General features: G+C 68.1%; 426 protein-coding genes, 3 tRNA genes, 1 other RNA gene and 4 pseudogenes (2 of these 434 cut by a window edge). 226 read left to right on the top strand and 208 right to left on the bottom strand.

The features are described from left to right. Nucleotides 1–319 carry the start of a DUF6542 domain-containing protein gene (locus OG804_RS18240; RefSeq protein ID WP_328388062.1) on the bottom strand. It extends 647 nt beyond the left edge of the window, so the window shows 319 of its 966 coding nt (coding positions 1–319); the start codon lies at nt 317–319; the stop codon falls past the left edge of the window. A gap of 273 nt (nt 320–592) precedes the next feature. Here OG804_RS18240 and OG804_RS18235 point away from each other — a divergent pair, with 273 nt between their 5' ends. Together OG804_RS18235 and OG804_RS18230 are read left to right on the top strand one after the other, a co-directional pair. Beyond that, the gene (locus OG804_RS18235) at nt 593–1,789 is read left to right on the top strand and encodes an exonuclease SbcCD subunit D (protein WP_328388060.1); all 1,197 of its coding nucleotides are present in this window, start codon (nt 593–595) and stop codon (nt 1,787–1,789) included. Beyond that, complete coding sequence (locus OG804_RS18230) at nt 1,786–5,109, top strand: AAA family ATPase (protein WP_328388058.1); 3,324 nt, start codon at nt 1,786–1,788, stop codon at nt 5,107–5,109. The genes OG804_RS18235 and OG804_RS18230 overlap by 4 nt, the downstream gene beginning before the upstream one ends. A gap of 17 nt (nt 5,110–5,126) precedes the next feature. On the opposite strand, the gene OG804_RS18225 is transcribed toward OG804_RS18230, so the two are convergent. The 4 genes from OG804_RS18225 to OG804_RS18210 form a co-directional block, all read right to left on the bottom strand. Continuing rightward, nucleotides 5,127–5,663, bottom strand: coding sequence for a methylated-DNA--[protein]-cysteine S-methyltransferase (locus OG804_RS18225; RefSeq protein ID WP_328388056.1), 537 nt, complete (start codon nt 5,661–5,663; stop codon nt 5,127–5,129). After that, nucleotides 5,663–7,207, bottom strand: a complete 1,545-nt coding sequence (locus tag OG804_RS18220; protein ID WP_442941565.1) for an Ada metal-binding domain-containing protein — start codon at nt 7,205–7,207, stop codon at nt 5,663–5,665. The genes OG804_RS18225 and OG804_RS18220 overlap by 1 nt, the downstream gene beginning before the upstream one ends. 117 nt (nt 7,208–7,324) lie before the next feature. Then, nucleotides 7,325–7,495, bottom strand: a complete 171-nt coding sequence (locus tag OG804_RS18215; protein ID WP_442941889.1) for a YbdD/YjiX family protein — start codon at nt 7,493–7,495, stop codon at nt 7,325–7,327. A gap of 83 nt (nt 7,496–7,578) precedes the next feature. Further along, complete coding sequence (locus tag OG804_RS18210; protein WP_328388052.1) at nt 7,579–9,840, bottom strand: carbon starvation CstA family protein; 2,262 nt, start codon at nt 9,838–9,840, stop codon at nt 7,579–7,581. 189 nt (nt 9,841–10,029) lie between these two features. Here OG804_RS18210 and OG804_RS18205 point away from each other — a divergent pair, with 189 nt between their 5' ends. Then, complete coding sequence (locus OG804_RS18205; RefSeq protein ID WP_328388050.1) at nt 10,030–10,551, top strand: pyridoxamine 5'-phosphate oxidase family protein; 522 nt, start codon at nt 10,030–10,032, stop codon at nt 10,549–10,551. Nucleotides 10,552–10,622: 71 nt separating this feature from the next. Here OG804_RS18205 and OG804_RS18200 read toward each other — a convergent pair whose 3' ends face one another. The 4 genes from OG804_RS18200 to OG804_RS18185 all read right to left on the bottom strand — a co-directional run bounded on the left by OG804_RS18200 (nt 10,623) and on the right by OG804_RS18185 (nt 13,560). After that, nucleotides 10,623–11,135 carry a hypothetical protein gene (locus tag OG804_RS18200; protein ID WP_328388048.1) on the bottom strand — a complete coding sequence of 171 codons (513 nt, stop codon included), beginning with the start codon at nt 11,133–11,135 and terminating at the stop codon, nt 10,623–10,625. Beyond that, the gene (locus OG804_RS18195) at nt 11,132–12,220 is read right to left on the bottom strand and encodes a DNA polymerase III subunit beta family protein (protein WP_328388046.1); all 1,089 of its coding nucleotides are present in this window, start codon (nt 12,218–12,220) and stop codon (nt 11,132–11,134) included. The genes OG804_RS18200 and OG804_RS18195 overlap by 4 nt, the downstream gene beginning before the upstream one ends. A gap of 64 nt (nt 12,221–12,284) precedes the next feature. Next, complete coding sequence (locus tag OG804_RS18190) at nt 12,285–12,713, bottom strand: VOC family protein (RefSeq protein WP_328388044.1); 429 nt, start codon at nt 12,711–12,713, stop codon at nt 12,285–12,287. Nucleotides 12,714–12,717: 4 nt separating this feature from the next. After that, the gene (locus OG804_RS18185) at nt 12,718–13,560 is read right to left on the bottom strand and encodes an AraC family transcriptional regulator (protein ID WP_328388042.1); all 843 of its coding nucleotides are present in this window, start codon (nt 13,558–13,560) and stop codon (nt 12,718–12,720) included. Nucleotides 13,561–13,686: 126 nt separating this feature from the next. Between OG804_RS18185 and ychF the strand changes: the two genes are divergently transcribed. Next, on the top strand, nt 13,687–14,766 hold the full coding sequence (gene ychF / locus OG804_RS18180; RefSeq protein ID WP_328388041.1) for a redox-regulated ATPase YchF: 1,080 nt from the start codon (nt 13,687–13,689) through the stop codon (nt 14,764–14,766). Nucleotides 14,767–14,937: 171 nt separating this feature from the next. On the opposite strand, the gene OG804_RS18175 is transcribed toward ychF, so the two are convergent. Beyond that, nucleotides 14,938–15,822: an SDR family oxidoreductase gene (locus OG804_RS18175; protein ID WP_328388040.1), complete on the bottom strand. Its 885-nt coding sequence runs from the start codon at nt 15,820–15,822 to the stop codon at nt 14,938–14,940. Between the two features lie 12 nt (nt 15,823–15,834). Between OG804_RS18175 and OG804_RS18170 the strand changes: the two genes are divergently transcribed. The 3 genes from OG804_RS18170 to OG804_RS18160 all read left to right on the top strand — a co-directional run bounded on the left by OG804_RS18170 (nt 15,835) and on the right by OG804_RS18160 (nt 17,130). Next, nucleotides 15,835–16,242 carry a MerR family transcriptional regulator gene (locus OG804_RS18170; protein ID WP_328388038.1) on the top strand — a complete coding sequence of 136 codons (408 nt, stop codon included), beginning with the start codon at nt 15,835–15,837 and terminating at the stop codon, nt 16,240–16,242. A 259-nt stretch (nt 16,243–16,501) separates the two neighbouring features. Then, on the top strand, nt 16,502–16,720 hold the full coding sequence (locus OG804_RS18165; RefSeq protein ID WP_328388036.1) for a type II toxin-antitoxin system VapB family antitoxin: 219 nt from the start codon (nt 16,502–16,504) through the stop codon (nt 16,718–16,720). Continuing rightward, the gene (locus OG804_RS18160; protein WP_328388034.1) at nt 16,717–17,130 is read left to right on the top strand and encodes a PIN domain-containing protein; all 414 of its coding nucleotides are present in this window, start codon (nt 16,717–16,719) and stop codon (nt 17,128–17,130) included. Before OG804_RS18165 ends, OG804_RS18160 begins: the two co-directional genes overlap by 4 nt. Before the next feature lie 240 nt (nt 17,131–17,370). Here the strand turns inward: OG804_RS18160 and OG804_RS18155 are convergent, their stop codons facing one another. The 5 genes from OG804_RS18155 to OG804_RS18135 all read right to left on the bottom strand — a co-directional run bounded on the left by OG804_RS18155 (nt 17,371) and on the right by OG804_RS18135 (nt 23,215). Then, nucleotides 17,371–18,234 (bottom strand): alpha/beta fold hydrolase, encoded by an 864-nt coding sequence (locus OG804_RS18155; protein WP_328388032.1) that lies wholly within the window; start codon nt 18,232–18,234, stop codon nt 17,371–17,373. Between the two features lie 155 nt (nt 18,235–18,389). Then, nucleotides 18,390–19,307, bottom strand: a complete 918-nt coding sequence (locus OG804_RS18150; protein ID WP_328388030.1) for a hypothetical protein — start codon at nt 19,305–19,307, stop codon at nt 18,390–18,392. 729 nt (nt 19,308–20,036) lie between these two features. Next, entirely contained in the window at nt 20,037–20,825 is a 789-nt protein-coding gene (locus tag OG804_RS18145; RefSeq protein ID WP_328388028.1) for a CPBP family intramembrane glutamic endopeptidase, read from the bottom strand. Nucleotides 20,826–20,872: 47 nt separating this feature from the next. Beyond that, nucleotides 20,873–22,396: an MFS transporter gene (locus OG804_RS18140; RefSeq protein WP_328388026.1), complete on the bottom strand. Its 1,524-nt coding sequence runs from the start codon at nt 22,394–22,396 to the stop codon at nt 20,873–20,875. A gap of 3 nt (nt 22,397–22,399) precedes the next feature. Then, a complete protein-coding gene (locus OG804_RS18135) occupies nt 22,400–23,215 on the bottom strand; it encodes an alpha/beta fold hydrolase (RefSeq protein ID WP_328388024.1) in 816 nt (271 codons plus the stop codon). A gap of 303 nt (nt 23,216–23,518) precedes the next feature. Between OG804_RS18135 and OG804_RS18130 the strand changes: the two genes are divergently transcribed. After that, on the top strand, nt 23,519–24,013 hold the full coding sequence (locus OG804_RS18130; RefSeq protein ID WP_328388023.1) for an HIT family protein: 495 nt from the start codon (nt 23,519–23,521) through the stop codon (nt 24,011–24,013). A gap of 52 nt (nt 24,014–24,065) precedes the next feature. Here the strand turns inward: OG804_RS18130 and OG804_RS18125 are convergent, their stop codons facing one another. Beyond that, nucleotides 24,066–24,650, bottom strand: a complete 585-nt coding sequence (locus OG804_RS18125; RefSeq protein ID WP_328388021.1) for a winged helix-turn-helix transcriptional regulator — start codon at nt 24,648–24,650, stop codon at nt 24,066–24,068. A 54-nt stretch (nt 24,651–24,704) separates the two neighbouring features. Here OG804_RS18125 and OG804_RS18120 point away from each other — a divergent pair, with 54 nt between their 5' ends. Further along, on the top strand, nt 24,705–25,349 hold the full coding sequence (locus OG804_RS18120) for a dihydrofolate reductase family protein (protein WP_328388019.1): 645 nt from the start codon (nt 24,705–24,707) through the stop codon (nt 25,347–25,349). 96 nt (nt 25,350–25,445) lie between these two features. On the opposite strand, the gene OG804_RS18115 is transcribed toward OG804_RS18120, so the two are convergent. The 7 genes from OG804_RS18115 to OG804_RS18085 all read right to left on the bottom strand — a co-directional run bounded on the left by OG804_RS18115 (nt 25,446) and on the right by OG804_RS18085 (nt 29,614). Next, the gene (locus OG804_RS18115) at nt 25,446–26,063 is read right to left on the bottom strand and encodes a hypothetical protein (RefSeq protein WP_328388017.1); all 618 of its coding nucleotides are present in this window, start codon (nt 26,061–26,063) and stop codon (nt 25,446–25,448) included. Continuing rightward, nucleotides 26,056–26,388 (bottom strand): hypothetical protein, encoded by a 333-nt coding sequence (locus OG804_RS18110; RefSeq protein ID WP_328388015.1) that lies wholly within the window; start codon nt 26,386–26,388, stop codon nt 26,056–26,058. Before OG804_RS18110 ends, OG804_RS18115 begins: the two co-directional genes overlap by 8 nt. Before the next feature lie 207 nt (nt 26,389–26,595). Then, nucleotides 26,596–26,787, bottom strand: coding sequence for a hypothetical protein (locus OG804_RS18105; protein WP_328388013.1), 192 nt, complete (start codon nt 26,785–26,787; stop codon nt 26,596–26,598). Between the two features lie 448 nt (nt 26,788–27,235). Beyond that, entirely contained in the window at nt 27,236–27,553 is a 318-nt protein-coding gene (locus OG804_RS18100; RefSeq protein WP_328388011.1) for a hypothetical protein, read from the bottom strand. A 106-nt stretch (nt 27,554–27,659) separates the two neighbouring features. Further along, nucleotides 27,660–28,229, bottom strand: coding sequence for a hemerythrin domain-containing protein (locus OG804_RS18095; RefSeq protein ID WP_328388009.1), 570 nt, complete (start codon nt 28,227–28,229; stop codon nt 27,660–27,662). A 295-nt stretch (nt 28,230–28,524) separates the two neighbouring features. Next, nucleotides 28,525–29,016 carry a nuclear transport factor 2 family protein gene (locus OG804_RS18090; protein WP_328388007.1) on the bottom strand — a complete coding sequence of 164 codons (492 nt, stop codon included), beginning with the start codon at nt 29,014–29,016 and terminating at the stop codon, nt 28,525–28,527. Nucleotides 29,017–29,026: 10 nt separating this feature from the next. After that, on the bottom strand, nt 29,027–29,614 hold the full coding sequence (locus OG804_RS18085) for an NADPH-dependent FMN reductase (RefSeq protein ID WP_328388005.1): 588 nt from the start codon (nt 29,612–29,614) through the stop codon (nt 29,027–29,029). A 135-nt stretch (nt 29,615–29,749) separates the two neighbouring features. On the opposite strand from OG804_RS18085, the gene sigJ reads away from it, so the two are divergent. Beyond that, nucleotides 29,750–30,640, top strand: a complete 891-nt coding sequence (gene sigJ / locus OG804_RS18080) for an RNA polymerase sigma factor SigJ (protein WP_328388003.1) — start codon at nt 29,750–29,752, stop codon at nt 30,638–30,640. A gap of 85 nt (nt 30,641–30,725) precedes the next feature. Here the strand turns inward: sigJ and OG804_RS18075 are convergent, their stop codons facing one another. The 5 genes from OG804_RS18075 to OG804_RS18055 form a co-directional block, all read right to left on the bottom strand. Continuing rightward, complete coding sequence (locus OG804_RS18075) at nt 30,726–31,877, bottom strand: Fic family protein (RefSeq protein ID WP_328388001.1); 1,152 nt, start codon at nt 31,875–31,877, stop codon at nt 30,726–30,728. A gap of 217 nt (nt 31,878–32,094) precedes the next feature. Beyond that, nucleotides 32,095–33,480: a flavin monoamine oxidase family protein gene (locus tag OG804_RS18070; protein WP_328387999.1), complete on the bottom strand. Its 1,386-nt coding sequence runs from the start codon at nt 33,478–33,480 to the stop codon at nt 32,095–32,097. Between the two features lie 203 nt (nt 33,481–33,683). Further along, a complete protein-coding gene (locus OG804_RS18065) occupies nt 33,684–34,595 on the bottom strand; it encodes a DUF6782 family putative metallopeptidase (RefSeq protein ID WP_328387997.1) in 912 nt (303 codons plus the stop codon). Nucleotides 34,596–34,907: 312 nt separating this feature from the next. Beyond that, nucleotides 34,908–36,227 carry an MFS transporter gene (locus tag OG804_RS18060; RefSeq protein WP_328387996.1) on the bottom strand — a complete coding sequence of 440 codons (1,320 nt, stop codon included), beginning with the start codon at nt 36,225–36,227 and terminating at the stop codon, nt 34,908–34,910. Between the two features lie 20 nt (nt 36,228–36,247). After that, a complete protein-coding gene (locus OG804_RS18055) occupies nt 36,248–36,835 on the bottom strand; it encodes a TetR/AcrR family transcriptional regulator (protein WP_442941563.1) in 588 nt (195 codons plus the stop codon). 172 nt (nt 36,836–37,007) lie between these two features. Between OG804_RS18055 and OG804_RS18050 the strand changes: the two genes are divergently transcribed. From OG804_RS18050 to OG804_RS18000, 11 genes are all read left to right on the top strand, one after another. After that, nucleotides 37,008–37,850 carry an LLM class flavin-dependent oxidoreductase gene (locus OG804_RS18050; protein WP_442941562.1) on the top strand — a complete coding sequence of 281 codons (843 nt, stop codon included), beginning with the start codon at nt 37,008–37,010 and terminating at the stop codon, nt 37,848–37,850. A gap of 258 nt (nt 37,851–38,108) precedes the next feature. Beyond that, nucleotides 38,109–38,588: a MarR family winged helix-turn-helix transcriptional regulator gene (locus OG804_RS18045; protein ID WP_328387993.1), complete on the top strand. Its 480-nt coding sequence runs from the start codon at nt 38,109–38,111 to the stop codon at nt 38,586–38,588. Between the two features lie 71 nt (nt 38,589–38,659). Continuing rightward, nucleotides 38,660–40,099 carry a DHA2 family efflux MFS transporter permease subunit gene (locus OG804_RS18040; RefSeq protein ID WP_328387991.1) on the top strand — a complete coding sequence of 480 codons (1,440 nt, stop codon included), beginning with the start codon at nt 38,660–38,662 and terminating at the stop codon, nt 40,097–40,099. A gap of 87 nt (nt 40,100–40,186) precedes the next feature. After that, the gene (locus tag OG804_RS18035) at nt 40,187–40,612 is read left to right on the top strand and encodes a PPOX class F420-dependent oxidoreductase (RefSeq protein WP_328387989.1); all 426 of its coding nucleotides are present in this window, start codon (nt 40,187–40,189) and stop codon (nt 40,610–40,612) included. A gap of 262 nt (nt 40,613–40,874) precedes the next feature. Further along, the gene (locus OG804_RS18030) at nt 40,875–41,681 is read left to right on the top strand and encodes an NmrA family NAD(P)-binding protein (RefSeq protein ID WP_328387987.1); all 807 of its coding nucleotides are present in this window, start codon (nt 40,875–40,877) and stop codon (nt 41,679–41,681) included. A gap of 119 nt (nt 41,682–41,800) precedes the next feature. Continuing rightward, the gene (locus tag OG804_RS18025; RefSeq protein WP_328387985.1) at nt 41,801–43,699 is read left to right on the top strand and encodes an alkyl/aryl-sulfatase; all 1,899 of its coding nucleotides are present in this window, start codon (nt 41,801–41,803) and stop codon (nt 43,697–43,699) included. Between the two features lie 112 nt (nt 43,700–43,811). Continuing rightward, entirely contained in the window at nt 43,812–44,858 is a 1,047-nt protein-coding gene (locus tag OG804_RS18020; protein ID WP_328387983.1) for an NAD(P)H-dependent flavin oxidoreductase, read from the top strand. Nucleotides 44,859–44,949: 91 nt separating this feature from the next. Next, nucleotides 44,950–45,588 (top strand): maleylpyruvate isomerase family mycothiol-dependent enzyme, encoded by a 639-nt coding sequence (locus OG804_RS18015; RefSeq protein ID WP_328387981.1) that lies wholly within the window; start codon nt 44,950–44,952, stop codon nt 45,586–45,588. 102 nt (nt 45,589–45,690) lie between these two features. Continuing rightward, on the top strand, nt 45,691–47,088 hold the full coding sequence (locus tag OG804_RS18010) for a sigma 54-interacting transcriptional regulator (RefSeq protein WP_328387979.1): 1,398 nt from the start codon (nt 45,691–45,693) through the stop codon (nt 47,086–47,088). A 28-nt stretch (nt 47,089–47,116) separates the two neighbouring features. Then, nucleotides 47,117–49,069 (top strand): VWA domain-containing protein, encoded by a 1,953-nt coding sequence (locus tag OG804_RS18005; RefSeq protein WP_328387977.1) that lies wholly within the window; start codon nt 47,117–47,119, stop codon nt 49,067–49,069. Nucleotides 49,070–49,110: 41 nt separating this feature from the next. Then, nucleotides 49,111–49,524 carry a TIGR03668 family PPOX class F420-dependent oxidoreductase gene (locus OG804_RS18000; RefSeq protein ID WP_328387975.1) on the top strand — a complete coding sequence of 138 codons (414 nt, stop codon included), beginning with the start codon at nt 49,111–49,113 and terminating at the stop codon, nt 49,522–49,524. Nucleotides 49,525–49,538: 14 nt separating this feature from the next. Here OG804_RS18000 and OG804_RS17995 read toward each other — a convergent pair whose 3' ends face one another. After that, complete coding sequence (locus OG804_RS17995; RefSeq protein ID WP_328387973.1) at nt 49,539–50,186, bottom strand: TerD family protein; 648 nt, start codon at nt 50,184–50,186, stop codon at nt 49,539–49,541. Next, nucleotides 50,183–50,707, bottom strand: coding sequence for a MarR family winged helix-turn-helix transcriptional regulator (locus OG804_RS17990; RefSeq protein WP_328387971.1), 525 nt, complete (start codon nt 50,705–50,707; stop codon nt 50,183–50,185). The genes OG804_RS17995 and OG804_RS17990 overlap by 4 nt, the downstream gene beginning before the upstream one ends. Before the next feature lie 292 nt (nt 50,708–50,999). Here OG804_RS17990 and OG804_RS17985 point away from each other — a divergent pair, with 292 nt between their 5' ends. Together OG804_RS17985 and OG804_RS17980 are read left to right on the top strand one after the other, a co-directional pair. Next, on the top strand, nt 51,000–52,145 hold the full coding sequence (locus OG804_RS17985; protein WP_328387969.1) for a hypothetical protein: 1,146 nt from the start codon (nt 51,000–51,002) through the stop codon (nt 52,143–52,145). A 196-nt stretch (nt 52,146–52,341) separates the two neighbouring features. Beyond that, a complete protein-coding gene (locus OG804_RS17980) occupies nt 52,342–53,073 on the top strand; it encodes a DUF1906 domain-containing protein (protein ID WP_328387968.1) in 732 nt (243 codons plus the stop codon). 21 nt (nt 53,074–53,094) lie between these two features. On the opposite strand, the gene OG804_RS17975 is transcribed toward OG804_RS17980, so the two are convergent. The 4 genes from OG804_RS17975 to typA all read right to left on the bottom strand — a co-directional run bounded on the left by OG804_RS17975 (nt 53,095) and on the right by typA (nt 58,275). After that, a complete protein-coding gene (locus OG804_RS17975; protein ID WP_328387966.1) occupies nt 53,095–53,529 on the bottom strand; it encodes a hypothetical protein in 435 nt (144 codons plus the stop codon). Nucleotides 53,530–53,654: 125 nt separating this feature from the next. Continuing rightward, nucleotides 53,655–54,551, bottom strand: coding sequence for an N-acetyl-1-D-myo-inositol-2-amino-2-deoxy-alpha-D-glucopyranoside deacetylase (gene mshB, locus OG804_RS17970; protein WP_328387965.1), 897 nt, complete (start codon nt 54,549–54,551; stop codon nt 53,655–53,657). After that, nucleotides 54,548–56,335 carry an ABC transporter family substrate-binding protein gene (locus OG804_RS17965; RefSeq protein WP_442941561.1) on the bottom strand — a complete coding sequence of 596 codons (1,788 nt, stop codon included), beginning with the start codon at nt 56,333–56,335 and terminating at the stop codon, nt 54,548–54,550. Before OG804_RS17965 ends, mshB begins: the two co-directional genes overlap by 4 nt. A gap of 41 nt (nt 56,336–56,376) precedes the next feature. Beyond that, entirely contained in the window at nt 56,377–58,275 is a 1,899-nt protein-coding gene (gene typA / locus OG804_RS17960; RefSeq protein ID WP_328387964.1) for a translational GTPase TypA, read from the bottom strand. A 149-nt stretch (nt 58,276–58,424) separates the two neighbouring features. Here typA and OG804_RS17955 point away from each other — a divergent pair, with 149 nt between their 5' ends. Both OG804_RS17955 and OG804_RS17950 read left to right on the top strand, forming a co-directional pair. After that, nucleotides 58,425–58,601, top strand: a complete 177-nt coding sequence (locus OG804_RS17955; protein ID WP_328387963.1) for a hypothetical protein — start codon at nt 58,425–58,427, stop codon at nt 58,599–58,601. A gap of 43 nt (nt 58,602–58,644) precedes the next feature. After that, nucleotides 58,645–58,932 (top strand): 4a-hydroxytetrahydrobiopterin dehydratase, encoded by a 288-nt coding sequence (locus OG804_RS17950; RefSeq protein WP_328387961.1) that lies wholly within the window; start codon nt 58,645–58,647, stop codon nt 58,930–58,932. Here OG804_RS17950 and OG804_RS17945 read toward each other — a convergent pair. Further along, on the bottom strand, nt 58,880–60,103 hold the full coding sequence (locus OG804_RS17945) for a mannosyltransferase (RefSeq protein WP_328398504.1): 1,224 nt from the start codon (nt 60,101–60,103) through the stop codon (nt 58,880–58,882). The two genes, OG804_RS17950 and OG804_RS17945, sit on opposite strands and share 53 nt — an antisense overlap. A gap of 452 nt (nt 60,104–60,555) precedes the next feature. On the opposite strand from OG804_RS17945, the gene OG804_RS17940 reads away from it, so the two are divergent. Both OG804_RS17940 and OG804_RS17935 read left to right on the top strand, forming a co-directional pair. Then, entirely contained in the window at nt 60,556–61,302 is a 747-nt protein-coding gene (locus OG804_RS17940; RefSeq protein WP_328387959.1) for an Rv1157c family protein, read from the top strand. Nucleotides 61,303–62,070: 768 nt separating this feature from the next. Beyond that, complete coding sequence (locus OG804_RS17935) at nt 62,071–62,421, top strand: hypothetical protein (RefSeq protein WP_328387957.1); 351 nt, start codon at nt 62,071–62,073, stop codon at nt 62,419–62,421. A gap of 82 nt (nt 62,422–62,503) precedes the next feature. Here OG804_RS17935 and OG804_RS17930 read toward each other — a convergent pair whose 3' ends face one another. After that, nucleotides 62,504–64,201, bottom strand: coding sequence for a PH domain-containing protein (locus OG804_RS17930; protein ID WP_442941560.1), 1,698 nt, complete (start codon nt 64,199–64,201; stop codon nt 62,504–62,506). Next, entirely contained in the window at nt 64,198–64,710 is a 513-nt protein-coding gene (locus OG804_RS17925) for a PH domain-containing protein (RefSeq protein WP_328387955.1), read from the bottom strand. The genes OG804_RS17930 and OG804_RS17925 overlap by 4 nt, the downstream gene beginning before the upstream one ends. Before the next feature lie 189 nt (nt 64,711–64,899). Between OG804_RS17925 and OG804_RS17920 the strand changes: the two genes are divergently transcribed. The 5 genes from OG804_RS17920 (at nt 64,900) to OG804_RS17900 (ending at nt 71,798) form a co-directional block, all read left to right on the top strand. Continuing rightward, nucleotides 64,900–67,479: a bifunctional FO biosynthesis protein CofGH gene (locus OG804_RS17920; protein ID WP_328387953.1), complete on the top strand. Its 2,580-nt coding sequence runs from the start codon at nt 64,900–64,902 to the stop codon at nt 67,477–67,479. 129 nt (nt 67,480–67,608) lie between these two features. After that, nucleotides 67,609–67,932 (top strand): ferredoxin, encoded by a 324-nt coding sequence (gene fdxA / locus OG804_RS17915; RefSeq protein ID WP_328387951.1) that lies wholly within the window; start codon nt 67,609–67,611, stop codon nt 67,930–67,932. A 12-nt stretch (nt 67,933–67,944) separates the two neighbouring features. Further along, complete coding sequence (dapC, locus tag OG804_RS17910; protein WP_328387949.1) at nt 67,945–69,063, top strand: succinyldiaminopimelate transaminase; 1,119 nt, start codon at nt 67,945–67,947, stop codon at nt 69,061–69,063. 88 nt (nt 69,064–69,151) lie between these two features. Beyond that, a complete protein-coding gene (gene pruA, locus OG804_RS17905) occupies nt 69,152–70,789 on the top strand; it encodes an L-glutamate gamma-semialdehyde dehydrogenase (RefSeq protein WP_328387947.1) in 1,638 nt (545 codons plus the stop codon). 58 nt (nt 70,790–70,847) lie between these two features. Next, the gene (locus OG804_RS17900; protein WP_328387945.1) at nt 70,848–71,798 is read left to right on the top strand and encodes a proline dehydrogenase family protein; all 951 of its coding nucleotides are present in this window, start codon (nt 70,848–70,850) and stop codon (nt 71,796–71,798) included. A 42-nt stretch (nt 71,799–71,840) separates the two neighbouring features. Here the strand turns inward: OG804_RS17900 and OG804_RS17895 are convergent, their stop codons facing one another. Continuing rightward, a complete protein-coding gene (locus OG804_RS17895) occupies nt 71,841–72,713 on the bottom strand; it encodes an oxygenase MpaB family protein (RefSeq protein ID WP_328387943.1) in 873 nt (290 codons plus the stop codon). A gap of 128 nt (nt 72,714–72,841) precedes the next feature. Here OG804_RS17895 and OG804_RS17890 point away from each other — a divergent pair, with 128 nt between their 5' ends. Then, nucleotides 72,842–73,486: a TetR/AcrR family transcriptional regulator gene (locus tag OG804_RS17890; protein ID WP_328387942.1), complete on the top strand. Its 645-nt coding sequence runs from the start codon at nt 72,842–72,844 to the stop codon at nt 73,484–73,486. 37 nt (nt 73,487–73,523) lie between these two features. Here OG804_RS17890 and OG804_RS17885 read toward each other — a convergent pair whose 3' ends face one another. Further along, nucleotides 73,524–74,405 (bottom strand): oxygenase MpaB family protein, encoded by an 882-nt coding sequence (locus tag OG804_RS17885; protein WP_328387940.1) that lies wholly within the window; start codon nt 74,403–74,405, stop codon nt 73,524–73,526. A 190-nt stretch (nt 74,406–74,595) separates the two neighbouring features. Here OG804_RS17885 and OG804_RS17880 point away from each other — a divergent pair, with 190 nt between their 5' ends. After that, nucleotides 74,596–76,014: an acyl-CoA synthetase gene (locus tag OG804_RS17880; protein WP_328387939.1), complete on the top strand. Its 1,419-nt coding sequence runs from the start codon at nt 74,596–74,598 to the stop codon at nt 76,012–76,014. A 51-nt stretch (nt 76,015–76,065) separates the two neighbouring features. Next, the gene (locus OG804_RS17875) at nt 76,066–76,473 is read left to right on the top strand and encodes a PPOX class F420-dependent oxidoreductase (protein WP_328387938.1); all 408 of its coding nucleotides are present in this window, start codon (nt 76,066–76,068) and stop codon (nt 76,471–76,473) included. A gap of 565 nt (nt 76,474–77,038) precedes the next feature. On the opposite strand, the gene dapD is transcribed toward OG804_RS17875, so the two are convergent. Beyond that, nucleotides 77,039–77,986, bottom strand: coding sequence for a 2,3,4,5-tetrahydropyridine-2,6-dicarboxylate N-succinyltransferase (gene dapD, locus OG804_RS17870; protein WP_328387937.1), 948 nt, complete (start codon nt 77,984–77,986; stop codon nt 77,039–77,041). A gap of 61 nt (nt 77,987–78,047) precedes the next feature. On the opposite strand from dapD, the gene dapE reads away from it, so the two are divergent. The 5 genes from dapE (at nt 78,048) to OG804_RS17845 (ending at nt 83,055) form a co-directional block, all read left to right on the top strand. After that, nucleotides 78,048–79,142 carry a succinyl-diaminopimelate desuccinylase gene (gene dapE, locus OG804_RS17865; RefSeq protein WP_328387935.1) on the top strand — a complete coding sequence of 365 codons (1,095 nt, stop codon included), beginning with the start codon at nt 78,048–78,050 and terminating at the stop codon, nt 79,140–79,142. 388 nt (nt 79,143–79,530) lie between these two features. Then, complete coding sequence (locus OG804_RS17860) at nt 79,531–80,334, top strand: TIGR00730 family Rossman fold protein (protein WP_328387933.1); 804 nt, start codon at nt 79,531–79,533, stop codon at nt 80,332–80,334. After that, nucleotides 80,328–80,879, top strand: coding sequence for a TIGR00730 family Rossman fold protein (locus OG804_RS17855; protein ID WP_328387932.1), 552 nt, complete (start codon nt 80,328–80,330; stop codon nt 80,877–80,879). The genes OG804_RS17860 and OG804_RS17855 overlap by 7 nt, the downstream gene beginning before the upstream one ends. A gap of 359 nt (nt 80,880–81,238) precedes the next feature. Beyond that, nucleotides 81,239–82,120 (top strand): dihydropteroate synthase, encoded by an 882-nt coding sequence (gene folP, locus OG804_RS17850; protein ID WP_328387931.1) that lies wholly within the window; start codon nt 81,239–81,241, stop codon nt 82,118–82,120. Then, a complete protein-coding gene (locus OG804_RS17845) occupies nt 82,117–83,055 on the top strand; it encodes a glucosyl-3-phosphoglycerate synthase (RefSeq protein ID WP_328387930.1) in 939 nt (312 codons plus the stop codon). The genes folP and OG804_RS17845 overlap by 4 nt, the downstream gene beginning before the upstream one ends. A gap of 49 nt (nt 83,056–83,104) precedes the next feature. On the opposite strand, the gene OG804_RS17840 is transcribed toward OG804_RS17845, so the two are convergent. The 6 genes from OG804_RS17840 to sigE all read right to left on the bottom strand — a co-directional run bounded on the left by OG804_RS17840 (nt 83,105) and on the right by sigE (nt 87,701). Continuing rightward, on the bottom strand, nt 83,105–83,497 hold the full coding sequence (locus OG804_RS17840; protein ID WP_328387929.1) for a hypothetical protein: 393 nt from the start codon (nt 83,495–83,497) through the stop codon (nt 83,105–83,107). Nucleotides 83,498–83,744: 247 nt separating this feature from the next. Beyond that, on the bottom strand, nt 83,745–84,605 hold the full coding sequence (locus tag OG804_RS17835) for a hypothetical protein (RefSeq protein ID WP_328387928.1): 861 nt from the start codon (nt 84,603–84,605) through the stop codon (nt 83,745–83,747). 52 nt (nt 84,606–84,657) lie between these two features. Continuing rightward, nucleotides 84,658–85,074: a Sec-independent protein translocase protein TatB gene (tatB, locus tag OG804_RS17830; RefSeq protein ID WP_328387927.1), complete on the bottom strand. Its 417-nt coding sequence runs from the start codon at nt 85,072–85,074 to the stop codon at nt 84,658–84,660. A 33-nt stretch (nt 85,075–85,107) separates the two neighbouring features. Beyond that, nucleotides 85,108–86,646, bottom strand: coding sequence for a S1C family serine protease (locus tag OG804_RS17825; RefSeq protein ID WP_442941559.1), 1,539 nt, complete (start codon nt 86,644–86,646; stop codon nt 85,108–85,110). 10 nt (nt 86,647–86,656) lie between these two features. Continuing rightward, nucleotides 86,657–87,052 (bottom strand): hypothetical protein, encoded by a 396-nt coding sequence (locus OG804_RS17820; RefSeq protein WP_328387926.1) that lies wholly within the window; start codon nt 87,050–87,052, stop codon nt 86,657–86,659. Nucleotides 87,053–87,116: 64 nt separating this feature from the next. Beyond that, nucleotides 87,117–87,701 carry an RNA polymerase sigma factor SigE gene (gene sigE / locus OG804_RS17815; RefSeq protein WP_442941888.1) on the bottom strand — a complete coding sequence of 195 codons (585 nt, stop codon included), beginning with the start codon at nt 87,699–87,701 and terminating at the stop codon, nt 87,117–87,119. Between the two features lie 556 nt (nt 87,702–88,257). On the opposite strand from sigE, the gene OG804_RS17810 reads away from it, so the two are divergent. From OG804_RS17810 to OG804_RS17795, 4 genes are all read left to right on the top strand, one after another. Next, nucleotides 88,258–88,890, top strand: a complete 633-nt coding sequence (locus OG804_RS17810; protein WP_328387925.1) for an O-methyltransferase — start codon at nt 88,258–88,260, stop codon at nt 88,888–88,890. 463 nt (nt 88,891–89,353) lie between these two features. Then, nucleotides 89,354–90,016 (top strand): TetR/AcrR family transcriptional regulator, encoded by a 663-nt coding sequence (locus OG804_RS17805; protein WP_328387923.1) that lies wholly within the window; start codon nt 89,354–89,356, stop codon nt 90,014–90,016. Between the two features lie 81 nt (nt 90,017–90,097). Beyond that, nucleotides 90,098–91,018: an ABC transporter ATP-binding protein gene (locus OG804_RS17800; protein WP_328387921.1), complete on the top strand. Its 921-nt coding sequence runs from the start codon at nt 90,098–90,100 to the stop codon at nt 91,016–91,018. Next, the gene (locus OG804_RS17795; protein WP_328387919.1) at nt 91,015–92,670 is read left to right on the top strand and encodes an ABC transporter permease; all 1,656 of its coding nucleotides are present in this window, start codon (nt 91,015–91,017) and stop codon (nt 92,668–92,670) included. Before OG804_RS17800 ends, OG804_RS17795 begins: the two co-directional genes overlap by 4 nt. A 113-nt stretch (nt 92,671–92,783) precedes the next feature. Here the strand turns inward: OG804_RS17795 and glgC are convergent, their stop codons facing one another. Further along, on the bottom strand, nt 92,784–93,998 hold the full coding sequence (glgC, locus tag OG804_RS17790; RefSeq protein ID WP_328387917.1) for a glucose-1-phosphate adenylyltransferase: 1,215 nt from the start codon (nt 93,996–93,998) through the stop codon (nt 92,784–92,786). 124 nt (nt 93,999–94,122) lie between these two features. Between glgC and glgA the strand changes: the two genes are divergently transcribed. Further along, on the top strand, nt 94,123–95,280 hold the full coding sequence (gene glgA, locus OG804_RS17785) for a glycogen synthase (protein ID WP_328398495.1): 1,158 nt from the start codon (nt 94,123–94,125) through the stop codon (nt 95,278–95,280). A 12-nt stretch (nt 95,281–95,292) separates the two neighbouring features. Here the strand turns inward: glgA and OG804_RS17780 are convergent, their stop codons facing one another. From OG804_RS17780 to OG804_RS17735, 10 genes are all read right to left on the bottom strand, one after another. Next, a complete protein-coding gene (locus OG804_RS17780) occupies nt 95,293–95,694 on the bottom strand; it encodes a group I truncated hemoglobin (protein ID WP_328387915.1) in 402 nt (133 codons plus the stop codon). 116 nt (nt 95,695–95,810) lie between these two features. Then, entirely contained in the window at nt 95,811–96,692 is an 882-nt protein-coding gene (locus OG804_RS17775) for a putative RNA methyltransferase (protein ID WP_328387913.1), read from the bottom strand. Continuing rightward, a complete protein-coding gene (locus OG804_RS17770; protein WP_011211259.1) occupies nt 96,679–96,846 on the bottom strand; it encodes a DUF3117 domain-containing protein in 168 nt (55 codons plus the stop codon). Before OG804_RS17770 ends, OG804_RS17775 begins: the two co-directional genes overlap by 14 nt. A 158-nt stretch (nt 96,847–97,004) precedes the next feature. After that, complete coding sequence (locus OG804_RS17765; protein ID WP_328387911.1) at nt 97,005–97,574, bottom strand: DNA-3-methyladenine glycosylase I; 570 nt, start codon at nt 97,572–97,574, stop codon at nt 97,005–97,007. Further along, nucleotides 97,571–97,900 carry a DivIVA domain-containing protein gene (locus OG804_RS17760; protein ID WP_328387909.1) on the bottom strand — a complete coding sequence of 110 codons (330 nt, stop codon included), beginning with the start codon at nt 97,898–97,900 and terminating at the stop codon, nt 97,571–97,573. The genes OG804_RS17765 and OG804_RS17760 overlap by 4 nt, the downstream gene beginning before the upstream one ends. Nucleotides 97,901–97,919: 19 nt before the next feature. Continuing rightward, nucleotides 97,920–99,056, bottom strand: coding sequence for an Mrp/NBP35 family ATP-binding protein (locus tag OG804_RS17755; RefSeq protein WP_328387907.1), 1,137 nt, complete (start codon nt 99,054–99,056; stop codon nt 97,920–97,922). Nucleotides 99,057–99,075: 19 nt separating this feature from the next. Then, nucleotides 99,076–99,930 (bottom strand): lytic transglycosylase domain-containing protein, encoded by an 855-nt coding sequence (locus OG804_RS17750; protein ID WP_328387905.1) that lies wholly within the window; start codon nt 99,928–99,930, stop codon nt 99,076–99,078. Between the two features lie 256 nt (nt 99,931–100,186). Continuing rightward, complete coding sequence (locus OG804_RS17745; RefSeq protein WP_328387903.1) at nt 100,187–101,554, bottom strand: lytic transglycosylase domain-containing protein; 1,368 nt, start codon at nt 101,552–101,554, stop codon at nt 100,187–100,189. A gap of 145 nt (nt 101,555–101,699) precedes the next feature. Continuing rightward, nucleotides 101,700–102,293 (bottom strand): DUF1003 domain-containing protein, encoded by a 594-nt coding sequence (locus tag OG804_RS17740; protein WP_442941887.1) that lies wholly within the window; start codon nt 102,291–102,293, stop codon nt 101,700–101,702. Nucleotides 102,294–102,307: 14 nt separating this feature from the next. Beyond that, nucleotides 102,308–103,588, bottom strand: coding sequence for a magnesium transporter MgtE N-terminal domain-containing protein (locus OG804_RS17735; RefSeq protein WP_328387899.1), 1,281 nt, complete (start codon nt 103,586–103,588; stop codon nt 102,308–102,310). Nucleotides 103,589–103,641: 53 nt separating this feature from the next. On the opposite strand from OG804_RS17735, the gene OG804_RS17730 reads away from it, so the two are divergent. The 3 genes from OG804_RS17730 to OG804_RS17720 all read left to right on the top strand — a co-directional run bounded on the left by OG804_RS17730 (nt 103,642) and on the right by OG804_RS17720 (nt 105,737). Continuing rightward, entirely contained in the window at nt 103,642–104,586 is a 945-nt protein-coding gene (locus OG804_RS17730; protein ID WP_328387897.1) for an HpcH/HpaI aldolase/citrate lyase family protein, read from the top strand. 74 nt (nt 104,587–104,660) lie between these two features. Beyond that, complete coding sequence (locus OG804_RS17725; RefSeq protein ID WP_328387895.1) at nt 104,661–105,152, top strand: general stress protein; 492 nt, start codon at nt 104,661–104,663, stop codon at nt 105,150–105,152. Nucleotides 105,153–105,155: 3 nt separating this feature from the next. Then, entirely contained in the window at nt 105,156–105,737 is a 582-nt protein-coding gene (locus OG804_RS17720; protein WP_328387893.1) for a suppressor of fused domain protein, read from the top strand. Nucleotides 105,738–105,806: 69 nt separating this feature from the next. Here the strand turns inward: OG804_RS17720 and OG804_RS17715 are convergent, their stop codons facing one another. Next, complete coding sequence (locus OG804_RS17715) at nt 105,807–106,841, bottom strand: magnesium and cobalt transport protein CorA (protein ID WP_328387891.1); 1,035 nt, start codon at nt 106,839–106,841, stop codon at nt 105,807–105,809. A gap of 146 nt (nt 106,842–106,987) precedes the next feature. Between OG804_RS17715 and OG804_RS17710 the strand changes: the two genes are divergently transcribed. From OG804_RS17710 to OG804_RS17690, 5 genes are all read left to right on the top strand, one after another. Next, the gene (locus OG804_RS17710) at nt 106,988–107,842 is read left to right on the top strand and encodes a PHP domain-containing protein (RefSeq protein WP_328387889.1); all 855 of its coding nucleotides are present in this window, start codon (nt 106,988–106,990) and stop codon (nt 107,840–107,842) included. Further along, on the top strand, nt 107,839–108,105 hold the full coding sequence (locus OG804_RS17705; RefSeq protein ID WP_328387887.1) for a hypothetical protein: 267 nt from the start codon (nt 107,839–107,841) through the stop codon (nt 108,103–108,105). The genes OG804_RS17710 and OG804_RS17705 overlap by 4 nt, the downstream gene beginning before the upstream one ends. 534 nt (nt 108,106–108,639) lie before the next feature. Then, nucleotides 108,640–109,845: an NAD(P)-dependent malic enzyme gene (locus OG804_RS17700; protein WP_328398493.1), complete on the top strand. Its 1,206-nt coding sequence runs from the start codon at nt 108,640–108,642 to the stop codon at nt 109,843–109,845. Between the two features lie 246 nt (nt 109,846–110,091). Next, nucleotides 110,092–110,967 carry a glycine betaine ABC transporter substrate-binding protein gene (locus OG804_RS17695; RefSeq protein ID WP_328387885.1) on the top strand — a complete coding sequence of 292 codons (876 nt, stop codon included), beginning with the start codon at nt 110,092–110,094 and terminating at the stop codon, nt 110,965–110,967. Between the two features lie 214 nt (nt 110,968–111,181). After that, nucleotides 111,182–112,666, top strand: coding sequence for a DHA2 family efflux MFS transporter permease subunit (locus tag OG804_RS17690; protein ID WP_328387883.1), 1,485 nt, complete (start codon nt 111,182–111,184; stop codon nt 112,664–112,666). 74 nt (nt 112,667–112,740) lie between these two features. Here the strand turns inward: OG804_RS17690 and OG804_RS17685 are convergent, their stop codons facing one another. From OG804_RS17685 to OG804_RS17670, 4 genes are all read right to left on the bottom strand, one after another. Further along, a complete protein-coding gene (locus tag OG804_RS17685) occupies nt 112,741–114,534 on the bottom strand; it encodes an AMP-dependent synthetase/ligase (RefSeq protein WP_328398491.1) in 1,794 nt (597 codons plus the stop codon). 128 nt (nt 114,535–114,662) lie between these two features. Then, complete coding sequence (locus OG804_RS17680) at nt 114,663–115,586, bottom strand: alpha/beta hydrolase (RefSeq protein WP_328387881.1); 924 nt, start codon at nt 115,584–115,586, stop codon at nt 114,663–114,665. 23 nt (nt 115,587–115,609) lie between these two features. Next, on the bottom strand, nt 115,610–116,440 hold the full coding sequence (locus OG804_RS17675) for an SDR family NAD(P)-dependent oxidoreductase (protein WP_328387879.1): 831 nt from the start codon (nt 116,438–116,440) through the stop codon (nt 115,610–115,612). Then, a complete protein-coding gene (locus OG804_RS17670) occupies nt 116,437–117,984 on the bottom strand; it encodes a flavin-containing monooxygenase (protein ID WP_328387878.1) in 1,548 nt (515 codons plus the stop codon). The genes OG804_RS17675 and OG804_RS17670 overlap by 4 nt, the downstream gene beginning before the upstream one ends. A 67-nt stretch (nt 117,985–118,051) precedes the next feature. On the opposite strand from OG804_RS17670, the gene OG804_RS17665 reads away from it, so the two are divergent. Continuing rightward, entirely contained in the window at nt 118,052–118,684 is a 633-nt protein-coding gene (locus tag OG804_RS17665) for a TetR/AcrR family transcriptional regulator (protein ID WP_328387877.1), read from the top strand. Between the two features lie 81 nt (nt 118,685–118,765). Here OG804_RS17665 and OG804_RS17660 read toward each other — a convergent pair whose 3' ends face one another. The 5 genes from OG804_RS17660 to OG804_RS17640 all read right to left on the bottom strand — a co-directional run bounded on the left by OG804_RS17660 (nt 118,766) and on the right by OG804_RS17640 (nt 123,187). After that, nucleotides 118,766–119,791 (bottom strand): alpha/beta hydrolase, encoded by a 1,026-nt coding sequence (locus OG804_RS17660; RefSeq protein WP_328387875.1) that lies wholly within the window; start codon nt 119,789–119,791, stop codon nt 118,766–118,768. A gap of 20 nt (nt 119,792–119,811) precedes the next feature. After that, the gene (locus tag OG804_RS17655) at nt 119,812–120,036 is read right to left on the bottom strand and encodes a hypothetical protein (protein ID WP_328387873.1); all 225 of its coding nucleotides are present in this window, start codon (nt 120,034–120,036) and stop codon (nt 119,812–119,814) included. 339 nt (nt 120,037–120,375) lie between these two features. Continuing rightward, the gene (locus tag OG804_RS17650) at nt 120,376–121,047 is read right to left on the bottom strand and encodes a response regulator transcription factor (RefSeq protein ID WP_328387871.1); all 672 of its coding nucleotides are present in this window, start codon (nt 121,045–121,047) and stop codon (nt 120,376–120,378) included. Next, nucleotides 121,044–122,252 carry a sensor histidine kinase gene (locus tag OG804_RS17645; RefSeq protein ID WP_328387869.1) on the bottom strand — a complete coding sequence of 403 codons (1,209 nt, stop codon included), beginning with the start codon at nt 122,250–122,252 and terminating at the stop codon, nt 121,044–121,046. Before OG804_RS17645 ends, OG804_RS17650 begins: the two co-directional genes overlap by 4 nt. A 350-nt stretch (nt 122,253–122,602) precedes the next feature. Continuing rightward, a complete protein-coding gene (locus OG804_RS17640) occupies nt 122,603–123,187 on the bottom strand; it encodes a TetR/AcrR family transcriptional regulator (RefSeq protein ID WP_328387867.1) in 585 nt (194 codons plus the stop codon). Between the two features lie 70 nt (nt 123,188–123,257). On the opposite strand from OG804_RS17640, the gene OG804_RS17635 reads away from it, so the two are divergent. Beyond that, nucleotides 123,258–124,151: an NADP-dependent oxidoreductase gene (locus OG804_RS17635; protein ID WP_328387865.1), complete on the top strand. Its 894-nt coding sequence runs from the start codon at nt 123,258–123,260 to the stop codon at nt 124,149–124,151. Between the two features lie 113 nt (nt 124,152–124,264). Here the strand turns inward: OG804_RS17635 and OG804_RS17630 are convergent, their stop codons facing one another. Beyond that, nucleotides 124,265–124,456 (bottom strand): hypothetical protein, encoded by a 192-nt coding sequence (locus OG804_RS17630; protein ID WP_328387863.1) that lies wholly within the window; start codon nt 124,454–124,456, stop codon nt 124,265–124,267. Nucleotides 124,457–124,640: 184 nt separating this feature from the next. On the opposite strand from OG804_RS17630, the gene OG804_RS17625 reads away from it, so the two are divergent. From OG804_RS17625 to OG804_RS17615, 3 genes are all read left to right on the top strand, one after another. After that, nucleotides 124,641–124,976: a YciI family protein gene (locus OG804_RS17625; RefSeq protein WP_328387861.1), complete on the top strand. Its 336-nt coding sequence runs from the start codon at nt 124,641–124,643 to the stop codon at nt 124,974–124,976. Beyond that, on the top strand, nt 124,973–126,190 hold the full coding sequence (locus OG804_RS17620; protein ID WP_328387859.1) for an RNA polymerase sigma factor: 1,218 nt from the start codon (nt 124,973–124,975) through the stop codon (nt 126,188–126,190). The genes OG804_RS17625 and OG804_RS17620 overlap by 4 nt, the downstream gene beginning before the upstream one ends. Nucleotides 126,191–126,298: 108 nt before the next feature. Beyond that, nucleotides 126,299–126,784, top strand: coding sequence for an SRPBCC family protein (locus OG804_RS17615; protein ID WP_328387857.1), 486 nt, complete (start codon nt 126,299–126,301; stop codon nt 126,782–126,784). Between the two features lie 58 nt (nt 126,785–126,842). Here the strand turns inward: OG804_RS17615 and OG804_RS17610 are convergent, their stop codons facing one another. Then, nucleotides 126,843–127,844, bottom strand: coding sequence for a TIGR03617 family F420-dependent LLM class oxidoreductase (locus tag OG804_RS17610; protein ID WP_328387855.1), 1,002 nt, complete (start codon nt 127,842–127,844; stop codon nt 126,843–126,845). Between the two features lie 66 nt (nt 127,845–127,910). Continuing rightward, nucleotides 127,911–128,588: a TetR/AcrR family transcriptional regulator gene (locus OG804_RS17605; protein ID WP_328387853.1), complete on the bottom strand. Its 678-nt coding sequence runs from the start codon at nt 128,586–128,588 to the stop codon at nt 127,911–127,913. A gap of 159 nt (nt 128,589–128,747) precedes the next feature. Between OG804_RS17605 and OG804_RS17600 the strand changes: the two genes are divergently transcribed. Both OG804_RS17600 and OG804_RS17595 read left to right on the top strand, forming a co-directional pair. Further along, entirely contained in the window at nt 128,748–129,428 is a 681-nt protein-coding gene (locus tag OG804_RS17600; protein WP_328387851.1) for an SRPBCC family protein, read from the top strand. A 239-nt stretch (nt 129,429–129,667) separates the two neighbouring features. Next, nucleotides 129,668–130,072: a hypothetical protein gene (locus OG804_RS17595; protein ID WP_328387849.1), complete on the top strand. Its 405-nt coding sequence runs from the start codon at nt 129,668–129,670 to the stop codon at nt 130,070–130,072. A gap of 68 nt (nt 130,073–130,140) precedes the next feature. On the opposite strand, the gene OG804_RS17590 is transcribed toward OG804_RS17595, so the two are convergent. From OG804_RS17590 to OG804_RS17560, 7 genes are all read right to left on the bottom strand, one after another. Next, the gene (locus OG804_RS17590) at nt 130,141–131,415 is read right to left on the bottom strand and encodes a wax ester/triacylglycerol synthase domain-containing protein (protein ID WP_328387847.1); all 1,275 of its coding nucleotides are present in this window, start codon (nt 131,413–131,415) and stop codon (nt 130,141–130,143) included. A gap of 319 nt (nt 131,416–131,734) precedes the next feature. Beyond that, entirely contained in the window at nt 131,735–135,550 is a 3,816-nt protein-coding gene (locus tag OG804_RS17585; RefSeq protein ID WP_328387845.1) for a multifunctional oxoglutarate decarboxylase/oxoglutarate dehydrogenase thiamine pyrophosphate-binding subunit/dihydrolipoyllysine-residue succinyltransferase subunit, read from the bottom strand. A gap of 122 nt (nt 135,551–135,672) precedes the next feature. Continuing rightward, nucleotides 135,673–139,302, bottom strand: a complete 3,630-nt coding sequence (locus tag OG804_RS17580) for an ABC transporter ATP-binding protein (protein ID WP_328387843.1) — start codon at nt 139,300–139,302, stop codon at nt 135,673–135,675. 89 nt (nt 139,303–139,391) lie between these two features. Then, the gene (locus OG804_RS17575; RefSeq protein WP_328387841.1) at nt 139,392–140,174 is read right to left on the bottom strand and encodes an ABC transporter permease; all 783 of its coding nucleotides are present in this window, start codon (nt 140,172–140,174) and stop codon (nt 139,392–139,394) included. Then, nucleotides 140,171–141,118, bottom strand: a complete 948-nt coding sequence (locus OG804_RS17570) for an ABC transporter ATP-binding protein (RefSeq protein ID WP_328387839.1) — start codon at nt 141,116–141,118, stop codon at nt 140,171–140,173. Before OG804_RS17570 ends, OG804_RS17575 begins: the two co-directional genes overlap by 4 nt. Next, nucleotides 141,115–141,891: a hypothetical protein gene (locus OG804_RS17565; RefSeq protein ID WP_328398489.1), complete on the bottom strand. Its 777-nt coding sequence runs from the start codon at nt 141,889–141,891 to the stop codon at nt 141,115–141,117. Before OG804_RS17565 ends, OG804_RS17570 begins: the two co-directional genes overlap by 4 nt. Before the next feature lie 521 nt (nt 141,892–142,412). Then, the gene (locus tag OG804_RS17560) at nt 142,413–143,438 is read right to left on the bottom strand and encodes a glutathione S-transferase family protein (RefSeq protein WP_328387837.1); all 1,026 of its coding nucleotides are present in this window, start codon (nt 143,436–143,438) and stop codon (nt 142,413–142,415) included. A gap of 38 nt (nt 143,439–143,476) precedes the next feature. Between OG804_RS17560 and OG804_RS17555 the strand changes: the two genes are divergently transcribed. Together OG804_RS17555 and OG804_RS17550 are read left to right on the top strand one after the other, a co-directional pair. Continuing rightward, on the top strand, nt 143,477–144,271 hold the full coding sequence (locus OG804_RS17555; RefSeq protein WP_328387835.1) for an enoyl-CoA hydratase/isomerase family protein: 795 nt from the start codon (nt 143,477–143,479) through the stop codon (nt 144,269–144,271). A 114-nt stretch (nt 144,272–144,385) separates the two neighbouring features. Next, nucleotides 144,386–145,735, top strand: a complete 1,350-nt coding sequence (locus OG804_RS17550) for a class I adenylate-forming enzyme family protein (RefSeq protein ID WP_328387833.1) — start codon at nt 144,386–144,388, stop codon at nt 145,733–145,735. A 3-nt stretch (nt 145,736–145,738) separates the two neighbouring features. On the opposite strand, the gene OG804_RS17545 is transcribed toward OG804_RS17550, so the two are convergent. Next, nucleotides 145,739–146,497 carry a tyrosine-protein phosphatase gene (locus OG804_RS17545; RefSeq protein ID WP_328387831.1) on the bottom strand — a complete coding sequence of 253 codons (759 nt, stop codon included), beginning with the start codon at nt 146,495–146,497 and terminating at the stop codon, nt 145,739–145,741. A 393-nt stretch (nt 146,498–146,890) separates the two neighbouring features. Here OG804_RS17545 and OG804_RS17540 point away from each other — a divergent pair, with 393 nt between their 5' ends. Next, complete coding sequence (locus tag OG804_RS17540) at nt 146,891–147,373, top strand: TetR family transcriptional regulator (protein ID WP_328387829.1); 483 nt, start codon at nt 146,891–146,893, stop codon at nt 147,371–147,373. A gap of 44 nt (nt 147,374–147,417) precedes the next feature. Further along, nucleotides 147,418–148,605 (top strand): amino acid deaminase/aldolase, encoded by a 1,188-nt coding sequence (locus OG804_RS17535; RefSeq protein ID WP_442941558.1) that lies wholly within the window; start codon nt 147,418–147,420, stop codon nt 148,603–148,605. A gap of 122 nt (nt 148,606–148,727) precedes the next feature. Here OG804_RS17535 and OG804_RS17530 read toward each other — a convergent pair whose 3' ends face one another. Both OG804_RS17530 and OG804_RS17525 read right to left on the bottom strand, forming a co-directional pair. Beyond that, complete coding sequence (locus OG804_RS17530) at nt 148,728–152,069, bottom strand: AAA domain-containing protein (protein ID WP_328387825.1); 3,342 nt, start codon at nt 152,067–152,069, stop codon at nt 148,728–148,730. Between the two features lie 105 nt (nt 152,070–152,174). Further along, on the bottom strand, nt 152,175–153,980 hold the full coding sequence (locus tag OG804_RS17525) for a DEAD/DEAH box helicase (protein WP_328387823.1): 1,806 nt from the start codon (nt 153,978–153,980) through the stop codon (nt 152,175–152,177). 60 nt (nt 153,981–154,040) lie between these two features. Here OG804_RS17525 and OG804_RS17520 point away from each other — a divergent pair, with 60 nt between their 5' ends. Further along, nucleotides 154,041–154,907 (top strand): carbon-nitrogen hydrolase family protein, encoded by an 867-nt coding sequence (locus tag OG804_RS17520; protein WP_328387821.1) that lies wholly within the window; start codon nt 154,041–154,043, stop codon nt 154,905–154,907. Next, nucleotides 154,907–155,542: a phosphoribosyltransferase gene (locus OG804_RS17515; protein ID WP_328387819.1), complete on the top strand. Its 636-nt coding sequence runs from the start codon at nt 154,907–154,909 to the stop codon at nt 155,540–155,542. Before OG804_RS17520 ends, OG804_RS17515 begins: the two co-directional genes overlap by 1 nt. Before the next feature lie 39 nt (nt 155,543–155,581). Here the strand turns inward: OG804_RS17515 and OG804_RS17510 are convergent, their stop codons facing one another. Both OG804_RS17510 and OG804_RS17505 read right to left on the bottom strand, forming a co-directional pair. Next, complete coding sequence (locus OG804_RS17510) at nt 155,582–156,709, bottom strand: acyl-CoA dehydrogenase family protein (RefSeq protein ID WP_328387817.1); 1,128 nt, start codon at nt 156,707–156,709, stop codon at nt 155,582–155,584. Between the two features lie 9 nt (nt 156,710–156,718). After that, nucleotides 156,719–157,891 (bottom strand): acyl-CoA dehydrogenase family protein, encoded by a 1,173-nt coding sequence (locus OG804_RS17505; RefSeq protein WP_328387815.1) that lies wholly within the window; start codon nt 157,889–157,891, stop codon nt 156,719–156,721. A 226-nt stretch (nt 157,892–158,117) separates the two neighbouring features. On the opposite strand from OG804_RS17505, the gene OG804_RS17500 reads away from it, so the two are divergent. From OG804_RS17500 to OG804_RS17480, 5 genes are all read left to right on the top strand, one after another. Next, nucleotides 158,118–158,864 (top strand): hypothetical protein, encoded by a 747-nt coding sequence (locus OG804_RS17500; RefSeq protein WP_328387813.1) that lies wholly within the window; start codon nt 158,118–158,120, stop codon nt 158,862–158,864. A 90-nt stretch (nt 158,865–158,954) separates the two neighbouring features. Next, the gene (locus tag OG804_RS17495) at nt 158,955–159,635 is read left to right on the top strand and encodes an alpha/beta hydrolase (protein WP_328387811.1); all 681 of its coding nucleotides are present in this window, start codon (nt 158,955–158,957) and stop codon (nt 159,633–159,635) included. A gap of 39 nt (nt 159,636–159,674) precedes the next feature. Further along, the gene (locus OG804_RS17490; protein ID WP_328387809.1) at nt 159,675–160,064 is read left to right on the top strand and encodes a hypothetical protein; all 390 of its coding nucleotides are present in this window, start codon (nt 159,675–159,677) and stop codon (nt 160,062–160,064) included. After that, nucleotides 160,057–161,316: a WXG100 family type VII secretion target gene (locus OG804_RS17485; RefSeq protein ID WP_328387807.1), complete on the top strand. Its 1,260-nt coding sequence runs from the start codon at nt 160,057–160,059 to the stop codon at nt 161,314–161,316. The genes OG804_RS17490 and OG804_RS17485 overlap by 8 nt, the downstream gene beginning before the upstream one ends. Then, nucleotides 161,298–162,059: an ESX secretion-associated protein EspG gene (locus OG804_RS17480; protein WP_328387805.1), complete on the top strand. Its 762-nt coding sequence runs from the start codon at nt 161,298–161,300 to the stop codon at nt 162,057–162,059. Before OG804_RS17485 ends, OG804_RS17480 begins: the two co-directional genes overlap by 19 nt. A 102-nt stretch (nt 162,060–162,161) precedes the next feature. Here OG804_RS17480 and OG804_RS17475 read toward each other — a convergent pair whose 3' ends face one another. Beyond that, nucleotides 162,162–162,914, bottom strand: a complete 753-nt coding sequence (locus OG804_RS17475; RefSeq protein WP_328387804.1) for a hypothetical protein — start codon at nt 162,912–162,914, stop codon at nt 162,162–162,164. A 299-nt stretch (nt 162,915–163,213) separates the two neighbouring features. On the opposite strand from OG804_RS17475, the gene OG804_RS17470 reads away from it, so the two are divergent. The 3 genes from OG804_RS17470 to OG804_RS17460 all read left to right on the top strand — a co-directional run bounded on the left by OG804_RS17470 (nt 163,214) and on the right by OG804_RS17460 (nt 165,333). After that, complete coding sequence (locus tag OG804_RS17470) at nt 163,214–163,513, top strand: hypothetical protein (protein ID WP_328387802.1); 300 nt, start codon at nt 163,214–163,216, stop codon at nt 163,511–163,513. Between the two features lie 123 nt (nt 163,514–163,636). Next, complete coding sequence (locus OG804_RS17465) at nt 163,637–164,722, top strand: S-(hydroxymethyl)mycothiol dehydrogenase (RefSeq protein ID WP_328387800.1); 1,086 nt, start codon at nt 163,637–163,639, stop codon at nt 164,720–164,722. Beyond that, complete coding sequence (locus tag OG804_RS17460) at nt 164,719–165,333, top strand: MBL fold metallo-hydrolase (RefSeq protein ID WP_328387799.1); 615 nt, start codon at nt 164,719–164,721, stop codon at nt 165,331–165,333. Before OG804_RS17465 ends, OG804_RS17460 begins: the two co-directional genes overlap by 4 nt. 270 nt (nt 165,334–165,603) lie before the next feature. Here OG804_RS17460 and OG804_RS17455 read toward each other — a convergent pair whose 3' ends face one another. The 6 genes from OG804_RS17455 to OG804_RS17430 are packed head-to-tail and all read right to left on the bottom strand — an operon-like array spanning nt 165,604 to nt 171,446. After that, on the bottom strand, nt 165,604–166,083 hold the full coding sequence (locus OG804_RS17455) for a nitroreductase family deazaflavin-dependent oxidoreductase (protein WP_328387798.1): 480 nt from the start codon (nt 166,081–166,083) through the stop codon (nt 165,604–165,606). Nucleotides 166,084–166,108: 25 nt separating this feature from the next. Next, a complete protein-coding gene (locus tag OG804_RS17450; protein WP_328387796.1) occupies nt 166,109–166,687 on the bottom strand; it encodes a TetR/AcrR family transcriptional regulator in 579 nt (192 codons plus the stop codon). An 18-nt stretch (nt 166,688–166,705) separates the two neighbouring features. Next, nucleotides 166,706–168,172: an FAD-dependent oxidoreductase gene (locus OG804_RS17445; protein ID WP_328387794.1), complete on the bottom strand. Its 1,467-nt coding sequence runs from the start codon at nt 168,170–168,172 to the stop codon at nt 166,706–166,708. Next, complete coding sequence (locus OG804_RS17440; protein WP_328387793.1) at nt 168,172–169,176, bottom strand: NAD(P)-dependent oxidoreductase; 1,005 nt, start codon at nt 169,174–169,176, stop codon at nt 168,172–168,174. The genes OG804_RS17445 and OG804_RS17440 overlap by 1 nt, the downstream gene beginning before the upstream one ends. Further along, the gene (locus OG804_RS17435; protein WP_328387792.1) at nt 169,176–169,925 is read right to left on the bottom strand and encodes an SDR family oxidoreductase; all 750 of its coding nucleotides are present in this window, start codon (nt 169,923–169,925) and stop codon (nt 169,176–169,178) included. The genes OG804_RS17440 and OG804_RS17435 overlap by 1 nt, the downstream gene beginning before the upstream one ends. A gap of 51 nt (nt 169,926–169,976) precedes the next feature. Then, nucleotides 169,977–171,446 (bottom strand): aldehyde dehydrogenase, encoded by a 1,470-nt coding sequence (locus OG804_RS17430; protein WP_328387791.1) that lies wholly within the window; start codon nt 171,444–171,446, stop codon nt 169,977–169,979. A gap of 309 nt (nt 171,447–171,755) precedes the next feature. Between OG804_RS17430 and OG804_RS17425 the strand changes: the two genes are divergently transcribed. The 5 genes from OG804_RS17425 (at nt 171,756) to OG804_RS17405 (ending at nt 176,896) form a co-directional block, all read left to right on the top strand. Next, nucleotides 171,756–172,958: a cytochrome P450 gene (locus OG804_RS17425; RefSeq protein ID WP_328387790.1), complete on the top strand. Its 1,203-nt coding sequence runs from the start codon at nt 171,756–171,758 to the stop codon at nt 172,956–172,958. Next, nucleotides 172,959–173,759: an SDR family oxidoreductase gene (locus OG804_RS17420; RefSeq protein WP_328387788.1), complete on the top strand. Its 801-nt coding sequence runs from the start codon at nt 172,959–172,961 to the stop codon at nt 173,757–173,759. Then, nucleotides 173,760–174,983, top strand: a complete 1,224-nt coding sequence (locus tag OG804_RS17415) for a cytochrome P450 (protein WP_328387786.1) — start codon at nt 173,760–173,762, stop codon at nt 174,981–174,983. It abuts the gene before it with no gap. Then, complete coding sequence (locus OG804_RS17410; protein WP_328387784.1) at nt 174,980–175,465, top strand: glutathione peroxidase; 486 nt, start codon at nt 174,980–174,982, stop codon at nt 175,463–175,465. Before OG804_RS17415 ends, OG804_RS17410 begins: the two co-directional genes overlap by 4 nt. A 306-nt stretch (nt 175,466–175,771) precedes the next feature. Then, complete coding sequence (locus tag OG804_RS17405; protein WP_328398487.1) at nt 175,772–176,896, top strand: MCE family protein; 1,125 nt, start codon at nt 175,772–175,774, stop codon at nt 176,894–176,896. A gap of 474 nt (nt 176,897–177,370) precedes the next feature. Here the strand turns inward: OG804_RS17405 and OG804_RS17400 are convergent, their stop codons facing one another. Together OG804_RS17400 and OG804_RS17395 are read right to left on the bottom strand one after the other, a co-directional pair. Next, a complete protein-coding gene (locus OG804_RS17400; RefSeq protein ID WP_328387782.1) occupies nt 177,371–178,306 on the bottom strand; it encodes a TauD/TfdA dioxygenase family protein in 936 nt (311 codons plus the stop codon). A gap of 112 nt (nt 178,307–178,418) precedes the next feature. Continuing rightward, nucleotides 178,419–179,189: a deoxyribonuclease IV gene (locus OG804_RS17395; RefSeq protein ID WP_328387780.1), complete on the bottom strand. Its 771-nt coding sequence runs from the start codon at nt 179,187–179,189 to the stop codon at nt 178,419–178,421. Between the two features lie 109 nt (nt 179,190–179,298). Here OG804_RS17395 and OG804_RS17390 point away from each other — a divergent pair, with 109 nt between their 5' ends. The 4 genes from OG804_RS17390 (at nt 179,299) to OG804_RS17375 (ending at nt 186,263) form a co-directional block, all read left to right on the top strand. Then, the gene (locus tag OG804_RS17390) at nt 179,299–180,675 is read left to right on the top strand and encodes a serine/threonine-protein kinase (RefSeq protein WP_328387778.1); all 1,377 of its coding nucleotides are present in this window, start codon (nt 179,299–179,301) and stop codon (nt 180,673–180,675) included. Nucleotides 180,676–180,904: 229 nt separating this feature from the next. Next, nucleotides 180,905–182,758, top strand: coding sequence for a serine/threonine protein kinase (locus OG804_RS17385; protein WP_328387776.1), 1,854 nt, complete (start codon nt 180,905–180,907; stop codon nt 182,756–182,758). Nucleotides 182,759–182,914: 156 nt separating this feature from the next. Further along, nucleotides 182,915–183,691 carry an ABC transporter ATP-binding protein gene (locus OG804_RS17380; RefSeq protein ID WP_328387775.1) on the top strand — a complete coding sequence of 259 codons (777 nt, stop codon included), beginning with the start codon at nt 182,915–182,917 and terminating at the stop codon, nt 183,689–183,691. Between the two features lie 58 nt (nt 183,692–183,749). Beyond that, nucleotides 183,750–186,263, top strand: a complete 2,514-nt coding sequence (locus OG804_RS17375) for an ABC transporter permease (RefSeq protein WP_328398485.1) — start codon at nt 183,750–183,752, stop codon at nt 186,261–186,263. Nucleotides 186,264–186,286: 23 nt separating this feature from the next. On the opposite strand, the gene OG804_RS17370 is transcribed toward OG804_RS17375, so the two are convergent. The 4 genes from OG804_RS17370 to OG804_RS17355 are packed head-to-tail and all read right to left on the bottom strand — an operon-like array spanning nt 186,287 to nt 193,792. Beyond that, the gene (locus OG804_RS17370) at nt 186,287–187,465 is read right to left on the bottom strand and encodes a VWA domain-containing protein (RefSeq protein ID WP_328387774.1); all 1,179 of its coding nucleotides are present in this window, start codon (nt 187,463–187,465) and stop codon (nt 186,287–186,289) included. After that, nucleotides 187,462–189,828, bottom strand: a complete 2,367-nt coding sequence (locus tag OG804_RS17365) for a DUF5682 family protein (RefSeq protein ID WP_328387772.1) — start codon at nt 189,826–189,828, stop codon at nt 187,462–187,464. The genes OG804_RS17370 and OG804_RS17365 overlap by 4 nt, the downstream gene beginning before the upstream one ends. Further along, nucleotides 189,825–190,922, bottom strand: coding sequence for an ATP-binding protein (locus tag OG804_RS17360; RefSeq protein ID WP_442941886.1), 1,098 nt, complete (start codon nt 190,920–190,922; stop codon nt 189,825–189,827). The genes OG804_RS17365 and OG804_RS17360 overlap by 4 nt, the downstream gene beginning before the upstream one ends. A 5-nt stretch (nt 190,923–190,927) precedes the next feature. Further along, nucleotides 190,928–193,792, bottom strand: a complete 2,865-nt coding sequence (locus OG804_RS17355; RefSeq protein ID WP_328387770.1) for an SWIM zinc finger family protein — start codon at nt 193,790–193,792, stop codon at nt 190,928–190,930. Between the two features lie 509 nt (nt 193,793–194,301). Here OG804_RS17355 and OG804_RS17350 point away from each other — a divergent pair. The 4 genes from OG804_RS17350 (at nt 194,302) to OG804_RS17335 (ending at nt 198,135) form a co-directional block, all read left to right on the top strand. Next, nucleotides 194,302–196,860 carry an AAA family ATPase gene (locus OG804_RS17350; protein ID WP_328387769.1) on the top strand — a complete coding sequence of 853 codons (2,559 nt, stop codon included), beginning with the start codon at nt 194,302–194,304 and terminating at the stop codon, nt 196,858–196,860. Then, nucleotides 196,845–197,324, top strand: coding sequence for a hypothetical protein (locus tag OG804_RS17345; protein WP_328387768.1), 480 nt, complete (start codon nt 196,845–196,847; stop codon nt 197,322–197,324). The genes OG804_RS17350 and OG804_RS17345 overlap by 16 nt, the downstream gene beginning before the upstream one ends. Before the next feature lie 53 nt (nt 197,325–197,377). Then, the gene (locus tag OG804_RS17340; protein WP_328387767.1) at nt 197,378–197,764 is read left to right on the top strand and encodes a YchJ family protein; all 387 of its coding nucleotides are present in this window, start codon (nt 197,378–197,380) and stop codon (nt 197,762–197,764) included. Nucleotides 197,765–197,829: 65 nt separating this feature from the next. After that, the gene (locus OG804_RS17335; RefSeq protein WP_328387766.1) at nt 197,830–198,135 is read left to right on the top strand and encodes a SelT/SelW/SelH family protein; all 306 of its coding nucleotides are present in this window, start codon (nt 197,830–197,832) and stop codon (nt 198,133–198,135) included. 79 nt (nt 198,136–198,214) lie between these two features. Here OG804_RS17335 and OG804_RS17330 read toward each other — a convergent pair whose 3' ends face one another. Then, a complete protein-coding gene (locus OG804_RS17330; RefSeq protein WP_328387764.1) occupies nt 198,215–198,433 on the bottom strand; it encodes an FmdB family zinc ribbon protein in 219 nt (72 codons plus the stop codon). A gap of 116 nt (nt 198,434–198,549) precedes the next feature. Between OG804_RS17330 and OG804_RS17325 the strand changes: the two genes are divergently transcribed. Further along, nucleotides 198,550–200,121, top strand: a complete 1,572-nt coding sequence (locus OG804_RS17325; RefSeq protein ID WP_328387762.1) for a carboxylesterase/lipase family protein — start codon at nt 198,550–198,552, stop codon at nt 200,119–200,121. Nucleotides 200,122–200,124: 3 nt separating this feature from the next. Here the strand turns inward: OG804_RS17325 and OG804_RS17320 are convergent, their stop codons facing one another. The 3 genes from OG804_RS17320 to rfbD are packed head-to-tail and all read right to left on the bottom strand — an operon-like array spanning nt 200,125 to nt 203,050. Then, complete coding sequence (locus OG804_RS17320) at nt 200,125–201,204, bottom strand: NDP-sugar synthase (RefSeq protein ID WP_328387760.1); 1,080 nt, start codon at nt 201,202–201,204, stop codon at nt 200,125–200,127. Between the two features lie 53 nt (nt 201,205–201,257). Then, nucleotides 201,258–202,169 carry a glycosyltransferase family 2 protein gene (locus tag OG804_RS17315; RefSeq protein WP_328387758.1) on the bottom strand — a complete coding sequence of 304 codons (912 nt, stop codon included), beginning with the start codon at nt 202,167–202,169 and terminating at the stop codon, nt 201,258–201,260. 11 nt (nt 202,170–202,180) lie between these two features. After that, complete coding sequence (gene rfbD, locus OG804_RS17310; RefSeq protein ID WP_328387756.1) at nt 202,181–203,050, bottom strand: dTDP-4-dehydrorhamnose reductase; 870 nt, start codon at nt 203,048–203,050, stop codon at nt 202,181–202,183. A gap of 147 nt (nt 203,051–203,197) precedes the next feature. On the opposite strand from rfbD, the gene OG804_RS17305 reads away from it, so the two are divergent. The 4 genes from OG804_RS17305 to OG804_RS17290 all read left to right on the top strand — a co-directional run bounded on the left by OG804_RS17305 (nt 203,198) and on the right by OG804_RS17290 (nt 208,443). Continuing rightward, nucleotides 203,198–204,676, top strand: a complete 1,479-nt coding sequence (locus OG804_RS17305) for an LCP family protein (RefSeq protein WP_328387754.1) — start codon at nt 203,198–203,200, stop codon at nt 204,674–204,676. A gap of 16 nt (nt 204,677–204,692) precedes the next feature. Further along, nucleotides 204,693–205,412: a TIGR03089 family protein gene (locus OG804_RS17300; RefSeq protein ID WP_328387753.1), complete on the top strand. Its 720-nt coding sequence runs from the start codon at nt 204,693–204,695 to the stop codon at nt 205,410–205,412. Between the two features lie 211 nt (nt 205,413–205,623). Next, entirely contained in the window at nt 205,624–206,928 is a 1,305-nt protein-coding gene (locus tag OG804_RS17295; protein ID WP_328387751.1) for a cytochrome P450, read from the top strand. Nucleotides 206,929–206,970: 42 nt separating this feature from the next. Further along, nucleotides 206,971–208,443, top strand: a complete 1,473-nt coding sequence (locus OG804_RS17290; RefSeq protein ID WP_328387749.1) for a phytoene desaturase family protein — start codon at nt 206,971–206,973, stop codon at nt 208,441–208,443. Here OG804_RS17290 and OG804_RS17285 read toward each other — a convergent pair. From OG804_RS17285 to OG804_RS17255, 7 genes are all read right to left on the bottom strand, one after another. Beyond that, nucleotides 208,440–209,366, bottom strand: coding sequence for a cation diffusion facilitator family transporter (locus OG804_RS17285; RefSeq protein WP_328387747.1), 927 nt, complete (start codon nt 209,364–209,366; stop codon nt 208,440–208,442). The genes OG804_RS17290 and OG804_RS17285 overlap by 4 nt on opposite strands. Before the next feature lie 996 nt (nt 209,367–210,362). Further along, nucleotides 210,363–211,577: a mannose-6-phosphate isomerase, class I gene (manA, locus tag OG804_RS17280; protein ID WP_328387745.1), complete on the bottom strand. Its 1,215-nt coding sequence runs from the start codon at nt 211,575–211,577 to the stop codon at nt 210,363–210,365. After that, nucleotides 211,577–212,773 (bottom strand): tobH protein, encoded by a 1,197-nt coding sequence (locus tag OG804_RS17275; RefSeq protein ID WP_328387743.1) that lies wholly within the window; start codon nt 212,771–212,773, stop codon nt 211,577–211,579. The genes manA and OG804_RS17275 overlap by 1 nt, the downstream gene beginning before the upstream one ends. Nucleotides 212,774–212,887: 114 nt before the next feature. Further along, a complete protein-coding gene (locus tag OG804_RS17270) occupies nt 212,888–214,264 on the bottom strand; it encodes a phosphomannomutase/phosphoglucomutase (protein WP_328387741.1) in 1,377 nt (458 codons plus the stop codon). 909 nt (nt 214,265–215,173) lie between these two features. Further along, nucleotides 215,174–215,548: a DUF3499 domain-containing protein gene (locus OG804_RS17265; protein ID WP_442941885.1), complete on the bottom strand. Its 375-nt coding sequence runs from the start codon at nt 215,546–215,548 to the stop codon at nt 215,174–215,176. 166 nt (nt 215,549–215,714) lie between these two features. Continuing rightward, a complete protein-coding gene (locus tag OG804_RS17260) occupies nt 215,715–216,194 on the bottom strand; it encodes a metallopeptidase family protein (RefSeq protein ID WP_168165638.1) in 480 nt (159 codons plus the stop codon). Between the two features lie 107 nt (nt 216,195–216,301). Next, entirely contained in the window at nt 216,302–216,535 is a 234-nt protein-coding gene (locus OG804_RS17255) for a WhiB family transcriptional regulator (RefSeq protein ID WP_084471558.1), read from the bottom strand. 533 nt (nt 216,536–217,068) lie between these two features. Here OG804_RS17255 and cofD point away from each other — a divergent pair. From cofD to hpf, 15 genes are all read left to right on the top strand, one after another. Continuing rightward, a complete protein-coding gene (gene cofD / locus OG804_RS17250) occupies nt 217,069–218,046 on the top strand; it encodes a 2-phospho-L-lactate transferase (protein ID WP_328398480.1) in 978 nt (325 codons plus the stop codon). A gap of 263 nt (nt 218,047–218,309) precedes the next feature. Then, nucleotides 218,310–219,692: a coenzyme F420-0:L-glutamate ligase gene (locus tag OG804_RS17245; RefSeq protein WP_328387739.1), complete on the top strand. Its 1,383-nt coding sequence runs from the start codon at nt 218,310–218,312 to the stop codon at nt 219,690–219,692. Beyond that, nucleotides 219,689–220,207 carry an NUDIX hydrolase gene (locus tag OG804_RS17240; RefSeq protein WP_328387738.1) on the top strand — a complete coding sequence of 173 codons (519 nt, stop codon included), beginning with the start codon at nt 219,689–219,691 and terminating at the stop codon, nt 220,205–220,207. The genes OG804_RS17245 and OG804_RS17240 overlap by 4 nt, the downstream gene beginning before the upstream one ends. A 235-nt stretch (nt 220,208–220,442) precedes the next feature. Next, on the top strand, nt 220,443–221,678 hold the full coding sequence (locus tag OG804_RS17235; protein ID WP_328387737.1) for an alkane 1-monooxygenase: 1,236 nt from the start codon (nt 220,443–220,445) through the stop codon (nt 221,676–221,678). Continuing rightward, nucleotides 221,675–221,848, top strand: a complete 174-nt coding sequence (locus OG804_RS17230; RefSeq protein WP_328387735.1) for a rubredoxin — start codon at nt 221,675–221,677, stop codon at nt 221,846–221,848. The genes OG804_RS17235 and OG804_RS17230 overlap by 4 nt, the downstream gene beginning before the upstream one ends. 40 nt (nt 221,849–221,888) lie before the next feature. Next, nucleotides 221,889–222,071, top strand: coding sequence for a rubredoxin (locus OG804_RS17225; protein ID WP_328387733.1), 183 nt, complete (start codon nt 221,889–221,891; stop codon nt 222,069–222,071). A gap of 40 nt (nt 222,072–222,111) precedes the next feature. Continuing rightward, nucleotides 222,112–222,732: a TetR/AcrR family transcriptional regulator gene (locus OG804_RS17220; RefSeq protein WP_328387732.1), complete on the top strand. Its 621-nt coding sequence runs from the start codon at nt 222,112–222,114 to the stop codon at nt 222,730–222,732. A 305-nt stretch (nt 222,733–223,037) separates the two neighbouring features. Beyond that, complete coding sequence (locus OG804_RS17215) at nt 223,038–224,117, top strand: alkane 1-monooxygenase (protein WP_328398478.1); 1,080 nt, start codon at nt 223,038–223,040, stop codon at nt 224,115–224,117. Nucleotides 224,118–224,231: 114 nt separating this feature from the next. Next, nucleotides 224,232–225,713, top strand: a complete 1,482-nt coding sequence (gene ahcY / locus OG804_RS17210; protein ID WP_328387731.1) for an adenosylhomocysteinase — start codon at nt 224,232–224,234, stop codon at nt 225,711–225,713. Between the two features lie 78 nt (nt 225,714–225,791). After that, nucleotides 225,792–226,466, top strand: a complete 675-nt coding sequence (locus tag OG804_RS17205) for a dTMP kinase (RefSeq protein WP_328387729.1) — start codon at nt 225,792–225,794, stop codon at nt 226,464–226,466. Between the two features lie 79 nt (nt 226,467–226,545). Continuing rightward, the gene (gene mtrA, locus OG804_RS17200; RefSeq protein WP_442941556.1) at nt 226,546–227,223 is read left to right on the top strand and encodes an MtrAB system response regulator MtrA; all 678 of its coding nucleotides are present in this window, start codon (nt 226,546–226,548) and stop codon (nt 227,221–227,223) included. Between the two features lie 106 nt (nt 227,224–227,329). Next, entirely contained in the window at nt 227,330–229,321 is a 1,992-nt protein-coding gene (gene mtrB / locus OG804_RS17195) for an MtrAB system histidine kinase MtrB (RefSeq protein ID WP_328398474.1), read from the top strand. Next, nucleotides 229,318–231,123 (top strand): MtrAB system accessory lipoprotein LpqB, encoded by a 1,806-nt coding sequence (gene lpqB / locus OG804_RS17190; protein ID WP_328387727.1) that lies wholly within the window; start codon nt 229,318–229,320, stop codon nt 231,121–231,123. The genes mtrB and lpqB overlap by 4 nt, the downstream gene beginning before the upstream one ends. 42 nt (nt 231,124–231,165) lie before the next feature. Continuing rightward, entirely contained in the window at nt 231,166–231,798 is a 633-nt protein-coding gene (locus OG804_RS17185) for a ComF family protein (protein WP_328387725.1), read from the top strand. Between the two features lie 188 nt (nt 231,799–231,986). Continuing rightward, complete coding sequence (hpf, locus tag OG804_RS17180) at nt 231,987–232,706, top strand: ribosome hibernation-promoting factor, HPF/YfiA family (protein WP_442941555.1); 720 nt, start codon at nt 231,987–231,989, stop codon at nt 232,704–232,706. Nucleotides 232,707–232,747: 41 nt separating this feature from the next. Here the strand turns inward: hpf and bluB are convergent, their stop codons facing one another. From bluB to OG804_RS17150, 6 genes are all read right to left on the bottom strand, one after another. Beyond that, the gene (bluB, locus tag OG804_RS17175; protein ID WP_328387723.1) at nt 232,748–233,383 is read right to left on the bottom strand and encodes a 5,6-dimethylbenzimidazole synthase; all 636 of its coding nucleotides are present in this window, start codon (nt 233,381–233,383) and stop codon (nt 232,748–232,750) included. Between the two features lie 874 nt (nt 233,384–234,257). Further along, nucleotides 234,258–235,514: a fatty acid desaturase family protein gene (locus OG804_RS17170; RefSeq protein ID WP_328387721.1), complete on the bottom strand. Its 1,257-nt coding sequence runs from the start codon at nt 235,512–235,514 to the stop codon at nt 234,258–234,260. Between the two features lie 200 nt (nt 235,515–235,714). Next, on the bottom strand, nt 235,715–237,088 hold the full coding sequence (locus tag OG804_RS17165; RefSeq protein WP_328387719.1) for a fatty acid desaturase family protein: 1,374 nt from the start codon (nt 237,086–237,088) through the stop codon (nt 235,715–235,717). A gap of 162 nt (nt 237,089–237,250) precedes the next feature. Beyond that, complete coding sequence (locus OG804_RS17160; RefSeq protein WP_328387717.1) at nt 237,251–238,405, bottom strand: ferredoxin reductase; 1,155 nt, start codon at nt 238,403–238,405, stop codon at nt 237,251–237,253. A 162-nt stretch (nt 238,406–238,567) separates the two neighbouring features. Next, the gene (locus OG804_RS17155) at nt 238,568–239,071 is read right to left on the bottom strand and encodes a DUF6912 family protein (RefSeq protein WP_328398472.1); all 504 of its coding nucleotides are present in this window, start codon (nt 239,069–239,071) and stop codon (nt 238,568–238,570) included. Between the two features lie 10 nt (nt 239,072–239,081). Beyond that, a complete protein-coding gene (locus OG804_RS17150) occupies nt 239,082–240,491 on the bottom strand; it encodes a WS/DGAT/MGAT family O-acyltransferase (RefSeq protein ID WP_328387715.1) in 1,410 nt (469 codons plus the stop codon). Nucleotides 240,492–240,802: 311 nt separating this feature from the next. Here OG804_RS17150 and secA point away from each other — a divergent pair, with 311 nt between their 5' ends. Beyond that, the gene (gene secA, locus OG804_RS17145) at nt 240,803–243,652 is read left to right on the top strand and encodes a preprotein translocase subunit SecA (protein ID WP_328387713.1); all 2,850 of its coding nucleotides are present in this window, start codon (nt 240,803–240,805) and stop codon (nt 243,650–243,652) included. A gap of 86 nt (nt 243,653–243,738) precedes the next feature. On the opposite strand, the gene OG804_RS17140 is transcribed toward secA, so the two are convergent. Further along, complete coding sequence (locus OG804_RS17140) at nt 243,739–244,128, bottom strand: DUF732 domain-containing protein (RefSeq protein ID WP_328387711.1); 390 nt, start codon at nt 244,126–244,128, stop codon at nt 243,739–243,741. 452 nt (nt 244,129–244,580) lie between these two features. On the opposite strand from OG804_RS17140, the gene OG804_RS17135 reads away from it, so the two are divergent. Genes OG804_RS17135 through OG804_RS17120 form a run of 4 tightly spaced genes read left to right on the top strand, consistent with a single transcriptional unit; the run spans nt 244,581 to nt 248,631 of the window. After that, the gene (locus OG804_RS17135) at nt 244,581–245,597 is read left to right on the top strand and encodes an ABC transporter substrate-binding protein (RefSeq protein WP_328398471.1); all 1,017 of its coding nucleotides are present in this window, start codon (nt 244,581–244,583) and stop codon (nt 245,595–245,597) included. After that, nucleotides 245,594–246,424 (top strand): ABC transporter ATP-binding protein, encoded by an 831-nt coding sequence (locus OG804_RS17130; RefSeq protein ID WP_328387709.1) that lies wholly within the window; start codon nt 245,594–245,596, stop codon nt 246,422–246,424. The genes OG804_RS17135 and OG804_RS17130 overlap by 4 nt, the downstream gene beginning before the upstream one ends. After that, nucleotides 246,417–247,286 carry an ABC transporter permease gene (locus OG804_RS17125; RefSeq protein WP_328387707.1) on the top strand — a complete coding sequence of 290 codons (870 nt, stop codon included), beginning with the start codon at nt 246,417–246,419 and terminating at the stop codon, nt 247,284–247,286. Before OG804_RS17130 ends, OG804_RS17125 begins: the two co-directional genes overlap by 8 nt. A 10-nt stretch (nt 247,287–247,296) precedes the next feature. Then, nucleotides 247,297–248,631 (top strand): LLM class flavin-dependent oxidoreductase, encoded by a 1,335-nt coding sequence (locus tag OG804_RS17120; protein ID WP_328387705.1) that lies wholly within the window; start codon nt 247,297–247,299, stop codon nt 248,629–248,631. Between the two features lie 128 nt (nt 248,632–248,759). On the opposite strand, the gene OG804_RS17115 is transcribed toward OG804_RS17120, so the two are convergent. Further along, nucleotides 248,760–250,184, bottom strand: a complete 1,425-nt coding sequence (locus OG804_RS17115; protein ID WP_328387703.1) for an MFS transporter — start codon at nt 250,182–250,184, stop codon at nt 248,760–248,762. Between the two features lie 200 nt (nt 250,185–250,384). On the opposite strand from OG804_RS17115, the gene OG804_RS17110 reads away from it, so the two are divergent. Then, entirely contained in the window at nt 250,385–250,738 is a 354-nt protein-coding gene (locus OG804_RS17110; RefSeq protein ID WP_328387702.1) for an ArsR/SmtB family transcription factor, read from the top strand. A 72-nt stretch (nt 250,739–250,810) separates the two neighbouring features. Here the strand turns inward: OG804_RS17110 and OG804_RS17105 are convergent, their stop codons facing one another. Then, nucleotides 250,811–251,167 carry a GntR family transcriptional regulator gene (locus tag OG804_RS17105; protein ID WP_328387700.1) on the bottom strand — a complete coding sequence of 119 codons (357 nt, stop codon included), beginning with the start codon at nt 251,165–251,167 and terminating at the stop codon, nt 250,811–250,813. 4 nt (nt 251,168–251,171) lie between these two features. Then, nucleotides 251,172–252,146: a DUF1648 domain-containing protein gene (locus OG804_RS17100; protein ID WP_328387698.1), complete on the bottom strand. Its 975-nt coding sequence runs from the start codon at nt 252,144–252,146 to the stop codon at nt 251,172–251,174. A gap of 313 nt (nt 252,147–252,459) precedes the next feature. Between OG804_RS17100 and OG804_RS17095 the strand changes: the two genes are divergently transcribed. Then, nucleotides 252,460–252,843, top strand: a complete 384-nt coding sequence (locus tag OG804_RS17095; protein WP_328387696.1) for a TfoX/Sxy family protein — start codon at nt 252,460–252,462, stop codon at nt 252,841–252,843. A gap of 20 nt (nt 252,844–252,863) precedes the next feature. Here the strand turns inward: OG804_RS17095 and rsgA are convergent, their stop codons facing one another. From rsgA to OG804_RS17080, 3 genes are all read right to left on the bottom strand, one after another. Next, nucleotides 252,864–253,865 (bottom strand): ribosome small subunit-dependent GTPase A, encoded by a 1,002-nt coding sequence (gene rsgA, locus OG804_RS17090; protein ID WP_328398469.1) that lies wholly within the window; start codon nt 253,863–253,865, stop codon nt 252,864–252,866. Beyond that, complete coding sequence (gene aroA / locus OG804_RS17085; protein WP_328398467.1) at nt 253,862–255,172, bottom strand: 3-phosphoshikimate 1-carboxyvinyltransferase; 1,311 nt, start codon at nt 255,170–255,172, stop codon at nt 253,862–253,864. The genes rsgA and aroA overlap by 4 nt, the downstream gene beginning before the upstream one ends. Nucleotides 255,173–255,251: 79 nt before the next feature. Beyond that, the gene (locus OG804_RS17080) at nt 255,252–256,757 is read right to left on the bottom strand and encodes an aldehyde dehydrogenase family protein (protein ID WP_328387694.1); all 1,506 of its coding nucleotides are present in this window, start codon (nt 256,755–256,757) and stop codon (nt 255,252–255,254) included. A gap of 186 nt (nt 256,758–256,943) precedes the next feature. Between OG804_RS17080 and OG804_RS17075 the strand changes: the two genes are divergently transcribed. Further along, a complete protein-coding gene (locus OG804_RS17075; protein ID WP_328387692.1) occupies nt 256,944–257,801 on the top strand; it encodes an SOS response-associated peptidase in 858 nt (285 codons plus the stop codon). A gap of 47 nt (nt 257,802–257,848) precedes the next feature. On the opposite strand, the gene OG804_RS17070 is transcribed toward OG804_RS17075, so the two are convergent. After that, nucleotides 257,849–258,151, bottom strand: coding sequence for a hypothetical protein (locus OG804_RS17070; protein WP_328387690.1), 303 nt, complete (start codon nt 258,149–258,151; stop codon nt 257,849–257,851). Between the two features lie 147 nt (nt 258,152–258,298). Then, complete coding sequence (locus OG804_RS17065; RefSeq protein WP_328387688.1) at nt 258,299–258,790, bottom strand: aminoacyl-tRNA deacylase; 492 nt, start codon at nt 258,788–258,790, stop codon at nt 258,299–258,301. A 137-nt stretch (nt 258,791–258,927) separates the two neighbouring features. Here OG804_RS17065 and OG804_RS17060 point away from each other — a divergent pair, with 137 nt between their 5' ends. Together OG804_RS17060 and rsrA are read left to right on the top strand one after the other, a co-directional pair. Beyond that, nucleotides 258,928–259,758, top strand: a complete 831-nt coding sequence (locus OG804_RS17060) for a sigma-70 family RNA polymerase sigma factor (protein WP_442941552.1) — start codon at nt 258,928–258,930, stop codon at nt 259,756–259,758. Nucleotides 259,759–259,778: 20 nt separating this feature from the next. Continuing rightward, nucleotides 259,779–260,054: a mycothiol system anti-sigma-R factor gene (gene rsrA, locus OG804_RS17055; protein ID WP_442941884.1), complete on the top strand. Its 276-nt coding sequence runs from the start codon at nt 259,779–259,781 to the stop codon at nt 260,052–260,054. Nucleotides 260,055–260,143: 89 nt separating this feature from the next. Here the strand turns inward: rsrA and OG804_RS32365 are convergent, their stop codons facing one another. Beyond that, nucleotides 260,144–260,218, bottom strand: coding sequence for a 50S ribosomal protein bL37 (locus tag OG804_RS32365; protein WP_022597109.1), 75 nt, complete (start codon nt 260,216–260,218; stop codon nt 260,144–260,146). A gap of 148 nt (nt 260,219–260,366) precedes the next feature. Here OG804_RS32365 and OG804_RS17050 point away from each other — a divergent pair, with 148 nt between their 5' ends. Next, on the top strand, nt 260,367–260,582 hold the full coding sequence (locus tag OG804_RS17050) for a biotin/lipoyl-binding carrier protein (RefSeq protein WP_328387685.1): 216 nt from the start codon (nt 260,367–260,369) through the stop codon (nt 260,580–260,582). Between the two features lie 259 nt (nt 260,583–260,841). Beyond that, nucleotides 260,842–262,356 carry a sensor histidine kinase gene (locus OG804_RS17045; protein WP_328387683.1) on the top strand — a complete coding sequence of 505 codons (1,515 nt, stop codon included), beginning with the start codon at nt 260,842–260,844 and terminating at the stop codon, nt 262,354–262,356. A 213-nt stretch (nt 262,357–262,569) separates the two neighbouring features. On the opposite strand, the gene OG804_RS17040 is transcribed toward OG804_RS17045, so the two are convergent. Together OG804_RS17040 and OG804_RS17035 are read right to left on the bottom strand one after the other, a co-directional pair. Then, a complete protein-coding gene (locus OG804_RS17040; protein WP_327149979.1) occupies nt 262,570–262,824 on the bottom strand; it encodes a WhiB family transcriptional regulator in 255 nt (84 codons plus the stop codon). Between the two features lie 251 nt (nt 262,825–263,075). Continuing rightward, nucleotides 263,076–264,023 (bottom strand): diacylglycerol/lipid kinase family protein, encoded by a 948-nt coding sequence (locus OG804_RS17035; RefSeq protein WP_328387681.1) that lies wholly within the window; start codon nt 264,021–264,023, stop codon nt 263,076–263,078. Nucleotides 264,024–264,646: 623 nt separating this feature from the next. Here OG804_RS17035 and OG804_RS17030 point away from each other — a divergent pair. Then, nucleotides 264,647–265,066: a hypothetical protein gene (locus OG804_RS17030; RefSeq protein WP_328387679.1), complete on the top strand. Its 420-nt coding sequence runs from the start codon at nt 264,647–264,649 to the stop codon at nt 265,064–265,066. A gap of 13 nt (nt 265,067–265,079) precedes the next feature. Here OG804_RS17030 and OG804_RS17025 read toward each other — a convergent pair whose 3' ends face one another. The 5 genes from OG804_RS17025 to OG804_RS17005 form a co-directional block, all read right to left on the bottom strand. Next, a complete protein-coding gene (locus tag OG804_RS17025) occupies nt 265,080–265,586 on the bottom strand; it encodes a GNAT family N-acetyltransferase (protein ID WP_328387677.1) in 507 nt (168 codons plus the stop codon). Nucleotides 265,587–265,662: 76 nt separating this feature from the next. Further along, complete coding sequence (locus OG804_RS17020) at nt 265,663–266,265, bottom strand: acid phosphatase (RefSeq protein ID WP_328387675.1); 603 nt, start codon at nt 266,263–266,265, stop codon at nt 265,663–265,665. Nucleotides 266,266–266,350: 85 nt separating this feature from the next. Further along, nucleotides 266,351–266,857 (bottom strand): nitroreductase/quinone reductase family protein, encoded by a 507-nt coding sequence (locus tag OG804_RS17015; RefSeq protein ID WP_328387674.1) that lies wholly within the window; start codon nt 266,855–266,857, stop codon nt 266,351–266,353. Between the two features lie 38 nt (nt 266,858–266,895). Then, nucleotides 266,896–268,182, bottom strand: coding sequence for an Rv3212 family protein (locus tag OG804_RS17010; protein ID WP_328387672.1), 1,287 nt, complete (start codon nt 268,180–268,182; stop codon nt 266,896–266,898). Between the two features lie 124 nt (nt 268,183–268,306). Then, nucleotides 268,307–270,022: a DEAD/DEAH box helicase gene (locus tag OG804_RS17005; RefSeq protein ID WP_328398463.1), complete on the bottom strand. Its 1,716-nt coding sequence runs from the start codon at nt 270,020–270,022 to the stop codon at nt 268,307–268,309. Between the two features lie 578 nt (nt 270,023–270,600). Between OG804_RS17005 and OG804_RS17000 the strand changes: the two genes are divergently transcribed. The 3 genes from OG804_RS17000 (at nt 270,601) to OG804_RS16990 (ending at nt 272,829) form a co-directional block, all read left to right on the top strand. Next, entirely contained in the window at nt 270,601–271,740 is a 1,140-nt protein-coding gene (locus OG804_RS17000) for an alpha/beta fold hydrolase (protein WP_328387670.1), read from the top strand. 41 nt (nt 271,741–271,781) lie between these two features. Then, complete coding sequence (locus OG804_RS16995) at nt 271,782–272,483, top strand: ferritin-like fold-containing protein (protein ID WP_442941551.1); 702 nt, start codon at nt 271,782–271,784, stop codon at nt 272,481–272,483. A 118-nt stretch (nt 272,484–272,601) separates the two neighbouring features. Further along, a complete protein-coding gene (locus OG804_RS16990) occupies nt 272,602–272,829 on the top strand; it encodes a DUF3107 domain-containing protein (RefSeq protein ID WP_328387666.1) in 228 nt (75 codons plus the stop codon). Between the two features lie 73 nt (nt 272,830–272,902). On the opposite strand, the gene OG804_RS16985 is transcribed toward OG804_RS16990, so the two are convergent. Continuing rightward, entirely contained in the window at nt 272,903–273,559 is a 657-nt protein-coding gene (locus OG804_RS16985) for a TetR/AcrR family transcriptional regulator (RefSeq protein WP_328387664.1), read from the bottom strand. 230 nt (nt 273,560–273,789) lie between these two features. Between OG804_RS16985 and OG804_RS16980 the strand changes: the two genes are divergently transcribed. The 4 genes from OG804_RS16980 to OG804_RS16965 all read left to right on the top strand — a co-directional run bounded on the left by OG804_RS16980 (nt 273,790) and on the right by OG804_RS16965 (nt 277,931). Continuing rightward, entirely contained in the window at nt 273,790–274,839 is a 1,050-nt protein-coding gene (locus tag OG804_RS16980) for a DUF3152 domain-containing protein (protein ID WP_442941549.1), read from the top strand. Nucleotides 274,840–275,016: 177 nt separating this feature from the next. Next, the gene (gene moeZ, locus OG804_RS16975) at nt 275,017–276,198 is read left to right on the top strand and encodes an adenylyltransferase/sulfurtransferase MoeZ (protein WP_328387663.1); all 1,182 of its coding nucleotides are present in this window, start codon (nt 275,017–275,019) and stop codon (nt 276,196–276,198) included. Nucleotides 276,199–276,343: 145 nt separating this feature from the next. Then, nucleotides 276,344–277,198, top strand: a complete 855-nt coding sequence (locus tag OG804_RS16970; RefSeq protein WP_328387662.1) for a TIGR02569 family protein — start codon at nt 276,344–276,346, stop codon at nt 277,196–277,198. Between the two features lie 181 nt (nt 277,199–277,379). After that, nucleotides 277,380–277,931 carry a substrate-binding domain-containing protein gene (locus tag OG804_RS16965; protein WP_328387661.1) on the top strand — a complete coding sequence of 184 codons (552 nt, stop codon included), beginning with the start codon at nt 277,380–277,382 and terminating at the stop codon, nt 277,929–277,931. Here the strand turns inward: OG804_RS16965 and OG804_RS16960 are convergent. The 4 genes from OG804_RS16960 to OG804_RS16945 all read right to left on the bottom strand — a co-directional run bounded on the left by OG804_RS16960 (nt 277,852) and on the right by OG804_RS16945 (nt 281,944). Next, nucleotides 277,852–278,775 carry an MFS transporter gene (locus OG804_RS16960; protein ID WP_328387659.1) on the bottom strand — a complete coding sequence of 308 codons (924 nt, stop codon included), beginning with the start codon at nt 278,773–278,775 and terminating at the stop codon, nt 277,852–277,854. The two genes, OG804_RS16965 and OG804_RS16960, sit on opposite strands and share 80 nt — an antisense overlap. Before the next feature lie 243 nt (nt 278,776–279,018). Then, nucleotides 279,019–279,150 (bottom strand): hypothetical protein, encoded by a 132-nt coding sequence (locus OG804_RS16955; protein WP_328387657.1) that lies wholly within the window; start codon nt 279,148–279,150, stop codon nt 279,019–279,021. A gap of 428 nt (nt 279,151–279,578) precedes the next feature. Further along, nucleotides 279,579–281,069 carry an MFS transporter gene (locus OG804_RS16950; protein ID WP_328387655.1) on the bottom strand — a complete coding sequence of 497 codons (1,491 nt, stop codon included), beginning with the start codon at nt 281,067–281,069 and terminating at the stop codon, nt 279,579–279,581. Between the two features lie 206 nt (nt 281,070–281,275). After that, nucleotides 281,276–281,944 (bottom strand): FadR/GntR family transcriptional regulator, encoded by a 669-nt coding sequence (locus OG804_RS16945; RefSeq protein ID WP_328387653.1) that lies wholly within the window; start codon nt 281,942–281,944, stop codon nt 281,276–281,278. Between the two features lie 65 nt (nt 281,945–282,009). Between OG804_RS16945 and OG804_RS16940 the strand changes: the two genes are divergently transcribed. The 9 genes from OG804_RS16940 (at nt 282,010) to OG804_RS16900 (ending at nt 296,852) form a co-directional block, all read left to right on the top strand. Next, nucleotides 282,010–283,269, top strand: a complete 1,260-nt coding sequence (locus OG804_RS16940; protein ID WP_442941548.1) for an MFS transporter — start codon at nt 282,010–282,012, stop codon at nt 283,267–283,269. A 248-nt stretch (nt 283,270–283,517) separates the two neighbouring features. After that, a complete protein-coding gene (locus OG804_RS16935) occupies nt 283,518–285,029 on the top strand; it encodes a nitrate/nitrite transporter (protein WP_328387651.1) in 1,512 nt (503 codons plus the stop codon). Nucleotides 285,030–285,053: 24 nt separating this feature from the next. Beyond that, nucleotides 285,054–287,582 carry a nitrite reductase large subunit NirB gene (gene nirB / locus OG804_RS16930; protein ID WP_328387649.1) on the top strand — a complete coding sequence of 843 codons (2,529 nt, stop codon included), beginning with the start codon at nt 285,054–285,056 and terminating at the stop codon, nt 287,580–287,582. A 253-nt stretch (nt 287,583–287,835) separates the two neighbouring features. Continuing rightward, nucleotides 287,836–288,237, top strand: coding sequence for a nitrite reductase small subunit NirD (nirD, locus tag OG804_RS16925; protein WP_328387647.1), 402 nt, complete (start codon nt 287,836–287,838; stop codon nt 288,235–288,237). Then, nucleotides 288,234–289,454, top strand: a complete 1,221-nt coding sequence (locus OG804_RS16920) for a uroporphyrinogen-III synthase (RefSeq protein WP_328387645.1) — start codon at nt 288,234–288,236, stop codon at nt 289,452–289,454. Before nirD ends, OG804_RS16920 begins: the two co-directional genes overlap by 4 nt. Further along, complete coding sequence (locus OG804_RS16915; protein ID WP_328387643.1) at nt 289,451–290,356, top strand: sirohydrochlorin chelatase; 906 nt, start codon at nt 289,451–289,453, stop codon at nt 290,354–290,356. The genes OG804_RS16920 and OG804_RS16915 overlap by 4 nt, the downstream gene beginning before the upstream one ends. Nucleotides 290,357–290,933: 577 nt before the next feature. Then, complete coding sequence (locus OG804_RS16910; protein WP_328387642.1) at nt 290,934–295,046, top strand: amino acid adenylation domain-containing protein; 4,113 nt, start codon at nt 290,934–290,936, stop codon at nt 295,044–295,046. After that, the gene (locus OG804_RS16905; RefSeq protein WP_328387640.1) at nt 295,043–295,825 is read left to right on the top strand and encodes a DUF6875 domain-containing protein; all 783 of its coding nucleotides are present in this window, start codon (nt 295,043–295,045) and stop codon (nt 295,823–295,825) included. Before OG804_RS16910 ends, OG804_RS16905 begins: the two co-directional genes overlap by 4 nt. Before the next feature lie 40 nt (nt 295,826–295,865). Continuing rightward, the gene (locus OG804_RS16900) at nt 295,866–296,852 is read left to right on the top strand and encodes an alpha/beta hydrolase (protein ID WP_328387638.1); all 987 of its coding nucleotides are present in this window, start codon (nt 295,866–295,868) and stop codon (nt 296,850–296,852) included. A gap of 5 nt (nt 296,853–296,857) precedes the next feature. Here the strand turns inward: OG804_RS16900 and OG804_RS16895 are convergent, their stop codons facing one another. After that, on the bottom strand, nt 296,858–297,517 hold the full coding sequence (locus tag OG804_RS16895; RefSeq protein WP_328387637.1) for a hypothetical protein: 660 nt from the start codon (nt 297,515–297,517) through the stop codon (nt 296,858–296,860). Between the two features lie 267 nt (nt 297,518–297,784). On the opposite strand from OG804_RS16895, the pseudogene OG804_RS16890 reads away from it, so the two are divergent. Both OG804_RS16890 and OG804_RS16885 read left to right on the top strand, forming a co-directional pair. Beyond that, a pseudogene (locus OG804_RS16890) lies at nt 297,785–298,270 on the top strand (respiratory nitrate reductase subunit gamma); the annotation flags it as partial. A gap of 48 nt (nt 298,271–298,318) precedes the next feature. Continuing rightward, nucleotides 298,319–298,900 (top strand): annotated as a pseudogene (locus tag OG804_RS16885) (arylamine N-acetyltransferase family protein); the annotation flags it as partial. Nucleotides 298,901–298,911: 11 nt separating this feature from the next. Here the strand turns inward: OG804_RS16885 and OG804_RS16880 are convergent. After that, complete coding sequence (locus OG804_RS16880) at nt 298,912–300,717, bottom strand: NTP transferase domain-containing protein (protein WP_328387635.1); 1,806 nt, start codon at nt 300,715–300,717, stop codon at nt 298,912–298,914. Between the two features lie 200 nt (nt 300,718–300,917). On the opposite strand from OG804_RS16880, the gene OG804_RS16875 reads away from it, so the two are divergent. After that, nucleotides 300,918–302,396: an ABC transporter substrate-binding protein/permease gene (locus OG804_RS16875; RefSeq protein WP_328387633.1), complete on the top strand. Its 1,479-nt coding sequence runs from the start codon at nt 300,918–300,920 to the stop codon at nt 302,394–302,396. Continuing rightward, nucleotides 302,393–303,184: an amino acid ABC transporter ATP-binding protein gene (locus OG804_RS16870; protein ID WP_328387631.1), complete on the top strand. Its 792-nt coding sequence runs from the start codon at nt 302,393–302,395 to the stop codon at nt 303,182–303,184. Before OG804_RS16875 ends, OG804_RS16870 begins: the two co-directional genes overlap by 4 nt. Before the next feature lie 74 nt (nt 303,185–303,258). Here OG804_RS16870 and OG804_RS16865 read toward each other — a convergent pair whose 3' ends face one another. Both OG804_RS16865 and OG804_RS16860 read right to left on the bottom strand, forming a co-directional pair. Then, a complete protein-coding gene (locus OG804_RS16865) occupies nt 303,259–303,555 on the bottom strand; it encodes an MGMT family protein (RefSeq protein ID WP_328387629.1) in 297 nt (98 codons plus the stop codon). 5 nt (nt 303,556–303,560) lie between these two features. Beyond that, the gene (locus tag OG804_RS16860; RefSeq protein WP_328387627.1) at nt 303,561–304,337 is read right to left on the bottom strand and encodes an alpha/beta hydrolase; all 777 of its coding nucleotides are present in this window, start codon (nt 304,335–304,337) and stop codon (nt 303,561–303,563) included. Nucleotides 304,338–304,433: 96 nt separating this feature from the next. Here OG804_RS16860 and OG804_RS16855 point away from each other — a divergent pair, with 96 nt between their 5' ends. Together OG804_RS16855 and OG804_RS16850 are read left to right on the top strand one after the other, a co-directional pair. Then, on the top strand, nt 304,434–308,240 hold the full coding sequence (locus OG804_RS16855) for an ATP-dependent DNA helicase (RefSeq protein WP_328398457.1): 3,807 nt from the start codon (nt 304,434–304,436) through the stop codon (nt 308,238–308,240). Next, on the top strand, nt 308,237–311,620 hold the full coding sequence (locus OG804_RS16850) for an ATP-dependent DNA helicase (protein WP_328387625.1): 3,384 nt from the start codon (nt 308,237–308,239) through the stop codon (nt 311,618–311,620). Before OG804_RS16855 ends, OG804_RS16850 begins: the two co-directional genes overlap by 4 nt. A 22-nt stretch (nt 311,621–311,642) precedes the next feature. Here the strand turns inward: OG804_RS16850 and OG804_RS16845 are convergent, their stop codons facing one another. After that, nucleotides 311,643–312,056: a DoxX family protein gene (locus tag OG804_RS16845; protein WP_328387623.1), complete on the bottom strand. Its 414-nt coding sequence runs from the start codon at nt 312,054–312,056 to the stop codon at nt 311,643–311,645. Nucleotides 312,057–312,190: 134 nt separating this feature from the next. Here OG804_RS16845 and OG804_RS16840 point away from each other — a divergent pair, with 134 nt between their 5' ends. The 5 genes from OG804_RS16840 to OG804_RS16820 all read left to right on the top strand — a co-directional run bounded on the left by OG804_RS16840 (nt 312,191) and on the right by OG804_RS16820 (nt 318,376). Beyond that, nucleotides 312,191–313,255 (top strand): potassium channel family protein, encoded by a 1,065-nt coding sequence (locus OG804_RS16840; protein ID WP_328387621.1) that lies wholly within the window; start codon nt 312,191–312,193, stop codon nt 313,253–313,255. Between the two features lie 40 nt (nt 313,256–313,295). Continuing rightward, nucleotides 313,296–314,243 (top strand): NAD(+) diphosphatase, encoded by a 948-nt coding sequence (gene nudC / locus OG804_RS16835; RefSeq protein ID WP_328387619.1) that lies wholly within the window; start codon nt 313,296–313,298, stop codon nt 314,241–314,243. A 178-nt stretch (nt 314,244–314,421) separates the two neighbouring features. After that, nucleotides 314,422–315,906 carry a zinc-dependent metalloprotease gene (locus OG804_RS16830; protein ID WP_328387617.1) on the top strand — a complete coding sequence of 495 codons (1,485 nt, stop codon included), beginning with the start codon at nt 314,422–314,424 and terminating at the stop codon, nt 315,904–315,906. Between the two features lie 180 nt (nt 315,907–316,086). Next, nucleotides 316,087–316,950 carry a hypothetical protein gene (locus OG804_RS16825; RefSeq protein ID WP_328387615.1) on the top strand — a complete coding sequence of 288 codons (864 nt, stop codon included), beginning with the start codon at nt 316,087–316,089 and terminating at the stop codon, nt 316,948–316,950. A gap of 82 nt (nt 316,951–317,032) precedes the next feature. Then, on the top strand, nt 317,033–318,376 hold the full coding sequence (locus OG804_RS16820) for an ABC1 kinase family protein (protein WP_442941547.1): 1,344 nt from the start codon (nt 317,033–317,035) through the stop codon (nt 318,374–318,376). Nucleotides 318,377–318,541: 165 nt separating this feature from the next. On the opposite strand, the gene OG804_RS16815 is transcribed toward OG804_RS16820, so the two are convergent. Then, nucleotides 318,542–318,823 carry a WhiB family transcriptional regulator gene (locus OG804_RS16815; protein ID WP_328398453.1) on the bottom strand — a complete coding sequence of 94 codons (282 nt, stop codon included), beginning with the start codon at nt 318,821–318,823 and terminating at the stop codon, nt 318,542–318,544. A gap of 665 nt (nt 318,824–319,488) precedes the next feature. Then, on the bottom strand, nt 319,489–321,618 hold the full coding sequence (locus tag OG804_RS16810) for an ATP-dependent DNA helicase UvrD2 (RefSeq protein WP_328387613.1): 2,130 nt from the start codon (nt 321,616–321,618) through the stop codon (nt 319,489–319,491). 121 nt (nt 321,619–321,739) lie between these two features. Between OG804_RS16810 and OG804_RS16805 the strand changes: the two genes are divergently transcribed. Both OG804_RS16805 and OG804_RS16800 read left to right on the top strand, forming a co-directional pair. Beyond that, nucleotides 321,740–321,970, top strand: coding sequence for a mycoredoxin (locus OG804_RS16805; RefSeq protein ID WP_328398451.1), 231 nt, complete (start codon nt 321,740–321,742; stop codon nt 321,968–321,970). A gap of 102 nt (nt 321,971–322,072) precedes the next feature. Next, a complete protein-coding gene (locus OG804_RS16800; RefSeq protein ID WP_328387611.1) occupies nt 322,073–323,098 on the top strand; it encodes a YlbL family protein in 1,026 nt (341 codons plus the stop codon). 107 nt (nt 323,099–323,205) lie between these two features. Here OG804_RS16800 and OG804_RS16795 read toward each other — a convergent pair whose 3' ends face one another. Continuing rightward, nucleotides 323,206–323,799, bottom strand: a complete 594-nt coding sequence (locus OG804_RS16795) for a PPA1309 family protein (protein ID WP_328387609.1) — start codon at nt 323,797–323,799, stop codon at nt 323,206–323,208. A 181-nt stretch (nt 323,800–323,980) separates the two neighbouring features. On the opposite strand from OG804_RS16795, the gene OG804_RS16790 reads away from it, so the two are divergent. Continuing rightward, a complete protein-coding gene (locus OG804_RS16790) occupies nt 323,981–326,977 on the top strand; it encodes a UPF0182 family protein (protein ID WP_328387607.1) in 2,997 nt (998 codons plus the stop codon). Between the two features lie 152 nt (nt 326,978–327,129). Here the strand turns inward: OG804_RS16790 and OG804_RS16785 are convergent, their stop codons facing one another. Further along, nucleotides 327,130–327,465 (bottom strand): transglycosylase family protein, encoded by a 336-nt coding sequence (locus OG804_RS16785; RefSeq protein WP_328387605.1) that lies wholly within the window; start codon nt 327,463–327,465, stop codon nt 327,130–327,132. Nucleotides 327,466–328,025: 560 nt separating this feature from the next. On the opposite strand from OG804_RS16785, the gene OG804_RS16780 reads away from it, so the two are divergent. From OG804_RS16780 to ligA, 4 genes are all read left to right on the top strand, one after another. Then, nucleotides 328,026–328,099: transfer RNA gene (locus OG804_RS16780), tRNA-Met, on the top strand. A 280-nt stretch (nt 328,100–328,379) separates the two neighbouring features. Further along, nucleotides 328,380–328,453 (top strand) — tRNA-Met (locus tag OG804_RS16775). Between the two features lie 654 nt (nt 328,454–329,107). Beyond that, nucleotides 329,108–329,548 carry a nitroreductase family deazaflavin-dependent oxidoreductase gene (locus OG804_RS16770; RefSeq protein WP_328387603.1) on the top strand — a complete coding sequence of 147 codons (441 nt, stop codon included), beginning with the start codon at nt 329,108–329,110 and terminating at the stop codon, nt 329,546–329,548. A gap of 116 nt (nt 329,549–329,664) precedes the next feature. Next, nucleotides 329,665–331,656: an NAD-dependent DNA ligase LigA gene (gene ligA, locus OG804_RS16765; protein ID WP_328387601.1), complete on the top strand. Its 1,992-nt coding sequence runs from the start codon at nt 329,665–329,667 to the stop codon at nt 331,654–331,656. Nucleotides 331,657–332,142: 486 nt separating this feature from the next. Here ligA and OG804_RS16760 read toward each other — a convergent pair whose 3' ends face one another. Continuing rightward, the gene (locus tag OG804_RS16760; protein ID WP_328387599.1) at nt 332,143–332,325 is read right to left on the bottom strand and encodes a hypothetical protein; all 183 of its coding nucleotides are present in this window, start codon (nt 332,323–332,325) and stop codon (nt 332,143–332,145) included. 517 nt (nt 332,326–332,842) lie between these two features. Between OG804_RS16760 and OG804_RS16755 the strand changes: the two genes are divergently transcribed. Beyond that, entirely contained in the window at nt 332,843–333,574 is a 732-nt protein-coding gene (locus OG804_RS16755; protein ID WP_328387597.1) for a TetR/AcrR family transcriptional regulator, read from the top strand. A gap of 55 nt (nt 333,575–333,629) precedes the next feature. Here the strand turns inward: OG804_RS16755 and OG804_RS16750 are convergent, their stop codons facing one another. Next, the gene (locus tag OG804_RS16750) at nt 333,630–334,631 is read right to left on the bottom strand and encodes an AurF N-oxygenase family protein (protein ID WP_328387595.1); all 1,002 of its coding nucleotides are present in this window, start codon (nt 334,629–334,631) and stop codon (nt 333,630–333,632) included. 197 nt (nt 334,632–334,828) lie between these two features. Continuing rightward, a complete protein-coding gene (locus OG804_RS16745; protein ID WP_328387593.1) occupies nt 334,829–335,641 on the bottom strand; it encodes a nuclear transport factor 2 family protein in 813 nt (270 codons plus the stop codon). Between the two features lie 159 nt (nt 335,642–335,800). On the opposite strand from OG804_RS16745, the gene OG804_RS16740 reads away from it, so the two are divergent. After that, on the top strand, nt 335,801–336,556 hold the full coding sequence (locus OG804_RS16740) for a DUF6319 family protein (RefSeq protein ID WP_328387591.1): 756 nt from the start codon (nt 335,801–335,803) through the stop codon (nt 336,554–336,556). Nucleotides 336,557–336,565: 9 nt separating this feature from the next. Here OG804_RS16740 and OG804_RS16735 read toward each other — a convergent pair whose 3' ends face one another. Then, nucleotides 336,566–338,011 carry a GGDEF domain-containing protein gene (locus OG804_RS16735; RefSeq protein WP_328387589.1) on the bottom strand — a complete coding sequence of 482 codons (1,446 nt, stop codon included), beginning with the start codon at nt 338,009–338,011 and terminating at the stop codon, nt 336,566–336,568. Between the two features lie 374 nt (nt 338,012–338,385). Between OG804_RS16735 and galK the strand changes: the two genes are divergently transcribed. After that, nucleotides 338,386–339,528 carry a galactokinase gene (gene galK, locus OG804_RS16730; protein WP_328387587.1) on the top strand — a complete coding sequence of 381 codons (1,143 nt, stop codon included), beginning with the start codon at nt 338,386–338,388 and terminating at the stop codon, nt 339,526–339,528. A gap of 36 nt (nt 339,529–339,564) precedes the next feature. Here galK and OG804_RS16725 read toward each other — a convergent pair whose 3' ends face one another. The 5 genes from OG804_RS16725 to OG804_RS16705 all read right to left on the bottom strand — a co-directional run bounded on the left by OG804_RS16725 (nt 339,565) and on the right by OG804_RS16705 (nt 346,143). Next, on the bottom strand, nt 339,565–341,022 hold the full coding sequence (locus OG804_RS16725) for a PepSY-associated TM helix domain-containing protein (protein WP_328387585.1): 1,458 nt from the start codon (nt 341,020–341,022) through the stop codon (nt 339,565–339,567). 186 nt (nt 341,023–341,208) lie between these two features. After that, entirely contained in the window at nt 341,209–341,772 is a 564-nt protein-coding gene (locus OG804_RS16720) for a hypothetical protein (RefSeq protein WP_328387584.1), read from the bottom strand. Between the two features lie 87 nt (nt 341,773–341,859). Next, on the bottom strand, nt 341,860–343,506 hold the full coding sequence (locus OG804_RS16715; protein ID WP_328387582.1) for an acyl-CoA synthetase: 1,647 nt from the start codon (nt 343,504–343,506) through the stop codon (nt 341,860–341,862). 172 nt (nt 343,507–343,678) lie between these two features. Then, on the bottom strand, nt 343,679–345,301 hold the full coding sequence (locus tag OG804_RS16710; RefSeq protein WP_328387580.1) for an acyl-CoA synthetase: 1,623 nt from the start codon (nt 345,299–345,301) through the stop codon (nt 343,679–343,681). Between the two features lie 206 nt (nt 345,302–345,507). Further along, the gene (locus OG804_RS16705) at nt 345,508–346,143 is read right to left on the bottom strand and encodes a hypothetical protein (protein WP_328387578.1); all 636 of its coding nucleotides are present in this window, start codon (nt 346,141–346,143) and stop codon (nt 345,508–345,510) included. A gap of 436 nt (nt 346,144–346,579) precedes the next feature. Between OG804_RS16705 and OG804_RS16700 the strand changes: the two genes are divergently transcribed. Continuing rightward, nucleotides 346,580–347,935: a DUF1254 domain-containing protein gene (locus OG804_RS16700; RefSeq protein WP_328387576.1), complete on the top strand. Its 1,356-nt coding sequence runs from the start codon at nt 346,580–346,582 to the stop codon at nt 347,933–347,935. Here OG804_RS16700 and OG804_RS16695 read toward each other — a convergent pair. The 9 genes from OG804_RS16695 to OG804_RS16655 all read right to left on the bottom strand — a co-directional run bounded on the left by OG804_RS16695 (nt 347,925) and on the right by OG804_RS16655 (nt 356,161). Next, a complete protein-coding gene (locus tag OG804_RS16695) occupies nt 347,925–348,278 on the bottom strand; it encodes a DUF6980 family protein (protein ID WP_328387574.1) in 354 nt (117 codons plus the stop codon). The genes OG804_RS16700 and OG804_RS16695 overlap by 11 nt on opposite strands. Before the next feature lie 81 nt (nt 348,279–348,359). Then, nucleotides 348,360–349,586, bottom strand: a complete 1,227-nt coding sequence (locus tag OG804_RS16690; RefSeq protein WP_328387573.1) for an acyl-CoA dehydrogenase family protein — start codon at nt 349,584–349,586, stop codon at nt 348,360–348,362. A 131-nt stretch (nt 349,587–349,717) separates the two neighbouring features. Further along, nucleotides 349,718–351,127, bottom strand: coding sequence for an acyl-CoA dehydrogenase family protein (locus OG804_RS16685; protein WP_442941546.1), 1,410 nt, complete (start codon nt 351,125–351,127; stop codon nt 349,718–349,720). 239 nt (nt 351,128–351,366) lie between these two features. Next, on the bottom strand, nt 351,367–352,272 hold the full coding sequence (gene ftsX / locus OG804_RS16680; RefSeq protein WP_328387569.1) for a permease-like cell division protein FtsX: 906 nt from the start codon (nt 352,270–352,272) through the stop codon (nt 351,367–351,369). Beyond that, a complete protein-coding gene (ftsE, locus tag OG804_RS16675) occupies nt 352,272–352,961 on the bottom strand; it encodes a cell division ATP-binding protein FtsE (RefSeq protein ID WP_328387567.1) in 690 nt (229 codons plus the stop codon). The genes ftsX and ftsE overlap by 1 nt, the downstream gene beginning before the upstream one ends. A 56-nt stretch (nt 352,962–353,017) precedes the next feature. Next, entirely contained in the window at nt 353,018–353,182 is a 165-nt protein-coding gene (locus OG804_RS16670) for a hypothetical protein (protein ID WP_328387566.1), read from the bottom strand. After that, nucleotides 353,169–354,044 carry a mechanosensitive ion channel family protein gene (locus tag OG804_RS16665; protein WP_328387565.1) on the bottom strand — a complete coding sequence of 292 codons (876 nt, stop codon included), beginning with the start codon at nt 354,042–354,044 and terminating at the stop codon, nt 353,169–353,171. The genes OG804_RS16670 and OG804_RS16665 overlap by 14 nt, the downstream gene beginning before the upstream one ends. 54 nt (nt 354,045–354,098) lie before the next feature. Then, entirely contained in the window at nt 354,099–355,220 is a 1,122-nt protein-coding gene (gene prfB / locus OG804_RS16660) for a peptide chain release factor 2 (protein ID WP_328387564.1), read from the bottom strand. Nucleotides 355,221–355,306: 86 nt separating this feature from the next. Then, nucleotides 355,307–356,161, bottom strand: a complete 855-nt coding sequence (locus tag OG804_RS16655) for a helix-turn-helix domain-containing protein (protein WP_328387563.1) — start codon at nt 356,159–356,161, stop codon at nt 355,307–355,309. A gap of 143 nt (nt 356,162–356,304) precedes the next feature. Between OG804_RS16655 and OG804_RS16650 the strand changes: the two genes are divergently transcribed. Continuing rightward, a complete protein-coding gene (locus tag OG804_RS16650) occupies nt 356,305–356,895 on the top strand; it encodes an NADPH-dependent FMN reductase (RefSeq protein ID WP_328387561.1) in 591 nt (196 codons plus the stop codon). A gap of 77 nt (nt 356,896–356,972) precedes the next feature. Then, nucleotides 356,973–357,758, top strand: coding sequence for a histidinol-phosphatase (gene hisN, locus OG804_RS16645; protein WP_328387560.1), 786 nt, complete (start codon nt 356,973–356,975; stop codon nt 357,756–357,758). 64 nt (nt 357,759–357,822) lie between these two features. On the opposite strand, the gene OG804_RS16640 is transcribed toward hisN, so the two are convergent. Both OG804_RS16640 and OG804_RS16635 read right to left on the bottom strand, forming a co-directional pair. Then, entirely contained in the window at nt 357,823–358,374 is a 552-nt protein-coding gene (locus OG804_RS16640) for a DinB family protein (RefSeq protein ID WP_328387558.1), read from the bottom strand. Between the two features lie 143 nt (nt 358,375–358,517). After that, complete coding sequence (locus OG804_RS16635; RefSeq protein ID WP_328387557.1) at nt 358,518–359,492, bottom strand: SMP-30/gluconolactonase/LRE family protein; 975 nt, start codon at nt 359,490–359,492, stop codon at nt 358,518–358,520. Between the two features lie 187 nt (nt 359,493–359,679). Between OG804_RS16635 and recQ the strand changes: the two genes are divergently transcribed. The 3 genes from recQ (at nt 359,680) to OG804_RS16620 (ending at nt 363,728) form a co-directional block, all read left to right on the top strand. After that, a complete protein-coding gene (gene recQ / locus OG804_RS16630) occupies nt 359,680–361,548 on the top strand; it encodes a DNA helicase RecQ (RefSeq protein ID WP_328387555.1) in 1,869 nt (622 codons plus the stop codon). A 96-nt stretch (nt 361,549–361,644) separates the two neighbouring features. Further along, the gene (locus tag OG804_RS16625) at nt 361,645–362,616 is read left to right on the top strand and encodes a hypothetical protein (RefSeq protein ID WP_328387553.1); all 972 of its coding nucleotides are present in this window, start codon (nt 361,645–361,647) and stop codon (nt 362,614–362,616) included. Between the two features lie 122 nt (nt 362,617–362,738). Next, nucleotides 362,739–363,728 (top strand): helix-turn-helix transcriptional regulator, encoded by a 990-nt coding sequence (locus tag OG804_RS16620; protein ID WP_328387551.1) that lies wholly within the window; start codon nt 362,739–362,741, stop codon nt 363,726–363,728. Nucleotides 363,729–363,790: 62 nt separating this feature from the next. Here the strand turns inward: OG804_RS16620 and OG804_RS16615 are convergent, their stop codons facing one another. From OG804_RS16615 to OG804_RS16600, 4 genes are all read right to left on the bottom strand, one after another. Continuing rightward, nucleotides 363,791–364,801, bottom strand: coding sequence for an alpha/beta fold hydrolase (locus OG804_RS16615; RefSeq protein WP_328387549.1), 1,011 nt, complete (start codon nt 364,799–364,801; stop codon nt 363,791–363,793). A 37-nt stretch (nt 364,802–364,838) separates the two neighbouring features. Further along, nucleotides 364,839–365,876: a PDR/VanB family oxidoreductase gene (locus tag OG804_RS16610; RefSeq protein WP_328398449.1), complete on the bottom strand. Its 1,038-nt coding sequence runs from the start codon at nt 365,874–365,876 to the stop codon at nt 364,839–364,841. Between the two features lie 74 nt (nt 365,877–365,950). Continuing rightward, nucleotides 365,951–366,853: a metal-dependent hydrolase gene (locus tag OG804_RS16605; protein WP_328387546.1), complete on the bottom strand. Its 903-nt coding sequence runs from the start codon at nt 366,851–366,853 to the stop codon at nt 365,951–365,953. Between the two features lie 108 nt (nt 366,854–366,961). Then, nucleotides 366,962–367,342, bottom strand: a complete 381-nt coding sequence (locus OG804_RS16600) for an ArsR/SmtB family transcription factor (RefSeq protein ID WP_328387544.1) — start codon at nt 367,340–367,342, stop codon at nt 366,962–366,964. A gap of 108 nt (nt 367,343–367,450) precedes the next feature. Here OG804_RS16600 and OG804_RS16595 point away from each other — a divergent pair, with 108 nt between their 5' ends. The 3 genes from OG804_RS16595 (at nt 367,451) to OG804_RS16585 (ending at nt 369,789) form a co-directional block, all read left to right on the top strand. Next, nucleotides 367,451–368,668 carry an MFS transporter gene (locus OG804_RS16595; RefSeq protein WP_328387542.1) on the top strand — a complete coding sequence of 406 codons (1,218 nt, stop codon included), beginning with the start codon at nt 367,451–367,453 and terminating at the stop codon, nt 368,666–368,668. Between the two features lie 252 nt (nt 368,669–368,920). After that, on the top strand, nt 368,921–369,250 hold the full coding sequence (locus OG804_RS16590; RefSeq protein WP_442941545.1) for a helix-turn-helix domain-containing protein: 330 nt from the start codon (nt 368,921–368,923) through the stop codon (nt 369,248–369,250). Next, complete coding sequence (locus OG804_RS16585; RefSeq protein ID WP_328387540.1) at nt 369,247–369,789, top strand: hypothetical protein; 543 nt, start codon at nt 369,247–369,249, stop codon at nt 369,787–369,789. Before OG804_RS16590 ends, OG804_RS16585 begins: the two co-directional genes overlap by 4 nt. A 143-nt stretch (nt 369,790–369,932) precedes the next feature. Here OG804_RS16585 and ssrA read toward each other — a convergent pair. From ssrA to OG804_RS16565, 4 genes are all read right to left on the bottom strand, one after another. After that, nucleotides 369,933–370,301, bottom strand: a transfer-messenger RNA (tmRNA) gene (ssrA, locus tag OG804_RS16580). A gap of 85 nt (nt 370,302–370,386) precedes the next feature. Continuing rightward, nucleotides 370,387–370,860 (bottom strand): SsrA-binding protein SmpB, encoded by a 474-nt coding sequence (gene smpB, locus OG804_RS16575; RefSeq protein ID WP_328387538.1) that lies wholly within the window; start codon nt 370,858–370,860, stop codon nt 370,387–370,389. A 58-nt stretch (nt 370,861–370,918) separates the two neighbouring features. After that, on the bottom strand, nt 370,919–371,143 hold the full coding sequence (locus OG804_RS16570) for a hypothetical protein (protein ID WP_328387537.1): 225 nt from the start codon (nt 371,141–371,143) through the stop codon (nt 370,919–370,921). Nucleotides 371,144–371,198: 55 nt separating this feature from the next. Beyond that, nucleotides 371,199–371,396, bottom strand: coding sequence for a hypothetical protein (locus OG804_RS16565; protein ID WP_328387535.1), 198 nt, complete (start codon nt 371,394–371,396; stop codon nt 371,199–371,201). Between the two features lie 446 nt (nt 371,397–371,842). Between OG804_RS16565 and OG804_RS16560 the strand changes: the two genes are divergently transcribed. Next, nucleotides 371,843–372,649: an SIR2 family NAD-dependent protein deacylase gene (locus OG804_RS16560; protein ID WP_328398447.1), complete on the top strand. Its 807-nt coding sequence runs from the start codon at nt 371,843–371,845 to the stop codon at nt 372,647–372,649. Here the strand turns inward: OG804_RS16560 and OG804_RS16555 are convergent. Together OG804_RS16555 and OG804_RS16550 are read right to left on the bottom strand one after the other, a co-directional pair. Continuing rightward, nucleotides 372,614–373,942 (bottom strand): D-arabinono-1,4-lactone oxidase, encoded by a 1,329-nt coding sequence (locus OG804_RS16555; RefSeq protein WP_328387533.1) that lies wholly within the window; start codon nt 373,940–373,942, stop codon nt 372,614–372,616. The genes OG804_RS16560 and OG804_RS16555 overlap by 36 nt on opposite strands. A 70-nt stretch (nt 373,943–374,012) precedes the next feature. Beyond that, nucleotides 374,013–374,705 carry a TetR/AcrR family transcriptional regulator gene (locus OG804_RS16550; RefSeq protein WP_328387532.1) on the bottom strand — a complete coding sequence of 231 codons (693 nt, stop codon included), beginning with the start codon at nt 374,703–374,705 and terminating at the stop codon, nt 374,013–374,015. A 390-nt stretch (nt 374,706–375,095) separates the two neighbouring features. Here OG804_RS16550 and OG804_RS16545 point away from each other — a divergent pair, with 390 nt between their 5' ends. The 15 genes and pseudogenes from OG804_RS16545 to OG804_RS32360 all read left to right on the top strand — a co-directional run. After that, nucleotides 375,096–375,446, top strand: coding sequence for a fluoride efflux transporter CrcB (locus OG804_RS16545; protein WP_328387531.1), 351 nt, complete (start codon nt 375,096–375,098; stop codon nt 375,444–375,446). Nucleotides 375,447–375,493: 47 nt separating this feature from the next. After that, nucleotides 375,494–377,131, top strand: a complete 1,638-nt coding sequence (pgm, locus tag OG804_RS16540) for a phosphoglucomutase (alpha-D-glucose-1,6-bisphosphate-dependent) (protein ID WP_328387529.1) — start codon at nt 375,494–375,496, stop codon at nt 377,129–377,131. A 231-nt stretch (nt 377,132–377,362) separates the two neighbouring features. Continuing rightward, entirely contained in the window at nt 377,363–378,697 is a 1,335-nt protein-coding gene (locus OG804_RS16535; RefSeq protein ID WP_328398445.1) for an MFS transporter, read from the top strand. Nucleotides 378,698–378,765: 68 nt separating this feature from the next. Next, on the top strand, nt 378,766–379,503 hold the full coding sequence (locus OG804_RS16530; RefSeq protein WP_328387527.1) for a DsbA family protein: 738 nt from the start codon (nt 378,766–378,768) through the stop codon (nt 379,501–379,503). A gap of 94 nt (nt 379,504–379,597) precedes the next feature. Next, nucleotides 379,598–379,670, top strand: a tRNA-Ala gene (locus OG804_RS16525). Nucleotides 379,671–380,194: 524 nt separating this feature from the next. Beyond that, nucleotides 380,195–380,527 (top strand): helix-turn-helix domain-containing protein, encoded by a 333-nt coding sequence (locus OG804_RS16520; protein ID WP_328387525.1) that lies wholly within the window; start codon nt 380,195–380,197, stop codon nt 380,525–380,527. Continuing rightward, a complete protein-coding gene (locus tag OG804_RS16515; RefSeq protein ID WP_328387523.1) occupies nt 380,524–381,360 on the top strand; it encodes an ImmA/IrrE family metallo-endopeptidase in 837 nt (278 codons plus the stop codon). Before OG804_RS16520 ends, OG804_RS16515 begins: the two co-directional genes overlap by 4 nt. Continuing rightward, nucleotides 381,357–381,983 (top strand): hypothetical protein, encoded by a 627-nt coding sequence (locus OG804_RS16510; RefSeq protein WP_328387521.1) that lies wholly within the window; start codon nt 381,357–381,359, stop codon nt 381,981–381,983. Before OG804_RS16515 ends, OG804_RS16510 begins: the two co-directional genes overlap by 4 nt. A gap of 126 nt (nt 381,984–382,109) precedes the next feature. Further along, the gene (locus OG804_RS16505) at nt 382,110–382,730 is read left to right on the top strand and encodes a chloramphenicol phosphotransferase CPT family protein (protein ID WP_328387519.1); all 621 of its coding nucleotides are present in this window, start codon (nt 382,110–382,112) and stop codon (nt 382,728–382,730) included. Between the two features lie 375 nt (nt 382,731–383,105). After that, entirely contained in the window at nt 383,106–384,545 is a 1,440-nt protein-coding gene (locus OG804_RS16500) for a cytochrome P450 (RefSeq protein ID WP_328387517.1), read from the top strand. Nucleotides 384,546–384,551: 6 nt separating this feature from the next. After that, nucleotides 384,552–385,304: a polyprenyl diphosphate synthase gene (gene uppS / locus OG804_RS16495; protein WP_328387515.1), complete on the top strand. Its 753-nt coding sequence runs from the start codon at nt 384,552–384,554 to the stop codon at nt 385,302–385,304. Between the two features lie 156 nt (nt 385,305–385,460). Beyond that, complete coding sequence (locus OG804_RS16490) at nt 385,461–386,552, top strand: terpene synthase family protein (RefSeq protein ID WP_328387513.1); 1,092 nt, start codon at nt 385,461–385,463, stop codon at nt 386,550–386,552. A gap of 196 nt (nt 386,553–386,748) precedes the next feature. Next, nucleotides 386,749–387,759 carry a polyprenyl synthetase family protein gene (locus tag OG804_RS16485; RefSeq protein ID WP_328387511.1) on the top strand — a complete coding sequence of 337 codons (1,011 nt, stop codon included), beginning with the start codon at nt 386,749–386,751 and terminating at the stop codon, nt 387,757–387,759. Next, on the top strand, nt 387,759–388,358 hold the full coding sequence (gene idi, locus OG804_RS16480; RefSeq protein WP_328387509.1) for an isopentenyl-diphosphate Delta-isomerase: 600 nt from the start codon (nt 387,759–387,761) through the stop codon (nt 388,356–388,358). The genes OG804_RS16485 and idi overlap by 1 nt, the downstream gene beginning before the upstream one ends. A gap of 169 nt (nt 388,359–388,527) precedes the next feature. Then, a pseudogene (locus OG804_RS32360) lies at nt 388,528–389,163 on the top strand (phosphatase PAP2 family protein); the annotation flags it as partial. A gap of 15 nt (nt 389,164–389,178) precedes the next feature. On the opposite strand, the gene OG804_RS16475 reads toward OG804_RS32360, so the two are convergent. Both OG804_RS16475 and OG804_RS16470 read right to left on the bottom strand, forming a co-directional pair. Continuing rightward, the gene (locus OG804_RS16475; protein ID WP_328387507.1) at nt 389,179–389,541 is read right to left on the bottom strand and encodes a LuxR C-terminal-related transcriptional regulator; all 363 of its coding nucleotides are present in this window, start codon (nt 389,539–389,541) and stop codon (nt 389,179–389,181) included. Between the two features lie 328 nt (nt 389,542–389,869). Next, nucleotides 389,870–391,204: a Fic family protein gene (locus tag OG804_RS16470; protein WP_328387505.1), complete on the bottom strand. Its 1,335-nt coding sequence runs from the start codon at nt 391,202–391,204 to the stop codon at nt 389,870–389,872. A 423-nt stretch (nt 391,205–391,627) separates the two neighbouring features. On the opposite strand from OG804_RS16470, the gene OG804_RS16465 reads away from it, so the two are divergent. Continuing rightward, nucleotides 391,628–391,873 carry an HAD family hydrolase gene (locus tag OG804_RS16465; RefSeq protein WP_328398443.1) on the top strand — a complete coding sequence of 82 codons (246 nt, stop codon included), beginning with the start codon at nt 391,628–391,630 and terminating at the stop codon, nt 391,871–391,873. Nucleotides 391,874–392,104: 231 nt separating this feature from the next. Here the strand turns inward: OG804_RS16465 and OG804_RS16460 are convergent, their stop codons facing one another. Next, nucleotides 392,105–392,623, bottom strand: a complete 519-nt coding sequence (locus OG804_RS16460; RefSeq protein WP_328387503.1) for a PadR family transcriptional regulator — start codon at nt 392,621–392,623, stop codon at nt 392,105–392,107. A gap of 111 nt (nt 392,624–392,734) precedes the next feature. Between OG804_RS16460 and OG804_RS16455 the strand changes: the two genes are divergently transcribed. Both OG804_RS16455 and OG804_RS16450 read left to right on the top strand, forming a co-directional pair. Next, nucleotides 392,735–393,319: a hypothetical protein gene (locus tag OG804_RS16455; protein WP_328387501.1), complete on the top strand. Its 585-nt coding sequence runs from the start codon at nt 392,735–392,737 to the stop codon at nt 393,317–393,319. Beyond that, complete coding sequence (locus tag OG804_RS16450) at nt 393,316–394,629, top strand: carotenoid oxygenase family protein (protein ID WP_328387499.1); 1,314 nt, start codon at nt 393,316–393,318, stop codon at nt 394,627–394,629. Before OG804_RS16455 ends, OG804_RS16450 begins: the two co-directional genes overlap by 4 nt. Nucleotides 394,630–394,794: 165 nt before the next feature. Here the strand turns inward: OG804_RS16450 and OG804_RS16445 are convergent, their stop codons facing one another. The 3 genes from OG804_RS16445 to OG804_RS16435 form a co-directional block, all read right to left on the bottom strand. After that, on the bottom strand, nt 394,795–395,415 hold the full coding sequence (locus OG804_RS16445) for a hypothetical protein (protein ID WP_328387497.1): 621 nt from the start codon (nt 395,413–395,415) through the stop codon (nt 394,795–394,797). 72 nt (nt 395,416–395,487) lie between these two features. Continuing rightward, nucleotides 395,488–395,649, bottom strand: coding sequence for a hypothetical protein (locus tag OG804_RS16440; protein WP_328387495.1), 162 nt, complete (start codon nt 395,647–395,649; stop codon nt 395,488–395,490). Between the two features lie 312 nt (nt 395,650–395,961). Further along, a complete protein-coding gene (locus OG804_RS16435) occupies nt 395,962–396,732 on the bottom strand; it encodes a DUF1542 domain-containing protein (protein WP_328387493.1) in 771 nt (256 codons plus the stop codon). Nucleotides 396,733–396,974: 242 nt separating this feature from the next. Here OG804_RS16435 and OG804_RS16430 point away from each other — a divergent pair, with 242 nt between their 5' ends. From OG804_RS16430 to OG804_RS16405, 6 genes are all read left to right on the top strand, one after another. Continuing rightward, nucleotides 396,975–398,375: a hypothetical protein gene (locus tag OG804_RS16430; protein ID WP_442941542.1), complete on the top strand. Its 1,401-nt coding sequence runs from the start codon at nt 396,975–396,977 to the stop codon at nt 398,373–398,375. Nucleotides 398,376–398,729: 354 nt separating this feature from the next. Next, nucleotides 398,730–399,977, top strand: coding sequence for an AAA family ATPase (locus OG804_RS16425; RefSeq protein ID WP_328387489.1), 1,248 nt, complete (start codon nt 398,730–398,732; stop codon nt 399,975–399,977). Beyond that, nucleotides 399,974–401,209 carry a vWA domain-containing protein gene (locus OG804_RS16420; RefSeq protein ID WP_328387488.1) on the top strand — a complete coding sequence of 412 codons (1,236 nt, stop codon included), beginning with the start codon at nt 399,974–399,976 and terminating at the stop codon, nt 401,207–401,209. Before OG804_RS16425 ends, OG804_RS16420 begins: the two co-directional genes overlap by 4 nt. Nucleotides 401,210–401,412: 203 nt before the next feature. Further along, nucleotides 401,413–402,543 carry a serine hydrolase domain-containing protein gene (locus OG804_RS16415; protein WP_328387487.1) on the top strand — a complete coding sequence of 377 codons (1,131 nt, stop codon included), beginning with the start codon at nt 401,413–401,415 and terminating at the stop codon, nt 402,541–402,543. Nucleotides 402,544–402,713: 170 nt separating this feature from the next. Next, a complete protein-coding gene (locus OG804_RS16410) occupies nt 402,714–403,487 on the top strand; it encodes an SDR family oxidoreductase (RefSeq protein ID WP_328387486.1) in 774 nt (257 codons plus the stop codon). A gap of 224 nt (nt 403,488–403,711) precedes the next feature. Then, the gene (locus OG804_RS16405) at nt 403,712–404,782 is read left to right on the top strand and encodes a fatty acid desaturase family protein (RefSeq protein WP_328387485.1); all 1,071 of its coding nucleotides are present in this window, start codon (nt 403,712–403,714) and stop codon (nt 404,780–404,782) included. Nucleotides 404,783–404,937: 155 nt separating this feature from the next. Here OG804_RS16405 and OG804_RS16400 read toward each other — a convergent pair whose 3' ends face one another. Further along, the gene (locus OG804_RS16400; RefSeq protein WP_328387483.1) at nt 404,938–406,482 is read right to left on the bottom strand and encodes an acyl-CoA carboxylase subunit beta; all 1,545 of its coding nucleotides are present in this window, start codon (nt 406,480–406,482) and stop codon (nt 404,938–404,940) included. Nucleotides 406,483–406,654: 172 nt separating this feature from the next. Continuing rightward, on the bottom strand, nt 406,655–408,031 hold the full coding sequence (locus tag OG804_RS16395; RefSeq protein WP_328387481.1) for an MFS transporter: 1,377 nt from the start codon (nt 408,029–408,031) through the stop codon (nt 406,655–406,657). Nucleotides 408,032–408,654: 623 nt separating this feature from the next. Here OG804_RS16395 and OG804_RS16390 point away from each other — a divergent pair. Together OG804_RS16390 and OG804_RS16385 are read left to right on the top strand one after the other, a co-directional pair. After that, a complete protein-coding gene (locus tag OG804_RS16390) occupies nt 408,655–409,443 on the top strand; it encodes an oxidoreductase (RefSeq protein ID WP_328387479.1) in 789 nt (262 codons plus the stop codon). 250 nt (nt 409,444–409,693) lie between these two features. Further along, nucleotides 409,694–411,484, top strand: coding sequence for an ABC transporter ATP-binding protein (locus OG804_RS16385; protein ID WP_328387477.1), 1,791 nt, complete (start codon nt 409,694–409,696; stop codon nt 411,482–411,484). 94 nt (nt 411,485–411,578) lie between these two features. Here OG804_RS16385 and OG804_RS16380 read toward each other — a convergent pair whose 3' ends face one another. Then, on the bottom strand, nt 411,579–412,145 hold the full coding sequence (locus OG804_RS16380; protein WP_328387475.1) for a DUF6630 family protein: 567 nt from the start codon (nt 412,143–412,145) through the stop codon (nt 411,579–411,581). Here OG804_RS16380 and OG804_RS16375 point away from each other — a divergent pair. Next, nucleotides 412,129–412,728 carry a dihydrofolate reductase family protein gene (locus tag OG804_RS16375; RefSeq protein ID WP_328387474.1) on the top strand — a complete coding sequence of 200 codons (600 nt, stop codon included), beginning with the start codon at nt 412,129–412,131 and terminating at the stop codon, nt 412,726–412,728. The genes OG804_RS16380 and OG804_RS16375 overlap by 17 nt on opposite strands. A gap of 64 nt (nt 412,729–412,792) precedes the next feature. Here the strand turns inward: OG804_RS16375 and OG804_RS16370 are convergent, their stop codons facing one another. After that, the gene (locus OG804_RS16370) at nt 412,793–413,176 is read right to left on the bottom strand and encodes a hypothetical protein (protein ID WP_328387472.1); all 384 of its coding nucleotides are present in this window, start codon (nt 413,174–413,176) and stop codon (nt 412,793–412,795) included. Between the two features lie 367 nt (nt 413,177–413,543). Between OG804_RS16370 and OG804_RS16365 the strand changes: the two genes are divergently transcribed. Then, entirely contained in the window at nt 413,544–413,771 is a 228-nt protein-coding gene (locus OG804_RS16365) for a hypothetical protein (protein ID WP_328387470.1), read from the top strand. 42 nt (nt 413,772–413,813) lie between these two features. On the opposite strand, the gene OG804_RS16360 is transcribed toward OG804_RS16365, so the two are convergent. The 3 genes from OG804_RS16360 to OG804_RS16350 form a co-directional block, all read right to left on the bottom strand. Further along, on the bottom strand, nt 413,814–414,710 hold the full coding sequence (locus OG804_RS16360; protein ID WP_328387468.1) for a hypothetical protein: 897 nt from the start codon (nt 414,708–414,710) through the stop codon (nt 413,814–413,816). A gap of 132 nt (nt 414,711–414,842) precedes the next feature. Then, nucleotides 414,843–415,322, bottom strand: coding sequence for a hypothetical protein (locus OG804_RS16355; protein ID WP_328387466.1), 480 nt, complete (start codon nt 415,320–415,322; stop codon nt 414,843–414,845). A gap of 47 nt (nt 415,323–415,369) precedes the next feature. Beyond that, entirely contained in the window at nt 415,370–416,098 is a 729-nt protein-coding gene (locus OG804_RS16350; RefSeq protein WP_328387464.1) for an SDR family NAD(P)-dependent oxidoreductase, read from the bottom strand. 101 nt (nt 416,099–416,199) lie between these two features. Here OG804_RS16350 and OG804_RS16345 point away from each other — a divergent pair, with 101 nt between their 5' ends. Continuing rightward, complete coding sequence (locus OG804_RS16345) at nt 416,200–417,042, top strand: helix-turn-helix transcriptional regulator (protein WP_328387462.1); 843 nt, start codon at nt 416,200–416,202, stop codon at nt 417,040–417,042. Nucleotides 417,043–417,151: 109 nt separating this feature from the next. Here the strand turns inward: OG804_RS16345 and OG804_RS16340 are convergent, their stop codons facing one another. Next, the gene (locus tag OG804_RS16340) at nt 417,152–418,216 is read right to left on the bottom strand and encodes an aldo/keto reductase (protein ID WP_328398441.1); all 1,065 of its coding nucleotides are present in this window, start codon (nt 418,214–418,216) and stop codon (nt 417,152–417,154) included. Nucleotides 418,217–418,333: 117 nt separating this feature from the next. On the opposite strand from OG804_RS16340, the gene OG804_RS16335 reads away from it, so the two are divergent. Further along, entirely contained in the window at nt 418,334–419,167 is an 834-nt protein-coding gene (locus OG804_RS16335) for a helix-turn-helix transcriptional regulator (protein ID WP_328387460.1), read from the top strand. A gap of 65 nt (nt 419,168–419,232) precedes the next feature. Here OG804_RS16335 and OG804_RS16330 read toward each other — a convergent pair whose 3' ends face one another. Continuing rightward, nucleotides 419,233–419,853, bottom strand: a complete 621-nt coding sequence (locus OG804_RS16330) for an antibiotic biosynthesis monooxygenase (RefSeq protein WP_328387458.1) — start codon at nt 419,851–419,853, stop codon at nt 419,233–419,235. A 215-nt stretch (nt 419,854–420,068) separates the two neighbouring features. Here OG804_RS16330 and OG804_RS16325 point away from each other — a divergent pair, with 215 nt between their 5' ends. Further along, nucleotides 420,069–422,081, top strand: coding sequence for a S9 family peptidase (locus OG804_RS16325; RefSeq protein WP_328387456.1), 2,013 nt, complete (start codon nt 420,069–420,071; stop codon nt 422,079–422,081). Here OG804_RS16325 and OG804_RS16320 read toward each other — a convergent pair. Continuing rightward, on the bottom strand, nt 422,053–422,367 hold the full coding sequence (locus OG804_RS16320; RefSeq protein ID WP_328387455.1) for a hypothetical protein: 315 nt from the start codon (nt 422,365–422,367) through the stop codon (nt 422,053–422,055). The genes OG804_RS16325 and OG804_RS16320 overlap by 29 nt on opposite strands. On the opposite strand from OG804_RS16320, the gene OG804_RS16315 reads away from it, so the two are divergent. After that, complete coding sequence (locus OG804_RS16315) at nt 422,366–423,103, top strand: alpha/beta hydrolase (protein WP_328387454.1); 738 nt, start codon at nt 422,366–422,368, stop codon at nt 423,101–423,103. The genes OG804_RS16320 and OG804_RS16315 overlap by 2 nt on opposite strands. Nucleotides 423,104–423,228: 125 nt before the next feature. On the opposite strand, the gene OG804_RS16310 is transcribed toward OG804_RS16315, so the two are convergent. The 3 genes from OG804_RS16310 to OG804_RS16300 all read right to left on the bottom strand — a co-directional run bounded on the left by OG804_RS16310 (nt 423,229) and on the right by OG804_RS16300 (nt 426,074). Then, nucleotides 423,229–424,182, bottom strand: coding sequence for a hypothetical protein (locus tag OG804_RS16310; RefSeq protein ID WP_328387453.1), 954 nt, complete (start codon nt 424,180–424,182; stop codon nt 423,229–423,231). A gap of 65 nt (nt 424,183–424,247) precedes the next feature. Then, nucleotides 424,248–425,237 carry an aKG-HExxH-type peptide beta-hydroxylase gene (locus tag OG804_RS16305; protein WP_328387451.1) on the bottom strand — a complete coding sequence of 330 codons (990 nt, stop codon included), beginning with the start codon at nt 425,235–425,237 and terminating at the stop codon, nt 424,248–424,250. A 456-nt stretch (nt 425,238–425,693) separates the two neighbouring features. Beyond that, nucleotides 425,694–426,074 carry a winged helix-turn-helix transcriptional regulator gene (locus OG804_RS16300; RefSeq protein ID WP_328387449.1) on the bottom strand — a complete coding sequence of 127 codons (381 nt, stop codon included), beginning with the start codon at nt 426,072–426,074 and terminating at the stop codon, nt 425,694–425,696. An 85-nt stretch (nt 426,075–426,159) separates the two neighbouring features. On the opposite strand from OG804_RS16300, the gene OG804_RS16295 reads away from it, so the two are divergent. Beyond that, nucleotides 426,160–427,143, top strand: coding sequence for a zinc-dependent alcohol dehydrogenase family protein (locus tag OG804_RS16295; protein ID WP_328387447.1), 984 nt, complete (start codon nt 426,160–426,162; stop codon nt 427,141–427,143). Nucleotides 427,144–427,323: 180 nt separating this feature from the next. Here OG804_RS16295 and OG804_RS16290 read toward each other — a convergent pair whose 3' ends face one another. Next, a complete protein-coding gene (locus OG804_RS16290) occupies nt 427,324–427,608 on the bottom strand; it encodes an Lrp/AsnC ligand binding domain-containing protein (RefSeq protein ID WP_328387445.1) in 285 nt (94 codons plus the stop codon). A gap of 51 nt (nt 427,609–427,659) precedes the next feature. On the opposite strand from OG804_RS16290, the gene OG804_RS16285 reads away from it, so the two are divergent. Together OG804_RS16285 and OG804_RS16280 are read left to right on the top strand one after the other, a co-directional pair. After that, nucleotides 427,660–428,439 carry a DMT family transporter gene (locus OG804_RS16285; protein WP_328387443.1) on the top strand — a complete coding sequence of 260 codons (780 nt, stop codon included), beginning with the start codon at nt 427,660–427,662 and terminating at the stop codon, nt 428,437–428,439. Continuing rightward, on the top strand, nt 428,436–428,876 hold the full coding sequence (locus tag OG804_RS16280) for a DUF6069 family protein (protein WP_442941540.1): 441 nt from the start codon (nt 428,436–428,438) through the stop codon (nt 428,874–428,876). Before OG804_RS16285 ends, OG804_RS16280 begins: the two co-directional genes overlap by 4 nt. A gap of 354 nt (nt 428,877–429,230) precedes the next feature. On the opposite strand, the gene OG804_RS16275 is transcribed toward OG804_RS16280, so the two are convergent. Then, complete coding sequence (locus OG804_RS16275) at nt 429,231–430,157, bottom strand: DUF5996 family protein (protein WP_328387441.1); 927 nt, start codon at nt 430,155–430,157, stop codon at nt 429,231–429,233. A 53-nt stretch (nt 430,158–430,210) separates the two neighbouring features. After that, nucleotides 430,211–430,651 carry a DUF2267 domain-containing protein gene (locus OG804_RS16270; protein ID WP_328387439.1) on the bottom strand — a complete coding sequence of 147 codons (441 nt, stop codon included), beginning with the start codon at nt 430,649–430,651 and terminating at the stop codon, nt 430,211–430,213. A gap of 130 nt (nt 430,652–430,781) precedes the next feature. Between OG804_RS16270 and OG804_RS16265 the strand changes: the two genes are divergently transcribed. The 3 genes from OG804_RS16265 to OG804_RS16255 all read left to right on the top strand — a co-directional run bounded on the left by OG804_RS16265 (nt 430,782) and on the right by OG804_RS16255 (nt 432,335). Then, nucleotides 430,782–431,144, top strand: coding sequence for a hypothetical protein (locus OG804_RS16265; protein WP_328387437.1), 363 nt, complete (start codon nt 430,782–430,784; stop codon nt 431,142–431,144). Between the two features lie 103 nt (nt 431,145–431,247). Then, entirely contained in the window at nt 431,248–431,781 is a 534-nt protein-coding gene (locus OG804_RS16260; RefSeq protein WP_328387435.1) for a hypothetical protein, read from the top strand. Nucleotides 431,782–432,026: 245 nt separating this feature from the next. After that, on the top strand, nt 432,027–432,335 hold the full coding sequence (locus OG804_RS16255) for an SbtR family transcriptional regulator (RefSeq protein ID WP_328387433.1): 309 nt from the start codon (nt 432,027–432,029) through the stop codon (nt 432,333–432,335). A 58-nt stretch (nt 432,336–432,393) separates the two neighbouring features. Here the strand turns inward: OG804_RS16255 and OG804_RS16250 are convergent, their stop codons facing one another. From OG804_RS16250 to OG804_RS16230, 5 genes are all read right to left on the bottom strand, one after another. After that, a complete protein-coding gene (locus OG804_RS16250; protein ID WP_328387432.1) occupies nt 432,394–432,903 on the bottom strand; it encodes a polyketide cyclase in 510 nt (169 codons plus the stop codon). Nucleotides 432,904–434,011: 1,108 nt separating this feature from the next. Then, nucleotides 434,012–434,773: a DUF2071 domain-containing protein gene (locus OG804_RS16245; protein ID WP_328387430.1), complete on the bottom strand. Its 762-nt coding sequence runs from the start codon at nt 434,771–434,773 to the stop codon at nt 434,012–434,014. Further along, a complete protein-coding gene (locus OG804_RS16240) occupies nt 434,770–435,108 on the bottom strand; it encodes a metalloregulator ArsR/SmtB family transcription factor (protein ID WP_328387428.1) in 339 nt (112 codons plus the stop codon). The genes OG804_RS16245 and OG804_RS16240 overlap by 4 nt, the downstream gene beginning before the upstream one ends. Nucleotides 435,109–435,259: 151 nt before the next feature. Further along, nucleotides 435,260–435,670, bottom strand: a complete 411-nt coding sequence (locus tag OG804_RS16235) for a nitroreductase family deazaflavin-dependent oxidoreductase (protein ID WP_328387426.1) — start codon at nt 435,668–435,670, stop codon at nt 435,260–435,262. Between the two features lie 130 nt (nt 435,671–435,800). Continuing rightward, nucleotides 435,801–436,220: a hypothetical protein gene (locus OG804_RS16230; protein ID WP_328387424.1), complete on the bottom strand. Its 420-nt coding sequence runs from the start codon at nt 436,218–436,220 to the stop codon at nt 435,801–435,803. Nucleotides 436,221–437,004: 784 nt separating this feature from the next. On the opposite strand from OG804_RS16230, the gene OG804_RS16225 reads away from it, so the two are divergent. Beyond that, nucleotides 437,005–437,553, top strand: coding sequence for a hypothetical protein (locus OG804_RS16225; RefSeq protein WP_328387422.1), 549 nt, complete (start codon nt 437,005–437,007; stop codon nt 437,551–437,553). A gap of 197 nt (nt 437,554–437,750) precedes the next feature. Further along, nucleotides 437,751–438,047 carry a GFA family protein gene (locus tag OG804_RS32355; RefSeq protein ID WP_442941883.1) on the top strand — a complete coding sequence of 99 codons (297 nt, stop codon included), beginning with the start codon at nt 437,751–437,753 and terminating at the stop codon, nt 438,045–438,047. Nucleotides 438,048–438,256: 209 nt separating this feature from the next. Here the strand turns inward: OG804_RS32355 and OG804_RS16220 are convergent, their stop codons facing one another. Continuing rightward, nucleotides 438,257–439,120: an SDR family oxidoreductase gene (locus OG804_RS16220; protein ID WP_328387420.1), complete on the bottom strand. Its 864-nt coding sequence runs from the start codon at nt 439,118–439,120 to the stop codon at nt 438,257–438,259. 85 nt (nt 439,121–439,205) lie between these two features. Here OG804_RS16220 and OG804_RS16215 point away from each other — a divergent pair, with 85 nt between their 5' ends. Both OG804_RS16215 and OG804_RS16210 read left to right on the top strand, forming a co-directional pair. Beyond that, complete coding sequence (locus tag OG804_RS16215) at nt 439,206–439,949, top strand: TetR/AcrR family transcriptional regulator (RefSeq protein WP_328387418.1); 744 nt, start codon at nt 439,206–439,208, stop codon at nt 439,947–439,949. 75 nt (nt 439,950–440,024) lie between these two features. Beyond that, nucleotides 440,025–440,303, top strand: a complete 279-nt coding sequence (locus tag OG804_RS16210) for a hypothetical protein (protein ID WP_328387417.1) — start codon at nt 440,025–440,027, stop codon at nt 440,301–440,303. 141 nt (nt 440,304–440,444) lie between these two features. On the opposite strand, the gene OG804_RS16205 is transcribed toward OG804_RS16210, so the two are convergent. Beyond that, nucleotides 440,445–441,026 (bottom strand): DUF1707 SHOCT-like domain-containing protein, encoded by a 582-nt coding sequence (locus tag OG804_RS16205; protein WP_328387416.1) that lies wholly within the window; start codon nt 441,024–441,026, stop codon nt 440,445–440,447. Nucleotides 441,027–441,331: 305 nt separating this feature from the next. On the opposite strand from OG804_RS16205, the gene OG804_RS16200 reads away from it, so the two are divergent. The 4 genes and pseudogenes from OG804_RS16200 to OG804_RS16190 all read left to right on the top strand — a co-directional run bounded on the left by OG804_RS16200 (nt 441,332) and on the right by OG804_RS16190 (nt 443,121). Further along, nucleotides 441,332–441,766, top strand: a complete 435-nt coding sequence (locus OG804_RS16200) for an SRPBCC domain-containing protein (protein ID WP_328387415.1) — start codon at nt 441,332–441,334, stop codon at nt 441,764–441,766. A gap of 6 nt (nt 441,767–441,772) precedes the next feature. After that, the gene (locus OG804_RS16195) at nt 441,773–442,138 is read left to right on the top strand and encodes an ArsR/SmtB family transcription factor (protein WP_328387414.1); all 366 of its coding nucleotides are present in this window, start codon (nt 441,773–441,775) and stop codon (nt 442,136–442,138) included. Between the two features lie 46 nt (nt 442,139–442,184). Continuing rightward, nucleotides 442,185–442,535: pseudogene (locus OG804_RS32350) on the top strand (SRPBCC family protein); the annotation flags it as partial. Nucleotides 442,536–442,623: 88 nt separating this feature from the next. Next, entirely contained in the window at nt 442,624–443,121 is a 498-nt protein-coding gene (locus OG804_RS16190; RefSeq protein WP_328387413.1) for a hypothetical protein, read from the top strand. An 80-nt stretch (nt 443,122–443,201) separates the two neighbouring features. Here OG804_RS16190 and OG804_RS16185 read toward each other — a convergent pair whose 3' ends face one another. Next, entirely contained in the window at nt 443,202–443,384 is a 183-nt protein-coding gene (locus OG804_RS16185) for a hypothetical protein (RefSeq protein ID WP_328387412.1), read from the bottom strand. 341 nt (nt 443,385–443,725) lie between these two features. Between OG804_RS16185 and OG804_RS16180 the strand changes: the two genes are divergently transcribed. Continuing rightward, a complete protein-coding gene (locus OG804_RS16180) occupies nt 443,726–444,100 on the top strand; it encodes a nuclear transport factor 2 family protein (protein ID WP_328387411.1) in 375 nt (124 codons plus the stop codon). A 147-nt stretch (nt 444,101–444,247) separates the two neighbouring features. Then, nucleotides 444,248–444,760: an imine reductase family protein gene (locus tag OG804_RS16175; protein ID WP_328387409.1), complete on the top strand. Its 513-nt coding sequence runs from the start codon at nt 444,248–444,250 to the stop codon at nt 444,758–444,760. A 76-nt stretch (nt 444,761–444,836) separates the two neighbouring features. Here OG804_RS16175 and OG804_RS16170 read toward each other — a convergent pair whose 3' ends face one another. After that, the gene (locus tag OG804_RS16170; protein ID WP_328387407.1) at nt 444,837–445,118 is read right to left on the bottom strand and encodes a hypothetical protein; all 282 of its coding nucleotides are present in this window, start codon (nt 445,116–445,118) and stop codon (nt 444,837–444,839) included. 424 nt (nt 445,119–445,542) lie between these two features. Here OG804_RS16170 and OG804_RS16165 point away from each other — a divergent pair, with 424 nt between their 5' ends. Continuing rightward, nucleotides 445,543–446,109: a dihydrofolate reductase family protein gene (locus OG804_RS16165; RefSeq protein ID WP_328387405.1), complete on the top strand. Its 567-nt coding sequence runs from the start codon at nt 445,543–445,545 to the stop codon at nt 446,107–446,109. 215 nt (nt 446,110–446,324) lie between these two features. Further along, complete coding sequence (locus OG804_RS16160) at nt 446,325–446,930, top strand: dihydrofolate reductase family protein (RefSeq protein WP_328387403.1); 606 nt, start codon at nt 446,325–446,327, stop codon at nt 446,928–446,930. Nucleotides 446,931–447,005: 75 nt separating this feature from the next. Here the strand turns inward: OG804_RS16160 and OG804_RS16155 are convergent, their stop codons facing one another. After that, complete coding sequence (locus OG804_RS16155; RefSeq protein WP_328387401.1) at nt 447,006–447,182, bottom strand: hypothetical protein; 177 nt, start codon at nt 447,180–447,182, stop codon at nt 447,006–447,008. Between the two features lie 759 nt (nt 447,183–447,941). Here OG804_RS16155 and OG804_RS16150 point away from each other — a divergent pair. The 7 genes from OG804_RS16150 to OG804_RS16120 all read left to right on the top strand — a co-directional run bounded on the left by OG804_RS16150 (nt 447,942) and on the right by OG804_RS16120 (nt 454,130). Continuing rightward, on the top strand, nt 447,942–448,382 hold the full coding sequence (locus OG804_RS16150) for a hypothetical protein (RefSeq protein WP_328387400.1): 441 nt from the start codon (nt 447,942–447,944) through the stop codon (nt 448,380–448,382). Between the two features lie 810 nt (nt 448,383–449,192). Beyond that, the gene (locus OG804_RS16145) at nt 449,193–449,552 is read left to right on the top strand and encodes a hypothetical protein (protein WP_328387399.1); all 360 of its coding nucleotides are present in this window, start codon (nt 449,193–449,195) and stop codon (nt 449,550–449,552) included. A gap of 334 nt (nt 449,553–449,886) precedes the next feature. Then, a complete protein-coding gene (locus tag OG804_RS16140; protein WP_328387397.1) occupies nt 449,887–450,543 on the top strand; it encodes a MerR family transcriptional regulator in 657 nt (218 codons plus the stop codon). A gap of 386 nt (nt 450,544–450,929) precedes the next feature. Continuing rightward, the gene (locus OG804_RS16135; protein ID WP_328387395.1) at nt 450,930–451,889 is read left to right on the top strand and encodes a hypothetical protein; all 960 of its coding nucleotides are present in this window, start codon (nt 450,930–450,932) and stop codon (nt 451,887–451,889) included. Beyond that, nucleotides 451,886–452,350, top strand: coding sequence for an ABA4-like family protein (locus tag OG804_RS16130; RefSeq protein ID WP_328387393.1), 465 nt, complete (start codon nt 451,886–451,888; stop codon nt 452,348–452,350). Before OG804_RS16135 ends, OG804_RS16130 begins: the two co-directional genes overlap by 4 nt. 618 nt (nt 452,351–452,968) lie before the next feature. After that, a complete protein-coding gene (locus tag OG804_RS16125) occupies nt 452,969–453,559 on the top strand; it encodes a hypothetical protein (RefSeq protein ID WP_328387392.1) in 591 nt (196 codons plus the stop codon). Between the two features lie 109 nt (nt 453,560–453,668). Then, nucleotides 453,669–454,130, top strand: coding sequence for a hypothetical protein (locus OG804_RS16120; RefSeq protein WP_328387390.1), 462 nt, complete (start codon nt 453,669–453,671; stop codon nt 454,128–454,130). A gap of 109 nt (nt 454,131–454,239) precedes the next feature. On the opposite strand, the gene OG804_RS16115 is transcribed toward OG804_RS16120, so the two are convergent. Beyond that, on the bottom strand, nt 454,240–454,617 hold the full coding sequence (locus OG804_RS16115) for a DUF4267 domain-containing protein (protein ID WP_328387388.1): 378 nt from the start codon (nt 454,615–454,617) through the stop codon (nt 454,240–454,242). A gap of 46 nt (nt 454,618–454,663) precedes the next feature. Then, nucleotides 454,664–455,329 carry a hemerythrin domain-containing protein gene (locus OG804_RS16110; RefSeq protein WP_328387386.1) on the bottom strand — a complete coding sequence of 222 codons (666 nt, stop codon included), beginning with the start codon at nt 455,327–455,329 and terminating at the stop codon, nt 454,664–454,666. Nucleotides 455,330–455,394: 65 nt separating this feature from the next. On the opposite strand from OG804_RS16110, the gene OG804_RS16105 reads away from it, so the two are divergent. Together OG804_RS16105 and OG804_RS16100 are read left to right on the top strand one after the other, a co-directional pair. Further along, a complete protein-coding gene (locus tag OG804_RS16105; RefSeq protein WP_442941538.1) occupies nt 455,395–458,805 on the top strand; it encodes a BTAD domain-containing putative transcriptional regulator in 3,411 nt (1,136 codons plus the stop codon). Nucleotides 458,806–458,936: 131 nt separating this feature from the next. After that, a complete protein-coding gene (locus OG804_RS16100) occupies nt 458,937–459,854 on the top strand; it encodes an NADP-dependent oxidoreductase (protein ID WP_328387384.1) in 918 nt (305 codons plus the stop codon). 49 nt (nt 459,855–459,903) lie between these two features. On the opposite strand, the gene OG804_RS16095 is transcribed toward OG804_RS16100, so the two are convergent. After that, nucleotides 459,904–460,082: the final stretch of a TetR/AcrR family transcriptional regulator gene (locus OG804_RS16095; RefSeq protein ID WP_328387382.1), read on the bottom strand. The gene runs 415 nt beyond the window's last position; only the last 179 of its 594 coding nucleotides appear in the window; its start codon lies off the right edge, out of view — the gene reads right to left on this strand; it ends in the stop codon at nt 459,904–459,906.

The following is a 460,082-nucleotide window of genomic DNA, read 5'->3' as shown; positions in this document are numbered from 1 at the left end:
GCGAGGCGGTACTGGTCCCGGTGAGTTGCCGGTAGGCGATGGGCACCGCGATGAACAGTAGTAGCGGCGGTAACACCATGGTGGTGAACAGGCCGCGGAACCGCACCGCCGCGACTGCCGCGAGGCATCCGAGGATGTAGAACGCGCTGAAGGTGCCGGTGAGGTCCGTGACGTCGCCGAGGGCATCGATGAGGAAACCCAGGAAGGTGCAGGCCGCAGCGATGATAACCGCGGCGTAGGCCGGGACACCCGGCACCGTCGGCAGTAACGAACGTTGCGGCGCGGGCACCCGGGAATTCACTCGTTGGGAAGCAGCCACGTATTGAACACTATCGTCCGGAAGGGTCGACCGTGTTACGGCACGGCCGGTCCGGGTGGACGATTGTGCGGAAACGGTGGTCGGCGGCGGTATTCATACCGTCAAGGGTTATGGGTGGCGCCCACCACGATGGCGCAATCGAGACAGTGTGCGCGCCGGCTGCGGCGGATCGCGCCGCCAGAGCGAGATGCCTTCGGCGTGTTGCCGGTGTGGCGTCCCGGGTATCGGTACCGGCATTGAAAGCTGTCGGTGAGTTGCCCTAAATTCGCGGTCATGCGAATCCTGCATACGTCGGACTGGCATATCGGTCGCACCTTTCACGGCGTGGACCTGCTGGCCGATCAGTCGCGGGTACTCGACGCGCTCGCCGAGCTCGTGGCCGCGGAGGGAGTGGACACGGTTGTGCTGCCCGGTGACGTCTACGACCGATCCATACCCAGTGCGGACGCTATCGCGGTGTGCAACAGGGGATTCGAGGCCATCCGAGCCGCGGGAGCGCGGATCGTGGCGACTTCCGGCAATCACGATTCCCCCACCCGCCTGGGTGCGGGCGCCAGCTTCGCGGCCGCCGGCGGGCTGTATCTGCGCACCACGGTGGCCGATTCGGATCGGCCGGTGCTGCTCTCCGACGAGCACGGAGAGGTCGCCTTCTACGGCATCCCGTACCTGGAGCCGGAGATATGCCGGGGCGAGCTCGGGGTCCCGCAGGCTCGTTCGCATACCGAGGTGCTGGACGCGGTGCTGACCCGGATCCACGCGGATATCCGGAACCGTCCCGGCACCCGGACGGTGCTGCTGGCGCACGCCTTCGTGGTCGGCGGCGCCGCCAGCGGTTCGGAGCGGTCCATCTCGGTCGGCGGTGTGGAAACGGTGCCGCTGGACATGTTCACCGAACCCGGGTTCGACTACGTCGCGCTCGGGCATCTGCATTCCCCGCAGACCCTCGCGGACGCGGTGCGCTATTCGGGGTCGCCGCTGCCGTACTCGTTCGGGGAGAGTTCGCAGCACAAGCGGGCGTGGCTGGTGGACCTGGACGCCGCGGGCCCGGCCCGGGTGCGGGGGCACGATCTGCCGCTGGTCCGTGGCCTGAGCCGACTCAGCGGGAAGCTGGAGGAACTACTCGCCGATCCCGGATTGGAACCGGCCGAGGAGCACTACGTCTCGGTGACCCTCACCGACTACGCCCGTCCCGTGGACGCGATGCGCAAACTCCGCGAGCGGTTCCCGTTCGCGGTGCACGTGGAATGGGATCGCCCGCAGGGCGACCCGACACTGCGGTACCGGGAGCGGGTGCGCGGCCGGGCCGACACCGATATCGCGCACACCTTCCTCACTGATGTCCGCGGCGAGCCGAACACCACCGAGACGGACTGGCTGAACCGGGCGATGGCCGCCGCGGTCCGGGAAACGGAGGCGGTCCGCGACGATATCGGCGGCGCACCGGCCGCCGACACGGAACTCACCGCATGAGGCTGCACCGGCTCGAGATGACGGCGTTCGGGCCGTTCGCCGAGACGACCCGCGTCGATTTCGACGAACTCGGCGCGGACGGACTGTTCCTGCTGCACGGGCAGACCGGCGCCGGTAAGACGACGGTGCTCGACGCCATCGCCTTCGCGCTGTACGGGCGAGTGCCGGGGGCACGGGGCGATAAGCGGCTGCACTCCGATCACGCGCCCGCGCATATCCGCCCGGAGGTGATGCTCGAGGCGACCCTGGGCGGCCGCCGGATCCGGCTCACCCGCCAACCGGAATTCGAACGACCCAAGCTGCGCGGCAGCGGGACGCGGGTCGAGAACGCCAAGGCCACGCTGACCTGGCTGGACGGGCAGGGCACGAATCTCGCCCGCATTCCCGATATCGGTGAGGAGGTGGTGCGGCTGCTGGGGATGAGCGCCGACCAGTTCTTCCAAGTGGTGCTGCTGCCGCAGGGTGACTTCGCGAAGTTCCTGCGTGCGGAGAACGAGGACCGGGAAAAGCTGCTGGAGAAACTGTTCGACACCGGGCGATTCGGCACCGCCGAACAGTGGCTGACAGCTCAGCGCAAGGCGTCGGAGGACCAGATCGGCGCCCAGCAGCGCAATGTGGAGGATCTGATCACGCGGGTCGCGGTCACGGCCGGGATCGACCGTACCGAGCGGATCGATATCCTCGACGCGGTCGAGTGGTCCCAGGATCTGCTGACCGGATCCCGTCACGAGCTCGAGGTCACCCAGCGTGAACTCGATCAGTGCCGCGAACAGTCGGCGTGCGCCGACGAGCGGGCCGAAAGCGAACGGCGTGCGGCCGAGCAGCGCCGTCGGCTCGCGCTGGCGCGGGCGCAACTCGAGCAGTACGCCGCCGCGGCCGACGGGCGGGCCGCCGATCGCGGTGAGCTGGACCGGGCTCGTCGCGCCGAGCCGGTGGCCGCGGCCCTCGGCGAGGCCGAGACGGCGGCGCGCGCGGCTCGTCGTTGCGACGCCGAATCAGCGGCCGCGGCCGAACGGCTGGCCCGGTTGGCCACGGAACCCGCCGGCGCGGATATCCCGGGAATCCATTTGGTGCTGGGCTGGTCCGAAACAGAGGGCGTCGACGGGCGAACACCCGACCGGTCCGCCGCGGAGGGGGCGCGTGGTCCGCGCCCGGTATCCGCGGGCACCGACGAATTCGCGCTCTTCGCCGTCGCCCCCGCCGGACCCCCGCCGAGACCGTCCGGCCACCCCGGAACCGACGACGGCGACCGGGTCGACTTCGTCTCCGTGGACGATGGCGCCGGATTCGACGAGGATCTCGGGCTCGATACCGCGATCCGCGGCTGGAGCGCGGTGCTCGGCAAACTGGACGAGATCCGCGCCGACGCGGCGCTCGGCGAGAAACTGCGCACCGAACTGGACGAACTGTCCGCCACGGCGTACGAGGTCGGTGCGCGGTCGGCCGAACTGACCGAGCGCCGGGCCCGGTTGCCGGAGATCATCGCGGCCGCGCAGGCGCGGGCGCGGGAAGCCGACGACGCGAAAGCGGCGCTGCCCGGGCTGCGGGCCGAACACGACCGGTTGCAGGCGACCGCGACCGCCGCGGTGGATCTGGCCGGAGCGCGGACCGCGCTCGATCGGGCCCGGGTCGATCTGGATTCGGCGCGAGCCGGGCATCTCGCGGCGCGCGAACTCGTGCTGGACCTGCGCGAGCGACGCCTGGCCGGGATGGCGGCCGAACTGGCCGGGCGGCTGCTGGACGGGCAGGCCTGCGCGGTCTGCGGATCGGTCGAGCATCCGCGGCCCGCGCGGCCGGAGGACAGCGCGGTGTCCGAGCAGGACGAAGCGGAAGCGGCGGCCGCCGAACGTGCTGCCGAGGCCGGCCGCGACCGCGCCCAGGCGGAGTTCGCCGAGGTGGAGGGAGATATCGAGGGGCTGCTCGCGCGCGGCGGGGATACCGACCGTGTCGAACTCGCCGCAGCGTTACGGGCAGCCACCGAGCGCTGCGGTGACGCCACGGAACTGGCCGGGCAGGCCGACTCGTGTACCGCCGAACTCACCCGCCTGCGCACTGACGAGAATCGACTGCACGATGCCCTGCGGGACGCCGAGACCCGCGCCGGCGCGATCGCGGCGCGGATCGAGGCGGTGCAGTCCCGGCTCGCCGAGATCGACGCGAAGTTGCGTATCGCCGCGGGACAGGACGCGACGATCGGCCGCCGGCGGGAGCGTCTGCACGCGCTCATCGGCGCCGCAGGTGAGCGCCGGGAATCCCATGCCGCGGCGCGGGCGGCCTGGGAACGGGTCGCGGGCTGTATCGCGCGGGTCGAACGACTGGCGATATCAGCGGGGCTTGTCCCGCCGACCAGTTCCGGTCCGGTGTCCGATATCGAGGCGACCGGCCGCGGCGAGCGCGAGCGGCACGACGAACAGCCGGAATCGGGCACCGGTTCCGAAGAGCTGCTCGCGACATTGCGCGTGTACTCCCCGCTGGTCGGCGCCGCCACGCGCAGCCCGCAGCGGCAGCAGGCGCTCAGCGCCGCCCTCGCCACGGCCGACGAAACCCGGGCCGCCGCGCAGGCAGTGCTGGACGAGCCGGAGATCCGGACCGCCGCGGCGACGACACCCGGAGATCCGGCGGCGCTCGCGGAAGCGGTGCGGACAGCTCGTGCGGCACTGGACGAGGCGGTCGCCGCCCACGGGTCCGCCGTGCACCGGGTCACCCAGTTGGAGACCCTCTGCGGGCAGCTGTGGGCGGCCGTGGATCTGATCGCCCCCGCCCAGCGTGCACATCGGGAACTCGCCGATCTGGCCGAGGTGGTAGCCGGCCGCGGTGCGAACAACCGGCGAATGTCATTGCGCTCGTATGTGCTCGCGGCACGACTGGAAGAAGTCGCGGTGGCGGGGTCGGCCCGGTTGCGCCGGATGTCGGGCGGCCGCTACGAATTCGTGCACACCGACCGGGCCGGGACCCACGGCCGCCGCGGCGGACTGGGTCTGGATATTCGCGACGACTACACCGGTGTCGTCCGGCCCGCCCGGACACTTTCCGGCGGCGAGACGTTCATGGCCTCCCTCGCCCTGGCGCTGGGCCTGGCCGATACCGTCGCCGCCGAGGCCGGTGGAATCATCCTCGACACCCTGTTCATCGACGAGGGGTTCGGCAGTCTGGACGCGGACACCCTCGACGCGGTGATGGGCGTTCTCGACGAACTACGCGCCGGCGGACGGGTGGTGGGCCTGGTCAGTCATGTCGACGAGATGCGCCAGCGTATTCCGAGTCGCCTCCATGTCGTGCGCGGCCGCAACGGTTCCCAACTGCAGGCCACCATCGCCTGACCCGTCCGCCTCCGGTATCAGGCTTCGAGGTCGATGAGCCGACGCTTGATCTCCAGACCCCAGCGGAAGCCGCCCAGCGTTCCGTCGGTGCGCAGCACCCGGTGGCAGGGGACGAACAGTGCCGCGGCATTGCGGGCACAGGCGCTCGCGGCGGCGCGGGTGGCGGCGGGCCGCCCCGCGCGAGCGGCGAAGGCGGTGTAGGTGATCGGGTTGCCCGCGGGGACCGTGCGCAGTACATCCCAGGCGTGCCGCAGGAATTCCCCCGACCACTGACGCACCACCACGGTATCGATCGCGGTCAGGTCGCCGCGGTGGTAGGCGATGACGGCATCGGTCACGGCGCCGAGATCGCGGCGGGTCCGCAGGGCGTCGGGGCGCAATATGGGGTGCACGACGGTGCGGAGCGCTTCGGGTTCGGCGGTCCACCCGGCTGCCAGTACCGCGCCGTCGGAGTCCACGATGGTGGTGAACGGGCCGAGCACGGTGTCGACGGTGGCGATATCGGCGGTGCGGGTGAGGGTCGCGGTGGGCAGGGACACGGTGGGAGCGGACATCAGTCGGTACTCGCTTTCGTCTCGGGTTCGGAGGTCGTCTCGCTGGGTTCCGGTCTTGCGGCGCGGGTGCGCAGCTCGGTCCGCCACAGCTGCATGGACAGGTAGGAGCGCCAGGGCGACCACTGCGCGGCATCGCTCAGGTCGATGCCGTGCCGGGCGGCGCCCCGGCGGACGACGAGATCGGTGTTCAACAGGATGTCGGGGTCGGCGAGCAGGCGCATCGTCACGTAGTCGGCGGTCCACGGACCGACCCCGTCCAGTGCGAGCAGGTCGCGGCGCAGTTCGGCGGCGGTTCGGCCCTGGTGCAGGACCAGGTCGCCGGTGTCGATCGCCGCGGCGGCCGCGGTGATCGACCGGATGCGTTGGGCCGGGCCGGTGAGCACTTCGGCGCCGCGTTCGGCGATGGCCGCCGGAGTCGGGAACAGTCGTGGAATCGGACCGTCGGCCGGCTCCCCGAGCGCCGCTACCAGCCGGGCGGTATGGGTGTTGGCGGCCGCCACCGAGATCTGCTGTCCGATCATGGTGCGCAGCAGCAGCTCCGGCCCGTCCACGCAGCCCGGCACTCGTATTCCGGGAACGAACCAGGCGCGGTCCGGGTGTGGGCCGGTGGGGTCATCGTCCGTGACGCCGGCCCGGGTGAGGGCTTCGTCGATCGCTACCGGGTCGGCGTCTAGGTCGAGCAGATGCCGGACCCGGGCTACCGCGGGCGCGAGGTCGCGCATATCGCGCAGGGTCAGCTCCGCGCGGACGTGCCCCGGTCGCACCGTGAGTCTCACCCCGGCGTATCCGTGCGGGGTGCGGATATTGCGCAGGTAGTAGCCTTCGCCGTCAGGGGCGGTCTGCCAGAGTTCCAGCCCTGGCACGATATGGGCGGACAGGAACCATTCCAGCCAGTCGCGGTCCAGCGGTGTGCGGTAGGGCAGGCGCAGAGTCAGGGTCCCGTTGGTCGCCGGGGCGCTGTGGGTCTTCGCGCGCTGCGCCTCGCTGCGCATGGTGCTGGGGCTGACCGCGAACACCTCGCGCACGGTGTCGTTGAACTGCCGAATGCTCGCGAATCCGGCGGCGAAGGCGATATCCGACATCGGCATGGCCGTGGTCTGGATCAGCAACCGCGCCGTATGCGCCCGGTGGGCCCGGGCCAGAGCGAGCGGGCCCGCGCCGAGTTCGCTGGTGAGCACCCGGGTCAGCTGGCGCTGCGAGTAACCGAGCGCGGACGCCAGTCCGGGTACGCCACCGCGTTCCACCACGCCGTCACCGATGAGCCGCATGGCACGGGCGGCCAGATCCGCGCGGGTGTTCCACAGCGGGGAACCGGGCGCGGCGTCGGGGAGGCAGCGCCGGCAGGCGCGGTAGCCGGCCTGCTGGGCCGCGGCGGAGGTCGGTAGGAAGGTGACGTTCACCCGCTTCGGGGTGATCGCCGGGCAGGAGGGCCGGCAGTAGATTCCGGTGGTGCGTACGGCGGTGTAGAACTGCCCGTCGAAACGAGAGTCGCGGGCCGCCACCGCGCGGTAGCAGCGTTCGAAGTCCAAGGCCGTAATGCTCACACCCCTCACGATGTCAGCTCGTGCGGTCTCGAGCTAGCGGAAAAAAGACATCAGTGCCGGTGAGGAAAGGCGGCGGGTCCGGTGGGCCCGGCCCCGCCGCCTACCCGCGCTGAGCGTTCAGCAGCAGCGCGCACCCGGGTTGCGATCCGCGTCGGCGTACCGTTCGCGCCAGTACTCCCGTTTGCTCGCCACCGGAGAGCCGGGATGCGTTCTGCGCATATGCGCGAGGTACCGCTGGTAGTCCTGTCCGCCGACGACGGAGTCGAGGTACCAGAGCACCGCCCGCACGCCCCGCGCCACCGCGGTCACTCCCGGGTGGCCGGAAACCCCGCCGCCGGCGGGCGTGCCGATGTCCGGCAGGACCTGGCGGGTCAATTCCGTGCCTCCGCGTGGGCGGCGCCGGGCACCGCGACCTGCCCCTCGGCGATCCGCTCGTTCCACTGCTTCTGCAGCTCCCGCTCCGGTGCGGTCGGCAGGAAACCACTGGGCGCGAAGATCTTCGACGGCTCCTCCGGCGATTCGGTGGTCGAGGTGTCACCGGACTTCCAGACCCGATAGCACACCCAGGCCGCGGCCAGCACGACGATCAACACCAGCACCGCGAAGACGATCGACAGGACGCCCTGGATGAACGTATTGCGGATCACCGCGTCCACATCGTCCGGTGTTTTCGCCGTCAGGCACAGCTCGCCGGCGTCGCGTGCCGCACGACAGATGCTGTTCTGCTTCCAGTAACCCACCTTCGGGTCTGCGGAGAAGATCTTCTGCCAGGACGCGGTCATGGTGACGATGAGGTCCCAGGCCAGCGCGACCCCCGGGATCCAGGCCCATTTCGTCAGACCCTTCTTCACCAGGATCGTCAGCACCACGACCAGCGCGATCGCGGCCAGCAGCTGGTTGGCGATGCCGAACAGCGGGAACAGCGCGTTGATCCCGCCCAGCGGATCGGTCACACCCATCAGCAGGATCGATCCCCAGGCCGCCACCACGACCGCCGAGCACACCCAGGCGCCCACCCGCCACGACGGATCGGCGAACTTCCGTGCCGGGCCGCGCAGGTTGCCGAGGGAGTCCGAGAGCATGAAGCGCGCCACCCGGGTGCCCGCGTCGATGGTGGTGAGGATGAACAGTGCCTCGAACATGATCGCGAAGTGGTACCAGAACGACTTCATCCCCGCGCCGCCGAGAAATCCGGAGAACACTTCGGAGAGGCCGATGGCCAGGGTCGGGGCGCCGCCGGTGCGGGAGATGACCGATTCCTCGCCGACGTCCACCGCGGCCTGATTCAGTGCGCCGCCGCTGGTGGGCGGCCCCGACAAGCCCAGGCTGTTCGTGTACGCCGCCGCGGTTTCCGCGGTGCCGCCGGTCGCGCCGGTAGGCGCGTTCATCGCGAAGTACAGGTGCTGGTCGATGATCGAGGCGGTGATGATCGCCATCACCGCGACGAACGACTCCATCAGCATGCCGCCGTAGCCGATCACCTTGGCGTGCGATTCTTTTTCCAGCAGTTTCGGCGTCGTCCCCGACGCCACCAGGGCGTGGAAACCGGACAGCGCACCGCAGGCGATGGTGATGAACAGGAACGGGAACAGGCTGCCCGCGAAGGCCGGGCCGGTGCCCGAGGTCGCGAATTCCGAGACCGCGGGCGCCTTCAGCACCGGCATGGTGACAAGGATGCCGATCGCGAGCAGGCCGATGGTGCCGATCTTCATGAAGGTCGACAGATAGTCGCGTGGCGCCAGCAGCAGCCAGACCGGCAGCACCGAGGCGACGAAGCCGTAGCCGATCAGCATCCACGAGATGGTGATCGGGTGGAAGGTGAACCAGCCGGCCCAGGTGTCGTTGTGCGATACCCAGCCGCCCGCGATGATCGCCAGGATCAGCAGCACGAAACCGATGCCGGAGATCTCGCCGACCGCGCCCGGCCGCAGATACCGCAGGTACACGCCCATGAACAGGGCGATCGGGATGGTCATGGCGATAGAGAAGACACCCCACGGGCTGTGTGCGAGGGCGTTGACCACGACCAGCGCGAGCACCGCCAGCAGGATCATCATGATCACCAGCACGCCGATGATCGCGGCGACGCCGCCGATCAGGCCGAGTTCGTCGCGCGCCATCTGCCCGAGGCTGCGGCCGCGCCGCTTCATCGACACCCACAACACCAGGTAGTCCTGCACCGCACCGGCGAACACGACGCCCACGATGATCCAGATCGTGCCCGGCAGATAACCCATCTGGGCGGCCAGCACCGGCCCGACCAGTGGACCGGCGCCCGCGATGGCCGCGAAATGGTGCCCGAACAGCACCCGCCGGTCCATCGGCATGAAGTCCTTGCCGTTGTCCAAGATCTCGGCGGGTGTGGCGAGGTCGTCGCGCGGTTTCACGATCTTGTATTCGATGAGCCGCGCGTAGAACCGGTAGGCGATGATGTAGGTGCAGACCGCGGCGATCACGATCCACACCGCGTTCACCGATTCGCCGCGCGCGATCGCCAGAATCGTCCAGGCGACGGCGCCGAGCACACCGATGCCCGCGAAGATCGCTTTCTTCGCGGGTGTGATCGGGGACCGGTCGACCACACCCACGGGTGGTAGGTCGGGGTCGGTCTCGAGGTATTCGATAGTCCCCATCGGGCAACTCCTGTACAGCGAGCGAACATGCCGGTCACCTGAACGTAACCGATGGTTACCCGGCGCTCGCATGATTGCGGTGAACGGTCGCTGTGGCGCGCTGAGCGGATCCCGGTGGCTCTGCGCGCAACCCGGAATCGAGCAATTTCGGTCAACCGGAACGCAGCCGGGCGCGCATACGGTGGGGCGATGCGCGAAACACCAGAAGAGCTCACCGAACTGCAGGCCCTGCTCGACGCGTCCCTCGCACGTTCCACGAGTCACCTACGCTCGATCATCTCCACCGACCGCAGCTTGACCGCGGAGCAGCTCGCCACGGTTCTTTCCGGTATGTGCATCCTTGCGCTGTCCACGGTGACCGCCGCCAGCGAGCCGAGAATCAGCGCCGTCGACGGCCATTTCCTGCACGGCCGGTGGTATTTCGGCACCGCGCGCACCGCGGCCAAGGCCCGCCACCTCGCCGCTCGTCCGAGCGCGAGTGTCGCGCATCTGCGCGGTGAGGATCTGGGTGTGTTCACCCACGGCACCGTGGAGGTCGTGAATCCGGACGGCGGCGCACCGGACGCGGAGTGGCCGGAACTGCTCGCGTACTTCAAGGACCTCTACGGTGACGACGCCTTCGACTGGGACAACGATGTGGTCTTCTATCGGCTGCGGCCGCACTGGATGACCGTCTACGCCCCCGACTCCGCGAAACTCACCACGGGATGACCACCGCCCGGGTGGTTCGGTGTTCATCGGGAGCTGTGGTCGCGGGTCGGGCACCCGGAACCCACCCGGCGTCAGGCAGCTGGGCCGGGTGCGCTCGCGCGCCGCTCGGTGGACCGCCGGTCGACCGCTTCGGCGACCTCGGTGAGCGCCGTACGGATCATCGCGCCGTAGGCGTCGTCGGGGAGAGCGTCGAGACGTTCCCGGGCGGCGGTGAGCTGTTCGCCGGCGGCCACCCACGACCCGAGCCGTCGATAGTTATCGGCCAGGTTCAGGTGCAGCGACGGATAGAACCCCGCGACCTGTAGGCCCGCGTGATGCCGCTGGACGCGATCGTCGGTGAGGGCGTCGGCCGCGTCGAGCGCCCGGATGTCCCAGGCCAGCGCCTGGGCGGGGTCCTCGTAGAGGTCGGCCAGGTAGTGGGCGAGGGTGCAGCGGTGCAGCGGATCGCCCGCAGTGCCGAGTCCGCGCCAGATCTCCAGGAGACGGATGCGGGCGGTGGCGGCATCGCCGTCTCGGCCGAGTGCGACGGCCTCGGTGATCGCGTTCATGGTGGAGTCGGGGGACAACTGGTCGGTGGAGGTCATGTGTGGGAACCGTTCTCTGCGTCGATAACTGAGGGTGCGACCGGCATGGCCAGGGTGGTCAGGTCGCCGTTGTCCGCGGACCGGACGACCATCGGGTCGGTGGGGCCGCCGATATCGAGTCGCACATCGGGTCCGATGGCGGTGGCGACGGCCGGGTGCAGGATGGTGAAACCGAAGAAGATATCGACAGACGGGCCGGTGACCAGCGCGGAAAGGACGGTGGCCGACTCCTCGTCGGTGCCCGCCAGGGCCACCGAGTCCGGCGATACCGTCAGCCGCAGGTAGCGCGCCCGCTGCTGTTCCAGTGCGCCCATCAACTCGTGCTTCGAGACCACGGCGTGGGTGGGCGCCACCGGCAGCGCGGCCAGCAGCCCCCGATGATCGGGGAACGGTTCGGCGAGCGTCCGGCAGGGGCGTACGACTCCGTCGGCCGAACGGAACCGGACGCTGCGCTCGCCGGCTTCGATATCGACCAGATGGGCGCCGCGGATCTCCGGCAGCGCCGCGCTCAGTTCGGCGCCGTCGACCGTGGCGGCCCATTCGGACGATCCGGCCTGTTCGGGGACCACCGTGCGGGTCGACAGACGGTACCGGTCGGTGGCCGTGAACGTCAGCGAGTCGGATGTCGCCTCGACGCGTACGCCGGCCAGCACCGGCAGGTCGGGATCGGTTCCGGTGGCGGCGAGTATCTGCTCGACCGCCGCCGCGAGCACCGGCCCCCGTACCGTCGCCACCCACCATCCGGAGGGTTCGCCCAGGGCGGCTTTCACCACCTCGGCGGTCCGCCGCGCCTGCCGGGTGCGTTCGACCAGCCCCGCCACGTAGGTGTCGATGAGTGCGGCCGCGTCGTGCGCGTCGGCAGCCAGCACCCCGGCGATACCGTCCAGCGGCATATCGATATCCCGCAATCGGCGAATCGTCACGGCTCGATCCACCTGGGCTGGGGCGTAGTAGCGGTAGCCGGTGATCTCGTCGACCCCGGCCGGCGCCAGCAGACCGGAGTCGTCGTAGAAACGCAGCGCGCTGGCCGTGATACCGCACGAGCGGGCGAACGCACCGATGGTGATCAGGTCGGATTCGGGCACCCGCCCATCATCGGGCTTCGAGGAACCTGAAGGTCAAGCCCGCGCCTGCGGTGCGCTCGGGGCGTCACTGACCCCGGTACGTGCCGAAACTCCAGAAGTTGCCTTCCGGGTCGGCGACAGTGAAGCCGCGTGACCCGTAGTCCTCGTCCTTCAGCCCCGCGATGGTCTCCGCGCCGGCAGCGGTGGCCCGCTCGTACAGTGCGTCCGGGTCGGAGCAGACGACATAGATCGATTCGGTTCCCGGCGTGCGGCGTTCCGGCAGTCCGCCGCCTTTGCCGGCGGTGCCGAACATGATGCCGCCGCCGTCGGGCCAGCGCAGTTCGGCGTGCTCGATCACCGCCGGATCGCCTTCCCGGGCGTACATGGCGGTCAGTTCGAATCCGAACGCCCGGACCAGGAAGTCGGCGGTGCCCCGGGCGTCCCGGAACGCCAGGCAGGGCCAGACGCTCGGCGCGGGTGTGGTTGTCGTGGTGGTTTTCTCTGTTGCGGTCATGGTCTCAGCCTGGCTCTTCGACGAGCTCCGAGTCTTGGACGGATGGAATCTCCTCGGCCAGCCACTGGCTGGGGCTGCAGCCGGCCAGCCGCGCGAACTCCCGGTTGAGGTGGGGTTGATCGTAGTATCCGCAGGTGGCGGCGACCTGCGCGATCGAGACGAACGACGGCGTGTGCAGCAGCATCTGCTCGACCCGCTCGAAGCGGGCGATCCGCCCCGCCACCTTGGGACTCAACCCGAATTCGCCGGTGAACCGCTTCGTGAGGTACTGCCGACTCCAACCGATCCGTTCGGCGAGCGGTTCCACCCCCAGCATTCCGTGCGACCCCGCCATCGCACGCCATGCCCAGGTCAGCTCGGGCCCCACCGCCCGATCCGGGACCATCAGCCGGGTGAGCACCCGGTCGCAGGCGGCGAATCGCCGCGGCCACTCCGAATGTCCCTGCAGCTCCTCCCACAGTTGCCGCCCCGGCGACCCGACCAGGTCGGCGAATTCGATCGAGGTACTCCACAGCTCCGCCGCGGGCAGACCGAACAGTGCCCGGCAACCCATCGGGGTGAGCTTCACTGCGACGCCTTCCTGGGTGCCGTCGTGCGCGATCATCGCCGGACTGTCCTGCAGCCCGCCCAGCACACAGCGGTAGTTCTCCGGGGATTGGCGGGCGTCGGTCTGGGCGACCACGTCGATGGAAGGCCCGATGGCCACGATGAACGTCATATGTCGAGACGGCAGCCCGCGATGCAGGCCCGCCTCGAATCCGGTCATGCGGTAGCCGATGTACCGGTCGATGAAAGCGGCCAGTGCGGGGGCCGGGTGGGCCGTCACCACCTGGGAGGTCGGCTCCATGCACGTCACGCTACGCCGTTCGGGACCGGACGTCCGGGGTGCGCGGATTCGCCGGCGACGCCCACCGCGGCTGGGGCCCCGGCCGACCGCCGACCCGCCCGATCACCCGCGTAGACTCCTGTCCTCGTGAGTCTCACCCTCGGAATCGTCGGCCTGCCCAACGTCGGAAAATCGACGCTGTTCAACGCGCTGACCCGCAACGACGTGCTCGCCGCGAACTACCCCTTCGCGACCATCGAGCCCAACGTCGGGGTGGTCCCGTTGCCCGACCCACGCCTGGACGAGCTGTCGAAGATCTTCGGCTCCGCGCGCATCGTCCCCGCCACGGTCTCCTTCGTGGATATCGCCGGGATCGTGAAGGGCGCCTCCGAGGGCGCCGGGCTCGGCAACAAATTCCTCGCCAACATTCGCGAAGCCGACGCCATCTGCCAGGTCGTCCGCGTCTTCGCCGACGACGATGTGGTGCACGTGGACGGCCAGGTGAACCCGGCCTCCGATATCGAGGTCATCGAAACCGAACTGATCCTCGCCGACCTGCAGACCCTCGAGAAGTCGGTCGTCCGCTTGGAGAAGGAAGCCAAGATCAAGAAGGACCGCAAGCCGTATGCGGACGCGGCCAAGCAGGCGCAGGAGATCCTCAACGCCGGGCGGACACTGTTCGCGGCTGCGGGGGAGATCGACGCAGAGCTGCTCAAAGAGCTTTCTCTGCTGACCACCAAGCCGTTTCTGTACGTGTTCAACGCCGACGAGTCCGTGCTCACCGACGAAGCGAAGGTCGCCGAGCTGAAAGCCTCCGTCGCCCCGGCGGACGCGGTGTTCCTGGACGCCAAGGTCGAATCCGAACTCCTCGAACTCGACGACGAATCCGCCGCCGAACTCCTGGAATCCATCGGCCAGACCGAACCCGGCTTGCACGCCCTCGCCCGCGCCGGCTTCCACACCCTCGGCCTGCAGACCTACCTCACCGCGGGTCCGAAAGAGGCTCGGGCGTGGACGATTCACCAGGGCGATACCGCCCCGAAGGCGGCGGGGGTCATCCACACCGATTTCGAGCGCGGCTTCATCAAGGCCGAAGTGGTCGCCTTCGACGATCTGGTCGAGGCGGGCTCCATGGCCGCGGCGAAAGCGGCGGGCAAGGTCCGGATGGAGGGCAAGGACTACGTCATGGCCGACGGCGACGTGGTCGAGTTCAGGTTCAACGTCTAGCTGTCTGAGGGCTGCACGTTGGTGACACCTGCCCGAAGGCGCGAGGCGACGGCAGCGTTCTGTGTACGCGAGTCGGGGGAAGCCGTCAATCGCCGAGTGCGTAGACGGCCCCAGACCCCATGCAGGTCATCGAGCAGGTGAGTCTTGGTCGGGTGGGGTCCGCGGTTCTCGTCAGTTGAACTCGGCCGCATGGTCGACTGCCCACCTCGCGAAGGTACCGGCCGGGTGGCCGGCGAGGCGCTCGACATGATCGGTGACGCGATGGGACTCCTGTCGCCACACCGAGGCAGCAATCAGGGCCTCCACCAGTGGCTCGGGGCGACCGTCTGCGAGCATCCGTGATCGGGCGAGACCGGCCGGAAGCACCTGGAATCGCAGATCGCGCCGGAGTGCTGCACTGAGGTGAGCAACCTGGTCGGCGCGGCTGAGCACCTCGGGACCGGTCAACACATGGGGGCCGTGGTCCAGTTGATCGTGAGGTGCGAGCAATACGGCTACGGCCGCATCAGCGACATCGCGCTCGTCGACGACGGCTGTGCGTACCGCCTCTGGGCCCGAGACGACATCGCCCGCCCGCACCTGTTTCACCCAACCACGGGTGTTGGAAGCCAGCGTGTCGCTTCGCAGCACCACGGGTCGCAAACCGGCCTCATGAAGCAGGGCTTCCATGTCCGCGTGCACTTGAACGATGGGATCACTCTGACGAGCGGCTTCGTCGTCTATCGCGGTAGAGGACAGGTAGACGACACGCGGCGCCGCCGTGGTGAGTTCTCCGATCAGGTCGTGGGCAGCGGCCGAATCGAGCAGCGGCCAGATCAGAAAGACTGCGTCGATGCCCACGAGCGCCTCGCGCACGGCACCTGGGTGGTCTGTGAGGTCGCCGACCACCCACTCGACTCCTGGTCGCGGGCCACCCTGATCGCGCACAAGGCATCGTATGCGCGCGCCGTGGGCTGGGAGGCGGTCGACGATCTCTCGGCCGAGGTTGCCAGTCGCGCCGGTGACCAGGATCGATGGACGGTACGGGGAGCTCGTGGGGTTGGTGGTATCAGGCATGATCGTGACGCTATGGGTTCAGGTCGACATGAAGGCAAGATGCGTGTGGTGATGAAGATCGGGGAAGTAGCGGCAGAGCTCGGCGTTGAGGCTCACGTGCTGCGGCACTGGGAAGACGTTGGCGCCCTCACCGTGCGTCGCGATGGCAACGGCTACCGCATCTATGACGACAGTGCGCTGGAACAGGCACATACCGTGCTGAAACTGCGACGCGTCGGGCTCTCATTGCCCGAGGTCGCTGCCGCGATGTCACCGACGAAGTCGGCAGCACAGGCCGTCGTGAAGGCGAAGATCGCAGCACTCGAAAATGAAGTCGTCCACAGACAGCGGGCAATCACCTTCCTGCAACACACCGTCGAGTGTCGGCACAGATACCTCGATGAATGTCCGGACTGCGCGACCTTCGTCCGCGGCGCTTGAGCGCATTCCCGCTGGGATCGACAGCCCCGACGGCGCCCGCGCCACCGTCATGAACGTCACGTCCCGCAACATCTGGCGGTACGCGTTCCTGATGTGGTCGGTCGACGGCGGACGTGGTGCTCGGATGGCTCGTTCTGCTCCGGCTCGGTTCCTGCGGCGCGGTGGCGACCGCGCTGCTCGCTGTATCGATTCCTTTGGTCGTAGTCGGTATCCTCAGTCTGGTATATAATAAGTTATATAACTTAGAGGAGGGGTTGTTATGGCAGTCACCAGCGTCGACCTGGATCCGCAGCTCATCGAGCGTGCCAGGGAGCTCACGGGCGAGCGATCGAACCGAGCTGTGCTCGACCTTGCGTTGCGTCGGCTCATCGCCTCGAAGCAGAAAGGCGCGATGATCCGCGGCATCGCGGGACTGACCGACCTCGAGAACGAACTCGGCGCGCCGGTGGTCTCTCCGGACGAGTCGCAGTCCGCGTGACCGACTACCTGGTCGACAACTCGGTGTGGGCAAGGCTGGCCACTGGAGATCCGGGGATCACTGCGCGGCTGCGGCGCATCGAGCGAGCACCGGCCGACCTTTTCGTCACCTGCCCGCCGCAGGTGCTCGAGTTCTGCCATAGCGCCCGGACACCCGAAGAACATGCGAACTACCGAGAGCAGATCTCGCTCGGATTCCCGCTCGAGCATGCACCCGATGAATCGCTGGTGCTCGATATCCAGGCAGCGCTGTGGAACGAGAGGCTTGTCCGGGCGGCCGGCTCGCACGACATCCTTATCGCCGGCTATGCCATCGTGAACGATGCGACCGTGCTTGCCGCGGACCACGACTTCGAGCACATCGCGAAGGTGTCCGACCTGCAGTGTGAATACATCGCGCCTTCGCTGTGACGTTGGTTGGCGGCGGAACGTGGTCGAGTTCCGCTTCAACGTGTAGTGGCTGGCTCAGCGCCTGCGAAGAAGTAGTGCCGCGCTTGTATCGCTGCTGGTCGAGACTCTGCTGAGCCTCTACCTGGTGTCAGTGTGGGGGCTCAGTCGTTTCTCTGGCACCGCATGCTGGGTGATTCGGTCGTCGCGGTGTGCGGCATCCAGGGTGCGTTCCGCCGGCTCATGATGCTCTCCAACCGGCGGTTACAGGGCGAGCATGGCGGCAGCGACCTGCGCGGCCGCGGTGTGTCGTAGAGCGGTACCCATGTCGTCGAGGACGAGCAGTCGCGCCCCAGGGATTTCGGCGGCGAGGGTCTCGCCGTTGCCGAGCGGAAAGAACGGGTCGGCGCGGCCGTGCACCACGAGCGTGGGCACGTCGAGCTCACCGAGGCGGCCTCGCCAGCGTGGGGCGCAGTCGATCCGGGAGAACACCATCCCGAGCTGGTTCGCCTGGTGCACCGCGGGATCGTTCGACCGTGTCCGGTCCCAGATCCGGGCCGCAGTCGCCCGTACCTCCTCCGGACTATTGCCCATGGCCGCGGCCCCCGAGGCGGCGAAGGCCGCGACAGCGTCCCGGTCGGTCCAGTCCGGCAGCGTGCGGGAGAACAGCGCGGCCATGACCGCGGGGTTGTGGTCGGGCAGGTCTTCGTCGACCGGGCCTGGAGCCACCGGGCGAGTGCCGACGAGAGTCAGTGCGGAGAACGCGTCCGGGTGGTCCAGCGCGGCCACCTGAGCGACCATTCCGCCGACGCCGACTCCACCGAGATGGGCGGTCCCGGCACCGAGTACCTCGACGAGCGCGGCCGCGTCGGCGGCGAGATCCCGCAGGTTGTAGGCCGGATTCTCCGGGTTGCGGGTCGTTGACGCGCCGGAGTCGCGCAGGTCGTAGCGGACCACGCAGCGCCCGCCCGACGCGAGCCGCTCGCACAGCCCATCGGACCAGGACAACATCGTTGTGCCGCCGACCAGCAGAACCAGCGGATCGTCCTCGCGGCCGAAGCTCTCGATGCCCAGGTCGACACCGTTCGCCCGCACCGAGGTCACGCGCGATCGAAGCGGTCTTGTCATGCCTGGACTCCTGTCTGTCGGTCTGTTCAGAGGTATCGACGGGAGATTCACCCGAAAGTCATCTCTGTAGCCGGGATTATTTCCACACACCCGCAATCGCCCTTGAATGCGCCGGAAGAGCTCGAACGCGGCGGAAGAGGCATGGCTGCCGCGCATCATTCCGTCGCGGGGACTGCCTGATCGTCTTGTTCGTCCAGGGGGGCTTCCTGCTCGTCGGTGCTCGAGACAGCGGGTTGGGCGTCGCGTCGCTTTTTCGGTGCGGACGGCGAATTGATGTCGGGTATCGACGGCCCACCCGGACGCGGCGCCGCCGAGTCGGTGGTGCCGATCGTCTGCGCGATCGGCGCAGCAGGTGCGGGCGCTGTGGGTGGCAGTGGTGCGGACGCTGTCCCGAGGAGGTTCACCAGGTCGGGAACCGTTGTGGGCGAAGCCGGGCCAGCGGTCGCTGTATCCGTCGCATCCGCTCCGCCGCCCTGGCTGTCGTTGCCGAGCTTCTCTACCAGCTGGGTTGCCATGGGCAGTGCCGCCATCGATGGGACCGCGAGCATCGAAATGATCGAACCGATATCCGAACCGCCGCCGGTGGCGGCGGCAGCCCGGGTTGTGCCCGAGGTGCTCGTCGCGGTCCGCTGATTGTCCTCGGTGGTGGTTGACATCAGTTCCAGTATTGCTTCTATCGCCTCGACGATATGACCGACGAGAGCGGTTTCCGTCGCAACGGACAACTTCCTCGAACCCACACCGCGGAGTTCGTCCTGGAGCGTGTCGACAATCTTCTTGATTTTGTTGAAGTTAGTGCCCTGATTATCGGCAACATAATGCGCGGTTTCGGTGATTGTCCGGTCCAGCTCCAGCAATTCGAACCGTCGGTCTTCGAGTGCTGCTGTCGCATTTCCATACGCGGCGGCCATCGTTCCTTCTTGCAGGTCGTCGTAGACGACCTCGTTCACGAGATCGTGGACGTCCGGGGGGTTCGATGTCGATCCGCTGCCCCATTGGTCGACCAAGACCTGGATATACGTCTCAGCCATATCGATGAGCACCACCAAGCCCGCCGATGCCTTGGGTGGCACCGGCAACTCGACCAGCCAGAAATGCGTCCCGTGCCGACTGTTCACGGTGTCGGGGTGGCCGGGTTCGACCGATCCGGGGCGGTCGCGGAAGTCGAGGGAGGGGGTTGGGGTGGTGTCGGGGTGGCCGGGTTCGACCGATCCGGGGCGGTCGCGGAAGTCGAGGGAGGGGGTTGGGGTGGTGTCGGGGTGGCCGGGTTCGACCGATCCCGGGCGATCGCGGAAGTCGAGGGAAGGAGAAGAAAGATTATCGGTTGACGTCATGGATTGGGCGCCGCCTCTCTAATCTTCCTATTGTCGATTCTTCCCGTTCCTGGGCGGACTTATTCGCTCGACGGCAGGTGATAATTGTGCTCTGTGCATAACGCGCGATTTTTCTCTGTGCATAGTGCAACGGTGCGCGCTATCGATTGTTCGCCCGCATTACTTCGATACTGATGAGCCGTTGTCCCGCGCCGCGAGTCTTGTGCTCGTCGGCCGCGCTGTGGGTACCGGCGGTGAGCGCCACTCCGCCATATCGTGTGACATTCGACGGCGGGCAGACCCCGCAGGTTCAGGCCGAGGTTGTATGCCAGAGGAACGCGGCGGTGAGCGGCTCGGCCGGGCGCCCTCAGAGGGAAGCCCCTCCCATGTCCCTGCGTCAGGTATCGCCTCGGCCTGGCGTCGTGGATGTAGTACTCCCGCAGGCGATCGGGCAGTGAGCCCGAGCGGCTGTCCTCGTGGGACCACCGATCAGATGATGCTCAGTGCGAGGCCGAGGGTGCCGAATATCGCCAGGATCGAGGTCACACCGACGTGCATTCCGATCGACAGCCGGATGTCCTTGTGCCGCCACGCGGACCAGTACCCCGGGAAGAGGAAGACCACCCTCGACAGGAACGCCCAGGGCGACCAGAAGTGGTACAGCGAGAACAGGACCGTGTTGACCACCGGCGCCCAGCGGCCGAGGTGGGCGATGCGGGGCAGCAGGAAGCCGCGGAAGTACAGCTCCTCGATGAGCGGGAGGGCGATTCCGGTGAGCGGCAGGCAGATCAGCATGGTGGTGAGCATGATCGAATGCGGATATCCGTCGAGGTACGAGTTGTTGCCGCTGTCGCTGGTGCCCGCGTACGGGAGCCAGGTGAAGAAGGTTTTGAAATAGGTGTTCGCCGGTGCCAGCGCGAAGCTCAGCAGTGTCATCCACACGATCAGTGGGATGATCATGGCCACGAGTTTCCCGCGCGGGAGCGGTCCATCGGTGTAATGCAGTACGCCGCGCAGTGAGACGCGGCCGTTGCGGGTGTGCCCGAGCCACAGCAGTCCCGACAGGACCGGTATCAGGATCAGGCAGAGGGCGATTGCCCAGCCCAGGAAGGCCGGATATCCGACGCCATCGGCGAGTGGTTTGCCGATGAGCAGATAGACAGCGACGATCAGCGCGCCGGGGACAAGGTGCAACAGGACCGACAGGGACAGGGGGTGGCGATCGTTCAGCAGCCGTTCGGCTGTTCGGTTCGGTCGCGTGCCTGCGAAGGTGGGCATGACCAGACTCCTTGTACTGGTTCGCGAGTGGCCGGGTGAGACGGTGTTCATGCGATGAACTCCATATCGGCGCTGGGGCTCGCGACCGGGTCGGCGGTGCGGTCACGGATGAGCAGCAGGGCCAGCGCGGCTCCCGCCAGCGAGACGCCGAGTCCGGCGAAGGAGGTGAGGGACATGGCGTGGGTGAACGCGGTGCGTGCGGACTCCGCCAGCCCTTCGTCGGCGGTGCGGGCGGCCACGGCGAGGGCGTCCGCGACGGAACCGCGGGCTTGCTCGGACACCGTCGCGGGCATGGCACCTGCGAACGCTCCGGCCAGCACGCTGCCCAGGACGGCGATTCCGAGTGCGGCGCCGGCCTGTTGGACGGTGTCGTTGAGTGCCGAGCCGACCCCGGCGTGATCGCGGGGGACCGCGCCCATCAGAGCGGCGACGGCGGCGGGCTGCGCCAGTCCCGCCCCGAGGCCCAGGGCGACCAGTGCGGTCGCCAGGGTGAGGTAGCCGTCGCCGGGTGAGATCGTGGCCAGGAATCCGAATCCCGCCGCGACGACAGCGATTCCGAGGACAGTCAGAGGCCTGTTGCCCAGCTCGGCGCCGAGTGCGCCGCCGATGCTGTTGCCGCCGATGGCGGCGACCGCCATCGGGGCGATGGCCAGGCCGGCCGTGGTCGGCGAGTAGTCCAGCACGAACTGCAGGTACTGCGGGATCGCCAACAACAGCCCCGCCGAACCGATTCGCACCAGCAGCAGGGCCAGGCTGCCTCCAGCGAAGTTGCGATCGCGGAACAGGCTCATCGGTACCATCGGGAACGGCGTGCGCAGTTCCCAGGCGACGAAACCGGCCAGCGCACCCAGGCCCACAGCGAGGGCGGACAGGACAGCGGGATCGGTCGCGCCGTACCGCGGCAGTTCGATGATCGCCCAGACCAGGGCGGCCATGCCGATTGTGGACAGGACTACGCCGAGCGGGTCGGACCGCCGCCAGGGCGCGCGGGATTCGGGCATCCGGCGGGCGGCGGCGATGATCGCGATAACGGTTACCGGGATATTGATCAGAAATACCGAGCCCCACCAGAACTGGGCGATCAGCGCGCCGCCCAGGATCGGGCCGCCGATCAGGCCGAGCATGAGCGCCGAGCTCCAGGCCGCGGTGGCCCGGCGTCGCTCCTCGTCGTCGTCGAAGACGGTGATCAGGATCGACAGTGTGCTGGGCATCACCAGCGCACCGCCGATGCCCATCAGAATTCGGCCCACGATGAGCAGCAACGGAGTCGCCGCGAAAGTGGACAGGCCCGAGGCCGTTCCGAAGACCACCAAGCCGATGATCATGATGCGGCGGCGGCCGTATCGGTCCGACAGGCTGCCGGCCGTCAGCAGCAGTCCCGCGAAGACCAGGATGTAGGACGCGGTGATCCACTGAATGTCCTGGGCGGTCGCGCCGAGATCGGTGGTGAGCGACGGGATCGCCACCGCCAGCACCCCGTTGTCGATCACCAGCACCATCGTGCACAGGCACAGCACCGCCAGGATCAGCCGGCGCCGGGGATGCCGTTGCGTGCCGGAGGGGTTCGTCATCGCTCAGCTCCCCTCGTGCTCGAGGAGGGCGACGATCTCACGGACCGCGTCGGCGACCGCGGGGGAATCCTTACGCAGGATCTTGCCGTGGTCACTGGTGACTCTCGCGCTGACCTTCAGGTTCGGGTTCCGCTCCAGGTACGGGTCGAGGGTGCGACGCATCTGCTCCAGCTCACCGCCCTTGTCGTAGACGGTGTCGGCCGAGGCGGCCACATAACGGACCGGGCGGCTCATGCTGTCGAGGATGGGACCGAGGGCGGCGTGCAGCGCATGGGACTCGATCTGGATCTCGGCATGCTGGTCGGCGCTCATCCGCGCGGCCAAGCCCATCGGGGCGACCAGCGGCAGCAGCAACCGCATGCGGCGGAACGTCTTGCGGAGCCGTTCCCGGCCGGCCTCGTCGGTCCAGCCGGACGGGTACGGGCCGTCCACCCCGACCACACCCAGTGCCCGGTCCGGGTGGCGATCGGCCCAGTGCACCCCCAGCAGCGCGCCGTAGGACCAGCCCACCAGCAGCGGCTGGTGCACTCCCCGCGCCGTGACGACCGCGTCGATATCGCGCAGGCATGCCTCGAAGGAATAGTCCGCGGATCGCTTCGACTTGCCGCGGGCGCGTTCGTCGAAGGTGATGTGCCGGTAGCCGGGACCGAGGTCGGCGATTACCCGCTGCCAGTGCCGCCCGCTTGCATAGGAGCCGTTCAGGTAGACGATCGGGCGGCCGGAGCCGCCGGTGTCGCTCACGGCCAGCGCGGTGTCGTCGACGGGCACCATGCCGGTCCAGGTCGAGTCGGCCGAGTGCGAAGTGAAGTTGCCGGACATTGTGTTCCTTTCGGTGCTGCGCCGGGGAAGGCTGGTGACTCCCCGTCTGCGCTGTTGTCCGCTTACTTTCGCCGGGTCGGCTGTTACGGCCCTGATACCGCCCTGACATGGCCACTGACACGGTGTTTCGACTGGTCGCAGGGATATGCGCGGCGAAATGGACAGTGTTGTGAACCGACCGGACAAGCCCTCCAGGGCGTGGTTCGATCGGGGCTCATCACGACGAAGTCGGCGTAACCGCCGAAGTCACACCCGCCGGCGTAGCGGTGCTCACGCCGGGCCTGTCGTGGTTTGCTTGTCGCTGTGGGTGACTGGAGGAACGATCGGGTTCTCTCTGCGGTCGACGGCCGGAATCCGACTGTTATCGCCGAGCTCGGTGCGGCATTCGCGGTAATCGGCGATGTGCAGTTCCTGCCCGGCTACGCACTCGCGCTGACCAAGACACACGGTGTGGATCGGCTCACGGATCTCCCTCGGGGTGAACGTGTCCGATTTCTCGCTGATGTCGATCTCGTCGCTACTGCGGTCGAAGCGGTGTGCTCGGCGCGAGATCCGCAGTATCGGCGTATCAATGTCGAGATATTGGGTAACACAGACCATTTTCTGCATGCCCATGTCTGGCCGCGGTACGAGTGGGAGCCCGGAGATCTCGTGGGTATGCCGGTGTGGGCGTACCCGGCCGAGCGCTGGGGCGATCCCGGCACCTTGCTGGGTCCACATCATGACGAACTGCGTTCTGCCCTGGCTGTGGAGGTTGCTCGGTTGCAGAACTCGGTCGAGTTCCGCTTCAACGTGTAGTCGCCTTTCGGCCTCGGGGCCTTCTTACGAAGGCGTCGGGCCGCCCGAACGTTCAGCCGTCGGCGTTCGAGGTTGCCGGTTCGGGCGCGTCGCTGCCACTGGACGATGCCTCCGCCAGCTCGGTGGCGGCCTCGAACGCGCGCTGCAGTCGTTGGGACGCGAGGGGGCGTTCGGGGGCGGGTCGCGGAATGCCGAGGTGAATCTCGCGGAGTTCGTCTATGAGGTCGTCGACGAGCTCCGGGGACTCGGCCATGATGCGAGCGCGTACGGTCAGCGCGGGTGCCGTGGGTCGATGATGCATGCCCCAGGAACCGAGGGCCACCATCACCGGAACCGTCTGAATCCCTGCCTCGGTGAGCGAATATGCCGCCCGCTGGCCACGCCTCGCATCGTCACGGGAAAGCAGGCCCTCCTCGACCAGGTTTCGGAGGCGGTTTGCGAGGATGTTCGACGCGATGCCTTCGTCGTTGCGTGTCAGGAGCTCGCGGAAGTGGCGGCGACCGCCGAAAACGATATCGCGGAGCACGATGAGGCTCCAGGCGTCGCCCAGCACCTCGACCGCCGCATTGATCGCGCATCCTGATCGGGGCTGTTCTCGCGCCACCTGTCCTCCAAAGTGATTGCAGACAGGGATCACTCTACGCTACGGTGTGAGTGATTTTATTTTGCAACTACCTGTATCGGAGTCATTATGCCCCGGACGCGAGTCCACAACCTCTTCGTCTCCTCGGACGGGTATGCCGCCGGCGATCACGTGACGCTCGACGCGCCGATCGGCGGAGCGCAGGCGCTTTTCAGCAAGTTCGACGGGCGCGTCATCGACGGCATTCACGGAATCGACGAACCGGTGACCGTGGACCGCGCCCTGTTCAGCATGTGGGGCCAGGGTATCGGGGCGGAGATCATGGGTCGTCGCAAATTCGGCCCGCAGGCGGGCGAATGGCCGGACGACGGCTGGCAGGGCTGGTGGGGAGACGCGCCGCCCTTTCGCACCCCGGTGTTCGTTCTGACCCACTACCCACACGAAACACTCGAGTTCGACAACGGCACCAGTTTCCACTTCGTGGATGCCTCGCCGCAGGAGGCGCTTCGCTTGGCGCAAGATGCGGCCGGCGGGTTGGATGTTCGGATCGGCGGCGGCCCGTCCACCGTGAGCGAGTTCCTCCAGGCCGATCTCATCGATTTTCTGCACGTGTCGATCATTCCGATCGTGCTCGGTGCCGGTGTTCGGATCTGGGATCACCTCGCCGGCCTGGAAGAGCGATTCAGTGTCGAGTCCATCAGCACATCCAGCGGTCTGACGCATCAGCTGTGGAACAGGAACCGCGGCGAGTGAGCGCGCGGCGGCCGGGTCGGTGGCTTTGGTCCTCGTGCTCGAGCGATCGAACCGAGCCTTCCTCGACCTCGCGTTGCGGCGGCTCATCGCAAGGGACTACGCCCAGCGCTTGCTCTGACGGCGGCCTTTCACCAGGCCGACGACCAACGCGATCCCCAAGATGACAGCCATCCAGACGGCATCGTCCAAGATGGCGATCAGTGCCAGTGCGAGCAAAAAGGCGATGCTTGCGGCAAGGAGGTACAGCTCGCGCTTGCCCTCCTTGCGGTCGATGTCTTTTTTGGCCTGTACGTATCGGGGGTCCGCAGGGCTCGTCGCGGGCGGGAGGTTTCCGGCACGCAAGATTCGCCGGTGGTGACTGATCGCCCTACGCTGCTCGACCCGGTCGCCCTCGCGCCGTCGCTCGTTCCACCTCTCGCGGGGCGGAAGACTCTGCAACCACTGCCGCCTGTCCCGCGTGTAGTAGCGGTAACCGTAATCCCGGAGATCGGCCTCTTCTCGCTGTCGCTGGAGCTCGGCGAAATCGATTCCGTTTTTCGGAGGAGGCTCGTGGTACCGGCGCAGACCTTCGGCGATCGCATCCGGTGAGACGGATTCCCGGAAATAGATTCGGTCCGCGTTGTACTGCGGGCCATTGACCTGCTGGCCTTGTTGGTCGAAATTCGCCCCTTGCCCCCGGTCGCGTCCGGAGCGTTCGTCGTCACGGTTACCCACCGAGAAAAACCCCCACGGCGCCGGCGCAGTCGTTCACGATCGTCGCGATCGCGCCTCCCATGCCCAGGAGCCCGGCCAGGCGGCTTCGTGCGGCGCTGGTCTCTCCGGCCTCCAACTCCCCACGCGCCGTGGTCAGCTCGCCGGCCACCTGCTCGCGGACGGCTGCAGGAACCTCCAACTCCCGCACTGCGGCCAGTGCCCGGTCGAACTCTCTGGCCACCGTCCGGGCGTCGATGGGGCTTCGATCTCCGTGAGTGACATTTACGGTGTCGCCCATGTATTGGTTGCCGTGCACCGTCTGGTTGTTCTGGTTGAACGTTGCCATACCACTATGATCCCCCATTTCCGAACCGTTACCGGGTAGTTCGCCTCCGATTGTTCTCGGTTCTGATTCTGGTGAGAACTGTTGGCGCACTTCGATCTTCAATGCAGGTTCGGGTCTGTTCGGATGCCGACCGATCCGGTGATCGCGCAGCGGCAGGAGCGGACCGGTCCGGCGGCGGCCGACCGAGACGTCGTCCCGCTCGACACGTTATGTGACACTTGTTGTTCGGCCGACGGGGTGATCGGCGGTCCGGCCGGCTCCGGAGTCCGGCACCCCCGCGTAGTCGGGCAGTTCGACGCCGTTGATCGCGCGCTCGACCAACTCGGCGAACCACTCTTCGGTGAAATCGGGGCCCGGCTCGGCATCCGGCCCGGGGATGTCGCGGCTGCGGGCGTTCAATCGGGCGATCCGACGGATCCGCCGACAATTCATCGGTGCGGCCGAGCTGGTGTGCGCAGATACTATCCCTTGCGTACAAGCCGATCGAGGTCGCTCGAACCCGCCGGTGAGCGGTCAACGCACCACGGCTGGTCGCCTTCGTGCAGGCCGGGGCGATTCGAACCGGCGTCGGCGTCGAGCGCGAACAGGGCACCGCGGCATGACCGATCACCCGCAACACTGCTGTTCCTCGATGTCGACGGGCCGCTGCTTCCTTTCGGTGACGATCCCGAGCGCGACTCGCGCAATATCGTGTCGGACTCGCACTTCTCGCGGCTGCGCCTCGAGGCGGGTTCGCGGCTGGCGGCGCTGCCATGCCGGCTGGTCTGGGCCACGACCTGGGAAGGCGCCCGGACTTTGCCGAGAGCGAGCGGCGGCGGCGCTTCCTGTAGGTCGGACCGGGCCCGACCTACGCCTGGATGACCTCGATCCCCACCATTGCGTTGAACGAGTCGCAACTGGCCCAGGACTGGTTCTGTCCGTACTGCACCGGGCCGTACTTCCAGTAGGTGAACGGAACGGGCCACGCCACGCAGGTGAGCTTCACCTGGTGCCAGGTCGGCAGCTCGCAATTGGCCATGCCGCCGGTGTTGAAGACGTTGTAAACGTGACAGTTGGCCTGCCACACCGGTACGTCGGCCTGGGCCACGCCACCACCGGCGAACACAGTGGCCGCGGCCGCGGCGGCAACGGCGGCGCCGGCAGCAAGTCGCTTCACAGAAAGCATCTGGAACCTCCTGAATCGATGTTGTCTGGATCACATCGCACGCGTGCCGCGCTTGTTACTCGAACTCGTCGATCAGGTCCTCGGCCGCCGCGGCCGCGCTGCGGGATCAGGTCCGCTTCAGGGTGCCGACACTCAGCGATCCGCTGGCGGCGGCCCGCAGCTTCTGCTCGGCCGTGCGGACATAGCCGGCCGGATCCTTGTCGACCGGCTCGACGCCGGCGTAGTTCCGCGCCTCGTACGCGGCGAAGGCGACCGCCAGCCGATGGCGGCGCGGCAGCTCGGCCAGACGGCGGAAGTCGGTGAGGCCCTCACGTTCTTCCTCGGCCATGTGATCACTGTTGGCCGAGTTCGCCGCCGCGACGGCCGTGTACCAGTCGTCGGTGCCGGCCCGGTGACGCGCCACTTCGGCGATCGCGTCCCTGATCTCGTTGTGGTCGTGGATGGCGTCGAGTGTCTCCTCCTCGACCCCGCCCGCCCGCCGGGCCGCGATACCCGCCTGCAGCAGCGCGGGGTAGAAGATCTCCTCCTCCGCCTGCGCGTGCAGTTCGAGGAAGGCCGCCAGCCTGTCCCAGATCACGGAGAGCACGGCGGTCTCCCTGCGATCGATCTGCTCCAGGATCGCGAACAGCCGCCGCTGTTCGTGGTGGTCGTCGAGAATCAGCTGGGTGATGTCCATGATTCCTCCCTGTCACCGCACTTCGGGTCAGTACTGAACGCCAGGGCAGACCGCCCTCTGGGCAGCCGCGGGAGCCGACGATAACGCACCGCCGGACCGTGCCGCCGCCAACGCACCGGCGAACGCCCCCTGGCCGCCGCCGTGCCACCTCCGCGGCATGGTCCGCGCGTGACAGCCGGTTCTCGCCTACCGGCTGACCCGACCTGGGGCCGCCGCTGTGACGGGCCGAGGGCGCCGACGACACGGAGCTGCCCACGGAATACGCGGGATGCCGCGGCCCGCGGGCAGCACGCGATCACCCGTTCAGCTGCGCGGCGGATACCTCGGCGCCCAGCCCGTTCTCTCCCGGCGGCGAGCCGGGCAGCGGTGAACTGTCGAGGTATCGGACCTCGTAGACCCGTTCGGTGAACTTCCAGCCGTCGCCGGTTCGCCGGTAGCGGTCGTGATAGATCGCGTAGTTCGAATGTGAACTGCCGCTTTTCAATCGGCCGAATTCGAGAATGTGAGCGCGGCCCGAGGCGGTGTCGCCGTCGAGTTCGATCACGCCGGGATGGGTGTTCTGTACGAAGAACTCCCAGGCATCCTGCATTCGCGGCATTCCGGCCCGGAGTCCGGCCCTGCCGACGAGTTCGATATCGGCGTCGGGGATGCGTAGCACCGCGTCCTCGGTGAACAGCGAGAGCAGACGGTCGAAATCGTGCATCATGACCGCGTCGGTGAATCGGGCGCCGAGCGATTCGATCTCGATACGGTCGGCGAGCGTCTGCAGGTCGGGTGGTGTCGGCATGGTGTGCTCCTCAGGAATTGACGAGAGTGGTTTCGGTTTCGGCCCGCCGTAACGGCGCGAGCGCGGTACTCCAGGCGATCACCTGGTCCAACAGCGCGTTCAGAGCTGTCGTGTGGCGGTCGCCCGGCCGGAAGGTGGTGTAGTTCTCGAAATCGGTGAGCACCGAGATCGTGACCTGGCGGCTCACATCGGCCATTCCCAGGACGCCGCAGACCAGCCGCAGCTGCTCCACCGCGCGGACGCCGCCGTCCGCGCCGTAGGAGACGAAACCGACCGCTTTGTCGGTCCACTGCGCGAACAGGTGATCGATGGCGTTCTTCAGCACGCCGGGAGCCGAGTGGTTGTATTCGGGGGTCACCATCACGAACCCGTCGAACGGGGCGATCCGGTCGGCCCAGGCGCGGGTGTGCTCGTGTACGGAGGGGCCGAACATCGGCGCCACCGGTTCGTCCAGATGCGGTAGGGGATGGTCGCGCAGGTCGATCAGCTCGAACTCGGCGTCGCCGCGCTGCGCGGCCGAGTCCAGAACCCACTGGGCGACCTGTGGTCCGTTGCGGTTGGGCCGGGTACTGCCGAGAATGATGCCGATTCTGGTCATGTCCGGGACTCCTGCTCTGCTGAAATGGTTACGACCTTCCGACGACGCAGCCGGCCGGAATGTCAGGCCGCCTCACATTCGGGGCCGCTGTTTCGTCTATTTCGGTAGGGACGCCGACCGAGGGAGCCGAAGACGATGGACGATCCGCGACTGAGCTCGGTGGTCAGCGAACGCCGTCAGCTGATCGATCTCGCCTACCGGCTGCTCGGCTCGCTGGCCGAGGCCGAGGATGTGGTCCAGGAGACCTATGTGCGCTGGTATGCGCTGTCCGACGGACAGCGGCAGGAGGTGACGGCGCCCGGCGCCTGGTTGCGGACGGTCGCCGGTCGCATCTGCCTCGATCTGCTCGGCTCGGCGCGCGCCAGGCGGGAACGGTACGTGGGTGAATGGATTCCGGAGCCGGTTCCCGACCGTTCCGAATGGCTCGGTGGTCCCGTTCCCGCCGATCCTGCCGACCGGGTCACCCTCGACGAGTCGATCGGTATGGCCTTCCTCGTCGTGCTGGACTCCATGACGCCCGCCGAGCGAGTGGCGTTCGTCCTGCACGACGTCTTCCGCTACTCCTTCGCCGAGGTCGCCGATATCGTCGGGCGCACCCCCGCGGCCTGCCGCCAACTCGCCTCCAGTGCCCGCCGCCGCATCCGTACGTCGCACGGGCCGTCGAGCGCCCAGCGCGCCGAAGTGGTCGGGGATTTCAAACAAGCGTGGGAGACCGGTGATATCGAGGCTTTGATCGGTTTGCTCGATCCGCGGGCGATCGCGACCGCGGACAGCGGCGGCCTGGCTCCGGCTTTCCGCCACCCGATAACCGGCGGTGAGCAGATCGCCCACGCTTGGGTCGAGATCGCCGCCCGCGGCTCGGAGGTGACACTGCGCGAGCGCACGGTGAACGGTCAACCCGGCCTGGTGGCGGAGTTGGCCGGCGCCGTCGTATCGGTTTACGCCTTCGATATCGCCGACGGCCGGATCACGCGCATCTGGGCGATCCGCAATCCGGAGAAGCTACGGCCCTGGAAAGTGGTCTGAACCGCGGTGCTCACGCACCGCCGAATCCGTGGCCGCGCCGAGCCGCCCGCGCGGGTTCGGCACGGCGGACCGCGCTCCAGCGGTGCTACGGATTTCGCAGCTGTTCCAGCGCCTTGCGGCAGCCGTAGATGTCCTGCTGGTCCCCGAGGTCGAACGGTGCCGTCGAACGGCCGAGGTCCCGGTAGCGCTCGTAGTCGCTGCTCAGGTCGAATACGTCGACCGGGTCAGCCGTGTCACCGAGTTGCTCGAGGCGGTCCGCGCGTTCTCGGAACGTGTCACTGCCCGCCCGAACCGTATCGGTCCATTCCCGCGTGGTGGAGAAGACGTCCTTGTCGAAGTCCGCGATCGCGCTCGGCGGTAGCCCGTCACGCTCGAGCGACCAGTTCATCAACAGCCGGGAAAACCGGCCGTTGTAGTCCTGCCACGGGTGAATGGAGACGGCCCGCTGCTGGAGTTCGGCGGCCAGCGCGTACGGGTCGGCTCCGGGCTGGTTCCGGGCGTTGTTGTACCACTCGCACAGGGACTGTAGTTCCGGCCGCGCCGCATCCGGTGTGGAAACGCGGTACTCGATCCCGTCGTCGATCAGGAAGCCGCCGGTGCCCGGCGGCAGATGTTCCAGGTACGGATTCGCCTCGACGACGGCTATCTCCCCCTCCGTGAGCCTGTGGTTCAGCGGACCCCACCGTTGACCGTTCACGAACACGCCCCCGAACCCGTCCGCGCTGAAACGGGACACCCGCTGATGGAGTTCGGTCATGAAGTCCATCGTCAGATCTCGATCACCGTATTGCCGGGTGAATGCGCGGGCATCCAGATAGCCTGCCCACTCGCCGTCGCCGAACAGCAGTTCCAGGTCTGGTTGATCCCGAATAAGGGCCATCTGGTGGAGCGGCTCGTCGATGAACAGGCTCGATTCCAGGGCACGCTCGGCCGGGGTGCGCAGACCCAGTTCGGCCGACTGCCGGGCGATCAGCGCGGCGATTTCGTCGTCCTGCCCGGGCTCATCGTGTTCGCGCCTCGATGGATCGAGCGCGGAGCCTGCTGCTGCGGCCTCGTTGTCCGCGTGTCCGCCGGCAACTCGACTCGCTGCCTCTCTGTCGGTATCCACCGCGCGCGGTACCGAACCTTTCGCCAGCTTGCCACCGGCCGCGCGGAGCGCATTCGCCGTGATCTCCGCAGCCTCTTCGCCCAGCCTGGCGACGTCGGGAACGACTGTGTGTCGGAACAGATCGGTCATGATGGTGCTGTACTGCACGTCTTCTCCCGCCGCTCGGCGCAGCCGAACTGAGCAGCGTGCTCACTGGTTGTGACCCGTTGATAGCCGACTCGAATCCATTATCTGCTCACTTCGGCCGGTTTATCGATAGGCCGTGGTTTCCGCGCGGCCCGATCGGCAGTTCGGATCCTGTCCGGAAGCCATGTGCGGGGTAGTGCTTTCGGCGGTCCGAGGTCCGTCAGTTGTCGGTCGACTGCCCTGCCGCGACTGCCACGGTGTCATAGGCCATCACTTCGTTCGCCGCCCGTTCGCCCGAGCGAACCGCGCCGTCGACCCAACCGCACATGATCGCGGAACTCTCGGTCCCGGCCCAATGGATCCGGCCGCAGGGTGCGCGCAGGGCGGGACCGTACTGGGTCAGTACACCGGTGGGCGCGTGACTGAGCATCCCGCCGCCGGAATAGCGTTCGGTGGTCCAGTCCTGCTCGACGTAGTCGATCGGGGATCGGGCGCGTTCGCCGAATCGTTCGACGAGCGCGTCGAGGATTGCGCCGCGCCGCGCGTCTCGGTCGAGTTGTCCGATTCGCCGCGCGATCGGTCCCTCGGTGATGACGCACAGGACCCCGGGGCGTCCGGTGTCCGTGCACGCGTCGATGGTGATGGTGGCCGGTGATCCGGGTGCGGCCGACTGGCCCGACAATCCGTCCGCCCGCCAGAACGGCTCGTCGTAGACGACAGCGATCTTGATGATCGAGCCACTCGGCATCCGCTGATGTAGGAACGACCGGTCGACCGGGAGCATCGGCTCGTAGAGAATCTGGCTAGCGATCGCCAGGGGCACCGCGACGATCGCCCGGCGGGCGCGCACGCTCGAATCGTCGGAGCGCACGGTGACACCGTCGGTGTCCTGGTGGATGCGGCGGACGGGTTGCGACAGGTGGATCGAATCGCCGAGTTCGGCCGCCATCGGACCGGATACGGCGCCCATCCCGCCGACCGGCCGAGAATCCTGGGCGCCGTCCTCGATTCCCAGCACGAAGCCGGGGCCGCCCCCGGACGCCATTTGGTACAGCACGAAGAGCATCGACACTTCCGAGGCGGCGGAGGTGTAGGCGCCGGCGATCGCGGTCTCGAGAAGTTCGTGGGCGGATTTGGAGACGACATGACTGTTCAGCCAATGCGCGAGAGTGATCCGGTCCCATTTATCGGCGTTCTCCGCGGTCCACGGGGCTTCGATCGGGATCGACTTGCACAGATGGCCCAGATCCAGGAGTACCGCGCCGAGGTTCATCGCCGCCCACGGGCTCATCGTCCATGGGATCATGCCCTTGTAGCGGTACTCCTTGTCATCGACGAACATCATGGCCTCGCCGTCGGTGTACTGCTTGTAACTCGGCACTCCGAACTCGCCCATCAATGCCTGGATGCGATCCTGACCCGGTCCTATCCAGGCGCCGCCGCGATCGATCCAGGACCCGTCCGGTCGGTTCTCGGTGAATGTGCGGCCGCCCAGCCGGTCGCGCGCTTCCAACAGCGCCACCGATCGACCCGCTTGTTTCAGCCGCAGGGCGGCTGTCAATCCGGCAAATCCCCCACCAACTACGCAATAGTCGACGTCGTTCATGAGCGCCGTCCTCGTGTTGAAGTTCTGTGCGCGGCCGCTGTGCGGCAGCGCGCACTATTGGCGCACCCACGACACACCGGGTGCGGAATTGCCTGGAACAAGGCTCGAGCGTCGAGATGTCCATCGATTCTATTGCAGTCGGAAATTTCCTCCGACATGGCCGTATATCGACATATGGCCGGTTGTCCTCCGAGAGGTCTGTCCTACTGGTCGGTGGTGCTCGGCAGGGATTCCGCCGGGTCGTGCGGGAAAATCTTCGGAGTGGTCGCTGATCCGGCGCGAGGCAGTCGCTCTACCGACGGGCCGTGCGTATCGGCGTATTCTGTGTCCCAGATATTTTCATATTTCGATCGGTAGCGATCGAAGCTGTACCAGTCCGGGTTTTCGAGCATCTTCTCGCGAGCATCTTCTCGCGACATCATGTCTGCGCTGGTCGCGAGGTAGAGGCGCACCGCATTGTCTTCGACGCCTCCGATATCGGGGCCCCCGTTCACCATGATCTCCCATCGCGCCCGAGCGGCGATCAATTCGGCGTCGGCCTCGGAGAGCCGGCGCCGGCGCATATTCCGATCGAGCCAGCTGTCGTAGTCATCTTCGGGGAGGGGTTGTGAATCGGCGAAGTCGACGCGGCCGGGATACGCGTGACCCACTTCGTGCGCGAGTACGGACGTCGCCGCGAACGGATCTTCCTTCAGCGAATCGGCGATCACAATCGTTTTGGAATCCGCCCGCGTCGTGCCCCGCGAGGTTATGGCGCCGTATCCGATCGTCCACCCGTCGGCTCGTAGATCCGCCAGCTGCTGGCGTAGAAAGGGAGACATCTCGGCGTAACGCTCCACGGCGGTGTCGAGTTCGGATGTCACCGGTGGTGGTCGGTCGGGCAGGTCGTCGTGGAGATGGTCGGACAGTGCCGTCCCGCCCACTGCGCCAACCACTATTGCGCCCCCGTAGAAGACGTGCCATCGGGTGAAACGCGAGTGGCGGCGATCGGCGTGGGACAGTTCGTCTGTCCTCCGCACGCCGTGGGCGAAATCCTGGTACTTCGTGGACGTGCGGGAAGCCGCGCTGTGCAGTAATCGGGAGGATTCCGCCCCCGCCCGGCGTAGCACCGCCACGACCGCACCGGATTTCGATGCCCTCACGAGAGCGGGCGCGCAGCGGTCGGCAGTCGGTCGACTCCGGCGCGGAGCGCGGTCCCGGGAAACGCATATCGGATCGTCTCGGCCATGCGCACCACCACCGCTTTCGTCACGCTCTGGCGAAAACGCTAATGAGCGGCCGGTGGTGTGCCAACGGCCCGGGAGCACACTCTTTCTCCGGGCGTTTGTGATTTGTGCACCGATCCGCCTCGGGCGACCGGTCGCTGAATGCGTGGCGCCTCGAGTCGGGAAATGCCGGGTGGGGCGCGGGGAGCGGATTTCGGCTGGTCAGGTGGGGGCGGATTCATCGGTCGACGGGGCCGCGCGGGTTTCGGGTTCGGGCCGCCGCCGGGATGCCACCCGGGCGCTGTTCCATACCGCGTGAACGCCGCGCGGCCCGATACCGCGATCTGCCGCGATGATCAGTGCGGCACAACCGATTCCCGACAGGACCAGGCTCGACCCGAAAAGGGCCGGGTAGCCCAGGAGTTCGCCGACCGTCCCCGCCGCGAACCCCGCGAGTCCCTGCACCGTCACGACCGAGCAGGCCAGCAGCGTGTAGTCGCTGCCGGCGTGCTCGGGCTCGGCGGCGTCCATCATGAGCGTGAACACCGCCACCGTCGCGGCGCCGCCCAGAATGTGCTCGGCCAGACTCGCGGTGACGATCATGGTGAACCCGCCGGTCCCGAGCGCGGCCAGCAGGTAGAGGGCCAGGCTCGCGGTCTGGGTGACGCCGCCGATCAGCAGGGCGCGCCGCCGGCCGTACCGGTAGCACAGCCATCCACCGAGCGCCGCGCCCACGAGCGCGCCCGCCGACGACAGAACGCCTTTCACCAGTGCTATCTGTCCCAGCGTGAGTCCGGCGTCGGACATGAACGGGCCGACCATCGCCGATCCCATCGAATCCCCGAACTTGAAGCCACCGATGAGGAGGATGAACGCGAGCATTCCCGGCCGCCGCAACCGCTTCCACCACCCGGTCATCAGCTCGGCCGGGCGCGGCGACGAGGTCTTCGGCGCACCGCGAAGCGAAGTGCGCGGTAACCACCACACCGGGACAGCCGTCAGCAGCAGCAGAATCGCCATCGCGACGAACAGGCTCCGCCAGCCCGCGAGCGCGAACAACCACAGCAGCGCACCCCCGCCGACGATCATGCCGATCCGGTAGGCGCCGACCTGGATCCCGTTGCCCAGACCTCGTTCCCGGGGGCCGAGCAGTTGGACGGCGAGCCCGTCGGTCGCGATGTCCTGCGTCGCGGACACCGCGTTGACCACGGCGATACCGATGAAAAGCCAGCGCAGCGACGACGAGAGGTCCAGGCAGGCCAGCCCGAACCCCACTGCCGAACTGGCGAGTTGCAGCGATAGCAACCATTGCCGCCGGGTGCCGTACTGGTCCACATAGGGCGCCCAGAGGAATTTCAGGGCCCACGGCGCGAACAGGATCCCGGTGGCGCTGATCTCGATCAGCGAGTACCCGGATTCGCGGAGCACCACAGGTAGCGCCTGGGTGAAGAACCCGTACGGCAGGCCCTGCGCGAAATACAGCGCGGCCAGCAGAACCAGTGTCCCGGCGGGGAGCATGCCGGACCGGGTCGCGGTTCTCATGCCGACATCCTGGCAGACGCCTAGTGGGCTCGCAGCCCCGCGATGACGAGCCCTACCATGCGGCGTGCGTCGTATCGGGTGTTGCTCCCGGCGCCGATGCAGAGATTGCCCACCCCGCGCATCAATTGGTACGGATCCATGTCCGGGATGATCTCGCCCGCTGCCGCGGCGGCGTCGAGCAGTTGAGCGCACACGGGTACGAGGCGGTCGAGAAAATAGGTATGGAGGGATTCGAAAGCAGCGTTGTCGGAGTGCATGGCCTCGGCGAGGCCGTGTTTGGTGACCAGGAAATCGACGAAGAGATCGATCCAGCGGGCGAGGGCCGCATGTGGGGTCGGGCTGTCGGCGAGCAGGACGGGTCCGGCTGCGGCACACGCTTCGACCTGGTGGCGATAGACCGCGACGATGAGGTCGGCGCGGGTGGGGAAGTGCCGGTAGATCGTGCCGACGCCGACACCGGCCCGGGCGGCGATATCGCGGACGGGGACCTCGACGCCGGATGCGACGAATGCCGCGGCCGCGGCGTCGAGCAGGGTTTTCTGGTTGCGCCGGGCGTCGGCCCGCTTCCGCGGGGCCGTCGACTGCGGTACGTCGTCGATATCGGCCACTGTGCGGCCACCTCCGTTACTCCGGTTGGCAAACGGAACAATGTTCCGTATATTGGTTATCGGAACGCCGTTCCGTTTGTCCAGGATGTCAGAACAAACGGCCCCGCGTCGAGTCACCCGGACCCGTGGAGGGAAGCCCATGTCGCAATCGATCCAGCCCAGTTTCGGAATAATGACCGCCCCCATGCAGGTCGACTACCAGGACATCCTGCGCATCTGGCAGGAAGCGGACGCGATCCCGGTGATCGAGCACGCGTGGCTCTTCGATCACCTGCTGCCGATCGTCGGCGACCTGAACGGGCCGAACTACGAAGGCTGGACACTGCTGTCCGCCCTCGCCGCGCAAACCCGGCGACTGCGTCTCGGGCTGCTCGTGACCAGCAACCGTTTCCGGCCGCCGGCGATGCTGGCCAAGATCGCCACCACCGTCGATATCGTCTCCGGCGGCCGGCTCGACTTCGGTATCGGCGCGGGGTCGCGACCCGGTCATCCGCTGGCTCGGCGTGAGTACGACGCGCACGGCCTGCCGTACGAGGGATTCGGCGACTCGGTGCAGAACCTCGCCGAGGCCTGCACCGTGATCCGGCGGTTGTGGACCGAGGACGAACCGTTCGATTTCAAGGGCGAGTACATCCAGCTCGCCGGGGCGTTCGGCAACCCCAAACCGGTCCAGTCGCCGCATCCGCCGATCGTCATCGGCGGGCGTTCGAACGCCGTGCTGCGCGTGGTCGCCGAGCAGGCGGACCTGTGGAACATCCCGGGCGGCGATATCGACGACGTCGTGGCGCGCAGTGCGCTGCTGGACCGCTACTGCGCCGACATCGGTCGTGACCCCGCATCGATCACCCGTTCGATCCACCTGCCCGTGTCCTATGACCGGCCCGGCTCGACCCGGGATGCGATCGGAGAGGCAGCCGACGCCGGATTCCGGCATATCGTGCTAGGGCTGGAACCGCCCTACTCCGCCGGTGTCGCGCAGTGGGTCGCCGACGAGCTCATCACTCCCTCATTCTGACGCCCGGTTCGATCGAGCCGGGCCCGCGACAGTGCGACGTCGTTGTCGAGCGGGCTTCCTGCGAGTGATCGGCGGTGCGGGCCGGAGCGGTCGACCGCAGGTCGGGTTCGGCGTTCTCCCGGAGTGGCCGGACCCGCCATTTGCGGAGGTTGTCGATGAGTGGGCACCGCGAAAACGGCGCAGATCGGGGCGAGTTCGGGGGAATTGTCGAGCAGCAGGCCCGTGGCGGATAGTTTGCGACGAAACTATCATGGCGGCATGACTGCGATGGCGACCGTACGTGCCGAACCGGATCTCTCGTTCCTGCTGGACCGCACCAGTCATGTGTTGCGGACGCGGATGGCGGCGGCGCTCGCGGAGGTCGGGCTGACCACGCGCATGCACTGCGTGCTGGTCCATGCTCTGGAGGGGGAGCGGACCCAGGCTCAGCTCGCGGAGATCGGCGATATGGACAAGACCACCATGGTGGTCACCGTCGACGCCCTGGAGAAGGCCGGTCTGGCCGAGCGGCGTCCGTCGTCCGTCGATCGCCGGGCCCGGATCATCGCGGTCACCGATCGGGGTCGCGAACTCGCCGCGCGCAGCCAGAAGATCGTCGACGAGGTGCATCGCGGTGCGCTCGATTCGTTGCCCGAAGGTGAGCGGGAAACGATGTTGCGGGCGCTGCGGCGTTTGACCGAGGGGCATCTGGCCGAGGCGGCGGAGGCGCCGCCCGCGGCGCGCCGCGCCCGGCAGTAGTTCTCTTATGGATTGTCTATAACGGAACTATCTATTACAGTCTCTTCTGTTGGTTCGAGCAGGAGAGTGCCATGACCTATCCGAAACGTCTCGCGTTGGCTGTGCTGTCGGCCGCGACGCTGATGACCATCCTCGACGGCAGCATCGTCACAGTGGCGCTGCCGGAGATTCAGCACGAGCTGGGCTTCACCCCGGCCGGATCGAGCTGGATCGTGAACGCCTACCTGATCGCCTTCGGCGGATTGTTGCTGCTGGGCGGTCGTCTCGGTGATCTCGTCGGCCGCCGGAGGATCTTCCTCGCCGGAAACGGTGTCTTCACGGCCGCTTCCCTGTTCGCGGGTGTGGCCACCACTTCCGGTCAACTGATCGCCGCGCGCTTCCTACAGGGAGTGGGCAGCGCGTTCGCCTCGGCGGTCGCGCTCGGCATCCTGGTCACGCTGTTCACCGAGCGGCGCGAACGCACCTTCGCCATCGGAGTCTTCGGATTCACCGGCGCCGCGGGCGCCGCGCTCGGACAAGTGCTGGGCGGGATACTCACCGACGGGCTCGGCTGGCATTGGATCTTCTTCATCAACGTGCCGATCGGGCTGGTCACGATCCTCGCGGCGCTCAGATCGCTGCCCGCGGATCGGGGGACCGGCCGGCTCGCGAACGTCGACGTGCTCGGCGCCGTGCTGGGCACGGCCGGCCTGATGCTGGGCATCTACACGGTGGTCGAGGTCGAGAAGTACGGCTGGACGGCCGGCCGCACCCTGGGACTCGGGGCCGTATCGCTGATCCTGCTGGCCGCTTTCGTCGCCCGTCAGGCCACCGTCGGTGAACCACTGCTGCCGTTGCGGATCTTTCGCTCACGCAGTGTCTCCAGCGCCAACCTGGTGCAGATGCTGACCCTGTCGGCGATGTTCGCCTTCCAGGTCCTCGTCGCGCTCTACATGCAGCGCGTGCTCGGCTACGGGGCGCTGGAAACCGGGCTGGCGATGCTGCCCGCGGCGGTGGCGATCGGGGGAGTGTCGTTGTTCGTATCCGCCCGGCTCAATGCCCGTTTCGGTGAGCGCACGGTGCTGCTGGTCGGTCTGCTGGTCGGGCTGGCCGGGATGCTCTGGCTCACGCGGTTGCCGGTGCACGCCTCCTATGTCACCGATCTGCTTCCGGTGATGGTGCTGATCGCCGGGTTCGGTCTGGTCATGCCCGCACTGACGGCGCTGGGCATGTCCGGTGCCGCGGCCGACGACGCGGGGCTGGCCTCCGGACTGTTCAACACCACCCAGCAGATCGGGATGGCGTTGGGTGTGGCGGTCCTGTCCACACTCGCCGCGTCCCGGACCGGCGCACTGCTCGCCGCCGGGGCATCCGACGCCGAAGCGTTGACCAGCGGTTACCGGCTGGCCTTCGCTGTCGCCGCCGGTCTGTTGGCGACCGCGCTGCTCGTGACGGCCGCTGTGCTGCGCCCCGCCGCCCGTGAACCGGTCTCGGAAGTCGAAGCTGCCGGAACGGTCCTACCCGCGCACTGACGGGTCGTCGATTCCGGATCTGCCCGGAAAGCTCGGTCCGGATGGACGTCCGACACCGAACACACCCTGAAAACGAATGGAGATGTCATGACGGTGGTATTCGACGCGCGCACGCGGCAGCTGCTGGACGAGCGGAACTTCGCCACGGTGGCGACGATCGGGCCGGACGGAGCGCCGCATACGTCGGTGGTGTGGATAGCGCGGGACGGCGACGCGATACTGTTCTCCTCGACAGCGGGCCGCCGGAAAGTCCGCAATCTCGCCACCGATCCGCGGATCGGTCTCACTGTCTTCGATACAGCGAATCCGTATCTGTCCGTGGACATCCAGGGCACGGCCGAATTGATCGAAGACCCGGAAAAGTCGCTGCCGCTGACGTTGTCGCGCAAGTATCTCGGCGAGGACCCGCCCGCCGAACCCGGCCACATCCGCCGGGTCATCGTTCGCGTGACACCCCGCAAGGTCACCGGATTCGCCCTCGCGGATCCGGCGCCGGAACCCGCAGCCGAATGATCGCCGCCGGGTGTGGAATACCGTGACCGAATGATCGCCGCCCTTCCGGTGCGCGACCGTCGGCACATCGGGATCGGGATCGACGCCGATGACTCCGGCCCGCCGCTCCGCGCGGGCACGAACCGCTCGTGCGACCCGATCAGGTCGCGCGTGCGTCCTCGCCGAGTCGAACAGGTGGTTCGGGCCGCGGGCGGTTCGATCGTATCGGCTTGACCTCAAGTTTTGTTCAGGTCATAGCGTCGCGGCCGGAAGGGAGTTCGACATGACGATATTGGTAACGGGCGCTACGGGAAACACTGGACGGCACGTGGTGGCAGAGCTGCTGCGCAGAGGTGCGGCGGTACGTGCGCTCACCCGCGATCCCGAGCGGGCCGCGGGTCTGCTGCCCGCCGGTACGGAATTGGTGCCGGGCACTCATACCGAGCCGGGTGCGCTCGACGCCGCTCTGGACGGGGTCGCGGGGTTGCACATCACCGCGACCGCGGGCGTGGCCGACACCGGACCGGAGCTGGTCCGGCGGGCCGTGGCAGCCGGGGTCGAGCGGATCACCATCCTGTGGGGCGGATATGTCGGACCCGCGGAGACCGCGGTGGCCGAATCGGGTGTCACCTGGACCCGACTCGAACCGCAGGAGTTCATGTCCAATGCGCTCACCTGGGCCGAGTCCATTCGAGCCGAGGCCGTGGTGCGTGAGCCGTTCGACATCCCCAGCGCCGTGGTGCACGAGGGCGATCTCGGCGCGGTGGCCGCGATCGCGCTCACCGAGGACGGCCACGCCGGCCGGGCCTACAACCTCAACGGACCGGAGCCGCTGACCACCGGCGAACGTGTGGCGCTGCTCGCCGGGGCGCTCGGCCGGGATATCACCTTCGAACAGATCGGCCGCGAACGGGCCGTCGAGCGACTCCTGCGGGAAGGCGTATCCCCGGCCGACGCCGAATATGTTGTCGGCTGGCATGCCGATCCGCCCGCGGCCGCCCGGATCCCCGACGGCACGGTGGACCGGATACTGGGCCGTCCCGCCCGGACGTTCGCGGAATGGGTGACCGAGCACAAAGCTCGTTTCTGAGCGCGGCACGCTGGGCCCGCCGGCACGATTCACCCTTTTCGGGCGAATCGTGCCGGGGGTATCCGGGCCTAGCCTGTGCGGGCCGAGGGCGATCCAGTCCTCCCGGGAACGGAGCTCCTATGTGCTATGAACCCAAACCGGCCACGGCGAAGACCGCGCGGGTCAACCACGACGCGGCCGGACGCTACGACCTGACGAACCGGCAGGATTTCGCCGACGCCCGCCGCGGGCTGATCGCCGAACTTCCCGGCAATGTCGTCGGCGCGGAGGGCTCGGTGGTCTTCGACGCGCATGCTCTCGACTGGATCGGTGCGGACGATCCCGCCCCGGAGTCGGTGAATCCGAGTCTGTGGCGGCAGAGCCAGGTCATCAAGCTGGGCGGTCTGTACCAGGTCACCGACGGCGTCTACCAGGTGCGCGGCAACGATATCGCCAATCTGACCGTGGTCGAGGGGGACGACGGTCTGATCGTCATCGACTGTATGGCCGGGGTGGAATCGGCCCGGCAGGCGATGGCGTTGATCCGCGAGCACGTCAGTGACAAACCCGTGGCCGCGGTGATCTACACCCACACCCATATCGACCACTACGGCGGGGTGAAGGGCGTCGTCGACGTCGACGATGTCGCGGCCGGCAAGGTGCCGATCATCGCGCCGGGGCATCAGTTCGACAAGTACGCCATCGGGGAGAACGTGATCGCGGGCAATGCCATGGCCAGACGCAGTTTCTACGCGTTCGGGGGGTTGCTCGACCTGAATGCGCAGGGGCATATCACCTGCGGTATCGGCATCCTCAGCACCGCCGGTCCACAGATCTCCTACATTTCCCCCACCGACCTCATCACCGAAACGGGGACCAGACGCGAGATCGCGGGCGTGGAGTTCGAGTTCCTCTACGCGCCCGATACCGAGGCGCCCGAGGAGATGCATATCTGGATTCCCCAACTCAAGGCGCTGACCTGCGCGGAGAACGCCAACCACTCGCTGCACAATATCCAGACCCTGCGGGGCGCGCGAACCCGTGACGCCCGGAACTTCGCCCGCTTTCTCGACGAAACGCTGGAGCGCTGGGGAGACGAGGCCGAGGTGCACTACGGGCCGCACACCTGGCCGGTCTGGGGCACGGACCGGGTGGCGGCGTTCCTCGGATCCCAGCGCGACACCTACAAGTACATCCACGATCAAGCGCTGCGCCTGGCCAACAAGGGGTACACCCCGCTGGAGGCCGCCGAGGTGATCGAACTGCCGGAGGAGTTGCGCCGCGACTGGGCGAGCCGCGGTTACCACGGCACCCTGCACCACGATGTGCGCGCGGTGTTCACCAAAGAACTGGGCATGTGGGACGGCGACCCGGTCTCCCTGCATCCGCATCCACCGGTCGACTCCGCGCGCCGGTTCGTCGAATTCGCCGGAGCCGACGCGATTCTCGACGAGGGCCGGCGAGCGGTCGACGCCGGCGACTACCGCTGGGCGGCCCAGATCCTGCACGCGCTGGTCTTCGCCGACCCGGACAACGCCGCGGCCCGCGAACTCCAAGCCGATGCCTACGAACAGATGGGCTATCAGGCCGAGGGACCGCAGTGGCGCGGCATCTTCCTCAGTGCGGCGAAGGAACTCCGGCTCGGCGTGCAGCCACCGCCGTACGTCACCGCCAGCGAGGATTCGATCCTCGCCATGCCGATCGAGATCCTGTTCGACTTCGTCGCGATCCACATCGTCGGCGACCGGGCCGCCGCGGCCGATATCACCCTGGACCTCGACTTCACCGACGCCGGTGAGCATTGGACGATGTGGATCCGGCGCGGCGTTCTCAACGCGCGCCGTGGGCGTTCTCCGCATCCACGACTCACTGTCAGCGGTCCGAAGAAGGCGCTCACCGCCGTGCTCCTGAAACCGGGAACAGCCGAGAAACTCGCGGCCGGCGGGGCTGTCGAACTGGACGGCGACAGCGCGGTGCTGGCCGAGCTGGACGCGCTTCTCGACGAGTTCGATCCGGCCTTCCCGATCGTCACGCCCTGACCCGGGCCGTCGGAGAAGGGTTCACAGCAGGGGCGCAGCCGCACCGCGGGGCGCCGCGCGCGGGGGTGGGTATCGTTCGGTGCGATACCGGCCGTGACCGAGGAGGTGGATCGTGTTCGAATTCGGGGATCTCGCCGTTCCGATCATTGCCGCGCCGATGGCGGGTGGGCCTTCGACGCCGGATCTGGTCGTTGCTGTCGCCGCGGCCGGGGGAATGGGTTTCCTGGCTGCCGGCTACAAGTCGCCCGAAGCCGTGGCGGAACAGATCAGGGACGTGCGGGCGCGTACGGACGCGCCATTCGGTGTGAACATATTCGTGCCGCAGCGGAATTCGTACGATACCGAGGCGGTGCAGCGGTACCGGACCGAATTGCTGGCGCCCGCCCGCCGCTACGGGATCGAGCTGCCCGCCGTGCGGGAGCGCGACGACGACTGGTTCGACGAGAAGGTGGATCTGCTGGTCGAGCAGCGGGTGCCGGTGGTCTCCCTGACCTTCGGCCTGCCGGCGGCGGATACCGTCCGACGGCTGCGCGACGTGGGCTGCGCGGTGGTCGCGACGGTGACCACCGCGGACGAGGCCCGCGGCGCGGTGACAGCCGGCGTGGACGCGTTGTGCGTACAGGGGCCGGACGGCGGCGGGCACCGGGCGACCTTCCGGGTCGAGGACGAGCCGGGAACGACACCCTTGATCGATCTGCTCGACGACATCACCTCCTGGTCTCCGCTGCCGGTGGTGGCGGCGGGCGGCATCTCCGATGGCACGCGGATCGTCGAGGCACTCGCGCACGGGGCGGTGGCCGTACAGCTGGGCACCGCGTTCCTGCGGAGCACGGAGTCGGGGGCGAAAGCGGCCCACAAGGCTGCGCTGGGCGATCCGCGGTTCACCCGGACGGTCGTGACCCGCGCCTTCTCCGGCCGGCCGGCACGCGGGCTGGCCAACGAGTTCATCGCCGCCCACGAGGACACGGCGCCGGCCGCCTATCCGCAGCTGCATCACCTCACCAGCCCGATCCGGGCGGCGGCCGCCGCCGAGCAGATCCCCGACGATATGGCGCTGTGGGCGGGCACCGAGTTCCGGCGGACAGCGCAGGATTCGGCGGGTTCCATCGTGCAGCGGCTGTGGGACGAGGCGCGCGCGTCCGGAGCGGCTCAGGGCTGACCCGTCGCGCCGGTGATCGTGTCGGTGGCGGTCGGTAGTCTCCCCGCCTGTCACCTCCCCGGTGCCCGGGCCGAACCGATCTGGAGGAAACGTGGAAGACGTGTGGCCGACGGTCCGGGCCGAGCGGCTGGCGCTCATCGCGGACCTCGAGGCGCTCACCGAACAGCAGTGGGCGACACCGTCACTGTGCGCCGAATGGACCGTGCACGATGTCCTCGCGCATATCGTGACCACCGCGGAAACATCCGTGCCGGGCTTCTTCTGGCATTTCGCCCGGGCGCGATTCGATTTCGACCGGTTCACCGCCGACGGTGTCGAACGGGGGCGCGCCGCGACACCCGCCGCGACGCTCGACCGGCTGCGTGGGCTGGTGGATCGGACGGTGTCGCCGCCCGCGCCGCGCGACAGCAGGCTGATCGAGATGATCGTGCACGGGGAGGATATTCGGCGGCCGCTGGGAATATCGCGGGAGTACCCGGTGGCGGCGACGGCCGACGCGCTGCGGCTACAGGCCGCGACCTCGGCCGGTTTCGGCGGCGGCCGGGATCTTCTCCGCGGGCTCACGCTGGTCGCGGATGACGCGGAGCTGACGCTGGGTTCGGGACCGGAGGTGCGGGGCCCGCTCCTCGCACTGCTGTTGATCGCGTCCGCGCGGCGGATCGCTGCGGTGGAGCTGCGCGGCGACGGCCTCGAGACGCTTCGGCAGCGGCTGGAATCCGGCCCGTCCTGAGGCCCTCGGAAGGCCCTCTCGGCCCGGCCGGTCGAGACGGGCCGAGAGGGTCCGGCACCGTATTTGTCGACCGATGGACGAAATCGTCGTAGCGTCGGTGAGGTGACTGTGCCAACAGACCTGCCCGCCACCGCGGGCGCGTTGCGGGCGGCCGGGTATGCGCCGCGGAGTGTCAAGGCCGAGATCCGGGAGAACCTGCTGGCCCGGCTGGGTGCGGGCGAGGATCCGTGGCCCGGGATCGTCGGCTTCGACCGGACCGTTCTGCCGCAATTGGAGCGCGCGCTGCTCGCCGGTCACGATGTGGTTCTGCTCGGCGAACGGGGGCAGGGCAAGACCAGGCTGTTGCGGACCGTGATCGAACTGCTCGACGAATGGACGCCGGTGATCGACGGTGTCGAACTGGGCGAGCACCCGCTGGAACCGATCAGCCCGGAGGGTTTACGGCGGGCGGCCGAACTCGGTGACGATCTGCCGGTCGCCTGGCGGCACCGGTCGCAGCGTTACGCCGAGAAGCTCGCGACACCCGATACCTCAGTGGGTGACCTGATCGGTGACGTCGACCCTGTGAAGGTCGCGCAGGGGCGCAGCCTGGGCGATCCGGAAACCATCCATTTCGGGCTGGTTCCGCGTGCGCACCGCGGGATCGTGGCCGTGAACGAACTACCCGATCTCGCCGAGCGTATCCAGGTCGCACTGCTGAACGTCATGGAGGAGCGCGATATCCAGGTGCGCGGATACACCCTGCGGCTACCCCTCGACGTGCTGCTGGTGGCGACCGCCAACCCCGAGGACTACACCAACCGAGGCCGGATCATCACCCCGCTCAAGGACCGTTTCGGCGCCGAGATCCGAACGCACTATCCGCTGACCGTGGAGACGGAGATGGCGCTGGTGCGTCAGGAAGCCGAACTGGTCGCCGAGGTAGGGGACCCGCTGATCGAGGTGCTGGCACGGTTCGTCCGGCGGCTGCGGGAGTCCCCGGCCATCGACCAGCGCTCCGGTGTCTCGGCGCGGTTCGCGGTGGCCGCAGCCGAGACCGTGGGCGCGGCGGCGCTGCGCCGGGCCGCGCTGACCGGGGAGAATCCGGCGGTCGCCCGGCCGGTGGATCTGGAATCTGTCCCGGCGGTGCTGCGCGGGAAACTGGAATTCGAATCCGGTGAGGAAGGCCGCGAACAGGAGCATCTCACCCATATGCTGCGGCGCGCCTTCGCCGAAACGGCGCGTGACCGCCTCGGCGGGCTGGATCTGCGGCCGTTGGCCGACGCCGTGGACGAGGGGCATTTGGTGACGACCGGTGAGCGGGTCCCCGGTACGCAGGTATTGTCCGCGCTACCGGAATTGCCGGTACTGCACGAGGTGGCCCTGCGGCTCGGCGTAGCGGCGGGTGATCCGCCGCAGCGGATCGCGGCCGCTGTCGAGTTCGCGCTCGAGTCGCTGTACCTGGCACGTCAGGTGGCCAAGGATTCCGATGACGAGGGCAGCGCGGTGTACGGCGGATGACCGCCGTACACAGTTTCGAAGAGGTGTGATGACAGCGGCGGACCGTTATTCCTACGGGCCCTACCATGAAGGGCCCGATCCGTTGGCGCCCCCACTCGATCTGCGAGAGGCGCTCTCGGAGATCGGACGCGAGGTGATGGAGGGTTCCTCGCCGCGTTCGGCGCTCGAAGAGCTGTTGCGGCGCGGGACGAGCGGGATGCCCGGACTCGAGGAGCTGACCCGGCGCCTGTGGGAGCGACGGGCCGAGATCTCGCACTCGCATCGGCTGGACGGCACGCTCCAGCAGGTCCGGGAACTGCTGGACAAGGCAGTGGAGGCCGAGCGGCGGGAGCTGTTCCCGGACCCGTCCGACGATGCGCGGTTCGCCGAAATGCGGTTGGACGCACTGCCGTCGAGCACCGCGGGCGCGGTGAACGAACTCGGCGAATATCCGTGGCGCTCCGAAACCGGCCGCGAGAACTACCAGAAGATTCGCGATCTGCTCGGCGAGGAACTGCTGGCCTCCCGCTTTCAGGGCATGAAGCAGGCCTTGCAGAGCACGACCCCGCAGGACGTGGAGCGCGTCCGGCGGATGATGTCGGACCTCAACGACCTGCTCGCCGCGCACGCCCGCGGCGAGGACACCGGTGCGCGGTTCGCCGAGTTCATGGCCGAACACGGGGAGTTCTTCCCGGAGAATCCGCGCGACACCGACGAATTGATCGACGCGCTGGCCGCTCGCGCCGCGGCCGCGCAGCGAATGATGAATTCGATGTCGGCGCAGCAGCGCGCCGAACTGAGCGAACTCATCGGACAGGCGTTCGGCGATCCGCGGATCGCGCAGCAGATCGCCGATCTGGACGCGAACCTGCGCACCCTGCGCCCCGGGCAGGACTGGGAGTCGGCGCGGCGTTTCCGCGGGCAGGACCCGCTGGGCATGGGCGAGGCTGTCGAGGCGATGCAGGACCTCGGCGAACTCGACGAGCTCGCCGCCCAGCTCGCCCAGTCCTATCCCGGTGCGCGGCTGGAAGATATCGACCTGGAGATGCTGGAGCGGCAGCTGGGCGCCGACGCCCGGGTCGACGCGGCCCGGCTGGCCGAACTGGAGCGGGAACTGAGCCGGCAGGGCCTGTTCGAACGCTCCGCCGACGGATCGCTGCGGCTCACCCCGAAGGCGCTGCGCCGGCTGGGCGAGGTCGCGTTGCGGGATATCGTCGGGAAATTGCGGAGTCGGAAAGGTCAGCGCGAAACCGCACTCGCCGGCGCGGCCGGTGAGCCGACCGGCGCGACCCGCCCGTGGCAGTTCGGCGACACCGAGCCCTGGGATGTCTCGCGCACGGTGCGCAACGCGGTACTGCGGACCGCCGCCACCGGGGACGGCACCGTGACCCTGGATGTGGCGGATGTGGAGATCACCGAGACAGAACAGCGCTCCCGGGCAGCGGTCGCGCTGTGCGTCGACACCTCGTGGTCGATGGTGCAGGACGGTCGCTGGGTGCCGATGAAACGGACGGCGCTGGCACTGCAACACCTGATCAGCACGCGATTCCGGTCCGACGCACTGGAACTGATCACCTTCGGCCGGCATGCCGCGACAGTGGATATCGCGGAACTGACCGGCCTGGAACCGGTCTGGGAACAAGGCACGAATCTGCACCACGCGCTACTGCTGGCCGGACGGCATCTGCGCCGGCATCCCGACGCGGTACCGGTGGTGCTGGTGGTCACCGACGGTGAGCCGACCGCCCACTTGGACCCGGACGGTACGGCCTACTTCAATTGGCCGCCGGACCGTCGCACCCTGGCCGTCACCATGACCCAGGTGGATTCGCTCGCCCGGCTGGGCGCCTCGATCTCGGTGTTCATGCTGGGTGAGGAACCGCGGCTCGCGGCGTTCGTGGATCTGGTGGCCCGGCGCGGCGGCGGACGCGTGGTGGCGCCCGACCTGGACGGGCTCGGCGCCGCGGTGGTCAGTGACTATCTGCGGGGCCGGCGGCGCTGAAATCTGCCCGGCTCCAGCAGGAGACGGCACGAGGAGGGTGAATGCGGCTGGACGCACGGCAGGCGCGGGCGCGGTTCGCCGAGGCCCGGGTGGCCAGGCTGGCGACCGTCACCGCCGAGGGGCTACCGCATATCGTGCCGATCGTATTCGCGGTCGCCGGTGACATCGTCTACACGGCGGTCGACGCGAAACCGAAATCGACCACCGCGCTGCACCGGCTGGCCAATATCGAGGCGAACCCGAATATCGCTGTGCTGGCCGATTTCTACGACGAGGACTGGTCTCGCCTGTGGTGGGTCCGGGCCGACGGGCCGGCCCGGATCGCTGCGGGGGACGAGGCGCGGCAGGGTCTGGATCGGCTGACCGCGCGCTATCCGGTGTACGTGGCCCAGCCGCCGCCGGGGCCGGTGATCGCGCTGGACATCAGACGCTGGTCCGGCTGGGCGGCGAGCTGATCACCGGTCCCGGATCAGGAGCCGCCGCCCATAGCGAACCGCAGCAGCGCCTGCTTGTCGCCCTGTTTGATCTTGCCCTTGCGGTTGAGCACCTCGAGCTGCCAGACATTGCCGTTGCGGAACGTCCGGGCCACCGCGTTCGCGTTGTCCGCGCCCAGCAGCGACGGCCAGATATCGGCCACCTGCTGGCTGCTACCGCCGGAAGCGTCGTAGACCTTGAAGGAGATGTTGTTCGCCTTCTCGAAGGAACTGCCCTTCTTGAAGGCCGCCGCGACGAAGACGATGGCGTCGATACCGCCCGGGATGTCGGCGAAGGTGACGTGCACGGTTTCGTCGTCACCGGCCGCCGCGCCGGTCTGCTCGTCGCCCGAGTGCAGAACCGAGTTGTTGCCCAGCGGGTCCAGCGAATCCAGTCCGGCGAAGCGGACCGGCTCGCTGCCCTGCATGAGGATGGCGATCAGGTCCAGGTCCACCCCCTTCTTGCGGCGCGCCCAGCCGAGCGCGCCACCGCTGGCGCCAGCGGAGGGGTCCCAGCTGACTCCGACGCTCAGCTTGGAGATCCCCGCGAGATCCGCTGCGCCGTCTTCTTTTTTGAGCGTGATCATGGCTTTCACCGTACCGGCTGCCGGCGAACGGCGGGTGACCGGCGGATTCGTACTCATCCACCCGGAGAATCTGTGGGCCGGTGCGGCCGCGGCCAGGGGTGCCGGGCGATCCCCTCGATGCCTTCGTTGAACCGTTCCATCAGCCGGACCAGCTGATCCACGTCGTCGTCGGGCCAATCGGCGAGCGCGGCGCCCACTCCGCGTTGTTGCAGGTCGAGATCGGCCCGGAAAATCCGGAGTCCCTTCTCGCTCGGCCGTATTTTGCGCGCGACTCCGCCGTCGGGGTCGGGCACCCGCTCCACCAGGTCCTGGTCCAGCATGGCGGCGACCTGGCGGTTGATCGTGGACACGTCCAAGCCGAATGCCTCGGCAAGTTCGCGCAGGGACAGCGGTTCGCCCAGCTGTAACCGGGTGAGGATCAGGTAGGCGGATCTGTCCAGCTGGAACGGCGAATTCCGGCGCGCGGCCGGGTACTGCCGGGACAGTAGAGTCAGTTCCAGGACGAGCCGCGCGAGGACCTCTGGGTCCCGGCGATCGGCCGCCGCGGTCGCGGCGGGCAGAGCAGCCGAATCGGACATTCGCACACTATGTCGCCTGATTCGCCCGAATACAAAATTATGCACCATACACATGCTGTGTAACGTGCATATTCGTGACCGCGGCGGCGGCGTCAACGGCACGCTCACCACCCTCGGCGGAAACGAAAGCGGCGGTGTACGAATCGAATGATGGGACCCCACCGCCGTATCCGATATCCATATCGTCGGATACGGGCGGCTGTAGCCGTGCCGGGGCAGGCCGTACCGTACCGAAACCTCGATCGCGTAGCGTGACCCTCAGTCGGTGGAGGTGAAGGTGTCGGAACGGCTCATGGAACCGATCGAGTCAGTCAACCCGGAATGGATCGACTACGCCGAATTCGGCAGGCGGTTCGTCACACACGCGGTGACCGAGCGGCGGATCGAAGCGGCGGTCGCCGGGATCGCCGGGCGCGGGCTCACGATCGGCCCGTTCAACCTGGTGCCCGCCGGGCTCGCCGGATTCCTCGCCGAAGGGAAGATCGGCCGGCCCGTGGTGGTGCGCCGAGCTCCGGACATCGCCTTCGATGTGCGGATACCGGTGTCGCTGACGGCCAAGATCCTGCTCGGTGGCACACCGTTGCGAGTGGAAACAGTGATGTCGATCGACCTCACCTTTCACGCCCGCACCGCGGATCCGCTGCTCATCGTGATCGATATCCCACGGGTGCGGCAGTCGGATGTGAGCGTGCGGCTGCGTCTGTCCGCCGCCGACGCGGTCGCCGAATGGCTGCTCGACCCCATAGCGGGGCTCCTGCAACGGGAAGTCGCCCACCGGGTGAACGGGATGCTGCGCGATCCGGGCGTGATGCGCAGCCGGATCTACGATATCGAGGCGATCGTCGCCCGCGAACGTTCCCCGCACCGGTCTCGGACCACCTTCGAATGGATCGACTACGCGGAATTCGGCCGCCGCTTCTTCCCGCGTCTCGTCACTCGCGACCGCGTCGGCCAATTCATCACGCACCTGGCCGGTCGGCAGATCGATATCGGCCCGATGCGCACCGGTCCCCGGGCCGCGGCACAGGTCACCGTCCACGGTGAAGTCGGCCTGCCCGAACTCTCCGATCGCCCGCCGGCGTCCACCGCCGACGATGATCCAGCGCTGGTCCGGTTCGATCTGACGGTCCCGGTATCGCTCGATATCACCGTCAGCGTCCTCAAGGACAACCGCTACCGCGCGGACGTGGAGATACCGCTGCAACTCACCGCGCACGCGGCCGATCCGCTACTGATCGTGGTCGAGGTCGAGCCGCCGGTGCGGGCGGACGTCCGGCTCGAATACGCGGCTCAGGGGATGCGCGCGGCGGCGTTGGGCGGCCTGGCGCGGATCAAGAAGCAGATCGTGGCCCAGGTGCTCCGGGTGGTACGGGCCGAACTGGCCGACCCGGCGAATCGCACGCTCGATGTGGGGGAGCGGATCGACCGGCTGTTGTAGTCGCTCGGGAACTCCGGTGCGGGCTCTTCCAGGCTGTGACGCGTGTGGCATATGAGGCGTTCGGTTCTGGCGGTTCGGGTGTGAATGTGGTGCAATATCTGCACGTTCGAGGCTCCCGGCGCACACAGTGCTGATGGGGAAGGTGCGCCGGGCACGCTGTTGCCGTTCTACCCGGGGTGTGCGAAGGAGTCCTGCGATGGTTTCTGCCCTGTCTCGTCGTGCTCTGCTCGGGTACACGGCTGCCGCCGTGGCCGCCGGCGCGGCGGGTTCGACATTCGGCGTTCCCCGGACCGGCACTCCCCGGGCCGCGGCGGCATCGCTGGGGACGCTGCTCGACTACGCGGGTGGAGTGCCGTCCGCGGCGGCGATCAAGGCGGCCGGCCACACCGGTGTCATCCGCTATGTCTCGGATCGGCGGCCGGGGGCGGAATGGATGGCCGGGAAACCGCTGCTGGCCGGGGAAGTCGCGGAGCTGCGGGAAGCGGGGCTGACGGTGGTGTCCTGCTACCAGTTCGGGAAAGGGCCCACCGCCGATTGGCGGGGTGGACTGGAGGCCGGTAAACGGCACGCCGAGCGAGGACTCGCGCTGCACCGGGCGGCCGGCGGGCCGGACGGTCGGCCGATCTACGCCTCTATCGACGACAACCCCACCCCGGTGGACTTCGCGACCATGATCCTGCCCTACCTGTACGGCTGGCAGACAGTCATCGGGCGGGAGAACACCGGCGTCTACGCCAACGCTCCCACCATCGACCTGGCCCGGACCGCGGGCGTGGGTTCCTGGTTCTGGCAGCACGATTGGGGGACGGCGCCAGGATACGTCCATCCGGCCGCGCACCTGCACCAGTTCGAGATCGACGATCGCACGGTCGACGGTGTCGGGGTGGACGTCAACGATATCCTCGCCGCGGAGTACGGAGCCTGGTGAACATCGCGCGGCCCGCGCGGATCATCGACGCGCCGAGCTGTTTCTCCGGTTGGCGATCACATACATATAGAGCAGCGCCGGCACCGTCCCGCACAGGAACAGCAGCAGCGTCGGCAGATCGCTGCGCAGCGGGACATCCCCGCCGGGGCCACGGCTGGCGGCGGCGAGAAAGGCCACCAGCCACGCGCCGATCGGCAGGAAGAGCACGATCACCCGGTTGGTGACGGTGGCGGCCGCCCACACCAGGGCCACGTTCACCGGCGCGGCGAGCAGCGCGGCGATCGGCACGGCAGTGCTGCCGACGTACAGGGGGAGGTAGAGGACTTCCAAGATCAGCGTGATCACCGCGTCGCACACCAGCACCGCGATCAGCACCGGCGCGAGTACCGCGGCCACCCACGCGGCCGCCCGCGGCCGGGAGGTCGTACCCGCTTGGCCGTCCACCGCGGCGGTCATCCGTGTGCCCGGGCCGTCGAACGCGGATCCGCCGTCGCGCCGGCCGCGGCGTCGCGGCCGATCTCGCCTACCGTTACCCAGTGCAGCATGCCGTCGAGTCTATTCGCCGGCCGCGGCCCGGGCGGCTACGCCAGTCCGGCGAACAGGTCGTCTTCCCGGCCGTCCACGCCGCCGGGCCGGGCCCGGCCACGGACCAGTACGAAATGCTCTTCCGGCAGCACCGGTTGGGCGATCATGTTGGTCAACGCGAATTCCCGGCCCGAGGGTGCGACCGTGAGCTGGGTGGCGTGGGCCCGCAGTGCGGCGCGTTTACCGGCCAGCACCTCCGCGACATCGATGGTCGTCGTCACCGTATCGCCCGGGACGCACGCCAACTCGTTCTCCGCGGCCAGCCGCCAGCCCGCCGGCAGGGCACCGGGCAGGTCGTCGACCGTGCGCCGGGCCAGGGCCCGCAGATGATCGCGCAGGATATCGCCGTCGGTCACGGTCCAATAGAACTTGGGCGTGTCCCAGCCCCGCTCGGCGGCGGCCGCCACGGCCGCGGTCGTAACACGGTGGGCCTGGATATGGTCCGGGTGGCCGTATCCGCCCTGCGGGTCGTAGGTCACCACCACGCGCGGTCGCAGTCGCAGGATCACCTCGGTGAGCGATTCGACCGCCGCGTCGCCGGCGTTGACGAAGGCCCGCGGATGCTCGGCCGACGGGGTGCCGGCCATCCCGGAGTCACGCCAGCGCCCGGCTCCCCCCAGGAAGCAGGGGGGTCCGGCGCCGAGTTCGGCGAGCGCCCGGGTGAGTTCGCCGATCCGGTAACCGCCCAGTTGATCGGCGTGGTCCGCGGTCAGGCCCGCCCACTGCTCGCCGACCACTTCGCCCTCTTCGCCGAGTGTGCAGGTCAGTACGGTGACCGGTACCCCGAGTCGCCGATAGTGGGCGATAGTGCCCCCGGTGGTGATCGTCTCGTCGTCGGGGTGCGCGTGGACCAGCAGCAGTCCGCCCGCACCGGGGTCGGCGGTCTCGGTCACGGCATCCGCCGCCACATCGCCGCGTCACCGAAGATCCCGGCCTGGATCGCACCGCTGAGCGAGGCGCCGTCCACCGAGGGGCCGGCCGCGGCGACCACATTGTCCTGCACGATCGGCAGCACCGTGGACTCTCCCCACAGCCGGGGTTCGGCTTCGGCGAGGGTCCGTGGCACCTCGACACCGTGCAGGGCGCCGTCGATCGACGGCTGGAATTGCGGATCGCAGATACCGGACAGATTGCTCGGAGCCCGGCGGGCCGCTTCCACGGCGGCCGGAACCTCGGTTTCCGCGCCGTCTTTCGCGGGCGCGGCGGGTGGTTCGGGCGGGCAGCCGTAGCGCGAGGCCAGGGCGGTCGCGGGATCGCCACCGGTCGCCTCCCAGCCGACGACGGCGTCGACCGTGTTCTCCACCAGGCCTTTTCCGTACAGTTCGTCCGCAGCGAGATTGCGCACCGAGGCGTCGATTCCGGCGCTGCGCAGCTGGTCGGCGGCGGTATTGGCCACAGCGAGCGCGGTATCGTCGCCGGTCACCGCACCGATCCGGAGTACCAGCGGCTCACCGTTGCGAGCCAGCGAGCGCGGCCGCGGCGCCGGTGAGGTCGCCGAGACGGGCGGTGGTTCGGGGGCGCGGCCGAATCCGGCCTCGGCCAGTAGACCGAAGGCCTGGTCGGGGTTGAGCCGGGGTGGCTCGGTCGGGGCGTAGCCGGGATCGGAAGGGGAGAGCACTTGTGCGCGCACCGGTTCCACCCAGTTCCCGGTTTGCGCGCCGACTGTGGCCAGCAGCGCCGGATCGAGGAGCGCCAGCACCGCCGTCCGGACCCGGTGATCGCTGAGTACGCCCTCGCGGCCGTTCAGCGTGAGCCGGAGTTGGCGGGACTGCGGCATGATGGCCGTGCGGACCGAGGGGATCGCGGCCAGCTGGGACTGGGTAGCGACCCCGCCGTGTACCAGTGCCATCTGCGTATCGCCGGTGCGCAGCGAATCCGCCAGCTGGGCGGGGGTGCCGCCGCGCCGCAGCAGGATCTGGTCGGGGCGGGCCGGGGTGCCCCAGAAGCGGTCGTTTCGTTCCAGCAGGATCTCGTCCCGACCCGGGTCGGCGGATTCGATGGTGAAATTGCCGCCCGACACCGGTATCTGCTCGACCAGCGTCCGCTGGAAGCCGCCCGGCGAATCCTTCATCAGATGCGAGGGCAACAGATTCGCGAACAGATGCGGCCACGCCGGATACGGCTGGTTGAACACCACGGACACGGTTTTGCCGCCGCCCGAGGAACGGACCTCGGAGATGAGGCGGTAACCGGCCGGGTCGATGACACCCGGCTGGGTGATCATCTGCTGCCAGAGGTAATGGAAGTCCTCGGCCGCGATCGGCGCGCCGTCGGACCAGTTGGCCTGGTCCTTCAGCTTGTAGGTGACGGTGAACGGCGTCTGGGAGGTCACCGTCGCCGAATCGACCAGGGCGGTGTCCGGTATCCAGAGCGTCCCGCCGGGCAACGCCGGATCGGGTGTCGGCCGGAACGGGCTCGGCAACACCATCGCGGCCACCGCGGCGGTCGCCGGGGACTGGTTGGACCGCAGATGTGGATTGAATCCGATGCCGATGTCGTCGATGGCGACGACGACCGTGTTCTTGGTCGGCTGCGCCGGCTCGGTTTTCGGGCTGTCCGTACTGGCGATGGGCGGCGGCGGGTCGGCGGTGCATCCGGCCGTCACCGGAATGAGCACCGCTGCGAGCACCAGCAGCCCGCGCCACACCGCGCGCCTCCCCGAAATCACGTTCGGCACTCTACCCAAACCCGTGCCGCCCCGTCCGGCGGCGAAACCGCTTACAGCGATGCCCGGTCGCGCGCCTTGCGGCGCGACAGCTCACGGGCCCGCTCGTTGGCGGGCAGTGTGACCTTGCGCACCCGCACGAACTCCGGCGTCACCTCGACGCATTCGTCGCCCGCGCAGAATTCCATGGCGGCTTCCAGGTCCAGCTGGAGTGGCTTGGCGAGCGTCTCCATGACATCGGCGGTGGAGGACCGCATATTGGTGAGCTTCTTCTCCTTGGTCACATTGATATCGAGGTCCTCGGCGCGCGGGTTGATCCCGACGACCATGCCCTCATAGGTTTCCGCGCCCGGCTCGACGAAGAACTGCCCGCGATCGGCGAGCTGGATCATGGCGAACGGGGTCACGCTGCCGGCCCGGTCGGAGACCAGTGACCCGGTGTGCCGGGCCCGGATCTCACCGGCCCACGGCGCGTAACCGTGCGAGACGGCATTGGCGATACCGGTGCCGCGGGTTTCGGTCAGGAAATCGGTACGGAATCCGATCAGCCCGCGCGAGGGCACGATGAATTCCATCCGCACCCAGCCCGCGGCGTGGTTGGTCATCTGCACCATCTTGCCCTTGCGGGCGGCCAGCAGCTGAGTGATGGCGCCCAGGTATTCGTCCGGGCAGTCGATGGTGAGTTCTTCGTAGGGCTCGTGCACCTTGCCGTTGACCTGCCGGGTCACCACCTGCGGTTTGCCGACGGTCAGCTCGAAACCCTCACGTCGCATCTGTTCGACCAGGATGGCCAACGCGAGTTCGCCACGGCCCTGGACCTCCCAGGCGTCCGGGCGCCCGATATCGAGCACACGCAGTGAGACGTTGCCCACCAGTTCCTGGTCGAGCCGCGACTTCACCATCCGCGCGGTCAGCTTGTGGCCCTTCACCCGGCCGACCAGCGGCGAGGTGTTGGTGCCGATGACCACCGCGATGGCGGGTTCGTCCACCGTGATGCGCGGCAGCGCGACGGGCTCCTCCGGATCGGCGAGGGTATCGCCGATCATGATGTCGGAGATGCCGGCGACGGCGACGATATCGCCGGCCACCGCGACCTCACCCGGCTGCCGTTCGACGCCGATGGTCTGCAGCAGTTCGGTGATCTTGACCGTCTTCACCCCGTCGGCGTGCATCCACGCGACGTTCTGGCCTTTGCGGAGTTCGCCGTTGTGGATCCGGACGAGCGCGAGCCGGCCCAGGAAGGCGGAGGCGTCGAGGTTGGTGACGTGAGCCTGCAGCGCGGCGGCCGGATCGCCCTTGGGGGCGGGGATGTTCTCCAGCAGCACGTCGAACAGCGCGTCCAGATTCTCCGCGTTCGGCACCTCGCCGTTCTGCGGCTGCTCCTTGGATGCCTTGCCCGCGCGACCGGAGGCGTAGAGGACCGGCAGGTCCAGCGCGAGTTCGGCGGCTTCGGCGGCGTCGTCGTCGAGATCGGAGGCCAGGTCCAGCAGCAGGTCGTGGCTCTCCTCGACGACCTCGGCGATCCGCGCGTCGGGCCGGTCGGTCTTGTTGACCACCAGGATCACCGGCAGACAGGCCGACAGCGCCTTGCGCAGCACGAACCGGGTCTGCGGCAGCGGGCCCTCGGAGGCGTCGACCAGCAGCACCACACCGTCGACCATGGACAGGCCGCGTTCGACCTCACCGCCGAAATCGGCGTGGCCGGGGGTGTCGATGACATTGATGACCGTGACGCTGCCGTCGGGATGGTGCCGATGGACGGCGGTGTTCTTGGCGAGAATGGTGATGCCCTTCTCGCGTTCCAGGTCGCCGGAGTCCATCACCCGATCCACGGGCTCGGCTCGTTCGGCGAACGCCCCGGACTGCCGCAGCATGGCGTCGACGAGCGTCGTCTTACCGTGGTCGACGTGGGCCACGATGGCTACGTTGCGAAAATCGCGTGTAGACGACACGCCGGTTCCTCCTGCTGGTTAACTGTTGCTTGCGGCCGGACCCTGCGACAGGGAGATTCGAAACTCACCGGGCATCTGGGCCGATTACACCCTACCGGGGAGATGGTGGCCTGCTGGAAGCGCCCAGAGGTAAGGGTATGCTAACCCGCATGGGCAAGGTCAAGGCGAGCGAGGTTTCGAGCCTCAAGCCTAAGAAGAAGTGCTGTCGTAAGAAGACGCGCTGCGTGAAATGCCCTGTGGTCATCATGCGGATGAAGCGCCTGGAGGCCACGGGCGCCACCGGTAAGGATTTGAAGAAGGGGCTCAAGAAGGCGCGTGCGGCGTGAGCAGGTAGTTGTTCAACTCGGTGTTCCGGGGTACCACGGCGAAATGACCACACCACTGCTTTCCGAATCCGAGATCGCCGCCGCGCTCGAATCGCTGCCGGAGTGGACCCGCGCCGGTGATTCGCTGACCCGGACCGTCGCGGCCGCCACCTTTCCCGCCGGAATAGAACTGGTGCGACAGGTGGCCGATATCGCAGAGACCGCGAACCATCATCCCGATATCGACATCCGCTGGCGCAAGGTGACCTTCACGCTCTCCACGCATTCCGCCGGTGGGCTCACGGCACAGGACGTGGCGCTGGCCCGTGAGATAGATCGGCTGGCACGGTAGCGGTCCGGGAAACCGTCCGGCCCGCCCAGATCATCCAGCCGTAAAGGGTCAGAACGCCGATCGCGTCCACCGCGCCGAGCCAGGACCAGACGCCCCAGCGGGAGATGGTCCAGATCGAATCCTGCAGGAACGAGAGCACCCAGGGCGCTCCGATCAGGGTCGTCAGCAGCCAGTACCCGGCCAGGATCTTCGCGCCGGGGACTGCCCGGTACGGCCCGTAGAGCAGCCACAGGACGGCCGGCAGCAGCCAGCCCCAATGGTGCGACCAGGAGATGGGCGAGATCATCAGCCCGAACAACTGCACGATCAGCGCGGTCCCCAGCAGATCGTCGCGGCGCAGGGCGCGCCACGCGAACCATCCCAGCGCGGCGGTCACCAGGACGCCGGCCAGCCACCACGGCCCGGTGCCGACATCGCTGCCCAGCAGTCGGCTCAGCGCGCCGCGCAACGACTGGTTCCACACCGACCCCACCGGCCCGATCCGATCGGCATCGCCGAGCAGCGTGCCGAAATACCGCCGGGTCTCCTCGGGGTTGATCAAGAAACTGGCCGCCACCGTCGCCCCGAACACCACCGCGGACCAGACCGCGGCGGCCCAGCGTCGCCGCGCGAGGAAGTAGAGCCCGCTGATCGCCGGAGTCAGTTTGATTCCCGCGACAGCGCCGACCAGCGTGCCCGACAGCCACCATCGAGTGCTGCGGACAGCGATCATCACGCCGAGCATCAAGAAGACATTGACCTGCCCGTAGTCGATCGTCGTGCGGACAGGCTCGAACCACAGGCCCACCGCGGTCCACGCCACCATGGCGGTGCGCCACCGCGGCTCGTGCAGCGCCTCCGGGCCCAGCAGTAGTTCGAACGCGATCCGCACCACCCAGTAGAGCGCGGCGACGATCGCGAACAGCCACAACACCGCCACGACGGTGAACGGGAGGAAGTGCAAGGGGAAGAAGACCACCGCGGCGAAGGGCGGATAGGTGAAGGGCAGCGGGAAATCCGGTGTTTTCTCGGCGTAGGTGAAATCGTAGAGATGATCGGTGAGCAGGGCCGCCGATCCGTCCACATAGACGTGCAGGTCGACCAGGTTCATTCCGTTGACGGTGAGCAGCATCCACAGCAGCCGCGCCAGTACGGTGATCCCGAGCGCCGCCAGGGCCAGGCGGAAGGGCATGAACCGCCGGATATCGGTCCGGGCGCGGGGCTGAGTCAATGCACGAGCTTTCGAGTCTGCCCGGGCCGGCAGCCGGACCCGGTGCTGTTGGGCGCGTCGGCAGGATTTTCCGGCCCGGAATACATTAACCCCACCGTTTTCGGTGCGGGCGCGAGCCTTCCGAGTGTCCGTTCGGGGTGGCGGCAAACCTTGCGCACAGTGTCCGGTAACCATCGAGCAACCGACGCGTCACAGGTATACATTTGCCTCAATTTTCACACCAGTCACTAGAATCACCCGCTACTGTCTGGTAGCACAGAGAAATGGGGGTCGCAATCCCGACCCCGGTGCTGTACAACGCGCGTCAGTGTCCTTAGAGTGACCCCGAAACGACGGCTTTTCAGCGTCGCCCAGATGTACCCGAGGTAAGGACGGCTAGACCAGTGCTTCGCACCCGAGGATCGCGGATCGCAATGTCCGCGCTCGCCATTGCGGCGGGCGCCTCCCTCGTGGCGCCCGCGACTGCCGTCGCGGGACCGGCCACCGAGGCGTCGGTGAGCAGCGTCCCGATGGTCCCCGAAGGGGTTCCCGTCGACGTTCTCGCCGCCCTGGCCCCGGCCATCGTCAACGCTCCGGTGGCCAAGGACGTCGCCGCCCCGGGCCCCCAGGCGACCATCCTGGCCCAGGCCCGCGCGCTACTGGACACGGTGAACCTGCCCCCGCAGATCAAATCGACTCTGGAACGGGTCATCACGTTCCTGGACGGCAGCGGCGGCGGCGGCCCCGACATCCCGGAATCCGGTCCGGCGATCGCCCAGTTCCTCTACCCGACCATCGGCCAGGGCTGCATCGCGCCGTCCGGCGATTCCGTCGGCACCGCCCTCGCGGTACCCGGCCCGGCGCAACTGCCGCCGCCCGGACCGGCCGCCGGTCAGACCGGTTTCGTCTTCACCGCCCTGGGCACCGAACGGCCGACGGCCGAACAGGTGAAGCCGATGACGGTGCAGTGGCGGAACCTGGACACGGGTGCGTCGGGCTCGCAGGTACTCACCGATGAGGCCAAGATCAACCCGGACGGCCCGGCCACGCTCTCGGCCATCGCGAACACCGGCAGCGGCCGGATCGTCGCGGTGATCGGCGGCGGACTCACCACACAGGCGACCGAAACCGAAGCGCGCACCTGCACGTTCATGCCGACCCTCGGTTTCTTCACCGTCTGAGTTATTGGCCCCGCCTGCGGCGGGGCGGGTCGGGGCCCTTGTCAACCCCGGTTCTTCACTCCGCCGCTCAGTCGCTGCGCTCCTTCGCTCTGTCGCTCCAGAACCGGGGCGGGCCCCGACTGTGTGGGATTGCGGCGCCTTCGGCGTCGCGGGTCGGGGCCCTCGTCAACCCCGACCAAGGATGTGGTCGGCGGGATGAATGTGAGCGCCACGGGAGTTCTGTGTGGTGGGGCAATTCGGCGGCGTCGATATCGTGTCGGTGATGCGCGGGGTGTGGTGGATCGCGGCGGAGCGAGTACGGACGGTTTCGCTCTGCACGCGCTGTCATTCGTGCGCTCGGTGATCGCGTTTCGGCGCTCCGAACCCGGGCGGGTGGACCAGGGATTTCATCGGCCGGACCACGTGACAATCGGTGCGGTCGCCACCTGTTGATACCCGTGGGAGGTCTCGGCGGCTGCTGACGGCCTCTCTTTTCGGCTGCGGTCATATGTCGCTGGCCGCTGCGCTGCTGTGGTCCGGCCGCTCGGGTCCGACCACGGGTGACAGTGGTGCAGCGAGGTCCTGCGGGGCGGGTCGGTGTTCGGCTGCGTCGCAGGGGGATTGCGGAGTTCCGGCAGTTTTTCAGGGGGGTTCCCCGACGAGGCGGGCCGGGCGGACGGACCTGTGCGCTGCTCCGGCAGGTGTTCACCACAAGAGCGGTGGGGGCCGGTCGGGTTCCGGGCGGAGTGGACGACTGCCGATGTGTCGGCGCTGTGGTAGACCGGGGTGATGGCGACTGTCGAGAATTCGTACAAGTCCAACATTCGGAGCCGGCGCTCGTCCCGATCGATCCTGTCGTTCCGATCCGAAGGGTCGATCCTGTCGATCGGGTCGGCGTATTCGATTCTGTCCATCGGCAGCGTGGGGTCGGTGCTGTCCATCGGTTCCATCGGGTCGTTCGGCTCGGCGATCTCCAGTGGATCCTTCCTGAGTCTCGGCTCGGCGCTGTCGGGGCTGTCCCGCTGGTCGCTGCTGTCGTGGATGGGTGACCACCACAGTCCGGATACCCGCCCCGAGCTGCGGGTGGTCGCGGACGAACCGGATCTGCGGGTGGCCCCCACCCGGCACTGCCAGACCTGACTCCGCCGCCTTCGGTTCGCGGCGCACGTTCGCCCGGACCGCACAGTCGACGACGATGCCCACGCAAGCGCGAGCGCCGGGCTCAGGCCGGTTTCGAACTCGCTGTCACGGCGGCGCGCTCGGCGCGACCCAGTCGCCCGGGAGTGACGGCTTCGATCACGGGCCACGCCCGGTCCAGCGGTACGTCTTCGATGAGGTAGAGCTTCTTGCCCGCGGCGGTGGCCGCGCCGACCGTCGCGAGACCGGCCCGGCGCTGCCAGTAGGTCTGCCGCACGGTCCAACCGATGACACCGGGCGCTTCGAGACAGGCGCGTTCGCGATCGAGTGATCCGGAACGGACGATCAGCCAGGCCGGGGAGCCGGAGGTTGCGGGGAGCACGGCGTGGCCGAGACCGCGGTAGCGGTCTTCGGCGAGCAGTACACAGATCGGTGCCAGGACGAACGGCGGCAGCCACCACCACGGTGCGATATGCCATCCGGCCGCGAGCGGCACCAGCAGAGCTGCGGCGCTGACGGGGACGGGCCAGCAGGCCCGGACGTAGCGACGCCGCCGGGCAGCGGGACCGTGCCGGGTGAGCGGCGCTTCGGCGAGTGCCGCGAGGTGCGCCGCGGGAACTCCGGTGGCGGCGGGGTATTCGGTCCGGTGCGGGCGCAGTAGCCGGACCAGCGTGCGTTCGACCGCCGCGCGCGGAGACTGCGGCAGAATCTTCTGCCGTGGGTTCTCGCCGGTGGTGATCGCCTCCAGTTGCGCGGCGCCGGCCAGGCGCAACAGCAACGGCTCCCGGATGGCCGCGCCGCGCAGACGCGCGGTGTCCAGCGTTATCCGGCGTAGCGTGAACAGCCCGCGGCGGATCTGCAGGGTGGCGCCGTGGTCGGTGACCCGCAGCCCGAAATTCGTGACCAGATAATGTGCGCAGGCCGCCGCGCTCACCACGACCACCAACGCGGCCAGCGCCATCAGTCCGAGCAGCGACAGCGACAGCAGATCCACGCCGCGCACACTGTCGACCGTGTTGCGGCTGATACTGATCTCGGCGGCGCCGAACCCGAACTGCGCGGCGATGCCCAGCGCGGAGGCGGCGAGCGCGAAACCGGTCAGCGACAGCGGTGCGTACCGCACCCAGCCCGGCTGCCAGTGGCCGATCTCCTCGCCCCGGTCGGCCGCGGAACCCTCCGGCGCGGCACCGGGTTCGCTGTCGGCGGGGATCGCCGGGAGGTCCGGGTCGTCGGCCCGAACATGGGGCTGCCGGGTGTGGGCCAGCAATTCGGCGCGCAGCGGCCGGACCCGGTCGGCGGCAAGGGCGTCCAGGGTGAACCGGTCGCCGGCTCCGGCCTCCTGCCCGGTACCGATCACCACCACGGCCAGACCCAGCACGCGGTGCAGCGGATCGGCTTCGATATCCACCGACCGGATCCGCGCGCGCGGCACCGACAGCCGCCTGCGCCGGATCAATCCGGTGCGCAATTCGACGTGGGTGGGCCCGACCCGGTATGCGGTGGTGAACCATTTCGTGAGTGCGTACGGAATCACCGCCACCAAGCCCAGCAGGCTGTACAGCGGGTTACCGGAGCTGACGCCGAGGATCACCGCGCCGATCACCGCGGGCAGGAACTTCACGACCTCCTGGACGGGATGCACCAGCAGCATGCGGCGATCGAGACGTAGCCACGGCTCCGCGCCGTCCGCGCCGGCCGAAGCTCCCGCATCCGTCCGCGCCGGTCCGCCCGCATCCGGTGCGGCGGCCGGCTCCCCGCCCGGCGCCGAACACGGTTCGGTCATGTCGCGTCACCGCGGTGCCGGGACGCGATCTCGGTCAGTCTCGTCACCGTCTGTTCGGCGACCGCCCGGTCGAGCAGGCTGATGTGCACGGCGCCGGCCGAGGAGGCGGTGGTCACGGTGACCGTCGACAGGTCGAGCAGGCGCTCCAGCGGACCTCGTTCGGTATCCACCGTCTGTACGCGGGAAATCGGCGCGACCCGGCTCTCCTGGGTCAACCAGCCCACCCGGGTGTACACGGCTTCGTCGGTCACCTCCCAGCGGTGGACTCGATACCGCCAGCGGGGCACCGCGACGGCGGCGAACACCGCGACCGGCACCACGATCACGGCCGCCGCCACCTGCCAGGGCCGCCGCCCCGGATCGAGCGCGACCCACCCGAGCAACGCGGCGAACACGGCGAGCCATGCCAGCGCGATCTGCACGGTCCACACGGTCTTCGCGCGGGGACTCGGCCGCCACGAGGGGTCGGTCAGCAGATTCGGTGACCGCGGCGGGCTGTCCGGCGACATATATTCATCGTCGCACGGTAGCGCGGAGCTGCGCTGGCCCGGGACGCATCGATCGCCGGCCCGGTCCCGGCGCGCGCCGCGGCCGCCCGAATCTCTCCATCCGCCCCGACCTGCACGGAATAGCCCGACATGCGCCGGGGTTGTGAACGCTCAACGACCTGGGAGGAGACAGTTCCGGATGTGTGCCGCATGATCGAGGGCGTGACCGACCTACCCGAACCGACCGTCCCGACCCCTGTGCCGACCCCTGCCGCGATGCGCCGGGCACTGCGCCGGGCACGTGACGGGGTCACCTTGAACGTCGACGAGGCGACGGTCCTGCTGCACGCGCGCGGCGACGACCTGGCCGACCTGTCCCGCAGCGCGGCACGGGTGCGCGACGCCGGGCTCGCCTCGGCTGGACGGCCGGCCACCATCACCTACTCGCGCAATGTCTTCATCCCGCTCACCCACCTCTGCCGCGACACCTGCCACTACTGCACTTTCGTGACGGTGCCGGGCAAACTGCGCGCGCAGGGTCGCGGGATGTTCCTGGAACCCGACGAGGTCCTCGAGATCGCCCGCCGGGGCGCCGAATTGGGCTGCAAGGAGGCGCTGTTCACCCTCGGTGATCGGCCCGAGGCCCGTTGGCCGGAGGCCGCGCAGTGGCTGGACGAGCGCGGCTACGACTCGACTCTGGACTATTTGCGCGCGGTCTCCATCCTGGTGCTCGAGGAGACCGGGCTGCTGCCGCATCTGAATCCCGGTGTGATGTCGTGGGAGGAGATCTCCCGGCTGAAACCGGTCGCGCAGTCGATGGGCATGATGCTGGAGACCACCTCGACCCGGCTGTTCACCGAGAAGGGCAACTGCCATTACGGCAGCCCCGACAAGGATCCCGCGGTACGGCTGCGCGCCATCACCGACGCGGGCCGGCTGTCGGTGCCCTACACCACCGGGATCCTGGTGGGCATCGGCGAGACCATCGCCGAGCGCGCGGACACCATTGCCGCGATCCGCAAACAGCACAAGGCGTTCGGTCATATCCAGGAAGTCATCGTGCAGAACTTCCGGGCCAAGGACGACACCGCCATGCGCCACGCCCCGGACGCCGATCTGACGGAATTCCGGGCCACCATCGCGGTGACCCGGCTGCTGCTCGGGCCCGATGTCTCGGTGCAGGCGCCGCCGAATCTGGTATCCGGCGAGGAATGCCGCGCGCTGCTGGAAGCCGGGATCGACGACTGGGGCGGGGTGTCGCCCGTGACGCCCGACCATGTGAACCCCGAACGGCCCTGGCCCAACCTGGACAGCCTCGCCGAGATCACCGCCGCCGCCGGTTTCGAACTGGTGGAACGCACCTCCGCGCATCCGAAGTACGTGCGCGCCGGGAGCCCGTGGATCGATCCGCGGATCGGAGTCCACGTCGCGGCCCTCACCGATCCGGAGACCGGTCTCGCGAAAGCCGGCGCTCTCCCGGTGGGACTGCCCTGGCAGGAACCCGACGAGTCCTGGGAGTCGGCGGGCCGGACCGATCTGAACACCGCGATCGACACTTCCGGCCGCAATACCGACACCCGCAGCGATATCGACAACGCGTTCGGCGACTGGGACACGATTCGCGAACAGGTCCGCGATCTGGCCGCCGCGCCGCAACGGCTGGATTCGGATGTGCTGGCCGCGCTGCGCGCCGCGGAGCGGGACCCGGCCGGCCTCTCCGACGCCCAGTATCTGGCGCTGGCCACCGCCGACGGAGCCGACCTGGAGGCCGTCGCGGGGCTGGCCGACCAGTTGCGCCGCGACGTCAACGGCGACGACGTCACCTATGTGGTGAACCGCAATATCAACTTCACCAATATCTGCTACACCGGGTGCCGATTCTGTGCGTTCGCGCAGCGTAAAGGTGACGCCGACGCGTTCACCCTCAGCACCGACGAGGTCGCCGACCGGGCCTGGGAGGCCTACGTCGACGGTGCGACCGAGGTCTGCATGCAGGGCGGTATCGATCCCGACCTGCCGGTCACCGGGTACGCGGACCTGGTGCGCGCGGTCAAGGCGCGGGTGCCGTCCATGCACGTGCACGCGTTCAGTCCGATGGAAATCGTGAACGGCGCCTCCCGGGGCGGCCAGAGCGTGCGGGACTGGCTGACCGCGCTGCGCGAGGCCGGTCTGGGCACCATCCCGGGAACGGCCGCCGAGATCCTGGACGACGAGGTCCGGTGGGTGCTGACCAAGGGCAAACTGCCCGCCTCCGCCTGGATCGACGTGGTCACCACGGCGCACCAGGTGGGGATCCGATCCAGTTCGACCATGATGTACGGGCATGTCGACAACCCGAGCCACTGGGTCGGGCATCTGCGTGTGCTGCGCGGTATCCAGGACGAAACCGGTGGTTTCACCGAGTTCGTGCTGCTGCCGTTCGTGCACCAGAGTGCCCCGCTCTACCTGGCGGGCGCGTCCCGCCCCGGCCCGACCAACCGCGACAACCGCGCCGCGCACGCGCTGTCCCGGATCATGCTGCACGGCCGGATCGACAACATCCAGACCAGCTGGGTGAAACTCGGCACCACCGGCACCCAGGTGATGCTGAGCAGCGGCGCCAACGATCTCGGCGGCACGCTGATGGAGGAGACCATTTCCCGGATGGCCGGTTCGCAGCACGGGTCGGCGAAGACCGTGGCCGAACTCACAGAGATCGCGGAGGGTATCGGCCGCCCGGTCCGGGAACGCACCACGACCTATGGGGTTCCGCCGCGGCGCGGTCCGGTGCCTGGTTTGGAACTGGTGTAGAACCAGGAGCGCGTACCGCGGACTCGTCTCTAATTAGGGCAGGCTCACCGGGGGTAGCCTGTGGGGCGCCGGGGATACTTGTGCGCGGGCGCAGTGACCCGGAGAAGAAGGAAGACTAGGAGAGCGGGAGTGACGTACATCATCGCCGAACCGTGCGTTGACGTGAAGGACAAGGCGTGCATCGAAGAATGCCCTGTGGACTGCATCTACGAGGGCGGCCGCATGCTCTACATCCATCCCGACGAATGCGTTGACTGTGGTGCGTGTGAGCCGGTCTGCCCGGTGGAGGCGATCTTCTACGAGGACGACACCCCGGATCAGTGGAGCGGTTACGTCAACGCCAATGTCGACTTCTTCGATGAGCTGGGTTCGCCGGGCGGCGCCACCAAGCTGGGCAAGGTCGATTCCGATCCGGCGTTCATCAAAGAGTTGCCGCCGATGGCCGAAGAGTAGAGCGATCCGACGATGAGCACCGATGTTTCCCGCCGTCCCCGCGTGAGCGCGGCATTGCCCGAATTCCCATGGGACACCATCGCGGGTGTGAAGGCCAGGGCGGCAGCGCATCCGGATGGGCTCGTCGATTTGTCGGTGGGCACTCCGGTCGATCCGGTCGACCCGTTGATCAGGTCGGCGTTGAGCGCGGTATCCGATGTGCCGGGGTACCCGACCACACACGGCACGCCGCAGTTGCGGGCCGCGGCGGTGGCCGCGCTGACGCGGCGGTTCGGTATCACCGGGGTGGATCAGGCGGCCGTGCTGCCGGTGATCGGCACCAAGGAGTTGATCGCGGGTCTGCCCCGGCTGCTCGGTCTGGGTCCCGCCGATCTGGTGGTGATTCCCGAGGTCGCCTATCCCACCTATGAGGTCGGTGGGCTGCTGGCGGGGACACGGATTCTGCGTGCGGACGGCCTCACGCGGCTCGGGCCGGAGCATCCGGCGCTGATCTACCTGAATTCGCCGTCGAACCCCACCGGCCGGGTATTGGGGCTCGAACACCTGCGCAAAGTGGTCTCCTTCGCGCGGGAACGCGGCGCGGTGGTCGCCTCCGACGAGTGCTACCTGGGCCTGGCCTGGGAGGAACCGGCGGTGTCGATTCTGGATCCGCGGGTGTGCGACGGCGACCATACCGGCCTGCTGGCGGTGCATTCGCTGTCCAAGACTTCGAATCTGGCGAGTTACCGGGCCGGATTCGTGGCCGGTGATCCGGAGTTGGTGGCGGAGCTGCTGGAGGTGCGCAAGCATTCCGGCATGATGGTGCCGTTCCCGATCCAGGCGGCCATGGCGGCGGCCCTCGGCGACGACGAGCACGAGTCGGTACAGCGGGAACGCTATCGGGCGCGCCGGGAGACCCTGCGGGCCGCGCTGCTGGACGCGGGTTTCCGGATCGATGATTCCGCGGCCGGTCTGTATCTGTGGTCCACCCGCGGCGAACCGTGCCGGGACACCCTCGATTGGCTCGCCGAGCGCGGCATCCTGGCTGCTCCCGGCGATTTCTACGGTCCGGCCGGAGCCGAGCACGTGCGTATCGCGTTGACGGCCACCGATGAGCGGATCGACGCGGCGGCCGACCGGCTGCGCGGATAGGGTCCGCGCTCGCGGGTGCGATAACGACTCCGCACATATCCGCGCGTCGAGTGCGGGCGGTCGGGGTCGTGCGGCGCTAGCCTGGGGTATGGACGCTGTCACAGTTGTCCCCACCCCCGGTAACGAGCCGGTGCACACGTACGCGCCGGGCAGCCCTGAGCGGAAACGGTTGCTCGGGAAGCTCGCCGATCTCTCCGATAGCGCCGTCGATATCCCTATGGTCATCGGCGGTAAACATCGGCCGGGAATCGGTGAGCGACGCCGGATCGTCGCGCCGCATCGCCACCGGCTGGTGCTCGGGACCTATACCGATACCACCCATACCGAGGCGGCCGCGGCGATCGATGCCGCTACCGCCGCCGCGCCCGGCTGGCGGTCGCTGCCGTTCGACGAACGCGCCGCGGTGTTTCTGCGCGCCGCGGATCTGCTGTCGGGGCCGTGGCGGGAGACGCTGGCCGCGGCGACGATGCTGGGGCAGTCGAAATCGGTGGCGCAGGCCGAGATCGACGCGCCGTGCGAACTGGTCGATTTCTGGCGGTTCAACGTCGCATTCGCCCGCGGCATCCTGGAACAGCAGCCGCAGTCCGGTGCGGGCGTGTGGAATCGGCTCGATTACCGCCCGCTGGAGGGTTTCGTCTACGCGATCACCCCCTTCAATTTCACCGCTATCGCGGGAAATCTGCCCACCGCGCCCGCACTCATGGGCAATACCGTGGTGTGGAAGCCCTCGCCCACCCAGACACTGGCCGCCTATTACACGATGAAACTGCTGGAGGCCGCCGGATTGCCGCCCGGCGTGATCAATATGGTCACCGGCGACGGGCGGGATCTCTCCGAGGTCGCGCTCGCCGATCCCCGCCTGGCCGGTATCCATTTCACCGGCTCCGGCGCCACCTTCCAATCGCTGTGGAACCAGGTGGGGTCCAATATCGGGCGTTACCACGGATATCCGCGGATCGTCGGAGAGACCGGCGGTAAGGACTTCATCGTCGCGCATCCTTCCGCGGAGCCCGCCGCACTGCGCACCGCGATGATCCGTGGCGCCTACGAATATCAGGGCCAGAAGTGTTCGGCCGCCTCGCGCGCCTATCTGCCGCGGTCGCTGTGGCGGGAGATGGGCGACGATTTTCTCGGGATCGCGCAGAGCCTGAGTTACGGCGATATCGCCGATCTGTCGAATTTCGGCGGGGCGGTGATCGATCGCCGGGCCTATGACAAGAGCGTGCGCGCGATCGAGCGCGCGCGATCCGCGGGTGTGGAGATTCCGGTGGGCGGAACATTCGACGACAGCGAGGGCTGGTTCGTCCGGCCGACCGTGCTGCTCGCCGACGATCCGCGCGACGAATCGTTCGCTACCGAATACTTCGGCCCGATCCTGTCGGTGCACGTCTACGACGATTCCCAGCCCGACGCCTACCCGACGATCCTGGCCGAGGTGGAATCGGCCGCACCGTACGCTCTCACCGGTGCGGTATTCGCCCAGGACCGGCATGCGGTCGAGCAGGCGGCGCAGCAATTGCGATTCGCGGCCGGCAATTTCTATGTCAACGACAAACCCACCGGCGCCGTGGTCGGGCAGCAACCTTTCGGCGGGGCCAGGGCCTCGGGTACCGACGACAAGGCCGGGTCGCCGCTGAACCTGCTGCGTTGGGTGGCCCCACGCGCCCTGAAGGAAACCTTCGTGCCGCACACCGATCACCGCTATCCGCATATGGAGCCGGAGTGAACCGCCGGTCCCGGTCCGGATCCGGCGACCCCGGCGGACCGGCCGACGGGGAGCTACGGTGAACCCGCTGCGCCCGGCGATTCTGGCGGCGGCGGGATCGGATCGGGTGAAACGAACCCTGACCACGAGCCCGGCCACGGCGTCGATGGTCCAGCGCTTCGTACCGGGTGAGGCGCGGTCGGAACTGGTCGAGGCGGCCCGGACGCTGCTGATGAGCGGGCGGGCGGTGAGCGTCGATTTCCTCGGCGAGAACACCACCGACCGCGTGCGGGCCGACACCGCGGTCGCCGAGTACATTGCCCTGATCAACGATCTGGCGGCTCTGCACACCTCCGAGGTGCCGGCCGGTGCCGCGGCGCTGGAGGTCTCGGTCAAACTGTCCGCGCTCGGGCAGGCGCTCGGCCCCGACGGCCCGGCGATCGCGACCGAGAACCTGCGCGTTCTGTGCACCAAAGCCGCCGAAGCCGGGGTGTGGGTCACCGTGGATGCCGAAGACCACACCACCACCGCGGCGACCCTTGCTGCGATCCGGGAGGTGCGCCCTGACTTTCCGTGGCTGGGCACCGTGATCCAGGCCTACCTGTACCGCAGTGAAGCCGACTGCCGCGACCTCGCCGACGCGGGTGCGCGGGTACGCCTGTGCAAGGGCGCCTACCGGGAGCCGGAGACGGTGGCCTACCAGCGGCGGGTCGACGTGGACCGCGCCTACCTGCGCTGCCTCCGGGTTCTGATGCGCGGCGCGGGTCGTCCGCTGGTGGCCTCGCACGATCCCGTAGTGATCGCGGCGGCGGCCGACCTCGCGACGATTACGGGCCGCCGCGCGGGTGAACTGGAGTACCAGATGCTGTACGGCATCCGCACCGACGAACAACTGCGCCTGGCCGACCGAGGGGATTTCGTGCGGGTGTATCTGCCCTACGGACAGCAGTGGTACGGATATCTGATGCGCCGGATCGCGGAGCGGCCTGCCAACCTGGGGTTCTTCTTGCGCGCATTGGCCGGCCGTTGACGACATTCGCACGTTGCGAACCGGCTCACCCCCAACTGCACCTCAGACCAGGGGTTTGCCTTTGCGCATACGGCGGCGCATATCCCACAGGTAGTAGTTCATCGGGAACTGGCGCAGGGTCCTGGGCTGAAACACGAGGCTGAAGCCGATGACCTTCATGGTGCGGTCGAACCACCGCTGATTGCCTTCGGTCCAGTTCAGGTGCATCTTCGTGCGGATCTGCGGGGGCAGACAGCCGGTGACCACGAATCGGTGGAATTTCGCCGATACCCACTGGACCGGGCGCGGCAGCATCTTCAGGTCGATGAGGTCGTTGAAGTAGGCGCGGGTGGTGTCGTCGATTTCCAGGTCGTCGAGGTTGTCTTCCCAGAACTGCCAGAACGCGGCCCGGTTGGGCGGCCACATCTCCGGTCGCACCTGGAGGGTGGTGCCGAGCCGGATGCTGTGGGCGTAGAAGGTGTCGGCGGTCGCCTCGTCCATCGGGCCCCGGACCTTCTCCAGGAGGTCGACGAAACCGAAATACAGGCAGGCCGCGACCCAGAGCTGGAGTTTCGGGTCGAAGGCGTTGTACTTGACAGGGCTGGTGGGTTTGGTGCGGATGTGGCGGTGCGAGGTGTTGACCGCTAGTCGGTAGGCGTTGCGTTCTTCTTCGTTGCCGAGCATGGCGACGGCGAGGTAGGTCAGGGTGGTGCGCAGCCGTTTGAACGGATGCACCATGACATTGCCGCTTTTGACGTCGCTCTCCATCACGCCGTAGGCGACCGGCCGCAGACCCAGCTGCATGATGACGTTCGCGGTGCCGCCGAGGAAGGCGGTGACTCCGACGATGTGGTCGTTCACATCGAAGTCGGGTGCGTACAGCCGCTGGGGTTCGGGCTCGGGTTCGCTCATCGATGCGGGCCAGGGAGCGGTCATCGGTGACCTCTTTCCTATGAGAAGATTATATGATAACCATCTCATTCTCTCGATGTCGCGTCAACCGCTCCCGCAACTGTGCGATGCTTACCATGTCATTGCATCGCCGAGCGCGGGAAGGTGCCGAGATGGGTGCGCTGGCTCAATTGTTGCCTCTGGTGCGATCACCGCGCCGAGATCAAGATCAATCCGTGCTGGCCGCGGCATTGCAGGCGTTTCTCGATTTCGGGATCAAGCGCACGAGCATGGTCGAGGTCGCCCGGCGTGGCGGCCTGTCCTTGGCCACACTGTACCGCCGGTTCTCGAGTAAATCGGACTTGATCCAGGCGGTCGGTCTGGCACAGACGCGTGAATTCATCGAGGGTGTCGATGCCGCGGTGCAACGGCAGATCGATCGTGACGCGGGTGCCGAGGATCAGATCGTGGAGCTCTATGTCGCCTTCCTCGCTGGTCTGCGCGGTAACGAGCTGTTGGACCGGTTGCTGAACACCGAACCCGAAATCGTCCTGCCCTACCTCACTACCAAGGGCGCCCCGGTGATCGAATTGGGCCGCGATTACGTCGCCGAATTCATCACCCGCCTCCAGGGTGAGGGCAAACTGCCGCAGTATGATCCGCTTCCGCTGGCCGAGATGATCGCCCGCAACGCCCTGTCGCTGGCGCTGACACCGCAGACGGTGATACCGCTGGAGGACGATATCGCGGTTCGCAAATACGCGCGCGACCACGTGGTCGTCTCGTTCCGGGTGCCGAGTCAGGTCGCCGATTCCTGAAATAGGAATTGTGCTGTTTCGGATTCGCAATTTCGAATCAGACGAGTTTCAGACCGAATCGGCGGCGTATCCGGAAATCGAGCAGGTAGGCGTTGATCGGGAAACTCCGCAGTGGCACCGGCAGTGCCGCCGACACGCGACCGAGGGTCCGGAGCGAGCGACCGAACCGGCGTTCGTCGCGCGCCGACCACGTCATGCCCATCTCGGTGCGCAGATGTGCGGGCAACAGTCCGGCGGTCACCCACCGGTTGAACCGGCCGCCGAGGAACTGGACCGGGCGGGGGAACATCTTCAGATCGACGATCTCGTCCAGCATCGCGCGGACCGGCGGATCGATCCGGGTCCGGGCCAGGTTCTCGGACCAGTAGCGGTCGAAGGCCTCCTGATCGGCCGGCCACGCATCCGGCGGTACCTGCAGGGTGGTGCCCAAGCGGGCCGAATGGCGGTAGATCGTCTCCTCGAGCCCGGGTTCGGGTCGTCCGCGCATCCGCTCCCGGATATCGCGGGCGCCCCAATACAGGCAGGCGGCGACCCACAATTGCAGATCTCGGTCGAAGGCGTTGTAGCGCACCGGGCTCTGCGCGGTCGAGCGCACTCGGCGATGGGAGGTATCCACCGCTTTCCGGTACGCCGTCCGCTCATCGGTAGTGCCGAGGAGGGCGACCGCGAGATACGTGAGTGTGGTGCGCGTGCGTTTCACCGGATGCAGGGTGAGTTTTCCGCTGTCGACCGGGCTTTCCAGAACGCCGTATCCCACGCCGGGGACGGCGAGCTGCATTATGACGTTGGCGGCGGCGCCGAGTACGGCCGCGCCATCGATATAGGGGCGGAAATCGAATTCATCTTCTATATCCGCGGAATGTACCGGCTGATCTGCGGAATCGGGCAGGTGCGGCTCTTCGGGAGCGGCGCTGGTCATAAAGGCTACCGTTTCGAATTATCGACTGGGGCTGTCGGAACACCTTCGCGCCGAAGCTTATATGTGTCAAGCGCTGTGGCCGATTATCGAATTGCGATGAGAAACGCGTGCGATGCCTGCGGGCGGATTTCGGGAATAGTACGAGCAGGTGGCCGGTATGCGCCCGGGGCCGGGGCAGTAGTTTGGGTACATGTCCCATGGCACCCGCCTGCTCAGCTCCCTCGACCCCCTCGCCGTCGCCGCGGGGGCGGATATCCCGGACGCCGTGACCATCGACGGTGTGACGCTGTCCCGCAGTGATCTGCTCGGCGCCGCCACCTCCGTGGCCGAACGTGTCGCCCGTGCGGAGCGGGTCGCGGTGCTGGCCCGGCCGACGGTGCCGACGGTTCTCGCCGTCGTCGGCTGCCTGATCGCCGGTGTGACCGTGGTGCCGGTACCGCCCGATTCCGGCCCGGCGGAACTGGAGCACATTCTCACCGATTCCGGTGCCCAGGCCTGGCTGGGCGAAGCGCCCGACGGAACCGGACTCCCGGTGGTGCCGGTCCGCAAACATGCCCGGTCCTGGCACTCCTACCCCGAACCCGACCCTGCTGCACCGGCATTCGTGCTCTACACCTCCGGTACCACCGGGGCGCCCAAAGGCGTGGTGCTGAGCCGCCGCGCGATCGCCGCCGGTCTGGACGCCCTCGCCGAAGCGTGGGCCTGGACTGCGGCCGATGTGCTGGTACACGGCTTGCCGCTGTTCCACGTCCACGGCTTGATCCTGGGGCTGCTCGGGCCGTTGCGGGTCGGCGGCCCACTCGTGCACACCGGGAAGCCGACACCGGCGAACTACGCCGCGGCCGCGGGCACGATGTACTTCGGAGTGCCTACCGTGTGGACCCGGATCGCCGACGACCCCGTCGCGGCGAAAGAACTGAGCACGGCCCGGCTGCTGATCTCCGGCAGCGCTCCGCTGCCGGCCCCGGTGTTCGAGCGGCTCGCCGAACTCACCGGCCAGGCCCCGGTAGAGCGATACGGGATGAGCGAAACCATGATCACCCTGTCGGCTCGGGCGGACGGTGCGCGGCGCGCCGGCTGTGTGGGTGTGCCGGTGCGGGGCGTGCAGACCCGGCTGCGGGACGAGACGGGACGGCCGGTGCCGCACGACGGTTCGAGTATCGGGGGCCTCCAGGTTCGCGGGCCCATGCTGTTCGACGGCTATTTCGGCAGGCCGGAGGCTACCGCGGACTGCTGGACCGAGGACGGCTGGTTCCGCACCGGAGACGTGGCGGCCATCGACGCCGAGGGCTTCCATCGGATCGTCGGACGCGAATCGGTGGACCTCATCAAATCCGGCGGATACCGAATCGGCGCGGGGGAGGTGGAAACCTGTCTGCTGGGTCATGCCGCGGTCGCGGAGGTGGCGGTCGTGGGCCTGGCCGACGCGGACCTGGGCCAGCGGATCGTCGCGTTCGTGGTCCCGCGCGGCGCGGCACCGGACGAGCAGGCATTGATCGACCATGTGGCCGAACAACTCTCGATTCACAAACGACCCCGGGAGATCCGCTTCGTCGAGGCGCTCCCGCGCAACGCCATGGGCAAGGTGCAGAAGAAGCAACTGAGTTAGCGGGGCGGCGACTATTGACCTCCACTCAGGTCGAGGTTTTACCGTCGGATCATGAACACGACGCTCACCCAGGACCAGATCGACTATCTCGCCGGACAGCAGCTCGGTCGACTGGCCACGGTCGCGCCCGACGGTGCGCCGCAGAACAATCCGGTCGGCTTCCGCTACAACCCGGATCTGGGCACCATCGATATCGCGGGCTGGAATATGGGCCGGTCCCGCAAGTTCCGGAACCTGGCCGGGAACGACCGGGTGGCGTTCGTGGTCGACGATATCGCCTCGGCCCAGCCGTGGCGGGTGCGCTGCCTGGAGATCCGCGGCACCGCGGAGGCGCTCACCGACACCGTCACCTACATCGGCCCCGGGGAGAGCGAACTCATCCGCATCCATCCCGACCGGGTGATCTCCTTCGGCATCGACGGCGTCACCGCCGGTACGGCCGCGTCGGCAGCCTCCTGATCCATCTGCTCCGGCCCGGCCATCCGCGAGCCCTGGAAGTCGCCGGGTTCGCGAGGAGTACGACCAGCGCCCCGGGCTTCCGCTGGGTGGTCGGCATCAGCGGTCGCGGGCCGACGGAGGTTGGGATCGGCGCCACCTGCGCCTGGTCGGCACCTCGCCGGACCACGCTCCGCTTCCAGCGGCACGAGGACTCGTCAATCGCCTACGTTCTACTTTCGCAGTGCGGATGTTCCGCATCTCGAGCCGACTCTTCCGGGCACCGGGCCGTTGAGACGGAGCGTGTGCGGTAGACCTCGCCCCGAGTTTGCGAGCGCGAGCTCCTTGTCGGAGTTCGCGACCATTAAGGACTGACATCGCCGTGGGTTCGCGCCGGTTTTCACACCCCGCGCCGCAGCGATGTCACCCGGTCCAGATACCCGGCCTTTATGGTCGGGGCCCGCCCCGGTTCTGGAGCGACGGAGCGAAGGAGCGCAGCGACTGAGCGCAGGAGTGAAGAACCGGGGTTGACAATTGCCCCGACCCCGCCCCGCCGAAGGCGGGGCAATAAACACAGGGGTGCCATGTATCAGTTGTGGGCGTGCAGCGCCTCGTTGAGTTCGATGCCGGTGCCCGCGCGCGAGACCACCTCGACCGTTCCGGTTTGCGAATTCCGTCGGAACAGCAGGTTGTTCCGGCCGCTCAGATCGGCCGCCTTGACCACGGTGCCGTCGGGGGTGGTGACCTTCGTGCCGGCGGTCAGGTAGAGGCCTGCCTCGAGGACGCAGTCGTCGCCGAGTGGGATGCCCAGGCCCGCGTTCGCGCCCAACAGGGACCGCTCGCCGATCGAGATGATCGTGGTGCCGCCGCCGGACAAGGTGCCCATCGTCGAGGAGCCGCCGCCGATATCGGAGCCGTCGCCGACCACGACGCCGGCGGAGATCCGGCCTTCGACCATGGAGGTGCCCAGGGTGCCGGCGTTGAAGTTCACGAAGCCCTCGTGCATGACGGTGGTCCCGGCGGCGAGGTGCGCGCCGAGGCGCACCCGATCGGCGTCGCCGATCCGGACGCCGGCGGGCACCACGTAGTCGACCATGCGCGGGAATTTGTCGATGCTGTACACCGTGACGGGGCCGCGGGCGCGCAGTTTGGCGCGGGTGGACTCGAAGCCCTCCACCGCGGCCGGGCCGTGGTTGGTCCACACGACATTGCTGAGCAGGGCGAACTGGCCTTCCAAGCTCACCTCGTGCGGGCGGACCAGCCGGTGGGACAGCAGGTGCAACCGCAGATAGACGTCGTGAGCGTCCACGGGGGCCGCGGACAGGTCGGCGATGGTGGTGCGCACCGCGACCACCTCGACACCGCGGGCGGCGTCCGAGCCCACGAGTTCGGCGAGTTCGGCGGGCGCCGCAGCGAGGCGTTCGGTGCCGGTTTCGCCGAACTGCCCCAGTTCGGGGCTGGGAAACCAGGTATCCAGCACGGTTCCGTCCGCGGTCACGTTGGCGATGCCGATGGCGGTTGCTCCCTGAGTGCTCACGACACGAAAGCCTACCCACCAACGGCCCCCGAGTGGTGTGGCCCCTCTACGCTCGTATCCCGTGAACCTCGACCTGCACGCCGACCCCATCGCACTCACCGCCGCGCTCGTCGACATCCCGAGCGTTTCCCGGGACGAGGCCGCGATCACCACGGCAGTGGAGAGCGCGCTACGCGCCCAGACCAGCGGTTTCGAAGTATTGCGCCGCGGCAATGTGGTGCTCGCGCGCACGAACCGGGGATTGCCGACCCGGGTCGTGCTGGCCGGGCATCTCGATACCGTGCCGATCGCGGACAACGTCCCGGGCCGCTTCACCACCGAGGACGGCGCCGAGGTCTTCTACGGATGCGGATCGGTCGATATGAAGTCGGGTGACGCGGTGTTCCTGCACCTGGCCGCCACTGTCGCCGAACCGGTCCACGACCTGACCCTGATCTTCTACGACTGTGAGGAGATCTCCGCCGAATTCAACGGCCTCAACGCCATCGAACGGGAAGTCCCGGAATGGCTGGACGGGGATCTGGCGATCCTCGGCGAACCCTCCGGCGGCTGGATCGAGGCCGGCTGTCAGGGCACCCTGCGGGTCCGGTTGCGCACCGCCGGGGTGCGGGCGCACTCGGCGCGGTCCTGGCTCGGTGACAACGCGATCCACCGGCTGGCGCCGGTACTGACGCGGCTGTCGGAATATCGGGCCCGGGAGGTCGACATCGACGGCTGCCGGTATCGGGAGGGGCTCTCCGCAGTCCGCGCCGCGGGCGGAGTCACGGGCAATGTCGTCCCCGACGCGGCCGAAGTGGAGGTGAACTTCCGGTTCGCTCCGGACCGCTCCGTGGATCAGGCGATCGAGCATGTGCGTGAAGTCTTCGCGGGACTGGAACTCGAGCTGGAGGTCACCGACGCGGCGTCGGGCGCACTACCCGGACTCACCGCGCCCGCGGCTCGCGGCCTCGTCGAAACGGTGCGGGCGCACGGCTCGGCGGGTGTGCGGGCCAAATACGGCTGGACGGACGTCTCCCGGTTCGCCGCCCGGGGTATCCCGGCGGTGAACTTCGGCCCGGGCGACCCGAACCTCGCCCACAAACGCGACGAACATGTGCCGTTGGCTCAGATCACAGCCGTCACGGAGATGCTGCGGGGGTATCTCACCGGAGGGTGAGGGTCGGGTTGCTTTGTCGGGTCGGCCTCGCTGGACTCGGTGCAGGAAGGGTGCGGCCGTTCGCGGACGGGAGACCGTGGCGGGGTGCCTCGGCGGATTGTTGCGCCAGGCGGGTTGTGGAAGGTTCGGTGCAGTGTGGTGCGGCGGTTCGTGGAGGGGAGACGTTCGGGGGTTTGCCGGCGCGGACTGGTGTGTCGTGGGTCGTGAGTTCGGTGTGCGACGTGACCGCCGGCGTCGAGTTCAGCGAGACACCTCAAAGGGTTGAGGCCCGTCCCGACGTGCAGCCCTCGAAGCGCATGAGGCGAAGCCTCGAGTCTCGAGGGCTGAACGTCGGGACCAAGGGGGCCTCGACCCCCGCGCGCGCCAGCGCGCCAAATACACTGCGCCCATGTCAACCGACGCCGCCGAATCCGGGATGGCCGGCAAACCCAGGTCCCGGTTCCGCGGGCCCATCATGTTCCGCCGGGAACGGACCCCACGGGGTAGCACTGCCGATCAGCATTTGCTGGACCGGCGGGAGGACAGCGACTGGGTGCACACCGACCCGTGGCGGGTCCTGCGTATCCAGGCCGAATTCGTCGAGGGCTTCGGGGCCTTGGCCGAGGTTCCGCGGGCGGTGAGCGTGTTCGGTTCGGCGCGTACGGACCCCGAACATCCCGAATACCGGACCGCGCGGGAGCTGGGCGGGGCCCTGGCGTCCGCCGGTTTCGCGGTGATCACCGGTGGTGGCCCCGGGGTGATGGAGGCGGCCAATCGCGGAGCGTCGGAGGCGGGTGGCTACTCGATCGGCCTCGGGATCGAGTTGCCGTTCGAGCAGAGCCTCAACGACTGGGTCGATCTCGGCATCAATTTCCGTTACTTCTTCGTACGCAAGACCATGTTCGTGAAGTATTCGCAGGCTTTCGTGTGCATGCCCGGGGGGTTCGGAACACTCGACGAACTGTTCGAGGCGCTCACCCTGGTGCAGACCCGCAAGATCACCCGGTTTCCGATCATCCTGTTCGGCAGCCGCTATTGGGCGCCGCTGGTCGAGTGGATCCGTGATTCGCTGGCCGCCGACGGCCGCATCTCGCCCGACGATATCGACCTACTGCACGTCACCGACGAGGTCGAGGACGTGGTGCGGATCATCCAGGAGTCCGAGCCGGGCGTCGCGCCCATCGAGAAGGTCGGTACGGAGGACGAATGGTGACACCGCGACCGTTCGCGCTGTGCGTATATTGCTCGGCCAGCACCACCGATCCCGCCCATCTGGATCTGGCCACCCGGGTGGGTGTCGAGATCGGCCGGCGCGGCTGGCAGCTGGTGTCCGGCGGCGGGCACGTATCGATGATGGGCGCGGTGGCCACCGCGGCCCGGGCCGGCGGCGCCAACACGGTCGGGGTGATCCCCAAACATCTGGTCCACCGCGAGGTCGCCGACGTGGACTCCGATGAACTGGTCGTCACCGACACCATGCGCCAGCGCAAACAGGTCATGGAGGACCGGGCCGACGCTTTCCTCACCCTGCCGGGCGGTATCGGCACCCTGGAGGAGTTCTTCGAAACCTGGACCGGCGGCCAGCTGGGCCAGCACACCAAGCCGATGGCGATCCTGGACCTCGACGGTCACTACACCGGTTTGTTCACCTGGCTCGCCGAACTCCGCGACCGCGGTTTCGTCCCCCAGGAGGCGCTGGACCGCGTGACGGTGACCACCGACCTCGCCGAAGCCTTCGCCGCGCTGGGCCGGGAGTAGCGCAACGCGTGTGTTCGCGGAGGGCACAGACCACCGTCGAACCCGTGTGCGGACGCCGAGCGTTCGCTGGATGGTCGGCTTCCGTGGTCGGCGGCCCACTCGGTTTCGGGCCGTCGTTGATGCTGTGTGACCATGCCGGGCACCTCGACGGGTCGGCTCCCGTGGTCGGGGCCCGCCCCGGTTCTGGAGCGACAGAGCGAGGGAGCGCAGCGACTGAGTGCCGGAGTGAAGAACCGGGGTCACGAGGGCCCCGACCCGCGGCGCCGCAGGCGACGCAATCCAACACAACCGGGGTTGACAAGGGCCCCGACCCGCCCCGCCGAAGGCGGGGCAATAGACACAGCCATAAACTCGAGGTCATGTTCGAAGCCGTCCGGCCGTCGCCGACTCTCTGCGGCCGGGTGGTCGCGACAGATCGCGCGCTGGTGATGGCGATCGTGAATCGGACCCCGGATTCCTTCTACGACCGGGGCGCCACTTTCACCGATGACGCCGCGTTGGCGGCGGTCGCTCGTGCCGTCGACGAGGGCGCTGACCTGGTCGATATCGGCGGAGTGAAGGCGGGTCCGGGGGAGAACGTGGATGCCGCCGAGGAGGCGCGGCGGGTGGTGCCGTTCGTGGCGGCCATCCGGGAGGCGTATCCCGACCTGTTGATCAGTGTCGATACCTGGCGATCGGAGGTCGCGCGGGCGGCGGTGGCGGAGGGGGCGGATCTGATCAACGACACCTGGGCGGGCGCCGATCCGGAGTTGGTGCCGGTGGCTGCCCAGACCGGGGCCGGGATCGTGTGCAGTCATACCGGGGGCGCGGTGCCGCGGACCCGCCCGCATCGTGTCCGGTACGCCGATGTGGTGGCCGAGGTCACCGATACTGTGGTCCGGGCCGCGGAGCAGGCTGCCGCGGCGGGGGTGCGCCGGGATTCGATTCTCATCGATCCGACGCACGATTTCGGAAAGAACACCTATCACGGGCTCGCACTGTTGCGGGCAGCGGACGTTCTTGTTAAAAGCGGGTGGCCGGTCTTGATGGCGCTGAGCAACAAGGATTTCATCGGAGAGACATTAGGTGTCGGACTTTCCGAACGGCTGGAGGGCACATTGGCGGCAACAGCTTGGTCGGCCGCGGCCGGTGCTCGCGTTTTCCGTGTGCACGAGGTCGCGGCGACCCGTCGAGTAGTGGACATGATCGCCGCGATCCAGGGCATCCGGCCCCCCGTACGAACACTGCGAGGTCTCGTATGAAATTTTCACATCACGAGCCCGATTGGGCGTCGACCAACACGTGGGATGCCCCTGACTGGTCGGTGGCCGAACTGGTCGCCGCCAAGGCGGGGCGCACCGTTTCGGTGGTGCTGCCCGCATTGAACGAAGAGAGAACGGTCGCCGATGTGGTGGCGAGTATCCGCCCGCTGCTCGGCAGCCTGGTCGATGAACTGGTGGTCCTGGATTCCGGGTCCACCGACGCCACGGCCGAACGCGCGCGTGCGGCGGGCGCCGAGGTCGTGAGTCGGGAACAGGCCGTTCCCGAGCTGGACCCGATCGCGGGCAAGGGCGAGGTGCTGTGGCGTTCGCTCGCGGTGACCAGAGGCGATCTGGTGGCGTTCGTCGATTCCGATCTGATCGATCCGGATCCGGCCTTCGTACCGAAGCTGCTCGGTCCGCTGCTCACCACCCCTGATCTGCATCTGGTGAAGGCCTACTACCGGCGTCCGCTGTTGCACGGTGGCGGTGTGGACGCCCACGGCGGCGGGCGGGTGACCGAACTCGTGGCCCGGCCGCTGCTGGCCGCGCTGCGCCCCGGGCTGACCCCGGTACTGCAGCCACTGGGCGGTGAGTACGCCGGTACCCGGGAGTTGCTCACTGCGGTCCCGTTCGCGCCCGGTTACGGGGTGGAGATCGGGTTGCTGCTCGATACCTACGATCGGCTCGGTCTGAGTGCTATCGGTCAGGTCAACCTCGGTGTGCGGACGCACCGTAATCGGCCGCTGGCCGATCTCGGGGTGATGAGCCGGCAGATCCTGGGGACCGTGCTGGGCCGCAGCGGTGTCGCCGATTCCGGGGCGGCGCTGACCCAGTTCCCGTTGATCGGCGGTGAGTTCGCTCCGCACAGTACTGCGGTGGACTTGATCGATCGGCCGCCGATGAACACGATCCGCCCGGACGTAGCGGCTGCTTGAGTGCTGTGGGCCGGTATCGCCGCACCCTCCGGGTGCGGTGATACCGGCCCTACTCCTCGGTCGGGGGCTTGTCACCCGGGTCCGGGCGCGCTGCTCCGGAGCCGGAGTCCGCTCGGTCGTCGTGGCCGGTTGTGGTCGCGGGCTTCTCGGGTGTGTGCGGCGGGGCGGTTTCGTCCGCGGCGGGCGTTTCCGGTTCGGCGGGCGCGTCGTCGGCATTCGCCGATTCGTGCGCGTCCCCGGTCCGCGGCCGGTCCTGGTCGTCGGAAGATTCTCCGGCCGTGGGTTGTTCGATGGGTTCGCCCTCGTGTTCCAGGCGCGCTTGGAGTTCGGCCACTGTCACGTATTCGCTCTCGCCGGAATCCGGGCTGCGCCACCACAGGAACACCGATACCAGCAATCCGATCGCGATCAGCGCCACCGCCAAGATAATCAACGCATTCACCTGCGCCTCCACGAATTATCTGTTCGGAGCCAGACATCGTCACGGTGCACCCGTGCGGTGCGAAGTAATTCTATGGTTATCGCACCGCGCGCCGGGACAATCGGATGCGGCATAAGTAAGCGACCTGCCGCGCATCAGCGTATCAATTCGCCGACCAGCTGATATTCACTGTCGCTATAGGTGTTTTCGGCGTGTCGGGGAGAGGCCCGGCCGCGGACTTTTCGTGCTGTCGCCGAACGCGCGACAGTCAGCGACGCTGGCGAACTGCCTGGGGGCGTGAATCGACCGGTTCGTGGAGATAGACCGGGGTCAGCAGGTCCGCGTCCACGGGTTCACCGGTGGTGCGTTCGTAGCGGACGCCGATCAGCACCGAGAAGCGGCGGCTGGCTGCGCGCTCGTGCAGCGTCGCCAGCCGGGTGGCCAGCAGGCGGACCGCGCCCAGCGATCCCGGTGGGTGCAGTCCGTCGAGGACCAGGATCGAGCCGCGGCCGTCCGGGCGCGGTAGGCGGGCCAGGTAGGCGATATCGTGCGGTTCCGGGCTGGCGGGGCGGTAGATGCGCCGGGCGGCGCGGTCCTCGATACCGCGCCGGCCGTCCCCGGGGCGGGCGGCCGCGCGGCGTAGCCGCGGATCGGCGGCGATGAGATGGCGGAGGCTGGGCGAGAGTTCGGGCCCGCCGATCACGATGAGCCCGTCCCGCAGCAGATCGATCGGACGCCCGGGGGCGAAGGGTTCGATCGTCACCGCGAACCCCAGCTCGCGTAGCTGTTCGGCCAGGCGCGGCGCGGCCGCCGGGTCGGGCGCACCGATCAGCCTGCCGGCGCGGGTGTCCGGGACCAGCAGAGTGAGCGGACCGTGCCCGAAGAACAAACCCTCCGGTGCCGGGCCCTGGGTGCTCACCTGGTGGATCCGGGCGCGGGAAAGGCCCGCGGCGGCGCCTATTCTGGCGAAAGTCCACCCCTCGGCGTGTAGCTCCCGGATCACCGCGCGTCGAATACGGGTGAGCTCGTTGATTGTCTGCTGGGCCGCTGCGACACCCTCCGTGGCGGCCTTCAGTCGCTCGACTTTGTCTTCGATCGCGAAAATACGCGCCACGTCATCGGCCGACATGTGCGAAGTCTAGACAGCGAGTCAGCGAACTGCGTCTAGTCTGGTTGACGAATCAGGTGGCGTCAGTATCGATCGGCGGACGTTCGTTGCGTTCCAAGGGTTTATCCGGCGTGATCTTCGGGTAATCTGGCATGCCGCTGTGTGTGCCGAGAACATTCTTACTGTTCGGCAGTGCGCCGTCGAGATCCCGGAAAAGGGAATCGTCCCCGTTCAGAAGATGTTTCGTCACCACCGAACGCGGAGACATCCCACGTAATTCCTGGAGATCGGCGAGTGGTTTACGCAGATCCTCGAATTCGGGCCCGAGTTCGGATCGCAATTGCGATGTCGCACCGGTCGCATAATCGCGGACCTGGCGCAGACTGCGCGCAGTCCACCGTGCGGCGCCGGGCAGGCGCTCCGGGCCGAGGATCACGAGGGCGGCGACGAGTAGCACGAGCATCTCGCCCCACCCGATACTGCTGAACACCTCACCAGGTTACCCGGCGCCGCGACCGGTGGATCAGTCGGAGGCCAGCGTCACCGGGATGTCGACCTGCCGGCCCTCCCGGATGAGCTGGACGTTCACCGTCTGGCCGATATCGTTCATCTGTACCGCCACAACCAGTTCGTCGGGATTGGTGACCTCGCGGTCGCCGATACGGACGATGACATCGCCTTCGACGATGCCCGCGTTCGCGGCCGGGCTGCCGGGCTGCACATCGGCGACTTCAGCGCCGCTCATCACTTCGTTGGCGACGGTTTTCTGGCGGGCGCTCACACCGATCATCGGGTGGTGGATCGACCCGTCACGGATCAGCGTCTGCGCGACCTCGGTCATCTGATCCACCGGGATGGCGAACCCGAGCCCCACCGAGCCGCCGCTCTCGCTGCGGATGGCGGTGTTGATGCCGATGACGCGGCCGTCCGCATCCACCAGCGCGCCACCGGAATTGCCCGGGTTGATCGACGCGTCGGTCTGCACGGCGTCGATGACGGCCTTGGTGTCGCTGCCCTCGCCCTCGAGTTTCACCGGGCGGTGCAGGGCGCTGACGATGCCCGATGTGACGGTTTTACTGAGCCCGAGCGGCGAGCCGACGGCCAGAACCGCGTCTCCGACTTGCACATCACCCGATTTACCCAGCTGCGCGACCGTGAGATTTTTCACATCGACCTTCAGGACCGCGAGATCGGTTTTCGGGTCGCGGCCGACGATATTGGCCGGCGTGCGGGTGCCGTCGGAGAAGGTGATCTGGATCCGGGCGCGTCCCGACTGGTCCTGCGCCGCCATGGAGATGACGTGGTTGTTGGTGACGATGTACCCGTTGCCGTCGATGACGACCCCGGAGCCGGTCGCGCCGTTCTCGCCGACCATGGTGCGTATGGACACCACCGACGGCAGCACCGCATCCGCGACCTGCGCGATCGGGCCGTGCGGCTGGTCGCTGTCGGACTGCTCGAGGCTGACCTTGCGTGAGGTCAGGGTCGAGGCGGTTTCCGCGGTCAACCGGCCCACGAGACCGCCGACCAGGCCGATCGCCAGGGCGAGCACACCGAGTACCAGCAGCGCCTTGGGGGCTACCCGCGAACCGAACAGGACCTGCCGGGCCGAGAGCTGCTCGGCGGGGGGCAGTTCCCGGGTCGTCGGTGATCCGACCGCCGGTGCGCCCAGGCGCGCGAGCGAGTCCGGATCGCGCCAGGGGTCGGCGGGACCGGCCACCGGGCCCTTGTCGGAGACGGCGTCGGGGTCGCGCTGGAGCAGTTCGGTGGAGCCGGACGGGCGGCCGAACGCTTCGGCCAGTACCGCCTCGGGCGGCCCTTTCGGCGCGGACGCCGCCGTGGACTCGGTGCCTGCGCCGCGTGCGGCGAAGGATCCGGATTGGCCGGCGGGACGGCGGAAGGCATGCGCGGTATGTGAGTCCACATGTGGTCGGTAGACCGGCCGCGGGGCCAGCACCGGCGCCCCGGGTGGACGCAGCATGCCGTTATCGTTCGTCGTGCCGTTTTCATCCACCGAATCGGCGTTATCGGCAGGGGAATTGTGCGTCGGTTCGGAACTCACGCGGCAAACTCTACTTGCGCCACCACACCGACCACCGGAAGCTGTCGAAGGTTGCCGAGAAAGATTGGCTCGCGAAACCGAATACTGCCTCGTTACGCGGATTTCCGGCCGAATTTCGGGATTGCGCCCCGCTGGGCGGTTCGGCGAGCGGAATTCGGGACAGGCTGTCGTGCAGGCCGATGGGAACCGACACCTGGGAGGCCCGGCGCAGCGCGATCCGCGCCTGCTGCTGAGCCTCTACCTCGGCCGCGCATTCCGGGCACACCGAAAGATGCTGGGCCGCACGCAGATAGGGATTCATCCGCAGTTCGCCATCGACATAGGCGGCGACGGCCTCGCTCGCCAGATGTTCGGTGGAGTGGAACTGCGGGGAACGACGACCGGGCGTACTGGAGTCGCCACTCATTCGCTGCCCATCCTTCCCAGCCGACATCACAAACTGCCGCGATCCCGGCGTCATGATCGCAGGATCACCCGAAGCTCGCCTCGGCGGCGAAACGCTCCTGTACTCCATTATGCGCAAGATACTCGCGCAGTGCCTGCCGTCCGCGATGGATCCTGCTGCGGACCGTTCCGAGCTTCACGCCGAGGGTCGCACCGATTTCCTCATAGGACAATCCCTCGATATCGCAGAGGACGACCGCGGCCCGGAACTCCGGGGCCAAGGAGTCCAGTGCGGACTGCAGATCGGGATCCAGCCTGGCATCGTGGAAGACCTGCTCGGGGCCGGGCCCGTCGGCGGGGACGCGGTCGTAGTCTTCGGGTAGCGCCTCCATGCGGATCCGGCTGCGGCGCCGGACCATGTCGAGGAAGAGGTTGGTGGTGATGCGGTGCAACCAACCCTCGAACGTGCCCGCCTGATAGCTGGACAGGGATCGGAAGACCCGGATGAACGTCTCCTGGGTGAGGTCCTCGGCGTCCTGAGCGTCGCCGGAGAGGCGATAGGCCAGCCGGTAGACCCGGTCGGCGTGCTCGCGCACCAGTTCGTCCCAGGTCGGCATGACGGTGCGGTCGCCGGTGGCGTCGAAGGCGGCGGTCCCGGTGAGCGGCAGCATGCTGTCGGCCGCGGCGAGCTCGGAACCTTCGATCGCCTCCGCTATCGCGGCGTCCACGGCTCGCGTGGCGTCGTATTCCTCGGCGCGCTGGTCGTTACTGGACATATCGGGCACCTCCATCAGGGCGTCCGGCGGAGCTGGTTCCTTGGTCACCAGGTCGTGGTCTGCGGCTACCTCCGAATCGGGCCCCTCAAACGGGCCCGGGCCGAAGTCGTCCCGCCCGGGCAGTGTGTACCCGGCGCTCGCTGCCGAACGGCGGGCCCGGGGCAGCTCGGGCAAGGTGGCGGACTCGCGTGCCGCGTCGACCATGTGGATGGTGACAACCTCCTGATCGGGACCGAGGCGTAGGCTCGAACATGCGGCCCGGTTCTCGGGCCGTCGTTACGGGTTACAACGGTCGGTTGGTGTCCCGTTGTTCCCATCCTGCTGGGTCGGTCGGCTGGTCTTGCGTGGCCTTCACTCTTCCGCCTCTCGATATGGCCTGGATATGGGGATCCTGAGGGACACCTGAGAATGTTGCGACCAGCTTGGCCGCGTTTCGCATAGCCTCAAGGGCGTGGCATCGAACCTGGAGCTCAATCTCGCCTACGTGGAGGAATCCGTCGTCGAGGACGAGGTACTCGACAGTGCCCGCGAACGGGCCATCGAGCTGGGAGCGGCTCCGGTGCCGCCGTCGGTCGGGGCCCTGCTGAGCATGTACGCGCAGCTGCTGGACGCGCGGGCGGTCGTCGAGGTGGGGACCGGTGCCGGGGTCAGCGGATTGTGGCTACTGGACGGGATGCGCGAGGACGGCACCCTGACCACTATCGATTCCGAGCCCGAACATCAGCGAGCGGCCAAGGAATCCTTCCGCGCCGCCGATATCCCGCTCGCTCGCACCAGGTTGATCAACGGCCGCGCGCTGGACGTGCTGCCGCGACTGGCGGACGGCGCCTACGACCTGGTCTTCCTGGACGCCGCACCGATCGAACATCCGCAGTACATCGCCGAAGCGGTGCGGCTGTTGCGCGCGGGGGGTGCGGTGCTGCTGCACAACGCGTTGCTCGGCGGGCGAGTCCCCGATCCCGCGCATCGCGACGCGGCGACCCAGGCGGTACGTTCCGCCACCCGCTGTGTGGCCGAGGATCCCGGTCTGACCAGCGTTCTCATTCCGCTCGGTGACGGGCTGCTGTGCGCTTCGAAGGGTTAGCGCGGGGCTGATTCTCCGCCGGTCCGGCCGTGGCGCCGCGGACAGGTTCGTCGTCGCGGATCCGATGCTCGTGCCGGGTCCGGCGCGCGGATCCGGCGTGGAGAGAATTCGCGACCGGGATATCGCTTTATCCGGTATGTCCTGGGTCGGTGGCCGGGTGGGTATTCCGGCCGGATCCCGCGCCGTAGTGCGATGCTCCGCACTACGGGTAAGAGATCTTCAGCGAGTAGGGCGCGCAGGAAAACCCGCGGCGACCCGGTGGGACCCGGCTGACCTGGGGCGTTGTCGTGCGACGCCGGTTTCCGGACTTGTGCTTCGGCTGCGCGGTTGCGGTTGCCGATGCCGGTCGCCGGGGCGGTGGGTCGGCTGCCGGGGCGTCGGACGGGGTGGGTGTGGGTCTTTACGCAATCTCTACGGCGTCTCCTCTTGCGCAGGGATTGAACGTGTGTTTAACGTATTGAACATGCGTTCAAGCGACGATCTGAACACACGGGCCCGTATTCGCGATGCGGCTCTCGTCCTGTTCGGTGAGGAGGGTTTCGGGGTCGGTGTGCGGGCCATCGCGGCGGCGGCCGGCGTCTCGCCCGGGCTGGTCAACCATCATTTCGGGTCCAAGGACGGGCTCCGCCGTGAATGTGACGACCAGGTACGCGCGATCATCCGCGAATCGAAGATGAGTTACATGAACCGGCCGTCGCCGGGGAACATGCTGCAGCAGTTGGCCGAGATAGAGGAGTTCGCTCCGGTCATCGCCTACATCATGCGAAGTTTCCAGGCCGGGGGAGAGCTGGCCGCGGTCCTCTTCGAACATATGGTCGAGGACGTCGAACAGTACATCGAGGCCGGCATCGCCTCCGGGGCAGTGCGCAAACCGCGGGATCCGAAGGCCATGGCGCGCTATCTCGCGACCGTCAACGGGGGCGGCATGCTGCTGTTCCTGCGTCTGCGTGCCGGAGCCGACGGGAAGGTCGACTATCGGCAGGCGCTGCGAGAGTACGGCGACCAGATGCTGCTGCCCGCGCTCGAGGTCTTCACCGAGGGCCTGCTTCCCGACTCGTCGGCGCTGGACGCCTTCCTCGCCGACAAGGCGGGTCGGTGCGAGCCGTCCGCCGCCGACGACCACTGAAAACGCACGGCTGCCGACCGTCGCCGTGCCCGATATCCACCTCTGCAATGACTCTATTTCTCTGTCCCACGAGGAGATTTGATGATTTCGGCAATTCACATCCGGGATCTGCACAAACACTTCGGGAAAGTCCGCGCACTCGACGGACTGGATCTGGAAGTGTCCGAAGGCGAGGTCCACGGGTTCCTGGGACCCAACGGCGCCGGGAAGTCCACGACCATCCGGGTGCTACTCGGCCTGCTCTCGCGCACCTCCGGGGAGGTGCGGATGCTCGGGCGCGATCCCTGGGCGGACGCGGTGGCACTGCACCGCGATATCGCCTACGTGCCGGGTGATGTGACCCTGTGGCCGTCGCTGACCGGCGGCGAGACCATCGACCTGCTGGCCTCCATGCGCGGCGGGCTGGACACCGCGCGCCGGGCCGAGCTGATCGAACGATACGAGCTCGACCCCAGGAAGAAAGCGCGAACCTACTCCAAGGGCAACCGGCAGAAGGTTGCGCTGGTCTCGGCGTTCTCGTCGAACACCCGGCTGCTGCTACTGGACGAACCCACCTCGGGCCTGGACCCGCTGATGGAACAGGTCTTCCGGGAATGCGTCGCGGAGGCGGCCGAACGAGGCGCGACGGTGCTGCTGTCCAGCCACATCCTGTCCGAGGTGGAAGCGCTGTGCGAGCGGGTCACCATCATCCGGTCCGGACGCACCGTGGAGAGTGGGACGCTGGCGTCCATGCGGCATCTGAGCCGCACCTCCATCACCGCGGAACTCACCGGTGATCCGGGTGATATCGGGGCCATGTCCGGGGTCGCCGATTTCAGCATGGACGATCACACCCTGCGTTGCCAGGTCGACAGCGAACACCTCGCCGAACTGATCCGCGTCCTCGGCGATACCGGAGTGCGCAGCCTGGTCAGCCAGCCGCCGACGCTGGAAGAGCTGTTCATGCGCCACTACTCGGTGAACGGCCGGGACGCCGGCGAACTGCAGGAGGTCCGGAAATGACCACCGCCGTCGCCGGCGCCCGGCACGGAATGCTCGATTCCGCGTCCGCGGGCACCGGATTCACCGGAACCACCCGGTTGCTGCGGCTGTACCTGCGCCGCGACCGTGTCGTGGCGCCACTGTGGATTCTGCTGTTGTCGCTGCCGCTGGGCGGCGTCTACCTCGCCAGTATCGAGTCGGTGTACCCCACCGCGGCAGATCGGGCCTCGTTCGCCGCCACGATCCTGGCCAGCCCGGCCCAGCTGGCGATGTACGGCCCCATCTACGACACCTCGGTCGGCGCCGTGGGGATCTGGAAAGCGGGCATGTTCCACACCCTGATCGCGGTGGCCACCATCCTCACGGTGATCCGGCACACCAGGGCGGAGGAGGAGACCGGGCGCACCGAGATCCTGTCCTCCACCTCGATCGGTCGCTACGCGAATCTGACGGCCGCGCTGCTCCTCGCCTGCGGCGGCGCGTTGTTGGCCGGGCTGCTCGGGGCCGTCAGCCTGACGGCCGCCGACGTCCCGGCGAGCGGGTCGCTGGCCTTCGGGCTCGCGCTCGCGGCGTCCGGCATGGTGTTCGCGGCCGTGGCCGCGGTGACGGCGCAGGTGTGCACCGGCGCCCGGCTCGCCCGGGGGCTGGCGTTCGCGGTGCTCGCGACGACCTTCACCCTGCGCGCGGTGGGGGACGCGCAGGCCGGATCGGGGCCGGTGAATCCGGTGACCTGGTTGTCCCCGCAGGGCTGGTCGTTGCAGATCCGTCCGTACGCGGGAGACCGATGGTGGGTGCTGCTCTTGCACCTGATCCTGCTGTCGGTGACGATCGCCGCCGCGTACGCGCTGCTGCGCCGCCGCGATGTGGGCGGGGGTCTCATCGCCGAACGACTGGGAGCGCCGGCGGCGGGGTCGGCGCTGACGGGGCCGCTGGGCCTGGCGGTCCGGTTGCAGCGCGGCACTCTGCTCGCCTGGACGGTCGGTGTCGGCTTGTACGGCCTGGTGATCGGGAGCGTCGTGAACGGCATCGGCGATGGTTTCGGCAGCAATGCGACGCTGCGCGATCTGGTGACCAGGATGGGCGGCGCGGACTCGCTGGAGGATTCGTTCATCGCCTACGCGTTCACCATGCTCGGTGTCGCGGGCGCGGCGTACGCGGTATCGGCCGCGCTGCGGATGTTCAGCGAGGAGAACGGCCGACAGGCCGAGTCCGTGCTCAGCGGCGCCGTGGGACGGGTCCGCTGGGCGGGCACCCATCTGGTCTTCGCGCTGGGCGGTCCGGTGGTGATCATGCTGGTCGCCGGACTGCTCGGCGGGCTGACCTACGGAATCGCCGCCGGTGACGTCGGTGCGAAGTTGCCCGGTGTGCTGGCCGCCGCGCTGGTCCAGCTGCCCGCGATCTGGTTCTTCGCCGCCGTCACGGTCGCGCTGTTCGGGCTGGTCCCGCGGTGGACGCCACTGGCGTGGGGTCTGCTCACCGCCGCGATCGCGGTGTTCCTGCTCGGCTCGTTCTCCGGGGTCCCGCAGTGGGTCCGCGACCTCGAGCCGTTCAGTCACGCGCCCAAGGTTCCCGGCTCGGAGTTCACGGCTACCCCGGTCGTCGTGGTGGTGGGTCTCGGTGCGGTGCTGCTGGCCGTCGGCTTGACCGGAATCCGCGGACGCGATATCCGCTGAACTGCCTCGACAGCGTTTTTTCACGGTGCGTCCCCCTCATCACGAGGGGGACGCACCCGTATCCGGGGGAACGGCGACCCGGGATGTGACGGTCCGGTCCGGGGCGCTGTCGCTCAGACCCAGGTTCCCTTGCCCACGGTGACCACACCGCCGTTGCTGATGGCGAACCGGTCGTGGTCGCGGTCCAGATCCACCCCGATGATCTCGCCTTCGGAGACCATGACGTTCTTGTCCAGGATCGCCCGGCGCACCACGGCGCCCCGGCCGATCCGCACCCCCGGCATCAGCACACTGCCCTCGACGGTGGCCCCGTCGTCCACCATGACATTGGCACTGAGCACCGAATTGCGGACAGTGGCCGCGGAGAGAATGCTGCCCGCCCCGACAATGGCCTCCTGGGCCAGCCCGCCCCGGGCGAATTTCGCCGGTGGCAGGTTTTCGCCCGCGCCGCGGATCGGCCAGTGCCGGTTGTAGAGGTTGAACACCGGATTCACCGACACCAGGTCCATATGCGCTTCGTAGAAAGCGTCGATGGTGCCGACGTCACGCCAGTAGCCGCGGTCGCGATCGGTGGCGCCGGGTACCTCGTTATCGGCGAAATCGTAGACCGCGGCCTGACTCGACGCGACCAGGTTCGGAATGATGTCGCCGCCCATATCGTGGTCGGAATCGGAATCGTCGGCGTCGGCTTTGATCGAATCCACCAGCACTTTCGTGGTGAACACATAGTTACCCATGGAGGCGAAGGTGGAATTCGGGTCGTCGGGGATGCCGGGTGGATGTGTGGGTTTCTCCAGAAAACCGATGATCCGCCCGGCTTCGTCGGAATCGATGCAGCCGAAAGCCCCCGCCTCGCTGCGTGGCACCCGGATACCGGCCACGGTGACACCGGCGCCCGAGTCGATATGGTGGGCCACCATCTGCTCCGGGTCCATGCGGTAGACGTGATCGGCGCCGAACACCACGATGTAATCGGGATCCTCGTCGTAGATGAGATTCAGCGATTGCATGATCGCGTCCGCGCTGCCCGTGTACCAACGCGGCCCCAGCCGCTGCTGAGCGGGCACCGGGGTGATGTATTCACCGGCGAAACCGGAAAGCCGCCAGGTTTGTGAGATATGCCGGTCCAGCGAATGCGATTTGTACTGGGTCAGCACGCATATCCGGAGGAAACCGGCATTGACGAGATTACTCAGTACGAAGTCGATGAGCCGATAGGCGCCGCCGAACGGCACGGCCGGTTTCGCCCGGTCGGCGGTCAGCGGAAAGAGTCGCTTGCCCTCGCCACCGGCGAGCACGATTCCGAGTACGTGCGGCTGGCTCCTCACAGTGCCAAACCTACCGAACGAGGTGGTCGGCGGGCATCGACCGCTCGGCGACTACCGTGAATTCGTGAGTTTCGGTTCCAGCGGCGCGGCCGAGTCGTCCGGCGGCGATGAGCTACGGGTGGCCATGCTGACCCGAGAATTTCCGCCCGAGGTCTACGGCGGCGCGGGCGTGCACGTCACGGAGTTGGTGGCCCGGCTGCGGCGGATGAGCACGGTGACCGTGCACTGTATGGGCGTGCCCCGCGCCGACGCCGAAGTGCACGCCGCGGATCCGGCGCTGGACGCGGCCAATCCCGCACTCCGGATGATGTCGGCGCAACTGCGGATGGCCGACGCGGTGGGGGCGGCGGACGTGGTTCATTCGCATACCTGGTACGCCGGGCTGGCGGGCCATCTGGCCGCCACCCTCTATGGGATCCCGCACGTGGTCACCACCCACTCGCTGGAGCCGCGCCGGCCGTGGAAGGCCGAACAACTCGGCGGCGGCTACCGCCTGTCGTCCTGGTCCGAACGCAACGCACTGGAACACGCCGACGCCGTGATCGCGGTGAGCGATTGGATGCGGCGCGATGTGCTCGACGCCTATCCCGCGTTGACCTCTGCCCGCGTGCACGTCGTACGCAACGGGATCGATGCCGGTGTCTGGCATCCCGGTCCGCCGGAACCGGGTAGCCGCCGGATCCTCGACGAACTGGGCGTGCGGGGGGACCGGCCGCTGGCGGTATTCGTCGGTCGGATCACGCGTCAGAAGGGAGTCGGGCATCTGCTGGCGGCCGCGCGCGGGATCGATCCGGATATCCAGCTCGTGCTGTGTGCGGGCGCCCCGGATACCCCGGAGCTGGAGGCCGAGGTCGCGAATGCGGTCGCCGGGTTGCACCGGTACCGGGAGAACGTGTTCTGGGTGCGGGAAATGCTGCCGATCGAGCAGATCCGGCAGCTGCTGGCGGCCGCCACGGTCTTCGTCTGTCCGTCGGTCTACGAACCGCTGGGAATCGTGAACCTCGAGGCGATGGCCTGCTCGACCGCGGTGATCGCCTCGGATGTCGGCGGGATACCCGAGGTGGTCGACGATGGGCGGACCGGTCGCCTGGTCCATTACGACGCGGGTGAGACGGCCGCCTACGAGCACGAACTGGCGGCCGCGATCAACGAGCTGGCGGGGGACCCGGCGCGGGCGGCCGAGTTCGGCGCGGCCGGCCGCCGCCGGGCCCGCGCCGAATTCGACTGGTACCGGATCGCGGAACAGACCCTGGACGTCTATCGCACGGTCTGCAAACCGTGAGCCCGGCCGCCCTCAGGCCGTGGACGACCCGGAGGTGATGTCGCCGGCCAGCGGCGCGACCGCGCCGATGATCTCGGCGACGGTGTGCTCGCCGACTCCGGCCGCCTCCAGCGATTCGGTGAGGTACCCGGCCACCAGTTCGAAATGGTGCACGGTGATGCCCCGGCCCTGATGCACCTGTTTCATCGGTGCGCCGGTATAGGGTTCCGGCCCGCCGAGTGCCGCCGCGAAGAACTCGACCTGTTTACCTCGCAGCCGGGACATATTCGTTCCGCTGAAGAAACCGGCCAGTTCCGCATCGGCGAGGACCCGGGTGTAGAAATCGGCGACAACTGCTTCGAGCGCTTCGTGCCCGCCGATCTGCTCGTAGATGGTGGTCGTGGTTTTCCGTTTGCCGAACGTCGGTATCCGCATGCGTCAAGCACATCAGCGTTGTGTTACCCGTTGATCAGGCCGCTGTCGCGACTGGATTGCTCTGTGTGCCAGCACGATTGCCCGGTTCTCACCACGGCGCGGCGCGTGCGGTGAGGTCAGTCCGGTGCGCCGGTGGGAGCGTAGGTGGCCACGGTGACCGACGCGGTGACCTCGTAGGTATCCGGCAGCCCGGCGATCCGTTCTCCGGCCGCGGCGCCGTGGTGCGCGGACGGACCCATCGCCACCACGTTCGCGATATCGGCGCGCGGCAGCACCATCGGGTATTCGACCGTCGTCGTGTCCAGTAGGGTGAACCGCCCGGCCAGGGCCTCGGCCAAGCGGCGGTCCTTGTCCGGATCGACCGTGACCATGCCGACCGGTGCGATGAGTTCGGCCAGGTGGCGTGTGGTGGGGGTGACGACGACGTAGCGACCGGTAGCGGTGAGGGCCCGGGCCAGCGCATCGGGATTACGCGGCGCGAACACCGACATCGCCGTGGTCAGGGAGTGATCCCGGACAGGTAGGCCGCGCCAGGCGTCCGCGACCACGGCGGCCGCCCGCGGATGGACGCGAGCGCACCGACGGCCGGCGGGTTTGGCGATATCGAAGGCGATACCCCGGGCATCCGGGATCGTGTCGAGTACCCGCGCGAGGTAGTACCCCGTGCCCGCGCCGATATCCGCTATCACTTCGGTGGCGCCGGGCGTATGCCCCGCGGCAGCGGCCGCCGCAATGGTTTCGGCGATCGGCGTGAAATACCCGGCGCCCTGAAAAGCGGCGCGTGCGTCGAGCATGGCGGCGGTATCACCGGACATTTTGGTGGCCGCGCCGGTGAGCAGGCTGACGTAACCCTGCCTGGCGATATCGAAACTGTGCCCGTGTTCGCAGCGCAGCATGCGATCAGCGGGCGACAGGCCGCGGTCGCATTCGGGGCAGCTCAGTACCTCGGCGACCGCGGCGAGCGCCGATTCTTCGGCTACCGGTCTAGCTGGTGACACTCTTCAGTTCGTCACCGAGTGCCGCGGCTTCGTCGGGCGTGAGTTCTACGACCAGACGCCCGCCACCCTCGAGCGGGACCCGCATGACGATCCCGCGGCCTTCCTTGGTTGCCTCGAGGGGACCGTCCCCGGTACGGGGCTTCATGGCCGCCATCCTCTGCTCCCTCCAGATCTGCGCTGTATCCTGCGCACTTGCTCGGAACTCCAGTTGTCACCAACCGGGCGGTCCGCCGGTTGAGACGACGGACCGCACTCGGTCCATTCTTCCCTATCGCATGAGATGGCGGACACTCGACGTCCAAATGTGACCGGTCAGCCGACTCCGGTGTGCCGGGTATCGACCCAGCATTCGGCCACATGGTCGTCGACCATACCTGTGGCCTGCATCAGCGCATACGCGGTGGTCGGTCCGACGAAACGGAAACCGCGCCGCTTCAATTCTTTTGCCAGTGCCGTGGATTCGGTGGTGATCGCCGGAATTTCGGCCACGGTGCGAGGGCGCGGACGGGCCGGCGGGGCGAAGGACCACAGCAATTCGTGGAGCCCGATATCGGAGGTGCGCGCGACTTTCGCATTGGCGATACAGGCGTCGATTTTGGCGCGATTGCGCACAATGGCCGGGTCGGCCAGTAGACGCACCCGGTCCGCGTCGCCGAACTCCGCGACGCGGTCGATGGCGAAACCGGCGAAGGCCGCCCGGAAAGCGGCACGTTTACGCAGGATGGTGAGCCAGGACAGTCCGGACTGGAACGCCTCCAGGCAGAGCCGTTCGAACAGGGCGTCGTCGCCGTGCAACGGGCGACCCCACTCCTCGTCGTGGTAGGCGCGGTAGATCTCGGTGTCCCCCGACCACGGACAGCGCACCAGCGTATCGGTGGTCACGGCTGCTCCTGCTCCGGGCCGGAGCTGTGCGCCGCCGCGCCGACGGCGCGCGCCTCGGCCAATTGGCCCTGCAGTTCGTCGATACGGGCGGCCAGCCGGGCCAGTGCCCAGTCGACCTCACCGGCCTTGTAACCGCGGACGACCTGCTGGAAGCGCAACGCCCGCACATCCGCGCCGCTGATCCCTTCGACCGGCAGCACCGTCGCCGTGGTGCCCTCGGGTAGCGGCCCCAATTCCTCCGACCGCCCGAAGAGGGCGCTGGCCAGAAGGAACAGGACTGCGGCCACCAAACCGACGATCAGGACGTACAGCAGCAGGGTGAGCATGGACCGAGTCTAGGTGCGCTCAGAGATTGCGAGTCGTGTCGATACCCAGCGACATACCCGCCAGGCCGCGGCGACGGATCGCGAGCTTGTCCGCCACGGCGCGCAGCGCGACGGCGGACGGGTTGTCCGGATCCTTCAGCACGATCGGGGTGCCTTCGTCACCGGCCTCGCGCAGCGCCTGCTCGATCGGGATCTGCCCGAGCAGCGGCACCTCGGCCCCCACGGCGCGGGTGAGCCGGTCCGCCACCACCTGGCCGCCGCCGGATCCGTAGAGCTCCATCCGGGTGCCGTCGGGTAGATCCAGCCAGGACATGTTCTCCACGACCCCGGCGATCCGCTGCCGGGTCTGCAGGGCGATGGCGCCGGCGCGTTCGGCGACCTCGGCGGCGGCGATCTGCGGGGTGGTGACCACCAGGATCTCGGCGTTGGGGATCAGCTGGGCGATGGAGATCGCCACATCGCCGGTCCCGGGCGGCAGGTCCAGCAGCAGGACGTCGAGATCGCCCCAGAACACATCGGCGAGGAACTGCTGCAGGGCACGATGCAGCATCGGACCGCGCCACACCACCGGCGTGTTGCCCTTGGTGAACTGCGCGATCGAGATCATCTTCACGTCGTGCGCGACCGGCGGCATGATCATCCGCTCGACCTGGGTGGGCCGGGCGTCGGTGCCCAGCATCCGGGGGATGGAGTGGCCGTAGATATCGGCGTCGAGCACACCGACCGAGAGGCCGCGTTCGGCCAGTGCGGCGGCCAGGTTCACCGTGACGCTGGACTTGCCCACCCCGCCCTTGCCCGAGGCCACCGCGTACACGCGGGTCAGGGAACCGGGCTGGGCGAAGGGGATCACCGGATCCGCCGAGTCGCCGCGCAACTGTTTGCGCAGTTCGGTGCGTTGCTCGTCGCTCATCACGTCGAGATCGACCGATACCGCGCCGACACCGGGGACATCGGTGACAGCGGTGCTGACCCGCTGGGTTATCTCGGTCCGCAGCGGGCAACCGGCGGTGGTCAGGTAGACCTCGATGTGCACATCGCCGTCCGGTTCGATCCGGATGCTCTTCACCATGCCCAGTTCGGTGATCGGTTTGCGGATCTCCGGGTCGTCGACCTTCGCGAGGGCGCCCCGCACCTCCGCTTCCGTTACCACTGGCATAGTGCCGATCGTAGTGCCGTCAGATCCGGGGAAGTTCCGCGGGCCGCGGAGCGACACCCGTCTGGTACGACTGCTCCCACGCCATCACGTTGGCCACATAGGCCATGGAGTTGTTGTAGCGCAGGATCGCCCTGGTCTGCTGGGCGGGATCGCTCATATCCACGCCGCCGGAGCACAGGTACTTTCCGGCGGTCAGGGTCGCGTCGTAGTAGTTCTGCGGATCGGAGATGCCGTCGCGGTTGCCGTCGGCGGCGAATTTTGTCCATGTCTCCGGCAGGAACTGCATGGGCCCGACCGCGCGGTCGTAGCCACTGAACCCGTCGAGGGCGCCGCTGTCGGAATCGTGGATGACATTGTTGCCCGAGAGGCTGCCGTCCAGCACCGGGCCGAACACGGGGGCGAGCGCGTTACCGTCGGCATCGGCCTTGCCGTTGTTCATATGCGTGGATTCGACGCGGCCGATACCGGCCAGCATGGTCCAGGGCATATTGCAGTCCGGGTTCTCGTCGGCCAGGATCTGCTCGGCTCCGATATAGGCGGCCTCGGCGATACCGGGAATTCCCGACGCCGCCACGGGAAGGTCGTTACGGGCGCGATTCGGATCCAGCGCAACCGATTTCACTTCCACCCGCGCCTCGGGCGACTGTTTTGCCATGGCGTGCAGCGTGTTGTAGTCGACGACCATGGGTGCTGCGGGCTGCGCGGGTTCGGCGTTGGATGCCGAGATCTGCATCGCCACCGATGCCGCTGTGGGGTCGGTGGCCACGGCCGCCGCGGCGTTGGTGGCCACGACCCCGGCCGGAACCAGCCCGGTGAGCGCGATCACCGAACTACGGGAAACGGTGGCAGGTTGCTGTTTACGGTGACGCCCCACGTGCTCAAGCCCTTCATCTGAACGCACAGCCTGCGGTCACGGGTGATTCGTTGCCGGTCCGTGACCTGTTGTGTCGAGACTACCGCATCCGAGATCTGTTTGTTACTCCTCCGTGACCAATTTTTTCGCCCCCGGTCACTTCGGGGAATCCGCGGCGCCGCACGGCAACCGGGTCTGCGCGCGGCGGGGTCCGGTTGTGCGCAGACCCGGCCGCGGAGACCCGGATGGGGCAGTGCGCCCGGCGGATACTGTCCGGTCAGGCGGGTGGGGCGGGGGCCGCCGGGGTCGCGGGCGCCGCCGGCGCGGGTGCCGGTGGTGGCGCCGGAACATCGGCCGGGCCGGGCGCCGCGCCGGTGGGGGCCGCAACGATCGCGATCGGCAGCGGGACCACCAGTCCGCCGGGAAGGGTGATCGACGGCGGCGCTGCGGGTGCAGGTGCAGGCGCAGCGGGCGGCGCCTGGTTCTCGGGCTCCGCCGGAGTGGGCGCGGACGGCGCCGACTCGGCCGGGGCGGGCGCCTCCGGAGCCCGCGTGCCCGGCGCCCCGGGCGCCGAGCCGGTGGGAGCGCCCGGCTCGCCGGGCCGTTCCGGGGCCGGGACCGATTCGGGCAGCGCTTCGCCGACTTTGGGCGAGCCCGGCGCCGGCGGGCACAACAGTCCGCACGGGATGGGCGGCAGGCCGGGAATCCGGATCATCGGCGCCGGGCGCGGGGTCTGCAGCGCGAAGCTCGGCGGGGGCGGCGGGACCTCGGTCTGCGCGGCCAGCAGATCCGTCGGTCCGGGCGGGAATCCCGTGGGCAGGCTGCCCGGCGGTACCAAGCCGGGGGAAACGGGCACCGGGGCCGGACGGCCGCCGGTCCGGTAGGCCGCCGACCAGCTCAGCACCGTGGCCGCGTAGGACATCGAGTTGTTGTAGCGCAGCACCGCCCGCAGTTCCTGCTGCGGGTCGCGCAGGTTCGAACCGCCGGAGCACAGGTACTTTCCGGCGCCCAGCGCCGCGTCGAAGACATTGTGCGGATCCGCCCGGCCGTCCCCGTTGCCGTCGGCGGCGTAGTGCGACCAGGTGCCCGGCAGGAACTGCATGGGGCCCATCGCCCGGACGTACCCGCCTTCGGAGGTGCGGATCACCTCGTTGCCGGGCAGTGAGCCGTCCAGTGCCGGTCCGAAGATCGGTGGGTTGGTCGTGCCCGCGGCGTCGGTGCGCCCGTTGCTCGCGTGCCCCGATTCGATCCGCCCGATCCCGGCGAGCAGATTCCAGGTGACTCCGCAGCCGGGTGTCGAGGACTGCAGCGCCAGTTCGGCATTGCGATAGGCGGCCAGCACGATCTCCGGAATTCCGAGTGCGCCGCCGGTGCTGGGCAGGTTGATGCTCTGCGGCGGGAAGGGGCGGCCGAACGGCGATGCCCCGGCGGGACTCAGTGCGCGAAGTTTCCGCGGGCTCGTCGGCTCGACCGGCAACATTCCGAGTGTCTGGGGCAGTGCCGCTTCGGTGGTAACGCCCAGATCTCCGAGCCGACCGGCATTGGCGGCGAGCTGGGCCCCGGGAGCCTCCGGGGGTGTCGAGGACAAGGTGGTGTGGGCGGCCGAACCGCCCGCTACCAGGCCCGCCATGACCAGAGCCGACATTGCCACAGGGGTAGGTATCCGCATTCGGCTCCACCATTCCTCTATGTCACTGGTGAGCAACCGTCCCGGACATTCCCCGGACGGCGCGCTCGGGACAACGTGATCCAGGTTACCTACCGGTCAGGAGCATATTGCGGATTTCCGGTCATTCATCCGCGACAGGTGATGAAACCGAGCCTGTGATCGGCCTGTGACCGGAGGTTTTCTTGCGTTTCGGCTTCGTGGATTTGTCCGGGCCGCGCGTCGGACCGACACCCGCCGCGGTCTCGATCCGGTCGAGCGCGTCGCGGATCTCGTCCAGTTCGCGCCTCAGATAGTCACGGGTGGCGACCTCGCCCACGGCGAGGCGCAGTGCGGCCAGTTCACGCGCCAGGAACTCGGTGTCCGCCTTTGTCTGCGCGGCCCGCAGCCTGTCCTCCTCCAGCGACACCCGGTCGCGATTGTCCTGTCGGTTCTGGGCCAGCAGGATCAGCGGCGCGGCATAGGCGGCCTGGGTGGAAAACGCCAGATTCAGCAGGATGAACGGGTAGGGGTCCCAGCGCAACGCGATAACGGAGACGTTCAGCGCGATCCAGACGATCACCACCACCGTCTGGATCGCCAGATAGCGTCCGGTACCCAGGAACCGGGCGATCCGTTCACTGCCGCGCGCCAGTGCCTCGGCGTCCCAGTCGAACCGGAACCGGGACTCGACCGGGGTCTCCAGCCGCTGCCGGGCGGTGATCGCCGCCCGGCTCACGGTGCTCTTCTCCGTCACGATCGCACACCTTCGAACAGTTGCTCGTCCGCACGCCAGTCCCGCGGCAGCAGATGGTCCAGGACGTCGTCCACGCTGACCGCGCCCAGCAGATGGTTCTGCTCGTCCACGACCGGCGCGCACACCAGGTTGTAGCTGGCGAAATAGCGGGCCACCGCGGTGAGCGGCGCCTCCGGCCGCAGCGTGGTCAGATCGGTGTCCAGGATCCCGCCCACCAGATGCGCGGGCGGCTCCCGCAGCAGCTGCTGCAGGTGGACGCAGCCCATATAGCGCCCGGTCGGTGTCGCGGTCGGCGGCCGGACGACGAACACCATCGAGGCCAGTGCCGGCGTCAGATCGGGGTCGCGGACCCGCGCCAGGGCTTCCGCGATCGTGGTCGCGGGCGTCAGGATCACCGGCTCGGGTGTCATCAGGCCGCCCGCGGTGTCCGGGGAGTGCTCGAGCAAACGGCGTACCGGCTCGGACTCCTGCGGATCCATCAGCGCCAGCAGGGATTCGGCCTCGTTCTCCGGCAGACCGCCCAGCAGATCGGCGGCGTCGTCGGGATCCATGGCCTCGAGTACGTCGGCGGCGCGCCCGATCTCGAGCTTGCCCAGCAGTTCCAGCTGATCGTCCCCCGACAGTTCCTGCACCACATCGGCCAGCCGCTCGTCGTCGAGCGCGACCGCCACCTCCAGGCGCCGTTTCTCCGGCAGCTCGCGCAGCATATGCGCGACATCGGCGGCCCGCTGCCCCTCGAACTGCTCGAGCAGGGTGCTGACGTCCTGACCCGGCCGCCCCAACTCGTACGGCGTGAGCCCGTCCACCCGGGCCCAGTCCACCACGTGCACCGTGCGCCGCCGCCCGATCCGGCGGTGGCCGCGTACCGCGACCCGCGAGACCCGCCAATCCCGGGTACGGGTCAGCGTGATCCCGAGATCCACCACGAAGACGTCGACTCCGGCCAGATCCGGCAGGTCCGGATCGTCCACCCGCACCGCGGAGTCGACGATCTGTGCCATGGCCAGCAGTTCGCCGGGACGTTGCGCGAAGCGGCGCAGACTGACATTGCCGGTGTTCAGGGTCACCGAACCGGGCTCGACGGAGGTCACTCGCAGCATCGGCACGAAGATCCGCCGCCGGGTCGGCAACTCCACCACCAGGCCGTGGACACGCGGTTCCTGCCGGTCGTACCGGACGGCGACGACTACGTCGCGTACGCGGCCGATAGACTCGCCGTCCGGCCCCAGCACCGCCAGGCCGGTCAGCCTGGCGATATACACCCTGGTAGCTGCCATGGTTGCCAGGCTAGATGTTCCGGGGCCGGACCGGGCCGACCCCAGGAGAGTTGATGAAGCCGCGCCGTTCCGTGCTAGCTGTGCCGGGCAGCAACCCGAAAATGATCGTCAAGGCCAAGGGCCTGCCCGTCGACGAGGTGTTCCTCGACCTCGAGGACGCGGTCGCGCCCGACGCGAAGGCCGCGGCCCGCGCGAATATCATCGCCGCGCTCAACGACTCCGGCTGGGGCAACCAGTTGCGGGTGGTCCGGGTCAACGACTGGACGACGCAGTGGACCTACGCCGACGTGATATCGGTGGTCGACGGCGCCGGTACCGCGATCGACGCGATCCTGCTGCCGAAGGTGACCGACGGCGGCCAGGTGCGCGCACTGGATCTGCTGCTGAGTCAGCTGGAGCGGGCCAACGGCATCGAACCCGGCCGGATCGGGATCGAACCCCAGATCGAGAACGCGCTCGGCCTGCGCAATATCGACGAGATCGCCACCGCCAGCCCGCGGGTGCAGACGCTGGTCTTCGGCCCGGCCGATTTCATGGCGAGTATCAATATGCGCACCTTGGTGGTCGGTGAGCAGCCCGAGGGGTACGACACCGGCGACGCCTACCACCACATCTTGATGACCATCCTGCTCACCGCCCGCGCCCACGGCCTACAGGCTATCGACGGCCCCTACTTGCAGATCCGCGATCTCGCGGGATTCCGGCGGGCGGCCGGGCGCACCGCGGCCCTGGGCTTCGACGGCAAATGGGTGCTGCACCCGGGCCAGGTCGATGCCGCGAACGAGATCTTCAGCCCCCGGCAATCCGATTACGACCACGCCGAACTCATCCTGGAGGCCTACGCCTATCACACCTCGTCCGCGGGCGGCGCCCGTGGCGCGGTGATGCTCGGCGACGAGATGATCGACGAGGCCAGCGCCAAGATGGCGGGGGTCATCGCGGAGAAGGGCCGGGCGGCGGGGATGAGCCGGACGACGACGTTCAGTCCGCCGGAGTAGGCGCGGTGCTTTCGGCGCGCTGGGCGGCAACCCGCGCCGCCGCGGGCGCCGTCAAATAAGACAGAATGGACTTCATGACGAACCCTCTTGGAGGAACGAATCGCGGCAGACAGGGTCTGCCCACGCCCCCTTCGGGATGGCCGGTCGGTTCGTATCCGACCTATGCCGAGGCGCAGCGTGCGGTGGACTATCTGGCGGACAACCAGTTTCCGGTGCAGAACGTGACCATTGTCGGTGTCGATCTGATGCAGGTCGAGCGGGTGTTGTATCGGCTCAACTGGGGAAAGGTGATCGGTGGGGGTGTGGTGTCGGGTGCTTGGCTGGGACTTTTCCTGGGGTTGTTGCTGAGCCTTTTCACCACGAACGGAATGGCCGGTCCGCTGGTGGTGGGTTTGGTGGGCGGCATCATTTTCGGTGTCATCTCCACCACGATTCCCTACGCCGCTACTCGTGGTCAGCGTGATTTCGCGTCGACCATGCAATTGGTCGCGGGTCGTTACGACGTGCTGTGTGATCCGAAAACGGCCGAACAGGCCCGGGATATGCTCGCCCGGCTGGCCATCTAGCGGATGGACGTGATCGAGCGCGTGCGGGCCGCGGTGGTCCGCTTCTTCGGTGTGGACGCCGCCGCGGTGGATACGGCGTCGATGACGTTTCTGGGTTTGGAGCCGATCGAGATACTGCGGATCCCCGGAGACGGGGTGACCCACTATGTGACGGTGGGCGGATCGCGGCATCCGATGGGTGATCCGGGTGACCTGCACGCGGATCCGGTGCGGGGGCCACGGGCGGAATTGGTGTTGACGTTGCGGTCGGCCGCCGGGGCCGGTGCGGGGGTCGCCCGGTCGCTGGGTGTGCTGGCGGCGGCGCCCGCCGTCGAAGGTGTTGTGTTGCAAGCCGATGCGTTGCTGGATATGGGCGACCCGATCTGGCGGGACGCGCCGTTCACGGCGGTGCTGCTGGGTGCGGGGGAGATCCCGGAGATCGAATTGCCGGATCCGGCCGAGCCGGTGCGGTACTTCGCTGTGACCCCGGTGACGGCGACGGAGGCGGCCTGGGTGCGGGTGCGCGGGGCGCAGGCGCTGCGTGACGCCTGGGCCGAGGCGGGGATCGATGTGCTGGACCCCGGTCGCGGAGCGGCGTCGCTCTAGCGGCCGGCCGCGGGGCGGCGCCGCTGCGGTGGACTCCGACGCGGCAGCGAAGCGTCCGGGCGGGCCGGTTCAGAGCCAGTTGTTGCGGTGGAACATCGCCAACAGCGTGAGGCAGATTCCGAGGATGATGAGCAGCACCACCGGATAACCCCAGCTGGTCTTCAGTTCCGGCATGTGCTCGAAGTTCATTCCGTAGATTCCGGCGATCATGGTCGGCACCGCGGCGATGGCGACCCACGCCGATATCTTGCGCATATCGGTGTTCTGCTGGACGGTGATCTTGGTGAGTGCGGCGCTGATGAGTGCGCTCAGCGAATCGTCGAAATCGGTGATGCGTTCGGCGACGCCGGTGTGATGGTCGGCGACATCGCGAAGATAGCGCCGGATCTCCGGATCGAGCGGGAGTTCCTCTTTGTGCACCAGCAATTGCAGGGGCACGGCCAGCGGATTCACCGCGCGCCGCAATTCCACTACCTCGCGTTTGAGCTGATAGATCGCTTCGACGGTGATCGGGGTGCGCGGGGTGAAAACCTCTTCTTCCATCGCGTCGATATCGAATTCCACCGCCTGCACCACATCTATATAGGTATCGACGACATGGTCGGCTATGGCGTGCAGTACCGAGCCGGGGCCCAGCCGTAGGCGGTCGGGGTCGGCTTCCAGTTCACGGCGGACGACGGCCAGGGGCGAGTGTTCGCCGTGGCGGACCGCGATCACGAAATCCGGCGCGGTGAAGATCATCAGCTCGCCCGTCTCGACGATCTCGCTGACCGTATGGAGATCGTGTTCGAGGTAGGCCACCGTGCGCATGACCATCACGAGGGTGTCGTCGTAGCGTTCCAGTTTCGGCCGCTGATGGGCATGTACCGCGTCCTCGACGGCCAGGGCGTGCAGGTCGAAGGTCGCGGCCACCTCGGCCATCTGCTCGGCATCGGGGTCGTGCAGACCCAGCCAGACGAAACCGCCTTGTTCCCGCGCGGTGGCGAGGGCCTGCTCATGGGTGAACCGGCCGGGGAGACGTTCGCCGTCGACATAGACCGCGCAGTCGACGATCGCGCGTGCCGTCGGTATCCGGATATGCGGTACCGCCGGAGAGCGCCGCATCCGCCCAGGACCATGGAACGGAAGCGGTATCGAAGGCACTCGTCGATGCTACTTCGCGACAGTCTGTCCGCCCGTGGCACGCTGCCGGGCGGCGCTTCCCGGCCACCCCGGTGGCGCCGCGCCCGCGCACTGACAGACTGGACGGCGTGCGCATCGATCTGCATACCCATTCCACCGCGTCCGACGGCACCGACAGTCCGGCCGGACTGGTGCGCGAAGCGGCGGCCGCCGGGCTGGACGTGGTCGCGATCACCGATCACGACACCACCGCCGGCTGGGCTGAGGCCGCGGCGGCCCGCCCCGCGGGACTGACGCTGGTCCGGGGAATGGAGATGTCGTGCGTGGGTCGCGGTGTCGACGGCTACCCGGTCGCGGTGCACCTACTGGCCTATCTGTTCGACCCGGCCGACCGCGGCTTCGCGGCCGAACGCGAACGCTTGCGCGCCGAACGGGTGCAGCGGCTACGCGCCATGGCCGAGCTGATGGCCGCGGACGGGTTGCCGGTGGATCCCGATGCCGTCCTCGCGTCCGCCGGCCCCGCGGCGGGTCGCCCGCATCTGGCCCGCGCCCTGGTCGAGGCGGGCGTGGTGCCCTCCGTCGACGCCGCCTTCGCCGATCTGCTGTCGTCGAACGGCCGGTACTACGTCGAGAAGGCCGATACACCGTTGCGCCGGGCGGTGGAGATGATCGCCGAAGCCGGCGGGGTGAGCGTGCTCGCCCACGGCCGCGCTCGCAGTCGTGGCCGGCTCCTGGACCTGCGGGAGGTCCGCGACCTCGTCCCGTACGGGCTCGGCGGCCTGGAGGTCGATCACCCCGATCACAGCGCGTCGGATCGGACGGTGTTGCGGGAGCTGGCGCGGGAGTGCGGTCTGCTGATCACCGGTTCCTCGGACTATCACGGTGTCAACAAGACCATCGGCCTCGGCGACTGCACGACCGAACCGGACCAGTTCGAGAAATTGGTGGGCAGATCGGCCGGCGTACCGGTGCTCGCGTCATGAGACTGATCCGCGGGATCAGCGGAATCGTCGCGGCCGGACTCGTGCTGCTGGCGGTGGTGGTGGTCGGCGCGGCGCTGATCGGCGACCGGCGCGGCTTTCCCGGACCCGGCGCGGAATCGGTGGTCGCGCATATCGCCGTCGCGGTGATAGCCGTTGTCGCACAGGTGTATTCGGATCGAACGCGTGGCGCGATGAGCCTCGGCGCGGCAGCGGTGCCGCCGGTCGCCGGTGCGATCCTGCTGTGGACTCAGTGGTGGTGTTGACGGCAGCCCGCCGCACCGCCCGCGCCCGGGGGCGCGGGGTTCACACGGCGCCGCCGCGATCCTGAGCTGTCTCACCCCGGCATGGCGGCGGTCGCGAGTTCTCCCTTACGGGAAGGTAATGCTCACGGCATACGCTCATGTCGTGGTGTCCGATACGCGAAATCCGCGGCGTCCGGTTTGGCGAACGACCAGGGACCTGGCACAATGTTGCGGATTCCCGATCGTTGCCACCGCCGGGTCGGGGATATCCGGCGCCCGCCGCTACGCGACGCACCGTCGCGGCCGGAAATGGACGCCTGTCGAGTTCTGCCGGACCAACCCGTCCGAAACCCATCCGGACCGTCGCTGCCCGAAATCAGCGCCCACGCCCATCGCCTCGTGTCCGGGGTTCGACGGATCGTCCGGGTCATGGCACCACTGGAAACATCCTGGTCGCGCCACCGATGAACGATATGACGCAGATAACACCAAATACCCGGCGGTAACCGTCCACCGGTTACGACCGCAACCAGCAGGAGTGAAATCGTGTCCTCTGTGACTGACGCACCGAATGCCACCGCCAGCAAAGATGAGGTCGAAGATCTCTCGGCGATCACTCACGAGGAGATCTTCGCGGGTCACCTCGGCGGCAAGCTCTCGGTCGAGCTCAGCTCGCCGCTGGCCACCCAGCGCGACCTATCGATCGCCTACACCCCGGGTGTGGCGCAGGTCAGTCGTGCGATCGCCGAAGACGAGACACTGGCCAAACGCTACACCTGGACCGACCGGCTGGTCGTCGTGGTCAGCGACGGCTCCGCGGTGCTGGGCCTCGGCGATATCGGCCCCCGCGCGTCCCTGCCCGTCATGGAAGGCAAGTCGGCGCTGTTCAAGAAGTTCGCCGGGCTGGACTCCATTCCGATCGTGCTCGACACCAAAGACGTCGACGAGATCGTCGAAACCCTCATCCGCCTCCGGCCGAGCTTCGGCGCGGTGAACCTGGAGGACATCTCCGCCCCCCGCTGCTTCGAAATCGAGAAGCGCGTGATCGAGGCGCTGGATTGCCCGGTCATGCACGACGACCAGCACGGCACCGCGATCGTGGTGCTGGCCGCCCTCAACGGCGCCGCCCAGGTCCAGGGCCGGGCGACCTCCGGTCTGAAGGTGGTCGTGTCCGGCGCCGGCGCCGCCGGCGTCGCCTGCACGAACATCCTGCTGGCCGCGGGCATCGCCGATGTCACGGTGCTGGACTCGAAGGGCATTGTCAGCCGGGACCGCACCGACCTGAACGCGGTGAAGGCCGACCTCGCCCAGCGCACCAACCCGCGTGGTCTCACCGGCACCGCGGCCGACGCGCTGACCGGCGCCGACGTTTTCCTGGGCCTGTCCGCGGGCACCATCGGCGAGGAGCTCATCGCCTCGATGGCGCCGGAGGCGATCGTGTTCGCCATGTCCAACCCGGACCCGGAGATCCACCCCGACGTGGCCCGTAAGTACGCCGGGATCGTCGCGACCGGGCGTAGCGACTTCCCGAACCAGATCAACAATGTGCTCGCCTTCCCCGGCGTGTTCAAAGGCGCGCTCGACGCGGGCGCCCGGCGCATCACCGAGGGCATGAAGATCGCCGCCGCCAACGCCATCCTGGGCGTGGTGGCCGACGAGCTCGCCGTCGACAAGATCGTCCCCAGCCCGCTCGACCCCCGGGTCGCGCCCGCGGTCGCCGATGCGGTCGCCGCGGCCGCCCGCGCGGAGGGCGTCGCCTGATAGATCGTGCCGCCTTACCCGGGCGGTAACCGCAACTACAGCACTCGGCCCGCACCCTGGGTCGGGTGCTGTAGTTTTCGGCGCGCTCGGTCGTCGCGTGGCCACCGGCGCGTCCCGGCCTCGCGGGGTGGACGGCTCCGGTTGTGGAGTGCGGCGGTAGATTCTGGGGCTGTCGGGTGCTCGGTTTCGGGTGCGGGGGGCTGGTTATGGAAGTGGGTGTCTCGCGCGATGGTGCTGACCGCGTCGATGCGTATCGTAGGGCGGGCGCTGGTGCCGGTTCTCGCTCTTCTCGCAGTCTCCTGTGGCAGGGACGACGGTCCGGAGCCGCTGGTAGTGGGGGCACAGGGGTCGGCGCAGTCGCGGGTGCTGGCCGAGATCTACGCGCAGGCGTTGGCGCGGACCGGGGCGGCGGTGCGGGTCGAGCCGGGGTTGCGGGATCGGGCGGAGGTGTTCGCGGCGCTGGACGCGGGAACCGTCGCGGTGGCCGCCGACCACAACGGCGCGCTGCTCGGCGTGCTGAACACCGGAGCCGAGGCCGCGACCACCGATGACGTGACCGAAGAGCTGAACGGTTCGCTGCCGGAGGGCACGATCACTTCCGACCCGGCCGACGGAGCCGATTTCGAACCCCGGGTGCTGATCACCGCCGCCCTGGCCGAACAGCGCGGCATCGATTCGGTGCAGGACCTGCTCGCCCAGTGTCCGTCGCTGATCGCGGGGACCGCGGTGGTGCCGGGCCTGTTCGACCTGCCCCCGGTGGCCGGGGAGATCTCCGGGTGCGCGTTCGGTGCGACCCAGGTCTTCACCGATCCGGTGGAATTGCGCCGCGCTCTCGTGGACGGCCGGATCCAGGCCGCCGCGCTGGGCGGGCCCGCCGAATTCCTGCCCGGGGGCGCCGACGGTCTGCGGGTGCTCGCCGACTCCGGGGACGCGATCCGGGCGGAGAACCCGCTCGCCCTCGTGCGTAAGGGCGCGCTCGACGATGTCGAGTTGGAGAAGCTCAACTATGTGGCCGGGGAGCTCACCACCGACGAACTCGGGGCGCTGGTGCTGCGGGTGCGCGACGAATCCGCCGATCCCGCGGAGCTGGCCCGCACCTGGCTGGACGCACACGGTCTATAGGGCGGACTAGGATCGGTCCGATATGCCCGGAATGTTGGCGGGGCCGGTGGCGTCGTATCGATAGTCCGGAGTGACCACGGCATGAGCAGGCTGCGGCTTCCCGTGCGCCGTCCCCACGGTGAGCCGGTAGTCACCAGGCGGTGCGTTCGTGTGACGCACCGCGACAGATCCACGAACCGGCGCAACGGGCGCCGCTCGGACAGGAACGGAAGCTATGCCCACTCAACGTAATCCGTGGTTCGCACTGGGTGCACTGGTCGTCGGATTCTTCATGATCCTGCTCGATGTGACCATCGTGGCAGTCGCCAATCCGGCGATCATGACCGGTCTGGGGGCCGATATCTCCCAGGTCATCTGGGTGACGAGCGCCTATCTGCTCACCTACGCGGTGCCGTTGCTGATCACCGGGCGGCTCGGGGACCGATTCGGGCCGAAGAACATCTATCTGATCGGCCTGACGGTGTTCACCCTGGCCTCGCTGTGGTGCGGGTTGTCCGGCAATATCGAGACCCTGATCGCCGCGCGGGCCGTGCAGGGCCTGGGGGCCGCGCTGATGACGCCGCAGACGATGGCGGTGATCACCCGCACCTTCCCGCCGGACGGACGTGGCGCGGCCATGGGCATGTGGGGCGCGGTCGCCGGCCTGGCGACGCTGATCGGACCCATTCTGGGTGGCGTGCTGGTCGACGGTCTGGGCTGGGAGTGGATCTTCATCGTCAATGTGCCGGTGGGTGTGATCGCCTTCGCGCTCGCGGTGTGGCTGGTGCCGTCGCTGCCGACCAATGAGCACAAATTCGATCTGGTGGGCGTCGTGCTCAGCGCGGTGGGCATGTTCCTGCTGGTGTTCGGCATCCAGGAGGGCAACACCAGCGATTGGTCGGGAAAGATCTGGGCGATGATCGCGGCCGGGATCGTGGTGCTGGCGGTGTTCGTGGCGACGCAGGCGCGCGGCAAGGGCGAACCGTTGCTGCCGCTGCCGCTGTTCCGCGACCGCAACTTCTCGCTGTCGAATCTGGCCATCGCCAGTATGGGTGCGGCCGTCACCGCGGTCATGGTGCCGCTCTACTTCTACCTGCAGGCCGTGCACGGGATGACGCCGACCAGGTCGGCGCTGGTGCTGGCCCCGATGGCCATCATCACCGGTTTCGCCGCGCCGGTGATCGGCAAACTGTCGGGTCGTTTCCATCCGCGGCTCATCCCGACCATCGGTTTCCTGCTGTTCGCCGTGTCGATCTTCTGGTTCGCCCTGGTCATGCGGGATCCGCACGCGAACATCGCTTGGCTGGTCGTGGCGGGTGCGGTCGCCGGTGCGTCCAATGCCTGTATCTGGGCGCCGCTGGCCACCACAGCGACCCACAACCTGCCCATCGCGCAGGCCGGCGCGGGGGCGGGCGTCTACAACACCACCCGGCAGGTCGGATCGGTGTTGGGCAGTGCGGCGATCAGCGCGCTGATCGCGGCGCGGATGAGCGCGGCGGGGCTGGGCGACGCACCGGCCGGTGAGGGCATGGGCGGCGGGCAGGTTCCCGAACAGGTGCGGCAGGCGTTCAGTACCGCGTTGAGCCAGGCCACCTATCTGCCGGCCGCGCTGCTGCTGATCGGCGTGGTCGCCTCGGCGCTGTTCATCCGCAACACTTCCGCCTCCCCGACGGCCGGATCCGCGGCGGCGTCGGCCAAGGAGGATTCGCTGGCCGGATAGGCGGTGGCCGCTACCGGAAACGAAGGTGGCCCGGGTCGGCACAAGGCCGGCCCGGGCCACCGCGTTCCGGCGGATCAGCTGTAGATCTTGTCCACCTCGTTGGCGTACTGCTTCATGACCACGGCGCGTTTCAGCGACATCTTCGGGGTCAGCTCGCCGGTCTCCTGGGTCCAGTCCACGGTCAGGATGTTGATCTTCTTGATCTGCTCGGCCTTGGAGACCTTCTTGTTGGCCTCGGCGACCGCGGCCTCTACTTCGGCGACCAGAACCGGGTTCTCGACCAGGTCGGCGATGGCGATATCGGCGGAAACGCCGTTGCGTTCCTTCCAGCCGGGCAGCGCCTCCGGATCGAGCGTGATCAGCGCGCCGATGAACGGCTTCCCGTCACCGACCACCATCACCTGGCCGATCAGCGGATGCGCCCGCAGCTGGTCCTCCATCGGGGCGGGGGACACGTTCTTGCCGCCCGCGGTGACCAGGATTTCCTTCTTGCGGCCGGTGATGGTGATGAAGCCGTCGGCGTCGATGGCGCCCAGATCGCCGGTCTTGAACCAGCCGTCCACGAAGGCGTCCGCGGTCGCGTCGTCATTGCCCCAATAGCCGCCGAAGACCACCGGGCCGCGCAGCAGCAGTTCGCCGTCCTCGCCGATCTTGGCGCCGTGGCCCTCGAGCGGACGGCCCACCGACCCCACGCGGATGTGTTCCGGGGTGTTGACGGCGACGGCGGCCGTGGTCTCGGTCAGGCCGTAGCCCTCGAAGATGGTCACACCGACACCGCGGAAGAAGTGGCCGAGCCGGGCGCCCAGCGGGCCACCGCCGGAGACCGCGGCCTGACAGTTACCGCCGAGCGCGGCGCGCAGTTTCCCGTAGACGAGTTTGTCGAACAGGGCGTGCCGGGCGCGCAGCACCAGACCCGGTTTACCTCTGCCCAGGGCCTCGCTGTACTCGATCGCGGTGGCCGCGGCGACATCGAAGATCTTGCCCTTGCCCTCGTCGTGCGCCTTCTGCTCAGCAGCGTTGAACACCTTCTCGAAGACCCGCGGGACCGACAGTACGAAGTCCGGCCGGTGCTCGGCGAACTGCTGTACCAGGGTGCTCCAGTCGGAGGTGTGGGCGACGGTCACCCTGGCGTCGAACGCGGCCAGGCTCACGGCGCGGGCGAACACATGCGCCAGCGGCAGGAACATCAGCGTCTTCTTGCCGGGGGTCAGGAACGAGGCCAGCGCGATGCGGTCGGCCCGGGACTCGGCGTACAGATTGGCGTGGCTGAGCATGACGCCCTTGGGCCGGCCCGTCGTCCCGGAGGTGTAGATCAGGGTGGCCGGCGAAGCCGCGGCCACCTGGGTCCGCCGCTCGTGCACGGCCTGGTCGTCCAGGTCCGCGCCGCGCCGGACCAGCTCGTCGATCGCGCCCGACTCGAATTGCAGGGTTTCGCGCAACGTGGGCAGTTCGGCCGGATCGATCTCCTCGATCACGCCGCGGTGTTTGTCGTTCTCGACGACGAGCAGCGCGGTCGCCGAATCCTGCAGGATCCAGCGGGCCTGTTCGGCGGAGGAGCTGTCATAGATGGCGACGGTGCATCCGCCGGCCGCCCATACGGCGAAATCGAGCAGGGTCCATTCGTAGCGCGTGCCGGCCATGATGGCGACCCGGTCACCGAGTTCGATCCCCGAGGCGATCAAACCCTTGGCCACCTCGGTGACGGCCTGCGCGAACTCCGCGGCCCGTACATCGCGCCAGCCGCCCCGGCCGTCGGGGACGTTGAACATCACCGCGGCGGGAGATTCCTTCGCGTGCCGGAACACGTTGTCGGAATTGTTCGCGTCCTCCGGGATTGTGTAGGAAGCCGGGGCTTCGAACTCGCGCATCATTGCCTTTCCCTGTTTGCCAACTCGTCGGTAATTTACGCCACCGGATCCGGCCGAGGCGCAGGCCACCGGTAAAAGCCCAGCATCTCACGCCGCGATCGGGGTGAAGTTGGGGCTCGATCAGTACTTCATCCTAGGTCGCCCGCCGGTAGCTGATCGACGGCTTGCCGCAGGAAATCGGCCATTTCGGTCAGTGCGATGGACGCGGGTCCGATGAGGGCGGCCTGTAGCTGCGCGACATGCCAGAGCCCCCGGCTCTCGGTGAACTCGACGGTGACGTCGGCCGCCCGCAGGGCCGCGGTCAGGTCGACGCACTGCGGGTGCAGCAGTTCGTCGACATCGGCCTGGACGTAGACCGGCGGCAGCCCGGCCAGCACACCGTGCAGCGGGGCGTAGCCGGGGTCGGCGGGATCGCCGGCGCCCAGGTAGGCCGCGGCGCAGGCGCGGGACCAGGGTCCGTTCACCACTAGATCGCGGGGGCGTTCGGGCAGCTGGTTCGGATCGACCCACGGCGCGATCAGTCCGAGCGCGGCAGGGGTGTGGCCGTGCCGGGCGATCAGCCGCTGCGCCAGTGCCAGCGACAGTCCGCCGCCGGCCGAATCGCCGGCGACGGCGATCCGTCCGGGCTGATAGCCGTGTTCGGTGACCAGTTCGAGAAAGGCGGCTTCCGCGTCGTCCAGCGCCGCCGGGTACGGATGTTCGGGCGCCAGCCGATAGTCGACCGCGTAGACCGGCAGACCGGTCGCGACGGCGAGCCGGCCGTTGAGCGACCGGTGGGTGGTCAGCGAACCCACGGCGTAGCCGCCGCCGTGCAGGTACAGCACGGCGGCGGGTTCGGTCGCGGCGGGTGTGCGCGGCGACAGCCGCTCGGCCGGGCGACCGCCCAGCCGCAGTCGTGTCACCTCGACACCCGCGGGCACCGGTTGCAGTGCCGAGCCGGCGTCGATCAGTGCCCGCTGGACCCGCCACGGCAGCCGCGAATGCAGCGATACGCGATACATCGGACCCAGAATTGCCCGCGCCAGCGGCAGCGGCAGCGCGATATCTCGCATTGCGTTCTCTTTCCCGGTGCCGATCAGGGCAGGAAACGGCGTTCGACGGCGACGGCGATGCGCTGGTACCCGGAGGCGGCGGTCCGCACGAACAGGTCCAGCAGTTTGGCCTCCCAGCCGATCAGCACCCGTCCGCGGCCCTTGCGGACCCCGTCGACGATGGTCTCCGCGGCCATTTCAGGGCTGTGGATGGCGAGGTATTTGTCGAACTGCGAGCTGGCTTCCGCGCCGTCGATATCGTCGGTGTAGGTCGCGTTGCGGGCGACCGCGGTCTTGATGCCGCCGGGGTGCACGCAGGTCACCTGGACCGGCGCCCGGTCCACCAGCATTTCCTGCCGCAGCGCCTCGGTGAATCCGCGGACCGCGAATTTGGCCGAGTTGTACGCCGCCTGCCCCGGAACGGCGATCAGGCCGAACAGGCTGGAGACATTGACGACGTGCCCGTCGCCGGATTCCAGGAGGTAGGGCAGGAACGCCTTGGTCCCGTTCACCACTCCCCAGAAATCGACGTCCATGATCCGGTCGATGTCTTTGAAATCGGTTTTGACGACATCGCCGTGGTGGGCGATACCGGCATTGTTGTAGATCTGGTGGACCACGCCGAAATGCTGTTTCACCGCGTCCGCGTACAGCAGGACGGCTTCGCGTTCGGCCACATTCAGCCGGTCCGATTTGACCTCCGCGCCCAGCTGTTCGCAGCGGCGGACCGTTTCGGCCAGACCCTCGGTATCGATATCGGACAGCGCCAGCTTCGCGCCGCGCCGGGACAGGTTCACGGCCAGTGCGCGACCGATACCGGAGCCTGCTCCGGTGATGACACAGACCTTGTTGCGGAAATAGGCGTCGTTGCTCACTGTGCGGTCACTACCTTCAGCTCGGGACGTTCGGGGGCGGCGTCCGTGGTCGTCGTATCGTAGGCGTCCACGTCGAATTTCTTTGTGATGCGCCGGAATTCGAAGGTGAAGTCCGGCCAGAGGGTTGTATTGTTCCCGTGCTTGTCCAGGTACCAGCTGGCGCAGCCGCCGGTGCTCCAGACGCTCTTGGTGAGTTTTTTCTGCAGGCCGGTGTTATAGGTGTCCTGCGCGGCGCGGCGCACCTCGACGGTGCGCAGGCCGGTGCGGTCGAAGGTCGCCAGGGCGTCGGCGACATAGTTGATCTGGGATTCGATCATGTACACCATCGACGTGTGGCCCAGCCCGACGTTGGGGCCGAGCAGGAAGAACATATTCGGGTAGTTGGCGATCGACGAGCCTTTGTAGCCCTGCTGGCCGATATCGTCGAACACCTCGGTGAGACTGCGGCCGTCGCGGCCGTAGATGGTCTCGTAGGCGGGGGAGTCGGTGACGTGGAACCCGGTGGCGACCACGATCGCGTCGACCTCCCGTTCGGTGCCGTCGGCGGTGACGATCGAATTCGCGCGGATCTCGGCGATACCGTCGGTGACCACGTCGACGTTGTCGCGGTCCAGGGCCGGGTAGTACTCGTTGGAGATCAGCATGCGCTTGCAGCCGATCCGGAAATCGGGGGTGACCTTCTTGCGCAGTTCGGGATCGCGGATCTCCCACTGCAATTTGGCTTTGGCCAGTGCCTCGAACCCGCGCATGAGCGGCGGGAATTTGGCCAGACCGACGACCTGGGTCTCACGGGCGGCGTAGATGGCGGCCCGAGACAGGCGCTGGACGCCCGGGATGTGTTTGAAGGCGAGGCGCTCGGGCCGCAGATACGGCCGGTCCATCCGGGGCAGCAGCCAGGGTGCGGTGCGCTGGTAGACGTCGAGGTGGGCGACGCTGCCGGCGATGGCGGGGACGATCTGGATGGCCGACGCGCCGGTGCCGATCACCGCGACGCGTTTGCCGACCAGGTCGGAATCATGGTTCCAGCGGGCCGAGTGGAAGATCTCGCCCTCGAAGCTGTTGATGCCCTTGATATCGGGCAGGTTGGGTTCGCACAGCGCGCCGACCGCGGACACCACGGTGTCGGCGGTGAAATCGCCTTTGCTCGTGGTGACCTCCCACTGCGCGGTTTCGCTGTTCCAGCGGGCGCCGGTGACATCGCAGTCGAAGAGGTGCTTGTCGCGCACCTTGTATTTGTCGGCGACGCCCTGGATATAAGCCTGGATCTCGCCCTGCCGGGAGAACGAGCGCGACCAGTTCGGGTTCAGCGCGAACGAGTACGAGTAGAGGTGGGACGGCACATCGCACGCCGCGCCCGGATAGGTGTTGTCACGCCAGGTGCCACCGACATCGCTACCGCGTTCCAGTACGAGGAAATCCTCGCGGCCCTGCTGGGTCAGCCGGATGGCCAGGCCCAGGCCGGCGAAACCGCTGCCGATGATGATCGTCCGCAGATGACGGGTGGGCTGGTTAGCGACAGCTTTGTCTGTAACCTTGCGACTCATATACTCAGGGTAAGGCTCTATTGAGCCGGAGTCAACAGTATTGAACGGCAGTCAGTAGGATGGTCGCGTGAGTACGAGTCCGGGGGTCACCGCCAAACGTGTCCGACTGAGCCCGGACGAGCGTCGGACGCAGCTGATCACGCTCGGGGTCGAGATGCTCGGCGAGCGGGCCATCGAGGACATCTCGGTCAGCGAAATCGCGGCCCAGGCCGGAATCTCGCGCGGGCTGCTGTTCCACTACTTCCCCACCAAGCAGGATTTCCAGCTCGAAGTCGTCCGGCACGCGAACGCCGAACTGCTGGCCCGGGTCACCCCGGATCCAGGACTGGGGCTGTTCGACATGCTGCGGGATTCGGTGGGCCGCTATATCGACTACGTCAGCGAGAACCGCACCTCGTACCTGGCGCTGCTGCGGGGCCCCACCAGTTCCAGCCCGGACCTGCTCGGCCTGGTCGAGCAGACTCGGCGCGCGATCGCCGACATCATCCTCACCCAGGTCCCGCTGTCCCCGGAGGAGCGGGACCAGCCCCGCCTGGTTCTGGCGGTCCGGGGCTGGGTCGCGTTCACCGAGGAGACCACGCTGTCATGGCTGCGCGAGGAAACCGTCACCCGTGACGAACTGATCGAACTCCTGGTGGAATCGCTGCTGGCACTGGCGATGGCGGTGAACCCGGCGCTGGCCGCGGCGCTGCGGGCCTGACGGCGGCGGTGTCCGGCGCCGCCACCGAATCCGCCTGCGCTGCCGGTGCGGACCGTTGCCCCCTGACGACCTCGGTGACCGTCATGGCCGCACCCTCTTGGCCGAGCCCGATGCGGCCGAACGGTTCTCACTGTTTGTCGTGCGTGGGGCTCCCGCCAACAGGCTGCGCAGGTGCGCGAGGATTTCGGCGCGGGCGGGCTTGGCCGCGGGGATCGCTCCCGGCATGCTCAGGAACGCGTGGGTCGCTTCCGGGTAGCGCGTCAGCGTCACACCGACTCCGGCGCCGCGCAGGCGGTCGGCATATGCCGCGGCCTGGTCTTCCAGGGGATCCAGCCCCGCGGCCTGGATGAGCGCGGGGGCCAGGCCCGTGAGGTCGTCGTGATGCAGCGGTGAGATGGTGCGGCGGTCGAAGGATTCGGGTACGGCGATACGCGGTGTTGCGCGGCATTGGGCCGGTGACGCGGTCGGACTGTCCGCGTTCTCGGTGAACGAGGGGTACGCGAAGGCGCTCTCGGTCCAGTCGAGCTGCGGGTTGATCAGTACCTGGGTGCGCACCGGCACCCCGAGTTCCGGTGCTCTGATCGCGGTGAGCGCCGCCAGCGTCGCGCCGGCGCTGGACCCCAGCAGGGCGATCCGGGTCCGGTCGGCGCCCCACTGGGCGGCCTGCTCGGCGAGGCGGGGTACGGAATCGTAGGCGTCCTCGACCGGCGCCGGTACGGGATGCTCGGGCGCCAGGCGATAGTCGACCGCGGCGACCACGGCCGGGCAGCCGACCGCGAGGTGGCTCAGCAGCCAGTCGTCCTGGTCGGGTGCGCCGCTGATCAATCCGCCGCCGTGGAAGGCGACGATCAGCGGTAGCGGCGCGGTTTCCCGCTCGGGTCGGTACACGCGAACGTTCAGCCCGCGGCCGGGGAGATCGAGGACATGGGTGGTGATCCGCGCCGCGCGATCGACTCGGCCGGTGATGGGCGTCAACAGGGCCGACCTGAGCATCCGGTTCTGTGCCGCACGGGATTCCACGACCTGATCCGGTGTGATCGAGTCCCAGTCCGTATCGGGCATCAGTGCGGCCAGGATCCGCATCCGCAGGGGAATTTTGCCTCGCATAATGTGCCTTCCGTGGTGTTTCAGTTGCCGCATATCGCGTATCGGCGCGGTGCCGAAAGCGCGTCGTCGCTGGGGTGGGGTCGCGGTTTTCCGGACGGGCCGAGTTCGTTCCAGCGCGCCGGATTGAGGGCGACCGACAGTTGCCGGTTGCCGTCGGCGCGGGTCAGCGAGATCGAAAAGGCGCCGCAACCCGGGACCTCGACCCTGTGCAGGCCGAGTCCGTAATCGAGCCGCTCCCCGTCCATTGCGATAACCGGACCGGTCCGCTGCCTCTGGGCCAGCGACGCCCGGTTCACGATCTCGCTGCCAAGGGTGAGTGCGCTTGCGCTCCTGCGGAGTTCATCCGCGCGGTGACAGGGTTTTCAGGCAGAGCGGTGGGGCTGCGGGCTCGGCTCCGGAATTCGCGATCATGCTGTCGATGGTCGCGTTCGCCGGGCCTGTTCCGCTTCCGGCGACAGTCGTCGCCGCCTACGTGATTTCGTGTAGCGCAAGGACATCCGGCTACGTCCGCCGTCGTAGTCGCATGCCCCTCGGAAGTCCGCCCACGGCAGTGGCTCCGGCCACGAGCCGATCGATCGTGCCTGCTAACCGGCGGTGTCGCACAGTCCGGTCTGGTAGGCGATCACGACCAGCTGCGCGCGATCGCGGGCCCCCAGTTTCACCATCGCGCGGCTCACATGGGTCCGGGCGGTGGCAGGACTCAGGAACAGTGCGGCACCGATCTCATCGTTGCTCATACCCTGGCCCACCAGCGCAAGCACCTCGCGCTCGCGATCGGTCAGTACCGCGAGCCGGTCCTCGGCGGACCTGGCGGCCCGGCGTTGCGCGGCGAACTGGCCGATGAGACGGCGGGTGACCCGGGGCGCGAGCAACGCCTCACCGGCGGCGATCACTCGGATGGCGTGCAGGAGTTCGGCGGGCCCGGCGTCCTTGAGCAGGAACCCGCTCGCGCCCGCCTGCAAGGCCTCGAAAACGTTGTCGTCGGTGTCGTAGGTGGTGAGGATGAGTACCCTGACCTGCTCCAACCCGGCGGTCTCGGCGATCCGGCCGGTGGCGCGTATCCCGTCCATCTTCGGCATCCGGATATCCATCAGGACCACATCGGGCCGGGTGGCGCGGGCCAGTTCGACGGCTTCCGCGCCGTTGGTGGCCTCGCCGACCACCGTGATGTCGTCCTCCAGATCGAGCAGGACTTTGAAACCGGAACGGACCAGTCGTTCGTCGTCGGCGAGCAGCACTCTGATCGGCGAGTTCACCGGCCCGACCCGACCGGAGCGAGCGGCAGGCTGGCCACGACTTCGAACCCGCCGCCGGGTCGCGGCTTCGCCTCGAGTTCGCCCCCGAGCAGCTGGCAGCGTTCGCGCATGCCGACGATCCCGCGACCGGTCGTGGTCGCACCGCTGGTGCGGGCCGGAGTCCGGCGGCCTTCGTCGGTCACCCGGATGTGCAGGGCGTCGACCCGGGATTCGAGCGCGACGGTCACCCGGGTCGGGCCGACGTGCCGGATCACATTGGTGATCGATTCCTGCACGATCCGATACGCGGCGCTGCCCACCGCGCTCGGTAGCGCCGGCACCGGTTCGGGCTGCTCGACAGCGATATCGAGGCCGGCCTCGCGGGCCTTGCCGGTGAGTTCGTGGATCTGGCCGAGCCCGGGGAAGGGTTCGCGCCCGTCGCCGTCGCGCAGGACGCCGAGGATGGCGCGCATCTCGTGCAATGCCCGCGAACTGGTCTGCTCGATGGTGTGCAGGGCGTCGCGGACCTGTTCGGGCCTCCGGTCGAGCACATGTGCGGTGACACCGGCCTGCACGTTGATGATGGCGATGGCATGGGCGACGGTGTCGTGGACTTCGCGGGCGATCCGCAGCCGTTCGGCGTCGACCCGCGCCCGGGTCTCCTCGTCGCGGGAGCGTTCGGCCAGTTCCGCCCGCTCCTGCGCGTCGGCGGCGATGACCTGGCGGGATCGGGCGGATTCGCCGAGCATCGTGGCGATCACCGCCGCGCCGATCCGGAAGAACACCCAGCCGATGGCCGACACCGGTTCGACATCGGCTCCGGCGATCAACCAGCCGACGGCCAGGACCGCGATCCCGACGCCGGCGATCCGCAGCGATCGATACCCGTCGCCATATGCGGCGAGGGTGTAGAGAGCGACGAAGAGCCCGAGATAGGAGAGCCGATCGGGGAAGTCGAAAGCGAAGTAGATCAGGCTGGACGCACCGGTGATCGCGAAGACCGCGACCGGGCTCCGACGGCGCGCGACCACGGCCACCCCGCTCACGATCATCAGGGCGTATCCGATGCCTGAAACCGGTGTCGAGGCCGGCTCGAGCGGCACCGGAATACTGGCGCTGAGTACCTGCACCACCGTGACGAACAGGGCCAACCCGATATCCGGAAACCATGCGGGCCGCCGCGCGAATTGGGCGGACAGTCGACGTGACACTGCCCGCGGATCCATGTCGTGACAGTACGTCATGCACCGGGGCGCCCGCTCCCGCTCGGCGGCGTCGGCGGCTACGACGAGAGACGTAGCCGACCACGTATCCCGTACGCATATCGACGTAGTACGCGGCAGGTGAGTGAACCCGGCCGACGGTGTCAGGCGACGGACATGTGCTCGCGCACGGCGCGGGCGGTGGCGGCGGTGTCGTAACCGGCTGGGAGGAACTCTGCCGCCGTGGCGGGGAATCCCGGCGGGTCGACCCTGACGCACGGTCGACCCGAGCCTGGTCGAACTGCTCCGGAAACGCGGCTGGACCAGCTGGACCGAGCTCGGCCGAGTGGGAGAGGACGCGGCTGCACTGCCCCTCACGTCTGCGGAGAGGGGCAGGTGACCTCCCAGGCCGCCTCGATCATCCGGAAGATCTCGTCCACGGCGGCGTCCGGGTCGGGCGCTTCCCGGGCCAGTGAATGGGCGTCGATCACGAACCTCGCGATAGTCCGACAAGCGGTTGTCGTCTCTGGCAGGTCGAGATCGGCAGCGATGGCGGTTGCCAGCGACTCGGTGTGGCGCAGCCGCATCGACTGCTCGTACTCCCGCAGGGCAGCTGATCCGTCGACCATGCGCCAGATCGGGGCGCCCTGCGTCGCGCAGTGTCGCACCATGGCCTGGATCTCGCGGCGCAGCGCCGGTATGAGGGGCTCGTGCGGCGCCCGGCCGGTGACCGCCTGCGTGAGGCGTTGCTCGAAATCGTCGTCGCGCTCGAACACCAGGGCCTCTTTCGAGGCGAAGTGAGAGAAGACCGTGGTAACGGCGACGTCGGCCTCAGCGGCCACCTCGCGGATCCCCACCGCGTCGTACCCGCGGTCCAGGAAGAGTTGTCGCGCGGTATCAGCGATCTTCTGGCGGGTCGCGGCCTTCTTGCGCTCACGGCGTCCGGGCGGCATGGTCATGTCTTGACACTATCAGATACAAAGTTGCATCAGTTACAAAACACTAACCGTTAGTGTTAAGGTCGATCGTATGAAGAGAGTCAGCTTCGCCGAGTTCGGCGGCCCGGACGTTCTGCACCTCGTGGACGCCGAGGAGCCCCACGCGGGCCCCGGTCGGATACGCATCGCCGTGCGGGCCGCGGGCGTGAATGCCGTCGACTGGAGGATTCGTGAAGGCCAGTTCCAGCAGGTCCATCCGGTCGAGTTGCCTGCCGGAGTGGGGCAGGACGCCGCCGGGGTGGTGGACGAGGTCGGCGAGGGAGTCGAAGGGGTCGCAGTCGGCGACCACGTGTTCGGCGACGGCTCGAGTACCTATGCGGAGTTCGCCGTGCTGTCGGCCTGGGCCCGCATGCCCGAGGGGCTGACATTCGAAGAGGCGGCGGGGTACCCCTCGGTGGTGGAGACCGCGCTGCGCATCATCGACCAGGTCGGTGTTGCGCCCGGGCAGACGCTGCTGGTCAGCGGTGCGTCCGGGGGCGTCGGATCGGCGGTGCTACAGATCGCCCGCGACCGAGGCGTCGCGGTGATCGGCACGGGTGGGGCCGCCAACCAGGACTATCTGCGTAGCCTGGGGGCCGTCGCCACGACGTACGGCGAGGGCTGGGTCGAGCGCGTTCGGCAGTCCGGCCGTGTCGACGCGGCTCTCGATCTGGCCGGTTCGGGCGTGATCCGGGAGCTGGTCGAGCTGGTCGGGGATCCGCAGAGGGTGGTCTCCATCGCCGATATCGGTGCGTCGGAGTTCGGCGTCCGATTCTCCGGTGTGGCCGGGAGCATGCCGGAAGCACTCGCCGAAGCCGCCGATCTCATCTCACGAGGAAAGCTCCACATTCCGATCGAGAAGTCGTATTCGCTCGCCGAAGCGGCGGCGGCGCATATCGACAGCCGAGCCGGTCATACGCGCGGACGCCGGGTCATGGTCATCTGAGCAGGACCCGGATCCTCCTGTCGCGGAATGCGACTGGCGAAGGCCGTCCCCACCCAGCCGGCAACGGTGCTTCATATCCTGGGCCGGGCGAATCGGCGTGGATCAGTGTCCGGTCAGAGGTTCGGGCGGTTCTGCACCCACCGGAACGGTGTGCTTCGTTGCGGGAAGCTGTCCGGGTCGATCCGGTCGAGCGTGAGGGTGACATAGTGGCCGTCCAGTTCGCCGGTCAGTACGGCTCTGTCCGGGGCAGGTTGCTGGAAGATGTTCGTGCCCAAGGGATTCCGGGTGTGATCGGTTGGTTCCATCGGCCTCGGTGGCGGTGTCCCCTCGATCAGCCGGATCCGGTGTGACGCGCCGCTTCGGAGCGCGTTTCAGCTGACGGTCGGGGCAGGTGGTCGGCGCGGATCGAAGGCCGGTGTGCCCCGTTACAGGGTGTGTCGACCCGTCCGCGTCGTTGATCGGCCTCGCCTGGTCGGGCATATTGTGGCCATGAAATATGTGCTGCTGATCTGCGACGACGAGACGGATGCGCCGACCAACGAGGAGATCGCGGCAGACCCGGCGCATCGCGCGTGGGCGGCGGATGTGGACCGGCGGGGACGCCGGCTCGGCGGCGCGCGGCTGCGTCCGGTGGCGGACGCGACCACGGTGCGCGTCCGCGACGGCGAAATATTGGTGTCCGACGGTCCATTCGCGGAGACGAAGGACTTCGTCGGCGGGGTGGACATCATCGACTGCGCTGATCTGGACGAGGCGCTCGAGATCGCGGCGGGCCATCCCTACGCGCGCCGGGGTTGCGTGGAAGTCCGCCCCGTGTGGGAATGACCGCGCCGGACGCGGTGCGCGCCGCGGTCGAAGCGGCGTACCGGGACGAATGGGGACAGGTGGTCGCGACCCTGATCGGGCTGACCGGGGAATGGGATCTGGCCGAGGATTGCGCGCAGGACTCGTTCGCCGCCGCACTGGCGACCTGGCCGCGCGAGGGGATCCCGGGCCGTCCGGGGGCATGGCTCACGACGGTGGCGCGCAACCGTGCCCGGGACAGGCTGCGTCACGACAAGGCCGGAGCAGCCAAGTTACGTCAACTCGTCGTGCTGGCACCGGGGACGGAAGAACTCGTCGCGGAAGAGATTCCCGACGAACGATTGCGGTTGATCTTCACCTGCTGCCATCCGGCGCTGCCGTTCCCGGCCCGCGTCGCCCTCACCCTGCGGACATTGACGGGCCTGAACACCGCCGAGATCGCCCGGGCGTTCCTGACGGCCGAGTCCACGATGGCGCAGCGCCTGGTGCGTGCGAAGCACAAGATCGTCGAGGCGGGCATCCCGTACCGGGTTCCCAGGGCAGAACTCCTGCCGCAACGATTGTCAGCGGTCCTCGCCGTTCTCTATTTGATCTTCAACGAGGGTTACGACGAGCAGGACGGGCGCCGGGCGCTGACCGCCGAGGGGATCCACCTCGCCAGGGTTCTGGTCCGCCTGATGCCGTCCGAGCCCGAGCCCCGCGGCCTGCTGGCACTGATGCTGTTACTGGAGGCCCGTCGCGCGAATCGGACCGCGGGCGGCGTCCTGATCCCGCTGGAGGACCAGGACCGCTCCCGATGGGACGGTGCGCTGATCGCCGAAGGGGTGGCCACGCTCGACGAGGCGCTGGCCCTGCGCCGCGCCGGGCCCTACCAGGTGCAGGCCGCGATCGCCGCCTGCCATGCGACCGCGCCCGACGCGGCGTCCACGGATTGGCCGCAGATCGCGGCCCTGTACGCGGAACTCGCGCGCGCTGCGCCCTCGCCGGTGGTGGACCTCAACCGCGCCGTGGCGATCGCCATGGCCGAGGGCATCCCGGCCGGCTTGGCTCTCGTCGACGCGCTCGCCGAATCCGGCAGGTTGCGGGGGTACTACCTGCTGCCCGCGACCCGTGCCGATCTACTCCGCCGGGCGGGCCGCTCGGCCGAGGCCGCGCAGGCGTACGAAGAGGCGCTGGCGTCGGCGCCGACCGACGCCGAACGCCGCTATCTGGCCGGTCGCCTGCGCGAACTCTGACCGCGCGGTCGCGTTCAGCGGAGTCGGAAAAGAAAATTCGGTGTCGATGTCGATCGGGAGCGGCCCCGTTCGTCGGTGGGGCAAAACCACCGAGAGAGAGGCAAGAAAATGTCGCACACCGATCACCTGACTGCCACGATCACCGTCGATCGGACCCCGGACGAGGTCTTCGCAGCCGTCACCGACGTCCGCGGGTGGTGGAGCGAGAACCTCATCGGCGCCACCACCGGCCTGCACGACGAATTCGTCTTCACCGACGACTGCAAGTACGCGGGGGAGACCGCCCAGGAGAAGAAGGGCATCCGCTTCAGCCGGTTCCGGCTCACCGAGGTCGTGCGCGGCGAGCGGATGGTCTGGCACGTGCTGGATTCGTATCTCACCTTCGTCGACGACCGGCACGAGTGGACCGACACCGATGTCGTCTTCGATATCGCGGCCACGCCGGAAGGGACCACCCTGCACTTCACCCACGAGGGACTGACCGCCGCCTCCGAATGCTTCGAGGCCTGCTCGCGCGGCTGGACCTTCTACATCACGACGAGCCTGCCGCAGCTGATCGCCACCGGCGCCGGGCAGCCGATCCCGAAATACTGATCCGCGCCCGAACCCGGGCGCCGGGACCACCGGACTCCGGACCGCCGCCGCGCCGGGCTCATGAGCCCAGTGCGGCGGCGAGCGCCGCGATCTGCTCGACCGGCGGATCGTAGCCGGGGAAATAGCAGCACACCCGATCGGCGACGTCGGCGAAACGGCGCCGGATCTCGGTCGCGCACTCTCCGGGCGTGCCCCGCACCGCGAGAGTGTCGACCATAGGGTCGGAGATCCGGCCGAACATGCGCATGATGTCGCCCGATTTGGACAGGGCGTTGAGCTCCGGCTGCAGATCACCCCACCCCTCGATATCGAGCACGGACCGGTAGGCGGGGGTCGAACCGTAGAACGCGAGCAGTCCGCGCACCCCGGTCGATGCGGCCGCGAGTTCCTCCGCCGAGGTGCCCATCGCCACGATCACCTGTGGAAAGAGCGGAAACTCGGTGCGGCCCGCCCTTCTCATCCCCGCCGCGACGGCGGGCAGCGTCCGCTCCCGGAAGTGGCGGTGGCTGTGGAAAGGCATCACCAGCAGCCCGTCCGCGACCTCGGCGGCGGTTCGGGTCATCACCGGCCCCAACGCGCCGAGCAGGACCGGCGGCGGACCGTACGGGTTGGGTCCGGGGACGAAGGTCGGCGGCATCAGGGTGTGCTGGGTGTGCTCACCCCGGAAGTCCAGCGGGCTGCCCTCCTGCCACGAGGTCAGGATCGCGCGCACCGCGAGCACGATCTCCCGCATCCGCGCCGCCGGAGCGGACCAGGTGGCGCCGTAGCGCTTCTCGATATGCGGCCGGATCTGTGACCCGAGTCCGAGCCGGAATCGGCCGTGCGACATCAACTGCAGGTCCCAGGCGGCGTGCGCCAGATGCATCGGGCTGCGCGGCATGGCGATCGCGACATTGGTCATCAGATCGGTGTCCACCCGCCCGGCCACCGCCGCCAGCGGCAGCAGGACGTCGTGCGGGCCTTCGAAGGTGAACAGTCCGGCCGCGCCGGCGTCGACGAGCGCGCGGGCGCGTTCCGCGCAGCGGTCGGGTCGCGCATCCAACTGGAGATCTAGCAGCATCAGCTCATCCAAGTACGTCGGATCGGATTCGACCAGGGCGCGCGGGCCATCGGGGCGACGGTACGTCTACGCGGGGGCCGGGCCCGGCCGAGTGGTCCGGTCGGCGGGGAGGAGTGTGTTCAGTTCGTCGGTGAACAAGAGGGCCGGGTCGAACTCCATTCCGGTGAACTGGCCGGCGAGTTCGAGGGAGAGGACGCCGTGGAGCCGGGTCCAGAAGGTCAGGGCGCGGTGCAGCGTCGTGACCGGTGTCGCGGGGTCGCCGGCCCATCGGCGGTGGTGTTCGAGGTGGGCGTCGAACGGCGTCGCCTGCTGTTCCGGAGATAGTGCGGAGAAGGCAGTGAGCAGCGCTGTCATGATCCGGTTCGAGATCGCGGTGGTGTCCTCGGGTGCGTGATAGCCGGGGATGGGTGTGCCGTAGATGAGGAAGTACCGCTGGGGGTCTTGCAGGGCCCATCCCCGTACCGCGTAGGCCAGCCCGGTCACGTCGGCGCCGATGTCGAGTTCGGCGTGCAGGGTGTCGGCGAGGCTTCGGTAGGCGTCGCGGATGAGTTCGGTGATCAATTCGTCGCGGCCGGCGAAGTAGCGGTACAGGGCCGGGCCGCTCATCCCCACCTGTTTGGCGATCGCGTTGAGCGAGAGCGCGGATACGCCCGCCGTCGCGATCTGCTCCCAGGCGTGTTGCTTGATCTCCTCGCGCACCTGGGTGCGATAGCGCTCCCTCGAGCCCGTTCCCTTGGCTCCCATCGACGATCACCTCCTGCCGGGGCACGCGGCGACTCCGCGTTTGGTTAGACCCTATCACTTTCACTATTGACACTCACCGCATCGTGGTTATAGGTTCTAACTAACCCGAGTGGCACTAACTCGGAGGTACTCGGCTCCGGCCCTGAACGAGGAGAAACCATGTCCGGCAAGGAGATCCGCAACCGCTTCGGCAAGCGCACCGCCCTGGTCCTGATCCCGCTCACCGCGCTCGCGTTGACCGCCCTCACCGCATGCGGCAGCGATGACGCCCGTGCCGAAGGGGCAAGTGAGAGCACGGCGAGCGCCGCACCGGCAGCCCCCGCCGACCCGGCCGCGCTCACCTGTGGCGGGCAGGGCATCGATGCCTCCGCCCCGATCCACTACCGGGCCGAGACCTTGATCAACGCGCCGCTGAGCACTGTCTGGGATCTGCACACCGATGTCGAACGCTGGTCGCAGTGGCAGCAGGCCGTTACGACCATCGAGCGCCTCGATCAGGGGCCGCTGCGGGAAGGCTCGCAGTTCCGGTGGACGACTCCGGCGCCGGCCACCCCGATAACGCCCGCCACCACGCTGTCCATCACCTCGTCGGTCCAGCAGCTCGAGCAGAACAAGTGCATCCGCTGGAGCGGGCCCGCCATCGGCGAGGGCGTGCACATCGACAGCGGCACCCACGTCTGGAACTTCACCGAGGTCGACGGCGGCGTTCTGGTGCGCACCGAGGAGAACTGGCGCGGCGCGCAGCCCGAGGCGGACGTCCCCACCTCCACCGGGCTCCTCGGCGCAGGCCTCGAGATCTGGCTGGCCGACCTCAAAGCCACCGCCGAAGCCCACCACTGACACCCGTCTGCGATCCACCGCAGGAGGAGAACAATGTCCACCACCACGCCGCGCGGACGACTTCGTCGGCCGGGGTAGCAGCCTCCTGGATCTGGTGCCACCGAGCGGATCTCCGTGTCAGCGGCGGTGTCAGACGGGTGTCAGGGAGACGTCAGGCCGGACCTCGATAGTTGGTTGCAGAACGAAGAACGGCACGGCCCCGGCCGGCGCCGACCACCACATTCGAAGGAGCACGCACCATGTCCATCACCCTCACCGCCCAGGACAAGACCACCCTGCGGACCGCCGCCTACGGCGCCGTCTCATTGCTGGCCGCCGCCGGCGTCGGCGACAAGCCGCACAAGATCGCGACCAACGGCAGCATCGCGCTGGCGTCGGCGACCGGGTCGATCGGGCACGTACTCGCCGCGAAATCGGGGAAGATCACCCTGACCGGAAAGTCCGCCGCCGAACTCGCCGACCAGGTACTGCCGGCGCTGACCGCCGCCATGAGCCTGCTGAAGGAACAGGATCCCGCCGAGGCCGGCAACTTCCGCAGCACGGTCCTCGTCGCGATGGACGCCGCCCGGACCCACCAGGACCGGCCCCACCCCACCATGGTCGATATGGCCGGCAAGATCACCGCGGCCCTCGACGCCGCGTGAGAGCGAGATCCGGCCGGGATCATCCGGCCGGATTTCCGCGCCCGCCGGCGGTATCGGTCGTGGCTATGTCACGCAGTGTGCTCTTCGAGATGGTTCGCTTCGTGCTGCCACACGTTGTGCAGGTCGTCCATCTGCGGCAGCGCGGGATCGGTCACGAATACCACTGATGAACGGCCCTCGTAGCTGTAGAGCAGTGCCGCGGCAGGAGCTCCGAGCGGAAGCAGGACCAGTGGGTCGATGGCGGACACGGCAGTTCCTTGCCATTGCAGCGGATGCCGGAAGGCGACATTCGAGCAGAAGATGGCCCCGCGTTCCGGAGCGAGCAATGCCGACATCGACATGTTCACCAGCCTGCGCGGCGCACCTTGGGTCAATCGGCGCAGGGCCTCGCGGTGCGTGGCGGACTTCAAGAGACGATTGGCCTCGATAGTGGCCGGAAGCACCGAGGGAACCGGCATGGTGGGGTCGGGAACGACGACGCGCCCCGCGAGCGTCTGGTTGCCGGGCGCATCGACATCGACCGGCCGCCGGATGTTGAGCGCGATGCTCAACGGCAACGCCCGGGAGGCGTGTGTGGCGTGCACCGCTGTCCAGCTGGCGAAGGTACGGGCCACCGACGTCACGTAGGCGTCGTTCACAGTGCCCCCGTGCCGGCGAGCCGCTGAACGCAGCACCTCCGTCGGCACCGCGGACCAGTTCAGGCCCCGCTCCTGCGAGTAGCGGTACGTGGGATGAGGCCACAGATCGGTGGTGGCCGTGGTGCGAGCCAGGAACTTCAGGGCGCCCCACTTGTCTCGCAGCGAAGGCGCGGGCGGATCTACCAGTGCCTGCACCACACCGGAGGACTGCTCCTTCGGAACAGGGTCGGCGCTGAAAAGGGTCTCCACGGCGTGCGCCACCGCGCCTCCGTCCTGCAGCCCGTGGTGGACCCGGTAAAAGAGGGCGTAACGGTCGGCGGCGTACCCGTGGATGATGGTGAGGTCCCACCGGGGACCGTCGGTGGGGAACGCGGCCCGGCTCAATTCGCGCGTCGCATCCTCCACTGCGGCGCCCACCGGCAACTCGTGCTCGCGAATATGCTGTTCCACGTCCGGTCGCCGCTGAACCCACTGTGCGGCAAGACCTTGTCCGACCATCACCGCCGACAGGGAGGGCAGCGCAGTCAACCGCCCTGTCACATGCGCACAGAGTTCGTCGCGCCGCGCGGGCGCACCGGTCAGGTGTAGAACCGCACCGACGACCAGGCCCGCCTGTTCGTAGATGAGCGCGTCCAGGGGTGACGGCCGTTGCTCGAGGCCGGCGATCGTCGTCTCCCCGCCGCTCTGCTGGAGCTCCTGAGTCATACATTTCCTCCTATGTACACCGGCCTGCCGACACTGGAGCGTCCCGGTTTCGATGCGTACCGGTTTATTTGTCTCCCACCGGATCTCGGCATGGAGTGCACAGAAGGATTCCATGAAGGCCGGGTATTCGCCGTTCGGTCATTCCCAGCCCGGGAACGCACCAGCGTGGCGCCTGTCACAAACGCGGTATCGGCGAATGAACCCGTGGCGATGCGCCGGAGAATCCGGTGGCGCCGTGGCGTGCGGTACCCGGGAACGACGAACGCCGGGTGTGAACCGCATCGATGCGGTTCACACCCGGCGTCGGGCGTATCGGTGATCAGTCGGTCGGCAGGAAGGCCTCGTCGATGATCTCGGCCTGCTCCACCGCGTGCACCTTGCTCGAACCCGAGGACGGGGCCGACATGGCGCGCCGGGAGATGCGGCGCAGGCGGCCCAGCCGGTCCGGCAGCAGTTCGGGCAGGTTCAGGCCGAAGAACGGCCACGCGCCCTGGTTGGCCGGTTCCTCCTGGACCCAAGCGATCTCGGTGGCGTTCGAATACCGCTCCAGCGCCTCGTTCAACCGGAACTTCGGCAGCGGGTAGAGCTGCTCGACCCGGACGATGGCGACATCGTCACGCTTGCGCTTGGCCTTGGCCGCGGCGAGCTCGTAGTACAGCTTGCCGCTGGTCAGCAGGATGCGCTTGACCGCGCCGCGATCGCCGATGCCCTGTTCGTAGGTGGGCTCGTCGAAGACCGAGCGGAACTTGCTCTCGGTGAAATCCTTCAGATCGCTGACCACTGCCTTGTTGCGCAGCATCGACTTCGGGGTGAAGACGATCAGCGGGCGGCGGATGCCGTCCAGTGCGTGGCGGCGCAACAGGTGGAAGTAGTTCGCCGGGGTGGATGGCACCGCCACCGTCATCGAACCCTCCGCGCACAGCTGCAGGAAGCGTTCGATACGGCCGGAGGTGTGGTCCGGTCCCTGCCCCTCGTGCCCGTGCGGCAGCAGCAGCACGACCTCGGAGAGCTGGCCCCATTTGGCCTCACCGGAGGAGATGAACTCGTCGATGATCGACTGCGCGCCGTTGACGAAGTCACCGAACTGGGCCTCCCACAGCACCAGCGCGTCCGGGTTACCCAGCGAATAGCCGTATTCGAAGCCGACGGCGGCGTACTCGCTCAGCGCCGAATCGTGCACGGCGAACCAGCCCGGGTTGGCGCTGTTGATGTTGTGCAGCGGGGTGTACTCGGCGGCGGTCTTGCGGTCGATGATCACCGAATGCCGCTGGGTGAACGTGCCGCGACGTGAGTCCTGGCCGGTGAGGCGAACCGCTTTGCCCTCGTCGATCAGGCTGCCGAAGGCCAGCAACTCGGCGAACGCCCAGTCGACCTTGCCCTCGTAGGCCATATCGCGGCGCTTGTCCAGCACCGGCTGGACGCGCGGATGCACGCTGAAGCCGTCGGGCACGTTCAGGAACGCGTCGCCGATCCGCTGCAGGACCGATTTGTCGACAGCGGTGAGCACGGTGGACGGGATCTGCTGATCGTCCTCCACCGATTCGCTCGGGCTCTGCGCGTACTTCTCCAGTTCCCGGACCTCGTTGAAGACCCGCTCCAACTGGCCCTGGTAGTCGCGCAGCGCGTCCTCGGCCTCTTTCAGCGAGATATCGCCACGGCCGATCAGGCTTTCGGTGTAGCTCTTGCGGACGCTGCGCTTGGTGTCGATGACGTCGTACATGTACGGCTGGGTCATCGACGGGTCGTCGCCCTCGTTGTGACCGCGACGGCGGTAGCAGATCAGGTCGATGACCACGTCCTTGCGGAACTTCTGCCGGAAATCGACCGCCAGACGTGCGACCCAGTCGCACGCTTCGGGGTCGTCACCGTTGACGTGGAAGATCGGGGCGCCGATGAACTTGGCGATATCGGTGGAGTACTCGGTGGACCGGCTGTTCTCCGGGGCGGTGGTGAAACCGATCTGGTTGTTCACCACGATATGGATGGTGCCGCCCACGCGGTAACCGCGCAGCCCCGACAGGTTCAAGGTCTCGGCCACCACACCCTGACCCGCGAACGCGGCGTCACCGTGCAGCATCAGCGGCACGACGGAGAAGCCCTCCGGGCCGTCGCCCTTGTCCAGCAGATCCTGCTTGGCGCGCGCCAGACCCTCGAGCACCGGGTCGACCGCTTCCAGATGCGACGGGTTGGCGGTCAGCGAGACCTCGATCTCGTTGTCGCCGAACATCTGCAGGTAGTTGCCGCGCGCACCGAGGTGGTACTTCACATCGCCCGAGCCGTGCGTGGCGGCCGGGTTCATATTGCCCTCGAACTCGGTGAAGATCTTCGAGTAGGGCTTGCCCACGATATTGGCCAGCACATTGAGCCGGCCGCGGTGCGGCATACCGATGATCACCTCGTCCAGCGCGTACTCGGCGCACTGGTCGATCACGGCGTCCATCATCGGGATGACGGTTTCGGCGCCCTCCAGCGAGAAACGCTTCTGGCCGACGTACTTGGTCTGCAGGAAGGTCTCGAACGCCTCGGCCGCGTTCAGCCGGTTCAGGATGTACTTCTGCTGCGCGACGGTCGGCTTGACGTGCTTCTGCTCGACCCGGTCCTGCATCCACTTGAGCTGGTCTTCTTCGAGGATGTGGGTGTACTCCACACCGACGTGGCGACAGTAGGAATCACGCAGCACCGAAAGCACATCGCGCAGCTTCATCCGCTCTTCGCTGTGGAAACCGCCGACGTTGAACTCGCGGTCCAGATCCCACAGGGTGAGGCCGTGCTGGGTGACGTCCAGATCGGGATGGCTGCGGAACTTGTCCTTGACCAGCCGCAGCGGATCGGTGTCGGCCATCAGGTGACCGCGGTTGCGGTAGGCGGCGATCATCTCCAGCACGCGGGTGCTCTTGTCGACCCCGCGTTCCTTGATGTCCTTGCGCCAGCGCACCGGCTCGTAGGGCACCGCCAGACCGTGGAAGATCTCGTCGTAGAACTCGTCCGCGATCAGCAGTTTGTGCACGGTGCGCAGGAAATCACCGGATTCCGCGCCCTGGATGATGCGGTGATCGTAGGTGGAGGTCAGCGTCATGAGCTTGCCGATGCCGATATCGGCGATCCGCTCGTCGCTCATCCCCTGGAACTCCGCCGGGTACTCCATGGCGCCGGCGCCGATGATCGCGCCCTGCCCCTGCATCAGCCGCGGCACGGAGTGCACGGTGCCGATGGTGCCCGGGTTGGTCAGCGAGATGGTGACACCGCTGAAATCCTCGGCGGTCAGTTTGCCGTCACGAGCCCGACGGACGATGTCCTCGTAGGCGGTGTGGAACTGGCCGAAGGTCATCGCCTCGGTGCCCTTGATCGCCGCGACCACCAGGGAACGGCTCCCGTCCTTACCGGGCAGGTCGATGGCCAGACCCAGATTGGTGTGGGCGGGGGTCACCGCGTTCGGCTTCCCGTCGACCTCGGCGAAATGCCGGTTCATATTCGGGAACGCCTTCACGGCCTGCACGATCGCGTAGCCGAGCAGGTGGGTGAAGGAGATCTTGCCGCCCCGGGTGCGGGCGAGATGGTTGTTGATGACCAGCCGGTTGTCGATCATCAACTTGGCGGGTACCGCCCGCACACTGGTGGCGGTCGGGATGGTCAGCGACGCCGCCATGTTCTTGGCGACCGCCGCGGCCGCGCCGCGTAAGACCTTCTTCTCGTCCGCGGCCGGGGGAGCCTTCGGCGCACCCGAGGTGGGGGCGGCGTTGGAGGCCGGCGCGGGAGTCGTCTGCGGGGTCCGCTGCGCCGCCGCGGTGGTCCGCGCGGCGGTGGTGGCGGCCGGAGCCGCCTTGGCCGCGGCGGCCGGAGCGGCCGCGGCGGCCGGAGCCGTGGGCGCGGTGGCCCGGGTCTGGACGGAGGCGGTTTCGGCGGGAGCGGGGGCCGGGGCGGAGTTCACCGCCGAGGTCTGGCCCGCTGGTGCCGGAGCGGACTGGGTGCTACCGGGATCACCGGTGATCTCAGGGGTGTAGTCGGCGAGGAACTCGTGCCAGCTGGCGTCGACCGAGGATGGATCCTGTTTGAACTTCTGATACATCTCGTCGACCAGCCACTGGTTCTGACCGAACTGGGATTTTGAGCTGCTCACAGCAGGTGTTCGCCTCATTTCGTTCTTCGCGCTGCGACGTTTGTGACGTGCCCGGCACCGGGCTTCGTGGGTGGGTACCCGATACGCCCTCTGACGAGGATATGCCCCCGCGCACATCGGCTTCGTCACCGACCACCGGACTATCCCGACCTCATTGTTGACGACTCGTCCTCGACCGAGAATATTCCTTCGCCGCTTCCGGCCGCTGTCCAGAGGCGGGCATAGTGCCCACCAGCGGCGACGAGCTCGGCGTGCGTGCCGATTTCCACGATGCGGCCGTGCTCGACCACCGCGATCCGATCGGCCCGCGCGGCAGTCGCCAAACGATGCGCGACCACGATCGTGGTCCGGTCGCGGGCCAGGGAGCCGGTCGCTGCCAGCACCTTTTCCTCGGTGTCGGGATCGAGGGTGGCGGTCGCCTCGTCGAGCAGGAGCAGATCGGGGTCGACCAGTTGGGCGCGCGCCAGCGCGATGAGCTGACGCTGCCCCGCGGAGAGCCCGCGGCCGCGTTCGCCCACGGGCCGATGGAATCCACCGGGCAGCCCGACGATCATGTCCTCCGCACCGACCGCCCGGGCAGCCGCGGCGATCTCCGATTCGCCGGCGGACGGTTTCCCGAACGCGATGTTGCTCGCGATGTCGCCGGTGAAGAGGTGAGCTTCCTGCGGCACCATGCCGAGCCTGGACCGGTACCGGTCCAGGCGGTAGTTCCGGATATCGCGACCGTCCACTCGGATCGCGCCGGAATCGGCGCCGGCGAGGTCGTAGAGGCGGGCCAGCAATTTGACGATCGTGGACTTACCGGCGCCGGTCGCGCCGACCAGGGCCAGCGATTCACCCGGCGCGACCGCCAGATCCACCTCGTCGAGCGCCGCGCGTTCGGTTCCCGGATAGCGGAATCGCACCGTATCGAGGACGAGATCGCCGCGTAGGCCCCCGACGATCGGGTCGGCGTCCGGCGGGTCCGCACCGATCGAGGACGGCGTGCGCAGCAGATCACCGATCCGCCGCAGCCCGACCCGTGCCTGCTGGTAACCGTCGAAGACCTGGGACAGCTGCTGGATCGGCCCGAACAGCAGTTCCAGATACAGCACGAAGGCGATCAAGGTGCCGGTGCTGGTGTCGCCGCCGGCCACCGCGTGCGCGCCGGTGAACACCACCAGGGCCAAGGCCAGATCGGTCCACGAGGCCACAAACGCGAAATACAGCGCGATCGCGCGCTGGGCGCGCATCCGGCTGCGCCGGTACTTCGTGGAGTACTCGGCGAACCGGTGTGCCGAAAGCCGTTCGTGCCGGTAGGCCTGCACCGCCCGCAGCCCGGCGATGTTCTCCTGGAAGTCGGCGTTCACGGTGGACACCTGTTCCCGTGAGATGGTGTAGGCCACCGAGGAGACTCGCCGGAAGATCACCGTGGCGATGATCAGCGGCGGGAGCACCCCGAGCAATACCACCAGCGCCAGCTGGGTGTCGATCACCACGAGCGCCACCGCGATACCCGCCAGCGACAGCACACTCACCAGCGCCGTGGACACGCCGGTCTGCAGGAAGGTCGACAGTGCGTCCACGTCGGTGGTCATCCGCGTCATGATCCGGCCGGACAGTTCGCGTTCGTAATAGTCCAGGCCCAGGCGTTGCAAGTGGGCGTAGCTGCGTACCCGCAGCCCGTACAACACCCGCTCCCCGGTGCGGGAGGTGAGCATCGTGGTCGCGGCGGCCACCACCCACCCCGCCAGCACCAGCCCGGTGCCGAGAACGGCCGACCAGATGAGTGCCGACGGTTCGCCGCCGTCGACACCCGCGTCGATCGCATGCCGGACCAGCGGCGGGAAACCGATACCGATCAGCGCGTCCAGGGCGAGCAGGGCCACCGAGGCCAGGACGAGCATCCGCACCGGACGCAGCAACCGGGCCAACCGGAAACCCGGATCGGGTTCGCGCAGCCGGGCCTCGTCCAGCCGCGGCTCTTCGGTGGCGGCGGGCAGCCGTTCGATCGCGCGCCGCAGCTCGGGAGTCGCGCTCAGGTCGGCCGCCGCACCGAAGCGGTCGGTGGACGGATTCCGGGGCAGCCGGTCGGAGACGAAGACCGGGCCGGTGACCGCCACGGTGTCCGGCTCGGGGAGCCGGATGACCCGGTCGGCATGGGCCAGGGTGGATTCCCGGTGGGCCAGGATGATCGTGGTGCGGGAGCCCTGGTCGGGCAGAGCGCCGAAGATCGCGGCCTCGGTGACCGCGTCCACCGCGGAAGTGGCGTCGTCCAGCACCAGGATGCGCGGCCGCGCCAGCAGCGCCCGGGCCAGGGCGATGCGCTGGCGCTGACCCCCGGACAGAGTGAGTCCGCGCTCACCGACCACGGTGTCGTAGCCGTCCGGGAGTTGTTCGATGAATTCGTCGGCCGCGGCCTGCCGGGCGGCGGCCCGGACCTCGTCGGGAGTGGCGTCGGGGCGGCCCAGCGCGATATTGGCCGCGACACTGGAACTGAACAGGAACGGGTCGTCGAACACCACACCGACCGCGGCCCGCAACTCCGTCGCGGCGACCTCGGCGATATCCACCGGCTCCGCGGCGCCGGTGCCGAGCAACCTGATAGTTCCGGAATCGGGTGCGTAGAACCGGGGCAGCAGCAGGGACAGCGTCGTCTTTCCGGACCCCGCCGGCCCGATGATCGCCACCGTCTCACCGGGCCGCACCCGCAGGTCGAGGTCGCGCAACACCGGTTGCTCGGAGTCGAAGCCGAACGTGAGCGCGTCGAGTTCGATACCCAGCGGGCCGTCCGGAACCGGTACCGGACGCGGCGGATCCGCCACCGCCGGGCCCGCGTCGATCACCTGGTAGACGCGTTCGGCGGCGGCCCGGGTGAGCTGGGCCAGGATGATCACCGAGGCCATCGTGCGGGCGGTGGTGGTCATCGTCGTCACATAGGCGCTGAACGCGAGGAAAGTGCCCAGACCGATCGCCCCCTGCAGTGCCAGCCAGCCGCCGAGCCCGATGACGATCACCAGACCGGCCTGCGGGACCGCGGCGAGAGTGGGGGCGAAGCGGGCGTTGATCGTGGCGGCCCGCATCCGCTCGGCGAACAGGCGGCGTCCGTGCTGTTCCAGCACGTCGACCATCCGCCCTTCCTGGCCGAACCCCTTGACCACCCGGACCCCGGTGACCGTCTCCTCCACGTGCTGGGCGAGTTCGGCGGCGCGCTGCTGAGCCGACCAGGTCGCGGCGTGCAGCCGCGGCCGCAACCGGTACACCACCGCGATCACCACGGGCACCATCAGCAAGGCGACCGCCGCCAGCGGCGGCGACAACCACAGCATCACCGCCGCGGCGAGCACGAACTGCAGGAACGACATACCCGACAGCGGCGCCATCGCCAGCAGCGACTGGACGAGCTGCAGATCGGTGATCGAACGGGACACCACCTGGCCGGTGCGCAACGCGTCCTGGCCCGCGCCGTCGAGCCGCTGCAGCGAGCCGAGCAGTTGCAGCCGCAGCCCGTGCTGGACATCCAACGAAAGTTGCCCGGCCAGCATCCGGCGTCCGAACGACGCCGCGAACCGGCCGAACGCCAGCAGGACCAGCAGCCCCGCGACGATGCCGATCACCCGGGTGGCGCCGGTGGTGGCCGAATCCACGGCCCATTTCGTGAGCAGCGGCGCGACGATCTCGGCCGCGGCGCCGGCGACGAGGGCCAGCGCGATACCGGCCAGTGTGCCCCGATAGCGGCGGCATTCCGACCAGAGCCGGCGGATCCAGCCGGGCCGTGCACCGCTGTTCATGATCCCCCTTCGCATCGACCTGTCATCGACCATAACTACGCCCGATGACAAGGTCTTGTTCCCGGCGTCGCCAGGAACCGCTCAGCGGATCAGAGTTCGGCCCGGCGCAGCGACCACCAGCCCGCCGCGCCGATACCGAGCGCCCAGAGCAGCAGCACCACGATCGCGGCCGGGGCGGGAGCCAGCAGATCGCTGTCGGCGAACGAACCCACCAGGACGGTGCTCAGTGTCGCCGACCCCGGCAGCAAGGTGACCACGCCCGGCAGCCCGATACCCGCGGTCACCACCCAGAGCAGCGGTTCGGCGAGCAGGAGCCAGACCAGCACGGCGCCGATCGCCGGTGCCGGAGCCCGCAACAGCAGGCCGATTCCGGTACCGATCACCGCCCAGCACGCCGCCGCGAGCACGCCGCCGCCGAGAACCCCGAACAAGTCGGCCGTGAGCTCGAATTTGCCGCGACCGAACAGCAGCAGGCAGAGCATCGCCACGATCTCCACCGCCAGCGCGGCCGCGGCCGCCGCAGCGGCGGTCACCAGATACTTCGCCCCGGCCAGCCGATCCCGATCGACGGTGAACAACGCGGTGATCACCAGGGTGTTGTGCTGGTGTTCACCCGCCGCGCCCGCCGCCCCGAAAACCGCCGCGGTCACGATCACCACGAACACGGCGATGTAGAGCCCGATGGTGGCGGCTCCGGTCACCAGATCGCCCTCCGGGTCGCGGAGGCCGGCCAGCAGCGCGGTCGCCGTCGCGGCCACGATCGCCGTCGCGATCATCGCCCCGGCCAGCACCCGCGTATAGCGCAGGGTGACGGCCTTGCGGTACTCGGACAGGACAGGCGGAATCAATTCCGCGGGTACGACGTCGATCATCGGGCAACCCCGTACGGCGTAGGAGCGGGTGGCGGCATACCGGGCCCGGCCGCCGCGGCGACGGGCGCCAGTGAAGCGAGCACGCGGTCGGGGTGTATCCGATCCGCGACGATACGGTCCAGCCGGACACCGGCGGCGCGGGCGGCGCCCACGATATCCTCCTCGGTCGCTCCGGCCACGGCCAGTTGCTCGTCGGGACGGATCACCGCGTCGGTGAACCCGCGCGCGGCGAGCGCGGTGGCGACGGCGATCGACGACGACGACGCGACCACCAGCCGGTCCGGGTTGCGCCGCCGCAGCCGGGCCGGGCTGCCCTGGTAGACCACCGATCCAGCGCTCAGCACCACCAGATGATCCGCGATCGGCAATGCCGTGACCAGGCTGCGCGTCGTGAACAAGACGGTGCCGCCGCGCCGCGTGTGGCCCCGCAGGAAACCCTGCAACCAGGACAATTCGCCGAGCTGCATATCTGCGGCCGGATCGTCGAGGATCAGTAGACGCGGATCGCCGAGCAGGGCGGTCGCCAGCGCGGCGCGGGTCTCCTCACCGACTGTCAGATCATCCGGGACGGCGTGGGCGCGTTCGGTCAGACCGGTGGCCCGGATGACCTCCCGGACCCGCTTGTCGGAGTAGCCGCCGGCGGCGGCGTAGACCCGGATGTGATCGTGGACCGTCCGGCGCGGATGCAGCCCCCGCGGCGCGAGTACCGCCCCGACCGCCGTGCTGCCCCGACCGCCGGAGAGAGCGACCGATCCCGCCGTGGGCGGGAGCAGGCCCAGCAGAATGCCCGCCACACTGGACTTACCGGATCCCGGCGGGCCGACCAGCGCCGCGCAGGTCCCCGACGCGATATCGAAAGACACGTCCTGCGCCCCGATGCTGAAATCCTCGTATCGCTTGGACAGACCCCGGACCGTGATCGCCGGGTGCGTTGTGCGGGTCACCGGGAACCGGCCGGCGGTTCGGTCCCATTCGGCAACGCACCAGCCGCACCCTCGGGCCGATGCTGCGAATCACCCTGTGTCAGTGACTTGTTCGGCTTCTCGAGAGCCGGCGGCAACGCGGCGTCCACGATCATATCGTCCGCGAAATAGGCCGGCGCCGGACCGAATGCGTTGCGGGCGTTGCGAACAGTGGCCTTGCCCAGCGCCCGGTTACCGACGCCGCCGATCACCGCGCCGATACCGGCCGGAACTATCTTGCCCGCCATCAGCGCGGCACGTTTGGTGATGAACCGGACGATGAACCGTTTGAGCAGCGAATCGTTCATCCCGGCCAGACCCGGAATCTTGTTCGCGAACACGGTCCCCCAGTTCTTCGCCGAGGTACCGACACTCTTCTGCACGATCTCCATACCGCTGTCACCGAGCACCACCGCCAGCACCAGCGCGCGCCGCTGCTCGGTGTTCTCCGGCCGGACCCCGTGCACCGACGCCACCGCGAGAGTGAACAGGGCGGACGCCTCCATGAAGAAAGTGGTCTCCGCGCTCACCGCGGCCAGCGCGGCAAGAGTACCGACACCGGGAATCGCGGCAGACGCCCCGACCGCGCTACCACTGCCGGTCACCGCCAGCAGATACTGACGCTCCAACCGTTCGACGAGCTGCGCGGGCGCCTCGTCGGGATGGGCGCGGCGCAACCGCGCGACATACTTGGCGACAGCGGGCGCCTGTAACCGGGAACCGTGGTCCAGCGCCTCGACCACGGCCTTCTCCAGTGCCCCGTTGCGCACGGCGTCATCCTCCTCCTCGGCCTCTGTGCACTGTAAGCCACAACGGCCCTACGTTCGTTCCGACTGACAACGGATTACCCAGTGAATCGGTTCCGACGCTGTGTCTATTTGCCCCGCCTTCGGCGGGGCGGGTCGGGGCCCTTGTCAACCCCGGTTCTTCACTCCGGCGCTCAGTCGCTGCGCTCCTTCGCTCTGTCGCTCCAGAACCGGGGCGGGCCCCGACCGTGTTTGTTTGCCCCGCCTTCGGCGGGGCGGGTCGGGGCCCTCGTTAACCCCGGTTCTTCACTCCGCCACTCAGTCGCTGCGCTCCTTCGCTCTGTCGCTCCAGAACCGGGGCGGGCCCCGACCGTGGGAGTTGACCATCCGGGAGGAGTGAGGGGTGGGTTTGGTGAGGGGTGGGATTGCTTGCAAATAAACACAGACCTTTGCGGGCAGCCCACGTCTCGACCTCGGCGGGTGAGTCCACGTCTCGCCCTCACGAACGAGCTCGATCCGGCCCGCTCGACCTACCCCGCGCTGTGGTCCGCCGGCACCACCTCGGCCGGGATCGGGGGTGGTGGCGGGGTGCCGTCGCCGAACGGCCTCCCGCCCAGCGCTTCTCGTCCGTGTGGAGTCAGCCAGTTGGACAGGTCCGGGCCCTTGGGGACCACCTGCGTCGGATTGATATCGGTGTGGACCTTGTAGTAGTGGTCCTTGATCTGCGCGAAGTCGATGGTGTCGCCGAATCCGGGGGTTTGGTAGAGGTCGCGCGCGTAGGCCCACAGCACCGGCATCTCGCTGAGTTTGCTCCGGTTGCATTTGAAATGACCGTGGTAGACCGGGTCGAACCGGGCCAGGGTGGTGAACAGGCGGATATCGGCTTCGGTGAGGGTGTCGCCGACCAGGTAGCGCTGGTCGGTCAGGCGGGTGGACAGCCAGTCCAGGGCGGTGAAGAGCCGGTCGTAGGCGGCGTCGTAGCCGTCCTGGGATCCGGCGAATCCGCATCGGTACACGCCGTTGTTCACCTCACGGAACACGCGGGCGTTGACCTCGTCGATTTCGGCCCGCAGCGGCTCGGGATAGAGATCGGGGGCGCCTTCGCGGTGGTGGGCGGTCCATTCGAGGGCGAAGTCGAGGGTTATCCGCGGGTAGTCGTTGGTGACGACCTGTCCGCTCGGCACGTCCACGACGGCGGGCACGGTGATACCGCGCGGGTAGTCGGGGAAGCGGGCCAGGTAGGCATCGCGCAGCCGGGGGATCTGCAGTACCGGGTCGACGCCGCCCGGGTCCAGGTCGAAGGTCCAGCTGAGTTTGTCGTGGGTGGGTCCGCACAGACCCAAGGAGATGGCCGATTCCAGGCCCAGCAGCCGGCGGGAGATCAGGGTCCTGTTGGCCCAGGGGCAGGCGCGGGCCGCGACCAGGCGGTATCGGCCCGGTTCGACCGGGTAGCCGTCGCGGCCGTCGGCGGTGATCCGGGTGGTGATGTAGTTGGTGTCCCGTTTGAATTCGCCCGGTTCGACGTAGGTGCCCTGTGCGGTATCCGAGTCGGTCATGTCACCAGTCTCGCAGGGTGGGCCCATAAGCTGGCGCTATGAGCGCTACCAAACCCACTCGGCTGGAACGCACGGTCACCGTCGGCGGTGCCGAAGTCGCGACGTTGACGCTGGCGAGTCCGCCGTTGAACCTTTTCGACAAGGCCATGTTCGACGCCTTGGTCGACGATATCGCCGGTTTGTCGGCGCAACCGCCGCGCGCGGTGTTGATCCGGGCCGAGGGGAAAGTGGTCTCGGGTGGGGTGGATGTGCACACCTTCGACGGCCTGACCGTCGAACAGGGGGCGCAACTGTGGGAGGACCTGTTCGCCCGGATCGGTCATCCGATCGAGGCGTTGCCCTGCCCGGTGGTTTTCGCCGCGCACGGGCTCACTCTCACCGCCGCGTTCGAGATCGCGCTGGCCTGTGACCTGATCCTGGCGGCGCCGAAGGCGAAATTCGGTCTGGTGGAGATCGTGGTCGGGCTGACTCCGTCGATGGGCGGGCCGCAGCGGCTGGCCGAACGTGCCGGGTCCGGCCGGGCGCGCGAACTCGTGATGACCGGTGATCTGTACGACGCGGCCACCTTGCGGGACTGGGGTGTGGTGAACCAGATCCATGACGATCTCGATGCCGCCGCGGTCGCGCTGACCCACCGGCTGGCCGAGGGGCCGACCCGCGCGCACGCCGCGACCAAGCGGATCGTGGAGGCGTGGCGGTCGGGTGGGGTGGCGCACGCGGATTCGGTGACGCCGCGGGTGTCGGGTGAATTGTTCGATACCGAGGACCTGCCGCAGGCTGTCCGCAGCTTCTTGGAACTGGGCCCGGGTAAGGCGAGCTACCGGGGCCGCTGAGTCCGCAGGTGACGATTTCATAATCTCTCGGACGATTCGCCGACTCCGCACCCACGTTTGTGATCTGCGTCATATAGTCACTGGTGCCAGACAGTTCGATCAGGCGGAGGTCCGATGCAAGCCGGTACGACCACGATCATCGGACCTGCGTCCGGCCCGTCCGCCCCGGGAGAGAGAGCCGCCGGTCCGCCGGATCTGGTGGAGTTCCATATCGTCGATGCCGGCGCCACGGCGCCGCTCTCGCGGGGCGCGGACGGCATCCTGCGCTACGGAAATCTCAGTCCCGCCCTCACCGAACTGCTCGACCTGCAGGTGCACGCGTTCTCGAACCGGGACGCGGTGGTCGAGGTCGGCGGTGGCCGGCTCACGTACCGGGAGCTGTGGCATTCGGCGTCGCGGGTCGCCGGTGGTCTGCAGGAGCACGGGATCGGCTACGGCGACCGGGTCGCGGTGCACATGCCGCCCGGCGTGCGCTGGGTCCAGGCCTTTCTCGGAGCGCTGCTCAGCGGTGCGGTGCCGGTGCTGGTGCACCACGGACTGCCCGGCGAGCTGGCCGATCGGGTCATCGCCGACAGCGACGCCGATTTCGTGCTGGGGGCGGCCGAGCGGGGCTGCGGCGCCACTCGCGGCGATATCCGCTGGGGCGCGGATCTGCCCGACGGCGCCGCGTTCATCGACGACGGCGCGGCGCTCAACGACCTCGCGCTGCTGTGCTACACCAGCGGCTCCGGGGTGGGTGGCGTCCCGACCGGGGTCGAGCTGACGAACGAGAACCTGCTCTCGGCCATCCGCTCCATGGTCGCCGCCCTCGACCTGCCTACCGACGGCCTGCGCAATCTGGTGTTGCAGCCGCTGGCCTATGCCAGTGGTTGCGTCGACCAGTTGCTGCCGACGTTCGCGGTGGGCGGGACCGTGGTGCTGGCGCAGGGGAAGGCCGGCGTCGCCGAGGCGATCGCCACCGAGGGCGTGGACACCCTGGCCGCGAACGCCCGCATCCTCGGTGGGCTGCTGCCGGAACTGGCCGTGAGCCGGGCCGACGGGCTGCGGACCGAGCGGGTGGTCCGGATCAGTACCGCGGGGCATCGTGTTGCCGCGGCCGATGACGGTGAACCGGTTCCGGCCTGCCCGCAGGACCTCGGCCGAGTGTTTCCGTCGGCCCGGCAGTGGTCGGTCTGGGGCGCCACCGAGACCAGCGGGATCGGGCTCGCACTGGGTCCCACGGCCGGGTCCGATGGCGGTGCGGACGGCACCGTGCTGGGTTTCCCGTTCGGCGGGACCGAGCTGGCGTTGTGCGGGCCGGAGGCCGCGGCCGGGCACGGTGAGCTGCTCTGCCGCGGACCCAATGTGACCAGGCGCTACTGGAACGATCCGCAGCGCACCGCCGATCGTTTCACCGGTAGCTGGTTCCACACCGGCGATCACGTGCGAATCGGCGCCGACGGGCTGGTCCGCCGCAGTGCCTGAGGATCAGGCGACGAGTCGTTTCCGCAGGTGTGCGCGCAGGTCCGGGGTGAGCCCTATCGCGGCGAGGTAGGTCTCGAAATCGCCGTGCAGTTCGGTGCCCGAGGCGATGCCCGCCCGGAGGTAGTCCTCGCGCACTTCGAGTACTTCTTTGGGCAGGTCCGCGCCGAACTCCGATTTGAGGGAGGTACGCAGTTCGACGACGGCGTGGTTGCTCAGCAGATAGTCGCCGAAGATCTCGGGCTCGGTGACGCCGACCGCGCGCAGCAGGGTGGCGATCGTCCAGCCGGTGCGGTCTTTTCCGGCGGCGCAGTGCACGAGGACGGCTCCGCGATCGGCGACGATCGCTTCGGCGAGCGCCAGGATGGCCGCATGGGCCTCGGGCCGGGCCGGGAAGTTCCGGTACACGTCCATCATGTAGGCCAGTGCGGCGCCGGGCGCGTCCGCGCGGCCGGCCCCGGCCTCATGGGGTGGGGCGGTGACCGTGCCGTCGTCGAACGGGGTGATGCGGAGACGGACTTCCTGCGGCAGCCGGTCCGCGCCGGCGCGTTCTATCTCGCGGTGTCCGCGCAGATCATGGACCGCGCCGACCCCGAGTTCGCGCAGGGTCGCGTGACCTGCGTCGTCGAGCCTGCTGAGCTGCGCCGAGCGGAGCAGGACTCCGGGCCGGGTCGTTCCGCCGCCGTCGATCCGCAATCCGCCGAGATCTCGAAAGTTGAATGTGCCGCTGATCCGGAGATGCCCGGCGAGGGGGGAGCTTGTCACCGCATCAGGCTAACCGGCGGTGGGCGGGCTGCGTTGTGTGATCCGGCACAGCCGCCGATGATCATGTCGGCGCGGTCGTAGACTGGCCGATGTTCTCTGCCATGCGGAGGAAGTTCGATGCGGGTGCGCGCACAGCGGTGCCGGTCCAGGGTGGATCGGAAGCACGCGCACGGTGTTCCGGGGTATGCGGCAGCGGTACCGCAAGGGCATGTAAAACAGTCTTCGGGTATGAGTTTCCCGTTAGAACTGTTCTCAAACCCCGAAAACCTTCTAATATTGAGAAGACGGATTGGATAGGCTGCTACTTCCCGACTATGCCTACCGATCCGGCCGGCCACTTCGTGTCGAGTAATCGGCCCGGTGTGTGCGAGTTGTTTGCCGAGGGAGCTTGCGTTGGGCGTACGTGGAGAAATAGCGGAGGTGCGGATCCGGTCGGCCGTGCGTGAAGCGGTCGATCATGCAGACGCGGTACTGGATATCGCCGGATTACGGGCGCTGCGGGTGCTGTTGCACGCCGGGGTGAGTGCCTACTGGCCGCTTGTCAAGGCGACTCCGGTGCAGCAGATCCACGCGTATTCGAAGACCGTGCAGACGCTGTGTCAGCACTGGGATTCGCGCTCCGAGGGCTATGTGCCCGATCCCGTGGTGTCCGCGCGGCAGCGTGCTCAGCAGCGTGATGTGATCGAGTGGCTGGAGCTGTGCGCCGCCCGCTCCGGCACCCGCTGGATCGAGCCGGTCGAGTCGGTGGCCTCCTACGTGATGATGGTGGTGCAGGGTTCGGTGCTGCGGTGGCTCGCCGATTGCGACGACGAAGTCGTGCTGGTGGCCTTCGATGATCTGGTCTCCAACCTCGTCACCCGCGCGATCGACGCCTGACACCCGGCCCGTAGAGCTGGACGTATGACCAGTTGCCTGGTTGAGTGGGCCGGGTGAGCGCGACCTCGCCGATTGCCCCGCTGCACGCGGCCACCGCCGATCTCGATCCGCCGCTGGCCGCCCTGGACCTGACCGTCCTGCGTGCCAACGCCGCCGACCTGGTGCGCCGTGCCGCGGGCCGCCCCATCAGAGTGGCCAGCAAATCGGTACGCTGCCGCGCCGTCCTCGAGGAAGTACTCGGCTCCGGACTGACCGCCGCGGGCGGCTTCGCCGGTCTCATGTCGTACTCGCTCGCCGAGGCGATCTGGCTGGTCCGCTGCGGCGCACGTGACGTGCTGCTCGGATACCCCACCGTCGACCGCGCGGCGCTGGCCGAACTCGGCGGCGACGCCGGACTGCTCGCGGCGATCACACTGATGATCGACGATGCGGCGCAACTGGATCTGATCCGGGACGCGATCGGCAGCGCCACCGTAACTCCCCGGGTCTGCCTGGACGTGGACGCCTCACTCCGGATCGGATCCGTGCACCTGGGGGTGCGCCGTTCCCCGGTACGGACCCCTGATCAGGCCGCTGAGCTGGCCGAACAGGCCCGCGCGCGGGGTTTCCGCGTGGTGGGCCTGATGACCTACGAGGCGCAGATCGCGGGGCTGCCGGACACCTCGTTGCCGGTTCGGCTGGTGAAGAAGGCGTCCGCTCGGGAGATCGGTCGCCGCCGAGCGGCGGTACTGGATGCCGTTGTGGCGGTGACCGGTTCGCTGGAAATCGTCAACAGTGGGGGCACCGGCTCCGTCGAACTCAGCGCGGCGGCGCCGGGAGTCACCGAGATCACCGCGGGATCGGGCCTGTACGTCCCCACTCTTTTCGACGGCTATCGCACGTTCGTGCCAAGGCCCGCACTGTATTTCGCGCTGCCGGTACTGCGCCGCCCCGCGCCCGCGATAGTCACCGTGTTCGGCGGCGGATATATCGCGTCCGGCCCCGCCGGGAAGTCGCGTGTACCGAAACCGGTGTGGCCGAAGGGATTGCGTCTACTCGGCGCCGAGGGAGCCGGAGAAGTGCAGACCCCACTGTCGGGGGCCGCGGAACTATCGGTCGGCGACCGGGTCTGGTTCCGGCACGCCAAGGCGGGTGAGCTGTGCGAACGGTTCGATCGGCTGTATCTGGTGGACGGCGGCGGCGCACGGGTCGAGGTGCCTACGTACCGTGGTGAGGGGAAATGTTTCGGATGAGCGGCGAATGAATTCGCTTTCCCGTATTCACGTCGTTACGAGATAATTCCGGTCGGTCCGCGTTTTCGTTTCGCGGAAGTAAAATCAACTGTCCCAGGAAGTCGCCGGGCCCGCGAAATTCTTTATTCTGCGCCCAACTGAATGAACCGTGAGATATTCGCGGATTCTTCCAGCGTTTCCGGTAGGAATTCGGTGAGCAACGGGGACCGGACGATCACCGCGCGGCGGCGCGCGCGGCCTACCGTGTCGTGTACCAACGCGGGAGACAGCAGCGCGCCGACCGGAACAGGAGAATCCTCCGGGCTGGAGGTGGCCAGGGAAACCAGGACCACGGCGGCTTCCCGGCCGCGCAGCAGCTCGGGGGTGGCCACCAGCACCTCTTCCAAGCGGGCCCGCGACAGCAGCGCCTCGATCCGGCTCACCTGCGCGCGGTGGGGGGAGACGACGACGATATCGTGCGGCTGCAGCGGCCGGAAACCGCTGCCGTCGTACCATCGCCGGCCCAGCAGGTCCCGGATCTGTTGCAGCACTTCGCGGGCCTCGGCCTCCGACGAGATGCTGTTGCCGTGGTGTTCCACCAGCACGGCGGCGATACCGGGTTCGACGGCATCGGAGGGCGGATCCGGGACGGGTGCGGTCCGCAGCCGGTCGTCGAAGTAGAGCCGGGCGAGCGGATCGCCGACCCGGGGGTGCAGGCGGTGGGTCCGGTCCAGGAAGTAACCGTGTACCGGGGGCAGGGTGGCGTGACCGGCGGCGAGCCAGGTGAGGGCCGGTAGGTGTACCGGCTCCGGATGCGGTCCGGGATCGCGGTGGTGGCGATCGGTCGGATCGCCGGTGAGAAGCAGGTTCCGGGCACTGACCGAGACAGCGGCGGTGGCCGCGAGCGGGAAGGCGTTGGCGTCGGCGATCACCAGCAGGTCCAGCGAATCACGGGGCACCCGGCCGGGGTCGGTGAAATCGGCGGGGGTACCGCCGACGACGCAGCCGCGAATCGCGTTCGCCAGGAAGCGGGGATACCGACCGGCGTCGAGCACCAGCCATTCCGGCGCCACCGCGACCGCTTCGCTCTTCGCGACCAGTTCGGGCAGTACACCCGCCCGGACCACCGCGTCGAGCAGGTTCTCCACCGGACCGTCGGTGGGCGCGACGATACCGATACGCCAGTTGTCCTCGGTGACGAGCGCGGCGAGGACATCGGCGAGGATGGCGGTGCGGCCGGTGCCGGTCGGCGCCTGCACGGCGAGATAGGACCTGTCCAAATCGCGCAGGGCGGCGGTGATCACGGCCCGCGGATCGTCACCCGGGTCCGGCAGCGGCGTAACCTCCGCCGCGTCGCCGCCGGGACGAAGTCGCGGTGGGCGGCGGGCCAGCAGATCGAACAGGGCGGTGCCGGGCACGGCGGGCAGCGTCACCAGCAGGTGTCTGCCGATGTCCGCCACCGCGTTCGCCGCGGCGCCGGGCGGGCCGGGGACAGCCGGCGCCAAGGCGACCGGAAGTTCGTCGTGCGGTCCGGCGCCGGGGGCCGGGGTCTCCTGGAGCCGGACGGTGTCTCCGTGATCGGCGTCCAGCGAACAGCCGAGCACCGTGGCCGTTCCGTAGGTCCGGATCGCCCGGGGCGCGCGGCCCGCGGCCTCGTAGACGACGCAGACCGCGGTGCCCGGGGCGAGGCCGGGACCGGTGAGCCGGCCGGTGAGCCGGAGGAAGCGCCGCACACCGTCGTCCGGGCCGATATGCCATTTCGTATCCACCGCACAGGAATCGGCGACCATGACTCCCGGCGCGGAAGGCCACTCGGACAGCGGGTGGGTGAGCCGGTCGATATGAGCCCACCACGGTTGCTGCAGTTCGCGACGGTGGTAGCCGAGCAGCGCGGCGGTGAGCGCCGCGACGCGGTAGGAGTCGGGTGGAGTCGCCGGGGCGCCACCACCGGGCCGCCGGGTGCGCGGCCCACCGGCCGCGAATTCGGCCAGTGCGGCCTCGGTGGACGAGAGCCGCGCGGGGGGCGTCTCGCGGAGCAGCCGGTCGAGTGTGGACGAGTGCGCGGTGGTGGCCGGAGCCGGCGGGCCGCCCGACTGTTTGCGCAGCCGGTCCGCGAGCGGCAGCACGGTGGTGGCGCCGGATGCGCCGGCCGGGTCCGTGAACGCCGGGGCGATCTCGGACAGTTCGTAGGATCGCGACCCCAGCACGAATCCGCCCCGGACGATCGGATACAGGTCCACCAGGGTTCCGGTCCGCAGCAAGACATCCACGGACTCCTCACCGGAGCCGAGACGGCCGCTGGTGTGCAGCAGGAAAGTCCGGGCGGCGGGCGTGTAGTGGTAGATGTGCAGGTCCGGATCGGCCAGCAGTGGTTCGGTGAGCGCCGCCAGGATATCGGTGAACGCGCGGCGCGCGGCGCCGCGCAGGTCCTGGCGCGGGTCGGACGAGAGCCCGTCGGAGGGGGACTCGAACGCAAGCTCGCGGGTCAGCCGGAGCGAATCGCGGGCGGCGATGTCGACCCGCAACCGGTCCGGCGCGACCCGATGGATGTGCAGCGCGAGATCGCCCGGTGTGGCGGGCGGCAGCATATCCAGCGCGGACGGGTCGGTCGCGACGTATTCGGCGCGCCCCGAGTGTTCCTGTCGTAGCTGGACGACGGCCTGGGCGCGGAGCCGGGTGAGGATGCGCGGCGGTATCTCCGGCGGTGCGACGGTGCGGGTGGTGAGACGGTCGATGCTGGTGACGCCCGCCGCCCGCAGTCCCGCGCGCGTGGCGCGGTCCATACCGGCGACCAGCAGCAGATCCCGGGACTCGGTGCGGGCGGCCCGGCAGGTAGCGCAGCGGCGGCAGGCGCGGAACCGTGGATCACCCCACTGCACCGGCAGCAGTTCGCTGGTGTGTTCGGCCAGGATCTCCGCCGTGCGCGCGCGCCGCGCCAGATACAGCGGCCGGATATCGGCCAGTTCGACGGATCGGGTCCCGGCGCCGCAGTACACCGACAGCAGCGGATCGACCGGGATCGACTGCTGCTCGAGCAGGGCGGCGCCGACGGTCATGCGCAGTGCTGTGGCGACCAGATCCGCCGGTTCGGATGCGACGCCGTGCAGTCGTACACCGTGCGCGGTGTGGGTCAGCAGGTCGGCATGCGCGAACACGTCACCGTCGAACACCGTGGGACCGGCCACCGCGAGCGCCTCGGTGCGGAGCGCGGCGAGGGATTCGGTGTGTGCGGTGGTCAGCGCATCGATGCGTTCGGCGGGCCGGGCGATCTCGACCAGCGCGTCGCCGTACCGCTGCCGGACCCGGACGAACTCGGCGGCCTCCTCGTGGGCATGACCTGTTGTCCCGCAACCGGTTTCGTCACCGAGCTCGCCGGTGGCCGTGCCCACTTCGGCGTCGAGCGCGCGCAGCAGCGCGAATTCGCAGCGCGCGGAACGCACCAGATCCGTGGCACTGCACACCACCCGATCACCGACAACGAACACCCACGGCCCTCCTGCGCCCAGTGACACCCCGGCCGGCGCATCCGCGCGGACCGGACCGGCCCCACTGTAACCACCGGGTCCGACCTGGTGGAACGGACCGTTGAATCAGGAACGCGGTTTCCGGCGATCCTGGCGTTTCGGGCCGTCGTGGCGGGCACCGCGACCGATCGAACGATGTCCCGGCGCGCCCTGGTCCAGCTGCAATTGGATCAGCACTCCGCTGATCCGGGTGCGCCGCAGGGCTTCCAGGGTTTCCGCCGGAAGCTTGGCCGGCAGTTCGACCAGGCTGTGGTCGGGCCGGATGCTGATATGCCCGAAATCGCTACGCCGCAAACCGCCCTCGTTGGCGATCGCGCCGACGATCGCGCCCGGGACCACCCGATGCCGTTTACCGACACTGATGCGGTAGGTGGCCAGTTCCTCGCCGGTAGCGCGCTGCCGGGCCGGACCGCGGCGGTCGTCGTCGAAACCGCCCTCTTCGAACCGGCGCGGCGCGCGTTCGCGGCGTGGCCGCTCCACCGGTTCGGGTTCGGGTTCGAGGAAGAAACTCTCGCCGTCCTGCGCGGCCACGGCCAGCGCGGCCGCGATATCGGCCAGCGGCGTGTTGTGCTCCTGCTCGTAATCCTCGATCAGTTTGCGGAACAGAGCGAGATTGTCCGAACTGAGGTTCTCGGTGATCGCGTCGCCGAACTTCGCGACCCGCTGCGCGTTCACATCGTCGATGCTGGGCAGCTGCATCTCGGTCAGCGGATGGCGGGTGGCGCGCTCGATGGATTTGAGCAGGTGGCGTTCGCGCGGGGCGACGAACAGCAGCGCCTCACCGCTGCGGCCCGCCCGCCCGGTCCGGCCGATGCGGTGCACATAGGACTCGGTGTCGTGCGGGATGTCGTAGTTCACCACGTGCGAGATCCGGTCGACGTCCAGGCCGCGGGCCGCGACATCGGTGGCGACCAGGATGTCCAGCGTGCCCGCCTTCAGCTGGCCGATGGTGCGTTCGCGCTGTGCCTGGGCGATATCACCGTTGATCGCCGCGGCCGAGAACCCGCGGGCGCGCAACTTCTCGGCCAACTCCTCGGTGGCCTGTTTGGTGCGCACGAAGATGATCATGGCCTCGAAGGACTCCACCTCGAGGATCCGGGTGAGCGCGTCGAGTTTGCGCTGATGCGATACCAGTACCCAGCGCTGGGTGATGTTGGTGGCCGTGCTGGTCTTGGCCTTGACCGTGATCTCGACCGGTTCGCGCAGGTACTGCTTGGAGATCTTGCGGATCGCCGCCGGCATGGTCGCGGAGAACAGCGCCACCTGCTTATCGGCCGGGGTGTCGGCGAGGATGCGCTCGACATCCTCCTGGAACCCCATCTTCAGCATCTCGTCGGCTTCGTCGAGCACCAGGTAGCGCAGCTGCGACAGGTCCAGGGTGCCCTTCGCCAGGTGGTCGATCACCCGGCCGGGCGTACCCACCACGACCTGTGCGCCGCGGCGCAGACCCGACAGCTGCACGCCGTAACTCTGGCCGCCGTAGATGGGCAGCACATGGGTGCCCGGCATATGCGTGGCATACCGTCCGAACGCCTCCGCGACCTGGATCGCGAGCTCACGGGTCGGCGCGAGCACCAGCGCGGCGGGCTGCTTGCCGGTGGGCCGGTCCTGCAGCAGGCCCTCCAGGATGGGAATCGCGAACGCCGCGGTCTTACCGGTACCGGTCTGTGCCAGACCCACCACATCCGTGCCCGCCATCAGCGGGGGAATGGTCGCGGCCTGGATAGGGGAGGGCGATTCGTAGCCGACGTCGGCGATGGCCGAAAGAATTCGGTCATCGATTCCGAGATCGGCGAAGGTCGGTCCGGCGGTTTCGGGTTCGGTCTCGTCGGTGTTCTCGCCGAGGTTGCCCTCGCCCTCATTGGTGCTCATTGACCAGAAGTTTACTGGTACTGCCTGGTTGTCCGGACCACCGGGCCATACGGTGTCAGCATGGAAGCCGACCCTGCCGACTCCCTCGGGCCCTCCTCCACCGGCCCCGTGGACATCGCCGCGGTGCAGTTCGCGCCGCATACCGATATCGATGCCAACCTGGCGGCTCTCACCGCCCACGTGCGCGCCGCGGCCGAACGCGGGGCCCGCGTGGTGGTCGCTCCGGAGTACTCGATGTTCGCGCTGGGCCGCCTGGACGATCGGGCCCGCGCCGCCGCCCAACCGCTGGACGGTCCGTTCGTCAGCGCACTGGCCGCACTGGCCGCGGATACCGGGGTCCACCTGGTGGCCGGCGTCGTCGAGACGACCGCCCCGGCGGACGGCCGGATCCACAACACCCTGGTCGTTCTCGGGCCCGACGGGTCGCTGTGCGCGCGGTACCGCAAGGTGCACCTCTACGACGCCTTCGGGCAGCGCGAATCGGAGGTCGTGCGGCCCGGACCGCTCGACGAGACGGCCCTGTTCACCGTCGAGGGCCTGACCTTCGGCCTGCAGACCTGCTTCGACCTGCGGTTCCCGGAGGGTTTCCGGCGGCTGGCGGCCGCGGGCGCCGAGGTTCTGCTGTTACCTGCCCAGTGGATCCCGGGACCGGGCAAGGTCGACCAGTGGACCACCCTGCTACGCGCCCGGGCCATCGAGAACACGGTGTACGTGGCCGCGGCCGATCAGTGCGGACCGCGGGGTGCGGGGTACTCGATGATCGTCGACCCGGCGGGCCGGGTGCTCGGCGAACTCGCCGACGAGCCGGGCATCGTCGCGGCGCGGCTGGAGCCCGAAGTCCTGGACCGCGTCCGCACCTCCAACCCGAGCCTCGCCCTGCGCAGGTTCGCCGTCGGCGCGCCGGTGGCGGGTAGCGTCGAAGGATAATGCTCTACGCCGACCGTGTGACCGCCGGACGCGCGCTGGGAAGCGAACTGACGCACCTGCGTGCGACGGACCCGCTGGTGCTCGGGCTACCGCGCGGGGGAGTGCCGGTGGCGGCGGCGGTCCGCGAAGTCATCGGCGGCGATCTGGATATCCTGCTGGTCCGCAAGCTGGGTGTGCCCTGGCAACCGGAGTTGGCGGCCGGGGCGATCGGTGAGCAGGGGGTCCGAGTGATCAACTCCGACGTCCTGCGCCAGACCGGACTGGACCGGGCGCGGCTGGACGCGATCGAAGCCGATGAGCGGGCCGAACTGGATCGTCGCCGCGTGCTGTGGCGGGGCGACATCCCGCCGATCCCGCTGCTGGACCGCACCGTGGTGATCGTCGACGACGGTGTCGCCACCGGTGCGACGGTGGTCGTGGCGTGCCGGGTGGCCCGGGCCCAGCGACCCCGGCGGGTCGTGGTGGCGGTGCCGGTCTCGGCGCCCGAGGCGCTCGAATGGATCCGCGCCGAGGCCGACGAGGTGGTGTGCCCGCACGCGCCGTCGGCGCTGGCCGGGGTGGGCGGGGCCTACCGCGACTTCCATCAGCTCGAGGACAGCGAGGTCACCGGATTGCTCCGCCCGGACACCCGGTGAGGGCACCGGGTGTCCGGGCGGGCGCCGGAAACGCGGGAGCTACAGCTCCGGCTGCGCGTAGTCGGCGACGCGATCCGACAGGATCCGCAGATGCTCCAGGCCACTGCCGAGTGTGCGCTCGATGGCAGTCAGCCGGGCCACGTAGTGACCCACCGGGTACTCCGAGGTCACGCCGATACCGCCGTGCATCTGGATCGCCTCCTGTCCGATGTGCCGCGCCGACCGGCCGACCTGCAGCCGCGCCCGGGACGCGATCACCGGGTTGCCGGCGTCCTCGACCAGGGAGGCAGTGAGGTAGTAGCTCATGCTGCGGGCCAGTTCCAGCGAGACGTACATGTTCGCGGCGCGCTGGGTCAGGGTTTGGAACTTCGACAAGGTGACGCCGAACTGTTTGCGGGTCTTGAGGTAGTCGGTGGTCAGTCGCAGCGACTCCTCCATCGCACCCACCGACTCCGCGCACAACCCGGCCTGGGCCCGGTTGAGCACCTCCCGCACGGCGGCGGTCGCGTCCGCCCCGGTGCCGAGGAGTTCGGCCGGGGTCCCGGCCAGCTCCACCTGCGCGCCGCGCAGACCGTCGACCGTCGCGTAGGAGGTCCGGGTGACACCCGTCGCGTCGGCGGCGACCAGGAACAGTCCGAGACCGCCGTCGGGCAGGGTCGCGCTGACCACCAGTTCGTCGGCGCAGTCGCCGTGCGGTACCGGGTTCTTGACGCCGGTGAGCGTGTAGCCCTCGCCCGCGGCGGTGGCCGCGGTGTCCACGGCGTGGTCGGGCCAGCGGGTACCCGGTTCACCGTGCGCGAAGGCGAGCAGTTTCGACCCGGCGGCGACCTCGGGCAGGATGCGCTGCCGCTGGTCGGTGGTGCCCAGTGCGCTGATCAGCCCGCCCGGTACCAGGACCGCGTCCAGCAGTGGTTCCGGCGCCAGCCGCCGCCCGATCTCCTCGAGCACCAGCATGGTCTCCACCGGACCGGCTTCCATCCCGCCGTCCTTCTCGTCGAAGCTCAGCCCGAGTACGCCGAGTTCGGCCAGCTGTCCCCACATCTGACGGCTCCAGCCGAGGTCGGTGGCGGTGACCTCGAGCCGGGACTCCGGGTTGTAGTGGCGATTCAGCAGGTCCCGCACCGTATCGCGGAGCAGGGCCTGTTCATCGGTGAGATCGAAATCCATTACCTGACCTCACAATCCGAGGATCGAGGAGGCGATGATGGTGCGCTGCACCTCGCTGGAACCTCCGTAGATGGTTGTCTTGCGGTAGTTGAGATAGCTCGGGCCGGTGCGCTGCGCCCATTCCGGCGAGGCGATAGCACCGGCGCCGACCGGCAGGGCGTCCGGTCCGGCGATGTCGAGCAGGAGTTCGGTGGCCGCCTGCTGCAGTTCCGAACCGCGCATCTTCAGCACCGACGACGCCGGGTTCGGTTTGCCCTCGACCGAGTTCGACACGACGCGCAACTGGGTGAGTTCGAGGGCGAGCAGTTCGTTCTCCAACTCGGCGATCCGCGCCGCGAACAGCGGATCGTCGAGCAGGGTCCCGGCACCGGACCTGGTGGCGGCCGCGTATTCCTTGGCCACCCCGATCCGGACCTTGGTGCGGCCGACCCCGGTGATTCCGGTGCGTTCGTTGCCCAGCAGGTACTTGGCGTAGGTCCAGCCCATGTTCTCCTCGCCGACCAGCTGGTCGGCGGGGACGCGGACGTTCTCGAAGAAGACCTCGTTGACCTCGTAACCGCCGTCGATCAACTTGATCGGCCGGACGGTGACGCCGGGCGATTTCACGTCGAAGAGCAGGAAGGAGATACCGGCCTGCTTCTTCGGGGCGTTCGGGTCGGTGCGGACCAGGCAGAAGATCCAGTCGGCCCACTGGGCCAGGGTGGTCCAGATCTTCTGGCCGTTGACGATGTAGGAATCACCGTCGCGGACCGCCGTGGTGCGCAGTGAGGCCAGATCCGAGCCCGCGTCGGGTTCGGAGAAGCCCTGGCACCACCAGATGTCGAGGTTGGCGGTGGGCGGCAGGAAGCGCTGTTTGAGTTCTTCGGACCCGAACTGCGCGATGACCGGGCCGACCATCGTGGCGTTGAACGTGAGCGGGTCCGGCACGCTGGCCAGCTGCATCTCGTCCTGCCACAGATGGCGCTGCATCGGGGTCCAGTCCTTGCCGCCCCAGGCCACCGGCCAGTTCGGCACGGCCAGGCCGTGCTCGTTGAGAATCTGGTGGGCCGTCACGATGTCCGCGCGGGACAGCTCGTGACCGTATTTCACGCGTTCACGGATCTCGGCCGGGATCGCCGTGGTGTAGATCTTCCGCAGTTCGTCACGGAAGGCGACCTCGTCGGGAGACAGAGTTAATTTCATACACATCTCCAAGTATGTCTCGATTGTCCCGCATAGAATTTACACCCCTCAGCAATCCTGCCGCGTCGAGTGCATCACATGTGGCCCGACCCCAGTGGGGATCGCCCCAGCCGAGAGCGGAGTGTGACCAGGCGGTGCCCCATAGAGGCTGGTACGTTGCTGCGGTGGGCAGGGGGTGCCGGCCGGTTCCGGCGCCGTCGCCACGATCGGATCTAGGGAGTCAGCAGTGCACAACAACATCGTCGCGCGCACCGCGGCCACGGCAGCCGCCCTCGGTATCAGTGCCGCGCTCACCTTCGCACCGGCGGCGGCCGCACCGGCGCCCACACCGGCCGAAACCGCGCTGAGCGCGCTCACCGAGCAGACCGCCGGCCAACCCGAAAACCACGCCGGAGTGGACGCGCTGGCCCACTACGCCGACTTCGTCGCCGCCAGCCACATCAGCACCATCGGGCAGTACACCCCTTTCGTGTACGCGGCCCCTACCTTCGGCTGCGGCAGTAACGGCCCGATCACCACGATCGTCGCGGCCGGCACCGCCAACGGCCCCAGTGCCAATATCCACGGCACGCCCGGCACCCTGACCTTCCACGCCACCCCCGGACACTCCGGTATCCCGGAGACCTCCGGTCTGGTGGTCGCCTGGATCAATATCAACAACGGGCGCAGCGGTCTCACCATGCTCGACGACCGGACCGAACTCGGGACGCCGTCGCTGTCGAAGACCGTGCCCAGCGGTCCCGGAACCGTCCTGGCGTCCATGTGGGGCACCATCAACTTTCCCGGCGCCCTCTGTGTGATGACCCCCACGGTCGGCATGTTCCCCGTCCCCGTCGAGCCCCTTCCCGCGCCGGCCCCGGCCCCGCAGTCGGCGCCCGCCGAACCCGGTGCTCCGGCGCCCGCACCTGCGCCTTCGCCGCAACCGGAGCCCGCGCCCGCGCCCGCCCCGCAGCCCGCGCCCGCCCCGGCCTAGCGGTCGCGCCGCCGCGACGCACCGCGCGCGGGGGCCGGCCGCGAATCGTGGCACCCCAACAGTCGCCGATTCTTTGCCAGAATCCGGCCCATGGGTTTCTTCGGCGGCGTCCGCGGTCGGCTGCACTATCGGTACCGGCCGGTCGAGGCGGCCGCGGCGGGCCTGGTGCTGCTGCCCGGTACAGGTCAGCACAGCGGGCATTATCACGAATTCGCGCGGCAGGTGAACAGCGCCGGTCTCGCGATCTGGACGTTGGATACCGCGGGGCAGGGCCTCAGCGAGGGAGACCCCGGGGCGCCCCCGATCCTGTCCGACCTCGTCGCCGACGCGGCGCGGTTCTTCGCGCTGGCGCGCGCGCAGGAGCCGGACCTCCCGCTGACCCTCATGGGTCATTCCCTGGGCGCGGTGACAGCACTCGCCGCGCTGGGCGCCACTCCGTCGTCGCTGGGCACTGCCACCGACACGGTTGGCCCGGCGCTGGACCCGCGCCTGCCCGTCGGCCTCGTGCTCTGCGGTACACCGCCCCGCGCCCTCGACGACCGGCCGGGTAATGCCGACTTGCCTCCGGCCCTGGCGGTGCACGGGGTGGACGACCGGCGCGCGTCGATCGAGCCGATCCGTGCCTGGGTCCGGCGGCGTGCGTCGGCGCGACTGTGCGAATACGCCGATGCCGGGCACGATCTGCTGCACGAACGCGTGCGTGCGCGAGTGACGGCGGATATCGTGCAGTGGACGCAGGAGATCGTCGCGGGGCCGGTGCGACGATCGTGAGATGCGCTGTGTGACAGCGAAGCAGGAAGGGGGACGCCGATGCAGCCGAATACGATCACCGCGCTCGGCGCGGCCGTGGACGACGGGCAACTGTGGATCGACAGCGTGCTGGTGGCCGAGGGCGCACCCGAACGGTGCGCACAGCGCTACGAACAACTGGCCGATCAGGTGGACGCGCAGATCGAAACCCTCACCGCGGCGGTATCGCTGCCCGGTTTCGGCGGTTTCGCCTCGGGCGCCGCGCTGCGCGGCGGATTCGAGGGCAAGGCCACCGAGGCCATCGCGGCGCTGCGCCGGTACTCCGGGACGGCCCGGCAGCTCGCACACACCTTCCGGGCCGCCGCCGCGGCCTATCAGCAGTCCGATACCGAGGTGTCCGCCGCGCTCGGCGCGGCCGTCCCCGAACCGACGGGAGTCTCCGGTGCGTGAACTGCCCCGTGGCGGCATGCGCGGCGTCCACTACCGGGTCGACCCGGATTACGCGCCCACCGTGGAAGTGTTCGACAACCTCACCCATCAGGAGATCCACGCCGGTGTCGCCCTGATGGACCCGTCCGTGCTGCAGACCGGAGGTCAGGCCTGGCAGGGCGCGGCGACCGGACTCACCGATGCGGTGGACCGGGCGCATACCGAGATCCAGGGCGCCATCGCCGACGGCTGGCGCGGCGCCGCCGCGGGGGTGGCTGTGGCCGCGGTCCGGGATTTCGAGTCGGCCGGGCGGCAGCTCGCCGATGTTCTCGCCACGGTCGGGCAGCGGCTCCGCCGCGCCGGTGACGCCGCGGAGACATTGCGCGCCGGAGTTCCCGAACCCTCGGGAGCCGAACCGGATCTCGCCGCGGCGCTGCTCGATCCGCGAACCGCCACCGATAACGTCGCGGTGGTGCGGGCGGCCGACGACGACCGAGCCGATGTGGTCCGGGTGATGGAGAGCGTCTACAACGGCGCCTTCGTTCCGACGGGCGCACAGGTGCCCGCGTTCCCGGACCTGCCCGATTCCACCTCCGCCGCCGCGCCGGCCGCGGTTCTTCCGCCGGTCACCGTCGCCCCGGTCGCGGATACGGCTGCGGGACAGAATCCCGCCCACCCGCAGCCGGTGGCCGTGGCCGTCCCCGACGAGCAGACCGACCCGCCCCGGCCCGCCGCTGCGGCGGCTACCGGTACCGGACAGCAGGTCCTGACCGGCGCCGTCCCGGATGGGGCCGGAACCACACCCGAGGCCCCGCCGGAGACCACTGTCGCGGGCACCGCCCAGCCGCCCGCCGCCCCCGCGGCAGCCGCCCCCGCCGCCGCTGCGGGGGTTACCGGCGTCGCTCCGGCGTCCAGCGCGCCCGCGGCGAGCGTCCCCGTGTTCGCCGCACCCGTCCGTCCGGCCGGTTCGGGCGGCGACCAGGAACGCACTCGTGATGAGCAACAGCGTCATTCGGGCGGTGAGGCGGTCACCGGAATGGGCGCGGGCGCGATCGGCGGGATGCTGGGCGGTGCCATGGCGGCCGATACCGTTCGCTCGGGCGCCCCGGTCGCGCCGGTGCGTGCCGACCGGGCCGAGCCGGACGAGGACGAACTCCACTTCACCGACGAGGAACTCACCTACCTGGAACCGGGCGACCCGGCCGGGCCGCTGATCGGCGCCCTGGACCCGACCACCCCGCCGGTCCTGGGCGAGTGGACCGAAGCGGAGTGAACTGGATCCTCACCCCGGACCAGTTCGCGCTGGCATGGGAACGAACGGTCGGCGACCGGATTCCCTATCCGCTGGCGGTACGCCTGTCGGCCCGTGATTCCGTCGAGCGCACCGCGCAACTGCCCGCGCTGCGGCACTGGTGCGACACCACGCTCGACGCGGACCTGGAAGCCGCGCTGCGGGTGCTGGCCGGGCCCGAGGTGAGTGTGGCGGCGTTCGGGCAGGACGGCGAGGGTGCACCGACCGTGCGGGTGCTCGGCGCGTCGGCGGGCCAGATCGCGGTGGTGGCCACCCAGCGGGCGGCTGCGCGACCGGACCGGGGCGGCGAACTGCGGATCACCGTGGCGACCACGACCTCGTTGCCGGTGCGGGTGGTCTCGGCGCTACCGGCCGTCCCCGCCGGAGCGGGCGAACGCCTGCGCGCGCCGCGCGCCGAGGTCGCGGTGGACAGCCGTGACCGGGTGACAGTTCCCGTCTCCGGGCCCGCGGTGCCGACTCGGATACGTAAGCGATTGAAACAGCAGCGCGACGGTATCGGCCAGATCGTCGTATCGGTACACCGCGCCGCCGGAGCGAAACCGTTCGGCGTGCTGTGCTGGGTGGATATCGCCGGGGACGGCCGCTACGCGGTGCACACCGGTAAGGACGTCGAAGTCGCCGGGGTGGGCGCCGAAGGGTTCACCAACGCGCTGCGGCCGATGGTGGCCGCCGCCGCCCGGGCCGTGGCCTACGCCGAACGCTGAGTCCCGCCGCTCGATGCGGTCTTTCGTTATCGCCGAGCACGGTGTCGAGCCGGGTGGCGGCGAGGGCCGCGAGGAGATCGGCTCCGGCCGCCGGGGTCGCGGTTACCTGGTGCGGATCGGTCCGGTCGGCTCGGTGGTCACCGGGCCCGGAAGTGCGTCGGCGCGGTCGGGCGTGGGGGTCTCGGTGGTCGGTACGACCGCGCGCGGCGCCGATTGCACTTCGGGTGTCGGCGTCGGTGCGGGTGCCTCCGAGGGCGTTTCCGTGGTCTCGGCTCCGGGGGCCGCCCGCTCGCCTTCGGCGGCCGGGGGCGCGGGGGGCTGTTCGGGCGCGCCCGGGGCAGCGGTTTCGGCGTTCGTCGGGACCGGGGCTGTCACCACGGTGGTCGGCGGCGCGGGTGCCGGGACCGGGGATTCGGTGTACGCCGGTGCGATTTCCGGTCCGGGCACCGAGGCCGTGGTCCAGTTCGGCTCGGTCGGCGGTGTCGGGCCGGGGGTGGCCGAGAGGGTGACCGGGCGAGTGCTGGTCGCGCTCTCGTCGCCGGTCGGATCGTCCTCGGCGCCGGGCGGCGTGGAAGCGGTGACCGAGATCTGGTATTCCGGCGGGAGTGTGCGCCGGGGCGGCGGTTCGGGGGCCATCCGCCAGCTGGGCGACGGCGGTATCAGCACTTTGGCGACGCTGGTGGAGACTTCGCCGGTGTAGTGCACCTGTTCGGCGGCCTGCGGACCCGAACGGATCGGGGGCGGCGGCACATAGGTGTCGTCCTGGCCGATTCCGCACGCGCCGATGAGCACCAGCCCGAGGGAAACCGCGCCGGCGGCCGCCAGGGGACCGGCGACCTTCGTTTTGCTGTCCATCGGTGACGCTCCTGTGATATGTCAGTGGCCCAACCTTAATTGAGCGTGCCGGTGAGAACTAGTCCCTGTCGCCCGATCGCCCTGGTTACCCGGTGTGCGAGAGCCAACGGGGGGTACGGTTCAGGTATCGAATTGATATCAGCCGCGTGTCGCGAGCTTGTGTCGCGTAACAATCTTCGGGTTGTGGTCGTAGCGTATGTTGCTGAAGTGACGCATGAGACACCGGAGAGTTTCTCGGTGACCATGCACTGAAGTGGTAGGCGCAAAACGATTTACGGATCGGCGCCATCGAGGAGTAGATGATGGGAGACCAGACCACCACCGACCTGCCGGGTTCGGCGGAGGTGCCCGCTGTTTCGGCGGCGTCCCCGGAACCGGCGGTGGATTCCGCGGCACGCGGAACGGGTGGCACAGTGGGCAGAGTGCTGGGCTGGCTGGTTTTCGCCGGTGGGCTGGGTGCGGCGGTCATCGGTATCGCGATCCTGAACGTGGTGCTCAGCGTCGTCGGTCTCATACTGGCGTGCACCGCGGGATTGACTCTTCTGAAATTGCGGGCCGACGGCCCCGGTCCGGAGCCCGAGGCGGGCGTCGCCGGCTGACCCGGTCCGGACCTTCGGCCGCTGCGCGGCCATGATCCGTCGTTGTGCCTGCCCGCCCACTCCCGAGGCGGATAACGTATGCGGTATCGCGCATTGCCGCATTACCGCCCGAGAGGAGATGCTGTGCCACAGCAGGTTCGAGGAGTCATCGCCCGCAGTTCCGGCGCCCCGGTCGAACTGGTCCCGATCGTCATCCCCGACCCAGGTCCCCGCGATGTCGTGGTGCGGATCCAGGCGTGCGGGGTCTGCCACACCGACCTGACCTACCGCGAGGGCGGTATCAACGACGAATTCCCGTTCCTGCTCGGCCACGAGGCCGCGGGAGTGGTGGAGACGGTGGGTTCGGCGGTCACCCATGTGGAACCCGGCGATTTCGTCGTCCTGAACTGGCGCGCGGTCTGCGGCCAGTGCCGTGCGTGCAAACGCGGTCGCCCCTGGTATTGCTTCGACACGTTCAACGCCAGTGTGCCGATGACCCTCGAGGACGGCACCGAACTCACCCCGGCGCTCGGTATCGGCGCCTTCGCGGACAAGACCCTCGTCCACGAGGGGCAGTGCACCAAGGTGGATCCCGAGACCGACCCGGCAGTCGCCGGACTGCTCGGTTGCGGGGTGATGGCGGGGCTGGGCGCCGCCGTGAACACCGGGAACGTCGGCCGCGGCGATTCGGTGGCGGTACTGGGCTGCGGCGGTGTGGGGGACGCGGCGATCGCCGGCGCCCGGCTGGCCGGGGCGGGCACCATCATCGCGGTGGACACCGACGCCCGGAAACTCGAATGGGCGCGCGAACTGGGTGCGACCCACACGATCGACGCGTCCGACGCCGACGCGGTAGCCGGAATCCAGGATCTCACCGACGGTTTCGGCGCGGATGTGGTGATCGACGCGGTCGGCCGCCCGGAAACCTGGAAGCAGGCCTTCTACGCCCGCGACCTGGCGGGCACCGTGGTGCTGGTCGGTGTGCCCACACCCGATATGACGCTCGAGATGCCGCTGATCGATTTCTTCAGCCGCGGTGGATCGCTCAAATCGTCCTGGTACGGCGACTGCCTGCCGGAACGGGATTTCCCGATGCTGATCGACCTGTACCGGCAGGGCCGGCTGCCACTGGACAAGTTCGTGACCGAGCGGATCGGCCTGGACGCGGTGGAGCAGGCCTTCCACACCATGCACGGCGGGCAGGTCCTGCGCTCGGTGGTGGTCCTGTGACGGTCCGGATCGAGCGGGTCGTGACCGAGGGCCAGTTCTGCCTCGACGGCGGCTGCTGGGACGTGGCGAACAACATCTGGCTCATCGGCGACGACAGCGAGGTGCTGATCATCGATGCCGCCCATACCGCGCAGCCGATACTCGAGGCGGTGGCCGGACGTCGGGTGACGGCGATCGTGTGCACGCACGCGCACAACGATCACGTCACCGTCGCCCCCACCCTCTCGGCGGCCACCGGCGCACCCATCCACCTGCACCCCGACGACGACGTGCTCTGGCAACAGACCCATCCCGGCGTCGAATACCGTGCGCTCGCCGCGGACGAGGTCTTCCGGATAGGCGGCGCGGAACTACGCGTACTGCACACTCCCGGCCATTCACCCGGATCGTGCTGCCTGTATCTCCCGGCAGCCGGTGCGCTGTTCAGCGGGGATACGTTGTTCGAGGGCGGTCCGGGCGCCACCGGGCGTTCCTACTCGGACTACCCGACCATCCTCGTCTCGATCAACGAAACGCTGTTCGCGCTGCCGGACGAGACCGTGGTGCACACCGGGCACGGGCCGGACACCACGGTCGGCGCCGAACGCGCCAACGTTCCCGCGCACCCCTGACGGGCGCATACCCGAGAGACGGCGGCACCCGAACGGGCGCCGCCGTCTCGTTCTGTTGAACGTGGACGACGGCGATCGGGTCGGCGTCCGCAGGCATCGGACGCTCTCGCGGCAGGTCCGCCCGGCGGGCAGAGGGACTCGGCGCCGCCACTCGCCGCCCGATTCGTTTCCGCGGCGCGCGATCTCCGCCGGCGGCCCGCTGCGGGTCGCGGTGGATCCCGGGCGGAGTCCGGCGGTCCCGGGGGATCGCCGGCGGACCGGCCGTCGCGATCAGGAGGTGCGCGGGGCGAGCACGAACACCGGGATGCGGCGTTCGGTCCAGGACTGGTAGTTGTCGAAATCCGCGTACAGTTCCAGCAGTTTCGGCCACAGCCGGTCGCGTTCGGCGTCGTCGGCGAGACGAGCCCGCACCGGAAGCTTCTCCTTGCCGATCTGAACCGTGGTATCCGGTTGTGCGACCAGGTTGTAGTACCACTGCGGATTCTTCGGCAGCCCGCCCTGCGAGGCCACGACGACGATATTCGCCTCGTCGCGCAGGTACAGCAGCGGGATCGTGAACTGCTTACCGGATTTGCGGCCGGTGTGCTCGAGCAGCAGGGTGGGAACCGGTTTACGGAATCCCGACCCCACCCGCCAGGTGCCGCCGATCCGGCCGCCGGTACGCCGGTAGGCCCAGGTGTTGACCTTGGACATGTATTTGATGACGGTCGGCACGAAGGACGAATCGAGTTGTTTGGGACGGTTGTTCATGCTGGTAAAGCTTCTTTCCGAATGTTCAGCGCAGGATCAGCAGCGCTGATTTCTCGATCAGATCGGCGATATCTGCGTAGGAGGCGTACCCCATGCCCGCCCGCACCAGCGCCCCCGCGTAGACGAGCTCGAGCGAGACGACCACTTCGGGATCCGGATCCGGCCCCAGGGCGCGCTCGATCCGGGTGCGGATCTCCAGGCCGATCCGGGCCCGCAGATGGGCGACATCGGGGTCGCGGCCCAGCAGCGCGCTGGTGACCGCCCCGGCGACCTCCTGATCGTCGGCGACCAGCAGGGCGATGGAACGCAGTTCGGCCACCACCCGGATCGTGGAATCGGGATCCTCGGTGACCGGTGAGGGCGCCCCGACCAGCCGCCGCCAGAAGATCTCGGCGACCAGGTGCTCCTTCGACGAGAAATAGGTGTACGCGGTGGCGGTGCCGACACCGGCCGCGGCGGCGACCATTCGAATGGTCATTCCCGCGAACCCCTCGCGTGCCAGCACCTCCACCGCTGCCTTCGTCAGCTTGTCGACCGTATCCGCCTGTTTCGCGGACAGGCGGCGACGGGTCGCTTCTACGACGGCAGGTTCACCTTCGGACATGTGTCTGAATGTACCGTTTCAGTTCTTCGCGGCCGCAATCCCGGCTCGGCGGCCGTAGAAGCTGCCGTCGCCGAGTGAGGTCCCGCTGGCGTAGCCGCCCGCGCAGACCCCGGAGGTGCAGCGTCCCGCGGCGAACAACCCGGGGATGGGTTCTCCGTTCACGTGCAGCACCCGCGAATCCAGGTCGGTGCGCAGGCCGCCGAGGGTGAAACCGGCGGTGAACCCGCGCATATCGAACGCGGCGAACGGGCCCTCGAGCAGCTTCGTCCATTCGGGTTTCTTGCCGAGCAGCGGATCCGAACCGGTGGCCGCGTGCTTGTTGTACAGCTCCACGGTGGTCTGCAACGCCAGTTCGGGCAGCCCCATATCGGATTCCAGCTCGGCGATGGTCTCGGCGGCCCAGGTGGGGGGCTGCCGGAAGAACGGTGTGGAGGTCTCGGTGGTCAGCGACTCCTCGTAGGCGGCTTCGCCGATGATCAGATACGCCTGGTTGTCCTGATGGAACAGCGTCATCTGGCCGATCCGGCCGGGATAGGTGTCCTCCGGGACATAACGCTGACCGCGGCCGTTCACCAGGATTCCGCGCGCCATCATCTGCGGATCGCCGAAGAACGCGACCTCGGTGGCGTCCATATGGGCCAGGTCCGCGCCCAAGGCCTGGGCCACCCGGATGGCGATGCCGTCGTGCTCCTCGATCGCGGCGCCCGGCCGCCCGATCAACCGCGGGGCGAATCCCTCGATCATCTGATCGTGGTAGGCGAAACTGCCGGTGGCCAGGACGACCCCGCGCTCGGCGCGGACGGTCAGTTCCTTGCCGTACTGCTTGGCCACCACGCCGACCACCCGGTCGCCGTCGACGATCAGTCGCTGGATCCGGGTGTCGTATTCGGCGGCGACACCGAGCTTTTCCGCAGTTTCGGCGAGCGGTTTCATCAGCATGTAGCCGCCGCCCTTCGAACCGGTCCGCTTATTGCTCATCTGCGGGACGTGGCCGCGCGGGGCGGGGTCGGCGACGGCGTTGAAGGGGGCGGCGTTCTCGCCGCCGGAGTACATCAGTCCCTCGTCGTGCGGGGGCTCCCAACCGGGCTCACCCCAGAACTCCGCTTTGAACGGCACCCCGTTGCCGACCAGCCATTCGTAGTGCTCGACGCTGCCGCGGCAGTAGTCGGCGATCTTGGCCTCGTCCACCCCCGGCCCGAGCGCGGCGATCATGAATTTCTCCATGTTCTCCGGGCTGTCCTCGAAGCCGAGCGCCTGCTGCAGCGGTGTGCCGCCGCCGAGGTAGATGAATCCACCGGCCAGCGCCGCCGCGCCGCCCCAGCCGCTGGTGCGTTCCAGGATCAGTACCTGGGACCCGGCCCGCGCGGCCTCGATGGCGGCGCAGACTCCGGCGACCCCGTAACCGGCGACGACCACATCGGCGGTGCGGTCCCAAGCGGTGACCTCGGCGGCCGGTAGTGGTCGGAGAGATGTGGTGTCGGCCATTATTCGGATTCCTTACTGTCGTTCCGCTCGCCGATGGTGACACGCTCCCGCTCGGTGGCGATATCTCGCTCCCGCTCGGTGGCGATGTCTCGCTCCCGCTCGGTGGCGATGTCTCGCTCCCGCTCGGTGGCGATCTCGCCCCGCCCCACCCCGAGCCCCTCGCCGAAACGTGTCAGTGCCGACGCCGCCAGCGGCAGTTCGGCGCCGACCCGGTCGCCGAGATCCAGTGCCAGCGCGAGATCCTTCTCGCCGAGTTCGCGGACGTGGGTGAGAATCGGCAGCCAGAAATCGCCCTCTTCGATGGGGGCGGTCGTATCGCGGAGCATGATCGAGCCCGCCCCGCCGGTGACGGCGTCGGAGTGGCGGACCACCTTGCCCAATACCGTGATGTCGAGCCCGGCGGCCTCGGCCAGCCGCTGCGCCTCGGTGGCGGCGGTGAACGAGATGAAATGCAGCAGATTGCGTGCCAGCTTCATCCGGGTCCCGGCCCCGACCTCGCCGGCGTGCACGACCATATCCGCGAAACAGCCGAAGGGTTCGCGTACCGCGGCGACCGCGTTCGCGCTGCCGCCGATCATCACCGCCAGCCGGCCGCTGTCCGCGCCCGCCGCGCCGCCGCTGACCGGGGCGTCGATCAGTTCCACCCCGCGGTCGGCGCACAGCCGCGCGAATTCGGCCGCGGATTCGTCGCTGATGGTGGAGTGCACCGCCACCACGGCCCCCGGCGCGGCGGCGGCGAGCACGCCGTTGTCGCCGGTGAGGACGGCACGGACCTGCTGGTCGTTCACCACGGCGATACAGATGATCCCGCATTTCGCGGCCACCTCGGCCGCGGTGGCGGCGGCTTCGGCGCCCGCGGCCGTGAACGGTTCCAGTGCTTCGGCGCGGGTATCGCAGACGGTGAGCCCGCCGGACCAGCCCTGCAGTTTCTTGGCCATCGGCGCCCCCATCGACCCCAGGCCGATGAACCCGACCCGGGTTCCGGCGCCACCGTCAGCGCTCATCAGCGGATCACCTGCCCGCCGTCGACACAGAAGATCTGACCGGTGACCCAGGAGGCGTCGTCGGAGAGCAGGTAGAGCAGCGCTCCGGCCAGATCCTCGGGCGTGCCCATCCGCTTGAGCGGCAGCCGGTTCACCATGTCCTTGACCATGTTCGCGGGTGTGGTGCTCTTGGTCGCCTCGGTGTCGGTGGGGCCGGGCGCGATCGCGTTGACCCGGATATTCGAGCCGCCGAGTTCGGTGGCCAGCTGCTGGGTGAGGCCGTTGACGCCCACCTTGGCCAGCCCGTAGAAACCGGAGTACACCCAGGCCGCCGTCGAGGACTGGTTGACGATCGAGCCGCCGCCGTTGGCGGCCATGTTCTCCCAGACCGCGCGGGTCATCACCAGTGCGCCGTCCAGGTTCACCGACATGAACTTCTTGTAGTAGTCCCAGGGCACGGTGAGCAGCAGGTCGAGTTTCATTCCGCCGTAGATGGCGGCGTTGTTGACCAGATGATCGATCTTGCCGTACTTCTCGACGGTGAAATCGGCCAGTGCCTTGGCAGATTCGGGATCGGAGACGTCGACCGGGTGGAAGGCCGCGGTCCCGCCGTCGGCGACGATCTTCTCGGCGACGGCCGTACCGCCCTCGGCGTTCAGGTCGGCGACGACGACCGACGCGCCCTCGGCGGCCAGTGCCTGCGCGTAGACCTCGCCGATACCGCGGGCCGCGCCCGTGACGATGGCCGACCGGCCGGTGAAACGAGCCATGAGATGAGCTCCTCGCTGGTTGGGAAAGCTTGGCTGGAAGTGGTTCGGGATCTACTGGGCGGTGGCGACGAGCTTGGTCTCGAGGTACTCCTCGAATCCCGCGACACCCATCTCACGGCCGATACCGGACTGCTTGTAGCCGCCGAACGGCGCGTCGGCGCTGTACCACATGCCGCCGTTGACGCCGAGCGTTCCGGTGCGCACCCGATCGGTGACGTGGCGGATCCGCGCGGGGTCGGTGCCCCAGACCGCGCCGGACAGGCCGTACGGGGAATCGTTGGCGATGCGGACGGCGTCGTCGTCGCCGTCGTAGGGGAGGACGACGAGCACCGGCCCGAAGATCTCCTCCTGGGCGGCCTTCGCGCTGTTGTCCAGGTCGGCGATCACGGTGGGTTCGACGTAGAACCCGCGCTCGTGCTCGGTGGGCCGGCCGCCGCCGACGACGATCCGGCCGCCGTCGGCGCGGGCGCTGTCGATATAGCCCAGTACCCGGGTCCGCTGGCGGTCGGAGATCACCGGGCCGCAGATGGTTCCGGGGTTGGTGGGATCGCCGGGCCGGATTCCGCGCATGGTCGCGGCGGCCGCTTCGAGCGCTTCCTCGTAGCGGGCGCGCGGCACCAGCAGCCGGGTGGACAGGGCGCAGCCCTGGCCGGCGTGCACGCACAGCGAGAATCCGGCGTAGCCCACCGCGGTGCCCAGGTCGGCGTCGTCGAGCACGATGAACGCCGATTTGCCGCCCAGTTCCAGGAAGGTCTTCTTCAGATTCGCCGCGGCGCCGGCCATCACGGCGCGACCGGTGTTGGTGGAACCGGTGAAGCTGATCAGGTCGACTCGCGGGTCGGTGGACAGCTGCGCGCCCAGGCCGTGATCGGCGGAGGTGATGATATTGACCACCCCGGGCGGGATATCGGTCTCCTCGGTGATGATCGAGGCCAGGGCCGCCGCGCACCAGGGCGTATCGGGCGCCGGTTTCAGTACGACGGTGTTGCCCGCCGCCAGCGCGGGACCCAGTTTCGCGAAGTTGATCTGGTGCGGGAAGTTCCACGGGGTGATCGCGCCGACCACGCCGATCGCTTCTTTCCGCAGCACTCGATGGGTGCTGATGCCCATCGGCGCGGCCACCCCGAGTTCGGTTTCCCACTTGTAGTCGCGGGCCAGTCCGATGGCGAAACTCAGATCCGCCACGGGCCCTTCGAGCTGGGGGCCGCTGGTGAACATGATCGGTGCGCCGACCTCGGCCACGGTGATCTCGCGCAGCTCCTCGGCGTGCGCTGTGAGCGCTGTCTGGAGCTGTTCGAGGCAGCGGACCCGGAAGGCGTGGTCGCGAGACCAGTCGGTGTCGTCGAAAGCCGTACGCGCGGCGGCGATCGCGGCGTTCATATCCGCCGCGTCGGCATCGGCCGCGGTGCCGATGACCTGCTCGGTTGCCGGGTTCACATTGTCGAACACGCCGTTGCCGCCGCCGACCAGGCTGCCGCCGATCAGCAGTCGAGAACTGTCGCCGGGCAGAAGACTGTTCATGAAAGACCCCAATACTGTCTGGACAGGTGTATGGAATATAGTCCGGAATCTTCGGCGAGTGCAAGAACGGGTTCTATCCCCACGCTCTTGATATCGATCGTGCCGGATTGTGGGGCGCTGCGGGTGGAGTTCGGCAGCGAACTCGGCGACCGCCGGATTCATGCGGTTGATCAGTGAATTCCCGTACGATCATTGTCGCGACGGCGTGCCGCTGGTACCGTCCAGACACATGTCCAGCTATGTGTCTCTACGCGGTGGCCGGTCGGCCGCGCCCGGCGAGAACTCGTTATCGAAACAGAGGTGGGTCCGATGACGGCCGCATCGTTGGAACCGGTGACGTTCGATCCGTACGACTACACCTTGCACGAGGACCCGTACCCGATCTACGCCCGGCTGCGCGCGGAGGCGCCGCTCTACTACAACGCCGAACTCGACTTCTACGCATTGTCCCGGCACGCGGATGTCACCGCCGGGTTCCGCAATGCCGCCCAGCTGTCGAATGCCAACGGGGTCTCGCTGGACCCCGCGGCCTGGGGGCCGCACGCGCACAAGACCATGTCGTTCCTCGCGATGGACGATCCCCGGCATATGCGGATGCGCAAGCTGGTCTTCAAGGGATTCACCCCCAAGCGGGTGGCCGATATGGAAACCCGTATCCGGGAGTTGACGCTGGAATACCTGGAACCGGCTCTCGAACGCGGTGAATTCGACTGGATCCAGGAGTTCGCGGGCAAGCTGCCGATGGACGTCATCTCCGAACTGATGGGCGTACCGGTCGCCGACCGCGACGAGATCCGCCATATGGCGGATATGGTCATGCACCGCGAGGACGGCGTGACCGATGTCCCGGATACCGCGATCGAAGCCTCGCTGAACTTGGTGGTCTACTACGCGAACATGGTGGCCGAGCGCCGGAAGAAGCCGGCGGACGACCTCACCTCCGCGCTGCTCCAGGCGGAGATCGACGGTGACCGGCTGACCGAGGACGAGATCATCGGCTTCATGTTCCTGATGGTCGTGGCCGGGAACGAGACCACCACCAAACTGCTGGGCAACGCCCTGTACTGGGCCGGCCGCAACCCGGCGGAATACGCCAAGGTCGCCGCCGATCCGGAGCGGGTTTCGGATTGGGTCGAGGAGACCCTGCGCTACGACACCTCCAGCCAGATCGTGGCGCGGACCGCCACCGAGGAACTGGAGTATCACGGCCGGGTGATCCCGGCCGGGTCGAAGGTGCTGCTGCTGATCGGTTCGGCCAACCGGGACGGCGATGTCTTCGACGACGGCGACAGCTACGACCTGGACCGTGCCGAGAAGGGCAATCTGGCCAGTTTCGGCGCCGGTGTGCACTTCTGCCTCGGCGCACATCTGGCCCGGCTGGAAACCACTGTCGCGCTGAGCGAGTTCACCTCGCGCGTGCAGTCCTATCAGGTACGCGAAAGCTTCGAGCGCGTGCACTCGAGCAATGTGCGGGGCTTCGCGAAGCTCCCGATCTCCGTGGAGGTGCGGTAAATGCCCCGGTTCGATCCCCATCCCGAGAAGCGGCCGGCCATCGTCGCCGGCGCTTCGTCGGGTATCGGCGCCGCTACCGCCGTGGAACTGGCCGCCCAGGGTCATCCGGTGGCGCTCGGCGCGCGCCGGGTGGAGATTCTGGAGGATCTCGCCGGCAAGATCCGGGCCGAGGGCGGCACCGCCTTCGCGCACCGCCTCGATGTGACCGATCAGGCCTCGGTCGACGAATTCGTGGCGGCGTCCGAGGCGGCCATCGGGCCGACCGAGATCCTGGTCTCCGGCGCCGGAGATATCGAATTCGGGCTCATCCAGGACATGGATCCCGCGGATTTCGCGCATCAGGTGCAGATCCACCTGATCGGCGCGCAGCGGATGGCCCACGCGGTGCTGCCGGGCATGCTGGCCCGGCGGCGCGGCGATGTGGTGCTGATCAGCTCCGACTGCGCCCCCGCGCCGCGGCCGTGGAACGGGGCCTACAGCGCCGCCAAGGCCGGTGTCGAGGCGATGGTCGGGCAGCTGCGGATGGAACTCGAGGGCACGGGTATCCGGGCGTCGCTGGTCCGGCCCGGGCCGACTGTGACCGGGATGGGCATGAACGCCTCGGCCGAGGTGGTGGGGCCGCTACTGGAGTCGTGGCAGGCCTGGGGTTTTGCGCGGCACCCCTACATGCTGCGCGCCAACGACCTGGCCCGGGCGGTCGCCGTCGTGGTCGGCACCCCGCGGGGCGCCCATCTGGTTCTGGTCGAGGTGCAACCGGAAGCGCCGCTGAAGCCCCTTCCGGACGAAGGAGAGGACGTCTAGATGACAGCCGCACTGCCACCGGGTTTCGATTTCACCGATCCCGCGCTGTGGGCCGACCGCAGTCCGGTCGAGGAATTCGCGCTGCTGCGGCGGACGTCGCCGGTCTGGTGGAACGCCCAATCCGACGAGACCTCGGGCGGTTTCAACGACGGCGGCTACTGGGTGGTCAGCAAGCTGGAGGACGTCAAGGAGCTCTCACGCAACCCGGAGCTGTACTCGTCGCAGCAGAAGGGGTCCATCGTCCGGCTGCCCGGCGATATCACCCCCGACCAGATGCAGCTCACCGAAGCGCTGCTGGTGAACATGGATCCCCCGAAGCACTCCAAGGTGCGGCGGATCGTCGCCAAGGGGTTCACGCCCCGGGCGGTGGAGGGGCTGCGCGACGCGCTCACCGATCGCGCGCACCGGATCGTGCACGAGGCGAAGAAGTCCGGCGGCGGCGATTTCGTCACCCAGGTCGCGTGCGAACTGCCGCTGCAGGCGATCGCCGAACTGCTCGGGGTCCCGCAGGAGGACCGCCGCAAGGTGTTCGACTGGTCGAACCAGATGCTCAACTACGACGATCCCGAATACGGCGACCCGACGGTGGCGTCCGCGGAGATCCTGGGTTACGCCTGGAACATGGCCGAACAGCGGCGGTCCTGTCCGGCCGACGATATCGTGACCCAGCTCGTCAACGCCGACGTCGATGGTGACGGACTGGCTTCCGACGAGTTCGGTTTCTTCGTCATCCTGCTGGCCGTCGCCGGTAACGAGACCACGCGTAACGCCATCACGCACGGGATGAAGGCGTTCGTGGACAACCCCGAACAGTGGGAGCTCTACCGCGCGCAGCGCCCGCGCACCGCGCCGGACGAGATCGTGCGCTGGGCGACCCCGGTGACCGCGTTCCAGCGCACCGCCACCGAGGATCATGTGCTGGGCGGGCAGGAGATCAAAAAGGGTCAGCGGCTCGGACTGTTCTACAGTTCCGCCAACTTCGACGAGGACGGCTTCGACGAGCCCTTCGCCTTCGATATCCGGCGCGATCCGAACCCGCATGTCGGGTTCGGCGGTACGGGCACCCATTACTGCGTGGGCGCCAATCTGGCCCGGCTCGAAATCGACCTCATGTTCAACGCGATCGCCGACGCCATGCCCGACCTGTCCTCGGTGTCCGATCCGGTACGGTTGCGATCGGGGTGGATCAACGGAATCAAGAGTTGGCAGGTGCGCTACGAATGAACGTTCGAGATATTCCGGTGAACACGCTGTCCGGTTCGGCTGCCACGCTCGGTGAGCTGGTGGGCGACCGGGTGGTGCTGCTGGTCAACGTCGCGTCGAAATGCGGTCTCACGCCGCAGTACACCGGGTTGGTCGAACTGCAGAAGACCTACGGTGATCGCGGATTCAGCGTGGTCGGGGTCCCGTGTAACCAGTTCATGGGCCAGGAGCCGGGCAGTGCCGAGGAGATCCAGCAGTTCTGCTCCACCACCTACGGCGTGGACTTTCCGCTGTTGGAGAAGGTCGAGGTGAACGGCGACGGCAGGCACCCGCTGTACGCGGAGATCATCGACACGCGGGATGCCGAGGGGGCGGCCGGCGATGTGCAGTGGAATTTCGAGAAGTTCCTGATCGACCGGGACGGTGCGGTGGCGGGCCGGTTCCGCCCCACCACCACACCGGATGCGGACACGCTGGTCGCGGCGATCGAGAAAGCGCTGTAACCGATGCCGTAACGGCTTATGATCGAGGCCCGCTCACCCGGTGGTGAGTGGGCCTTTTTCACTTTCTACCTGCGCAAACGGTACTTGACGGAAAATCCGGACGTGATCGGTGAAAACCGCCCGCCCGGGTCGAATCACCAATAACATGGACAACTGTCTGGACATAAATCCGGTCAGTTCGGCACGCCGGGGTGCCGAACAGTTCGAGGCAGGTGAGTGGTGGTACCGATACACACCGAGTCCGATCGGCGATCGACGCGGCGCAAGGTCTGGGCCGTCCTGCAGTACAAACTCGCGGCACTGGGAATGGTGCTGGCCCTGGTACTGGCGGTCGTGCTCTCGCTGACCCTGTTCCTCGGTGGATTCACCCCGAAGGAACCGGTCGCGGTCGTGGTGCCGCGCAGCGGGCTGGTGATGGATCCCGACGCCAAGGTCAAATTCCGGGGCGCCGAGGTCGGCCGGGTGGGCTCGGTGAAATCCGAGAACGGGGAAGTACGCCTCGAACTCGATATGAACCCCGACCTGATGCGCCTCGTACCGGGCAACGCGCTCGTGGATATCCGCTCCACCACGGTATTCGGCGCCAAGTACGTGAATTTCCTCGAACCCGCCCAGCCCGCGGGCCGGCTACAGCCGGGTCAGGTGGTGCGGGGCGAATCGGTGACCGTCGAATTCAACACACTGTTCGAAAGGCTCACCGAAGTCCTGGCCATGGTCGAACCGGCCAAGCTCAACGCCACGCTCACCGCCCTCGGCACCGCACTACAGGGGCGCGGGGAACAGCTCGGCGGACTGCTGGTGAACGCGGACAAGCTGCTGCGCGAGATCAATCCCAGCATTCCGGCACTGCAGCACGATTTCGAGGCGACGGCGGCCGTCACCAACCTCTACGCCGATACCGCCCCGGACCTGCTGCGCACCGTCGACAACGCCACCGCTCTCAGCCATACCCTCACCGATAACGAACAGGGTTTCGACGCGCTGCTGCTGGACACGATCGGCCTGGCCGACACCACCGGCGCGGTGCTGAACGAGAACGAGCAGAGTCTGGTCACCGCGCTGGATCTGCTGCGGCCGACCACAGAGCTGCTCAACGCCTACAAACCCACCCTGGACTGTGTCGTCCGCGGTCTCGCCAAAGCGATGCCGCTGGCCGAGGATCTGTTCGGCGGACGCAACCCGGGCGCCTCGTTCAACGCCAGCTTCATGTACGGCGCGGAGGCCTATCAGTATCCCAACGACCTGCCCAAGGTGAACGCGACCGGCGGTCCGCGCTGCGCGGGTGTGCTGGACCGGGCGCCGGGCAGCCACGCGGACTACCTGGTCACCGACACCTCGGAGGTCAACCCGTTCATCCCGTCCACGCGGATCTACCAGAACCACCCGACCGTGTTCGAGGTGCTGTTCGCCGGTATGCCCGGGATGCGCTGAGACCGTCGCGGGTCCGCGACGGTGTTACGACTCGTTCTCGGGCTGCCCCGGCCCGGGCCGGACGCACATCACGCCGCCACACGGTTTATCGGTGAGCGCCGCCGGAGTGGGATGCACGGTCGGGCGCCGATGCGCGGGCGCGCGCAATTCGTAACGGCTGCGACTACGGGGGCCACGGGCAGTGCGACGCCGTCTCACCAGGCGGCTCCCGCGGGGTGGCGGGGGGTACCGAGCGCGGCGGTCGTCGCAGCTCCCGTTGCGGTCGGGGCATCGCCGTCACTACCCGGGTAGGCCCCGGTTTCGCCCGGTGCCGCGCTGGGCGAACCAATCGGTGGCCAGTTGCTCATGGCCACCAGTCTGGCTGATACCCCACCCGACGCGCGCAACCGGGCTTGTCCGGCCGCCCCGTCAAGGGCAGCCGGACGCGTACCGGCCCGCCTGTCGGCGACCGCCGGACCGGTCCGCGTCGGCCGCTCAGGAGGCCAGCTGCCGGGGCGCTTCGACCACCGAGTAGTGCTCGGCGTCACCGGTGCGGACCGTACTGGGCCGGCCGTCGACACCCACCGGGATATCCCCGGCGAGGGTGATCCGGGTGAGGCGCCGCGCCCGGCCGTCGTAATCGTTGATCGCGTAGTGCTGGGTCGCGCGGTTGTCCCAGATCGCGACATCGCCCAGCTGCCAATCCCAGCGCACCGTGTTCTCCAACCGGGTCACCCGGTCCTGGAAGAGCCGGAACAGGGTCTGGGATTCGGTGGTCGAGAAACCGACGAAATTCTTCACGAAATGACCGAGCAGCAGTGCCCGCTCGCCGCTCTCCGGATGCACCCGGACCACCGGATGCTCGGTCTCGTAGAGCGAGGACTCGAACTCGGCGCGGTGCTCGCTGGTCTTCTCGTCGGGCTGTTCGCCGTGTCGGCCCACATAGTCGTAGACGTTGGTGTGCAGGGCCCGCAGGTTCTCGGCCAGCAACCGCAGCGGCTCCGGCAACGATTCATAGGCGGCCACGGTGGAGGCCCAAGTGGTGGAGCCGCCGTAGGGCGGCAGGGTGACCGCGCGCAGGATCGAGGCCTTCGGAATCCGGTCCACGAAGGTCACGTCCGTATGCCAGCTGTTGGCGCTGCCGTATTCGGAATCGATGGCGAGGGTCTTCTCGCCGTGCGAGGTGACGGTGGGATGCGGGGTGGTCGGGGTGCCCAGCAGTTGAGCGAATTCGTACTGACCGTCCTCGGTCAGCTGGTCCTGGCCGCGGAAGAAGATCACCTTGTGCTCCACCAGCGCCTTGCGGATGGTCTCGACGGCGGCCGGGCCGAGATCGCCGCCCAACCGCACCCCGTCGATCCGCGCCCCGATCCTGGACCCGAGCTTGACCACTGCGGGGAGTGCGGCGGGGAGGGTGTGTTCGGAAGTCATGAGCACCTCACGGATCGAGAGCGGAATCTGTCGCATTCCGAGCACACCACCGGCCCACCGCACCGACCAGGGTTGTGGTCTCGTTGATCGCAACGCACCCGCCGTACAGTGCTTATCCGAGATGTTCGCGCAGATAGGCCAGATCGTCGGCGAGGCCCTCGGCCGGGGTCTCCAGCACCACCGGTGCGTCGGCGGTCCGGCACACCTGCGCGAGCAGATCGGGATCGATGGTGCCGTCGGCGAAATTGGCGTGCCGGTCCGCGCCCGAATCGAATTCGTCCCGCGACGAGTTGAGATGCACCAGGTCGATCCGGCCGGTGATCGCGCGGATCCGCTCGACCACCCCGACCAGATCCTCACCGCCCGCCCAGGCATGGCAGGTGTCCAGGCAGAATCCGGCCCCGTACTCGCCGACCGCGTCCCACAACCGGGCGATATTGTCGAAATACCGCGCCATGGCGTGGTTTCCGCCGGCGGTGTTCTCGATCAGGATCGGCACCGCGAAACCGCCCTTGTCCTGCTGGCGTTCGAAGAGTTTGCGCCAGTTGACGAAACCGGCCTCCATCTCCGCGTCCGACCGGACGTGACCGCCGTGCACCACCAGGCCGAACGCGCCGATATCGGCGGCCGCCTGCGCCTGTAGGGCCACCGCGTTACGCGACGGCATCCGCAGCCGGTTGTTGGTACTGGCAACATTGATCTGATAGGAGGAATGGACCACCACATCGATCGGGCTGGCGAGGATCTGCTCGGTGGCGGGGTGCGGTGCGGGTTTGTCCCAGCTCTGCGGGTCCACCACGAACAGCTGTACGACATCGGCGCCGAGTCGCTCGCCGTACCCGATCGGGTCGCTGTCCGTACGGACGTGTGCTCCAATGCGCATGCGGTCAGACTATCGGCCCGGGCCGACAGCCAGGGCTCGTGTTGCGCACGGGCGGTGCGGGAAGATACACCGGAAGACACGCGTACGACCCGACGAGGGGGAATCGGCCATGCTCGAGCCTGGTGACGACTTCGCGGGCTATGCCGTCCGGCGCCGACTGGGCGTGGGCGGCATGGGCATGGTGTTCCTCGCCAGGCATCCGCGGCTACCGCGACTGGTCGCGTTGAAACTGCTCAACCCGGACCTGTACTCCGACCGGGAGATCCGGCAGCGGTTCGAACGCGAGTCCGAGCTCGCCGGGCGCCTCGAGCACCCCAATATCGTCACGGTCTACGACCGCGGCGCCGAGGGGAAACAGCTCTGGATCTCGATGCAGTACGTGCCCGGTTCGGATGCCTCCATGGTGGATCTGCACGTGCTCGACCCGTGGCGCGCGGTGCAGATCATCGCCGAGACCGGGATCGCGCTGGACTTCGCGCATGCCAACGGCGTCCTGCACCGGGATGTGAAACCGGGCAACATCCTGTTGGCGAAACCGCCCATCGGACAGCCGGAACGGGTGCTGCTCACCGATTTCGGCATCGCCGGGGTGCGCGACGCCGAAACCACCATCGCCGCGGCCGACACCATCACCGCGACCCTGGCCTACGCGGCCCCCGAACAGCTCACCGGTGCGAAACTCGACCAGCGCGGCGACCAGTACTCGCTGGCGTGCACGCTGTTCTGGCTGCTCACCGGGTCCGGCCCGTACCGGGGAACGAACCCGGCCGAGCTGATCCAGGCGCATCTGACCGCTCCGATACCTCGGTTGAGCCGGATCCGGGCGGGGCTGCCACCGAGCCTCGACGAGGTGCTGAGGCGGGCGCTGTCGAAGAATCCCGCCGACCGTTTCCTCAGCTGTACGGAATTCGCGACGGCCGCTCAACAGGCCCTGCGCCCGCCCGGACCGCGCGGGGGACGCCCGCCTGGGGTCAGATTGCGGCCCGATCAGCGCCATCCGGCCCCGACCGAATGGCAGCCCGCCGGAGCCGCCCCGGGGTACGGGTCCGGCGAATTCCGGCAGCAGCCCGGAGTCCGGGGTGCGCCGCGGCATCCGTCGACCGAATACCGCCGGCCCGCGCCGCCGGCGCCGCGCTATCCCTCCACCGAATACCCGCAGCCCGGTATGGACGCGCCCTACCGGTCCAGCGAGTACCGGCAGCCCGGCGCGGGTGGGCCGCGTCCGGGAGCAGACAAGCGGCCGCCGGGTGCGGTCGGGCCACGACACGGTTCGGCAGAGTTCGGTCAGCCGGGCCCCGGTCTCCGGCGTATGCCCGCGCCCGATATCGCACCGCCGGCGGCCGACCCCGCCACTCGTCCGGATCGTCCGCACCGATCGAATCCGGCCGAACCGGCCGTCATCGATCTGCCCGCGTTCCGGAACCGCCCCGGCGCGACACCGCCTCCGCCGCACCGCCCGCCGCCGGACCCGGGCGCTGCGCCGTAGCCCGGGGTACCCCGGCCCCGGACACGGAGATCCATCCGGTGCGGCGGTGCGCACGTAGCGGCCGTGTTGCGGCTGCGTACGGGGACCGGTCGGAGCAGTCGGCGACACCTCGACTGCTGCTATGGTTTCGATGATTTCGCGTGCCCGGATCGATGCGGTCCGAATGCGCTTTTCGTCTACGCTTGCGCACCGGTGGGTCCCGGTCTCGCCGGCGGGAATTGGAGCAGACATGCTGGCCAACGGCGATATTTTCGCCGGCTATGTCATCGACCGGCAACTCGGCCGGGGTGGGATGGGCTCGGTCTACCTGGCGAAACATCCGCGGCTGCCGCGGATGACAGCGCTGAAACTGCTGAATCGGGAGATGTTCTTCGATAAGGAGGTGCGCGCCAGGTTCGAACGGGAGGCCGATCTGGTCGCCCGGCTGGACCACCCGAATATCGTGACGGTCTACGACCGCGGCCTCGAGGACGAGCAGCTGTGGATCTCGATGCAGTACATCGACGGGATCGACGCCGCCTCGGTGGATCCACAGAAACTGCCGCCCGAGCGTGCCGTCCAGATCATCGCCGAAACCGGGTCCGCGCTCGACTACGCGCACGGTATGGGCGTGATGCACCGGGACGTGAAACCGGCCAACATCCTGCTGGCCCGCTCGACCGGCGGACGTGGCGAGCGGGTCTACCTGACCGACTTCGGTATCGCGCGCCTGCGTGACGACACCGGGCATCTCACCCAGACCGGCACCTTCACCGCCACGCTGGCCTACGCTTCACCCGAACAGCTCACCGGCGCCGACCTGGACCATCGCTCGGACCAGTATTCGCTGGCCTGTTCGCTGTACTGGCTGCTCACCGGTAGTGGTCCCTTCACCTCCACCAATCCGGCGGGGGTCATCCAGGGTCATCTGCAGTCGCCGCCGCCGTCGCTGAGCGCGGCCCGGCCGGAACTGCCGCCGTCGCTGGACGCGGTGCTGGCCAAGGCGATGGCCAAACGCCCCGATGACAGGTTCACCTCGTGCACCGAGTTCGCCGAGGCCGCGAAGCACGCGCTGACCTCGCCGAGTTCGCCGGGGATCCCGCTGGCCGTGCCGCCGACAGCGGTGGCGCCGACCTATCAGCAGCCCAACCCGCCGTACCACAGCGGAGCGAATCAGTACCCGAGCACTGCCGCGCCGCAGCCGTATACCGGGACCCCTGGTCAGCCCTACCCGAGCGGCGTCCAGCAGGGGCAGCCCTATGCCAGCGGTGCGCAGCAGGGGCAGCAGTACGCGAGCGGGTTCCAGCAGGGTCCGGGCGATATGGGCGGTCCGGGCAGCGGGATGCATCAGCAGCCCTACGGCGGGACCCTCGGCTACACGACCCCGGTCGGCCAGTCGTTCGGCGGCGGAACGCCGGGCGGATACACCCAGCCCACGAACTATCCGCAACCCCAGATGGGGGCTGTACCGCAGGGGCCGCGCCCGCCCAAGTCGAACACCGGACTGATCGCCGCGATCTGTGTGGGGCTCGTGGTGCTGATCGGCGTGGTTATCGGTGTCGTGGCGCTCGCCGGCAATGGTAGTGGTGGCGGCGGAACCGATACCACGGCCACCGGTACGAGCACCCAGACCACCGTCGCGCCGGTGCCCGCGACCGCTGATTCCATCAGCAAGGAGTTCCCGCGGCTGGTGCCGAAGTCGACGTCCGAAGAGGTCGGGTACAACGGCGCGAAATGCTGGGAAACCGATAGCAGCTACACCCCCAGCCCCGACGACGGCGAACCCGATTTCGGCAAATGGGCCTGGCAGTGGCGTTGCTACGGCGGCGCCAACAACGACGACCCCTTCTACCGGATCTACGCCTACGAATCCGCCGCCGATGTGGAGACGGTGGTCAAGGGGCTGCCCGGAACGTCGGAGAAGTCCTCCGACGTCAACGGCGGGCAGACCTACACCAACTACAAATGGGACAGCGACGGCCCGAAAATGGTCACGGTCTTCTCCAACGATCCGGAGCGGGCCCAATACCTGATGTACACCGACGGCATCGTCGGCACCATTCCCGAAATGCTCACCTGGTGGAAGTCCGCGCCACTGAACTGAGTCTCTTCCGTTGACCGGAGGGCGACGCGACGCGTCGCCCTCCGTCGTCGTCCACGGCCGTCATCCGTCCCGCGTATCCGGAGACGTCGCAGGGTGTACCGGTGATCAGGGCGATCCCGGATGGCGCGGCTCGGGACGGCCCGACACACTGGACCCATGACTGCTCACGCTGTCGACGTGGACCCGGCCGATCCAGGCGCCCCGTCCACCGTCGCCGCCGGTGCCATCGAACTGACCAAGGTCTACGGTTCCGGGGACACTCGGGTGACCGCGCTGGACGAGGTGTCGGTCGATTTCGCCCGGGGAGAGTTCACCGCGATCATGGGCCCGTCCGGTTCGGGGAAGTCGACTCTGATGCACTGCCTGGCGGGATTGGACGAGGCCAGCTCGGGACGGGTGCGGATCGGCGATACCGAACTCACCGACCTCTCCGACAAACAGATGACCGCGCTGCGCCGGGACCGTGTCGGGTTCGTGTTCCAGGCGTTCAACCTGGTCCCGACCTTGACCGCGCTGGAGAACATCACCCTGCCGCTCGATATCGCCGGCCGGACCCCGGACTCCGAATGGCTCGCGACGGTGCTGAAGCGCCTCGGTCTCAACGACCGGCTCGGACACCGTCCCAGCGAACTGTCGGGCGGCCAGCAGCAGCGGGTCGCGTGCGCCCGGGCGCTGGCGGGGAAACCGCAGATCATCTTCGGCGACGAACCGACCGGCAACCTGGACTCGCGCTCGTCCGGGGAAGTGCTGTCGATCCTGCGCGCAGCCGTGGACGAGTTCGGTCAGACCGTTGTGATCGTCACCCACGAGCCCACCGCGGCGGCCTACGCGGACCGGGTGATCTTCCTGGCCGACGGCCGGATCGTGGACGAGATGCGCGATCCGACTGCCGACTCGGTACTGGACCGGATGAAAGCTCTGGAGGTCCGGTGACCCAGCGCCTCGGGTATCCGCACGGAACGCGGGGGGTCCGGTAGTGGCCGCCCACCCCATGCGCACCGTCGCTCTGCGCAATCTCGGCGCGCACAAGGTGCGGTTGGTGCTGACCCTGCTGTCGGTCGTGCTCGGGACCGCGTTCATCGCGGGTTCGTTCGTTTTCACCGATACGCTGCAGCGCACCTTCGACGGCATCTTCGCCGGCGAGGCCAAAGGCGTCGACGTGCGGTTGAGTCCGCAGGAACGGCAGTCCTCCGGTATTCCACAGGATGTGGTCGACGCCGTCGCCGCCATGGACGGGGTGCGCACGGTCGCCCCGGGTATCGAGGGCTCGGTCGTCCTGCTCGACCCATCGGGCGAGAAAGCGGTGCAGACCGGCGGGGCCCCGACCCAGGGCCAGGCCTACATACCGCCGGATCGCGCAGTCGCCGCGCCGGATCCGATCGTCGCGGGGTCGCCCCCTGCCGAACCGGGGCAGATCATGCTCAACACCGGAGCGGCCGAACGCGCCGGACTGAAAGTAGGGGATCGCACCAAGGTGCTCGTCCCCTCGCACGGTGAGCCCTTCGAGGTGACGCTCACCGGTCTCTACGCGCCGCCGTCGGATACCGGCGGCTTCATCGGGGTGCAGTTCACCGAGGACCAGGCCCGGGAACTGTTCACCGACGGCACCCACGTCGCCTACCTCGATATCGCGGCCGACGGAATACCGGCCGACAGCCTGCGCGACAAGCTGGCCATCATCTACCCGAACTACAAGGCGCAGAACGGCGATCAGGTACGGGCCGATGCGAAAGCCCAGATCTCCGAGGCGCTGAACTTCCTGAACTACTTCCTGCTGGCATTCGGGGCCATCGCGCTGATCGTCGGCACCTTCATCATCTACAACACGTTCTCGATGCTGGTGGCGCAACGACTGCGCGAACTCGCGCTGCTGCGCGCGGTCGGGGCGAGTCGCGGGCAAGTGGGCCGGTCGGTGGTCGGCGAGGCGTTCGTCGTCGGTGTACTCGGGAGCATCCTCGGTCTGCTGGCCGGTATCGCGCTCGCTTACGGGCTCGCCGCGGTGTTGAACGCGTTCGACCTCGGGTTGCCGACCGGCCGGATGGCCGTACTGCCGCGCACGGTGGCGGTCGCGTTCCTGGTCGGGTTGCTGGTCACCGTGATCAGCGCGTACGCGCCCGCCCGCCGGGCGTCCCGGATTCCACCGGTGCAGGCCATGCGCGAAGAGTTCGCCTCCGCCGGTGATTCGCTGCGGAAACGGACGGTGGCCGGTGCGGTGCTGGCGGTCGTGGGCATCGTGCTGGTGGTGCTGGGCGCTCGCAACACCGGCGGTGGCGCGGCCGCGATCGTCGGAGTCGGGGCGCTGGGGCTGATCCTGGCCGTCTTGTTCGCCTCACCCGCGCTATCGCGTCCGGTGCTGGCCGGGCTGGGCTGGCTGATCAAGCCGTTCGGGTCGATCGGGCGGATGGCGCGTAACAACGCGATCCGCAATCCCCGGCGCACCGCCGCCACCGCGTTCGCGCTGACCCTGGGCCTCATGCTGGTGACGGCGATCGGGATGCTGGGCGAATCGGCGAAGGTCAGCATTTCCCGGTTGGTGGACCAGGGCATCGAGGCCGACTATGTCCTCGCTGGACCACAGATGATGGGTGTGCCGACCGGCGCGACCGACGCGGTGCGGGCCGAAGTGCCCGAGGCCGCCTCGGTGGTGGGGCTGCGCGGGTTCGCACTGAAGATCGGTGACGACGACGAATTCGGCACCTCGCCGGACGGTCCCTTGGATCAGGTGGTGAAGCTCGAGACCGTGAGCGGATCACCGACACTGGGTGATTCGGACATCCTGCTCAGTGAGGACGAAGCGACCGAGCACGGCGTCACCGCCGGTGACCAGCTCGTCGTGAAAACCCTCGACGGGACGGAGATCCCGTTGACCGTCTCCGGGGTCTACGCGGATTCCCGGGTGCTGGGCCCGCTGATCGTGCCGCCGTCGGTGTACGACAGGGCGGTGCCGATATCCATGCGCACCGATGTCGCGGTCCTGATCAAGGCCCGGCCCGGTGCGGATCTCGCCGCCATGCGCACCGATCTCGAGAAAGCCACCGAGGAATTCGTCATCGTCCAGGTGCAGGACCGGGAGGAGTTCAAGGGCGAGAACGCCAAACAGATCAACAACCTGCTCGCCGTCCTCTACGGCCTGCTGGCGCTGGCGGTGGTGATCGCGGTGCTCGGCATCGTCAATACGTTGGCTCTGTCGGTGGTGGAGCGGCGCCGCGAAATCGGCATGCTGCGCGCGGTCGGCACCCAGCGTGCCCAGGTACGCCGCACCATCTATCTGGAATCCATGTTGATCGCGGTGTTCGGTGCGCTGGTCGGCGCGGTCCTGGGCCTGGGACTCGGCGTCGGGTTCCTGCGTACGCTGCGCGATCTCGGACTGGACCAGATCGCGGTGCCCTGGGATCAGCTCGTGTACATGCTGGTCGGCTCGGCGGTCGTGGGTGTATTGGCCGCGCTCTGGCCGGCGGTCCGTGCGGCCCGCACTCCACCGCTGGCGGCGATCGCCGACCTCTGACCGGGGTCGGCGGAGCCGGCCGGTCAGCGGTGCTCGGTGCCCCAGTGCAGGAGGTCGCCACGGTTGAGCGCCTGGGCCAGCAGGTCCGGGAACCGGTCCGGAGTGCAGGCGAACGCGGGAACGCCCAGCGCGGCCAGCGCGGCGGCGTTCTCGCGATCGTAGGAGGGGGCGCCGTCGTCGGAGAGCGCCAGCAGCACCACCACCTGCACGCCGGATTCCTTCATGGCGTGGACGCGGCGCAGCATCTCCTCCCGGACCCCGCCCTCGTAGAGATCGGAGATCAGGAAGAACAGGCTGTCCGTGGGCCGGGTGATGAGGGACTGGCAGTAGGCGATGGCCCGATTGATGTAGGTGCCGCCGCCGAGTTGGGTACCGAAGAGGACATCGACCGGGTCGGCGAGTTTCTCGGTGAGATCGACGACTTCGGTATCGAAGACCACCAGTGAGGTCCGCAGCGACCGCATCGAGGCCAGTACCGCGCCGAACACCGACGAATAGACCACGCTGGAGGCCATCGACCCGGATTGGTCGATCGCCAGGATCACATCACGGTGCACCGCCTGGGAGCGGCGTCCGTAGCCCACCAGATGCTCGGCGATTATGGTGCGCTGTTCGGGCAGGTAGTTGGCCAGGTTCTTGCGGATGGTCCGGTCGAAGTCGATATCGCGCGGTTTGGGCCGGGAGGTGCGGGACGCCCGATTGAGAGCCCCGCTCACCGCGGCCACGGTGCGGTTGGCGATGCGTTCCTCGATCTCCTTGACCACCTTCGAGACCACCATCCGGGCGGTGGCCTTCGTGGTTTCCGGGATCACCCGGTTGAGGCTCAGCAGCGTGCCTACCAGGTGCACATCGGGTTCGACCGCCTCCATCAGTTCGGGTTCCAGCAGCAGCTGGGTGAGGTTCAGCCGTTCCACCGCGTCGCGCTGCATGACCTCGACGACGGTGGACGGGAAATAGGTGCGGATATCGCCGAGCCACCGAGCCACCCGCGGCGCCGAACCGGCGAGGCTGCCGGAACGATCTCCGCGAGAGCGGCCGTCGCCGGGCCCGGTGTCGTAGACCGCGCCGAGTGCCTTGTCGATCGCCTTGTCGTCGGCGGCGCCGAGTTCGCCCAGCGCCGGATCCGCGGCGGAGCCCAGGACGAGCCGCCAGCGGCGCAGCCGGGCCTCGTCGGAAACGCGTTCGGACGCGGGGCTGTTCATACGGGTGCTCCCAGGATGTCGGCGACAGTGCGCAGGGTCTGTAGACCGCGTTCGGCGTCGGTATCGGTTGTGGTGGTACTGGTTGCGGTCCCGCGCCCGTCGCGTACCGCCTCCCCGATCGCGCGGCGCTCCCCGGATTCGAAGGCGCCGAAGGTGCGGCGCAGCAAGGGGACGACATCGAGGAACTGATCGTCGGGCAGGCCGCCGAGCCAGGTGTCGATGAGACGCAGCAGGGCTCGGTCGTGGACCAGCACCAGACCGCGTCCGCCGACGAACCCGTCGACCCAGGCGGCTTTGGCAGCCGCGGTGTTGCCCACGGACAGGGCCGCGGCCAGCCGCCGGGCCGCCTCGTCGGTGTCGAGTCGGTCGGCGTCGCACAGCAGACGCACCACACGACCCACCAGCAGGCCGTGTGCATCGGTCCGGTCCGCCAGCCGGGCCAGTGCGGCCAGCCACTGTTCGGTGGATTCGGCGTGATCGCGGGTGTGTACGGCGGCGGTGGCCGTATCGAGCTGGTCGCGCAGGGCCGCGGCGGTATCGTCGCCGAGCCCGGTGACCGCGGCCGGCAAACCCGCACAGATCCGCACCAGCATGCTGTCGGCGACATGGGTCAGGGCGGAGACGTCGGTACCCCGCACGTCTCCGTACCGGAGGGTGCGCAGGACACCGGGCAGCGCGGCCAGCAGATGGGTCATATCATGGTCGACCGCGGCCGCCGAGCCGAGCCGGGCGATCAATCCGTCCAGGGCGCCGGGCAGTTCGGCCAGCAGCGCGAACTCCAGTGCCTCGGTGAGCTCGGTGACTCCGCACCCGGGCCGCCCGGTCGTGTCGAGGATCTTCGCCTCGGCCGCGCCGCGCACCGTGGTGCCCCAGCGGGCCGCCTCGATCACCCGGACCGCGAATTCCGGCTCCCAGCGCAGATCCCAGGACTCGCGGAAGGTCCCCTTGGACTGCACACCGCCGGAGGTCGGGGTGCCCCAGTGCACACCCAGTAGCCGGAGCCGATGCAGGAGACAGGATCTGGCGGTATCGCGTTCCTTGCGCAGATCCAGATCCAGGGTGCGGACGAGAGCTTCCTGCTTCATCCGCAGGGAACGCAACTGGGCGCGGAGGTCGGCCTCCAGCGGTACGGTCGGGGCCTCGGCCGGAACGGCGCCCAGCGCCTCGCCGATTACCAGTTCGTCGCCGACGAGCCGCAGCATGGTCTCGTCGCCCTCGCAGAGCACCGCCCGGGTCGCCTCGGTGACCTCGGACAAGCCCGCCAGCGGCCGGGCCCGCAGGGCGGCGAGGGCTTCGGCCAGCCGGACGGCCTCGATGATGTGCGCGCTGGAAACCGGAAGGTCGTGGCCGCGCAGCACGCCCGCGGCCCGGGTGAGCCAGGACGGAACCGGTCGCTCGGTCTCGGTGAAGAGGTGGTGGTACCAGCCCGGCGAGGTGACTCCGGCGCCGTATCCGGACGACGCCGCGAGCCGCGAATGCGTCCACGGCACCCAGGTCAGTACGGCCTTGACCTTCGGAAGCCCCTTCAGCAGGCGCAGATCGGCGGTCGCGGGACCCAGCGGGTCCTGCAGGGCGGGCGCGTGCCAGGCGCCGCAGACCACGGCGATCCGCGCGAACCCGTCCTTGCGCGCCTTGCGCAGCACCTGCCGCATATGGGCTTCCCGGACCAGTGTGTGCCGATCGATCACCAGCGGCTCGGGCTCGGCCTCGTCCGTCGCGGATCCGGCAACCTCGTCCACCGGACCGGCGGCGGCGTCATCGGGGATTCCGGCGGTGTCCCGCGGTTCCCGGGCGGCTTCGGGGTAGCCCGCCGATTCCCGCCCGGCGGCCGGGTTCGCCTCGGCATCGGGCTCGACCAGCGCGCTCTCCCGGAGCGCGGCCATTGCTTCGGTGATCGCCGCGAACGTTCCGGTATCCGAACTCGATTCGACGACCGCGTCCCACCAGCGTTCGGCATCGTCGTACCCGCCCGCGGCCGCCAGTTCGGCGAGCGCGTCGCGACCGCCGGTCCGGTCGTCGACGGCGAGCACCTGGGCGGCGGGCAGATCGCAGAACCGGACCACTACGTCGTTGTCCACCGCGTACCGCAACGCCTGCCATTCCGGCGAGAACACCGCGTACGGCCAGAACGCGGCCTTGGCGGGTTCGTCGGCGATATAGCCGAGCAGCGCGACCGGCGGTGCCATCGTCTCCGCGGCGACGTGGACCACCAGCGGATCCGCGTCCGCCGGGCCTTCGATCAGGATGGCGTCCGGCCGGAATTCCGCCAGCGCCAGGCGCAGCGATCGGGCCGAGCCGGGACCGTGGTGCCGTATTCCGTAGACCCGGGTCTCGCCGGTCTCATCGCCGTCGGCGGGGCTCATCCGTTGATCTCCCGGCAGGCGCGGTAGAAATCGGACCATTCCCGGCGTTCCCGCACCACGGCCTCGAGGTACTCGGTCCACACCACCGAGTCGGCGACCGGGTCCTTGATCACCGAGCCGATCACCGCGCCCGCGATATCGGAAGCGCGCAGGATACCGTCGCCGAAATGCGCCGACAGGGCCATACCGTTGGTGATCACCGAGATGGCCTCGGCGGTCGAGAGCGTGCCCGAAGGGGATTTGAGTTTGGTCCGGCCGTCGGCGGTGATTCCCGCACGCAGTTCGCGGAAGATCCGTACGACGCGTCGCACCTCCTCGGCGGCGGCCGGCACCTCGGGCAGCTCCAGCGCCGAACCCAGCTGTTCGACCCGCCGGGTCACGATATCGATCTCCTCGGCCTCGTTGCCCGGCAGCGGCAGCACCACGGTGTTGAACCGGCGGCGCAGCGCCGAGGACAGCTCGTTCACGCCGCGGTCGCGATCGTTGGCGGTCGCGATGATGTTGAACCCCTTGGCGGCTTGTACTTCCGTCCCGAGTTCGGGCACCGGCAGGGTCTTCTCCGACAGGATCGTGATCAGCGCATCCTGCACATCCGAGGGGATCCGGGTGAGTTCCTCGAGCCGGGCGATCGCCCCGGTGCGCATGGCGTTGAGGATCGGTGAGGCGACCAGCGCGCCCTCGCTCGGTCCCTCGGCGAGCAACCGGGCGTAGTTCCAGCCGTACCGGATGGCTTCCTCGGCGGTGCCCGACGTGCCCTGGACCAGCAGGGTCGAGGATCCGCTGATGGCGGCCGAAAGGTGCTCGGAGACCCAGGTCTTCGCGGTGCCCGGGACACCGAGCAGCAGCAGCGCGCGATCGGTGGCCAGAGTGGCCACCGCGACCTCCAGGAGCCGGCGCGGGCCCACGTACTTGGGGGTGATCACGGTGCCGTCGGCGAGGGCGCCACCCAGCAGATAGGTCACCACCGCCCACGGGGACATCGTCCAGGACGGTGGCCGCGGCCGGTCGTCGGCGGCGGCCAGGGCGCGCAGTTCGGCGGCGAAGGCCTGTTCGGCGTGCGGGCGCAGCAGCGCGGGGGCGGGTTCGGTGTCGATGGTGGTCACTTCAGCTCCTCGAGCATCGCGGATCGTTGGTGGAGGTCGTGGGAGAGCCGCCCGATGGCCTCGGCCCAATCGTCGGCTTCGCAGCGGCCGGCCAGCGCGGTGACCTCGCCCGCGCATTCGGGTGGCAGATGCAGGGCGGCGGTGCGCAGCAGCGATCTGTGCGCACTCGCATAGGTGCCCGGTGCGCCCCGGCGGCGCGCGGCGGTCCGGGCTTGTTCCTCGAACAGGCGCAGCAGATGCCGGGCGAGCTCCGGCGGCCACGGGTGGGCGACCGCGGGCAGCAGCGATTCGAGTTCGGACAACCAGGACGTGCCCAACCCGAGCAGATGGTGGAGCTGATCTCCGGCCAGTATCAGTGCGAACAGCTCCCGGCGGCGCAGGATCGCCAGGTTCGACGGCATGCCGGCGGTGAACAGGGCGTGGCCCCAATCGGTATCACCCTGCGCCAGCGCCGCGTCCATCCAGCCGTCGAACAGCGGCTGCCGGAATCGATCCTCGATTCGTGCCGTGACCGCCCGCTGCGGCGGACCGAGCGAATCGGTCCAATAGCTCGTGGGCAGTGCGGCGATCAGTTTCCGGAGCCTGGTCGCCGTGCGATCCGGCTGCCCGTTCCAGCGATATCCGAACTCCGTCGTACTGTCGGTGAATCCGTCTCGAACAGTCGCCGCATCGAGCGTTTCCGGGATCTCGACGATCAGTTCCGGCCCCTGCCCGGGCCCGTCGTCGGCGGATTTCAGCCAGACCGCGGCCCGCCCGGCCATGCGTCCGGCGAACGCCGATCCGAGCAGCCGGGCCAGCAGTCGCGCCGAGGTGCGGCGTACATCGCCGCGGCGATCGTCGAGCCCGCGTTCGAGCAGTTGCTCGTCGCCGGGACCCAGTCCCGCGGACAGCACCCCCAGCAGCGCGGCTTTGGGTGCACCCGACTCCCGGGGCCACGCCTCGTCCAAGGCTTCGCGCGCGGCCGCGGGGTCGCGGTGGCGCAGGGCGGTGAGCCATTCGAGTCGTTCCGGCGGCAGGCCCAGGCGCCAGGTCTCGTCCCCGGGTTCGGATTGCGCGGTGTCCCGCCGGACCAGGTCGTGCCAGCGCGGGATCAGGTCGGCCAGCCAGCGTCCGCGCGTGCCGGCCGAGCGCAGCGCCGCCTCACGCAGTTCACTGTCGGCCGCGGCGAATTCGAGCAGGTGTCCGACCAGCCGATCCGGTGCCCGGTAGTCGTAGGGCCGGGCGGCGGCGAACCATTCCGGCAGGAATTCGGGTCCGGATTCGATCAGCAGAGCCAAGCGGTCGGCAGCGGGCCGGGGCAGCACCGGACGCGGATCCGCGGCGGCCGCCCCACCGGGCACCTCGACGTGGTCCGGCAGACATCCGCCACGTGTCCAGGCCATCTCCATGGCGGTGGTTTCGAGCAGCCGTTCGGCGGGATCCCGGTCGGGAAGGGCGGCGACGGCCGCCGCGACCTGGTGGGCGAGTCCCGGTGGCGTGCCCGCGCCCCGGGCGGTGCCGAGCAGCGCGATCGACGCCGCCTCCGGTGTCGCGGTGACGGCCGAGGCGGTTTCGTCGGCAGCGGGCCCGACGTCGTGGAACTCGCCGGCCGAGAGAACGGCGACCACCTCGAGCCGACGCCCCGTCCAGACTCCGAACACCGTGACCGGGTGGCCTCCGGAAAGGGCGAGCAGCCGCCACGGTTGCGCGAGCGGCGCCAGCGCCAACGCGGTGCCGTCCGATTCGGCGAGCACCCAGTCCTCGCCCCGCGGTGTCGGCACCACGTCACGCAGCAGCACGGGCCAGGACTCCAGCCATGGATCGGCGGCCGTCGCCGTGGCGAACTCCGTCAGCGTCGCCGCGATGGTGCCGGATCCGGCCGTTGCGGGCAGTTCCGCGACAGCCGGGGCCGCGTCGCCGCGCGCGGGATCGAGCAGGGCGCGCAGCGGGGCGGCCACCGGGTAGAAGTGCAGGCCGAACTCCGCCGCCAGCCCGAGGGGCGGTACATGCGCGGGAAAGGCCGGGGAGCCGAACGAATGGTCCAGGATCAGCGCCCACCGGCCGGTGCGCAGACCGTACAGCCAGGTTCGCCGGGTGTGCAGCCGATCCTCTTCCACCGTGCGCATTCCGACTGTCAGCCACCGGTCGCCCACCGTGGGTTCGGCGTGTACCGAATCCGCAGTGGTCGGGTACCCGATGTGGCTGCGGACCGCCGCCGCGAGCGGGGTGGGGAGCGCCTCCAGCTTCGCGTGCGCGGCGATCAGCAGGTGCAGCCAGGCGAACCGGCCGAGTACCACTTCCGGCCAGTTCGCCCGGACGACCACCGCGGCGGGCAGGCGGCGCAACGCGTCGGCCACACCCGGAGCCTGGGCGTCCACCATGCGTTTCGCCACTGCTTCGAAGGCGGCGTACGACCGATCTGTCTGGGCCAGTCCGGTGCGGATCTGGTCGGTCAGCCAGGTGTCGAGTTCCTCCAGGCCCGCCGCGATACGGCTCTGCCGCTGCTCGGTCGTCGCCGCCTTCTCGGTCCGCGGCGGCCTCGGCGGCGCCGCCGCCTTCTCGACACGCTTGCCGATCCACTCGGCGGCGAAATCCGCCGCCTCGGCGCTCTCGTCCACGATGCCCGCGGACCAGATCATCAGCAGCGACAGGGCGTGCTTGCAGGGGAATTTGCGGCTCGGGCAGGAGCAGCGGAAGGCGGGTCCGGTCAGATCGACGATCGTCTGGTACGGATTGCTCCCGCTGCCCTTGCACAAACCCCACAGTGCGGTCTCGCACCATCCGGCGCCGGACCATTTTCCGGCGAGTTTACGTGCGGCGGCCAGCGAACTCGCATCCGGCGCGAGTGCGGCCACCTGGGTCTCGGTCCACCGTTGCGTCATCGGGCGGACCCCTTCCGGTCGATCATCGTGCCCCCGTTTCTCGGTCGAAAGATTTCTAGCGCACGGCACCGACAGAATCACTTCGCCGCGAAGTCATCGATGGAAGAGCTTGTCGCCGAGCCGGATTCGGAACCATCCACCCACCGTAAATGTTGCGTGATCCCAGGGAGTCTGGCATTCTGTCCTGTTCGGCCAGACCGAGCCGCCCCTGGAGGGTGACACACCAACGAGCTGCCCGACGGGGTTGGCGAGGGGTGGCCATCGGCAGCCGGTCGGCCCGGCCGATGACCAGATCCCATCCCCGCGGGCAGGTTCGAGCCGGTGGCCACGGGCACGCCCGGTAGTCGCGCGGTGCTGTCCTGGACCCGACCGTCCGGGACGGAGCCCGGTCCTGAACCGGCACTGTCCCGATGGGCCGCTATCGGGTAGCGTTCCGCACAGCTTTCGACCGTACGACCACACATGGGGGCTGAGTTTCGCGTGTGGCCTCGAGGGGGTGGAGAAGTCTCGTGAAACCTGGGCGCGTGGAATCCGGGGAAACGTTGACCCGGCCCGGTGAGCTGATCGCACGGTGGGTCGACGCCGATCCGGAGATCCCCGCGGATGTCGCCGCGGTCGTCCGCGCGGCGCTGGATCCGGCCGCCGCGCCCGCTGAATCGGGTGACGGCAGCGCGGAGTTCGGCCTCAGCGGGATCTTCTTGAGTGCCATCCGGGTCCGCGGGTTCCGCGGTATCGGGCCGGAGACCACCTTGGAACTGCCCGCCGGTCCGGGGCTGACGCTGGTGACCGGTCGCAACGGCAGCGGCAAATCGAGTTTCGCCGAAGCCGCAGAGCTCGCGCTGACCGGCGGGAATCGCCGCTGGGACGGCCGTTCGGCCGCCTGGCGCGAGGGTTGGCGGAATCTGCACCGGTCCGGCCCGGTCCGGATCGAGCTGGAATTGCGCACCGACGGCACGGAACCCGCGCTGACCCTCGCCCGCGAATGGACGGCCGGGGACCCGCTGCCCGGTGGCGTCTGGACCCAGCGGCGCGGGGCCGGGCCGGAGCATATGTTCTCCGGCCTCGACTGGGCGGCGCCCCTGGATCTGTACCGGCCGTTCCTGTCCTACAGCGAACTCGGCGCACTGGTCGACGGGAAGCCCAGTGAGCTGTTCGACGCCCTGCACCAACTCCTCGGGCTGGACGAACTCATCACCGCGCACGAGCGGATCCGTCTCCGCCGCTTGGATATGGAGCGCGCGGCCCGGGCCGCGCGCCGGGAACGGCAGACGCTGCTGGCCGAACTCGCCGGAGTATGCGACCCTCGCGCGGCGCGGGCGGGTGCGCTCCTGCGTGAGCCGGCGCCCGACCTCGCCGCGCTCGACGGCCTGTTGGCCGATACCGCCGCCGGACCGGAACCGGCGGCCCTGCGCGCCCTGCTGGCGCTGGAGCTGCCGACCGCCGAACGTATCGTCGCGCTGGCCGACCGCATCTCGGCCGCGGACGCGGCGGTCACCGCCTCGATTTCCCCCGAGTCGGCCGCTGACCTCCGGGTGCTGGAACTGCTGCGCACCGCGTACGCGCATGTCGACGCCCACACGCGATCCGCCGATGATCCGAGCGAATCGATTGCGGGCGGCGAATACCGCCCGCCCCCTCTCGCGCCGTCCCGCGACCCCGCTACCACCCGGCCCGGCGCAGCGGCCGAAGCCGAGGAACGAGCCGTCGACTGCCGCTGCCCGGTATGCGGTCGGGGCACATTGGACGGGCAATGGCGCAGCGATACCGCGACCGCCATAGCCGGACTGACGGAGCGGACCGCGGATCTCGTCCGCGCCCGGGACCGACTCGCCCGGGTGCTGTCCGAATTGCGCGCGCTGACCGGTGAATTACCCGCCGCACCGGCTCCCGCCGCGGAACCGTCGGGTCTCGACACCACCGCGCTGCGGGAAACCTGGGTGCAGTGGGCGCGGTTGCCCGACACCGCGGAGCTGCGCGGTCTGCCCGACCGATTGCGCACCGTCCACGACCGTTTGTCCGCGGAGCTGGGTTACGCGCAACAGTGCGCCGGTAAGGAACTGGATCGCCTCGAACAAGCCTGGGCGCCGTTCGCTCCCCGGCTGCGTTCCTGGCTCGACCTCACCCGCACCGTCGCCGCACACACGTCGGAACTGCACACCGCACGCTCGGCCGAGGAATGGCTGAAGGCGGCGACAGCCCGGGTACGTGACGAACGGATGGCCCCGCTGGCCGGCACCGCCCGGTGGGTGTGGCAGAGCCTGCGGCAGCAGAGCAGCGTCGAACTCGGCGCAATCCACCTGCAGGGCAATGCGAACACCGCCCGCCGGGTGCAACTCGAGGTCACCGTCGACGAGGTGGACGGCGCCGCGCTGGGGGTGATGAGCCAGGGCGAACTGCACGCGCTGGGGCTGGCGCTGTTCCTGCCGCGCGCGACGGTAGCGGCCAGTCCCTTCCGTTTCGTGGTGATCGACGATCCGGTGCAGGCCATGGACCCGGCCAAGGTCGACGGGCTGGCCCGGGTACTGGCCGCCGTCGCCTGGGAGCGGCAGGTGGTGGTCTTCACCCACGACGATCGGCTCGCCGAAGCCGTGCGCAGAATGCAGATCGACGCCCGGATCGTCGAGGTGCAGCGGCGGGAACGCTCGGTCGTGGAGGTCCGGTTGTCCAGCGATCCCGTGCACCGCTACCTCGACGACGCCCGCGCCCTGTTGCGCACTCCGCAGTTGCCGCGCACCATCGCCGACGAGCTCGTCGCGACCTGCTGTCGCTCGGCGGTCGAGGCCGCGAGCCTGGCCCGGGCCAAGCGGGTGCTGCTGGCCGAGGGGATGGATCATCGTGAGGTGCAGCGCCGGATCGATACCGCGCAATCCACCCGGGCCATGGTCACACTCGCGGTGCTGGGGCCCGGACGCCGGATCGAGGACCTGAACAAGCAGCTGGCCAAAGAGGGCCGGTGGGCGGTCGATGTGGTCCGCGACGCCACCGCGGGCGCCCATGTCCCGATCGCCCGCGATCTCGCCGACCTGATCGCGGACACCGAACGATTCGTCGAGTGGCTGGCGCGGTGAGTGCGCGCCGGTCCGGTGCGGCGGGTCCCCGGGGCGTCGGCGGTTCGCGCAGATCGAACGACCGTCCCGGGCCGGGCCGGGAGGGGGCGGCCGCGCCCCGGCCCAGTGTCGGCGACCGGCTGGCGGTGGTGGATCGTCTCCTCGACGGGTCGGTCACCGCTGCCGGGGGCGTGTGGTCCCGTGCCACCGCATGGATTCTGCGGATCGCGCTCGAACAGTCGGTGGACGAACTGTGGTCGCGAACCGAACCCGATCTCGCGCGCTGTCCGATGCGGGCTCAGCTGCTGGCCCTGCGCGTGGTGACCGATCCGCCCACCGCGGCCCGGATCGCCACCTTGTGGACCACGTTGTCGCATGCCACCCACCACCACGACTACGAACTCGCGCCCGGAGTCGGTGAACTGCGGCGCTGGCGTGACGATACGGCCCGGATAGCCGCCGAACTGGCCGTCGCCCACAGCTGACCACGGTCGCGACCGGCAGCCGGGCGCTGTGTGGCGTTGGGCAGAATCGGGGCGTGGACGATACGAAGCCGTGCCCCTGCCGCCGCGGCGATACCTTCGGCGAATGCTGCGGACCGGTGCTGGCCGGGCGCCCGGCGCCGAGTGCCGAGGCGCTCATGCGTTCGCGGTACACCGCGTTCGCGCTCGGCGACGCCGATTACCTGCTGCGGTCCTGGCATCCCGCCACGCGGCCTGCCGCGCTCGACCTCGATCCCGGTCGTCGCTGGCTGTTCCTGGAGATCCGGCACACCACCGGCGGCGGGCCTTTCGACGAGTCCGGCACGGTCGAATTCACCGCGCACTATCGTGATCCGGCCGGTCGCGGACAGTTGCACGAGGTCAGCCGATTCACCCGTACCGAGGGCCGCTGGAGCTACCTCGACGGTGACATCGAGCATTAGCGCCCGCCCGGTCGCCGCGAGCCGCCGCCGGGCCCGGGCGCGGTCCTCCCGGTAGTGTGCCCGTCATGCCGCGTATCGCCATCGAATACTGCACGCAGTGCCGCTGGCTGCTGCGCGCGAGCTGGATGGCCCAGGAGTTGCTCACCACGTTCACCACCGATATCGGTGAGGTGGCGTTGATCCCCGGTGCGGGCGGTGTCTTCCGCATCACCGTCGACGACGCCCAGGTGTGGGAGCGCAAAGCCGACGGCGGATTCCCGGATATCGCGGTGCTGAAACAACGGGTCCGCGATCGGATCGCCCCGGCGCGCGATCTCGGTCACATCGACCGTGCGCGCGAGGACGGCCCCGGGTCCGCCGACGCGGGATGAGACGGTGCGTCGAGTCCGGGGCGCCGGGATCACTTCCCGATCCGCGGCTCGTCCCCGGACACCCCGCGGGGACGCGGAATCAGGCGCAGCAGCCGCCGCCGCAGCAGCCGCCCGCCGCCGGTGCGGGCGCCGATACCGCCGGCGCGGCCGCGCGGCCGGGGGTCGCGAACGTGGTCAGCAGTTTCACCGTGTCGTCGTGGCCGTCCGGGCAGACCGCGGGATCCGATGCCTGCGCCATCGGACGGTTGACCTCGAAGGTGTCGCCACAGCTGCGGCAGCGGAACTCATAACTCGGCATGTCCGGATTCTAGGGCGTGCCGGCACACCATATTCGGCGAGCAACGCGACATTTCTGAAACCGAAGTGTAACCACTTCGGTCGTACCCTCGAATGCACAGGTAGAGGAGGTCTGTGATGAATGTCCAGTGCTTCGAGGTGACGCCTGCGGTGGGCGATGAGCGCGCTCCGGTGGCGCGGACCGAGTTCGGCGCGGTCCGCGGTACCCGGGAGGGCGCTGTATCGATCTGGCGCGGTGTCCCGTATGCCGCCGCGCCCGCCGGTCCGCGCAGGTTTCGGCCGCCGCGCTGGCCGGAACGCTGGGAAGGGGTCCGGGACTGCGTCCTATCCGGCCAGGTCGCACCCCAGGACATGGACAACACCGTCCCCATCGACCGAGCGTTGGCCATGGGGGAGGACTGCCTGTGGCTCAACATCTGGGCTCCGGCAACTGCCGCGGAGGAGCCGCGCCCGGTCATGGTGTGGCTGCACGGCGGCGCCTACTGTCTGGGTTCGGCCGCGCAGGCGGTATACGACGGCCGCCACCTGGCGGAGTCCGGTGACGTCGTGGTGGTCACGGTGAACTACCGGGTGGGCGCTTTCGGCTTCCTGGACCTGTCGTCGCTGTCCGGCGAGTTCGTGCCCAATCTGGGGCTCCTCGATCAGCTCGCCGCGCTGGAGTGGGTGCGTGACAATATCGACAGCTTCGGCGGCGACCCCGGCAACGTCACCCTCTTCGGTGAGTCCTCCGGCGCCGGCTGCGTGACCGCGCTCCTCACCGCGCCCCGGGCCGCGGGCCTGTTCCAGCGCGCGATCGCCCAGAGCCCGCCCGCGACCACGGTGTACGGCCGCGAACGCGCGGCGGGCGTGGCCGAACGTTTCCGTGAACTGGTGGACCTGCCCCGCGCCCGGATCGGTGAGCTTCTCGAAATGCCGATCCAGCGGATCGTGCGGGCCGCCGCGGTGCTGATCGACGAGGTGCCGCTGCAGGCTCCGGGCACGCTCGCCGCCGCGCCGGTGGTGGACGAGGACCTGCTGCCCGGCTATCCCACGGACCGTTTCCGGGACGGCCGTTCGCACCGGGTGCCCCTCATCATCGGCACCAACAAAGACGAGGCATCGCTGTTCCGGCTGTTCCGCTCACCGATAATGCCGGTGACCCCGGAAGCGGTGAACACCATGCTCCAACAGGTGCAGGCCGGGCATCCGGGCCTGACCGCGGAACGGCTCGCCGAGATCACCTCGGTGTATCCCGACCTCGCCAAACCGCGCGGCGCGCTGGCCATGTCCACCGACGCCGCCTTCCGGATGCCCGCGCTGTGGGTGGCCGACGGTCACGCACAGCATTCGCGGACCTGGATGTACCGCTTCGACCATGCGACGCCCATGCTGCGCGCCGCCCGGGTCGGCGCCGGGCACGCCACCGAACTGCCGTATGTGTTCGGTAACTTCGGCACCTTCGACCACGACCCCACTTTCTGGCTCGGCGGCCGGAAACAGGCGGCCGAGGTATCGGGCCGGATGATGCGCCGCTGGCTGGCGTTCGCGGCGCACGGCGTGCCCGCGGCGCTGGACGGGTCCAAACATTGGCCGCCCTACCATCCGGAATCCCGCGAAACATTGCTGATCGACGCGATCGACCGGGTGGTTCCGGATCCGGAAGGGGATCTGCTCACCGCGTGGGGAGAGCGGGCGGTCGGCTTCGCCTGAGGGCTATACGTCGGTCGAGAAGCGGATGCCCCCGTCGGGGATCTGCACTCCCGGCCAGACCCGGGCGCCACGCAGCAGTTCACAGCGGGCGCCGACACTGGCTCCGTCGCCGATCACTCCGTCGCGGACCAGGGCACGCGGGCCGATACGGGCCCCGAAGCCGATGATGGAGCGTTCGACCGTCGCGCCGGCCTCCACTTTGGCGCCGTCGAACAGGATCGCGCCGTCCAGCCGGGCCCCGGCGCCGACTTCGGCGCCGCGGCCGACCACTGTGCCGCCGATGAGCAGGGCCCCCGGCGCGATGCCGGCGCCTTCGTGGACCAGGGATTCTCCCCGCTGGCCGGGCAGCGCGGGAGAGGGGGCGATACCGCGGACCAGATCGGCGGATCCGCGGACGAAGTCCTCCGGGGTGCCCATATCGCGCCAGTAGGAGGTATCGACGTGTCCCTGGACACGCGCGCCCTCGGTGAGCAGAGCCGGGAACACTTCGCGTTCCACGGAGACGGGGCGCCCGGCCGGGATCTTCTCGATGTATTCGCGACGGAACACGTAGCAACCGGCGTTGATCTGGTCGGTCGGCGGATCCTGGGTCTTCTCCAGGAACGCCGTGACGCGGCCGTCGGCGTCGGTCGGGACACAACCGAAGGCGCGGGGGTCGCTGACCCGCACGAGGTGCAGGGTGACGTCGGCTTCGGTGGTTTCGTGGGTCGCCAGGATGGCGCGCAGATCGGTGCCGCCCAGGACGTCGCCGTTGAACACCATGACGTTGTCCGCGGTGAGCCGGGGCAGCACATTGCGGATGCCGCCGCCGGTCCCCAGCGGCTCGGTCTCGGTGACGTACTCGATGTCCAGCCCGAATTCGGAGCCGTCGCCGAAGTGCTCCTCGAAGACCTCGGCCTTGTAGGACGTGCCGAGCACCACATGGGTGAGGCCGGCGGCGGCGATCCGGGTCAGCAGATGGGTCAGGAACGGGAGCCCGGCCGTCGGAAGCATCGGTTTGGGCGCCGACAGGGTCAGCGGCCGCAGCCGGGTGCCCTTTCCGCCGACCAGAATCACCGCGTCCGCGCCTGCTTGTGATGCCATGGAGCTCCCTTGTTCCGATCCGACCATCGACCCGGCACGGTCCGGGAGGGTAGCTATCCGGCCTGTTCCCGGTCCCGTGCACGCAGAGCGGATCGAACCGCAATCCGGCAGCGCACCGCAAGTCCGGCCTTCAGCGCCACCCGCAGCGGGGCCTGCCACCAGTGCGGATGCCGATCGGCTTGGAATCGGTAGGCGCTGGCGTGGTGGGCGGGCAACATCTTCTCGGGGTGGCGCCCGGCCGCGTGTCCTTTGGCGTGGGTGACCTCGGCGTCGGGCACGAAGACGTTGTGCCAGCCTGCCCTGCCCATCCGGTCGCCGAAGTCGACGTCCTCCATGTACATGAAGTAGCGGGAATCGAAACCGTCGATCGAGTCGAACGCTTCGCGGCGCACCAGCAGGCACGAGCCGGACAGCCAGCCGACGGTGCGTTCGGAGATCTCCTCGTTCTCCTGGCGGTAGCGCCGGGTCCACGGGTTGGTCTTCCACACCGCGCCGAGTATCGCGTGACCGGCGCCGTCGAGCAGGCCGGGGACCGATCGGGCGGAGGGGTAGACGCTACCGTCGGGCTCGAGGACCATGGGTCCGATCGCGCCGGCGCGGGGCCAGCGGCCGGCCGCTTCCAGCATGATGTCGATCGAGTCGTTGCCCCAGCGGATATCGGGGTTGGCGATCAGTACGTATTCGAGGTCGGGATCGAGTTCGGCGACGGCCCGGTTGATCGCGCCGCCGTATCCGATGTTCCCGCCGGTCGGTAGGAACCGCACATGTGCGTTGGCGTCGGCCACCAGTTCGGGAACGCCGTCGGTGGAACCGTTGTCGGCCAGGATCACCTGCGGCTTCTCCGCAGTGGCGGTCGTCAGGGTACTGATGAAATGCTCGAGATGTTCGCCCGGCGAATAGGTGACCGTGACCACGGCCAGGCGTGGGCGGTCAGGCTGATGGTCCGGGTTATCGGAAGCGCTCACAGCGCACCACCCTAATGGGCCGCCCGGGTCAATGCCTCGGTCAGCGCGGATTTCCATGGGCGCAAGGGCGTCAGTCCGGCGTCGTGCCAGGCTGTACCGGACAGTACCGAGTAGGCGGGCCGGGCGGCCGGCCGAGGGAATTCGGCGGTGGTGCAGGGGTGCACCCGTGCGGGGTCGGCGCCGATTCCGGCGAATACCGCGCGCGCCAGATCGAACCAGCTGGCCCGGCCCGAGTTCGTCGCGTGCAGTACGGCGGGGGCCTCCGGATGCGCGGCCAGGTCGAGCAGCGCGGCGGCGAGGTCGGCAGCGTAGGTGGGGGACCCGATCTGGTCGTCCACCACCGATACGGTGTCGCGTTCGGATTCCAGCCGCCGCATGGTGGCCACGAAATCACCGTCGGTCCCCGTGTAGACCCAGGCGGTCCGGACGATCTGCGCGTGCGGGCAGAGTTCGCGCACCGCACGCTCACCGGCGAGTTTCGAACGCCCGTAGACGGTGCTGGGCCCGGTGGCGTCGGCGGGCTCGTAGGGGGCCGCGCCGGTGCCCGGGAAAACGTAATCGGTCGACAGGTGGATCAGGCGGGCGCCGACGCGCGCGCAGGCCGCGGCCAGCACCGCCGGACCGGTCTCGTTGCCCGCGAACGCGGCCTCGGGCTCCGATTCGGCCCGATCGACGGCGGTGTAGGCGGCACAATTGAGGACGATATCGCCGGGACGCACCACCGATTCCACGGCGGCGCGATCGGTGATGTCGAGCGCGGACCGGGTGAAGGCACGCATATCGGGTATCAGCCGGAGTAGCTCACCACCCACCTGACCGCCCGCCCCGGTGACGAGGAGGCGGTCGGCGATTTCGTTTCCGGGCGGTACAGCGGCGTTCACCGGCCCAGTCTGGCACGCCGTCGGTCGCCGAATCGGAGTCACCCGGGCTGCTGTTGGTTAGCCTGCGTGGTGCGGAAGGTGTTTCGACGGCATACGCGAAGTGGGTCGGGGTCCTCGACCGATCCGTACGGGGAGAGGAAGTTCAAGGTGGCGCAGCGTGGGGAGCCGACGTTGTGGAGTCCGGTGCGGGTCCTGGTCGCATCGGTTGCTCTGATTGTGCTGGTGGCGACCGGGTTCGCTTGGCGTGGTGTGGATTCGCTGGTGTCGAATATCGAGCGGATCAGCGATCTGGGCCTGGGTGGGCATCGCGACGGTGCGGTGGATATCCTGCTCGTGGGCGTGGACTCGCGTACCGACGCGAAAGGCGATCCGCTCAGCGACGCCGAACGGGCCATGCTGCACGCGGGCGACGAGATCGGAACCAACACCGACACCATCGTGCTGGTCCGGGTTCCGAACGACGGCCGGTCGGCCACGGCCATCTCGATTCCTCGCGACGCCTACGTCGATATCCCGGGCCTGGGCAAAGGCAAGATCAACTCCGCGTACGGGATCACGAAGCAGACCGTGCAGGACGATCTGCTCGCCGAAGGCTCCTCGGCCGAGGAAGCCGAGGCCCAGTCCACCCAGCGTGGACGGCAGGCGCTGATCGAATCCGTGGCCGGACTCACCGGGATCACCGTCGACCACTACGCCGAGGTCAGCCTGCTCGGGTTCGTTCTGCTCACCGACGCGGTCGGCGGGGTGGACGTCTGCCTGCGGCATGCGGTGGACGAGCCGCTGTCCGGTGCGTATTTCCCGGGCGGCCGGCAGAAACTGGACGGACCGCAGGCCTTGAGCTTCGTCCGGCAGCGGCACAATCTCGAGCGCGGGGATCTGGACCGCATCGTGCGCCAGCAGGTGTTCATGGCGCAACTGGTGCACCAGGTGGTCAGTGCCGACACGTTGAGCAATCCGAGCCGGTTGCGCGAACTCAGCGACGCGGTCGGGCGCACGGTCGTACTCGACGAGGGCTGGGATCTGCTGGCCTTCCTCGACCAACTCCAGGACCTCGCCGCCGGCGAGGTCACCTTCGAAACCATTCCGGTCGCCGATCTCAACGGCACCACCTCCAACGGTGAATCGGTGGTCCGGGTCGATCCCGCCGAAGTGCAGGACTATGTCGCGGCGCTGGTCGGGGAGGAGCCCGCGAGCCAGGCCGCCGGGACGACGACGGCCTCCGCTCCCGATATCGATCCGGGGACGGTCGAAGTGGCCGTGTACAACTCCAGCACGGTCTCCGGCCTGGCGAGCTCGGTCGCCCAGGAACTCCTCGCTCTCGGTTACCGCACGGGAGACGTGGGTAACTATTCGGGTGGGTCGGTGTCACAGAGCCAGGTGCTCGCCTCCTCGGCAACGGATCCGGGCGCCCGGGCCGTCGCGACCGTGCTCGGCGGGCTCCCCGTCGAACCGGATCCATCGCTGGCGGCGGGGACGGTGAACGTGGTCCTGGCGAGCGACTACGCTGGCCCCGGATCCGGTAGCGAGGATGTGTTCGATTTCGGCAATACGTCGACGTCGGCCACCCCGGTGCCGCCCGCGCCGCCGATCGCGGCGGCCGAAGACGGACCCACCTGTGTGAATTGAGCGCCGAAAGCAGACGATGCGTGACATAGACCAGGCAACGACACTCCCCGAAGCGGTGCTCGAGCCGATTCTGGAACGCGAACCGGCAGGTCCCCGCGTTACGTGGTACGACGACGCGACCGGGGCCCGGATCGAGCTGTCCGGGCTCACCCTGGCCAACTGGGCCGCCAAGACCGCCAATCTGATCCGTGACGAATTCGGGCTCACTCCGGGCGCGCGGGTGGCGGTGCTGCTTCCCGCGCACTGGCAGACCGCCGCGGTTCTGCTCGGCTGCTGGTGGGCCGGAACGGAAGTGGTGCTGCGGTCCGACCCGGACGCCGAACTGGCGTTCGCCGCGGCCGACCGGCTGGCCGAGACCGAGGACACCCCCGAGGTCGCGGCGTTGTCGCTGGACCCGATGGGCGGGCCGGTCCGCGATCTGCCGATCGGCGTCACCGACTACGCGACGGCTGTCCGGGTGCACGGTGATCAGTTCCTGCCCGGCGGCGCCGGTGCGGCCCTCGACGGCATGCCGGTTTCGGAGGTGCTCGCCGAGGCCCGTAAATCGGCTGCCCTGCAGGGGTTCTCCGAAGGCGACCGGGTGCTCTCCAGCGCCACCTGGGACACTCCCGCCGAGTTGATCGACGGATATCTCGCCGTGCTCGCGGCGGGCGCGTCATTGGTGCAGGTGGCCAATCCCGATCCGGCGCAACGGGAGCGGCGGGTGGACAGCGAACGGGTCACCCGCATCCGCTGACCCGACGGGACACGCGTTTCTCCTACCACGGTAGGTCCCGGCATCCGACTCCGGCAGGTTCCCGGACCGGCCCGCGTTCCGTAGCGTTGGTGGCGGGTGGCTGTCCGGTGCCGGCGGCTGTCGGACACGGCCGGACCGACCGGCCGCCGAGCGCTCCGCTGTGGCGCGAGCGCGCGTAGGGAAGCCGTCGGCATGACAGGAGTTGGGTGGGATGAAGCCGGAATATGTGTTCCGCTGGGTCGACAAGCACGGCGTGATCAGGCTCGGGAAGAAGGCGCAGCTACGGCGGGGCGACCTGTTCGCCCGCCTGAACGGCGGTCCGGAGGGAATCGAGAACCCGTACCCGCTCATCGAGGAGCTTCGCGGGGACGGCGGGTTGCGCAGAATTCGGCCGCTCTGGATCACCATGGACCACGCGCTGTGCCGGGAGATATTGCGCGACAACCGGTTCGGCGTCGGAATGCCGACCGTGTTACGCATGCCGGAGTTCGTGCGCCGAGCCCTGGACCGACGGCCGATCCCGGCCAACCCGGTCGACCCGCCGTCGATGTTGATGCTCGACCAACCCGAACACACCAGGATGCGCAAACCGGTGGCGGCGGCCTTCACCCCGCGGGCTATCGCCCGGCTGCGCGATCGGGTCACCACCGTCACCGATGAACTGCTCGCGGCGCTGCCCGACGACGGTCCGGCGGATCTGGTCGGCGAATTCGCGGCGCAGGTGCCGATCGCCATCATCTCCGAAATGCTCGGATTCCCCGATCGCGACAGGGAGATGTTCCTGCGCTGGGGCGACGCGATCAGTCCGCTGCTGGATATCGGCATCTCCTGGAGCACCCACGAACGCGCCATGCGTTCTTCGGAAGCGGTACAGGACTATCTGCTCGCCCATATCGACCGGCTGCGCATCGAACCCGGCGAGGACGTGCTGAGCAGTCTGGTCACCAAAGGGGAACTGTCCACCCATGAGCTGTGCGCGTCGGCGACGCTGCTGATGGGCGCGGGATTCGAGACCACGGTCAACCTCATCGGCAAGGGCATCGTGCTCCTGCTCGAACATCCGGATCAACTGGCCCGCCTGCGGGCCGAACCGGACCTGTGGCCCGGTGCGGTCGAAGAGATCCTGCGCTTCGATCCGCCGGTGCAGACCACCGCGCGCATCGCACAGACCGACGTGGACATCGACGGCCGGCAGTTGCGAAGAGGCGCGTCGGTGGTGTTGTCGCTGGCAGGCGCCAATCGCGATCCGAAAATGTTCCCGGACCCCGCCCGCTTCGACATCACCCGCGACAACGCCAAGGAACACCTCGGGTTCAGCAGCGGAATACACGCCTGCCTCGGCGCCAGTCTGGCCAGGATGGAAGCGGCCTACGCGCTGCGCGCACTGTTCGAACAGTTCCCCGGCCTCCGCCTCAGCGGTCCGCCCCGGCGTCGTCAGCTGTACACCCTGCACGGCTATGAGAGCCTGCCCGTCCGAACCGGCTCCCGGGCCCTTTCCCGGCAACCCATCGCGTGATCCGGGCGGCCGGTGATCGGCCGGCGAGGCAGAATCGAAGGCATGGCAGATGTCGTGGTGGTGGGCTCCGGCCCCAACGGCCTCGCGGCGGCGGTGACACTGGCCGCCGCGGGGCTCGAAGTCGAGGTGTACGAGGCCGGATCGACGCTGGGCGGTGGCTGCCGTACCGCCGAGACGACCCTGCCCGGTTTCCGGCACGACGAATGCGCCGGCGCGCACCCGATGGCATTCGCCTCACCGTTCTTCCGGGCATTCGACCTCGCCGCGCACGGAGTGGAACTGCTCACGCCGCAGGCCTCGTACGCGCACCCGCTCGACGGCGGTACCGCAGGAGTCGCGTGGCGAGACCTCGACCGCACGGCGGAAGCGCTGGGCGTCGACGGCGATGCCTGGCGGTCGCTGTTCGAGCCGCTGGTGCGGGACTGGCCGCGAGTCGTCGACACGGCGATGTCGGATATGCGGCACATCCCGATCGGACCGGCCACGATCCGGTTCGGTCTGCGCCTGGTGGAACAGGGCTCGCCGCTGTGGAATATCCGGTTCCGCGGCGAGATCGCGCCCGCCCTGTTCACCGGTGTCGCCGAACATGTCATCACCCCACCGCGGGCCCTGCCCGCGGTGGGCGCGGGACTGCTACTGGCCACACTCGCGCACGCGGGCGGCTGGCCGATGCCGCGCGGCGGCAGCCAAGCGATCGTGGACGCGCTCGCCGACGATCTGCGCCGGCGCGGTGGTCGGCTGCACACCGGTCACCGAGTGAACTCGCTCGACGAATTCCGGTCCGCCCGCGCGATCATCTGCGACACCGCACCGGCCGAACTCGTCCGGATCACCGGCGAACGCCTCCCCGCCCGATATCGCCGCCGGCTCGACCGGTACCGCTACGGCGGCGGCGCCTGCAAAGTCGACTTCGCGCTATCGGGCCCGGTGCCCTGGCAGGCCGCGGACTGCGCGGCGGCCGGCACCCTGCACCTGGTCGGCAGCCGCGCCGAAGCGATGGCCGCCGAACACGCCGTCGCCGCCGGCGTGCACACCGACCGGCCCTACACACTGGTGATCCAGCCCGGCGTCGTCGATCCGACCCGCGCCCCGGCCGGACAGCACACGCTCTACGCCTACGCCCACGTTCCACACGGCTCCGACCGTGACGTCAGCGAACTGATGATCGACCAGATCGAACGATTCGCACCCGGCTTCCGCGACCTCATCCTCGCGAAACACGTGCGCACAGCCGCGGACATGCCCGCGTACAACGCGAACTACGTAGGCGGCGATATCAACGCCGGCGCCATGACCATCGCGCAGACCGTGTTCCGTCCGGTACCGCGCTGGAACCCGTACGCCACCGGCCTACCCGGTGTCTACCTGTGCTCCTCGGCCACCCCGCCCGGCGGCGGAGTCCACGGTATGAGCGGACTGCACGCCGCCCGGCACGCGCTGCGCACCGAATTCGGCATCCGCACCGACCCGTACCAACTGCTCACCGCGAACCCCGCGCCCGACCCTCGAACCTAGGCGTCCGCGGCGGTCTCCCGATACAGATCGGGCTCCAGATAGATGATCCGGGCCGCCGGAACAGCTGCCCGCACCCGGCTCTCCGCCCCGTCGATCCCGGTGGCGATCCGGGCGATGTCCAACCCCGGAACCACCGCGACCTTCGCCGCCACCAGCAGCTCCTCCGGACCGATGTACTGCGTCTTCATGTGGATCACCCGGTCGATCGTCGTACCGTCCACCAGGTTCTCGCGAATCGCGCGATCCTCCGCGGCCGTGGCACCCTCACCGATCAGCAGACTGTGCATCTCGACGATCAGAATGATCGCGATAACACCCAGCAGCGCACCGATCGCCAGCGTGCCGACACCGTCCCACACCGGGTCACCGGTGATCATGGTCAGACCCACACCGGCCAGCGCGAACACCAGGCCGACCAGCGCACCGGTGTCCTCCAACAGCACCACCGGCAGCTCCGGGCTCCGCGAATTACGGATGAACTGCCACCAGCTCGCACGCCCCTTGAGCGGCGTCGACTCCTTCACCGCGGTAAAGAAACTGAAGGATTCCAGCCCGATCGCGATCACCAGGATCACAATCGCCACGATCGGAGAGGTCAGCTCCTCGGGATGCTGGACCTTGTGGATGCCCTCGTACAGCGCGTACACCGAACCCAATGTGAACAGGACCAGCGCCACCACGAACGAATAGAAGTACCGGCTGCGCCCGTACCCGAACGGATGCAGCTCATCGGCCTCCTGCTCGGCACGGTTCTGCCCGAACAACAACAAACCCTGATTGGCGGTATCGGCGACCGAATGCACGCCCTCGGCCAGCATCGACGCCGAACCGGTGATCGCCGCACCCACGAACTTGGCCACGGCGATACCCGCATTCGCCGACAACGCGGCAAGAATCGCCTTCTTACTTCCACCAGCCGACATCCGCCGCCCTCCTGTACTCCGATGCCTCAGGCCGTCCGCCTCGATCGAACACGACAGCCGCGCAACAGCCTATGCTGTGTGGGATTGCCCCGCCTGCGGCGAGGCGGGTCGGGGCCCTCGTCAACCCCGGTTCTTCACTCCCGCCGGTCGGTCGCTGCGCTCCCTCCCTCTGGTCGCTCCAGAACCGGGGCGGGCCCCGACCGTGTTGGATTGCCCCGCCTCCGGCGGCGCGGGTCGGGGCCCTTGTCAACCCCGGTTCTTCACTCCCGCCGGTCGGTCGCTGCGCTCCCTCCCTCTGGTCGCTCCAGAACCGGGGCGGGCCCCGACCTTGGGGGTGGGCCGTCCGGAGTGGCGAGGAGTGCGGGTGGACGTGCGTCTTGGCCGGCGTGGGTAGGTCGACGACTTTGTATGTGCTCATCGGTCGTCGATCGGATGGCGGTGCGTGCGCGCTCGGTTGCTGTGCTCCGTCGGTCTGTCGCTTCAGAATCGGGGCAGGCACCGAGTGTGTTGCACTGCGCCGCCTGCGGCGGTGCGTGGTTGGGCACTGGTGACCCGGGTCTTCGCACCGGTGCTCGAGAACCGGGCTGGCCGGGCCCACCACGGAGGTCGACCATCGAGGTAGTCGGAGCTGGGTGAGGGGTGGGCACGCTCGCTGAGGTGAAAAAGGCGCCCGCTCGCGAAGGTCTGTGTTTATTTGCGGCGTCGCGGGTTTGCGGCCCCGAGGGCCCGTTGTTCAGCGCCCGGGACTCGCGCCTGCGGCGCATGCGCTTCGGGCGCTGAACGGCGGGCCGGGCCGCGACCTCGGTGGGCCTCGCTGGACTCGGCGCAGGGAGGGTGCGGCCGGTCGGGAATGTTGCCGTTCAGATTCCGGACGTTGTGGGGCCGCTCGATCGGTTCGCTGGGCACAAGGGCTGGGCACCTCTTCGGAGGTGGCTCTGGATTCGCTGCCTGCGTGATGCGGCAGCTAGCACAGGGCGGGGGAGGGCCCTGCGAACCTCATACCGACCCCACGCAGGCGCAGAACAACGTGGCCGGCCCATCGGCCGCCTGGGCGCGGACGTCGGTGTCGACGGCCGAGATCCAGGCGGCGCCGCCGCGTTCGAGGCGGATCCCGGCGCCGCCGTCCAGCAGGCGCGCGGAGCCTGCCGTGCAGAGCACGATTCCGGGGCCGGCGTCGGTGAGCGGCACCAGCGCTGATCCTTCGACCAGGTCGAATCGGCGCAGCGCGAATTCCGGCGCCGGAGCGGGGTAGCGCACCGACCCGTCGCCGGCCGGCTCGGGCAGGACCAGCGGGAGGTCGATGGGTTCGAAATCGAGAACTTTCAGCAGCTCCGGTACATCGACGTGTTTCGGTGTCAGCCCGCCGCGCAGCACATTGTCCGAGCTCGCCATCAGTTCCACCCCGACCCCGTGCAGGTAGGCGTGCAGGTTCCCGGCCGCCAGGAACAGACCTTGACCGGGTTGCAGGGTGATCCGGTTCAGCAGCAGCGCCGCCAGCACGCCGGCGTCGCCGGGATAGGCTTCCGCGAGTTCCAGCGTGGTGCGCGCCTCGGCGGCGAACTCCCGTTCGGAATTGGACAGATAACGCACACAGCCGTCGAGAACGGTCGGCAGCAAGGTATCCAGCACGTTGGGCGGCAGCGTGATCCAGCTGGTGAACAGTGTGCGCAGCCCGTCGGAATCGGGTTGCGCGGCGAGCAGATCGGCGTACTGGGTGAGTTCCACGACCCCCAGCGCCCGGAACAGGTCGACCGTACGCAGGGGGTCACGGAAGCCGGCGAGTGCTTCGAACCGTTCCAGCGCCACCACCAGTTCGGGTTTGTGGCTGTCGTCGCGGTAGTTGCGCATCGGCGAGTCGAGCGGCACCTTGTTGCGATTCTCCCGGGCGAAACCGGACCGGGCCTGCTCCGCGCTCGGATGCGCCTGTAGCGACAGCGGCTCTTCCGCGGCCAGGATCTTCAACAGGAACGGGAGCCGGTCATCGAATCGGGCCGCGGCGGCCCCCAGCTCCTTGTCGGGATCTTCCGACACCACCTCGAGCAGTGAGCGGGTACCGCTGTCGGTGCGGATATAGGCGGGATCCGCGGGATGGGCGCCGAACCACAGTTCCGCTTCCGGATGCGCCGACGGGACCGGACGACCGCAGAGTTCAGCCAGCGCGGTGCGCGAGCCCCAGGCATACGAGCGCAGCGCACCCACGAGTTCGTGCACTAGTAGCGTCCCCCGTCGTAACTGTCCGGATCGCTCGCCGCGATCGTCCGCCCACCGATGAGCCGCAGATAGGCCGCCGCCATCTCCCAGCGCAATGCGAGTACGGCGAGACGCTCCAGTTCACCGCCGATCGGGGCGGGGACCGGCTCGACCGCGGGTGAACCGGCCCGGGACGGGTCACCCGGGACAGCCTCGAGATCCGCGGTGACCAGGTCCGCGTCCACCGTGCCGCCGCCCGCGCCGCCGAACACCGCGATCCTGCGGCGCGCCGCGACAGGGTCGGAATCGGTGCTGCACACGAAGATCCGCTGCTTCTCGACCGGCGGTGGACCATCGAGTTGTTCGTCGTGGAACAGCGGATCGTAGTCGGGTGCGGCCGCCGCGGCGGCGTTCACCAGTCGCGGCAGTGCCGCCACCGCGACGGCCAGTTCCACCGCGGTCGCGGTGCGTCCCGCCGTCTGCAGGAAGATCTCGGCCGCGTGGACGGCGAGTTCGGTGGTGGCCGCGGTATCGCCGGCCAGGATCACTCCGCGCTGCTGGGTCCGGGCGGCGAGATTCTTGGCGGGATTGCGGAAAACCTCGTGCTGCGGACCGTCCCGCAGCGCCTCGGTATCGAGTACATCCGCCAATTCGGCGAGTTCGGGCAGGACGGCGCCGCTGCGGGCGCCGTCGACCGCCCGCAGGACCGCGATCCCGACCCCGAGGTACCGAAGCAGGCGGTTGTCGTCGAGTACCGGGACACGCGGGGCCAGCAGGGCCGCGCGTCCGGCCGCGGCGGCCCGCAGCGGACCTTCGTCCGGTGCCGCCACCACCACCTCCGCGCCGCGGCGCAGCGCCCGGTCGACCGCGTCGATGAGCCGCGGGTCGCCGGCGTCGTCACCGGCCACCAGCACGACATCCAGCGGGCCCGCCCAGGACGGCACGGCCGTGAGCTGCACCAGAGGTAGGCCCGCCCGGTCGCCGAGCGCCGCGACCAGCAGTGCGGCCGCCCGGGCGGCCCGGCCGGGGCCGGAGATCAGCAGCAGACTTCGTGGACGCAGACCGTCCAGCCGCGCGAGCGCCCCCTCGGCCACCGCCGCCGCGGTAGCACGCACCTGGGCGCCACCGGAAGCGGCCGAACGCAGGGCGCCGCCGGTATCGGCGGCCTCGAGCATTGCGGCATCGTCCAGATCGAGTACCGGGGTATCAGCGATCATCGGGTGTGGCACCTCCCCTCATCGCGCTGTTATCGGTCTCGGCCGCCACCGCCCGGGTCGTGGACACCGGGCCTGGAACGGGCGAACCCACGGTGTGTATTTCCACTATTCCAGTCAGGCGCGGACGATGCGCAGGATCTCGGTCACGAGTGCGTCTACTTCCTCCTGCGACCGTGCTTCCACGTTGAGACGCAGTAGCGGTTCGGTATTGGAGGCGCGCAGGTTGAACCAGGCATGGTCGGGCAGCTGCACGGTGACGCCGTCGAGGCGGTCCACCGCGACCGCCCGCCCGGCGAACGCGTCGATGACCGCGCCGGTTCGTTCGGCGGCGTCCCCGACCGTCGAGTTGATCTCGCCGGAGGCGGCGTAGGCGGTATACGAGGACATCAGCTCGGAGACCGGCCGTTTGTCCTCGCCCAGGACAGCCAGGACGTGCAGGGCGGCCAGCATCCCGGAATCGGCGCCCCAGAAGTCCCGGAAGTAGTAGTGCGCCGAGTGTTCGCCGCCGAAAACCGCGCCGGAGCTGGCCATCAGCTGTTTGATGAACGAATGGCCCACCCGGGACCGCACCGGATGGCCACCCAGCTCGGTCACCAGCTCCGGTACCGCCCGCGAGGTGATCAGGTTGTGGATGATGGTGGCGCCGGGCTCCTTGGCGAGTTCACGCTCGGCGACCAGCGCGGTGATAGCCGAGGGCGACACCGGGTCACCCAGTTCGTCCACCGCGAAACAGCGGTCCGCGTCACCGTCGAAGGCCAAGCCGATATCGGCGCCCGATTCGCGGACCAACGCCTGCAGATCGACCAGGTTCTTCGGATCGAGCGGGTTGGCCTCGTGGTTGGGGAAGCTGCCGTCCAGTTCGAAGTACAGCGGCACGATCGTTACCTGCGGCAACGCGCCGAGCACCGCGGGAACGGTGTGCCCGCCCATTCCGTTCCCGGCGTCCACCGCCACCGTCAGGGGGCGAATCGCGTCGAGGTTCACCAGATCGCGTAGGAAAGCCGCGTAATCGTCGAGTAGATCGACTTCGCTGGCCGTGCCGGGCTCCCCGTCGTGATCCGGCACCCCGCGCACCAACTCATCGGCGATGACGGCCAGCCCGGTGTCCTGGCCGACCGGCAGCGCGCGCGCCCGACAGAGTTTGATGCCGTTGTAGCGGGCGGGGTTGTGGCTCGCGGTGAACATAGCCCCCGGACAATCGAGCTTGCCCGAGGCGAAATACAGCTGGTCGGTGGACGCCAGCCCGATATGCACCACGTCCAGACCCTGTGCGAGCGCGCCTTCGGCGAAAGCAGCCGCCAACTGTGGAGACGAAGCGCGCATATCGTGTCCGATGACAACGCGCCGCGCGTCCTCGGCCCGCATCAGCCGGGCGAACGCCGAGCCGGTGTCCCGAACGAAGCCGGCGTCGAGTTGGTCGGAGACCACACCGCGGATGTCGTAGGCCTTGATCACCGAGTTCACGGACTCGGCAGGGCGGGCGACTGTCATAGCGACTACCCTAGTGCCCCGCGTGATCACCCCGACACTGTGTCTATGGCCCTGCCTCCGGCAGGGCGGGTCTGTATCTATTGCCCCGCCTGCGGCGGGGCGGGTCGGGGCCCTCGTCAACCCCGGTTCTTCACTCCCGGCGGTCGGTCGCTGCGCTCCCTTCCTCTGGTCGCTCCAGAACCGGGGCGGGCCCCGACTGTGTTGGATTGCGCCGCCTGCGGCGGGGCGGGTCGGGGCCCTCGTTAACCCCGGTTCTTCACTCCCGGCGGTCGGTCGCTGCGCTCCCTTCCTCTGGTCGCTCCAGAACCGGGGCGGGCCCCGACTGTGTTGGATTGCGCCGCCTGCGGCGGGGCGGGTCGGGGCCCTCGTCAACCCCGGTTCTTCACTCCCGGCGGTCGGTCGCTGCGCTCCCTTCCTCTGGTCGCTCCAGAACCGGGGCGGGCCCCGACCTTGGGGGTGGGCTGTCCGGAGTGCGGTGAGGGGTGTGGGTGGATGTGTGTTTTGGCCGGCGTGGGTGGGTTGACGAATCTGTATGTGCTCGATGGTCGTCGATTTATGGATGGCGGTCGGTGCTCCGACTATCGGGACAAGCCGGAGGGCGCGATCGGTCACCGTGTTCCTTCGCGATATCGGTCCGGAACCGGGGTCAGCAGCTGCTCTCGGCCTCGACTTTTCGAGGGAGTGGGTGGGCGGATTTGCGGCTTACTTCTTCAGGTGGCCGTGCGCCCGAGGCCGGTTCGACCATCAGGTGCCTCGGCATCGGTTAGCTGGATGCCGAACCTGGTCGGCGCGGCGCGGCGAATTTCGACGATCCGGGTGACGTGAGATCCGAGGGTCGGTCCGTCTGTGCCGGGGTCCTGCCGGCCGACGCGATCGGGGCTCGGCCGGATCGGTGTTCCGGGAACTCGCTCAGCTGGGCGGGTCGGGGAGTACCCGCAGATGTCCGCGCCGACCCGTGCGAGTGGGCCGGGGCGGCGGATTGTGCTCGCGGTAACCGCGTTGATCGGGTTCCGGGGGCCGGCGTCGCAGCCCGGCTTCGCGGACGGCCTCGGCGAGGGCGGTCAGATCGTCGTCGTCGGGGCTGGTGGCGAAGCCGCCTTCGTGGCGGACCATATCCCAGCCTTTGGGGGCGGTGATCCGGGAGGCATGTGTTCCGCAGAGGTCCCAGGAATGTGGTTCGGCCACTGTCGCCAGCGGGCCCACCACCGCGGTCGAGTCCGAGTAGACATAGGTGAGCGTCGCGACGGCCGGATTCTTGCAGCCTGGTCGGCAGCAACGACGCATGGAGATCACGCGATGAGCGTAACCCGCCGCACCGGTGCGAGTGGGGCAGACACGCTCATGTATCTGGGCACGCGCGGCGCGCCGCGATGTGATTCACACCGCTCCGGACATGCTCGCCCTCGTGCGGGGAACGGCTCCGCTCACGCGGAATCGCTGTCCGGGCCGGTTATTCCGGCTCCGGATCGATGACATCCGGGTCGACGCCGAGATAGGTCGCGATCTGCTGCACCAGGACTTCGCGTAGTAGTTCCACCAGATCGTCGGGGTCGCCGGCCCGGAGTTCGAGGGGTTTGCGGAACAGCACCACTCGGGCCCGGATGGGCGTTCCGTGCCGGTCCACGCCGGCCGGGATCAGCCGGGACAGCGGCACCGGACCGTCGGCGACGACCTCGTCGGGCCATGTTACCGAATCCGGGTGCAGCGGACGAATTTTCGGCACATCGTCGACGGCGATATCCAGTTTGGTGAGACGATCGTGCCAGCGGGTGTCCAGCGGTGCGAAGGCCTCCAGCACCAGCCGGTCGAATTTCTGGCCCCGGGTGCGCCAGGCGGGGACGGTCGGCGGCAGCATCGGGCCGCGCACGCCGCGGCCGCGACGGCTGACCGACCGGGCGGTCGGGGGTCTGCGGTTGCGGGATCGTGCCATGACTCGAACGTTAGTCAGTGATCGCCGATCGCGACGGCCCGCCCCGGCTACATGCTCCGGGGCGCACCGACGCGAGCGGTATTTGCCGCATACGGGGTCGCCGATAGTCAGCCGATACCGCGCTTGAGGCGCCGGCGCTCCCGCTCCGACAGGCCGCCCCAGATTCCGAACCGCTCATCGTGTGCGAGCGCGTATTCCAGGCATTCGTCGCGGACCTCGCAGCCCAAGCAGATGCGCTTGGCCTCGCGGGTGGAGCCGCCCTTCTCTGGAAAGAAGGCCTCGGGATCCGTTTCCGCGCAGAGTGCGCGTTCTTGCCACTGTTCTTCGATGGAGTCGAACATCTCGTCGAATCCGGTCACGATCAGGCTGAGCCGGGGCGGGGATTCTCGTTCACTCCGCTCAGGGTCGGTCCAGCCGTTATCAGCAGTGACGCATCGTGCTGCGCCTGCTGTGGAATCGGTTCGCGATACACCCACCGGAATGCCGGTCGGGGCCAGATCATCGGCCATCGCTCCGCCTCCTCACTGTGTGTTAGCGCAGAATGATTTCTTTCCGTCGATCAACGCGCATACCGACGGCCAAACTCCGCGACGTTGTCTCGCGGACTTCCCCGAGCCTGTCATTCCAATTCGAACATCCGTTCGAATTTCCGTACGCGCCTTGCACTTCCCGCGCGACCCGGAATGACATGTCTGTGATTAGACACGCCGCCAGTAGTGATGGTCAAGCCACCGTCACTATTCCGTTACTATCCCGCGCGGCATTCCGAGTCGATCTTGTGACCCGAATAGCAAATGAGCGGCAAATATAGCGGAAGACGCACTATTTCCCGCGCGGCATAGGGTGTACAGATGTGACTTCACAACAAGCGGACATCGCACCCGGCAATGGCCCCCGTATCGTCGTCCTGGTCGGCGGAGTCGGCGGCGCGCGGTTCCTGCTGGGCGTCCGGGAGCTGCTCCCCGAGGCGGAGGTTTCCGCCATCGTCAATGTGGGCGACGACGTCTGGATGCATGGGCTGAGAATCTGCCCCGACCTCGATACCTGCATGTATACCCTCGGCGGCGGAATCGACCCCGAACGCGGCTGGGGCCGGCTGGGTGAAACCTGGCACGCGAAGGAGGAGCTCGCGAAATACCATGCCCAACCCGACTGGTTCGGACTGGGGGATCGGGATATAGCGACGCATCTGGTTCGCACCGAAATGCTGCGTGCCGGGTATCCGCTCTCGGCGGTTACCGAGGCGCTCTGCAATCGATGGCAACCCGGCGTGAAACTCGTCCCGGCAACCGACGATCGCTGTGAAACGCATGTAGTTATCAGCGATCCGGAGAGTCCTGGCGAACGCCGCGCGATCCATTTTCAGGAGTGGTGGGTTCGCTACCGCGCGGACGTTCGAACGCACGGATTCGCCACAATCGGGGCTGATGACGCCAAACCGGCCCCCAATGTGACTGAACTCATAGCCGATGCGGATGTCGTATTACTGGCCCCCTCGAACCCGGTTGTGAGCGTCGGATCCATCCTCTCGGTGCCCGGAATTCGGGGCGCGCTCCGTACCACCGAGGCCCCCGTGATCGGGGTGTCGCCGGTGATCGACGGCAAACCGTTGCGCGGGATGGCCGACGAATGCCTCTCGGTCATCGACGTGGAGACCACGGCCGAGGCGGTGGGCCGCCACTACGGATCCCGTTCGGCCACAGGCATTCTCGACGGCTGGCTGATCCACACCACCGATACCGCCGAAGTCCCCGGCGTGCAGGTGCGCAGCGTTCCTCTTTTGATGACCGATCCGCCCACCACCGCCGAAATGGTGCGTGAGGCACTCGATTTGGCAGGAGTGAAGCCGTGACCAGCTCGGACTCGTCGAAAGTCGGGGCCCGCCCCGCGCCGCCGGATACGGCGCAATCCCCCACGGCCGGAGCCCGCCCCGGTTCTGGAGCGACAGAGCGAGGGAGCGCAGCGACTGAGCGGCGGAGTGAAGAACCGGGGTCACGAGGGCCCCGGCCCGCGGTGCCGGAGGCGGCGCAATCCCCCACAGTCGGAGCCCGCCCCGGTTCTGGAGCGACGGAGCGAGGGAGCGCAGCGACTGAGCGGCGGAGTGAAGAACCAGGGTTGACAAGGGCCCCGACCCGCCCCCCCGCAGGCGGGGCAAAAGACACAGCCGACCACGGTGCGGCGCGATTGCAGGTTCTGCCCATCACCGGATTACCGGAGTTCCGCCCCGGAGACGATCTCGCCGAACATATCTCGGCGCGGGCGCCGTGGCTGATCGACGGTGACGTTCTGGTGGTCACCAGCAAGATCGTCGCCAAGGCCGAGGGCCGGATCGTCGCGGCCCCGGTCGATCCGGAAGAGCGCGACGCCGCCCGGCGGCGGTTGGTCGAACAGGAGGCGGTCCGGGTGGTGGCCCGGCGCGGCCGGACGCTGATCACCGAGAACCGTCTCGGCATCGTGCAGGCCGCCTCGGGCGTGGACGGGTCCAATGTCGAGGGCGACGAACTGGTTCTGCTGCCTGCCGATCCCGATGGGAGCGCGAAGGGTCTGCGTTCGGCGCTCAGTACATGTCTCGGTGTGGACGTCGCTGTGGTCGTCACCGACACCATGGGCCGCGCGTGGCGCAACGGCCAGATCGACGTGGCGATCGGATCCGCGGGATTGCGTGTGCTGCACGACTATTCGGGCACCGTTGACGGTCAGGGCAATGAATTGCAGGTCACCCAGGTGGCGATCGCGGACGAATTGGCCGCCGCCGCCGATCTGGTGAAGGGGAAACTGGGCGGGGTCCCGATCGCGGTAGTGCGGGGTCTCGAGTTCACCGACGACGGTTCCACCGCTACGGATCTGGTCCGTCCCGGCACCGACGACCTGTTCTGGCTCGGCACCGCCGAGGCGCTGCGGCAGGGCCGTGCCGAGGCGGTGCTGATGCGGCGTTCGGTCCGTGCCTTCGCGCCCGACCCGGTCGACCCGGATCAGGTGCGCTCCGCGATCGCGGTGGCGTTGACCGCCCCCGCGCCGCATCACACCCGCCCGGTGCGTTTCGTGTGGTTGCGCGACCGGGACCGCCGGGAGCGGTTGCTGACCGCCATGGCCGAGAAATGGCGGGCCGATCTGGCCGGTGACGGGGTGGATTCCGAGCGGGTGGAGCGCCGGGTGGAGCGCGGCCGCATTCTGTTCGACGCCCCGGAGGTGATCATTCCGTTCTGTGTCCCCGACGGCGCCCACGACTATCCGGACGAGCCGCGCCGCGCCGCGGAACGCACCATGTTCACCGTCGCGGCCGGGGCCGCGGTACAGGGGCTGCTGGTGGCGCTCGCCACCGAGGGTCTGGGCAGCTGCTGGATCGGATCGACGATCTTCGCGCCGGAGATCACCCGTGACGTGCTCGGTCTGGACGCGGAGTGGAATCCGCTGGGGGCTGTCGCCGTCGGGCATCCGATCGAGGAACTGCTGCCGCGTGCGCCGCGCGACCTCGGCGCGGGTCTGGTGGAACTGTGAGCGTCGAATCGCTGCACGCCTCGGCGACCGATCTGCTGACCGCGTGGAAACCGGATACCGGCGGCGAGGCTTCGCTGCGGGAGGCCGTGCTGGCCTTTCTCGGTTCGGCGCCGCGTGGTTGTCTGCGTGAGCATGCGCCCGGGCACATCACGGCCTCTGCCGTGGTGTTCTCCCACGACGGCCGTGCGGTGCTGCTGACCCTGCACCCCCGGGTCGGGCGATGGATCCAGCTCGGTGGGCACTGTGAGGTCACCGATGAGACGGTGGCCGCGGCCGCGCTGCGTGAGGCGACCGAGGAATCCGGTATCGCGGGCCTGCGGCTGGACCCGGAACTCTATGGCGCTCAAGCACATCCGATCACGTGTTCGCTGGGTGAACCGACCCGTCATCTGGATCTGCTGTTCCGGATCACCGCGCCGCCGGACGCGGTGCCGGTGCGCAGCGCCGAGTCCACCGATCTGCGGTGGTGGCCGGTGGACGCGCTCCCACCGGATGCCGATGTCCTGATTTGTTGACGGCGCCGCCGCTCGGTCGTCGGGGTTCGAGCGGCGGCGTCGCGGGGGGACGTCACGACCGCCGCATAACGTATGCGTCAAGGCGAATCCGTTCTTTACCGAACTCATAAACGTGTCCACTTCGGGGCCTTCCCACGCTTACCGTCGAAGGAGTGTTGCGCGCAGCAGAGCGTGCCGGTGTGTGGAAGTGAGACAGCAGCGATGCCTGCCGGGCCCTACTAGAAGTGAGACAGCGATGTCTGCCGAGCCCTACGTATCGACTCCGCCCGAATCGTGGCGCGACCCCAAGCGCTATCTGTGGCTGTGGGGCCTGCTGGCCCCCACTGGACTCTTCACCATCGGCGTGCCGCTGGTGACGGTGCTCGCCCTGATGGGGCAGCCCGGATTCATCCACATCGCCTATTGGCTCGGTCCGATCGTGATCTACCTGGTGATCCCGCTCGCCGATCTGCTGTCCGGGCCGGACGGGTCCAATCCGCCCGACGAGGTCATGGCGGCGTTGGAGAACGACAAGTACTACCGGTACCTCACCTATCTCTACCTGCCGTGCCAGTACGCCACTCTGATGGCGGCCTGTTACCTGATCACCGCCGACGAGGTGCCCATGCCGGTGATCGACGGCGGACTCCAGTTGGTCGACAAGATCGGACTGGCCGTCACGCTGGGGGTGATCGGCGGCGTCGGGATCAATACAGCCCACGAACTCGGGCACAAGAAGGTCGGTCTCGAACGCCGGCTGTCCAGGATCGCGCTCGCGCAGACCGCGTACGGTCACTTCTATATCGAGCACAATCGTGGTCACCATGTGCGGGTCGCGACCCCCGAGGACCCGGCCAGCGCTCGGTTGGGCGAGAGTTTCTGGGCGTTCTTCCCGCGGTCGGTTCTGGGCGGTGTGCGCTCGGCCTGGGCGCTCGAGCGTGCGCGGTTGGCGCGGCTGGGCTCCGGGCCGTGGAGCCGGCGCAACGATGTGCTGACCGCGTGGCTGCTGACCGTGGTGCTCTTCGCCGGACTCGTCGCGGTGTTCGGACCGGAACTACTGCCGTATCTGCTCTTGCAGGCGGTTGTCGGTTTCAGCCTGCTGGAGGCGGTGAACTATATGGAGCACTACGGCCTGGCCCGTCGCCGCACCCCCTCCGGGCGATATGAACGTCCCACGCCGGCGCACAGCTGGAACAGCGACCACCTGGTCACCAATATCTTCCTGTACCACCTCCAGCGGCACAGCGACCACCACGCCTTCCCGACTCGTCGCTACCAGGCACTGCGTACGTGGGACGACGCCCCGGCGCTGCCCGCCGGATACGCCGGCATGATCGTGCTCGCCTACTTTCCGCCGCTGTGGCGGTGGGTGATGGACAAACGCGTGCTCGCGCACTACGACGGCGATATCACCCGTGCCAATATCCACCCGCCGGTGCGGGACCGGGTGCTCGCCCGCTACGGCACGGCCACAGCGGGGGCGACCGAATGAGTATGTATCGCTGTCCGGTGTGCGAATACCTCTACGATGAGGCCGCGGGTGCCCCGCACGAGGGCTTCCCGCCAGGAACGCCCTGGTCGGCGCTGCCCGACGACTGGTGCTGCCCGGACTGTTCGGTCCGGGAGAAAATCGATTTCGAGCCTGTCCCCGCCCGGCCCTGACTCCCCGGGTGGGCCCGATCGACCGAAAGGCCGGTGGCCCGTGACCGAATACAAACTGTATCAATGTGCCCAGTGCGGATTCGAATACGACGAGGCCCTGGGCTGGCCGGACGATGGGATCGCGCCCGGGACCCGGTGGGACGACATCCCTGAAGACTGGACCTGTCCGGACTGCGGCGCGGCCAAGTCGGATTTCTTCATGATCGAAATCGAGCGAACTTGAAACTTTGACTCACCAGGCCGTTCGTGCAAGTGTCGCTGATATGCCGAGCACCGGATCCCGGAATGCCACCCAGGGGTCTGCGCGTGAGTTGCTGCGCACAGCCATCCTGGACGCGATGCGCGATCTGCTGTGGCAACGCGACTGGTCCAAGATCACGCTCACCGATGTGGCGGCCGGCGCCGGGGTGAGCAGACAGACGCTCTATAACGAATTCGGCTCGCGCGGCGGGCTCGCCGAGGCCTACGCCATCCGGCTCGCCGATGATCTCGTCGACCATGTGGAAACGGCGCTGGCCGCCAATATCGGGGACGCCGACGCCTCGATCCGCGACGGGTTGGCGAGCTATTTCCGGGACGCCGCGCAGGACCCGCTGGTGCAGTCGCTGCTGCTCGGTGAGGTCAAGCTGGACCTGCTGCGGCTGATCACCTTGGACGCGGGGCCGCTGATCGCCCATGCCACCGAACGACTGTCCACTGTGATGCAGCGGAGTTGGATCGCGCCCACCTCGGCTCAGGCCGAGACGTTTTCGCGGGCGCTGGTCCGCCTGGCGATCAGCTATATACCGACTCCGCCCGGTCCGGGCCACGATGCACCGGCCGAATTGGGCCGGGTGTTCAGCCCCTATGTGGCCGCTGTGCTCGCCGAACGCCAGTTGCGGTGAGTTCGCTGCGTTCGCCACTTCTGGGAGATATCGAATCCTGTCAGGGAGTTGGTCGATAGCGGTCGGGATGCGGTAGTGCCGATGCCTGACGGAACCGGGCTGTCGGTACGGTATAGCCGTGTAACGGTCTTCACTTTTGGTGCGAACAAGGACCCATCAGTGACGCGGATTCTGCAACTATGTAGGCCGCTGCAGGTCGGTTTCAATAGCGGGGCAAAAACGTGCAATTGGTTGGTAAGTCGGTCGGCTCGCCCGATCCCAAACGCCTACTGTGGGTTCTCGGACTGATCGCCCCCGGTTGTGCGATGCTGCCCTACGAGCTGGTGCTGCACACCGGCCTGGCGGTGTTCTGGTGGATCGGGCCGATCATCGTGTTGGGGATTATTCCCGTGCTGGACTTGATGGTCGGCGACGACGGCTCCAACCCACGCGACGAAGATTACGAAACCCTGTCCAACGACCGCTATTACCGCTGGTGTACCTACCTCTTCCTGCCCATCCAGCTGATCGGACTCGCCCGTGCCGGTTCACTGTGGGCCGGATCCGAACTGAGTTTCGTCGACAAAACCGGTCTCGCCGCCACCTTGGGATTGGTCGCCGGGATCAGTATCAATGCCGCACACGAACTCGGGCACCGCGTCGAGCGCCTGGAACGCTGGATTGCCAAGATCGTCCTCGCGCAACCCGGGTACGGGCATTTCTTCGTCGAACACAACCGCGGCCATCATGTGCGGGTCGCAACTCCCGACGATCCGGCCAGCGCCCGGTACGGCGAGAGTCTGTGGCAGTTCCTGCCGCGCAGTGTGGGCGGTGGGTTCCGCTCCGCGATCTCCCTGGAAAAGGAACGACTGCGGCGCACCGGCAGCGGGTGGTGGTCTCCGCGCAACAACATCCTGCAAGCGTGGTCCATGACCGGGGTGCTCTTCGGCACCCTGGTGGCGATCTTCGGCTGGCAGATCCTGCCGTATCTGCTCTTGCAGGCCGCACTCGGCGTCGGGCTGCTGGAAACGATCAATTACGTCGAGCACTACGGCCTGCTCCGGGAACGCCGCCCGGACGGCAGGTACCGGCGGTGCACACCCCGCGACAGCTGGAACAGTGATCGCCTCGTCACCAACATCTTCCTCTTCCACCTGCAACGGCACAGCGATCACCACGCCAATCCAGGACGTCGTTACCAGACGCTGCGCAGCTCCGACGAGGCGCCACAACTGCCCGCCGGATACGCGACCATGCTGATACTCGCCGCGATTCCGCCATTGTGGCGGCGAGTCATGGACAAGCGGGTGCTGGCCCACTACGACGGCGATATCACCCGTGCCAATCTGTCACCGGGCAAGCGGGAGCGAGTCCTCGCGGCGACCCAGGGGCCGATCGCGGCATAGTCGCGGAGCGCCCACTCACGTGATCGTGGCGACCGGTACACCCACACCGCGGCATCCGGGAACCGGCTAGCCTTGCGATCGAGACCGATACCGAGAGAAGGCTGATCCACGCTGATGACGACCTCCGAACTGCCTCGAACCTCTCCTAGCGCCGATACCCGCAACGGCGTCGACTACAAGGTCGCGGATCTGGCGCTGGCCGAATTCGGCCGCAAGGAGATCCGGCTGGCCGAGCACGAGATGCCGGGGCTGATGGCCCTGCGCCGCGAATACGCCGATGTCGCTCCGCTGAAGGGCGCCCGGATCTCCGGTTCGCTGCACATGACCGTGCAGACGGCTGTGCTGATCGAGACCCTCACCGCGCTGGGCGCGCAGGTGCGCTGGGCCTCGTGCAATATCTTCTCCACCCAGGATCACGCCGCCGCGGCCGTGGTGGTGGGCCCGCACGGCACGGTGGACGCGCCGCAGGGCGTCCCGGTTTTCGCCTGGAAGGGCGAAACGCTGGAGGAGTACTGGTGGGCGGCCGAGCAGATGCTCACCTGGCCGCAGGAGCCGGCCAATATGATCCTCGACGACGGCGGCGACGCCACCATGCTGGTGCTGCGCGGCGCCCAGTTCGAGAAGGCCGGTGTGATTCCCCCGGCCGATGACGAGCATTCCGCCGAGTACACGGTCTTCCTGAACCTGCTGCGGGAGCGGTTCGAAACCGACAAAGGCAAGTGGGGCAAGATCGCGGCGAGCGTCAAGGGCGTCACCGAGGAGACCACCACCGGCGTGCTGCGGCTGTACCAGTTCGCGGCGGCCGGCGAGCTGACCTTCCCGGCGATCAATGTCAACGATTCGGTCACCAAGTCGAAGTTCGACAACAAATACGGCACCCGGCATTCGCTCATCGACGGCATCAACCGCGGCACCGATGTCCTCATCGGCGGTAAGAAGGTGCTGATCTGTGGTTACGGCGACGTCGGCAAGGGTTGCGCGGAATCGCTGGCCGGGCAGGGCGCCCGAGTCCAGGTCACCGAGATCGATCCGATCAACGCGCTGCAGGCGCTCATGGACGGTTACGACGTGGTGACCGTGGAGCAGGCCATCGGTCACGCCGATATCGTCGTCACCTCCACCGGCAACAAGGACATCATCACCCTCGAGCATATGAAGGCGATGAAGGACCAGGCCATTCTCGGCAATATCGGCCATTTCGACAACGAAATCGATATGGCCGGCCTGGAACGTTCCGGCGCGACGAAGCTGAATATCAAACCTCAGGTCGACCTGTGGACGTTCGGTGATTCGGGTAAGGCGATCATCGTGCTCTCGGAGGGGCGTCTGCTGAATCTCGGCAACGCCACCGGACACCCCTCGTTCGTGATGAGCAACAGCTTCTCCAACCAGGTCATCGCGCAGATCGAACTGTGGACCAAGCCCGAGGAATACGACAACGAGGTCTACCGCCTGCCCAAGGTGCTCGACGAGAAAGTCGCCCGTATCCACGTGGAGGCGCTCGGCGGCACGCTGACCAAGCTCACCAAGGACCAGGCCGAGTACATCAATGTCGATGTCGAGGGCCCGTTCAAACCCGAGCACTACCGGTACTGATCCCCTCGTCCATCCGGTCTCCGACTGTGCCCGCCCGCTCCTCCGGGCGGGCACAGTCGTCCGAGTAGGCTGCCCGGCATGAGTGTGCTGGTCTCGGTGGAAGGCCTCGACGGTGCGGGTAAACGGACGTTGATCGCCGAATTGGCGGCCGCGCTCGACAGTCGCGGACTGCGGGTGGAGACTCTCGCGTTCCCGCGGTACGGGCGGTCGGTCCATGCGGATCTGGCCGCCGAGGCGCTGCGCGGGGCGCACGGCGATCTGGCCGGGTCGGTGAATGCCATGGCCGCTCTGTTCGCGCTCGACCGGGCGGGGGCCGCCGACGAACTGGCGAAATTGCTAGCCGACAACGATATCGTCGTCCTGGACCGTTATGTGGCCTCCAATGCCGCCTACAACGCGGCGCGGCTCGGTCAGTCGGCGGACGGGGAAATCGTGCGGTGGGTGGGGGAATTGGAGTTCGGCCGGTTCGAACTCCCGGTACCGCGGGTGCAGTTGCTGCTCGATGTTCCGGTCGAGATCGCCGCCGAACGGGCCCGCCGCCGAGTCGAACTCGATGCGTCCCGGGCGCTGGACGCCTATGAACGCGACGGCGGATTACAAGAACGTACCGCCGCGGTGTACCGTGATCTTGCTCGGCGTGATTGGTATGGAACCTGGTGGGTTTTCCGGTCCACCGAAGAAGAAGGTTCCGGCCGACCGGCCGACGAAATGAACCTTTTGGCCGCGCGGCTCGCCGCATTGGTCGCGAATTAGTGTTGGATATCCGGCGGGAACGCGCCACTGTGTGGCGTGGCGACCCGTTACGAGCGCGGGAGATGACAACATAGTAACTATGAAGCCGAAGATTCTGGTCGTCGACGACGATATGGCGCTCGCGGAGATGCTCACCATCGTCCTGCGGGGCGAGGGGTTCGATCCGCACGTGGTCGGCGACGGCACCCAGGCCCTGTCGGCAGTCCGTGAGATCAGGCCCGATCTGGTGCTGCTCGATCTCATGCTGCCCGGGATGAACGGCATCGACGTGTGCCGGGTGCTGCGCGCCGACTCCGGTGTGCCGATCGTGATGCTCACCGCCAAGACCGATACCGTCGATGTGGTGCTCGGTCTGGAATCCGGGGCCGACGACTACATCGTCAAACCGTTCAAACCGAAGGAACTGGTGGCCCGAGTGCGGGCCCGGCTGCGTCGCACCGAGGAAGAGCCGGCCGAGCTGCTGAACATCGCCGATGTGGTGATCGATGTTCCGGCCCACAAGGTCACTCGGGAGGGCGCGCAGATCTCGCTCACGCCGCTGGAATTCGACCTGCTGGTGGCGCTCGCCCGGAAACCCCGCCAGGTGTTCACCCGCGAGGTGTTGCTCGAACAGGTCTGGGGCTACCGGCACGCCGCGGACACCCGGCTGGTGAACGTCCATGTGCAGCGACTACGCGCCAAGGTCGAGAAGGATCCGGAGAATCCCGAGATCGTTCTGACCGTGCGCGGTGTGGGGTACAAGGCCGGTCCGCCGTGATCCGGTTCGAGCCGGGTCCGGAGGCGGTACGTTGCGTGACCGCGTAGGGTCCCGCGCCGGTCGGAAAGTCGGGGAAACCGGGCGTCTCGCCGACGTCCGGCGGGCATTGGCACCGCTCAACGAATGGTTCCAGCACGTCGGTAAATCGCTGGGGCTGCTCTGGCGACGTTCGCTGCAATTGCGTGTCATCGTATCGACACTGACCTTGTCGCTGATCGTCATCACCGTGCTCGGTGTGGTGTTGACCAGTCAGATCACCGACCGGCTGCTGGACGCCAAGATCAGCGCGGGTGTCGAGGAGATGGACCGCGTCCGCAATACCGTGGAGGGGCAGCTGGCCGGGGTCCACGACATCACCAGCCAGCAGCAGCGTCTCGACGACGCCCGCGACTCCCTGTCCAACCGGGGCGATTCGAACCAGACCGGCGGCGCCGCGGGCAGTTTCAATTCGGCGCTGAGCATGATCGGTGGAACTCCGCAGACCGTGATCACCGCGGGCCCGATCAAACAGGTGCCCGACGCCCTGCGCCGTTTCGTCCAGCGCAACCAGGTCAGCTACCAGTTCGCCACGGTCTCGGACCCGGACAGTTATCACGGCCGCGCACTGATCATCGGCAGCCCCAGCGCCGAGGTGCCCACCCTGGAGATCTATCTGATCTTCCCGCTGGGCAACGAGGAGCGCAGCCTGGCGCTGATGCGCGGCACCATGCTGGTCGGTGGGGTGGTGCTGCTGATCCTGCTGGCCGCCATCACCGCGCTGGTGACCCGCCAGGTGGTGTTGCCCATCCGGTCCGCCGCCCGGATCGCGGGCCGTTTCGCCGACGGCCGACTCAAGGAACGGATGCTGGTACGCGGCGACGACGATATCGCGCGGCTGGCGAAGGCCTTCAACGAAATGGCCGAAAGTCTGTCCAACCAGATCAACCAGCTCGAGGAATTCGGCAATCTGCAACGCCGCTTCACCTCCGACGTCAGCCATGAACTGCGGACCCCGCTGACGACCGTGCGGATGGCCGCCGACCTGATCCACGGCAGCAGCGACGATCTCGATCCCGCGCTGGCCCGCAGCGCCGAGCTGCTGGTGACCGAACTGGACCGCTTCGAGGGGCTGCTCAACGATCTGCTCGAGATCTCCCGGCACGACGCGGGTGTCGCCGAACTCCAGGTGGAATCCCTGGATGTGCGGATGTGCGTGCGCGCGGCGATCTCCACAGTGCGGCATCTGGCCCGCGACGCCGCGGTCGAAGTGGTGATCGATCTGCCCGAGGAACCGGTGGTCGCCGAGGTCGATCCGCGCCGGGTGGAGCGGGTGCTGCGCAACCTGCTCGCCAATGCGATCGACCACAGCGAGGGCAAACCGGTCATGATCCGGATGCGCGGCGATACCGACGTCAACGCCCTGGCGGTTGTGGTCCGGGACCAAGGTGTCGGTCTGCGGCCGGGGGAGGAGAAACTGGTGTTCAGCAGGTTCTGGCGGTCCGATCCGTCGCGGATGCGCCGGTCCGGCGGCACCGGGCTCGGCTTGTCGATCAGCGTCGAGGACGCGAACCTGCACGACGGCAAACTCGAGGCATGGGGCAGGCCCGGAGTCGGCGCGAGTTTCCGGCTGACCCTGCCGCTGGTCCGCGGCCAGAAACTGGGCAAGAGTCCGCTACCGCTGGAGCCCGGGATGCGCCGGGCGCCGCGTCGACCGCACACCGAAAGCGAGCGCGGCGGCGCGGATCGGGTGGAACTCGGGCCGCCGGTGTCCGACACCGAACCCTGGGCGCCCAGACCCTCGACCACTACCGAGGCCGACGGCGCGACGACCGGCGAACCGGCGGTCCAGGAAACGCCCGGAGTTCCGGAAGCAGCCGCGGCCGCGGAGACTGCCGCCGGACCGGAAACTCCCGTCGAGCCGAACACCTCGCCTGCCTCCGGTACGCCCGGCGAGCCGGAAGGTGAATCGTCGCCGGCCGGATCCGCGGGCGCCGATCCGGATTCCGATACACCCGCACCGGGTTCGGACCCGGACCGCGGTGCCTCCGGTGAGCCGGGGTCGACCGGGCCACCGGACGGAGGCGCCGTGCGCCCCGACAGCGGAGACCAGAAATCATGACCGCGCGCCTACGGTGGGGCCGGTTCTTCGTCGCAGTGGTCGCGGTGGCCGGTCTGGCCGCCGCGGCGGGGTGCGCGAACCTGCCGGACTCCTCGCAACCCCAGGCGCTGGGCACGATCAATCAGGAACCGACGGCCGAGGGCCCGCCGGTGCCCACCCCGGGACGCGACCCGGATCTGCTGCTGCGCGATTTCCTGCAGGCCACCGCCGATCCCACGGACGGCCATCTGGCCGCGCGGCAGTACATGACCCCGGCCGCGTCGACCCAGTGGAACGACGTGGACTCGCATGTGATCGTGGAACGCGCGGATACCCTGCGCGAGTCCCGCACCGAGAACGAGGCGACCTATGTGCTGCGCGCGCGCAAGGTCGGCGAACTCGCCGCGGACGGGTCGTATCACGCCGTCGAGGGGATCATCGAGAACAAGATCGAGATGACCCGTATCGACGGTCAGTGGCGTATCGACGAACTGCCCGACGGCGTGGTGATGGAATACAGCGCCTTCGCGCAGTCCTACCGGCGGCATGCCCTCTACTTCGTCACCTCCGACGGTCAGCACGTGGCGCCCGATCTGCGCTGGGTGGCGGGCCGGCCCGACGAATTGGCGCAGCAGTTGGTGAACAAGCTGATCGCCGGACCGCAGCCGTATATCGCTCCGGTTGTGCGCAACTATCTGGCGCCGCCCGTCGCGGTGCGCGGCACGGTCACCAAGGCCAACGGTGATCCGGTCGGTGTCGGCGTGGGCCTGGGCGGAGTGCGGATCGATTTCACCGGGATCGGCGATCTGAGCCCGCGCGACCGCGAGTTGTTCGCGGCCCAGGTGGTGCTGACCCTGGCCGGCGCCGACGTCCTGGGCCCCTACATGCTGCTCGACGACGGCCGTCCATTGGACGAGAGATTCGCAGGCAACGGCTGGTCGCTCAACGATCTGGGATCTATCGCCGATTCCGTGCAGCCCGAGGCGCTGATCGGACTGCACGCGTTGCGCAACGGGAAGCTGGTCAAGGTCGAGGACAACCGTGCTCCGGCGTCCGCGCCGGGATATTTCGGCGAGGTGCAGAACCTGCAATCGGTGGGGTTGTCGCCCGACGGGAAGCTGGTGGCCGCGGTCGCTGACGCGGGCCGTCAGCCGCCGCAGCCGCAGCGCACGTTGATGGTGGGCAGCTACGGGGGCAACGCGTTCCCGGTCGCCGAAGGCGGCGCCATCACCCGCCCGTCGTGGACCGACGACGGCAGTGCGGCCTGGGCGGTCATCGACGGCAACCGGGTGATCCGGGCCGTCACCAATCGCGATACCGGCACCGTTTCGGTGCAGGAGGTCGACACCGCCCAGTTGTTCGCGCCCGATTCCGGCCCCGCCTTCGAGCTGCCGATCACCGAGCTGCGGATCTCCCGCAACGGCGTGAGCGCCGTGCTGATCGCCGACGGGAAGGTGTACATCGCGATGGTGCTGCGCCGCCCGGACGGGAGCTACGCGCTCACCTCACCGCAGCAGATCGCGATCGAGCTCAGCACGGCCGCGACCTCGGTCGACTGGTACAGCGACGATACGATCATCCTGGCCAGCGGCGGCAATGTCGATCCCGTGCGAACGGTGAAGATCGACGGATCCGGTATGGCTTCGCTCGGCGGCCGCAATCTCACTCCGCCGGTCCGGCAGGTCACCGCCTCGATCGAGCGGCAGTACGTCGCCGATTCGCGCGCGGTGCTGGAGTTCACCCGCACGCCCGAGGGCGGCGATCCCTACTGGCGCGAAGTTCCCGGCCTGGGCGCGGACGCCGTTCCGGTGCTGCCCGGCTGATTCCCGGCCGGGCTTGTCGGTGCGCACCGGCACACTCCCGTTATGCGGACACTGCTGGATCTGGTCGTACCGTCCGAATGCGGGGGATGTCGCCGGCCCGGGACGAGGTGGTGTCCCGAATGCGCCCGGAGCCTGTCCGGGCCGCCGATCCGGGTGTATCCACGTACCGATCCCGGGGTGCCGTGCTGGGCGTCGAGCCGCTATCGCGGACCGGCCCGGCAGGCGGTGCTGGCGGCGAAGGAACGGGGCCGGCGGGATCTCGCGCGGCCGCTCGGCCTCGCCCTGGCCGCCGGGCTGGCCGAGTTGCGGGCCCCCGGCCGTCCCCTGATACTTGTACCCTCGCCGAGCCGGCGGGCCGCGGCGCGGCGGCGTGGTGGCGATCCGGTATCGCGATGCGCGCTGGTAGCGGCCCAGTCGCTGCACGGTTGCCAGGTGCTGTCCTGTCTGCGAGTGTGGTGGGGAGTCCGCGATTCGGCAGGCCTGTCGGCGCGCGAGCGCGACCGCAATCTGCGCGGCCGGGTGAGCGCCGCGCCGATGCCTGTCCGGACGATGAATGCCCAGGTCGTCTTGGTCGATGATGTACTGACAACAGGTGCGACGGTGAACGCGTGCGCGCGTGCCCTGACGGCCACCGGTTTATGCCTCGATGGCGTATTCGTGACTTGTGCCGTGTGAATCCGGGAAATTTGCGTGAACAGTGGCGAACGTCGGATCCGCGTACTAGCGTCGCGTTCACACACCCGTTCCGGGAGTTTGGAGGTGGGCCTCGGACTCAAGTGCCGGCCGACTAGATCCGACGTGGCCGGTACCGTTTCATCCCGCCGCATACGTCGGAAGTGTGCGGCCAGATCCGGGAGGTACGCGTGACGACTTCTTCACGACCTTCAGTACAGGACACCGCCGAGACGCAGCTGGACGATCAGCTCGACCGACCACGGGACACCCGCGCGGAAATCGTGGTCAAGGGCCGCAATGTCGAGGTCCCCGATCATTTCCGAATCTATGTGTCGGAGAAGCTGTCCCGGCTGGAGCGTTTCGATCCATCGATCTTCCTCTTCGACGTGGAACTCTTCCACGAACGCAATCGTCGTCAACGCAAGAGCTGCCAGCGGGTCGAGATCACCGCGCGTGGCAAGGGCCCGATCGTGCGCGCCGAGGCCTGCGCGGACAGTTTCTACGCCGCCTTCGAGGCCGTGACGGCGAAACTGGAGAGCCGTCTGCGCCGCACCAAGGATCGGCGCCGCGTGCACTACGGCGATAAGACCCCGCTGTCGGTGCACGACGCCACTGCCGAGCTGGCCGAGGACGCGCTGCCCGGCGAACTCTTCGATATCCCGCACGACCACGCGCAGCGCAGTATGAAGCGTTCCGACTTCGAGGCCGACTATCCCGAATACGAGGGGCCCGGCCATATCGTGCGCACCAAGGTGCACTCGGCGATCCCGATGACGGTCGACGACGCGCTTTATCAAATGGAGTTGGTCGGCCACGATTTCTTCTTGTTCCAGGACAAGGAAACCGATCGGCCGTCGGTGGTCTACCGCCGGCACGCCTTCGATTACGGTCTGATCAGGCTCGCCTAGCCGACACTCGCGCCGACCGGTCCACAGGGGGCCGGTCGGTTTTATCGTGCGCGACCGTTGTCCCCGTAGCGCTCCCGATGGACGGCATCGCGCAGCGGCCGCCGGTCGCGCCAGCCGAAGCGTTCCAAATCGGGGACACGCTGGAATTCGCTGACCGGACCGACGCACAGCCAGGCGACCGGCCGGACGCCACCGGGCAGGCCGATCAGATCGGCGAGGACCGGTTCGTCGTAGAACGACACCCACCCCACCCCGATCCCCTCGGCGGTCGCGGCGAGCCAGAGATTCTGGACAGCGAGAATGGTGGAATACAGCCCGGTTTCGGGCACGGTGGCCCGGCCGAGAACTTGGGGGCCGCCACGGGAATCGTCATGGACGACCACAATCCCGGTACCGCTCTCCTCGATCCCCTCGACTTTGATCGGTTCGAAGGTCCGCGCGCGCTCCGGGGGCAGAGAGCGCGCGAACTCGTGCCTTTTCGCCGCTACATGAGTCGCGAACGTCCGCAACGTCGTCCGGTCGCGCACCACCACGAAATCCCAGGGCTGAGAATTGCCGACACTGGGCGCGCAATGCGCGGCCCCGAGGATTCGCCACAGGGCCGCGTCGTCGATCCGATCACCGGTGAACTCGGCCCGGACGTCCCGGCGGGTCCTGATGGCCTCGTACACACTCATCTCCGCAGCACACACGGTGACGAACTTATTTGCCCCGCCTGCGACGGGTCGGGTCGGGGCTGTGTTTATTGCGCCGCCTTCGGCGGCGCGGGTCGGGGCCCTCGTTAACCCCGGTTCTTCACTCCGCCGCTCAGTCGCTGCGCTCCTTCGCTCTGTCGCTCCAGAACCGGGGCGGGCCCCGACCTCGGAGGTGGGCCATCCGGACGGGGCGAGAGGTGAGGGCTGACGTGTGTCTTGGCCGGTGTGGGTAGGTTCACGACCCTGCCAGTGGTCGATGGTTGCCGATCTATGGTCGGCGGTGCGCACGCGATCGGTTGCTGCGCTCCTTCGCTCCGTCGGTCCAGAACCGGGGCGGGCCCCGACCTCGGAGGTGGGCCATCCGGACGGGGCGAGAGGTGAGGGCTGACGTGTGTCTTGGCCGGTGTGGGTAGGTTCACGACCCTGCCAGTGGTCGATGGTTGCCGATCTATGGTCGGCGGTGCGCACGCGATCGGTTGCTGCGCTCCTTCGCTCCGTCGGTCCAGAACCGGGGCGGGCCCCGACCTCGGAGGTGGACCATCCGGACGGGGCGAGAGGTGAGGGCTGACGTGTGTCTTGGCCGGTGTGGGTAGGTTCACGACCCTGCCAGTGGTCGATGGTTGCCGATCTATGGTCGGCGGTGCGCACGCGCTCAGTCGCTGCAGAACCGGGGCGGGCCCCGACTGTGGGGGTTTGCGTCGCCTACGGCGTCGCGGGTCGAGGCCCTCGTGACCGAGGTTCTTACTGCTGCGCTCAGTGGCTGCAGGACCGGGTGGGCCCGGCCATGGATGGCGACCGTCCGGGTGGACGCGATGTCTGTGTGCGCCGACCCCGTGCGTGGCCGGCGCTTCGAGGCTCAGCTCGCCATGGCTGCCGCGCGACGGCGGATCCGGCGCCGTCCTTCGGTGATCGCGGTGCGCAGTCCGCGACGTTTACCCGTGACCGGGTCGATCGTGGACACCGCCTGCCCGTTGAACTTCCGTTCCGAGGCGGTTTCCGGGGCATCGTCGGCGGTGTGCCGGAGGTATTTGTTGGGCAGCGCGAGTTTCGCGATGGTGCGCCAGGCTTTGAAGTACTGCACCGGCAGCGAGCCCGTGGTGTAGGGCAGGTCGTATTTATCGCAGAGTTCGCGCACCCGGACCGCGACTTCCGCGTACCGGTTGCTGGGCAGGTCCGGGAACAGGTGGTGTTCGATCTGATGGCTGAGGTTGCCGGTCATGAAGTGCATGAGCTTGCTGCCGGAGATATTGGCACTGCCCAGCATCTGCCGGAGGTACCACTGGGCCTGGGTCTCGTCGTCGATGTCGGCCTTGGTGAACTTCTCCGCGCCGTCGGGAAAGTGGCCGCAGAAGATGACGGCGTTGGTCCAGACATTGCGGACCACATTGGCCGCGAGATTCGCGGTGAGTGTGTGGAAGAACGAGGGGCCGGTCAGCAACGGGAAGACGACGTAGTCCTTGAGCGCCTGCTTTTTGACCTTGGCCAATACCTCGTCGGCCTTACGATCGAATTCGGCCCGTTCCGGGGTTCCCGGTGCGAACTTTCCGGCCGCGAGTTTGCCGAGTTCGAGATGCTGGATCGCGACGCCGTATTCGAAGAGCGACTGCAGCACCAGGTTGTAGACGGGGTTGCCGATATTGAACGGCTTCCAGCGCTGATCGCGCGTGACCCGCAGCAGGCCGTAGCCGATATCGTCGTCCATTCCCAGCACGTTGGTGTACTTGTGGTGCAGGTAGTTGTGGGTGTGCTTCCAGTGTTTGGACGGACCCGCGTTGTCCCATTCCCAGTGGGTGGAGTGGATCTCCGGATCGTTCATCCAGTCCCACTGGCCGTGCATCACATTGTGCCCGATCTCCATGTTCTCGATGATCTTGGCGGTGCCCAGCAGCGCCACGCCGGCCAACCAGGCCGGGGGCAGGAAGCTGGCGAACAGGACGGTGCGGCCACTGATTTCGAGTGCGCGCTGCAATCGGATGACATTGCGGATATACCGGGCGTCCCGTTCGCCCCGCGTCGATTCGATGTCCCGGCGAATCGCGTCGAACTCTGCTCCGAGCGCTTCCACATCCGCCTCGGTGAGGTGGGCGTATTCCTGAACATCCGAGATAGCCATGGCGGCTACCCTACCGTAAGTTACGACACCGTAGGTTTGGAGATTTACGTAGAAAATGTGGTGTGCGCCCTATTGCGCGTCCCAAAGCCGGATGATATGTCAAGCGGAAATGCCGCTGTTATGCGTCACCGTGGGATCTCGGTTCATGATCGCACACCGGCTGGCGATCGTTACGTGAGCCGATGAATGCGATGAACGGATTATGCGGGGTTGGACGCGGCCGACTTGCGCAGTGCGTGTCGTGCGCGCCGGAGCAGGTCTTTCTCCTGCCGGGCCTTGGCCCGCAGGGTCCGCTCCGCACCGCGCAGCACTTCCTTTTCGTGCTCGGCCTTGGCGCGCAGCACGATCTTGGCTTCGTGCATGGCCGAACGCAGCCCGCGCCGCTTTCCGGTCGCCGGATCGATACTCCACGGCCGATTCTCCGGCCCGCCGTGCAGCGTGATCCCCGCGAATTTACGTTCGGAGGAAGTTTCGGGCGCATCGTCGGCGGTCCGGCGCAGAAATCGGTCCGGTAGGGCGAGCTTGTGGATGGTGCGGAAGGCGAGCAGATACTGCTTGCCCAGCGATCCGGTGGTGTACGGCAGATCGTATTTCTCGCAGAGTTCGCGCACGCCGACCGCTACCTCGGGATAGCGGTTGCTCGGCAGATCGGGGAAGAGGTGATGCTCGATCTGATAACTCAGATTGCCGCTCATGAACCCCATGACCGGGCCTGCCGAGAAGTTCGCGCTGCCCAGCATCTGGCGCAGATACCATTCACCGGGCGTCTCGCCTTCGAGCTGTTCCTCGGTGAACTTCTCCGCGCCGTCCGGGAAATGTCCGCAGAAGATCACCGCGTAGGCCCACAGATTGCGGATCAGATTCGCGGTGGCGTTCGCCTTCAGGGTCGACATGAAGGCGGGTCCGGTGACGGCCGGATAGATCAGGAAATCCTTGGTCACCTGCCGGGCGATCTTGCGGCCGAACAGTCTGTTCGGTTCGGAGAGGACCTGGAAACGCGGGGTGTCGGAGAGCTGTTTCTCGATGGTCCAATCGTGCAGGGCGATGCCCCATTCGAACAACGCGGCCAGGACGATATTGGCGACCGGTTGCACCAGGTGTATCGGCCGCCACGCTTCGTCGCGGGTCATCCGCAGAATGCCGAAGCCGAGGTCCTCGTCCTTGCCGAGCACATTGGTGTAGGTGTGGTGGGAGTAATTGTGCGCTCGGCGCCATTGGGCGGATGGGCCGGTCATATCCCATTCCCAGTTGGTGGAGTGGATCTCCGGATCGTTCATCCAGTCCCACTGACCGTGGCTGATGTTGTGCCCGAGCTCCATGTTCTCGATGATCTTGGCGACGGACAGCATCGCGGTCCCGCTCAGCCAGGCCCAGCGGTTGCGGCTGCCGAACAGCACGGCGCGCGCGGCCAGTTCCAGACCGCGCTGGGCGGTGATGGTGCGCCGGATGTATTTGGCGTCCCGTTCGCCCAGGGATTGCTCGACCGATCGGCGGATGGTGTCGAGCTCCTGCCCCAGTGTCTCGACATCCTCGGCCGTGAGGTGGGCAAAGGCTCTGATGTCGGTGATAGCCACCGGCGTCCCTTCTGTAGGCGCAGTATGCGAAGACGAGAGTGGGATAGGTCGGAAACGCCGAAGAGGTTTCCCGGGTCCGGGATTCTTCCCGCACCCGGGAAGCGACCTACGGTTCAGTCCGAGCGTACCCGTAGGGCACCGTTGCCGGGCGAACCGTATTCGTCACACCTCGAGCGTGCAGTCACCCGCCGCGGCGGAGATGCACGTCTGCACCTTTTCTCCTTCGAACCGTTCGGTGCCGTTGCGCAGATCGCGGGCATGTCCCGCACTCAAGGTCACCACACAGGTCTGGCAGATACCCATCCGACAGCCGAACGGCAGCTGAACACCGGCGGATTCACCGGCCTCCAGCAGGGTCGTGGCGCCGTCCACGGTGACCGACCGGCCGCTCTTGCCGAAGGTGACGGTGCCGCCCTCGGTGGTCGCCGACCGCTCCACCTCGAATCGTTCGACGTGCAGCGCCGACCCCAGACCGGCCTCATGCCAGTGTTTCTCGATCTCGTCGAGCATCCCCAGCGGCCCGCACGCCCAGGTCTGCCGTTCCCGCCAGTCCGGGTAGAGCTCGTCCAGGGCAGTGGTGGCGAACTTGCCGTTCGCTCCGGTGAGGTGGATATGCGAGACGAACCCGGGGCGGCGGCTGTGTAGATCGTCGAGTTCGGCCGCGAACATCACGTCCTCGGCGGTACGGGCCGAGTGGATGTGCACCACATCGGTCACCGCGTCGCGGCGGTCCATCGCGCGCAGCATCGACATCACCGGTGTGATCCCGGAGCCGGCGGTGAGGAACAGCACCTTCGGCGGCGGGGGCGACGGCAGTACGAACGCGCCCTGCGGGGCTGCCAGCCGCACGACGGTGCCGGGCGACACGCCGTTGACCAGGTGGCTCGACAGGAACCCTTCGGGCATGGCCTTCACCGCGATGGCGATGACCTTCTTGCCGTAGCGCGGGTCGTTCCAGTCGGGCGGGCTGGTCAGTGAGTAAGACCGCCAATGCCAGCGGCCGCCGACGAGGATCCCGATACCGATGTACTGCCCGGGTTCGTACCGGAAGTCGAATCCCCAGCCGGGTTTGATGACCAGCGTCGCCGAATCGGCGGTCTCCTTGCGGACGTCGACCACCCGGCCGCGCAGCTCCCGTGCCGACCACAGCGGGTTGGCCAGGTGCAAATAGTCGTCGGGCAGCAGTGGTGTGGTCGCCCGTGCCACCGCCCCTCGCAGCAGATTCAGTTTGCCGCCGCGTTCGGCGATGCCGGCCGCCGGCGCCTCCAGCCAATCCTTGACACCGCGCACCGTCTTCGCGTTCGGTTTCCTGCCCATTTGCGCTGTTCTTCTCCTGTGGTTCCGCGCCCGGGGCGCGCCGTGGCACCAGGTTACGGCATCGTAGGTTCCGCTGGGGGCCCAGGTGAGCGGGGACCGCGGCCCCGGTTGCGGCTCACAGTCCGCGCGCGCCCCGGCCGTCCCCGGTCACAGGGTCCGGGCTCAGAGCAGGTCGACGAGGAAGGGCAGTTCCTGCGTGGCGTACCAGGCGAGCTGATGGTCCTCGGCGTCGCCGAGGACGAACTCGGCGTCCTCATCGCCCAGATCTGCGGCGTCGATGATGTCCACCGCCTTGGCCACCGCCGGTTCGGCCTCGGCCAGATCCAGGTGTACCGACGCGATCCGTTTGTACTGGATCGGTCCGTCCAGTTTCACCACCGCGTCGTCGAGGTCCGGCCGCAGGGTGGCGCCCGTGGCGTCCACCGCGATCACCGCGCGCCGGTACATCGGAGTACCGGGACCGTGCACCTCCTCGGCCAGCAGCCGCAGCGCCGCCCGCGCCGCCTCGGCCATGGCGACCTCCGCCAGCTCCTCGTCGTCACCCGACGCGTAGGCCTCACGCAATGCCGGTGTGAGCGCGAACGCCGTCCCCCCGACCGCGTGCAGCTCCCGTTTCTCCACGAGTTCGCGCAGCATCGGCACCGTGGCCGGGACGTACACACGCATGGTTTTGCGGTCAGAGGCAGGCACCGAGTATCTCCTCCATCGATTCGGGCACCGACGCGGCCAGCACACCGATATCGGCCATCGCCTCGCGGTCGGCGTTGAGTCCGTAGCAGACCCGTCCGTCGTAGGACGTGATCCCGATACTCGTCGCCTGGTTGCGCAGCAGTGGCGAAACCGGGTACATCTCCAGCATCCGCGCCCCGCCGACGAACATCGCAGTCTGCGGGCCGGGCGCGTTGGTGATCACCAGATTGAACGTATGGTCTGCGAACGTACTCGCCGCCCGCACACTCATCGCGTGCAGGCTGGCCGGAGCGAAGCCGGCGAGATGCACGAGGGTCCGCGCGCGGACTCCGTGCCGGTCGCGGGCGTCCTCCGCGGTGGCATGCGCGATATGGGACAGCCGCATCACCGGGCTCGGTTCGCCCACCGGCAGGTCGATCAGGAACGGGGTGATCCCGCTGGGCAGGCTGCGGCCGGTCCCCGGGTCGCCGTCGTACCCCGACATAGGCACCACCGCGCGCAGCACGCTCGATTCGGTGAGTCCCTTGTTCCGCGAGAGCAGCCAGTTGCGCAGCGCGCCGGTCACCACCGCCAGCACGACATCGTTGATCGTGCAGCCGACCTGCTGGTGCACCCGCTTGTAGTCGGCGAGATCGGTCACCGCCACCGTGAACCTGCGCTGCCGGGACGTTCGCGCGTTCAGTGGGCTGTCCGGGGTGCTGCTCGCCGCCGACCGCACCGCCGAGACCACACCGTCCAGGGTCCGGCCGGCCGTGCCGATCAGTCCGGCGGTGCCCGCGCCGACCTCGCGCAGCACCTCCACCGCGGATCCGGGCTGAGCCACCAGATGGCCCAGCGCCCCCAGCAGCAGATCGGTATCGCTGGGTTCGCGTCCCGGAAGCCAGGAGTCGTCGGCGATCTCCCGCGGGGACTCGGCTCCGTCCACGACGACATGCCCGATCTCCAGAGCGGCGTGCCCGTCGATCAGCGCGGCATGGGACTTCGTGTACAGGGCGCACCGCCCCCCGGCCAGCCCCTCGATCAGGTACATCTCCCACAGCGGGCGGCTCGGGTCCAGCGTCCGGGATCCCAGCCGCGCGACCAGTTCGTAGAGCTGCTCGTCGCTGCCCGGTGACGGCAGCGCGGAACGGCGCAGGTGGTAGGTGATATCGAAGCGACTGTCCTCGACCCAGACCGGCCGGCCCAGCGAGAGCGGAATCTCGCGCACCTTGCGCCGGTATCGCGGTATGAGCGGCAGGCGTGATTCCACCAGATCGACCAGCCCCTGGTAGTCCAGGATCCGACCGCCGTCTTCGGCGGTGTTGTCCAGTACGGCCAGCGACCCGATGTGCACCGGGTGCGTGGTCGATTCCAGGCGGAAGAAGTCGGCGTCCTGCGGTGTCAGCTTCGCTATCACGCTGGTGTCTGCCCCTTCGGAGTCCGGGAATCCGGCCTCCATTGTGACCAGGTGGCACCTGTTCCCGCATCATTGTGTGTGATATTCCGATATGTAATTCAGGGACTTGCGCGTGGGCCCGCGGTGATATAGCCGAGGCGCCCCCGTTCCGGCCGCGGATTGTGACGAAGGCACACTGGCCGGGTACGCGGCGGCGCCTACCATGGGAGCCGCATTACCATGAAGCAAGCTGCGGCTACGCGGCCCGTCGCCGGGACCCGCGCGGCCGTGAACATCGGAGCCGAAACCGACCCAGAGGACTGACGAGACTCGTGCCTGCGCTGACACTGACGAGGTTGCTACGTTTTGGTGAGGGTCGCATGGTCAAGCGCCTCTCCCATCTCGCCGACGAGGTGCTCGCGCTCGAGGGCGACTACGAGGACCTCACCGATACCGAACTGCGCGCCAAGACCGACGAATTCCGCGAGCGCTACGCCGACGGCGAATCGCTCGACGACCTGCTGCTCGAGGCATTCGCGGTGGCCCGGGAGGGGTCGTGGCGGGTGCTCCAGCAGAAGCACTACAAAGTGCAGATCATGGGTGGCGCGGCGCTGCACCTGGGCAATATCGCGGAAATGAAGACCGGTGAGGGCAAAACCCTGACCTCGGTGCTCCCCGCGTATCTGAACGCGGTCAGCGGCGACGGTGTGCACATCGTCACCACCAACGACTACCTGGCCAAACGCGACTCCGAGTGGATGGGCCGGGTGCACCGCTTCCTCGGTCTCGAGGTGGGCGCGATCCTGTCCGGGATGACGCCCCCGCAGCGTCGCGACGCCTACAACGCCGACATCACCTACGGCACGAACAACGAATTCGGCTTCGACTATCTGCGCGACAATATGACCCATTCGCTCGACGATCTGGTCCAGCGCGGCCACAATTTCGCGGTGGTGGACGAGGTCGACTCCATTCTCATCGACGAGGCCCGTACCCCGTTGATCATCTCGGGCCCCGCCGACGCCTCCAGTAAGTGGTATGCCGAATTCGCCCGAATTGCGCCGCTTCTGAAAAAAGATCTCCACTACGAGGTCGATATCAAGAAACGCACCGTCGGCGTGCACGAGGCCGGTGTGGAATTGGTCGAGGACCAGCTCGGCATCGACAATCTCTACGAGGCCGCGAACTCGCCCCTGGTGAGCTACCTGAACAACGCCGTCAAGGCCAAGGAGCTCTACACCCGGGACAAGGACTACATCGTCCGCGACGGCGAGGTCATCATCGTCGACGAGTTCACCGGCCGCATCCTGGTCGGCCGACGCTACAACGAGGGCATGCACCAGGCGATCGAGGCCAAGGAAGAGGTCGAGATCCAGCCGGAGAACCAGACCCTGGCCACCATCACCCTGCAGAACTACTTCCGTCTCTACGACAAACTGTCCGGTATGACGGGTACCGCCGAAACCGAGGCGGCCGAACTGCACCAGATCTACAGCCTGGGCGTCATCCCGATCCCGACCAACAAGCCGCCGATCCGCATCGATCAGGCCGACCTCATCTACAAGACCGAAGAGGCGAAGTTCAGCGCCGTGGTCGACGACGTGGTGGAAAGGCATCAGGCGGGCCAGCCCGTGCTGATCGGCACCACCAGCGTGGATCGGTCGGAATACCTGTCCAAGCAGCTCACCAAACGCGGCGTTCCGCACAATGTGCTCAACGCGAAGTTCCACGAGAAGGAAGCCCAGATCATCGCCGAGGCGGGTCGCCCCGGCACCGTCACCGTCGCGACGAATATGGCGGGTCGCGGTACCGACGTCGTACTCGGCGGCAACCCCGACATCATCACCGACACCCTGCTGCGTCAGCAGGGTCTGGACCCGGTGACCACTCCCGAGGACTACCAGGCCAACTGGTTCCACGCGCTGGAGAAGGTGAAGAAGCAGGTCGCCGAGGACGCCGAGGCGGTGAAGGACGCCGGCGGTCTGTACGTGCTCGGCACCGAACGCCACGACTCCCGGCGTATCGACAATCAGCTGCGCGGTCGTTCCGGCCGCCAGGGCGACCCCGGTGAATCCCGTTTCTACCTCTCGCTCGGCGACGAGCTCATGCGCCGGTTCAACGGCGCGGCGCTGGAATCGATCATGACCCGGCTCAACCTGCCCGACGATGTGCCGATCGAGGCGAAGATGGTGTCGAAGGCCATCAAGAGTGCGCAGACCCAGGTCGAGCAGCAGAACTTCGAGATCCGCAAGAACGTGCTCAAGTACGACGAGGTGATGAACCAGCAGCGCACCGTCATCTACGACGAGCGCAACCAGATCCTGCGCGGTGAGGATATGGAGGGCCAGGTCCAGAGCATGATCACCGATGTGATCTCCGCGTACGTGGACGGGGCCACCGCCGAGGGATATGTGGAGGACTGGGATCTGGACAAGCTGTGGGGCGCGCTCAAGACGCTGTACCCGGTGAGCATCGACCACCGCGAGGTGTCCGGGGAGACCGAAGTCGGCGAGGCCGGTGAACTCACCCGCGACGATCTGCTGGACACCCTGCTCGACGATGCCCACGTCGCCTACGAGCAGCGCGAATCCGATATCGACGGTTTGGCGGGCGAGGGCAGTATGCGCACCCTGGAACGGCAGGTGCTGCTGTCGGTGCTGGACCGCAAATGGCGTGAGCACCTCTACGAGATGGACTATCTGAAGGAAGGTATCGGCCTGCGCGCCATGGCCCAGCGCGATCCGCTGGTGGAGTATCAGCGCGAGGGCTTCGATATGTTCGCCAACATGCTGGAGGGGTTGAAGGAGGACGCCGTCGGCATCCTGTTCAACGTCCAGGTCGAGGTCCAGCAGCCGCAACCCGCGGGCACCCAGGTCGACCCCGGTCTGCGGTCCCCGATCGGCTCGCAGCCGCTGCCGCCGAGCAGCCAGTACCCGACCGAGAAACTCCCGATCCAGAACGGCGCCCCGCCGGCGTTGCGCGCTCGGGGTATCGATGAATCGGGCCCGCGTGGCCTGAGCTATTCGGGTCCGGACGAGGGCGGGCGCACCGCGGTGCACAGCGACGAAGAGGAGTACGGGTCCGACGGCCAGCAGCAGGGCACCCGCCGGGAACGTCGGGAAGCGGCCCGGTCGCAGACCAAACAGCAGGGCCGCGGGCCCAAGTCGCGGCGCAAGCACTGATCGGGCACCGGCGGCGCCGCTCCCTTACGGGAAGCGGCGCCGTCGCTGTTGCTGGGGGTTCATAGAATTCGGTGGGGACCCGCTAATCAGGTCATGACAGTGTGCCGCGGGCAGTAGGCCCGGACCGCGGCCTCGAGGAACAGATAGGGATACTCCACGAACGGCCGTGCCTCCTCGGCGAGGTAGGTACGGTGCGCCGCTGTGTTACCGGAGCTGTCGAGATAGTCGCACTGGGCGTGCGCTAGGGCGATCGCCGCGTCCTGGAGCTGGCGGGTTTCGTCGTCGAACGCACTGGCCCGGAGGAATTCTCGGTCGGCGAAGGGTAGCTGCGCGACCGAATCGTCCTTGCCCGCCGGGCTGTGCACACCCGCCGCGCCCGGCCGGGAGGCGCCGGGATGGGGGTATGCCGAGGCACTGCAGAAGCTGCCGAACACGAGCGCGGATGCGACCGCGCCGATGGCCAGAATTTTGAGCATCGTTCCTTCTGTGTTCGATAAGTGCGGGACGGAGTGGATTACAGGCGGGTCCGCAATATCCCGGGCCCGGACTGTCGCGCCGAAGTCTCGTCGGCGTCTCGGCCGAATAACTTCGGTGCGCGCCGCATATTAACCCGGCGCGGAGCTGGTGGTTTGCTGATTCACTCTGCGTCGCTGAACATCCCATCAATTTGCCTGAAAAAGGGCCTCGAATTCCTGGTAACCGGGTGTGATCCGGAGCGGCCGCGACGCCGCGGAACCGGGCGATGTCCCGCCGCGGGTTTGGACTCGTCCTGAGGCAAAGGCTTCGCTGTCGCGGTCGCGGACCGCACGATTACCGGGCAGTCCGACGATCACAAGGGGCAGAATCCATGCCAGTACGTCCGGAATCGATACGTGGACAACGGCGGCCGGTCGCCGCCGTGTGCGTCGCGGCGGTGACCGCACTCGCGATGCTGCTCTGCGCGTGCGGGGCAGGCGGCGAGGCGTCCAAGACCGCCGACGGCAAGACCATCCTGCGGTACCAGGGCTGGTCCGGTCGCGTGGGATTCCACGAACTGGCCGCGGATCTCGGCTATTACGACAAGGTACAGCTGGAGTGGGTCGGCGACACCACCAGCGGCCCGCAGGACATCCAGTCCGCGGCGACCGGGGAGATCGAGTTCGGCTCGGCCTTCAACGGCGCCGTGGTCAAGCTCAACGCGGCCGGCGCCCCGATCACCTCGGTGCTCAGCTCCTACGGTGCGGATGCCGAGGAGTACACCGGATACTACGTGCTGCAGGACAGTCCGCTCCGGTCGGCGCGCGATCTGATCGGCAAGAAGATCGGGATGAACACCCTCGGCGCGCATCACGAGTTCCTCATCCGGGAATGGCTCGCGCAACAGGGCCTCACCCCGGACGAGATCAAGACCGTGCAACTGGTGGTGGTTCCGCCGGTGAACACCGAGCAGGCGCTGCGCGAGGGCCAGATCGACGTCGGGACGCTGAGCACGATCCACCGGGAGAGCGCCCTCGCGCGGGGTGGTATCCGGGCCCTGTTCACCGACCGCGACCTGTTCGGCGCGTTCAGTTACGGAACGTATGTGATGCGCGACGATTTCATCGCCGCCAACCCCGAAGCAGTCCGCGATTTCGTCCAGGGCACGGCCCGCGCCATCCGCTGGACGCAGGTCCGGCCGCGCGAGGAAGTGGTCGCCCGCTTCGCCGACATCATCCGGAAGCGGGGTCGCACCGAGAACGCCGACACCGTCGCGTTCTGGCGCAGCTCCGGAATCCCGGCGCCGGGTGCGGTGATCGCCGAGCGTGAACTGCAGACCTGGATCGACTGGCTGGTCCGCAACGGCGAGCTCGACGAGGGCGCACTGGTCGCCCGTGATCTCTACACCAACGAGTACAACCCTTACGCCAACGGCACCTATCCCGCCGACGGTGGACCCGACGGACAAGCATTGGCCGGTGAGAAATGAGCAGCACACCCAAACTCCGCCTGGCTCAGGTGACCAAGAAGTTCCCGATCCGGGGGCAGCGGACCGAGCTCACCGCGATCGAGGACATCACCCTGGATCTGGCCGCCGGCGAGTTCCTGGTGCTGGTCGGCCCCAGCGGCTGCGGTAAATCCACCCTGCTCGACCTGCTGGGCGGGCTCAGCACCCCGACCTCCGGACAGATCCTGCTCGACGGTCGGCCGATCACCGGACCCGGCCTGGATCGCGGGGTCGTCTTCCAGCAGTACGCGCTACTGCCCTGGCGCACCGCCCGCCGCAATATCGAGTTCGGGCTCGAGGCCAAGGGTGTGCCCAGGGCCGAGCGCCGGGAACGCGCCGAGCACTATCTCGAGCTGGTCGGGCTGGCCGGATTCGCCGACCGGTATCCGCACGAACTGTCCGGCGGTATGAAGCAGCGGGTCGCGATCGCCCGCAGCCTGGCCTTCGATCCCGAAGTGCTGCTGATGGACGAACCGTTCGCCGCCCTGGACGCGCAGACGCGCGAATCGCTGCAGGACGAGTTGTTGCGGATCTGGCAGCGCACCGGCAAGACCATCCTGTTCATCACGCACGGTATCGACGAGGCGATCTATCTGGGCCAGCGGGTCGCCGTACTCACCTCCCGTCCCGGCCGGGTCAAAACGGTCGTGGACGTCGATATCGACCGCACCGCCGAGGACGTCCGCTCCGGCGAGCAGTTCCGTGCGCTGCGCCACCGGATCTGGTCCCTGCTGCACGACGAGGTCGAACGGGCGCACTCGCTCGAACTCGCCGATATCTCGACGACCGAAGAGGTTCAGCATGTCTAGCGCTCTCGCCACCGGCACCCTCGACAGCGCGCCGCGGGTGCGCGGGAAGGAGCCCGCGACGCCGCGGACCGTCACACCGGCCCGGCGGATCGGGCGCCGTATCGCGGGTCTGGTCTGGCGGGTGACGAAACCGTCGGTCGCGATCCTGGCGTTCCTGGCGCTGTGGGAGATCGCGCCGCGGGTGGGACTCGTGGACAAGGTGTTCCTGCCGCCGTTCACCGAAGTCGCCGCGACGTTCTTCGAGCTGATCGCCAACGGGCAGCTCTGGGAACACGTATCGACCAGTCTGACCCGCGCGCTCACCGGCTTCGCCATCGCCGTCGCGATCGCGGTCCCGCTCGGGGTCGCGATCGCCTGGTATCGGCCGGTGGCCGATTTCCTGAACCCGGTTCTCGAACTGTTCCGCAATACGGCGGCGCTGGCGCTGCTCCCGGTGTTCATTCTCATCCTGGGCATCGGGGAGACCTCGAAGGTCGCGCTGGTGGTCTACGCCTGCACCTTCCCGATCCTGCTGAACACCATTTCCGGTGTGCGGACAGTGGACCCGCTGCTGATCAAGTCGGCGCGTTCGCTGGGCTTCTCGCAGATCGCCCTGGTGTACAAGGTGGTGTTGCCGGCGGCGGTGCCGACCATCTTCACCGGCCTGCGGATGGCCGCCGCCTCCTCGATCCTGGTCCTCATCGCGGCCGAGATGGTCGGGGCGAAGGCCGGGCTCGGGTACCTGATCACCGCCGCGCAGCTCAACTTCCAGATTCCCGATATGTACGCCGGGATCATCGCCATCGCGTTGGTCGGCCTGATCTTCAACGCGGTCCTCGTTTTCGTCGAGCGCCGGCTGTCCCGCTGGCGCGTTGCCCTCTAGACAGGTACTGATGTCCCCGCAACTCCATCTCAACGCGTTCCTCATGGGTGTCGGTCACCACGAGGCGGCCTGGCGGCATCCGCGCACCGACGCGCACAATGTGCTGCGGGTCGGCCATTTCCAGGAGCTCGCGCGTATCGCCGAGCGCGGCAAACTCGACTCGGTGTTCTTCGCCGACGGGCTCGCCGTGGGCCCGCGCATCGAACGCAATACACAGGCGGTTTTCGAGCCGATCACGCTGCTGTCGGCGATGGCGGTGGTCACCGAGCGCATCGGTCTCATCGCCACGGCGTCCACGGGCTACAACGAGCCCTACAACCTCGCCCGCAAGTTCGCCTCGCTCGACCAGATCAGCGGCGGCCGGGCCGGCTGGAACATCGTCACCTCCGGGACCGCCGACGAGGCCGCCAATTTCGGTTACGACCAGGTCCCCGAACACGCGGGTCGCTATCGCCGGGCGGCGGAGTTCGTCGACGCCGCGACGGCACTGTGGGATTCCTGGGAGGACGACGCGGTCGTCCTCGACGCCGAGGCCGGTATCTTCGCCGACCCCACGAAGGTGCATGCCATCGACCACGCGGGGGAGCGGTTCAAGGTGCGGGGCCCGCTGAACGTGCCCCGTTCGGCGCAGGGACGCCCACTGCTCGTGCAGGCCGGTTCTTCGGCCGACGGCAAGGATTTCGCCGGCCGCTACGCCGAAGCCGTTTTCACCGCGCAACGCTCCGTTCCGGAAGGCCAGGAGTTCTATCGCGAGGTGAAAGCACGCGCGGCCGGGCACGGGCGCAGCCCTGACGAAGTGAAGATCCTGCCGGGGATCGTCCCGTTCATCGCCGATACCGAGGATGCCGCGAAGCGACTCGAGCAGGAGTTCACCGACCTGATCTCACCGGAGTACTCGCTGCGCCAGCTCTCCCAGATGCTCGGGCTGGACCTGACCGGCCATTCCTTGGACGCACCGCTTCCGCCGCTGCCCCCGATCGAGCAGATCCAGGGCAACAAGAGCCGGTACCAGCTGGTCAAGGATCTGGCCGCACAGGAATCGCTGACCGTGGGCCGGCTGATCGCGCTGCTCGGCGGCGGTCGCGGTCACCGGACCCTCGCGGGTACTCCCGAGCAGATCGCCGATGATCTGCAGACCTGGTTCGAGGCGGGCGCCGCCGACGGATTCAATGTGATGGCCCCGTACCTGCCCGGTGGCCTGACCGATTTCGTGGACCAGGTGGTTCCGATCCTGCAGGCGCGCGGCCTGTTCCGCACCGAATACACCGAGACCACGCTGCGTGGGCACTACGGACTGGGTGCGCATACCGGACGGTTCGCGCCGGTGGTCGCCGCCGGCGTCTGACGCGCAGCCTCTTCGGTTGGTCAGCGCTGAGCAGGTCGGCCCGGCCGTGCTCACTGTGCTCGAGCCCGAGCGGAGAACTCGCTCCTGACCGCACGCCGGATGCGGGATCGGGCCGGACGCCGCTCGGTTCATCGAACGGTGTCTCGGCCCGTGCGTTCGGGGCGCGCGATCAGTGACCAGGCGCCGATGGCCGCGGCCAGGTAGGCGAGTCCGATCACCAGGAACGACACCGCCGCTCCATGGTTCCAGTCGGTGAAGGTGCCGAGTACGACACCCATCGCCGCGACGCCGACCAGGGTGCCGATCTGACGGTTGGCGTTGAGTACCGATCCTGCGACGTTGGCGTGCTCGACGCCCGCGGAATCGACGAGCGCGGCGGTCATCCCGGGGGAGATGATGCCGGCCCCGATATTGGCGACCGCGACGGCCGAGGCCAGCACCCAGTAGGGCGTGGAGGCGGATATCGACACCATCGTCAGCGAGGCGACGGCGGCGATCGTCAGGAACAGGGTCAGTAGCGCGCCGTTGGAGAACCTGGCGGCGATGCGCGCGTAGACGAGATTGCCGAGCGGGAACCAGATCGTCATCGGTAGCAGCGCCAGGCCGGCCTGGAACGCACTCGCGCCGCGGACGTTCTGCAGGTAGAGCGCGAGCATGAACATGCTCCCGTAGAGCGCGAGGTTGAACAGGAACCCTACGAGGTTGGCGCCGGTGAAGCCCCGACGGCGGAACAGTTCCCAGGGCATGACCAGTTCCGGGGCCCGCCGTTCGTGGGCCACCAGCAGCCCGGCGGCAACGAACACCACGGCGTAGGCGAGGAGTACCGGTCCGGCGACCCAGCCCAGGCGCGGTCCCTCGATCAGCGCGAAGCTCAACGCGACGAGCGCGACGATCCAGAGTGTGTGACCGGGGACGGCGAGCGTGCTGCCGCGTCCGGCGACGGGGGCGATGTAGCGGCGGGTGAGCACGATGCCGATGATGCCGATCGGCAGGTTGATCAGGAAGATGCTCTGCCATCCGAAAGCGCCGACCAGCAGACCGCCCACGGACGGGCCCAGCCCCGCGGCAGTGGCGACGATGGCCGACCAGAGTCCGAGCATCCTGGTGCGCTGCCGTTTCTCGGGGAACGCGAACACCAGCAGGGACAACGAGCTGGGCATGAACAGCGCGGCGCCGGCGCCCTGCACGATTCGTGCGCCGATGAGTGCCTCCGCGCTGGGGGCGAGGGCACAGCCGAGGGAGGCGAGGAAGAAGACGCCCATGCCCCACAGGTAGATCGTCTTGGCTCCGACGCGGTTGGCCAAGGCGCCGCCGAGCATCAGCAGTGAACTGAAAGTGAGGACGTATCCGTCGACGATCCAGGTGAGCTCGCCCAGCGAGGTATGCAGGTGGCCCTGGATATCGGCGCCGGCGACGTTGACAACTGTGACGTCGAGTGCGGCCATGACGAATCCGGTGGCCAAGGCGGTGAGTGTCCGGCCGGGCGGGATGTTCTGCTGCGCTGCGATCGCCGCACTGGGCGGCGAGACGGTGTCGGACTCGGAGCTGGGCATCGCTGTCTCCTCGGTGCGGGATCTGGGTGGGTCGACAGCAGGCCGTCGCGCTGCGCCCCCATCCGCGGCCGGTCGGGGACCCCGTACCCATTGAAACCCCTTATTACGATGGTCGTCAAATTTCACCGTGATCGAAGTACGATATCCATCGTATGATGGGGGTGGCACCGATCGAGCACGGAGACGAGAAGGACGGACCCATGACCGCACAGGCCGGCGAACGCATCACCGACCATCTCCCCGCCGCGGATATCGCGCTGCAGGGCGTGCTCGATGCGCTCACCGATCCCGTGCGGCGCAGCATCGTTCGTCAGCTCGCTTCCGCCGATCAGGAGATCGCGTGTGGCGCTTTCGATATCGATGTCACCTACTCCACCCGGACCCACCACTTCAAAGTGCTCCGGCAGGCGGGCGTCATCCACCAGCACTACGAGGGCACGGTGAAGATGAACGTCCTGCGCCGCGAGGATCTGGAATCCGCGGTTCCGGGGCTGCTCGACGCGATCGTCGCCGCGGCGAACCGTGAAAGCGGGCCCGGCCGCCGCCGCGAATAGCCACCCGCGCGTTCGGTGGAGTCCAGTGGTGAGTGCGTCCCGCCCGGCGGAACCGGCTACCCCTGATCCGGATCAGCGAGTGGCGGCGGCGCGCACGAGTGCGATCAGTTCCGCGTCGTCGAGGTCTATTCGCCGGGCGGCGTCCACGAGCTGGCGGGCGAGTTCGATCACGGCGGCGCGGCCGTCCGGTATTCCGGCTCGGACGGTGGCGCCGCGCCCCCGGCGCAGTTCGATCAGCCCTTCGTCGCGCAGCCGTTGATAACCCGCCAGCACTGTGTGAATGCTGACATCCAGGGACGTCGCGAGTTCGCGGGCGCCGGGCAACCGCGAGCCCGCGGGCGCCGCCCCGTCGGCGATCGCCCGCCGCACGCAGGCCGCCACCTGATCGGCCAGCGGTTCGGGTCGTGCCGGATCGACACGGATCAGCACCGGTTCACTCCGCTCGCGCGATGACACCGGCAAGGACTGCCGCACCGGTATCGGCGTCGTCGACCGAGACCACGAACCGCCGGCCCGAACGGCGGGTCACCACGATCCCCGGCCCGCCGCGCAACACCACGGCCGTCGCCCCGGGTATCAGCCGGATCCCGTACCCGCCGTAGTGGATCGGAGAGATGTCGTCGGCCGAGACATCCGCGATGTCCTCGGGACTCAACCGCCAGCGCGGCCACCCGAGCGGTCCGGTTCCGACGGTGAGTCCGTGCTGGTCCACGACGACCCGAACCAGGGCGAGGTTCGCGAGCAGGACACCGGTCACGGCCAGCAGCACCCCGGTCAGCGGGTGTACCACCGACCCGACCGTGATCCCCATGAGCAGTGCGACCGCGCCGATCATCAGCATCCACGGCGACGCGGTCCGTCGCGACCAGCTCACTCGTTCGGTGCGGCCGATGGCGAGGGGTTCGGCCGATACCGGCGCTTCCTCGCTGATCGGACTCTCCGGCGCCGCGATCCAGCCCGCCGTCCCGAGCAGCAATCCGGTGGCCGCCGCGATCAGGAACGCCCAGGCCGGCAGCGTGACCTGCGCGGCGTCCGCCACGTCGAGATTGGCGAGGGTGCTCGACAGTAGGAGCACCCCCACGAATCCGCCGACGCCCCAGGCGCTTCCGATGAGGAGCCGGATCGGGTCCAGGGGCGAGTCCGGCCTGCGCAACGGTTTGTCCCGTCGCGTACCCATCATCAGGATCAGCGCGAACAGCGCGGCCAGGCCGACGCCCAGTCCGGCGGAGACGAACATGGTCGGTACGCGTCCGGTGAACCCGTCGGCGCCGTCGGCGCCGAAATGGGTGGCCAGCGGGTCGGGCAGCCGATCGGCCGCCGCGGCCAGCAGGACGATATCGGGCACGACGGACAGGGCGGGCGGGAGTCCGGCCAGTAGGCAGAGCCGGATCGGGCTGAGGGTTGTCACAGGCACCTCCTTGTTATGGTTGAATCATAACAAAGGATTCATATCCGGTCCGTTCATCGCTTCGCGGAGGGGCAGTCACTCCAATTCGTCCGGCGCCGCTGCCTGCCGCGCCGGTCGGCGAGCCGCCGATCCGACACCGATGCGCCGAGCCGAACGGGACGTGGGTGTCATCGAGGACCACACCGATCACTCCTGGCTCGGCGAGCGGGTTGGCGAACACTTCCTGCAGCAGCGCACCGGCGCGGCCACCAGCGCTCTTCGAGTTCGCCCGGACGGGATCGTTGCCGGTCGTCGGTGCGCGCACACTGGCCCCATGGCCTACGACGAAGAACTGGCGGAGCGGGTTCGCGACATTGTGGGGGTCGGCCCCGAGGTGACCGAACGGAAGATGTTCGGCGGACTGGCCTTCCTGTTCGGCGGCAACCTGGGCGTCGCGGTCAGCGGGCAGGGCGGCCTGATGATCCGGATGGCGCCCGCGGCGGCCGCGGATCTGGTGGACGATGTCTCCGTGACGCCGATGGTGATGCGCGGCCGGGAACTCGACGGGTGGCTGCGAGTGACGACCGGCGCGGTAGCGGCCGACTCCGCGCTCGATACCTGGGTCGAGCGCGGTGCCGCGTTCGCCCGGTCGTTACCCGCGAAGAAGCCGAAACGTCCGGCCTCCGGAGCGGCCGGGCACCGCCTCCGCCGCCGGTGACCTACCCCGGCTCGGAGCGCTCACCAAGGGTCGTTCGAGTTCAGGGCGACCAGCAGGCGGCGGATCGCCGCCACCCGGTCCGCCTTGTCCGGGAAATCGTCGAGGGCGCATTCGGGATCGGCGGGCGGGCCCAGATGGGTGCATCCGCGCGGGCAGTTCTCGATCGCCTCGGCGAGGTCGCTGAAGGCCGCGACGACATCATCCGGGGTGATGTGGGCGAGACCGAACGACCGGATGCCGGGTGTATCGATCACCCAGCCGCCGCCCGGTAGCGGTAGCGCGACCGACTGGGTGGAGGTGTGTTTACCCTTGCCCACCCCCGACACTTCGCCGACAGCCCGCGCGGCATCGGGAACGAGGCGGTTCACCAACGTCGACTTTCCGACACCGGAGTGCCCGAGGAAACAGGTGAGGCGCCCGGTGAGCAGTTCCAGCGCGGCGTCGATCGGGTCGTCGATCCCGGCGTAGACGATGGTGAGATCGAGGTCGCCGAAGGCGGCGGCGAATTCGGAATCCCCGGCCAGATCGTGTTTGGTCAGGCACAGCACCGGTTCCAGGCCGCCCGCGTAGGCGGCGACCATCGCGCGTTCCACGAAACCGGTGCGTGGCGGCGGATCGGCCAAGGCCACCATGATGAACAGCTGTTCGGCATTGCCGACGACGATCCGTTCGAACGGATCGGTGTCGTCGGCTGTACGACGCAGCACGGTCCGGCGATCGGCCACCCGGACAATTCGCGCCAGGGTATCGGGCCGGCCCGAGATGTCGCCGACCACATCCACCTGGTCGCCGACCACGATCGGAGTGCGGCCCAGTTCCCGGGCGCGCATGGCCACCAGGGGGCGTCGCGGGTCACCGTCGAGCACGCAACCCCAACGGCCCCGGTCCACCGAAACCACCATCGCCGCCTCCGCGTCGAGGTGTTCGGGGCGGGTCTTGGTGCGCGGGCGCGAACTCCGCCCCGGACGCACCCGCACATCGGTTTCGTCGTACGAGGCGGTCGAGCGTCCGCGCCGGCTCAGCGACCGGCTCCCGGTCCGGCCGTTTCCGGGTCGAGCATCGACTCCCACAGGCCGACGAAGTCGGGCAGGGTCTTGGCGGTGGTGCCGATGTCCTCGATCTCGATCCCCGGCACAGTCAGGCCGAGAATCGCTCCGGCCGTGGCCATCCGGTGGTCGGCGTAGGAATGCCAGCGACCGCCGTGCAGCGGGGCCGGGGTGATCTCCAGACCGTCCTCGGTTTCGGACACCTGCCCGCCGAGCCGGTTGATCTCGGTGGACAGGGCGGCGAGTCGATCGGTCTCGTGGCCGCGCAGATGCGCGATACCGCGCAACCGCGACTCCGAATCCGCCAGCGCTGCCAGCGCCGCGACGGTGGGGGTCAGCTCACCCACATCGTGCAGGTCGATATCGATACCCGCCAGCCGGTCGGGGCCGGTCACGGTGAGCGCGCCGTCGTAGAACCCGGCTTCGGCGCCCATCCGGACCAGGATCTCGCGGATCACGTCACCGGCCTGCGAGGTCAGTCGCGGCCAGTGCGGGATGCTCACCCGGCCGCCGGTGACAGCGGCCGCCGCCAGGAACGGGGTGGCGTTGGACAGATCCGGCTCCACGGTCCAGTCGACCGCGCGGATCGGGCCCGGTGCGACTGTCCAGGTCTGCTCGCTGCGGACGTCGGTCGGCGCCTCGACCACCACATCGGCGCGGCGCAGCATCTCGACGGTCATTTCGATATGCGGCATGGACGGCAGGGGGCCGCCGGAATGCTGTACCACCACGCCCTCGTCGAAACGCGCCCCCGACAGCAGTAGACCGGAGACGAACTGTGAGGAGCCGGAGGCGTCGATGGTGACCGTGCCGCCGCGCAGGGCGCCGGTGCCGCGCACGGTGAACGGCAGGGCGTCGCCGTCGATACCGGCGCCGAGCCCGCGTAGCGCGTCGAGGATGGTGCGCAACGGGCGGACCCGGGCGGCGATATCGCCGTCGAAGGCTGTGTCACCCAGTGCGAGGGTCGCCACCGGGGGGACGAAACGCATCACGGTTCCGGCGAGTCCGCAGTCGACCCGGCCGGCGCGTAGTGGGGCGGGGGTCACGGCCAGGGTCTCGGCGTCACCGATGATCTGGGTTCCCAGGGCACGCAGGGCGGCGATCATCAGCGCGGTGTCGCGGCTGCGCAGGGCCCCGGTGATGGTCGAGGGACCTTCGGCGAGCGCGGCCAGGACCAGTGCTCTGTTCGTGATCGATTTGGAGCCGGGCAGGGTTACGGTCGCATGCACGGGGGCATCGACATGGGGCGCTGGCCAGAAACTCACTCGACCATCTTGGCGCATCGAGGTGACATGCGTGCCGGTGGTGCTCGTTAGTGTGTCGTCGAGCACCACCGGACGCCTGCTCATCTGTGCCGGGAGATCATTTGTTCCGACCGTGCAGCAACGGCACCATCGCGCGCAGCATTTTCATGTTCGCCTGGGAGCGGCGATAGCTCTGCAGCGCCATGCCGGGAATCGTGAAGCGCTGCACCGCGATCGAATGCGGCCGAACGAATTCGCGCAGACCGGGCTCGCCGTGGATACGACCGATACCGGAATCGGCGCTGCCGCCGAAGGGCAGTCCCGGGATGGCGGCGAAACCGAGCACGGAGTTGACCGAGGTCGCGCCGACTTTCAACCGGCGGGCGATCTCGACTCCCTGCTTCTTCGAATACACCGCCGAGGCCAGGCCGAAGGTGGTGTTGTTGGCGAGGTCCACAGCTTCATCGATGCTGTTCACCGTGGTCACGGTGACGGTCGGGCCGAAGGTCTCCTCCTTGACCGCCGCGGAGTCCTCGTCGACATCGACCAGCACGACAGGTTCGATGAAGGGGCCCTTGACCGATTCCGGTCCACCCAGCACAGCCTTGCCGCCGCTGGCCAGCGCCGCGTCGATATGCCGCTTGACGATATCGATCTGGCTCGGCATGGTCATCGGGCCGTAAGCGGCGTTCTTGTCCGAACCCGGTTTCACGTCCTTCAGGATGCGGGTCAGTTCGGCCAGGAACTCGTCCTTGACCGATTTGTCCACGTAGACCCGCTCGACACCGGCGCAGGTCTGCCCGCTGTTGGAGGTGGCGCCCCAGGCGACAGCGTCGGCGGCGGCCTTCACGTCGGCGTCCGCGGCCACGATCACGGGGTCTTTACCGCCGCATTCCAGCAGCACCGGGGTGAGGGTGTCGGCGGCGGAGGCCATGATCTTGCGGCCGGTCGCGGCCGAACCGGTGAAGGCGACCTTGTCCACGCCGGATTTCACCAGGGCGGCGCCGGTGGCGCCGAAACCGTTGATCGTGACGAAGACGCCCTCGGGCAGTTCCGGGTTGGCCTCGGAGAAGGCCTCGGCGAGGAAGTTGCCGATACCGGTGGAGAACTCCGACGGTTTGAACACGACGGTGTTGCCGGCGGCCAGTGCGTAGGCCAGGGAGCCGTTCGGGGTGTACACGGGGTAGTTCCACGGACCGATCACGCCGATGACGCCCAGCGGCCGGTATTCGATACTCGCCGCGAAGTTGGCCATCAACGGGCCCGACGGGACCTTTTGCGGAGACAGCTTCTTCTTGGCGTGCTTGGCCGCCCAGGCGATGTGCTCGAGGGCCAGCATGAGTTCGAGGAAGGCGTCGTCGAGCGGTTTCCCGTTCTCGGCGTGGATGAGCGCGCAGAATTCGTCGGATTTGGCGACCAGCCGGCTCGACCAGCGCAGCAGTGCCTTCTTCCGCCCTTCGAAGCCCAGATCCTCCCAGACGGGGGCGGCGGCGCGCGCTTTGGCGACGGCCTCGGCGACCGCCTTCTCATCGGCGATCGGGTAGGTGGCCAGCGTCGCGCCTGTGGCCGGATCGACCGAGGTGAGCACCGACTCTTTCTCGGTAGCGTTTTCGGTGGTTGTCACAGGTTCTCCTCTGCGGAAGTGGTGCGTTAGCTGCTGCGCGCGCGAACGGGCAGCATGTGACCGCCTCGTCCCCGGTGAGAGAATGTTAAGACATAACTCTCAACACGTCACCAAGTACTAGCATCATTGTCGCGGACGCGGCCGGGATTGTCTTGATCTGTCGGTATTCGGTGCGAGTATCGGACTATGTGCGGACGGTATGCGACGACGACGAACCCGGGACGGCTCGCGGTGGAATTGGACGCCCTCGACGAAACCGAGCCCAGCGGCGATCCCGGGGCGGACGCGACGGCGGACAGTAGTGGCGAATCCGGCGGTTCCGGCGCCCCGGGCGAGCGGGCGGCCGGAGTGAACTACAACGTCGCCCCGACCACCCGGATCGTCACTGTTGTCGACCGGCATACCCATGAGCACCCCGACGACACCCCCAGTCGCCGGATCCGGCGAATGCGCTGGGGATTGATCCCGCACTGGACCAAAGCCGCCGAACCGGGCGTACCGGTGAAGGGAAAACCGCTGTTCAACGCCCGGGCGGACAAGGCCGCGACGCTGCCGTCGTTCCGGGACGCGGTGAAATACCGGCGCTGCCTGGTGCCGATGGACGGCTGGTACGAGTGGCTGGTCGAGCCCGACCCGGCGGGGCCGGGCAAGGGAAAGAAGCCCAGGGTGGTCAAACACCCCTACTTCATGTCGCGTCCGGACGGTGAGCGCCTGTACATGGCGGGACTGTGGTCGGTCTGGCGGGACCGCTCGCTCGACACCCCCGAACCGCTGCTGTCGTGCACCATCCTCACCACCGACGCGATCGGGGACCTCACCCGGATCCACGATCGGATGCCGCTGCCGATGCCACGGGAACGCTGGGACGCCTGGCTGGATCCCGACCATCCCGCGCCGGCCGAACTGCTCGAGCCGCCGAGCGCGGCCCTGGTGGCCGAGATCGCGGCGAGGCCGGTGTCCACGCGGGTGAACAGTGTGAAGAACAACGGCCCGGAACTACTGGCGCCGGCGGGGGACACCGCGGAGCAGACCACACTGCTGTGAGCCCGCAGCGCCCGAGACGGTGAACCGCCTCGGGCGGGCTCGGCACGTCAGGTACCCAGCGGGCATTTGATCGTCGGAGTAGCGATACTCAGACCGCATTTGAGCATATCGGCGCCGAGATCGATGACCTCGGCGGCCAGCCCGCCGCCGGCGTTCTCGGCGCGCTTGCCCGGATCGTTGTCCGGGCTGCTGCTCTCCGGTTTGTTCTCGCTACCGCCTCGGCCGTCGAGCGGGAACTCACCCGGTGCCGCCAGGGCCGTCGGCGCCGACAGCGCCGCCGGGCCGACGGTCAAGGCAACGGCCGCGGATACAGCGAAGAACACAGTGCGCACAGGCTTGCGCGGGGACATATCGCATCACATCCTCGGGTCGGACGATCGGTCGTACCAAGTAACTCATACGAAAGGGTCTGACCTGGGGAATTACCGACCGGCGCGCGGAAACCGCCCCGATTCGAAGTGCGCCCGGTGCTCGGTGCAGGTGGTCGGGCGTCGGCGTCAGGCGGTGACTGCAGCGGTGACGGCGGCGGTCAACCGGATCAGTTCAGCGGGCGCGACCTCGATCTCGAGGCCCCGCCGCCCAGCGCTGCACAGCACCCGGTCCCAGCCCAGCGCCGACTCGTCGACAACGGTCGGATGCCGTGTGCGCTGGCCCAGCGGGGAGATGCCGCCGAGCACATAGCCGGTGCCCCGTTCGGCCCGGATCCGGTCGGCCATGACCGCCTTGGGCGCGCCCAGCGCGGCCGCCGCGGCCTTCAGCGACAAGGTATCGGGAACCGGCAGCACCGCGACCGCGAGGGCGCCGGTGGACAGCTCCAGCACCAGGGTCTTGAAGATCTGCCGCGGCTCGACGCCGAGCCGGGCGACCAGCACGTCGACCGCCTCACCGCCGTAAGTGCCCGCCCGAGGGTCGTGATCGTAGCTGTGCACAGTGTGCCTCGACCCGGCCGCGACCAGGGCCCGGATCGCCGGTGTGGCGCCTGCTGCCATGGCCGAGACCCTACCGGCACGGCGACGCGGATCACGGCGGTCCGGCGCCCTTCCCACGGTCGGGGAACACTTCGAGACCGGAGTGAGTTGTACGCGGCAGATACAGCGCATCGGGCGGAAACAGTTCCCTCCGCCGGATGCGGACCCGCCGTAAGAGTGAAGGAGTGACGGTGCCCGTTCTTGTCGAACCACGCCCGGTCCACCACCATCCGGCTCCGGCGCGCACGCGGTTCTTCTCCGACTTCGCACTCCCGGTAGATTTGGCTGGTAAGCCGATCGAAGGGACACGTGTGACGAGCGAGGACGACGTGGCGACCGAAACCGGCGCCGACGAGCGGCCTGCCGAACAGCCGGAGACCGACGCCGAACTGGCCCGGCGGTTCGAGCGGGACGCCCTGCCCATGCTGGACCAGCTGTACGGCGCCGCGCTGCGGATGACGCGTAACCCGGCCGACGCCGAAGACCTGGTCCAGGAGACCTACGTCAAGGCCTACTCAGGTTTCAAATCCTTCAAAAAAGGCACCAACCTGCGGGCCTGGCTGTACCGGATCCTCACCAACACCTACATCAACTCGTATCGGAAGAAACAGCGCCAGCCCGCGCAGTACCCGACCGACGAGATCACCGACTGGCAGCTCGCCGCGACCGCGGAACACAGTTCCACCGGACTGCGCTCCGCCGAGGTCGAAGCTCTCGACGCGCTCCCGGACGACGACATCAAAGCCGCGCTCGTGCAGCTGCCCGAGGAGTTCCGGATGGCGGTGTACTACGCCGATGTGGAGGGATTCCCGTACAAGGAAATCGCCGACATCATGGGCACACCTATCGGTACGGTGATGTCCCGGCTGCACCGCGGCCGGAAACAATTGAAGGGTTTGCTCGCCGATGTGGCGCGCGAACGAGGCTTCGACCGCACCGGGTCCGGGGCCGATACCACCGCGGGGCTGCGCCAGGAGGTCAAGCAGTGAGCACCGAGCGCGATCCCGATATGGAGCTCGACTGCACGGCGGTACTGGCCGACGTCTGGCTCATGCTCGACGGTGAGTGCGACGACCGCACCCGGGAGCGGCTGCGGCACCATATGGACCACTGTGCGCCGTGCATCGAGGCCTACGGCATCGAAGAGAAGATCAAGAGCATGCTCAGCCGCAAATGCGGCGGCGACCGAGCCCCCGACGCGCTGCGCGAACGGCTGACAGTGGAGATCCGTCGGTCGGTGACCATTCACACCGACGACGTGTCCGCCGATCCGGGCCGCGCCTGATCCGGTCGGCCTCCAACACAGCGAGCGGCCTGTACTTCGATACGAAGTACAGGCCGCTCGTGGTCTGTGCCGGGCCTCAGCCCGTCGGCTCAGGCGTTGGGACGTTTGCCGTGATTGGCGGCGTTTCCCTTACGGCTGCGCTTCTTGCGGCCACGCTTACCCATCGGTAGCTCCCTCCTGGGGACAATTCCCGCGACTGCGGGGAGAGTACATGTTGATCCCGGTCATTGTTTCACGTGTGGTTGGCTGTACCGACGGCGGTACAGCGGGCTCCGGGCACCGGTACCCGAAGGAACGAGCGAACGGGATGTCATGGCGGAAGAAGTGCGGGCGGAAATGGTCTCCACAGTGCTCACCGTCGAGGTCGAGGTAGGGCAACAGGTCACGATCGACCAAACCCTGGTCCTGCTCGAATCGATGAAGATGGAGATCCCGGTCATCACCGAGATCGGCGGTGAGGTCTCCGCCATTGCCGTCACGCCCGGCCAGGTACTCCAACAGGGGGATCTGATCGCGGTTGTTCAGTAGCCTCGAGGTCCGCCGGTGGGGGTGGCGATGTCGATTCGCCGGCGACGATCGAGGATGTGAACCCACGGGCGGCGGTAGGGCATGAGCCGGCCGGTGGATGGGGATATGAGCCTGCCGCACAGGCGAGGAAGCGGGCTCGGCCGGGACGGAGCGGGGTGGGCTCGCCGGCGAACAACCTGCTTGTGACCTGGGTCCCAGGCGGGTTGCCCGACGGATCCTGTGGGCGGGGGCGGGGCCCGGACTGTGCTTAGCTCGATGCATGTCGACACTGAGCGATCTGCTGGCCGAACACACCGACCTACCCGGGTTGGCGGTGGATCATCTGCAGCGGGTGGTCGGTGACTGGCAGCTGCTCGCCGATCTGTCGTTCTCGGATCTGCTGCTGTGGGTGGGCGCCGGGCCGATCCACGATGGCGCCGATATCGTCTGTGTCGCGCAGTGCCGGCCCACCACGGCTCCCACTGTGCACCTGGAGGATCTGGTCGGCAGGGTCGCCCGGCATTCGCAGCATGCACAGGTGTTCGACGCGTTGACCAGCGGTGAGATCGTGCGCACCGATACCGAGGGCGAGGCGCAGGGCGTCTACCATCCGCACCCGGTTCACGCTGTCCGCGAAGCGATTCCGGTGCGCTGCGGTGACGATGTGATCGCCGTGCTCAGCCGCGATACCGACCATCAGCGGTCGCGGGTGCGCAGCGGCCTGGAGATCGCCTACGTCGCCTGCGCCGACGATCTGTGCCAGATGATGGCCGACGGGACGTTCCCGACCACCGAGGACCGTGCCGCGACCCATTCCAGCCCGCGCGCCGGGGACGGCTTCATCCGGCTCGACACCGCGGGCACGGTCACCTATGCCAGCCCGAACGCGCTGTCGGCGTATCACCGCATGGGTTTGCAGGCCGATCTGGCGGGTCAGGACCTGGCCACTACCACCCGGTCGCTGATCACCGATCCGTTCGACGCGCAGGAGGTGGTCGGCGATATCCAGGCCGCGCTGGCCGGCCGGACCGGACGCCGGATGGAGGTGGAGGCGCGCGGCGCCACAGTCCTGTTGCGCACGTTGGTGTTACGCCCGCACGGGGAACTGGCCGGGGCGGCGGTGCTGGTCCGCGATGTCACCGAGGTCAAACGACGGGACCGGGCGTTGCTCAGCAAAGACGCCACCATCCGTGAGATCCATCACCGGGTGAAGAACAATTTGCAGACCGTGGCCGCGCTGCTGCGGCTACAGGCGCGCCGTACCGAGAACGAGGAGGCGCGGGTGGCGCTCACCGAATCGGTGCGCCGGGTCACCTCGATCGCGTCGGTGCACGAGATGTTGTCCATGTCGGTCGACGAGGAGGTCGATCTGGACGAGGTGGTGGACCGGTTGCTGCCGATCATGGCCGATGTCGCCACCGTGCACACCGCTCGAATCACGGTGCGGCGCTCGGGATCTCTGGGCGTCTTCTCGGCGGAACGGGCAACGCCGCTGGTGATGGTGCTGACCGAACTGGTGCAGAACGCCATCGAGCACGCCTTCGACGGCGGCCAGAACGGCACGGTCACCATCCGGGCCGAGCGTTCGGCGCGCTGGTTGGATGTGATCATCAGCGATGACGGTCGCGGACTTCCGGAGGGGTTCAGCCTGCAGTCCTCGGACAGTCTCGGGCTGCAGATCGTGCGCACGCTGGTGACGGCGGAACTGGGCGGGTCGATCGGGCTGCATCCGGGCGCCGATATCGGCACCGACGCGGTACTGCGTGTCCCGCTGGGGCGTCGCTCGGCACGCTGATACCTGACGGAAACTCGCCGGTATCAATTATGCATACCGCCGGACGCCTGTGGTCGAAAACACCGCAGTAATACTCTGGGCAGTGTTCCGGCAAATTCTCCGGCACTCCACCCAGGGCCGGTGGGAAAAATTCAGCCCGGCACCAGATAACTGGTGCCGGGCACTCGCGACTCCCCGGACCGGGCTGGGTCCGGTAGTCGCTTCCCCGCGCTGCTAGACAGTCGTGCGAGTGCGGGTGCGCGCATTGCGCCGCTTGAGGGCGCGCCGTTCGTCTTCGCTCATTCCGCCCCATACGCCGGCGTCCTGCCCGGATCCCAGAGCCCAGGACAGGCATTCGGCGGTAACAGGGCAGCGAGCGCAGACCAGCTTGGCATCGGCAATCTGCGCGAGCGCAGGACCACTGTTGCCCACCGGGAAAAACAGTTCAGGGTCCTCATCGCGACAGATGGCCTTATGGCGCCAGTCCATTCCTTCTGCTCCTTTGTAAGGCGCCGCACAGGGCGCCGTTCGGTTGGTGGGTCGTTCACTTGTGCGAACTGAATGTTTCCGCACGGTTGCTTGTGAATGCTTTCACGAACACCGTAGATGTCAATAGGTATCCGATGCACCGTGGGGAAGCTCACGCACTGACGTCCCGCATCGGGACCTGCCGCAGTCCTTTGTACTCGCCTACGCCGGTTTCTGCAGCACAACGAGATGTATTTCCCGAATGCGTCAGTTCAAACCGGCGATGGAGCGACTACGTCGAGGACGTTCGGCACAGCGGTGAAATCCACCACGTCACGTTCTCCGATGAAGTCGCCGTCGATTTGCAGTCCGATGGGATCGGCGCTGGTGATGCGTACCGACGGGACATCGTCGTCACGGAACAATTTCCGTGACTTCGGTTCTGAGTTCGGCGACAACAGTTGCGTCGCCAGGCGCAGTGTAGGCAGTAATGCCATCGTTCGCACGGCGAACACGCCGAGTCCGGTTTCGAACCTGGTTCCCGGATTGGTGCATACCGGAGTGGTGTCGAGATAAGTCCACGGACTCGTATTGGTGACGAACGCGTAATGAACGCCGGAAACGGGCTCTCGTCCGGGGACGTGCACGGTGAGATCGGGCAACGCGCGTTTGGTCCGGAAGAACTGGCGGACGGTGGTGCGCACATACCGAGCTGGCGTGGCCGCGCGACCCTTGGCTCGGGCGGCGTCGATGGCGGCGCACACATCGGCGTCCAGACCGACCCCGGCACTGAAACAGAACCAACGGTCGTCGGTGATGCCCAGTCCGATCCGGCGGTCCGAGTCGCCGGTTTTGAGCAAATCGATCAACTGATTGGTGGCCGCGACGGGGTCGGGCCGGATACCCAGCGAGCGCGCGAACACATTCGCCGAACCACCGGGGATGATGCCGAGCCGCGGGCGCCACACCTGCCCGTCGTCGACCTGCGGCAGCGGAACGAACCCGTTGATCGTCTCGTTGACCGTCCCGTCCCCGCCGTGGACGACGATCAGATCCATCTCGTTGGTCGCGGCCCACTGAGCCAGTTCCGCGGCGTGACCGCGATGCTGGGTGTGCGCGACAGTCAGCTGGGTCCGGCTCTCGAGCGCGTGCGCGAGCAGATCACGGGTGGCCGCCGTGGTAGAGGTCGCATTCGGATTGACGATCAACAACGTCCGCACCTACGCACCTTAATGGACTGCGTGCATCGACGCCGCTCCCGACGGTACGGTGCTTCGCCCGGCTGCCCGCCGTCGGCGAGCCGGTCGAAGCGCTGTTGCCCCGGGCCTCGCCCCGCCGCTCGCACGCCGAAGGCCCGACCCGCGACCCGCCGGTTCGTCCCGGCCACTGAACAATTGGACCCGGAGGCCGGCACGCAGGGTCGGGGGTCACCCGGTTCTGGAGCGGCGGACCGGCAGGAGCCAGGATCGGGGTCGCCGGACGCAGACCAGGGCTCGAACGTTTTCTGCCGAAGGGTCACCGTCCCGTAACCGGGGTCACCAGGCGCGGACCCGCGGCGGCGCGGGCGGCGCAATCCGACACGGTCGGGCCCGCCCGGTCTTGGAGCGGAGCGTGGTGATCGACCGGCAGGAGTGAGGAGCGGGTTCGGTCGGATTTTGATCGGGGCTGTGAATGGTTTTGCCGAATGGTCACCATTCCGTGGTCGGGGCCCGCCCGGTTATGGAGCGACGAAGCGAAGGAGCGCAAGCGACTGAGCGCAGGAGTGAAGAACCGGGGTTGACGAGGGCCCCGACCCCGCCCCGCCGAAGGCGGGGCAATAGACACAGCACTTTAAGCTGGCCGGGTGGTCGAGCGAAAAGATGTCGGTGGTGTGCCCGGTACCGTTCGCGGGGCGGGGGGATTGGTGACGCTGGAGGGTGCGGTCGCGGTGACCGTCGCGGTGGTGCTGATCGTGCGGGCGCTGCTGGGGCATCGGGAGGACGAGGTCAGCGGTTACGGGACGGCCATGTGGTTCGGGATCCTCGGTGGCGCGGTGCTGGCTTCCGGGATCGGGTTGCTGTTCGGGCAGCGCTGGGGGCGCGCGATCGCGGTGATCACGCAGTTGCTGCTGTTACCGGTGGTGTGGTCGCTGCTGTTCGGGTCGGGTCGGCCGTTGCTCGGGACCGCGCTCGGGGTGGTGGCGTTGGGTGCGCTGGGTCTGCTGTTCGCGCCGCCGACCTCACGCTGGGCCGCCCAGGAGTACGGCGTCACGGGCGAGCAGTGATCGCGCCGTCGGCTCATTCGTGCGTGGCGGGTTCCGCGGTGGCGGCCAGTGTGGTGAGGGCTTCGCCGGTGAGGCGGTAGCCGACCCAGTCGTCCTGTACCTGGGCGCCGAGTGATTCGTAGAAGCCGATGGACGGCGTGTTCCAGGTCAGCACCGACCAGCTGACCCTGCTGTAGCCGTGCATGTGAGCTTCCTGTGCGAGTGCCGCCAGCAGTGCCCGGCCGAGCCCGGTGCCGCGGGCCGTGGGGGTGACGTACAGGTCTTCGAGGTAGATCCCGTGCACGCCGTCCCAGGTGGAGAAGTTCAGGAACCAGATGGCGCATCCGCGCACTTCGCCGTCCATGACCGCCACGTGGGCGAACAGGGCGGGGGTGGGGCCGAACAGCGCGGTGCGCAGTTGTTCGGCGGTGAGTGTGCATTCGTGGCGGGCTTTCTCGTACTCCGCCAGGTCGTAGACCAGGTCGACCAGTGCGGGCACGTCGGCGGGGGTGGCGCGGCGGATGGCCGGGGCGGATGTCATGGCGCGAACTCCTTGCCTGTTGGTGCGGTGGTGTTCGGATCGGGGGGTTCCGGTGCGGCGCGATCCGGCCGGCAGGTCAGCCCGGGCGGCCCGGCCCGAGGTTGTGCGCCCACAGTGTGGGGTCGTCGTGTTCGTAGCCCAGGACGCTGATTCCCGCCGTGGTGAGTGCGAATCGCCGACCCTCCCGGACCTCGAACCCGAGCCAGCGGGCGATGAGGGCGCGGGAGAAGTGACCGTGCCCGACCAGGATCACATCGCGCGTGCCGAGGGCGGCCGTGGCCCGGCTCAGCACTCGGTCGGCGCGGGCGGCGATTTCGTCGGCGGATTCGCCACCGGGTGTCGCCGCGGTCCAGACCGTCCATCCGGGATCTTCGGTCCGGATCTCCGCAGTGGTGCGGCCCTCGTATTCGCCGTAATCCCATTCGGCCAGGTCGGGCTCGATCGTCGGCTCGGTGAGGCCCGCCAGCTCGGCGGTGCGCCGGGCGCGCAGCCGCGGGCTGACGTAGACCAGCGGATCGCGCAGGGACAGGCCGGACAGTATGCGACCGGCCGCTTCCGCCTGTCGGGCACCGGCATCGGTGAGCGGTATGTCGGTGCGGCCGGTGTGCCGGTGTCGCACCGACCAGTCGGTCTCGCCATGGCGGACCAACACCACACGGGCATCGTCGGAGCGGGGCATACGGTCCATCATGCCCGGCTGCGACGACGGCCCCGGGCGCGGTACACCGACGTCCCGTCGCCGGTGCGGTGATCGCCGCGACGGATCAGTGTGTGGTGGCCAGCGTGAGTATCACCAGCGGAACGGGACGGTCGGTGGTGGACTGGAATTCGGCGAGCAGCGGGTTGTTCTCCAGTGCCCAGGCGGCGAACTCGTCGTACTCCGCGCCGGTGAGCACACGGGCCGTGCCGTGGTACACGTGGTCACCCTTTTCCACGATGACCGCCGGATCGGCCCGGACATTGTGGTACCAGGCGGGATAGGCATCCTCGGCGAACGAACTGATGTACAGGGTTTCGCCGCGGTACAGCGCGCCCAGCGGTACCACGTGCCGCTTACCGGTGCGGGCGCCGGTGGTGGTGAGCAGGAGCAGGGTCGCCCCGGCGTAGGAGCCGCCGACCTGACCTCCGTTGGCCCGGAACTCGCGGATCACTTCGGTGTTCCAGGTGGCCGGACCCTGTTCGCTGTACTGGTTCCACGGTGCGGCGGGATCGTCGTAGCGGGTGTAGGTGTCCGCGGTGGTTGCGTCGAGGGGCTGGGCTGCTTCGGTCATGGCGGGCATTCTGCCGAAGGGCACCGACAGAAACCGTTTCACCGCAAGGGTTTTGCGGGCCGCTCCGAGTCGGACCGCGGCGAATCGGTGGCGTCCGGGTCGGCCAGGGCCACGAGTTGGCCGTCACGATGTTCGAGTACGGTATTGCCGAGCACGCCGAGCGAGATCGGGCCGCCGCCGTAATCGGGCCGCGCCACCGGGATGCGGGTCACCTCGGCTCCGGTGGCCGCGTCGAGGGCCGCGACCGCGCCGGGAACCGGCATCAGGAGTTTCCCGGCCATCGGCACCGGTGCGCCGAGCGCGTCCGGGGCCGTCCACAGCGGTTCGAATGTATTGGCGTGCAGCGCGATGACGCTGTTGCCGGTGAAAACCAGGAAGGCCGACCCGATGCGGGTGGTTGTGGTGGTCTCGTCCAGCGGTGCCGAGAGTTCTTGCACCACCACGGGATTGCCCTTGGCGTCGAGGATCGTCAGGCGCGGAGCCGCGGGATCGGGGCCGCTGGATCCCGGCTGGTAGACCGCGATCCGATTGTCCGATACGGCGATCACCCGAGCCGCGGCGGAATCGGCGCCCGCGCCCTCCAGCAGGTGGGAACCGTACTCCTCGGGAACATTGTCGTCCTTCGGGGCGGGGGCCAGGACGGAGATCCGATCGGCCGGCTCGTTCGGGCACTGTTCCAGGACCGCCAGCCGGGACGGACTCGAGGCAGCCGATAGGAGTGTGCATCCTTGACGAGGCTGGGTCTTCCAGTTCTCCCGGGCGTCCACATAGCCGTATTCGAGGGTGCGCACCAGATCCGAACGCCAGACCTCGAGGCGGTCGGGGCCCTGGGCGACCACATAGGTGCCGTCCACCGACAGTCGCACCCGATCGTCCATATAGCTGCTGCGCGCGGTCCGGCGCCGCCCGTCGGCGCCGGAGATCATCGTCGTCTCGCTGCAGCCGCGATCGTTGCGGTACACCGCGACCACCATCCCGAACTGCGACTCGACCCCGCACAGCGGGATATCGCGGGTATAGCGCCACACCTGCTCGCCGGTGCGTGGATCGTGCCCGACGACGCTTCCGCCCGTCCCGGTGACCGCCACGCCCTCGGAGGTGAGGGCTCGGGTCGTCGCGGTATCGGGCGCGCGCCACATTTCGCGCAGCCGGCCGGGAAGTTCGCCGGCGGGCTGTAGCGACCGGGCCGGTGTTTCGGCGACGACCGATTCGGTATCGGTCGAATCGCTGGTCGCCCACGCCACGATCAGCGCGACCACTACGACAACGGCGATCGCGGCTGCGGTGATGACGTCGGCGCGCGTTCGCCGCTCAGGTGCGAGCACGTAGGCGAGCGTAACGGATGGGGCGGCCGCATCCCGATGGTGCTCGGGACCCCGGCCGCCGGGTTCGCCCGGATACGACCGAGCGCCGATGGTGTCCGACACCACCGGCGCTCGGGGTCCTCGCTCAGGCCTGAGTCGACGCGCTTTCGCCGGCGCCCGCGTTCACGGACGCTCCGGAACCGTCGGCTCCGTCGGACTGCGACGCCTGGTCGCCGCCGCTCGTCTCGGATTCGGCGGGTTTGCGACGCCGTCGCCGGCGTGCCGGTTTGTCTCCGCTGCCGCTGTCGGCGGACTCGGCCGCTCCGGATTCCTGGCTGTCGGTCGCGGCCGAACCGCTGTCGTCCCGGCCGCCGGGCCCGGTATCGGCCCCACGCCGCCGCCGTCGCCGCCGGCGCGCGGGTGCCTGGCCGGCCTCGTCGCCGGTGTCGGGACCTTCGCCGGCCGCTGTGTCGGCCTCGGGCGCGCTCGTACCCGCTTCGACAGGTCTACCGCCGCGGGTGCGTTTGCGGTTGCGGTTGCGGGGGGACCGCTCGGGGCGCTCCACCACCACCGCGTCCGAATCGCGCGGGGGTTTGTGTGCCCCCACGGTGCCGGTGATGCCCTCCGGGATGCCGAGATCGGAGTACAGATGCGGCGAGCGCGAATAGGTCTCCACGGGATCGGGGATCCCCAGACCGAGCGCGGCGTTGATGGACGCCCAGCGGGTCAGTTCGTCCCAGTCGATCAGGGTGACCGCGACACCGGTGCGTCCGGCGCGACCAGTGCGGCCGATCCGGTGCACGTAGGTCTTCTCGTCCTCCGGGCACTGGTAGTTGACGACATGGGTCACATCGTCGATATCGATACCGCGGGCAGCGACATCGGTCGCGACCAGGACATCGATGGCGCCCTTCCGGAATTTCGTGAGGGCTTTTTCGCGGGCGATCTGCCCGAGATCACCGTGTACCGCGCCGACCGCGAATCCGCGCTCGGCCAGTTCGTCGGCGACCTTCTGCGCGGTGCGTTTGGTGCGGGTGAAGACCATGGTGGCGCCACGGCCCTCGGCCTGCAGTACTCGCGAGATCAATTCGCTCTTGTCCAGCGCATGCGCCCGGTAGACGAATTGCGCGGTGCGATCGTGCACCGCCGAATCGTGCGGTTCCTCGGCGCGGATATGAGTGGGGCGGGTGAGGAAAGTGCGGGCCAGGGTGATGATCGGGCCCGGCATGGTCGCCGAGAACAGCATCGTCTGCCGTTTGTCGGGCACCATCCCGAGAATTCGCTCGATATCGGGCAGGAAGCCCAGATCGAGCATTTCGTCGGCCTCGTCCAACACCAGGACGCCCACTTTGCCGAGGATCAGATGCTGCTGATCGGCCAGGTCCAGCAGGCGGCCGGGAGTCCCGACCACGACATCGACGCCCCGGCGCAGGGCCGCGATCTGCGATTCGTAAGGCCGGCCACCGTAGATGGAGGTGACCTGCAGCGGACCCTTCTCGTTGGTGAGGTATTTCGCCGCGTTCTCCAGGTCCTTGGTCACCTGGATGCACAGTTCGCGCGTCGGCACGATGATCAGGGCCCGAGGAGTGCCGTCCAGTGGCGTGGTGCCGGATTCGGCGGTGGCGATCCGATGGAGCAGGGGAACTCCGAAGCCGAAGGTCTTACCCATTCCGGTCCGGGCCTGGCCGATGAGATCCTCACCGGCCAGCGCCAGGGGCAGCGTGAGTTCCTGGATTGCGAAAGTGCGTTCGATGCCCATCCCACCGAGTGCGCGGACGATTTCGTCGCGCACGCCCAATTCGGTGAAAGTCGGTGCGGTGTGTGCGGAGTCCAGCTCAGCTGTCAGCAGCGTTTCCGCCAGACCCGGTTCCGGTTCAACTGTGATCTTGCTCAGGTTCGTGCCTTCCCTCGTTATCGCGCTACACGCGCACGAGGCGTGGGGCGGACCGGCCGGTCCGCGACGACCACGGATCCGCCCTGCGATATTCACCCGGGCCGCCGCCGGATGTCGGCAGATGCCCGCGAATGGGGCAGCGAAGCTCGGACATCGGCGCAGCGCATCGGTGACGCGGATCTGGTGCGCGCACATTTTCCGTGGACCCCGGAGAATTCTCTGACCACCGCACGGACACCCGCGGTGCGCGACTTTCGGCGCTGCCGGTTCTCATGGATCGGCTGAATTCTTCCGTTGTCCGTCGCGATTGTAGCGTGCTATTGTTCCGCGCTCCGAAAGGCGCTGGAGCAAATCCGCTGGACGTTGTTTGTTTCCCTCTCCGGCGCAGGTGAGCGGGCCTGTGCGGCAGAGTGTTTCACCCGGTGTGGGGACTATCCACGCGGCCCCGGAATCCGAGATGCCCCGAAGGTGATTCGGCACACACCGTGGGCGTCCGGCCTCGGCTTAGCTGGTACCGCCGTACACGTGTATGAGAGATTCGTGCCGTGAGCATCGCAGACCGAGGTATCGCCCTGGCCGATCGTGCCGTCCGAGCGGTCGATCCGGATGGCGGACTATCCCGGGCCGTCGAGCGGGCCGCACGCAACGTCTGGGCACTGACCTTCGGCGACGGCGTAGAAGGACGCCGGCCGACGCCGACCACGGTGCTCTGGGACGAACCGCATCGCCAGCTGCGCCGTTTCGAATCGACCCTGCTGAGCGGCGGGGCCGGCCCTGCCGCTCAGGGCGTGTTGTTGGTGCCTCCGCTGGCCGCGCCGGCCAGTTGCTTCGATCTGCGGCCCGGTCAGAGCTTGGCCGAGTTCCTGCTGGAGACCGGCCGTGCCCCGTACGTGATCGACTACGGCGAGATCAGCTACGCCGATCGCCGGATGGGTTTCGACGACTGGGTGTACGACATCCTGCCCGAGGCGATCCGCCGTACCGCCGCCGACCGGGCCGCCGCCGGCGGCGAACCGGTCGTGGACCTGGTGGGCTGGTCGCTCGGCGGCACGATGGCCCTGCTCACGACGGCCGCGGATGCCGAGCTGCCGATCCGGTCCGTCACCGCCATCGGCGCCCCGTTGAACTACAACGCGATGCCGATGACCCCGCAACTCGCCGCCGCCGCACGGCTCACCGGCACCGGCGCCGTCGTGGGCGCCGCCCTGCGCGCAGTGGGTGGGGTGCCCGCCCCCCTGACGAGGCTCGGATACCGCATCACCGCGTGGGACCGTGAGGTCAAACGACCCTGGTTCGTCGCCAGCAATCTGGCCCGCACCGAATCGCTGGCCCGGATGGAGGCGATCGACCGTTTCATGGCCGATATGCCCGGCTATCCCGGTCGTGTGTACCAGCAGCTGTGGAACCGCCTGGTGCTGCGCGACGAGATCGGTCGCGGTGTCGTCGATTTCGGAAAGGGCGAGATCCGGCTGGCCGATATCACCGCGCCGGTGTTGCTGGTGGGCGGACCCTCCGATGTCATCACGCCGGCCCGTGCGGTCGAACACGGGGTGTCCACGCTGACCGGTGCGCGGGCGGTCCACTACGAAACCGCGCCCGGGGGACATCTCGGCATCCTCGCCGGCGCCTCCGCCCGTGCCACGACCTGGACCTATCTCGACAAATTCCTCACCACACCAGCCTGACCGCGGCGTCCCCCGCCGACGGCGTACTACGCTGGAGTTCCATGGGAGCACAGTCACCCGCCGCGTGGGGTGTTATACCGAGCGATATGCCCTCTTCACCCATCCCCGCCGAACACCCCGGCGTGACCGATCTGTTCGCGGTGCTCGCCTACGGTGAGGTCTCCGCGTTCTACCGACTGGCCGAGGAAGCCACGCTCTCCCCGTCGCTGCGCGGCAAGGTCGCGGTGGCCCGGATGGCAGCGGCCGAACTCGCGCATTTCGAACGGCTCGAGGCGGCTCTCACCGCGCGCGGCGCCGACGTGTACGACGCGATGGCGCCGTACACCGGCGCGCTGGACGACTACCACCGCTCCACCGACCCGTCCACCTGGCTCGAGTCGATGGTGAAATTCCATGTCGGTGACGGTATCGCCGCCGATTTCTACCGCGAGATCGCCGGGGCCCTCAGCCCCGACGTGGCAGCCGTCGTGCGCGATGTACTGGCCGACACCGGGCATTCGGAATTCGTGATCGACGAAGTGCGCCGCGCGGTGGCGACGAGCCGCTCCGAACGCGACCGTCTCACCCTGTGGGGTCGGCGGCTCCTGGGGGAGGCGATCACCCAAGCGCAGTACGTAATGGCCCAGCGCGACGAACTCACCGAACTCGTGCTGGCGGCGACGGGTGACCTGAACGGAATCGCCACGCTCTTCGACCGGATGCAGACAGCGCACGCGGAGCGGATGTCCGTGCTGGGTCTGTAGACCGCTCGGATCGATGAGCACCATTACGCTGACAGCGCACCCCTGCTGTGTACCGGTCGTGCCCGGGCTCAACTAGCCTTGTCGGGACAACACAGGACTCTAGGTTCGGAGGTTGGCCGTGGAGGTCAAGATCGGTATTTCGGATAGCCCGCGCGAACTCGTCATTGCCAGTTCGCAGAGCCCGGACGAGGTCGAGACCCTCGTCTCCGAGGCGCTGGGGGCTGAGAGCGGGGTACTCGCGCTGGCCGATGAGAAGGGCCGCAAATACCTGATCCAGGCCGCCAAGGTCGCCTACGTGGAGATCGGCGCCGCGACCGGCGGCCGGGTGGGGTTCGCGGCGGTCTGAGGCCGAGCCCGCAGAAGCTCGAAGCCCCTGCCCGGTGGGCAGGGGCTTCGTCGTGTTCGGTCGATCCGATGTCTCAGCCGATCGGATGCAGTGGGACGTGTTTGAGGCCGCCCCAGGCCAGTGCGACGGTGGTGTCCACGGCATCGTCCTTGGGGATCGGGCGGTCGGCCTCGAGCCAGTACCGGGCGGTGAACTGGCTCGCGCCGACCAGGCCGACGGCGAGGATGCGGGCCCGGTAGGGGTCCAGGCCGGAGTCGTGGGCGACCAGGTCGTAGACCGCGTCCACGCAGGCCTCGGTGGCTTGTTCGACGCGGCGCTGGACCTGGGGTTCGTTGGTGAGATCGGATTCGAAGACCAGGCGGAAGCCCTGCATCTCGTTGTCCACGAAGTCGTAGTACGCGGCGACTGCGGCCCGGACGCGCTGTTTGTTGTCGGTGGTGGAGCGCAGCGCCTGGCGCACACTGGACACCAGCATGTCGACATAGTTCTGCAGGACTGCCAGATACAGTTCCAGTTTGCTGGTGAAGTGCTGGTAGAGCACCGGCTTGCTGACGCCCGCGCACTGGGAGATCTCGTCCATACCGGCGGCGTGGTAGCCCCGTAGTACGAAAATCTCACTGGCAGCCGCGAGTAGCTGTAGGCGTCGTTCGTCGCGGGGAAGCCGGGTGCCACGTTTGGGGGCGGTGCCGGACGCCGGGCGGGACGTCATCCGGTCCACGAGGTCGGTCATATTCGGATCTCCCAGTCGATTCCCCGGCAAAGGGGTGTGTACCGGGTCTTTCGAGCACCATACTCGCTTCCGGTGCTGTTGCCGACCCGGGTCGGTGAACCGCCGACCGGCTCCGATCTGCGTGGTGCCGTACAGGAATCCCGGAGGGCGGCCCGCGCGCGAGCCGGTTTGCCGACTGTTGCGGGTACTTCCATTGTGGCCCCTATGGGGGCCTGTGAGAGTCTGGAACTGTGACCGACCGACCGGAAAACCCCTCCGGCGGCGGGCGCAGCGCGCACCGCCCCCAGGATTCAGACCTCGCGGTCGCCGCGAGAGCGGCCACGTCGCGCGCGGACGAACCCCGGGAACCGCTGGCCGCGCGCCGGGATCCCGTCGGGGATCCGGCGCCGGCGGCCCGGGAAGTAGCGGCCGGGCGCACGAAGCGTCGGCTGCGGTTTTCCGCCACCCGATACGGCTGGCGCGTGTATGCGCTGCCGGTGCTGGTCGCGCTGACGGTGTTCGTGGTGTTCGACGCGGTGCGCGCCGGATCGGGGGCGCCGGCGGATCCCGCCGATCCCCGTCTGGGCACGCTCGGGCCGCCGCCGGCCAGTGCCGGGGTCATCGGTGCGCCGCCCGGCGACGGCACTTTTCCGGCGGATCTGCCGATCGGGGCACTGCCCGCCGGTGGGAAGTTCACCGAGACCGGGAAGGGCACATGGCGGATCGTCCCGGGTACCTCCGAGCGGGCCGGTGCGGGCGAGCAGTTCACCTTCACCTACACCGTCGAAATCGAGAACGGTATCGATACCCGCAATTTCGGCGGCGACGAATCCGTGGCCCGGATGGTGGAATCGACCCTCGGCAACCCGAAGAGCTGGGTGCACGACCGCAAGTTCGCGTTCCAGCGGATCGACCACGGAGAGCCGGATTTCCGGATCTCGCTGACGGCCCGCGAGACGACTCGTAAGGCGTGCGGTTTCGATATCCCGATCGATTCGTCCTGCTACAACTCCGATGAGGGTCGCGTGGTGTTGTCGGAGGCGCGCTGGGTGCGCGGGGCACCGGCTTTCGACGGCGATATCGGCTCCTATCGGCAGTACCAGGTCAACCACGAGGTGGGTCACGCCATCGGGTACCACGCGCATCAGCCGTGTGAGAGCGAGGGCGGCCTGGCTCCGGTGATGATGCAGCAGACCTTCGGCACCGCCAACAACCAGATCGCGGCACTGGACCCGACCGGGGTCGTGCCGATGGACGGGAAGACCTGCCGCTTCAACCCGTGGCCGTATCCACGCGGCTGAGCCCGGCCGCGAATGGGCGGCGACGGCCGGGAAGAATGCTTTCCGCACCGGCGTTGTACAGGGAACCTACGCCGGTGTGGGTGCGCCTGGAGGCCGTGGCGGATACCGATCCCCGGCCGGACAGGGCGCGCCCGCGCACACCGCACCCGGCTATTTCGATACGAGGAGTTCGAAGACGTGTCATCACCGCAGTCCCTGCCCCCACTTGTAGAGCCTGCCGCCGAGCTGACCAGGGACGAGGTCGCCCGTTACAGCCGCCACCTGATCATTCCCGACCTCGGGATGGACGGGCAGAAACGGCTGAAGAACGCGAAGGTGCTCGTGATCGGCGCCGGTGGGCTGGGTTCTCCGGCCCTGCTCTATCTGGCCGCCGCCGGTGTCGGCACACTCGGCATCGTCGAATTCGACGAGGTGGACGCCTCGAATCTGCAGCGTCAGGTCATTCACGGTGAGTCCGATATCGGCCGTCCCAAGGCCGACAGCGCCCGTGATTCGATTCTGGAGATCAATTCCGGGATCGATGTGCGGCTGCACAAGATCCGGCTGGAGCCGGAGAACGCGGTGGAGCTGTTCGGCGAGTACGACCTGATCGTCGACGGCACCGACAACTTCGCGACTCGCTACCTGGTCAACGATGCCGCCGTGCTGGCCGGTAAGCCCTACGTGTGGGGTTCGATCTACCGATTCGAGGGCCAGGTCTCGGTGTTCTGGGAGGACGCGCCGGACGGTCGCGGCCTCAACTACCGCGATCTGTACCCGGAGGCGCCGCCGCCCGGGATGGTTCCGTCCTGCGCCGAGGGCGGGGTGCTCGGGGTGCTGTGCGCCTCCATCGGCTCGGTGATGGTGACCGAGGCCATCAAGCTCATCACCGGTATCGGCGACCCGCTGCTGGGCCGTCTCATGGTGTACGACGCACTCGATATGAACTACCGGACCATCAAACTGCGCCGCGACCCCGCGCGTCAGCCGATCACCGAACTGATCGACTACGAGGCGTTCTGTGGTGTGGTGTCGGACGAGGGGCAGGCCGCGGCCGCCGGTTCGACCGTGACCGCCCGCGAGCTGAAGGAGCTGCTCGACGCCGGCGACGTGGAACTCATCGATGTCCGCGAGCCCGTGGAATGGGACATCGTGCACATCGACGGCGCCACCCTGATTCCGAAGGATCGCATCCTCTCGGGTGAGGCGCTGTCCGAACTGCCGCAGAACCGCAAGATCGTGCTGCACTGCAAGACCGGTGTCCGGTCCGCCGAAGCGCTGGCCGCGCTCAAGCGCGCCGGTTTCGCCGACGCCACGCATCTGCAGGGCGGCGTCATCGCCTGGGCTCACCAGGTGGATCCCTCGCTGCCGGTGTACTGAGCGACCTCGGTCGCGGCGCCGGCCGACCCGCGCGTGAACGCGTGCGGGCGGCGGGCGCGGGCCGGCGGGTTCCGGCGTGTCGCGGCACTGCTACGACACGGTGTGGCGCACTGTCGGGGCCCGGCGCCGGGAGTACGGTACCGCCGTGACCACCACTGTCGAACCTCCCGAGCATGTGCGGGCCACCTACGGACTGCGTGAATTGACCCCGGTCGCTCTCGGTGACTGGGAAGGCGGCTGGCGCCTCGGCGATGTGGTCCTGAGTCCCGTTGCCGACCATGCGCGGGCGGCCTGGTCGGCGAAGGTCCGGGAAAGCCTGCGGGTGGACGGGCTGCGGCTGGCCCGGCCGGTGCGGGCCACCGACGGCCGGTACGTGGTGTCGGGCTGGCGGTGCGACACCTATATGCCGGGGGCTCCCGAACCGCGGCACGACGAGGTGATCTCGATATCGCTGCGGCTGCACAAGGCCACCGCGAACCTGGAACGGCCCAGGTTCCTGTCGCAGCCGCCGGTGACACCCTGGCTGGACGTGGATGTGTTCGTGGCCGCGGATCGGGCGGCGTGGGAGGCGGTGCCGCTGCGCACCCTGCGTGCGGCCGGCGCGGTGATGGAGAACTCGCCGGACGGGCGCCACAGTCTCGACCTGATCGGCCAGCTCGCCACGCTGCGCAAACCTGTCCGCACTCCTGCGCAACTGGTGCACGGGGATCTGTTCGGCACTGTGCTGTTCGCGGGCGCGCTGACACCCGCACTCACCGATCTCACACCGTATTGGCGTCCGCCGGCGTGGGCGGCGGGAGTGGTCGTGGTGGACGCGCTGTCCTGGGGCGGGGCCGACGACGGACTGCTGGAACGCTGGTCCGATCTACCCGAGTGGCCGCAGATGCTGTTGCGTGCGGTGATGTTCCGGCTGGCGGTGCACGTGCTGCATCCGCGATCGACGCCGGAAGCGCTGCCCGGCCTGGTGCGCACGGCGGACATGGTGCGCTTCCTGCTCTGAGACCCGGTTGGTCCGGTTCCTCCCCAATCGGCGACCGCAGTCAGGATCCACCGCGGGGGACGCCGTGCCGAGTGGCCGACCCTGCGTTTCGCATCGCCTGATCGCGGCGCCCGATCGCGCCGTGTTCCTCGGTTGTGGTGGCCGACCCCACCCCGAAGTGGTTCGGTATTCTCGCTCGTTTGTGAGCCCTGACAGGAACCGCAATACGGCTACGGAAGGTGAACCGCGGCCACGGTTCGAGGGGGTCGGGGTGGAGCGGTACCAGATCCACACCGAGCTGCTGCCCGCGTATCAGCAGATTCGGCGAGCCATCGACAACGCATCGGCGGCCTGTGCGGGGATCAGCGGTGTGCTCCATGTCGGGTTCACCGCCCCCTGGTGCGGTGACCTCATCGTGCGGGCTGCGCAGGAGTTGCGCTCCCGCCATCCCCGCTGCGTCGTCGAGCTCCGGGAAGCCACTTACAACGCCGCTGTCGAAGCGCTGCGGAACGAGGAGGTCGACCTGCTGGTCGCCGAGCTTCCCGTGGTGGGGCCGGGCGTCATCGTCGGCCCTGTCGTGTTCTCCGAGCCCCGTTGTCTCGTAGTGCCCGCCACCCACCACCTGGCGGTGCGGAAAACGGTGTCGATGGAGGACCTCGCCCTCCTGCCGCTGATCACCGCGATCGGCGTGTCCCCGGTCTGGCGCGACGCATACTTCCCCCGCCGCACACCCCGCCGTAGTAGGCGGCATTGAGCATGAAGCCGACGATCAGCGACACAGTTCGCGAGCGGAACAGCGGCAGCGGGACCATCGGGTGCTCGCCTCTGGCCTGCACCACGAAGAAAGCGGCAGCAGCGGCCGCGGCCACCAGTAGCGACCCGACCGTGAGCGGTCGGCCGAAGCCCTCGGCGCCGCCCTCGATAACTCCGTAGATCAGCGCGCCCATCGCGAGTACCGCCGTCACCTGCCCCACCACATCCAGCCGCGCGGGCAGCCGCGGAGAGGCCGGTACCCGGACCAGCAGGGCGAGGGCCAGCAGGCTTGCCGGCAGGTTGATGAAGAAGATCCATTGCCAGCCCGCGGTGGCGGTCAGTGCCCCGCCGAGCACCGGCCCGGCCGCGACCGCGACCGCGCCGCCCACAGTCCAGATGGCGATCGCCTGCGCCCTTTTCGCCTGGTCGGGGAAGCCCTGGCGGACCATCGCCAGCGACGCCGGCATTACCACCGCCGCGGCGGCTCCCTGCACCAGCCGCGCCGCCACCAGCAGGCCGAGTCCCGGCGCCAGCCCGCACCCGGCCGACGCCAGCGCGAAGAGTACGAGTCCGCCGCCGAATGCCCGGCGGGCCCCGATGCGGTCGGAGAGGGCGCCCGCCGAGAGCATCAGCGCGGCGAATATCAGCGCGTACCCGTCCACGACCCATTGCAGCCCGGACATGCCGACGTCGAGGCTGCGGCCGATATCGGGCAACGCGACGGTGACTATCAGCGCGTCCAGAGTAATGAGGAAAAAGCCCAGCAGGGCCGCACCGAGCACCGCGGGCGATCCGCCCTGGTCCGCGGGACGGGCCGCGGCGGAGGGGGCGAGCAGGGTTTTCATCAGCGACTCCTGGGACGTTCGGACCGGGCGTGCAACCAAGATTCGAGGCCGGGCGACCACTGATGGACCGGCCGCGATCCGGCGGCTGCGAGACCGGAGAGTGCCGTGGCACCGCGGTTATGCCGTCGGCGGCGGGGCAGGGTGAGAACCGGCCCCGAAGGGCGGCGCAGTGCGGTTATCGGGAGCGTGAGCCTGCTACCTGTGCGGGCGTGACACTGTTGCCGTCGTCCCAGGTCGCGGTCATCACCACGGAGTGGAGCGCAGGAGTGTCGATTCGCGGTGGTCCGCGTGCACCGCCATGCGTGTGCATGTCTCGGCGACCGCCCGCTCGGATTCGGCCACAGACGGCGCGGCGGCCTCGGCGGGTTCGAGCATGGCTGGGTGATCTCCTGTCGCCATGGTGGGTTCGGGTGGGTGCTCCGGCGGCGGGCGAAATGCTCGGCCGCCGGGAGAAGGAAAGTCGGGTGAGTGAACAGGCGAAGTCCGAGCGCCACGCGCTCGCCGCCCTTCACACAGTGCCAGTCGGCGGACCCGTCGAACAACGCCCGATGCGTAAGGACAACTTTAGCGTCGCTAAAGAATCCCGTCGGGCCGCGAGTGTCGAATGAGAATCGCCCGCCCGTCCGCCGAATCCGGATCACCGTTGCAGACACGGGCCAGTTCCATTGTCGCGCAATAGTTCTCATCGTCGCTTGCGGGTCCGAGGCGCCATCAACTCCCTTGACGAAACCGCAAGTAGACCCGCATATTCGCCGGAAGCCGGCCGATCTCGGACCGGCCGGCTCCTGGAGGAACGGGAAGTGTCAGACGTTGGCGTAGGCCAGTGACGGGACCCGGCCCACCGCGAACGAGGCGCGCCGGTAGAACCACCAGGTGACCCCGGCCATCACCAGGAACGCCACCGCGTAGGCCCAGAAGGCGGGCGCCATGGTGCCGAAGTGGGTGTTGGACAGGCGCAGCGCCTGCTGGAGTACGAAACCGCCGAACGCGCCGACCGCACCGATGACCCCGATCGCCGCACCCGCTTGCCGCTTCGCGGAAGCGGCCGATTCGGCGGCTGTCATTCCGTGGTCGGCCGTGTGCTTCCGTACCTGGGCGCTGAAGATGGACGGGATCATCCGGTAGGTGGATCCGTTGCCGATTCCGGTGAGCACGAACAGCACCAGGAAGGCCAGCAGATACAGCGGGAAACTCTTCATCTCGAGCGCTGTCATGATCAGCGCGACCGCCACCGCCATTCCGCCGAACACCATGACGGTGATCTTGGCGCCGCCGCCCAGTTTGTCCGAGAGCCAGCCGCCGAACGGCCGGGAGAACGAGCCGACGAAGGCGCCGAGGAAGGCGAGGTTGCCGATGGTGGTGATCCAGCCGATATTCGCCAGATCGGGGAAATTGGCTTTGATGAGGGTGGGGAAGGCGAACGAGAATCCGATGAACGAACCGAAGGTGCCGACATAGAGGAAGGCCATCACCCAGGTGTGCCGGTTGGTCAGTGCCAGTTTGTAGGAGCGTCCGTCGGATTTCGCGGTGGACAGGCTGTCCATATAGCGCAACGCACTGAACGAAGCGGCCAGGATGAACGGGATCCAGACCAGGACCGACAGGGTGATGCCGAACCGGTAGCCGGCGGCGTCCTGTGCGGTGAGGTGAGTGCCCAGGGTGATCAACAGCGGTACCAGGAGCTGGGTCTGCGCGACGCCGAGATTGCCGCCCGCGGCATTGATTCCCAGTGCCGCGCCTTTCTTCCCGTCCGGGAAGAAGAACGAGATGTTGGCCATCGACGACGAGAAGTTGCCGCCGCCGAAACCCGATAGCGCGGCCAGGATCACGAATACCCACATCGGTGTTCCGGGCTGGTTGACGAAAACGATCAGACCCACGGTCGGGATCAGCAGCATCGCCGCGCTGAATGCCGTGAAGGCCCGCCCGCCGAAGCGAGGAATGGCGAAGGTGTACGGGATGCGCAACGTCGAACCGACCAGCGTCGGAATGGAAGTGAGCAGCAGCGCATTGCTCACCGCGGTCGGGTTTCCTTTGCCGAGTCCGTCCAGGAAGGCGAATCCGGCGGCGCCCATACCGGTCACCACGCTGGCCCACAGGACCCAGATGCTGAATCCGAGATTCTCCGCGAACACGGAGAACAGCAGGTTCTTCTTCGCGGTGCGGTCGGCGCCGGATTCCCAGAACCGTTCGTTATCGGGTTCCCACCCGTCGATCCAGCGCCCGCGGCGCCGGTGGGTGAAGGCTGTTGCCGTATCGGGTGATTGCCGGCCGGTGTCGACTATCGCGGTCATCGGCGTCCCTCTCGTCGTGACTCGACGCCCCGGAATCGGGGCGCCCGGCCGCGGCAGCCGGGCAGTCGAGTGCGGTGTTGTGACGTGAGAAAACGCTAGAAGTCCGGTGTTTCAAAGAAATAGCGCGCAATGACGATCGCCACAAATCCCGCTCACGATCGCGGAACACCCGGGTGATCGGTCGTTAACGTCGTTGGAACGCGCGTTCAGTGGTCGGGGTAGTCGGCCAGCAGCGTGTCGAGGAAACAGCGAGTGGTCTTGGCTGCCCGGTCCGCGTCGCCCTCGATGATGGCCTGCACCAGTTCGCGGTGTTCGGCGCAGTACCAGCGGTTGATGCGATCGGTGCGCGAACGGGTTACCGATTCGATATTGCCGAGCAGCAGATCGTAGAACTCGATGTACACCGCGTTGCCGCTGGCGACGACGATCGCGCGATGCAGCTGCACATCCGCCTCGATGGCGGCGGTGCGGTCCACCCGCCACAGGCTGTTGCGCTCTTCGAGCAGCCGGCGCAGGGTGGCGATATCGGATTCGTCGCGGCGATGGGCGGCGAGCGCGGCGGCGGTGGCCTCCAGCCCGTGACGGAGTTCCAGGACGTCGCGTTCGGCGGCTTCGGCGAAGTACTTGGCGAGGGTGCCGCCTACCTCCGAGGTGGCGATGACATAGGTGCCGGAGCCCTGCCGCCGTTCCAGCATTCCGGCATGGACCAGCGCCTGCACGGCTTCGCGCAGAGTGTTGCGGCCGGTGCCGGTGAGTTCGGCCAATTCCGGTTCGGTGGGTATTCGCGTGCCGATCGGCCAGCGACCGGAGCGGATATCCTCTTTGAGTTGCTCGGTGACCTGGGCGATGAGACTGGTGCGTCGGACGCTTTGCACCGCAACAGAGTACCGCTGATCACAATCCCCTTGCTCCACTCATAGGGTCATCCTATGATTTCTCGGTGACTGCGACGCTGCCCGAGGCTACCCATGCGGCCGATCCCTCCCTCGAGCAGCGCAAACGTTCGCTGACCGAGGGACGCCTGCTGGTACTCGCGGCAATCGTCATGTCCGCCCTCACTCTCCGAGTGGCGGTCACCGCGTTCACCCCCCTGGCCGAGGACATCGGCCGGGATATCGGCTACTCGACGGCCGTGGTCGGGATATTCGGGATGATCCCGACCCTGATGTTCTCCGTGACGGGTCTGCTGACCCCGCTGCTGGTCCGCTTCCTCGGGTTGGAACGGACGGTGCTGGCCGCCATGGCGGCCGCGGGCATCGGCATGCTGGTCCGCGTGTTCGTCTCGGGCACGGCCGAACTGCTCCTGTTCTCCGCACTCGCGCTCGGCGGGATGGGCATCGGCAATATCGTGGTCCCGCCGCTGGTGAAACGCTATTTCCCGGACCGGCTGGCCACCGTGAGCGCGCTCTACATCACCATGGTGCAGATCGGCACCGTGCTGCCCGCGCTGGTCGCGGTGCCGCTCGCCGAGGCGCACGGCTGGCGCGTCTCCCTGGGCGTGTGGGCGCTACTCGGTTTCGCGGCCGCCGTGCCCTGGATCGGCGTGCTGCGTACCCGCCGCGGTCGCGACAAGGCCGACAACACGGCACTTCCGGCCGCGGGCGCTCCGCCGGTGAAGGTGTGGCGCTCGCCGCTGGCCTGGGGAATGGCGGCCACATTCGGAATGACCTCGCTGACCACCTACTCGATGTTCACCTGGCTGCCGACGATCCTCGCCGACGCCGGCGCCGACGCGGCCTTCGGTGGCTCGATGGTCGCGCTGTTCGCGCTCGTCGGATTGGTCGCCGCGCTGACCGCGCCCACGGTGGCGGCCCGGCTCGCGAACCCGTATCCGGTGGTCGTGGGTTGTGCCGCCTGTTTCCTCGTGGCCTTCGCGGGGCTGCTGCTGGCGCCGATGAGCGCGCCCATCCTGTGGGTGACGATCCTGGGCCTCGGTCCCAGCACCTTCCCGATGACACTCACCCTCATCAATCTGCGCACCCGGACACCGGCCGGGTCGGCGGCGCTCTCGGGCTTCACGCAGGGCGTCGGTTACGCGCTGGCCTGTATCGGACCGGTGGTGTTCGGCATGCTGCACACGGCGACCCACGGGTGGACGGCGCCGTTCGCGCTGCTCTGCGTCGCGGTCCTGGTGCTGCTGATCGGCGCCTGGCAGGCCTGCAAACCGCGGATGCTCGAGGACGGCGCGGCGGGGCGCTGAAGCCCGCCCGAGTTGCGGCCGGCAGTGACGCGGGTCATCATCGGACCGAGCCCTCACCGCGGCCGGCGGCGAAAATGGGCACTTCGTGATCGACGGAAACGCTGATGTGACAACGAGTTAACATCGGCGGTCTTCTCACCTGACCGGCTCGAACCGCGTGAGAAACCGTTGATTCGACGGTCATTCTGGGCAGCATTGCCGCAATACCCGTTTCCTAACGTTGGGTCGAACCACGTTGGGAGGCCCTTTTGAGCACGCAGACGGAAAGCCGCGCTTTCGCAGCGTCGATCCGGCGGCCGAAGCTGGAACGCTGGGACGCCGAGGACACCGCGGCCTGGGCAGCCGGCGGTAAGAAGATCGCCACGCGCAATCTGATCTGGTCGGTCGTCGCCGAGCACATCGGATTCTCCATCTGGTCCATCTGGTCGGTGATGGTGCTGTTCATGCCAACCGAGACCTACGGGATCGACGCGGCGGGCAAGTTCTTCCTCGTCGCCGTGCCCACCCTGGTCGGCGCGATTCTGCGCATCCCCTACACGGTCGCGACCGCCCGGTTCGGCGGCCGCAACTGGACGGTGTTCAGCGCCGCCGCGCTACTGGTTCCGGCCGTGCTCACCCTCTACTTCGTGAATCAGCCCGGCACCTCCTATACGACCTATCTGGTTGTCGCGGCGTTCGCCGGTCTGGGTGGCGGCAACTTCGCCTCCTCGATGACCAACATCAACGCTTTCTATCCGCAGCGGCTCAAGGGCTGGGCCCTGGGCATGAACGCGGGCGGCGGCAATATCGGCGTCCCCGTCATCCAGCTGTTCGGCCTGCTGGTCATCGCCACGCTCGGCGATCAGTACGCCTCGGTCATCTGCGCGACCTACCTGGTGCTGGTGGTGCTGGCCGGACTCGGGGCCGCCCTGTTCATGGACAACCTGCCGAACCAGAAGGCCGATCTGTCCTACATGCTCACGGCATTGAAGGTGCCGCAGTCCTGGGCGGTGTCGTTCCTCTACATCGGCACGTTCGGTTCCTTCATCGGGTACAGCTTCGCCTTCGGCCAGATCCTGCAGATCAGCTTCGTGACCGGCGGCGAGACCGCGGCGCACGCGGCTCTGCACGCCGCCCAGATCGCGTTCATCGGACCGCTGCTCGGCTCGATCGCCCGCCCCTACGGCGGCAAGCTCGCCGATCGGATCGGCGGCAGCCGGGTGACCCTGTGGACCTTCGTGGCGATGATGCTCGCGGCCGTGCTGGTCGCGGTGGCCTCGACGGTCGCCGACGGTTCGAGCACCGGCGCCTCGGGCGGGGTGCTGGTGACCCTGGTCGCCGGGTTCGTCGCCCTGTTCATCCTGTCCGGCCTGGGCAACGGCTCGGTCACCAAGATCATCCCGTCGGTTTTCGACGCGAAATCCCGCGGCCTGGACGCGCGCCCCGCCGATCGCGCCGCCTGGGCGCAGAACACCTCGGGCGCGCTCATCGGTTTCGTCGGCGCCGTCGGCGCCCTGGGCGGCGTCGGTATCAACCTGGTCCTGCGGTCGTCCTACTCCTCGACCCAGTCCGCGACCACCGCCTTCTGGGTGTTCATGGGGTTCTATATCGCCTGCGCCCTGGTCACCTGGACCGTGTTCCTGCGCCGTCCCGGCGCCCCGGCCCGCGACCGCGAGGTGGTCGCCGAAGCCGAGGCCCTGGTCCGCCGGGCCGAATCCGGCTCCCGTATCCCCGCCCGGCCCACCGCATCCCGGTCTGCCCGGCCGTCGGCAAGCCGCTGACACCGGACCCCCACGGAGGACACCATGAACGCACAGCGCAAAAAAGTCGTCGTCGCCGGTCACGGCATGGTCGGGCACCGGTTCGTCGAGGCCCTCCGCGCACGCGACGATTCGGGACAGTGGCAGGTCGTCGTGCTCGGCGAGGAGAAGCTGGCCGCCTACGACCGGGTGGGCCTGTCCGCCTACATCGGTAGCTGGGATCCCGCCTCGCTGTCGCTGCCGGGTAACGAGTACGCCGGCGACGACCTGGTGGATCTGCGCCTGGGTCAGCGCGCGGAAGCCGTCGACAAGGACGCCCAGAAGGTGACCACCACCGCCGGCGAGGTGCTCGACTACGACGCCCTCGTACTGGCGACCGGTTCCTATCCGTTCGTGCCGCCCGTGCCGGGGCACGAACACCCGGAGTGTTTCGTCTACCGCACCGTCGAGGACCTCGACGGCATCAAGGCCGCGGCCGATGCGGCCGGGCCGGGCGCGCACGGTGTGGTCGTGGGCGGCGGCCTGCTCGGACTGGAAGCGGCCAACGCGCTGCGCCTGCTCGGGCTCACCCCGCACGTCGTGGAGTACAACGACCGCCTGATGCCGGCCCAGGTCGACGAGGGCGGCGGCGCGATCCTGGAGAAACTGGTCACCGATCTGGGGTTGCTGGTGCACACCGGTGTGGGCACCGCCGGGATCGAACGCGCCGCGGCGGCCGCTCCGGCCGAGCGGCTGCGGATCACGCTGTCCGACGACAGCGTGATCGAGGCGGCACTGGTGGTGTTCTCCGCCGGTGTCCGTCCGCGCGACCAGATCGCCCGCGACGCCGGACTCGACGTCGGCCCGCGCGGTGGTGTGATCACCGACCTGGGCCTGGCCACCTCCGATCCGAATATCTACGCCATCGGCGAATGCGCCGCGATCGAAGGCGTCTGCTACGGCCTGGTGGCGCCCGGCTACAGCACCGCCGAGATCGTGGCCGACCGGCTGCTGGGCGGCGCCGGCGAGTTCCCCGGCGCCGATATGTCCACCAAGTTGAAACTGCTCGGGGTGGATGTGGCCAGCTTCGGCGACGCGCACGGCGTCACGGAGGGCGCGCTGTCGGTCGTCCTGCACGACGCCGCCCGGGGCACCTACGCGAAACTGGTGATCTCCGACGACGCGCAGACCCTGCTCGGCGGCATCCTGGTCGGCGACGCCACCCAGTACGCCGCGCTACGACCGCTGGTCGGCCGGCCGCTACCGGCCGAACCGGCCGCGTTGATCTCCCCGGCCGGTGCGGAACTGGGCGCCGACGCGCTGCCCGACGAGGCGCAGATCTGCTCCTGCAACGATGTGAGCAAGGGCGCCATCTGCGGCGCCATCGCCGAGGGCGCGTGCGATATCCCGGCCATCAAGGCCTGCACCAAGGCCGGCACCTCCTGCGGCGGCTGTGTGCCGATGATCAAGAAGGTGCTGGAGCAGTCCGGCGTCGAGATGTCCACAGCGCTGTGCGAACACTTCGAGCAGTCCCGGGCCGAGCTGTTCCAGATCGTGCAGGCCACCGGTATCCGCACGTTCTCCGACCTCATCGCCCGGCACGGCCGCGGCACCGGCTGCGATATCTGCAAGCCGACCGTGGCCTCGATCCTCGCGTCCACCTCCAGCGACCACATCCTGGAAGGCGAGCAGGCCGCGCTACAGGACACCAACGACCACTTCCTGGCGAATCTGCAGAAGAACGGCACCTACTCGGTGGTGCCGCGGATGCCCGGCGGCGAGGTGACGCCCGAACAGCTGATCGTGATCGGTGAGGTCGCCAAGGAGTTCGGCCTCTACACCAAGATCACCGGTGGGCAGCGGATCGATCTGTTCGGAGCCCGGGTCGAACAATTGCCGCTCATCTGGAAGCGACTGGTGGACGCCGGAATGGAATCCGGCCATGCCTACGGTAAATCGCTGCGCACCGTCAAGAGCTGTGTCGGCTCGACCTGGTGCCGGTACGGCCAGCAGGATTCGGTCGGCATGGCCGTCCTGCTGGAGAAGCGCTACCGTGGACTGCGGTCGCCGCACAAACTGAAGCTGGCGGTGTCGGGTTGTGCCCGCGAATGCGCCGAGGCCCGCGGCAAAGATGTGGGCGTCATCGCCACCGAGCACGGGTGGAACCTGTACGTGGGCGGTAACGGCGGCCTCGCCCCCAAGCACGCGGTGCTGCTGGCGGGAGATCTGGACGACGAAACACTGATCGCCTACATCGACCGCTACCTGATGTTCTATATCCGCACCGCGGACCGCCTGCAGCGCACCGCGCCGTGGCAGGAAGACCTCGGTATCGACTACGTGCGCGAGGTGGTGTGCGCGGACAGCCTCGGCATCGCCGCCGATCTGGAGCGGGCGATGGCCGACCATGTGGCCGGCTACCGCGACGAATGGGCGGCGGTCCTCGACGACGAGGAGAAGCTGTCGCGTTTCGTGTCCTTCGTCAACGCCCCGGCCGAGGCCGATCCGACCATCGCGTTCGACGAGAGCGGCGAACGCAAGGTACCGGTCCTGCTCGGCCTGCCCGGTGTGCCCGGAGGAGGCAGCGGAGTGTAACCACGTAGGGCGTGGCGGGCAGGTCGCGTGGGCACAGCCTGCCCGGTGTGCCCGGAGGAGGCAGCGGAGCGTAACCACGTAGGGCGTGGCGGGCAGGCCGCTACCAGTGGGAAATGACGGCTTAACCGTCAGGAAACAGGACGCCGGTACCAATGGGTAACGGCGCATGGAGGGGAATACCGATGATGCGATACCTCCGCCTTCGCTGCGGCCTCCGTGGACCGTATGTTCCAGCTTCGAAGGAGGCTCGACGATGACCATTATCGATAGCCCGGCCGTTGTTCCGGCTACTACCACCGGGTGGACGCGGGCATGCGCGCTCGACCACCTCATCCCCGGTCGGGGCGTGGCGGTATTGCTGCCCGGCGGCGCCCAAGCGGCCCTGTTCCTGCTGCCCGAGGGCACGCTGTACGCGGTCGGCAATATCGACCCGTTCGGCCGTGCGGCGGTGATGTCACGCGGCATCGTCGGTGATCGGGGCGGTGAGCCGGTGGTGGCGTCGCCGCTGCTGAAGCAGGCGTTCTCGCTGCTGGACGGGCGGTGTCTGGACGACGAGTCGAAGGGCCTGCCGGTGTACGCCGTGCGGGTGGACGACGGGCAGGTGTCGATCTCGGTCCGGCCCGTCGCCGTGGCCATGAACGGTCCCGGCGCATGACAGTTCCGGATACGAGCGCATCGCTGGCGGGTTTCACGGTGGGGATCACCGCGGCCCGGCGTGCCGAGGAATTCGCCACCCTGCTCACTCGCCGGGGCGCGTCGATCGTGTCCGCGCCGGCCATCCGGATCATCCCGCTGGCCGACGACACCGAACTCGAGCGGGTGACCAGCGAGCTGGTCGCCGACCCGCCGCAGATCACCGTCGCCACCACCGGAATCGGTTTCCGCGGCTGGATGGAGGCGGCCGAGGGCTGGGGTCTGGCCGAACAACTGCGCGTGACGCTGGGCGGGACCCGGATGCTGGCGCGCGGTCCCAAAGCCAAGGGCGCGATCCGGGCCGCCGAATTGCGCGAGGAATGGTCGCCGGTCTCCGAATCATCGGCCGAGGTCCTGGACCATCTGCTCGCCGAGGGTGTCGAAGGTGTGCGAATCGCGGTGCAGTTGCACGGCGCCACCACCGAGTGGGAACCGATTCCCGATTTCTGTGAGGTGCTGCGCTGCGCGGGCGCCGATGTGGTGCCGGTACCGGTGTACCGGTGGGAGCCGCCCGCCGACCGCGGCCCCATGGATCAGCTGATCGAGGCCATCGTGACCTCCGCGATCGATTGCGTGACCTTCACCAGCGCGCCGGCCGTCGCGTCGATGCTGATGCGCGCCAAGGAAACCGGGCTGCTCGAGGGCGTGCTGCACGCGCTGCGCGGCCGGGTGCCGGCCGCCTGTGTCGGACCGATCACCGCGGCCCCGCTCGAGGAGCTCGGCGTGCCGACCACGATGCCCGGCCGGGCGCGTCTCGGGGCGCTGGCCCGGCATGTCGCCGAGGAACTTCCGCGCCGCGCCGGCCGGATCAACGCGGCCGGGCACACCATCAGCGTGCGCGGTGCGTGCGTGGTGGTGGACGGCACGGTGAAACAGCTGGCTCCGGCCCCGATGGCGCTGATGCGGTCGCTGGCGCGGCAGCCCGGCCGGGTGGTGTCCCGGGAGGCGCTGCTGGCGGCGCTGCCGGGCGGTGGTGACGATACCCACGCGGTGGAGACGGCGATCGCGCGGCTGCGTGCGGGGCTGGGCACCCCGAAAGCGATTCAGACCGTGGTCAAACGCGGATACCGGCTGGCGATGGATCCCGCCGAATGCAACGACGACGGCGAGCCGACGGCGTCCCTGCCCGCGGCCCCGGCGCACAACGCCCGCTATGTCCGCACGGTGGTGCCGGGGTGAGGTCTCCGGTGACGCCCGCGCTGATACTGGTGGCGCACGGCACCCGCAGCGGCCGGGGCGTCGAGATGATCGCGGGTTTGGCCGAGGTGGTCGGGCGGGAACTCGAACGGCGACACCGCCGGGGCGGCTGCGCCGATACGGTCGCCACAGGTCCGGCCGGGCGGGACGGCCGGTCGGCGATACTGTCCGGCGTGCGAACCCACGCGCTGTGCGGTTGCGTTCCGGACCCGATCGAAGCATCGGAACGCGTCGACGGTCCCGGAGTGTCCGGCGTGCCAGCCGTGCGCACCGCGTTCGTCGACGTGCTCGGCCCCTCGCCGTCGGAGGTGCTGCGGGATCTCGTCGCTGACACGAGGGAAACGGCGGAAACTGTTCCCGCCGTGGTCGTTCCCGCCTTTCTGGCTTCCGGCTACCACGTCTACCAGGATGTCCCGCGCGAGGTCGGAGACAGCCTGCACCCCGCCGTAACCGTCACTCCGGCAATGGGACCCGATCCCGCGCTGGCCCGGATCATGGCGGTCCGGTTGCGTGCGGCGGGTTGGCGGCCGGGAGACGCCGTGGTGTTCGCGGCCGCCGGCTCCTCCGACGTCCGGGCGCGCGCCGATGTGCGCCGCGCGGCCGCGATGCTCGCCGAGCGACTCGCGACACCGGTGCGCACCGCCTATGTGGCCACGGGCGCCCCGCGCGTGCCGGAGGTGGTCGCGCAATTGCGCGCCGCCGGTCGGCAGCGGGTGTTCATCGCGTCCTATCTCCTGGCACACGGCCTGTTCCAGGAACGTTTGCACCAGGCGGGCGCTACCGGGGTCGCCGAACCGATCGGCGTACACCCGGCCGTGGTCCGGCTGATCGCGGACCGCTATCGGGCCGCCGCCCGGGATCTCGCCGGGGAACAGGTGCGCTGATCGCCGCGAGGTGTCGGGCGGAGGTAGCTCGGAGGTGCCTGCGGGGACCTGTGCGCGGATCGTGCGGGCATCGTGCCGATCGCGCGAAATCCGGTGACGTGTCGTGGCCGGCGCACAGCCGACCGCCGTTATTCCACGCGTAGCGGCCGTAACGATTCGGGTGGAAGGCGTGACCATGCCGAGCGCCGGCCGCCACGGTGCAGCAGAAACGGGCTGTCCCCATCGGCGGTCCAATCCCTGCCGCGTGCACCTGTGCGGTTCCGCTGTCGTCGACGACGAGCGGGCGAAAAAGTACCCCTCTGCTGGGCCGAGTCGAGACGGCGCACCAGTGATTTCGGCAGGGATCAGGGGAGCGGTTCGAGACCTGGAGGCCGCACTGCCGCACGACCCGTTACCGCCGTATCTCGTTCCTCGAGCGAGGTAGTGCATCCCGACCCCGAGGCGTAGTGTTCGCCGGGAGGTGTTTGCGCAGGTAGTCGTAGCGGCCGGACCGGTCAGTCGGCGGGCGCGCGAGGATAGTCGGCGCGTCTCGCACTCGTGCCGGGCTCGACCGGACAACGCAGGAGGCGTGGTCGGGTTGACACACCAGGAATCGGAAACGGGTGCTCCGCTATCGGCGGCGCAGTTGCGGTGGTGGGTCGCGCAGCAATTGCAGCCCGATATGCCGAACACGGTAGCGATGTACCTCGATCTGTCCGGCCCGCTCGACTTCGAGTCGATCCGTGATTGCGGGACGCGCGCCGCCCGGGAACTCGAATCACCCTGTGTGCGGTTGTGCTGGGTGGACGGCGGGCCACGGCAGCGGGTGAACCCGCGGGCACGGTTCGAGATGGCGGTCCGCGATCTCACCGCGCACCCGGATCCGGTGCCCGAAGCGCTGGCACTGATGGAACGCGACCATCTCACCCCGCTCGACCCACTCACCGACGAACTCACCGTCGCGACCCTGTACCGGGTAGCCGTCGAACGGCACCTGCTGTATCTGCGCAGCCATCACCTGGTCCTCGACGGTGCGGGCGCGGTCGCGTTGCTGCGCCGCACCGGAGAGCTCTACCGGGCGGCGGTCACCGGGGCCGCGGTGGGCGAGCCGGGCGCGCTCGATACGGCCGGCCTGCTGGCCGCCGAACGTGACTATCAGCAGTCGTCCCGGGCCGCCACGGACCGGGATTATTGGCTGGCGGAGCTGTCCGGGGCGGCCGAACCGGTGGGTTTGGCGGGCCATCCAGGTGCGCCCCGGGCCCGGCCGCATCGGGTATCGGCGGTATTGGAACCCGAGACGGCGGCAACGGTCGCACCGGCCCGGACGCGTCACGGCGCCACCTTCGGTGAACTGGTGATCGCGGCGTTCGCCTGCTACCTCGCCCGGTGGACCGGGAACGACGACCCGATACTGGCCCTGCCCCTCCCGGCCCGCACTACGGCGGTCCTGCGCCGGTCGGCGGGCTCGGTCGCGAATGTGGTGCCGCTGCGGCTGACCGGCATCGCCCAGGGGACGGTCGGCGCCGCGCTCGCCCAGGTGCGCGGCCGAGTGCTCGGTGCGCTGCGTCACCAGCGTTACCCGTACGAGGACATCCAGCGCGACCGCAGCGGCGGGCGGGTGGTGCGCGGCGGATTCGGGCCGGTGATCAATGTGCTCGGCTTCGTGGAACCACTGCGGCTGGGCCCGCTGACCGGGAGCGCGCGACTGCTCTCCTCGGGCCCGGTGGAGGACCTGTTGGTCAACGGATACCAGCTGGGTCCCGACGCAAGCACCATCACGATCGATTTCCAGGGAAACCCCGCCCGCTACAGTGCCGCGACGCTCGCCTGGTACCACCGCGGATTCGTCGCCTACCTCGCCGGTTTCCTGCGTGCCGATCCGGACGCGACCGTCGCCGAACTCGATCTGCCGGCCGTCGCGCCGTCGTCGGCGCACTATCCGGCCGGTGCGGTCGGCGGGCCCGGTGCGGCAGCGGGTGCCGATCCCGGCGGCCCGGCCCGGCTGCTGCCCGAGTTGCTCCGCGCGGGCATGCGTACGGCGGATCCGGATGCGGTGGCACTGGACGACCGCACCCGGACCCTGACCTATCGCGAACTCGACGAGCTGGCGCGGCGGTGGGCGCGAGTGCTCACCGCCAGTGGCGCCGGGCCGGGGGTCGCGGTGGCGATCGTGGTGCCGCGCTCGATCGAATCGGTACTGGCGGTCTGGGCGGTGGCGACCGCCGGAGCCTGTTTCGTACCGATCGATCCGGACGACCCGCCCGCCCGGAAAGCGGCAGTGCTGGAAGCCTCAGGTATCCGGCTGGGGCTCACGGTGTCGGCGATGCGGCCGGGACTGCCCGGTCAGGTGCCCGCCGAGGAAGGCATCCCGTACGAAGCGGACGCGGGAGCCGCCGATGTTCGCTGGCTCGACCTCGATGTCACGGAACGTGCTCCGGAGCAGGGGTCATCACGATTCGAGGGGCCGGACCCGGCCGGGAAGTCCCGGACCGGGGCGCCGTGGGCCGCGGCGGCGCCCGACCACCCCGCGTATCTGATCCACACCTCGGGCACCACCGGCGTCCCGAAGGGCGTGCTCGTCGGACACCGCGGACTGGGCCCGCTCACCGACCACATCGTCGATCTGTACGAGATCGAGCCGGATTCCGTTGTCCTGCACGCGCATTCTCCGTCCTTCGATGCGCACCTGCTCGAATTGCTGGCCGCGTTCGGGTCCGGCGCACGTCTGGTCGTGGCACCGCCCGGGGCGGTGATGGGGGCGGAACTGACGAAGTTGGTGCAGACGGCCGGGATCACCCATCTACTCAGTACGCCGGCGGTGCTCGGCACCCTCGACCCCGGCGAGCTCCCGAGTCTGCGAGTGGTGGTGACCGGTGGGGAGACCCCGCCCGCCGAATTGGTGCGGACGTGGGCGCCGCGGGTGCGGTTGCACAACGGCTACGGTCCCACCGAAGCGACGGTGATGACGATGCAGAGTGCCGCGTTGCCGCCGGACGAACCCGTACTCATCGGTCCGGCGTTACCGGGTGTCCGAGCGGAATTGCTGGATACGCGGCTGCGCGGTGTCCCGGCGGGCGGGCGCGCCGAGTTGTACCTGGGCGGGCCGGGGGTGGCGCTGGGTTACCAGGGAGCCCCTGGCGCGACCGCGGCCCGCTTCGTCGCCGACCCGGCGGGCGGCGGGCGGCGGCTGTACCGGACCGGGGATCTGGTGCGGGCGGATCCCGGTGGTTACGAACACCTGGGCCGGGCGGATCGGCAGCTGGCGCTGCACGGGCGCCGGATCGAACCCGCCGAGATCGAATCGGCGCTCGCCGCGGGGCCGGAGATCGCGCAGGCGGTGGTGACGGTCGCCGGGGGGTCGGGTCCGGGGGCGCGGTTGGTCGGACATGTCGTTGTCGCCCAGGGGCATTCGTTCGATTCCGGCGCCACGTTGCATCGGCTGCACGCGGTCCTGCCCGCCGCGCTGGTGCCCGCGGTGCTCGTACCGATCGATCGGATTCCTATGACCGTCAACGGAAAACTCGATCGCGAGCGGCTGCCGGAGCCACTGTGGACGCACGCGTATCGCGCTCCGCGGACCGATCTCCAGCGTCTCGTCGCCGAACGGATCGGCCGCACGGTGGGCCGGGATGTGGGTCTGGACGACGATTTCTTCGCCCTGGGCGGTAATTCGCTACTGGGCGTGGCGCTCTCGGCCGAGCTCGCCGAGGTGACGGGTGTGCCGGTCACCGTGCGCTGGTTGTACACCGCACCCACCGTCGCCGATCTCGCCGACCGGATAGCGGCGCACGGCGCGGCGGGCGCCGAATCGGCCGAGGGGGCCGCGAGCCCGCACGCGACGCTACCGGCCGCAGACTCCGGCAACGGCGAATGCGGCCCGGACCTCCGCGCGGACGGCGCCGAAGGCTTGCAGATACTGCTCCCGCTGCGCCGCACCGGGACCCGGCCGCCGCTGTTCTGCTTCCATTCGGCGGTACCGCTGGCCTGGTGTTACGCGGGTCTGTCCCGCTGGATCGACGACCGTCCGGTCTATGGAGTGCAATCACCGGTTCTCACCACCGGCAGCCCGGATCCCACGACATCCGAAGGTCTCGCCGATCACTACGTCCGGGAGATCCTGCGCGTACAACCCGACGGCCCGTATCACCTGTTGGGCTGGTCGCTCGGTGGCCAGCTCGCCCATGCGGTGGCGGTGCGGTTGCGCGATCTCGGCCGTCCGGTCGCGCTGCTGACCATGCTGGACAGTGTCGTTTTCCCGGAAGGCTCGCCGTCCCCGCCGCGCCCGCGGATGCGGGATCTGCTCGCCCATCTGCTCGGGGACGAACCCGACGAAGCGCAGGCCGCGCGGGAGCCGGAACTCACCGCCGCCGAAGCCGCCGCGCGGCTGGCCGGCGCGGGCGCCAACCTGGGCACCGGGCTGACCGCCGACGAACTCGACCGCCTGCATCGCGCCTATGCCGCCGGGGTCGAGATCTCGCATCGCTACCGGCCCCGCGTCTTCGACGGTGACCTGCTGTACTTCTCGGCGACCCGGGGAATGACCGAACCGCTCGACGCCGGGATGTGGCGGCCGTATGTCACCGGCGAACTGATCGAGTATCCGGTGGACGCCGCCCACGGCCAGATGACCAATTCCGAGGTGGTCGCCGTGATCGGGCCGATCCTGAGCGGGTATCTGGACCGGATCGCCGAACCGGCGGTGGGCCGATGACCGGGCAACGCGCGATGACACCGGCCGTGAGCCGGCCCCCGACAATCCCGGCCCCGGCCCCGGCCCCCGCACCGGCGCGCAGCCGGAGCCGGACCGGTACGCGCACTGGTTCGCGCTGGCTGGACGTCTACGCGGATCCGGACCGATGGTGCCGGGACAATCCCGGGGCGGCGGTGCTCACCAGCTGGATCGACGACTATCTGAACTATCCGCACCCGGCGCTGGGCCGGGACGGTCCGGTGTGCCCCTTCGTCCGGCAGACCACGGTCCGGCAGGCCCTGTGGGTCGCGGTGTTCCCCGGCGACGATCTGACGGTCGAGGACATGTCCGCGGCGGTGAGCGATGCCCACGAGATCTATGACCGGCTGCGTGCCGCCCGGGCCGATGAGCGGTGGCTGACCGCGGTGGTCGTCTTTCCCGGGCTCACCCGTTTCGACCGTATCGATTCCGTGCACCGCCGGCACAAATCCGAGGTGGTGGGCGACGGGCTGATGCTCGGTCAGTTCTATCCGGGTTGCCGAGTCGCGGGGTTGTGGAACGCCGACTTCCATCCGCTGGACGCACCGCTGCCGATGCTGGTCATCCGCCCCATGATGACCACCGACTACCCGTTCCTGGTCGCGCGCACCGAATGGTTGTACGCCTACTTCAGCAAAGTCGCGCCGCACCTGCCCCGGGCACTGCGGTGGTCGATCGCCGGGCGGATGCGCGTGCCGGACGCGGAGGCGGACGCCATCACCGATCTGCGGGTGCACGCGCGGGACGAACACGCTATGTGAAAGCCGTCGGGCCTGGTCCCGGCCGTGGTAGAAACCTGGCATGTACCGGCTGCCGCGTTGCCTGGTGTACCTGTTGACGCTGTGCGTGGGGTTGCTACCGGCCGGGTTGTCGGCGGGACCGGCCGCCGCGGCGGGACCCGCCCGAATCCTGGAGGTGCGGCCGCTCGGTGGTCGTCAGGTCGAGGTGGTGGTGCATTCGGCGGCGATGGACAAACCGATCACGCTCTGGATGTCGCATCCCGGGCCCGGGGCGCCGGCGCTGTATCTGCTCAACGCCGTCGACGGCGGTGAGGACGGCGGCCCGTGGATGCGCCGTACCGATGTGGTGGACTTCTTCGCCGACAAACCGGTGAACGTGATCGTGCCGATGGGCGGCCGGGCCAGTTACTACACCGACTGGATCGCCGACGATCCGGTGCTGGGCCGGAACAAATGGGAGACCTTCCTGGCCCGTGAGCTGCCCCCGCTGCTGGACGACCGGTTCGGGATGACCGGGCGCAACGCGGTGGCGGGACTGTCGATGTCGGCGACCTCCGCGCTCAACCTGGCGGTGCACGCGCCCGGGCTGTACCGGGCCGTGGGCGCTTACAGCGGCTGCACCCGCACCAGCGATCCGGTGGCCCGGGCCATCGTGTATTCGCAGCTGGCGCTGTTCGGAGCGAATGCGACCAATATGTGGGGCGCGCCCGGCAATCCGGCCTGGCTCGACCACGATCCGATGCTGCACCTGGATCGGCTGCGCGGTCTTGCGCTCTACGTTTCCGCCGGCAACGGCGCACCCGGACCGTACGAGGCCCCGCAGGCGCGCGGGATCGACGGCGACCCGTTGCGCCTGGCCGATCGGATGCTCGTCGGCGGCACCATGGAATCGGTGGTCAACAAATGCACGGGCCCGCTGGCCGCCGCGCTGGCCGCCGCGCAGATCCCGGCGACGGTGAACTTCCATCCAGGCACCCACGCGTGGGCGTACTGGCAGGACGACCTGCACCGGTCCTGGCCCGTCTTCGCGGGCGCGCTCGGCGTCTGAACCGGTCAGACCCGGTACCAGACGAACTGATCCTCGCGGGTCGGGCCGTAGCGGTCGATCTGATCGAACAACCAGGCCGCGGGTTCGACCACCGCGTTGCGGCCCTGCGCATCGTCGTAGGCCACCAGGATGCCGACGAACGCGGCGTGCCCGTCGGAGGTCTGGCGGTACACCACCGCTCCGGAATCGCCGGCTTCGGCGCCGAGCGCGTTGGTCGCGTAGAGCCACTCGTCGGTGGTTTCGGTGATCGAGCCGCAACTCCAGCCCGTGGTCGCGCCGATCTTGCAGATCTCCTGACCCACCTGCGGTTTCATATCCACCGTGGACAGCCCGAATCGTCCCATGGACGCGGCGACGCCGATCCCGTCGTACAGGCGGATCAGGGCGAATCCGAACGTCAGTCCCTCGTCGGGGCGATGGAATTCGAACCAGCCGATCGGGTTTCCGACCTTGTCGGTCACGATCCCCTCGTGGTGGCAGTGGCCCGCGGTCACCGCGTAGTGCGCCGACCCGATCGATCCGGTGAGGCCCACGGTGCAGTGGGTGGTGATCGCCTTTCCATCGGCGATCTCGGTGTGCTGGACCGCCATTCCCGGATACACCGTCACCGCGGGGGTGGCCGCGGCGTTCCCGCCGGGGATCAGTACGGCGGTGGCTCCGGCCATCAGACAGACCGCCGCCGCGATGGACACCGGACGCCGGTTCCGCCCTCGCCGGAAAACGCTGAACATCGCGTACCTCGCACCTGCTCGAGCGACCGCGACGCGGTCGGATCGGGCAGTAAGCCTAGATGGTCGGGAACAGCGGGGCTCCGCGCACACTTCCCAGCTGGTGGAAGGGTGTATCGGGCGTCCGCCCAACCGGGCGGACCCGGACGCCCGCGACCGTTTCCGGATATGTAAACAAATGTAAACCGCTGGAGAAGCGGTGATTTCCGAAAATTCACCGTGGCGGCCCGGGGGAGCCCCGCGCGGGCCGGATCGTTCGCGTACGACAAGTTCATGTACTTCCTGCTCGGCGGCGCACTGATCACCGGCATGCTCAACACAGTGGGCAGCAATCTGCTGTGGGGCGCCTACAACTACCGGGAAACGGTGTCCCCGTGGTTCCGCAGCCTGTTCACGGTGAGCCCGCAGCCGGAACTCATGGTCGGCACCCCGTGGACGTTCCAGGCGCACGGCCTGTTCGTCCTGACACTGGTCGCGGTCTGGCCGTACACGCGCCTGGTGCACATGTTCTCGGCCCCGGTCGGCTATTTGGTCAGGCCGTACGTGGTGTATCGGAGCAAAGAGGCCGGGGGGCCGGACAAGCGTCGCTACGCCCGGGCCTGGGACGCTCCCGTCACGCCCGACCGCTGGGGCCGACCCGTTCCAGTTAGGTGGCCCACCCCTCACCGCATTGACATAAATAAAGGTTGAGGTTCTAGCGTTTGCGGCACAACGCGATCCTGCTGCTACCGGCTCGAATTCGTTCGAGGTACTCGGGCAGCAGGTCGACGGCGCACCGGCTTGCTCCCGGCCACGCATGCGCTGCTGCGCGTGACCACCGCCGACGAACGGGTCTGGTTGTGCGACGTCGGTTTCGGCTCCGGCCCGCTGGAGCCGATCGAACTGACCCCGCGAGACGGTGAGTTCACCGCGGGCGCCTGGCGATTCAGGCTGGCGCGCGGTGTGGACGAACTGGGCGGCGAGCTGTGGACACTGCACCACTTCTCCCGCAACGACTGGCTGACACAGCGCACGTTCACCATGAATCCGCAGTATCGGATCGACCAAGCGGTGGGTAATCACTACGTGTCGACTTCTCGGCATTCGCCGTTCACGACACGTCCTATCGCGCAACGGTTCCATCCGGAGGTGCACTACATGCTCGACGGCGTCACGTTGCTCACCGGTTACCCGAACGGGTCCGGCGAAACCCGTCAGGTGGAACGAACGGAAATGCCGAAGATCCTCGCCGAGATCTTCGACATCGAGCTCGACGAAGCAGACGAAACGAGACTGGTCCGGGAGCCGTGGCCGGCGGACCAGCGGCCCGGCTCCGCGTAAGGGAAATCCGGTCACCCCGGCAGCGGAATGAACTCGCATCGGTCGTCGTCGCGGGCCCGCGCCGGAACGACGATCAGCCCCTCGCGGTTGATCAGTCCGCCCAGGTGCGCGGTGCGCACCGCGGCGTCGCCGATCCAGCCGCCCTCCGGTTCGCCGCTGTACCGGGCCGGAACCACCCGGTCCACCGGCCCGGCGATCTCCGTCGCGTTCCGGAGCGGACCGAACAGCCGCCGAGCCGGGAGGGCGCCGGTGCGACCGGTGACGATGGCGGGGACCAGGGCCAGCAGGATCGCGATCGCGGCGTAAGGGTTACCAGGAAGTCCGAGAACCGTTGTGGTGAAGGGCAATTCGGCGACCACGGTCGATCCGCCGGGGCGCAGTGCCAGCCGGGAGACCAAGATGCGCGCCCCGGAGCGGTCGAGGGCGCCGCGCAGTTGGTCGGCCGCACCGCCGCCGGTGGCGCCGACCACGACCAGCAGATCGCAGTCGGTGGCGGTGGACAGGACCTGATCGAAACCGTGCGCGGTATCCCGGAGGTGTACGTGATCGACTGCTGCGACACCGTGGGCGGCGAGCAGGCCGGGCAGGATCGGGCCGATCGAATCCCGGGTCTGCCCCGCTTGTAGCGGACCGCTGCTGCGGATCTCGTCGCCGGTCATGATGATCCGGGCGCGGACCGGTCCTCGAACCGCCGCCACGGTCACTTCGACCGCGGCGGCGGCGGAGACGAGCGTGGCGGTGACGCCGGTTCCGGCCGGGGCGATTTCATCGCCGGGACGACGGTCCTCGCCGCGCCGCCGGATATCGGAGCGCCGCGGCGAATCCGGAATGCGGTGCAGTAGCGAGTCGTCGGCGACGCGGGCGAATTCGTCGCGCAGGACGAGCGCGGTGCCCTCCGGGACCTGGGCGCCGGTGGCGATCCGTACCGCTTCGCCGGGGCGCAGGCCGTCGGGGCGCTGCCCACCGGCGAAGCCGACATCGGCGCGGAGTTCCCACGGGCCCGCACCCGAGACCGCGTACCCGTCCATGGCCGAGACGTCGAAGCGGGGCAAGGCCTCGGCGGCGGTAAGCGGAGCGGCCAGTGCGCCGCCGCGCGCGGTACGCAGTTCCGCGGTTCGCTCGGGGAGCCGGGCGAGACCGGTGCACAGTACTTCTCGTGCCCGGTCGAGCGACAGCGGCGCCGGGCCGGTCGCCGACTTCGGTCGCGGGGCCGCCTGGTGGGGCCCACTGTTGTCCGGAGAGCCGAGCGTGGCACGCGCCGCGTCGATCTCGCCGGGTGTGTCACAGTCGTCGACCCCCGGTAGCGCGACGATATCCGTGCTCGGCGGCACCAGCGCTTTCATCGGCTGGTTGATCACGCTGCCCAGGGCGTGGAGCCGGGATGCCAGCGATTCCGACCGCCACACGCCGATGAGGTATTGGGGACGGCCCGACGCGTCGGCGGCGAACACTGCATCGAAATCGCCTCGCCGCCGGATCAATTCGCTGACCGCCGTATCGGTGAGGAAGGGCAGGTCGGCGGCGAGGACCACGATATGGGAGGCCGGGTCGGCGCCCAGCGCGGCGAGACCGGCGGCGACGGCCGCCACCGGGCCCGAACCCGGCTCGGGCTCCCGGGTCTGGACTATGTGCGCGCCGAGCTCCGGCCGGGTCGGCCCGACCACGACCGTGCGCCCCAACGTCGCCACCGCCGCCAGTGCGGTGTCCAGCATGGACCGTCCGCCGACCACGAGGCCCGGTTTGTCGACACCACCCATGCGACTGGCCCGCCCCCCGGCGAGCACGATCACGTCCGGGGCCAGCGGAGAATTCGGCATACGCTCATGCTATTCGCCGTCTGGGACGACGGGGGCCTGGTCGCGCCCTCGCGTCGCTCGCCGGCACGATCCCGCTCGGTAGAACGACCCCGCGTTGCCGTCACGGTGCGGTGGCGGTCACCGCGCCTCGAGCGCGCGACGACATTACCCTCCTTCCAGTGCCGGATTGCGGTTTTCCGGCCGGAGTGAGGGGGTCGCCGATGCGATATGCGCTCAGATGGGCGGTGCTGTTCCTGCTGACCGTGATCGCGGTGACCACGCAGGTGGGCGCGGCGGCGGCACAGAACGGCGAACCGCCCGTGGTCCGAGTCGGTACCGAGGGCACCTATCCGCCGTTCTCGTTCCACGATCCGCGAACCCAGGAACTGACCGGCTACGACATCGAGGTGATCGAGGCGATCGCCGATGCGGCCGGATGGAAACTCGAGTTCGTCGAGACGCAGTGGGACGCGATCTTTCCCGCGCTGGATTCCGGCCGGATCGACGTGATCGCCAACCAGGTCTCCGTGAACGACGAGCGCCGGGGAAAGTACGGCCTGTCCGACGCCTACACCTACTCCCACGGCGTGATAGTCCGGCGCACCGGCGACGAGACCATCCAGACCCTGGACGATCTCGCGGGCAGGACCACTGCGCAGTCGAGTACCAGCAACTGGGCGCAGGTCGCGCGGGACGCCGGGGCGAGAGTGGAAGCCGTCGAAGGGTTCGCACAGGCGGCGGCGCTGCTCGCGCAGGGCCGGGTCGACGCGATCGTCAACGACAACATCGCCGTACTCGACTACCTGGCCAGTACCGGATCCACCGACGTCGAGATCGTCGGTGACGCCGGTGCGGAGACCAGCGAGCAGGTCCTCGCCTTCCGCAAGGACGATGGGGCGCTGCTCGATCAGGCGAACCGGGCGATCACCGCGCTCGCGGCCGACGGGACGCTCGCCGATATCTCGCGAAAGTATTTCGGCGCTGATGTCTCGGTACCCGACGGCGGACCCGCCGACCTGTCCGGCGGGCGCGGTCATCGCAGCACCTGGGAGGTGTTGCGCAGCACGGCGTGGCCGATGTTCATCGGATTGGTGAAGGTGACGATCCCGCTGACCGCGCTGAGCTTCGCGATCGGGCTGGTACTCGCCCTGCTCGTCGCGCTCGCGCGGATCTCCTCGTCCCGGATCCTGTCCGGCGTGTCCCGCGCCTTCATCTCGATCATCCGGGGCACCCCGCTGCTGGTCCAGCTGTTCATCGTCTTCTACGGGCTGCCGCAGATCGGACTGAAGTTCGCGCCGTTCACCGCGGCCGTGATCGCCTTCAGCCTGAATGTGGCCGGCTACGCGGCGGAGGTCATCCGGTCGGCGATCCTCGCGGTACCGAAGGGGCAGTTCGAGGCGGCCGCGACGGTCGGCCTCGGCTATGCGCAGACGCTGCGCCGCATCGTCCTTCCGCAGGCGGCCAGGACCGCGGTGCCGCCGCTGTCCAACACCCTGCTCTCGCTGCTGAAGGACACCTCGCTGGGTTCGGTGGTGCTGTTGACCGAGCTGTTCCGCGAGGCACAGCTCGCGGCGGCCGAGAGCAACGAATTCCTCGCCCTGTACGCCTTCGCCGGGCTGTACTACTGGGTGATCTGCGTCTTCCTCTCCGGTGTGCAGAAACGACTGGAGACCCGACTGGATAGGTATGTGGCCAAATGACCGACACCACAGCGCGCGACGCCGGGCCCGCCCGTATCCGGGTGCACGGGCTGGAGAAGTCCTTCGGCGACCAGCAGGTCCTGCGCGGAATCGATTTCGAGTCCCGGCGCGGGACGTCGACCGTGCTGCTCGGGCCATCCGGGTCGGGCAAGACCACCGTGCTGCGCTCGCTGAACGTGCTGGAAACCCCGGAACGCGGTGTGGTCGGCATCGACGACGTCGAAATCGATTTCGCCCGCCTGCCCCCGGGCAGAGCGGGCCGCCGGGAAGCGAGCCGGCTGCGCGCGCAGAGCGGGATGGTGTTCCAGTCCCACAACCTCTTCCCGCACCGCACGGTCCTGGAGAACATCATCGAGGGCCCGGTGGTCGCGCAGCGGCGGCCTCGCGAGGAGGTCGTCGCCGAGGCGAAGAGCCTGCTCGACCAAGTGGGCCTCGGCGACCGCGCCGATGCCTACCCGTTCCAGCTTTCGGGAGGCCAGCAGCAGCGGGTCGGGATCGCGCGGGCCCTGGCACTGAAACCGCGGGTGGTGCTGTTCGACGAGCCGACGTCGGCGCTGGACCCCGAGCTGGTCGGCGAGGTGCTCACGGTGATCGAGGAGCTGGCCGCCCAGGATTGGACCATGGTGATCGTCACCCACGAGATCCGCTTCGCCGAGCAGGTGGCCGATCAGGTTCTGTTCCTCGACGGTGGCGTCATCGTCGAGCGGGGTCCGAGCGCCCAGGTGATCGGCGACCCGCAGGAAGAACGGACGCGGCGTTTCCTGAAACGCATTCTCGACCCGGGCTGAATCGGCCGGTCGCCCCGGACCCGGCTGCGGCACGATCGTTTCCGATCCGCGGCCGATGGTGACCCCGCCGACGCTCAGTGGAACGGGTGGCGCGCGGTACGCAGATCGACGCGGCCGTCGGCGATGGGCACGCCCTCGGCCGCGAGCAGGCGCAGTTGCCGATCGGCGAGATGGGCCGCGGGTCGGCCCGAGGCGCCCAGCACCCGGTGCCAGGGCAGATCGGCGGCATCGGTGCGCATGATCCAGCCCACGGTCCGCGGTGTGGACAGTCCGGCCGCGGCGGCGATATCGCCGTAGGTCGCGACCCGGCCGGGTGGTATCGCCGCGACCAGTGCACGGACGCGTTCGATCTGTTCGTCGCTGGTGGCCACGGGGGCTACAGCGCCGCGCGGATCAGCGCCGCGGTCTCGAGCGGGAGGATCTGGGCGACCATGTGCTCACAGTCCCATTCGTGGACGGTCAGGCTCGCGCCGAGCCGGTCGGCCAGCGCGGCGGTGAGTCCGGGGGTGACGAACGGCGGGTCCACCTCGGTGGCCCGAACCACGACGGTCGGCAGGCCCGGCTCGGGAAGGACGAGGTCACGGGCCAGCTGACCCCAGTAGGCGATCAGGGCCGCCGTATCCACCCGCCACCCCACCCGGCCGTTCGCCGTGGGCACCAGATGCTCGTCGAGTTCGGCCCGCAGCAGTTCCGGGGCGGCCGCGCCCCAGCCCGTCGCCAGCTTGTCCATCCGGGCCTCTTCGGCATCGGTGTAATCGGGTGAGCCGAGAGTGGCCCCGGCGATATCCCGCAACCACGCCGGGTCCAGCGCGACGGCCGGGTCGAGCAGGATCAGACCACGAACCAGCTCCGGGTGCCGCCGGGCCAGATGCAGTGCGCACGCACCGCCGAAGGAGTGTGCCGCCACCAGCACCGGCTCATCGGTTTCCGCAGTGATCAGCGCGGCCAGATCCGCGACGATCGTTTCGAAGTCCCAGGGCGGCAGTGCAGTGGAGCGGCCGTGTCCGCGCAGGTCGGGGGCGAGTACCCGGATATCGGGCAGTAACCCGGTGGCCAGCGCCTCCCAGCGCTTTCCATGACCGGTGAGGCCGTGCAGGGCCAGCAGCACCGGCCCGGTATCAGGTCCGAAACGGTGAACATGCAGTGTGGACACGATGACATTCTTATCCCAGCGCACCGACGGCGCCGCGCGCCCGGGGCCGACGTGGTATCCACGCTGTCGGCCCTGTCTGTTGCAATAGCCCTCGTGGTGCGTTCGGATAGGCCGGTGCGGCTGGTGCGCCGGAAGGCGGCGGTTCCCCGGGCTCGAACCTGGGGCGCCGATCTGTGCGCGCTGTTCGACACCACGCCGCCCGCTACCGTCGCGCAACCGGACGCGAGCCGGATCTGGCGAGTGCTCGGCGGCCCCGGAACCGGGAAGACCGCGCTGCTGGTCGATATAGCGGCAGGCCGGATCGCCGGGGGAGCGGACCCGGAGTCGGTCTTGCTGCTCACCCATTCCAAACAGGCGGCCGGCGCCACGCGCGACGCGCTCACCGAACGCCTGGACCACTGGACGGCCTGCGCACCCGTCTTCGAAGGCGCGCACGCCGGCGACTCCACCCCGGCGGGTCCACCGCTGTTCCCGCTCGCCGATCCGGTTGCCGCGCCCACGGACCCGCCCGCGCCCGGAGTCTCCGGCGCGACCCGGGAGCCGCTGGCCCGCACGATCCATTCGTACGCGTTCGGGATCCTGCGCCGGCAGGCCGCGCGGTACGGCAATCCGCCGCCGCGGCTGCTCACCGGCGCCGAACAGGACGCGGTGCTGCGGGAGATGTTGCGCGGCGATCTGGCCGATATCGCCGCCGGGGCCGGTGACCTGTGGCCGCGCCGACTGCAACCGGCGCTCGGTCTGGCCGGATTCGCCGACGAACTGCGCGACCTCATGCTGCGAGCCACCGAACGCGGCCTGGGCCCCGAGGATCTGATGGACCTGGGCCGGCGGCGGGACCGGCCCGATTGGGTGGCGGCCGGTGGTTTCGCGCTCCGCTACGAACAGGCCATGCTGTTGCGCTGGTCGGTCGGCGTGGCCGCGCCGGAGGCTTCGGCGCCCGCGTTGAACGCGGCGGAACTGGTCGGCGCGGCCCTGGACGCCCTGGCCGGTGACGCCGAACTGCTGGCCGCCGAACGCGCCCGGTTGCGCCTGCTGCTGGTCGACGACGCCCAGCATCTGGATCCGCAGGCGGCGCTGCTGGTGCGGGTGCTGGCGACCGGAGCCGGCACCACGGTGATCGCAGGCGACCCCGACCAGGCCGTCTACACCTTCCGTGGCGCCGACGCCCGTTTTCTCACCGACCTCGACGTGCCGGCGGCCCGGAGCGTCGTGCTGTACGTCAACCATCGGTCCGGGCCGGCGATCAGCACCGCTACCGCCCGGATCGCCGCGCGACTGCCGGGCGCGGCTCCGCATCGCATCACTCGCGCCGACCTGGGTCCCGGGGAACGCGGTGAACTCCCGGCGGATACCGCGGCCGGCCCGCCGCCCGTCCCCGCGGCGGAGGTCCGGGTGCGGGTACTCGGCAGTCCGGCCAAGGAAGCCTCCCTGATCGCCGACCATCTGCGGCGCGCTCACCTCACCGAGGGGGTGCCCTGGTCGCAGATGGCGGTGGTCGTGCGTTCGGTACCGCTGCTGTTGCCGCCGCTGCGGCGAGCCCTGCTCGCGGCCGGGGTGCCGGTCGCGCAGCCCGCGAACGATATGCCGCTGGCCCGGCGCCGCGGCGCCGCCTGGCTGCTGCTCGCCCTGCGGGCCGTACTCGCCGGTGAGGCCACCCGGCGCGGGACCGGGTCCACCGAATCCCTGTTCGGGTCCGACGACGCGCTGGATCTGCTGGGCGGCCCGCTGGGCGGCGCCGACCAGATCAGCCTCCGGCGCCTGCGCCGCGGTATCCGCCGCACCACGGTGGAACTCGGCCGCGTCGCGCCGGGCGCGGAAGACGACGTCGCGGATGCCCCGCCCGTGGATGAACCGCCCGAGGCCGAACCCCCGTTCCCGGACGAACCGTTCGAAGATCTGCCGGTGCGGGATCCGTTCGCCGACGTCATCCGGCATGCGGACGACGCGGACTGGTACGGGGTCGACGTGGATCGCTCCGGCGACCACCCGTGGGACGGGCTCCCGCCCGCCGCGCCGGATGACGAGGAGGAACTCCCGCCCGATCCCCTGGGCGTGATGATCGACGACCCCCGGACGGTCGCGGAGGTCGATGCCGCCGCGGCGCCCCCGGCGGTCGCCGGTACCGAGGTACCCGCCGCGGCGCCCCTCCCCACCCTCGACCGCCCCTCGGTGGAGGTCCTGCGCGAGCTGCTGCTCGGATCCGGTGACGACCGGATCGTGGCCGGTCTCACCGAGGTCGAGCGCGCACCACTGACCCGGGCCGAGCGTGCCCTCGACCGTGCGCGCCGGGTCCGGCGCGAGGGCGGTGGGCTCGAAGACGTGCTGTGGGCGCTGTGGACCGGGTCGCGGCTGGAGCGGCGCTGGCTGGGGCAATCCGAGCGCGGGGGCGCGGCGGGTATGCAGGCCGATCGCGACCTCGACGCCACCGTCGCGTTGTTCGACGCGGCGGCCGCCTTCACCGACCGCCTCCCGGGCGCGACCATCGAGGGTTTCGTCGAATATCTCGCCCAGCAGCAGATCCCGCAGGATCGGGCCGCGCGTTCACGCCGGGACGAGGCGGTGGACCTGTTGAGCGCGCACGCCGCGGCCGGGCGGGAGTGGGAAGTCGTCGCCGTCGCCGGGGTGCAGGAGGGGATCTGGCCGGATCCGCGCCCCCGCGGCACCCTGCTGCACACCGAAGATCTGGTGGACGAGGTCGCCGGTATCACCGAACGGGTGAGCCGGGCGGCGCCGATCCTGGCCGAGGAGCGTCGGCTGCTGTTCGTCGCGTGCAGCCGGGCCCGGCGATCTCTCCTGGTCACCGCCGTCGAATCGGTGACCGGCGACCGTGACCTGGTGCCTTCCCGATTCCTCGCCGAACTGCTCGGCGGCGATACCGGCGGGGAGCCCGGCGCGCTCCCGATCGCCGAACCCGGCCGGGTGCTCGCCTTACACGCGCTGGTGGCCGAACTGCGGGCGGCCGTCTGCGATCCCGGCGCCGGGGACGAACGCCGCCGCCGGGCCGCCGGACAATTGGCTCGCCTCGCCCTGGCCGGTATCCCGGGAACCGCGCCCGAGGATTGGTACGGGGTGGCGGGGCTCAGCTCCACCGACACCCTGTGGCACGACGAGGGGCCGATCGCGCTGTCCCCGTCGACCGTGGAACTGCTGCGGACCTGCCCGCTGCGGTGGGCGCTGGAACGTAACGGCGGATCGGACGGCGAGAACCCGTATGCCGTCAAAGGCACCCTGGTGCACACCCTGGTCCAGGCGCTCGCGGGCCGGGTGCCGCTCGATCAGGTGCGCGCCGAACTCACCCGGAGCTGGGCGGCCATCGACCCCGAGACCAGCTGGTACTCCCGGCAGGAACTGCGTCGCACCGAGGCCATGCTGGACGCTTTCGTCGCCTGGGTGCGCAATACCCGCGGCGAACTCACCCAGGCCGGTATCGAGGTGCCCGTCGACTGTGTGCTGCCCGCGCCCGGCGCCGACGCCCCCGAGGTGCGGATCCGCGGCCGGATCGACCGGCTGGAACGCGACTCCCACGGCAGGTTCGTCATCGTCGACGTCAAGACCGGAAAGAACCCGGTCAGCGAAGCCGACGCCGCTCAGCACGCGCAACTGGCGACCTATCAGGTCGCGGCCGCGGCGGGCGCGCTGGACGAATCCGGCGCGAACCCCGAACCCGGCGGCGCGCGGCTGGTTTACGTCGGGCTGCCGGCGTCCACCGGGATCGCCAAGGAGCGGGTCCAGCCGGCCCTGGACGCCGACGCACTGGAGACCTGGCGAGACACCATCCACACCGCGGCGGCGACCACCGAGGGGCCCGGCTTTCTCGCCATCCGGAACGAGGGTTGCCGCCACTGCAGCGTGAAGAACAGTTGCCCGGTGCAGGACGCCGGACGCCAGGTGACCGACGAGTGAGCGCCCGGGTCTCGCCGGGACAACTGGCCGACGCACTGGGCCTGCCGCCGCCGACCGCCGAACAGACCGCGGTCATCGCCGCCCCGCCCGGACCGGTGCTGGTGGTGGCGGGGGCGGGCGCCGGCAAGACCGAGACCATGGCTGCCCGCGTCGTCTGGATGGTGGCCAACCGCCTGGTCACCCCCGAGGAGGTGCTCGGGCTGACCTTCACTCGCAAAGCCGCCCAGCAGCTCACCGCCCGGATCCGTACCCGGCTGGCCCGGCTGGCCGGGTCCCGGTTGTTGCGCGATCTCGACCCTTCCGGCGAACTCCGCGCCGCGCTGTCCGGCGCGGAACCCGAGATCAGCACCTACCACTCCTACGCCGGTCGGCTGCTGAGCGAGCACGGCCTGCTGCTCCCGGTGGAACCGTCGGCGGCTCTGCTCACCGAAACTCAGCTGTGGCAGCTCGCCCACCACGTGGTGCGCGGCTGGGACGGTGATCTCGACACCGACCGTTCGCCGCTCACGGTCACCGAGGCGGTGCTCGCGCTGTCCGGTCAGCTCGCCGAGCACCTGGTCGAACCCGAAGAGCTCGCCGAGGCGCACACCGAACTCGAGAAACTCGTCCACACCCTGCCGCCCGGCCCGCGGCAGCGCGGCGGGCCGAACAAGGATCTGCTGTCGGTGCTGCGCGCGCAGCGCGAGCGGGTCGCGCTGCTCCCGCTGGTGCGCCGGCTCCGGGAGACGCTGCACCAGCGCGGCGCCCTCGACTTCGGCGCCCAGATGTCGCTGGCGGCGCGCCTGGCCGCCGAGCATCCCGAGGTCGCGACCGCCGAACGCGCTCGGTTCCGGCTGGTGCTGCTGGACGAGTACCAGGACACCGGCCACGCCCAGCGGATCCTGCTCTCCGCGCTGTTCGGCGCCGGCTACCCGGAGGGGAGCGGCGAACGCCTGCCCGGGGGCCCGCGTCCGCGCGAACTCGCGGTGACCGCGGTCGGCGACCCGATGCAGTCCATCTACGGCTGGCGCGGCGCGTCGGCCGCCAATCTGCCGCGTTTCACCACCGATTTCCCCAGCGGCCCGGGTGTTCCGGCGCCGGTGCTCCCGCTGCTCACCAGCTGGCGCAATCCGCCCGAGGCGCTCGATCTGGCGAATATGGTCGTCGAACCGCTGCGTGCCGCGGCCCGCGCGACCGGCGGGGTCACCGTGGATCCGTTGCGTGCGAAACCCGGCGCCGAACCGGGCGCGGTGGCACTCGCGCTCACCGACACCGTCGCCGGCGAACGTCGCTGGATCGCCGAGCGGATCGCCGCCGAATGGACCGCTGCCCGTGACGCCGAGCGGCCGCCGCCCACTTCCGCGGTGCTGATCCGCCGCAACGCCGATGCCGCCGAACTCGCCGAGGAACTGCGCGCGCGGGGATTGCCGGTGGAGATCGTCGGTCTCGGTGGCCTGCTGTCGACGCCGGAGGTCGCCGATATCGTCGCCACGCTGCGGCTCATCGCCGACCCCGCCGCCGGCAGCGCCGCGGTCCGGATCCTCACGGGCGCGCGCTGGCGGATCGGTTCGGCCGATCTGGCGGCGCTGGCCCGCCGCGCCCGGGAGCTGTCGATCAACCGGGATCCCGGCGGCGATATCACCGATTCCGCGACCTTGGCCGCGGCCCTGCACGAGGTCGCCCCCGAACCGGCCGAGCGGGCCGGTCTGGCCGACGCTATCGCCGATCCCGGTGTACCGGAACGGTATTCGGCGGCCGGGCATCGGCGTATCACCGCGCTGGGCCGGGAGCTCGCCGTGCTGCGCGAACGCGCCGCGCAGCCCCTCACCGAGTTGGTCGCCGATGTGGAACGCACCATCGGGGTCGGCGTGGAGAGCCAGGCCCGCCGCGCGCTGTCGGGTTCGGGCGCCGGACGCGAACATCTCGACGCCTTCGCCGAGGTGGTCGCCGGATACGCCAACGACACCGGCGCAACTCTCGGTGGCCTGCTCGCCTTTCTCACCGCGGCCGAATCCGTCGAGAACGGACTGGAACCCGGAGAAGTCGAGGTCGCGCCGGACCGGGTCCAGGTGCTCACCGTGCACGCGGCGAAAGGACTGGAGTGGGAGGTGGTCGCGGTACCCCATGTCACCCGCGACGTGTTCCCTTCCACCCGCGGTGTCAACACCTGGCTCGGCGCGCTCGCCGAACTCCCCACCACATTGCGCGGCGATCGCGCCACCTCGGAGTCACCGGACGGCGTACCCGTGCTCGACCTGTCCGATTTCGGCGACCGCGCGGATCTGCAACGGGGTCTCGCCGCGCACAAGGAGGCGCTGCAACGGCGTCGCCTCGACGAGGACCGCCGGCTCTTCTATGTCGCGCTCACCAGAACCGAACGGGTACTGCTGGTCTCGGCGCACCACTGGCCCGAAACCGGGGACAAGCCGAAGGGCCCGTCGGAATTCCTGCTCGAGGTGAAAGCCGCCGCCGACCTGCCCGGCAGTGGTGTCCGGATCGCGTGCTGGGACGACGCACCCGAGTCCGGTGCCGCGAACCCGCTGGCCGCCGCACCGGTCACCGCACCCTGGCCGGACGATCCGCTGGGCCCCCGCCGCGAACACATCGAACAGGGCGCCGCGCTGGTGCACGCGGCGTTGGCGGAGTTCGCGGACGGCGCGGCCGCACCGGAACCCGACGACGACCCCGACGGCTGGATCGCCGATGTCGATGCGCTGCTCGCCGAGTACCGAGCCGGTGCGGTCGCCGCGGCGGAGGTCGAACTGCCCACTCAGCTCCCGGCGACCGCGCTGGTCGAAATGCGTGCCGACCCGGGCAGGCTCGCGGCGCGGCTGCGCCGCCCGCTGCCCTACCCGCCCAACCCGCTGGCCCGCCGGGGTACCGCCTTCCACGCCTGGGTGCAGCGCTGGTTCGCCACCGATCAGCTACCCGGTCTGGACGATCTGCCGGGTGCGGCCGATTCGGGCGCGGCGGCCGACGCCGAACTCGCCGCGATGCAGGAGGCGTTCCTGTCCTCACGCTGGTCGGCCCGTCGCCCGGCCGAGATCGAGGTGCCGTTCGAAACCACTATCGCGGGGGTCGTGATCCGTGGCCGGATGGACGCGGTGTTCGCCGAACCGGACGGCGGCTGGACCGTCGTCGACTGGAAAACCGGCGCCGAACCCGGCCCGGCCGACGAGGCCGCAGTCGCCGTGCAGCTGGCGGTGTACCGGTTGGCGTGGGCGCGACTGCTGGCGGCGCGCACCGGCGAGACCGAACAGCGGATGCTGGACCGCGTCGGCGCCGCATTCCACTATGTGCGCAGCGGTCGCACCGTCGCTCCCGAACGCCTGCCGGGGCCGGCGGAGCTGATCACGCTGCTCACCGACTCGACCGGCGGTGCGACGGGGGATCCGGGGTAGCTCGGTCCCCGCGAGCGGCGGCTCAGTCCCGCGGCGACCGGCGGCTCACGGCCAGGGCCCGGGTGATCAGCGGCCATTGCAGCGGCAGCCGGAGCACCGAGACCGCCTTCAGCGCCGACGGCGCCTTCGGGTTGCGCACCGAATCCGCGGCGAACCGGATATTCGCCGGGAACACCGCGATGAACAGCAGCGCCGCGAGCCGGCCGCCGAGGCGCCGGGTGCGCGGGATCAGCAGCGCGGTGCCGATGCCGATTTCGGCGACGCCCGACAAGTAGGTGTAGGAACGCGCCTTTCCGGGCAACTGCGGGGGGACGGTCGTATCGAACGGTGCGGGAGCGACGAAATGCAAGACGCCGGCGCCGAGAAGTAACGCGGCCAGCCGGAGCGCCGGGGTACGAGTGGAATCGGGGGCGCTCGCGGGGGAGATATCTGCCATGCAGTCACCATAGATTCCCGTCGCGACCGCGTGGCCGACGTGACGGCGGGTGACCGGGTAGGCTCCCGAGCTGTGTCGGAGGGACTGGCGGTGACGGGTGCGGGTGACGCCCCGGTCGGCGAGAGGTGGCGCCGGTGACTTCACGGTTCGCCGAACTCGGGAGCCGGGCGCGCGGAGCGGCGGTGCGGCCGGATTTCGCGCTGGTCGGGTTGCTGCGCATCCCGGAAGCTCAGAGCAGCCCCTGGATATCGCTGAGCCGCCGCGTACTGTTCGCGGTCGGACTGCTGTGCGCCGCGGCGATCGTCGTCTACATCGGCCGCGACGGCTACCGGGACAGCGCCGACGAGACGGTGACGCTGCTGGACGCCTTCTATTACGCGACCGTCTCGCTGTCCACCACCGGATACGGCGATATCGCACCGGTCACCGCGTCGGCGCGGCTGGTGAACATCTTCGTGATCACCCCGTTGCGAGTGCTGTTCCTCATCGTCCTGGTCGGTACCACCCTGGCGGTACTCACCGAACGTTCCCGCCAGGCCTTGAAGATCCAGCGTTGGAGGCGCACCGTGCGTAATCACACCGTCGTCGTCGGGTACGGCACGAAGGGCCGCACCGCGATCGACGCCATGCTCGGTGACGGCGTGCAGCCCGCCGATATCGTCGTCGTCGATATGGACGCGGTGAGCCTGGAGGCGGCCTCGACCGCCGGTCTGGTCACCGTGCACGGGTCGGCCACGCAGTCCGATGTGCTGCGGCTGGCGGGGGTCCAGAACGCGTCTTCGGTGATCGTGGCCACCAATCGCGACGACACCGCGGTCCTGGTCACCCTCACCGCCCGGGAACTCACGAAGAAGGCCAAGATCGTCGCGTCCATCCGCGAATCGGAGAACACCCATCTGCTGCGGCAGTCCGGCGCCGATTCGGTGGTGGTGTCCTCGGAGACCACCGGCCGGCTGCTCGGTATCGCCACCACCACGCCGAGCGTCGTCGAGATGATGGAGGACCTGCTGACCCCGGAGCACGGGTTCGCGGTCGCCGAACGCGAGGTCGAACCCGGCGAGGTGGGCGGGTCACCGCGCCATCTCAGCGATATCGTGCTGGGCGTGGTGCGCGCCGGCGAGCTGGTCCGAGTCGGTGAACCGGCGGTCGACGCCCTCGAATCCGGCGACAAGCTCCTCTATATCCGTCGCGCCCGCTGACCCGTCGGCACCGGTTATCGGGCCGCGATAGTCTCGGACGGTGGCCGTCTTCCAGCTCAACCAGGTTCCCTTGCTGTCCCGTTCGGCGCTCGATCGTGCCGATCATCTGCGCGCCGACCCGCAGGCGCTGAAAGAAGGCTGGGCCACGGCCCGGCTGTTACGGGTCGGGCAGCGGGGCGCGGTGCGCTACGAGTCGGGCGCGCTGGTCTGGGATCCGGCCACCGAACTGTCGGCCGAGCCCAGCTCGGAGGCGGTATTCCTCGGTATCGACAACGGCGCCCACCTCTGGGCGGTGCACGATAGCGCGCTCAGCGGGACGTTGCGGGATCTGCGGCAGCTCGCCGATACCTCGCTCGACGATTTCACCGCCGGTGTCCTGTCCGCCGCCCTCGCCTTGATCAACTGGCATGCCAGCGCGGCCTATCACGGCGCGGACGGGACGCCGACCGTGCCCGCCAAAGGCGGCTGGTCACGGGTGGCCGAGGACGGGCGGGAGGATTTCCCGCGCACCGATCCGGCTGTGATCTGTCTCATCCACGACGGCGGCGATCGGGTGCTGCTGGCCCGCCAGCACAGCTGGCCGGAGACGATGTTCTCGCTGCTCGCCGGGTTCGTCGAGGCGGGGGAGTCCCTGGAACGGTGTGTCGAACGGGAGATGCGCGAGGAGGTCGGGCTCGATGTCCACGATATCGAGTACCTCGGCAGTCAGCCGTGGCCGTTCCCGCGGTCGCTGATGCTCGGTTTCTGCGCGCAGGCCGACCCCGAGCGGCCATTGGTCTACACCGACGGCGAGATCGCCGAAGCGCATTGGTTCACCCGCGACGAGGTGCGTGCGGCGTTGTCGGCCGGCGGTTGGCGGGCCCGGCCGGAGGAAGGCGGTACCGGGCCGGCCGTGTCCCCGCCGCTGCTGCTCCCCGGCTCGGTATCGATCGCCCGGACGATCGTGGAGTCCTGGGTGGCCGCCGGATCGGACCCGGTCACGCGGTGAGCCGCCCGTCCGGGACGAGGTTGTTCACCCTGCGCGAAGCCCGCCCGGCGCGGCGGACCGGCCGGTTCGTCGCGCCTACTATGGACAACATGCAGCTTCACGAAGCGCCGGCCGAGCACCTCGGTGCGTGCGCGCTCCCCGGACACCACCCGGACGCTATGCCGGCGGGTGAGGCGGAATGAGCGACCTTCCGTTCGGGTTCTCCCACGGCGACGACGACGATCGCGGCCGCGGCGACAAACCGGGCGGCGGCGGTGACGACCCGTTCGGCAAACCGGGCGGCGGCGGTAGTGACCCGTTCGGCTTCGGCGCCGGCGGCGCCGGATTCGATCCCGCGTCGCTGGGCCAGATGCTCTCGTCGCTGGGCCAGATGCTCAGTGGGATGGGCCAGGGTATGGCCGGTGGTGGTTCCGGGCCGGTGAACTACGACGTGGCCAAGCGGCTGGCCCGCCAGCAGCTCGGCAAAACGGTCCCGCCGGTGTCCAGCGGAACCGCCGCGGCGGTCGCCGATGCCGCGCATCTGGCCGAACTGTGGCTCGACGACGCGACGACCTTCCCAGCCGGCGCGACGAGCACCGTTGCCTGGACCGCCGATGACTGGATCGAGAAAACACTGCCGACCTGGCAGCGGCTGTGTGATCCGGTGGCCCAGCAGATCTCCGGTATGTGGACGGCCGGGCTGCCGGAAGAGGCGCGCGAGATGGCCGGCCCCATGATGGGCATGCTCGGCCAGATGGGCGGGCTGGCTTTCGGCTCGCAGCTCGGGCAGGCGCTGGGACAGCTGGCGAAAGAGGTGCTGACCGGTACGGATATCGGCCTGCCGCTCGGCCCGGCCGGTACCGCGGCCCTGCTGCCCACCGCCATTTCGGAGTTCAGCGAAGGACTGGAACAGCCGGAGAGCGAGATCGTGGTGTTCCTCGCCGCGCGCGAGGTCGCTCACCAGCGACTCTTCGTGCATGTGCCGTGGCTGCGTCAGCAGGTCCTGGGTGCTGTCGAGGACTACGCGCGCGGGATCACCATGGACTTCTCGGCGCTCGAGGACGCGGCCCGCAATCTCGATCCCTCCGCGCTCACCGATCCGTCCAAGCTCGAGGAGATCCTCGCGCAGGGCAGTTTCGAACCGCAGACCACACCCGAGCAGAAGCAGGCGCTGGACCGGCTGGAAACCCTGCTCGCGCTGATAGAGGGCTGGGTGCAGGTGGTCGTGGCCGCCGCCGTGGGTGATCGGCTGCCCGGGGCGGGCGCGCTGGCCGAGACACTGCGCCGCCGCCGCGCTACCGGCGGACCCGCCGAACAGACCTTCGCCACCCTGGTCGGCCTGGAGTTGCGGCCGCGCAAACTGCGCGAGGCGGCGACGCTGTGGCAGCGATTGACCGATGACGCGGGGATCGCCGCGCGCGACGGTGTCTGGGCCCATCCCGATCTGCTTCCCGATGCCGATGATCTCGACGCGCCCGCCGGGTTCATCGATTCGGTGCTCGGCGGCGGTGCGGGTGTATTCGACGATCCGCTGGCCCAGCTGGCCGCGACCGAGGCCGCCGAACGGGAGGCGGCCGCCGGATCGTCGGCGAAGGAAACCACCGAGAGCGACGAGCAGCGCCCCGGTTCCGGTCCGGAGGATCCCGAGCAGGGCTCGGAAGGCCCCGGTAAGGACGAGAAGTAACGGGTGCGGGTCCGATCGCCGGCGAGGGGACCGCGTTTCCGACGAATTCGGTAGCGGGCCGGCAACCCGTGGCGCGATAGGCCGCCACCTCGGCAAACGGAGTTGTCCACAGGCGCGGACCTGTGGATAACTCCGCCTCGCGAACCCGTTGTGCCGCAACGGCGATCGCATACTGCCATCATGACGACGCTCCGGCCACGTGGCCCCCTCCTGCATCCCCGGGTGCCGATCTTGGTCCGCTCGACCGGACAGGTCCAACTGGGCTGGGATCCCGATACGGCGGTGCTCTGCGAGACGCCCGGTCTGGAGACCCAGCAGGTGCTGGGCTTTCTCCGGCTGCTCGACGGGCTGAACAGCAAACCCACGATCATCTGGCAGGCCCGCTCGCTCGGTCTGGCGCCCGGGCAGGCCGGTGTCCTGTTCGACGTGATCGACGCCGCGGGTCTACTGGTGCATCCGCCCCGCCCGGCCGGTCGCGTCCGGTCGATCCGGGTGCACGGCATCGGCCCACTCACCGACGCCATCACCGTGGGCCTGCGCGGATTCGGTCTGCGTCCGCATCGGTCGCGCGACTACCGCGGTGAGCTCGACGGCCGGGCCCGGGCCGCGGATCTGGTGGTACTGGCGGACGCGCTGATACCCGATCCGCGGCTGGTTCGCGACCTGTCCCGTGCCGGGATCGCCCACCTGGTCGTCCGGCTCCGTGACGGCAAAGGGATGGTGGGTCCGCTGGTCCTCCCGGGCCGCACCAGTTGCCTGCGCTGTGCGGATCTGACCAGGTGTGATCGCGATGCGGAGTGGCCGCGGCTGGCCGCCCAGCTGCTCGGCCGCACCGGTCACGCCAGTCCCGCCGGCATCGCCGCGGTGACCGCGCTGGCGCTCGGTGAACTGGAGACGATCATCGCCTGCGAGCCGCGCCGCCCGCCGGAAACACTCGACCGAACCCTCGAACTGGATCTCGACTCCCGCTTCCTGAGCCGCCGGTCGTGGGCGCCGCACGCCCGCTGTGGGTGCCTCGGGCCCGAAGCTCCGGAGCTCCTGTGAGTGCGGTCACACTTGGTGTCGTGTGGTAATTCTCTTCGGTTTTCCCTGGCAGACCCGCCCGTCTGTCGGCCATGATGGGGGAGTGTCTGAGATCGTGCGTCGGCCCATGTCCCGCAATGCGAAGTTGGCCAAGATTCCACTGGGGGTCGCGGGTCGTGCCGCGGTCGGTTTCGGCAAGAAGCTCGCGGGCGGCGATCGCAAGGAGATCAACACCGAGTTGAACCAGAAAGCCGCCGAACAACTGTTCGCCGTGCTCGGTGAGCTCAAGGGCGGCGCGATGAAGTTCGGGCAGGCCCTGAGTGTGATGGAGGCCGCGGTACCCGAGGAGTTCGGCGAGCACTATCGCGAGGCGCTCACCAAACTGCAGGCCGCCGCGCCCCCGATGCCGGCCGCGACGGTGTACCGGGTTCTCGATCAGCAGCTCGGCACCGATTGGCGCAAACGTTTCGAATCCTTCGAGGACACCCCGGCCGCTTCGGCGAGTATCGGCCAGGTGCACAAGGCGGTGTGGTCGGACGGTCGTCAGGTCGCGGTGAAGGTGCAGTATCCGGGCGCCGACGAAGCGCTGCGCGCCGATCTGCGGACCCTGAACCGGATGACCGGGCTGTTCGCCAAGGTGATTCCCGGAGCCGACGTCAAACCACTGCTCGCCGAGATCAACGAGCGCACCGAGGAAGAGCTGGACTACCGCAACGAGGCCGCGAACCAGCGGGCGTTCAGCAAAGCCTATGAGGGTCACCCGGAATTCGTGGTGCCCAAGGTCGTCGCCAGCGCGCCGAAGGTGATCGTCAGCGAATGGCTCGACGGCACACCGGTTTCCGCGATAATCGCCGCCGGTGCGGCCGATCCGGAGGGCACCCGGGCGCTGCGCAACCGGGTGGCGGGACTGATGGGCCGATTCCATTTCTCGTCCCCCGAGACAGTGGGCCTGCTCCACGCCGACCCGCATCCGGGCAATTTCATGATCACCCCGGAAGGGAAGCTGGCCGTTATCGATTACGGTGCGTGCGCGCCGCTGCCGGGTGGTTTTCCGGAGTTGCTGGGCCGGATCCTCGCGCTCGCGGTCGCCGAGGAGTACGGCGAACTCACCGAGATCCTGCACCAGAACGGTTGGGTGCTGCCGGGCCGGACACTCACCGAAGCGGAGATCGCGGACTATCTGCGCCCGTTCACCGATCCGATCCGCTCCGAATCGTTCCATTTCACCCGGCGCTGGATGCAGCGCGTCGCGGGCAAGGCGACCGACTACTCCTCGCCGGAGATGAAAACCGCGCGCGCGATGGTGCTGCCGGCCGAATACGTGATGATCTTCCGGGTGCTGGGCGGTTCGATCGGCATCTGTGCCCAGCTCGACGCCGAGGTGCCGTTCATGCAGTTGGCCGCCACCTGGTTGCCCGGTTTCCGCGAGCAACGGGACAGCGCCTGAAAGATACTCCGGCACAAGCATTTACGAATCTTCAACGATTCCGGCTCGCGCGTGGGTGCGGATTCGGGACCCCGAACGCGAACGAGCCGCTCATCGGCGAAGCGATGAGCGGCTCGTTTCCGGTGTCGGTGGGTGTCCGCGGGCATCCGGGACGCGGAATGCCTGTCAGACACAGCTGGCGACCTTGCGGGGCCGGCCCCGCGGACGTTTCCGGGCGATGACGACCCCCTGATCGAAGATCTCGCCGCCCCACACGCCCCACGGTTCCCTCCGATCGATGGCCGCGGTCAGGCAGCCTTTACGGATCGGGCAGGAAGCGCACAGGGACTTGGCCTGTTCCAGCTGGACCGGGCTCTCGGCGAACCAGAGGTCGGGATCCCCTGCCCGGCAGGGCAGAGTGGAAAGCCGCTGGGCCCCGGGATCGGTTTCCACGGTGCGACACGCCACATCAGTAGTGGCCGACGGCCAGCTCTGGGTGGTGGTGACCACGTCGTTCTCCTTCAGCTTGTTGTGCAGCGGTTCGGTGTTCGTTGCTGCGAAACCGGCGCCTTGTGGGCTGAAGGCCAAAAAAATCTGGCCACGGTTTCGCATCTGCGACCCGTGGCCAGGAGGTGTGGGGTGAATCCCTACCTTGGTCGGCTGTGGGGCCGCCTGTTCACGGTCGCTGGATGTCCTTTGCGAAGGCTTGCCGGTCGCTTATCGGCCGCCGCGGGTGCTGCTGCGGGATCGATAGCGACGGAGCCGACGGCTGCGAAAGCAGCCCCCGGACGCCAGTTCGCGACGGACTGGTCCTGCGGTTCGACGATGTTCGGCTGATGCGAATAGCGAATGCGCGTCTGCTCACCATCGAGGCAGGACAGGCCGGTCCCCTGCATAGCGAGGAACCCCCGGGAAGCAGCCGACGGCCGCGTATTCAGCGCTACGGCGATGGAGCCGTAGTTCAATGTGCCGTTCATCTGTCTGCCTCCCTCCTGTACTCGTCGTGATCGGATTCGGAACTTCGCGCGTCGATGTACCCTCCCGAGCGCGATTTCCACCTTAGGCAATCTTGCCGAAGTCGACAACCTATTTTCTACCTGCGGTTTTCCCCGGATCCGCGGAACGCTGCCGGGCTATCGGCGAGTAATCGCGCGGCGCCGCGATCGGATGATGCCCAATACCTCTGCCCCGTACTGCCGCATCTTGCTTTCGCCGATGCCCAGCGCGGCGAGAGCGGCCTCGTCCTCGGGCAGCTGTTCCGCGATGGCGGTGAGCGTGTTCACCCCCAGGATCCCCCGCGGATCCACCGCCAGTTCGGTGGCTTTCTCGCGGCGCCAATCCTGCAGGGCGCTCAGCAGTTCCGTATCCGGTTGTCCCACACAGTTCTTGCACCGACGCAGCAGCAGCGTCTCCGAATCGAGCAGCGCGCGGCCGCATATCCGGCACACCGGCCGGTCCGCGTCGGCCCCGGGCCGCGGTGGCGCGGCGATCCGGGACGCGGGCGAATTCTCGGGCACCAGGCCACCGAGGAACCGTGACCGGCGCCGCGTCCGGCGATCACCGTCGCCGCGGCGCAGCGCCCACGACAACCGGAGATGGACGCGGGCCCGGGTCACGCCGACGTAGAGCAGCCGCCGTTCCTCCTCGAGGGCCGCCACGTCGGCGACCGATCCGTCGCCGTTGAGCGTGTAGGAGATGGGCAGGGTGCCGTCGGTGAGCCCGACCAGGAACACCGCGTCCCACTCCAGGCCCTTGGCCGCGTGCAGCGAGGCCAAGGTGACGCCCTGCACGGTCGGTGGATGGCGTGCCTCCGCCCGGGCGGCGAGTTCACGCAGCAATCCGGCCAGGTCCAGACCGGGCTCGTGCTCGACCAGTTCCTCGGTCAACCGGACGAGCGCCACCAGCGATTCCCAGCGCTGCCGGGCCTGCGCCCCGGCCGGTGCGGAAGCGGTGAGCCCCATCGGGGCCAGCGCCGCGCGGGTCAGGCTGACCAGCTTCGCGCCCGACCTCGACTGATCGGGCAGATCGTCGCGAGCCGTCGTCTTCCGCAGCTCCTGGACCGCCTGCCGGACCTCCGGCCGTTGGAAAAAACCCTCTCCGCCGCGCACCTGGTAGGAGATACCGCGTTCGGTCAACGCCTGCTCGTACGCCTCGGAGTGCGCGTTGATCCGGTACAGCACCGCGATCTCGGCGGCCGGTGTCCCGCTCGCCATCAGTTCCTCGACCCGCCGGGCCACGTCGGCGGCTTCCCCGGCGAGCTCGTCGTATTCGGTGAACTCGGGGTCCGGCCCGTCGGCCCGCTGCCCGATCAGCTGGAGCCGGGTCCCGGCGATCCGGCCCTGCGCCATCCCGATCACCCGATTGGCGAGGTCCACCACCTGGGGTGTCGACCGGTAGTCGCGCTCCAGCCGCACCACCGCCGCGTCCGGGAAGCGCCGCGAGAAATCCAGTAGATACCCGGGACCGGCGCCGGTGAACGAATAGATCGTCTGATTGGCGTCGCCCACGACCGTGAGATCGTCGCGATCCCCCAGCCAGGTGTCCAGCACCCGCTGCTGCAACGGGGTGACGTCCTGATACTCGTCGACCACGAAGCAGCGGTAGCGTTCGCGGAACTCGTCGGCGACCGACGGATAGTCCTCCAACGCGGCGGCCGTGTGCAGCAGCAGATCGTCGAAATCCAGCAGCAGCCCGTCCGGTGTCGTCTTCAGCGATTCGTAGGCCGCGTAGACCTCCGCGATCCGAGCGGGCGCGAAGGGGGTGTCGCGCCGATGCGCGGCGGCCGCGGCGGGGTAGTCCTCGGGCGCCACCAACGACGACTTGGCCCATTCGATCTCCCCGAGGAGATCCTTCACACTCTCGGTGCCCGAGGCCAAGCCGACCCGGTTCGCGGCCTGGGCGACCACCGGGAACTTGCTGTCCAGCATTCGCCACGGCACCTCGCCGACCACCTGCGGCCAGAAGTACCGCAACTGCCGCAGGGCAGCGGCATGGAAGGTGCGAGCCTGCACTGTGGTGGCGGCGTCGCCCAGTCCGAGCGTTCGCAGCCGTCCGCGCAGCTCACCCGCCGCACGTGCGGTGAAGGTGACGGCCAGCACCTGATCCGCCCGCACCTGCCCCGCGGCCACCAGATGCGCGATGCGGTACGTGATGGTGCGGGTCTTCCCGGTTCCCGCGCCGGCCAGTACACAAACCGGCCCTCGCGGTGCGCGGACAGCGGCGGCCTGCTCGGGATCCAGGGCGGACAGATCGAGTGCGGGCACACGGGCAGTGTATTTCCCGACCTCGGTCGGTGTTGCCTCGCCGTCCTGCCGGAGGCAGGGCAATAAACACAGCCCTGCCGGTGTTGCTCTGTTCGTGACTGATGTGACACCGGATCTGACCATGTATTCGACCACCTGGTGCGGCTATTGCCGTCGGCTGAAGACACAGCTGAAAGAGGCCGGGATCAGCTGGGTGGAGATCGATATCGAGCAGGATCCGGCTTCGGCGGATTTCGTGGGCAGTGTGAACAACGGCAACCATGTCGTGCCGACCGTGAAGTTCGCCGACGGCTCGACCGCGACGAATCCGTCCCTGGCCGATGTGAAGCAGGCGCTCGCGCGTCTGTCCTGACCGCGCCGGGATCGGTCCGCCGGTGCTGTCCGGTGGATCTCGTGGATCCCTGTCGCGTGCCTGTCCCGCATTGTGCGGGTGCGGATCGCTAGTGTTGACCGGGTGAATCGTCGGATCATCACGCTCCTGGTCGCATTGTTCCCGGTGCTGTTGTTCGGTGTGGTGGGCAGTGTGTACACCGTGCCGTTCGTCGCGCTCGGACCCGGGCCCACCTTCGATACGCTGGGCGAAGTCGAGGGTCTGGAGGTCGTCCAGGTGTCCGGGGCCGAGGTGGACCGGACCAACGGTCACCTGAACATGACCACGGTGGCGGTGCGGGACGGTCTCACGATCTTCGAAGCGCTCGGGTTCTGGGCGAGCGGCCGGCACGGCATCGTGCCGCGCGCCGAGGTGTATCCGCCCGGGGTGTCGCGGGAGGAGGTCGACCAGTCGAACGAGCAGGAGTTCACGAATTCCGAGAGCAATGCCGAGGTCGCGGCGATGCATCAGCTGAACCTGCCGACGGCGGTGCGGGTCCACAAGGTGGACGACGAGGCGCCGGCCAAGGATCAGCTGCAGCCGGGGGATGAGTTCGTCAGTATCAACGGCAAGCCGATCTCGACTCCGCAGGATGTGCTGACCGAGGTGTCCGGACACGCGCCCGGGACGGTGCTGTCGGTGGTGTATCGCCGGGACGGCGCCGAGTCGACCGCGAACATCACGCTCGGAGCGCGGCCCGATGATCCGGCGAAGGGGTTTCTGGGTCTGACTCCGACCGAGACCGCGGCACCGCCGATGGACATCGCGTTCAACCTCGCCGATATCGGCGGGCCGTCGGCCGGGTTGATGTTCAGTCTGGCATTGGTGGAGAAACTGAGTCCCGGAGACCTGGACGGCGGCTCTTTCGTGGCGGGCACCGGAAGTATCGATGAGGACGGCAAGGTCGGCGCGATCGGCGGTATCCAGTACAAGATGATGGCGGCCCGGGAGGCGGGTGCCGAGACCTTCCTGGTTCCGGCGGGTAACTGCAACGAGGCGGGTCAGCGGATTCCCGATGGTCTGCGTCTGGTCCGGGTGGAGACATTGGCCGGCGCGGTCGCGGCCCTGGACGATCTGTCGGCGGGGCGGGACGCACCCAGCTGCGGCTGATCTTCGCGCCGGATCCGCGCGAGTGCCGGTACCTCTGGTTCGCGCGCGGCGCGCCTATGCGATTCGGGCGCGGCGCGCCTATCCGACGCGGGCGTGCCGCGGTTTCGCTAGTCGGCGGCGTCCTCGAACGTATGCCGCAATGCCTCCACCAGGTTCGGCGCAAGGTTCGGATGGGTGCGCAGGTCCAGGTCGGACGTGGATTCTTCATCCTCTGCGGGCCGTAACTGCAACAGGCACAAGCTGTTTCCCGAACGCAGCGCGGCCGCGAACAACCGGGCGTCGCGGCGTCCGGGATGGGCCCGGGCAGCGGCCCGGCCCGCCGCGTCGGCGGCGTCCGCGTCGGCCAGCAATGGGGTGAGGGCCTCGTCCAGATCGTTCTCGGCGTCCGGCGGGAGCACCACGATCTCCTGCACCAGGACGCAGCCCGCCACCGCGGGGGGCCAGCTGGTGGTCGCCAGGAATTCGTCCAGCGGCATCGTCCCGCCCGCCACTTCGTCGGGCAGCGGGTCCTGGGCGACCGGAGTCAGTTCGTCGGCGGCGTCGACCTGATCGATCAGTGCGGGTTCGGCGGCCACCAGATCCGCGGTCCGGACCAGCGCGAACATCTGCGGAGATCTACCCCATCCCTCGCCGTCCACGAACTCCGCGACCTCGTGGACGGAACGGGCAAGGACGATTTCGGCGTGCAGGTCGGCGCTCACCCGACCATCCTCGCATCCGGCGAAACGACACCGCCCCAACCCTGCGGTCGCGCACATGTCCGTTTTCCGTAAAGTGGGGCGGAGAGGGTCCGTACGGACCCGTCCGCAACAATTCGGACTGCGGCGCAGCGGCCGGTGGCGTTACCGGTTCACTCGCCGCCGGACCCTGGAGAGTGGCATCGTGGGCATGCGCCCCCCCGCCGGTTTACCGTCGCTGTCCCGGCGCAGCCGTCTGCTGCTGCTGGCCGCGGTGGTGCTGGCCGCACTGCTGTTGGTAGGGCCCCGGCTCGTGGACACCTATACGAACTGGTTGTGGTTCGGGGAGGTCCATTTCCGTGACGTCTATCTGACCGTGCTGCTGACCAGGGTCGCGGTCTTCGCGGTGGTCGGGCTCGTGGTCGGGGTGATCGTCTGGCTGGCCCTGTTGCTCGCGTACCGGACCCGGCCGGTGTTCGTGCCGACGTCGGGCGCCGGCGATCCGATCGCCCGGTACCGGGCGACGGTGCTCACCAGGCTGAAATTGTTCGGGCTGGGTATCCCGGTGCTGCTGGGAGTGTTGTCGGGTCTGGTGGCCCAATCGAACTGGGTCACGGTGCAACTGTTCCTGCACGGCGGCTCGTTCGGTCGCACGGATCCGCAGTTCGGTCTCGATGTCGGCTTCTACGCCTTCGATCTGCCGTTCTACCGGATGGTGCTGAACTGGCTGTTCGTCGCCGTGGTGATCGCGTTCGTCGCGAATCTGGTGACGCACTACATCTTCGGCGGGCTGCGGCTGACGGGTCGGGAGGGTGTGCTCACCACGCCCGCGCGGGTCCAGCTCGCGGTGATCGCGGGTCTGTTCGTGCTGCTCAAGGCTGTCGCGTACTGGTTCGACCGGTACCAGCTGCTGATGAGCAACCGGAAGGAACCCACCTTCAACGGCGGTTCGTTCACCGATATCAACGCGGTGCTGCCGGCCAAGCTGATCCTGATGTCCATCGCGATCATCTGCGCGCTGGCTTTCTTCGCCGGGATAGTGCTGCGTGATCTGCGGGTGCCCGCGATGGCGGCGGCGCTGCTGGTGCTCTCCTCGGTGCTGGTCGGCGCCGTCTGGCCGCTCATGGTGGAGCAGTTCTCGGTGCGGCCGAACGCGGCGGAGAAGGAAAGCGAGTACATCGAGCGCAATATCGATGCCACCCGGCAGGCCTACGGCATTACCGACGACAAGATCGAGTACGTCGACTACAAGGGTGAGAGCAGCAAGAACCCGGTGAACGTCCCGGTGGACCATGCCACCATCGCCAATGCCCGGCTGCTGGATCCGAACATTTTGTCGCCGACGTTCACCCAGTTGCGGCAGCTGAAGAACTTCTACGGTTTCCCCGAGGCACTCGATATCGATCGGTACTCGCTCAACGGCCAGATACAGGACTACATCGTCGCGGCCCGCGAACTCTCCCCGGCGACCCTGAGCGGTAACCAGACCGACTGGATCAACAAGCACACGGTCTACACCCACGGCAACGGCTTCGTCGCCGCGCCGGCCAACCGGGTGAATCGGCCGCAGTCCGAGGATCCGAACGCCGCGGGCGGCAGCAGTGACTCCGGGTATCCGATATTCCTGGTCAGCGACCTGTTCACACCGAAGGATCAGCAGCGGATCCAGGTCGATCAGCCGCGGATCTACTACGGTGAGCTGATCTCGCAGTCCGATCCCGATTACTCCATCGTCGGCACGAAGGAGGGCCAGCAGGCCCGGGAGTACGACACCGACCAGGCCCGCTTCACCTATGACGGCGCCGGTGGCGTGCCGATCGGGAACTGGTTCAACCGGCTGGCGTTCGCGGCCAAGTACGCCGAACGCAACATCCTGTTCTCCTCCGCGATCAGTGAGGATTCCAAGATCCTCTACAACCGGTCGCCGCGTGACCGGGTCCAGAAGGTCGCGCCGTGGCTCACGCCGGACGGGAACGCCTATCCGGCGGTCGTGGACGGCCGGATCAAATGGATCGTGGATGCCTACACCACGCTGGACAACTATCCGTACGCCCAGACCACCTCGCTCGAAGGGGCCGTGGAGGACAGCGTCGATCAGCGGACCGGCCGGCTGCTGCCGCGTAAAGAGGTCAGCTATATCCGCAACTCGGTGAAAGCGACCGTCGACGCCTACGACGGCACGGTCACCCTGTACGAGACCGACCCGACCGACCCGGTTCTGCAGGCCTGGCGGGGTGTGTTCCCGGACGCTGTGGTGCCGGAGAAGGAGATCAGCCCCGAGCTGCGCGAGCATTTCCGCTATCCCGAGGATCTGTTCAAGGTGCAGCGGGAGATGCTCACCAAGTACCACGTGGACGATCCGCGCGAGTTCTTCACCAACAACGCGTTCTGGTCGGTACCGGCAGACCCGACGGTGGAGGGTGTGTCGGCCAGTCAGCCGCCGTACTACGTGCTGCTCGGTGACCCGAAGACGAACAAGCCGGTGTTCAACCTGACCAGTGCCATGGTGGGGTACAACCGGCAGTTCCTGTCCTCCTATATATCGGTGAACTCCGACCCGGACGGTTACGGCAAGTTCCGCATTCTGCAGTTGCCGACCGACACCCAGACCCAGGGTCCACAGCAGACACAGAACACGATGACGACGGCTCCGCAGGTCTCCCAGGAGAAGACTCTGCTGTCGAACTCGAACAAGATCAGATATGGCAACCTGCTCACTTTGCCGGTGGCCGACGGCGGCATCTTGTATGTGGAACCGTTCTACAACGAGCGCAATACGGGTCAGAACACGGCGACGTTCCCGCAGTTGCTGCGGGTGCTGGTCAGCTACCGCGATCAGGCGGGGAGTGTGAAGGTCGGTTACGGCTCCACACTGGCCGACGCGTTGAACCAGGTACTACCGGGTTCAGGCGCTCTGGCGACGCCGTCGGGCGGTGATCCGGCCACCCGTCCGAGTCCCGGGGCCGCGCCGCCGCAGCCGGAGAGCCAGCAGCCTCAGGATCAGGGCACCAGCACTCCGGGCGGCACCGCGCCGCCGGTGAGCTCGGGTTCGGCCGCGCAGGACGCCGCCGCGGCGGAACTGAGCCGCAAGATCGAGGAAGTACGCACCGCGATGCGGACCGGCAACTTCGAGGACTTCGGCCGGGCGCTCGACGAGCTGGAGGTGGCGGTGAAGGCCTACCAGGATGCCGGCGGGAGATAACCCGCCGCAGATCGGATAACAGAGCGGCCTCGCGGGAAGTAAGAGCGATCTCGCGGCCGGAGGAGAACGGAAGCGGCGCTGCCATCCGAGTGGATGGCAGCGCCGCTTCGTATGCACTGCGTACCGGCGCGCTGATTACGCGCCGAGCGGTGTCACAGGTACGAACCGCACACCGGCCAGGCGCCGGGGCCCTGGGTGTCGAGGACGCTCTCGGCTACGCGGATCTGCTCCTCGCGGCTGGCGTCGGCAGCGCTGCCGCTACCACCGTTGGCCTCCCAGGTGCTCTGGGTGAACTGCAGGCCGCCGTAGAAGCCGTTGCCGGTGTTGGTGGACCAGTCGCCGCTGCTCTCGCACTGGGCGACTGCGTCCCAGTTGCCCGAGTCGGCGGAGGCGGTGGCCGTGGAAAGACCGAAGGGGACGGCAACGAGAGCTCCGGCGATAGCGGTCATGCCGAGGGCGCGGGTGCTGAACTTCCGGGTCTTGGTCATATGCGAATCCCTCCCTGTGCCCACCGGCAGCGCGATGACGACTGCGTGCCCCTGTCCCCAGGTGATGCGTCGGGGTTGATCCGAACCGTGGGACAGGGTTGCCGGTGTTCTCCGGTTCGGTCGGCCCGTCCCGGTTGGTCGGGGCCTGGGAACGACGGTAACGAAGAAATCTCGTCAGATCACGTATCGATAACTATCAATACGTCGATTGGTGCGAATCGGGAATATGTGGAAAACTCCAGGTCACACTCGGATTTTTCCCGTACCCACACGTGCGCTTTACGACACTGAAATGTGACGGGCATCACCAGAAAATGGTAATTCGTGTCACGCGTATATCGGTCGAGATGTGCGGCAACTGCTTCGTTAACGTTCCGGTGGCGGTCCGTCGGAGGTCCGGAGATGGACTCGGAGGTTCCGTCACGGGGACGTCTCGTGCTCGGTGGGAAGCGGGCGGGCCGGTCGGAGTCGCGATATCCGGCGGAATCCCGGCGGAAATCGCGGATGAGCTGGTGATTTGGTAGAACTTCCCGGCCGTGTGTAATGTTGTTTTCACCCAACGCGGGGTGGAGCAGCTCGGTAGCTCGCTGGGCTCATAACCCAGAGGTCGCAGGTTCAAATCCTGTCCCCGCTACTACCGAAGAGGGCCCCGAAACTTTTGTTTCGGGGCCCTCTTCGTTGTGTTCGGCAGTATTGCCGGTGTCGGCTGTCTCGCGCCTTCCCTGGTGCCCTCGCCTCCGCCTGAACGATCCGGTGCAGTCCATGCCGTGTCCGGTGATCGACAGCCCTGGCATGAAGGCCGACCCCCTGGGGGCAACGCACTAGCCAAGTCGATGGCAGGGTCTGATAAAAGGCCAGGTGAGCGCCATGTTTTGGAGTTGGGAGCCACAGTGCGTACTGTTGGGGATACCCAACGCGGGGTGGAGCAGCTCGGTAGCTCGCTGGGCTCATAACCCAGAGGTCGCAGGTTCAAATCCTGTCCCCGCTACTACCGAATGGTCCCGGAGATGATCTCCGGGACCATTTCTTTTTCCTACTGCGGCAACTCCCTCATCGGGTGACATTGGCTCCTTGTCGTGGCCCCTCGTCCTATGTCTCGGCCTTTGACCGCGGTTGCGGGTGCGGTTGCCTGCGGTATCCGGTGTGTCTCTCCGAGCTCTGCGCTGCCGTCGCCCGTCGCACGGCTGCCGCTCGATGTTCCGGCCCGTCGGGTATGCGATACCGCGGGCCGGTAGGCGCGGTGGCCGGCCCGGCGAGCGGGTTGGGCGAGCGAATCGGTGTCGATCTCGGTGGTGGGGCAATCATTCGGCTAATGCATAGGGAAAAGGGGTGATCGAAGCTGCGGACGCCCGAATGTATTTCGAATACAGAGGTCGAGGCATATTTTCGAATGCGCGAATCCGGGATCGCCCGAATACATCTCGTGAATTACATGGGTGGAATTCTTTCGCCGACGTCCTGCCGGCCGGGAACACGCCACGGGCCGAGGGGATTCGGGTCGGCGAGGCGCTGGAACAGGACGGGCGCCCGGACTTCGGCACTGTCGCGGCACCGTGACATCGCAGGATGCGTGGCGCGTTGCCGAACGGTGATCCGAACTGGTTTGCTGGACCGACTGCCGCGAACCGGAGGACCAGCTGCCGTGCCATCTGATTTCACCCTGAAGGCCGCCAACGCCGTACATCGCGCCCTGCTACGGATCAGCTTCGGCCGCTGGGGAACCGAGTTCTACGGAATGCCGGCCCTGGAACTCACCACCATCGGCCGCAAGACCGGACAGCCGCGATCGGTGATGCTGACCGCGCCGATCGTGGACGGTGACGACTACATCATCGTGGCTTCCCGCGGCGGTGACCCGACCCATCCGGCCTGGTACCACAACCTCCGCGGCACCCCGACCGTCGAGGTCTCGTTCCGCAACGGCCCACGCCGGGCGATGACCGCTCATATCCTGTCCGCTGAACAGCGGGCGCCGCTGTGGTCCCGGATCACCGCCGACTACCCGGTCTACGGTGACTATCAGAAACGCACTACTCGCGAGATCCCGCTGGTCCGGCTGACTCCCGTGACCGAGGGCGCCTAGTCTGTGGCACGGCCGCCGACCACGAGTGACAGATATGGTGTTCCGTCACCGGGACGGGCGTGTCCGGTCCGAGCGTTCTCGCCTGTTGTCGGTGGTTCTCGGTAGCGTCTGATGCTGTGGAAACTGGGGAACACATCCAAGAGCTCGCGGACCGCATCATGGTGCTGCGCGACGCCTATTACCAGGGCTCGCCGCTGGTCGCCGACGCCGAGTACGACGGACTCGAAGACGAGCTACGGGGTCTGATCGAGGCGAACCCCGACCTCGCACCGGACCCGAATCCGTTGGAGCAGGTCGGCGCGCCGACAGTGCTGCACGCCCCGATCCGGCATTCGCGCCCGATGTTGTCGCTCGAGAAAGCGACCACCCCGGAACAGGTCGTGTCCTTCTTCGACCGTTTCCCCGGCCGGTCGGTGGTGGTGATGCCGAAGCTCGACGGCTTATCGCTCGCTCTGGTCTTCGAGGACGGTCGGCTGGTGCGTGCGGTGACGCGCGGTGACGGCACCACCGGCGACGAGGTGACCCCGCTGGTCCGCGCGTTGGTCGACGGTGTTCCCGAGCGGATCGACGCTCCCGGGCGGGTGGAGGTGCGCGGCGAGGCGGTGATGCTGCGTTCGACCTTCCTCGCCTACAACACCGCTCACCCGGACAAGCCGCTCATCAATCCGCGCAACGCCGCGGCGGGCACGCTGCGGGCGAAGGACCCGGCCACTGTTGCCGAGCGTCGGCTGCAGTTCTTCGGCTTCGACCTGGACACCTCTGCCGGCGGTGCCGCGGTCGACCTGGGAGAGGGGCTGCGGGCGCTGGGGGTCGCGGGTGCCCGGATGCAGGTCTGCGCCGCCGCGGAACAGGCGCAGGCGGCGATCACCGCGATCGAGCAGGGCCGCAACGACCTGGATTACGATATCGACGGCGCGGTGCTGCGGCTGGCCGACCGTGACGCCTACGCCGCCGCCGGCACTCGGTCCAACAGCCCGCGTGGCGCGCTGGCGTTCAAGTTCGCGGCCGAGGAGAAGACCACGTTGCTCAACGATGTGGTCTGGGACGTCGGCAAGACCGGCAAGATCGTCCCGGTCGCCTGGCTGGAACCGGTGTTCGTCGGCGGTACCACGGTCACGAAGGCCACGCTGGCCAACCAGCAGGTGATCCGAGCTCGCGATATCAAGGTCGGCGATACGGTGCTGGTGCGCCGGGCGGGCGATGTGATCCCGTTCGTGGCAGGTGTACTCGACGCATCCCGGCGTACCGGCGAGGAACGTGAGATCGTGTCGCCCACCGCCTGCCCCTCGTGCGCGCAGCCGGTGACCGAGCAGGGCAACAGCCGGGAACTGTTCTGCACCAACGTCTCGTGCCCGGCGCAGACGGTGCGCAGGCTGATCCACTGGGCATCGCGTGCGGCGGCCGATATCGACGCCATCGGGCAGGTATGGATCGAACGCCTGGCCGAGGCGGGCGTCCTGGAGCGCCCTTCCGACTTCTACACGCTGACCACCGAACGCCTGCTCGAGTTCGATCGGATCGGCGAGGTATCGGCCGCGCGCATGATCGACTCCATCGATGCCGGCCGCCGGGTCGGCCTGCGCCGCGCGCTGATCGGCCTGGCGATCCCGATGGCCTCCGAGGGCACCGCCGCTCGCCTGGCACGGGCGGGGTTCCGTTCCCTGGAGGAAGTCGCCGACGCCGGCGCGGAACGACTGGTGGCGGTGGAGGATATCGGGCCGAAGGTCGCCGCCTCGCTGGTCGAGCACCTCACTCGCCTGCGTCCGGAACTGGAGCGGTTGCGCGCCGCGGGCGTCTGCCTGGACGTGCGCGCCGAAGACCTGCCGCCGGTCGTCGCGGCCGGTGCCCCACTGGAAGGCAAGACGGTCGTGATCACCGGTGCTATCAGCGACCCGCGTTCCGGTGAGAAGGTCGCCCGCCCGACGTTCCAGCGCCTGTGCGAGAAAGCGGGCGCGACGGCAGCGTCCTCGGTGTCGGCGAACGCCGACATGCTCATCACGGGTGCGGGAGTGGGCGACAGCAAGCTGGCCAAGGCGGAAAAGCTCGGCGTCGAGGTCGTCGACCAGGGCGAGATCTGGAACCTACTGATCGACGCCGAGCTCATCTGAGCTCGGTACAGCGCCCACCACTTGCGGACCGCGGCCGTGGTCGTGACCGTGATGGTTGTCGCCGGGCCGATATGGGTACTCGACGAAAAGGCGCATCACTATATGAGCTCGAGGTCCACCCCTGCGACGACCGAGTGCTCCGGATCGGCTCGCGCCCGAGCACGGAAGGCGTCCGGGGTTTACCGCGGACATGTTCGTAGCGGTGATCGCGCGCGGTGAAGCCGCCATGCGGGCTTCGCTATCGTCACCTGTCGGGTGCCCGCCGATCCGGGTGCGGCCGCTGTCCGCGAGTGTCTCGCGGGCGCAGCGTCGGCGTGGTGATGATCGGTGTGGTGCGCACGGTTGTCGAGCACGCACTGCTGTTCGGGTGGCCGGTGAATATGGTGAACGAATTGGTGCCCGGTATCGATTCGGTTTCGACACCGAACTCGCGACGACCGTTGCGGGCCTGCGGCGCGGGGTTCGGCCGATGGCCTTTCTCGGCGGTCAGCCGTTGCGGGTGAGGCTCGGTGGAACCGGTTCGGGTTCCCCGGCCGCCTGCGCCGCGGCCGGGTCGGTCATGATGTCACGCCACCAGGAATCCAGCCGGCTGGGCTCCGGCCAGATCACGGGTGCGTGCTCGGCGGTGTGTTCCACGTCGTTCTCCTCGGGGCCGGTGTTGTCGGGCATCCTTGCCTCCTGTACGCGTGGTGCGCCGGCGGATCACCGCGTGTATTCGTACGCTGCTCCGATTGCGCCGCCCCCGTAACCGGTGTCGCAAGGAATTCCCGCGACCGAGCAACGTAGTGACAGCAGATCGCCGGACCCGCCCGGTACCAATGTGCCGCAATTCTAGCGTTTTTCGATCAAGCTGCCCACATATTCGTCGCGACACAGATTCCGGCGATTTGTACGGAGCACAAACCCCTGGTCGCAGGTATTCTGGAAGTGTCTGTGCAAGAACGGGTTTGGATGTTCCCCCAAGCGTCCGCTCGCCCAGCATCGACATAACGACCGGTTTGTAAAATATGGCGAATGTATTGCGTAATGTGCGTGCGCAATCCCGAATTAATGCCTGTGTAAATGTACTTTCATTTGATCGTGCAGAACGTTCCGGCATATGAAATCTCCGTGAAGAAATCGCTGCTCGGCCCCGGTCTCCGGCGACCGGCCGCCGGACACGGCTGTGCTGAGTAGACTGCCGGGCATGTCGGTGGCGTCGTCGCGGTCGCGGATTCCGGGGGCTGTCAATGGCTACGAGGCGCGCTGGGAGCCGCACAATACCGAGCGGCAGTTGCGGATCCTGCGCGCCGCGGTCGAACTCCTGGAGGAGAAGCCGCTGGGTGCGGATGTACCCGTGCTGGAGATCGCGAAGCGGGCGGGGGTGGCCAAATCGGTGGTCTATCGGCAGTTCAGCGGCCGGGAAGACCTGGACCGGCGGATCCGGTCGTATCTGATCGATGATCTGGGGTCGGTGCTGGACGCGCAGTTGGACGTGTCCTCGGGATCGGTCCGCGAGATCATCACGCGGACCGTTCGTGCGGTCGCGGACTGGATGGGTGACCACCCGAATCTCACCGCGTTCGCGCGCAACGGGCCGCCCGCCGGCGGCCCCGATTCCGTCGACGCGATCTCCAGTCTGAAGATCCGGATTTCGGAACGGTCACGTGAACTGATCGAGGCGATCGCCCGGATCGTGGGCGTGGACGCGGCGGCGTTGGAGCCGGTGCCGTTCGCCGTCGTGACGATGGTCGAAGGCGTCCTCGCGGCATGGGTCGCCGATCCGGGGACGAACCGGACGCGGGCGGAGGTGGTCGCGGACCTGGCCGACTACGCGTGGTACGTCCTCGACGGTACGGCCCGCACGGTCGGCGCCTCGGTGGACCCCGACCGGGAACTCGCGGAGGTCGTCGCCGGGTTGCGCGAAGGCGGGATATGAGCCCGTCGCCGTCCCAACCGGGCCGAACGTCGTCGGTCGGCCCGGCCGTACCGGGTCAGGCCACCGAGGCCCGCACCCGGCGTTCCGGTTCGCTGCGGTAGCGCGAGCGGTCGCCGGCGATCCCGAGCGCCTTCCACAGCCGGGTGGTGACCGGGTTCATCAGGCCGAGCTCATCGGCGAGGGTGCGCATATCGCCGAAGTAGCCGGACAGGATCCGCTGGGCGTGCGGACTGCGCCAGAACGCCTCCTTGACGACCGCGCGCGGGATATCGAAACGTCGCGCGAATTCCGGCGGCGGCGCCATGATCTCCCCGGCGAGCCAGCGCAGTGCCAGTGGGAACGAGACCCCGCACAGCGCGGTCGGGACCGGGCCGAGCTTGGCGATGTGGGCACGCAGGAATTCGCCCGCGAACGAGATGTGCCGCGCCTCCTCGGCGATATGGATCTCCATGGTTCGCACCACCAGCGGCGGCAGGTTCGCGCCGTTGCGGATCATCGCCTTCTGATAATGGTCGATCGGTTCCTCACCGCCGAGGATTCCCAGGAACAGGACGACGTGGGCGTACCCGCCGGCCACACCTATGAAGGGTGAGAGTGCACGGAAGATGGGCCGCATGCCGGGGACATCGTCGCCGATCCGGTTCACCAGCTCCTGGAACATCTGGATGTGGTTGCACTCTTCGGTCATCTCGTGCATGCAGTAGCGGAATTCCGGTGAACCGTTGGGTAGTTTCGCGATGTACTGCATCATCCCGCGGATCAGCACCGTTTCGAAGGCCGCGCCCACTTTGATCGCGTTGGCGATCCGCCAGCGCCCGATCTCGATCTGCTTCTCGACCGGCAGCTCGCGATACCAGCGGGTGGCGCCGAGCGGGTCGTAGTCGGGGGACAGGATCCACCGTGGATCGTTGCGGTCGAGGGCGAGTTCGGGAGCATCCCAATCGATATCGAGGTACGGGTCGAAGCGGCGGTGTACCGACCCCTCGGACAGCGTTTCCAGCATTTCGCGGTACCGGGCGTCCAGCTTGGGAGCCCGCGGCAGAGTCGACGGCGTCATCGATGCCTCCTCGTGCGTTCGGCGTATATCTCTCTACGGTCGAATTTACCGGGACTCCGAGTCTCAGTAAATAGGGCACGGCGGGACGGTACTCGAGCGTGCCCCGGCGAGAGGCGGTGGGATGGCATGCGCGGTGGGCGAGATCTGCCGCGACACCAGGTCGCGAACGGGTGATACCGCCGGATCGGCCCGACGGGTCAGCTCGCGACGATGCCGGTGTGCACCCGCAGCGTTTCGATGCGGTTCCGAGTCGGGTGGAAGTCGAGGATCAGCAGTGCCGGTCCTTCCGGGAGGTCGGCGCTCACCGTCACCGAGCGCCCGGCCGCCAGCGTTTTGCCCTGCCGCAGGCCGCGGGCACGCACGGTCAATTCCGCGGGCGTGACGGCCGCGCCCGACCACAGCCGCACAGTATCCCGGTGACCGGTCAGTTCGGTCACCGTCGCGGTATCGCCCGTGGCCGCCGCGACGCACAATCGGTTCGCGATCCGCTTACCGGCGCCGCCGATTCCGGTGCACGCCCGGGCCATCCCGGTCAGGCCCGATACGCCCTGGTTGCGCAGCAGCAGGCCGCCGAGCCGGACGCCGGCCCGCAGACCCGCGAGCCCCGTCCCCATGAGCTGCGCGACCATCGGGAGGAGCTCCCAGTAAGCCGCCAGATATCCGATTCGCAGCGCGCCCTCCTCCTCGACCACCTCGTAGCGCAGATGCATCGGCACCCGCACCCGGGCGCCCGTCGACATCGTGATGGTGATGGTGAGGTCGCGTAACACCGTGGCGGGTTCGGCGAAATCGTGTGCCACATCGAAGACGATGTCGTTCGGGGCGATGAAGGTCTCGTAGAACCGTGCAATCGCGTCGGGGCCGGTGTGCGGGGCCGAGCCGACCGGATCGTTGACCACCGCGCTGCCGGCGAAGAGTCCCACCCAGGCATTACGGTCGTGTGCGGCCACGGCCCGGGGCGATGCGAGCACGGCCTCGCGCAACTGCGTGGCGGTCGGATCCAGCGGCACGGCGACTCCTCGGTGAGCGGATTTCGGGCCCATAGTAGAACACGTTCTACAGATCGCAAGGAGGCTTCCGCCTGCCTGCTTGTGAAAATGTCGGTGTCGTGCGGCATCATCTGTGCACGCAGCTATTCGACGAACAAGCGAGATTGCCCGGAGTGCCCCATGCCGTCGCGAACACCAGCGAACGCGAAGCCGAAACCTCTGTCCGACAATGACCTCGAGCAGATCGCCGCGGAGATCGAGGCGGGGCGCCCGCCGATGGTCTGGTTCACCGCCGCGGCGGTGGGCGTCACCGAAGGACGATCGGGGAAAGTGGTCTCGCTCGGTGACCCCGCGGACGGTGATTTCCTGCAGATCCGTCCCACCGGGTCCAAAGACGTGCTGTCCTTCGGTCCCACCGAGGTCACCGTCATCAAACCGCAGCGCGCCGCGCAGCCGCCCGCGCCCAAGCCCGTACCCGACAAGAAGGAAACGCCCGTGACTCCCGCCGCGTCCCCGTCCACCTCCGCTTCCCCGGCCGCGGAACGGAAACCGGCGTCCGAATCGCCCGCGCCCGCCGCGGCGAGGACCGCCGCCCCGGAGGCGAAGCCGGCCGCGGCGTCGCGTACCCCGGCCGCCAAGGCGGCGAAGGCGCCGGCCGCGCGCAAGTCCAAGGCGCCGGAAGTAACGGTCACCATCAACGGCACCGCGGAGGGCGAGTGGACCGTCGACGTGGTCTCCGGCAAGAAGCGGACCACCCGTGCGGTACCGGTTGCCGGGACGGCCGTGGCGCAGGCGGCCAAGCTGCTGAACCCCGAGGTGTCGGAGGTGGTGGACGGCCTGCTGGAATCGGTCCGCGGCGCACAGGAGGCCAAAGTCCAGCAGTTGCAGGCCGAATTGGAGCAGGCGCGCAAACTGCTCGAGGAACTGTCGGACTGAGCCCGAGGCTCAGACCGCGGTTTCCCGCGGCCGCCAGCCGTGCTGGATCGGCTCGGCCGGCGCGTGCCGGATCGAGTCGTGGAACATGTAGCCGAATCCGCGCCGCTTCGCCAGATACATCGCCGCGTCCGCGTCGCGGATGAGGTCGTAGATACTGGCGTCGATATCTCGTGGTCCGCCGCATGCCAGGCCGATACTGGCGGTCAGCGGTACCTCACCGGTGCTGAGCTGGAAGGGCTTCATGAACACGCCGAGCAGGCGTTCGGCCATTTTGGTCGCTTCGGTGCGGTCCAGCGGTGCCAGGACGATGAACTCGTCCCCGCCGTACCGGGCCACCACGTCGTCACGGCGCACCGCGGTGCGAATCCGTTCGGCCGCTTCGGCGATCAACTCGTCGCCCACGGTGTGACCGTAACTGTCGTTGATCGCCTTGAACTCGTCGAGATCGATGAACAGCAGACAGAGCGGACGTTCGGCCCAATCCCGGTGGTCGCGATGCAGCACGCGCAGCAGCGCGGACCGACTGAGCAGACCGGTGAGTGGATCGTGGTCGGCCTGGTAGCGTGCGCGTCGTTCGCTGCGCGCACTACGGCCGATCGCGCGTTCGCTGCGGATCAGCAGTCCGATGAGCAGCAGTGCCAGCATCGTGGAGACGATGATCTGGTCGAGTGGGCTGAGCGGTGCGCGGGCCATCGGCACCAGCGACGACACCACCAGGGCGACCGCGATGACACTGGCCCGCTGGCGTGAATGGTCCAGCCGGATCGAACGCGGCGCGCCCAGTGTCGACATGGTCGGGTGCAGGGCGGCCGCGCCGACGGCCAGATACGCGCCGATCAGCGGCAGCACCAGGACATCCGGATCGGTCGCGAGCGTCCCGGCGGCGGCCAGCCGGTAGCCGAGATCGGTCACCAGCGCACCCGCCAGGGCGATGTGCAGCAGGCGCAGCGAGGTTTCCGACCGGCCCGAGGTGGCCACCGATTGCGCCAGCAGTGTGAGCATCAGGGCATCACAGACCGGAAGGATCACCGCGGTGATCGTGGTCGCGGCGCCCGTACCCGTGTGCAAAACCGGTGCGATGAGGAAGATCCAGGACGCCAGCAGCGCGCCGAGACCGATCAGTGCCGAGTCCAGGAACACATCCGGGTGCGCGCGAGCCCGGCGCGGTCGCAACCACAGCAGCGCCGCGAGACCGGTGGCCAGGTAGCCGGTGAGTGTGCAGATCTCGTCGAGAGGGGTGGACGCGTAGGTGGTCAGTTCCCGTAGGACGGTGCCGGTCGCGAAAGGGAGGGCGGCGGCGCCCAGCAGGTACCACGGCAGCGGCTGCGCCGGTCGGTGCCGGTGCAGGCCGAAACCGATCATGACCACCGTGCCGATCGCCGCGAGAAGCGTGATCAGCAAGGACAACAGATGTGACCCGAGGACCAGGTGTACCAGGAGCGGTGAACCCACCATCACGGAAAATAGTGCACCGCAACGTATCCGGTGGATGCCCTGCCGCCCTGCTCCCTGTGGTTCGCTGATGATCATCAGCCCCCCTTTGATCGCTCCATTCCCGGTGAAATCGAGCCGCTTCGTAGATCTGGAATCCTTGTCTGTCGTGCTCTACCTGCCCATCGAGCGGCGGCTGACGAAACCGAGTGTTCCTGTACGAGGGGATGTCCGAGCCGATCGCGCTACTGGTCGGCCCACCAAAACCTGGACTATGGATCCGATGATGACACGCAGTGCCGAATTTGTCGCTGTCTTGGCGCAACAACGTCGTAACAGCTGTCCCGATGCTGGCGCCGCGACCGCTCGCGGACTCCGGCGGCTCGTACGGTGGTCTGGTGACTGAACGCGAGGAGAGCACGGGCGTGCGCCGGTGGTCGGCGCCGGGCCGGGTCAACCTGATCGGTGAACACACCGACTACAACGACGGATTCGTCCTGCCCATCGCGATCCCGCTGGCGGTCGCCTGCGAGGGCTTCCGGCACACCGACGACCTGGTGCGGGTGAGCTCACGGCAGCGTCCGCACGAACCGGTGCGGTTACCGGCGCGGGCGCTGGCCGCCGAGCGGGATCTGGTGCCGAGCTGGGCGCGCTACCCGCTCGGCGTCGTGGCGGAGTTCGGGCGCCGCGGTCACCGGATCGAGGGCCTGGAAATGGTTTTCGACGGCGCCGTCCCAGCCGGGGCCGGGCTGTCGTCGTCGGCCGCGCTGTGCTGCGCCGCCGCGGTGGCGGTGCGGGATCTGTGCGCCGCCGCCGTCGGTGACCGGGAACTGATCGATATCGCCCGCGCCGCCGAGAACGATTACGTCGGCGCTCCCACCGGCATCCTCGACCACGCCGCCTCCATCCTGTGTACCGAGGGGCACGCCCTCTTCCTGGATGTGCGGGCGTTCGGCGCCGCCGAAACGGGTGGTTTCGAGCAGATCCCGTTCGATCTCGCCGCCACCGGACTGCGGCTGCTGGTGATCGACACCGGTCAGACCCACGACCACGCCGCGGGCGGATACCGGACCCGACGCGCCGAATGCGCTGCCGCCGCGCGGTCCCTCGGCGTGGACTCACTGCGTGACATCGACGATATCGACGAATTGTCGCGGCTGAGCGACCCGGTGCTGTACCGGCGGGCGCGGCATGTGGTGACCGAGAACGAGCGGGTACGGACGGTGGCCGCGCTGCTGCGGGCCGGTGCCGACCCGCGGGAGACGGGACCGCTGTTGAACGCCGGGCACGACTCCCTGCGCGACGATTTCGAGGTGTCCACCGATGTTCTCGACGCCGCGGTGGCGGCGGCCCGCGCGGCCGGCGCGCACGGTTCGCGGATGGTCGGGGGCGGATTCGGGGGCAGCATCATCGCGCTCGTCGATATCGGCGCCGCCGCACGTGTCCAGGATGAGGTGCAGAAAAGGCTCGCCAGTAAGGGTTTTCGCGATTCGCGGACCTTCGAGGCCGTCGCGGCGCCGGGAGCCGGACCGATCGAGTGAGTCGGTCCGGCTCCACGGGCGAGGCGGCTGGGTACCTCAGACAGCCGGGCGGCCGCGGCGCAGCACGCCGATGAGCAGGTCGACCAGTAGGAAGGCGAGCAGGCTCAGGCCGAATACCGGAGCGAACCAGCCGATCAGTGCGGCCGCCGCCACCGCCGGCACCGCGAGGGCCGCCGAGCGGCGCAACGCACCTCGGCGCGGCGGCTTGCCGACCGCGAGCACTCCGGACGCCCCCGCAGGCCTGCGCGCCCACCACATCAGGTATCCGCGCACGATCACCGTGACCAGTCCGATCGCCGCAGCCAGCAGCAGTAATTGGTTGAGCAGACCGAACATCAGACCCATATGGAGCTGGATTCCCCAGTTGGCCATTTTGGCCATGAACGGCCAGTCGGCGTAAGGGAGACGGGCGGTGATCGTACCGGTGGGCCCGTCCACCGCCACCGAGTCGACGGTGAGGGTCCCCGGCAGCCGCCGTTCCTTGACCTCGAACGCGATGCCGTCGGCCGCCGGTACCGAGATCTCGGCCGGTTGGGTGACGCCCGCGTCGCGGGCGACGGCGAGCACCCGGTCCAGTTGCCGAATCCGGTCGGCCGGAACCGTATGGATCGCGGTATGCCCGGCATGGTGATCGGCGTGCCCGGAATCCGCGGGAGCCGCGGCACCGGGGAGCGCGGTATCGATCACCGGGGTGGTCCAGCTGAGATTCTCCCGAAGGTGTTCGATGTTCTCGCCCGCGTACGTGGACCAGGTCAGCCCGGTGACCGACAGCAGGAGCGCCACGGGAAGAATCCACACGCCGACCACAGCGTGCCAGTTCAGCCGACGTTCCCGGTGGGTCCGCGCGACATTCGGCACGAACAGCCGGCCCGCCGAATTACGCTGTCGGCGGGCGAACACCCGCCGGATCCACAGTGCCAGCCCGGCCAGCGCGATCAGCCACAGCCACGAGGCCGCCAGTTCGGAGTACAGGCGTCCCGGGTCACCGAGGTGCAGATGGCGGTGTATCTGGGAGACCCACGCGCGGAAGGGCAGCGCACCGGAACTGCCGTACACCACCGATTCGCCCACCGGACGCGCGGTGGCCGGATCGACGAACACCGCACGTCGCTCGGATTCCCCGAGAGTGGGATCGCTGAACAGCACCCGCGTGGTCTCACCCGGTGCGGGGGCCGGTGACACCGCTACCAGAGAAAGGTCCGGCCGGGTCGCGACGCCGGCGTTCACCTGCTCGGCCAGCGGCCGATCGGGACCCTGGGAATCCACATAGAGCAGATCCCGGTTCACGAATGATTCGATAGCGGGCGAGACGGCGTAGAGCCCGCCGGTCACAGCGGCTATCAGCAGAAACGGGCCCACGAAGAGCCCGGCGTAGAAGTGCAACCGCAGTGCGAGCGCGCGGAACGCGCCGCCACTCGGCCGTGTCGTCGGTGGTCGGGTGGTGGTCGCCGCGGCGGCATCGCCGGCCGCCGCGGGGACCTCGGTGGTACTCATGGTTGTTACCTGCGTCCTGTACTGGGTCCGGCGCCCCGCCGCCTGCGGTGGGGTGCGCGGAGACGCGGCGCGCACCGATGACACGGGTCGCCGCGAGAAGGAACCCGGATGCGGTACCGCGGGCGCCGGCGAGTGCGGTCACCACAGCGACGCACGGCGCCCGGCCGGGACAGCCGGGTGGGAAGATCAGACCAGGACGGCGCGCGGCGGTGCGCGGGTGCGGCCGGTATCGGAGGCGAAGATCCGGGCGATGATCCGGTCCCGGTGCGTTGTCCGCAGCGGGGACCGGTCGGCGACGGCGGATGCGCGCGCCGCGACCGGCACCAGCCGGGACAGGGCAGCCGTGGCGACCCGATAGGCGAACTCGGCGCCGCGCACGATGATCGCGGCGGCGCAGGCGACGAGGAAATGCGCCACGATCATGGCGGGGGTCAGCTGTAGATCACCGTGGTGCAGATGGCCGGAACCCCACCCCAGGCAGATGTGGCCCAGTAACTGTCCGGCCAGCAGTGCCGCGGCGAGGCCGCCGGTGCCGGTGCGCAGCGGGCGCAACCCGGTGACGAGCGCGCCCACCGCCGCCGACGCGAGGCCGAGCAGTACGATCGCGGTGCCGTCGGGCGGACCGGCACCGGCCGCCCAGCCGTGGGCGGCCACCGATACGGTTCCCGAGATCAGGCCGGCCGCCGCACCGCGGACGCGATCGGCGCCGCGATGGTCCACCGCGTGGGTGGAGCCGAACCTGATACGCACTCCGGGATGATATCGGACCGGCAGCGCCGCCCGCGGCGAACCCGTTGACCTCGGCGGCAGACGAGCGGGCCCGCCGCCGACCGGAGATCAGCTCCCGGTGTCCATTTCCGTCAGTGGTTTGCGCAGCAGTTTTCCGGTCGCGTTGCGCGGCAGTTCGTCGAGGAAGACGACCTCGCGGGGGACCTTGTAGCGGGCCAGGTTGGCTTTGACGTAGTCCTTGATCTCCTGGGCGTCCCGTTTCGATTCCGGGCCCGGAACCACCACCGCGCGTAGCCGCTTACCGAAATCCCGGTCGTCCACCCCGACCACCGCGGCCTCCAGGACATCGGGTCGCTGCGAGATCAGGTGCTCTACCTCCTGCGGGAAGACGTTCTCGCCACCGGAGACGATCATGTCGTCGTCGCGGCCGTCGATGAACAGCAGGCCTTCCTCGTCCAGATGCCCGACATCACCGCTGGACATCATCCCGTTCACGGTCTCCTTGGTGCGGCCGTCGGTGTAGCCCTTGAAGGCGTGCGGGTTGTCGATGAAGATCGTGCCGGTCACATTCGGTTCGGTGATCCGCGCGCGGTTCTCGTCGTAGAGGGCGATCCGTACGCCGACCGGCGCCCGGCCCGCGGTGGTCGGCGACTTCCGCAGTTCGCGCGGCGTCGCGACGGTGATCACCGCGCATTCGGTGGAGCCGTACAGGTTGTACAGCACATCGCCGAAATGCGCGCCGGTGCGCACCACCACATCCGGTTGGATCGCCGAGCCGGCCGCGAAGATCACCCGGATCGAGGAGACGTCGTAGCGGTCCAGCACCTCCTTGGGCTGATCGAGGATGCGTTGCAGCATGGTGGGCACCACGACCAGCGAATCGGCCCGGTAGCGAGCGATATTCGCCAGGGTGAGCTCGGGATCGAAACGACGCTGCTGGAAGATCACCCGGTTGCCCAGGCCCAGGCCGAGCGAGAACTGGGACAGTCCGGTGCCGTGGAAGATGGGCGCGGCCATCACCATGGTGCCGTCGGCCGGTAGCGGCACCCGGTCGATGAACTGGGCGCTCATGAAGGGGCTCACCTTGTCCCGCGGGGCGCCCTTCGGGGTCCCGGTGGTGCCACTGGTCAGGATGACCGTGCCGCCCGGCTTGGCCGGCGCGGCCGGGGGCGCGGTGGACTGCCCGGCGCACACCGATTCGACCGTCGGAATCGCGGGATCCGCGTGATCGGATTCGTCGACCCAGGTGAGGATCCGCGGGATGTCCTGCGGGATGGCGCTCATCAGATCGAAGAACTCGCTGTCGTGCAGCACCGCTTTGATCTTCTCGCGTTCGGCGACATCCGCGAGCTGCGGTTTGGCGAACCCGGTGTTCATCAGGACCGCGCGCAGTCCCAGTTTGCCGGCGGCCAGCATGCTCAGCACCATCCCGCGGTGATCGCGGGCCAGGATCGCCACCACATCACCGCCGCGTAGCCCGAGTTCGCCGAGGCCGCGGGCGAACGCGTTCGATCGTTCGTCGAGCTGGCGAAAGGTGAATTCGCCCAGTTCGTCGACGATGGCGGGGGAGTCGGGCCGGGTCTGCGCGGCATGCATGACCACACCGGCGAACGGCCCGTACTTGGACGCATTGCTCATCGACCGGATCGCGTGGTCGAGCCGCAGCGGATCGAAGAGCCCGCGTCTGCGCATCACGTTCACGGCCGAGGCGATATCGCCGACCTTGCGAACGGGTCCGGGCAACGACAGCGTCATCGGCGACAACCTTCCGCGGTGCACCGCCGGAACCGGCGGTCTACCTCTTCGAGCTCCAGTGCTGTGCCAACCCTAGCAACCCCGGATACGACTGCCGCGTCGATTGTCCCGGACAGTAGTGAAACCGGGACACTCCTGTGAGAAGTCCCGGTTTCGGTGTCGAGAGGTGTTGTCAGACCTCGTATTCCACCAGCACCCGGCGCAGCAGTTTGCCGGTCGGGTTACGCGGCAGATCGTCGAGGAAGACGACCTCGCGCGGCACTTTGTACCGGGCGAGGTTCTCCTTGACGTAGGTCTTGATCTCGTCCACGTCCGGGGTATGTCCTGGTTCGGGGACGACGAACGCGCGCAGCCGTTTGCCGAACTCCACATCGTCCACGCCGACCACGGCCACATCGAAGATATCGTCGCGTTCGAGCAGCAGGTTCTCCACCTCGAGCGGGAAGACGTTCTCGCCGCCGGAGACGATCATGTCGTCGTCACGGCCGTCCACCATGAGCAGGCCGTCCTCGGTGAAGTGCCCGACATCGCCGCTGGACATGTAGCCGTCGATGATCTGTTTGTGCCGGCCGTCGGTGTACCCCTCGAAGGGGGCGCCGCTGCGGACGAAGATCCGCGCGGTGACGTCCTTCGCGGTCACCGCCTTGTCGTTGTCGTCGTAGAGGCGGACATCGCAGGTGAGCGGGGGGCGGCCGACGGTGCCGGGCGCCTTCGCCAGATCGGCCGGCTGGGCCACGGTGGCGATGGCGACCTCGGTGGAGCCGTAGAGGTTGTAGAGCACGGGCCCGAACACCTCGGTCGCCTTGACGCTCAGTTCCGGGGACAGCGCCGAGCCCGCCAGGATGATGCCTTTCAGGGAGGACGTGTCGTACTTCGCGCGGACCTCTTCGGGCAACTCCACCATCCGGTGCAGCATCGTGGGTACCGCGACCAGCAGTTCGGCCTTGTGATCGGAGACCATCTTCAGCGTGGCCTCGGCGTCGAACCGGCGCCGCATGACGATCTTGTTGGTCAGTCCGATGCTCACCAGGTAGGTGCCCAGGCCGGTGCTGTGGAAGATCGGCGAGACGATGACGACGGTGCTGCGTTTGGGGAAGGGCATCCGGTCGAGGAACTGCGCGGTGGCAAGAGGGCTGGCCTTCTCACGCGGGGCGCCCTTCGGCAGGCCGGTGGTGCCGCTGGTGAGGATGATGAATCCGCCCGGCTTGGCGGGGACCGGCAGCGGCCCGGTGCCGTTGCCGGCGATCAGATCGTCCAGAGTCCTTGCGCCCTCGGGCAATTCGGCACCCTCGTCGACCCAGGTGAGGAACCGCGGCATATCGGCGGGCAGGGCGTCGAGCAGGCCGAGGAACTCGCTGTCGTGCAGTACCGCCTTCACGCCTTCGCGTTCGCACACCTCGGCGAACTGCGGTTTGGCGAAACCGGTGTTCATCAGGGCGATCTTCACGCCGAGTTTTCCGGCGGCCGCCATGGACAGGATCAGGCCGCGGTGGTCACGGGCCAGGATGCCGATCACGGTGCCCTCGGTGATCCCCGAGTCGCGCAGTCCGTGGGCGATCTTGGTCGACTGTTCGTCGATTTCCCGATAGGTCAGCTCGCCGCGTTCGTCGGCCAGCCCGGGCGCTTCCGGCGCGATTCGCGCGGAGTGCATGTTCAGGGTGGCCTGCGGGATGTAGGTCTTGGAATCCTTCAGCGTCCGCAGGGTTTCCCCCGGATTCTTCAGATCGATGAATCCACTGGACTGCAAGAGCCCGTATGCCTTGATCACTTCCAGCGTGTGCGCCAGATTCACCATCGAACACCTCCACAGATTCTCGCGTCGGTACTCGACCTAGCGATTCCGAACGGCATACCGGGGCTCACCGTAGCAGTGAAAGTGCGTCCGCTCACAACGTACGCTCCGGACAAAAAAGACACTTCCGGAGCCTCCGGCGATTGGTACGCCGCGGCGGAATGTCGAATATTCGACACGTCGCCGCGGCCCGACCAGCGTCTATCGGCTCAGTTGGCGACCGACCCCATCGACGGCATGGTGATATCCCCGCGCACGTACTGGAACCCGTCCGGATGCTCGGCGCTCACCGGCACCGGCCACCGGTGCCACAGGCTGCCGTACACCGCGGCCACGACCATGCCCGGACCGGGATCGATCACCCTGGTGCGGATGGTGGTGTCGGCGATGACGTCCATGTGCTCGGTCAGCTGCTCCATACCGCTGCGGCCGTTGTTGAGATTCAGCCATACGACGTCGAGCCGGGCCCCGGTCTGGTTGGGCGCGATGGTTCCCGGGCCGCCGAAGAATCCGAACCGGAAGCCGTCGATGTTCAGCGACAGCCCGGATCCGTAGAGCCCCGGCGCGCCACCCCGGCCGACGTTCGATTCCGCCGGAATCTGGAACGGCTGCGCCGGCAGCGCCGCCTCCCGCGACGCGCCGGCGACCCGGGGATCGTCCAGCAGCCGGGCGACTGCCCGCTCGGCGGCGGAATCGCCCGCGGCGGCGGCCCGGAGCCCCTGGGTGGCCGCGGCCCAATCGACCTCGGCGGGATCGGCGGTCGCGTGGCCGGTGAACAGTACGGTGGCCGCCGCGGTCACGACCACGGAGGTGAGGAGTCGACGGGCAAAGGCCGTTGTGCGCATAACCAGTCTCCTTGCAGATGCGGGGTCCGGGGTGCTGCTCAGTGACTCGGTGGCCGGTTCGGCGAACGGGGAACCGGATGGAACTCGGGCCAGCGGAAGCGGGCGGCGAGCGGGCGAGACCCGGCCACGCCGTGGCGCCGGAACGGTTCGATCGAAGAAGACATTGTCACTCGGTCCCGGCCCTGTCCAGGACCGCCGCGCGCGTCGCGCGGGACGTCGATTTCCGGATGACCTCGGGTTCGGGGCTCCTACGTGTCCACGCGACCCGCGGCGGGCGCGGCCCAGGGGACCCGCGCACCCGCGGGTCGGTCGCGGCGATACGTGTTCCGGGGCCGCGGAGCCTTCACCCGATTCGGATGATCCGACGCCGCCGGATCGCGGCATACGGTCGGCCCGGTTCGGTATCGGAACAACCGCTGTGGGAAGGGAGCCCGCGATGCCCGGTCAATTCGTCGAGCCGAAGATGACTCCGGACTACGCGCGGGCGGTGGGCCGCGCCGCCTACCTGTGGGGCTGGCCGCTGGTGAACATGCACAACCGGCGCGTGTTCATGGAGCGGTTGCCGGCGCCCGGGCTGCTGGCCGGGATCGTGCCCGCCGGACCGCCCGGGACGATCGGAATGCTGCACGACTACATCCGCCCGGAAGAGCGGGTGGTCGCCTGCCCGAATCAGGACGTGGTCTACGGGTTCGGCGTGCTGGACGCCGAGCGCGGTCCATCGGTGGTGCAGGTGCCCGATTTCGGGGACCGGTTCTGGGTGTACCAGGTGGTCGATCAACGCACCGATTCCTTCGTGCGGCTCGGCAAGATGTACGGGACCGCGCCCGGGTTCTACCTGCTCGCGCCCGAATCGTGGGACGGAGAGGTCCCGGCCGGGATCACCGACGTGTTCCGCTACGACACTCGCGCGGGAGCGGTCATCCCGCGGGTGTTCCTCGACGACACCGACGCGGACCGCGCGGCCATCGGGCCGCTGGTCGATCGAATCGGTATGTACCCGGTGGCCGAGTACGACGGCACCACAAAAGTCTTCGATTGGGCGAACGCGCCGTCCTACGGAGACAGCGGCTCGACCGCCGGCCAGGGCGAAACCCGATGGGTGGACCCGGAAACCTATTTCTCCGCCCTCGGCGAAGTGCTCGACGAAGTACCCGCGCGGCCCGGGGAGCAGGCGCTCTACGAGTGGTTCCGCTCGATCATCGCCGCCGCCGGGAACGACGAGACCATCGCCGATATCCTCCGGGAGACCGCATGCGATGCCGATGCCGTGGTCGGGGAGTTGTTCGAGTTCCGCAATATCGGGATACCGGTGGCGCACAACTGGACGACGCAGCGCAATGGGGCGGCGTTCGGCAACGACTATCTGTCCCGGACCGCGATCGGCAAGTCGAACATCTTCGTCAACACCGTGAACGAAACCGCCTACTACTACCAGGACCTGGACGACACGGGAAAGCGGCTACACGGGGCGAATACGTACACGGTGCGGTTCCCGGCCGGGCAGTCGCCGCCGGTGCGCGGGTTCTGGTCGCTGACCGTCTACAACAAACACCATTTCTTCCACTCTCACGAACTCGACCGCTACTCGCTGGGTACCAAGAATCAGGATCTGCGGTACGACGCGGACGGGTCGCTGACCTTGACCGTCGGCGGGACACCACCGTCGGATCCGGAACTGTTCGCCAACTGGCTGCCGGCCCCCGACGACGAGTTCTCGCTCTTCCTGCGCGCCTACTGGCCCGCGCAGAGCATCCTCGAGGGCGCCTGGGAACCGCCCGCCGTCACGCTGTAGCGGGGGGCATCAGCCACCGACCGTCTCGGTACTCCTCGGGGAGGTCGTCGCAAGAAACCGTGTCGAAACCCATCGCCTCGAGCTCATCGACCCATCGGTTACGTTGCGATTCGGGTAGCGATGCGCCGCACCAGGGACAGAAATCGATCGCGACGAACGATGTGCCGCCGTCATGGATGATCAATCCGTACTCCGCGAACTTCGCGATGAAGATCACCAAGGCGTCCGGGCAGTCGTACGGGTCCTGGTGCAGCTGACATTCCCAGTCCAGGTTGCTCGTCATCATCTCGCAGCAGTGGCGGGACGGTTCGTTGCGCACCCGGCCGTTCTCACTGAATTCCATCGGTGTCGGAAGGCGCTGTGCGACGGTGCGCCGGTCCGGGTCACCGTGGCGACCAGGACCGGCATTCCGTGTTCGACCTGCCTACTTGAGCTGGGCGCTCGTCTTGCCCAGCACCCGGCGGGCGACGATGAGCTGCTGGATCTGCTGGGTGCCCTCGAAGATGTCGAGGATCTTGGAATCGCGACCCCACTTCTCCAGGAGCAGTCGCTGCGAGTAACCGACCGCGCCGGCCAGTTCGACGGACTTGAGCGTCACATCGGTACCGGTGCGGCCCGCCTTCGCCTTGGACATCGACGCCTCGAGCGAATTGGGTTTCTTGTTGTCGGCCATCCAGGCGGCACGCAACGCCAGCAGGTAGGCGGATTCGTAGTCGGCCTCCATCCGCAGGAATTCGGCCGCCGCGGCGTGCTGGTTGTTCGCCGGGGTGTCGTAGGAGATCTCGATGCCCGCGTCGGTGAGGATGGCGCGCAGTTCCTCGAGGGCGGCGCGGGTGACACCGATGGCCATGGCCGCGACCATGGGGCGGGTGTTGTCGAAGGTCTGCATGACCCCGGCGAAACCCTTCTCCACGTTCACTTCCGGGCTGCCGAGAATATTGTCCTTCGGGATACGGCAGTCCTGCAGCAGCAGCACCGCGGTATCGGAGGCCTTGATCCCGAGCTTGTGCTCGAGCCGGGCCACCGACAGGCCGGGGGCGTCGCGCGGCACCACGAACGATTTGATGGCGGCGCGGCCGAGGCTGCGGTCCACCGAGGCCCACACGACGATATGGGTGGAGCGCTGACCGGCGGTGACGAAGATCTTCTCGCCGTTGAGCACCCATTCGTCGCCGTCGAGGACGGCGGTGGTGGTGACCGCGGCCGAGTCGGATCCGAAACTCGGTTCGGTGATGGCCATCGAGGCCCACACCTTGCCGAACCGCTCCAGTTGGTCGTCGGTGGCCACGGCGGCGATCGCCGCGTTGCCCAAGCCCTGGTACGGGATCGACAGCATCAGCCCGACATCGCCCCAGGAGGTTTCCAGGGCGTTGAGCAGTGCGGACATATTGCCGCCGTTGGCGTTGGCGACGATATCGGGGGTCGTGCCCGGGTCGGCGTCGTCGGAGCGGCCACCGCTGGCGCCGCTGATCTTCTGGGTGCCGGAATCACTGAGGCCGTCGACCATGGCGGCCATGGTGTCGAGTTCGACCGGGTATTCGTGTTCACCCAGGTCGTATTTGCGCGAGATGGGCCGGAAGATCTGCGAGGCCACCTGGTGCGCCTGATTGGCGCTGGCCCGCAGCTTCCTGGGAAGTTCGAGATTGATCATGAGAATCTCCTGGCGATGAACCGGAAAGTTGTTCGGAGGTGGGTGGCCCACCCAGGGTGTTCGGGTCTCGGCCGGATGTTCAGCTCGTCCGACCGACGGTCACTGTCTGTGTTCGGGGCCCGCGGCGCCGATCAGACCAACACCACGCCTTCGGCGATCGCGATACCCCTCAGATCGCGGTACCAGCGTTCGACCGGGTGTTCCTTGGTGAAGCCGTGGCCGCCGAGCAGCTGCACACCGTCGAGGCCGAAGCGCATGCCTTTGTCGGCCGCCAGTTTCTTGGCCAGTGCCGCCTCGCGGGCGAAGGTGAGGCCCTGTTCGGCGCGGGCGGCGCCGCGCAGCGTGACCAGTCGCAGACCGTCGAGCTCGATCGCGATATCGGCGACCATGAACGCGACCGCCTGCCGGTGGCTGATCGGTTCGCCGAAGGCTTCCCGCTCGTTGACGTAAGGGATCACGTAGTCGAGAACTGCCTGCCCGGTGCCGGCCGCCAGTGCGGCCCAGCCCAGCCGGGCGAGCTGGACGGCGTCGCGGTAGTCGGCGGCATGCTGTTTGGCGTCGCCCTCGCCGAGGATCGCGTCGGCGGCGACGGCCACATTGTCCAGGACCAGCCGGCCGAGTCCGGCCGCCCGCAGGCCCATACTCGGATCGGCTTCCACCGACAGGCCCTTGGCGTCGGATTCGACCACGAACAGCGCCGGGCGGCCGTCGAGTTCGGCGCCGACCACGAAGATCTCGGCGTCGGCGGCGGCGGGGACCAGGCTCTTGACGCCGCTGAGCCGGTAGCCGCTGGGGGAGCGCACGGCCTTGGTCTGCAGGCTGAACGGGTCGAACAGGGCGCGCGGCTCGCTGATCACGACCGACGCCTGCGGCACGTTCTCCCCGGTGAAGGCGGGCAGGTAGGTCTGCTGCTGCGCGTCGGTGCCCCACTGGGACAGGGCGACCGCTACGCCGCTGGGCGCCAGCAGCGGCAGGGCCAGGCCCATATCGCCGTGCGCCAGCGCTTCGGCCACCATCGTGTTGGTGACGGCGCCGCGCTCGGTGGCCGCGCCCTCGAGCTCCTCGGGCACGTTGATGAGGGTGATGCCCAGTTCCGCGGCGCGGCCCAGCAGGTCCTGCGGCGCCGCGGCCGCCTCATCGGCGTCGTGTGCGGCCGGGCGCAGGATCTCGGCCGCGAATTCGCGCACCGTCTCGACGATCATCTGCTGTTCGTCGGTGGGGGTGAGGTCGAAGTAGTCCTTGGTCTTCGACTCGTTGTCGGGCAGCCGTTTGGGGGCCCCGCCGCCCGCGACCTTGTTGAAAGCGCGGGTGGCCGCGCCCAGGGTGCGGAATCCGGTCTTGGTGCTCTCGTAGGCGACCCGGTCGATCGGCTTGCGCAGGTTGTACTTCTCGGCCAGCTCCGAACCGGTGATGGTCGACATGACCCGCATGGCGGCGCCCATCCAGTCCCGTTTGGGTTGGTTCAGGCCCACCCCGTTCTCCTGGCGGACGCCGTTATCAGGACGCCGCTTGGTAGCGCTGTCTCGAATGCTCATCATCACCTGTTTCTCGCGCGGGGGTGAGGGTCGGCCCCGGGGGATCTTACTGCGGAGTAAGGCTATCTTACTGCGGAGTAAGAACGGCGTCGAGTGGTCCTTACGTCCTGGTGAGCGGACGCGCCCGGAAAATGCGCAGGTGGTGAAGCCGAGATCGCCCGCCCTGGAATCCAGGACGGGCGATCTCGGCCACCGGTGTTGCCGCGGGAGGGGAGTCGTCGCCCGGGGCCGCGGCATCCGGCCGGCTATTCCCGCACGTACCAGCGCAGGGTCGCGTAGGCCGTGAGCCCGGCGAACACCACGCCGACCGGCATGACCATGAGCGCGGTGGTGAAGATGTCGTCGAAGGTGATCTGTGGAAAGACATTGCTGGCGAACAGATCGCCCAGGGCCCGGTCGATCACCAGCGGGCGGGCGATGAACAGGCCCGCCGTCGCCAGCAGGCCGCCCGCGAGCGCGGCGGCCACCGCCTCCAGGAGGAAAGGCAGCTGGGTGTACCAGCGGGTCGCCCCGACCAGGCGCATGATGCTGACCTCGGTGCGTCGGGTGAACGCCGCGATCTGCACCATGTTCGCGATCAGTAGCAGCGCCGCGACGGCCTGCAGCAGCGCCATGCCGAACGCCGCGTTGCGCAAACCGTCGAACAGGCTGACCAGCCGGTCCACGATGTCCTTGTCATTGCGGACCATGCCCACGCCGGGGCGGCCGTAGAACTGTTCGTAGATCGTCGGATACAAGGAGGCGTCGGACATCTTCACCCGCAACGAGGCCGGCAGCGGGGTCTCGCTCACGTACTCGGCCAGTTCGGGCTGGTCCTTGAAGGTCTTCTCCTTGGCTTCGCGGACCGCCGCGTCCCGGTTGAGGTACTGCACGCTCTCGACGCCGTCGACGTCCTTCAGGTCCGCCATCAGCGTGCGGCACGGGTCGTTCGCGCAGTCGGGGTCGCTCCCGGAGATGTCCTCGGTGAGATACAGGCGCACCTCGATCCGGTCCAGGAAGTACTGCTCTGTCTTGTCCGCGATGCGCACGGCCAGCAGACCGCCGCCCAGCATGGTCAGCGAGACCGCGGTCGTCAGGATCATCGCGATGGTCATGGTGACATTGCGGCGTAGGCCCTCGGAGACCTCGCCGAACAGGAATCCCGCGCGCATTACCGGCCCACCTCGTAACCGCCCATTGCCTGGTCGCGCACCAGTCGGCCCTCGTAGAGCTCGACCACGCGCCGGCGCATACCGTCCACGATCAGGGGGTCGTGGGTGGCCATGAGCACGGTGGTGCCCATCCGGTTGATGTGTTCGAGCAACAGCATGATCTCGTAACTCGTCTCGGGGTCGAGGTTGCCGGTGGGCTCGTCGGCCAGCAGGACCAGCGGCCGGTTCACGAATGCGCGGGCGATCGCCACGCGCTGCTGTTCACCGCCGGACAGTTCGGTCGGCAGCCGATCGGCTTTACCGCCCAGCCCGACCAGCTCGAGCACTTCGGGGACCGTCCGATCGATGAACTGCCGGCGCTTTCCGATCACCTCCAGCGCGAACGCCACATTCTGAGCGACCGTTCGTTGCTGCAACAGCCGGAAATCCTGGAAAACACACCCGATTCGCTGCCGCAGTCGCGGCACCCTCCGCCCCGGCAACCGGTCGACCCGGAAATCCGCGACCGTGATCTCGCCGTCGGTCGGCACCTCCTCCTTGAGCAACAGCCGCATGAAGGTCGATTTACCGGAACCCGACGGACCGATCAGGAAGACGAACTCACCCTTGTCGATATGGACGGTGACGTTTTCCAGCGCGGGTCGCGTAGCGGTCGGATACGACTTGCTGACGTTGCGCAGGGTGATCACGAGGAGACAGTGTAACCATTCGATAACGAAGCGCCAGGCGGGCCGTGTCGCACGTGCTACCGGCCGGGTACGACCTGAACAGGAAGCTGGTGCACGACCGGCACAGCGGGCGCCGGTTGCGGTTTCACCGGCGCGATATCGTCCGGTTTGACGAACAGGTACAGCACGAAGGTAAGGACCCAGCCGCCGGCGAGCACCCAGGTCGATCTACGGGCGCGCATTCAGGCCCTCCCGTCGCATGGCCGCCGCCACCCGCACCCGTAGCTCGCGACTCACCTCGAACTGTTTGCCCGGTAGCGTCCGGGCGACCATTCGGATGTTCATCTGGTCCACCGTCAGATCTTCCACGCCCATCACCGTCGGCTCGTCGAGCAGCAGCGGTTCCAGGCGGGGATCCTGGTAGGCCTGACCGCCCACCTCGTGCAGCACTTCGTTGATCCGGAGGATATCGGCGCTCGCCGCGACCGGCACATCGATCGCCGCGCGGGCCCAATCCTTCGACAGATTGGTGACTTTCACGATCTGGCCGTTCGGGACCGTGATCACCTCACCGTCCGGGTTGCGCAGTTTGGTGACGCGCAGGGTCACATCTTCGACCGTGCCCTCGGCCGGATCCTGGATACCGGTCACCGCGATCCGCACCACATCGCCGAATCCGTACTGGCGCTCGGTGATCAGGAAGAATCCGGCCAGAATGTCCTGCACGATGCGCTGGGCGCCGAAGCCGAGCGCGGCGCCCAGCACCGCGGCCGGTGCGACCAGGCCCGACATGGAGAACCCCAGTCGTTGCAGCACTTCCATCGCGACCAGCACATACGCGACGGTCAGTACGACCCAGGTGAGCACCTGCGCCAGCGCGTGCCGGTGTTTGGCCTCTTCGGACCTGACCAGCGCGTCACCGCCGCGGAATCCGGAATCGATCCGCTGGGTGATCCGGTCGCGGATATAGGTGGCGAAGCGAGCGAACAGCATCGACCCCAGTATCAGCAGCACGATCTCCAGACCCGAAGACCGCAGCCAGGATGTGACATCCGAAGACAAGGCCAGGGACAGGGCCAGCGTTTCGGTCCCCTCCGAATGCATCAGACCACCTGTTCTCGCGCGCACCACCGGACGGCTCGCGGCTCCAAGAGACCGCTAGCCCTCCTGCAGAACTGTACTCATCCGCCAGCGGATCCCGGATTCGATGAATCCGTCGATATCGCCGTCGAGCACCGCCGAGGGATTGTTCACCTCGTAGTTGGTGCGCAGATCCTTGACCATCTGATAGGGGTGCAGCACATACGAACGCATCTGGTTGCCCCACGACGCGCCCTCGTTGGTCTTGAGGGCGTCCATCTGGGCCCGTTCTTCCTGCCGCTTGCGTTCGAGAAGCTTGGCCTGCAGCACCCGCATCGCCGAGACCTTGTTCTGCAACTGCGATTTCTCGTTCTGGCAGGTGACCACGATGCCGGTGGGGATATGGGTGATCCGCACGGCGGAGTCGGTGGTGTTGACGCTCTGCCCGCCCGGGCCCGACGACCGATAGACGTCGACCCGGATATCGGTTTCCGCCACATCGATATGGTCGGTGGTCTCGACCACCGGCAGCACCTCGACCTCGGCGAAGGAGGTCTGGCGGCGGCCCTGGTTGTCGAACGGGCTGATCCGGACGAGCCGGTGCGTGCCCATCTCCACCGACAGCGTGCCGTAGGCGTACGGACTTTTGACCGCGAAAGTCGCGCTCTTGATCCCGGCTTCTTCGGCGTAGGAGGTGTCGTAGACCTCGACGCCGTACTTGTGCCGGTCGGCCCAGCGGATGTACATGCGCATCAGCATCTCGGCCCAGTCCGCCGCGTCCACCCCGCCCGCGCCGGACCGGATGTTCACCAGGGCGTCACGTTTGTCGTATTCACCCGACAGCAGCGTGCGGACCTCGAGTGCCTCCACGTCCGTGTGCAGTGCGGCGCGTTCGGAGTCGGCGTCGGCCAGCGCGCTCGTCTGCGCGTCACCCTCTTCCTCCTCCGCCAGCTCGTAGAGCACCGGCAGGTCCTCGAGGCGTTGCCGTAACTCCTCGACCCGGCGCAGTTCGCCCTGGGCGTGCGACAGCTCGCTGGTGACGCGCTGCGCGTGATCCTGGTCGTTCCACAGCTCGGGGTCGGCAGCCTGATGCTCCAGCTCGTCTATGCGACGGCGTAGCTCCTCGATATCGAGGACCGATTCGACGGTCTTGAGAGTCGCGTCGAGTTCGGCGAGGTCGGCGGTAACGTCAGGATGCACGGTGTTCAAGGCTACTAGGACCCTCCGGCGCGATGAAACCGCGCGGCACTCGGACGCCATCGCGGGGCGAGCGCGATCGTCGCGGGTCAGCCCGGTACGGCGCGCAGGTTGCCGGGACGGTGGCCGGCGAGCTCGTCCAGCGCCTCGGCGGTGGCCGGGTCCGCGGGCAGATAGACGATCAGTTGCTGATCGTCGTCGGCGACGAGACGCAATGTCTCGTACGCCAGCCGCAGCGGGCCGGCCGTGGGATGCGCCAGCCGCGTCACTCCGGTGGCGGCGGGCAGATTGGGCACCGTGGCGACGCGGTCGGTGAAGGCCGCGCCCGCGGTGACGGTGAGCTCATCGGCCAGTGCCGAGATCTCGGGATCGGCGCGGAACGGGCCCTGTTTCAGCGTGGCCACGAGTTGGTCGGCCAGATGGTCCCAGTCCGGGTAGATCTCGCGGGCCCGGGGGTCGGTGAAGGCGAAGTGGGCGAGACCGGACCGGTGTTCGGCGTCCAGCAGGCCCGTCGGCTCCATCAGCCTCCGGTAGCCGTCGGTGCAGGCCAGCGCCTCGGTGAGGCGGTTGACCACGATCGCCGCGGTGGGTTCGAGCTGATCGAGCACGGCCCGCACGGTCGGCCGGATGTCGCGCGCCGACTGTGCCCGGCCCATGCAGTTGAAGCCCGTATCGGCCTTGGTCAGGCGATAGAGATGGACCCGTTCGTTCGAGGTGAGGGCGAGCGCGTCGGCGAGCGCGGCGAGGACCTGCGGTGAGGGATTACGGTCCCGGCCCTGTTCGAGGCGGGTGACGTACTCCACGCTCACTCCCGCGAGCGTCGCCAACTCCGAGCGGCGCAGTCCGGTGGTCCGCCGTCGCGCCCCGGTGGGCAGTCCCACCTGCGCGGGTGTCACCGCGTCTCGTCTGCTGCGCAGGAACAGCCCCATCTCGTTCTCGCTCACATTCCCACGGTAGCCGCGCCGACACCGCTGAGGGTGGCCGTGGCACTACCACCCTCCGTGCGGTCTCCCTGCGGGGCGCGTGGTCCGGCAGATTCGAGTGGAGTCGGCGGCTCTACGCCGCCCGAGAGAAGGAGTACACACCGATGTCCACTAACCCGCTGCGTCTCGCGGTGATCATCGCCAGCGTCCGGGAAGGTCGTTTCGGACCGGTCGTCGCTTCGTGGTTCGCCGCGCAGGCCGCCCTGCACGATCGGTTCGAGATCGATGTGATCGATCTGGCCGAAGCCGAGATCCGGCTGCCCCTGCCGGCGGTGTCCCCCCGGCTGGAGCCGAACCCCGAGCGCCCCGCGGGTATGCGGGATCTGACCGAACGGCTTGCCGCCGCCGACGCGTTCGTCATCGTGACGCCCGAGTACAACCGCAGTTTCCCGGCCGCTCTGAAGGCCGTCATCGATTGGCATTTCACGCAGTGGGAGCGCAAAGCGATCGCTTTCGTCGGCTACAGCGGACTGAGCGGGGGACTGCTCGCGATCGAACAGTTGCGGCAGATCTTCAACGAACTGGACGCGCACACCGTGCGTGAGTACGTCTCGTTCCCCCGCTACTACCTGCTGTTCGACGAGGACGGACAACTGCGCGCGCCCGAGGAACCGGCCGCCGCGGCACAGGACGTGCTGGACCGGTTGCACTGGTGGGCGCAGGCCCTGGTCGCCGCGCGCGCGGTAACGGTCTGACCGCGCCGGCCCGGGCCGCAGACTCGAGCGCGGCCGCGGTGTGTGTCCGGCGCGACGCGACTCGATAGGGTTTCGGTGTGGCTGTTCACTCTTCTGACCTCGAACTCGCGCTGCGCCTGGCCGACGAGGCGGACGCGATCACCCGGGAACGGTTCGGCGCCCTCGACCTGAAGGTCGAGGCCAAACCGGACCTCACCCCGGTGTCCGACGCGGATCTGGCCGTGGAAGAGGCCATTCGCCGGATATTGCGGCACGGGCGGCCCGAGGATTCGGTCGTGGGGGAGGAGTTCGGCGGCACGGCCGAGTTCACCGGCCGGCAGTGGGTCGTCGACCCGATCGACGGCACCAAGAACTTCGTGCGCGGTGTTCCGGTGTGGGCGACCCTGATCGCTCTGCTCGAGGATGGGGTGCCGGTGGTGGGTGTGGTGAGCGCGCCCGCCCTGGCCCGCCGCTGGTGGGCCGCGAGCGGCCAGGGCGCGTGGTCGAGTTTTCATCCGGGGGCGCCGCAACCGATCGCGGTCAGCGCGGTCGCGGACCTCGGTTCCGCGAGCCTGGCATTCTCCAGCCTGTCCGGTTGGCGCGACCGCGGCCTGCGGGAGAAGTTCATCGGCCTCACCGACGAGGTGTGGCGGGTCCGGGGTTACGGCGATTTCTTCAACTATTGCCTGGTCGCGGAGGGCGCGGTGGATATCGCGGCCGAACCCGAGGTCTCGCTGTGGGATCTGGCCGCGCTGGACATCCTGGTCCGCGAGGCGGGCGGCACGTTCACCTCGCTGGACGGGCGGAAAGGCCCGCACGGTGGAGACGCAGTGGCGTCCAACGGTCGGCTGCACGACCAAGTTCTGCAGCGCCTCGGCGAGTAGCCGGGCAGGTTCACGCCCGGGCATTCCCCGAGCCCGCCGCCGGGCCCGGGGTCGAGTGGCGGGATCAGCCCATGGTTTTGGCGCCGTCGATCGCCTCGCGGATGATATCCGCGTGACCGGCGTGCTGGGCGGTCTCGGCGATGATGTGGAGCAGCGCCCGGCGAGCCGACCATTGCGTCTCCTGGAACCAGGGAGCTTTGGGCAGCGGCCAGGTCGCGTTCAGGTCGGGCAGGGTGGCCACCATCTCGTCGGTCCGGGCGGCCACCTGGGCGTAGGTCGCGAGCACACCGGCCAGTGTCTCGCCGGGCAACAGGCGGAACTCGTTGTCGCGTTCCGCGAAATCCGCCGCCGTCAGATCGTCGAAATCCTTCATGGCCGACGTACCGTCCACGATGAAATCCACCCAGCCGCGTTCGACGCCCGTGACGTGTTTGATCAGGCCGCCCAGGCACAGTTCGCTGGGCGTCGGGCGGGCGGCGGCCTGTTCGTCGGTCAGGTCACGGGTGGTGAAGCGCAGGAAGAAGCGCGCGCCGCGCAGTTCGGCGAGCAAGTCGGCGCGCTCGCCGGAAAGGGCGGCGGTGTCGCCGGTCTCGTCGAGAGTGGAGGTTTCGCCCATGGTTTTCGCCTTCCGTCAGGTGCTGTGATCGGGGGTTTCCGTGTTCGAAAACCACGATATGACCGATAGCGGTCACTTTTCGACCTCAATCATCGGACGGCGAGAATTTCCGGCGAACTGCTACCCGACCAGGCGTGATGCCTTCACCGGCGGCCGGCGTCGGCGGGCGTGAGGTCGATGCCGGGCGGTGGCCGCAGCCGCCGGAGGGTGCCGTCCATACTGGTGACGAACAGAGCCCAGGCCTCGCCGTCGCGGGCGATGCGCACCGACGTGGCGCCGTCGGGCGGCATCCGGATCGGGTCGGGTGGTTTGATCAGCCCGGTGATGATCGCGCAATTCGTCCCGGTGGCCGGATCCACGCGGTAGACCCCGCCGACGCCGTGGTCGGCGACGTACAGGGTGCCGTCACGGGTGGCCTCCATATCGTCGGGAACAGCGAGCAGCTCCGGAAAACTGGCGACGACCTGCGGGTCACCCGGCGCGTCGAGCGGGACGCGGAAGATGCGCATGGTCAGGTTGTCGGTGTAGATCGAGCGGCCGTCCGGGGCCAGGGCCAGCCCGTTCGTCAGCGACAGCGGTGACCACCGCTCGGTGAATTCGCCGGTGGCCGGCCGGTACCGAGAGATCCCGCCCGGTAGGCCCGTGACCCCGATCGTGCTGATCAGCAGGTCGCCGTCGGGGAGCAGGAGCACACCGTCCGGACCGTTCAAGCCGGTCCGCAGCACGGTGACCGCGCGGGTGTCCAGGTCATAGCGCTGCAGGGTGCCGGGCGCGGCGGTGACGCCGTCGCCGGTCAGGAAGTACACCGACCGGCCGGCTGTGCGAACTCCAGCCGGATTATCCAGCCCGGTCACCAGCTTTTCGAATGTCCCGTCCGCCGCCAGATGGGCCAGGAACCCGTCCGTGATGCCGGTGACGTAGAAGCCGCCCGCCCCGTCGGAATCGAGGTTCTCCAGGTTGCCGACGCCCGCGACGAGAGTGGTCGCCTCCCAGCCGTCCGCGCACATCGGCGGGAACGGCTGGGCCTGCGCGGGCGCCGCGCTCATACAGGCTGCCGTTGCCGTCGCCGCGGCGAACAATGCCCACCGGGCGCGGCGCCGTGCTCTACCGGATGTCATGCCGGACAATGTAAGGGATCCGTCGCGCCCCGGCCGGGAACTCGTACTCGCCGGGGAGGGCGGAGCCGCGTGCTGCGGGGGGACTGGTCTTCGACGTTCATCCACATGTGCGCAAGACGGGCAGCGACCCCGGGGTCGCCCACCCTGGCCCCCTACGGCCGTCCGCGGAGGCTCGTAGGATGGCCGCGTGGAATCCCCCGAAGCCCGCACCGCCCCCGCCCCCGACTCGGCCGCCGAATCCGGGGCGGCACAAGAGATTCTGAGCAGGGTGTTCGGTTACGACAGTTTCCGGGGCGAACAGCGCGCGATCGTCGACCAGGTGGTCGGCGGCGGCGACGCGCTGGTGCTCATGCCCACCGGCGGCGGGAAATCGCTCTGCTATCAGATACCCGCGCTGGTCCGCGACGGGGTCGGGGTGGTGATCTCACCGCTCATCGCGCTCATGCAGGACCAGGTGGACGCGCTGAGCGCGCTCGGGGTGCGGGCCGGATTCCTCAACTCCACCCAGTTCCCGGACGAACGCCGCACGGTGGAGGCCCAGTTCGCGGCCGGTGAACTCGACCTGCTGTATCTGGCTCCGGAACGACTCCGGATGGAATCCACCGCCCAACTGCTCGATCGGGGTAGGATCGCGCTGTTCGCGATCGACGAGGCGCACTGTGTATCGCAGTGGGGTCACGACTTCCGGCCGGACTATCTGGCGCTGTCGATGCTGCACGAACGCTGGCCGGATGTGCCCCGCATCGCGCTGACCGCCACCGCGACCGATAAGACCCGTGACGAGATCATCACCCGGCTGGACCTGGGCGGGGCGCGGCGTTTCGTCGCCAGTTTCGACCGGCCGAACATCCAGTACCGCATCGAACCGAAGAACCGGCCCGATCGTCAGCTGCTCGATTTCCTGCGCGCCGAGCATCCCGGGGACGCCGGGATCGTGTACTGCCTGTCGCGGAACTCCGTGGAGAAGACAGCGGCGTTCCTGACCGAGAACGGGGTGCGCGCGGTCCCGTACCACGCCGGTCTGGACAATCGGACCCGCGCCGAGAACCAGGCCCGTTTCCTGCGTGAGGACGGTCTGGTCGTCGTCGCGACCATTGCGTTCGGTATGGGTATCGATAAACCCGATGTCCGTTTCGTCGCGCATCTCGACCTGCCCAAATCCGTCGAGGGCTACTACCAGGAAACCGGCCGAGCCGGCCGTGACGGACTGCCCTCCACGGCGTGGATGGTCTACGGCCTGCAGGACGTGGTACAGCAGCGCAAACTCATCGAATCCTCCGAGGGTGACTCCGCTCATCGCCGTCGGCTGCAACTGCACCTGGACGCCATGCTCGCCCTGTGCGAGACGGTCGACTGCCGGCGCGCCCAGCTGCTCGCGTACTTCGGTCAGGCGCCGCAGCCGTGCGGAAACTGCGATACCTGTCTGACGCCGCCCGAATCCTGGGACGGTACCGTCGCCGCGCAGAAACTCCTGTCGACCGTGCTGCGTCTCGAGCGCGAGCGGGGCCAGAGCTTCGGCGCCGGCCATCTCATCGATATCCTGCTCGGCAAGCAGAACCAGAAAGTCCAGCAGTACGACCACCACGAACTGAGCGTGTTCGGGGTGGGCGCGGACCTGCGCGATACCGAATGGCGCGGTGTGGTCCGCCAACTGCTCGCACAGGGTCTGCTCGCGGTGCACGGCGATTACGGCGTGCTGGTGCTGACCGAGTCCAGCAAGGCCGTCCTTTTCGACGGCCGCCCGGTCCGGTTGCGCCGTGAGCCCGAACGTCCCACTCCGTCACGCGCCGCCCGTTCCGCGAAATCCGGTAGGTCCGTGCCCACGGACCTCGACCCCGCCGATACCGGGCTGTTCGAGAAACTGCGCCAGTGGCGCGCCGATGCCGCCAAGGAACAGGGGGTCCCCGCGTACGTGGTTTTCCACGACGCGACCCTGCGCGATATCGCCGCCCGCAAACCCGCCGATCTGGCGGCCCTGGGCGGGGTGAGCGGCGTGGGCGAGAACAAACTGGCCCGTTACGGCGAGCAGGTTTTGGAGGTTCTGACGGCCGGATGAGCGGCGGCGGAAGGCGCTGGCACAGAACCGCTTTCATCCGATGATTCCTCCCGCCAGTGACGATAGGGGGGTGTACGGAGCCTCTAACCTGGCAGTATGTCCAGCAAGCGCACCCCGTGGTCGCGGTCACGCCACCGCGCCGGCTCGTCTGCGGATCAATTCGGCAGTCTGGATCCGCGGGTCATCCGCGCCGCGACCAGCCGCCCCGGCGACCGTCCGACTGCGGGCGCCCCGAGGGCGGCCGAACCGTCGCCCGACCCGAAATTCGTGACCGCCGTCGGTCACGACGCAGAGTCCGGGGACGCGGGCGAGTTCGCCGAGGCCGAGGCCGAGGCAGACCTACCGGCACCCGGCCGTGCCGAGGGCTTCACCGACCGGTCCGTTTCGAGGAGGGAGCCGCAGATGCCGCGCAGCCTGTCCGAATCCGACCCGGAGCCCCGGCCGGCCGCGGATCGTGTGCCCGAACCCGCCGCACCCGATCGGCCGTTCGTCCCTCCGGAACCTCCGCGGACGTCGCCGGCCGACGCCTCCTATCCGTCGCCGTCCTCGCGGCGCGAATGGGCCCCGGAGGCCGGAGATCCGATGGGCGCCCACTGGACCGTCCCGGAGCACGAGGCTCTCGAGCTGCTGCCGTCGAGCGGGCACGCGCTGCTCGGACTGTGTATCGGGATCGCGGTACTGCTCGCGGTGGGGTGTTTCTATCTGGGTCGCACCACCGGCCCGAACCAGGCCGGCGCCCCGACCGTGGCCACCGCGATCTCGACTATGGCTCCCCGCGCGACAGTGGACTCGGCGCCCACGAGTTCACCCGATGTGGGAGTCGGTTTCGTCTGGGGCAAGGTGAAAACCAACGACGGCAGCACCCTCACTGTCAAGAGCGAGATAAATCATTCCATGGTCGTCGTGCACACCGATGACGACACCAAGGTCTACGTTCTGGTCGCGACCACGGTGGCGGCCATCGCGGAGGGCGCTCCGGTATTGATCTACGGTCGCAAACACGCGGATGGTTCGATCGACGCCGACACCATCACCGGTGTCTCGCTGCGTGCGCTCGGCCCGCGCTAGCCCGGCGACCTGTCGGAAGGCCGGCGCCGAGGTGAAGGCAGGACGATCCGCGGGGCCGTGATTCAGCGACAAAGCGCTACCAGCGGACGATAACTGACCGCAATTCGAGAACAATCGGCAGTATGGCGAATACGAGTACGCGGACGTTGCGCCTGTTGTCGTTGCTCCAGACGCACAAGTACTGGCCCGGTAACGAACTGGCCCGGCGGCTGGGCGTCTCGGCGCGGACCCTGCGGCGCGATATCGACCGGCTCCGGGACCTGGGCTATCCGGTGGAGGCCCAGCGCGGCGTCGACGGTGGATATCAGCTGGCGGCAGGGGCGGCACTGCCCCCGCTCATGGTCGACGACGACGAGGCCGTGGCGCTGGTGATCGGGCTCCAGTTCGCGATGCAGGGCATGGTGGCGGAGGTCGCCGAATCCTCGGTGCGCGCACTGGCCAAAGTGGTGCAGGTGATGCCGCCCCGGCTGCGCCGGCGGGTGGAGGCGATTCGCGCCATGACCGTGCCCGGCGATTGGGACGGCGGCCGGTCCGGTCGGGGCCCCGACCCGGGTGCGCTCACCGCGGTCGCCCTGGCCTGCCGGGACAGTCGGCGGTTGCGATTCGCCTACACCGCCGCCGACGGCACCCGCACCGAACGGCACGTCGAGCCGTATCGCCTGGTCGCCCTGGGCCGGCGCTGGTATCTGGTCGCCTTCGACCTGACCCGCCACGATTGGCGAAGTTTCCGGATCGACCGGCTCACCGGCCCCGAGGACGACGGGTCGCGCTTCCGGCCCCGCGAGCTGCCCACCGTGGATGCCGCGGAGTTCGTCCGGTCCCGGGTGGAGAACATGCCGCGCCCCTACCGGATCGAAGTTCTGGTCGATGCCCCGGCCGAAACCGTCGCCCGCGCCCTCGGTCGCTGGGGATCGGTCGAGGCGACCGATCCCGGACGCTGCCGGGTATCGATGACCGCGGATTCACTGGACTGGCCGACCATGGTGCTCGGAGCGCTCGACGCCGACTTCCGGATCCTGCAACCGCCGGAGTTGATCGCCCACGTGCGGGCATGGGGTGAACGGTTCCGCCGGGCCCATCCCGGCGCTGCCGATTCCACCGCGGCGCCGTGAGCTGCCCGGTGCGAAGACCGGGTGCGCCGGATGCGCTTGGGGGGACGCGGTGAATGCGAAATTCAGCGATCTGTACCAGTGGGCCGCACCGCACGCAGGCGCCGCGCCGGTTCCGTCGGTTCGCCGAGCGAGAGCCGGGCGGACGTCCCGGCGTCGACGCCGCCCTGCTGGACCGCGTCGACCAGTTCTGCTGTCGCGGTGGCCAGCAGTTCGGGATGGGAGAACGGCATCCAGTGTCCGGCGGGCACATCCCGGCGCCACAACCGCGATACCCATTGCGCCGTATCGTCGTACCCGGCGGGCCGGACCGCGATATCGCGTCCGGCCACGATGAGCTGCACCGGCACGTCGGTGGTCCGCTCCCGTGGATTCAGCAGGCGCGCAACGATATTGGCGCGGTAGATGAGCAGGCCGTCGACCATATCCCGTTTCAGCGTCGGGGCGAAGAAGATCGTCGAGGCCGCGGTGTCGTTCATGATCTGGATGACCCGCCGCCAGCGCTGTTCGGTGGCGAACAGCCCGAAGGTCAGCCGCGGCAGGCCCGGGGTCATGAAGAATCCGGTATAGGCCGAGGACAGCAGCTGGGTGAACGGCTGCCAGATATTGCGCGGGGTGGGCCGGCGCAACCGGGACCGCACCCATTTGCCCAGGTGGTCGAGGTTCGGCCCGGATACCGAGGTGAACGAGGCGATCCGCTCGGTGGCGCGCGGCTCGCAGACGGCCTCCCAGACCTGCACCGAGCCCCAGTCGTGCGCGAGCACATGGACCGGGCGTTCGGGGCTGACCGCGTCGGCGACCGCGAAGAAGTCCGCGGCGAGCTCTTCGAGCCGGAAATCGGCGACCCGGTCGGTGCGGGTCGAGGCGCCGTGCCCCCGGGTGTCGTAGGCCACCACATGGAATCGCCGGGCCAGGATCGGGATCACGCCGTGCCACAGGTGATTGGTATCGGGCCAGCCGTGCACCAGTACGACGGTTTCCGCGGCCGGGTCGCCGTATTCGTAGACCGCGAGGTCGAAGGCGCCGCTGCGGACGGTTCGCTCGGTCGCGGTGAGTTCGGTTCTCGGGTCCGTCACGATTGCTCCTCGGTGCTGTCGGCGGTGGTGGTCGTTGCTACAGGTCGAGTACCAGACGTTCACCCGCGCAGCGTGATACGCAGGCGAGCAGATCGCCCGCGGCACGCTCGGCGGGGGTGAGGACGGTATCGCGGTGGTCGGGTGCACCGGCCAGTACCCGGACCTTGCAGGTGCGGCAGAACCCCTGGCGACATGAGTACGGCTGGTCCGGTCGTTGCGCCAGCAGCACATCCAGGACGGATCGATCTGCCGGTACCGCCAGCACTTCGCCGCCGCGGGCGAGTTCGACCTCGAACGGTGTGCCGTTCACGATCGGCGGCGCCGAGAACCGCTCCGAATGCAGTTCCACACCGGGCATTCCGCGGACGGCGGCACCGATCACACCGACCATCGGCGCGGGTCCGCAGCAGTACACGGCGGTATCGGGGCCGACGCCGCGCAACAGTTCCGCGCCGGTCGGCAACCCGTCGCGATCGTCGGTGCGGACCGTGACCCGGTCGCCGAACCCCGCCACCTCGTCGAGAAAGGGGAGTGCGTCCCGGGAGCGGCCGGTGTAGAGCATCGTCCAGTCGACGCGCAGGGAGTGCGCCAGCCGCATCATCGGCAGGATCGGGGTGATGCCGATTCCGCCGGCGACGAAGCGCAGCCGGGTGGCCGGTGACCCGTAACCGGGTACGGCGAAGGGAAACGCGTTGCGTGGTCCCCGCACGAACAGTGTCGTGCCGACCTCCACCGCGCGGTGCGTCTCCGCGGAGCCGCCGTCGCCGTCGGGGATACGGCGCACCGCGATCCGATAGGTCCGGGTGTCGGCCGGATCGCCGCACAGCGAGTACTGCCGCAGGCGTCCGGACGGCAGCTCGAGGTCCAGATGCGCCCCGGGCCGCCACGCCGGTAGCGCACGCCCGTCCACCGCGGCGAAGCGCAGGCTCACCACATCGTTGTCGTGCGCTTCGATCCGCCGCCCGACGACCCGGACGGGAATCCGCCGGTCGTCGCGGCGCGGCGCGAGGTCGCGCCGGTTGGTGATCGCGGTCCAGCGCAGCCGGGCGTTCACCAGGGCGTCGAGCAGGCGCATGGTCCGGTCCGGGTGACGCCTTCTGTGCAGATCGTCCGGCAGTGGGAGCGTGGCCGATTCCGGGGTCGTGACAGTCACGAGGCGGCCCGGGCAGCCGGGGACTGCGCCAGGTAGGCGATCGCCTGCGCGGTGGAACCGACCGACTCCGGGCTGTATCCGGGTTTGAAGGTCGACAGCGCGCTGATCAGCAGGGACGGAATCCCGGGCAGCGCCCCGCGCCACATGGATTCGAAGATCCGGAGCAGGAGCCGCGGATAGCCGAGGTCGGGCAGCGACGGGTCCTGATGTACCAGGTATTTGGTACCGCGGACGAGCAGCACCAGGAACGAGGGGAACACCAGCAGCATCAGCGCGCCGCGGCGCAGGTATCCGACCCCGAAGTATTCGGCGACATCGTGGGCCACATTGCGGTGTTCCACTTCTTCGGCGCCGTGCCAGCGGTACAGGTCCAGCATGCGCGGGTCGGCGCCGAACTCTTCCAGGTCGCTGTTGAGCACCCAGTCGCCGAGGAAGGCGAAGAAGTGTTCCAGCGACGCGATGACGCCGAGCCGGTCCACCAACTGTTGTCGTCCGGCCCGGGTGGTGGTCGCCCGGCGCGGCCCGATGGTCTTGCGGAAGAGATATTCGGCCTGCCGGAGGAACGGGCCCGGATCGATGCCGTTGGCGGTGAGCAGCATGGCGTGCGAGCCCGCATGAGTTTCGGCGTGCATCGATTCCTGACCGATGAAGCCGAGCATGTCCTCGCGCAGTTTCTCGTCCCGCACGAACGGCAGGGCTTCGCCGAATGTGGTGAGGAAGCTGCGTTCACCTTCGGGCAACAGCAGGTTCAGCGAGTTCATGACATGGGAGGCGATGGGCTCGGTGGGCATCCAGTGCAGTGGGACAGCGGTCCAGTCGAAGCGGACGTCGCGGGCGTTCAACGCGACCTCCCCCGGATCGGTCGCTCGCGTCGGGGCGGGGTTGCCGAACAGCCTCATCGATCCTCCTTGATCGCTACCGGTACCGACCGCGACTCGTCGCGACGGGTGGTGCACCGGTAGCTGCGATCATACATAGGTAGGACCAGGAGTTACAGACAACTCTCTCTATGGTGCGAGCCGGGCTCCGTTCGCCGCCGGTTCCCAGTTCGCGACCAGGGCGAGCAGGCCCGGGAACCGGGCCTCGAGGTCGTCGACCCGGACCACATTGCGGCGCTCCAGGCCGTGCTGCCACTGCCGGATGAGCCCCGCCTCGCGCAGCACCCGCCAGTGGTGTGTGCGTGTGGACTTCGGCCGGTCGATCTCGAACCAGCCGCAGGCCTGCGGGACGCCTCCGGAGTCCAGGTAATACGCCCGCACGATGCTGAGTCGCAGCGGATCGCTCAGGGCGGCCAGCACCGTTTCCAGTCGCATCTCCGCACGGCTGGGCTCGGGTAGCGGATCGCTGGGAACGCTCGGGCTCTCCCGTCGAGTGGTGATATCCGGCACGGTTCTCCTCGGCTCGTCGTCCAGTACGACAATTATCGTACTTGATGCTACAGTTCGACTTTGTTCGTACTTGTTCGAGAATACTCGTACTTGAGTCAGGAGTTGAATATGGCCGCAACCGCCGTTCTCGAAGCGCGCGCCCCCGGCGACCACGCCACACGGCTGCGTGTCTGGTCGGCCGCGTGGCCGATCGCCGCGGTATTCGTTCTCGCCAACGCGGCCACCCCGCTGTATGTGCTCTGGCAGGCCGAATTCGGATTCAGCAAGAGCACGCTCACGGCCGTCTTCTGCTGCTATATGGCCGGAATGGCCCTCGCCCTGCTGATCTCCGGAGTCGTCTCCGACCGGCTCGGCCGTAAGACGGTGCTGGTGCCCGCCCTCGTCCTCGCGATAGCCGCCGCCCTGATCTTCGCCGCGGCGCCGGGCATCATCGCCCTGTTCATCGCGCGCACGCTCACCGGTATCGCCAGTGGCGCGATGGTTTCCGCGGGGGTGGCTGCGGTGAGCGATATCGCGGGACGGGCGCATACCCGTACGGCCGCATTGGCGGGCGCGGTCGGTATCGCGGTCGGAACTGGCCTCGGACCACTGCTGGGCGGGGTCCTCTCCGAAACCGTGCCCGGCCCGACCGTCACCGTATTCCTGGTGGAGACGGTGTTCCTGCTGGTGGCGCTGGCCATCGTCGTAGTGGTGCCGATCCCGCGGGCCGACGGGCCCCGCGCAACCGCCTGGATCCGTGTGCCCCGGGTACCCCAACCGAACCGCCGCGAGCTGCTCGTCGCCGTCACGGTGGCGGGTCCCGCGCTGACCACCACCGCGTTCATGCTGTCACTGGCGCCGTCGCTGCTCTCGGAATTGCTGGGCACGACGAACCGGATCGTCGCCGGCGTCCTGGCCTGCCTGACCTTCGCCGTCGCCACCGCCAGCCAGTTCGCACTGCGCGGCCTGCCGGTGCGTCGGCTGCTGCTGATCTCGGTGGTGAGCACCGTCGTCTGCGTGGCGTCGCTGGTCGTCGCGGTCGACACCTCCTCGGTAGCCGTACTGGCCGCGGCCGCCGTTCTGGCCGGCGCGGCCTACGGTCCGGGGATGCTCGGCGGGCTGTCCCTGCTCAATGTCGATATCCCGGCCGGTCGGCTGGCCGAGGCCAACGCCGCTCTCAATATCGGCGCCTATGCCTTCGCCGGGCTGATGATTCTGGGCCTGGGTGTGCTCAGCGATCATCTCGGGTTCGCCACGGGAGTAACACTGTTCGCTGTTGTCGCCGGCGCCGTGGCGCTGGCCGGCGGGTCCCTCGCCGCCGCCGGAGTGCGTACCAGCGTCAGCTGATCGAGTAGGGTCCGGGCCCCGCCGAGCGCGCTCGGCGGGGCAGCGATCCGTTCCGCAGCCGATGCGATGCCCGGCGGCTCCGATGAACGGTGCCGAGTACCGTGCCCGGTCCGGGTGGTGCGGGAAATCCGGGCTCATCCGGAAGACGGGACGGTCAGAACATTGCGTCGGGGAGCTGTCCGGCATCGGGTAGGGGCTGGATCACCCGGGTGGTAGTGGCGAGCAGCAGCCGGACCCGGCGATACTCGACCTGTGATCGAGGACGGGCCCGTCGGCCGGCAACTGCGGGAGTGGCGGCACCCGAGGAAATTGAGTCAGCTCGAGCCGGCGATACAGGCCGAAGTGTCGCCGCGGCACATCAGTTTCGTAGCGACCGGGCGTACCGTGCCCAGCAGCGCCATGGTGCTGCGGCCGGCCGAGCACCTGGATGTTCCGCTGCGCGAACGCAATCGCCTGCCCGTCGCAGCCGACCACCCATCGCTGGACCCCGCCGATGCCGCCACCAGCCAGTTCTTCCAGGCGGGTACCGATCCACGGTGCGTGGCCGGTTCCGTGCGGCGAGGCGGGAGGAGCGCGAGATGAGGCGGCCGCGCGTAGTGCGAGCGACCGTCACCGTTACCCCCCGAGGCCAATATTGGGCCGTCGCCTTCAGCGAATACGACGACGAGCTGTTCACCGCGCTGGAGGCCGTGATCTCCCGGGAAAAACGCCAGTGGGACAGGGACAATCGTGAGTGGCGGATATTCGCGGGGATCACGCAACTGTGCACCGAACTGGAACGATTCGGTGCGAAGGTCACCTGGACCAACGAACACCCTCGGCAGCCCCGGGAAACCGACGACGACGTCGAGCACTGGAAGATGCAGTACGAGGCGATGGCCGCCGCCGCGCACCGACTGGAGGAAGAAGTGCTGCGTCTGCAGGACGTGGTGGCGGACCGAGTTCCGCCCGCACCCGGGCCCGGCGATTGGGCGGAGCAGTTGTTCGCCGCCGTCGGCGAGCCGCTCGTGGACAGTGTGTACAAGGCCCTGTCCCTGTGCCTGCATCCCGACCGTCCGGACGGGGACACCGCGTTGATGCAGCAATTGAACAATGCGCGGGAAACGGTGCGGAAGCGATGAGCGCCCACGGCGCCGGAACCGGGTCGGTCCGCTGCCCCGCTACGGGTACGCCTCGATCAGGGCCCGATCTTGTCGGCCGCAGTCGCGAGAGCATGCGCTGAGCACGAGAAAGCCCCTCATCCACAGTTGTGGATGAGGGGCTCGAGTGGAGCTGCCGGGAATCGAACCCGGGTCCTCCGCCGCTTCACCAGGGCTTCTCCGTGTGCAGTTCGCTGTGCCTCTACTCGGATCTCTCGGTCTCGCGAACAAGCCGGGATGACGATCCCAGTCGCTGTTGGATGTCCCGTGTTACTCCGCGACCGAGTCGCACGGTGAGCCCTCTAGCTGATGCCGGCACCGAAGCCGAGGGCGAACCTCGGGCCGACAGAGACGCTATCGCTTAGGCAGCGAGAGCGTACTCGCGCTGATTGGAATCGGCGCTTAATTGGTTGCAACGACGCTTACGGTGGTCTCTTGCCTGCACCGACACGCTTCCCCTGAATCTACGTACGCAGTCGAAACCGTTCAGCCCCGCACGCCCCGGCACCTTGCCGGGCTAGTCATGTTAACACCTCGGCCGCCGCGGTTCATTCCCGTTTTCCGGTGCGTACGCCGTGCTCAGCGCATGCCCTTGATTCGGCGGCCGATCTCGCGGGTCACCTCGCGCTCGGCGGTGCGGCGGGCCAGGTCCTGGCGTTTGTCGTAGTCCTGCTTGCCCTTGGCGAGGGCGAGCTCGACCTTCACTTTGCCGTCGGAGAAATACATCGACAGCGGAACCAGGGTCTGGTTGCCCTCACGGGATTTGCCGACGAGTCGTTCGATCTCCCGTTTGTGCAGCAATAGTTTGCGGACCCGGCGCGGTGCGTGGTTGGTCCAGGTGCCGTGGCTGAACTCGGGGATGTGCAGACCCCGCAACCACACTTCGCCGTTGTCGACTGTCGCGAAGGCGTCCACCAGTGAGGCCTTGCTCTCACGCAGACTCTTGACCTCGGTACCGACCAGCGCGATCCCGGCCTCGTAGGTGTCCAGGATCGTGTAGTTGTGCCGTGCCCGGCGGTTGGTCGCGATGACCTTGCGCCCGTTCTCCTTCATATCGACAACCTTAAGCCGCTGGAGCAACGGGATTATTCCCGGTCGCTGCTCAGCCGGGTCACAGGATCAGATAGAGGAAGAGAACCGCGACGAACGCGACGACCAACAGCACCGTTGACAGGCGGGGCCGGTGTGGGGTGTGCGGACGGGACGGCCGGTTCAGCCAGCCGCTGTCGACCGACGGATCTGTGCTCCGTGTTCGCGGCGGCCCGTCGGCGGGCTCGCCGGGGGAACCGCCCCCGTCGCCGCCGATGGTGTCGTCGGACCCGTCCCCGGATACCATGCACGCAGACTAGCTGTGCGGGCAGATATTCGCGGACGGGGCGCGCGGACTCCGGTCAGCGGGGGGATCTCAGGATGCGGAGCGTGAATCCGAGACCGATGAGGATCGCGGCGGTGGCCGCGAGGGCGGTCGCGAAGGATTGCGTGATAGCGGCGATACCGGTACTGAAAATGAGGCAGGTGGCGAGGGCCAGCAGTGCGGTGCCCCATTCCATGCCGGCTATCCGGGTAGGTCGGTTACGCAGTGCTGTCATATTTTCCGGGTACCCGGCGGCGTGGTTTATCAAACCGTTATTGCCGTAATTTCCGGAAGTGTGGTAACCGACCTGCAGGTCTGCTGTACGGGGAGTGCGGTGGCGGGCCATAGCAGAACCTCCGTTCGGAGTCGGTGCGGCGTTGTGTTTCACCGTAACGGAGAAATCTCCGCCTGGACACCGGGTGGCAAATCTAGAGACAACCATCACAGCTCGTCTTTCGAAAATGTGGGGTTGTGCAAATTCGGTCGTTATTATTCGGAGTATTGCCTGTTCCAGTAGCTGAAGTAGGTTCCAGTGGCACGGATGAGACCGCAAGTTTGTTTTGCGGTGCGACCCCTGTCGCGCATCGACGAATGGTTTGCTGCTCATTAACTGTTACCTGTTGGATTCGGGCATAACGCTGCCGGTAACGACGCCTCCTAAGCTTGGGGTATGTGGAATCGATGCCATCGGGCGCCGCGCTGCCGGGCCCTGCACCGGGCGGCTCCGGTCCCGGGGGTCCGGCGGTGACCGACTGGTACGAGCGCACCGGCCGTATCGCGGCGCTGACCGGAGCCGGGATCTCCACCGACAGCGGTATCCCGGATTTCCGTGGGCCGCGCGGAGTCTGGACCGAGGACCCCATCGCCGAACTGCTGTCCACCTACGACAACTACCTGGCCGACCCCGACCTGCGGGAGCGGTCCTGGCGCGCCCGCCGGGACAATCCCGCCTGGGGCGCGGAACCGAACGGCGCCCATCGCGCGCTGGTGGAGTTGGAGCGGGCCGGGCGGGCGCTGACGATCATCACCCAGAACATCGACAGGCTGCATCAACGTGCCGGTTCCGCGCCGCAGCGGGTGCTGGAGATCCACGGCAATATGTTCGATGTCGTCTGCGTGCAGTGCGACTACCGCGCAACCATGGCCGCGACCCTGGAACGGGTCGCGGCCGGTGTGGCCGACCCGCCCTGCCCGGTATGCGGTGGAGTGCTCAAGGCGGACGTCATCATGTTCGGTCAGGCGCTGGACCGCCGGACGCTGATCAAAGCGTCGCTGGCCGCCGAGACCGCGGACATATTCCTCGCCATCGGGACTTCGCTCCAGGTGGAGCCGGCGGCCTCCCTGTGCGGGCGAGCAGTGGCCGCGGGCGCCGATCTGATCATCGTGAACGCCGAACCCACACCCTACGATTCGCTGGCCACCGAGGTCGTGCGCGAACCCATCGGCACCGCGCTACCCGTACTGGTCGACCGGATCCTGGGCCGCTGAGACCGGGCCGAGCACTCGGTCCGAGTAGTCGTTGGCGAACCGCCCGTCGGGGTCGAAGCGCCGGCGTACCGCGGCGAACCGGTCCCACTCGGGGTAGCGGGTGCGCAGTGTGGCCGCGGACTGGTAGTGGCGTTTACCCCAGTGCGGCCGGCCGTCGTAGCGGTCGAATATCGCTTCGCAGGCGCGGAAGAACGGCTCGTGATCCATCCCCTGGTATTGGTGCACCGCGATATAGCAGGTCGCGCGCCCGCCCGCAGGGGAGAGGAAAGCGTCGTCGCCCGCCACCCAGCGCACCTCGATCGGCATCGGGCTGTCGAAACGTTTCGCGGTGTCCTTGATCTCGCGGATGGCGGCCGCCGAATGCGCGCGCGGGATCGCGTACTCCATCTCGGTGAACCGGAACAGTCGCGGACTGGTGAACACTCGATACGAGCGATCCACTTGGCGGCGGTAACTGCCCGCGTAGGCGGCGCCGCGCTGGATCCAGGGAATGAGCGCGGGTCGGCGGCGAGCCAGTCGGCACAGTCCGTCGAACGCGTAATTGGACAGCAGGATATCGGCGAACCAGTCCACGATCTCGGCCCGGGGAGCGGCCGGCAGCTCGACGCGATTGTTGCGTTTGGTCATCGCGATCGGGCTGTGCGCGAACATGTAGAACTCGAAATGGTCGTTGCCGTCGATATGGGAATCGAGGTCGGCGAGCACCTCGTCGACCGGAATCGGCCGTTCGATGCCCTCGAGCACGAACGATGGGACGAGTCGGAGGGTGAACGCGGTGACCACGCCGAGCGCCCCGATGCCGACTCGGGCGGCGCGCCAGGCCTGGGGATCGGAGTCCTCGGTCAGTTCGACGACGTTTCCGTCGGCGGTCATCATCTCCACCGCGTGCAGTGCCGCGGAGATATTGGGCAGTCGGCCGCCGGTGCCGTGTGTGCCGGTGGCGGTGGCGCCCGCGATGGTCTGCACGTCGATATCCCCGAGATTCGGGAAGGCCAGCCCGTAGTCGTCCAGCCGGGTGTTGAGCGCGGCCAGCGTCATACCGGCCTGGACCCGGGCCAGGCCGGATTCACGATCGACGTCCAGGACGCGGTTCATCCGGGAGAGGTCGAGTAACAGGCCGTCGGTGAGGCAGGTATCGGTGAACGAGTGGCCGGCCCCGGCCACTCGGACCCGGTGCCCGTGGTCGGCGGCCCGGGCCAGTTCGGCGGCCAGTTCGGCGTGATCGCGCGGTGCGCGGAGTCGAGCCGGCGCGCACTGTTGATCACCGGCCCAGTTCACCCATAACTTGGTCACACGTCCAACTCTAGGGGACGGCGGCGTCCGCCGTCGGGTGAACCGGAGACAGGCCGCGGATGCGCCCGGATCAGCGGCGGCGGCTCGGGAACGGACCCGGTTTCGCCGCCTTGGCCTGCTCGACCTCGGCCAGGCTGAGCGCGTTCACGGTCAGCGCCTGCGGCGGGGTGTCGGCGGCGCGGATCCCGTTCAGCGTGATCGCCATGTACCGCCGCCAGATATCGGAATCGATCGGGCGGGCGAAATCGGCCAGCGAATCGACCATGTAGATCAGTGCGAACAGATCGGTCGCCTCGATGCCGGGCTGAACCACCCCGGCTGCCCTGGCCCGCTCCATCACGGCCGCGACCGTGGGACCGATCTCTTCGCGCGGACAGTCGAACCGGGCACGGTCCTCGCCCAGCTCGAGCATGACCTCGCTGAAGCCGCGATCGGTGGCCATCCGCCGGCAGGCGTACTCGAAGAGCCGCACCAGACCCTCCCATGGATCGTCGGCGACGAGCGCTTCCTCGGCCACTTCGGCGAATTCGCGGATATGGCCGGTGAAAACCTCGGAGACGAGTTCGCGTCTGTTCGCGAACCGCCGGTACACCGTGCCCACTCCGACTCCGGCGCGTTCGGCCACATCGTCGAGCGTGATCTCGAGTCCACGATCGGCGAACAGCTCGCGTGCGGCGTCCACGATGCGCTGCTGGTTGCGCGCCGCGTCGACCCGGAGACGGCGCGTCCCGGGCGCGGTGGTGGCGAGATTCACATCCGGCATGGTAGCAAGCTACGAATTAACCGGACCCGGTTTCGATCCGGCCGAGCGGATCTCCCGGGCAGCCTGCGGATACCGTTGCGGGTGAACAACCGTGGGTATTCGGCAGCCGTGTTGTCCACCACCCTTTCCGATGGTGGCGCGGAGGTTCGTACACTGCTCGAATCGGATGCCGCCGACGCGGGGCTCGGATACCTCGGGGGGACAGTGGTGACCTACCCGGACACGGTCGTGACCGGGCTCCGGCCACCTGATGGGGTCTGCGGAAAGGCGCGGCGGGACAACGCGGTACGGCATGAGCTGAACGTAAGACGGTACAAGCGAGAGGGGTCGGGTCATGAAGGTGTCGCGTTCGGTTCACCAGTGGCGGCCGGGTCAGCGGGCGACCGTCCGATGACCGCGTTCCGGAAGGTCGCCGACGAACCGGCGTGGTACCGGGCAGGGCGCGCGGTCGCTCTGGTCACCGCGGGTGCCGGTTCCCCGCTGCCCGTGGGTACATCGCCGGTTAGCATTGTTGACTCGGCGCTACCGGGTGCACTGATCGGAGCGGATGCGGGCCGGGTGCCGCCGGCGGGCGCGGGTACCGGATCGTGCGGTCCGCCCACCACCTTCGGCGCCGCCGGCTCCGGGACGATCGGGTCGGCCACCGGCGGCGCCTACGCGCTCGGCGCTATCGTGCTCGCCGCCGGGTCCTGCCTCGCCGCGGTGTCGCTCGCCGTCGTGACCGCGGGGCTGTTCGGATGATCACGATGACCAGCCGCGTGCGGCCGACCACGAAGGGAGACCCGAGCATGGCCCACAACCGAGCCGGACGGCCCGCCCGCCCAGGCGATCTGGTGGACGTTCCGGGACTGGTGACCGCGTACTACAGCCGGGTACCGGATCCCGCCGAACCCACCCAGCGGGTGGCGTTCGGCACCTCCGGTCATCGTGGTTCGAGCCTCGACGGCACGTTCAACGAGGCGCATATCCTGGCCATCACCCAGGCGATCGTCGAATACCGGGCGACCCGCGAGATCACCGGACCCGTCTATCTGGCACGCGACACCCACGCGCTGTCCGAACCCGCCTGGACCACGGTCCTCGAGGTGCTGGCCGGAAACGAGATAGGCGCCGTGGTCGACTCCCGCGGCCGCTACACCCCGACACCCGCGCTGAGTCACGCGGTGGTGCGGCACAACCGGGACGAGACCCGGCACCAGGCCGACGGCATCGTGGTGACCCCCTCGCACAACCCGCCGCGGGACGGCGGCATCAAATACAACCCCCCGCACGGCGGCCCGGCCGATACCGGCGCCACCGACAGCATCGCCGAACGCGCCAACGAACTGTTGCGCGGCGGCCTGGCCGGGGTGAAACGTGCCCCGCTGACCCAGGCGATGGATGTGGTCGGGCGCTACGACTATCTCGACCACTACATAGCCGACCTGCCCGCGGTCCTGAACCTGGACGCCATTCGGGGCGCGGGGATCCGGCTCGGCGCCGATCCGATGGGCGGCGCCAGCGTCGACTACTGGGAGGAGATCGGTCAGCGCTACGACCTCGATCTCGAGGTGGTGAATCCGACCGTGGATCCCACCTGGCGCTTCATGACGCTGGACAGCGACGGCCAGATCCGGATGGACCCCTCGTCGCCCCACGCCATGGCCTCGTTGGTCGCGATCCGCGACGACTACGACATCTCCACCGGCAACGACGCCGACGCCGACCGGCACGGCATCGTCACACCCGACGGCGGCCTGATGAACCCGAACCATTTCCTGGCGGTGGCCATCGAATACCTGGTGGCCAACCGCCGGGGCTGGGACGCGCTCACCAAGATCGGCAAGACCGCGGTCACCTCCTCGATGATCGATCGGGTGGTGAGTGTGCTGGGCCGGGACGTCCACGAGGTGCCGGTCGGGTTCAAATGGTTCGTCCCCGGCCTGTTCAGCGGCAGTCTCGCGTTCGGGGGCGAGGAGAGCGCCGGCGCGTCGTTCCTGCGGATGGACGGGACCGTCTGGACCACCGAGAAGGACGGGATCCTGATGGCTCTGCTGGCCGCCGAGATCGCCGCGGTCACCGGACAGAGCCCGTCGGCTCGCTACCACGAACTCGAGCGCCGCTACGGCAGTCCCGCCTACGCCCGGATCGACGCTCCCGCCGACCCCGAGCAGAAGAAACTGCTCGCCGCACTCGACCCCGGCCAGGTCACCGGTGCCGAGATCGCGGGCGAACCGATCACCGAGGTCGCCACCCGAGCCCGGGGCAACGGCGCGTCACTGGGCGGGTTGAAGGTGAGCACCGACAATGCCTGGTTCGCGGCGCGACCTTCGGGCACCGAGGACAAGTACAAGATCTACGCGGAGTCGTTCCACGGTCCCGAACACCTCGCGAAGGTGCAGGAGGCCGCGCAGGAGATGGTCGGGCGGGTGCTGACCGGCGGATAGCCCGAACGCGTCCGCGATGCTCCCGAGGCTCGACGGTGCTCTTCCGGTAGCGCCGCGACCCCTGCGACGGTAATCCCCGCCCCGACGCGGGGAATGGTGACGTGTGGCCCGGCGTTGAGTGCCTGGGTGAGTGGTGAGGCCGTGGCAGATGATCGACCCGGGTCCGGGAGCGAGTACGGATCGGGTGGACGGGCCGCGGTACCCGTATCGGGCGGACGGATCTCGGCCCGCCTGCGATCGAGCAGATCCGGCAGGCCCCCGCTGCCCAGTGAGATCTGGGTCCTGCTCGGCGCGGCGTTCTGTGTATCGATCGGATTCGGCCTGGTGTCGCCGATTCTCCCGCAGTTCGCGCTGAGTTTCGGGGTCGGCATCGCGGCCGCCTCGGCCATCGTCAGCGCCTTCGCCGCCATGCGGTTGCTGTTCGCGCCGGTCAGTGGGCGGCTGGTGCAGTTGCTGGGCGAACGACGGATCTACATGGTGGGGCTGCTCATCGTGGCGGTCTCCACCGGCGCCAGTGCCTTCGCACAGACCTACTGGCAGCTGATCGTGCTGCGGTCGCTCGGCGGGGTCGGGTCCACCATGTTCACCGTCTCATCGATGGCCCTCGTGATCCGGCTGTCGCCGCCCGCCGAACGCGGCCGGGTCACCGGATTGTGGTCCACCTGTTTCCTCATCGGCGGGCTGTCCGGGCCCCTGATCGGCGGCGTGCTGGCCGGCTTCGGATTGCGCGCCCCTTTCCTGATCTACGCGACCGCCCTGCTGGCGGCGGTCGCGGTCGTCTACTTCAACCTGCGCGACTCCCGGATCGCCGAATCCGAATCGGGGGCCGACATCCGCACCGTCAGCTTCCGGCAAGGTCTGGCACGCCCCGAGTACCGGGCGGCGCTGTGGTCCAACTTCGCCAACGGCGCCGCCGTGTTCGGAGTGCGCATGGCGCTCGTCCCGCTGCTGGTGGTCGAGGTGCTCGGCCAGCCGTCCGGGATGGCCGGCGTGGCGCTCACGATATTCGCCGCCGGCAACGCGACCGTGCTGTTCTTCTCCGGCCGGCTGTCCGACCGCTACGGCCGCCGCCCCCTGCTGATCTCCGGCGCGCTGGTGTGCGCGGTCGGCACCACCGGCCTCGGCCTGGCCCCGAACCTGACCTGGCTGCTGGTCACCTCGTTCGTCGCCGGGATCGGGTCGGGCCTGTTCACCCCCGCCCAGCAGGCCGCCGTCGGCGATATCATCGGCTCCCGCGCCCGCGGCGGTACCATGCTCGCGGGTTTCCAGATGGCCCAGGACCTGGGCACCGTCCTCGGGCCCATCGTCGTCGGCGCGATCGCCCAGCGGCTTTCCTACGGCGCGGGCCTGGCCGTCACCGGATCGCTGCTGGCCGTCGCCGCACTGGCCTGGCTGATCGTGCCCGAACCGATGGACCGCCCGCCCGCCGCCCCGGACCGCGCCGAGCCTCCCGCGCACCGTGCGGGCGCGTCGAAAGCAGCGGTCGACGGGCTGACCACGGGTACGGGAACCACCGGGTTCCCGGGCGGACCCATCGGCGACGCGGATCCGAAAACCCGGTCCTGAGCGGGTCGGCGCCCGGTCTCGCGTGATTCACACGTGACCGGTTCGCCCCCATACGGCAGAGTGGTCGCGTGAGCAATTCGCCGTCCGACTACACCCCGCGGCCCATGTCCAACCGGACCACCTACGCCCTCGGCGCCCTGGCCCTTGTCCTGATCGCGCTGATCGTCGTCTTCGCCTACCGCTGGGGCGGCGGCCAGGAAGCCGAGGTCCGCAACGACGGCTACGGCCCGGTCCGCAACGCGGCGGTCACCGCCGCGCTACAGAGCGACGGCGGCGTGCGGCTCGGCCGTCCCGACGCCCCGAAAACCATCGAGGTCTACGAAGACCCCATGTGCCCGGCCTGCGGTCACCTGGAAACCCTCTACGGCCAAGAGCTCGCCCAGAAACTCGACGAGGGCAAACTCGCCATCCGCTACCGCTTCGTCAACTTCCTCGACCCCAAATCGTCGAGCGGCGACTACTCCACCCGCGCCATCGCGGCCCTGCAGTGCGTGGCGGAAACCGGTTCCGGCGTCACCTATTCGAAGTTCCACGACACGATCTTCACCACCCGCCAGCCGGACGAAGGCTCCGAACTCACCGACGACGAGCTGCTCACCATCGCCACCGAATCCGGCGCCACCGAACCCGCCCGCACCTGCATCTCCGAGGGTGCCCGGATCGCCGAGGTGAAGAACCAGGCCCCCGGCACCCTCGAAGACTTGAAGGCCGCACTCGACGGTGACGCGGCAACGCCCAGTGTGTTCGATGTCGCCACCAAGATCGACGTCAACGAGCCGGACTGGGTCCAGCAGCTGGCCCCGTGACCTCAGCGTTCACCCGGAATCCAGGCGATTTGGCTACCGGTGTGGAGGTGGTGTAACTTCGTTCAGGCAGCCGGGGAACCGGCGGCAACCGTCCGGGGCTATGGCGCAGCTGGTAGCGCACCACACTGGCAGTGTGGGGGTCAGGGGTTCGAGTCCCCTTAGCTCCACCTGAAACCCCAGGTCAGGCCCGGTCTAGCGCCGGGCCTGACCTGTTTATTTTGATCCAACCCCACGGTTACCCCCCCGGTTTCGCCCAGCTACCAGAGTTATCCCACGCCGCCGCTGCACCCATCTCGGATGGCGGCTGTGAGCTTTGCCGCGTAGCCGACCATCTGCTGTGTCATCGCTGCGTCGTTATCGGATCGAGCCGGACTTCACTGTCTGTGCGTTGCGACCGGAGCGCACAGTGGCGTGTGTCGGGGGCGGCCGGCGGGGTCGGTGATGTGGTCGCGGGCCTGTTGTTCGGTGGTGGGTAGCAGGTACTCCACGTCGTATCGACCTTCGCCGCGACTTAGGAAACCGGCTTCGCCTACGTCGGGAGATCGCCCTCCTTGCTCCTTCTGTGGATGCCTGTCGGCTGAGTAGTGCCGCCTTCCCCTGGAAGCGTGCCGGTGTGATGGCGTTGCTCTATGTCGGACCAAACTTATACAATGAATCACCAGAGAAATTCTGATTCAGGAAGGGTTCGGGCATGATTACCGCAGGTGATCGGATCGCGCGTGCCATCGAGGCTGCCGGGCTGAGTCAGCGAGAACTTGCCGCCATCACGGGGATCTCTCAGTCGACCTTGTCGCGGACCATCGGTGGTGAGCGCGTGGCGAAGATGAACGAGTTGATGGCGATCGCTCGGGCTGCGGGATGTGTGCTGACGGAGCTCACCGGCGCCTCGCGGGTGGCTGATGACGTGCAGTGTGCGGCGAGGGCGGTCAACGGTGCGTCGATGGACTCGATGCATGTACAGATACTGCATTTCGTCGAGCTCGACGCCTACCTCGACGACCAGGCCATAGCGGCGGTCGTGTGAGCGCGGAATCCGAGGGCCAGAAGGAAGCGACGCGGTTCCGGCAACAGCACAACCTCGGCACTGCTCCGCTGGGTGACTTGGTGACGCTGATCGAACAGGCTGTCGGAGCCGACGTCGCTGTTCTCGACACCGAGCCGAACCAGCACGGGATGACAATGCGGCGTGGGACGGACGGGCCTATCTACATCGCTGTGACCCGCACTATCCATCCGATGCGGCAGCGCAGCACTCTCGCTCACGAGCTGGCCCACGTTATCTTTGGTGACTGGTCCGCAGAGGCGATTGTTGACTCACCGAACCCGATAGAGAGCCGCGCGAACAGCTTCGCCAGACATCTCCTGGTACCCCAAGAGGGGGTGAAGGAGATGATCACCAGCGAACACGTCGGGCCGGGCCGCGCCCTCCTGTCGGCGGTAGTGCAGCGGTTCCTGGTCTCGCCAACGATCGCGGCGATCGCCTTGGAACAATGCGGCCGCATCAACAGAGCAACCAAGGACGAATGGATGTCGGTGACCACACCGACACTGGCAGCCGAATTCGGCTGGATGGAGCGTTACCAGGCGCTGGCGGAGGCGTCAAACAGCCGCCGAGCCCCCCAGCGGCTGCTTGCCCGAGCGATATCGGGCTGGCTGCAGAACCTGGTGCCCATCCAAACCATCGCGACGCTACGGGGCTTGAGTGCTGATGAAGCCGAAGAAGAACTGCGCAGGGAGGGACTTCAACCGGCTGAGGTAAACGTGACTCCGAGCTGGAGCAAAACATCTGAGCTGCCAGAGGTTTCGATCGACCTCTCAGAGTTCGACGCAGACATGAACGATAGCCTCAGGGAGTGAGTCAACGGCCGGTCATCGACGCAGGTCCCGCTCTGAACTTCCTGGCAGTCAACCAAGCCCGACTACTGATCGGGGTGCTGGGAGAGATCAGCACGCCTGAAACCGTCGAAACCGAAGTTCTGCGAAAGGCTCGAACCGACCGTCGGTTCGAGCCTGTTGAGCGCGAATGGTCGAAGCTGACACCCAGGTGGATCGAAGTCCTCTCCGACGATTGGACCGAACTCGATTCAGTGGGCTCCCGGTTGGCGCGGATGCCCCTGGATGAACGCAAGAAGCACGCCAAAGACCTCGGCGAGCTGATGGTCGTCGCCCATGCCCTCGTCGCCGCCGAAAAGGGCCAAGACGTCACAGTAATCATTGATGAACAGGCCGGCGCGGCCATGGCCACCGTCGAAGCAGGCAACCTCGACCGCCGCCGCGCAGCAGGTAAGCCAGTTGGGCGCATTCTCGTGGTCAACACCGCAACGATCCTCGAAAAGGCAGTTCAGAAGAATTTGGTGAAAGACAAGACCGCGACGCGGTCCCTCTACCGCCGGTTGCGGGACCTTGACGACGGCTTGGTCCCCATCGAGCAAACCTCACTGCTGAGCCCTACTCTGTGGGCTCCACCGTCCTCTGATTGACCTGGTCACGAATCGCCGGAGTGTCTCTGCCGGGTAAGCATGACGAAGTCATCTCCCGGTGATCCGGTTGCTGGATCGAAAGGCTGAACCCGGTGCGCACACTGAGCGGCTGGATAGTGTGGTCGGATGCCGAACACAGGACTCCCAAGTCGAGTAATCCTCCTCAACGGGATATCGAGTTCAGGCAAGACCACCCTTGCCCGCGCTATCCAGGACGAGAGCGATACCCCGTTCGTCTACTGGGGAATCGACACCCTGTTCGGCCTGGCGCCACCGAACTGGGGCGGTGGACGCGACGGCCCGCTCAGCCGCGACGGATTCTGGTATGACCGCAGCGGCCACGACGCCGACGGTCACCCGGTCGTGGTCATCCGCTACGGCCACGTCGGGCGGCGCATGCTGCACTCCGCATGCGCCGCAGCCGCCGCATTCGCGCGCGGCGGCGACGATCTGGTCATCGACGAGATGCTCCTGACCCCAGACTTGTTGCCGATCTGGATGGACGCCCTGGCCGGCCTGGATGTCCAGCTCGTCGGCGTCACCTGCCCGTTGGCCGTCGCTGAACAGCGAGAACAGGACCGACGCCACCCGATTGGTCTGGCGCGCGGTCACTTACATACCGTTCACGACCACGGCTACACCTACGACATGACCGTCGACACGACTACGAGAACACCCGCTGCCCTGGCCAGAACCATCCTGCGGCACCAGCACCCCGCGCACGAACAGCGCGGCACCAGCCGATGACCTCCGACATCACCGTCGCAACTTCCCCACCCGCCCAGCAGCACTCGGATTCACCGCCTAGAAGGGGCAATTCGCTGGCAACCAAGGCCTGAATGTCGGTGACATCAGTCACGGGGCATCATCCCAGGATTGGGAAGCCCATGGTCGGGTGTGCTCGGGAGATGTGATTGAGTGTGCCCGAGAACCGGACGTGCGGTTTGGATTGCTATTTCCCGTGCTCTCAAGGGTTTTTATGTACATATGCCAACCCCGACCCGCCTCCGGCCACTTCCGGTGTGATCCGCGACAATCGCGCAGCCCGGGCATGAGGTTCCGGCCGACGAAGCGTCGAGATTCCGGTGGTGACAGAATTTTCCAGTTCACCGAAGAGCAGTCATGACAGCATCAGAGGTGATTCCGCAGGCGCCCGGCGGACTGCCGCTGCTCGGTCATGTTGTGCCACTGCTCCGTGATCCGCTCGCGTTGCTGACCTCCCTGCCCGCCTACGGTGACCTGGTCCAGATCCGCCTCGGCCCCGGCCGCGTGGTCGTGGTCTGCAGCCCGGAGCTGGCCGCCGAGGTGTTTCGGGACGACCGCACTTTCGACAAGGGCGGGTTCCTCATCGACCGGGTAGGGGAGTTGCTCGGCGACGGCCTGCTCACCTGTCCGCATGATCTGCACCGGCGGCAGCGCAAACTCGTCCAGCCCGCCTTCCGTCGCGAGCGCCTTGCCGGGTACGCGCAGATGATGACCGCCCATACCGCTGCTTTCACCAGCCGCTGGCACGATGGCCAGGTTTTGGATGTACCGGCGGAGATGGCCGAGCTCACCATGGCGATCGCGATGGAGACGATGTTCTCCCAGGGTCTCTCATCCGAGGCCGCCCGTCGCGCCGCTGACGATCTCACCACGATCACCGAGGAAATGTTCCGGCGGTTGATCACCCCACGGCTGCTGGACCGGCTTCCCACACCCGGCAACCGCCGCTACCGCCGCGCATGCGACCGCCTGCGCCAGATCGTCGGCGACATCATCGCTGAGCGCCGGGCCGATGGCGCCGACCACGGCGATTTCCTGTCGATGCTGTTGGACGCCCGCGACGAAAGCACATCGGAGAGAAACGCAACCCTGACCGACACCGATATCAGAGACCAGGTCATCACACTTTTCGGCGCAGGGTGGGAGACCACCGCCAATACCCTGACCTGGGCACTGCACCTGCTGGCCGGCAACCCCGGCATACGAGATCGGGTTCACGCAGAGGTGGATGCGGTACTTGCAGGGGCTCCGGCCGGATTCGAGCACTTGCCGAAACTGGAGCTGACGAGCCGCGTCGTGACCGAGACCCTCCGACTGTATCCGCCGGGATGGATCCTCACCCGTACCGTCACCGCCGACACCCACCTCGGCGGATACCCGGTATCCCCCGGAACGACTGTTGTGGTCAGCCCCTATCTCATCCACCATCGGCCAGAGGTCTTCACCGACCCCGAGCGTTTCGACCCCGACCGGTGGGCTCAGGCCGCGGCGCCACCACGTAACGCGTCGATCCAGTTCGGCGGAGGCGCCCGCAAATGCGTCGGCGACCAGTTCGCTCTCACCGAGGCAGTCCTCGCCCTCGCCACCATGACCGCCCGCTGGCGCCTGGACCCGGTCCCCGGCCAGCAGGTCCGCCCTGCTGCGGCTGTAGCCCTGCACCCCTCGGGCCTGCGGATGCGTGTCACGTCCCGCACCCACACCCCGTCGGGTGACGTCCATCGACCACCACTGCAAGCCGATCGGCCATTCCCCGAAGGACGAAAGTCCGTCGGCTGTCCGGCCGGAAAAGAAACGTAGGCCACGATGGACCCGCTGATAGAGACACAGCCCACCGCTGCATCCGATTACCCACCGGAAAGCGGGGTGCTCCGGCATCTGGCCGTCATCCTGGACGGCAATCGACGTTGGGCCCGTAGCCATGGCCGCAGCACCTCGAAGGGATACCAGCACGGGGGAGATCGGGTCCTGGACCTGCTCACCTGGTGTCGGGACATCGCCGACCTCGAGGTCGTCACCCTGTGGCCCCTGTCCACCGAAAACCTGCGCCGGCCCGACACCGAACTCGACGACCTGCTCCGGGTGATCGTCAGTACGGCACAGGCTATCGCCGCGACACAGCGGTGGCGTATTCGCTACCTCGGTGTACCGGAACGATTGCCGGCGCGATGGACCGAGGCATTGTTTCGGGCCGCAGACGACACCGAGCAGGTCGTCGGCCCGACGGCGAATATCGCCGTTGCCTATGGTGGTCACGATGAGATCGCGCGCAGTGTTCAGAGAATGCTCGTGGCACATCGCGCGGCAGGCAGCTTGGACGACCTGATACAGCACGTCGACCCCGCGGATATCGCCCGGCATCTGGATACCATGGGCCAGCCCGATCCGGACCTGGTCATCCGCACCTCCGGCGAGCAGCGCCTGTCCGGCTTCATGCCCTGGCAGACCGCCTACACCGAGTACTACTTCTGCCCAGTGACCTGGCCCGACTTCCAGCATGCCGACTTTCTTCGTGCACTGTCCTGGTACAGGCAGCGCGTTCGCACATATGGACAGTGAAGTCGAGAAGGGTGTAACTCCCGGCACGGAGGGTGGCGGCCGGTGACTACTCGGTCCGATTCGACCGCCGCCCTGCACACTCGCGCGCCGGGAGCGACGCCGCGTCCCGCCCCGCCGCACCCTCATTCCACCGACTCATCGGGATCGGAGTAAGACATGACCCATATCGCTGATGACAGTGCCGTTGCCGCGGGGGAGGCGGCCCGCAGGGCCCCGGTCCCCCTGCCGTTTCCCACTCGTTACCGGCCCGCCGCCCGGGCGCGCAAGCACGTGGTCGACTGGGCCGGCCGAATGCGGCTCGTGAACACCGATGCCGAGCGGGCCCGCCTGGACAGCTGGAACTTCGAGAATGTCGTCGGCTGCTTCTATCCCGACGCCGACGGTGACGCCATCGATCTGCTGGCCGACTGGAACGCCTACCTGACCCTGCTCGACGACCAATTCGACGTGACCACCGGCTTCGAGGCGCCCCACGTCGTCCACGTCATCCTCGACATGGTCCTGGACGTGCTCTACGCCGTGCCCGGCACCAACCCCCATCCCGGTGTGCAGTTCTGCGATGCGCTGTCCGATATCATGCGCCGTGTTGCCGCCACCGGCGCCGGCCCTGTCTGGCTCGGGCGGCTGCGCGAGAGTACCCGCCTGTTCTTCACCGCAATCCAGCAACAGTCCATCGACCACGCGCTGGGTACACCCCTGGATATTCCCACTCTGCTGTCTCGGCGTCGCGCGGATGTCGGCATCCAGATGATGTTCGACTGGAATGCCCTGATGCGCGGGTGGGAGCTGCCTGTATCCATCTCGGAGACGGTCGAGTTCCGGCGCATGCACGACGCTCTGGCCGACGTCGCGGTCATGATCAACGATGTCTTCTCCGCCTATCGTGAGCGTGATCAGATCGGTGGCACCTACAGCACCGTGATACTGCTCGAACGCGGTGGCGCCTCCCACGACGAGGCGAATGTCGAGGTACGCCGACTCATTCAACATGCCCTGGACAACTACCTCACTGCCAAAGGTCGTATTCCCGCGCTCCTCGATCTCATGAAGGTGGACGCAGCTACCCGGACCGGGACGGTGCAGCACATCGCTGACATGGAGAGCGTCATCGCCGGCCTCGAACTCCTCTACCGCAACAAGTCCGGTCGCTACGATCCCGAAGCAGCCCGTTACAGCCGAAGCGTGCCCACCCACGTCGCCGATTGGGGATTCCGCGAGATCGCCACACACAGGGCCGCATTCAGTTGATCCGCACCACATCGCGCACCATCCAGCACCGCGACCGGCGCGACAGCGGGTACGCGGCATCGATAGCCACAACGCGGCGACTCGCCCCGGCCACCGGACGGGACACCGCTGTATGACCGGTCGGAATCCGGCCACGGCCCGCAGCGCCACGGTGGTGATCGGCGATTCGCCGGCCGCCACCAAAGGTCCTCGCCCAGTGCCAGCGGACCTCCATCCCGGAGAAATATTCGCCGAGGCGCGGACGTCGTGCGACCCGGCGCTGCGAGAGGCTGTCGAACAGTTGCCGGATCCCTTGCGCCTCATGGCCGGTTATCACTTCGGCTGGTGGGACGAGACAGGGCACCCGACTCGAGGACGATCAGGTAAAGGGCTGCGGGCGGCCCTCGTGTTCGCCGTCACGGCCGCCTGCGGGGGCGCGGAGTCGACAGCTGTGGCGGCTGCCGCGGCGATCGAGATGCTGCACAACTTCACCCTGGTTCACGACGATGTGATGGACGCCGACGAGATGCGGCACGGCCGAGCCACCGTGTGGCGAGTGTGGGGCAGCGATGCGGCCCTCGTGCTGGGGGACGCGATGCACGCGATGACGATCCGGATGCTGCTGAACCTGCCGACTGCGTCGGTCGCCGAAGCGGTGGGCCGAGTCGAGGCAGCCACAGTGGAGATGTGCCGGGGTCAATACGAGGACTTGATGTTCGAGTCCCGCCCGACTGTCGAGGCGGGCGAGTACATGCGGATGGTGCTGGGGAAGACCGGTTCGCTGATGGGCTGCGCGTGCGCACTGGGTGCGCTGTGCGCCGACGCCGACGCCGACACCGTAGCCGCGTTCGACCACTTCGGCCGTGAACTGGGTGCGGCATTCCAGTTCACCGATGATGTGCTCGGGATCGTGGGTGATACGGCCGTGACCGGCAAGCCGGTCGGTAACGACCTGGCCCGGCGCAAACGGTCGCTGCCGGTGGTAGCGGCCTTGGATTCGGGTTGCCCGGAGGCCGCCGACCTGCGCGAGCTGTATCGATCCGATGGGCCGATGACTACTGCCGACGTGGCGCGAGCCACGCGGTTCGTGGAGGCCTGTGGAGCCCTGGACTGGACGCGGCAGCAGGCCGACCTGCGTGCACAGTCCGCGTTTGCCGCACTGCCCGCCGGGACCGCTACTGTCAGGCTTCGCCTCCTGACCCAGGCCGCCGTCCGACGGGATCAGTGATGGTAGAAGCGCCCCCTCTCGAGGAGCGCGTCGTGCTCCTGGACGAGTCCGGTTATGCCATCGGCACCGCACCGAAAGCTGGAGTCCACACCGATCACACCCCGCTGCACCTTGCGTTCTCCTGCTATGTCTTCGGACAGGACGGGCGCTTTCTGGCCACACAGCGCGCGACCGACAAGAAGACCTGGCCGGGCGTGTGGACCAACAGTGCTTGCGGTCATCCCGCGCCCGGCGAGCCGCTTCCGGACGCGGTTCGGCGGCGACTATCGGACGAACTCGGCCTTCGCACCGCCGAAATCGATCTCGTCGTGCCCACATTCAGATATCGCGCAGTCATGTTCGACGGGACCGTCGAGTACGAGCTGTGCCCCGTCTACCGAGCGATCGTCGATAGCTCGCCCACCCCGAACCCAGCCGAGGTATCGACGGCCTGTTGGCTCGATTGGGACGACTTCGCCACGCAGGCCGCCACCACGCTGGCACCGATCTCCCCGTGGTGCCTAGAACAACTGGCCATTCTCACCCGGCTGGGTAGTCCTCTCACCTGGCCCGTTGCCGCGGACGCCGAACTGCCGCCCGCGGCCCGGATGGGCCCGTAGCCACGACGTCTACGTCTACACGGTGTTCGCATCGTTATTCGAAAGTCATTCAGCAACCTCGGTTGTGGATGCCGGGTCTTCGGGGTGGTCAACCCTGACGATGGTCATATCGGATGGGTGGTCGTTCGGGCGATGCGGTGGGTAGTTGCCGCTCTTAACGTCATTCGTCATGCGAATGAGAGTGTGGGCCGAGATGGGCCGGTGGTTGTTTGTCGCGGTACTGGTGGTGTTGGCCGGTGGGGTGGTTGTGGTGTGGCTGTCCCCAGGAGGTTTGGGGCAGCCGGGTCCGGTCGAGATCACCGAGGGGCCTTCGGTGTCGATGTATCGGGGTCTGGCCGGTGCCTTCGATTCCTCCCCGACGCTGGTGCGGTTGGTGGAGTTGTTCGGGGAGGGGTGCCTGCTGGTTCTGGGCGTGCTGTGGGCGCGGTCGGGGTGGTCGGGTTTCCGAGGCCGGCAGTGGCCGCTGGTAGTGGCGACCGGGGCGACGGCACTGGGCACGGTCGGGGCATATGTGATCAGTGAGGCTGTGAAGTTGGTGGTCGATGAGGAACGACCGTGCCGCGCAGTGCGTTCGGCGGTCGAGGTCGCCTCTTGCCCGCCGGCCGGTGATTGGTCTTTTCCCAGCAATCACGCAACTCTTGCGGCGGGCCTGGCTGTGGGGCTGGTGGTCACGTGGCGCAGGTCGGCTGTTCCGGTGGTGGCGTTGATGGCCGTGGCAGTGGTATCGCGGGTGGCGGCGGGGGTCCACTACCCGCACGATGTGCTCGCGGGTTGTGTGCTCGGTGCCTGCACGGTCGGTGCGCTGCTGGCTGTGGTGAGATCAGCGGAGCCGGTTGTGCGAGGCGGTATCCGACGCGGCGACACCGGCCTCGTAGGCCACGACCGCAGCGGCCGCGCGGTTGTCGACGCCGAGCGTGGCCAGGATCGAACTCGCATGAGCTTTGATCGTCCCCTCCACCACGGTCAACCGGCGCGCGATCTGCCGGTTGGTCAGACCGGCGCCGAGCAGAGCCAAGACCTGCCGCTCCCGCACGGTGAGCGCTTCGACCCGGGTTCGGGCGCTCGCCCGGCCGTCGGCCACCGATCGCGGCCCGGAGTTCGCCAGGTGGGCAACGACTCGCGCGGCGACCTTCGGTGACAGATAGGCGGCGCCGTCGGCCACCCCCGAACTTCTCGAAAGCATCCCCGATCGATCCACACACTGACCTTAGAACTTGGGAGACAACTCCTTGTGCCGCTCGCTGGCGAAGTCTCGCAGCGCCTGCCTGTCCATCGATCGATGGCGATTTCGCGGCCGCGATCCCAGGCCAGGGTGCACCGCATCGGCGCGGGCAACCCGAGTAGGAAACGTGTCAGGTGGGGTGTCACCCGCTCGGTTCGATGCCGTCGGGCAGCGCCACCAGGGCCGTGAACCGGCTGGTCCGCTCCACCAGCGTGGCGACCGCCGAGCAGAGTCGACCCGGCCACGCTCCGGGCATCGAATTTCAACTGGCGGTTGCGTTCACGTTCGATCAGTTGCGGTTGAGTTTCTTCGGGAGATTCGCCACTGGAGACCAGACGAACGTCCGCCCCACCTTGCTCCGATTGAGCAAGCCTCGATTCTCGAGGTCGACGAGATCGTTCCTGGCCGTCTGCTCTGCGACGGCATGGCTTCTCATGTGGGAATGTACAGTGACTTCCCCGGTATGGTTCCGGATCGCATATTCGATGAGAGCGAGTTGGCGATGATTGAAGATGCCAGAAGGAGACAGGGCCACGCGTGTCTCGCGTACTTCCTCTGCTTTTCTGGCGAGATAGTCGTCTAGTTCATGCAGGGCACGACTGATGACTTCGAGATGATAGATGATGAAGTATGTCAGGTCGCCTTCGTCTTGTTCGCTCAGCAGGAAGGATCGGGCGTACTTCGCGGGGGCCTTCTTCAGAATCTTGGAGATCGTCAGGTATTCGGTGAGCCAGTAGCCTTGCTTGAGCATGCTCCAGTAGAAAAGCGCGCGAGCAGTCCTTCCGTTACCGTCCTCGAAGTAATGGTCGTAGCCGGCCATGAAGTGTATTATCAACGCCCTTGCGACCGGCGGGACGTATCCACTGTTGTCGTCTTTTTCGTTGGCGAAGTCGCACAATCGCTGCAAACGCCCAGGGAGCTGCTCTACGGGCGGGGGAATGTGAAGGATCTCTTCATCTCTGCCGTACACCTTTACGCGATCAGCCGGGTCCGGATCGCTTTGAATCTTTCCCGCAGAATCGGGGTCGTCGAGAGTGTCGTCGGTAACTATTCTGTGTAGTTCGCAAATAATCTCGGGACTGAACTCTTCTTTCTGATTTTCGCGAACGAACAGCATCGCGTTGTAGTTGTTCAGGATCATCTGTTCGCTACGGGTGCGAGGCCGAGTCCCGAACCTGATCATATTCTTTGCATCCTTACGGCTTGTGGATGCGCCTTCGAGCTGGCTGGAAGTGATGGCTTCTTCGATCAACGAGCTCACGACATACCGATTTCGGGTCGTCGGATTCGTGACTTGTTCTGGAGCGGCGATTTGTCCACTCGCGCGCTGTGTTATTTCATCGAGAAGCCTGAGCACCTCATCCGGTAGTGCGTAGGCGAACGAAGATCCGTCGATATCCTGTAAAGGAACGGGGCGTCGCATCCCCGTTCTTGCTATCTTTGTGACCAACCACCACTCTTCATGGGTCATGCCTTCTGGTGGTTTCTTGTAGCGAAGTTTATCCCAAGGTAAATAGAGATCAGAGGCTCCCGGTGCGGCAAACAAACCGTTGATGAGCCGACTGTCACCGTCAAGGAGCTTTTTCCGCAGACCTTCCAGGTCGGGCGGCGGGGCAGGATGCATCTCAGGGCTCCTCTGCGCTAAACCCTAAGGCTAACATCCTTAGGGTTAGGGTTTGCTCGGCAACTGGCCAGGGTATCTAGGTCAGCTCGGGAGCTAAGGGGTAGATCTGGTGCACGTGAGTGATGGCGCGAGGGGTTCGGGCTGCGTTACTCGGCCTTGGTCCTAAGTCCTAAGTTGGGCTTCATTAGGTTTTGGTTAGGGGTTGGAGGTAGCTCGAGGACAGGTCGTCGTCGCCGCGTGCCGAACCTGTCGCCCGGCTCGTATGTTGTCGCACCAGCCGTGTAGCCCTGGATCGAGTCGGCGTGCCCGTCGTGGTGCAGGATGGTCGGCGGTGGCGGTGACCCCTTGGTGCCGATCGCTGCGTTTGGTCCCGAGAATCGTTGCGCTGCAGGCTATTGCCTATGGTTGTCGATGTGATTCCCGCTGCGTTTTCGGCCGGAGCTGGTTGCGCTGGATATCGACGGCACGATCTGCGCCGTCCAGCTCGGCGCTCCGGCGAACGGGACCCTCGCGGTGGGCGACGGTGTCAACGATCTGGAAATGCTCGCCTGGGCAGCTCACGGGGTGGCCATGGGCCATGCGCCCGAGGTCGTGCGCGCCGTGGCCGACGAAGTCTGTCCACCGGTTGCCGAGGATGGTCCGGCCACCCTCTTGGCCCGATGGTTCTGACCATCGCGAGGCCCACAGCAGACTGATCAGAGTCCGGGACAACCGATGGCAGGCCCGGTTCGCCGAGACCTGGGCTGCCGCGCCGGCCATTCTCTCCGGCGCGACTGCGACCTGTTCACTGATGAAGTCGCGCCTTCGTGCCATCCGTCCGCGGCCGGCCAAGGGTAGGCGAGCTGCCGGTACCGGGCTCCATTACCCCGACCTTCTGGTGAGATGCGGCAGCGCAGGGCGTCAGCGGTTGACGCGCTCGGCGGCCTGTTCGAACCACTCGCCGCGCATCTGCACGAGCTCCTTGCCGTAATCCATCACCAGCCGACCGTAGTGGGACAGATTGTCATCGTCCCAGTCGATCCGCGCCTCCAGTTCGTCGATCTCGGTCAGTCGCCGCTTCAGGGCATCGGCGCATTTGCGCAGGAAGGCGCGGCGCTCCTCGGGTTCGACGGTGCCGAGCAGGAACACCCGCAGCATCGTCTCGTCGCGCCGCGCCGGCGCGGGATCGACTTCGATCATCCAGTGCCGCAGCGCATTTCGACCAATTTCGGTGATCTCGTAGACTTTACGCCTGCGCGCGCCCTCCGCGGCGACCTCGATCAGTCCCTCCGTCGTGAGCTTGCCGAGTTCGCCGTACAGCTGGCTCTGGGTGGCCTGCCAGATATTGCCCAGCGAAATATCGAACATCTTCAACAGGTCGTATCCGCTGGCCGGACCGCGGTCGGCCAGTAGGCCCAGAGCAGCGAATCGAAGGCTCATATCTCGAACCTAACATGTCGAAGCAGACATTTCACTATTGACATGTCGAACTAGAAACGTCTAGCTTTGACATGTCTCAAGTGACATATAGCCCGGCGAGAGGTCGAGATCGTGTTGAAATACTACGCCCGCAGCTTTCTGCCTTGGATCGTGCTCGCTGTGGGGAGCGGAGTGGACAATCGAGTCGGCGCCCTGGGCGGGCTGCTCACGTCGGTCGTGCTGCTCGCCGCCGACCGCCGGGCGGGGCGTCGGGCAGACGAGACGATCCTGGATCTGTCCACTGCCGGCTTCATGGCTGTCTTCTCCGTCCTGACGGTGGCGCTGCCGGATTCATCGCTGCTCGATTACGGAGCGGCACTGGCCATGGCGTGGCTCGCCGTGACCGCATGGGCGAGCCTGGCAGCGCGGCGGCCGTTCACCCTCGGTATCGCCCGGCGGACGGTGAGTGCCGATATCGCCCGGCTACCAGCTTTCATCCGGATCAATACGGTGGTCACGCTGGTGTGGGCACTGGGCTTCACCTGCGAGGCCGCGTCCCTGGCCTATGTGCAGGCCCGCGCGCCGCACAACGTTCTCGCACTGGTCGCCTGCAAGGTCGGTGTCGTCGCGGTGGCCGCGATCTTCACCGCCCGCTATCCCGCATACGCCCGGCGTCGAGCGGTCGCCGCGGCATCCACCATGGAGGTAATCGCATGAGCGACTCGGCAACCGCGCCATGGCTGACGGGCTTGTTCGCACCGGTGCCCGATGAGATCGACGCCTACGATCTGCCGGTCGAGGGCACCCTGCCGCCCGAGCTGACCGGACGCTACTTCCGCAACGGTCCGAATCCGGAGCTCGGCGGCGCCAGCGCGCACTGGTTCATCGGTGACGGCATGGTGCACGGGGTGCGGCTGCGCGAGGGCCGCGCGGAGTGGTACCGCAATCGATGGGTGCGCACGACCCGGTTCACCGAGGGGGCATCGCTGCGTCGCGAGGACGGCACCGTCGATCGGGCCGCCGTTTCGGCGAACACCCACGTGATCGCACACGCCGACCGGATCATGGCCCTGGTCGAGAGCGGATTTCCCCACGAGCTCACGCCGGAACTGGACACGGTCGGCCCGCGGGACTTCGGCGGCCGACTGACCACCGCCATGACCGCACACCCCAAGCGCGATCCGCGGACGGGCGAATTGCTGTTCTTCGGTTACGGGTTCGCGCCGCCGTATCTGACCTACCACCGGCTGTCCGCCGCGGGTGAGCTGGTGGAGAGCCGGGTCGTCGAGGTGGGCGGTCCGACGATGATGCACGATTTCGCGATTACCGAACACTATGTGGTGTGGCTGGATCTCCCGGTCGTGTTCGATCGGAACCTGCTGGGCGGCATGCCCTATCGCTGGGATTCGGACTACCCCGCCCGGTTGGGGGTGATGCCGCGGGCCGGCGGCGCGGTGCGCTGGTTCGATATCGATCCCTGCTATGTCTTCCACGTCGGCAACGCCTACGAGGACACCGACGGCAAAATCGTGCTCGACGCGGTGCGCTACGCGCCGGAAGACTTCACCGCGATCTGGTCGGGAATCGGTGGCGACGGCGCCGCGGGCAGTGCCGGGGCGAGCCGCTTGCATCGCTGGGTGCTCGATATCGCTACCGGCCGGGCCGTCGAAACACAGTGTGACGACCGGGATGTCGAATTTCCGACGCACGACGAGCAGCGCACCGGTCTGCCCTCCCGCTATCTCTACGCGGTGGGTGATTCATCGATCGTGAAATACGATGTGGGCCAGGGGAGTGCGACGTCACACGAACTGGGATCCGGATTCGCGCCCGGCGAGGCCGTTTTCGTCCCGGCGTCCGACGCCGGCGGCGAGGACGAGGGCTGGCTGCTCACCATCACCTCCGACCGTGGCGGACATGGTTCCGAACTACTGATCCTGGATGCCGGCGATCTGTCCCGGACCGCCTCCGTGCGATTGCCCAGACGGGTGCCGGCAGGATTCCACGGCAGTTGGATCGCGGACTGAGTGCTCTCGGAAACAGGGCTCGAGCCCCGGCGCAGTGCTGGGCCCGAACCATGGTCGGCAACCTCTCGGGCGGCGCGGAGGTCCCATCATCTCGGCCGAAACGGACCGGTCGAATCCGGGATCCTGATAGCCGGTGATCACGTCCGCGATCGCGCGAGCCCGGGATCATGCGGCCGCCACGAGTCGGGTGTGGAGCAGATCGCGGCCTGTTTCGAGCAGCCGCGTCACCTCGGCAGCATCGTAGTAGCCGGCGTAGGAGTGACCCGCGGCCGCGAGCTCGGCGAGCAACAGCAGACTGATCAGAGTCCGGGACAGCCGATGGCAGGCCCGCTTCACCGAGACCTCGGCTGCCGCGGCGGCCATTTTCTCCGGCGCGACTGCCACCTGTTCTCTGATGAAGTCCGGATTGTCCGCCAGACCCGGATCTCCGACTATGCGGGCCGCCGGGAACTGCACCGCGGCGTCGCCGCGACCGCGCAGCAGTCGTGCCTCGAGTGCGTTGGCCGCTGCCACCGGGCACCAGATGTTGTAATCGACCGTTCCGTCCCGTGTCCGCGGCGGCTCGGTGATCACGGTGGTCACCGAGCGCAGGACGGCGAGTGCCTCCTCGGAACGGTCCACCGCCCACAAGTAAACCGATAGGTCGACGATCTCGTACAACTCGGTCATGCGGGTGTGCGACCAGCGCTCGACCAGCGACGACTTGAACTTCAGGAGATACCGGTTCGCTTCGCCGTCGGGGCTCGCGGCGGCCGGCGGAAGTATTCTCGGGGCGGTCCGGGGCATCGAGCATCCTCTCGATCTCGGGGGAGAGCCTGTGTCGCAGTGGCGGTTCCGGAAAGGGCGAGGTCGCGTCGGCTACTTCTTGCGGCTGTCCCAGGAAACGCCGAACCGGCCGTCGAGGGAACGCAGCAGGGTCAGCAGAGCCGCCCCCAGCCGCCAGTCCGATCCGTCGGTGAGGTCGACCACGTTCCTGACACAGGGCGAGGGGCCCATTCTCTCCAGGTCCGCGCGCTTCACCGGAGGAATCCTCATGGTCAGATGGGCTGTCACCCTGCGTGCTCCCTTGTGCTGTCTACCGGTGAACGTGGAAAAGGACGGCCCTGGCGACACTGCCGACCCGGCCGATGGTCAGGCGCCGCCTTTGCTGGTGACAGAGAGGGCGGCGCCGTCCAGCGAACGCGATGATCGTCATCGGCCACCGCGAGGCGTCGCTTCTCACTGCTGTCTCCTTGAAAGCGGGTGAGCAGGCCGCGGAGCGGACCAGCCCCGGGCCTGGCCTGCAGTAGTCATGGCAGCCGTAGCTTACGGCGCTGTTCGCTGATGGGAATATCAGAAGTCGAAACCGCCGCCGTCGAATCCGCCCCAGTCGCCACCGGAGTCGCCGCCGCCGTCGCCCGCCTCGCCGCCCGCTCCGTCGGGTCCCTGGTCGCCGGACGTGAGACCGTCCTGGAATCCCTCGCCGTAGCCGTTCTCGAAGCCCTGTGCGCCGTAGCCGACGCCGGACATACCGGAGAACAGGGAGGTGAACAGGAGGGCCGAGCCCAGTCCCCAGGCGCCGGCGACCATGGCCGGTTTCCACCAGGGTTCGGAGTACCAGCCCGCGGGCACCGGCCGACCCGCGACGCGGCCGCCCGGGTAGTAGTTCGGGGTCGCGGACGACGGGTCGGGGGAGGCCGCGATCCGACGGTCCTCGAAGTCGATCACCCGGTCTTCGCTGACCTTGCCCGCGCTTGCCCGGCCGTCGAGCTCCGGCACATCCGGACCGGGATCCATCCCCATCGCGGTCCGCGCTCCGCGGATGTAATAGAGACCCTCGATCGCGGTCTGTTTCGCCAGCCGCGCCTGGACGGGAGTTCTGGCCTGGTCGAGCTGGGAGCCGGCCGCCGTATGCCGCTCCGCGGCGTCGGCCAGTGCCTGCTGGGCGGGCTCGTTACTGCCGGTCAGGTTGTAGATCTGGCCGCCGAGCCGCTCGTTGACCTGCCGGGCGTCGGCGAGCGCGTCGGCCAATTCGGTCTCGGTGCGTTTCGCGCCCTGCCGAGACCGCCACACCAGATAACACGCCACCACGACAACCACGACGGCGATCAGCAGCCACTCCATACGTCGCACTCCTCGAATCGGTGGAGCACAGTGCCGACAAGTTTACTCGCGACCCGGTCTCGGTAACTTCGGCACGGTCGTGGTCGGCGACGTCGCCGCCGGAGTTCGGAAATCGGGCTGTACGCAGCCGGAACAGTGGCGGGATGCACGCATCGATGGCCGGGATCGGCGCGGGGCTATATGATCGCTCACGTGATGACTCATTCTGATCAAAGATTGGGGGTCCCGTCCGTGCAAGGTGAGTGCTGATGCGCACTCGAGTCACGAACGGGGACGATTCCCGCCTTTCCCTCTGGTTGCGCGTACGTGAGTTCGCCGTACCGCCCTCCATGATCGAGACCGCAACCGCTCGACGTCGCCGAGGCGACTGGGTCGGGGCATGTGCCGCAGCAGGTTTCGATCTCGATATCGATATGCGATGGCTGGTACGCAGATACGGCCGGGAGTTCGCGGCCCGCGTCCGGTCCGATCTGCGCCATCTGGCACCCGATCTATTGCGTTGGCACCTGCCGAGGATCGCGCCGGACGGGTTGCTGCGGCCGGGCCTGACCATCGCGCTGGCGCGATACGACCCGCCCGGACCGCTGACGCGTTGTGGTGGTGCGGGTTCGGTATACCTCGTCGTGCGGACCGCACCGGCGTGGGCGGATGCCGGTCAGCGGATCGGCCTGGCCCTGTGGGACGGATCGCGTGCCGGTGCCGGTGCCGGTGCACATCCACATCCCCGCCCGAACCCGCGGTTCCGCCTCGATCTGCACCGTCACCTGTGGGATGCGCGCATGGCCGACGAGCTTCGGACACGTTCCGGGGCCGATCAATTCGCAGTCGGCGGCGTCGACCCCGGGCTGCTGGAGCCGGTACCCCCGGGTTGCGCCGTGGACCGATGGGCGGCCGAGGCCGGGATTCTCCTGCACGCCGAAGGGCGGCGGAGCGGTCCTGTCCGGGTGCGGTTCGGGGCACGGCAAGAGCTGGTGGCGGATCTGGCGTCGGACGGCGATGGCCCGCCCACACTGCGGAAAGCGCAGGCCTACCCACGTGGCGGGTTGTCCGCGCTGCCGGTCCTGCCCGACGCGGCGACCTGGACATTGCCCGACCTGGCACTGATCCGTGCCGGGGCGATATCGGCCGACCGGCTGCATCCGCTGGTCGCCGCGGCGCTGGTGCCGGGCTGGTCGCCGGCCGATACGTCCCGGATCGCGGACGGGGCAGATCAGCCGAACCTCGTGGAGTGCCGGGGCGAGCGGCACCGGATCGGGCTGGTGGACGGTGTGCTATCCGCGCTCGATCACGACCCGGCCGAGATTCGGCGGGAGGAACTGCTGGTCGCCCTGACCGGGACCCCGCTGCCGTGCCTGCGGGCCATCGACCGAGCGCATCGTCGTCCGGACTGTCTCGCCGGTGTTCGGGAACGTCTCGACCATGGCGACACCGCCGGTGCGCTGGCGGTGGTCGAGGACCTGCTCGGACCCGAAGCCTCGCTGCGTGACGGTGCGCTACGGGACGAGTTGGAGGCCGCCGCGCGACGACGGATCACCTACGGACTGTTCAGGGCAGGGCTGGTCCGCGACGGACCTCCCCGTGCGCAGCCCGACCGTCGTCGCCGCGCGCACCGTGCGCACCCGCGCGACGCCGCTTCGCGCTGACCCGGGGCGTCGTCCTTCCTCATCCGCCCGACGCGGCCCCGAGCCGACCGGGTGACGCCGTCCCGTGCCCGACTGGCTCACCCCCGCGCCGACCTGGCGACTTTCGTTCCGAATCCGACCGGCGCAACCCCTGCGCTGACTCGGCGACTTTCGTTCCGTATCCGACTGGCTCAACCCCGCGCCCACCTGGCGACTTTCGTTCCGAATCCGACCGGCGCAACCCCTGCGCTGACCCGGTGACTTTCGTCCAGTGTCCGACCGACACAACCCTGCGCCGACCCGGCGACTTCCGTCCCGTATCCGCCCGACGCAACTACGTTCCCTCGATTCTTCGCAACCAAAGGTGATTCACATATGCCCGCATACACGCCGTGCGCTCCGATCTCCGATCGAGCCCACGCCACCCAACTCGACGTCGCCGGTGACCTGCTGACCCTGTTGGGGGAAGTGACCACCGAACCGCGTCCCGACATCCAACTGGAGGCGCTGACCCTGGCTGTAGCCGCCGACCTGCCGGTGCTCCTGTGGGGTGAGCCGGGGATCGGTAAGACCGCGGCCCTGACCCAACTCGCCGAGTCTCTGGACCTTCCGCTGACCACGGTGATCGCGAGTGTGCACGAGCCGTCGGACTTTTCGGGCCTGCCCATCATCGGCGACGACCCCGCCGAGCACGGTGTCCCGATGGCTCCGCCGGACTGGGCCGTGCGACTCGTCCGGGCCGGGCGGGGGCTGTTGTTCCTGGACGAGCTGTCGACGGCGCCCCCGGCGGTGCAGGCCGCCCTGCTGCGCCTCGTCCTGGAGCGGCGGATCGGTGCCCTGCGGCTACCGCCGGGCGTCCGAATCGTCGCCGCCGCCAACCCGCGCTCCTCGGCGGCCGACGGCTGGGAGCTGAGTCCGCCGTTGGCCAACCGGTTCGTGCACCTGCAATGGACCCACGACCACGACGTGGTCGTCCGTGGCCTCGGCGGAACCTGGCCACGCGCGACACTGCCCCGGCTCGATCCGGGAAAGTTCGCGGAGGCAGTGGCTTTCGCCCGCCGCGCCGTCTGCGGGCTGCTCACGGCTCGCCCCAATCTCGTGCATCAACTACCCACCAGCGAGACGCGCCGGGGCGGTGCCTGGCCCTCCCCGAGAAGTTGGGACATGACAGTGCGGCTGATCGCCTTCGCCACGGCGGCCGGATCTGCCGGAGACGTGCTTTCCCTGTTGATCCGGGGCACCGTGGGGGACGGTCCCGGCTTCGAACTGCTGAACAGCATCGATCGGATGGACCTACCGGACCCCGAAGCGCTGCTCGCCGATCCGTCGGCAGCCGAGCTGCCCGAGCGCGGCGATCTGCGTCAGGCCGTGCTCGACGGAGTCGTGGCGGCGGTCCGCCGGCAACCGGGGAAATCCCGCTGGGACGCGGCCTGGGCGCTACTGGTCAAGGCGGTGGAAACCGGGGCGCCGGACCTGGTGGTCGTCCCCGCCACCACCCTCGCCACCCTGCGCCGCGAAAACTGGGATGTGCCGGCATCGATCGAACAACTCGCCGGAATGGTGTCGGTATCCCAGGGCGCGGATCGCGCCGCGGCCCGCGTCGCCGCGAAAGCCGGCCGATGACGGACTCTTCGAAGCTCGACTCCGGCAAGCTCTTCGCCGCCCGCCTGCACGCCGCCCGGGCCCGGCCCTATCTGGCGACTGCCCTGTACGCACTGCATATCGTCGAGTCGCGACGAGTACCGACGATGGGCGTGGACCGCTACTGGCGGTGCTATGTCTCGCCCGTGTTCGTGGATCGGACTCCGGTGGAGGAGCTGGCTTCGGTACTGGTGCACGAGGTGTCGCATCTGCTGCGCGACCATCACGGTCGCAGCGACCGATTCGCCCGCGCGCACAACCTGAGCGGCCCGGCGGAGCGACTGCGGATGAACATAGCCGCCGACGCCGAGATCAACGACGATGCGTTCGGTGACGGGTTGGTCCAGCCGGAGGGGGCTGTCGTGCCGGCGACTCTGGGCTTGTCCCAGGGCGAGCTCATGGAGGATTACCTGCGTCAGTTCCGCCTCGGCAGCCTGACGGAGGATATGGCGTGGCTCGACTGCGGCAGCGGCGCCGACGGATCGGACCGTGCGTGGGAGCTCGGTCCGGACGGTGCGGACGGCCTCAGCGAACAGGAACGCGACGCGGTCCGATTCCGGGTGGCGCAGGGGCTCGTCGGTCGTCCGGGAGACGCGCCGCAGGGGTGGCGGCGCTGGGCGGACGAGGCGTTGCACCCGCCTCAGGCGTGGCGGGACCTGCTGGGAGCGGCCATTCGTTCGGCGGCCTCCGGTTCCGGCCCCGGCGCGGACTATACGTACGGTCGGCCGGCGCGGCGCTCGGCCGGGCTGCCCGGCGTCGTGCTGCCGAGCCTGCGGCGCGCACCGCCTCGGGTCAGCGTGGTCATTGATACCTCGGGGTCGGTCAGCGATGCCGAACTGGGCAGCGCGCTGCTCGAAGTGGCCGCCATCTCCCGTGCGGTGGGCGGGCGCCGCGACCTCGTCACCGTGCTGTCCTGCGACGCCGCGGCGGGGGTCGCGCATCCGCTGTGCCGGGCCGAGGGGATACCCCTGGTGGGTGGTGGGGGTACGGATCTGCGCACGGGTTTCGCCGCGGCGCTTCGGGCCCGGCCCGGCCCCGATGTGCTCGTCGTGCTGACCGACGGCCAGACGCCCTGGCCGACCGGCCGGCCGGGGTGCCGAACGGTGGTAGGGCTGTTCCGCCGGCAGCGTTCGTGGAGTGAACGTGATCCCGGCTACGTTCCGGACGGTCCACCGGATTGGGCGCGGGTAGTCGATATCGGGATGTCGGTCTGAGGAGGTCGGCCTGCGGCAGAGAGGCGTGTCCGCCGCGCGATCTCGACGCCTCAGTGGTCCGGTGCGTGCGCAGGCGGCTCGATTCTGGCGGCGGTATCGCGAGGCCGGTACCGCAGGCCGATCCGAACCCTGGCTCCCCGGTCCTATGCAGCGCGGTACTCCGGTCCGATGTGTTCGCGGCCCCGGGTTCCTACCCTCGGATCATGCGTATCCGAGCCTTCGCTCTCCCGATCTGCACGACCGCGGTGTTCCTGTCCGCCTGCGCGACGACCTCGTCCGAGCCCGCCGCCGTGCTTCCGGTGGGCGTCGACCGCGTGGACACCGTGCACGGTGACCTCGACGAACTGATCCGCTCCGGCGCTGTCGGGGCTCTTGCCACGCTCACCGACGACGATGCCACCACCGTCGTGGCCTCCGGCCGCGCCGATACCGCCGCCGGGATCCCGATCCCTACCGATCCTCCCCAGCATGTCCGGGTCGGGAGCGTCACCAAGTCCTTCACCGCCGCGGTCGTGCTGCAACTGGTGGCCGAGCACCGGATCGACCTCGACCAGCCGATCGACGGGTATCTGCCCGGTCTGCTCACCGGTGACGGCGTGGACGGGCACGCCATCACCGTCCGCCAGATCCTGGGCCATCGAAGCGGACTGCCCGAACCGGCGCGGACCCGGGAGACGAACGAGCACGCGGCGGCGCAGGACGGCCGTACCTACACCCCGGCGCAGGAGATAGCCCTCGCCCTGCGGTCTCCCGCGCAGTTCGCCCCCGGCGCTCGATTCGAGTACGCCAACATCAACTACATCGTCGCGGGCATGTTGATCGAGGCGGTGACCGGGCACCGCTACACCGATGAGCTGCGCGACCGCATTCTCATTCCGCTGGCCTTGGCCGATACCTACCTGCCGGCCACCGGCGAGACCGGTCTGCGCGATCCGCATCCGACCGGCTATGTCACCGCCGACGGTATCGTCACCGACGCGACGATCATGGAGCCGTCGTTGCCGTGGGCGTCCGGCGCGCTGGTCAGCACCGGCGCCGACCTGAACCGGTTCTTCACCGCTCTGCTCGCCGGGCAGGTGGTGCCGCCGGCCCAGCTGCGGCAGATGCTCGACGGGACGGATATGGGCAACGGTGACGGCATGTCTTATGGGCTCGGCATCGCGTACACCCAGCTGCCGTGCGACGCGGAATTCGTGGGCAACGTCGGTGGCGTCCACGGGTTCACCGCCGTCTCCGGCGCCACCGCGGGCGGTCGCGCGGTCACGTACTCCTATACCGGCACCTCTTCCGCGTTGGATGTACGCACGGTGCTCACCCACGCACTGTGCGGGTAGCGTCCGCCGCCGGCTCGTCCATCCAGCAGGTCGGTAGTCGCGATGCGCCGCCGCCGGCGGCGGGTCCGACCGAACACCGACTGCCTCTGCCATGCTGATCACATGACATCAGCGGCGGTCGAGGCGCCGTCGCGGTGCAGGACGAGGTCGCGAGCCGGGACGGAGCGAAAATGACCACCACAGTTCTGGTCACCGGCGGTACCGGACGACTCGGCCGCAGCCTCGTCCCGCGGCTGGTCGCCGCCGGCCACGAGGTCCGTGTGCTGACGCGCCGGCACCGCGAGCCCGCCGCATGGGAGTGGGTGGTCGGTGATCTGGACACCGGACGCGGAATCGGGGCGGCGGTCGCCGGTGCGCAGGTGATCATCCACTCGGCGACCACCAACGGGCGCGGTGATGTGGCGGCGACCCGCACCCTGATCGATGCCGCGGCGGCCGCCGGAAAACCACATCTGGTGTACATGTCGATCGTCGGTATCGAGAAGGTCGCACTGAGCTACTACCGTGCGAAAGCGGACTGCGAGCGGCTGATCGAGGGATCCGGGCTGCCCTGGACGATCCAGCGCGCGACGCAGTTCCACGACCTGATCACCGCGGTCTGCGATGCCCAGCGCAGACTCCCGGTGACCATGATGCCGTCGAAAGTGAGTTTCCAGCCGATCGACGTCACCGACGTCGCCGATCAGCTCGCCGACATCGCCGCCGGGCCGCCCGCGGGCCGGATGCCCGACCTCGGCGGACCGCAGGTGCGTGCCGCCGCCGAACTGGCCCGCAGCTACCTCGGGGCCATCGGGCGCCGCCGCGCTGTGGTGTCGATTCCCTTGCCGGGCAAGGCGATGCGCGACTACCGTGCGGGCAACCATCTCGCTCGGGACCGGGCGGTCGGACAGATCACGTTCGACGAGTTCGTCGCGCGGATCGCGGCTGAGCGCGAGGGTCGATGAATCGGTAGCCGCGCGCCGGGCTCCGATACCACACCGCACTGCGATTTCCTGTCATACCAGGGGATTACACGGAACGAGAATCCGGCCGATAGCGTCGGTTCAGCGACCTCGTCACCCCGTCCCCGCACCCCGAGCGGGCCCTGCCGGATCAGCTCGCCGATCGACATCGACCGGTCGGCATCGAAAACGGGCGGAGGCGCAGTCCCCGACTCTCAGGAAGATCTATGACGACACCGGCCTTGGTCCCAGAGATATCCGCACGGTCATCGCGGCGCGGCGGCGCCGACGGAGATTACGCGCGCCTGCTGCGCCGGATCTCCGATGCGGGACTGATGAACCGGCAGCCGGTCTACTACGCCGTCCGGCTCGGCCTCGTCGGGTTCGCGTTCGCGGCCGGCTGGGCGGCGTTCGTCCTCGTCGGCGACTCGTGGTGGACGCTGTTGATCGCGGCGTTCCTGGCCGTGACGTTCGCTCAGGTCGCACTCGTCATGCACGATGTCGCGCACCGCCAGGTTCTCCGGCTGCGGCGGCCGACGGAGCTGGTGGGCCGCGTCGTCGGCAACGCCGGCATCGGCCTGGCCTACGGCTGGTGGCAGGACAAGCACACCCGGCATCACGCCAATCCGAATCACGAGGAACTCGACCCCGATGTCGCGCCCGACGTTCTGGTCTGGTCGCAACGTCAGGCCCGGGCCAGTCGTGGTCTGCCCCGGCTCATCGGGAGAGCGCAGGCGTACCTGTTCTTTCCCCTGCTGATGCTGGAGGGCTTGAACCTCCATGTGGCGAGCGCGCGGGCGCTGAGAAACCGATCGCTGAAACATCGCGCAGCGGAGGGTGCGCTGCTCTTCGGCCACTTCGCCGCCTATCTGGCCGCGTTGTTCGCGGTGCTGCCCGCCGACAAGGCCTTCGCGTTCCTCGCTGTCCACCAGGCACTGTTCGGTCTGTACATGGGCTGCCTCTTCGCCCCGAACCACAAGGGCATGCCGACCCTGACCGGCGACGACCGCCCCGACTATCTACGCCGGCAGGTGCTGACCTCCCGCAACGTCCGGGGCGGTCCGCTGACCGACCTGGCCCTCGGCGGGCTCAATTATCAGATCGAACACCATTTGTTCCCGAGTATGCCGACGCCGAATCTGCGGCACGCCCAGGTGATCGTCCGCGAATACTGCGCCGAGATCGGGGTGCCGTACCACGAGACCGGACTGATCGCCTCCTACCGCGAGGCGCTGGCGCACCTGCACCACGTCGGCGCGCCCCTGCGCACCGACGACCGGCACTCCGGCGCCCGATGAACCCTTCCCGGCAGAGGTAGGGCCGCCGGCGCGGGCTCGGCCCGCCGGCTGCGCGCAGGTCGCGGTAGCCGACGGGCCGTGCGGTCGCCGCATCCGCGCCGCCGCACGGACTCCGGCGGCGTCGTGCTCTGGTTCCGCTGCTGCCCGTGGGGCTTTTACAGCGGCAGCAGGTGATGCTTGCGCGGGTAGCGCACGACCTTCTTGTCGCGGAGCAGGTGCAGGGCACGCCGGATTTCCAGGCGGGTCGCCGACGGCTCGATCACGCTGTCGATGTAGCCGCGCTCGGCCGCGATCCACGGAGTCGCGATGGTCGCGTTGTAGAAGTCGATCATCTGCTGGCGGATGGTGGCGCGCTGATCCTCGGGGGCGGCGTCGAGCGCCTTGCGCTGGGTCAGGCCCACCGCGCTGTCGGCGCCCATGACCGCGATGCGGGCGGTGGGCCAGGCCAGATAGATATCGCAGCCGAGAGCCTTGGCGCCCATGACGGCCCAACCGCCGCCGTAGGCCTTGCGGATCACCACCGTCACCTTGGGGACCGTGGCCTCCACGTAGGCGAACAGGAAACGGCCGCCGCGCTTGATGACGCCCACTTTCTCCTGTTCGACGCCGGGCAGGAAGCCGGGGGTGTCGACCACCAGCACCAGCGGGATCTCGAAGGCGTTGCAGATGTGGATGAAGTGCGCGGCCTTGTCGCCGGCCTTGGCGTCGAGCGCGCCCGCCAGCACCGTCGGCTGGTTGGCGACCACACCCACCGGGCTGCCGTCGACCCGGGCGAACCCGGTGATCAGATTCGTGGTGGCGGCCGCGCCGATCTCGTGGAACTCACCGTCGTCGAAGATCCGCAACAGCACGTCGTGCATATCGTAGACCGCGTTGTCCGAGTCGGGGACCAGCGTGTTCAGTGTCAGATCGGATTCGGTGATCTGCGGTTCCAGGCCGGGATTCACGATCGGAGGCAGCTCGGTGGCGCTCGACGGCAGGTAGCTCAGGTAGCTGCGGACCCACGCGAAGGCGGCTGCCTCGTCCTTGGCGACATGGTGGATGTTGCCGTAGGCGGCCTGGTTGTAGGCGCCGCCCAGCTCTTCCATGTCCACCTTTTCGCCGATCGCGTCCTCGATGATCTTGGGGCCGGTGACGAACATATGCGCGCTCTCGGTGGCGACCACGACATCGGTGCAGATCGGCTGGTACACCGCGCCGGCGGCGCAATTGCCCAGGATGAGCGACACCATCGGCACCGCACCCGAGAGCGGTTCCATCTTCGTCGCCAGCTCGCCGTACCAGCGCAGCGACGTCACGGCCTCCTGCACACGCGCGCCGCCCGAATCGTTGATGCCGACCAGCGGGCAGCCCATCCGGCCCGCCAGATCCATGATCGCGGCGACCTTACGGCCGAACATCTCGCCGATGGTGCCGCCGTACACCGTCTGATCATGGGAGAACACGGCGACGGGCCGGCCGTCGACCAAACCGCGCCCGGTGACCACGCCGTCGCCGTAGAGGGCGTCCTTGTCGCCGGGGTTGCGCACGAGCGCACCGAGTTCGATGAAGGTGCCGGGGTCCAGCAGCATCTCGATGCGGTCGCGGGCGGACGGTATGCCCTTGCGCGCTCGTTTGGCGGCTCCCGCCTCGCCGGCCGGTTCCTGCGCGATCTCGAGTTTTTTTCGCAGGTCGGCGAGTTTTTCGGCGGTAGAACTCATATAACATCCAGATTTATCCGCAGGAACACCGCACCGGGATCGGGGGCGGTTGCCACCGTACCGGCAGGCCGCGACCCGATGCAGTGGTGCGGGCTTGTGAGCTCTCACCGAGTGCGTTCCGGACAGTGGGCCGCGGCCTCGCGGCGCACCTACGCGGGCCGGTCGGCAGACGCTATCGGAACGCGCGCCCCTGTTCGCGATCCAGTGCCGTCTCGCTCTTGTTCTTCAGCATGAACACGTACACCAGCAGCGAGACGAAGATGACGACGGTCACGTACACGATGAACCATGTCACGTGCCCGCCGTTCTTCGCGGCCTGGTAGATCATCGGCGCGGTACCGCCGAACACCGAATTGGCCAAAGCGTATCCGACCCCGACACCCAGGGCTCGGATATGGGAGGGGAAGAGTTCGGCCTTGACGATGGCGTTGATGGACGTGTAGCCGGTGATCACGACGTAGCCGAGGCAGGTCACCAGCAGGGTCGCCGCCACCGATGTCGCGTCCTGGAGGAAGGTGATGAGGAACCAGGTGTAAGCGACGCCGCCGATCCCGAAGAACACCAGCAGGGGTTTGCGGCCCACTTTGTCGCTGATCAACCCACCGACCGGCTGCAACAGCATGAGGAAGATCAATCCGGCGAGGTTGATCCAGGTCGCCGTCATGCCCCGGCCCTCGAACGCGGTCTTCACCATGGACGGCGCGTTCACGCTGTAGGTGTAGAAGGCGAGGGTGCCGCCCATGGTGAGCAGGAAGCACAGCAGCAGCGGGCGCCAGTGGTTGCGCAGCAGTTCACGCAGCGACCCCGACTCGGTGTCCTCGCCCCGCCGGACGGCGTCGAGCTGCGCCTCGGTGAGCGATTCGTCCATACTGCGGCGCAGCCAGAACACGACTACCGCGGCCACACCGCCGATGAAGAAGGCTATCCGCCAGCCGAAGTCGGAGATCTCCTGCTTGTCCAGGAACGTCTGCAGCACCAACAGGGTGAGTTGGGCCAGCACATGACCACCGACCAGGGTCACGTATTGGAACGACGAGAAGAACCCGCGGCGTTCCCGGGTGGCGGCCTCGGACATGTAGGTCGCCGACGCGCCGTACTCACCGCCGGTCGCGAATCCCTGCACCAGCCTGCACAGGATCAGGATCACGGCCGCGCCCACCCCGATCGTCTCGCGTCCCGGCACGATCGCGATCACCAGCGAACACGCCGCCATGAGCGAAACACTGAAGGTCAGGGCCGCGCGCCGGCCACGGCGGTCGGCGTAGCGGCCGAAGAACCACGAGCCGACCGGGCGCATCAGAAATGTGACGGCGAAGATCGCGTACACGTAGACGGTGGAGTTCTTGTCCGCCGAGTCGAAGAAATGGCCTTCGAAGTACGAAGCGAACACCGTGTAGACGTAGACGTCGTACCACTCGACGAGATTGCCCGAAGATCCGCGCAGCGTATTCCAGACAGCGCGACGAGTCGCCGCCCGTGACGACGCCGACCCGGCGCTCGATGCCCGCCCGGTGGACACGTCCGGGTCCGGGGTGGTGGTCTCTGACATTCGTGATCCCTCTCGTTCACCCGTGCAGAGTGCGCGGTGACCGAAGTCACGCGCCGCTCGCCACTCAGTGTGCAGGGCGGAACGACCTCGCGGAGGCGGGGTCGTAAATATCGGGACGGGCGGAAGTGATCACCAGCGGTTCCGCGTCTGCTCCGCCCGACCGGCCAACCCGTGAGGTCCGGCTGGCGGGTGCGCGGTGGGACTCGCTCACGGTCGCGGCCCACCCGGCCGGTCATGCCCACCTACGGCGGCCTGTTCGAGGCGCTGTACCGGGGTCCCGGCGGCGCTGCTGTCACGCGACCCGCCGGCGGCAGCCGTCCCGGCGGGGTCGCCGATCCTCGTGGTCCGACTGATCCCGGCCGTCGATCCAGTGGCCTGCGAACCAGCGCCGCCGGCTCCGGCCGAACCGTGCGCACACCCACCGTCTGAGTCGCCCGGAACTGTGCGAAGGTCCGAATTGCTGCTGCTCCCAAGATATCTCGCTCGAATCGACCGTCGTCGATCGAGGGATTCGGATACCATCCCCGCATATCGATCGGCCTACGCGGGACTACCTCGAAGCGGCGGTGTGGGCCATCCGGCACCGGCGCCTTCGACCGGGCGGTTCAGTAAGGAAAATTGTCATGGATCTCGAATTGACCGGCAAGAAGGCAGTCGTCACCGGAGCCAGTCGTGGTATCGGATTGGCCATCGCCGAGGCATTGACCGCCGAGGGGGTGCAGGTCGTCGGCGGCGCCCGGACCATCACACCCGAACTCGAAAAAGCCAGCATCGCCGCGGTGTCGGCCGATCTCGGCACCCCGGAGGGGGTGGCGCGGCTGATCGACGGCGCGCTCGCCGAACTCGGCGGCATCGACATCCTGGTCAACAATGTGGGTGGGGGTGACGCGGACCTGCTCGGGCTGGGCGGCTTCCTCGACGTCACCGACGATCAGTGGCGAAACCTGTTCGACCTCAACTTGTTCAGTGCCGTATGGGCTACCCGGGCCGCGCTGCCGAGCCTGCTGGAACGGCGTGGATCGATCGTGAACATCTCCTCGATCTTCGCCCGGACCCCCACCCCCGGCCCGATCGGCTACAGCGAGGCCAAGGCCGCGCTGTCGGCGCTCGGCAAACGACTCAGCGACGAGTTCGGTCCGCGCGGAGTGCGCGTCAACACCGTATCGCCGGGCGTGGTGGGCAGCCCGCTGTGGCGCGGTCCGGAGAGTTTCGGTACCAATGTCGCCGCCGCCCAGGGTCTGTCCCACGACGAACTGCTGGCGAACCTCGGCGATATCTTCAATGTCGCCTCCGGCCGGATCTCCGAGCCGGAAGAGGTCGCGGCACTGATCACCTTCCTGGTCTCCGATAGGTCGGCCAATATCGTGGGGGCGGATCTCGTCATCGACGGCGGCACCATCAAGACCGTCTGACATCCGGGCGCGCCGCCGAGGCGGTGTCAGCTCACCGGCCGGGTCTGGTGGGCCCTGCTGGTGAGCCAAGCCCCGATCAGCGAGTTCCTCTGGGGACGAGCCGAGTTCGGGGCTCTGGACCGGTGCGGTCTCGGCACGGCCGCGATCCGGTGAGTCGCCCGGCGGTTATCCGGACTTCTCGGGTGTGGTGAGGCAAGCTTGCCGGTGGCGGGAGTTAGCTGGTGGTCGGCGGCATGTGGAGGTGGGGGAGATGTCAGCAACCGACGCCGGCTCTCGGCAGGGCGATTCGTGGCTGCGCAGAGTCGGGGCTCTGCTCGGGCTGATCGCACCACACCGTAAAGCCCTGCTGGGAGCGACGGCGCTACTTCTCGTGGGTACCGGATTCTCGCTGGTGCAACCGCTGCTGGCGGGCCGGGTCATTCGGGACGCGAGTTCGGGTGACGCGATCGCATGGTCGCTCGCGGCGCTGGTCGGGGCCTACCTCCTGCACGCTGTCACCGATACCTGCGGACTCTACGTCCTGGAGCGCTCCGGTGAGTCGGTGCTCCTGGCGCTGCGCACTCGATTGTCGGGGCATCTGCTGAGGGTGAGTGTCCCGACGCTCGACTCGCTCCGGGTCGGTGACCTGATCTCGCGTGTGACCATGGATCCGACGGTTATTCGGAACGTTGTCGGAAGCACCCTGGTCCAAATATTCACCGGGACAGTGACACTCATCGGGACCGTCGCGGTGATGATCTATCTCGATCGGCTGTTGTTCTCGATCGTTTTCGTCACCGTCGGCGTCGCCGCGAGTGCGATGTTGCTGGTCATGACCAGAATCGAGAGAGCCTCGACGCAGTTGCAGGAGAGTGTCGGCGCGCTCTCCGCCGATATCGAACGGGCGCTCACCGGAGTACGTACGGTCAAGGTGAACAATGCCGAAGACCGCGAGCGCGAGCGCTTGACCGAGTCGGCCGGCGAGGCGTTTTCCGCCGGGGTCCGGGTCGCCGGGTTGCGGGCGCTGGGAACCCCGGCGATGCACCTGGCGGTGACCGGTTCTTTCGTGGTTTCTCTGCTGGTCGGTGGTGTCCGGGTGGCGAACCATCAGATGGAGTTGAGCAGCCTTGTCTCGATGATGCTGCTCGCGATGAACTTGTTGATGCCGGTCGGCGATCTCTTCAACGGCTCCGTCGGGCTCCAGCAGGCCCTGGGCGCGCTGAGCCGGATAAGGTCGACACTCGAATTACCGTGCGAGGACGTCGACGATGTCGAGCAGGGCGGTCCCGGACCGGACAGTCGATCGACGAGCGCGGCGACCGGAGAATTCGCGGGCGCCGACGATTTCGCGCTCGAGTTCAGAAATGTGCGTTTCTCCTACGACCAGCGGGCGATTCTGCGCGGCGTGACGTTCTCGGTTCCGTCCTGTGGGCATGTGGCACTGGTCGGGCAGTCCGGTGCCGGAAAGTCCACTGTGTTCTCGTTGGCGAGCAGGTTCTACAACCCGGACAACGGTGACATTCTGCTGGGCGGGCGGTCCTACACCGATCGCCCGCGGCGGGCATGGCGCTCGGATATCAGCCTGCTGGAACAGAACGCGCCGCTGTTGTTCGGCAGTCTTCGGGACAATCTGACCTACCGGGATCCCGGCCTCGCCGAGGACGACGTGCGGCGAGCGGTGGGGCTCGCGGGTCTGGCGGATCTCGTCGCCCGCCTGCCTCGTGGCCTCGACACCGAGGTGGGCGAACACGGCGCGCTGCTCTCGGGTGGTGAACGACAACGGGTGGCGTTGGCACGGGCACTGATACGACGCCCGGTGTTGATGATGCTCGATGAGCCCACAGCGATGCTCGACGCGGAGACCGAACAGGCTTTGCACGTGACCATCCGGGGAGTGCGGAACGAATGCGCACTGCTGGTCATCGCCCATCGCCTGTCCACCATTCGCGAAGCCGATACGGTCGTGTTCCTCGAAGACGGGCGGATAGTCGACAGTGGTCCGCACGAGGAGTTGCTGTCCCGGAACGGGGACTACCAGCAGCTCATCGGCGCGAAGGGGTGACCCGGCCGGCCGAAAACGGGCGTTGGCAGCGCGGTCACCGCGTGGACCACTCCAGGTCCGGCCCGCCGGTCGGCGGCATCGGCGATCACGGCATCTAATAGTAGGGAACCATGACGGTGCCGGCTTGTCTCCCCAGATCCTCGAGTCGCTCGAGTTCTTCCTCGCGGACGAACCCGAGAGTGAACGAATCGTCGGCCCAGAAGCCGATCAACTCGAAGCCGACTTCGGAGCTGTGCAGGTTCACCGAATTCAGGAAGTCGTTGAGTTCTTCGTGAGGATCCCGCTGGTCGTGGTCCTCGTCCAGCGGGTCCCGGTCGTGCCAGTCCCAGCTCATTCCCGGCGGAAATGTGGGTAGGGTGCTCAGGGCCTCCCGGATCTCCGGGGGTTGGGCCTTCCAGTCGAAGTGCTCCAGAATGGGGCAGGCATCGTCGTCTTCCCAACCGAGTGCGAGGGCATGCTCGAGCGCGCGCTCGGGAGCGGAACCAGCGTGGGGGTCACCGAGCGCGTGCGCCAATTTGCGCTGCGCCAGGTCGGAACCCGCTGACAGGAGATCGACGATCTCGATCAGCGCAGTACGAAGCGCCGGCCCGGGATACCACCGGCGGCACCGATGAGTTCGGCCGGCGGCCGGAGTCGTAAAGAGCATGGCGACAGTGATCATGCACGCGGTGGTGTCGGTGGACGGTTTCATCGCCGACCGCAACGACGAGGTCGGGCCGCTCTTCGACTGGTACTTCAACGGTGAGGTGCCGCTCGTCGAGGACGAAGCGCAAGAGCGGAACCACGCCCCGTTCCGGCTCGGCCGCCGCTCCTACGAGTACACCGGCCCGTTCTGGAACAGCATCGGCGCCACGATCCAGGGACGGCACCTGTTCGACCTCACCAACGGCTGGGAGGCGAAGCCGCCCGCGGGCGAGCACCTGCTCGTCGTCTCGCACCGGCCCAAGCCCGACAGCTGGCATCCAGAGGCGGATGTCCCGTTCTTCGACGACGTCGCCGCGGCCGTCGCCGAGGCGAAACGGCGGGCCGGTGATCGTGTGGTGGCGGTCTGCGCCGGTGCGGTGGGCGGGCAGGCGCTCGCGCTCGGCCTGGTCGACGAGGTCGCGATGGATGTGGTGCCGGTCGTATTCGGTTCGGGAAAAAGGTATTTCGGCTCGGTGGACGCCCAGCACCTGCTCGAGGATCCCGATGTCGTCATCCAGGGCGAGCGGGTGCTGCACCTGAGGTATCGCGTACGCCGCTGACCGAGTCAGCTGCTCGTCGAAACCGCGGTCAGCAGCGGAGGGTCCCAGGCGCTGACGGATCACGTCACGGCGGACTGTCGTCATGGGCCGAGCGGATCGGCGACACCAGGTCGTCGTGTCCGAACACCGGACAACCGCAGATCGTCGCCAGCGCGGCCCGCTGCCGGCCGGTCAATTCGTTGGCGAATACCACAGCCCCCGCATTCGCCCGGTGACACGCCTCCGCGATCTCGCGCACCTTGCCCATACTCATCAACGTCCTGGACGAATACGGTTCCGACATGGTGACCGCGCCGCCCGGAGTGTTCTTGCCCTTCTTGCCGCCCGAGACTCCGCGGCGCTGCACGAAACTCTCGACGACCCTGCCGCCGAGCCGGGTGACCTCGGCCGCGACCTCGGCCATCACCACCGGATGATCCGTGCGCTGGGCCGAGAACAGTCCTGCCACAACCACATCAGCCCCGGCGATGACAGTCCGCGGGTCCGGTGTCGCAACGCCCGGCAGGGTTCGCCGCCGTCCGCTGCCACCACCTCGCAGAATCCGCCGTCCACCCATACCCGGTCACCCTACCGAGGACGCTGTCCCGTGGGCCGGCGATAACTCCGAGTGCGGTCGACGAGCACGAGCTCGTGGAAGCACCCGTGCGTGCGTGTGCTCCCCGCGGCGCCACAGCCCAGACGTGACGTCCAGATTGTGGATCGGTAGTGGGCTCGGTCCGACGGACGGTCGGCGCAAGGCCGCGACGGGCCCGCTCGGGCAGAATCTTCCTGTGCAGCATTGACCGAGCTCCGGCCGCCGGTGCAGAAGGCGTTTCGTGAGATCGCCCGGCATCGCCACGCGACAGCCACGGTTGCTCGCATGCCTGACCGATCACCAGGCCAGGCCGTGGGCGGCGCGCCATCCCGCCCTGCCGCCCTCGGCCCTCACCGAACTACTCCATGACGACGACCGGCAGGTGGTCGAGGCAGCGGCGGCCAATCCATCGCTGCCGGATGCGGCCGTGCGGGCTGCGCTCGCGGCGGCGACCGGCGGCACGGCATAGTGCCGGGATCTGCGTTGGCAGAGCGGTGATCACTACTGCCCGCTACCGGAAGTAGGACGCGTAGTCGCCGAAAGGAACCTGGCCGCTGGGGCTCGCTGTGATGGCGTCGGCGACCTGCGCGGGTATGGGAGTCCAGTAGGCGGGCATCTGAGCCGCCAGGGACGGGTTCAATACGTAGATCAGGGCGAAGTTCACGATCCACAACGGCGGAGCCATGGACATGCCGACCTCGGCGCGCCCACCGTCCTTGGTGTTGGTCACCAGTTGCGCCGCGCCCGAAATCTGCTGTGCCGCGAACCCGTAGACAGCTTGCACCGGGTAGGCCGAGCGGTAGAGCGCTGTCAGGGTTCGCACCGCGTCGTTGTTCCGCAACCAGGTGCCGATATAACCGCCGGGCGCGATCAGGGTGTTCACCTGCCTGGTCGGCGCGTCGGTGTTGGCCGGGCTCTCCAGCAGTCCGCTCGGGTTCACATAGAGCCCGTAGCCGGCCAGCACCGACGGTGTGCGCTGCCCGTTCACCTGGGAATAGAGGGGGCGGCCGACCGTGTTGGTGAGGATCCGGACGCAGGCGTCGATCACCTCGGCCGCCTCGGGGTTGCCGCCGACCCCGCCGCCGGTGCTGAGGTCGCGGTACTGCTGGTCGGTCAGCGCGTCGGCGCTGCTGAGACCCACCTGACCGGCGATCTCGTCGGCCCGGGCCCGGCCGAGCGGCTGGTTGAGCTGCTCCGGACCCGTCATCTGGGTCGGCGCCACGTGCTCGTAGGCGGGCGCCCCGGCGAAGGGGATCGCGAACCCGGTGTCCGCCGACGGTTCGCCGACAGCGGTTCCGGTGACCGTCGAGGAGAGCAGGCACGCGCCGATCAGTGCCAGTACCGAGCGGGTTCCGCGGCGGGTGGACGATCCGGGCCGCGGCCCCCGCGCTGACCGTGTGCTGTGCATATGTCGACCTCTCAGAGCATTGTCGGATGAGGTAACACCAGCTTCCGGGTCAGTCAAAGCCGTGGCCCGCACTGTGTCAAGGCCCGCGGGTCGAGGTCGCGGACGCGAGACGCCGGGCCGGCCGGTATCCGATCACCGGGCCCCCGGTCGCACCCATCTGCTTATCGCGTCGATGGTCGCTTCGGGTGAGGTGTTGAAGCAGTACTTCACCCCGGGAGAGAGTGCGTTGACCACATTGACGACGCGCTCGAACAGCAGCGTGTGCTCGAGGCTCGCCCGTATCCCGGCGCCGATCATCACGACCGCGAAGGGCGTATCGGCGGCGCACCCGCGCAGCGCGGTTTCCGCCGCGTCGGGATCGGCCGGCAGCAGACACGACACCACATCGAATCCCGCGTCGTGCAACGCGCGATCGCCGGCGGCGATCCTGGCGGTGAGCGTCTCCTCGTCGAGCCCGGGAATCCGGCTGTAGTCGAGTGCGCTGGGGTGCAACCCGATCGACAATACGGTCGTCGTCGCGCTGGTCGGGTTCATCGTTTCTGCGGCCTCCTGTGTCGAAATCCAGAGGTATCCGGCGAGGACCGCGAGGATCGGCAGCGCGACGGCCGTCACGATCAACCCGGCTCGCGGACCCGGTCGCCTGCCGGGGGGACGGCCGGTCACCACGGTGTGCGGCCGTTGCGGTCGAAGAAACCACCGGTGGGACCGGTGGACTCGATATCGGCCAGATCGACAATGGCGTCGGTGCCCTCGGTGACTGTCTGGAAACCGGTGTGGTCGTTGAGGTCGGTAGCCGTGTAACCGGGGTCGACGGCGTTGATCCGGATGCCGGGGAGCGCGCGAGCATACTGGCTGGTGATCATGTTCAGTGCGGCTTTCGATGCCGGGTAACCGAGTGTGGGCTGGGCGAGGTCGGCCGCGGCGGGGTCGGTGATGGTCGCAATGGATCCCATTCCGCTGGACACCATGACGATCCGGGGATTCTCGCCGGCTTGCAGCAGCGGGAGAAACGCGTTCGTCACCCGGATCGCGCCCAGGACGTTGGTGTCGAACACTACCCCGAGGTCGGCGGCCGGCGTCTCGGCCGGCGGGGTCGCCGGCGCACCGATGCCGGCGTTGTTGACGAGGACGTCCAGATGCCGGGTGCGAGCACTCACGAGATCGAGGGCCTCGCGCACCGATTCGTCGCTGGTGATGTCCATCGGTACGAATTCCGCGTGCAGCCCGGCTGCGGCCAACTCGCGTACTGCCGTGGTGCCGCGGTCGACGTCTCGCGCGGCCAGGAACACCCGCCAGCCCATGGTCGCGAATCGCCGCACGGCTTCGCGTCCCAGTCCTTTGTTCGCACCGGTCACCAGAACGGTCGTCGCGGCCGCTGTAGTTGTCATATTCGCAGCATCGCGATCTTCGAACCGGGTCGCCAGGACCCCTGACCCATGGGACCGGCAGTACCATCCCCGCGATCGGCTGTCCGGGGCAGGATGGAGGAATGAACAGAGCCGAACTCGCGTCCGTGCTGCGTACCGCGCGTTCCCGGATCGAACCCGGGGATGTCGGACTGCCGTCGGGACAGCGGCGGCAGGTTCCCGGACTCCGGCGCGAAGAGGTCGCCCAGCTGGCGGGGCTCAGTGTCGACTACATCGTCCGGCTCGAGCAGGGACGGGGGCCCAAACCCTCCGCGCAGGTACTCGGCGCGCTGACCCGCGCCCTGCGATTCAACGATGACGACCGTGACCTGGTGTTCCGGCTCAGCGGCTGCGAACCGCCGCACGAGGGACACGTCCCCATGCTGGTGAACTCCAGCGCGCTCCGGGCGATGGACCGGATCTCCGACCGTCCGGTGGTGGTGCTGTCGGCCAAATCGGATGTGCTGGTGTGGAATTCACTCGCGGCCGCGCTGCTCGGCGACTTCTCCGAATGGCCGCCGGCCCGCCGGAACTTCCTCTGGCAGCGATTCCTCGGCGACGGCCTCGACCGGGTCGTCCGAGCGGCGGAGGAGGAGGCGGATTCGGCCGCGCACTGTGTGGGCTGCCTCCGGACGGCGCAGGCCCGCTACCCCGCAGACCCGGCACTCGTGCGTCTGATCACCGAGTTGCGCACCGGCAGCGAACGTTTCGATGATCTGTGGCGCGCCGGGCGGTCCGGTTCGATCCGCGCCACGACCGCGACGATCGACCACCCCGAGTTCGGCCTGCTCACCCTCGACTGCGACACCCTGCTGGTACCGGACACCGATCAGACGTTCGTCATCTACTCGGCCCCGCCGGATACACCCGAAGCCACCGCGCTGGACCTCATGCGTATCACCGGGATCGAACGATTCACCTACTGAGCGCACTGTGTGTTCGTGATCGGTCGAGTCCGATCGGGGCCGGGTGGGGCGGCCCCGGCTCTGCCGCGATCGCCCCGAGGGCGGTGGTTGTGCCGCCCTCGGGGCCATATCAGCGGCGGGTCTCGAGCTTCAGGTCGCCCGCGGTCACATTCCGGATGTGATCACTGGCGAGCATGTGGTGCGGGAAGCCGAGCTCTATCGCGCTGGACTCGTCGAGGCGGGCCAGCTGGGCGGCCGTGAAGTCGACCTCCAGGGCACCCAGATCGTCCTCCAGTTGGGCGGGGGTGCGAGCACCGATGATCGGCGCCGTCACGTCCGGGTTCTGCAGGGTCCAGGCCAGTCCGACCTGGGCGGGGGTGCGGCCCAACTCCATGGCGACCTCCCGCACGACCTCGGCGATGGCAAGGTTGCGTTCGGTGACCGTGCCCAGCGCGACGTTGAACCTCTTGCGGGTGCCGTCGTCGGATGCGACGCCCGAGGCGGTCAGGTCGGCGCGGCTGTACTTGCCGGTGAGCACCCCGCCGGCCAGCGGTGAATAGGGGATCACACCCAACCCCATCTCACGTGCCATGGGGATCAGGTCACGTTCCCCGGTGCGCTCGATCAGGTTGTATTCGATCTCCAGCGCGACCAGTGGCGACCAGCCCCGCAGGTCGGCGATCGTCTGCATACGTGACACCTGCCAGGCCGGGGCGTTGGAGATCGCCACGTACAAGATCTTGCCCTGCCGGACGAGATCGTCCATACCGCGCAGGATCTCCTCGACCGGCGTCGTGAAATCCCACACGTGCAGGTAGAGCAGATCGATGTAGTCGGTATTCAGCTGTCGCAGACTGGCTTCCACCGACCCGACCAGGCTCTTGCGGTGCGCACCGCCGGAATTCGGGTCACCCGGCCTGCGCAGCGTCGTGTATTTCGTGGCCAGAACCAAGCTGTCGCGGCTGTCGCGCGTGAATTCGCCGAGCAGACGCTCGGAGCTGCCGTTCGTATAGGTGGTGGCGGTGTCGATGAAATTGCCGCCGCGCTCCACGTAGTGGTCGAACAGCTTGCGCGCCTCGTCTCGCTCGGCGCCCCAGCCCCACTCGGTGCCGAAGGTCGCCGCTCCCAGCGCCAGCGGTGAGACCCGCAACCCGGAGCGGCCCAGCAGCCGGTAGGTGTCGAGGGTGAGCGCCATCATGTCCTCCTGTGCTCGTGATCTGTCGTCGAGAACAAGCCTGCGACCGCCGCGAGCAGGGGGTAAGGGAAAGAAGTGCCTGGGAACACCACTCCTACCCCGGCTGTTGGACCGGGCATGACGACCCCCACCGTGGACGCGACACAGGAGCTGGCCGCGTTCCTGCGAACTCGACGCGAACGCCTGGACCCGCGCGATTTCGGACTACCGGCGCGGCGGCAGGCGCGGCGGACCCCCGGACTGCGCCGCGAAGAGGTCGCCGAACTGGCCGGGGTCAGCATCGACTACATCGTGCGGCTGGAACAGGCCCGCGGACTCCGACCCTCAGCGGACGTGGTGGAAGCGCTGGCCCGGGCCCTGCGCCTGGCCCCCGCCGAACGCGCCTACCTCTTCGACCTGACCCGGCATCGCGCCCGCACTGTGGACGGCCCCGCCACCACCGCCGCGCCGCCGCTGGCCCGGCTGGTCGCCGACCTGTTGCCACTGCCGGCCATGCTGATGGACCACCGCTACGACATCCTGGCCTGGAACGGCGAAATGGCGAAGCTGCTGGTGGATTTCGACACCCTGCCGCCGGCGCAGCGCAACTCGATGTGGCTGTGCCTGATGCATCCGCGGATACGCGAGTCCTATGTCGACCGCGAACGCGTCGTGCGGGACGCCATCGCCCATCTGCGCGCCGCGTGGGCCGTGCATCCCGAGGATCGGCGATTGGCCGACCTCATCGCCGAACTCACCGCTCATGATGAGCACTTCGCACGACTATGGGACAGGCAGGACGTCTTGGGCAACGGTCGCGGAAGCAAGGCGATGCGTCATCCAGCCGTCGGTGCCATCGCAGTGGATTACGAAGTACTCATGCCGCTGCAAGATACCGACCAACGGTTGATGATCTGCCGCGCCGCGGACGATGCGAGCCAGGCGGCGTTGGACCGGTTGTCCACGCGGTGAGGTCCGCGCCGTCGACGGCCGGCCCAGCGCTCTCCGGTCTTTCCGGGCGATCCGAACGATTCGGATCAGGCCATCTCCGGAACCCGCAGATGGGCGAGCGCCAGTTCGAACTCCCGCACATCGAGAGCTTCGACGCCGGTTCGCCGGGCGGCGTCGACCCGCAGCGAAGCCGACTGCTCACGGCCGGCGCGCATCGCCTCGGCGCTCGCGTAGCTGGTGCACGATACGGCGCGTCCGGACTTTCGGTTGATCATCAGGCTCGCGCTGCAGAACCCCTCCAGGTCTTCCATTGCGGGCAAGGTGGCGGCCTTGTAGATCTCGACGGCCGATTCGAGCCGACTGGGATCGGTCTTGACCCAGGTCGCGCGCACGCATGCGCCCTCATTCGCGTGCTGAGCACGATGCAGCCCCGCGATCTCCCATTCCTCGATCTGTGCGCTGGCGCCGAACGTCGTGAGGGCGCGGTCGCGCAGCGGGCCGACCCGTTCCCGGCTGTCGTTCATCGCGTCCTCGGATCCCCAGGCAGTCGTGGCGATACAGTGCCCGGTGGCCCGGTCGACCAGCAGCGACAGCCCGATACACCCGGGGATCTCCTGTAACGCGGGCAGGACGACATCTCGCATATGCGCGATCCCGGCATCGATAGCTGAGGGTTGCGCCTGAATAGTGGTAGATCGCGCGAACACGATCCACCTCCTCTCCGCTCGAGGCGGCACCCCGGTGGCGCCACCGGTGCCCTTCACCCTGCTCCCCGGTTGTCGCGGTGGCAAGAGGCCCGATCGCCTCGTCCGGTCCCGACGTCACGGGGCGAATATCCGCGACGCCTTGCCTGTGCCGCTACGGCACGGTGTTCGATCGAGGGCGTAAACGTGCCCAGGAGCCGAGCGAGTGGAGAGTGACCATGACCGGACGATCGACCGACCAGCGACCGGCCCTGATCGATATCGAGGCGTTCTTCGCCGACCCGCTGTTCGCGAACCCGTCGATCTCCCCGGACGGAACCCGTATCGCCTACCTCGCCCCCCACCGTGGGCGACGCAACGTCTGGGTCCGCGGCGTCGACATGCCCCAGGACCACGCCGTCCCCGTCACCCACGACACCCGCCGCGGAATCACGACCTACTACTGGACCGACGACCCTCGCTGGCTGCTCTACCTCCAGGACACCGACGGCAACGAGGACTGGCATCTGCACCGCGTCGACCTCGACGACCCCGGCGCACCCGCCGTCGACCTCACCCCGATGGACCCGGGGTCGCGCGTGGTGGGCGCGGAGCCGCTGCTGTCGGTGCCCGGCAGCGTGCTGGTCACGATGAACCGGCGCCCGATGTTCTTCGACACGTTCCGGATCGACGTCGCCACCGGCGCGACGACCCTGCACCGCGAGCAGGACGATCCGACGGCTGCCGTCCTGCTCGACCGCCGTGGCGAGCCCGCCTTCCGGACCGCGCTCGCGGCGGACGGCACCGTCGAGATCTCCGCGATCGACCCCGGCTCCGGGCGGCCGCGGCTGCTGCGCCGGCTCGGGGGAGCCGAGCATCCGATGAGCGTCCAGCCCCAGGAGGTCACCGCCGACGGGAAGGGCCTGCTCGTCGGGTCTTTCCAGGACGGCGACGAGCTGCGACTGGTCCGCATCGACCATGCGACCGGCGCGGAGACCGTCGTCGCCGCCGTCGACGGTCACGACCTCGACATCAGCGGCATGATGCTGCCCGGCGTGCTCCCGCCCGCCGTCTACACCCACCGGCGTACCGGCGAGATCCTCGCCGCCCGCTTCGTCGCCGACCGCCCGCATATCGAGGTCCTGGACCCGCACTTCGCCGAAATCCACGCCCAGCTGCGGAAACTTTCCGACGGCGTGCTCGGCACCCTGTCCTGCGACGACTCCGGTCGACGCTGGGTCGCCACTTTCGCCCATGACCGCGACCCCGGCGTCACCTGGCTCTACGACCACGCCACCGGCGAGGCCCGGCTGCTGTTCCGCTCCTACCCGGACCGGGACCCGGACACCATGGCGCCCATGGAACCCGTCGGTTTCCCCGCGCGCGACGGGCTGCCCCTGCACGGGTTCCTCACCCTGCCGGTCGGCGTCGAACCGCGGAACCTCCCCTTGGTGCTGGTGGTGCACGGCGGGCCCTGGTATTACGACTCGTGGGGGTACAGCAGCGACGCGCAGTTCCTCGCCAACCGCGGCTACGCGGTGCTGCAGGTCAACTTCCGCGGCTCACTGGGCTATGGAAGGCGTCACGTCACCGCCGCGATCGGCGAGTTCGCCCGCGCGATGCACGACGACCTGATCGACGCCGTCGATTGGGCCGTCGCCCGCGGCTACGCCGATCCCGGCCGCGTCGGCATCTACGGCGGGTCCTACGGCGGTTACGCGGCGCTCGTCGGCGTCACCGTCACCCCGGACCGTTTCGCCGCCGCCGTCGACTACGTCGGCATCTCCGACCTCGCCAACTTCCTGCGCACCCTGCCGCCGTTCACCCGGGCCTTCAATGTCAACAGCTGGTATCGCTACGTCGGCGATCCCGAGATCCCCGAACAGGAGGCCGATATGCTGGCCCGTTCCCCGATCACCATGGTCGACCGGATCACCACTCCGCTGCTCGTCGCGCAGGGCGCCAACGACGTCCGCGTCGTCCAGGCCGAGTCGGACAACATCGTCGCCCGGTTGCGCGAGCGCGGGGTCCCGGTCGAGTACCTGGTCGCCGCGGACGAGGGCCACGGTTTCGAGAACACGGAGAACCGGATCATGCTGTATCGCGCGATCGAGCGGCATTTCGCCCGGCACCTCGGCGGCCGCAGCGTCGGCCCGACCCGGGCGGTGGACTCGGCGCCGGCACAGCGGAACAGCCTGTGGCGCAGACAGATACTCGATCCCTTCACCGGATACGACTATCGACCGGGGTAGAACGCTTGATCGGATATCGGGTCCACCCCTCCGATATCGCGTCGGCGGCCCCGGCGGCGATGTCGGCGATGATCCGCCGCAGGTGCGGGGGACGGTCGGCGGCCACCTCGAAAACCTGTTGGCGGACCCCGGCGACCACTGCTACTTTTCCGGGGACCGTGCGAGAGAACGAGGAGGTGGTACCCGTGAACGCAGTATCGACATGGGTGCTCCCCTCCGGGGCCACGGTCGGGCGATAGGTCGTCCGGGAGCGCCGCTCGAGAGCACTCCCGAAAGGCAAGACCATGCAATTCAACTCTGAAAAGCGCCTCGACGACGGCGTCCTCGAACGCGAATTCACCCTCGGCGAGATCCCCGGCTTCCTGTGGACGCCCCGGTCCGCCTCTGCCTCCGCACCGGCGCCGCTGATCCTGTGCGGCCACCCCGGCGGACTGCCCATGATGTACCCCCGCTTGGCGGCGCGGGCCAGATCCGCCGCGGCGGCGGGCTTCGCCGCGGCCACCCTCGAGCTCCCCGGGAGCGGTGACCGGCCCCGTTCGACCGCCGCCGAGCAGGCCCGCGCCGACCTGCGCCGGGCGATCGGGGCCGGCGCGCCGGTCGGCGACGAGATCGTCGCCCGGCTCGTCCTCCCGCTGGTCGAGCAGGCGGTTCCGGAGTGGCGGGCGGTCCTGGACGCGCTCCTTGCGTTGCCGGAGATCAGCGGCCCGGTCGGGTACTCGGGAGGGGTGATCGCCATCGGCGTCCGGCTGGCGGTGGTCGAGCCGCGCATCGCGGCCGCCCTGCTGTTCGCCGGGAGTTTCGTGCCCCGCGTCATGTTCGACGAGGCCCGGCAGGTCACCATTCCGCTGCAGGTCCTGTTGCAGTGGGACGACGAAGGCAACGACCGGCAACTGGCCCTGGACCTGTTCGACGCATTCGGCTCCGCGGAGAAGACGCTGCACGCCAATATGGGCGGGCATACCGGCGTTCCGCAGTTCGAGGGGGACGCCGGGAACCGGTTCTTCGCCCGGCACCTGAAGTGAGGCCCGGCCGGCAGCGGACGGTAGGCGCTGTCGGCCGGGATGTCGCTGATCGAGAACTCCCCGATGCAGGTGGAGTAGTCGGCAGTGACGAGACGCCTGCGTCCTCGTCACTGCCGCCTCTACAGCTAGTCGTAGAACTCGCCCTGCACCGGTAAGTAGATGGGCCGCTCACCAGGGCGGATGATCGGGCCGCCCCAGGCCGCGCCGGTGATCATTTTTTCGCGCTGTATCTCGATGAGTCGCTCCGCGGACCAGTCGGCGCCGTCCCGTGAATATCCCATGGTCTGCAGGCCTCTACTGAAATCTCCCGCGTCCACCTTGTCCAGCGTGCGGAGCAGTGCGGCGTCGAGCGGTTGATTCACATTGTCCGCGGCGAATCCCGAGACGATGATGTTCCCGTTCTCGCCCGGCACCCGTTCCTGCATGATGAGTTCGTTATCGGTCGCGGCTATCTTCCCCGGCGGGTGTACCCGTGCCAACGCGTTGTCCGGCATTCGATCGCCGTGGGCCATGATGTAGTCGAAAGCGCCGATCTCCTGCCCGGCCGGACTCCTGGTGTCATGGGACCCGCCTCGATTCAGGACGTATTCCTGGAAGGAGCCCTTCCCCCGATGCCCGACAAAGGTCCTGGTGGGTGGGACAACGCTCAACCCCAATAAGAGGCTCGCCTCGTAGGCATGCGCTTCGTTCTCGGTGTACTTCTCGTTTGCACGCCATTTGTAGATTCCGACCGGAGCACTGTCGTATGCGACGAGAAAAGCATTATGGCGCAGCTCGGTGAATCTCAGTTGCTCGAGCGTGGGCAGATTGTGGATACCGACCGGCCGGGCGGGGTCGAATGCCGGCGCGGTCGGGGGCTTTTCTCGAACCGCGATGCCGCTCGTCCGGCCGGATATCATCTGTGTCCCCTTGGTGCTCATATCATCGACCACCTCGTCCATGCCGTGCAGGATCCGGGCACTGGAACGCGTATCGCTCGCCAGTGCCGAGGCCGCCCTGCCGAGGTGCAACGTCAGCGTGTCCGGCAGGACCTGACATGTTCGGGTGAGTTTCGAAGGGCCGAACACTGTGTGCGGCACCGCCTTATAGGGTCTGCGGCCACTGCGTGCGGCCGGCGTGTTCATGCATGGCCGGGTCGCGAGACTTATCGCGCGGCGCGTTGTAGGTCGACGAAGAATTCGTTGCCGATAGTGGTCCAGCGCCCGTGCTCGGTGAGGGTCGCCAGCCCGATGGCGAGATCGTCAGTGAACTGTTTCGTTCGCTGACGCAGGAGATCTCGTTCCCGAGCGGTCTCCGGGCGGTAGCGCCGCATCGCCTCCGCGAGGCGAGCGGCGACGAGTGTCGCGTGCAGCACCCGGGTGAGTGGGCGAGCAACCGGCCGGAACGGCGAAGGGGCGCGGACGGATCCGTTGGTGAGCAGCTTGTCCACCGCCATCCGGGCTATCAGCTCCAGGTGGGTGGCTTCGTGGACGAGGAGTTCGTAGAGCACGACGGGCCGGGTGAGGTCGGCCCGTAGGAACACGGCCCCGTATGTCTGGGTCAGGGTGGCCGACGAGGAAGCTCGCGCGGAGCCCTTCGTCCAACGGACTTCCCGCACCAGAGTTTCGGTGATACGACTCATCTCCGGCCAGCTGTCGGCCAGGCGGGTGAGCGCGTTCCGTGCTCCGTCGAGAGTCGCCGGCTCGGGTGTCACGGATTCCAGCTCGACCGAGAGACTGTCGTTGCGTCGCTGATCGTCGACGAATCTGTCCAGCGCGTATTCCACCCACGGAGGCGGGTTGTGGCCGGTGGTCGTCAGCTGGAGCGGGGGTGGTGGACCGGCCGCGATCTGCTCGAGCTGCGCCACCGCCCGCCGGGCCGTGGTGAGCGCGCGCCGCTCGTCGGCCGAGCCCACGAAGTGGGCATGAGCGAGTTCCGGTGTGGTCCAGTCGGAGTCGGCCAGAGCAGGTAGGAGAGCTTCGATCCGGGTGGCCTGTCGTCGGTCCACCGAGTGGACGAGGGCGGCGCAGGCGCGGGCGACCTGTTGGTTCAATGCCGTGCTGTAGAGGCGCCGGAGGACCCGCCCTCCGTCCGGCGACGGGAGCCAGCGACCGAGATCGCCGTCGAGTGGAGTTGCCGCCGGACGGAGTGTCATATCGAATTCCGATCAGGTCTTCGTTCTACCCGCCGCCGGCTTAGTTGGCGCTGTCTTCGTCGACGACGCCGCCGTAGATATTGCTGAATCCGTCGATATCGTCGAGGGACAGGTCGACATTCACTGACTTATCGAACATGAGATCACTCCAGAAATATGGTGAGAAGGACGTCGTCAGCCTACAGTGCCCGAGCTGCTTACGGGGTGTCCGAATAACAATTTATGGAGGAAATATCAGCGGTTTGTGCAGTATGCACAAACCTGTCCTTTTATTGTGTCCTCTCGGCATATTGCCCGATCCTGAACTGCTGGTTAGAATCGTAATGGGCAGGGCGTGGAATTGAATTGATCATTTCCGGATTCGCGCCATGGAAAACGGCGTCCGTGATCGATATTTCGGCCGTTGATATACCTATCGAATTGCCCGTATCGCGAAACTGTCGAATTCCATGGCGATCAGCCGGCTGTTCGCCGAGCCGCGGACCCGGTACCGGCTGCCTCCTGGAAGTCGACGATGGCCCCGCCATGGTCCCTCGCCCAGTTCGTCAGGACATCGATGGGCTCGACGAGGGTCGCGCCGAGGTCGGTGAGGCTGTACACGACCCGCCGTGGCGCTTCGGCACGGCGTTCGACCAGTCCGTACTGCTGGAGTCGGCGCAGCGTCTGGGTGAGGACCTTGCGCGAAATACCGCCGATGAGGTCGACGAGTTCCCCGTGCCGGCGCGGCTGATGGCTGAGGCCGAAGAGCACGAGCACGGTCCATTTGTCGGACAGGATCTCGACCGCCAGTCGAGTGGGGCAGTCGGCGAGGAAGGCCGTTCCGGCGGCGTTCTGCATGGAAGTCAAAGGTACCAGGAGGTAACCCACGGCTCCGTAGCGTTTCCGGAGTAACGAGTTCAGTGCCAGATGCGGAGGAATCACCATGCCACGAGTCGTCGTATTCGACCGGTTCGGCGGGCCGGATGTCATGCACATCGTCGACGAGCCGGTCGTCGAGCCCGCGGCCGGCGAAGTACGGGTCAGGATCGAAGCGTTCGCCGTCAACCCGCTCGACCTGATGATGCGTTCCGGCGCCTCGCCCGCGCCCATCACCCTGCCGCGGGCACGCCTCGGCGTCGAAGGAACCGGCATCATCGACGCGGTGGGCCCTGAGGTCACCGGGCTGGAGGCCGGCGATCCGGTCGTTCTCACGGCCGTACCCGACGCGAGTGTCCGGGGTAGCTACGCCGAATACACCACGGTCCCGGCGAGCCGGGTCCTCGCCCGGCCGGCCGGGCTCGGAGTCGCTGCTGCGGCGGCGATCTGGGTCGCGTACTCCACGGCCTACGGCGCGCTCGTCGAGAAGGCGAGGATGCGTCCTGGCGACTATGTCCTCATCACTGCCGCGTCCGGCGGTGTGGGTCGGGCGGCCACGCAGATCGCCAACCAGATCGGCGCCGTGCCCATCGCCGTCACTCGGCACGCCGCGAAGCGGGACGACTTGATCGCCGCCGGCGCCGCCGCGGTCATCGCGACCGACCAGGTGGATATCGCCGAAGCCGTCCGCCACCACACCGGGGGCGCCGGCGCCGATATCGTCCTCGACCTGGTCATGGGTCCCGGCCAGCAGGATCTCCTGGCGGCGGCCCGCCCCGGTGGGACGCTGGTCGCCGCGGGCTTCCTGGATCCTCGGCCCACACCCTTCCCGGGGGGCGCGGCGCTCGCGATCTACAGCTACCGGAGTTTCGAGCACACCCTCGACCCCGTGGTGGTGAAGCGCATGGCGGCTTTCTTGAACGCCGGTGTCCGCCTCGGCGCACTGTCGCCCGCCGTCGACACGGTGTTCACCCTCGACGACGTCGTCGAGGCGCACCGCCATCTGGAGAAGGGGCTCCACGCCGGGAAGAAGATCGTCGTCACGGTCTAGCCGGTCGAGTCCTTCGGCTCCCACATGCAGGCCGGCGAGGCAGACCGGATCGACGGCGAGTTCTGCGGGCCGTCACCCGCCCAGATCGAGTTCATCACGACCGCGAACGTCGCACGCCGATAGTGCTTTCGGCAGGCGTCGGCGTATCGATCGAGACGCGTGAGCAATACAAACGACTGGTCAGCGAGCTCTGCGGGCGGCGCGGGGCCGGTCGGCACTCGCCGGCTCGATGCGGCGGGACTGCACGTGTTCGTAGAACATCGTGGTCTGCACGTCGACGATCTCACGGCGTTCGGCGAGCCGGTCGATGACGAAGGCGTAAATGCTGTCGACGTCCGGGACGGCCACGTGGATCAGGAAGTCGTGCGTGCCCGAGGTGACGAACAGGCCGATCACCTCGGGTATTCGTGCCGCCCAATCCCGGAACCCCTCGATGACGGGGCGGGCCGGCGGCCGGATGCGCACCGAGATCAGCGCCTGAACAGGCCGGCCTGCGGCGTCGAGGTCCAGGGCCGCGTGGTACCCGGTGATGACGCCGCACTCCGGAATCTCGCCACGGGCGCGACCGTGCGCCCGCTCTTGGTTTGCGCGGTCTCGACGGGTCTTTTCCAGGCGGCCTTCCTCTCCTCGGTGTCGCGGACCGGTGCCGCGCTGGCCACGGTGACCGCTCTGGGCGCCGCCTGGATGACCGGTACCGTCGCGGCGGTCGCCGGCTGCGCCCTGCTGCCGGCGCCGGTCGGCGGGGCCCGAATGGATCCGCTCGGCCTGTTGCTGGCGGTCGCCGCGGGTACCTGTTACGGCCTCTACACCGTCTGCGCCGGACAGATGGCCGCCGCGAACCGCGCCGCCGATCTGCCCGCACTGTCCGCGCTCGCCCTGCTGCTGGGCTCGCTTCCCTTGGTGCCTTGGATGATCAGCGACAGCACCCCCTTGCGCGGGACCGCTCTCGCCTTGATCGCCTGGCTGGGCCTGGCCACCACCACCGCCGCCGCGTACTGGCTGTTCACCGCGGGGCTCGTCCGGGTGCGGGCGACCACGGCCGGAACGCTAGGCCTCGCCGAGCCATTGGCCGCGGCAGTGATCGGCGTGCTCCTGCTCCACGAGCGTCTCTCGCCCCTGGCGTGGGGCGGCTGCGCGCTGATCCTCGCCGGAATGATCACCACGTGCCTGCCGCAGACGCCGCGCGGTCGCGATTCCGCACATGCGACGAAGTTCTCGAAGGGGGTTGACCTAAATAATTGTTTAGGTTTCAGGATGGTCTCACGAGAAGTTCACGACTCCAGGAGATCATCATGAGCACCGCCGCCACTATCGCCGGAACCGCCGCCCGCATCCCCGCCATGAATCGTCCGGTCGCCGTTTTCGGCGCGCTCGGCGCCGCTCTCCTGGCCAACCTCGTTGTCTGGCTGATCGGCGCGGCCGCCGGTGGCACGTTCGAAACGACCAATGCGGGTCAAGTGCAGAGTGTCGCCCCCGGCGGAATCATCACGATGACAGTGGTCCCGATGCTGATCGGTCTCAGCGCGGCTGCGCTGCTGTCCTACAAGTGGACCGGCGTGCTGCGCGTCGCCGCGGTGACGGGCCCGGTGCTCGCCGTCGCGACCATCGGCTCGACCGTGAGTGCCGACTTCGACACCGCGTCCACGATCGCGCTGTCGATCACGCACCTGACACTGGTCCCCGCCATAGTCGTCGCCACCGAGGGCATGCGCCGCAAGCTGATCGAAGGGTGACATGCACGAGAAGGGCCTGCATCCAATGGATGCAGGCCCTTCTCGTCGAAGCTCGGACCGAGCGGCGGCGGCCAGGTCAGTTCGGAAGCCCGTCGGGGTAGCAGACCGGGCGACAGAGCGTTCCGCAGAAGAAGTTGTCCAGAACGGCCGAACCGCTGGCGATCCCGCTGTTGCCGATCGCCTGTGTCTCGATCGGCTGGAGCTCGATCTGCGCCTGAGCCTGTGCGGGAGCGACGGACCTCAGCACCGCACCGGCCGGCAGCGCACCAGCGACGCGTGGGGCCGCAGCCGGCCACTTGCTCCCGGAGACTCGGAACCACGACATCGGAATTCGCCGATCCGAGAATCTTGGCGTCACCGCTGCCGAGGCGCGATCGCGTTCAGGTGTTCGCGGTCCCAGCCGGCGGCGTCGGCGGCGGCATCGTAGGTGGACCGGAGGAACTCCAGCACGGTGGCTTCGGGCTCGTCGGCGGTGCGCACCTGCTCGTAGGGAAGCAGGAACTCGTGGATGGAGGCGTCGTAGTAGCCGGCCCGCGGCCGGATCGGTGTCTGCGCGTATTCGTCGGGCTCGGGATAGGCGTAAGCGTAGAAACTGCCCTCGGCCGAGCCGCCGGGCCAGAAACCGGTGCTGGCCAGTTCGTGTGAATAGCCTTCGACCATGACCCAGTCGGCGCAGTTCGGGGCGCCACCCGGATGCGGTGGCGCGGTGCGCCCGGAGAAGCGGGTGTAGGCCAGGTCCATCGCACCCCAGAAGAAGTGCACCGGGCTGGCCTTGCCGGCGAACTCCCCGCGGAACCGGTTCAAGACGCGATCGGCGGCCACCAGCTGGCGCCAGAAGGTATTGGCGTGGTCCCGGTCGTAGGCGGCATGCGTGGTGTCCTCGGCGAACGGAATCGCGTTTTCCACCTCGACCGGCCGGGCCAGGATCGTGATGTCGATACCCAGCGCGTGCAGGGCAGCCATCACTTCCTCGTAGAACGTGGCCACGGTTTTGGCCTCCAGATTGATCCGGTGCCGCGCGCCGGTGCAGGACCGGATGAGTAGCTGGTGGTCGGTGAAGTCGAATTCGATATCGAACGTTCCGCGGTCGTAGGGGATCGCCGAGGTGGTCAACCCGCGTGCGGAGACATAGAAGGTCACCTGCCACCAGTGATTGACCATCGGGGCGCGGGCCAGGCGGAGTTTGCCGACGATCTGCGTCCACATGTGCAGTGTGTCGCGGGTATCGGCCCAGTCGTCCACCCGCAGGGCCGGCCAGACTTCGTTCGATGTGGTGCGCATATCCGTCCCTTCGGCTCGGTGAACCCGGGGGGCTCGGGGCGGGCGGCGGTGCGTCAGGTTTCGGCCATCGGCCGCTCACCGCGCAACACGATGCCGAGGCGATCCGGGAACACGGCGAACACGTGATCCAGCTGGCCGGGCGACATCATCCGCTCCAGTGCGGAGGTGATGCAGCCGGCGGTGAACGCGACATCGCCTGCCGAGATCCCGGCGCGCTCCGCGAACTCGTCGACGAACTCCGCGACGCCGTGGCTTCCCGGTACCCGGCTCGGTACCCATCCCTCGTACCAGATGCCGCGCAGGAAGTCGGGTAGTTGGGCGGTGAGATGCGCGGAGTTGGGCACGCTGATCCGGTCTCGGACGGTGTGCATCCAGGCGCGCAGCGCACGCAGTGCGAACGTGAGATCTTCGGTACCCAGCGCGTCGGCGACGGCCCGCAGCCAAGTGTGTGCGTTGTGCATGCCGGCGGCAAGGGGATCATTGTGATGCGTCATTGGTGCACCTGCCTTCCAGGTGGCCGGTCCGATACGCGGTCGGTACCGCAATTCTACGGCGTGACCCGCGGGAACAGCAGGTTCGATTCCTGCCCCGCGGCGGTCCGGCGCCCGCCGCTACCGTCGACGCATGGAGATTCCCGACCTCGTCGATCTCATCTGGCTCTTCGAGGACGAGCCGACCCGACAGTTCGAGGATCTCGACTGGCCCGTCGGACTGCATTCGTTCCGGCTCACCCGAGGCGCTCGGTCTGCCTTGTTCTCGATCGACCCAACGGCCGGCGAGGCATATATCAGCCTCTACGCAGACGGGCAGGAACATACTCACCTGGGCTGTCTTCGCCCGTTGGATCGGCTGAGCGTAGACCGAAGCCGGTCCGACTACGAAGGTCTGCGCCTCTGGTTCCCGAGCGGCACGAACGAGCCTCTCGTGCTGCAAACCAAACCCTGGATCCGTCTGGCGTGGGACGTGAAATCCGTCGGCACCTGGTAGCCCGGATCGGCCACCTCATCGGGCTACCGGATCGCCGCCGCGATCATGAGCAGAGACGACGCGAAAATGTAATGGATACGAGGCGGCGCACGATCATTCGTGCATGACGATCGCACGGAAATTGGCCACCACAGCAGCTACCGGACTCGTCGGTGCGGCGATGGCCGTGACAGCGCCGGGGGTCGCCGAGGCCGCCGATCCGTGCCAGCTCGGGGTATCGAACGTCGGACCCCGAACCTGCGCCACGACCGAGGTCCGGACGGCCCCGGCATGGACGGTGGGCAACGGTGTCTGCGTCGGCATGCTGAGCGCCGCCGGAGTCGCCTACGACGGACCCCTGGGCCAGTACCACGCTTTTCCGGGGACTGCCCATTCCATAGAGCTGCGGATCACGCAGGGCTTCTCCCCGCTGGGCGATTTCGCACCGACAGTCCTGGCCTGTGACGTCACGGCGATCGTCGACTGGCGGAACTTCGACACCGGCCGGAGCGGCTCGGTGAGCCGGTTCATCCCCGCGGGCAACACGAGTTCCCGGCCGTTCTACCTGCACGTGGACTCGGGCCCGGGCCGGGTCGCGCTCACCGTGCGCACCGACCGCCCGAGTGTTCCGCCAACGGCCGAAGTGTTCGTCCCCTGACCGCACCGCGGCGAGCGTGACCTCGCGTTGTCGGAAGGCTGACCCTCGTCATCGAATCCCATTCGAACGCAGGCGATCAGGCCGAACGAAGGCAGAAGGGATGCCCGGCGGGGCTGGCATAGACTCGGGAGCCCGGTTGGGCAGAGGCGACGATATCGTTCGCCGGTCGCAGTCGCCGGCCGCCGGCCGCCGGCGTCGAGCACCCGCTCGTCTGCGGTTGCCGGGTCGTCCGTGGCGAGATCGAAATGCATCTGCTGGGAGACTCCTTCGGGCCACTGGGGCGGCTGATGGCCGGGGGCGTGCTGGATCCGTCCCCGGTCTTCGACGACACCCGCAACGAGATGGCCGACGCCCTCGACGAGCTGCTCACCGCAGGCGTTACCGCCGGCCTCCTGCGCGAGGGCGTCAGCGGGCGCGTCGTCCTGCGGGCTCTCGGCGGCATCTGCGGATTGCGCAATACCGGTTGGAAGGACGATGCGGTACACATCGCCACGATCCTGTACGACGGGTTGCATTACGTTGCACCGCAACACGTTTCGAAATGCCGCGGATAGTTTGTTGTCGTGCTGCTCTGGATCAACGGCTCCTGAACAGCCGATGGACATTGCGTCCTCACAGGTCGCTGTGGTGCTGCCGCTCAGCGAGTAGTTTCAGGTTGAGCAACTGCCGCCGGGCCATGGCCAGGTCGCCTACGGACAACCCGAGCGCCACCCAGCGGTTGGTTTGCATGACCAGTTTGAGCAGCAGGCGCGTCGTGCTGTGTCCCTCTGCCACGAGGACATAGGACATGACGGCGCTCAGGATGGTGCCGGTCATCGCGTTCCCCGGGTCGACCGAAACGATCCGGCCCAGCCGGCGTCCGCAGGCGGTCGTGAACCTTTCGCCGACATGCGGTTCGGGAAGAGCTACCAGCTCGCCGGGTGAGCGCCGACCCAGATTATCGATCCAGTCGTACGAATAGGGCGCAAGCCTGACCTGGGTGACCCATGGCCATACCGCGTCGGAAGGTGCCTGGACGGTCACGCCCCGCCATACCTCCAGCGCGGGTGCGGTGACGAAGTCGTCGCAGGGGTATGAGCGCATGATCTCGCTGTCGTTCACACCCCAGCGGTCACCGATCATGCATCGATCTTCGCCCGTAACGGTCCGGCGTTCAAGCTCTGCTCGCCGGCCGGATCGCCCCGGCCACCCCACAGGCGGCGCACATGTCATCGAATAATGCCCGGGCTAGAATTCGGACGCCTGTATGCGTTGCTCCGTGGGCGCTGTATTCGCGCTGAATTCGATAAGCCGCTTGTCTGGCATATCGGCGTCCGGAACATCCGTATTACCCAGTCATGAGCTCCCTTAAACAATTCCATGTGATCTGTATCGAATGTCTCCGGATTGTCGGCTCGCGGGACGCTGCAGCCTGCGGATGGGGGAATTACGCGATCATTCCTGGTTGGTCCGCCAGGTCGTCGTGAAAGTGCCGGTCCCCTGGGCAGCGAATATCACGTATCGAGACTCCGGTTTGACAAGATCGTTCGGGAGCCCGCACGATCGTTCTGTGTCAAATGAACATTTTGTGTGGAAGCCATTCGTTTCCAAAGTTGTTGCGGTTGCGGCCTTCGCGGCGGCTGGTCTCGGTGTCGCTAGCGGCACCGCGTCGGCAGAAAGAGGCGTAGACGATTGCATCGCCTACTCGTATGAGGGGGGCATCATGCATACCACGGTCTATTTCCACAATCGATGTAATTCGACGCAGGGCGTCACGGTGTATCCGGCGGAGAACGGATGCGGTAATTGGACAACCAGGCTCGCCCCCGACGAGAAAAGTAGTCACGAGTTCGGCCGGTGCGGAGTGTCGGCCGTGAGCAATATAGACGGCTGACCGGGCGAAATCCGTTACCTCGGCCGCTCGGGCCGCCCTGCTTGCCGTCACGCTTCGGTGGCGATCATCTCGGCCACCGGATCGTCGCCACGATCACCGGCGGTGATGGTCCGATCCCGAGCCGGCGTGCTCACTGTGTCACTCGTACGGAGGTCCGGCGGACGAAGCTGCGGCGTGGTAACACGGTCTCGACGTCGGCGACGTCATCGACCGCGTTGAGTCCGAGCGTGCCGAGGTGGTCGGGTGCCAGACGTTCTACACCAGCCGTCCTTCACCAACTGATCCCACGTACCGCCATCGTTCTGACGCAAGCCGGCGGCTGCTGCCGCAACCTGACGTCGCGTCCGCCGCCGACACTTATTCCAGACGTGCGCTGTTCTCTGCGGTCGCGCCGGCATCGACCCGCATAGGCGGAAGGGGATGCCACGCCACCGGCACCTCGCGCATGAGCAAGGCGCAGTCGAGCACCGCACTGCCCGGCGGGAACCGGTCCCGGTCGTCGAAGACCGTGGACCGAACCGAGCGGACCTCGACCGGCTCGACATGCCACGAATCCGTTCGGAGTTCGAGCCCATCGAGGCGTCGACCGCCACGCGTGGCCGAGAATCCGGCCGAGCCGCGCCGAAAGAAGTCCGATGCCTGCGCCAGATCGGCGAACAGTTCGCTTCCCTGGAACCGCTCGGCGGTCCGGACGTCCACGCTCACGCGGGTCGTCTCGTCATGACTGGCGTAGGCCACGTGCAGGTCCGCCGCCGACTCTCGCACGTCGAACCGTGCCGCACTGTGCTCACCGGGAAACAGTCGGCCACCGGCCAGGACATTGAGCACCGAGCCGCTGTCGCGGCGCGCGATGTACACGCCGGTCGAGCGTCCCCGCGGACCATCCCACTCGACCGCGATGCGATGCGCGGCGTTCTCGGTGCGCAGCCCGACCCAGCCGGGTAGCCGGCTGGGCCGGAACTGTCCGAGGCGGATCAGGCAGATGCCGGCAACCGCGAAACCGCCGACGAGTTGCGGTCGCATCGGCGGCGGCACCGATCTCGCGGCGATCTCGGGGTCGACTCGGTAGTTCACGAGAAGGCGTCGCTCGACGACGCTGGACATCCGTGGAGGTCTCATCCGGCATCCTTTTGCTTCGTGGTTCGCTGTCTGCGCTGCCTGACGACGACCTGTTCCGGGCAGATCGTGCTCAGGAACCTGCCGACGCATAACGCCAGTCGTTCCTCGACGAGCGAGTAGTAGATCCGATTGGCGGCCCGTCGCTCTCGGACGAGCCCGGCTGCCTTGAGTACGCCCAGATGCCGGGAGATCGAAGGACCGCTGATCGGAAACCTTGCGGCGATATCACCCGCGGTCAACTCGCCGGGGCGGAGGTCCTCCAGGATCTGCCGGCGTGTCGAGTCGGCCAGCGCGCGGAACACACCGGCTTCCGCTTCGGGGTCGACCTCGGTCATGGTTGCAATTTAGCACTGTAGCTAAATAGCGAACAACCAGGGGGGAGTCCGGTCGCCGGATGACAAGGGACGCGCCGGAACCCACCGAGCGCGGCTGGGTCGACGAGGTCGACGGACTGCGAACTGTGCACCGGCAGGTCCGGAGCTGCTGTCAGGTGAACTTCACGCTCAGGTATTGCGCGATTCCTACGCGCTCGAAGGTCCGTCGTCGCTTCGGCGAGAGCATCGGCAATGCTTTTGCCGCGTCGATCACTTCGGGCTCGGCGACGTCCCAGGTTTCGCCCTCGGCCGACACTGTCGCCTGCCCGGCGGCGAGCACGTTCTGCAGCCAGTCCACTCGGGTCCCGTAGCCCAGCGGAATGATGAACCCGTCCGGCACGCGATCTGCCCCGACTGGTGTCGAGTACTGTTTGCCCGATTTTCTGCCGGTATGCCGGATGGCGGCCGCGTACGAGTTCTTCTTCCCGGCGAATGCGCGCATGACCGGGTTGAGCAAATACTTGTTCGAGATACGAATCGCGCGCTGCATCGGACGAGGCCAGGTTCCTGGTGCAAGCGCCATATCGCGGATGCTACTCGCCCCGGACCGCACCGCCGACCGGCGAGATAGCACGCTGCCGAGTCCGGCTTCGAAACCTCTCGACGCCCTGCTGAGCCCGGCACGGACAAAGGTGGTCGGGTGCCGGCAGGCGTCAGACGAGATCCTCGAATGAGTCCTCACCCGGGCGCCAGCACATCCAATGCCTGTCGGTGAAGCCGTTCAGCATCGCGATTTCTGGTCCTACGAGCTCAGCGAGTGCCGGATTCACTACGACGCTCCCGTTGTCGAGCTCGATCCTCAGGCCGATCCCGCCGGCTTCCTCCGTGTGCATCACGGTTCCGGAGATCAGCGAACGCAGTGCCTGCGCGTACCCCGGGAGACCGTCCGTGAACGATCGGCCCGAGATCACCACGACAGGCATGACGTCGCAGTTGAGGACAGGCATATCCTGGCTCGGGCCGTCGAAGTGCAACTGGACGTAATCCATGACGAACTGCACGGAGTAGAGGCGGAACCCGACCAACCGGCCGAGCAATTCGTTGGGTTCGTACCCGGGACTCCCACCGGCCATGCCGTCATAATGCCGAACTCGGCTTCGGGGCGCAGATGTCGGCAGAAGAGCGCGCTGAGGTGACCGCTGCGGTTCAAGGCGGCGAGCTCCGGTGCGAATGATCCCCCACTGTCGGAAGCGCTGTGGGACGGCGCGGATCATCGCCAGTTTCCGTGTACGGCCGGTAGGCAGCCCGGCGCCATCGTCTGTCCGACCTCATCGGTGACTGGCGGCTGGTCCACGTCCTCCTCGCCACAGCTGCCCTCCTGCTACAGGACAACGACCGCCCGGTGAGCCGACGTGAACCCGCTCCGGTGCTGCCGCTCCGATCTTCCGCCGACTATCGGCGCCACGACGTGTCCCGATAAAGAGTGTCAGCGCCGGAACGGCATTCACTTCCACGCACCGATACAGCGAAAGATCATGTCCCTGGACGACCACAGCACCCTGGTCCCGGTGCACCAGTCGTTCAAGGACAACGCCGTGCCCTGGCTGGCACCGCTGGGGTAACTCGGCAAACCGATGCCCCGGTGCCTCGCGGGGCAGAACTTCGTTCCGCGAGGCACCGTCGGTTCAGCAGGCTCTGGGTGGTGGAGGGACGCGACAGTCCCCGCACTCCCGTGCCCCGGAAGGTCGGAGGGCAGAGCCCCTGCTGCGGCGGTCCTTCCATTCCGGGACGCTCGAGGACCGGATCAGGGAGACCAACATGAGCGCCGACTGGGTATGACAGAGAGGATCAGCTCATGACCCGCGGCGCCGGAAAATCAGCTTCCTCGGACGGGAGGCCTCGACAATGATTGAGTCCGTGTCTCTGAACGAGTTGTGGTCGAAGGTGCGCAAAATCCTGGACGAGGCCCGCTCGCACCTCACGAACCCCAACGGTGACGGCCTGTCCTTGTTCGAGGACTTCCTCGCGCACAACGAGCTTGGTCTCGCACTGGATGCGCTCGCTGATGTCGCCGCAGAGCAGCGGTCGCCTTCGACCGTTTGGCGTGCACTCGCGGCCGCAGCACAAGCGATGGACTTGACCGAGGATCATCCCGTGCACGGTGGGACGGTGCGAGTCATCCGAACGCACGTAAGCGCGGCACCGGACTGGAGGGGACTCCAGCGGCTTTTGAACGAGTGGGACCCGATCGGCGTCGAGCCCGAGCTCGGAGGGCCCGATGACGAATATGACTGCCTGCTTGCCCCCATGCTGCGGCTGCTCTCCGGGGGTGCCGGCAAGCAGGAGATCGGATCGTTTCTGCGCGCGGAACTCAGCGGCTACTTCGGCCTCGATCCGAGTCGCTCCCAGCCGGAAAAGTTCGCTACGCGGGTGCTTGATTGGTGGTCGGTCGAACGAGACCGGTAGGGCTGTCATCGGAAGGAAGCGGAGCAAGTCGGCATGCGCCCCGGCATCTCGCCGCTACCAGTAACCGAATACAAACTCACCGGAAGAAAATGGGATTACCCGCAGTAACTGGCCCCTGTTGATTCGCACAGCGGTCTGTCAGTTCGTTTGTCCGGGAATGATTGCGATCAGTTTGAACAGAAGCACTTGACAGGGAACTGTGCTCGTGCGAGCACTGTCAGAAGCTGTCAGGCGCTCCGGTGATGTCGTGGGTGTCCTTCTCGGAGGAAGGATTCGCGTGGACCGGGCCGGGTGGGGAACCGACCTGGTTCGAGACCTTCCCACAGATCTGCCGCGGGTTCTGCCCGGAATGCGGTTCCTCGGTCGCGTCCAAGGGTGATGAATCCGGGTTTGTGGGGGTCACGATCACGGCGTTGGACGATCATGCCGATCTGGTGCCGGTCGACCAGAGCTTTGCTCACAACGCAGTCCCGTGGATGGCCCCGCTGAGGTGAGGCGTTGCGCTCATGGGGCCAACCTATCCCTGCGAGCCGGGCGGCGCTCGATCGTGTTCTGAAGGGCGTGTGACGCTCGAGGAGAATCGGCTCTCGTGAGCATGGGCGTCTCCGGTTTCGAGCCGACCTTCCTGATCGGGATCGACGCGATCCGGGAGGAGCACGGATCACGCTCGGCGGCGCTCGTCGGGCGGTATCTGACCGCGCACTCAGCTCGCCGACAGCGCGTCGCGCAGAACCGCGTCGAAACCGGTCGGCGCGCGGCCGATCAACTGCGCCAACGTCGGGTCGACCGCAGCGAATTCACCGGCCCGGCTGGCGGCGAAGATATCGACCATCATGTCCACCTGCGCGGCCGGGACATCATGGCTGAGCATCTGGTGCCGGAATTCCTCGTCGGATACGTTGATGCGCTTGATGGTTCGGCCGGTCAGCCTGGTCGCGAGGGCGGCGATTTCCTCGAAGTCGATGGCCTGCGCTGCGGTCAATGGCGGTGTGGGACCATCGAATCGTCCTTCCTCGGCGAGGATCGCCGCGGCCGCGTCGGCGAGGTCGACGTGTGCGGTCCAGCTCACTGCCCCGTCCGCGGGCAATACGAGCTGCCCGGTCTCGATGGCCTGCACGAAGAACCGCATCGCACTGGCGGCGTAGAACCCGTTGCGGAGCGAGGTGAACGGAACACCGCAGGTCTGCAGCACCTCCTCGTCGATGGCGTGGTCGCGACAGGGCTCGAACTGCGAGTCCCGGTCGGCGCCCATGTGGCTGGTGTAGAGGATGCGGTGTGCGCCTGCGGCGACGGCTCCTTCGATAGCGGTCCGGTGCTGTCGGACGGCCTCCACGCCGAGTTTGTCGACCGAGACGAGGAGCACCTGGTCGGCGCCCTCGAAAGCGTGGGACAGGCTGTCGGGGTCGGTGAAGCTGCCCTGTCGTACCCGCACTCCGCGGTCGGCCAGGTCCTGCGCCTTTCGCGGGTCGCGGACGCTCACGCCCACCTGCTCGGCGGGCACTCGCGCCAGCAGACTCTCGACAATCCGACGGCCCAGCTGCCCGGTGGCTCCGGTCACTATGATCATGTCGCTACTCCTTGATTCCAATGGAAACATTATTCTGTTAACAATGATACTTCCGATGGAAACAGTCAAGCGTTATCGTTGATCCATGACCGCGCCCACGTCACCCGGCGACGACACCACCGCCGAACCCGACGGCACCGTGTCGACTCGCGAACAGCAGCGGCAACGCGTCATCGAAGCCGCCGCCGACCTGCTGGAACGCGCCGGTCGTGATGCGGTGACAACTCGCGCAGTCGCCGACATGGCAGGGTTACAGCCACCAGCGATCTACCGGCTGTTCGGTGACAAGGACGGACTGCTGGAAGCGGTGGCGGAGTACGGTTTCGCTAAATTCGTCGCCGGCAAACACGCAGTCCTCGACCCCGTGGACCCCATCGAAGATCTCCGGGCCGGATGGGACCTCGCGGTCGAGTTCGGTCTGTCCAACCCCGCGCTCTACACCCTCATGTACAGCGAACCCGCGGGCACCGAGTCGGCCGCATTCCGGGCCGGACTGGAAATCCTGCGCGGAAGGATCCGTCGCCTCGCCGCGGGTGGCTGGTTGCGTGTCGATGAACAACTTGCTGCCGGGATCATTCACGCCACCGGCCGGGGTGCGGTTCTGACCTGGCTGTCCTTCCCGGAAGCCAACCGTGACCCGGCCCTGCTCACCGCACTCCGCGAGGCCATGGTCACCGCGATTACCAACGAACGACCGGCCATACAAGACACCGGCCCGGCCGCCGCCGCCCGAGCACTCCGCGCCAATCTTCCCGGGGAAACAACGCTCACCTCCGCCGAGCAACGCCTGCTCCGAGAGTGGCTCGACCGTCTCGCAGGTGACCACTGAACCCTGAATGCGCCGACAAGCCGACCCTGGAAGGCCGCGGCAATCAACGGTCGACGCGCACTGTCTGCTGCATTCGTGGAGCCAGGGTACCTGGTGAACTGGCTGGTCACCGCCCTGTACGGGCTCCGGCGGGAGGCGCGCGCCAGGATGGTGCGCGCATTCGCCGAGGGCAAGTCGCTGGAGGGGATCCCAGGGGAGGTCGCCGCGCTCCTCACCCGGCACGCGCCGATCGCCGCCGCGATGACCGCGTTCATGCGCGCGTTCCAGCAGGAGAGCCGGAGCATCCCGTATCCGGACGTGGAGGTCCGCCGTCTGCTGGGCGGCGAGGGCGCTGTACTAGATCGGCCTGTGTGACGGACCCGGAAAGCGGTTGGGTGGTGGCGGAATCGGTCCGGAGGCGGAGTGATCGGACACTGGTTCGGCTGCGGTGCATTCAACAATCTCGAACACGAGGACCGTGGCGATGATGGCCGACTTCGCGGTGATGTCCCGGTCTCAGCGGAACGGCCACCACCAGCGTCGGCGGCGGGGGTGACGGACAGTGATTCCGGCGTGCTCGACGCGGCCGGTGACCCGGAGCCGGGGCATCCCGGCTACCGGTGGGACCGCCTTGTTCTTGATGCGGCCCCACTCGGTGACCATATCGTCGAGGTCGATGATCCAGCCCTGAGGCACGACGAATTCGACGCCGCCGTGTTTCGAATTCACCTCGACCAGAATCTCCCGGGACCGCAGGACGGCAGTGCCGAAATCGAGTACCACTCTGCCGTGTTCGGAGTGCACGACGATCTGCGGTGGCACCAGCCAGGTGCCCTGCCGTGCGAGGTTGCTGCCCTTCGAGCGCAGCACCAGGCGGTCTGCCGTACCGCCGTGCGCGACAGGCGACAGATCGGCGGTGACCACCTCCAGCTCCGGTCTGGTTCTGCTGGAGTACACGGCGGCGAGTCGCTCATCCAATTCGGTGAGGTCCAGCCGTCCGTCGGCGTGCGCCTGCTGGATGAGCGCGGCGGCGTTATCGCGTTCGATGTCGGTGGCGCGCACCGCCGGAAGGCTCTCGGGTGGTGGCTCGGCCGTCATATTCGTCACGATAGCGGGGTCGGGACGTGCTCGGGCGCTCGCGCCGCGCTACGGAACTGTCCCGGAGCCTGCGAGCGTGCCCGGCGAAATGCTCGACCGAACGCGTAGACCGAGGTGTATCCGACCGTGCGGGCGATGGCATCGAGGGGGCTGACCACCGGGTCGGTCGAGCTCGGCCATCAGCAGCGCGTATTCGGCGCCGGAGATCAGACCCACGATCAAGCGAGTGCAACTCAGGGGTTGCGCACCAAGGCGCTCTGTGCAACTCTAGAGTTGCATATGAAACGGAAGCCAGGGAGAACGCCATGAATGTTGACCGGATCGAGCGGGAGATCGTGATCGCGGCCGCGCCGGAACGGGTCTGGCCACTGGTGGCCGAGCCGGGGTTCTGGGCGACCGATGACGAGAGTGTGCGTGGCACGGTGGCCACCGAAGGCGAGTCCCTTGTGTCGCACCACTCCGAGCACGGTGATTTCCCGATGCGGGTGGAGAAGGTCGACCCGCCGAAGTATCTGGCGTGCCGGTGGATGAGCGCGTTCCCCGGCGAGGAACTGCGTGAGGACAATTCCACTCTCGTGGAATTCACCCTCACGCCGGAAGGCGACGGTACCCGGCTGCGTGTGGTGGAAACCGGATTCGCCGCCCTGCCGACGTCGGAGGAGAACCGCCGCAACGTGATCCGTGATCACACCGGTGGCTGGGAGCAGTGCCTCGCCGCTCTCGCCGCCCGCGCCGAATGATTGACAATGACGAACCAACGTCGCACCGACGCCGACACTGTCGACGACGTTCTGGCCGCCCTGGCCGATCCGACCCGCCGCACACTGCTGGACCTGCTGTCGGCGCGCGGCCAGGCCACCGCGACGACACTGGCTGACGGGCTCCCGATCTCGCGGCAGGCGGTGGTCAAGCACCTGGCGGTATTGGAGGCAGCCGGGCTGGTCGGCAATGTGAAGGTCGGCCGCGAGGTCCGGTATTCGGTGCGCCCTGAGGCCCTGGATACCACGGCTCGCTGGATGGCCGCGCTCGCCGTCGATTGGGATCGCCGCCTGGCCAAGATCAAGCGCTTCGCGGAGGCCGCGGAGCGACTGGCCGCCTCGGACCCGCAGTAACTATTTCCGGCCTGCCCAGACCAAGACCGGGTAGTGGAGCCGAAACGTCACCACCAGCACTTCGAGGGTCGGCGACGAGTTCTCCTACACCGGCCGTGCCATCACCTCCAGCCGAATCCAGCTCACCGACGTCGTTCCCGTACGACGGGTCACCTGGCGAGTAGCCGACGCCTACCTGGACTTCATCCACGACCACGACGAGTGGAACGACACCACGATCACCTTCGAGCTCACACCCACCACCGGCGGAACAAACCTGCGGTTCACCCACCACGGGCTCACCCCGGCCAGCACCTGCTACCAGGACTGCTCCCGCGGCTGGGACTTCTACATCAACACCAGCCTGCGCGACCTGATCACCACCGGCACCGGCCAACCCCATCTCATCGACAGCTGAGACCCGATCTCCCACCGATGCGGAGATCCTGACCCATCGAGATCTCTTCCGCGCATTACCCGAGACTCCGACCGCAGAAGGAAACGACATGCTCGACACCACCCCACTCCGAGCCGCCTACCGCGCGCTGCTCGACGCGGCCGCCACCGTCACCGGCTCCGGTGACCGAGCGGCTGTCCCACCCGGCGAATGGACCGCCGATCAGATCCTGGCGCACGTCGCACTCGTCAACGCTGCCACGATCACCGCTGTCTCCTCGGCCGCGTCGGGAGCAATCACCTCCTATGACAACCGCACAGCACTCGACACCTGGACCATCGACCGCGTCATCGCCCTCGCCGGGGGCAACACCGGACTCCGCAACCGTATCCGCATCCAAGCGGAAGCCCTCTGCGAACTCGGCGGAGCGATGCTCAGCACCACCGAGCTCGACACACCGATACCGACCCTCCTCCTGTCGAACGGCATTGTCCTGGTAGACCAACCCATGCCGCTCAGGGATCTCATCACCGGCCTCGCCGAGGTGGAGATACCCGGCCACACCCAACAACTCCTCGCCCACTTACCCGACACCATCGACGTGTGATCTCCGGTCCCCAAAATAGGTGCGGCGCCGATGATCCGCAGTCGGCGGAGACTCGTTCCCACGTCAGATTCGGGGCCGTGTCAGATAGGCTCGGTGTGGAGGTCGCGGGCCGGAATCTCGAGGCCGCCCAGCAGGGTGGCGAACCGGTTCAGGCTGACGTGGAGATCGGTGAGCGGGTAGCCGTCCGCGCCGACGAAGGCATGAAGAGACCGCGCGACGGCCGGGTCGCTGCCGGTTAGCCAGGTGTCGATGAAAGTCAGCATCTCGACGAGTTCGATCGCGTCGTCGACGGTGAGACCGGAAAGAAAGCACTGGCCTGGTTTTGCGGGAGCAGCGCGCGGAGTTCATCCGTGACGGCAAGGAGACCACGCCGATGGGTAGGCCGGGCACCGTAGACGAGGTCGAGCCGGCCGCGCTCTAGCTGGCCGACGCGACCTTCACCACAGGCACCGAATTGATCGTCGACGGTGGGTTCGCCCAAGGGCTCGGCTGACTCACTTGCAGTTGTTGCCACGCGCAGTGGTGACTGTCGGATCCGGAATCCGCGCGAGGTTGTAGATCTGCTGTCAGCGAAAGGCGAGGGCCGGACCGGTACTCAGCTGGCATGCTGAGTGCCATGGAGAATGACTTGCGGGAGGCTGAGCGGCGACTCCAGGCCGCGCAGCTGGCCGGGGATGTCCAGGCGCTGGACGAGTTGCTCGATGACCGGCTGATCTTCACTCTCGGCTCGGACACGTTCACCAAGGTCGATGATCTCGAGCTGCACCGCACTGGCGCTCAGATCGTGGACAAGCTCGAGGAAGAACAACTGACGGTACTGGTGGAAGGGACGACCGGGGTCACTTGGTTCCTCGGCGTCGTCGAGGGCAGCGTGCATGGATCACCATTCGCAGCCAGGATGCGCTACACCCGCGCCTGGGCGCACGACGACTCGCGTGGCTGGCGGGTCGTTGCCGCTCATGCCTCGGCGGTCGAGTAGTTCGAAGAGTTCGCCCACATTGACCGACCGACCGACCGACTGCCGGGCAAGACGATAGTCAACCTCTCGTCGGATACGCCAGAAGAGACGCGTGCCGCAGCGCGATGGGTCGGTGCACGAGGAGGCCGATTCCTGGCCGGCGGAGTGATGGCCGACGCAGCGGGCCTCGGAGGTACGGAGTCCTTTATTTTCTACAGCGGCGAACACGAGGTGTTCGACGCATGTGCCGAGGTACTCCGTCCACTCGGCCGACCCGAGTATCTGGGCGTGGACGTCGGACTCGCGCAGCTGTACTACCAGGCCGTCCTCGCAATCTACCTGTCCGGGCTGCTCGCGTTCGAGCGGGCGCTTGCCATGATCGATCGCTCGGGTGAACCGATCATGCGATTCCTGCCCTACGCGCAACAGTCGATGGGTGATATGAGGGCCTTGTACGCCGCGGTGGCCACTATGGCGACCGACACCGGCGGGTGGCGTGATATCGGGCATCTGCGCATGATGACGGCCGGCGCCGAGCACGTGGCCGAGACCGCCGCGGCCGTCGGAGTGGATACGGGTCTGGCGCGCGCGGTACAGAACCACTGGCTTCGTGCGTTGACCGAAAGCGAGCGAACCGGTGTGCCGCGATCGACCTTCCAGCTACTTCGAGGGGGCTCATAAAACGATGGCGGCCTCAAAAAGCTGTCGCCAAGGGTGGGGGGGTCGCCCGGCGGAAATGCGGCGGCCGCTGGTCGTATCAGGTATCGGTGGATGAGATCAGGGTTGTCACCGCGTCCAGCACGAGGATGCGGCGTTGGGGTTCGGGTACCAACCGTGCGACGTCTTCCGTGGGTTGGTGCCACATGTTCGCGATTGTCAGCACCAAGGCCGGGATGTGTCCGGCGGGCAGTGCCGTGGTCACCGTCCCGCGTCGTTGAGCCTGTTCGATCGCCTCGACCTTCGCTCGCATCGACTCGGCCACCGATGCGCGCTGGGCGGACTCGCCACGCAGCAGGTGGTACCACATCAGGAACCGCATCACCTGGGGATGGGCCAGTCCGGCGTCGTACGCTCTACGCCGCCACCAGCCCCGATGCCACCAGCGGAGAATTCATCGGTCCGGCCGGCCGCGATCAGACCTCCGGCACGCCCGAGCCCGCGAAACTCCCGAAAGGTGCCGGCAACGCCGAACTGGGCGCGCGATTGTGGGCCGACAGCGAACGACTCACCGAAGTCACCTTCAAGCCCTGACCTTGCCGGGAAGCTATCCGGGGAGCATGTTGGCGGGGCGACAAACGATGCGGGTCGCCGTACCACAGGAACATCACCGAGAAGGTCGCAGTGCTGATGCGTGCGGAGCGCCGGTGGTTCATCGACCAGCGGGTGCGCCACTTCTCCAGGGATTCGGCGATATCTCGTGTGGCGTAGCGATGAGTTCTGCCCTCCGGTGCAGTCTGATTCGTATGGGCAGACTCACCTATGGCTTCAACGTGTCGGTGGACGGGTACATCGCCGACGCACAAGGCAACATCGACTGGTCCGATCCGAGCGAAGAACTGCACAGGTACTGGAACGACTTCGAGCGGGAGACCGCCCTGGCGTTCTACGGGCGGCGGCTCTACGAACTGATGTCCGCGTACTGGCCGACCGCCGATAAGGCTCCGGACGCCACCCCGCTGATCGTCGACTTCGCCCACATCTGGCGCGATATGCCCAAGGTCGTGTTCTCACGCACCCTGGAGTCGGTCGACTGGAACTCCCGCCTGGACCGCGGCGACCCGGTCGAGGTGGTGCGGAAGCTGAAAGCCGAAACCGACGGCAGGCTGGAGGTGGCCGGCGCGACGCTGGCTGCACCGATCGTGCAGGCCGGGCTGGTGGATGAGTACCGGCTCGTAATCGCGCCCACCGCGGTGGGCGGCGGCACCCCGTTCTTCCCGGTACTGCCGTCATGGATATCGCTGCGCCTGCTGGAGAACCGTACCTTTCCGTGCGGCACGGTCCTGCTGCGCTACGAGGCGAAACACGACTGACACGGGTAGGGATCGTCGTTGCGGGCGTCGCATCCGTGGGATACCTCGCGGGACGCGGGCCCGAAGGCGTGCTGGGCGCATGTCGAATGCTCGGCAACGCAGTTTCGTGGGGTGTACTGGCGAGGTGATGGGTTCTCGCTACCCCACAGCGGCCGATGAGTGTGTGTGGCTCCCGGCCGGTCGAAGCTCGTGACACCGTAGGAAAGGACACCGCCATGGCGGAGCTTCTCGTCGACTTCATCACCTCTCTCGACGGCTACGCATCGGGCGAGGGATGGCCCGGGTTCTGGGGCCTCGAGGGCCCGGAGTACCTCGCGTGGCTCGGCGAGCAGCCCGAGGTCACCTACCTGATGGGAGCCAACACCTACCGCCTGATGTCGGGCTTCGCCGCCGGCGAGGTCCCGGATGGCCAAGACGAGTTCAGGCCCGAAGAAGAGGCGACCGTCGATGAGCTCACGCAAGCGTCCAAGGTGGTGTTCTCCTCCGCACTGGAGGAGCCACTGACGTGGGCCAACTCCACGCTGGTCCGCGACGACGCCGTCGAGGCGGTCCGCGCCATGAAGTCGAGTGGCTCGGGGCTCCTGAGCACGATCGGCAGCCTCAGCCTGAGCCGGTCCCTGCTACGAGCCGGACTCGTCGACCGCTTCCGGGTCGTGATGTTCCCGGTGATCACCGGGGCCACGGGCGCAGAACGCATCTACGACGGCTATCCGGACGTCGCCCTCGACATGGTCGAGCACCGCACCTTCGACGGCCGCACCCAGCTGGTCGAGTACAAGCCCCGCGTGCTCGAGCACCCGCCGCTCGGCGGCCCTGCGTAACGTCGCCCCGTCCACCGGTCCGGACCGTCGCCAGGCATCGATACTCATCTGCTGGGCTGTCACAACCCAGTCGGTTCACCCGAACAGGGCCTGGCGTTGCCAGAACCGCTGCTCGACGCTTTTGAGGTAAGCGGACGGATCTGCCACGGAAAGATTTCTTTCGAGATTTCCGTCGGTGACGTAGTAGATCGCGGTGGTGCGCTGCCTTCCGATCGCGGGTGAGTACACGACCCAGGGCCACCAGATCGCCACTCGTTCCCAACTTCGCTGTCTCGACGGTGTATTGATCGTGTCACATCCGGATTGCTGCTTCGATAGCCCGGCTTCGTGCGGGTCGCTTGGGAAAAGGTGGTCGTTCGCGCACGGTACGTCCTCATCGGGTGTGATGGCAGCACCCGGTGCCGGGGAAAGTTGGGGTCGGCAAACTCGTAATGTGCTGTCCGACCGCGCTGATGGGCCCGCGCCGGGGGCCGGATCAAGCGATATCGACCGAGGCGGGTCGTCCCAGGGGCAGCAGTGATAGGGAACCGCTACTTTTTTCGCTAGGTGTGCGGGGACCAGGTGCGTCGATCGGACCGACTCGGGTGGGAAGCCTTGCACTGGTTGAGGAATCGAGTGACCGCGTACTCGACCGTGGAGGAACGTGTAGTGGGCTGGAGTGCTGATCGGTAGATTGCCGCAAGCAGATTGCCCGCTCGGACACCGAACCGAACGAAGAATATGATGCCTCTCACATGAGAGACGTGGAACCGGCGGGAGACTTAGCGGAGTCCAATCTCCCGACGCACAAATGGTGCGCTTATACATGAAAGCGAGTGAATCACAGTGCAATTCCGACCACGTGTACGCATAGCCTCGATCGCGCTCTTGGCGACTCCGCTGCTTGTAGGCCTGACACCCGTCATTGCCAGTGCCGAACAACCCGCACTCGCATTCAACATATTGGCTCGCAATAAGCCTCAGCCCGAAACCCTTTCGGCCGCTGATCCTGCAGATTGATTGGAGCAAGTTGTGGACGAAATACCCAAGTGGAAGCAGTTGCGTTTCAGGGCCGAAGGGGCAGAGGCAGGGAGACTCTCGGACCTCCTCCGAGAAACGGCGCACGCCATGGATGCGCTGGGCGAGCTCACGGTCCTGGACATGACGTTTCACTCGGTGCTCACTGCGGATGGTGAACTCAAGCCGATTATCGACGTGTACTACGCCCTGGACGACGATGTCGAGGTCTCCGGCGCGATTCCCGCCGGTTCGAACGTCGTATACCACGCTTCGCAAGCTTCTCCCACGGGCACGGGCAGCGCGGGGGCGGCTGATCTTTTGAAGAAGTTCGCCGATGAGACCATTGGCTGTCTCGGTGATGTATCGGTCGAATCTGTGGTATTCAAACCTCTGGTCGGGGATGGCGACGGCGAGGTGGGGCAGTCGATGACGGTCTACTACACCACCGGGTAGTAGACCGTGCGTTACCGCGCTACGTTCGTGGTGAGGCGTGTGGGCGTGTGAGGTTGGCGGTTGTTCCGCAACGGCACCCTGGCAGTGCTCGTGCATCAGGTACGTGTGATCGCGGAAGGGCGATGAGTAGCTTCTCCAAATGGGATCGCGAAGGCTATCACCGCCGTGTGGGCGAAGAGGAGGCTGTGCGTCGTCGTCCTCGACCGAGGTGCCCGACACGCATACATCCGGCAACGCACCCATCAGGTCGGGATCGAAGAAGTTCTCGACCTCATTCCAGAGCAGATCCGGCACCCTGCCGTGCTGCCAGGCCGGCTCGGCCGAGCGCAGCCCGATTTCGTGGCTGCACACAAGGTGTACGCTGCTGAAGTCCGACCCCAGTGACGTCAATTTTCACCGTCACGACAACGTCGCACGGCCCCTATACGACGTCGGAATTCGCCGAGGAACGATCTCGGAATTCGCCGGCACAACCAAGTGGTCCTTGTTCCCAGATGACGAGTCCCGGGCGCGCGGCAGTCATGAGGGCATTCTGACAGACTCGACCCGACCCTACGAGGTGCCGGCGGCCGATTCGAGAGTCGGACGGCAACTCCTTCGAGCCGACGACATGGGGGAGGACGGAAACCGGGGTCTACCTGCGCAGTAGGGGCAGGCGGGGTGGCCGGATCATCGGCGAGAACGGTTTCTGGCTTGCTCCGACCGAGATACCGAAAGCGAGCATTACACCCGCCGATACGACATTATGTTCGTAGATCTGACTACTCAGGTCGCACACTTGTTTTCGACTGATCAGGAATCTGCGCGCATATGTCAAAGATATCGACCCGCACTGTGCTCGGCAGCGCCATTGCCGGGCTGCTCATTGTCGGATCAGGGGGCGCCGCGGCGGCCGAGCCCGCCCCGGCGCCGGTCGCGCCGGTGCAAGCACCCGATGTTCCGGGATCCGGGGCGGTGGCGCCCATCGCGGCGTGCATGGCGCCCGGCGACTCCATCGAACTCCGGACCGGCCTGGGCGCTGCGCTCGGGACCGCGGTCGGCGCGATCACGGGTCTGCCCATCTTCATTGTCGGGGCCGTCCCGTTCGGGATTATCGGCGGCGTGGTCGGCGCCATGATCGGCTCGACCACCTACGCGCAGGACGCTTGGCGGGCTCCGCAGGGCTGCTGATCGGACGGGGCCGCGGGGTCAGCCCTCCATCGGGTAGGTGGCGTCGAGCCATTCGTTGAACGAAGGTCCGCCGATTCGGGCGTGTCGGCCGGCCACCAACCCGCGGTCTTCCGGACCGGGCGCAGTCCGTTCGCGACGGCCGTGTCGCCCCGCCTCGCCTCGGCCGGTAGACCCCGGTCGAATAGGGAAGCGACCAAGACCCCAGCAACCGAAGAGGCTGCTCAGCTCAGGTGATAGCTTGAGTATCGATACTGTCGGCGTCGGCGCTCAGATGCTCCGGGCGGCCACAATCGCCGATATAGGCACAACGGCACTATCGAGAATCAGGAGCGTCATGCGGATAGCCGAACTCAGTAGGGCAACCGGGGTTCCTGCCGCAACGATCAAGTACTACGTGCGTGAGGGGTTGATGCCCTCCGGCGTCCGTACGCACCGCAACCAGGTGGACTACAGCGAAGAGCACATGAACCGCCTGCGCCTGATCCGTGCCCTGCTCGACATCGGCGGCCTGTCGGTGGACGCGGCAAGAGACGTGCTCACTGTGCTCGATACGGGGGCATCGACCGCGCGGGAATCGATCGGGGGAGTGTTGTATGCCCTCGGTGGGCGTCGTTCGCCGGTGGGCCGGCACGAGGAGGAGATCGCTACTGCCGACGTCGAGGCGCTGCTGGCCGGGCGCGGCTGGGAAATCCATGAGGACAGTCCGGCGCGGCGGACCTTGATCGATGTGTGCGCCGCGTTGCGGCTGCTCGGGCACGCCGATGTGGTGGCCGAGATGGACGACTACGCCACCGCGTCCCAATCGATCGCGGCCATCGATCTCGGCTTGGTTCGCGCCGAGGCGACCATCGAGCGAATGGCCGAAACCGCTATCGTCGGAACCCTTCTCGGTGACACTCTGCTGTCTGCTTTGCGCCGACTTGCCCAGGAACACCTGTCTCGGCAACTCCTACCGGATGAGGCGCCGGTCCGGCGTCGGCCGGCGGAGTAGCCGCCACCGGCCACCTTCGAGACCGACTTCAGCGGAAGGGTTCGGCCGGTGGCGCTCACCGACGCGTTTCCGGCGCCGAGGCATGCGTTTCGGCCGAGACCGCTGTTATCGCGGCCCACTTGCTCGACGGTAATCGGCGGCCGGTCACAGTCATCCGGTCGACGCTCCCACCGATCCCGACCTACCGCATACGCCCATTTCGTGCAAAGACTCGGACTTCTCGGGCAATTACTGCCACTGTTGGCAAGTCGGTAGCCGCTCCCGCTACTATCGATAGTTGAAGTATCGATAGTGGCACAGTCAATCGTTCGGGTGAGTAACCCGTATCGCGGACGCTCATCTCCGCCTCGCTGTATTGCCTGTGCTGCACGATGATCGGAGGAACCGTGCCCACCCTGAGATGGCATCGCCCACTGATGCTGCTCGCCGTCGCCATGGCGAGCCTCACTGTTTTCGCCATCGGTGCAACGATCGCCGACAGCCGAACCCTGACGGGACTACCGATCTGGGCCAAGGTTGTGAAGTTCGCGTTGTCCGTGCTCATCTACTCCGTGACATGGGCATGGCTGATCGATCAGTTCACCCGCTGGCGCCGGATCGCCTGGTGGGCCGGCACTATGGCCGCTATCGGCCTCGGTTTGGAACTGGCGATCATTGTGACCCAGGTCGTCCGGGGGACGACCAGCCACTTCAACACCACCACGCCGTTGAACTCCGCGCTCTGGAACGCCATGGCGATATCGATCATTGTGGTGTGGGCAGCCACTGTGGTGGCATCCGTGGCGCTGCTGTTCAACCCGACACCCGATCGGGCCCGCAACGCCGCGATCAGGTTCGGAGCCGGCCTATCCCTCGTCGGCGCGGCACTGGGCTTTCTGATGGTGCGGCCGACAAGCGCTCAGCTCGACAGCGGAAGTGGTATCCGCGGTGCGCATACCGTCGGTCTCACCGACGGCGGCCCGGGTCTGCCGTTCCTCGGTTGGAGCACTGCGGGCGGCGACCTGCGAATTCCGCATTTCATCGGGATGCACGCGGCGCAACTGCTTCCACTGCTGGTGATCGTCCTCGAATTATCGGCGCGCCGGATATCGGCCACCCGGTCGGCGGACGTGCGGAGTGCTCTGGTCAAGACCGCTGCCGCTGTCTACGCGGCAGTGATCGCGCTACTGACCTGGCAAGCGCTGCGCGGACAATCAGTGATCCACCCGGATGCGCTCACACTGGCGGCGGGCGGGATCATCCTCGCTGCCGCGACGGCAGCCGCTATCGCAGTCCTCGTCCGCCGTCCATCGGATGGTCGCACAACCACACCGTCCGCACGCAGGTCTCTGGAGGTCACCCGGTGACGCAGCGTCTGTTCGATATCACGTTCCTTGGCGCCGCCCCGTTCTGGGCGCTGATGATTCTCGCGCCGCGATGGCACCGGACTCGCGCTATCGTCGCGTCTCCGCTGATCTGCCTGCCGCCTTTGCTGATCTACGCGGTGCTGGTCGTCCCGGGCCTGGTGGAGTTCTCCGCCGTTCTGGCGAATCCGGACCTGCCTGCGTTGCAACAACTCCTGGGCAGTCCCGTGGGTACGGCCGCGTCCTGGGCCCACTTCGTCGCATTCGATCTCTTTCTCGGCCGCTGGATTTTCTTCGACAGCCGCGACCGGCGCATCCATCCGATACTGATCAGTGTTTTACTGGTGTCCACGATCATGTTCGCGCCACTCGGCGTGCTCGCCTACCTGCTGATCCGAATCATCCGAAAACCCTCGCGGGAATCGAAGGTGTCGCCGCTCCCGGAGACGAGGTGGGAGTTCTGAAAGCGTGTGCCGAGCGCGCCGAGACTGCCCGCTGTCCTGGCCCGATCACGCGCCACCACCGACCCCGCCGGCCAGGAGGAGACCACACCCGCTGCCCTGCCCTCACCGCCTGACCACCCAGCCGGATCAGCGGTAACGAGGTGGCCGATACTAACAACGACTGTGCCGCGGCGATCTGGTGGCCGAGCTGCCGTAGATCGACGGGGATGCCCGGAGCGGGCGGGGCCAGCAGCGCACGTTCCAGCGCGTATAGCGGGTCGGATGTCTGTGCCGCTGTCGACGGTGGGGGGGGTGACGCCGAGAGCGGTGACGGTGCCGGCCAGCAGCGTGCGACGACGCATGGGTTCGGTCTCCTCGTCCGGCGCTGGGGTGACGCCGACGATAGCGGCGGGTCCGGCGAAGCGCACTGTGTGCGGCGGGGGGTCTCCCAGCGGCGGGCGTTCCCGATTTCGAAGAATCCCCGAAAGAAGGGGAGCCATCTCACCGTCTGCTGCGTCGAACCCTTGTGAGGCAACAGAACTCAAGGCCCTCACAGGAAAGGTACGACAGATGACCGGGATTGCATTCGAGAATCGAGATGTTTCGGGATTCTTGTGCCGAAGAGGGATCGGGTTCGGGATGGCTGTGCTCGCTTCGGCGGTTCTGGGCGTCGGCGGCGCGGCAACCGCGGCGGCTGCACCGGTCGATTCCTCGACACCCACTTCGGGACCGACGATCACCGGGGCGGTACCGGATCCGATGGGCGCTGCCCTCGATCAGCTACGCGTGGGATTCGAAATTCTGCGGCGCAACGCTCAGAGTCCCGGGACTCCGCCGTACCGGCCGTGCGGGATGTCGGATGAACGCAAGCCCATCGGGACCTACGATGTCCAGGGCGGAAGGCGTGCGTTCATGGTGTGCGGCAACCGAGAGTACGGATTCGAACACATCAAGGGTCGCCATATGAACGACTGGTCGAACAAGGCGTTGATCACCGGCGACCAGTGGATGGACCTGATGGACTACTCGATCGAGGCCGCACTGCGGCATCCGGAAGCCACATCGAGCCGGGACGGCAAAACCTGCTATGCCCGCCAGATCTGGATGTACGACAAGCGCAACGGCCAAACGACCGACAACTACTTCTGGAACAACGTCATAGTCAAGGACTCGAACGGCGACATCATCACCGCATACCCGACCTCCACCGCACACCGTTGTGCCGGATGATGCTGCCCGACCGGCGATCATCGCGCGTGCGTGTGCCACGATGTCACTCGCCGTCGCCGGGGGTGGTCGGGAGCCGGCTACCCCCCTCGGACAGACCAGGAGGACTTCGGTGTCACCATCTCACCCCGCAGACCTGACCGCCCTGCATCGTCCCGGAGCGCTCGACGACGCACTGCCTGCGGCGTTCGAAGGGCTGTATCCGAAGGTCGTCGACGAGAACGAACCCGATCGGTTCTTCTGTGTGTTGTATTGTCCGTCGCCGGAATCGGTCGACGTACACGGGAGTATTTTGGTCAGCACCCGAGATGCGCCGGTCGGTGAACGTGAAGTTGCCGGGGACGCCGATCTGTATCCGGAGCCGTTCTTCCACTACGAGCCGGCTCCCGAGGATCGTCGCGGTAGTTACGGTGAGTATGCGTTCATCACCACGACGACGGATGATCTCGACAAGTGGGCATTGACCGCGGATACCCTGTACGTCGCGGTCCAGTACCGGCCGGGTGAGGTGGCTCCGGATGAACTGTGGCGGCTCGTCGCCGAGGTCCACGCGCGAGCCCGGAAAGCCGGATAACTCTTCGAAAGCCGGTCCAACCAGTTGTCCGGCGTTGAGACAGAGCATCTGGCCACGATGGCTTACCAGGACCGGTCGCGCTTTCGCGAAAGGTTGCACGACCGCGGGTTCAGGCGGTCAGCAGCAGCAGTGCGACCACAATCATCGCGGCCGCGGAAGAGGCGTGGACTCCGTAGGCGGCCGACTTGGGACCCTTGTTGCGGAGCACCATCGTCGCGTCTCCGATCGGAATGAGGGCGAGGGTGAGTACGAGCCCGCCGAGCAGCGCGGGCGGGCCGACGGCGAGCAGGACGAGTATGCACGCCCCGGTGGCCATGTCGCGGATGCCCTTGACGCACAGCCACGCTCGGAAGGCGGGGTCCTGGAGAGGGGGATTCGGTTTGCCGAAGCCCGCCGCACCCTGTGGTGCCCAGAAGAATGAGCTGCCCATGACGACGACCGCGATCCCGATGAGCGCGGCGAGAGAGTTGCCGATCATCGATTGCATGATGAATTCCTCTGGTTGATGAGTAGTTTCAGCTTTTCGGGAATGATTACGTCGCGCGGACGCGGCGGATGTGGCGGGCGTAGCGAGGGCGGCCGATGAGGTGCCAGATGGCTCGGACCGGGGCAGGAAGCCCGGATAGCAGGCGTGCGCGTTCGGACGGGTTCGCGTCCTCGAGGACTATGCCGAAAAGTGTGAGCAGTGCGAGCTTGGGAGTGTGCGCCACCAGGTGCTCGCCCTGCGAGGCCCATTCCGCCTCGGTGAGGTGGTCGGCGGCGAGTGGCAGCAGGGTGGCCTCCTCGTCGTCGAGGTGCTCCAGCAATACCGCCCGGTGATCGGTGAGCGAGGCCACGAGTGCGTCGCGTTCGTCGGCTCCGGCGGCGGCCCTCCAGGTCGGCATCTCGATGTCCAGCCTGGTCAGCGTGGCGGCTACGCGCTCGTGCTGGGCTTCCATCCGCAGGACGATGTCGGTCCCGAGGTCTACGCGGGCCAGCAGCGGTGGCCACAGCAGCTCGTCCTCGCCCTCGTGGTGGTTCTGCAGACCCAGCCGGTAGAGGCGGAAGTGGTCGGCGATGACCGCGGCGCGGGCGGTGTCGCCTGGTACGACCGCCGCCACCAGCTCGATCAGCAGCCGCGATTCACGGCGCAGTCCACGGTGAACTACTTCCATATCGTGGGTGTCGATGCCCATCTGCTCGTTCCCTTCGTGTTCCATCGGAGCGTTGCGCCTAGGCTGAGCCCCGGGTTTTGGAAGGCGCTTGGAGTCGACTTGGAACACCGGTGCCGGCCGCGCGTACGATCGGCCGGGTCATGGTCTTGATCCGGGTATTGGGTTCGTTCGCGGCCGAGGACCGCGATGGGCCGGTTCCACTCGGCGGACCGCGGCAGCGCGGGGTGCTGGCCCTGCTGGTGGCCGCACGTGGGCAGGTCGTGTCGGTCGATCGCCTGGTCGAGGATCTGTGGCGTGGCGAACCGCCGGGCCGCGCCCGCACCTCGTTGCAGGCGTACGTGTCCAATCTGCGGCGCCTGCTGGAACCCGGTCGCATGCCACGCACTCCGGCCCGGCTGCTGGTGAGCACCCCACCCGGCTACGCACTACGGTTACCGCCGGAAGCGGTGGACGCTTGGCGTTTCGAGGAGTTCGTCGAGGAGACTCGCACGCTCGCAGACCCCCGCGACGCCCGCGACCGGCTGGGTGCGGCGCTGGCGCTGTGGCAGGGGCCGGCGTTCGCCGAGTTCGCCGACGAGCCGTGGGCGGCGGCCGAGATCGCGCGGCTCGACGAGTTGCGGTTGGTCGCCCGTGAACTGCGTATTGCGGCGGGATTGCGGCTGGGCGATCCCGCCGCGGTGGTCCCCGAGGCGGAGGGCCTCACCCGCGACGAACCGCTGCGCGAGGAAGGCTGGCGGATGCTGGCCCTCGCGCTGTGGGGCAGCGGTCGTCGAGCCGACTCGCTGGCTGTGCTGCGCCGGGCGGGCGCGACGTTCGCCGACGAGCTGGGGCTCGATCCGGGCCCGGATCTGGTGGAACTGGAGGCGGCGATCCTCGCCCAGCGCACGGATATCCTGCGCGCCGCCGTGCCGCCGACTTCCGTGCGATACCCGCGGCCGGAAGTTCTGCCCATCGACAGCCCTCCGAAGTCCGCCGGTTCCGGAGCGCACGCCATCGCGGAACGGGCATGCGATGCCACAAAAACGCCAGGGAAACAATCGGACTCGACAGCGGCAGAGCTGAGATCGGTCGAGTCGTCGAACGGCGGGCCCCGCGCCGGTGCGTTCGTGGGCCGCGATCGCGAACTCGCGGCATTGATGGCCGCCGCGGAGGAGGCCGCCGCCGACGGGGTTCGTGTCGTGCTCGTCACAGGGGATGCTGGGCTCGGCAAATCGACAGTGCTGGAGCACTTCGGCGCGCGGCTCGGACAGCACGGGTGGCTCATGGCGGCCGGGCGCTGTCCCGAGCTGGACAGCGCTCCGCCCGCGTGGGCGTGGGTCGAGGCCCTGCGGGCGGTGGCGGCGAGTTACCGGTCCGGCGAGCCGCCCGGCGAGCTGGCCCCGCTGCTCTGCGATTCCGCATCGGGTACCGGAGATGCGACGGCCGGGCGTTTCCGGCTGCGCCGGGCACTGTGGAACTGGCTCACCGCAGCCGCCGAGGCACGTCCCATCGCGCTGATTCTCGACGATCTGCACTGCGCGGACGGCACAACCTTGGACCTGCTCGGCGGTGGCGTCGGTGTGCGGGCCCCGATCCTGATCGTCGCGGCGTATCGCGGGGACGAGAGTGAGCGGCTCACCGACACCCTCGGGTCACTCGCCCGAGCCGCGCCGCTGCGACTGGACCTACCCGGACTACCTGCCGAGGCTGTCGCCGAGCTCGTGCGTGCCGAATGCGCGGCCGACGACGCGACCGTGGCCGGGATCGCCGAGCGGACCGGCGGCAACCCCTTCTACGTGCGGGAGAGCGCGCGTCTGCTGCACGGGGAGGGCGCGCTGGTCGCGCTCTCCGAGGTCCCCGACGGTGTCCGAGATGTGCTGCGGCGCAGGCTCGCCCGGCTCCCCGAGAGCGGAGTCTCCGTCCTGCGGCTGGCCGCGGTGGCCGGCCGGGAGAGTTCGGTGGACGTGCTCGTCCGGGCCGCCGACACCGACGAGGACGGAGTACTCAACGCACTGGACGCGGGCGTCATCGCCGGATTGCTCGACGAACCGGGACCGGGGCGGGTCCGGTTCGTGCATACGCTGGTCCGCGACACCCTGGTGACCGATGTCAGTCGGATACGGACCACGAGGATGCACGCTCGGATCGCCGCGGCACTGGAAGGTTCGGGCGATATCGCGGCGCTCGCCCATCACTACGCGCGCGCGGGGTCGCCGAAGGCCGTCGGCTACTGTGTGCGCGCCGCCGAGCTGGCCGAGGCACGCTATGCCCACGATGTGGCGGCCTCGCTCCTCACCGATGCCGCCACCTTCTCCGGCGACCCGGATGAACACGTCGACCTCCTCGGCAGGCTGCTGCGCGCGCAGGTCCGGGCCGGATCCTTCGCCGCGGCCAGGGACACACGCAAGCAGGCCGTGGAGTACGCCGACTCGATCGGGCGCGAGGACCTGATGATCGCCGCGTTCACCGCCTGGACCGAACCCACCCCCTGGCAAGCCCGCCCATACGGCACGGTCGACCACCCTATAGTCGAACGTCTCGCCCGCCTGCTCGAACGGCCCGGCCTCGCCTCCGGCACACGCTCCCACCTTCTCATCGCCTACGCCCACGAACTGGTGGGCGAGGACGATCCGACGGTCGTCGCGGCGGGAAAGGAAGCTCTCGAACTCGCGGCCGATCCCCGCCTCCGCGCCGCAGCGCTGCTGATCCTCGCACGCGCGTCCGGACGGGAGGAATACTCCCGTGAGCTGGTGGAGATCGGTGTCGAACACGACCTACCCGTCTACCGCGTGACCGGGCTGCTGGACCAGGCCGCGAACGCCGCGGCGGCCAACGACCCGGCAACCATGCGCCGCGTCACCGAAGAAGCGCTCGACCTCGCTCGCACCTACCGGATGCCGGAGGCGATCGGCGCCGCCGAGATCGCACTGGCGACGCTGGTGCTCATCGAGGGCCGGTTCGCCGATGCCGAACGCCGCTACGCCGAGGCCACCGGACGCATGGAACGCGCCGGATCGGTGCACGCCGCGGGCTTCCTCCGTCTCGCACGGGCGGCGATCTGGATCGGCGACGGCACGCTCGGCGACCACCTCGACGACGTGCGCGCCTTCCACAAGGCACTCGGCCCCATGGTCGCCGACCTGCTCACCCTCGCCCTTCACGCCGCCGGCCGCGGCGACGAGGCCCGCCGCTCCGACGCAGCACCGGCCCCGATCCGGTCCGACTTCTTCTTCACCTTCCTGACCAGCCTGCGCGCCCTGGCGACGATCGCCGCGAACGACCGCGACGCGGCCGAGCAGATATATGCGGACCTGCTTCCGCATCGAGACGGACCCCCGGCAGGCGCTGAAACCGTGTCACTGGCCCTGCGCCCGGTCGCCCACACACTCGGCGAACTCGCCCTCTTCCTCGGTCGGCACGACGAGGCCGCCGCCCACTTCACCCGGGCCGCCGCCATCGCCGACCGGTGGCACGCTCCACGCTGGTCCGCCGACGCCCGGGCATACGCCGATCAAGCTCTCGGCAGCCCTGGTTCGCCCTGACAGCAAGACTGACCCCGCGTTCGGCAAGTGACACACGTACCGGCTACAGCGTTCCAAGTCGGCTCCAAGTACCTTCCAAAACCCCGGGGCCATTGTCGAGCTCATCGGAACCGACCCTAGAGGAGCGAAACATGAGTACACCTACTTTCCGGGCCGCCGTCGTCCGCACTCCGAGCGGACCCGACTCGATCGAGATCATCGACATCCCGCTCACCGAGCCCGGCCCCGGTGAGGTCAGGGTCGCGGTCGCGGCTACGCCGGTCAACCCCACCGACCTCGGTGTCGTGGGCGGGTTCTTCCACGAGCTGGGCATGATCAACCAGCCTTCGCACACCGGCCTGGGCTGGGACTTCGCCGGCACCGTGCACGCCGTCGGTCCGGGCGTGAACCTGTCCGTAGGCACCCGGGTCGCCGGTGTCGTCCTCGGTTTCGACCGCGACTTCGGCACCTACGCCGAACAGCTCGTCGTGCCCGCCGCCGATCTCGCCGTCGTACCCGACGGGCTCGACCTGGTCACGGCATCTACAGTGCCGCTCAGCGGCCTGAGTGCGGCGCAGATCGTCGATCTGATCGGCGAGGCGCCGACCGACGGAAATCGGCTGTTGGTGACCGGCGCGGCCGGCGCGATCGGGGCCAACGTCGCCGCCCTCGCACCCGACCGCGGTTGGCGGGTGACCGGCCTGGCCCGAGAAGCGGACGAACAGTTCGTGCGGAGCCTCGGCGCCGACTTCGTCACGAGTGCCGGGATCGGCTGGGACGCGGTCGTCGACACCACGCCCCGGCAGGTGTGTGGCCTGACCCCGGTCCGCGACGGCGGAACCTTCGCCGGCGTCCGGCCGAATATCGTACCCGCGGCCGAGCGAGGGATCACAGTGCACACACTGATGGCGCAGTCGGACGGTCCCCGCCTAGGGCAGCTGCTGGCCCACGCGGCTTCCGGCCGGCTGCCGACTCGCGTGCATGCCGTCATGCCGTTGGCCCGGACTGCGGACGCCCACCGGGCCATGGCCGAGGGCGGGACGCGCGGTCGCTACGTGCTCGAGCCCTGACCGAAGCGGCCGCAGCGGATGGGGTGGGTCGATACTGCGGTTCCCGAAGTCACTCGGCCTTGGGTTCCGTCCGGTTCGGTGCGAGGGCAGCGACGGCTCGGGCCAGATCGTCGCCGTCGATCAGGTCGGCGGCGGGGGCCATGAACCATAGCAGCGTCATGCCTTGCAGCAGTGTGAAATACAGCTTGGCGACAGCATGCGCGTCCGCCGCTGTCAGCGGGGGGTCCG

The organism is Nocardia sp. NBC_00416, from assembly GCF_036032445.1.
Lineage (GTDB): Bacteria > Actinomycetota > Actinomycetes > Mycobacteriales > Mycobacteriaceae > Nocardia.
This window is presented reverse-complemented; position numbering and strand designations above follow the sequence as displayed.

What these genes read in the sequence shown, in the direction of transcription:
- OG804_RS17420 (WP_328387788.1), top strand. Translation starts at nt 172,959, where the DNA reads ATGCCCCGGTTCGATCCCCATCCCGAGAAGCGGCCGGCCATCGTCGCC.
- OG804_RS16435 (WP_328387493.1), bottom strand. Translation starts at nt 396,732, where the DNA reads ATGGAGTGGCTGCTGATCGCCGTCGTGGTTGTCGTGGTGGCGTGTTAT.
- OG804_RS17990 (WP_328387971.1), bottom strand. Translation starts at nt 50,707, where the DNA reads ATGTCCGATTCGGCTGCTCTGCCCGCCGCGACCGCGGCGGCCGATCGC.
- OG804_RS16280 (WP_442941540.1), top strand. Translation starts at nt 428,436, where the DNA reads ATGAGCACCGCCGCCACTATCGCCGGAACCGCCGCCCGCATCCCCGCC.
- OG804_RS17235 (WP_328387737.1), top strand. Translation starts at nt 220,443, where the DNA reads ATGTCTGCCGAGCCCTACGTATCGACTCCGCCCGAATCGTGGCGCGAC.
- OG804_RS17375 (WP_328398485.1), top strand. Translation starts at nt 183,750, where the DNA reads ATGCGCACCGTCGCTCTGCGCAATCTCGGCGCGCACAAGGTGCGGTTG.
- OG804_RS17655 (WP_328387873.1), bottom strand. Translation starts at nt 120,036, where the DNA reads ATGGACGGGGAGCGGCTCGATTACGGACTCGGCCTGCACAGGGTCGAG.
- OG804_RS18060 (WP_328387996.1), bottom strand. Translation starts at nt 36,227, where the DNA reads ATGAGAACCGCGACCCGGTCCGGCATGCTCCCCGCCGGGACACTGGTT.
- OG804_RS18205 (WP_328388050.1), top strand. Translation starts at nt 10,030, where the DNA reads ATGCGCGAAACACCAGAAGAGCTCACCGAACTGCAGGCCCTGCTCGAC.
- OG804_RS17320 (WP_328387760.1), bottom strand. Translation starts at nt 201,204, where the DNA reads ATGGCATCACAAGCAGGCGCGGACGCGGTGATTCTGGTCGGCGGAAAG.
- OG804_RS17220 (WP_328387732.1), top strand. Translation starts at nt 222,112, where the DNA reads ATGCCGAGCACCGGATCCCGGAATGCCACCCAGGGGTCTGCGCGTGAG.
- OG804_RS18165 (WP_328388036.1), top strand. Translation starts at nt 16,502, where the DNA reads ATGGCAGTCACCAGCGTCGACCTGGATCCGCAGCTCATCGAGCGTGCC.
- OG804_RS16520 (WP_328387525.1), top strand. Translation starts at nt 380,195, where the DNA reads ATGATTACCGCAGGTGATCGGATCGCGCGTGCCATCGAGGCTGCCGGG.
- OG804_RS16240 (WP_328387428.1), bottom strand. Translation starts at nt 435,108, where the DNA reads ATGACCGAGGTCGACCCCGAAGCGGAAGCCGGTGTGTTCCGCGCGCTG.
- OG804_RS17605 (WP_328387853.1), bottom strand. Translation starts at nt 128,588, where the DNA reads ATGGGAGCCAAGGGAACGGGCTCGAGGGAGCGCTATCGCACCCAGGTG.
- OG804_RS17520 (WP_328387821.1), top strand. Translation starts at nt 154,041, where the DNA reads ATGGAAGCCGACCCTGCCGACTCCCTCGGGCCCTCCTCCACCGGCCCC.
- OG804_RS17125 (WP_328387707.1), top strand. Translation starts at nt 246,417, where the DNA reads ATGTCTAGCGCTCTCGCCACCGGCACCCTCGACAGCGCGCCGCGGGTG.
- OG804_RS17060 (WP_442941552.1), top strand. Translation starts at nt 258,928, where the DNA reads ATGCGGACCCGCCGTAAGAGTGAAGGAGTGACGGTGCCCGTTCTTGTC.
- OG804_RS17895 (WP_328387943.1), bottom strand. Translation starts at nt 72,713, where the DNA reads ATGACCGCTCCCTGGCCCGCATCGATGAGCGAACCCGAGCCCGAACCC.
- OG804_RS17820 (WP_328387926.1), bottom strand. Translation starts at nt 87,052, where the DNA reads ATGAGTGGCGACTCCAGTACGCCCGGTCGTCGTTCCCCGCAGTTCCAC.
- OG804_RS16545 (WP_328387531.1), top strand. Translation starts at nt 375,096, where the DNA reads ATGACCGCGTTCCGGAAGGTCGCCGACGAACCGGCGTGGTACCGGGCA.
- OG804_RS18110 (WP_328388015.1), bottom strand. Translation starts at nt 26,388, where the DNA reads ATGGCAACGTTCAACCAGAACAACCAGACGGTGCACGGCAACCAATAC.
- OG804_RS17295 (WP_328387751.1), top strand. Translation starts at nt 205,624, where the DNA reads ATGAAGCCGGAATATGTGTTCCGCTGGGTCGACAAGCACGGCGTGATC.
- OG804_RS16895 (WP_328387637.1), bottom strand. Translation starts at nt 297,517, where the DNA reads ATGGCCGGAGCCACCGCCGTACTGATCCCCGGCGGGAACGCCGCGGCC.
- OG804_RS16700 (WP_328387576.1), top strand. Translation starts at nt 346,580, where the DNA reads ATGCCCGGTCAATTCGTCGAGCCGAAGATGACTCCGGACTACGCGCGG.
- OG804_RS16380 (WP_328387475.1), bottom strand. Translation starts at nt 412,145, where the DNA reads ATGATCACTGTCGCCATGCTCTTTACGACTCCGGCCGCCGGCCGAACT.
- OG804_RS17285 (WP_328387747.1), bottom strand. Translation starts at nt 209,366, where the DNA reads ATGTCGGCTGGTGGAAGTAAGAAGGCGATTCTTGCCGCGTTGTCGGCG.
- OG804_RS16870 (WP_328387631.1), top strand. Translation starts at nt 302,393, where the DNA reads ATGACCGACACCACAGCGCGCGACGCCGGGCCCGCCCGTATCCGGGTG.
- OG804_RS16905 (WP_328387640.1), top strand. Translation starts at nt 295,043, where the DNA reads ATGACCGGGCAACGCGCGATGACACCGGCCGTGAGCCGGCCCCCGACA.
- OG804_RS18045 (WP_328387993.1), top strand. Translation starts at nt 38,109, where the DNA reads ATGACTGCGATGGCGACCGTACGTGCCGAACCGGATCTCTCGTTCCTG.
- OG804_RS17630 (WP_328387863.1), bottom strand. Translation starts at nt 124,456, where the DNA reads ATGGAACCAACCGATCACACCCGGAATCCCTTGGGCACGAACATCTTC.
- OG804_RS17170 (WP_328387721.1), bottom strand. Translation starts at nt 235,514, where the DNA reads ATGGCTATCTCGGATGTTCAGGAATACGCCCACCTCACCGAGGCGGAT.
- OG804_RS16880 (WP_328387635.1), bottom strand. Translation starts at nt 300,717, where the DNA reads ATGCCGAATTCTCCGCTGGCCCCGGACGTGATCGTGCTCGCCGGGGGG.
- OG804_RS18135 (WP_328388024.1), bottom strand. Translation starts at nt 23,215, where the DNA reads ATGTCCGGCAACTTCACTTCGCACTCGGCCGACTCGACCTGGACCGGC.
- OG804_RS16195 (WP_328387414.1), top strand. Translation starts at nt 441,773, where the DNA reads ATGACGAACCAACGTCGCACCGACGCCGACACTGTCGACGACGTTCTG.
- OG804_RS16270 (WP_328387439.1), bottom strand. Translation starts at nt 430,651, where the DNA reads ATGACGCATCACAATGATCCCCTTGCCGCCGGCATGCACAACGCACAC.
- OG804_RS17230 (WP_328387735.1), top strand. Translation starts at nt 221,675, where the DNA reads ATGAGTATGTATCGCTGTCCGGTGTGCGAATACCTCTACGATGAGGCC.
- OG804_RS18040 (WP_328387991.1), top strand. Translation starts at nt 38,660, where the DNA reads ATGACCTATCCGAAACGTCTCGCGTTGGCTGTGCTGTCGGCCGCGACG.
- OG804_RS17550 (WP_328387833.1), top strand. Translation starts at nt 144,386, where the DNA reads ATGCAAGCCGGTACGACCACGATCATCGGACCTGCGTCCGGCCCGTCC.
- OG804_RS17610 (WP_328387855.1), bottom strand. Translation starts at nt 127,844, where the DNA reads ATGCTGCTAGATCTCCAGTTGGATGCGCGACCCGACCGCTGCGCGGAA.
- OG804_RS17955 (WP_328387963.1), top strand. Translation starts at nt 58,425, where the DNA reads ATGGGCAAGGTCAAGGCGAGCGAGGTTTCGAGCCTCAAGCCTAAGAAG.
- OG804_RS17560 (WP_328387837.1), bottom strand. Translation starts at nt 143,438, where the DNA reads ATGACCGACTCGGATACCGCACAGGGCACCTACGTCGAACCGGGCGAA.
- OG804_RS16610 (WP_328398449.1), bottom strand. Translation starts at nt 365,876, where the DNA reads ATGCGCCTGCTCGACGCCCTGGTGAACGCCCGGCTGCGCTGGACCGCG.
- OG804_RS17950 (WP_328387961.1), top strand. Translation starts at nt 58,645, where the DNA reads ATGACCACACCACTGCTTTCCGAATCCGAGATCGCCGCCGCGCTCGAA.
- OG804_RS17875 (WP_328387938.1), top strand. Translation starts at nt 76,066, where the DNA reads ATGAACACGACGCTCACCCAGGACCAGATCGACTATCTCGCCGGACAG.
- OG804_RS17330 (WP_328387764.1), bottom strand. Translation starts at nt 198,433, where the DNA reads ATGCCGAGTTATGAGTTCCGCTGCCGCAGCTGTGGCGACACCTTCGAG.
- OG804_RS17390 (WP_328387778.1), top strand. Translation starts at nt 179,299, where the DNA reads ATGCTCGAGCCTGGTGACGACTTCGCGGGCTATGCCGTCCGGCGCCGA.
- OG804_RS16205 (WP_328387416.1), bottom strand. Translation starts at nt 441,026, where the DNA reads ATGACGGCCGAGCCACCACCCGAGAGCCTTCCGGCGGTGCGCGCCACC.
- OG804_RS16505 (WP_328387519.1), top strand. Translation starts at nt 382,110, where the DNA reads ATGCCGAACACAGGACTCCCAAGTCGAGTAATCCTCCTCAACGGGATA.
- OG804_RS17385 (WP_328387776.1), top strand. Translation starts at nt 180,905, where the DNA reads ATGCTGGCCAACGGCGATATTTTCGCCGGCTATGTCATCGACCGGCAA.
- OG804_RS17490 (WP_328387809.1), top strand. Translation starts at nt 159,675, where the DNA reads ATGCAGCCGAATACGATCACCGCGCTCGGCGCGGCCGTGGACGACGGG.
- folP (WP_328387931.1), top strand. Translation starts at nt 81,239, where the DNA reads ATGTTCGAAGCCGTCCGGCCGTCGCCGACTCTCTGCGGCCGGGTGGTC.
- OG804_RS17845 (WP_328387930.1), top strand. Translation starts at nt 82,117, where the DNA reads ATGAAATTTTCACATCACGAGCCCGATTGGGCGTCGACCAACACGTGG.
- OG804_RS17255 (WP_084471558.1), bottom strand. Translation starts at nt 216,535, where the DNA reads ATGTTCGACTCCATCGAAGAACAGTGGCAAGAACGCGCACTCTGCGCG.
- OG804_RS16920 (WP_328387645.1), top strand. Translation starts at nt 288,234, where the DNA reads ATGACAGTTCCGGATACGAGCGCATCGCTGGCGGGTTTCACGGTGGGG.
- OG804_RS17640 (WP_328387867.1), bottom strand. Translation starts at nt 123,187, where the DNA reads ATGACCATGCCGCCCGGACGCCGTGAGCGCAAGAAGGCCGCGACCCGC.
- OG804_RS17800 (WP_328387921.1), top strand. Translation starts at nt 90,098, where the DNA reads ATGATTTCGGCAATTCACATCCGGGATCTGCACAAACACTTCGGGAAA.
- OG804_RS17290 (WP_328387749.1), top strand. Translation starts at nt 206,971, where the DNA reads ATGGCAGATGTCGTGGTGGTGGGCTCCGGCCCCAACGGCCTCGCGGCG.
- OG804_RS16375 (WP_328387474.1), top strand. Translation starts at nt 412,129, where the DNA reads ATGGCGACAGTGATCATGCACGCGGTGGTGTCGGTGGACGGTTTCATC.
- OG804_RS17945 (WP_328398504.1), bottom strand. Translation starts at nt 60,103, where the DNA reads ATGCCCTTCCGCCTGGCCCTGGCGGCGCTCGGGATCACCGTACTGGCG.
- OG804_RS17415 (WP_328387786.1), top strand. Translation starts at nt 173,760, where the DNA reads ATGACAGCCGCACTGCCACCGGGTTTCGATTTCACCGATCCCGCGCTG.
- OG804_RS16320 (WP_328387455.1), bottom strand. Translation starts at nt 422,367, where the DNA reads ATGGTCTTGCCTTTCGGGAGTGCTCTCGAGCGGCGCTCCCGGACGACC.
- OG804_RS18005 (WP_328387977.1), top strand. Translation starts at nt 47,117, where the DNA reads ATGACAGCGGCGGACCGTTATTCCTACGGGCCCTACCATGAAGGGCCC.
- OG804_RS17355 (WP_328387770.1), bottom strand. Translation starts at nt 193,792, where the DNA reads ATGACGCAACGGTGGACCGAGACCCAGGTGGCCGCACTCGCGCCGGAT.
- OG804_RS16185 (WP_328387412.1), bottom strand. Translation starts at nt 443,384, where the DNA reads ATGCTGACTTTCATCGACACCTGGCTAACCGGCAGCGACCCGGCCGTC.
- OG804_RS17425 (WP_328387790.1), top strand. Translation starts at nt 171,756, where the DNA reads ATGACGGCCGCATCGTTGGAACCGGTGACGTTCGATCCGTACGACTAC.
- OG804_RS17510 (WP_328387817.1), bottom strand. Translation starts at nt 156,709, where the DNA reads ATGGATTTCGATCTCACCGATGAACAGGCCCTGCTCCGCGATACGGTG.
- OG804_RS16140 (WP_328387397.1), top strand. Translation starts at nt 449,887, where the DNA reads ATGCGGATAGCCGAACTCAGTAGGGCAACCGGGGTTCCTGCCGCAACG.
- OG804_RS17835 (WP_328387928.1), bottom strand. Translation starts at nt 84,605, where the DNA reads ATGTCGGCCGATGACGTGGCGCGTATTTTCGCGATCGAAGACAAAGTC.
- OG804_RS16805 (WP_328398451.1), top strand. Translation starts at nt 321,740, where the DNA reads ATGTATTCGACCACCTGGTGCGGCTATTGCCGTCGGCTGAAGACACAG.
- OG804_RS16665 (WP_328387565.1), bottom strand. Translation starts at nt 354,044, where the DNA reads ATGCATTCGGAGGGGACCGAAACGCTGGCCCTGTCCCTGGCCTTGTCT.
- OG804_RS17110 (WP_328387702.1), top strand. Translation starts at nt 250,385, where the DNA reads ATGACCGCACAGGCCGGCGAACGCATCACCGACCATCTCCCCGCCGCG.
- OG804_RS17975 (WP_328387966.1), bottom strand. Translation starts at nt 53,529, where the DNA reads ATGACCGCCGCGGTGGACGGCCAAGCGGGTACGACCTCCCGGCCGCGG.
- OG804_RS16260 (WP_328387435.1), top strand. Translation starts at nt 431,248, where the DNA reads ATGACGATCGCACGGAAATTGGCCACCACAGCAGCTACCGGACTCGTC.
- OG804_RS16550 (WP_328387532.1), bottom strand. Translation starts at nt 374,705, where the DNA reads ATGCCGGATGTGAATCTCGCCACCACCGCGCCCGGGACGCGCCGTCTC.
- OG804_RS16110 (WP_328387386.1), bottom strand. Translation starts at nt 455,329, where the DNA reads ATGGAACACGAAGGGAACGAGCAGATGGGCATCGACACCCACGATATG.
- OG804_RS17450 (WP_328387796.1), bottom strand. Translation starts at nt 166,687, where the DNA reads ATGTCCGAAGGTGAACCTGCCGTCGTAGAAGCGACCCGTCGCCGCCTG.
- OG804_RS16995 (WP_442941551.1), top strand. Translation starts at nt 271,782, where the DNA reads ATGGGAGCACAGTCACCCGCCGCGTGGGGTGTTATACCGAGCGATATG.
- OG804_RS17885 (WP_328387940.1), bottom strand. Translation starts at nt 74,405, where the DNA reads ATGACCAGCGCCGCTCCCGAAGAGCCGCACCTGCCCGATTCCGCAGAT.
- OG804_RS17515 (WP_328387819.1), top strand. Translation starts at nt 154,907, where the DNA reads ATGCTCTACGCCGACCGTGTGACCGCCGGACGCGCGCTGGGAAGCGAA.
- OG804_RS16755 (WP_328387597.1), top strand. Translation starts at nt 332,843, where the DNA reads ATGTCGGTGGCGTCGTCGCGGTCGCGGATTCCGGGGGCTGTCAATGGC.
- OG804_RS17620 (WP_328387859.1), top strand. Translation starts at nt 124,973, where the DNA reads ATGACCGCGCCGGACGCGGTGCGCGCCGCGGTCGAAGCGGCGTACCGG.
- OG804_RS16180 (WP_328387411.1), top strand. Translation starts at nt 443,726, where the DNA reads ATGCTGAGTGCCATGGAGAATGACTTGCGGGAGGCTGAGCGGCGACTC.
- lpqB (WP_328387727.1), top strand. Translation starts at nt 229,318, where the DNA reads ATGACCGCGCGCCTACGGTGGGGCCGGTTCTTCGTCGCAGTGGTCGCG.
- OG804_RS17065 (WP_328387688.1), bottom strand. Translation starts at nt 258,790, where the DNA reads ATGGCAGCAGGCGCCACACCGGCGATCCGGGCCCTGGTCGCGGCCGGG.
- OG804_RS18085 (WP_328388005.1), bottom strand. Translation starts at nt 29,614, where the DNA reads ATGACCAGAATCGGCATCATTCTCGGCAGTACCCGGCCCAACCGCAAC.
- ftsX (WP_328387569.1), bottom strand. Translation starts at nt 352,272, where the DNA reads ATGCGCGCGGGATTCCTGTTCGGCGAGGTCTCCGAGGGCCTACGCCGC.
- OG804_RS18030 (WP_328387987.1), top strand. Translation starts at nt 40,875, where the DNA reads ATGACGATATTGGTAACGGGCGCTACGGGAAACACTGGACGGCACGTG.
- OG804_RS17725 (WP_328387895.1), top strand. Translation starts at nt 104,661, where the DNA reads ATGACGAACCCTCTTGGAGGAACGAATCGCGGCAGACAGGGTCTGCCC.
- OG804_RS18070 (WP_328387999.1), bottom strand. Translation starts at nt 33,480, where the DNA reads ATGAACGACGTCGACTATTGCGTAGTTGGTGGGGGATTTGCCGGATTG.
- OG804_RS18225 (WP_328388056.1), bottom strand. Translation starts at nt 5,663, where the DNA reads ATGTCCGCTCCCACCGTGTCCCTGCCCACCGCGACCCTCACCCGCACC.
- OG804_RS16400 (WP_328387483.1), bottom strand. Translation starts at nt 406,482, where the DNA reads ATGAGTTCTACCGCCGAAAAACTCGCCGACCTGCGAAAAAAACTCGAG.
- OG804_RS16405 (WP_328387485.1), top strand. Translation starts at nt 403,712, where the DNA reads ATGACGACACCGGCCTTGGTCCCAGAGATATCCGCACGGTCATCGCGG.
- rsrA (WP_442941884.1), top strand. Translation starts at nt 259,779, where the DNA reads ATGGAGCTCGACTGCACGGCGGTACTGGCCGACGTCTGGCTCATGCTC.
- OG804_RS17690 (WP_328387883.1), top strand. Translation starts at nt 111,182, where the DNA reads ATGCCCACTCAACGTAATCCGTGGTTCGCACTGGGTGCACTGGTCGTC.
- OG804_RS16275 (WP_328387441.1), bottom strand. Translation starts at nt 430,157, where the DNA reads ATGCGCACCACATCGAACGAAGTCTGGCCGGCCCTGCGGGTGGACGAC.
- OG804_RS17925 (WP_328387955.1), bottom strand. Translation starts at nt 64,710, where the DNA reads ATGTCGCCGGACAGCCCGCCGCGGTCACCGAATCTGCTGACCGACCCC.
- OG804_RS16750 (WP_328387595.1), bottom strand. Translation starts at nt 334,631, where the DNA reads ATGACGCCGTCGACTCTGCCGCGGGCTCCCAAGCTGGACGCCCGGTAC.
- pgm (WP_328387529.1), top strand. Translation starts at nt 375,494, where the DNA reads ATGGCCCACAACCGAGCCGGACGGCCCGCCCGCCCAGGCGATCTGGTG.
- OG804_RS16125 (WP_328387392.1), top strand. Translation starts at nt 452,969, where the DNA reads ATGGCTGTGCTCGCTTCGGCGGTTCTGGGCGTCGGCGGCGCGGCAACC.
- OG804_RS18190 (WP_328388044.1), bottom strand. Translation starts at nt 12,713, where the DNA reads ATGACCGCAACAGAGAAAACCACCACGACAACCACACCCGCGCCGAGC.
- OG804_RS16650 (WP_328387561.1), top strand. Translation starts at nt 356,305, where the DNA reads ATGTCCACTAACCCGCTGCGTCTCGCGGTGATCATCGCCAGCGTCCGG.
- OG804_RS16200 (WP_328387415.1), top strand. Translation starts at nt 441,332, where the DNA reads ATGAATGTTGACCGGATCGAGCGGGAGATCGTGATCGCGGCCGCGCCG.
- OG804_RS17275 (WP_328387743.1), bottom strand. Translation starts at nt 212,773, where the DNA reads ATGATCGCTGATACCCCGGTACTCGATCTGGACGATGCCGCAATGCTC.
- ahcY (WP_328387731.1), top strand. Translation starts at nt 224,232, where the DNA reads ATGACGACCTCCGAACTGCCTCGAACCTCTCCTAGCGCCGATACCCGC.
- OG804_RS17470 (WP_328387802.1), top strand. Translation starts at nt 163,214, where the DNA reads ATGATGGGAGACCAGACCACCACCGACCTGCCGGGTTCGGCGGAGGTG.
- OG804_RS16165 (WP_328387405.1), top strand. Translation starts at nt 445,543, where the DNA reads ATGGGCAGACTCACCTATGGCTTCAACGTGTCGGTGGACGGGTACATC.
- OG804_RS17770 (WP_011211259.1), bottom strand. Translation starts at nt 96,846, where the DNA reads ATGGCGGCCATGAAGCCCCGTACCGGGGACGGTCCCCTCGAGGCAACC.
- OG804_RS16445 (WP_328387497.1), bottom strand. Translation starts at nt 395,415, where the DNA reads ATGCCCCGGACCGCCCCGAGAATACTTCCGCCGGCCGCCGCGAGCCCC.
- OG804_RS17400 (WP_328387782.1), bottom strand. Translation starts at nt 178,306, where the DNA reads ATGACTTCCGAACACACCCTCCCCGCCGCACTCCCCGCAGTGGTCAAG.
- OG804_RS16175 (WP_328387409.1), top strand. Translation starts at nt 444,248, where the DNA reads ATGGCCGACGCAGCGGGCCTCGGAGGTACGGAGTCCTTTATTTTCTAC.
- glgA (WP_328398495.1), top strand. Translation starts at nt 94,123, where the DNA reads ATGCTGACCCGAGAATTTCCGCCCGAGGTCTACGGCGGCGCGGGCGTG.
- OG804_RS17525 (WP_328387823.1), bottom strand. Translation starts at nt 153,980, where the DNA reads ATGAGCACCAATGAGGGCGAGGGCAACCTCGGCGAGAACACCGACGAG.
- OG804_RS17715 (WP_328387891.1), bottom strand. Translation starts at nt 106,841, where the DNA reads ATGCGGCGCTCTCCGGCGGTACCGCATATCCGGATACCGACGGCACGC.
- aroA (WP_328398467.1), bottom strand. Translation starts at nt 255,172, where the DNA reads ATGCGCCAAGATGGTCGAGTGAGTTTCTGGCCAGCGCCCCATGTCGAT.
- OG804_RS16190 (WP_328387413.1), top strand. Translation starts at nt 442,624, where the DNA reads ATGCTCGACACCACCCCACTCCGAGCCGCCTACCGCGCGCTGCTCGAC.
- OG804_RS17680 (WP_328387881.1), bottom strand. Translation starts at nt 115,586, where the DNA reads ATGCGAGATATCGCGCTGCCGCTGCCGCTGGCGCGGGCAATTCTGGGT.
- OG804_RS17445 (WP_328387794.1), bottom strand. Translation starts at nt 168,172, where the DNA reads ATGGCCGACACCACATCTCTCCGACCACTACCGGCCGCCGAGGTCACC.
- OG804_RS17880 (WP_328387939.1), top strand. Translation starts at nt 74,596, where the DNA reads ATGTCCCATGGCACCCGCCTGCTCAGCTCCCTCGACCCCCTCGCCGTC.
- OG804_RS17930 (WP_442941560.1), bottom strand. Translation starts at nt 64,201, where the DNA reads ATGACCGAACCGTGTTCGGCGCCGGGCGGGGAGCCGGCCGCCGCACCG.
- OG804_RS17115 (WP_328387703.1), bottom strand. Translation starts at nt 250,184, where the DNA reads ATGCCCAGCTCCGAGTCCGACACCGTCTCGCCGCCCAGTGCGGCGATC.
- OG804_RS17585 (WP_328387845.1), bottom strand. Translation starts at nt 135,550, where the DNA reads ATGAGGCGAACACCTGCTGTGAGCAGCTCAAAATCCCAGTTCGGTCAG.
- OG804_RS17070 (WP_328387690.1), bottom strand. Translation starts at nt 258,151, where the DNA reads ATGTCCCCGCGCAAGCCTGTGCGCACTGTGTTCTTCGCTGTATCCGCG.
- sigJ (WP_328388003.1), top strand. Translation starts at nt 29,750, where the DNA reads ATGGACGATCCGCGACTGAGCTCGGTGGTCAGCGAACGCCGTCAGCTG.
- OG804_RS18095 (WP_328388009.1), bottom strand. Translation starts at nt 28,229, where the DNA reads ATGGACATCACCCAGCTGATTCTCGACGACCACCACGAACAGCGGCGG.
- OG804_RS16875 (WP_328387633.1), top strand. Translation starts at nt 300,918, where the DNA reads ATGCGATATGCGCTCAGATGGGCGGTGCTGTTCCTGCTGACCGTGATC.
- OG804_RS16245 (WP_328387430.1), bottom strand. Translation starts at nt 434,773, where the DNA reads ATGAGACCTCCACGGATGTCCAGCGTCGTCGAGCGACGCCTTCTCGTG.
- OG804_RS17130 (WP_328387709.1), top strand. Translation starts at nt 245,594, where the DNA reads ATGAGCAGCACACCCAAACTCCGCCTGGCTCAGGTGACCAAGAAGTTC.
- OG804_RS16760 (WP_328387599.1), bottom strand. Translation starts at nt 332,325, where the DNA reads ATGCCCGACAACACCGGCCCCGAGGAGAACGACGTGGAACACACCGCC.
- OG804_RS17265 (WP_442941885.1), bottom strand. Translation starts at nt 215,548, where the DNA reads ATGCGTCGTTGCTGCCGACCAGGCTGCAAGAATCCGGCCGTCGCGACG.
- OG804_RS17270 (WP_328387741.1), bottom strand. Translation starts at nt 214,264, where the DNA reads ATGACAGTCGCCCGCCCTGCCGAGTCCGTGAACTCGGTGATCAAGGCC.
- OG804_RS18000 (WP_328387975.1), top strand. Translation starts at nt 49,111, where the DNA reads ATGCGGCTGGACGCACGGCAGGCGCGGGCGCGGTTCGCCGAGGCCCGG.
- OG804_RS16350 (WP_328387464.1), bottom strand. Translation starts at nt 416,098, where the DNA reads ATGACAACTACAGCGGCCGCGACGACCGTTCTGGTGACCGGTGCGAAC.
- OG804_RS16695 (WP_328387574.1), bottom strand. Translation starts at nt 348,278, where the DNA reads ATGGAATTCAGTGAGAACGGCCGGGTGCGCAACGAACCGTCCCGCCAC.
- OG804_RS18200 (WP_328388048.1), bottom strand. Translation starts at nt 11,135, where the DNA reads ATGACCTCCACCGACCAGTTGTCCCCCGACTCCACCATGAACGCGATC.
- OG804_RS17025 (WP_328387677.1), bottom strand. Translation starts at nt 265,586, where the DNA reads ATGACATCCGCCCCGGCCATCCGCCGCGCCACCCCCGCCGACGTGCCC.
- OG804_RS16395 (WP_328387481.1), bottom strand. Translation starts at nt 408,031, where the DNA reads ATGTCAGAGACCACCACCCCGGACCCGGACGTGTCCACCGGGCGGGCA.
- OG804_RS16560 (WP_328398447.1), top strand. Translation starts at nt 371,843, where the DNA reads ATGCCATCGGGCGCCGCGCTGCCGGGCCCTGCACCGGGCGGCTCCGGT.
- OG804_RS16325 (WP_328387456.1), top strand. Translation starts at nt 420,069, where the DNA reads ATGACCGGACGATCGACCGACCAGCGACCGGCCCTGATCGATATCGAG.
- OG804_RS16500 (WP_328387517.1), top strand. Translation starts at nt 383,106, where the DNA reads ATGACAGCATCAGAGGTGATTCCGCAGGCGCCCGGCGGACTGCCGCTG.
- OG804_RS17745 (WP_328387903.1), bottom strand. Translation starts at nt 101,554, where the DNA reads ATGTCGGCTCTGGTCATGGCGGGCCTGGTAGCGGGCGGTTCGGCCGCC.
- OG804_RS16250 (WP_328387432.1), bottom strand. Translation starts at nt 432,903, where the DNA reads ATGATCGGTGACCGCTGGGGTGTGAACGACAGCGAGATCATGCGCTCA.
- OG804_RS18175 (WP_328388040.1), bottom strand. Translation starts at nt 15,822, where the DNA reads ATGCCTGATACCACCAACCCCACGAGCTCCCCGTACCGTCCATCGATC.
- OG804_RS17575 (WP_328387841.1), bottom strand. Translation starts at nt 140,174, where the DNA reads ATGATCGACGTCGTACCCGCGGAATTGATTCCGCCTGTCCTGTCCGAG.
- dapC (WP_328387949.1), top strand. Translation starts at nt 67,945, where the DNA reads ATGAGCACCGATGTTTCCCGCCGTCCCCGCGTGAGCGCGGCATTGCCC.
- OG804_RS16220 (WP_328387420.1), bottom strand. Translation starts at nt 439,120, where the DNA reads ATGATCATAGTGACCGGAGCCACCGGGCAGCTGGGCCGTCGGATTGTC.
- OG804_RS18075 (WP_328388001.1), bottom strand. Translation starts at nt 31,877, where the DNA reads ATGACCGATCTGTTCCGACACACAGTCGTTCCCGACGTCGCCAGGCTG.
- OG804_RS16830 (WP_328387617.1), top strand. Translation starts at nt 314,422, where the DNA reads ATGAGCGACCTTCCGTTCGGGTTCTCCCACGGCGACGACGACGATCGC.
- OG804_RS17720 (WP_328387893.1), top strand. Translation starts at nt 105,156, where the DNA reads ATGGACGTGATCGAGCGCGTGCGGGCCGCGGTGGTCCGCTTCTTCGGT.
- OG804_RS17635 (WP_328387865.1), top strand. Translation starts at nt 123,258, where the DNA reads ATGAAGAGAGTCAGCTTCGCCGAGTTCGGCGGCCCGGACGTTCTGCAC.
- OG804_RS17020 (WP_328387675.1), bottom strand. Translation starts at nt 266,265, where the DNA reads ATGCCCCGCTCCGACGATGCCCGTGTGGTGTTGGTCCGCCATGGCGAG.
- OG804_RS17455 (WP_328387798.1), bottom strand. Translation starts at nt 166,083, where the DNA reads ATGAACAACCGTCCCAAACAACTCGATTCGTCCTTCGTGCCGACCGTC.
- OG804_RS16460 (WP_328387503.1), bottom strand. Translation starts at nt 392,623, where the DNA reads ATGAGCCTTCGATTCGCTGCTCTGGGCCTACTGGCCGACCGCGGTCCG.
- OG804_RS16735 (WP_328387589.1), bottom strand. Translation starts at nt 338,011, where the DNA reads ATGGTGGGTTCACCGCTCCTGGTACACCTGGTCCTCGGGTCACATCTG.
- idi (WP_328387509.1), top strand. Translation starts at nt 387,759, where the DNA reads ATGGTAGAAGCGCCCCCTCTCGAGGAGCGCGTCGTGCTCCTGGACGAG.
- OG804_RS16160 (WP_328387403.1), top strand. Translation starts at nt 446,325, where the DNA reads ATGGCGGAGCTTCTCGTCGACTTCATCACCTCTCTCGACGGCTACGCA.
- OG804_RS16410 (WP_328387486.1), top strand. Translation starts at nt 402,714, where the DNA reads ATGACCACCACAGTTCTGGTCACCGGCGGTACCGGACGACTCGGCCGC.
- OG804_RS16230 (WP_328387424.1), bottom strand. Translation starts at nt 436,220, where the DNA reads ATGGCCGGTGGGAGTCCCGGGTACGAACCCAACGAATTGCTCGGCCGG.
- OG804_RS16390 (WP_328387479.1), top strand. Translation starts at nt 408,655, where the DNA reads ATGGATCTCGAATTGACCGGCAAGAAGGCAGTCGTCACCGGAGCCAGT.
- OG804_RS16425 (WP_328387489.1), top strand. Translation starts at nt 398,730, where the DNA reads ATGCCCGCATACACGCCGTGCGCTCCGATCTCCGATCGAGCCCACGCC.
- OG804_RS17670 (WP_328387878.1), bottom strand. Translation starts at nt 117,984, where the DNA reads ATGAGTCGCAAGGTTACAGACAAAGCTGTCGCTAACCAGCCCACCCGT.
- OG804_RS16640 (WP_328387558.1), bottom strand. Translation starts at nt 358,374, where the DNA reads ATGGGCGAAACCTCCACTCTCGACGAGACCGGCGACACCGCCGCCCTT.
- OG804_RS17430 (WP_328387791.1), bottom strand. Translation starts at nt 171,446, where the DNA reads ATGAACAGTCTTCTGCCCGGCGACAGTTCTCGACTGCTGATCGGCGGC.
- OG804_RS16305 (WP_328387451.1), bottom strand. Translation starts at nt 425,237, where the DNA reads ATGACACTCCGTCCGGCGGCAACTCCACTCGACGGCGATCTCGGTCGC.
- OG804_RS17735 (WP_328387899.1), bottom strand. Translation starts at nt 103,588, where the DNA reads ATGGCAGCTACCAGGGTGTATATCGCCAGGCTGACCGGCCTGGCGGTG.
- OG804_RS17890 (WP_328387942.1), top strand. Translation starts at nt 72,842, where the DNA reads ATGGGTGCGCTGGCTCAATTGTTGCCTCTGGTGCGATCACCGCGCCGA.
- OG804_RS17370 (WP_328387774.1), bottom strand. Translation starts at nt 187,465, where the DNA reads ATGAACAGCCCCGCGTCCGAACGCGTTTCCGACGAGGCCCGGCTGCGC.
- OG804_RS17920 (WP_328387953.1), top strand. Translation starts at nt 64,900, where the DNA reads ATGATCGAGGGCGTGACCGACCTACCCGAACCGACCGTCCCGACCCCT.
- OG804_RS16900 (WP_328387638.1), top strand. Translation starts at nt 295,866, where the DNA reads ATGTACCGGCTGCCGCGTTGCCTGGTGTACCTGTTGACGCTGTGCGTG.
- OG804_RS16845 (WP_328387623.1), bottom strand. Translation starts at nt 312,056, where the DNA reads ATGGCAGATATCTCCCCCGCGAGCGCCCCCGATTCCACTCGTACCCCG.
- OG804_RS16565 (WP_328387535.1), bottom strand. Translation starts at nt 371,396, where the DNA reads ATGACAGCACTGCGTAACCGACCTACCCGGATAGCCGGCATGGAATGG.
- OG804_RS18140 (WP_328388026.1), bottom strand. Translation starts at nt 22,396, where the DNA reads ATGACGAACCCCTCCGGCACGCAACGGCATCCCCGGCGCCGGCTGATC.
- OG804_RS18090 (WP_328388007.1), bottom strand. Translation starts at nt 29,016, where the DNA reads ATGCCGACACCACCCGACCTGCAGACGCTCGCCGACCGTATCGAGATC.
- OG804_RS17600 (WP_328387851.1), top strand. Translation starts at nt 128,748, where the DNA reads ATGTCCGGCAAGGAGATCCGCAACCGCTTCGGCAAGCGCACCGCCCTG.
- pruA (WP_328387947.1), top strand. Translation starts at nt 69,152, where the DNA reads ATGGACGCTGTCACAGTTGTCCCCACCCCCGGTAACGAGCCGGTGCAC.
- OG804_RS18170 (WP_328388038.1), top strand. Translation starts at nt 15,835, where the DNA reads ATGGGTTCAGGTCGACATGAAGGCAAGATGCGTGTGGTGATGAAGATC.
- OG804_RS16115 (WP_328387388.1), bottom strand. Translation starts at nt 454,617, where the DNA reads ATGCAATCGATGATCGGCAACTCTCTCGCCGCGCTCATCGGGATCGCG.
- OG804_RS17215 (WP_328398478.1), top strand. Translation starts at nt 223,038, where the DNA reads ATGCTGCCCTACGAGCTGGTGCTGCACACCGGCCTGGCGGTGTTCTGG.
- OG804_RS17805 (WP_328387923.1), top strand. Translation starts at nt 89,354, where the DNA reads ATGCGTTCAAGCGACGATCTGAACACACGGGCCCGTATTCGCGATGCG.
- mtrA (WP_442941556.1), top strand. Translation starts at nt 226,546, where the DNA reads ATGAAGCCGAAGATTCTGGTCGTCGACGACGATATGGCGCTCGCGGAG.
- OG804_RS16450 (WP_328387499.1), top strand. Translation starts at nt 393,316, where the DNA reads ATGAGCGACTCGGCAACCGCGCCATGGCTGACGGGCTTGTTCGCACCG.
- bluB (WP_328387723.1), bottom strand. Translation starts at nt 233,383, where the DNA reads ATGAGTGTGTACGAGGCCATCAGGACCCGCCGGGACGTCCGGGCCGAG.
- OG804_RS16670 (WP_328387566.1), bottom strand. Translation starts at nt 353,182, where the DNA reads ATGCGCGCCCGTAGATCGACCTGGGTGCTCGCCGGCGGCTGGGTCCTT.
- OG804_RS17595 (WP_328387849.1), top strand. Translation starts at nt 129,668, where the DNA reads ATGTCCATCACCCTCACCGCCCAGGACAAGACCACCCTGCGGACCGCC.
- OG804_RS16385 (WP_328387477.1), top strand. Translation starts at nt 409,694, where the DNA reads ATGTCAGCAACCGACGCCGGCTCTCGGCAGGGCGATTCGTGGCTGCGC.
- OG804_RS17695 (WP_328387885.1), top strand. Translation starts at nt 110,092, where the DNA reads ATGCGTATCGTAGGGCGGGCGCTGGTGCCGGTTCTCGCTCTTCTCGCA.
- OG804_RS16470 (WP_328387505.1), bottom strand. Translation starts at nt 391,204, where the DNA reads ATGCATCCTGCCCCGCCGCCCGACCTGGAAGGTCTGCGGAAAAAGCTC.
- OG804_RS16620 (WP_328387551.1), top strand. Translation starts at nt 362,739, where the DNA reads ATGGCGAATACGAGTACGCGGACGTTGCGCCTGTTGTCGTTGCTCCAG.
- OG804_RS17335 (WP_328387766.1), top strand. Translation starts at nt 197,830, where the DNA reads ATGCCGCGTATCGCCATCGAATACTGCACGCAGTGCCGCTGGCTGCTG.
- OG804_RS17475 (WP_328387804.1), bottom strand. Translation starts at nt 162,914, where the DNA reads ATGGACAGCAAAACGAAGGTCGCCGGTCCCCTGGCGGCCGCCGGCGCG.
- OG804_RS16605 (WP_328387546.1), bottom strand. Translation starts at nt 366,853, where the DNA reads ATGAGGCTGTTCGGCAACCCCGCCCCGACGCGAGCGACCGATCCGGGG.
- OG804_RS16145 (WP_328387399.1), top strand. Translation starts at nt 449,193, where the DNA reads ATGTCAAAGATATCGACCCGCACTGTGCTCGGCAGCGCCATTGCCGGG.
- OG804_RS16265 (WP_328387437.1), top strand. Translation starts at nt 430,782, where the DNA reads ATGGAGATTCCCGACCTCGTCGATCTCATCTGGCTCTTCGAGGACGAG.
- OG804_RS16215 (WP_328387418.1), top strand. Translation starts at nt 439,206, where the DNA reads ATGACCGCGCCCACGTCACCCGGCGACGACACCACCGCCGAACCCGAC.
- OG804_RS17405 (WP_328398487.1), top strand. Translation starts at nt 175,772, where the DNA reads ATGGTGCTGGCCCTGGTACTGGCGGTCGTGCTCTCGCTGACCCTGTTC.
- OG804_RS17140 (WP_328387711.1), bottom strand. Translation starts at nt 244,128, where the DNA reads ATGCTCAAAATTCTGGCCATCGGCGCGGTCGCATCCGCGCTCGTGTTC.
- OG804_RS16570 (WP_328387537.1), bottom strand. Translation starts at nt 371,143, where the DNA reads ATGGTATCCGGGGACGGGTCCGACGACACCATCGGCGGCGACGGGGGC.
- OG804_RS16595 (WP_328387542.1), top strand. Translation starts at nt 367,451, where the DNA reads ATGGCCGCAACCGCCGTTCTCGAAGCGCGCGCCCCCGGCGACCACGCC.
- OG804_RS16100 (WP_328387384.1), top strand. Translation starts at nt 458,937, where the DNA reads ATGAGTACACCTACTTTCCGGGCCGCCGTCGTCCGCACTCCGAGCGGA.
- OG804_RS17160 (WP_328387717.1), bottom strand. Translation starts at nt 238,405, where the DNA reads ATGGGCAGGAAACCGAACGCGAAGACGGTGCGCGGTGTCAAGGATTGG.
- OG804_RS17780 (WP_328387915.1), bottom strand. Translation starts at nt 95,694, where the DNA reads ATGCGGATACCGACGTTCGGCAAACGGAAAACCACGACCACCATCTAC.
- OG804_RS17095 (WP_328387696.1), top strand. Translation starts at nt 252,460, where the DNA reads ATGGCCTACGACGAAGAACTGGCGGAGCGGGTTCGCGACATTGTGGGG.
- OG804_RS16475 (WP_328387507.1), bottom strand. Translation starts at nt 389,541, where the DNA reads ATGCTTTCGAGAAGTTCGGGGGTGGCCGACGGCGCCGCCTATCTGTCA.
- OG804_RS16335 (WP_328387460.1), top strand. Translation starts at nt 418,334, where the DNA reads ATGACGACCCCCACCGTGGACGCGACACAGGAGCTGGCCGCGTTCCTG.
- OG804_RS18050 (WP_442941562.1), top strand. Translation starts at nt 37,008, where the DNA reads ATGACCGCCCCCATGCAGGTCGACTACCAGGACATCCTGCGCATCTGG.
- OG804_RS16955 (WP_328387657.1), bottom strand. Translation starts at nt 279,150, where the DNA reads ATGCTCGAACCCGCCGAGGCCGCCGCGCCGTCTGTGGCCGAATCCGAG.
- OG804_RS17075 (WP_328387692.1), top strand. Translation starts at nt 256,944, where the DNA reads ATGTGCGGACGGTATGCGACGACGACGAACCCGGGACGGCTCGCGGTG.
- OG804_RS16300 (WP_328387449.1), bottom strand. Translation starts at nt 426,074, where the DNA reads ATGCAGAACGCCGCCGGAACGGCCTTCCTCGCCGACTGCCCCACTCGA.
- OG804_RS17760 (WP_328387909.1), bottom strand. Translation starts at nt 97,900, where the DNA reads ATGCTCACCCTGCTGCTGTACGTCCTGATCGTCGGTTTGGTGGCCGCA.
- OG804_RS16825 (WP_328387615.1), top strand. Translation starts at nt 316,087, where the DNA reads ATGACGACGCTCCGGCCACGTGGCCCCCTCCTGCATCCCCGGGTGCCG.
- OG804_RS17410 (WP_328387784.1), top strand. Translation starts at nt 174,980, where the DNA reads ATGAACGTTCGAGATATTCCGGTGAACACGCTGTCCGGTTCGGCTGCC.
- OG804_RS16625 (WP_328387553.1), top strand. Translation starts at nt 361,645, where the DNA reads ATGTCCAGCAAGCGCACCCCGTGGTCGCGGTCACGCCACCGCGCCGGC.
- OG804_RS16360 (WP_328387468.1), bottom strand. Translation starts at nt 414,710, where the DNA reads ATGCACAGCACACGGTCAGCGCGGGGGCCGCGGCCCGGATCGTCCACC.
- OG804_RS17985 (WP_328387969.1), top strand. Translation starts at nt 51,000, where the DNA reads ATGGAACCGATCGAGTCAGTCAACCCGGAATGGATCGACTACGCCGAA.
- OG804_RS17300 (WP_328387753.1), top strand. Translation starts at nt 204,693, where the DNA reads ATGCGTGACATAGACCAGGCAACGACACTCCCCGAAGCGGTGCTCGAG.
- OG804_RS18155 (WP_328388032.1), bottom strand. Translation starts at nt 18,234, where the DNA reads ATGACAAGACCGCTTCGATCGCGCGTGACCTCGGTGCGGGCGAACGGT.
- OG804_RS17940 (WP_328387959.1), top strand. Translation starts at nt 60,556, where the DNA reads ATGTCCGCGCTCGCCATTGCGGCGGGCGCCTCCCTCGTGGCGCCCGCG.
- OG804_RS17660 (WP_328387875.1), bottom strand. Translation starts at nt 119,791, where the DNA reads ATGCGAGGCAAAATTCCCCTGCGGATGCGGATCCTGGCCGCACTGATG.
- OG804_RS17050 (WP_328387685.1), top strand. Translation starts at nt 260,367, where the DNA reads ATGGCGGAAGAAGTGCGGGCGGAAATGGTCTCCACAGTGCTCACCGTC.
- OG804_RS16490 (WP_328387513.1), top strand. Translation starts at nt 385,461, where the DNA reads ATGACCCATATCGCTGATGACAGTGCCGTTGCCGCGGGGGAGGCGGCC.
- OG804_RS17040 (WP_327149979.1), bottom strand. Translation starts at nt 262,824, where the DNA reads ATGGACTGGCGCCATAAGGCCATCTGTCGCGATGAGGACCCTGAACTG.
- OG804_RS18100 (WP_328388011.1), bottom strand. Translation starts at nt 27,553, where the DNA reads ATGCTTTCTGTGAAGCGACTTGCTGCCGGCGCCGCCGTTGCCGCCGCG.
- OG804_RS16985 (WP_328387664.1), bottom strand. Translation starts at nt 273,559, where the DNA reads ATGACCGACCTCGTGGACCGGATGACGTCCCGCCCGGCGTCCGGCACC.
- OG804_RS17795 (WP_328387919.1), top strand. Translation starts at nt 91,015, where the DNA reads ATGACCACCGCCGTCGCCGGCGCCCGGCACGGAATGCTCGATTCCGCG.
- OG804_RS16710 (WP_328387580.1), bottom strand. Translation starts at nt 345,301, where the DNA reads ATGGTGAATCTGGCGCACACGCTGGAAGTGATCAAGGCATACGGGCTC.
- OG804_RS18230 (WP_328388058.1), top strand. Translation starts at nt 1,786, where the DNA reads ATGAGGCTGCACCGGCTCGAGATGACGGCGTTCGGGCCGTTCGCCGAG.
- OG804_RS16715 (WP_328387582.1), bottom strand. Translation starts at nt 343,506, where the DNA reads ATGACGCTGTCGTTGCCCGGACCCGTTCGCAAGGTCGGCGATATCGCC.
- OG804_RS16170 (WP_328387407.1), bottom strand. Translation starts at nt 445,118, where the DNA reads ATGCGGTTCCTGATGTGGTACCACCTGCTGCGTGGCGAGTCCGCCCAG.
- OG804_RS17260 (WP_168165638.1), bottom strand. Translation starts at nt 216,194, where the DNA reads ATGGCACGATCCCGCAACCGCAGACCCCCGACCGCCCGGTCGGTCAGC.
- OG804_RS17135 (WP_328398471.1), top strand. Translation starts at nt 244,581, where the DNA reads ATGCTGCTCTGCGCGTGCGGGGCAGGCGGCGAGGCGTCCAAGACCGCC.
- OG804_RS17855 (WP_328387932.1), top strand. Translation starts at nt 80,328, where the DNA reads ATGGTGACACCGCGACCGTTCGCGCTGTGCGTATATTGCTCGGCCAGC.
- OG804_RS16255 (WP_328387433.1), top strand. Translation starts at nt 432,027, where the DNA reads ATGCATCTGCTGGGAGACTCCTTCGGGCCACTGGGGCGGCTGATGGCC.
- OG804_RS16295 (WP_328387447.1), top strand. Translation starts at nt 426,160, where the DNA reads ATGCCACGAGTCGTCGTATTCGACCGGTTCGGCGGGCCGGATGTCATG.
- OG804_RS17580 (WP_328387843.1), bottom strand. Translation starts at nt 139,302, where the DNA reads ATGAACAGCGGTGCACGGCCCGGCTGGATCCGCCGGCTCTGGTCGGAA.
- OG804_RS17045 (WP_328387683.1), top strand. Translation starts at nt 260,842, where the DNA reads ATGTCGACACTGAGCGATCTGCTGGCCGAACACACCGACCTACCCGGG.
- OG804_RS18145 (WP_328388028.1), bottom strand. Translation starts at nt 20,825, where the DNA reads ATGCCCACCTTCGCAGGCACGCGACCGAACCGAACAGCCGAACGGCTG.
- OG804_RS16415 (WP_328387487.1), top strand. Translation starts at nt 401,413, where the DNA reads ATGCGTATCCGAGCCTTCGCTCTCCCGATCTGCACGACCGCGGTGTTC.
- OG804_RS17205 (WP_328387729.1), top strand. Translation starts at nt 225,792, where the DNA reads ATGAGTGTGCTGGTCTCGGTGGAAGGCCTCGACGGTGCGGGTAAACGG.
- uppS (WP_328387515.1), top strand. Translation starts at nt 384,552, where the DNA reads ATGGACCCGCTGATAGAGACACAGCCCACCGCTGCATCCGATTACCCA.
- OG804_RS16585 (WP_328387540.1), top strand. Translation starts at nt 369,247, where the DNA reads ATGAGGCGGCCGCGCGTAGTGCGAGCGACCGTCACCGTTACCCCCCGA.
- OG804_RS16950 (WP_328387655.1), bottom strand. Translation starts at nt 281,069, where the DNA reads ATGACCGCGATAGTCGACACCGGCCGGCAATCACCCGATACGGCAACA.
- OG804_RS16635 (WP_328387557.1), bottom strand. Translation starts at nt 359,492, where the DNA reads ATGACATCCGGTAGAGCACGGCGCCGCGCCCGGTGGGCATTGTTCGCC.
- OG804_RS16340 (WP_328398441.1), bottom strand. Translation starts at nt 418,216, where the DNA reads ATGGCGCTCACCCTCGACACCTACCGGCTGCTGGGCCGCTCCGGGTTG.
- OG804_RS16960 (WP_328387659.1), bottom strand. Translation starts at nt 278,775, where the DNA reads ATGAAAACCCTGCTCGCCCCCTCCGCCGCGGCCCGTCCCGCGGACCAG.
- OG804_RS17440 (WP_328387793.1), bottom strand. Translation starts at nt 169,176, where the DNA reads ATGAGCGCTGACGGTGGCGCCGGAACCCGGGTCGGGTTCATCGGCCTG.
- OG804_RS17705 (WP_328387887.1), top strand. Translation starts at nt 107,839, where the DNA reads ATGAGACTGATCCGCGGGATCAGCGGAATCGTCGCGGCCGGACTCGTG.
- OG804_RS17980 (WP_328387968.1), top strand. Translation starts at nt 52,342, where the DNA reads ATGGTTTCTGCCCTGTCTCGTCGTGCTCTGCTCGGGTACACGGCTGCC.
- OG804_RS18120 (WP_328388019.1), top strand. Translation starts at nt 24,705, where the DNA reads ATGCCCCGGACGCGAGTCCACAACCTCTTCGTCTCCTCGGACGGGTAT.
- OG804_RS17495 (WP_328387811.1), top strand. Translation starts at nt 158,955, where the DNA reads ATGGGTTTCTTCGGCGGCGTCCGCGGTCGGCTGCACTATCGGTACCGG.
- OG804_RS16705 (WP_328387578.1), bottom strand. Translation starts at nt 346,143, where the DNA reads ATGCGCACAACGGCCTTTGCCCGTCGACTCCTCACCTCCGTGGTCGTG.
- OG804_RS18035 (WP_328387989.1), top strand. Translation starts at nt 40,187, where the DNA reads ATGACGGTGGTATTCGACGCGCGCACGCGGCAGCTGCTGGACGAGCGG.
- OG804_RS17325 (WP_328387762.1), top strand. Translation starts at nt 198,550, where the DNA reads ATGAATGTCCAGTGCTTCGAGGTGACGCCTGCGGTGGGCGATGAGCGC.
- OG804_RS17120 (WP_328387705.1), top strand. Translation starts at nt 247,297, where the DNA reads ATGTCCCCGCAACTCCATCTCAACGCGTTCCTCATGGGTGTCGGTCAC.
- OG804_RS17155 (WP_328398472.1), bottom strand. Translation starts at nt 239,071, where the DNA reads ATGCGTGTGTACGTCCCGGCCACGGTGCCGATGCTGCGCGAACTCGTG.
- OG804_RS17395 (WP_328387780.1), bottom strand. Translation starts at nt 179,189, where the DNA reads ATGCGCATTGGAGCACACGTCCGTACGGACAGCGACCCGATCGGGTAC.
- nirD (WP_328387647.1), top strand. Translation starts at nt 287,836, where the DNA reads ATGACCATTATCGATAGCCCGGCCGTTGTTCCGGCTACTACCACCGGG.
- OG804_RS17995 (WP_328387973.1), bottom strand. Translation starts at nt 50,186, where the DNA reads ATGAGTACGAATCCGCCGGTCACCCGCCGTTCGCCGGCAGCCGGTACG.
- OG804_RS17555 (WP_328387835.1), top strand. Translation starts at nt 143,477, where the DNA reads ATGAGCGCTACCAAACCCACTCGGCTGGAACGCACGGTCACCGTCGGC.
- smpB (WP_328387538.1), bottom strand. Translation starts at nt 370,860, where the DNA reads ATGAAGGAGAACGGGCGCAAGGTCATCGCGACCAACCGCCGGGCACGG.
- OG804_RS17860 (WP_328387933.1), top strand. Translation starts at nt 79,531, where the DNA reads ATGTCAACCGACGCCGCCGAATCCGGGATGGCCGGCAAACCCAGGTCC.
- OG804_RS17935 (WP_328387957.1), top strand. Translation starts at nt 62,071, where the DNA reads ATGGCGACTGTCGAGAATTCGTACAAGTCCAACATTCGGAGCCGGCGC.
- OG804_RS16690 (WP_328387573.1), bottom strand. Translation starts at nt 349,586, where the DNA reads ATGATCAATCTCGAACTTCCCAGGAAGCTGCGGGCCAGCGCCAATCAG.
- OG804_RS16420 (WP_328387488.1), top strand. Translation starts at nt 399,974, where the DNA reads ATGACGGACTCTTCGAAGCTCGACTCCGGCAAGCTCTTCGCCGCCCGC.
- OG804_RS17505 (WP_328387815.1), bottom strand. Translation starts at nt 157,891, where the DNA reads ATGAAATTAACTCTGTCTCCCGACGAGGTCGCCTTCCGTGACGAACTG.
- OG804_RS18210 (WP_328388052.1), bottom strand. Translation starts at nt 9,840, where the DNA reads ATGGGGACTATCGAATACCTCGAGACCGACCCCGACCTACCACCCGTG.
- OG804_RS17185 (WP_328387725.1), top strand. Translation starts at nt 231,166, where the DNA reads ATGCGGACACTGCTGGATCTGGTCGTACCGTCCGAATGCGGGGGATGT.
- OG804_RS17685 (WP_328398491.1), bottom strand. Translation starts at nt 114,534, where the DNA reads ATGCGCGAGTTCGAAGCCCCGGCTTCCTACACAATCCCGGAGGACGCG.
- OG804_RS18025 (WP_328387985.1), top strand. Translation starts at nt 41,801, where the DNA reads ATGTGCTATGAACCCAAACCGGCCACGGCGAAGACCGCGCGGGTCAAC.
- OG804_RS17365 (WP_328387772.1), bottom strand. Translation starts at nt 189,828, where the DNA reads ATGAGCCCCGCCGACGGCGATGAGACCGGCGAGACCCGGGTCTACGGA.
- OG804_RS16725 (WP_328387585.1), bottom strand. Translation starts at nt 341,022, where the DNA reads ATGAGTACCACCGAGGTCCCCGCGGCGGCCGGCGATGCCGCCGCGGCG.
- OG804_RS16740 (WP_328387591.1), top strand. Translation starts at nt 335,801, where the DNA reads ATGCCGTCGCGAACACCAGCGAACGCGAAGCCGAAACCTCTGTCCGAC.
- OG804_RS17590 (WP_328387847.1), bottom strand. Translation starts at nt 131,415, where the DNA reads ATGACTCAGGAGCTCCAGCAGAGCGGCGGGGAGACGACGATCGCCGGC.
- OG804_RS17015 (WP_328387674.1), bottom strand. Translation starts at nt 266,857, where the DNA reads ATGACCGAAGCAGCCCAGCCCCTCGACGCAACCACCGCGGACACCTAC.
- OG804_RS18185 (WP_328388042.1), bottom strand. Translation starts at nt 13,560, where the DNA reads ATGGAGCCGACCTCCCAGGTGGTGACGGCCCACCCGGCCCCCGCACTG.
- OG804_RS16345 (WP_328387462.1), top strand. Translation starts at nt 416,200, where the DNA reads ATGAACAGAGCCGAACTCGCGTCCGTGCTGCGTACCGCGCGTTCCCGG.
- OG804_RS17645 (WP_328387869.1), bottom strand. Translation starts at nt 122,252, where the DNA reads ATGGATCCGCGGGCAGTGTCACGTCGACTGTCCGCCCAATTCGCGCGG.
- OG804_RS17730 (WP_328387897.1), top strand. Translation starts at nt 103,642, where the DNA reads ATGAAGCCGCGCCGTTCCGTGCTAGCTGTGCCGGGCAGCAACCCGAAA.
- OG804_RS17615 (WP_328387857.1), top strand. Translation starts at nt 126,299, where the DNA reads ATGTCGCACACCGATCACCTGACTGCCACGATCACCGTCGATCGGACC.
- OG804_RS16235 (WP_328387426.1), bottom strand. Translation starts at nt 435,670, where the DNA reads ATGGCGCTTGCACCAGGAACCTGGCCTCGTCCGATGCAGCGCGCGATT.
- OG804_RS17435 (WP_328387792.1), bottom strand. Translation starts at nt 169,925, where the DNA reads ATGGCTCGTTTCACCGGCCGGTCGGCCATCGTCACGGGCGCGGCCCGC.
- nirB (WP_328387649.1), top strand. Translation starts at nt 285,054, where the DNA reads ATGAACGCACAGCGCAAAAAAGTCGTCGTCGCCGGTCACGGCATGGTC.
- OG804_RS18235 (WP_328388060.1), top strand. Translation starts at nt 593, where the DNA reads ATGCGAATCCTGCATACGTCGGACTGGCATATCGGTCGCACCTTTCAC.
- OG804_RS16315 (WP_328387454.1), top strand. Translation starts at nt 422,366, where the DNA reads ATGCAATTCAACTCTGAAAAGCGCCTCGACGACGGCGTCCTCGAACGC.
- OG804_RS16785 (WP_328387605.1), bottom strand. Translation starts at nt 327,465, where the DNA reads ATGACCAAGACCCGGAAGTTCAGCACCCGCGCCCTCGGCATGACCGCT.
- OG804_RS17755 (WP_328387907.1), bottom strand. Translation starts at nt 99,056, where the DNA reads ATGCCAGTGGTAACGGAAGCGGAGGTGCGGGGCGCCCTCGCGAAGGTC.
- OG804_RS17625 (WP_328387861.1), top strand. Translation starts at nt 124,641, where the DNA reads ATGAAATATGTGCTGCTGATCTGCGACGACGAGACGGATGCGCCGACC.
- sigE (WP_442941888.1), bottom strand. Translation starts at nt 87,701, where the DNA reads ATGCTGCCGCTCACCGGGACCGCCGCCTTCGACGCCACCGGCGACCGC.
- OG804_RS17380 (WP_328387775.1), top strand. Translation starts at nt 182,915, where the DNA reads ATGACTGCTCACGCTGTCGACGTGGACCCGGCCGATCCAGGCGCCCCG.